We start from the raw sequence: 461,373 nt of genomic DNA, 5'->3' as shown, positions 1-461,373 counted from the left end.
GACCCACGGCACCTGCACGCTCGGCGCCTGCCGGTCCAGTACGCAGGGCCGGGCGCCGGCGGCGGCGAGCGCGGTGACCACCGCCGCCCCGAGACCGCTGGATCCGCCGGTGACCAGGACCGCCCCGCCGGGCGGCACCCCGGCGCCGGTGGCCGCTCCGGTGGCCGATCCGCCGCCGGACAGCTCGCCGCTCACCGGGCACCGCCCACCGGCCGGCCGGCCACCCGGGCCGCCGCGATCATCCGGGTCGTCGACCGCCCGTCGAGGTACGGCACCACCACGGTGTAGCCGCCCCACCGGCGCAGGATGTCCGCCTCCGGCAGGTCGGGGCCGTCGCCGCCGGTGCCGTAGTCGCCGCCCTTGACCCAGACGTCCGGACGCAACCAGGAGAGCACGGCGTGCGGAGTCGACTCGTCGAAGACCACCACCGCGTCCACGCAGCCCAGGGCGGCCAGCAGCCGGGCCCGGTCGGCGTGCCGGACCAGCGGGCGCTGCGGTCCCTTCAACCCGGCCACACTGTCGTCCGAGTTGACGCAGACCACCAGGCAGTCGCCGAGTTGGCGGGCCGCCTCCAGGGTCGCCACGTGCCCGGCGTGCAGCAGGTCGAAGCAGCCGCCGGTGGCGACCACGGTGCCGCCGGCCGCCCGGACCCGGGCGACCACGTCGCCGGCCGCCCGGGCACCGATCCGGTCACTCCAGTCCACCGCCGCGATCGGCACCGTGCCGCGACCGGCGGCGGCCCCGCCGTCCCGGACGACCCGCCCGATCGGCGGCGCCGCGGCCGGCGGAAGTCCACTGCCGGCGACCGACGGAGGCGCGGCCAGCACCGGCACCGCGGTCGCCGCCCCACCACCGGCCACGTACCCGGACGCCTCGACGACGGCCCGCTGCACCGCCTCGGAGACCAGCGCCCCCTCGGCCAGGGCCAGGGTCGCGGTGGCGGCGAACCGGTCACCGGCCCCGCAGGTGTCGCCGTCGGCGCAGGCCGGAGCCGGGACCATCAGCGGGGTCGAGCCGGCGTGCCGGAGCAGCGCACCGTCCCCGCCGAGCGTCACCGCCACCGCGGCGGCCCGCCACCGTTCCCGCAGCGCCTGCGCGCTCCGGGAGGCGACCGTCAGCCGCGAGCCACCCGGCGCCACCCCGCCGAGTTCCCGGGCCTCCCCCTCGTTCGGGGTGGCCAGCCGCACCCCGGGCACCGCCGCCGGGCCCCGCGGATGCGGATCCCAGACGATCGGTGCCGTCGTCGTGGCCAGCGCCGACCGCAGGGTCGGATGCCGGGCCACCCCCCGGCCGTAGTCGCTGACCAGGATCGCCGCCGCCCCGGCCAGCAACTCCAGTACGGCGTCCGCCGGCTCGCCGGGTGGACCCGCCGGTCCGCCCCGGTCGTGCCGCAGCAGCACCCGCCCCCGGGTCCGGAGCCGGATCTTCTCCGGCGTGGCGCCCGGCAACGGCAGCCCGTAGACCTGTACCCCGGCCGCGGTGAGCAGCTGGCTCAGCCGGGCCCCGCCCTCGTCGTCGGCGAGCCCGGTGACGAGCGCGACCTCGAACCCGCGGTTGGCGGCGAAGAGCGCGGCCAGCCCCGCCCCGCCCGGCCGGTCCACACTGGTGTTCTCGTCCAGCACCGGCACCGGCGAATCCGGACAGAGCCGGTTCACCACTCCCTCGACGTCCCGGTCGAGCAGCGTGTCGCCGACGACCACCACTGTCCCGGTCACCGCTCCTCCTCGCTCCCGCCCGGGGCGACGTCGCCCAGGTCGATTCCGCCCGGCACCCGTAACACGAGTTCGTCCTCCACTCCGGACGGTCGTACCGGCGTCGGCTCGGGGGGCGGTACGTTGCCCGCCGCCGCGTCCACGCCCGGACGTCCGGCCGGTTCGGTCGCCGCTGCGGCACCGGTGTACGCGGCGACCGGCGGGCGCTGACCGGCGGCGTACCCGCCGGTCGGGCCGAGCAGCACCGGCAGGTGCGCGTCGACGTAGCCGCAGAGCACGTGCGCCGAGACCAGGTGCAGTTCCTGCACCACCTGACTGTCCGGCGAGGGCACCGCCAGGACGTCGGTGCAGGCGTCGGCGAGCGGGTTCGGGGTCGGGCCGGTGAACGCCCAGCACCGCAGGCCGATCTCCCGGCCGGCGCGGGCGGCCCGGACCAGGTTGGCGCTGCGGCCGCTGGTGGAGAGCAGCAGCAGGATGTCGCCGGGGCGGCCGTGCGCCCGTACCTGACGGGCGAAGACCTCGTCGAAGCCGTAGTCGTTGCCGAGCGCGGTGAGCGAGGAGGTCTCCGCGCAGAGCGCGATCGCCGACAACGGGGCCCGGTCGTCGCGCAGCTTGCCGACGAGTTCGGCGGCCAGGTGCTGAGCCTCGGCCGCGCTGCCGCCGTTGCCGGCGACCAGCAGCCGGCCGCCGCCGGCCAGCAGCCGGGCCAGTTCGTCACCCCAGCGCCCCAGCCGGCCGGCCACCGAGCGGTACGGCAACAGTGCCGAGGCGAGTCCGGCGAGGTGACCGTCGAGCAGCTCGGTCGAGGTCGTCCCGGTCATCCGGCGACCACCCCACTCGGCCGCCGCACCTCGCTGACCGCCGTGTAGACGGCGCCGATCTGGTCGGCGGTACGACTCCACGAGTACTCGCGATGGGCCCGGTCCAGGGCCGCCCGGGCGTAGCCGTACCGGCGTACCCGGTCGGCGAGCAGGTCCCGGACGGCGGCGCCGAGCGCGGCCGGATCACGGGGCGGCACCAGGTCACCGGTCCGGCCGGGTACGACGGTGTCGGTGAGTCCGCCGACGGCGGTGCCGACCACCGGCACCCCGCAGGCCATCGCCTCCAGTGGGGTGAGCCCGAACGGCTCGTACCAGGGGGCGGCGACCAGTACGTCCGCCGAGCGGTACCAGTACGGCATCTCCTCGCGCGGCACCGCGCCGATCAGCCGTACCCGGTCGGCGACCCCGACCTCGTCGGCGAGCGCCCGCAGCCGCCGCACCTGCGGGTCGGTGTCGACCTCGCCCGGTGGTGGCCCGCCGACGACCACGCACTCCGCGTCCGGGATCATCGGCATCGCGCGGATCAGGTCCTGGTAGCCCTTCCGTTCCACCAGCCGGCCCACGGTGAGGATTCGGGGCCGGCCCGGGGTACGCGGCACCGCCGGCCCCTCCGGGGAGAAGGTCCGGTTGTTGACCCCGGACGGGATCACCGTCATCCGGTCCAGCGGTACCCCCATCCGGACCAGTTCCCGGACCTCGTCCTGGCTCTGTGCGATGACCCGGTCGACCGCCCGGCCGAGCGCCCGCTCGTAGCCGACCCGGCGGGCCGGGCTGGTGTCCGCGGCGCCCTGGTGCCGCCGCTTCACCGTGCCCAACGCGTGGTACGTCTGCACCACCGGCACCCCGGTCTGCCGGCCGGCCGCGATGCCGGCCAGCCCGCTCATCCAGAAGTGCGCGTGCACCACGTCGGGGGTCCAGTCGTCGGCGCGCCAGCGCTCGACGAGCCACCGGCTGAACTCCTTCATGTGTGGCAGCAGTTCGTCCTTGGCGATCGGCTCCGGCGGGCCGGCCGGTACGTGCACGACGTCGACCGCGTCCGCCATCCGGACCGTGCCCGGCAGCTCGGTACCGTCCCGGCGGGTGTAGACCCGGACGTCGTGGCCGGCGGCGGCGAGTGCCGTGGAGAGCTCGGCGACGTGGGTGTTCTGGCCGCCGGCGTCCTCCCCGCCGAGTACCGCGAGCGGGCTGGCGTGCTCGGAGATCATCGCTACGCGCATACTTCCTCCTCCAGCAACCGGTCCCAGTCCGCCAGGAACCGGTCCAGGCCGTACCGGGCCTGCGCGGCCTCGCGGGCCCCGACGCCGAGCCGGTGGGCGTCCCCCGGTTCGGCGATGAGCCGCCGGGCGGCCCCGGTGAGGGTCTCGACCCGGGTGGCCAGCACCCCGGCCTCCGGCGGTACGGCGGCGACCGCCTCGGTCGCGGCGAGCACGACCACCGGCATCCCCATCGCCATCGCCTCGATCAGGCTCAGCCCGAGCGAGGTCCACCGACACAGGTGCAGGTACGCCCGCCGCCGGGCGATCTCCGCCTGCATCCGGCTCTGCGGCAGGTCGTCGTAGACGGCCAGCCGGTCGGCCGGCAGTCCGAGCCGGTCCGGCAGCCCGGCGACGCCCATCCCGAAGACGTCGAGCGGGGCGATCTCGGCGAACAGCGGCAGCAGGTCGGTGCCGGTCACCCGCCAGCGGCGTACCGGTTCGTTGACCACCACGGCGAGCCGGGGCAGCTCACCGGTGTAGGTCGCGGTCGGCGCCACGATGCCGTGCTCGACGACGGTGGTCCGGGTGGTTCCGGTGTCCCAGAACAGCGCGTTGAAGTGGGTGACGTGGGCGATCAGCAGGTCGTCGCGGTCGGCCAGCGGGTGCCGGCTGTTCGGCACGTTCCCCTCTTTCGGGGTGTTGTGCTCGACGAAGATCGCCGGTACGTCCCGACCGATCCGCCGGCCGAGCCAGCGCTCGGCGAGGTCGATCTCCTCGGGTCGTTGCAGGATCACCAGGTCGACGTCGGTGTCGGCGAGCGCCTCCGGGCTGACCTCGTCGACGGTGTCCGGCCACTGGTAGGTCCGGGCCCGGCCCAGTCCGTACGGGCCCCGGTCGGGGGTGACCGGGACGAGGTAGCGGTGCTTGCCGTGCACGAAGGCGGTGGTCCAGGAGCCGTGCACGTGCCAGAGCAGGATGTTCACCGCCCCACCTCCTTGAGGCCGGCCGACACGTTGGCCAGCGCCGGTCCACCGGCCGCGCCGCCCGCGACCGCACCGGCCGCGCCACCGACTGCGGGGCCGGCGGCCGTACCGGTGACGGCGGCGGTGAGCGGACCGGCCGCCCCGACCGGCGTACCCGGGTCGGGTCGCCGGCTGAGGAGACCGACCGCCGCCACCACCTGACGTGGTGCGATGTCGGACAGGCACGGGTGTCCGGGCACCGGGCAGCTGGTGGCCCGGGTGTGCCGGCAGCCGGCGTCGGCGGCGCCGAGCCGTACCGTCGGTACCCGGTAGGGCCCCCACTGTCCGAACGGGACGGTGGGGGCGAAGAGGCTGACCACGGGGACCCCGACCGCCGCCGCGAGGTGCGCCGGGCCGGTGTTGCCGACCACCAGACAGTCGGCCCGGCTGATGATCGCCGCGAGGCCGGCCAGGGAGGTCTGCCCGCCGAGGTCGACGCCGCGACGGCCGGCGACCCGGGCGGTCAGGGCGTCCTCGCCGGGACCACCGGTCACCACCACCCGGTGACCGGCGTCGGCCAGCGTCTCGACGATCTCCGCACAGAGGTCGGGCGGGCAGGCCCGGGCCGGCACCGACGAGCCGGGGTGCAGCACGACGTAGCCGGGCGCGGGCAGTCGCGCGCCGTCGCCGGGTGGGCCGATCCGGTCGGTACGCAGTCGCAGCAGTGGTTCGTCGTCGACCGGCAACCGGAACCCCGCGGCCGCGGCCAGCGACAACGCCCGTTCGGCCTCGGGCACCCCCGCCGGCACCCGGTGCCGGACGTCCAGCAGCGAGCCGGGATAGTCGTCGCTGATCGCCGAGATCCGCGCCACCCCGGCCATCCGCAGCAGCAGCGCCAGGGGCAGCGCGGACTGGTGGAAGGAGGTGAACAGGACCGCCTCGTCCGCGCCGACCCGGGCCAGTCGTTCGACCAGGCGGGCCAGCTCCCCGGCGTCGACCGGGCCGGGCCGGGGATCGATCCAGGGCAGCCGCCACTCGACCAGTTCGTCCACGCCGGGCAGCAGTTCGGCCGCGGCCCGGCCACGAGGGCCGCAGAGCAGCACCACCCGGTCGGCACCGGCCGCCACCGCCCGGATCGCCGGCCCGGTGACCAGCACGTCCCCGACCGAATCGGAGCGGGCGACCAGGACACACCGGCGACGCCCGGCAGATCCGGTCGGAGCCGCTCGGTCGGCGAGACCCGCGACCGACGACTGCTCGTCGACCCCCAGCCGGTGACGGCGGAGGATCAGGTCCACCGCCGTGGTCAGGTCGCCGGTCACGGCCGGCGCCGCGGCCACCTCCTCGGCCCGGGTCACCGCGGTCGGGACCAGGACCGCGCCGGCACCGGCGGCACCCGCCGCCGTCATGTCCGCGCCGATGTCGCCGACCAGCACGCAGCGGGTGGGCCAGGTGCCCAGCGCCTCCGCCGCCGCCTCGACCAGGCCCGGCGCGGGCTTGCGGCAGCGGCAGCCGACGGCGTCGACCGCCGGGGCGTGCGGACAGATCTGCCAGGTGTCGAACTTCCCGAGGAGTTCCTCGACCCGGGCGTTCACCCGGACCAGGTCGGCGGCGGTGAACCGGCCACGGGCGATGCCGGACTGGTTGGTCACCACACCCAACCGCAGCCCGGCGGCGCGCAACCGGTCGAGCGCCTCGCGGGCGCCGGGCATCGGGCGCACCCGCGCCGGATCACCGTTGTACGGCACGTCCTCGATCAACGTGCCGTCCCGGTCGAACAGCACCGCGTCGAACAGCCCGGGTCGGACCCGCACCTCGTCAGGGCCACCGCGCGGTGCCCCTGACCTGCGCTGATGCGGGTCGACCTGGTCGTTGCGCACGGCGGCGGGTTCCCGTGGGCAGGAGGAGTAAACATCAATCCGACGGTGCGGCGGACCGGGCCCGCGCCGTACCGGGTTCCCGCGTGGTTACCCGGGACGCCCGGCGGCTACCGCCGCCGTCGCCGGCAATCCGCGTCGTCCGCGACGGGCTGCGACAGTCACCGCAACCGACGACGCATCGTCACCGCCACGGGCCACGGCTCGCCACCGCGGCGGCTGCGCATCGTCACCGCGGCCGGGAATTGTCACAGGATCCTTGCGGTGTGCGGCCGGAACGGGCTCAGACGGCGCCTTTCGCCATGATGACGACTGATTTGTTGCCGTTGGCCCGTGTTGTAGCACGCGCTCCATGTCACGTTACGCTTTGCCCCTGACCGCTGTCGGCCAACCGAGGATGCCCCGATGATCGAACCCGTGGAGCTGCCATCTCCCTGGCGGGATGCTCGCCTGACCGTCGTCGTGCCCACCTACAACGAGGCGGGGAACCTCCCTGTGCTGGTCGAGCGCCTGCTGGCCCTCCCCCTGCCGGGACTGAGCATCCTCATCGCCGACGACAACTCACCCGACGGCACCGGCGAGGTGGCGGACAAACTCGCCGTCGAACATCCCGAGCGGATCCACGTCGTGCACCGCGCCGGCAAGGAGGGACTCGGACGGGCGTACGTCGACGGCATCGGCCGGGCGCTGGAGGCCGGTGCGGACTACGTCGCGCAGATGGACGCCGACCTCTCCCACCCGCCGGAGGCGCTGCCCGGCATGCTCGGCGCGCTGCTGTCCACCCGGGCCGGTGTGGTGATCGGCTCACGTTACGTACCCGGTGGTGAACTCGACCAGGCGTGGCCGCTGTACCGGCGGGCGCTGAGCGGCTGGGCCAACTTCTACGTGCACACCCTGCTGCAGGTACGGATCCGCGACCTCACCGCCGGTTTCAAGATCTGGCGGGCGGACGCCCTGCGGGACATCGGACTGGACCGGGTCCAGTCGAACGGCTACAGCTTCCAGGTCGAGATGCACTACCTGGCCACGAAGCTCGGGCACACCATCCTCGAGGTGCCGATCCACTTCCAGGAACGCCACGACGGCGACTCGAAGATGACCACCGCAACCAAGGTCGAGAGTGCGTTGATGCCGTTCAAGCTGCGTGGACGGCACCGGCACATCACCCGGGCCGAGCCCTCGCCGGACGCCGGGACCACCGGCCGGACCGACCCGGAGCAGACCTCGGACTGACCCGTCCGGGCGGCGGGCGCGGCCCCGTCCGCCGCCGCGCTACCGGGCGTGGATCGCCCGCTGCGCCGTCGACATGACGGCGGCGTACATCCCTCCGGTCAGCGCCCGGTCCCGGGCCAGGGCGGCGCGGGCGGCGTTGGCCCCCGGCGCGCCGTGCACCCCGCCGCCCGGATGCGCGGACGCCCCAGCCAGGAACAACCGGTCGACCGGGGTGTCCGCCCGACCGAGGCCGGGCACCGGGCGCAGGAACAGTTGCTGGTACGCCGCCGAGGTGCCACCACCGACCGCGCCTCCGACAAGGTTCGGGTCCCCCGCCTCGAGGTCGGCCGGCCCGGCCACGTGCCGTCCCCGGACCAGCGCGCCGAACCCGGGCGCGGCCCGCTCCAACACCGCCTCGATCGCCGCCACCCGCTCGTCGACCTCCGCCGCCGACCAGTGCCGCCGGAACGGCAGATGGGTGTACGCCCAGAGCGACTCCGTCCCCGCCGGTGAACGGCTCGGATCCGCCACCGTCAGCTGTCCGGCCAGGACAAACGGCTCGGCCGGCAGTTCGTCGCGGTGCAGTGTCGCCGCGTACCGGCTCAGCCCGTCCAGATCGGGGCCGAGGTGGACGGTACCGGCACCGGCGACGTCCGGGTTCCGCCACGGCACCGGCCCGGACAACGCCCAGTCCACTTTGACCGTCGAACCGTCCCAGCGGAAGTGCGCCAGGTCGGCCACCAGCCGAGGCGGCAGGTGGGCGGCACCGACCAGGTCGAGCAGGAGTGCCGGCGCCGGTACGTCGGCGAGCACCGCCCGACGGGCCCGCCACAACGCACCGTCGGCCGACCGCGCACCCATGGCCCGGTTCCGGGCCACCAGGATCCGGTCGACCGGGGTGCGGTAGTGGATCCGGCCACCCCGGTCCCGCAACCGGGCGACCAGGGCATCGGTGATCCGCTGGGCGCCGCCGACCGGCACCGGCCAGCCGACCTGCTGCCCGAGCATGGCGAGCAGCCAGCCGTACACCCCGGAACCCGGCTCGTCCGGGGAGAGGTCGGTGTGCAACGCACAACCGGCCAGCAGCGCCGGGCCGCCCGTACCGGTGAAGAGTTCCGCGCCGAGTCGGCGGACCGGCAGGACAAGACGGCGGGCCAGCCGGAGCGCACCGGCGGTACGCAGCCGGCGGGCCAGCGCCACCCCGGTACGGACCGGCGGGAAGGGAGTGAAGAGCGCGTCCAGCAGCGGCTTCGAGAGGTCGCGCCATTCGGCGTACGCGGAGAGCCACCGCTGCCCGTCCCCGGCGCCGAACCGCTCCAGCGAGGCCGCCGTGACCTCGGGGTCGCGGTTGAGCCGCACCGCCCCGTCATCCGGGAAGAGATGAGCCAGCACGTCCGGGGCGTGCCGCCAGGCCAGGCCGTAGCGGTCCAGCCCCAGCCCCCGCAGGACCGGCGAGGCGAAGCCGAGCGGGTAGAACGCGCTGTAGAGGTCGCTGAGGTAACCGGGCGCGGTCACCTCCGCCGACCTGACCGCGCCACCGGCGCCGGCGGTCGCCTCCAGCACGAGGACGTCCCAGCCGGCGTCCGCCAGCAGGTTCGCCGCGACCAGGCCGTTGTGCCCCGCGCCGACGACGATGGCATCGGCACTCTCCCCCGCTGCCGTCATCCGGGCACTGTAACCCGGCCCCGGACCGGGCCGGGGCCTACCCGCCGCGCCGCCGCTACCCGCCGCCGATCGGCACAAACGACCGAGTTTGGCGGACGCGGACCCGGGCAAGCTGCGCCCCATGTACCAGGTCCAACAGCTCATCGCCGGAGTGTGGGGGGCCGGCGGCGACGCCGGCCGGTCGACCGTGCGGGACCCGGCCGACGGGACACCGGTCAGCGAGCTCCCGGTGGCCAGCGCGGCGGAGGTCGCGGCGGCGGTCAAGGCCGCCCGCTCGGTGTTTCCCGGCTGGGCCCGGACCGCGCCGGCGGAACGGTCCGCCGCACTGCGCCGCGCGGCCGACGCCCTCGAGGCGGCCGCCGACCAGCTCGCGGAGGCGCAGACCGCCGAGATGGGCCGGCCGCTGGGCGCGGCCCGGGCCGGCGTCGAGGCCGGCGTGGCCACCCTGCGGCAGTACGCCGAACTCGCCGCGGTACGCGGCGGCCGAGCCCTCGCCGGCGAGAGCGACTGCATCGACCTGATGGTGCCGCAGCCGCGGGGTGTCGTCGCCGCGATCACCCCGTGGAACGATCCGGTCGCGGTCTCCTGCGGCCTGCTCGGCGCGGCCCTGGTCACCGGCAACACGGTGGTCTACAAGCCGAGCGAGCGCAGCCCCGCCAGCGGTTGGCTGCTGGCCCGGCTGCTCGACGAGCACCTGCCGTCCGGCGTGCTGTCGCTGGTCACCGGTGACGGCTCGGTCGGCGCCGCCCTCGCCGGCCAGGAGGTCGACGTGGTCGCGCACGTCGGCTCCACCGCCACCGGCCGGTCGATCGCCGCCGCGTGCGCCCGTACCGGGGCGAAGGCGCTGCTGGAGAACGGCGGCAGCGACCCGCTGATCGTGGACGAGGACGTCGACCCGCGATGGGCCGGCCAGCAGGCCGCGCTCGGGGCCTTCGCCAACTCCGGTCAGCTCTGCGTCGCGGTGGAACGGATCTACGTTCTGCGGTCGGTGGCGGCCCGGTTCCTCGGCGCGCTGGTGCAGCAGGCCGAGGCGTTGCGGGTCGGGCCGGGCCGGGACCCGCTCACCGAACTCGGCCCGCTGGTCGACCGGCGACACCGGGAACAGGTGGACGGCCAGGTACGGGCCGCCGTCGCCGACGGGGCCCGGATCCTGGTCGGCGGTACCGTACCCGACGGCCCGGGCGCCTTCTACCCGGCGACGGTGCTCGCCGAATGCACCGACCAGATGGCGGTGATGCGGGACGAGACCTTCGGTCCGGTCGCCCCGGTGATGGTGGTCGACTCGTTCGACGAGGCGCTGTCCCGGGCGTCGTACTCGCCGTACGGGCTGGCCGCCACGGTGCTCACCGGCTCGATGAGCCACGCCCAGCGGGCCTGGCGGGAGCTGCCGGTCGGCACCGTGAAAATCAACTCCGTCTTCGGCGGCGCCCCGGGCGGCGCCGCCGAGCCGCGCGGTGGCAGCGGCCAGGGCTTCGGGTACGGGCCGGAGCTGCTCGACGAACTCACCGCGGTGAAGGCGGTGCACATCGAGGCGCCGGGCGGTGACGGCGGCGGGCGGTGGTGACCCGGAGCCGGGAGTCGACGCCCGTCCCCCGGTCCCGTCGACCCCCCGGCGGCGGGTCCGGGTCAGCGTCGGTTACCGCCCTTCTCCCGCCCCCGCGCCTCGGTGGTACGGCGGTTGTTCGCCTTCTCGATCGCGCCCACCAGTTCGTCCTTGGTCATCCGGGAGCGTCCCGGCACGTCCAGCTTCCTGGCGACCTCCAGCAGGTGCCCCTTCGGGGCGTTGGCGTCCACCCCGCCGGCGGTGGGCGCCCGTCGCGCCGGGCCACCCCCGGCCGCCTGCCGGTCACTGGGCCCCTTGCGCCCCTTCGGCTCCCAGTGGTCGCCGACCTTCTCGAACGAGTGCTTCAGCGCGGCGAACGCCGTCCGGTGCGACCGCTCGCCCTCGCCGTACGTCTCGACGGCCGAGTCGTGGGTCTTCGCCCAGGTCCGCTGCGCCTTGTCGGGTGAGCGTCGCACGGTGCTGGGCAGAACCTCGCGTCCGGGCATGATGTCCTCCTCCGGTCAGCGGTTGCCTTCCCACTCGCCTTCCCGGTCCGGCGTCGCGGTTAACCCGCCGGGGTCCTCCCGCCCCGTGCCGCCGTCGACCCGCCGGGCCCGGTGCCGCGGTCGACCCGCCGGGCCCGGTGCCGCCGTCGCCCGTGCCGCCCCGGTGCCACGGTCGTCCCGTGGCGGTGTCCCACCCGCACCCCGGTACCCGGCGTTTGTCCGGTTCCCGGCGGGGGTACCGGGCACCGCAGGAACCACCGTGCCCGGTCACGCCACCCGTCGGTCGCCCCACCCGGCCGTCGGTGGACGCCCCGTCGCCCGGTCCCCGCCGGGGGGCGACTGCGGGACCCGTACGCCCCGGTCCGGCGGGGCAGACAGGGGAACAGAGATGACCGTCAGCGCCGATCCCGGTCCCGCCACCGCCGACGGGCACGGTGTCCGCCGGCCCGGACGGCTGCGGCAACTGCACTGGTCGACCTGGCGGGGCGTGCTGGTACGCAGCGTCCGGAACTTCGTCCGGGACAACTGCGTCGACTGGGCCGCCGCCCTGACCTACTACGCGGTACTCGCACTCTTCCCGTCGGCGATCGTCATCGTCGCCCTGGTCGGCCTGGTTTCCAACGGGGAGCAGACCGTCGACACCATCGCGGGTCTCGCCGAGGACGTCGGGGCGGGGCCGGTGGTGGCGAACGAGACCTTCCTCGGCGTACTGCGGGACGTGGTGCACGACCAGGGCTCGGCGAAGGTGCTGTTGAGTTTCGGTCTGCTCGCCGCCCTCTGGTCCGCCTCCGGGTACGTGGGTGCGTTCACCCGGGCCTCCAACGCGATCTACGGTGTCGAGGAGGGACGGCCGTTCTACCTGCTCCGCCCGCTGCAACTGGGCCTGACCGCGGTCGCCCTGGTCCTGCTGGCGGTGGTGGCGGCCGGTCTGGTGGTCAGTGGTCCGGTGACCGACGCGGTCGGGGACGTGCTCGCGCTCGGCGACACCCCCCGGACCGCCTGGACGATCGCCAAGTGGCCGGTGCTGGTCGCCATCATGATGCTGCTGCTCTCGCTGTTGTTCTGGATCGCACCGAACGTACGGCAGCCGAGGTTCCGATGGCTCACTGTCGGCGGCGCGGTCGCCCTGCTCGCCTGGGCGGTGGTCTCCTTCGGCTTCGGGCTCTACGTCTCGCGCTTCGACTCGTACAACGTCACCTACGGCAGCCTCGGCGCGGTCATCGCCTTCCTGGTGTGGTTGTACCTGTCCAACTGCGCGGTGATGCTGGGGGTGGAACTGAACGCGGAGTTGCAGCGCGGCCGGGCGCTGCAGGCCGGCGCCGAGCCGCCGGTGGATCCGGCGCTGCCGCCCAGGAGACCCGCCGACCCGGAATAGCCGCCCACCGCCGAGGAGAACGGTTCGGACACCGAGTGGCCACCGAATCGGACGATTCTCCCGGAAAGGGTCGGGACCGGGACGCCCGTCGTTTAGCCCGGCGCCAGCCGGGTAGCGCATTGGACATGGAACGTGGCAGCAGCAAGCACAGCCCCCGCGTGGACGAGGAAATGGGCCGCGAGGTGAAGGGGACGGTGCAGAGCACCGCCGGCGGCCGTGCCCAGGAGTGGCGCGAGCCGGAACCGGCCGGCGAGGACCAGCCGATCATCAGCCGGGCACCGGACAGCGACACCCGGACGGGCGTGCCGCAGGGCATGACCCCGGGGGAGGTCGAGCAGCGTAGCCGGCTGGGCAGGTTCATCCCGCTCTCGGCGCTGCCCGGCGACCGGGAGAGCCTGCGCCTGCGCGCCGAGGAGAACGAGGCGCCGGACGACATCCTGGCCCAGTTGGACCGGCTGCCGGCGAACACCCAGTTCCAGACCGTTTCGGAGATCTGGGCCGCCCTCGGGCACCCGAACGAGACCCATCGCTGGTGACCGGACCCGGCGAGCAGCCGACCGATCAGACAGAACCGACCGGCCGATCGACGAGAAGGAGGATGGCAGATGAGCGGCGTGACCAAGTCAGTGGACGTTGCGGTGCCAATCCGGACCGCGTACGACCAGTGGACCCAGTTCGAGGACTTCCCCGAGTTCATGGAGGGTGTCGAGGAGGTCCGGCAGCTCTCCGACACGATGACCCATTGGAAGGTCGAGATCGGCGGGATCAGCCGGGAGTTCGACGCCAAGATCACCGAACAGCTGCCCGACGAGCGGGTGGCGTGGACGTCGACCGGCGGCACCCGGCAGGCCGGCGTGGTGACCTTCCACCGGCTCGACGAGAACCACACCCGGGTCACCGCCCAGATGGAGTTCGAGCCGCAGGGCTTGACCGAGAAGGCCGGCGACAAGCTCGGCATGGTGGACCGTCGGGTCGCCGGCGACCTGCACCGGTTCAAGGAGTTCATCGAGCGGCGTGGCGCCGAGACCGGCGCCTGGCGGGGCCAGGTGCCCCGCCCGCAGCCGTGACGGACTGACCGCCATCGTGTCCGGCGCCCCGGCGGCCACCAGGTGTTCCTGGTGGCCGCCGGGGCATCCGCCGTTCCGCCCCCGGTTCTCCCGCCGCCCCGCCCGAGCGATCCCACCCCACCGAAACGATCCCACCCCCGCGAAACGATCGTGCCCCGCCCGGCCAGAGCGGTCGCGGTTTCCCCACTGGCCGGGCGCCGTTTGTCGCCGGGGCCCGGCGGGTAGGGCGAGAACATGACCGACGACAACAGGCACGTCTGGCGGGACGAGGAACGGCTTCCGCTCTCCGAACTCACCCGGGTGGTGGCCACCTCGACCCCGGACGGCCAGGTGGACGACGTCACCGGTAACGACGCGGGTGAGGAGTCCGCGTTCGGCCACGGCGCGGAGGCGGTCGCCGCGGATCAGCCCGCCGAACCGGGGACGGCGCCGGAGCGTACCGCCGGACACGGCGACGACCAGCGCCGGCACCGCCCCTCGACCACCGGACGCAACGGGCCGCACTGACCCACCGCGCCGCGGACGGACCCGGTACGCCGGCCTTCCCGGGATCAACCGGCGGCGGCCGGCACCGCCCCGTCACCGTCGGGCGCCGCGTCGCCTGACGCACCGGGCGGGGCAGGCCGGCGCGACGCCCAGTAGAGCGCCAGCATCACGACCGAGGCCACCACCAGCGCCGGTCCGAGCACCGCCACCGACGTACGACCGATCAGCACCCCGAGGCCGGCGGGGATCAGTGCCCCACCCAGCGCGGCCGCCCCGATCTGCACCCCGATGGCCCGGTCGGCGTGCCGGCGGCCGACCCGCTCGGCGCTGGTGAGGGTGAGCAGCGGGAAGACCGGCGCCGCCCCGAAGCCGAGCACGGCCAGACCGGTGACGGCCAGCCACGCCGGGCCGGGAACCGCCAGCAGGACCGCGCCCGCCAGCATGCCGACCATGCTGCCGACCAGCATGAGCCCGGTGCCGAGCCGTTCCGCCAGCACACCCTGGACGACCCGCCCGACGAACAGGCTGCCCCAGTAGAGCGAGACGCAGAGGCCGGCCGTGGCGGCGGCCATCCCCCGCGCCTCGGTCAGCAGGAGGAAGGCCCAGAGTCCGGCGCCGACCTCGATCGCCACGTACACCGCGAAGGTCAACGCGCCGAACCACACGGCCGGCAGCGCCAGCGTCTCGCGGATCCGCACCGGCCGGTCGGCGGCCCGGTCCGACGGCTCCGCCGGCACCGGCACCACCGCGTCCGGGCCGGCCGGCGCCGGCACCACCAGGTCGTCCCGGCCGGCCGGACCCGGCGACACCCCCGCCGCCGGCCCGGGCCGCTCGTCCGCGCGCCCGCGGCTGGTCCAGGTACGGACGGTCAGGACGAAGGCCAGCGCCAGGAGCGCCTGGGCACCGGCGACGACGGCGTAGCCCCAGCGCCAGGAGTGACCGGCGCTGAGCGTCGTCGTCATCACCAGGGGGCCGATCGCCACCCCGAGGCCGAAGCAGGCGTGCATCCAGTTCATGTGGCGCGGCCCGAACGCCCCGGCGGCGTACGCGTTGAGGCCCGCGTCGATGGCGCCCGAGCCCAGGCCGAGCAGCAGGGCGCAGCCGATCATCACCGGTAGCCCGGGCGAGCTGGCGTAGCCGGTCAGCGCGAGGGAGGCCAGCGCGGTACTGCCGGCCAGCAACCAGCCGACGCCGACCCGGGCGATGCTGAAGCCGGCGACCACGCTGGAGACGAGGTATCCGACGGTGCCCGAGGTGAGAAGCAGCCCGACGGCGTCGGTCCGGACCGTGAACTCGGCGCGGATCGACGGCCATCCGACGCCGAGCAGACCGTCCGGCAGACCGAGACTGACAAAGGCCAGATAGGCCAGGAGGAGCAGGGAGGCCCGGATCTGCCGAGCCGGCGCAGCGGAGAAGGAGGACACGCCCGCCGATCATGCCCGATCCCGGGGCGATCCACCACGTCCGTTGACCTTCGCCGCCGGTCGCCACGACCTGGTGGAGAGCGGCGGAATCGGATCAAGCCGGGACGGGTCACCCGGAAATCGTCCGAACGGGGGACGGCGATCGCGATCCGTCAGGGCAGAATTTCGGGATGCATCAGGCTCCTGGTTTCCTCTCCGCGCGTCAACGTCGCCTCGCCTGGCTGGGCTTCCTGCTGGCCGCGCTGCAGGCCCCGGTCTCCGCCCGGCTGGTCGACGACGGATCGTGGCTGTTCAGCCTCTGCGTCTCCCTGATGGTCGCCACCGTGATCCTGGCCGACGACGCGCTCCGCCGCCGTCCGGTCAAGACCGGCGCGGCCGAGTAGTTCGCCCCCGGGCAGCCAGGCCTCCGAGCAGGTCCGTTATGCCGACAGCGAGCGAAGTCGGCCGTTCCGGTTAGGCTGCTGGCATGCCAGGCACGGTCGGGCGGGTTCCCGCTCCCCCCTCCACCGTCGCCGGCCCCCCGCCGGCGCCGGATTCCGGGGTCGTCCCCCCTCCGGGCGGCCACCGTTGGGCGGACACCGCGCTCGGTGCCCCGGAACGCTGGGATCCCGCCCTGCGAGCGGTCGTCGACCTGGTGCTCTCCGCCCCGGTCGCGATGGCGCTCGCGTACGGCGACGACCTCACGCTGATCTACAACACGGGGTTCGCCGAACTGCTCGAGCCGGCGCAGGCCGCGTTCGGTCGGCCGGCCGCCGAGGTGTTCCACGAGATGTGGCAGGTGCCCGGGATCGGCGACGTGATCGAGCGGGTCTACCGGACCGGTGAGTCGTTCCTGGAGCGGGAGAGCCCGCTGTCGATCGTCCGCGACGAACCCGGCGTACCGGAGCAGACGGTGCTCACCCGGGGCTACTCGGCGGTCCGGGACTCCTCCGGTCAGGTCGTCGGGGTGCTCATGGTGGCCCCGGAGACCACCCAGGTCACCCAGCGGTTGCAGAACCTCGGCGAACTCGCCTCGGCACTCTCCGGCACCCTCACCCTGGACGACGTCGCCCGGGTCACGCTCCGTAACGCCATCGCGGCGTTCGGGGCGGACCAGGCCGAGTTCGGCGTGGACGACGGCACCGGCTGGCGGGTCGTCCGGCGGATCCGGGGCGAGGTGCTGGACGAGGCCGACGAGCGGCTTCCGCCACTGTGGCGGCAACTTCCCGCCGACTCCCCCTCCCCGGTGCTGCTGACCGCCGACAGCGGTACGGCGATGTTCACCAGCGACGGCCAGCCGCTGCGGCACAGCGCGATCGACCGGCACGACGAGCGGATCCGGGCGCTGGCCGCGCTGCCGCTGCGTACCCCCTCGTTGCGGGGCGGGCTCTCGGTCGGCTACCGGCAACCGCACTTCTGGCCGCCGGCGGAGCGCGCGCTGCTCACCGCCTCGACGGAACTGGTCGCCCAGGCCGCCGAGCGGGCCCGCCGGTTCGAGACCCAGCACGGCACCGCACAACTGCTGCAGCGGAGCATGCTGCCGGAGCACCTGCCGGACCTGCCGCTGTTGCGGATCGCCGCCCGGTACGAGGCCGGGGTCGACGGCAACGCGGCCGGCGGCGACTTCTACGACGCGTTCGGATTGCCGGACGGGCGGCTCGCCGTGGTGCTCGGCGACGTGGCCGGCCACGACGTCCAGGCCGCCGCGCTGATGGGGCAGGTCCGGGCGGCGCTGCGGGCGTTGGCGCTGAGCGACCCCGACCCGACCCCGGTGCTGGCCGGACTGGACCGGCTCGTGGCGAGCCTCGGCGCGGAGGCGCGCAGCGACGAACTCTTCGTCACCGTCGTCTACGGGCTGATCGATCCGGCCGGGCACCGGTTGACCATCGCCAGCGCCGGTCATCCCCCGCCGCTGATCCGGCGGGCCGCGCCCGGGCGGCCGGTCAGCGTCCGGTACCTCGAGGTGCCGCCGGGGGTCCCGCTCGGGCTCCACGGGCGCCGGGCCACGGCGACCGTGGACTTTCCACCCGGGGACACCCTGCTGCTGTTCAGCGACGGGGTGGTGGAACGGCGGCAGCAGAGCCTCACCGAGGGCTTCGCCGCGCTCTCCGCCACGATCGCCGGCTCCGCCACCGGCGACCCGCGTACGCTCTGCGCGCTCGCCACGGCAGCGGTGCTCGGCAACACCGAGGACGACGTCGCGGTACTTGCCGTCGAACACGCCACCACACCGAGCCGGTCGGCGAGCATGGAGGTGCCGGCGGAGCCGACCGCGCCGGGCCGGGTGCGGCACTGGATGACGGGGCTGCTGACCCGGTGGGCGGTGCCCGAGCAGGTGGTCGGCGCGGCGGTCCTCTGCACCAGCGAGTTGACCACGAACGCGTTGCTGCACGCCGGCACGGCCGCCCGGGTGGAGATCGACCTGAGTCCGGAGCGGCTGCTGGTGTCCGTCGCGGACAGCGGCACCCGGGGCGAGGTGACCCGGGCGCGTACCGAGAAGCTCAGCAGCCGAGGTCGCGGACTCGGGCTGATCGAGCAGCTCAGCGACGCCTGGGGGACCGACCCGACGGTACGCGGATCGACCGTCTGGTTCGAGATGCTGATCCCCCGCCCACAGCCCGACCCACCGCACGAGGCCGGTTGACACCGGCGGCTGCGGTCGGCTGCGTCCACCTCCACTGCGGACGCGGCGGGCGGGGCCGCCGCCGGCGCTTAGCGGTCCGGCATCCGGGGAAGGATCTTCCCCGACCGGCCGCCGTGGAGCCGGCGGGAGGTGGTCGGATGGAACTCTCCGCGTTGGCGTACGCGATGCTGGGGCTGGGCGCGCTGCTCGCCGGGATCCTGCCGCGGCTGCTGGAACGTCGACCGCTCTCCATGCCGATCGCCTTCCTCGGGCTCGGCATGGTGGTGTTCCTACTGCCGCTCGGGCTGCCGGACCCGGATCCGTTGACCCACTCCGACATCACCACGCAGTTGACCGAGATCGGCGTGATCGTGGCTCTGATGGGGGCCGGTCTCAAGATCGACCGACCGTTCGGGCGACGTCGCTGGTCGTCGACGTTCCGGCTGCTGGCCGTGGCGATGCCGCTCTGCATCGGTGCGGTGGCGCTGCTCGGCTGGTGGTGGCTGGGGCTGGCGCCGGCGGCGGCGCTGCTGCTGGCCGCCGCGTTGGCCCCGACCGACCCGGTGCTCGCCTCCGACGTGCAGGTCGGTGAGCCGACCGACGTGGAGGACTCGGAGGACGAGGTGCGGTTCGCCCTGACCTCGGAAGCCGGGCTCAACGACGGTCTCGCCTTCCCGTTCGTCTACGCCGCCGTCGCGATCGCCACCGCCGGCCTGGCCCCCGGGCAGTGGCTGGGCCGGTGGTTGACCGTCGACGTGGCGTACCGGACGCTGGTCGGCCTGGCCGGCGGTCTGCTGGTGGGGTGGCTGCTCGGCCGGTTGTTCTTCCGGGTCCGCTCGGAGCGGCTGCGGCTGGCCCGGCACTCGGAGGGCTTCCTCGCGCTGGCGGCCACCTTCCTCTCGTTCGGCCTGGTCGAACTGGTCGGCGGGTACGGGTTCATCGCGGTCTTCGTCACCGCCCGGGCGATCCGGGCCGCCGAGCGGTCGCACGAGTACCACCAGGTGCTGCACCACTTCGCCGAGCAGGTGGAGCGACTGCTCACCGTCCTGTTGCTGCTGCTGTTCGGCGGGGCCGTGGTCACCGGTCTGCTGGCCCCGTTGACCTGGTCCGCGGTGGCGCTGGCGATCGTCCTGATCGTGGTCGTCCGGCCGTTGACCGGCTGGCTGTCGCTGCTCGGTACGCCCGGACGCCCGGCCGAACGCTGGGTCATCGCCACCTTCGGCATCCGGGGCGTCGGCACCCTCTACTACCTGGCGTACGCCGCCAGCCACGCGGATTTCCCCCAACTCGACCTGCTCTGGGCGACCGCCGGTCTGGTGGTGGTCATCTCCGTCGTCGTCCACGGGGTGGCCGCGACACCGGTGATGCAGCGCCTGGACCGGGGTACCTGGCGTACCCGGTCCGGGTCGGCGGCGGAACCGGACGACCGGCCCGACGGTGTGACGGAGCCGGTCTCCGGACGACCGGCTCTCCCGGCACCGCGGCGCCCGGGTGCCGACGACCGGACGGCCCGGTGAACCAGCCCCGGCGGCCCCGAGGTCACCGGTACATGTGCAGCCGGACGGTGGTCGAGGAGTCGTCGGTGTGCACCTGCACCAGATCGCAGAGATAGTTGACCAGCAGCAGGCCACGACCCCGGTCCTGCAGTGGCGACGGCGCTATCCGGCCGGCGAGCCGGTCGGTGAGCACACTCGTGCCGGTGATCTCGCAGATCAGGCCCTCCTCGTCGGTCCAGACCCGGGCCACCGCCGGTCGACCCGAGTGCGTCACGGCGTTGGTGGCGATCTCGTTGGCCGCCACCCGCAGGTCCTCGATCCGGTCGGCGGTCAGGCCCGCCTCCCGGGCCAGCGCGGCCACCATGGCGCGCATCCCGGAGAGTCCCGAGACGTCGAAGAAGAGGGTGGACGCGGACGGTGACGGCGTGGGAAAGGGCACGTTGTAGGCGTCGACAACGTCCTCCGGGCGGCCGTAGCCGGCGCTCGGCTGGCGGTCGCCGTCGCGGATCAGGAACGGGTGGGTGCTGGCCGCGTCGGCGATGACGTCCGCGTCCAGCCGCAGCGCGTCGTACGGGCAGAGGATGCTGACCGGCGCATCGGCGAGGGCGATGTTGATCAGTGCCTCGTGCTGTACGCAGCGGGGGTAGGCGAGCGCCGAACGCTCCGGCCAGACGGGTTCGCCGACGATCCGGACCCGGCGGCCGGCCTGCTCGGTGACGAAGGCGTGCAGCACTCCGGGGATGATCCACGCGGGGTTGCGACCGTCCCGGGCCATGTCCACGTAGCGCAGTTCGGTCGGGGCACCCAGGGCCGCCCGCAGCAGGTCGAGACGGGTCCCGGGGACGGCGACCAGGACCGGCTCACCGCTGGTCAGCCCGGCCTCCACGAACAGCCGGATCCCGGCGACGTAGTCGTCGTCGCCCCGGTAGAAGAGGGCATCGTGCCGGAGTGCACCGGCCTCCCGTCGGGCCTCCGACCTGAACGTCATCGCCCGCCCGCCACCCGTGACGCGTTCACCCGCACCTCCGAGCAGCAGCGTACGCGTCGACGGCAACCGGGGACGACGCCGAGCGCCCAACGGAACACCGTGGTCGACCAGAAGTCGGCACCCCCGTGACCTGCCACAACACCGGACCGTCGAAACCAGGGCTTCACATGGACGCAACATGGCCTTACCGTTGTCGATGTCTATGGGAGCGCTTCCATTGGCAGTACTCAATCTCCCACCGTCCCCGAGGGAGTACCGCATGCAGCTCAGACCCGCGCTCACCGCAGCCGGCGCGATAGCCGTCACGGCACTCGCCGTGACGGCCACCGTCGGTGTCGGCCTGTTGCGCCCCAGCCCGGCCCAGGCCGCCGACTCGGCCTTCTACGTCGACCCGGACACCAGCGCGGCCCGCTGGGTGGCCGCCAACCCGAACGACTCCCGCACCGCGATCATCCGGGACCGCATCGCCAGCGTCCCCCAGGGCCGGTGGTACACCCAGAACAACCCCGGAACCGTACGCGGACAGGTCGACTCCTTCGTCGGCGCGGCCGCCGCGGCCGGCAAGATTCCGATCCTGGTCGTCTACAACATCCCCAACCGGGACTGCAGCGGCGCCAGCAGCGGCGGCCTGCCCAGCCACACCGCCTACCGCCAGTGGGTCGACCAGGTGGCGGCCGGGCTGTCCGGACGACCCGCCACCGTCATCCTCGAACCGGACGTGCTGGCCCTGATGAGCACCTGCATGTCCGAGTCCCAGCAGGCCGAGACCCGCGCCTCGATGGCGTACGCCGGCAAGGCGTTCAAGAGGGCGTCCAGCCAGGCCAGGGTCTACTTCGACGCGGGCAACTCCGCCTGGCACGCACCCTCGGTGATGGCCTCCCGGCTCACCGGCGCCGACATCGCGAACAGCGCGGACGGCATCTCGGTCAACGTCTCCAACTACCGGAGCACGAGCGAGTCGGTCAACTACGCCAAGGCGGTCGTCGCGGCCACCGGCGCCCAGCACCTGAAGATCGTGGTGGACACCAGCCGCAACGGCAACGGCCCCGCCCCCGACTCCGAGTGGTGCGACCCGCCGGGCCGGGCGATCGGCACCGCCAGCACCAGCAACACCGGCGACTCGGCGATCGACGCCTTCCTCTGGATCAAGCTGCCGGGCGAGGCCGACGGCTGCATCGCCACCGCGGGCCAGTTCGTCCCACAGCGCGCGTACGACCTGGCGATCGCGGCTCCCAACCCGCCGACCACGCCACCGACCACGGCACCGCCGACCACCGCGCCTCCCACCACCCCACCGGCGACGACCCCGCCCGCGACGACCCCGCCGGCCACCGGCGCCTGCCGGGTCAGCTACAGCACCAACCAGTGGACCGGCGGCTTCACCGCCGAGATCCGGATCACCAACAACGGGGCGGCGCTCAACGGCTGGACCCTGACCTTCACCGTCGGCTCCGGCGTACGGCTCGCCAACGGTTGGAGCGGCGTGTGGAGCCAGTCCGGCACCCAGATCACCGTCGGTAACGCGGCGTGGAACGGGTCGCTCGCCTCGGGCGGCACCGTCAGCGTCGGATACCAGGGCAGCTACACCGGCACCCTGCCGGCGCCCAGCAACTTCACCCTGAACGGGTCCGCCTGCACCAGCTGATCCGGCGGATCCGCCGGGCCGGGTCGTCGTACTCCCTCCGGCGCGACGACCCGGCCCACCCTCCCAGCGGCGGGCCGGCCCGACCAGGCGGCGCCCGACAGACATCCGGACGATCGGAACGGTGGTGACGAGATGACGGTCGCCGAGGCCCGGCACCGACCGGTCGGCCGGCTGCTGCGTGTCTGGCGGGCGCGACGCCGGCTGAGTCAACTCGAACTCGCCATCGCGGCGGAGATCTCGACCCGGCACCTGAGTTTCGTGGAGACCGGTCGGGCGATGCCGAGCCGGGACATGGTGCTCCGGCTCGCCGACCAGCTCGACGTACCGCTGCGGGAGCGCAACCAGTTGCTGCTGGCCGCGGGGTACGCGCCGGTCTATCCCCGGACGCCGCTGGACTCCCCGACGCTGGAACCGGTCCGCGCGGCGGTCCGCCGGGTGCTGCTCACCCATGAGCCGTACCCCGCGCTGGCGGTCGACCGGAGCTGGCACCTGACCGACGCCAACCGCGGCGCCGCCCTGCTCACCACGGGTGCCGCCGACTCACTGCTCGCCCCGCCGGTCAACGTGCTCCGGTTGACCCTGCACCCGGCCGGCCTCGCCCCGCGAATCCTCAACCTGGGCCAGTGGCGGGCTCAGCTGCTCGGCCGGCTCCGTCGGCAGGTCGATCTCACCGGCGACCACGAGTTGTCCGAACTCCACGACGAGCTGCGCGGTTATCCGTGCGACCAGCCCGAGCCGGAACTGTCGATCCCGGGCCCGGCTGACGTGCTGATGCCGCTACGGATCCGCGACGGCGACCGCCGGCTCTCCTTCTTCAGCACGGTGCTCGCCTTCGAAACCCCGCTCGACGTCACCGTGGCGGAACTCTCCGTCGAGTCGTTCTTCCCGCTCGACGAGGCCACCGCGAGGGCGCTCCGCCCGCCGCACGGCCCGGCGGACGGGACGCTCCTCGCCCGCTGACCAGGGGCCGCCCGGGTTGTTTACCCCGCTGCGGGGACGGGGACTCACGGGACGACAGAGGAGGCGATGTTTCATGTCCAGGAACCCCACAATGTCCTGGCAGTCCGGAATGCCCGGCGTGCCCGGTCTGGCCGGCGGCAACAACCTCCCGGCCGGGCCGTCCGGGGACCAGTCCAGGGCCCCGGGCAGCGACGGTACCGAGCCGGGGCGGACCACCGTCACCGTCGCCTCGTTCCCCGACTACCCGTCGGCGCAGTACACCGTCGACTTTCTCTCCGACAACCAGTTCCCGGTGGAGCGCGCCGCCATCGTCGGTACCGACCTGACGCTGGTCGAGACGGTGCTGGGCCGGATGACCACCGGGCGGGCGGCGCTGGCCGGTGCGGCGACCGGGGCCTGGTTCGGCCTCTTCATCGGCCTGCTCTTCGGGATCTTCACGGTCGGGAACTGGTGGGCGGTGATCCTGGTCGGTCTGGTGATCGGCGCGATCTGGGGTGCCATCTTCGGCGCCATCGCGCACGCGATGACCGGCGGTCGACGGGACTTCACCTCGGCCAGCAGCCTGCGCGCCAACCAGTACGCGGTGACCGTGGACGCGACCCTCGCGGACCAGGCACGCCAGCTCATCAACCGGATGAACTGGCCGGGGCAGCCCGCGGACGCTACCGGTTAGCACCCGTCCACCGATCGGCGCCGTCCCGCCGGCGGCCGCTCTACGGAGCGCGGCACGGCCACCGGACCTTCCCGGGCTCGCCCGGCAGCGTCAACGATTCGTTGACGAAGCGCCGGTGGTCGGCATCCGGTCGGTCGTCAGGTGGCGCCGAGGCCGCTGAGGAAAGTGCTGGCGACCAGGTCGGCGGCTTGCGGGGGATCCATGGCGGGGAACTGGTGGGCGGCCGTGTCGACGAGTCCGTCGAGGACCGCCCGTGCCCAGGCCGCGTCGGTGCCGGCGTGCAGGTAGCCCTCGTCGATGGTGCGGCGGACGAAGGCGTCGAGTCGGGCGCTCTGCTCTTGGCGGCGGATGCCGGCCTCGGGGTCCTTCTGCATCATGCGGCGCGTGTCGACAGGCCATTGACGGCTGACGGTGATGATGCCTTCCAGGTAGCGGTGGAGGGCGACTGGAACAGGGGCCTCGGTGAGGCGTGCCTCGTCCAGGACCTGTTCGGCGGAGTCGAGTTTGGCTTGGAAGACGGCGCTGAGCAGGGCCTCGCGGCTGGCGAAGCGGCGGTGGACGGTGGTGCGGTCTACTCCTGCGGCGGCGGCGATGGCCGCCATCGAGGTGCCCGGGTCCTCGGCCAGCAACTGGGCCCCGGCCTGGAGCACGGCGGTGAGGTTGCGTGCGGCGTCAGCTCTCATGATCTGGAGATTCTACGTCCAGTGGTCACTTTCGGCGCAACATTCAACTTGTGAGTCACAACACCCGTTGAAAACGCAACTTGAGTGTGACAGTACCGGGAAATTTCTCTACTGTGGGGTGGCGATCCCGCGCTGGAGCGCTGGGGGGAACGACGAGATGACGCACGAGAAGAGGGATGTGCTATGTCACGGACTTGGCTGATCACCGGTGGCTCGCAGGGGCTGGGCAAGGCTCTGGTTCTTGCGGCGCTGGGCGCCGGTGACAGGGTCGTGGTGACTTCTCGAAGGCCGGAGACGCTGGCCTCCTTGCGGGCCGAGCATCCTGAGCGGCTGATGGCGGTGGCGCTGGACGTCACCTCGCCGTCCGACGCCCGGGACGTGGTGGCGACGGCGGTGGAGCGGTTCGGTTCGATCGATGTGCTCGTGAACAACGCCGGTTATGCCACCAGCGGCTCGATCGAGGACTTTCCAGAGGACGAGTTCCGCGCGCAGGTCGAGGCGAATCTGTTCGGTGTGGTCAACCTGACCCGGGCGGTACTGCCAGTGATGCGGGGTCGGCGGTCCGGGCACATCGTGCAGATATCCTCCATCGGCGGACGCGTGGGCGGCACGCCCGGCCTCAGTGCCTATCAGACCGCGAAATTCGCCGTCGAAGGGTTCTCCGAGGTGCTGGCGAATGAGGTGGCCCCGTTCGGGGTCAAGGTCACCATCGTCGAGCCCGGCGGCATCCGCACGGGCTGGGCCGCAGGCGCGGCGGAGCCGTCCGGTCCCGTCACCGCCGACTACGAGGAGACGGTCGGCGCGTGGCTCGCGATGTTCGCCCAGTACGCCGGCAACGAGCCGGGTGACCCCGACCGCATGGCCCGCGCGGTCGTCGGCGCGGTGGAGGCGGCGAAGCCCCCGCGCCGGCTGCTCCTCGGTAGCGATGCCCTGGAGATCGCCATCAGCGCCGAGGAGGCGCGTCTCGCCGAGGCCCGAGAATGGGCCGAGGTCAGCCGCTCCACGGACTACCCCACCGCCTGACCGCTTCGTTTCGGTGATGCGCCCGCACGCTCGGGCGTCATCGGGAGCTGCCCGCGCTCCGGTGGTCGGCACAACCACCGGGGCGCGGCTGCCCCACCGCCGAAGGCCGGCTCAGCCAGCCCGGTCGGAGCGCCCACCTGTCCTTTCGACATCACCGCGCGGAGCGGCTTCGCGCAGATCCCCGCACGCGAGGTGGCTCCGCCCGCACCTGCCGGCTTGCCGACGCGTCCCCCACTCCCTCCTTCCCACCATCCTCTCGCCCCTTTGCACAAAGGAACAGTTAAGAAATGACCGTTCGCGACAATCTGTACATCGGTGGTTCCTGGGTTGCCCCCAGCGCCCCGGAGTTGACGCTCGACATCCTTTCCCCCCACGACCAGTCGGTGATCGGCCGCGTGGCGCAGGCCGCGCCGGCGGACGTGGACAAGGCCGTCGCCGCGGCCCGCGCCGCCTTCGACCACGGTCCGTGGCCGCACACCACGCCGGCGGAACGCCAGGAGGTCGTACGCCGTTACGACGCGCTGCGTACCGCCCGCGCCGATGAGATCGCCGAGGCGATCTCCGCGGAGAACGGATCCGCCGGCTGGTTCACCAAGGTCGGCCAGCCCTTCCTGAGCCGCCAGGTCAACGCCTACCTCAAAGCGGCCGAGGAGTTCGGCTGGGAGGAGATCATCGAGCCGTCCGACCCGTCGGTGTCCTTCGACACCATCGTGCGCCGCGAGGCGATCGGCGTGGTCGCCGCCGTCATCCCGTGGAACTCGCCGTTCTCCGCAGCCACCGCCAAGCTGGTCCCGGCCCTGCTGGCCGGAAACACCGTCGTCCTGAAGGTCTCCCCGGAGAACTCGCTGAGCATGGCCCTGCTGGCCGACCTCTGGAACGAGGCAGGCCTGCCCGAGGGCGTGCTCAGCGTCCTTCCGGCCGACCGTCAGACCAGCGAGTACCTCGTCTCGCACGCCGGGGTGGACAAGATCTCCTTCACCGGTTCGACGCGGGCCGGGCGCCGTATCGCCTCCATCGCCGGCGAGCAGCTGAAGCGGGTGGGCCTGGAGCTCGGCGGCAAGTCCGCCGCGCTCATCCTGGACGACGCGGACCTTACGGTCGCGATGCAGGGTCTGCGGTTCGGCTCCCTGGGCAACAACGGCGAGGCGTGCATCCTGCAGACCCGCATCCTGGCCCCCCGCAGCCGTTACGAGGAGGTCGTGGCCGCGGTGAAGGAGATGGTCGAGTCACTGAAGGTCGGCGACCCCTCCGCCCCGGACACCTTCATCGGCCCGATGATCCGCCGCGACCAGCAGCAGCGCGTCATCGACTACATCAACATCGGTATCGAGGACGGCGCACGCCTGGTGACCGGCGGCCCGCACGTCCCCGAAGGCCTGGAGAAGGGCAACTACGTCACGCCCACCGTGTTCGCCGACGTCGACAACAGCATGCGCATCGCGCAGGAGGAGATCTTCGGCCCGGTTCTGGTCGTCATCGCCTACGACGACGATGACGACGCCGTCCGCATCGCCAACGACTCCCAGTACGGCCTGTCCGGCGGTATCTGGACCGCTGATCCCGACCGCGCCCTGGCCACCGCCCGCCGACTGCGCACCGGCACCGTGACCCTGAACGGCTCGCCGATCAGCTTCGACGGCCCCTTCGGCGGCTACAAGGCCAGCGGCCTCGGCCGTGAGTACGGCAAGGTCGGCCTGACCGGTTACGTCGAGCACAAGTCGATCACCCGCACCCGGTAGGTACACCCCAGCGGGACGGACTGCCGGAGAACGAAAGGTCCGTCCCGCACCGCTCCCGCTCGCCTGACGGGCCCGCCCGCGAAACGGCCCACTCGCGGCACCGGCCGGCCGGGGGACTGCGCAGCACACCGGCGGGACCTTCGGTCTCGCCCACGGGATGCCGCCCGCACGAATCCTGCCAGGCCCCTCGAGCCGTGGCCGTCCGAATCACGCTGTGCGACTGCTCCCGGCGCCCTTCGCCATCCTTCCGTTCCTCGGAGAGCCATTCCATGCCCAGCAAGTCGCTCCGCCTCACCTTCGCGGTCCTCGCCAGTGGTGCGGGCGTGTTCTCGATGCTGCAGTCGCTGATCGCGCCGGCGTTGCCGACGATCCAGCACGCACTGCACACCTCTCAGTCCACCACCACGTGGGTGATGACGGCCTATCTGCTGTCCGCCTCGGTGTTCACCCCGATCCTCGGCCGCGTCGGCGATCTGCTCGGCAAGAAGCGCACGCTCGTCGCCGTCCTGGTGGCAGTGCTCGTAGGGTGCCTGCTCGCGGCGCTGGCACCCACCGTCGGCGTCCTGATCGTCGCCCGTGTCGTGCAGGGCATCGGCGGGGCGGTGTTCCCGCTCTCGTTCGGCATCATCCGCGACCAGTTCGCGGCCGGCCAGGTCAGCGGCCGCATCAGCAGCCTCTCCGCAGTCATCGCCGCGGGCGGCGGCGTCGGCATCGTCGCCGCCGGGCCCATCGTCGCCGCGCTCGACTACCGCTGGCTGTTCTGGATCCCCGTCGCCATCGTCGCCGTCACCGCCTTCATAGCCGCGCGCCGCATCCCCGAATCGCCTCACCGTGCGCAGGGACACGTCAACTGGCTCAGTGCGCTGCTGCTGTCCGGCTGGCTGGTGGCACTACTCCTGCCGGTCAGCCGGGGCAGCCGGTGGGGCTGGAACTCCGCCTCCGTGATCTCGCTGTTCGCCGCGGCCGTCGTCCTCTTCGGCCTGTGGCTGCGCACCGAGTCACGCAGTCCGAGCCCGATGATCGATCTGCGCGTTCTGCGCAGGCGGCCGGTGTGGACCACGAACACGGCCGCTCTGCTGTTCGGCGCCGGCCTCTCCTCGGTCTGGGCCTTCCTGCCGGGCTTCGTACAGACGCCGAGTTCGGCCGGATACGGCTTCGGTGCGAGCGTCACCGCATCCGGGCTGCTCATGCTGCCCATGCTGATCGCCATGTTCGTCGCCGGTGTCCTCAGCGGCCGCCTGGGACCACGGCTCGGCGCCAAGCACCTGCTGATCGCCGGTTCGGGCCTCGCCGCACTCGCATGCGCCATCCTCGCCCTGTTGCATGACGAGCAGTGGCAGATCGCCGTCGCAGCGGGAGTCTTCGGCCTCGGCGTCGGCCTGGCTTTCGCGTCCATGGCCAACCTCATCGTCAGCAGCGTGCCTGCCGAGCAGGCCGGCGCCGCGACCGGCATGAACGCCAACCTCCGCTCCATCGGCGGTGCCATCGGAACCGCCATCATGAGCCTGCTCGTCACCAGCCACCTCGCGCATACCGGGCTGCCCTACGTCTCCGGCTACACCCACGGCTTCTCGGTGCTGACCCTGTTCCTCGTCGGCGCCGCACTCGCCGCGGCCCTCGCGCCCGCTCGACACGCCGCCCACCCGCCGGGCCGAGCGACCGACAGCCCTGACCCGCAGCCGGATGCGGTCACCCGGGCCTGATCAACGGAACAACCGAACAACCCACGACAGCAACGGCACACCACGATTGTTCAGCTCGAAGAACGCACCGTCTGGGCACAGCAGAGCATGGCTCTGGCGGGCTAGAGGGTGTCTGAAGCGCCGGTCAGCGGGCATGTGGGCTGGTAGCAGGGTGGTTGCGCACTGCTTACTGGCTGCGGGCCCGCTGCGCATGGAGACTGCTGCCGCACGACCTACCGCCCTGGCAGACCGTGTACCCCGTCCTGTCCCTCCCCTCGGTCCGCACCGAGGCCCAGACCTGGCTCATCTTCACCATGATGCTCGGCTACCGCGTCAGCTACGTAGTGGTCGACGCGGCCGAGGCGGCCCTGCTGCCGGCCGCCCTGGCGAAGGAGACCGCCACCTTCCTCGGCGTCCTCACCTCGGCGCAGGGCGCCAGCTCCATCCTCGGCGGCCTGGTCGTCGGCCGACTGCTGCGGGCCCGGGGCACCCTGGCCACCGGCGTGGTCGGCGCGCTGGTCTTCGCGGCCGGCACCGCCCTGCGGTGCGTACCGTGGTGGCCGGCGACCGTCGCCAGTTCCCTGGTCATCGGGATCGGACTGCCCTGGACCCTGGTCGCCGCCGTCACCGCGGTCCAGACCGGTACGCCCGAGCGGCTGCTCGGCAGGGTGGCCGCGACCGCGAACACCCTGCTGTTCGCACCCGTCGCGATCGCCAACCCGATCGGTGCGGGGCTGATCCTGCTCGACCACCGGGTGCCGCTGGCCCTGGCGGCCGGAATCTGCGTCGCGGCCGGGATGGCCGCGGTCCGGCTCGACCGCCGGCGGTACGACGACGCCGGGACGCTGCGCCCAGGCCACGCAAGCCGCGCTCGAACCGGATCGCGGGACCCCGGTCCGATCAGGCCGCGAGACCGCGGTCCGTCCGTGACCGCGAGGCCGGTGTCAGGCCGAAACCGCGAAGATGCCGGCGACGCCGAGCACGACCATCACCAGGACCGCGACCAGGGCCCCCCGTTCACTCTCCACCGCCGCCGGCTCCGGCAGGTCCCGCTCGGCCTCAGTGATCTCGCCGGACATGCTGTTCCTCCCCTTGCGCTCGTCACCGTTGCGGTATCGGAGTTACCGCTCTGGGCCGCCGGAAACCCCGGAGAGCCGCCTATCTGCCGGGTAGCATGCCCGCGCCGCCGACCGACGGGACACGCCCGCGACTCGGCCCGCGACCCGACCACCGGATCGTCGGGGTTCGACGCGTCTGCACCGTCCTGCAGTGTTCCGCGCCCTACGCGCCGATACCGGCACGTCATCCGAATCGACCTACCGAATGCGGCACCAGCCGAGCGGCCCGGTGGGTCGGCCGTCCCGAACCCCGGTCGACGGCCGTCCGAAAGCCGGGGTCACGGCCACCATGCGCCGGACGGGCGGGGCGGCGGTCCGGCCAACTGCCTGGCGTGTCCCGGCGGCAGCGACTCCGACCAGCGCCGCCGCAACCGGGTCCGCTCCTCCGGGACGAGTCGCCCCGGCAGTCGGAGCCGGGCCAGACCGCCGTCCGGGAAGATGTCCAGCCGGACGTCGGTGGCGGTCGCCGCCCCGTTGACCGGGAACCGGTGCCGGGTGTCCGGCTGCAGCCGGGTCCGGGGCAGGATCTCGAACCAGGCCGACGGGTCCGCCGGATCGGCCCGCCGGGCGTCCAGGCCACGCAGCGACGCGGCGGCCGGGGCGTTGCCCTTGAAGTGGCTGGTGTCCAGTTCGATCAGGCGGATCTGCCCGGCGGCGGCCAGCCGGAGCCGTACCCAGTCGTTGCCGTCGTCGCGGCGGCGGGCGGTCTCCCAGCCCTCACCCATGTTCTGGGCCAGGCCGGGGGCGATCAGCTGCTGCGGCGCGCCGTAGAACCGGTCGCTGCAGTCGACCACCAGTCCGCCGTGCTCCAGCGCCGCGAGGTCGAGCAGGCCGTCGGGGAACAGCGCCGGATCAGGTACGACCACGCCGTGTACCCGGAGCCGGGCCACCCCACCGTCGGGGTAGATCCGCAGCCGTACGTGGGTGCAGCGGTGCGGCACGCTCACCGGGAAGACGTTGCGGGCGTCCCCGCGCAGCGGTGACCGGGCCACCAGCGGCAGCCAATCCGCCCCGGCGAGTTCGTCCGGACTCGGATAGCCGGCCATCCCGCAACCCTCGACGGAGGCATACGGCGGAAAGTTGCCGGTGAAGAAGGAGGTGTCGACCACCACCGTCCGGACGACCCCGGGGGCGCCGAGCCGGACGATCGCGTGGTCGTGCCCGGGTTCCCGGCGGCGTCGGGTCTCCCAGCCGTCGTACACCTGTCCCTTGGCCCCGAAGGTGCCGGCGGCGAAGGTCGGCGGCTCCGGGTCGACCAGGTTGTCCCGGGCGGCGAAGAACTCGTCGTTGGCCGCCACCACCCCGCCACCGAGCAGCCGGGAGGCCAGGTCGGGCAGGTCATCGGCCTCCGTCAGCCCGCCGCCCGCCCCGGCCGACGGGCCGCCGAACCGCTCCGCGGTCACCTCGGCACCCCGGCCGCGAGCAGCCGGCCACGCGGCGGATCCGTCGGGCCGACCGGTCGTCCGCCCAGCCAGGTCGCCCGGACCACCCCGGTCAACCGGCGACCGGCGTACGGGGTGACCGGGTGCCGGTGGAACAACCGCGCCGGGTCGACGGTGAAAACGTCGTCGGGATCCAGCGCGACCAGGTCGGCGTCGGCGCCGACCTCGATGCGCCCCTTGCCGGGCAGGCCGGCGATCTCGGCCGGTCGGCGGGCCATCCAGCGCACCAGGTCAGCCAGCCCGTGCCCGCGTCGGCGGGCCTCGGTCCAGACCAGCGGCAGGCCGAGTTGCAGGGACGCGACGCCGCCCCAGGCGGCCGCGAAGTCCCCGCCGCCGAACTGTTTCAGCGCCGGCGGACACGGCGAGTGGTCGGAGACCACGCAGTCGACCGTCCCGTCCGCCAACGCCGCCCAGAGCGCGTCCCGGTTCGCCGCGTCCCGGATCGGCGGGCAGCACTTGAACTCGGTGGCGCCATCAGGTATTTCGGCGGCGTCGAGGACCAGGTAGTGCGGGCAGGTCTCGGCGGTGACCCGTACCCCGTCCCGGCGGGCGGCGCGCAGCGGGGCCAGCGCGTCCGCGGCGGACAGGTGCAGGATGTGCACCCGGCCGCCGGTACGACGGGCGACCGCCAGCACCGCCTCCACCGCCCGCCGCTCCGCCGACGGCGGCCGGGAGTCGAGGAAGTCCCGGTAGCGGGCGGACGCCGGGGCCGGCCGCAGCTCGGCCGGATCCTCGGCGTGCACCAGGAAGAGCGCGTCCACGGCGGCCAGCGCCCGGCCCAGCCCGGCCGGGTCCAGCGGCGGGAACTCCGGCACCCCCGAGTCGACCAGGAACGCCTTGAAGCCGAAGACCCCCGCGGCGGCGAGGGCCGGCAGGTCGGCGAGATGGTCGGGCACCGCCCCGCCCCAGAAGCCGACGTCGACATGGCAGCGGTCCCGGGCCGCCGCCCGCTTGTCACGCAGCGCCGGCACGGTGACCGTCGGCGGGACCGAGTTCAGCGGCATGTCGACGATGGTGGTGATGCCGCCGGCCAGCGCGGCCCGGGTCGCCGTCCGGTACCCCTCCCACTCGGTCCGGCCCGGCTCGTTCACGTGCACGTGCGTGTCGACCAGGCCGGGCAGCAGCGCCAGGGTGCCCAGGTCCGCACCGGGCAGGTCGTGGTATCCGGCGATCGCGGCGATCCGACCGTCACGGATCCGGACCGCCGCCGGGCGTTCACCGTCGGGCAGCAACACCCGGCGGGACCGCAGCACCAGTTCGTCGTCCACCCGGTCCGCTCCCCTCACGTCGTCGGCAGGGTTGGCGCCGTCCACGCGCCAGCACCCTCACAGCGCCAGCAGGTCGACACGGTCGAACCCGATCTCGGTCGGGGCCAGCGCGCCACAGTCCAGCCCTCGCAGCAGGAACGCGGCGAGCGCGCGGGCGGTCGCCGGCTCGTCCAGCACCCCGGTGGACCGCCGCCCGAGGTACGCCCGCAACCGCCGCACCGCCGCCGCCCGACCGTCCCGGAAGAACCCGTACGTGGCGGCGTACCGGGTCGGCAGTTGGGCCGGATGCAGGTCCCAGCCCTGGTAGAAGCCACTCTCCAGGGAACGGCGGACCAGGCCGGCGTGCAGTGCCCAGCCGGCGTGCACGGCGCTGCTGTCGCCGACCGGCAGCACATTTGTCGAGCCGTCGCACAGGCGTACCCCGGTCTCGGCGGCGGCGACCTGCATCACGGCCTTGGCGAAGTCGGCGACCGGGTGCGCCAGACTCTGCTGGGCGGCCGCCACCCCGCACGCGGTGCTGTAGTCGTAGGTGCCGTAGTGCAGCCCGACGCACCGACCGTCGGCGGCGTCGATCAGCCGGGCCGGGGTGGCCAGGCCGTCCGGGCCCAGCACCGCGGCCGGGACCTCGATCTGGATCTCGAACCGCAGCCACCCGGTCGGCAGGCCGTACGCGGTCTCCAGCCGGCCGCAGAGCAGCGCCATCGCCGCCGCCTGTGCCGGCACGGAGACCTTCGGCAGGGTGAGCAGGAAATTCCCGGGCGGCGAGCCGCCGGCGTCGAGCAGCGTGTCGAGCAGGAGGTCGAGGGTACGCACCGCCCGGTGCCGTCCCGCCCCGGTCAGGCTCTTGACCCGTACCCCGGCGAACGGAACCGGGGCGGTGGCGAGCAGCCGACCGGCGGCCCGGGCCGCGGCGTCCTCGGTCGGGTCGTCCCGGGTCCCGTAGCCGTCCTCGAAGTCGATCCGCAGGTCCTCGATCGGCTCCCGGCGCAACTTGTCGACGACCCGCTCGTGCAGCTCCGCCGGGTACGGCAGCGGTGGATGACGGTCCAGCGCGGTCAACGCGGCGGCGCCCCACTCGGCCACCAGGTCGGGGCCGCACCGGTCGGCGGGTACGTAGACGGTGTGCACCGGCTGGCGGTCCCGCCGCTCACCCGGATACCGGCGCCGCAGTTCGGCGTCGACCGGACCGAGCCGGTGGTCCAGTTCGGCGTAGACGTCCCTGGTGAGCCGGCCCATCAACAGGTCCCGGTGAGGTGTTCGGGACGGACCGGCACCTGGGTCAGCGGCAGTCCGGTGGCGTCCCGGATCGCCGCGACGATCGCCGGGGTGGCGGAGATGGTCGGCGGCTCGCCCACCCCACGCAGCCCGTACGGCGCGTGCGGGTCGGCGAGTTCCAGCACGTCGACCACCATCGGCGGGACGTCGAGAATGGTCGGGATCAGATAGTCGGTGAAGGATCCGTTGCGGATCACCCCGTCGACCACCCGCAGTTCCTCCATCAGCGCCAGGCCGAGGCCCTGGGTGGTACCGCCGTGGATCTGGCCGCGCACCGCCCGGGGGTTGACCGCCCGGCCGACGTCCTGCGCGGTGGCGATCTCCACCACCCGGACCAGTCCGAGTTCGAGGTCCACGTCGACGGTGGCCCGGTGCGCGGCGAAGGCGTACTGCACGTGCGCGTCGCCCTGCCCGGTCACCGGGTCGAGTGGACGGGTCGGCCGGTGCCGCCAGGTCACCGTCTCCTCGACCGGACCGGCGTCGAGCAGGTCGACCAGGCTGGCCAGCACCTGGCCGGCGTGGTCACGCAACTGCCCGCCGACCAGGTCGGTCCGCTCCGGGACCGGCCCGGGCAGCCGGGCCAGCAGCCGGGCCCGGACCGCCCGACACGCCTCCCGGACGGCGCCGCCGGTCATGTACGTCTGCCGCGACGCCGACGACGAACCCGCGCTGCCGACCGTGGTGTCCGCGGTCGCCACCACCACCCGCTCCACCCCCAGTTCGGTCCGGGCGATCTGCGCCTGCACGGTGACGAGTCCCTGCCCGACCTCGGCGGCGGCGGTGTGCACCAGCACGGTCGGCTCGCCGCCGAGCAGCTCCAGCCGGACCCGGGCGGCGGCGGAGTCGTCGAAGCCCTCGGAGAAGCAGACGTTCTTGATCCCGACCGCGTAGCCGACACCGCGCCGGACCTGGTCGACGGTGGTGGTGCCGCCGGTCCCGCCCGGCAGTTCCCGGGGGTCCGGGCCGGCCGGCGGCGGGGGTGGCCGGTCCCGGACCAGTCCCAGCAGCCGGGCCACCGGGGCCGGCCCGTCCACCCGCTGCCCGGTCGGCAGCACCGAACCCTCGGTCATCGCGTTGCGGACCCGCAGCTCGACCGGGTCCAGTCCGAGCGCCTCGGCGAGCCTGTCCAGTTGCGACTCGTAGCCGAAGCACGCCTGCACCGCGCCGAAGCCGCGCATCGCCCCGCACGGCGGATTGTTGGTGTGCACCCCGTACGCGTCCACCGTCACGTTCGGCACCTGGTACGGCCCGACGCCGAGACTGGCCGCGTTCGCCACCACCGCCGGGGTGGTCGAGGTGTACGCCCCGCCGTCGAGCAGGATCCGGGCCCGGACGTAGACGAGCCGGCCGTCCCGGGTCGCCCCGTGCTCGTACCGCAGCGTCGCCGGGTGCCGGTGCACGTGGCCGACGAACGACTCCTCCCGGCCGTAGACCATCCGCACCGGCCGGCCGGTCCGCAGCGCCAGCAGACTCGCGTGCACCTGCATCGACAGGTCCTCGCGGGCGCCGAACGCGCCGCCGACCCCGGCCAGGGTCAGCCGTACCAGGTCGACCGGCAGGCCGAGCGCGGCGGCGACCTGCCGCTGGTCGGCGTGCAGCCACTGGGTGGCGACGTACAGCTCGACCCCGCCGTCCGGGGCCGGTACGGCGAGCCCGGACTCCGGACCGAGGAACGCCTGGTCCTGCATACCGACCTGGTACTCCCCGGTGACCACCACCTCGGCGGTCGCGTCCGGGTCACCGCGCCGGATCGGCACGTGCCGGACCAGTCGGCCGGCGGCCAGTGCCGCCTCCGGGTCGGTGACCGGTGGTCGCACCGCGTAGTCGACCCGGATCAGCGTCGCGGCCCGGCGGGCGGTCTCCGGGTGGTCGGCGGCCAGCACCGCCACCGGTTCACCCTGGTAGCGGACCTCGTCGATCGCGAGCACGGGCTGGTCGGCGACCTCCAGCCCGTAGTACCGGTCGCCGGGTACGTCGGCCGCGGTCAGCACCGCGTACACCCCGGGTACGGCCAGCGCGGCCGTGCCGTCGATGCCGTCGATCCGGGCCGCCGGGTACGGGCTGCGCAGCGTGACGCCGCACAGCATGTGCTCGGCCCAGAGATCGGAGGAGAAGGCAAACTCGCCCCGGACCTTCAGCGTCCCGTCGGGGCGTACCGGACTGCTCCCGATCCCACCCCCGGTCGCCCCGACCGTGGGCACCACCACCGGCGGTCCGGTCATCGGCGCGCTCCCCGGGTCAGGGTCCGGTGTGCCCGTCGGGTACGGCGGACCAGCTCGTGTTCGTCCACTGTGCGCAGTTCACCGCCGACCACCACCGGCTCGCCGCCGACCAGCAGCAGTTCGAGCGGGGCGGGCGGACCGAGGACCAGCGCGGCGACCGGGTCGCTGATCCCGGCGTGGCCGAGCCCGTCCAGCCGCCACAGCGCCACGTCGGCCAACTTGCCGACCTCCAGCGACCCGAGCTGGTCGGCCCGGCCGAGGCACCGGGCGCCGCCGATGGTGCCCAGCGCCAGCGCCTCCCGGACGGTGAGCGCGCCCGGACCGCCACGCAGCCGGGCCGTGTAGAGCGCCTGCCGCAACTCCGGACCGAGCTGGTTCGCCTCCTGCGAGGCCGGGCCGTCGACCCCGAGCCCGACCGGTACGCCCCGGTCCAGCAGCTCCCGGACCCGGGCGGTGCCGGCACCGAGCCGGGCGTTCGAACTGGGACAGTGCGCGACGGCGGTGCCGGTGCTGGCGAGTCGGTCCAGCGCGCTGTCGTCGAGATGTACGGCGTGCGCGAGCCAGACGTCCGGGCCGAGCCAGCCGAGCTGTTCGGCGTACTCGACCGGGGTGCAGCCGTGCGTGCGCCGGCAGTACTCCTCCTCGTCCACGGTCTCGGCGAGATGGGTGTGCAGCCGTACTCCCCGACGCCGGGCCAGCGCGGCGGCCTCGACCATCAGCTTCCCGCTGACACTGAACGGGGAGCAGGGCGCCACCGCGACCCGGACCATCGCGTCGTCGGCCGGATCGTGGAACCGGTCGATCGCCTCCTCGGTGGCGACCAACGCGGCCTCGGTCTCCTCCACGATTCCGTCCGGGGGCAGCCCGCCCTGGGACGCGCCGAGGTCCATCGAGCCCCGGCAGGGATGGAACCGCAGGCCCACCTCGGCCGCCGCCGCGACCTGTGCGGCCATCAGGTCGCCGGCATTGCGGGGATGGATGTAGTGGTGGTCGGTGCTGGTGGTGCAGCCGTGCAGGGCGAGCCAGCCGAGTCCGGCGGCCGTGGTCGCCGCGACGGCGTCGGCGTCGAGTCGGGCCCAGACCGGATAGAGGGTCCGCAGCCAGTCGAACAGCCCGTCGTCCTGGGCCAGCCCCCGGGTCGCCCACTGGTAGAGGTGGTGGTGGGTGTTGACCAGGCCCGGGGTGACGAGGCAACCGGTGCCGTCGACGCGGCGTACCGCGCGGTGCCGGCGGCCGGCATGGCCGGGGCCGACCGCGACGATCCGGCCCGCGTCGACCACCAGGTGTCCGTCCGCGTATTCGGTGCCGGCCGCGTCGACCGTGGCCACCGCGCAGTTCTCGATGACGATCACGGTCCCTCCCGCCGTCCCTGGTCCGGCCGCCCGTCGTCCCCACCGTCCCGCAGCCGGCCCTCCGGACCGTCGTCCCCACCGTCCCGCAGCGCGGCGAGCCGGACCGCGGCCAGGATCGCCTCGTATCCGGTGCACCGGCAGAGGTTGCCCGCCAGCGCCTCCCGGATCTCCGGGTCGGTCGGATCCGGGTGCCGTTCCAGCAGGTCGTGCACCGCCACCACCAGGCCCGGCGTACAGAAACCGCACTGCACCGCACCGGCGGCGACAAACGCCCGCTGCACCGGGTGCAACCCGTCCGCCCCGACCGGCAGCCCTTCGACGGTCACCACCTCGCGGCCCTGCGCCTGGCCGGCCGGGACCAGGCAGGCGCAGACCGGCCGCCCGTCCAGATAGACCGTGCAGGAGCCACACTCACCCTGCTCACAGGCGTTCTTCGCGCCGGGCAGGCCGAGCCGTTCGCGGAGCACGTACAGCAGGCTCTCCCCGGCCCACACGTCGTCGGCCCGCCGCGGTTCACCGTTGACGACGCAGCTGATCCTCATTCCGCACCACCGTTGCGGTACGCCGTCCAGGCCCGGTCCACCATCCGGCGGGCCAGTACGCCGAGCGCGTGCCGGCGGTAGGCCGCGGTGCCGCGTACGTCGTCGATCGGGCTGGCCGCGGCGGCGACCAGTTCGCCGAACCGCCGGGTCAGCGACTCGGGCAGCGGTGCCCGGGTCGCCCAGGGGAGTTCGGCGGCGAGCAGTTCCTCGGCGGCCGGTGCCCGGACCGGGGTCGGGGCGGCCGAGCCGATCCCGGTGCCGACCCGCCGGGTCCCCGGGCGCAGGGCCAGGGCGAACGCGCAGACAGCGATCACCATCGCGTTCCGGGTGCCGACCTTGGCGAACCGTTCGGGTCCGGCGGCCGGCGGCACCAGCACCGCCGCGATCAGCTCGTCCGGGGCGAGCACGCTGCGTTTCGGCCCGGTGCAGAACTCGGCCACCGGCACCCGGCGGACCCCCCGGACCGAGCCGAGTTCGACCACCGCGTCGGCGGCGAGCAGCGGTGGGAACGTGTCCCCGGCCGGCGACGCCGAGCCGAGGTTGCCGCCGACCGTGCCCCGGTTGCGGATCTGCGCCGAACCGACGGTCCGGGCCGCCATCGCCAACCCGGGCGCCCGCCCGGCCAACTCGGTGACGATCCGCCGGTACGGCACGGCCGCGCCGATCCGCAGCAGGTCGCCGTCGGTGCCCCAGTCGGCCAGTCCGCCGACCCGGCCCAGGTCGAGCAGGGCGGTCGGTCGGCGGCGGGCGAGGTTCAGCTCCACCATCACGTCGGTGCCGCCGGTCACCGGCACCGCCTCCGGGCGGTCGGCCCGCACAGCGAGCGCCTCCGCCCAGTCCGTCGGTTGCAGGAAGTCCATCAGTCCGCGCTCCTCCGCGCCGGCCCGGCCACCCCCGGGCGGTCGGCCCCCGCCTCGGTGCTCCGGGTCACCGTCGCCTCGATCAGCCCGTACGGCCGGTCGGTGGCGACAAAAACCTCGCCCGGGTTGTCCAGCCCGAACGGCGTCAGGTCGACCAGCAGGTGGTGGCGGTTCGGCAGGGTCAGCCGCACCTCGGCGACCTCGGGACGGGTGTCGAGCACCCGGTGCCCCATCGCGTACAGGGTCTGCTGCAACGACCGGCTGTACGTCTCGACAAACGCTCCGACCAGTGCCGCCCGGACAGCTTCGTAGGACCCGGCCCAGTCCCGCCCCGCCCAGTCCCGCCCACCGCCCGGGTCGTCGTGCCGCCAGGTCGCCTCGACCTCGGTGGCCAGGATCCGGTCGTCGGTCTCCGGCAGGGTCGTGTACGGATCCCGGACGTAACCGGAGAACTCCGAACCGGCGCTGTTCAGCAGCACCAGCCCGGTCAGCCCCGACTCGACCACGGTCTCCTCCCCGGTCACCGTCACCGTCGCGGTACGGGTCTGGGCACCGTCCCGGGCGAAGGAGTGCGGGCCGAGGCGTCGCCAGCCGTGTTCGGCCAGGGTCACCCGGGCCCGGGTGATCGCCGGTTGGCTGTCGACGAAGTGCCGGGCGAGCCGCAGCCCGAAGTCCTCGACCTGGTCGACGCCGTGGCGGCGGGCGAAGGCGTACACGGTGTTCTTCTGCGAGTCGGTGGGCAGCAGCCGACTGTTGTCGCCGGTCAGGTGGGTGTCCGCGAGGTCGCCGGCGAGGGTCACCCCGACCGTCAGGTCCCGCAGGTCGTGCCGGGGGCCGGCCCGGTCCACCCGGACCAGCCGCACCTCGGCCTTGCCGTACTGGTTGGCGCCGAGCACGATCCGCACCGTGCCCTCCCCTCGTCGGGTCAGCTGCCGCGGTAGGTGGTGTAGCCGTACGGGCTGATCAGCAGTGGCACGTGGTGGTGCTGGTCGGGGTCGCCGACCTGGAACGCGACGACGATCTCCGGGAAGAACGCCGCCCCCGGCGCGTAGTGCGGCGCGATCTGGAACACCAGCCGGTAGCCGCCGCCCTGCCGGCCTCGCAGTGGTGCGTGGTCGAGCGCGGGGGTCCAGTCGCGTAGCCGCCCGTCGGCGTCGGTCCGGCCGTACCCGACGGTCGTCCAGCCGCCGCTGTCCCGCCGGTCCAGCCGTACCTGGAGACCGGCGGCCGGCTGCCCGCTCGTGGTGTCCAGCACGTGGGTGGAGATCCGCACCTGCCCCGGGGTCGTGGTCACCGCCGCTCACCCTCCCCGACCGGGTCGAGCAGCCTGCGCAGCCGCAGGAGCACGATCCGCCGCAGTTCCTCACGCACCACGGCCCGCTCGGTCCCCGGATCGTTACCGAGCCGCTCCCGGGCGGCGGCGAGCAGTTCGGTCTCACCACGCCCGTTCGCGAAGACCAGGAACAGATGGCCGAACCGTTCCTCGTACGCGCGGTTCACCTCGACCAGCGCGGCCCTGGTGCGGTCGTCGGCACCGTCCACTCCGGCCTGTTCCCGTCGCGACCATGCCGCCTCCCGGCCGGCGCCGGTCGGTCGCTCGCCGATCCGCGGATGCGCGGCCAGCGCCCGTAGGACGTCGTCCCAGCCGAGCCCCTGCAGCGCGTGGTCGGCGACGGTGAGCACCGCCGCCAGGTCCGGGTACGGCCGACCGGCCACCACCGTCCGCGCCCATTCCGGTACGGCGCAGCAGCCCATCAGTTCCCGCTCGACCCGCTCGGCGCGGTCGCGGTTGAAGCCGTCCACCATGCCTCCCCGGAAAGTGGAGCCGTTCCTGTCACGTCCGGGAAGGCCCCCGCCCGACACCGCTGGTGTGTGGATGCGAGAAGTACAGCAGCCGGTCCGGCGTCGGGTGAATCGGTGGGAGCACCGAAACCGGCCCGGTCGGCCGTATCGTTTTCGTAGATTCCTCCAACCGACCTCGCCCGGGGGCGGAAGGGTTCGGCGATGCGACTGCACGAGGCGCTGGACAGACCCCGGTTACGGCTGACCGTGCTCACCGGCGCGGACGACCTGGATCGCCAGGTCAGCCGGGTGTACGTCACCGACCTGCCCGATCCGCGCCGGTACCTGACCGGAGGCGAGATCGTGTTGACCGGGCTGATGTGGCGGCGGCGGGCCGCCGACTCGGAGCGGTTCGTCACCGCCTGTGCCGCCGCCGGGGTCGCCGCGATCGGCGCGGGTGACGCGGCGTACGGGTCGGTGCCGGTCGACCTGGTCGCCGCCTGCCGTCGGCACCGGGTGCCGCTGTTCGAGGTGCCGGTCGAGGTGTCCTTCCGGGACATCATCGACGAGGTCACCCCGACGCTGTGGGCTCGTCGGGCGACCGGGCTGGCGAACGTGGTCGGTCGGTACCGCGGTCTGGCGGCCGCGATGGCCGGCGGCGCCCGGCTGACCGACCTGCTCCGGCCGGTCGCCGCCGACCTCGGCGTCCGGTGCTGGGTGTTGACCCCGACCGGACGGATCGTCGCCGGCACCGGGCCGCTCGCGCCGGAGACCCGCGGGAGGCTGGCCGGTACCTTCCTCGGCACCGGGCGGCTGCCGGCCGGAATCGACCTGGACGGTCGGCGGATCTGGCTGACGGCGGTGCCCGGGCGGCCGGAACACCGGCTCGCCTCCTGGCTGCTGGCCTGTACCGCCCTGACGCCCGACAGTGTCGGGCCGCAGCGCACCGCGCCGGCGGGCGACGGCACGGCCCTGCCGGAGGCGGCGGCCGAACTTGTCAGTCTGGTCAGTCTGGAACGGGCACACGCCGACGAGACGGCCCGGGTGGAACGGCGGCTGGCCGACCAGTTCGGCCTGGCCCTGGCGTCGGCCGCGGGTCCGGCGGAGCTGCGGGCCGGTCTGTCCTCCGGTGGACTGGCTCCACAGTCGACCCTGCTGGTGGTGGCGGTCCGGCTGACCGGACTCGGTACGCCGCCCGAGCTGACGGTCGCGGTCACCGAGGAGATCGTCCGGTCGGTCGCGACCCCGGCGCTGGTCACCGGGACCGCTCTGCCCGACGTCGTCCTCGGCGTCCTCAGCGTCGCGCCGAACCGGGTGGCCGAGGTCGGTGACACGATCCGGGCGGCGGTCGGCGGCCTGGCGCCGGGGCTCGGTACGGGTCGACTCGCGGTCGGGATCAGTGGTCCGGCCGGCGACGCGGGTGCCCTGCCGGGCGCGGTCGAGCAGGCCCGGCACGCCCTGAACACCGCGCTCGCCGACCCCGGTGCCACGGTGGTCGTCTCGGCCGGTGACCTCGCCTCACACCTGTTGCTGCTTTCCGGTGTACCGCCGGAGGCCCGACGGGCGTTCCGGGACCGGGTTCTCGGTCCGGTCCTGGCGTACGACAGGGCACACGACAGTGACCTGGTCGCCACCCTCGACGAGTTCCTGGCCTGTGCCGGTTCGTGGACCCGTACCGCCGCCCGGCTGCATCTGCACGTCAACACGCTGCGGTACCGGATCGGCCGCATCGAGCAGCTCACCGGCCGGGACCTCTCCCGGTTCCCGGACCGGGTCGACCTGTACCTCGCGCTCCGCCTGCCGTACTGAGTCGGGCCCGCCCGCCGGCGCCTTCCGGGCCGCTCTGACGGCGGGCCGCGACCGTCTCAGCGTAGCGGCGGAACGTCCAGGTCGGTGTCGTCCGCGACGTCGGCACAGGGTACGACCCGCAGCTGTGCGCCCCGCTCGCGCAGGTAGAGCCGGGCGCCGACGTCTCCGACGGCGGACGAGACGACGCCGGGCCAGTGGTCGCGGCCGAGGAGCACGGGGTGGCCGCGCCGGTCGCCGTAGCCGGCGGTCGCCAGCACCGTCGGGCCGGCGAGGTCGGCCAACCGACGGACCGCCTCGGGGGTGACCCCCGGCATGTCGACCAGGAGCACGATCGCGGCGACCGCGTCCGTCCCGGACAGGGCGGTCAGGCCGACACGTAACGACGAGGCCATCCCGGTCGACCAGTCCGGGTTCTCCACCGGTACGGCGTCGCCGAGTTCGGCCTGCCGACGGACCGTCGCGGCGGCCGCGCCCAAGACCGGCACGACGGGGTCGCAGCCACCGTCCCGGGCGACCCGGAGGGCCCGCTCGATCAGGAGTCGCCCGTCGAGCCGGACCAGTGCCTTCGGTCCGCCGTACCGGCGACCGGCTCCGGCGGCCAGCACCAGTCCGGCGACCCGCACCGCTTGACGCGGCGGCGGGGTTGGCACGACGGAGTCCACGTACGGAGCCTAGTCAAGCCGGAAAATTGGGGGAATTTATTCCTTTTGGTGAAGGAGGCGAAGATTATCCATCAGCCGTTCGGCTAGATTTCGTGGAGACTAACGGTCTAGAGTGATGACCTGAACGGGCCACCAGACGCGCCCATCCACAGACGCCCACGACCCACAGACGCCCACACGCTCGGTGCAGGGAGGACCACCATGACCGCGACCAGCAACCGGCAAGTAGTCACACCCCACACCACCGCAACCCCCGACCCGGCCACCCTCACCGACAGCGCCACCAACCTCCTGCACACCCTCGCCGCGCTGCCCACCAACCACCCCGACCGGGCCACCCTGCGCGACAAGACCATCGAAGCCTGGCTCCCCCTGGCCAACCACCTCGCCCACCGCTACAGCGGACGCGGCGAACCCACCGACGACCTCACCCAGACCGCCGCCATCGGCCTCATCAAAGCCATCGACAAGTACGACCCCAGCCGCGGCGTCGACTTCGCCGGCTACGCCATCCCCACCATCATCGGCGAACTCAAACGACACTTCCGCGACCGCACCTGGGACATCCGCGTCCCCCGCCGCCTCCAGGAACTCCGCCTCGCCATCAGCGAAGCCAACAGCAACCTCCTGCAGACCCTCGGCCGCTCCCCGACCGTCACCGACATCGCCCACCACCTCAACCTCACCGAGGAAGAAGTCCTCGAAGGCCTCGAAGGCGCCCGCGCCTACAACGCCGTCTCCCTCTCCACCCCCACCGGCGACGGCGACCGCACCACCGAACTCGGCGACCTACTCGGCACCGACGACAACGAATACGAACTCGCCGAACTCCGCGTCGCCCTCGGCCCCGCCCTCGCCACCCTCGACGAACGCGAACAGAAAATCCTCACCCTCCGCTTCTACGGCAACCTCACCCAGTCCCAGATCGCCGAACAGATCGGCGTCTCCCAGATGCACATCAGCCGCCTCCTCGCCCGCGCCCTCAGCAAACTCCGCAACCAACTCGCCGACACGTACTGACCGGAACCGTTCGTTTCCCGGGGGAATAGAAGGCCCGGGTGGGGTGCCAAGGGCGTCGGCACCCCACCCGGGCCTTCACCTGTCAACCGGCCCCACCCGGGTGGGCGGGGCGAGACCGGAGGCACCGGTGCGACACTGAACCGGTGCCGCTGCCCGACCCCCTTCCCGACCTGCCGGTCCGGGGCGTCCTTCCCACCCTGACCCGCGCGGTGCACGATGTCGGCGTCGCGGTCGTCGTCGCGCCGCCCGGCACCGGCAAGACGACGCTGGTTCCGCTGGCCCTGGCCGACCAGGTCGAGGGTCGGGTGGTGATCGCCCAGCCGCGCCGGGTCGCCGCCCGGGCCGCCGCCGCCCGGATGGCCGACCTGCTCGGTGAGCGGGTCGGTGACACCGTCGGGTACGTCGTCCGGGGCGAGCGCCGGACCAGCCGGCGGACCCGGATCGAGGTGGTCACCACCGGCCTGCTCGTGCAGCGCCTCCAGCACGATCCGGAGTTGGCCGGCACCGACGCGGTGCTGCTCGACGAGTGCCACGAGCGGCAGCTCGACTCTGATCTGGCGCTGGCCTTCGCGATCGAGGCCCGGACCGCCCTCCGCCCCGAGCTGCGGCTGTTGGCGATGTCCGCGACCGCACACGACGAGCGGCTCGCCGCGCTGCTCGGCGGACCGACCGGACCGGCGCCGGTGGTACGGGCCGAGGGTCGTACCCATCCGGTGGAGGTGGTCTGGGCGCCGCCGAGCCGGCCGGTCGATCCGCCGCACGGCCTGCGGGTCGACCCCCGGCTGCTCGACCACGTGGCGGCCACCGTCCGACGGGCGTTGGCCGAGCAGGACGGCGATCTGCTGGTCTTCCTGCCCGGGGCGGGCGAGATCGGCGGCGTCGCCGCGCGGCTCGCCGACCGGCCGGACGGTGTCGACCTGGTCACCCTGCACGGCCGACAGTCCAGCGCCGATCAGGACACCGCGCTGCGCCGACCGTCGACAGCCCGGCGGCGGGTCGTGCTCGCCACCGCCGTCGCCGAAACCAGCCTGACCGTCCCCGGGGTACGGGTGGTGGTGGACGCCGGTCTGAGCCGGGTCGCCCGGACCGACCTGGCGCGGGGACTGGGCGCGCTGGTGACGGTGCCGGTGTCCCGGGCGGCGGCGACCCAGCGGGCGGGACGGGCCGGACGCCAGGGACCGGGCCGGGTCTACCGGTGCTGGTCGGAGGCGGACCACGAGCGGCTGCCAGCGTACCCGGAGCCGGAGATCGCGGTCGCCGACCTCACCGGTTTCGCCCTCCAGCTCGCCTGCTGGGGGCACCCGGACGGGGCCGGGCTGGCGCTGCCGGAGCAGCCGCCGGCCGCCGCCATGCAGGTCGCCCGGGCCACCCTCGACGCGCTCGGTGCCGTGGGTCCGGACGGTCGGGCCACCGCGCGGGGCCGGGCGATCGCCGCCGTCGGTACGCACCCACGGCTGGCGCGGGCGCTGCTGGACGGGACCCGGCCGCTGGGTACCCGCCGCGCGGCCGAGGTGGTCGCGGTGCTCTCCGAGGCCCCGACCGGTACCGACGACGTGGTGACCGCCTGGCGACGGCTGCGCACCGGCACGGACGACGCCAGCCGACGGTGGCGGGCCGAGGTGCGCCGGTTGCGGGCCGCGCTCGACGAGCCGCCGGGACCGGAACGGACGACGGATGCCGGACGGGACGACAGCCCGGGGCGGGACCTCGGCAGCGGCCCGGTCAGCGGACCGGCACTCCCCGACGACCTGGCCGCCGGGCTGCTGGTCGGGCTGGCGTACCCGGAACGGTTGGCCCGGGTCCGGCAGCCGGGCGCGACGACGTACCTGATGGCCGGTGGCACCGCCGCGGATCTGGCGCCCGGGTCGGGGCTGGCGGGTACGGAGTGGCTGGCGATCGCCGTCGCGGACCGGGCACCCGGCCGGCGGGGCGCACTGGTCCGGCAGGCCGCGGTGATCGACGAGGCGACGGCCCGGGAGGCCGGCGCCGCGCTGCTCCGGGAGGATCGGGAGATCGCCTGGTCGGACGAGGACGGCGCGGTGCTGGCCCGGGACCTGACCCGGCTCGGCGCCATCGTCCTGGTGGACCGCCCGCTGACCCGGCCCGATCCGGCCGCCGTGACGGCGGCGCTGCTCGACGGGCTGCGGCGGGTGGGACTGTCGCTGCTGACCTGGACCCCGGCGGCGCGCGGGCTGCGGGACCGGTTGGCCTTCTGCCGGTACGCCCTCGGCCCGCCCTGGCCGGAGGTGACCGACGCGGCGCTGCTGGACCGGGCCGACGAGTGGCTCGGGCCGGACCTGGTCACCGCGCGGCGCCGCGCCGACCTGGCCCGGATCGACGTCGCGACGGCACTCCGGCGCCTGGTGCCGTGGGCGCAGGCCGCCCGGCTCGACGAGGTGGCCCCGGAGCGGCTGCCGGTGCCGAGCGGTTCGCGGTACCGGGTGGACTACACGGATCCGACCTCGCCGGTGCTGGCGGTCAAGCTCCAGGAGACCTTCGGCTGGCGGGAGGCGCCGCGGATCGCCGACGGGCGGGTACCGGTCCTGCTCCACCTGCTCTCCCCGGCCGGTCGGCCGGTGGCGGTGACCGGGGATCTCGGCTCGTTCTGGCGGACCGGCTATCCGCAGGTACGGGCGGAGCTGCGGGGCCGCTATCCCCGGCATCCGTGGCCCGTCGACCCGGCCGACGCCGCGCCGACCCGGCAGCTCCGCCCCCGGCGTGGTTAGCCGGGTGACGGTGGACGGGTGATCGTCCTGTGCCGGGCCGGACGGCAGCGCCGAGCTCCGGGCTAGGAACCGACCGTCGCCTGGTAGGTCAGGATCTCGGTGCCGTTGCCCTCCTCGCCGTTGTCCGGAGCTGCCCACATCGTCAGCCGGTTGCCGTCGGCGGCGAGCTTGAGCGGGTTACGGGTCGCCACGTGCCCGGCGGTGGACCACTGTTGGAAGGGCACCTCGCGTAGCACGTCGCGGCTGCGCAGATCGATCAGCGCCATTCCGCCGAGTTCGTAGCTGGCGGTGGTGCCGCCGGCTGCGGGGTTCTGGGGCAGGTTGGTGACACCACCGCAGATCATCTTGCCGGCGGGTACGTACTGGCAGTCCTGGTAGTCGATGAAGAAACTCTGGTTGTCCCAGGTGCGCAACTGCCTACCGCGCAGGTCCCACTCGGCGAAGCGACGGGAGCCCCAGGTGTTGCCGACGAGGTGGCCGGTCGTCTTGTCGAGGACCACCCCGCCGAAGTGGTCGGTGACCTCGAACTGCTTGTGGACCTGCAGGCTGTCGGCGTCGACCCGGTAGACGATCGTGCTGCTGTTGGGACGGTACTGGGCGACCGGAACCCAGACGTTCCTTCCGTCGAAGTCGATGCCGCCCGGGTGGTACATGTCGCCCTCGCCGAGGACGATGTCCCGCTTGAGGTTGCCCTGGCGGTCCATGACGAACAGGTGGCCGATGCCCTTGCCGGGGGTGCGGTCGTAGCCGTTCTGCGGGGTCGGGTACTTGACGGTCGGCTCGAGGATCTCGACCGCGGACAGGAAGATCCGGTCGCCGGCGAAGGCGATGCCCTCGGTGTGGAAGGTCGGGAACTTCAGCTTCAGCTTGCCGGTCAGCTGCCACGAGGTGTCGCGGTTCACGGCCTGGAAGGCGGTTGCCAGCGCGCTGTCCCTGGGGTGGTCGGTCCGGTCATCGCCGGCGGGGCCGGTGGCGTGGGCGGCGGCGGCGCCACCCAGGGTCGCGGCCAAAGCTACGCCCGCCACCGTGGTCCACCTGGTGCTCTTCTTCATTGGTTCCTCTTCGGCTTGTTCCGCAAGGGCCAGGCGACCGTAGGGAACCGCGGTGAACCGCTCCTGATCCGGTGGTGACGTCCGCCCGAATGCTGGTGGATTGGGGGGCACCTCAGCCGACGTCGACGAGGTCGGCGACCACCACGGTGATGTTGTCCGGCCCGCCCGCCCCCAGGGCGAGGTCGACCAGCCGTTGCGCGCAGGCGGCCGGGTCTGGGTGGCCGAGCAGCGCCTCGGCCAGGCTGTCCGCCCGGACCACGTTGGACAGGCCGTCGCTGCAGAGCAACCAACGGTCGCCCTCCTGCGGGACCAGGGTGGTGTACGAGGGGGTGACCGGTTCCCCCTGCAACGCCCGGGTCACCACCGCCCGTCGCGGATGACTGTGCGCCTCGTCGGGGCTGATGACCCCCTCGTCGACGAGCATCTGGACGAAGGTGTCGTCCCGGGTCAGCTGGGTCATGGTGCCGCCACGCAGCAGGTACGCGCGAGAGTCTCCGACGTGGGCCAGCGCGAGACAGCTTCCGGTGCGGGCGAGCAGCAGCGCGGTCAGGGTGGTGCCCATGCCCTGCCGTTCCTGGTCCTCGGCCACCGCCGCCCGGATGCCGGCGCTGGCCGCGTCGACGGCGTCCTGGAATCCGGCGACCAGCCCCTCCTCCGGGGTCTCCACGTCGAGTGGGCGGACCGCTTCGATGGCGATGGTGCTGGCCAGGTCGCCGGCGGCCATCCCGCCCATACCGTCGGCGACGGCGAGCAGCCAGGCGCCGGCGTGCGCGGAGTCCTGGTTCGCCCCCCGGATCAAACCGCGATGGCTCAGCGCCACGGATCGCAGCTTCAGGCTCATGGCAGGCAGCCTGCCAAAAAGACGGCCGAAATGCTTGCAGTAGATCACCGACTGGCCGGGACGCCACACAATTTCACTGTCCGTCACCGGCAGCGCTACGGGTCGCCCCCGTTCGGGGCAAGGTCGTGGGTTACCCGGGTGCCGTCGGTCGGGTCCGGACCGGCCGGACCGGCACCCGTGGCCCGGCCCTCCCCGCACGGCTTTCTATCCAGCACTGTCGATTGACATGCCGGTAATGGGCTGGCAACATCGGGATCGATATTGGGAGCGCTCCCAACGGGTATCCCCCCGATACCTCCGCCGGAAGTCTCCGCACCGCGTCCGGAAGGACTCCCGTGATCCGACCCCGTCACCGCGCCCGCCGGCCGGCCATCGGCCGCCACCCCCTCACCCTGCTCGCCACCACCGCGCTGCTGCTCGGCAGCGGCGCCTCCGCCGCGTACGCCGAACCGGCCCAGCCGAGGGCGGCCACCGAGCACATCGTGAACGGCACCTTCACCGACAGCACCGCACCCTGGTGGTCCACCGCCAACCTCCCGCTCTCCGTGGTCGACGGGCAGCTCTGCGCCGAGGTGCCGGGCGGACTGGCGAACCCGTGGGACGCCAGCCTCGGGCACAACAGCATCCCCCTCGCCGACGGCGCCGCCTACACGCTGAGCTTCCGCGCCTCCGCCGACGTACCGGTCACCGTCCGGGCCAACGTCCAGCTCGACGAGGAGCCGTACACCACCGCCCTCTCCCGGGAGGTGAGCCTGACCCCCGAGGGCGGGGAGTTCGGGTACGAGTTCACCGGCGCCATCGACTCGACCAACGGCACCCTCACCTTCCAGCTCGGCGGGGCCGCCGAGGCGTACACGTTCTGCCTCGACGACGTCTCGCTGAGCAGCGACGCCCCCACCGACCCGCCGCCGGGTGGCGCCGAGCAGATCACCAACGGCGACTTCGCCGACGGCACCTCCGGCTGGTACTCCTACGGCACCACCTCCACCGGGGTCGTCGACGGTCGGCTCTGCTCCGCCGTGCCGGGCGGGCTGGCGAACCCGTGGGACGGCGGCGTCGGGCAGAACGACGTCGCGCTGATCGCCGGCGAGACGTACGTCCTCTCCTTCGACGCCACCGCCGAACCCGGCGCCACGGTACGGACGGCGGTGCAGCTCGGCGCCGACCCGTACACGTCGTACTTCGTCGAGGACGTCGCGTTGACCAGCGAGGTCCAGCATGTCGAGCGGAGCTTCACCGCCACCGAGGACACCGAACTCGGCCAGGTCGCGTTCCAGGTCGGTGGCAACGCGGAGGCGTACACGTTCTGCGTCGACAACGTCTCGCTGCGCGGCGGCGAGGAGGAACCGCCGTACACCCCGGACACCGGCCCCCGGGTCCGGGTCAACCAGGTCGGCTACCTGCCCGACGGCCCGAAGAACGCGACCGTCGTCACCGAGGCGACCGACCCGCTGGCCTGGCAGCTGAAGAACGGCGCCGGCACCGTGGTGGCCAGCGGCCAGAGCACGCCGCGTGGTGTCGACCCGGCGTCGGCGCAGCACACGCACAGCGTCGACTTCTCCGGCTACCGCACCCCGGGCAGCGGCTACACGCTGACCGCCGACGGCGAGACCAGCCACCCGTTCGACATCTCCGCCGAGGTGTGGAAGCAGCTCCGCTCCGACTCGCTGCAGTTCTTCTACATCCAGCGCAGCGGCATCGAGATCGACGGCGACCTGGTCGGCGAGGAGTACGCCCGGCCGGCCGGCCACCTGGGGGTGGCGCCGAACCGGGGTGACACCGACGTGCCGTGCCAGCCCGGGGTCTGCGACTACCGGCTGGACGTCCGCGGCGGCTGGTACGACGCCGGCGACCACGGCAAGTACGTCGTCAACGGCGGCATCGCCACCTACCAGCTGCTGAACGCCTTCGAGCGGACCAAGACCGCGCCCAGTGCCGGTGGCGGCGCCGCGCTCGGCGACAACACCCTGCGGCTGCCGGAGCGCGGCAACAACGTGCCGGACATCCTCGACGAGGCCCGGTGGGAGCTGGAGTTCCTGCTGCGGATGCAGGTGCCGGCCGGGCGACCGCTGGCCGGGATGGCCCACCACAAGATCCACGACCGGAACTGGACCGGCCTGCCACTGCAGCCGGAGGACGACCCTGAGCTGCGGGAACTGCACCCGCCGTCGACGGCCGCCACGCTGAACCTGGCCGCCACCGCCGCCCAGTGCGCCCGGCTGTACGCCCCGTACGACGCCACGTTCGCCAACCGGTGCCGGACCGCGGCGACGACCGCGTACGCGGCGGCGAAGGCGAACCCGACCCGGTACGCCGACCCGCTTGACGGCAACGGCGGCGGCTCCTACAGCGACGGCGACGTCAGCGACGAGTTCTACTGGGCCGCCGCCGAGCTGTACCTCACCACCGGCGGGGCGTCCTACCTGGCCGACCTGACCGCCTCGCCGCACCACACCGACGAGGAGATCTTCGGCCAGCACGGCTTCGGTTGGGGCAGCACGGCAGCCCTGGGCCGACTCGACCTGGCCACCGTGCCGAACGGGCTGCCGGCCGCCGAGCGGGACCGGATCCGTGCCTCGGTGACCGCCGCCGCCGACGCCTACCTGGCCACACTGCGCGCCCAGGCGTACGGGCTGCCGATGCCGGGTCACCCCGGTGCCTACTTCTGGGGCGCCAACAGCAACATCATCAACAACGCGGTGGTGCTCGCCACCGCGTACGACCTGACCGGCGACCCGAAGTACCGGGACGGGGCGATCCAGGGAATGGACTACGTCTTCGGCCGCAACGCGCTCAACCAGTCGTACGTCACCGGCTGGGGCGAGAAGTCCTCGCAGAACCAGCACAGCCGGATCTTCGGCAACCAGTACGACGAGTCGCTGCCGAACCCGCCGGCCGGTTCGATCGCCGGTGGCGCGAACGCCAGCCTCGACGACCCGTTCGCCGAGCAGTTGCTGGCGGGCTGCGCCCCGATGTTCTGCTACGTCGACGACATCGCCTCGTACGCGACGAACGAGGTGGCGATCAACTGGAACTCGGCGCTCGCCTGGATCGCCTCGTTCCTCGCCGACCAGGGCGCGGCGACGCAACCGGCCGGCAACGGTACGAGTTGCCAGGTGACGTACACCAACTACGGCACCTGGGCCGAGGGTGGCGGCTTCACCGGGCAGGCGACCATCCGGAACACCGGTACGACGCCGATCACCGGCTGGACGCTGCGGTTCGCGTTCACCGGGGACCAGAAGGTCCGGGAGGCGTGGATGGCGAAGGTGAGCCAGGCCGGCGCCACGGTCAGTGCGACGAACGAGTCGTACAACTCGCGGATCATGCCGGGTGGCAGCGTGATGTTCGGTTTCAACGCCACCACGGCCGGCGGGGCGAACCCGGACCCCGGCCTGTTCACCCTGAACGGGGCGGCCTGCCGCTGACCTGCCCACCACCACCGACCGGTGCCAGGCCCGTCGCCGGTCGGGAGGGACCCCTGCCCATCCCCCGTATGGGCCGGGGTCCCTCCCTCCCCACCCTCAGCGGAGGGTGTCGAGGAGGCGCTCCCCCTGTTGCCAGACGGTCAGCGCGGAGAAGACCCCGAACAGCAGCACCGCCCAGACGAGCGCGGCGACGCGGTAGCCGCGCGGCCGGATCGGCTCCGGCAGTACCCGGCGGTTGAGCACCAGCAGCAGGATCGAGTAGACGAACATCATCATCCCGCCGACGCAGGCGGAGATGACCAGCAGGAGCAGCGGCTGGTCGAGTCCGGCCAGCAGGATCACGCAGCCCAGCCCCACCAGCCCCCAGACCAGTACGAAGTAGATCCGGCTCTCCGAGAGCCGGGGCAGGTACGAGGTCTTGATCACGTCGGCGGCGAGTCGACTGGTGTAGTCGACGATGCCCATCGCGGCGGCGAACAGGGAGAGCGCACCGACCGCCCAGAACAGGACGCCGAACCAGGGCCCCACCAGCTCCTGTAGCCGCTCCCCCTCCACCCGGAGGAACGAGACGCTGTTGGCCAGGCCGGGTACGCCGTACACGGTGGAGTAGGCGAGCAGCGACATCAGCACGATCGTGACGAACGAGATCAGCAGGAACGTGACGAGCTGCTCCTGGTTGGCCAGCCGCCACCAGCGTCGCCAGCGGCCCAGGTTCCCGTCGGTCGGCTCGAAGACGAAGCCCGCGCCCTCCGGCGCCGCCTCCTCCCGACCGGTGACCGGGCTGACCAGGCGTGGCACGTACCGGCCCATGCCGTAGCCCTTGTCCCGGATCCAGTTGGACTGCACCAGGTTCTGTCCGCCGCCGGCTCCGGCGAAGACCAGTGCGGAGAGCATCAGCGCGAAGCCCAGCTCGGTGGGGAAGTCCGGCGCGGTCACCGCCCGGGGCAGCCCGCCCCAGGCCCGGGCGGAAATGGCGAAGCCCACCGCCACCACGACAAAGAGCAGCACCAGTCCGACCTTGACGAACTCGACCCGTTCCAGGGCGGTGTAGACCACCGGTGCCAGGGTGAGCACCGCGCCGATGGTGAGCAGCATGCCGATGGCGATCCAGGTCACGTCACCACCGAAGAGGTACGTCACCATGGTCGCCGAGCTCGACGCCCAGCCGGGCCAGAGGTTGGCGAAGTAGACCATCACCGCGAAGACCAGTCCCCAGTGCCGCCAGAATCGGGAGAACCCGGTCAGCGCGGTCTCCCCGGTGGCCAGGGTGTACCGCTCGATCTCCATGTTGAGGAACCACTGGGTGACCAGGCCCACCGCGGCGGCCCAGAGGAAAACCAAACCGACCTGCGAGGCGATGTACGGGAAGAGGATGAACTCACCGGATGCCAGCCCCACGCCGGCGGCGACCACCCCGGGTCCGATGATCCGCCACGCGGACGCGGGTGGTGGTGGCAGTTCCCGGACCGTCACCCCGGGCAGGTGTCTGGTGGGGAACCGGTCGGCGGCGGTCGGCGCCATCAAAACCTCCAGGGGACGGGACGGTGCGATGGACGGCTACGAATCATCTGTTTCCCTGCGGTGACGACGGTGAATCCGGTTCTGTCACCATGGACGGCGTGGGGAGCGACGAGCCGGAGCAGGCGACGACGGAGGAGTTGGTGGTGCGGCCGGGTGGGCCCGGGGACGTCGCCGTGGTGCTCGGCCTGCTCGACGGGGCCACCCGGTGGCTGGTCGCCCGGGGCCGGGTCGACCAGTGGGGCAGCGCACCGCATTCGGACAACCCACGGCGGATCGCCCAGGTGCGTCGCTGGGCCGCCGACGGCGAGCTGTACGTCGCCGAGTTGGCCAACACCGCGGCCAGCGGCCCGGCCGGCGTCCCGGTCGGCGCGTTGGTCGTCGGTGGGGCCGTACCGCACGTGCCGCCGGCGACCGAGCCGGAACTCTACGTCAACCTGCTGGTCACCGATCGGGCGTACGCCGGACGCCGGATCGGCGCCCGGCTGCTCGCGTACGCCGAGCGGCTCGCCCGCGAACGCGGTCTCGACCTGCTCCGGGTGGACTGCTACGCGGGTGGCGACGGCGCGCTGATCCGGTACTACGAGAGCCAGGGCTTCACCGCGACCGCACCCTTCACCGTCCAGCTCACCGACCGCCGGTGGCCGGGTCAGCTGCTGGAGCGCCGGCTCGGCTGATGGTGAGCGCGGCCACGGGCGGCCAGGTGACATGATCGACGGTATGAGCGAGGTTGCCCTGGCCGAGCTCCGGTCACTGTCCATCCCGGTCCGCGCCGACTGTCTGCGGATCCTGGAGGCGGTGGCCCCGGCCGTCACCCGACGCTGGCGGCGCCGCACCGGGGTGCCGCTGTTGTGGCTCACCCTGCCGCCCGGCGACGACCCGGAGGTGCACGTCGAGCCCACCGCCCGGTACGACCTGGCCGCCGCCAACGGATACCTCGACGAGTTCCGCGAACTGTTCGCGGCGGCCCGTGAACTCTGAGTGGTCCTACCCGCGCGATTCCGGCAGGACCTTGGCGCCGAACGTGTCGACGAAGGCGTCCTGTTCCTGGCCGACGTGGTGCAGGTAGATCCCGTCGAAGCCGAGGTCGACGTACTCCCGCAACCAGGCGGTGTGCCGGCCCAGGTCGGCGGAGATGTTCACCACCTCGGCGACCCGTTCCGCCGGCACGTCCGCGGCGACGACGTCGAAGTGTTCCGCCGTCTCCAGGTCCCAGCAGACCGGCGGGGCGAAGACGTTGCTGCGCCACTGCTCGTACGCGATCGACGCCGCCTCGGTCTCACTCGGCGCCCAGCTCAGGTGGACCTGGAGGTGGAGCGGGCCGCGACCGCCGGCTCCCCGGTACGCGTCGACCATCCGCCGCAGCCGGTCGACGGGCGCGTTGACCGTGATGAGCCCGTCGGCCCACTCGGCACACCAGCGGGCGGTCGCCTCCGACACCGCCGCCCCGACCAGCGCCGGTGGTTGCTCCGGCCGGGTCCAGAGCCGGGCCCGGTCCACGCTGACCAGTCCGTCGTGGCTGACCTCGTCACCCGCCAGCAGTGCCCGGATCACGTCGACACACTCGCGCAGCCGGGCGGTCCGGACCTCCTTGCGCGGCCAGCCGTCCCCGGTGACGTGCTCGTTGCTCGCCTCCCCGGTGCCGAGCGCCGCCCAGAACCGGCCCGGGTACATCGCGGCGAGGGTGCCGATCGCCTGGGCGACGATCGCCGGGTGGTACCGCTGCCCGGGGGCGTTCACCACCCCGAAGGGCAGCGTGGTCGCCTGCAGCGCGGCGCCGAGCCAGGACCAGGCGAAGCCGGAGTGCCCCTGCCGGGCGCTCCACGGTGAGAAGTGGTCCGAGGACATGGCGGCGTCGAAACCCGCCTCCTGGGCCCGGACCACGGTCCGGAGCAGCGCGGCAGGGTGGATCTGTTCGTGGGAGGCGTGGATACCGAAGACCGTCATGGCGGTCCTCCGTACCCAGTCCGGGCGGTGGTCTATCCCGGGCTGCCGGCGGATCGCGGGGTTGTCACTCGCTGTGCGAACCGGCGCCGGCGCCGGCCCCGGCGCTGCCCTCGCCGACCCAGACCGCCTTCAGGTCGCAGAACTCCCGGATGCCCTGCGCGGAGAGTTCCCGGCCGTAGCCGGAGTTGCGTACCCCGCCGAACGGCAGTTCCGGATAGGAGGTGGTCATGCCGTTGATGAAGACCAGTCCGGCGGCCAGGTCGGTGACGAAGCGTTCCTGCTCCGCCGGGTCCCGGGTCCAGGCGTTCGAACCGAGGCCGTAGTTGGTGCCGTTGGCGAGTGTGATCGCCTCCTCGTACGAGGAGACCCGGTAGAGGCCGGCGACCGGGCCGAAGACCTCCTCGGCGTACATCCGCATCTCCGGGGTGAGGTCGGCGACCACGGTCGGCGGATACCACCAGCCGGCCCGGTCCGGGCGTCGCCCGCCGCAGAGCACGCTGGCCCCCTTGTCCGCCGCGTCGCGTACCTGCTCCGCCACCTCGGCGCGGCCCCGTTCGGTGGCCAGCGGGCCGATGTCGGTCCCGTCCTCCATCGGGTCGCCGACGGTCAGCGCCGCCATCCGCGTGACGAAGGCGTCGGCGAACTCGTCGTAGACGTCGGTGTGCACGATGAACCGTTTGGCGGCGATGCAGGACTGGCCGTTGTTCTGGCAGCGGGCCACGGTGGCGACCTCGGCGGCCCGTTCGATGTCGGCGGACGGCATCACCACGAACGGGTCGCTGCCGCCCAGTTCGAGCACGGTCTTCTTCAGGTACCTCCCGGCGCTGGCCCCGATCGACCGGCCGGCGCCCTCGCTGCCGGTCAGCGTGGCGGCCCGGACCCGGGGATCGGCGAGCACCTGGTCGATCTTCGCCGAGCCGATCAGCAGGGTCTGGAAGGCGCCGACCGGGAAACCCGCCCGCCGGAACAGTTCGTCCAGATAGAGCGCGGTCTGCGGCACGTTGGAGGCGTGCTTGAGCAGCCCGACGTTGCCGGCCATCAACGCCGGGGCGGCGAACCGCAGCACCTGCCAGAGCGGGAAGTTCCACGGCATCACCGCGAGCACCGGCCCCATCGGCTGGTACCGGCCGTACGCCCGGGTCGCGCCGACCGCCGCCGCGTCCGCCGGCTCGTCGGCCAGGAAGCCCTCGGCGTGCGCGGCGTAGTAGCGGCAGGCGGCGGCGCACTTGCTCACCTCGGCCTTGGCTGAGGCGTACGTCTTGCCCATCTCCGTGGTCATCATCCGGGCCACGGCGTCGCGTTCGGCGTCCAGCAGGTCGGCCGCCGCCGTCATCCACCGGGCCCGCTCGGCGAAACCCGTGCTACGCAGCTGCGCGAAGCCGTCCGCCGCCCGGGCGAGCGCGGCCTCCAACTGCTGGTCGGTCATCTCGTCGAAGGTCTTCAGTACCTGCCCGTTGGTCGGGTCGATGGTGGCGATCGACATGACGTCGTACCCCCTGTGGTCGGCGGGATCGGCGACCGTGCCGGATCCCGACCCGGGGCACGGCCGCCACGTGAATCACTCGAACATCGAGTGGCGGGTCCCCGGCGGTTCCTCCCGGCGCCGCGCGACCCGACGCCGCTGCACCACCACCAGGTCGACCACGGCGACGGCGGCGAGCACGAAGAGGATCACCGCGAGCACCAGGAGATCGGCGCGCAACGCCAACACCCCCAGCACCACACAGACCACCAGGCCGAAGGAGGCCAGCAACAGACGGAGGTTGAGCGCGCTGTACGCGTGCCCGACCGTCCCTTTTCGCCCGCGGGGCTGCGATCTCGTGGCCATTTGGCCGAACTACCCGTTACCCGGCCCCGCTAACCTGCCCACGCCATCACCTGATCCGCGCGGCGACCGGGTGGGATGCCCGGAGCGTGCCGGGGTACCAAGGAAACATGACCGACGTGCCCGTACTGCCGGAGACCCACGCCGACCTGCTGACCCGTCCACTCTTCGCCCACCTGGCGACCCTGCGCCCCGACGGTGCGCCACAGAGCAACGTGATGTGGTTCGACTGGGACGGTGAGCGGATCAGGATGACCCACACCCGGACCCGGCAGAAGTTCCAGAACCTCCAGCGTGACCCCCGGGTGGCGTTGTCGATCGCCGACCCGGACGACCCGTACCGCTTCCTCGAGGTCCGGGGGGTGGTGGAGAAGGTCGAGGACGACGACGCCCAGGCGTCGTTCTACCGGTCTCTGCAGGAACGCTACGCCAACGTGTACGACATCACCGACGCCCCGGTCCGGGTCATCGTGACCATCCGCCCGGAGACCTTCGTGGCGGTCACCGGCGGCCAACCAGCGCCCCGACGCTGACCCGGGTTGTCGACAGCGGGGTTCCTGGACGACAGCGTCACCCGTAGAGTAACCATGCGAATTCTTTCCGCTCCGCTCCGTACGGGGAGAAGCATGGTCAGTCGATGGACCGCCGCGATCACCGCCGTCCTGGCGATTTTTGCCCTGGCCTGCGAGGGGGGAGCCGAGGGTGGACAACCACCACCCCCACCCGACTCGCCGCGCCCCGGACTGCCGTCGTCGATCGCCGCACTCGGGGACTCGATCACCACCGGCTTCGGCTCCTGCCTGACCCTGGCCGCCTGCCAGCGCAACTCCTGGGCGACCGGAAGCTCGAGTCGGGTGGACAGTCTCTACCGGCGCCTGTTGGAGGCCAATCCCGCGATCCGGGGCAACGTCCGCAACGAGGCGTCGAACGGCGCCCGGGTGGGCGCCCTGGCCGACCAGGCGGCCGGCGCGGTACGCCGCAAGGCGGACTACGTGACGGTGCTGGTCGGCGCGAACGACGCCTGCCGGACCCGGATCGAGGACATGACGGAGGTCAGGACCTTCCGGGAGAGTCTCGACCGGGGATTGCGGGTGCTGAAGGAGGGCCGACCCCGGGCCCAGGTCCTGGTGGTGAGCATTCCGGACCTGTACCGGCTGTGGGAGATCGGGCACGACGACGAGCGGGCGGTCCGGGCCTGGGGCAACCGGATCTGCCCGTCGCTGCTGGCGAACCCGACGTCGACGGCGGAGGTCGACAAGACCCGCCGCTCGACCTTCCGGGCCCGGATCGACGCCTACAACAAGGAGCTCTCCGCCGCCTGTCGGGCGTACGGGTCACGCTGCCGGTACGACGGCGGGGCGGTGCACCGGGTGCGGTTCAGCCTGGACATGGTCAACCGGCTGGACTACTTCCACCCCAATGTGGACGGTCAGAACAAGCTCGCCGAGGTGGCGTGGCGGGCATCCGGCCTGGCCCGGCGGGCCGACTGAACAGCGGCGGGACGCGCCCGGCCGCCGGCCGACCGGGCAGCGGCGACACCCGCCGATCTGCCGGGCCGACCCGACGGCGCACGGCGGCTCAGTCGGCCGGTGCCGACGGCGGTGGCGGCATGATGGCCCGGGGGCGGTAGAGCTCCTGGGTCCGGGCCGCCAGGTCCTTGGTGGCCGACGAGTTCGCCCAGGTGCCGAGGATGATCGCGGCACCCGGCACGGCCTTGGCGAAGAGCCGCTTCGCGGCCCGGATCCCGGCCATCTGCGCCAGCTTGAGACCCAGCCGCAGCATCGCCTGCCGCAGCGGCGTGTTCGACCTGCCCAGCAGGGCACCGGCCCGTTCGTGCCCGGCCGCCACGCCGAGCGCCAACCGTGCCGTCTGGGCGATCTTGTGGACCCGCTGCAGGACCAACAGGTCGGTGGCCCGGTCAGGGTGTGTCGGATCGTGGCCGTACGCGGCGGCGACGTGCAGCACCATCCGGGCCTGGGTCCAGGCGAGTACGCCGACGTCGGCCACCGCACCGGCCAGGCCGGCGGCCCCGGAGATGGCGCCGGAGAGTCGGGCCCGGATGACAAACTTCCGGATCGCGAGCTGCGCGATCTCGTCCGGGGAGAGCTGCGGATACCAGGCCCGGATCCGCTCGACCCACTCCCGGGCCTGCGGACCGAGCCGGCGGACCGCCTCCAGCGCGAGATGTTCCGGGGCGTACTGCGGGTCGGCCTTCATCCGGTCCCACAGGCCGGTCGGCGGCACCGCCGACGGGTCCGCGTCCTCGGGCTCGACCGGCAGACCGTCCGGCCCCAGCTCAGCGGCGGTGGCCAGCGGGCCCGGTGGGACCGACGGGGTCGCCCGGCCGGTGGCCGGCGCCACCCGGGCGGCCACGGACGCGGTGGCCGGCCCGTCGGCCTGCGGGCTCGTCACCTCCGTCGACGGGGTGACGTTGTCATCGGCGGGGAACGGTGCGGACTCCGTCAAGGGACACTCCGAGTGCGTGGGATGGGAACGAGGTCCGGCGGTGGCAGCGGGACGGCGTACGGTTCAGCGCCGGCCCCGCAGCCGGCTGACGATCCGGCGCAGCCGCTGCTGGTTGCCGGGCTTGGCCAGCTCGCGCCGGCCCCGGGCGATCAGCTGTCGCCCCTGGGGCGACCTGAGGAACATCTGGATCCGGTGCATCAACGACGCCATCTCGGTCCTCCTGTGGTGGTCCTGCACCAGGTTTACCCGATCCCCGGTTCGATCACACCGGCCAGCCCCGTACCGGCCCGGGTGGGGAGTTCCATCATGGCCCGCCGGGACAAGGAGCGACCATCCTTGGCGGCCGGGCACAGCGCACCGCCCGCCGGAACGGCTCCCTAGTGGTCCCGGGGCAGCAGCGCGTCGACCACCCGGGTCGCGTTGCCCTCGTGTTTGGCGTAGTGCTCCGGGTAGGCCGAGACCTGTACCGCCTGGGCCGCCTCGGTCAGCCGCATCCGCTGCCAGCCGGGGACCTGCCGCAGTGCCTCGAAGAACCGGGCCGTCGCGTACGCCGGGTCCATCAGCCGGCCCACCGGCCCCCAGCCGCTGCTGCTGCGCTGCTGGAACAGTCCGACGGAGTCGTGGTCCCAGCCGGTCCCCTGGTGCGGGTACCGCTTGGACTCCGGCACCACCTCGCTGGCCCGGTTGAGCAGGTTGCTCTCCTGCATCGCGGTGGCCACCCCGATGACCAGCGCACGGCGCGGCATGCCCATGTCCCGTCCGGTCCGGACGATCGCCCGCGCGTTGTCCATCTGCACCTGGGTCAGGCCGGCCACCGGTGCCGAGTCGGCCAGCGGCGGCGACTCACCGGGGCTGGTCTTCGACGTCGCCGGGCCGGAGTCGTCGGTCTTCTTCGCCGCGCCGGCGGCGGTCGACGGCTCGGCCGGGCCGCCGGCCCCCACGCCGCCGGTCGACTGGTCCGGCCGGGAGAGCGCCACCCGGTCCCCCGGACCCGCGGTGCCCGGATCGGCCGTCGGGTCCGCCGACCGGGTTCCGCCGACCACCGCGGCCACCAGGCCGAGGCAGCACAGCACGCCCGCCGCCGCGTACCAGGCCCGGTTCCCGCCACCGAGCCGGTGCCGCAGGCCGGCCAGGATGACCAGGGTCGCCGCCCACCAGGAGCGCCACCGCGGCCGGCCGGCGTCCGCCAGCCCGGAGGACGGTACGGACGAGGGGACATCATCCGATCGGACAGTGCGCCGTACGGCGGTGTGCTCCAGCTCAGAAAGGTCGTCGTCACGCATCCGACGAGGCTAGGCAGGCAAACCGTCGACTACGGGGAGTCACCGAGTGGCGCTGGCCACACCTGGTGGCTGAGTAACCGGTCAGCGACCGGCAGAGGTGAACGGGAACGGCCAACCCGGACAAGCATGGCAGATCAGGCGCCGCGCTCGATGCCGGCCTATCGCACAGGTACCACCCGACGTCCGGCACCAGGACCCGGTCGGCGGCCGCTCCGCCGATCGACCGATCCGACGCGGGCCGATCGGCCCACCGCCCGATCCCCGTCAGGGCCCAGTCGTGAGACCGTGGGGCATGACCCAGGTCACCGACGGCCGGGGCCGACCCGACCTCCGCCGCCTCCCCAAGGCCAACCTCCACCTGCACCTGACCGGTTCGATGCGCCCGAGCACCCTCGCCGAGCTGGCGGACCGCTACGGGCTGTCGGTGCCCGACCCGCTGCCGCCCGGCGCCGTGCACGGCTGGTCGGCGTTCCAGAGCCGGTACGACCTGGCCCGCGCGACACTGCGTACCGCTGACGATCTCGCCCGGGTGGTCGCCGAGGCCGCCGCGGACACCGCCGCCGACGGTGGCGGCTGGCTGGAGATCCAGGTCGATCCGACGACGTACGCGGCCCGGCTCGGCGGGCTGGAGCCGGTGGTGGAGGCGGTCCTCGCCGGGACGGCCGGCGGACGTACCGGGGTGGTGCTCGCCGCGAGCTGGGCCGGACCGCCGGACCAGGCCCTCCGGGTGGCCCGGCTCGCCGCCCGGTACGCCGACCGTGGCGTCGTCGGCTTCGGACTCTCCAACGACGAGCGGCGGGGCCGGATCGCCGACTTCGTCCCGGCGGTCCGGATCGCGACCGGAGCCGGGCTGCTCGTGGTGCCGCACGGCGGCTTCTACGAGGCCGCCTGGCACGTGCGGGACTGTGTGACGCTGCTCGGCGCGCACCGGGTCGGCCACGGGCTCACCGCCGCCGTCGACCCGGCCACCCTCGACCTGCTGGCCGCCCGCGCGGTCGCCCTGGAGGTGTGCCCCAGCTCATATCCGCCGTTCGGGGTCACCGCCGACCTGGCCGCGACACCGCTGCGTGCGCTGCTGACCGCCGGTGTGCCGGTGGCGCTGGGCACCGACGACCCGCTGCTGTTCGGCACCGGTCTGCTCGACCAGTATCTGCTGGCCCGGGACGTGCTGGGCTGCACCGACACCGAACTGGCGGCGCTCGCCACCGGCTCCGTCGACGCCTCCGCCGCTCCCCCGGCGGTCAAGGCCACGATGCGGGCGGGCGTCGCCGGGTGGCTCGGTGGAATGGACCAAGATAGCGGCAGCGTTTGCTACCTCGGGGCGCCGTTCGACACGGACGCGTCCCGGCGTACCCCGTTGAGGAGGTCCTGACCGGTGCTCGACCCGAACGAGCTCTACGAACTCACCGACGACCTGCCCGAGCTGGGGCAACCGGTGCTGATTCAGGCACTTTCCGGCTTCGTCGACGCCGGAAACGCGACCCGGCTCGCCCGGGAACACCTGATGTCGACGCTCGACTGCCGGACGATCGCGACCTTCGACGTCGACCAGCTGCTCGACTACCGCTCCCGGCGCCCCACGATGATCTTCGTGGAAGACCACTGGGAGCACTACGAGGCGCCGAAGCTGGAGCTGCACCTGCTCCGTGACGACGCCGACACGCCGTTCCTGATGCTCTCCGGCCCCGAGCCGGACTTCCAGTGGGAGCGGTTCATCGCGGCGCTGACCGGACTGATCGAGCGGCTCGGCGTCCGGCTCACCGTCGGGCTCAACGCGATCCCGATGGCCGTGCCGCACACCCGTCCGATCGGGGTGACCGCGCACGCCACCCGACCGGAGCTGATCATCGGCTACGAGTCGTGGCTGCAGCGGATCCAGGTGCCGGGCGGCGCCGGCAACCTGCTGGAGTTCCGCCTCGGACAGCAGGGACGGGACGCCATCGGGTTCGCGGTGCACGTACCGCACTACGTGGCGCAGTCCGAATACCCGGGCGCCGCCGAACTGCTGCTGACCTCCGTCTCCCGGGCCACCGGGCTGCTGCTTCCCTCGGAGCCGCTGCGCGAGGCCGCCGAGGCGGTACGCGTCGAGATCGACCAGCAGGTGGCCCAGACCGACGAGGCCGCCTCGCTGGTACGGGCTCTGGAGGAGCAGTACGACGCCTTCACCAGGGGCCGCAGCGGTCCCAACCTGCTCGCCAACCCCGCCGGGCCGCTGCCGACCGCCGACGAACTCGGCGCCGAGCTGGAGCGGTTCCTCGCCGAGCACGGCCGGCCCGGGGAGACGCCGGGCAGCTGACTGACACCACGACGGGCACGCCGCGGCCGGTCACCCCACGCCACCACCGCCCCGGCCCGGCACACCAGGACCGGCGCGGCGCACCAGGACCGGCGCGGCACGGCCAGCCCGGCGCGGCCGGGTGTCCGGCGGGCGTGACGGCGGGCCATCCGGCAGGCTGGTGGTATGCGTCTGGCTACCTGGAACGTCAACTCGGTCAAGGCCCGGCTGCCCCGGCTGCTCGGCTGGCTCGCCGACACCCGGCCCGACGTCGTCTGCCTGCAGGAGACGAAGTGCCCGGACGGGTCGTTTCCGGTCGCCGAGGTCGGTGAACTGGGCTACACGGTGGCCAGCCACAGCGACGGCCGCTGGAACGGGGTGGCGATCCTGTCCCGCGTCGGACTGACCGACGTGACCGTGGGTTTCGCCGACGAGCCCGGGTTCCCGGACCCGGAGGCGAGGGCGATCTCGGCGACCTGCGCCGGCGTACGGGTCTGGTCGGTCTACGTGCCGAACGGCCGTACCCCGGACTCGCCGCACTACGAGTACAAGCTGGCCTGGCTGTCGGTGCTGCGCGACGCGCTCGCCGCCGAGGTGCGGACCGGGCGCCCCCTGGCGGTCTGCGGCGACTACAACGTCGCACCGACCGACGCGGACGTCTGGGACGCGTCGCTGTTCGTCGGCTCGACCCACGTGACCCCGCCGGAACGACAGGCCCTGGCCGACCTGCGGGCCCTCGGCCTGGTCGACGTCGTACCGACGCCGATGAAGGGTCCACACCCGTTCACCTACTGGGACTACCGGGCCGGGATGTTCCACCAGAACAAGGGCATGCGGATCGACCTGGTGTACGCCACCGAATCGTTCGCCGGCACGGTCCGCTCGGCGTACGTCGACCGGGAGGCGCGCAAGGGCAAGGGGCCCTCGGACCACGCCCCGATCGTGGTGGACGCCGAACCTGCCGGCGCCTGACCGGCCACAACTCGCGAATAGGGTGGAGTCATGGCAGTTGTGAAGATCAACGCGATCGAGGTGCCACCGGGCGCCGGTCCCGACCTGGAACGACGGTTCGCCGCCCGGCAGGGCGCGGTCGAGAACGCCCCGGGATTCCTGGGCTTCGAGCTGCTCCGGCCGGTGGGCGGCGAGTCCCGGTACTTCGTGTACACGAAGTGGGAGAGCGAGGAGGCGTACCAGGCCTGGGCGGCCGGGCCGGCCCGGGAGGCGCACGCCCGCACCGGGACCGACGGTGCGCGACCGAAGCCCGTCGCCACCGGGGCCACGCTCCTGGAGTTCGAGGTGGTGCAGCAGGCCGGACCGACCGGGTAGGCCGGCCCACACCGGGTCCCCCGCCTCAGCGATCTCGGGAGTCGACCAGCGAGGCGAACACGACGATGTTGTCGGCGTAGCCGGTGCTGCCGCCCACCCACCGTCCACCACAGGTGATCAGGCGCAGCCAGGGACGCTGGTAGTCGCCGTAGACCCGCTCGGCCGGCAGGGCGTCCTTGTCGAAACGCTCGACCGAGTTGACCTCGAAGATCGCCACCGACCGGTCCTGCCGGACCACCTCGATCCGGGCACCCGCCCGGAGCTTGGCCAGATCGTGGAAGACCGACGGTCCGGTACGGGTGTCCGCGTGGCCGACGATGATCGCCGGGCCGAACTGCCCGGGGGTCGGCCCCCGGTCGTACCAGCCAGCCTCGTTGTGCCGGTCCAGATCCGGTACGGCGATCGTCCCGTCCTCGGCCAGCCCGACCCGGTGCACCGGCGCCTCCACCTTGATCGACGGGATCTCCAGGCGCACCGGCCGGCTCGGCTCCAACACCGGGAACTCGTACGGCGGAGCCTTACTGCCGCTGTTGAGCCACCACCACGGCCCGTCCGCCGACCGCCCGAGTCCGGCCCCGGTGGCGAAGACCCCGACCAGGACAAGAATCACCGCGAGCGGGCCGACCGTACTCCGGCGCTGCCGAGCGGCCGGGCCACCCCGGGCGGCCGGATGTCGCAGGTGCGGGGCCGGACGTCGGCCGCCGAGCCTCGGCCGGCGGGCGGTGGACATGCGGGACATCGGACGCGTACTCAGATCCGCCCGGGGGCCGCCGGCCGGCGCCGTCGGCGGAGCGCGACCATGCCGAGCAGCACACCGAGGGCGGTGGCCGCGAGCCCGCCGACGACCAGCAGTTGCCCCGGGTCATCTCCGGCGGTACCGCCGAACCCGGTCGCCGGCCCGCGGTGCGGCCACTGCCCACCATCCGGCCACTGGGCACCGCCCACCACCACGAGCCTGGTCGACGCGTTCCTGCCGTCCGGGCAGCTCAGCCGGACCCGGTAGGTGTCCGCCCGGGTGGTCTTCGGCACGGTCGCCACCGCAGTGAGGAATCCGGCCTGCGGATGCACCGTGACACTGCCGAACGCAGGCGACTCGACCGTCGCCGGCTGGGTGTTGGTCCGGCAACTGGCCTTGATCCCGACCATGTACCCAGCCTCGACCGTGCTCGGGTTCAGCTGGACGAAGACGTCGGCGGCGCGGGCCGGGGCCGCGCCGAGGAGTATCCCGGCGAGCACGACCGATACGACGGACACGACGGCCGACAGTGCGGCCCGGTGTCGACGGCTGAACACGTTCCCCCTTCCCGGCGCCTCGGGCAGGGCCGGACGCGGGGGCCACCGGGCCTGCCGTACGGAGAAATCCTCTCATCTGACGGCGTCCGGCACATCCGGTCGCGGGTTATCGGTCAAGATCGGCTGCGTCGACCGGGCATCGCGTAGGCTCAGGTACCCGTGACCGTCACCAGCCAGGACCAGACCCTCGGGACACCTGCGGAACCCGCCGCCGGGACGTCCCCGGACCGCCGTACCACCGGGACGGTGGCGGACCCCGGGGACGCGGCGACGACCGGTCACCACGCCCAGATCCGCACCTTCCACCCGCGTCGGGGGCGGCTCGGTGTCCGGCAGCACGACGCGCTCGAGCGGCTCTGGCCGACGTACGGGCTGGAGATCCCGCCCGGGCCTCCCCCCGCGCCCACCCCGGTCGACCTGGCCGCGCTCTTCGACCGGCACGCGCCGGTCGTACTGGAGATCGGGTTCGGGATGGGGGACGTCACGGCGGAGATGGCCGCCGCCGACCCGGACCGGGACTACCTCGGCGTCGAGGTACACACCCCGGGCATCGCCAACCTGCTGAGCCTGGTCGAGCGGCGCGGCCTGCGCAATGTCCGGATCGCCCGGGGCGATGCCCTCGACCTGCTCCGGCACCGGATTCCGCCGGACCGGCTCACCGCGATCCACGTCTTCTTCCCCGACCCGTGGCCGAAGGCCCGCCACCACAAGCGTCGACTGATCCAGCCCGCGCACGTCGCACTGCTCCGATCCCGGCTGGCCCCGGGCGGGGTGCTGCACTGCGCCACCGACTGGGCCGAGTACGCCGAGACCATGCTGGCCACGCTGACCGCCGACCCGGAGCTGGTCAACACGTTCCCCGGGTACGCACCACGGCCGGCCCACCGACCGGTCACGAAGTTCGAGCGGCGGGCCACCCGGGTCGACCGGCCCGCCTTCGACCTGATCTTCCGCCGCCGCTGACCGTCCGGGCCGCCACTGACCGTCCGCGCCGACGCCCCGGGAGTGGGACGATGCCAGACGGGGCGGAAGAATTCGGGACGGGGGCGGATTGGCGTTGGCAGAGTCGGCCAGGCACCATGGACCGGCCATGACGCTCACTGACCAGCTGCCGGGCAGCGCCGAACCCGACACCCTCTTCGACGCGTTCGCCGGTTGGGCACAGGAGCGCGGACTCGCCCTCTATCCCCACCAGGAAGAGGCGCTGATCGAGATCGTCTCGGGCGCCAACCTGATCCTGAGCACCCCGACCGGGTCCGGTAAGAGCCTGGTCGCCACCGGGGCCCACTTCGCCGCCCTCGCCGACGACCGGGTGAGCTTCTACACCGCGCCGATCAAGGCGCTGGTGTCGGAGAAGTTCTTCGCGCTCTGCGAGATCTTCGGCGCGAACAACGTCGGCATGCTGACCGGGGACGCCAGCGTCAACGAGGACGCCCCGATCATCTGCTGCACCGCCGAGATCCTGGCCAACATCGCGCTGCGGGACGGCGCCCGGGCCGACGTCGGCCTGGTGATCATGGATGAGTTCCACTTCTACTCCGAGCCGGACCGCGGCTGGGCCTGGCAGGTGCCGCTGATCGAGCTGCCCCAGGCGCAGTTCCTGCTGATGTCCGCCACGCTGGGCGACGTGACCCGGTTCGTCGACGACCTGACCCGACGGACCGGGCGGCCGACCGCGGTGGTGAAGAACGCGGAACGACCGGTGCCGCTGATGTTCTCGTACGCCATGACGCCGTTGCACGAGACGCTGGAGGAGCTGCTCGGCACCAAGCAGGCGCCGATCTACGTGGTGCACTTCACCCAGGCCGCCGCGCTGGAACGGGCCCAGGCGCTGATGAGCGTCAACGTCGCGACCCGGGCCGAGAAGGACATGATCGCCGAGGCGATCGGCAACTTCCGGTTCACCTCCGGGTTCGGCAAGACACTGTCCCGGCTGGTCCGGCACGGCATCGGGGTGCACCACGCCGGGATGCTGCCGAAGTACCGGCGACTCGTCGAGACCCTCGCCCAGGCCGGACTGCTCAAGGTCATCTGCGGCACCGACACCCTCGGCGTCGGGATCAACGTACCGATCCGGACCGTGCTCTTCACCGGACTGTCCAAGTACGACGGGGTGAAGACCCGGCTGCTCAAGGCACGGGAGTTCCACCAGATCGCCGGCCGGGCCGGCCGCGCCGGCTTCGACACCCTCGGCCGGGTGGTGGTGCAGGCGCCGGAGCACGTGATCGAGAACGAGAAGGCCCTGGCGAAGGCGGGCGACGACCCGAAGAAGCGCCGCAAGGTGGTCCGGAAGAAGCCGCCGGAGGGGTCGATCGGCTGGGGCCAGCCCACCTTCGACCGCCTCGTCGAGGCCGAGCCGGAGCCGCTCACCTCCAGTTTCCACGTCAGCCACGCGATGCTGCTCAACGTCATCGCCCGGCCCGGTGACGCGTTCGCCGCGATGCGGCACCTGCTCACCGACAACCACGAGGATCCGGCGGCGCAGCGCCGGCACATCCGACGGGCCATCGCGATCTACCGGGCGCTGCTGGCCGGCGGGGTGGTCGAGCAACTGCCGGAGCCGGACGAGACCGGCCGACGCGTACGCCTCACCGTCGACCTGCAGCTCGACTTCGCGCTCAACCAGCCGCTGTCGCCGTTCGCGCTGGCCGCGATCGAACTGCTGGACGTGGAGTCACCCACCTACGCCCTGGACGTCCTGTCGGTGATCGAGTCCACCCTGGACGATCCCCGGCAGATCCTGTCGGCGCAGCAGTTCAAGGCCCGGGGCGAGGCCGTCGCCGCGATGAAGGCCGAGGGGATCGAGTACGAGGCCCGACTCGAACTGCTCGACGAGGTCACCCACCCGAAGCCGCTGGCCGAGCTGCTGGACGCCGCGTACGAGATGTACCGGCGGGGCCACCCGTGGGTCGCCGACTACGAACTCCGGCCGAAGGCCGTGGTCCGGGACATGTACGAGCGGGCGATGACCTTCACCGAGTACGTCAGCTTCTACGGGCTGTCCCGCTCGGAAGGGCTGGTGCTGCGCTACCTCGCCGACGCGTACCGGACGCTGCGGCAGACCGTCCCCGAGAACGCCAAGACCGAGGAACTCGTCGACCTGATCGAGTGGCTCGGTGAACTGGTCCGCCAGGTCGACTCCAGCCTGATCGACGAGTGGGAGCGGTTGCGCAACCCCACCGAGGGGGCGGCCGAGAAGGTCCTCGACGAGCGTCCCCCGGCGGTCACCGGCAACGTGCGGGCGTTCCGGGTGCTGGTCCGCAACGCCCTGTTCCGCCGGGTCGAGCTGGCGGCGCTGCGCCGCTTCGACGAACTCGGCGAACTCGACGGTGCCGACGGGTGGGACGCCGACGCGTGGGCGGACGCGCTGGAGCCGTACTTCGAGGAGTACGACGAGATCGGCACCGGGCCGGCGGCCCGGGGACCGGCGCTGCTGATGATCGACCAGGGCCGGGAACGTTGGACGGTCCGGCAGATCTTCGACGACCCGGACGACGACCACGACTGGGGCATCAGCGCCGAGATCGACCTGGCGGCCTCCGACGCGGCCGGTGCGGCGGTCGTCCGGATCACCGACGTCGGACAGCTCTGACCTCCGGGTCCGGCCCAGGCTGCACCGGGGCGGCGTGACCCGGCGGGCAGGGAACACGGTCGGGCGGACTACGTCGTGTGCCCTCGGGCCGTCGCCTCCGCCGGGATCTACCTGATCGCGGGGCCGGGTAGGCCCGGTGGAAGTCAGTCAGCACACGACACCGGCCGCGGCACCCCCGCGGGCCACCGCGTGCGGTCATCGGTCTTGGCACACCTCAGGTTCGCGCCGCTCAGGTCGGCGCCGCTCAGGTCCGCACCGCTCAGGTTCGCGCCGCTCAGGTTCGCGCCGGTCAACGTCGCGACCGCATTCGCGACCGCATCCGCGGTTCTCGCGTCGACCCGGCCTTCCAGCTTCGTGCCGTTCAGAAATGCTTGGGTCAGGTTCGCGCCGGTCAGGTTCGCGTAAGCCAGGTTTGCGCGGACCAGATTGATGTCGGAGAGGTCGAGACGGCGGATAGGCAGTGTCTCGTTTCCGATGGTGCCGTCGCGGGTGATATCGCGGCGGCCCAGCACGGTGACGACGGCTTGGATATCGACCGGTGGGTGAGGAGCTGAAGAAGGCGGAGTTGTGCTCCGCTTGGTTGCGGGGGCGTGAACCCGGATGAACGCGGCGAGGATGTCGATGACGGCAGGCTGGTCCACGGCGGAGTCGCGCATGATGCGCTCCAGGGCGTAGATCGCGCCCAGACGCACGTCCACCTTTTCCGCGTCGGGCTGACCGAGCTGCTCCACCGCCTTGGCGAACCGATCGGTGATCTGCCCCTGAGCGGTGAGGCGATGCTGCTCGCGGTTGGCCGCGCTGGTCTCACGGTTGGCCTCATTGGTGATGTACAGGCCGATGGCCACGATCAACACCGACAGGATGCTGCCGATGGCCACCAAACGCTGCCACGGGTCAGGCTTGACGTCGATCGGCCCCACCTCCAGCCGAGCCGCCGCCGGTCGCGAGGAACGAGGCATCCGCAGCCCGTCCGGGTATTGGTCCGCAGCTCTCAAACACCGCCTCGAAGCGGACACACGTTGGCGGTTTCCAGTACCCGGCTGACCACGAAACGGCATACGTCCATTGAAACCGACCACGACCAATGAAAGAGCCCGCAGTCAGACTCAGGTCCGCCGGTCGTTGGCCCTGCCGGAAACCACGGTGAGGCCTACCCGAGGCGCAGGATGCCGGCGAGCCAGGGTAGCTCTGGCAGGGGATGTCGCGCGAAGAGGATCCCCGCCGAGCGCGCTCTCCGACGGACCGTGCCTCAGGCCAGCCCCATGCCCCGACCGGGACCCCGGCCGCCGCGCGCCGGGATCGGTCCGGGCGATTCGCGGCTACCCCGGACGGTCGCCGGGCGCGCTCGCCACGACGATCCCCCGGGCGTCCCGGGCGCGCTTCTCGTCGTACGGCCGGCCCAGCTCACCCGCCACCTCGATGACCCGGTCGAGCAGCGCCAGCGCCTCGTCGTAGCGACCCGCCAGACGGGCCGTCTCGGCGTGGGCGTGCCGACAGTCGATCTCCAGCTGCACCTCGGCCAACGGCTCCAGCAACTCCAGGGCGCGCCGATGGTGTTCGAGCGCCTCGTCGAGTGATCCGATGACCCGCAGCGCGACACCCAGATGGAGGTGGCACCACGCCTGGTTGTGCGGGAGACGGTTCTCCTCAGCCAGCCGCAACGCCTCGTGCAGCGTCCGCAACGACGTCGCCGGATCCTCCGCCGCCAGGGCGAGACCGAGGATCCCCAGTCCGGTGATCTGCCCGGGTCCGTCGGCCAGGGCGGCGGAGGCCCGGGCGAGTTCGACGGCTTCGTCGCGCCGCCCGAGGTGCAGGGTCACCCATCCGTCGAAGGCCAGCGTCTGGGCCTGTCCGGCCCGGCTCCCGATCTTCTCGAACAGCTCGCGTGCCCGCCGGAAGTGCAGCTGCGCCGCTTCGAGTTCGCCGCGGTCCCGACGTACGAAGCCGATGCGCAACGCCAGCCCGGCCGCGACGTCGTCGTCCGGGTTGGACTGCTCGGCCAGTTGGTAGGCGGCGAGCGCCTCGGTGAGGCGTCCGGCGGCGGCCCGGGCGAAGCCGAGGTCGGCGAGCAGCATGGCCCGCTGCCGGTCGCGGCCGAGACGCCCTGCGGCGGCCGCGGCGGCGTCGAGCAGCCGCGCCTGGTCGTCGGTCCCCCGGTGCCGGAAGAACCACACCCGCATGGCCTGCGGCAGTTCGGCCACCACCTCGTCCACACCGAGCCGCACCGCGGCGTCGAGACAGGCGACCAGGTTGACGTACTCGAGGTCGAACCAGGCCATGGCCTGCGCCGGATCGCCCGGTGCCGGTTCCCGGCGGTACGGCGAGGGCAGCGTCCGCTCGTGGGCGACCGCCTGCGCCAAGTAGTGGTTCAGGACCCGGCGCAGGGCGGCCTCGCCCTGCGGCTCCTCGGCGGCGGCGAGGTCCGCCGCGTACCGCCGGATCAGGTCGTGCATCCGGTACCGCCCGGGCGAGGGCTCCTGGACCAGGTGGACGTCGACAAGTTCCTCCAGCACCGCGGCGACCCGCTCGGGCGGCAGGTCGGCGACCGCGCCCGCCACCGCCGGGTCGAAATCCGCGCCCGGCAGCACGCCGAGCAGCCGGAACACCCGACGCTGACCCGGGTCCAGCTGGTGCAGCGACATGCCGAACACGGAGTCGAATCGGCTGGGGCTGGTGCGCAGCCGGTCGGCCAGCACCGCCACGGTCCAGCCTGGACGGTGGCGGAGCCGCGCCCCCGCCATCCGCAGCGCCAGCGGAAGCCCGCCACACTCGCGCAGCACCTGGTCGACCGCCTCCTCCCCACTGAGCGCGACGCCGGCCGCCTGACCGAACAGGCGGGCCGCGTCGGCTTCGGCGAGTGGCTCCAGGGACACCGGCGGCACCGTGTCCAGGTCGACCAACCGGTGGCGGCTGGTGACCAGGACCGCGGACTTCCCCGCGCCGGGAAGCAGCGGGCGCACCTGTTCCGCGTCGACGGCGTTGTCGAGCACCACAAGCACCCGTCGCCGGGACAGCTCGGACCGCCAGAGCGCACCGCGTTCGGCGGTGCCGGCCGGCGGGTGTGTGACGCCCAACGCGTCCAGCAGCCGCCCCAACCCGACATGCGGCTCCACCGGCTCGTGGCCCGGGGTGAAGCCGTGCAGATCGAGGTAGAGCCCGCCGTCCGGGTAGCTCGGGGCGAGCCGGTGCGCCACGTGCACAGCCAGGCTGGTCTTGCCGACGCCCGCCATGCCGTCGATCGCCACCGCGCCGGCGGTGCCCAGCAGTTCCTCGACCAGACCGGCTTCCGCCGCCCGGCCGGTGAAGTCGAACAGGTCGGCCGGCAGGTCGTTGCGGCGCGGCGCGGGGACCGGGCCGGCCTTGGCCGCCTCGCCCCACACCGCGCGCAGCGGTCGAGGGTCACGGCCCACGGCACGGCACAACGCCACGACCGCCTCCCACGGTGGTACGAGTTGACCGGTCAGATACCGGGAGAGCGAAGAACTGCTCAGGCCCGCCTCACGGGCAAGGGCACGCAGGCTGAGCCCGCTCAGCTCCTTCAGCCGGGCGAGCTGAGCCACCAGTTGCTCCTGGGGGCTGGACACCCGCACCACCGTACCCGTCCCGTCCCGTACCACCGAACCGGATCAGCCGCGCGTTTGCGCTGGTCAGCCCGATTCACCGTGTCCCACGGTGTCCCACGGACCGCGCGGGTGCCACCGCTTCGATGATCCGATGTTCTCCGTCAGCGACGCACACGACAGAGGAGAAACGATGCGGACCGAGCGCATGCCGAACCCGGCGATGCTGGTGCCCGAGGCGATGCCGGCCCTGATGGCACTCAACAGCGCCATCACGGCCACCGGGGTGGACGGCAGGGTGCTGGCGCTGAGCCACCTGCGCGCCAGCCAGATCAACGGCTGCGGCCCGTGCGTGGCCGGCGGCGCCCAGCAGGCGCGTCGGCACGGCTCGACCGACGACCAGGTGCACGCCGTCGCCGCGTGGCGGGACACGCCCTGGTTCAGCGACGAGGAACGCGCGGCGCTGGCCCTGACCGAGGCCGTCACCCGCCTCGCCGACCAGGCGGACCCGGTGCCGGACCAGGTGTGGGACGTGGCCGCCACGTACTTCGACCAGAAGGAGCTGGCCGCGCTGCTGCTCAACATCGCGATGACCAACGCCTTCAACCGGCTCAACGCGCCGACCCGCCAGCAGGCGGGCAACTGGTGACCTGGTTCTGACAAGCGTCGAGGAAACCGGACAACCCGCCAGCGACAAACGGGATCCGTCCAGGACGAAACAACCGGCAATCCCCACGAACAAGCCCTGACCGAGAGGAACACTGCCATGTCGACCACGACGAAGACGACCACCACCGCCAAGACCGGCAAGCACGACGGTTTCACCGACGAGGAGCGCGCCGCGATGAAGGAGCGCGCCAAGGAACTGAAGACCAGGCCCCGGCGGGGCGCCACGGCCGACACGGAGCAGGAGGTGCTCGCGAAGATCGCCGAGATGTCCGACTCCGACCGTCTGCTCGCCGAGCGGCTGCACGCCGTGATCAAGGCCAACGCGCCGGCGCTCAAGCCGAAGCTGTGGTACGGGATGCCGGCCTACGCCCGGGACGGCAAGGTGGTCTGCTTCTTCCAGGGTGCGGCGAAGTTCAAGACACGGTACGCGACGCTCGGTTTCAGCGACGTGGCACACCTCGACGAGGGTGCGATGTGGCCGGCCTCGTACGCCCTGACCGAACTGACCGCCGACGACGAGGCGAGGATCGGCGCGCTCGTCAGGCGGGCGGTGAACTGAGCCACGGGCGGTGAACTGAACCCTGGGCGGTGAACTGAGCCGCAGGCGCTGCGCCAGCGGGATGTCAGACAGGGCCACGTCGACATCCCGCTGGCGCAGCCGCGTGGTTGACGGTCCGACGGTGGGGTGACGTCGGCGGTCGGGGTCACCGGTCCAGGATGATCCAGTAGCGCCGTACCCGGCCGTGCGGGGTGTCGCGGATGCCGTCGAGAACTCCGCCGTTGCGTTCGATGGTGCGGGCGGAGGCGACGTTGTCCGCGAGGCAGGGGACGAGGACGCGGTCCAGCCCGAGGGCGGCGCGGGCCTCCTTGAGCATCTCGCCCAGCGCCCAGCTCGCCAGGCCCCGGTGGCGCGCGGACGGGCGTACGCCGTAACCGATCTGACCGATGTTGTCGTCGTACCAGTGCCGCAGGGCGATGCCCCCGAGTACCTGGCCGTCCTCGACGATCCAGCGGGGTGAGGCGTGTCTTTCGGCCGGGCAGGGGGTTCCGGCCGGATGGGTCAGTCGGAGCCGCTGCCGCACCCAGGTGGCGAAGCCTTCGGGCGAGTCCACGTCGTCGTCGGTCCCGAGGCCGAAGCCGTCCTCGTGGAGCCCGGGCCCCCAGTCGTCCCGGCACTCCAGAAAGGCGGCATGCAGGTGGGTGGTCGGCAGGATCAGTTCAGGCATGCGGCCACGGTATTGCGGGGCCGACCACCGGACGAGTCACCGCTTCCTCACGTCGACCAGGCTCAGATGCCGATCCGGCGCCACGGGGCCGCATCCGTTCAGGAGAGTACCCGGGCGGTCCGTGAGGCGCGCTCTGTCGACGTCAGCACCCCACGAGGGATGGTCCAGGGGTGGGAGAGCCGGACTGACGGCTGGCAATACCTGTGATTCGGGTCACGTACCGCCCCAAAGCCGCCGTCGGTGCGCAATGGCCGGGGTCCGGCGGCCGGGGCGGCGTAGCCGATCGACTCGTCATCGAGGCCCGGGGCCGCTTACGCGGCGCCCGGCACGGCGCGGGTTATCCGGTTGCCCGCCCCGCCGGCGCCGCATACCGTCCCGGCCATGCTCCTCCGGAACGAAGGCGTCCACGACCACCAGACGGTGCGCGCGATCCACCGACGCGCCTTCGGCGGCGAACACGGCGAGTCTGTGGCGGATCTGGTGGATGCCCTACGTCGCGACGATCCGACCGTCGCATCGTTCGTGGCGGAGGACGCCGACAGGGTCGTGGGGCACGTCATGTTCAGCCGATGCCTGCTCGACGCGCCCCGACAACTTGTCGAGGTCGCGTCTCTGAGTCCGCTCGCCGTCGCCCCGGAGTGGCAGCACCGGGGGGTCGGTTCCGCACTGGTCCGCCATGGGTTGCAGGCACTCGACGATCGCGGGGTGCCGCTGGTGTTCCTGGAGGGAGACCCGCGGTACTACTCCCGCCTTGGCTTCGCTCCCGCAGGCGAACGCGGCTTCCGTAAGCCTTCGCTGCGCGTCCCCGACGAGGCCTTCCAGGTGGTCACGCTGACCGCGTACGAGCCGTGGATGACGGGGACTTTTGTCTATTCGGACGCCTTCTGGAGGCACGACTGCGTCGGTCTCCGTGACGAGAACGCCCGCTGACCTTGACGTTGGCGCCGGGCGCCACCGGGGCCGCTTCGAGATCATCGAGGTCGCGTCGTAGGCCGGTTTCACGCGTCTGCGCGGGAAGCCCGTCGAGGGCGTTCGGGATCAGGGCGGTGCGCCGGCCGTCGGCGGACCGTGGCATGCCGGCCGCCTTGCCCAAATCATCTTAGTCATTAAGATATTCACATGGGCATATCGACTGACTTCTCCGTGGCAATCGCCGGTGCCGGCCTCTCCGGCCTCTGCCTCGCCCAGTACCTGATGCGCGCCGGCGTCGACGTGCACGTCTACGAGCGGGACCCGGGCCCCTTCGTCCGGCGGCAGGGCTACCGGATCATTCTCGACCGGTACGGGCTGAAGGCGCTGCGCGAGAGCCTGCCCCGCTCGCTGTACCACCTGGCGCTGACCACCGGCGACGAGCCCGGCGGGCGCCTGCGCTTCACCGACAGCCGGCTCCGGGACGCATTCACCATCACCTTCAAGGACGAGCCGCACGCGACCCGTCAGGTCGACCGGCTGACCCTGCGGTCGATCCTGCAGTACGGGCTGGACGGGCGCATCCACTACGGCAAGAACGCCGTCGCGGTGGACAGCGGCGGCCCGGCCGGGCTGCGGCTGCGGTTCTCCGACGGCGGGGCCGCCGCGGCAACCGTCGTCGTGGGCGCGGACGGCGTCGGCTCGGCGCTACGCGCGCAGCTCATGCCGGACGCGGAACCGGCGAACACCCCGATGGCGGGCGTCTACGGCCGGTCGCCCCTGCGGCCGGGCGGCGCGAGCGTCATCCCGGACGCGCTGCGTACCAGCGGGGTCCTGGCCATCGCCAACCAGCCGGGCCGCGCCTTCTTCTTCACCTCCATGCGGTTCGGCGAAAACCCGCGGGAGGCGTTCGCACGCCTGGCCCCGGGCAGCTATGCGCCCACCGGCGACGACTACGTCATGTGGGGACTGCTGCTCCGACAGGAGGAGGTGCCCACCGGCGTCCGCGGGGACCTGTTGGCGCTGCGGAACCTGGCCGTCCGGATGAGTGCGGACTTCCATCCGCTCATCCGGCGGCTGGTCGACACGGCCGAACTGGACGCCACGGTCCTCAACCTCTTCGCCACCGGCCGGCGCCCGCGCCGGTGGGCGGTACCCCGGGCGACGATGATGGGCGACGCCGTGCACGTCATGCCGCCGTTCGGCGCTCACGGCGGCAACACCGCGCTCCGCGACGCCGCCCTGCTCGGCAACAGGCTCGTCGAGGCCCGGGCGAACGGCACGCCGGTGGAGGAGGCGATCGCCAGCTACCAGGACGAGATGGTGCCCTACGCCTTCGGTGCCGTCGACACCGCCGCCGGACTGATGCGCCGCCTCACCGGGGGCGCGGCCGCACCACACTGGGTGCTGACCCGCGTGTTACCTCGGCTGCACCGGGTCACCGTACCGGAGGCATGATTGCGGCATGTCCCACGAGCCGGCCCGTACGTCCGCGATCGCCGACCTGATGCGCGCCGGGCGGGAGATGTCACGGCTGTCCATGGTGTTCCGGTACGCCATCGCGGAGCGGCTGGGCCTCACGGTGAGCGACCTGGAGTGCCTGGACTACCTGGCGGACGTCGAATCCGCCACCGCGGGGCAGGTCGCCGAGCGGACCAACCTCACCACCGGGGCGGTGACCAGCATGCTCCGCCGACTCCAGCAGGCCGGCTACGTGACGGCCGAGCGCGATCCGGCGGACCGGCGGCGGGTGATCGTCACCCTGCGGCCGGAGCGGGTCGCCGAGTTGGAGCGACCGTACGAGCGGTTCGCCGAGCGGACGGGACGGCTCATCGAGGGCTACAGCGTCGAGGAGATCATGCTGCTGGCCCGCCACTATGACCGCATGCAGGCGATGTACCTCGCCGAGCTGGACCGCCTCCGCAGCGGCGACACCGCGCAGCTGTCCGCCTGAGGTGCCGTCGCGCGACTGACCGCGCTCCCGGTGCCCACCGGATGCCGCCAGGTTCGCCGTCGGTGGGGGTGAATGCGGCTGCCGCGTCGCGGCACCCAGGCCAGGAATGCGGGGTCCTTCTCGGCCAACGACGAGAAGTTTCGCCGGCCAGGACGTGATCACGATTGACGGTGACGTGCCGACGTGGGCCGGGCCGGCACCCACCCTCGTCATCCCGGTCGACCTTAAGCCTGAGCGCCCGGAACAACCTTGGAAACGGCGCCGCGGCCCGGCCCACCGGTCCGCGGTGTCGCGTCCGTTCCAAGGTTGCGGATGATCAAGACGCTGACCAGCGGCTCGCAAGGTAGGTCCGGACGGTGCGAGATGCGATCGTCCGGAACTATCTTGCGGTTTCCTGGCTCAGCTGGCTCAGGGCCGATGGTCCCCACCCGGTCGGGTCGTCGCCGGGCGGCACCATCGCCAGGGCCTGCCAGAGCAGGACGATGTTCAACCAGCCCGCCTCGGCTGGGGTCAGCGGTCGCTCGGACTGGTAGCCGGTAAGGAACTCTGTGCGAACTTCGGCCGACACCGGCCCCCAGTTGTGGTAGCGGGTGCCGAGCAGGACCGCCGCGCGGGCCAGCTCGACGATTCGGTGATCATGCTGGGCCTCCTCGAAGTCGAGGATCGCGGCGACCCCGCCGCAAGCCCACAAGATGTTGGCGGACCGGATATCGAAATGGACGAGCTGGCGGGGAAGTCGGTCGGGCGGCGCGCTGGCGACCAGCCCGCGCAGCGTGTCACGAGCAGCCATCGGCAGATGGTCGGCGCGGGAGTCGAGCCAGTCGGTGACCCGGACCGTCAACGGCTTGGACGAGACGGCGGGGGCGAGAAACTGATCGGCGTCCGGGTATGCGGCCAGCGCGTCCTGCAATTGGGCGAATATGACTCCGGCCGCCCGCACCTGGTTGAGATCGGCGGTGTCGAGGAGGTCGCCCACGATCTCGCGCTGCAGACCCATCGAGACACGGTCGACCTCGACCTGAAGGCGGCCGTCTCGTGCGGGGACCGGCACTGAGACCGGCAGCCCTCGGCCGTGGAGCCAGCTCGTGAGACGCGCCGTCTCCATCAGACGCGGAAAACGGTCGAGGACTACCGACCATTTCGCGAGCAGTCGGCCGGACGGCGTGCCGACCCAAGCTAGCGCGTTGCCGCCGCTCATGACGATCCGCTCGCAGGAGTCGATGCGAACGCCCCAGTGCTTGTCCAGCATCGCGGCAACCCAGCGGCTGGCCGACTCTGAATCGCTGAAGCCGAACCGTTCGTCGAGCGCGTGGCGAGGGTCGTGCGGCTCCCACAGCATCTCCAACATCGGCGCCTGCGATTCGATCACGCGTCGTATCCCATCACAGGACCGCCGGACGCCGCTCGCCCCGGATCCGCGCCCGACGCTGCTCACCTCACCGGCAACGGGCCGCAGCGTCGACTCAGCCTTGCCCGGCCCCTGCCTCGATCGGGGACGGCCTGCCGGCCCGCAACCCCAGCAGACCCTCAAGTTCACGAGCCACCGACTGGCAGCGGCGGTAGTCGTTGCGAGGCCACACGGTCGGGCCGTCCTGACGCACCAGTGTCGCCACCAGATGAACGTGATCATCGGCGTGGTGCACCGCTACCCACCGCGCCGACGCCCGATCACCAGCCGGCGCCAGCCCGACCCCCGTCGGCGAACGCGACGGCGATCTGCGCCCACTGCTGGTCCGGCAGCAGCGGATCGTCGCGGTGATTGTGGATCGAGCAATGCCACACAGGCTTGTCCGGCGGGTTGTTGGCAGCGAGGACCGGCTGTTCCAGGAGCGTGGCAACCCGGGCGACCAAGAGACTGCCACCGGCCGTCGGCGGCTGAAGCTCGGCAACCCCGCCGATCGCTGCGGTCTCCCACGCGGCGACCAGCCGCTGGTCGTGATGCTCGCCGTTCTCACCCGGGCCAAACAAGTAGCGCAACACCTCGCGGACACTCGCGCTGCGCGGCCGCACCCGCGGAATCACGCCGAGACCCGTCTCAGCAGGCCATGCAGCCGCTCAGCGACCCCGTCAAGGCGCTCGACTACCTCCCGCAGCGACCCGTCGGAGCCGCCTGCGATCGACCGCGCCGCGCTGACCAGCGCAGCCCGAACGGCGAACACCTCCCGCTGCACCCGTGCCAGCTCGGCCCGCGTGGCTCTGGCGGCGCCGCCCTGGGCATCCGCCCGGGCCGCCGCGACCGCTACCTCTTCCGCGTACCCGGTCGGAGTCAAACCCGCCCGGCGGGCCGCCGCAGAGACTTCACGCATCTCCTCGTCCGCCAGCCGGACGTTCAGGCAGTTCAACCGCCCGGCAGGCATCCGCGCCCGGTTCCAGGTCACCGGCACCACCGCCCGGGAGCCCGTCGGAGAATCGACGCTCATACCCACGGCATCCTGCTCTCCATTGACGCCCTGTTCCGGCGACCAACTCGGCGCGTACGGGTGACTCGCAACCTGTTCCGGACGGCTCGCAAGATCACTCGCAGACTTCCCCGGACACTCGCAGGGTTCGGACGGACGCGACAGCAGCAACCTGGGATCAGGGTGGGCGCAGCGGCGAAAATCGATTAGAATGTGTGTACTAAAACGGCTTCTGAACTGGGAGGACAGCCGTGCAGACGTCCGCCTCCACCGCTCCCACCCCCACCCCCGCGCCGCTGCCGTACGCCACCCTGCTCGCCTTCACCCGCTACGTCGACCGGACCGGGCCGGCCAAGGCGACCTTCGTCGGCGGGCTGCGCAAGCAGCGGGCGAGCAGGTCCGGCTTCAACCCGCACGGCCAGCTGGTCAAGGCCCTCAAGGCGGACATCGCCTTCCGCACCGGTGGCCGGCACCTGTCGGAGATCGCCGGCACCGTCAAGCCACGCTGGCGTCCGCTCTACGAGGCACTGGTGCCCGGTGCGGTGAGCTACCTGCACTCGCTCGGCGACCTGTCGACGGTGCAGCTCGCCCAGACCCACGACGCCCTCGGCATGATCGGCGACCTGCCGGTGAAGATCAATCCACATCTCGGCCTGCGTCACGACGACGGCCGGCGGGAGGCCGTCCGACTGCACTTCGACGAGCAGCCACCGAGCCAGGAGGCGCTGCTCGCCACCCTGCACCTGATGGGTCGCCAGATGGCGCAGGTGCTGCCCGGTGCCGAGCCGGTGCTGGTCGACGTACGTCGGGGGGTGGTGCACCGGCCCGACCCGGCGGTCCGGGGCGACCAGGTCGAGCGTTGGCTGGCCGGTGAGGCCGCGGCGTTCACCGCCATCTGGTCCACCGCCGCCTGACACGATCGCGCACGACCGCATCCCGGGGACCGCGCCACGTCGGCGCGGTCCCCGTCCAGCTGAGTGGCGGGGCCCGTCCGCCTGAGCAGCGGCGTGAGCTGGTTATCCACAGGGGTCCCCCGGACGCGTCCCGCTTCCCCCACCCTGTACGGCATGCCCCGAGCAGCCCGACGTCCGCCGCGCCTACGTGGCACGGTCTTCCGTGGTTCCCAGGCCATCGCCGACGGTTTGTTGACCAGGAATGAACTCCGCAGCTCCACCTGGCGTCCGCTCTTCCGGGACATCTACGCGGACGCGGACCTGCCCGTCTCGCACCGCACCCGATGCGCCCTCGTCGCACGTTGGTTGATCCCGGAGGGCGCGGCCATCGCCGGACGCTCGGCCGCCTGCCTCTACGGTGCCACCAACCTGGACGAGCAGGCTCCGGTCGAGGTCGTCGTGCCGGCCGGAACCCGGTTCGGCCCGGTCGCCGGGCTGCGGATCCACACCACCACGCTGACCGACCAGGATGTCCGTCGTCGCGACGGCGTTCCGCTGACGACGGCACACCGCACCTGTTGGGATCTGGCCCGGTGGCTCGATCCGGTCGAAGCGGTAACCATGATCGACCAATTCCTCGCCCGCCGGATCGTCACCGCGCCAGGGCTGCGGGACTACGCGCTCGCCCGGGCCGGTGACCGAGGCTGGCGCCTTGCGCTGCGCGCCGTCGACCTCGCCGATCCGGGCGCGGAGTCACCGCAGGAGTCCCGGCTCCGGGTCCGGCTCGTGCTGGCCGGTCTCCCCCGCCCCGAGACCCAGTACGTCGTCTCCGATCGTGGCCGCTTCGTGGCCCGACTCGACCTGGCCTGGCCCGAGGTGAAGGTGGCCGTCGAGTACGACGGCCTCTGGCACAGCGATCCCCGACAGTTCCACCTCGATCGCCGCCGACTCAACCGGCTCCTCGGCAACAACTGGATCGTGCTGCACGTGACCGCCCAGCGCCTCCGGGACGACTTCGACGGATTTGTCGCGGAACTACAGGCGGCGCTCCACCGACGCGGCCAAGATCACACTACTTCCGGGAAATAGTGGTCTCGATTCGTGCCGGTAGCCACTGTTTCCCTGAAGTTGCGCGATCTCGATGAGGCTGCGCGATTTTGCTGGCGTCGGCGGCGGGCGAACGCCGGTCCGGCGAGCCGACGGCTGGCAGGCTGGGGAGATGGCGGTCGACATCGTCTACGAGACACCCGGGGCGACCACCGACGACGAGGCCGGAATCGCCGGTGGCTGGCTGCCCGGGCAGCTCTCGGAACGCGGCCGCCAGGACGCCCGCGAGCTGGGCGAACGTCGTCGGACCGACGGGCTGAACGCGATCTTCTGCTCCGACCTGCCGCAGGTGGTGGAAACCGTGGAGATCGCTTTCCCGCTGCGCGAGCTTCCGGTGCACTTCGACACCCGGCTGCGGGAGTGCGACCACGGCCGGTTCAACGGCGCCCCGGTTGCCGAGATCGCCGAACTGCGGCTCCGACACCTCGACGAGCCGTTCCCGCACGGACAGAGCTACCGGCAGGTGGTCGAACAGGTCGCCGGTTTCCTCCGGGACATCTCCGCCGCCTGGAACGGCACCCGGGTGCTGGTCGTGGCGCACGCCAGCAACCGGTGGGCGCTGGAGCACCTGCTCAACGGCCGGGACCTCGCCGAACTGCTCACCGCCCCCGACGGGTGGCGGCCGGGCTGGTCGTACCGGCTGCCGTCCGACTGGTCACGGCGGGATTTCCAACCGGCCCGGAAGCAGCCGGGGCGTCCGGCCCGGGGTGACCGGTAACTCGCGGGCGGCGGGCACCCGGGCCTGCCTATTCTTGGCGACGACATGCAGACTCCATCGCCCGCCCCAGTCGTACCCGCCCCCGCCGACCTCGCACACCTGCGGGCCCGGCTACCGGAGCTGATCTTCCGCGACCAGCGTCGGATCCAACGCCGGATCGACGGCCTGGCCAAGGTCCGCGACCCGCAGCGCCGCCAGGCCGGGCTCACCGAGATCGCCGCCGAGCTGACCCGTGCCGAGGAGCGGCTGGCCCGCCGGCTGGCGGCGGTGCCGGTGATCACGTACCCGGCCGGCCTGCCGGTGAGCGAGAAGAAGGACGACCTGCTGGCCGCGATCCGGGACCACCAGGTGGTGATCGTGGCCGGCGAGACCGGTTCCGGGAAGACCACCCAGCTGCCCAAGATCTGTCTTGAGCTGGGCCGGGGCGTCCGCGGGCTGATCGGGCACACCCAGCCCCGACGGCTGGCGGCCCGGACCGTCGCCGACCGGATCGCCGAGGAACTCGGCACCGAGCTGGGTGGCGTGGTCGGCTACAAGGTCCGCTTCACCGACCAGGTCAGCGACGACACGCTGGTCAAGCTGATGACCGACGGCATCCTGCTCGCCGAACTGCAGCACGACCGGATGCTCCGGCAGTACGACACGCTGATCATCGACGAGGCCCACGAGCGGAGCCTCAACATCGACTTCATCCTCGGATACCTGAAACAGCTCCTTCCCCGCCGCCCCGACCTGAAGGTGATCATCACCTCGGCGACCATCGACCCGGAACGCTTCGCCCGGCACTTCGCGCAGCCGGCCGACACCCCCGGTGGTGAGCCCCGGCCGGCGCCGGTGCTGGAGGTCTCCGGTCGGACGTATCCGGTGGAGGTCCGGTACCGGCCGCTGATCGAGGTGACCGAGGCCGAGGAGGACGGTGACGAGGACGGGGAGAACGTCCGGGACCAGATCCAGGCGATCGGCGACGCGGTGCAGGAACTCGCCGCCGAGGGGCCCGGCGACGTTCTCGTCTTCCTCAGCGGCGAGCGGGAGATCCGGGACACCGCCGACGCGCTCAACCGGCTGGTGCAGAACCGGCCCGCGCTGCGGGACACCGAGATCCTGCCGCTCTACGCCCGGCTCTCCACCGCCGAACAGCACCGGGTGTTCCAGCCGCACCGGGGCCGACGGGTCGTCCTGGCCACCAACGTCGCCGAAACCTCACTGACGGTCCCCGGCATCAAGTACGTCGTCGACCCCGGCACCGCCCGGATCTCCCGGTACAGCCACCGGTTGAAGGTGCAGCGGCTGCCGATCGAGGCGATCTCCCAGGCGTCGGCGAACCAGCGCAAGGGCCGGTGCGGGCGTACCTCGGCCGGTATCTGCATCCGGCTCTACGACGAGCAGGACTTCCTCGGCCGGCCCGAGTTCACCGACCCGGAGATCCTGCGTACCAACCTCGCCTCGGTCATCCTGCAGATGACCGCGATCGGGCTCGGTGACATCGCCGCCTTCCCGTTCATCGACCCGCCGGACCGGCGCAACATCGCCGACGGGGTCAACCTGCTGCAGGAGCTGGGCGCGCTGGAGGCGGCGTCGGCGGCCGACCCGGACCGTCGACTCACCCCGCTGGGGCGGCGGCTCGCCCAGCTACCGGTCGACCCACGCCTGGCCCGGATGGTGCTGGAGGGCGAACGCAACGGCTGCGCCGACGAGGTGGCGGTGATCGCGGGCGCGCTCTCCATCCAGGATCCCCGGGAGCGACCGGCCGACAAGCAGGCCCAGGCCGACCAGGCGCACGCCCGGTTCGTGGACAAGGAGTCGGACTTCGCGGCGCTACTCAACCTCTGGCGCTATCTGCAGGAGCAGCAGCGGGCCCTGTCGTCCAGCGCGTTCCGTCGGATGTGCAAGGCCGAGTACCTCAACTACCTGCGGGTCCGAGAGTGGCAGGACATCTACAGCCAGCTCCGTCAGGTGCTGCGGACAATGTCCGACGGCGCGACCGGCCGGCCCGGCAGTGGCCGACGCGGCGAGCGCGGGCCCCGGGGCGAGCAGGCGACGCAGACCGAGCCGGCGACGCAGACCGAGCGGGGCGGCCGGGCCACGCGCGTCGCGCAGACCGCGGGTACGGCGGACAGCCCGACGGACGACATCGACACCGAGCGGATCCACCAGTCCCTGCTGGCCGGGCTGCTCTCCCACGTCGGGCTCCGGGACAGCCAGAAGAACGACTACCTCGGCGCCCGGGGAGCCCGGTTCGCGCTCTTCCCGGGTTCGGCGCTGTTCCGCAAGCCGCCGCGCTGGGTGATGGCCGCCGAACTGGTCGAGACGTCCCGGCTCTGGGGCCGGGTCGCCGCCCGGGTCGAGCCGGAGTGGGTCGAGGCGCTCGCCCAGCACCTGGTGAAACGCAGCTACAGCGAGCCGCACTGGGAGAAGAAACAGGCGGCGGTGCTGGCGTACGAGAAGGTGACCCTGTACGGCATCCCGCTGGTCACCGGCCGGAAGGTCAACTTCGGTCGGATCGACCCGACGCTGAGCCGGGACCTGTTCATCCGGCACGCGCTGGTCGAGGGTGACTGGCAGACCCACCACCGGTTCTTCGCGGACAACCGGAAGCTGCTCGAGGAGATCGAGGAGCTGGAGCACCGGGCCCGGCGCCGGGACATCCTGGTCGACGACGAAACGGTGTACGCCTTCTACGACGCCCGGATCCCCGCCGAGGTGGTCTCCGGCCGGCACTTCGACGCCTGGTGGAAGCGGACCCGTCGGGACCAGCCGGACCTGCTCACCTTCGACCGGGAGATGCTGGTCAACGAGGGCCGGGGCGGGGTCGACCCGGCGGACTACCCGGACGAGTGGCACTCCGACGGGGTGACGCTGCCGTTGACGTACCGGTTCGAGCCGGGGACCAACACGGACGGGGTGACGGTCGACATCCCGCTGCCGGTGCTGAACCGGGTGGACGCGGAGAGCTTCGACTGGCAGGTGCCGGGGCTGCGTGAGGAGTTGGTGATCGCGCTGATCCGGTCGCTGCCGAAGGCCGTACGCCGGAACTTTGTCCCGGCGCCGGACTATGCGCGGGCGGTGCTGGCCGCGATCACGCCGGGGCGGGAGTCGCTGCTCGACGCGGTGACCCACCAGCTGCGCCGGCTGACCGGGGTGACCGTGCCCCGGGAGGCGTGGGACCTGGCGAAGCTGCCGGCCCACCTGCGGCCCACCTACCGGGTGATCGACGACGACGGCGAGCGGACGGTCGCCGAGGGCAAGGACCTGCCGGCGCTGCAACGCCAGCTCACCACCCAGGTACGTCGGATGGTGGCCGCCGCCGCGCCGGAGGTGGAACGGACCGGGCTGCGGGAGTGGAGCATCGGCACCCTGCCCCGCTCGATCGAACAGGTCCGGGGCGGCTACCTGGTGACGGCGTATCCGGCGCTGGCCGACGAGGGCGAGAGCGTGGCGGTCCGGGTCTTCGAGACCGAGGCCGAGCAGCAGGTGCAGATGTGGGCCGGCACCCGACGGCTGCTCCGGCTCGGCCTCGGCTCGCCGGCGAAGTTCCTGCAGGGCCGGCTGAGCAACGAGGCCAAACTGGCGCTGAGCCGCAACCCGCACCGCACCGTGCAGGACCTGCTGGAGGATGCCGCCGACGCCGCGGTCGACAAGCTGGTCGCCGACGCCGGCGGACCGGCCTGGGACGCCGAGGGCTTCACGGCCCTGCGGGACCGGGTACGGGCCGACCTGATCGACACCACCTTCGCGGTGGTCGACCGGGTACGTCGGGTGCTGGCCACCGCGTACGCGGTCGAGCAGCGGCTGGGCCGGACCAACAGCCTGGCCCTGGTGTCCGCACTCGCCGACATCCGGGCCCAGCTCTCCGCCCTGGTGCACCGGGGTTTTGTCACCCAGACCGGGTACGCCCGCCTCGCCGACCTGCCGCGTTACCTCACCGCCATCGAGCGCCGCCTCGACCGGTTGCCGCAGAACCCGGGGCGGGACCGGGAGCAGCAGGCCCGGATAGCCCAGGTCCAGAAGGAGTACCAGGAGATGCTGGCCGCCCTCCCCCCGGCCCGCCGGAACGAGGAGGCGGTCCGGGAGATCCGCTGGATGATCGAGGAACTGCGGGTCAACGTCTTCGCCCAGGCGCTCGGTACGCCGTACCCGATCTCGGAGCAGCGGATCTACCGGGCGATGGACCTGGCCGAGGGCCGCTGACCCGCACCACCCGCGCGGGTCCGGACGGGCGGCGCGACGCCGGAGATTGACGTATCGAAATTGGTTCCCTTAGGCTGGGCAGGTCGGCGGCGGTAAGCGCTTTCCATTTCCCCGTTCCTCCAGTCCGGGAGCGCCCGTATGAGACGCCACCGCACGACCGTCCTCGCCCTGCTCGCGATCGTGACCCTGTTGCTGGGCACGGCGCCCGTCCCCGCCTCGGCCGCACCCCGGTTCCGGGTCCTGGTCTTCTCCAAGACGACGAACTTCTACCACGACTCGATTCCGGCCGGCATCGCCGCGATCCAGCGGCTCGGCGCCGAGCACAACTTCGAGGTCGAGGCGACCACCGACGCGGCCGCCTTCACCGACGCCAACCTCGGCCGCTTCGACGCGCTGGTCTTCAACAACACCAACTCCACCCCGGAGTCCGGTGACCTGCTCGACGCGGCGCAGCGGGTCGCGTTGCAGAACTTCGTCCGGGCCGGTGGCGGCTGGGTCGGGCTGCACGCCGCCTCGGCCAGCGAACGCGACTGGGCCTGGTACGAGGGCCTGGTCGGCACCATCTTCGACTTCCATCCCGACTTCTCCGCCACCGGCGGCACGTACCCCGGTCGGATCAAGGTGCTGGACGACGCGCACCCGTCCACGAAGGACCTGCCGGAGCTGTGGGAGCGCGGCGAGGAGTGGTACAACTGGCGCACCAACCCGACCGGGAAGGTGCACACCCTCGCCCAGGTCAAGGTCCGGGACGGCATCCCCGGGCTGGACGAGGGGCACGACCACGCGTACTCGTGGTGCCAGAACTACGACGGCGGCCGGTCCTGGTTCACCGCCGGCGGGCACGCCGGCTCCGCCTTCGCCGAGCCGGCGTTCCTGACCCACCTGCGCGGCGGCATCGAGTGGGCGGCCGGCGCCGTGCCGGGCGACTGCGGCGCCACCCGGACCGGCGACTTCCAGCGGGTGCCGTTGGTTACCGAGGACCTGGCCGACCCGTTCGAGCTGGCGGTGGCACCGGACCGGCGGGTCTTCTACATCCAGCGGACCGGCGCGGTCAAGGTCATCGACCAGGAGACACTGGCCGTCCGTACGCTTGTCGACTTCGCCTACACCCCGACCCAGACCAGCCAGTCCGACGGGCTGCTCGGGCTGACCCTGGACAACAACTTCGCCACCAACAACTGGCTCTACCTGCTCTGGTCGGACAAGACCGCCAACCAGCTCAACCTGTCCCGGTTCACGGTCGCGGGCGACACGATCAGCATGGGCAGCGAGCGGCGACTGCTGACCATCCCCACCTACCGGGGCGAGGGCCGGGCCAACTCGCACATGGGCGGCTCGTTGGCCATGGACCGGCACGGCAACCTCTACGCCGGCATCGGGGACAACACCGATCCCTTCGAGTCCGGCGGCTTCACCCCGATCGACGAGCGGGCCGGCCGGCGGGCCTGGGACGCGCAGGCCACCTCCGGGAACACCAACGACCTGCGGGGCAAGATCCTGCGAATCACCCCCCGCGCCGACGGGACGTACGCGGTGCCGGCCGGTAACCTCTTCGCCCCCGGTACGGCCCGGACCCGGCCGGAGATCTACGCGATGGGGATGCGCAACCCGTTCCGGATCACCGTCGACCCGCTCACCGACGCGCTGCTGGTCGCCGACTACGGGCCGGACGCCCGGGCCGCCAACCCGAACCGGGGGCCGGAGGGGACGGTGGAGTTCAACCGGATCACCAGTGCCGGCAACTACGGCTGGCCGTACTGCACCGGCGACAACGTGCCGTTCAACGACTACAACTTCGCCACCTCGACGCCGGGGCCGAAGTTCGACTGCGGCGCCCTGGTCAACAACTCGCCGAACAACACCGGGCTGACCAACCTGCCGGCGGCCCGCCCGGCACTGGTCTGGTACGCCTACTCGGCCTCGGCCGCCTTCCCCGAGCTGGGCACCGGCGGCGGCGGGCCGATGAGCGGCCCGGTCTACGACTACGACCCGGCCAACCCCAGACCGACGAAGTTCCCGGAGTACTACGAGGGCAAGTGGATCGTCTACGAACTGACCCGGCAGTGGTGGAAGACGCTGTCAATCCACGACACGGCGCAGACCTTCGCCGACCCGCGCTTCGGCCCGACCCGGGTCGGCGACCTCCAGTCGATCAACGGGATCTTCGGTGACATGAGCTGGATCCAGCCCTTCGAGGCCGAGTTCGGCCAGGACGGCTCGCTCTACGTGATCGACTTCGGGGTCGGCAGCGGCAGTGGCCGGGGCGGCAGCAACGAGGGCGCCGGGATCTACCGGATCGACTACGTGGCGAACGGCCGGCCGCCGGTGGCGAAGGTGGGCGTGGACCGCGACAGCGGCCCGGGACCGCTGACGGTGCGGTTCTCCAGTACCGGCTCCGCCTCCGCCGACGGCACGCCGATCACGTACGCCTGGGACCTCGACGGGGACGGCGACACCGACTCGACGGCGACGAACCCGACGTACACGTACTCCGAGCGGGGTCAGTTCACCGCCCGGCTGACCGTGACCAGCGCCCGTGGGCTCAGCTCGGTGGCGACCGCGCAGATCACGGTCGGCAACACCCGGCCGGCGGTGGCGTTGAGCGTGCCGAACGGCGGCTTCTTCGACTTCGGCGACCAGATCCCGTACGCGGTGACGGTCACCGACCCGGAGGAGAGCGGCATCGCCTGCGACCGGGTGGTCACCCAGACCCACCTCGGCCACGACAGCCACAGCCACCCGATGGACAACTACCTCGGCTGCTCGGGCACGGTCACCACGGAGGCGAACGGTGGGGACGGACACGGGCCCGGCCAGAACCTCTACACGGTGCTGACCGCCCAGTACACCGACGGCGGCGCGGCCGGCGGGGTGCTGGCGCTGGTCGGCTCGGTCTGGCACGAGTTGCAGCCGAAGAACAGGGAGGCGGAGCACTTCGACGCCGCCCAGGGGATCCAGGTGCTGGAGCGGACGACCGCCCGGGCCGGCCGGCGGGTCGGCGACGTCGACCACGGCGAGTGGATCAGCTTCGGTCCGGTGAACCTGACCGGGATCGGCTCGGTCACCGCCGCGGTCAGCTCGGGCAGCACCGGCGGCACCGTCGAGTTCCGGGCCGACTCGCCGACCGGGCAGCTGCTCGGCACGATGCCGGTCGGCAGCACCGGCGGCTGGGACAACGTGGTCTCGCCGACGGTCAACCTGGCCAACCCGGGCGGGACGTTCACCCTCTACCTGGTCTTCGTCAACCCGGCGCAGGCCGGCGGCACACCCGACCTGCTCTCCCTGGACTGGCTGCGCTTCAACGGCGCGGGGGTGAAACGGGAGACCGGCGGGACGGTCTCGGTCACCGCGAACCCCCGGACCGGGACGGCGCCGCTGTCGGTGGCGTTCACCGGTACGGCCACCCCGGCGGCCGGGCGGACCATCACCGACCGGGCCTGGGACTTCGGTGACAACACCCCGGTCGTGCACGGCACCTCGGCCACCCACTCGTACGCCCGGCCGGGTACCTACACGGCCCGGCTGACGGTCACCGACAGCGCCGGAGCCACGATGTCGAGTCATCTGACCATCACGGTCCGCTAGGTCTGAACGGTCCGGAGGGCACCTTCCTGCCGCCCGGGCGGTAGCCGGTGGCACGGAAGGGGCCCTCCCGGCCAGGCGGCCGGGCGAAGCGTGGCAAGGATTACAGCGCCAACCGCGCTGACCAGTTGGAACGTCGGGCCACCGGCTGCGTAGACTCTGCACCGGCCATCCAGAGCGACCGAGAGACCTGGCTCGTCGACGTCGCAGCAACCCCCCACCACGGGTGCGGGTGCTACCGCCAGGACCGATGGAGGTTCGCAGTGCCTACCACCCGGGCCGAGCGGTCGAGCCGGCTCCATGTCACCTGGCACCGGTGGCGTCGACATGTCGACCTGTGCCGGATCAGCACCATGCTCTGTCGCGGTCACGCCTGACCCCGCCCGCCGGTCGGCGGATCTCCGACCATCTGATTGATCCCCTCGAGGCGGTTGACCTCGACGCTGCGGCACGCCCACGACCGGTGCACGGTCGCGGGCCGCGCGTCCGTGTCGGCGTCGCCCGCCGGATATTTCCTGGAGTTTCCACACAATGCGCCTCAACACCCTGACCACCCGCCTGCTCTCCGGGGTCGCCGCCGTCGCGTTGCTCGGTGCGGTCGCGGCCTGCGGCGGAGGTTCCGCCGACAGCGCCGACAACCCGTACGACCTGCTGCAACCGGGCACGCTGCGGGTCGGCACGCTGACCGACGCGCCGCCGAACGTCTTCCTCAAGGACGGGAAGTTCACCGGTTTCGACAACGACCTGATGACCGCCGTGGCGCAGAGGCTGGGCCTGAAGGTCGAGTTCGTCGGCACCGAGTTCTCCGCACTGCTCGCCCAGGTCAACAACCACAAGTTCGACGCCGGCTCGTCCTCGATCACCATCACCGAGGCGCGGAAGAAGACCGTCGACTTCACCAACGGCTACGACTTCGGCTACTTCGGACTCGACGTACCGGCCGGCTCGCCGATCAGGAGCTTCGCCGAACTGAAGGGCAAGCGGGTCGTGGTGGTGCAGGGCACCGTCCAGGACGACTACGCCACCGCCGAAGGGCTCGACCCGGTCCGGGTGCCGGACTACAACGGCGCGATCAACCAACTCAAGGCCAAGACCGCCGACGCCTGGATCGCCCCGGCCGAGATCGGTGAGAAGTCCGCGCAGGACAGTGGCGGGAAGATCGTACTGGCCGAGAAGCAGCTCAGCTCGGCGCCGACCGCGTTCGCGGTGGCCAAGGGGAACGACCCGCTGCGCGAGGCCCTGAACAAGGCGCTCGACGAGGTGGTCCAGGACGGCACCTGGACCCGCCTCCAGGACCAGTACTACCCGGGTCGGCCGATCCCGGAGACCTTCAAGCCGGGCAGCGGCACCGTGACCTTCCCACCGGTGCAGGCCGGCGCTGGCAGCACGCCGAGCGGCGCCCCGACCGCGCCGGCCAGCCCGACCGGTACGCCGGCGGCCTGACCCTCCACAGGAGACGAGCGAGCAGAGACAGGTGGAGCGATGGAGACGCTGAGGACGTTGTGGGAGACGTTCTTCGACCTGGAGTCGATGCGCGAGGCGCTACCCGAGATGCTCACGGTCGGGCTGCGTAACACGCTGCTGCTGGCGCTCGTCTCCGCGATCCTGGGGACCCTGCTCGGCATGCTGCTGGCCGTCGCCGGCCTGGCCCGGACCCGATGGTTGCGCTGGCCGGCACGGATCTACACGGATGTGTTCCGGGGGCTGCCGGCCGCGGTCACCATCCTGCTGATCGGGGTCGGGTTGGCCCCCCTCGGGCTCGCCTGGTGGGGACCCAACCCGTACCCGCTCGGCATCCTGGCCCTGTCGCTGATCGCGGCGGCGTACATCGGGGAGATCTTCCGGTCCGGCATCCAGAGCGTGGAGGCCAGCCAGCTGGAGGCGACCCGGGCCCTGGGGCTGTCACACGCCGCCGCGATGCGTCTGGTCATCATCCCGCAGGGCGTACGCCGGGTCCTGCCGGCCTGGGTCAACCAGCTGATCGCCCTGATCAAGGACTCCAGCCTGGTCTACTTCCTCGGCCTGGTGGCCAGCCAGCGGGAGCTGTTCCGGATCGGCCAGGACTACGCCGCGAACACCGGAAACGAGTCGGCGCTGCTGCTCGCCGGCCTGTGCTACCTGGCCATCACGGTGCCGCTGACCCACCTCGTGAACTGGGTCGACCGGCGGTTGCGCGACGGTCGGGCCGCCGGGCCGGAGCCCGAGGATCCGCTGGCGCCGGCCGGCGAGACCCCACTGCCCACGTCGACGGAGGGAGGCCCCCATGTCCGACGGTGACCGAGCCGAGCCGTCGACGGACCGGGTCGGCGACAACCGGACCGTGGCGGTGACCGACCTGACGTCGCCGGCCGTCTCGTCCGACCCGGCCGCCGGCCGGGTCTTCGAGTCGGTGAGCGTCGCCACCCGGGACGTCCACCTGGCGTTCGGACGCAATCCGGTGCTGCGCGGCGTCGACCTGGAGGTCGGCCGCGGCGAGACCGCGTGTGTGATCGGCCCGTCCGGTTCCGGGAAGTCGACCCTGCTCCGGACCATCAACCGGTTGTTGGAGCCGGACCGTGGTGACGTGCTGCTCGACGGGCAGAGCGTGCTCTCCGGCGACCCGGACGAGTTGCGCCAGCGGATCGGCATGGTGTTCCAGCAGTTCAACCTCTTCCCGCACATGACCGTACGGCGCAACGTGACCCTGGCCCTCCGACAGCTCAAGGGCCTCTCCCGGGACGAGGCCGACGAGGTGGCACTGCGCCAGCTCGACCTGGTCGGCCTACGGCACAAGGCGGACGTACGACCGGGCCGGCTCTCCGGCGGTCAGCAGCAGCGGGTGGCGATCGCCCGGGCCCTGGCGATGTCACCCCGGGTGATGCTCTTCGACGAGGCGACGTCGGCGCTCGATCCGGAACTGGTCAAGGGGGTGCTGTCGCTGATGGCCGACCTGGCCGGACAGGGCATGACCATGGTCGTGGTGACCCACGAGATGGGGTTCGCCCGGCAGGTCGCCGACCAGGTCGTCTTCATGGACCAGGGCCGGGTGGTCGAGGCCGGCCCACCGGCCGAACTCTTCGCGGCGCCACGCAGTCCCCGGCTCCGGCAGTTCCTCTCCCAGGTGCTCTGACGGTCCTCCCCCGGGTGCGCTGACGGCGGTCTCCCGCGCGGGTACGGCGACGACGAACCGTCGGCCCTCCGGGTAGGACCGCCGCCGGTGTGGATTCCGACGATCCGGTCCTCGTCTTCCTCGCCTCCGCGACCCCGCCCCACCAGGCGGTCGCGCTGCGGATCGAGGGAGCACCACCGGCCCAGTGGCAGGCGACCGTGCTCTACGACTCCGCCGAGACCGTCACCGTCTCCCTGGCCGGGCTGAACACGGTCGACCTCCTCGCCCGACTGCGCCGGCTCCGGGTGCCGGCCGAGATGGTCTACCGGGAGATCCGCGACCTCGGGATCGACTGGGATCCCGAGCAGGAGGTACGGCAGCGTTCCGAGGCGGACATGGCCGACTGGCGGAAGCGGGATCACGAGCACCGGGAACAGCTCAAACGCGAGTTCCTGCGCCGGCAGGCCGAGGACTGACCGGAAGCCGGGACGGGGTCGCCCCCGAGCACGGCGGGCGGCCGTGGGCGGTCATGGACGTGCTCCCGACGCGTGGCGCCTCGGGAGCACGTCCGCCGGTGCCGGTCGGGTCAGCCGCCGTTGATCACAAAGGTCGATCCCGGTTCGACCACGATGTTGCCGGTGGCCGAGTTGGTGATGGTCACGTTCGTCAGGGTCGCGCTGCCCCGGGCGCCGCCCATCGCGAGGATGCCCGCGCCGTTGTTGGACCGGTCGATCCGGACGTTGCTGATCACCACCCCCGGCATGTTGCCGCCACCGGTCTTGAACTGGATGCCGTCGTACGTCGAGTCGTGGATCTCGGTGTCCCTGATGGTGACCCCGACGATGTCCCGGGTCGCCGGGAAGAGTGTGATGGCGCCGAACTCCTGGTCCTCGTTCCAGAAGGCCCCGCCGGTGCGGTAGAGGGCGTTGTTCGCGATCAGTGTCTGCCCGGAGAACGGCAGCGGGCTGTGGTCGGTCGCCAACATGATGCCCGGGTAGTTCATCGTGTCGTAGATCAGGTTGTTCTCGATCGAGTTGCCGTAACCGCCGTAGATCGCGATGCCGTTCGCCCGCCACGGCAACTGGACGGTGTTGTTGACGAAGTGGTTGTCGTGGGCGATGTCGACGGACTGGTCCTTGACGTACGGGTTGGCCCAGACCGCGAGCGCGTCGTCACCGGTGGTCCGGAAGGACGAGTTGAAAACCCGCGAGTTGCGGGTGCCGTTGCTGAAGTTGATGCCGTCGGCGTACGTGTTGCGGATCCGCATGCCGGTGAACTCCAGCCCGTCACCGGGTCCCCACAGCTCGGGGATGTTGTCGAAGTCGCGACCGACCCAGGCGCCGACGTTGGCGTGCTCGATCCAGACGTTGCTGATCCTGGTGTTGCGGCCGAACCGTCCGTTGAGCCCGACGCCGCCCTCGGCACCGCCGGGTCCGCCCCGGATCCGGCCGGAGCCGAAGATCGCGATGTCCGAGATCTGGGTGTTGTCGTCGATGTCGAAGCCGAAGTTGCCCTCGTGCGGGTGGTTGATGCCACCGACCACCAGGTGCGGCTCGGTCAGCGTGTAGAGCTGGGAGTGCCACATCCCGGCGCCCCGGATGGTGACGTTGCGGATGCCGACCTGGTTGTGCTGTCCCCGGTTCAACGGGTCGTCGGTCAGGATCTTCTGTTCCTGCCGCCACTGCCCGGCCGGGATCCAGACGCAGCCGATCACCCCGTTCTGGTCGTCGGTCACCGCCCGCTGGATGGCCGCCGTGTCGTCGATGCCGTCGCCCGGCACCGCGCCGTACGCGGTGATCGAGGTGCAGCCGGCCGGTTGGTCCGTCGCCGGCGCCACCTGCTCCAGGTCGACCAGGTCGATGATGTGGAAGGCGGCCGTGTCGGACGCGTCCCGCTGCAACCGGAACCGGGTGCCGGCCGGATACGTCTGGGACAGCAGCGCCTGGGACTCGTCGAAGAGCCGTCGGGCGTCGCTCTGCGGGGTGTTGGTCAGTCCTTCCGGCTCATCGGTGTTGCCGTAGAGCCAGCTGTGCCGGGACGAGAACGTCAGCTTCCGGACGAAGGTGTCGTTGACGTAGAGGCTGATGGTGGCCTCGGTGCCGCCGCCGCCCGGCGCGTCGGGGATCGAGTTGCGGACCACGATGGCGTTCGCCGGGTTGGTCGAGGTGACCTCGACGAACTGTCCGGTGCCGGTGAGCCGTACCGACCTGCGGCCGGAGGACTCGGTGGCGAAGTTGGTGTGTCCGAAGGTCCGCAGCGGGTCGGCCTCCAGCAGGGTGCCCTGGTAACGCCCGTCCTCGGCCTCGTACGACACCCACGGGACGGCCGCGCCGCGACCGACGACGATCGACCGCGTACCGATGTTGTTGCCCTCGTTGGTCTCGGCGACGACGTTTGTCGCGTCGGCGGTGGCGGTGATGGTGGCGCCGCCGCTGGTCGCCGTCCAGCTGCCGCTGATCGGCACCTGGGCGGTGGCCCCGGCGGGGATCGACGGGGTGCTGGTGTTCAGGGTGGTGCCGCCGACCACGAGCCGGGTGACGGTGGTCGCGCCGGTCGCGGTGGTGCCCCGGTTGTGCACCGCCACCGTGAAGGTGACGGTCGCGCCGACGGCCGGGTTCGTCGGGTTGACGGTGATGCCGGAAACCTGCAGGTCGGGCCCGGGCGCCTGGGCGACGACCAGCGGCGAGGTGGTGGTGAGGCTGTTGTTGCCGTTGTCCTGCTCGATCACCGTGTCCGTCGGGTCGACCACCACCGCGACCGGGTAGCTGCCCTGCGGCCGGGTACCGACCTGGTGGGTGACGGTGGCCGAGGCGCCGGCCGCCAGCCCGGCGACCGGCGCGCTGCCGACAACCGTGCCGCCGAGACTGAAGTTGACCGTGGTCGCGGCGGCGGCCGCCGAGCCGGTGTTGCGGACCGTGGCCGCCAGCGTGATCGGGGTCGTCTCGGTCGGCGCCGTCGGCGTCCAGGTCGCCGCGGTGACCACCAGGTCCGGGTTGGCCGCCGGGGTGCCGCAGACCTCCAGCTCGGCCACCTGTCCGGACGGTGCGCCGGTGTTGCTGTTGAACCGCAACTGCACGGCGGCGGTGGTCGCGGTGACCGGGATCGACACCACGTTGCTGCCCTGGACGAACTGGTGGTTCGCCGCCGAGACCAGGTTGGTGAAGGTGCCCGAGGCCTGGTCACGGCCGAGGATCTGGAAGTTCTGGGTACGGGTGCCCCACGCCGGGTCCGGGTTCAGCTTGACGTTGACCCCGGTGACCGCGTGGTTCGCGCCGAGGGCGACGGTCAGGGACTGCGGGAAGCCGGCGGCTCCCTCCCAGTACGTGTCCAGTGCCCCGTCGTTGGCCTTTTCCGGGGTGTAGACGAAGGTGGAGCCGGTCGCCGTCATCGGCTTGCCCCGGGCGACGTTCTGACATCCCGGCTGTTGGCTGCCGGTACGGGTGACGGTGTTGCCGGGCGCGGAGAGGTTGCCCGCGACGTCGCGGGCCCGTACCTGGTAGGAGACCGTCGTCGAGAGCGGCGGGTTGTCCTCGAAGGTGGTCACCGCGCCGACCGTCTGCAGCAGCGCGCCGTTGCGGTGGATGTCGTACCCGGCGAGGCCGCTGCCGCCGGTGTTGTCGGTCGAGGCGCCCCAGCTCAGCCGGATCGTCGTACCCGACTGGGTGTAGGACAGGGTGCCGGGCACGCTGGGCGGGGTGGTGTCGGTGGGGCCGCCGCTGGGCCCGTACACCTCCAGTTCGGAGAGCTGCCCGGCCGGCCATCCGCTGTTGGCGCTGATGCTGACCCGGACGTGGCGGGTGGTGGTCGCGGTGAAGCTGACCGTCACCGAGTTTCCGTCGACCGCCGGGTCGAAGGTGTACGTCCGCGAGCCGACCAGGTCGGTGAAGGACGATCCGTTGGTGCTGCCCTGCACGCTCAGGGTCTGGGTCCGGGTGCCCCAGCCGGAGGTCGGCAGCCGCAGCACGACCCGGTCGACGGTGACCGAAGAGCCGAGGTCGACCTGTAGCCAGCCCGGGAAGGCGTGGTTGACGCTCTCCCAGTAGCTGCCCTGGTCGCCGTCGACCGCCCGGGACGGGGCGTAGACGTCGGCGTGACCACTGGCCTGGGTGGGTCGTCCCTGGGCGAGGTTGCCCTCGGCGAGGATCCGGACCGGCCGGTCGGCCGGCAGGTCCGGTCGGGCGGCGGCGGGGGTGGCTGGTGCCGACAGCCCGACGGTGGCGACCACGGTGGCCGCGACGACCGTCGCCACCCCCGGGACACGTCTGGATCGTCTCATCGCTGTTCCTTCCGGAGCGGACGGTGCCCGGGGTGGTGGTCCCACGAGCGCAGGCGGATCTACCCCGATGGGATGCCATCGGGGTAGAAGTTGCGGCTGTTAGTCGGAAAAAGAGCAGAGGTTTGTTTAGTTCTTGCGGCGGGTTGTCCAGAGGTTACCGACCTGCTACCAGAGCGTCAATACGTCCAACCTGGTCGATGACCGGAGCGGTACAGTCCAGCGGTGATCTTCCACATCGCCGAGGCGGCGGACTGGACGGCGGCCCAGGCCAGCGGGGACTACCGGGTCTCGACCCGGGGCCGCACCCTCGCCGAGGAGGGCTTCGTCCACGCCGCCCGCCGGGACCAGGTCCTCGGGGTCGCCGAGGCGTTCTACGCCGACGCCGGCCCGCTACTCCTGTTGGGCATCGACCCGACCCGGCTCTCCGCACCGGTACGCGACGACGAGGTGGCGCCGGGTGTGGTCTTTCCGCACATCTACGGACCGATCAACCTGGATGCCGTGGTGGCCGTGACGCCGCTCGTCCGTGGCGCCGACGGCACCTACACCCTGCCGTCGCCCTGACCACCACTCAGGAGCACTGACCTGCGCATTCTCACCGGCCGGACGAGAACGATCGAGACATGCAGCGACGATGATGGATGAAGACGTCACCGACTGCGTACACTGCGGCACGTGGCGGGGCAGATAACAGACGGGCCACGGCGGGGACGCCGACGGGGAGAACCGACCGTGGCGAGCATCGCCGAACTGGCCGGGGTGTCGAAGCCGACCGTGTCCAAGGTGCTCAACGGCCGGTCCGGGGTGGCGTTGGAAACCCGGCGACGGGTGGAGGCGCTGCTCCGCGAGCACGGCTACCGGCGCCCGGACAAGACACCGGCCAGCGCCACCCTGGAGGTGGTCTTCTACGGCCTGGAGAGTCACCTGGCGATCCAGATCATGCGCGGGGTGGAACAGGTCGCCCGACGGCACGAGCTGGCGGTCGGGTTCATCGAGGCGAACGGCCGCACCGCGCCGGGCCGGTCCTGGGCGGAGCAGCTGCTGGCCCGCCACCCGGTCGGGGTGATCGCCGCGTTCTCCCGGTTCACACCCGAGCAGCACGCCCAGCTCGCCGCCAGCGGGATACCGCTGGTGGCCCTCGACCCCACCGGCGAACCGATGCACACCATCCCGTCGGTCGGCGCGACGAACTGGAGCGGCGGCATCGCCGCCACCCGTCACCTGCTCGATCTCGGCCACCGCCGGATCGCGGTGATCAGCGGGCCACCCGACTACGTGGCCGCCCGGGCCCGGTTGGAGGGGTGCCGGGCGGCGATGGAGATCGCCGGGCTGCGGCTCGACGAGCGGCTGGTCCGCAGCGGCCGGTTCTTCTTCGAACGCGGCCGCGACTTCGGTCTCGAACTGCTCCACCTGGCGGACCCGCCGACCGCCGTGGTCTGCGGCAACGACCTGCAGGCCCTCGGCCTGTACGCGGCGGCCGCGCAACTCGGCCTGCGGATTCCGCAGGACCTCAGCGTGGTCGGCTTCGACGACATCGACAACACCCGCTGGTGCTCGCCGCCGCTGACCACCGTCCGGCAGCCGCTCGCCGAGATGGGCGCCACCGCCGCCGAGATGGTGCTCGCGGTGGCCGCGGGTGAGCCGCTCCTCCAGCACCGGGTCGAACTCAGCACCACCCTGGTCGTACGCGAGAGCACCGCACCGCCGGCCCGCACCTGACGTCGCCCCCGCCCCGGCTCTGGTACCACCGCCCGATCCGGTCAGGCGTATCTGATGTCCAGGTGGTCGAACCGCCCGTCCCGGAACCGCTCCCCGATCCCCTTCCGGAACGGGTTGCCGCAGTTGGTGAGGCTGAGGTGGGACAGTTTCCGGCACTCCAGCAACGCCTCGACGTGGGTGATCCGCTTGCTGTTCAGGATGGTGAGTTCCACCAACTCGGGCAGTTCCCGGAAGACCCGGCAGTCGATCTCGGCCCGGAGTCCGTTCAGTCGCAGCGCGCGCAGGGTCGGGAGGGTGGCGAGGCGGGCGACCGGGAAACGGGTCCCGGTGCCGCCGATCTCCATGGCCCGCAGCGGAGCGGTGATGTGCGCGAAGACGTCCACGTTTCCGAGGTGGGCCAGTTCCAGGTGACGTAGCGTCGTCAGGTCCCGGATCTGCCGGAGCACCTCGTCATCACCGAGGGCGGTGGACAGGAACTCGAGCGGGGGCAGCGGGTCGAGGATCTGGGCGAGGGGCGGTACGGGACTGGAGTTGACGAACATGACCGCGCGGAGTCCGGGAAGGACGGCATCGGCGGCCAGCGGCGCCTCCGGGACCGGCGAGAGGTGGTCGTGGCTGATCACGAGGGTGGGCAGGCCGGCCGGCACGCCGGTCGGGGTCAGCAGGGGCACCAGCGGCGTCGGCAGGTGCAGCGCGGCGAGGTTCCCCAGGTCGGGCAGGAACGCCGGCAGCCTCGGCCTCCGCAACTGTGCCCGGGACGGGCGCAGGTGCAGGGACCGCACCCGGGCCGCCTCCTCCGGCGTCATCGTGCCACCCCAGGGGATCCGTACCCCGCCGTCGTCCGTGTAGTCGTAGCACTCGGTGACGTTGCCGACGCAGTAGCGTCCGTCCCCGACCGGCGGACGGAGGTACCGGTACCGGCTCGCGGCGAATCCGTCGGCCGGTTCGTTCCCACTCATCGCGGGTCCCCGTCCCCCATCCCGCTCTCAGTTCCCGAACTGCCGCTCGACCAGGGCCAGCAGCGCGGCGTGGGTCTCCTGGTCCGCCGCCACCAGCAGCCCGCCGGCACCGGTGTGCACCGGCTGCCCCCGCAGGCCGGTCACCACGCAGCCGGCCGCCCGGCACAGGGCGATGCCGCTGGCGAAGTGCACGCTGTCCCGCAGGTCGCCGTCGGTCACGTACGCCGCCCGCCGCCCGGCCGCGACCCAGGCGACGGCGAGGGTGGTGGAGAGCACCCGGGGAAGGAAACGCTCGGCGAAGCCCTCGTCCGCCAGCAGTCGTACGGCCCGGAAACTCGGAAACGGCGGGTCGAGGTTGACGTCCACCAGCCGGGACCCACCGGACGGGAGCAGTTTCTCGTCCACCCCGTCCCGACGGACGTACGCCTGGTCGCCGTCGGTCCAGAACACCTCGCGGGCGAAGGGGTCGGCGCTGGCCGCGGCCGTGACGTCGGTTCCGGTGCGCAACGCGACGTTGACCGCGACCAGCGGGGTCCGGGCGGCGAAGTTCAGCGTGCCGCAGAGCGGGTCGACGAGCCAGGTCCGGTCGGCATCGCCGGCGCCGCTCCGTCCACTCTCCTCACCCAACACGGCGTCGTCCGGACGGGCGGATCGGAGCAGGTCGAGGATGGCCTGCTCCGCCTCCAGGTCGGCGGCGGTGGCGAAATCCCCCGCGGACTTCTCGACGCGCTCCAGTTCGGCGCCGTAGCGGTTCCGGACGATCTCGGCACCCGCCTCCGCCGCCGCGACGGCCAGCATGGGATCAGTGAGCGACATGACTGGACGATACCGACGGATCTCCGCCCCGCCCGATCCGGTGTCGCCCGCGCCGCTACCGCCAGGTAGCGGTGTCGGGGTCGATGCCATGGGCGCGCGCAGCGGCGTCGATACTCCGCCGGAACCACGTTGCCAGGCCGGCGCGGATGCCGTCGTAGTGGGCGGCGAATCCCGGATCGGCCTCGAACATCCGGCCCAGACAGACCTGCATCTGCCGGGTGAGGGGAAAGTACGAGGCGAAGATCTCGCGGTGCCGCTCGACGAGTTGGTTCGCCGCTGGACTGCCAGGGATGACCCCGGCGTCCATCGCGTCCCCGAGCGCACGCTCGAGGTCGGCGACCGCATCGGCGATCGCCTGCCATCCCTCCGGACCTCCGTGCCTTCTCGGGGGTGATCACCTCCACGTCGCGGGTGTTCCAGGGCGTGTCCCGTGGGCCGTCGACCGAGTCCGGGCGCACCGCACGACAGTCCTCGACAAGGGAGTCGACCTGGTTGAGCACGCAGGAGAAGCTGACGCTCATCGCCGGTGCCTGCGCCGGAACCGTCGGCGCCGAGACGAGGAGCACGTCCTGGAACGCCCACCGGCGCAGGTGCACGAGGGTGCCGGGGATGCTGAACAGCTCGAAGAATCCCAGCCCTCGAACCCAGAAGTCCACCGACGTCGCCAGATCGGTCGTGGGGATCGTCACGAAGGCGGGCATGCCGTAGATGCCCCGGAACAGCTCCGGCGCCACCGCGTCCGGACCGGGAGTGGGCACCGGGCTGAGCTCGAAAGCGTTGTAGTGGTCGCTCATGTGCCCAACCCTCCAGCCTGACGTCACGTGAGGGTCAAGTCGGATCCGCGCATCCGGTCCGTCGGCTGCGGGCGGCCGACGTCATGGCCGGGGGCCGCTGCGCTCGAGCCGCAGGACGGCGTCGTCGTCCGGGGTCCGGACCGGCTCGTGATGGTCGGTGAGGTCGCGCAACCGCCTGACCGGCGAGGCGAGCAGGACCGCCGGAATGCACACCGCTGCGGCAACGAAGATCAACAGGGTGGTCCGGGCACTGAGCAGACCGGCCAGGAGCCCGGCGAGCAGACCGCCGATCGGGATCGCCCCCCAGGAGACGAACCGCACCGTCGCCATCACCCGCGGCAGCAGTTCGGGCGGGCTGGCGATCTGCCGGTAGGTACGGGTCACCACGCTGAGCACCACCACACCGATCGAGAACACCACGTTGCCGATCGCGAACGCGGCCAGCGCCGGCCAGCCGGTGCCGAGCGGCACGACAACCGCGCCGGCGACCGCGACGAATCCCGCGACGATCAGGGCGCGGGCGGTGCCGAGCCGGTTCGTGATCCGGTTGGTCAGGGTCGCACCGAGCAGGGTGCCGACCCCGTCGGCGGCCAGCAGCACCCCGACCAGACCGGGCGTCAGGTGGAGCTCCCGGATCAGGTAGAGCGTGTAGAGGGCGTGCTGGGCGCCGCAGACGGCGTTGGCCGCGGTGGCGGCCCACATGCAGGGGCCCATCACCGGGTGCCGGACCACGAAGTGCCAGCCCTCCCGGATCATGGCCCGGACCGGCGGCCACCGGTCCGGTGCCGTCGACCGACGCTCCGGCAGGGTACGCAGCAGCAGTGCCGAGACGAGGTAACTGACGGCGTCGACGAGCAGGGTCGGCACCGCGCCGATCAACTGGACGAACAGGCCACCGATGGACGGGCCGCCGAGCTGGGTGGTGGCGTGGGTTCCGGAGGTCAGGCTGTTCCGGGCCTGCAACTGCTCCTTGCTGACGATCGAGGCCAGGAACGTCGAGTTGGCCACGTCGAAGAGGACGTCCGCGAAATTGATCACGAGTGCGGTGACCACCAGCTGGGCGATCGTCAGGTGCCCGGTCCACCAGGTCAGCGGGATCGACACGACCGCCGCCGCACGGGCCAGGTCGGCGACGATCTGCACCCGGCGCATCGGCAGCCGTTGCACGATCGCCCCGGCCGGCAGGCCGATGACGATCCAGGCCAGGTAGCTGGCCGCGACGATCAGGCCCATCTCGAACGCGGAGGCGTGCAACACCGTCACCGCAGTCAGCGGCAGCGCGACCGCGCCGACCGCCGAGCCGAGCCCGCTGGTCGTGCCGGCCGTCCACCACCGCCAGAAGACCCTCGCGCCGCCCTCACCGTCCGTCATCATTCCCCCGCCACGAGTAAGTTCCAGAATGAAACGCACTATACTTGACCTCGTGAAACGGTCTGAGCTCGCGGACGCCGACTGCGGCATCGCCCAGGCGCTGGGAGTCATCGGCGACTGGTGGACGTTCCTGGTGATCCGCGACGTGGCGGGCGGGAACACCCGGTTCGACGGCCTGCAACGGGAACTCGGGGTCAGCCGTCGGGCACTCACCGAACGCCTCGCCGGGCTCGTCGCGCACGGCGTACTGGAGAAGCGGGCGTACTCCACCCGGCCACCGCGCTACGACTACGTCCTGACAGCGAAGGGCGAGGGCCTGCTGCCGACCCTCATCGCGCTGCAGGACTGGGGCACCCGGCACGTGATGGGTGACGGCGCGCTGACCGCCACCGCCGAGGACGGCTCGGCCGAGAGCCGCCGGGTGCACGAGTTGGTCGGCCGGAAACTGCCGGACGTCGTCCTGCGCCGGCACGACGACACACCGGTCCCGGTCACCGCACCGGACGGCCGCTGGACCGTGCTCTACTTCTTTCCCGGCGCCTTCGCCCCCGGCGCCCAGAGCCTGCCGCCGGGCTGGGCGGAGATCCCGGGCGCCCGGGGCTGCACCCTGGAATCCCTCACCTACGCCTCCCGGGCCGTCGACTTCGCCGCCGCCGGCGCCGAGATCCGGGGAGTCAGCACCCAGCGCCCGGACGAACTGGCCGCCTTCGCCGAGTACGCCCGGCTGCCGTACCCGTTGTTGTCCGACCAGGACAGTCGACTCGCCGCCGGGCTGCTGCTGCCGACCTTCCGGGCGGCCGGCGTCGACCGTTTCAAGCGGCTGTCGCTGCTGGTGGACCCGGACGCGGTGATCCGGGCGACCCAGTTCCCGATCACCGATCCGGCCGGCTCGGTGGACGAGATGCTCAGGCTGCTCCCCTGTCGGTAGCCGCCAACCGGGCGTCGGGCTGGCGTCGGCGGGGACGGCCCGCCCGCTCACCCGTCGGGGGTGAACAGGCCCTGGATGCCGACCACGATCGCGATCAACCCGAGGATCGCGAGCAGCAGTCCGGGCCCGCTCGCGGTGTCCCGGCGCTCCGCCTCCGGGGCCGACCGGCCGGTGAGCCGGGACCACAGCAGGGCGAGACCGACCGCGATCCCGACCACCTCGAAGTGGAACAGTCGGGGGCCGGTGGTCAGGTGGACCAGGAGGAAGTAGCCACCCGCCACCAGCGCGACGATCCCGACCACCCAACCGAACGGTCCGACCCGGGCGGCGAACCGGCCGAGGTCGTCGCCGATCCGGGGCAGGCGACGCAGCAGGGTGATCGCGAGCAGGAAGCCGCCGAGAATGTTGGCGAGATCAAGCAGCAGAGCCATGATCGCTCAATTGCCGGCCCACACCCCCAGCAAACGTGAAATTCGAGAAGAGTCGATTAATGGGTGGAGCACCGGTCCGGTACGACCGCCCGGGACCGGGCCCTACGATCGCAACATGATCGCGGAACTGCAGTGTGTGGTCCTGGACTGCCCCGACCCGGTACGCCTCGCCGAGTTCTACCGGTCCCTGCTGGGCGGCGGCGTCAACCAGCCGGATCAACGGTGGACGCTGGACGACGACTGGGCCACCCTGCACGTGCCGTCCGGCCTGGTGCTCGCCTTCCAGCGGGCGGCCGACCACCAGCCGCCACGGTGGCCCGACCCCGACCGTCCGCAGCAGTTCCACCTGGACCTCGGGGTGCCCGACCTGGACCGCGCCGACGAACAGGTACGGGAACTGGGCGCCACCGTGCTGGAGGAGGACGTCGACGGGCGCAGCTGGGCCGTCTACGCCGATCCGGCGGGTCATCCGTTCTGCCTGGTCCGGCACTGAGGGACCCGGCGGTCAGCACGCCCGGCGCCGGTCCTGCCTCCTCGACCCCGTTCCCGCGCTCCCTACACTGTCCGCCGTGACGCTGCAGGCCTACGACCGCGGTCTGCTCGCCGTGCAGCGAGGCGAGTTCGACGAGGCACGGGAACAGCTGACGACGGCCGGCGACGACCACCGGGCACTGCTGCTGTTGGGTCTGCTGGCGAGCAACGGTCACGGCGAACCCGCCGACCCGGTGAAGGCGCACCGCCTGTACGAGCGGGCGGCCGAACTGGGCAACGCCGAGGCCGCCCACAATCTCGGGGTGCTGTACGCGACCGGTCGGGGCGTCGCACCGAACCACCTCACCGCCCTGCGGTGGTACCAACGGTCCGCCGACTCGGGCAATGCCGGCGCACGCCGGATGGTCGGCCTGATGTACGCCACCGGTCAGGGCGTACCGGTGGACGAGGAGGAGGCGGAGCGGCACTGGCGGGCGGCGGCGAAGGCCGGCGAGGCGCTGGCTCTGCTCGACCTAGGCACCCTCTTCGCGTACCACCGGGAGGACCTGCCGGAGGCGGCGTCCTGCTACCTGCTGGCCGCGAAGGCCGGCATCGCGCAGGCCGAACGGGAGCTGACGCTGCTCGCGCCGAGGTTGCGGGAACCGGCCCGGCACGACCCGAAGGCGCGGACCATGCTCGGGGTGATTCTCGCCTACCACCTGAACGACCCGGTCGGCGGCGTGGAGTTGCTGACCGCCTCGACGGAGGACGGTGATCCGGTCGCCCAGCGCAGCCTCGGTTTCCTGGTCCAACACGGCATCGGCACCCCGGCGGACGAGATCCGGGCGGCGGCGCTCTACCAGGCCGCGGCCGAGGCTGGTGATGCGTTCGCCGCGTTCAACCTCGGGGTGCTCGCCGGCCGTACCGCCGACGCGGTGCCCTGGCTGCGCCAGGCCGCCGAGGCCGGGGTGGTGGAGGCGTACCCCGTGTTGGGTGACCGGCTCAGCGAGCTGGACCTCGACGAGGAGGCGCTGCGGTGGTACCTGCGCGGCGCCGAGGCCGGTGACCGGGGCAGCATGTTCGCGGCGGCGTGCTGGTACCGCGACGGGTTCGGTGGGCCGGTCGACCTGGTGCAGGCACTCCGCTGGTACCTGGCCCTGTTGACCGTCGGCAGCGGCGACGGCATCCACGAGGCACACCTGATCGTGCCGAACATGACGAAGGACGAGATCTACCGCGCGGGCCGGCTCTCCGGCCGCCTGCTGGAGGCGGATCTCCTGGTACGACGCCGCACCACGGCGGAGCCCACGTCCGACTGACCAGGCCGGGGCGGATCCTGTTCCGAGGCGTCCGGACGTTCGACCCGGGTCGGGTTGCCCCGGACGAGTTCGTCGTGGATGCGCCAGCGGGCGGTGACGGCGGCACGTTCGGCCAGCTCGTCACCACGCTCGATGCGTTCCCGCAACAGCTTCAGGGCGATCCGACGGTTGAGGCTGAACTGCCGCTCGGTGTCGACCACCACCACGAGACCCGACGGGCGGTGGGTGGCCCGGACCGCCGTACTCGCCTTGTTCCGGTGCTGACCGCCGGGACCACCGGTCCGGCAGGCGACGATGTCGACGTCCGCCTCCACGAATCGCGTACGCGGGATGTCGAGCTGGCAGGGCCGGGCGATGACGTACCAGTTCTTCCGACCGGTGTCGGCGCGGTACGGGCTGGGCGCCTGCCAGCAGAGCGTCCCGGACCACTCGACGGCCAACGTCTCGGCGCCGACGCCGGAGATCTCGACCAGGACCGACCGGTAGGTGTCCGGCCGGTCCCCGGAGATCGTCTCGACCCGGCGGGTGGTCAACTGCCGGCGCCCGGCCTCGGCCTCCAACCGGGACAGCAGCCGGCCCAGCGCCCAGGCGCACTCCTGCGGGCCCCGCCCGGCCGAGATGAGCAGGTGGACGGTCACGACCGCCCCCGCCGGCGGCGCGGGTCCCGGCGGTCGCCGGAACCCACGGCCCCGAGGTCGGCCGTCTTGTACGTGACCACCGGCACCGTGCTGACCACCGGGGTGGCCAGTCCGTGGTCGACGAGGTCGCCGATCACCTGCTCGATGCGCTTGTACGCGGTCGGCGCCTCCTCGAAGAGCAGCTGGCGGTCGCCGCAGACCACAAGCGACCCCACCGCCGTACGGCGCAACTCCTCGACGGTGTGTTTTGCCCGCCCCCGGCGCAGGGCGTCGGCGCGGGACATCTTGCGGCCCGCGCCGTGTGCCACGGAATGGTTCGCCTCCGCACCGGCGTGCCCGGCGACCAGGTAGGAGGGGGTGCCCCGGGTGCCGGCGACCAGCACGTCCCGGCCGTCGCCCCGGGCCGCGCCCTTGCGGTGCAGGTAGGCGCCGTCCCGGATCTCGACCGAGTTGTGGCACTCGTCGACGATCGGTTCGGTCGGCTCGGCGCCGAGCGCGAGGGCGACCCGGGCCGCCATCAGCCGCCGGTTGAGCGAGCCCCACCGTACGGCGGCGTCGTGGGCGGCGAGGTAGCCGGCGGGATCCGGCGCAGGTCCGGCGCCGTGTACCTCGGTGTGCGCCCGCAGGATTCGCTCGCCGAGCCCACGGGAGCCACTGTGGACGATGAGGACGAGGTCGCCGGCGGCCAGTCCGAGCCGGTCCGCGTGGTCCGGCTCGAGGACGGTGCCGACCCGGGCGAGTTCGACGAAGTGGTTGCCCCGGCCGACGGTGCCGAGGCCCTCGACGTGACCGGCGGGGATCTCCCCGTCCAGTACGGCCCAGGCCGGGTCGTCGGCGTCGCGTTCCGGGTCGAGCGCCCGGTCGAGGTCGGGGAACCGGGCGGCGAGTTTCTCGGGTACGACCCGCTTGAGTCTGATCGGGAAGACGGCGATGCCGCAGCCGATGTCGGAGCCGACCAGGAACGGATACAGCACGGTCGACAACATGGCGGCGCCGATCGGGGCGCCCTTGCCGGGGTGCAGGTCTGGCATGCCGGCGACGTGGATCATGCCGTCGAGAGCGGCCACCTGGTGGCACTGCGCGAGCGCGTCGGATTCGATCCAGCTGGTCGGGGCGGCGAAAACGGTGACGGTGGCACCGGATTTCGGCAGGGATGCCTGCCGGGAGGGCAACGCAGACAACGACGCTCTCTTCTCGGGGGAAGGAGGAAATGGGCGGACGGCGGCGGCACGGCACAGTTCGGTGCCGTGGTGCCTGGGGATACCGGGAGCGGTCCGTCAGAACGTCATGGGCACCACTGTGGCTGAGCACCGCCCCGACGATCAACCGGATTTCGCACCTGCGGGCCGACACCGGCGATCCCACTCCGCGTCCAGGTCGCCCCGCGCCGGCCGGCTCGGTGGGGAACCCGCCACCGCGTTCGCTCGTTTGACCGGGTGGAGGGAGGCGGCCATGTCCATCCGTACGGCTGTTCTCGCCGCAGCCACAGTGCTGGCGGTGGCCGGTTGCACCGGGTCGGGTACGCCTACCGCCCCGGCGGCCGGTGTCGAGGTCTCCGGCTCCGCGACCCCGTCCGCCCAGCCTGGTCCCACTCCCCCCGCCCTCCGGATCGTCGAGAAGGAGCAGGCCGATCTGCACCTCTGGGTGAGCAACCAGTCGTTCGAGGACGACCCGGTGACCGTCACCGTGAGAATCGACGACACCGTGGTCGTCGACCAGCCCTTCGAGGTGGGCAGTCAGCACAACTGGATCCTTTTTCCGATCGAGGCGCCACCCGGGCCACACGTGTTGACCGCCGTCTCGGGCACCGGAGCCGAGACGCGACAGAGCTTCACCCTGCCCGGGGCGGAACGACGGTACGCGGTGGTCGACTACTGGGGTCCTGACGACCACGGCGACCGGCACCTCACCTGGTACATCCGGTCCACCCCGATCGCCTTCAGGTAGTGCGTGTGCCACAGCGTCGATCGCGGCTCTGACCGGGAACTCGCCATCCCAGGAGCGTGCGATCGCGTCGAGAATCGGCGAGGCTAGGCCCCGTGACCGAACCACTCGCTTCCGAGATCGCCGCGTACGTCCTGGCCCACTCCTCCCCCGCCGACGATCTGCTCCGCGAACTCGCCGCCGAGACCTCCGCCGCGTTCCCGGACGCCGCCGGCATGCAGATCTCCGCCGACGAGGGGCAGCTGCTGACCATGCTGGTCCGCCTCAGCGGCGCCCGGTACGCCGTCGAGGTCGGCGTCTTCACCGGTTACTCCGCCATCTGCATCGCCCGTGGACTGCCGTCGGACGGCCAGTTGATCGCCTGCGACGTCTCCGAGGAGTGGACCGCCGTCGCCCGGAAATACTGGCAGCGGGCCGGCGTCGATAAGCAGATCGACCTGCGGATCGCACCGGCGATCGAGACGCTCCGGACCCTGCCCAACGAGCCGGTCGTCGACTTCGCCTTCATCGACGCCGACAAGCCCGGCTACCCGGACTACTACGAGGCCCTGGTCCAACGACTGAGCCCCGGTGGCCTGTTGGTCCTCGACAACGTCCTGCAGGGCGGCCGGGTGCTCGACCCCGAACCGGGTGCCCCGGGCCCGCGCGTCCTGCGGCAGCTCAACCGGGCCATCGCCGCCGACGACCGGGTCGAGGCCGTCATGCTTCCGGTCCGGGACGGCGTCACCCTGGTCCGGAAACGCTGACCCGACCTTTCATCGGGCCGGCCCCGGGGTCGTCCCGATGGGCAGGCCCGGCCCGGACACCTCCGGCTGGGCGCAGGGGAGGTCGAAGCCGAGCCGGTAGACCGCCGGCATGGGCATCCCATCCCAGAAGGCCCGGCTCACCGGTACGTCGAAACCGCAGAGCGCCCGGGCCACGAACGTGCCGTGGCTGCCGACCAGCACCCGCTGGCCCGGATACGTCCCGACGAGGGTACGGACCGCGGCCACGGCACGTTCGGTGAGCTGGTCGAGGCTCTCGCCGTCCGGCCGGACCAACGACGGGTCCAGCCAACTCGCTGTGTAGTGCCGCTTCCAGTCCACTGTGAACGTGAGTCCGTCGTCCCACTCGCGCAACTCCCACCGGGTCTGTACCACCAGCCCCAGCGCCGACGCGGTGGGCTCGACGGTCTGGATCGCCCGCAGGTAGGGACTGCTCCACACCGCAACCGGCGCCGGTACCGCCAGATCCCTGACCAGCTCCTTCGCCTGCCGCAGACCGTCCGGCGTCAACGGCCGAGTGAACTGGTCCGGACCGTCGGCCGTCGGCGGTACGGACAACGCGTGCCGGACCAGCACCACCTCGGTCCGTCCGCCGAACTCCGCAGCATCGACCGGCTGCTCCATCGTCACCTCCTGGTCAACTGTCCCGCTGGTCAGTTAGCACGCGGCCAGAGGTCGTACGGGTTCTCGCCCGGCCGGAAACCGTGGGCCCGCGCCATGGCCGCCGCCTCGCGGAAGCCCCGGGCGACGGCCGAGGGCTCATGGGCGTCGCTGCCGAACGAGACCGCCTCACCGCCCTCCTCGTGCCACCACCGGATCAGGGCCGAGTGCAGCGACGGTATCCGGGTGCTGATCTCCAGGGCCCGACCCGACCGGGCGGTGGCCCGCAACGCGTGCCGGAACTCCGCCTCGAAAATCGACAGGTCGAACGGGCCGGCGTCCCGCTCCGGCCAGTACCGGACCGGATAGTCGATGTGGGCGAGTACGGAGAACACCTCGCTCCGGTTCACGAGCTGGACGACCTCCGCGAGGTACTGCCGGACGACGTCGGCCGCGACCCGGTGCCGGTAGTGGCCCGGCGGCTCGGCGAACCGGTCCGGGTCGGTGGGCTCCGGGAGGCAGTGCACGGAGCCGAGCACCCGGTCGTAGCGACCGGCACCGAGCACCTTGCCACACGCCGCGGCGTGCCAGTGCGGTTCACCCAGCTCCAGACCGCTGAGGATCCGCAGGTCGGGAAACCGTTCGCGACACGTCTCGATCGCCGCCAGGTATCCGGACGCGTCGAACGCCGGGGGCGTCAGCACGCCGTCCGGCGTGGCCAGGCTCGCGAGATGCTCGTCCCGGTGGACGCCGTCGAGCGCGACGGTCCAGACCGTGTGGTCGAGGTGCTCGGTGAACGCGATCGCCGGCAGCCCGAACTCCACCGCCCGCGCGCAGGAGAGCTCCATCGATGCCAGCGGCGCGTCCCAGGACCACTCGCTGTGTACGTGGCTGTCGGGCGGCACCGTCGCGAGTCCCATGCCCACACCTTCCTGCGACAGGTGTGAATGCGCAACGGTGGAGGTGTCCCCTTCCGTCGTCCGCAGGCCGTTCGATCAACGGCCCGGCCCGGGCCCGCCGCCAGAGCGGATGACGACAGGACTTAGCCGGGACCGGCGAGCTACGGACCGCTGTTGGTGGCGGGCCAGCCGGCCGCGAACCGTCGAGCGAGCGCCCTCCTGATCATCCTGTCCGTCGGCACCCATCCCATGAACCGGGCGTGCAGGACGGCCGGGTCCGGACCGGGATTCGGGTTGAGCCGGTAGAGGTCTTCGGTCGCCTCGTAGAGGCAGATCCCGAGGTACACGAACAGGGCCAGGGGATCCAGCCTGAACTGCCTCGGCAGGAGATCTCGGGCGGGCGCGCAGGGCCAGTCACCGCCGCAGGCGCGACACAACCACATGGGGCGCTGGGGCGCGTGTTCGTGGTCCGGGCCGGCGAGCGCGGCTATGCCTCGCATGACGATCGTGCCCATGTCAGGGTCTCGCGCTCGTACGAGACTCCTGGGCCGGAGTCAGTCGGCCGGGGCGGCCGGCTCGATGACCGAACCCGGTGGGACCGTTCCAGCCGGGCCCCTGGTTCACCGCTCGCGGCTGGGCCAGCGGGGGCGGGGCGTCCGGGGTGACGTGCGGCAGCACCACGGCCGGCATCGGAGCCGTGGTCGGCGACCACACGGGAACGGCCGGCCCGGGAGTGTTCGGGTCCGGGTCGAACGGCATCGGCACGGTCGGCACCGCGTCCGGGCACTTCCAGCGGAAACCGCACCAGCAGTAGAGCCAGAGCCGGCGCCAGTATCGCCGATGTCTCCTCAGCACGACGTCACCTCACATCCGTCCGAACAGAGAGGACGGGGACCGCCCAGCGCCTCGTACCGGCGCTGCCGGGTGGGCGGTCCCCGTCGCGACGGGCGCGGCCCGGGTCGCCCCTTCGGGCACCGGCTCACACGGTCACCCGATTCGCGCCAGGCCGTTTCGCTCCGTCGATATCCACCCTGGACCAAAGGCTCCCAAGGCGGAATATTGGAGGCGGTGAAACCGATGGGATGAGGTTGGACCCTTCTGTATACGGCGGTGATACGGCATGCAAGATCTGCGCAAGCTGGTGAAGCAACGGCGAGGCGAGCGATCTCTTACGCAAGGCCAACTCGCGAAACTGGTGAAGGTGAGTACGTCGCTTATCACCTCGATCGAGAATGGGCGGCTGGTGCCGCAGCCAGACACCGCCGAGCGGCTGGACCGGGTACTCGGCGGCGACGGGGAGGTGGTGAAGGCCGCCGACGCGGCACGAGAGGATGCGGCAGCGCCTTGGCTGCGTCCGTGGGCCGTCCACGAGGAGCAGGCCACGATGATCCGCACGTGGGAGCCCACGCTGGTCCCCGGCCTGCTCCAGACCGAGGCGTACGCCCGCGCAGTGCTGAGCGCCGGGCCGCACAGCCCCGCTCAGGTCGATGAGATGACCGGGACGAGAATGTCCCGCCAGGTGGCGACCCTGCACCGTGAAAGTCCGATTACCCTATCGGCCATCATGGGCGAGCCGGCACTCCGATACGGAGAACCAGCCCTCCTGCGCGAACAACTCGGCCACCTCGTCAAGATCGGCGAAACACCCGGAGTGAGCGTTAGGGTTATTCCGTTCAGCGCCGGGATTCACGCGGGCTTGACGGGCGCATTCGCTGTGGCGAACCTGGTGGGCAAGCGTCCGGTTGGCTACCTTGACGATCAACTTCGCGGCCGAGTCGTGGCAGACGGGGACGATGTCACCACCTTAGAGTGGACCTGGGAAGCCTTGTCCGCCCGCGCACTGCCCATAGGGCACACACGAGACCTGATTCTAAGGACTATCGATGAGTACACGTGAGCCGGCCTGGCGGAAGTCCAGCCGTAGCGGATCGAACGGCGGCAACTGCGTCGAGGTGGCCGACAACCTACCCGGCCAGGTGCTGGTCCGGGACAGCAAGGACCAGGCCGGCCCGGTGCTGTCCTTCGGTCCCCACGCCTGGCGCGGCTTCGTCAACCTGACCAAGGGCTATCGATGAGTACACGTGAGCCGGCCTGGCGGAAGTCCAGCCGCAGCAGCTCCAACGGCGGCAACTGCGTCGAGGTGGCCGACAACCTACCCGGCCAGGTGCTGGTCCGGGACAGCAAGGACCAGACCGGCCCGGTGCTGACCTTCGGTCCCCACGCCTGGCGCGGCTTCGTCAACCTGGCCAAGCGCATCTGATCCCCACTGGGACGAACAGAGGTCCCCGCCGCACGGCGGGGACCTCTCTGCTCACCTTGTGACGATCACGCGTACAGTGGCCGTCCGTCGAGAATGGCGTTGACCGCCGTGTCGAGTTCGGCAGGGGTCACCCGGGCGTCCAGGTGGGCGCGGATGCCAGAGAAGTTCATCCGGTACAGGCGGTCGACGTCGACCTCCCGCTTCCGCCAGATCTCCTCCACCGGCCAGTGCTTGTCAAGCCGGTGGGCAAGTTCACGTACCGCCAGGTCCATGTCGACCGGAGGCAGGGTGAGTTTTCCGGCCCGGGCAAGGTGTGGGGCTGGGTCGTCCGCCCAGAACTCGAACTCCCAGTCGGGCCAGCGCTGCGGCCACCAGTCCGCAAGTCCTCGGAGGATCTCGATGCTCCACAGACCCGCGCGGCGGGTACGCAGATCGAGGTGCAGACCGGCCTTGGGCATCGTGCGGCAGGCGGTCACCGGCTCCTCGGCCGGCAGCGCCGCGAGCAACGACTCTGGACCGAGTCGCCACGGTTGCTCGGACCACGCGTTGAGCGCGTACCGGCGGCAGCCGGTCTCGTCGACCACGCTGACGACGTACCTGACCGGGTCGTCCGGCTCGCCTCGACCGTACGGGTATAGCTCCGTACGGAAGGGGTCGGCCTCACGCACCACACTGCGGTCCTCGCCGAGGGCGGTGACCAGGTCGCCGGTGCCGTGGTAGGCCCACTCGATCGTCCAGCCCGGCCAGGTCCGCGAGTATCCGTCGAGCAACGCGGCCCGGGCCGCGTAGGCCCCGTCGCACCCGAACGGGTCCAATCCGGTGTGGAAGAGCAGACGGCGCCGGTCCGCGTCGAGCAGGACTGCGTCCCGGCACAGCCCGTCGTCGGCCCAGCCGTCGTCGCCGTCGTAGTCCTCGTCAAGCGCGCCCAGCCAGCGCAGCACGCCCGCCGGCCCGATCGCGAGGTAGTAGTCGACGCCCATGCTGGCGCCCCCACCCATCGCGTGCCGTGACACGACTCCGTCCTGGACGGTCACGTACCGCACGAGGCTGCTCACCGGGGCAGCATAGGAGCCGGGTACGACACGCGCCGCGCTCCCGGACCCGGTGGTCGCGGCCCGTACGGGTGCGGCGGAGGCGGCCGAATGGATCTCGGCCACCTCCGCCCCAGGTCAGGTGCCTGTGGATTGGATCAGTCCTCGTCGGGCGGCAGTTCGTCGGCCTTCCAGTTGCCGAGGTAGACCGCCGGGCTCCCCTCGACGGGCTCGTCGGCGAGCCCGACCGCGTCGCCGAGGATCCGTTCCATCACCGGGATCGGCAGGTGCGGGTTGGCTGAGGCGTATTCGGTGGTCAGGGGATCGTCGAACAGGTCGCACACCCGGCCAGGTGAGAGCCGTCGATCGGCCGCCACAGAACACCGGACAGCCGGGTGCGGGTCATGGCTGAGCCGCTCGATAAGCGGTGCCGGCGCCTCGGGATCGAGCACGACGAGGCAGCGTGCCCCGGGGTCGGCAGAGTCGGCGAGACGGGCCAACCCGATCCGTTCGAAGGCCGGGTGGTTCAGCAACCGGCCCCGGCTCAGCGTCCTGGCCTGCAGATAGGTGGTGAGCACGGTCTCGGCGGGGACGTTGGCATGGTTCTCGCACAGCAGCAGCCGTACCGCGAAATCGTCGTCGGTGGCGAGTACCGCGACGAGGTCCGGTAGCAGCGACGGGTTGCACGCGACGCTGCGCCGCAGGCCGATGTGCGCGGAGTGGACGCACCGCCGTTGCACCGCCGGGTCGCGGGTGACCTGCGGCCAGCGCGGCGGGTGGATGCGGTCGTCTGGACCGACGTGGTAATCGATCGCCGACCGCTCCTCCTCGCTGAGTTCGGGACGCATCGACACCGCCAGCCGGACCTGGGGCGACGGATCGGTCGTCAACCTGTGGACGAGGTCGACCGGCAACCTGGGATCGACGGCGGCACAGGTCCTGGTCCACTCGTTGTCGTTGCCCACCAGCAGTTCGGCTTCCCGGCGATCGAGCGGAGCCTCGTCCACCGGCGGGGCGGGTGCAGTGGCCGGTCTGGGCGGCGACAACCGGTCGCGTACCTCCTGCGGTATCCGCCAATTCTCCAGGATGTACACGAGCAGGCGGGGATCCCGTTCGACCAGCCGGTCGTACGCCCAGTCGGGCAGCACCGGATCACGCTTCGCGATACGCAGCTCGAAAATATCCGGCCCTTCGGCCAGCGCCCCCAACACCCGGCGGTCGGGATCCTCGACCAGCCTCGCCCGTTGCTCGGGCGTCAGGTACCGGGCCTGGGCCAGTTCGACGCGTACCTCGGGGTCGGGGTGGTCGAGCAGGGCCTCGACCTGCTCGTCGGACCATTCCCGGCGGATGGCGAGGGGGTAGCGCACCTCCTTGGGCTGTTCGGTCACGAGTCGTCGCAGCAGATTGCCAGGGATGGCCGGGTTGCGGGCCAACCCGCGCAGCCGGGCGCGAAGGGGCTTGTCGTAGTACGCGTGGTATGCCTTGTTGGCGTACAGCGAGGGCCTCCAGAACTGGGTGGCGGCGGGAAGACTGTGGCGCGCAAGCGAGCGTAGGCGGGAAAACCCCTGGTCAACACGGTCGATCGACCGAGTGGCACGCGCCGGCTCCGCCGATAGGATGGTGATGGTTGTAACCTCAGCGCGCTCGGCACCATTACGGCGCGACGACGCACCGGTACTCCGATCGCGGGTCAGTACGGGGTGACACCGGGCGGCAGCGTGGAGTTCTCGGCGGCGGTGTGGATGTAGTCGAGCAGGATCCGGCGGAAGGCCCGGGCGGCGTGGGTCGGTTCCACCTCCCGTCGCCGGGCCAGCGCGATGGTCCGCTGCACCCCGGGCGGGGCGAGTCGGGTGACCCAGAGCCGGGGGCGGCGGGCGACCACGATGCCGGGGACGAGGGCGGCGCCGAGCCCGGCCTCGACAAAGCTGAGCACGGCGTCCATCTCTCCACCGTCGACCGCCAGCGTGGGCTCGAAGCCCGCCTCCCGGCAGGCCCGTAGGGTCACGTCGCGCAGGTCGTAGCCGCGTCGGAACATCACCAGCGGCTGGTCGCGCAGGTCGGCCAGGCGCAGGGGGCCGGTCGGGTCGACGATCGGCAGCGGGTTGACCGAGGCGACCACCAGGCTGTCCCGCAGCACCGGCTCGGTACGCAGCGCCGGGTCGGGGCCCTGTCCGGGCAGGATGATCAGGGCCAGGTCGAGTTCGCCCCGGAGCAGGTCCCGGACCAGGTCCTGGGAGCCGCTCTCCTCGATGCGTACCTCGACGTTCGGGTGGGCGTCCCGGAATCGGCGCAGCACCGCCGGGGCGAGCGAGGTGACCAGGCTGGGGGTGGCGCCGAGCCGGATCCGGCCCCGACGTACCCCGACGAGTTCCTGGACCTCCCGGCGGGCGGTGTCGACGTCGGCGAGGATCCGTTCGGCGAGCGGCAGCAGCACCTCGCCGGCGGCGGTCAGCGCGATGTTGCCGCGTACCCGTTCGAAGAGCGGGGCGCCGAGTTCCGCCTCCAACGAGTGAATCTGCTTACTGAGCGACGGCTGGGTGACTCCGACATTGTCGGCGGCATGAGTGAAATGTCGGGTTTCGGCCACCGCCACGAAGTACCTCAACTGCTGCAGCTGCACCCGCATAGCCTACGGCTATCAACACTGGGCGTTCGATGCATTGGACGACTAATCCGAGGTTACCTAGCGTTTGGCTGGTGACAGCTGTATCGACGCGGGCGCCGATCCGGTCCAGCATCGGCCTGAAGGTCGTCATGGCGGTGACGGGCATCCTGCTGGTGCTCTTCCTCATCGCCCACATGCTGGGCAACCTGAAGATCTTCGTCGGGCCGACGGACTTCGACCACTACGCCCACTGGCTGCGCACGATCGGCTCGCCGGTGCTGCCGGACACCTGGTACCTCTGGGCCCAACGGGTGCTGCTCGGCGTCGCCCTGGTCGCGCACATCTGGGCCGCCACCGTCCTGGCCCGCCGGGCCCGGGCGGCCCGCCCGGTCCGGTACGCGCACCGCCCCAAGGTGCACATCAGCTACGCGGCCCGGACCATGCGCTGGGGCGGGGTGATCATCGCCGCGTTTGTGGTCTACCACCTGCTCGACCTGACCACCGGCGACCTGAACCCGGTCGGTGACCCGCGTCGGCCGTACGCGAACGTCGTCGCCGACTTCGCACCCGAGCGCTGGTACGTGACCCTGTTCTACGTCATCGCCATCGTCACCCTCGGCTTCCACCTGCGGCACGGCATGTTCAGCGCGCTGCGCAGCCTCGGCCAGCAAACCCCGCGCGGCGAGCGCCGGGCCCGGGGCGCCGCCCTCGCCTTCGCCGTGCTGCTCTGCGCCGGCTACCTGGTGGTGCCCTTCTCCGTTCTCGCCGGCCTGGTGAGGTGACCCGCGATGACCCCACGAGCTGACGAACCGACAAACCCCGTGGTCGGCGAACGGATGGACCCCCGGGCCGCCGTACCGACCAGCGCCAACGCCGACGTCCGGCCGGTGGCCGACGACGACGGGTCGACGGGCCGCCGCGGCGCCGAGCCGGCCGGACGGCTCCGCGCCGCGGTGCACAACCTGCTGGGCCGGCGCCCCCGAGTCACCGAAACAGGACAGGCATCGATGGAATACACCCGCCAGGAGAACATCGGCACCGAACTCGCGGGCGCACCGGCCAGCCCGGACGGCGACCTCTTCAGCTACGGCGAGCCGATCGCCGACCAGGCCGCGCCGGACGGGCCGATCGAGACCCGTTGGCAGCGCCGCCGGTTCGGCGCCAAACTCGTCAACCCGGCCAACCGCCGCAAGCTGACGGTGATCGTGGTCGGCACCGGGCTGGCCGGCGGTTCGGCCGCGGCCACCCTCGGCGAGCTGGGCTACCGGGTCAAGTCGTACTGCTACCAGGACAGCCCGCGCCGGGCGCACTCGATCGCCGCGCAGGGCGGGATCAACGCCGCGAAGAACTACCGCAACGACGGCGACTCGATCCAGCGGCTCTTCTACGACACCGTCAAGGGCGGCGACTTCCGGTCCCGGGAGTCGAACGTCCGCCGGCTCGCCGAGGTCTCGGTCGAGATCATCGACCAGGCGGTGGCCCAGGGTGTCCCGTTCGCCCGGGAGTACGGCGGGCTGCTCGACACCCGTTCGTTCGGCGGCGCCCAGGTGCAGCGCACCTTCTACGCCCGGGGTCAGACGGGCCAGCAACTGCTGCTCGGGGCGTACCAGGCGTTGGAGCGGCAGATCGGGCTGGGCCGGGTGGAGATGCACTCCCGGCACGAGATGCTCGAACTGATCGTGGTCGACGGCCGGGCCCGGGGCATCGTGGTCCGCGACCTGGTCACCGGCGAGATCAGCACCGAGTACGCGGACGCGGTGGTGCTGGCCAGCGGTGGTTACGGCAACGTCTTCTTCCTCTCCACGAACGCCAAGGGCTGCAACGTCACCGCCACCTGGCGGGCGCACCGCAAGGGGGCGCTGTTCGCCAACCCCTGCTACACGCAGATCCACCCGACCTGCATCCCGGTCTCCGGCGACCACCAGTCGAAGCTGACCCTGATGAGCGAGTCGCTGCGTAACGACGGCCGGGTCTGGGTGCCGAAGGCGGTCGGCGACAACCGTCCGCCCCGCCAGATCCCGGAGGACGAGCGGGACTACTACCTGGAGCGGATGTACCCGGCGTTCGGCAACCTGGTCCCCCGGGACATCGCCTCCCGGGCGGCGAAGAACGTCTGCGACTCCGGCCGGGGGGTCGGGCCGGGCGGGCTCGGCGTCTACCTCGACTTCGCGGACGCGATCGACCGGCTCGGCCGGTCCACCATCGCCGACCGGTACGGCAACCTCTTCGACATGTACCAGCGGATCACCGGCGAGGATCCGTACGAGATGCCGATGCGGATCTACCCGGCGGTGCACTACACGATGGGCGGGCTCTGGGTCGACTACGACCTCCAGTCGACGATCCCGGGGCTCTTCGTGATCGGCGAGGCGAACTTCTCCGACCACGGCGCCAACCGGCTCGGTGCCTCGGCACTGATGCAGGGCCTCGCCGACGGCTACTTCGTGCTGCCCAGCACGATCGCCGACTACCTGGCCGCCGGGCCGTTCGAGACGTTGACCGACGACCACCCGGAGGTGGTCGCCGCCCGCGACGACGTCGCCGACCGGCTGAACCGGCTGCTCGCGGTGAACGGTGACCGGACCGTCGACTCGTTCCACCGCGAGTTGGGCCAGATCATGTGGGACCACTGCGGGATGGAGCGCACCGACGCCGGGCTGCGCAAGGCGTTGGCCGAGATCCGCGCCCTGCGGGAGCAGTTCTGGCAGCGGGTGAAGGTGCCCGGTGACGGTGAGGGGCTCAACCAGGCGCTGGAGAAGGCCGGCCGGGTCGCCGACTTCTTCGAACTCGCCGAGCTGATGTGCATCGACGCGCTGCACCGTACCGAGTCGGCGGGCGGGCACTTCCGGGCCGAGAGCCAGACCCCGGACGGTGAGGCGCAGCGCGACGACGACCACTTCGCGTACGTCGCCGCCTGGGAGTTCACCGGCGCCGACCGTCCGCCGGTGCTGCACAAGGAAGACCTGAACTTCGAGTACGTCCACCCCACCCAGCGGAGCTACAAGTGAACCTGACCCTGCGGATCTGGCGCCAGAAAGGTCCGGACGATCCCGGCCGCATGGTGACCTACCCGGTCACCGACATCTCCCCCGACATGTCGTTCCTGGAGATGCTCGACGTACTCAACGAGCAGCTGACCCTGGAGGGCGGGGACCCGGTCGCGTTCGACCACGACTGCCGGGAGGGCATCTGCGGCGCCTGCGGCATGGTGGTCAACGGCATGGCGCACGGCCCGGAGAAGGCGACCACGGTCTGCCAGCTCCACATGCGACACTTCTCCGACGGCGACACCATCGACATCGAGCCGTGGCGGGCCAGGGCATTCCCGGTGGTCAAGGACCTGGTGGTGAACCGGGGCAACCTCGACAAGATCATCGCTGCGGGCGGCTACGTCACGGCGCCGACCGGCAGCGCGCCGGAGGCGCACGCCCAACTGGTCCGCAAGGCGGACGCGGACGCGGCCTTCGAGTCCGCCGCCTGCATCGGCTGCGGCGCCTGCGTCGCGGCCTGCCCGAACGGTTCGGCCACCCTGTTCCTGGCGGCGAAGGTGACCCACCTGAGCCTGCTGCCGCAGGGTCAGCCGGAGCGGTTGACCCGGGTGGTCGGCATGGTCGACGCGCACGACGAGGCGGGCTTCGGCGGCTGCACCAACATCGGCGAGTGTTCGGCGGTCTGTCCGAAGGAGATCCCGCTCTCCAGCATCGGCCGGCTGAACCGGGACTACCTGCGGGCCACCCGGGAACGTAACGGCACGCCGGGCACCTGACGCCACCCCGGATGCCGGTGTCCGCGCGGGTGGGTGCCCACACGGGAGCGCGGATTCGCCTATGGTGGCCGGACGGGACGACACGGAGATCGATCCCGTCCGGTCGTCCGCCGCCCGGCGGTGGCCGCCGGCACACCGACACACGGGAGGCCAGCACGTGGCGAGCAGGGTGAACCGTAGGACCGCGTTGGGGATCGGTACGGCGGCGACCGCCGGTACCGTACTCGGGCTGGCCGGACCGGCGACGGCCGCACCGGGCGCCGCCGGCACGGACGAGGCGGGCGGCGGCGGTTCCCCCGCCGGGCGGGTCGCCTGGGCGTACCAGGGGGCGAAGGCGCGGGCCGGCGGGAACTGGTACGCCCAGATCAGCGTCGCCGGCCCGGACGGTACGCCGCAGATCGCGGTGCAGGAGAACGCGGAGACGGTGGTCGAGGCGTACAGCGTCAACAAGATCGCGGTGGCCACCGCCGTGCTCGACAAGGTCGACCGGGGCCTGCTCACCCTCGACCAGCGGGTGGAGGTCACCGCCGCGATCGTGGTGCCCGGCGGTGACGGCATCTTCAGCCTGGACAACGCCTATCCCAGCTCGGTGACCCTGGGCCACGTGCTAGCCGCGCTGCTGACCGTCTCGGACGACACCGCCGTCCGGCTCTGCGGCCTGGTCGCCCCGGCCGCCGAGATCAACCAGATCCTGGTCGGCAAGGGGTTCCCGAACACCCAGGTCGAGCCGGTCGCCAACCCGAACCGCTTCTTCCTCGGCACCAGCACCGCCCGGGAGACCCACGACCTGCTGCAGGCGCTGGTCGGCGGCACCCTGCTCTCGCCCGCCTCGACCACCTTCCTGCTCAACCTGCTCCGCTCGCCGATCGCCTTCAACGACGGGATCCGCCGCACCATGTCCTCGGACGAACGGGCCCGGGTCGCCACCAAGGCCGGCTGGTTCGCCAACGCCCGACACGAGGCCGGGGTCATCTTCAGCCCGGCCGGTGCCCCGGTGTTGACGTACGTGCTGTTCGCGGACGGCCAGGCCGACCCGGACAACTTCGGCGCCACCCATCCCGCCGTGCAGGCCCGGGCGGTGCTGGGACCGAAGTTCCTGGCCGCCGTGGACGGGCTCAACAACCCGCACGCGCCGAGTCGGCGGGCCCGCCGCTACCAGCCGAGCAACGGCGGCTGACCTCGTCGCCCGTCCCGTGCTGACCTGGCCGGACTCCCCGGATCCGGGGCCCGGCCGGGCGTACCCTACGTCCGGGGGCGAGAGGTGACGGACGGATGCGGGCCGGATCGGCGCGGCGTGACACGGAGCTGACCGCTGCCCGGGCCCGCCGTCGGCGGTGGACCCGGGCAGCGGTCGCCCTGACCGCGTTCGCGGCCGCCGCCTGGGCGGTCCGGGACGTGCCGGTCGCGCTCGGCCGGCAGCCGCGCGGCGCCCGCGCCGACCGGGTACGCCGCTCCCCCCAGTTCCACGCGGGCGCGTTCCGGAACCCGGTCACCACCCGGACGCTGCTGCCCGGCAGTGGCCGGGACGCGCTGTGGGAACTCTTCTTCGGCCGACAGCCCCGCCGCCCCACCGGCACCATCCCGGTGCTCGCCCCGGACGCCGCGCCGCCGGTCGGGCGGGAAACCGCCCCGGCGGCCGGCCGGGCGGCCGGCGGCCCGGGCGCCGGCCCACCACCGGTCGCCCCGGCGCCCGGCCCCGCCAGCCAGCTCGACGTCATCTGGTACGGCCACGCCTCCGCGCTGCTCGAGATCGAGGGCCGGCGGATCCTCGTCGACCCGGTCTGGAGCGAACGCTGTTCACCGTCGGCCCGGATCGGTCCCCGGCGGCTGCACCCGGTCCCGGTGCCGCTCGACCGGCTCCCCCGGCTGGACGCCGTACTGATCTCGCACGACCACTACGACCACCTCGACACGGCGACCGTCCGCGCGCTGCGCCGCACCCAGTCCGCGCCGTTCGTGGTGCCGCTCGGCGTCGGCGCCCACCTCGAACGCTGGGGCGTGCCACCGGAACGGATCGTCGAACTCGACTGGGCGGAACGCGTCAGCGTCGCCGGCCTGGAGATCGTCGCCACCCCGGCCCGGCACTTCTCCGGACGCGCCTTCGCCCGGGACCGGAGCCTCTGGGGGTCCTGGGTCGTCACCGGTCGGCGCCGACGGGTCTTCTGCTCCGGCGACTCCGGCTTCTTCGACGGGTACGCCACCATCGGCGCCGAGTACGGCCCGTTCGACGTCACGCTGATCCAGATCGGGGCGTACTCCGCCGCCTGGCCGAACGTGCACATGGTGCCGGAGGAGGCGGTCGCCGCACACCTGGACCTGCGGGGCGGACTGCTCATCCCGGTGCACTGGGCGACCTTCAACCTCGCCCCGCACGGCTGGGCCGATCCGGTCGACCGGCTGTGCCGGGAGGCGGCGGTCCGCGACGTCCGGCTGGCCGTACCCCGGCCCGGCGAGCGGGTGGTGGTGGACCGCCCGCCAGCGGTCGACGGATGGTGGCGATCGCTCGGCTGACTGTGCGGCTGGCCGGGTCGGCCCGAAGGTGACCGGCTGGTGGTCGGCGTTGCGGAGGGATCAGCGGGAGAGGGACGGTTCGGCGCCCTCGCCGGGCGCCACCTGGGCCGGTCCACCACCGACCGCCGCGTACACCGCCGGGCGCAGGGCGCGGAGCACGAGCCCCCAGCCGAGCCCGAACAGGGCGGTGACCGCGACGAGGCCGGGCAGCAGCCAGGCCAGGTAGCTCGGGTCGTCCGGCGCCACCAGGCTGTCGACGTCGACCACGAGCACGACCAGGACGCCGAGGAGCAGCACCGTCGCCATCCCCGGGGCGACACGCCGCTGCCAGAGGTTCACCCCTGGCTCCGGCCGGCCCCGGAAGAAGCCGACAACCGCCGCCGAGGTGAGCAGCATCAGCAGCACCAGCCCGACCGCCGCGACGCCGCTGAGCCAGGTGAAGAGGTGGAACACGGGATCCCGGTCGGCCAGGACAAAGCCGAGCACCACGCCGAGGGCCAGCACCGACTGGGTCAGCGAGCCGGCGACCGGGGCGCCGGTGCGGATCCCGGTCCGGCGCAGGTACGCCGGCAGCAGCCGTTCCCGGCCGAGCCCGAAGAGGTGCCGGGCGACTCCGTTGTGGAAGAAGAGCAGGGCGGCGAGAGCCGAGGCGGCGAAGAGGACGTACCCGAGATCCGCGACCGTGCGGTGGGCGTACTCGGCGAGGACGTCGAAGACCGCCCTCGGGCCGGCGGTCGCCGTGGCGGCCGGGGTCTGCGCCGGGCCGGTGACCACGGTCAGCCCCCAGGCCGACAGGGCATAGCAGCCTCCGGTGAAGGCGAGTGCGAGGTAACCGGCCCAGGCCACGGTACGTCGGGGGTCGTACACCTCGTCGCTGTAGAGCGGGCCGGACTCGATCCCGGTGAACGAGACGACGGCCAGGACCAGCACCCCGCCGAACCCGGCCGCGAACAGGTTGTCCGGGTCCAGGCCGGCCTGGGTGACGCTGCCCTCCGCCGGGCTGCCGAACGCGACCAGGTCGAAGACGAGGATCACCAGGCATTCCAGGACGAGCAGGGTCGCCAGCAGCACGGCGTTGAGGTCCACCCGCCGGACGCCGAGCGTGCCGACCACCGCCAGCGCGACGAGCGACCAGACCCACCACGGCTGGTCCACCCCGAGCCGGGCCGCCGAGAAGTCGGCGACGACCGCGCCGAACAACCCGTACAGGCTGATCTGGACGGCGTTGTACGCGAGCAGCGCGACAAACGAACCGGCGACCCCACCGGCCCGGCCCAGCCCGTTGGCGACGTACGTGTGGAAGGCCCCGGGACTGCCCACGAACCGGCTCATCGCCGCGTAGCCGACCATGAAGACGCCGAGCACGACGGCGAGCAGCGGATAGGCCAGCGCGGCGCCGACGTTGCCGCTGACCGCGTACATGGTGGTGACGGCACCGCCGAGCACGGTCAGTGGTGCCGAGGCGGCCACCGTGAAGAGGGCGAGCTGCGCGGCGCCCAGGCGGCCCTGACGCAGGCCTGACCCGGAAGCGGAACTGGAGGACATATGTCGACGTCTCTCGGTGCGGGGAAGCCGGTTCCGGCGCGGAACCGGTCCCGAACGGAAAACCGGAGGGTTATGGCACAAACATCCGAGAGCGTAGGGGTGATCACGGCCTGCGACAAGGGATCGACACACCCCGGTATTGGATGACGGAGGGCTGGCACGGGTTGAACGGAAAGTGCCCATGGCGTACCGTCTCGCATCGACATTGGACGCTGACCGATCCGGCAAGCCCCGCCGGCCGGCCAAGGATGACAAATGACCAGACACTCCGGCCAACCCGGCGAACGGCTGGCCGACGAACTCTTTCTCATCGCGCACGACGACTACAGCGGGAAGGCGCTTGCCTCAGCGGTGATGGTGAATTCCGCGCTGGCCGGCGCCCTCGTCGCCGAACTCCTGTTCGACGCGCGGATCACCCTCCTCCGTTCCCAGGTGTACGTCGCCGACGACCGGGCCTGGCAGGAGCCGGTGACCGACCGGGTCCTCGGGGAGATGGTGCGCCGTGGCGACGGGCATCCGGTGCGGTCGTGGCTGGAGTTCCTCGCCTCCCGGGCCCGCGACCACGTCGGCGACCGACTCGTGAGCGCGGGCGCGGTCCGCCGTACCACCAGCCGGAGTCTCAACCTGCGGACCACGGTGCGCTGGCCCGGCCTGGACCCGAACCGGGTGGCCCGCCCCCGGGTACGGCTCGTCGCCGTGCTGGAACGTTCCGAGCAGCCGTTGGACGTACGGACCGCGACGCTGGCCGGGCTGGTCCAGGCCGCCGGGCTGATCCGGGCGCTGATCCCGACCAACCGGACCGTGGTGGCCAACCGGATCGCCGCCGCCCGTCGCCTGCTCCCGCCCGAACTCGGTGACCTGGTCGACGCGGTCGACTCCACCGTCGCGGCCGGCACCGTCTCCCTCCGTCGCTGACCACCGGTGTCCACGGTCACCGGACCCCTTTCCGCCTCCGGCCCCACCTTCCCGGGCGTACGGCGACGCGTGCGGCACAATGCACGACGGAACGACCAGTGGGGAAAAGGCGGATCAGGATCGTGACAATCTCTGTACAGCCGCGCTCGGTGGACCAGCGGATCGCCGAGGAACTCGGCGTCCAGGAGCGGCAGGTGCGGGCCGCCGTCGAGCTGCTCGACGGCGGGTCGACGGTGCCGTTCATCGCCCGGTACCGCAAGGAGGTGACCGGCTCGCTGGACGACGCCCAGCTGCGCGCGCTCGAGGAGCGGCTGCGCTACCTGCGGGAGCTGGACGAGCGGCGGGCCGCGGTGCTGGAGTCGATCCGCGGCCAGGGCAAGCTGGACGAGGCGCTCGAGGCGCAGATCATGGCGGCCGACTCGAAGGCCCGGCTGGAGGACATCTACCTGCCGTACAAGCCGAAGCGGCGGACCAAGGCCCAGATCGCCCGGGAAGCGGGGCTGGAGCCGCTGGCCGAGACGCTGCTCGCCGACCCGGACCAGGATCCGCGCACGGTGGCGGCCGGCTTCGTGAACCCGGACGCCGGGGTGGCCGACCCGACGGCGGCGCTGGACGGGGCCCGGGCCATCCTGGTCGAGCGGTTCGCCGAGGACGCCGACCTGATCGGCTCGCTGCGTGAGCAGATGTGGTCGCGGGGCCGGCTGGTCGCCAGGGTACGCGACGGGCAGCAGGAGGCGGGTGCCAAGTTCGCCGACTACTTCGACTTCGCCGAGCCGTACCCGAAGCTGCCGTCGCACCGGATCCTGGCGATGTTCCGGGGTGAGAAGGAGGGCGTGCTCGAGCTGACCCTGGACCCGGAGGAGGCGCCGGCGCCGGACGACGTACCGGTGGGGCCGAGCCGCTACGAACGAGAGATCGCCGCCCGGTTCGGGGTGGTCGACCAGGGCCGGCCGGGCGACCGGTGGTTGTCCGACACGGTGCGCTGGGCGTGGCGTACCCGGATCCTCATCCACCTCGGCGCGGACCTGCGGGTCCGGCTCTGGCAGGCGGCGGAGGACGAGGCGGTCCGGGTCTTCGCGGCGAACCTGCGGGACCTGCTGCTCGCCGCGCCGGCCGGCACCCGGCCCACCATGGGATTGGACCCTGGCCTGCGGACCGGGGTGAAGGTCGCGGTGGTCGACGACACCGGCAAGGTGCTGGCGACCGACACCATCTACCCGCACGAGCCGCGCCGGCAGTGGGACGCCTCGGTCGAGACGCTGGCCAAACTGGCCCGCGCGCACGGCGTCGAGCTGGTCGCGATCGGCAACGGCACGGCGAGCCGGGAGACCGACAAGCTCGCCGCCGACCTGATCCGCCGGCACCCGGACCTGAACCTGACGAAGGTGATGGTCTCCGAGGCCGGCGCCTCGGTCTACTCCGCCTCCGAGTACGCCTCCCAGGAGCTGCCGGGGATGGACGTCTCGCTGCGCGGCGCGGTCTCGATCGCCCGCCGGCTGCAGGACCCGCTCGCCGAACTGGTGAAGATCGACCCCCGGTCGATCGGGGTCGGGCAGTACCAGCACGACCTCTCCGAGGTGAAGCTCTCCCGCTCGCTGGACGCGGTGGTGGAGGACTGTGTGAACGGGGTCGGGGTGGACGTCAACACCGCCTCCGCGCCACTGCTGACCCGGGTCTCCGGGATCGGCGCCGGGCTGGCCGAGAACATCGTGCTGCACCGGGACGCCAACGGCCCGTTCCGCAGCCGGCAGGCGCTCAAGCAGGTCCCCCGGCTCGGTCCCAAGGCGTTCGAGCAGTGCGCCGGCTTCCTGCGGATCCCGAACGGCGACGATCCGCTGGACGCCTCGAGCGTGCACCCGGAGGCGTACCCGGTGGTCCGCCGGATCCTCGCGTCGACCGGGAGTGAGCTCGGCACGCTGATCGGGAAGACGGCGATGCTGCGCAAGCTCAAGCCCGCCGACTACGTCGACGACACGTTCGGACTGCCGACCGTCACCGACATCCTCAAGGAACTGGAAAAGCCGGGTCGGGACCCGCGTCCGGCGTTCCGGACCGCGACCTTCGCCGACGGGGTGGAGAAGATCAGCGACCTGACGCCGGGCATGCTGCTGGAGGGTGTCGTCACCAACGTGGCGGCGTTCGGCGCGTTTGTCGACGTCGGGGTGCACCAGGACGGTCTGGTGCACGTCTCGGCGATGTCCCGGACCTTCGTCAAGGACCCGCGCGACGTGGTGAAGCCCGGGGACGTGGTCCGGGTGAAGGTGCTGGACGTGGACGTACCCCGGAAGCGGATCTCGCTCACCCTGCGCCTGGAGGACGAGGCCGAGGCCGGCCAGCGTCCGTCCGGTGGCGCCGGCACCGACCGGGGCAACCAGGACCGGGGTACGCCGCGCGGCGGCGGCCAGCCCCGCCAGGGCCAGGGTCAGTCGCGTCAGGGCCAGGGCCAGTCCCGCCAGGGTCAGGGTCAGGGCCGGGGTGGTCAGCAGTCCCGGGGCGGTCGCGGCGGCCAGGGCGGCTCCGGCGGTGCGGCCAACAGCGCGATGGCCGACGCCCTGCGCCGGGCCGGCCTCGCCTGACCGAGGTTTCTTCGCACGTCGGCCGTGACACACGGCATGACGTGGACGCTCCGAGCGTTCGACACCACGTGTGACGGCCCCGCCGGACCCCGGGTCCGGCGGGGCCTCGCTGTCGCATACGTCCTTGTCCTGCGGGTCGGGCACAGGGTGTAGGCCGGACTATTCCGTTGCGTCCACAGATCACCGCCGATATCTTGCCGCCGTGGAGATCGTTACTCGCGCCGATCGGCCCGAGCTGCACGAGATGGCGGCCGTCGTGTTCCAGGAACGCTGGCCGGAGTTCGTTTTCCACAACGACGTGCCGAAGAGGTACCTGGGCCGGGCCGAGGAGTACTTCGCGCGGTACGACATCATGGTGCTCGAGGAGGGCACGGTCGTCGCCGGCGGTTGGGGAGTGCCGATGGCCTGGGACGGCAACGTCGACGACCTGCCATCCGGCTATGACGACGCGTTGATCCGTGCGGTGGACGGCCGGGAAACCGGCGTCGAGCCCACGAGCCTGAGTTTCATGGCCGTCGCCGTGAACGCCGCACACGACCGGCGGGGCTTGGCCGGGGTCGTGCTTGAGGAGTTGGCACGACGGGCGCGCCACGACGGGCTCAGGCAGCTGGTCGCACCGCTCCGACCGACGTGGAAGTACCGCTACCCGACGGTGCCGATGGCCGAGTACGCCGAATGGACCCGCCCGGACGGGCTCTCGATCGATCCGTGGATCCGCACCCACCAGCGGATGGGAGCCCGGGTCCTCGGTCCAGCTCCGAGATCGATGGCGATCGAGGGAACCGTCGCCGAATGGGAGAGCTGGACGGACATGGTCTTTCCCGTCACCCGGGAATACGTGGTCCCCGGTGCGCTCAACCTCGTGCTCATCGACCGGGAACGGGATCGCGGCGTATACGTCGAGGAGAACCTGTGGGTTCAGCACAGCCGAGTACGGCGTCGCACACCCTACGGGTCCGCCCACGCAGGCACCGTCGACGGCCGTTGAACGCGCGCTCCTTCCGCTCCACGCCGGGATCTTCTTGAATTGATGGGCGAGTATGGGCGGTGTCAGACCCGGACGAGCGGTGGAGTCGACGCTGCTGCCCCGCCCGGACGTGCGCCGGCAGTCAGCGCGAACCGGGTCGCCGGTCTCCTGCCGGGAAGCGAGAAAGGACGTCGGACCTCACATGAGACGGTTGCCCGTCCGGTCAGTGACGGTGGTCCTGGTAAGCACCGCCGCGGGCATCACCATCAATGTGGCAAGCAACAGCATGACCGGATGGTTGTCGAGCCCGTGGCTGCTCTGGCCACTGCTGGCCGCCGTCTGCGCGCTGTCCATCGGCCTTGACGTCATCCATGGCCGCCGCGCCCAGGGCGACCGGGAACCCGGCTCGCCGTACCCGACAGATCGGGTCGCGGCGCACGCCAGTCCGGCTCCGCCGCCCCGACGGTCCGACACCGTGCTGGTCGACTCGTCGGTCGACGATCACCTGCACGTTGCCGGCGTGTGGACGCACTGCGCGGCACTGGACTTCAAGTTCGTCAACCGCGGCACGGTCTCGTCCGTCCTACACCACTTCGATGTCGAGGTGATCTCGTTCGAGCCCGACTCCACACCCGTCCTGGCCTTCTCCCACGAACGCAGCGGACCTCGTGGGCTCGGGGTCACCGTCAGCAACGTCGGCTGGGGAGCGGCGCGGGACTGTGAGGTCAGGATCACCGACCCCGTCCTGGCGCGCCTCCTTCCGTCGGAAGGCCTTGCCGCCGTCGCGGACATCGACTCCGGCGAACGCCGTGAAGTCCTGACCGTTCCGCTCGACCGGATCGATCAGGAAGAGTTCGACGAACTCACCACCAGGCGTGGTTCCCTGCGCGAGCGGGTGGTGACGGCCATGGAAGCACGTCAGCCGGCGGTCACGGACCTGGACGACTTCGGGATGCTGCTCTCCCATCACGAGAAGTGGCACGTTCAGGAGTACTTTTCCGATCTTTCTCGCGGACCCGATGATGCCCGGCAGAGGTGGCACATCAGGTTCATGTCACAGATCGAAACGAGGCAACTACCGGTACGCCTCACGCTCGATGTCGCCTACCGCACCGCAACCGAGGCTCGGGTACGCCGGGAGGCGGTGGCCCTGACGCCCCTGGACCGACCCGCCGAGGGAGAACTCTGGATCGTCGTGGACCGCTTCAGGTACGACCCCCACCAGGTCATGTTTGCTCCACTGACGCCGAGCGAAGCGGTGGTCGCCGTGCTCGATCCGGAAACGGAAACCCGCCGTGGCTACCCGATCTCGCGCACCATCCCTCCCGGCGAACCAGATCGTTTCCACGTCGTCATCACGGCCAGGCGATCCGGCACCTACACGGTCCGCGTCCGTTTCCACACCGACGCCGACCCCGTCGTCTCGCCGCCGCTCTCCGTGTACCTTCGACGCGACCGTAACCAGGGGCTACCCGAAGAACGGCTCGACGGCGTGTCGTTCGCCGTCGACGACGACCGCCTCGTCCGGTCCGCAGACAGGCTCGTGTTACGGCCACCGAAACGGCATTGACGGCCGGAAGCGCCGCACGCGATGTCGGCCCTCGGCAACTCGCCTCTGTCCGCGTGACTCCGGCGCGTCCGAACGGACGCGCTACCGGGTCGAAATGCTCTGCCAGTCGAGTTGGCGACACCCGGATCTCGACCTGTGCCCGGGCCGGGTCGGCCGGACCGTCGGGGCGTCGCCGGCACAGGGACGAGTTGCCGCCGCAGAGTGCTGATCGCCGCCGCAGAACGTTGAAGGGGCCTGCCAACAAGGGCGGGGCTTGCCAACAAAGACAAAGGCAGGAAGAACACTCTCCCTGCCACTACCAACATATATCGCACCGGGGGGCTTGCGGCAAGGCCCGGGTCGTGGCGCAGAATCGTCGGCCGAGGCCGCGACCTGCGGAAACGGGAACCGCCCAGCGCGGGAGCACGGCTACCGACGGAAATGGTGTCGTTATGAGCGAGCAGTATGTGGTGGATATCCGGCAGGTCGACGAGACGCAGATCGCGCTTGTCGGCGGCAAGGGCGCACACCTGGGCGGGCTGTCAGATGTCGACGGCGTCCAGGTGCCGGCCGGCTTCTGCGTCACGACGGACGCCTTCCGGCGGATCATGGCGGAGGCACCGTCCGTCGACGCCCAGCTCGACCGGTTGTCGCGCCTGGACCCGGACGACCGGAAGGCGATCGGCACGCTCAGTGCAGAGATCCGCCGGACCATAGAGGAGATCACCCTCCCCGACGAGCTGGCTGCGGCGATCACCGGCGCGCTCACCCGGTCCGGCGAGCGGGCCGCCTACGCCGTCCGATCCAGCGCGACGGCCGAGGACCTGCCGACGGCCTCCTTCGCCGGGCAGCAGGACACGTACCTCAACGTGGTGGGGACGGCGGCGATCCTCCACCACGTCAGCCGCTGCTGGGCGTCGCTGTTCACCGAGCGGGCGGTGACCTACCGCCAGCGGAACCGCATCGACCACCGTACGGTGTGGATGGCCGTGGTCGTACAGCGGATGGTCCTCCCGCAGGTGGCCGGCGTCCTGTTCACCGCCGACCCCGTCACGGGCAACCGGAAGGTGGCCACCGTGGAGGCCAGCTTCGGCCTCGGCGAGGCCCTGGTCTCCGGCCTGGTGAGTCCGGACGTCTACACGGTGCGCCACGGCGAGATCGTCGGCAGGACGATCGCCGCCAAACAGCGTGCCGTGCAGCCCCGACCGGACGGCGGTACGCGGGAGGTGGCGATCGACCCGGGGCGGCAGGAGCAGCCGACGCTGACGGATGTCCAGGTCGTCCGGCTCGTGCGGCTCGGCCGGCGGATCGAGGCGCACTTCGGCCGGCCGCAGGACATCGAATGGTGCCTGGTCGACGACGACTTCCAGATCGTGCAGAGCCGGCCGATCACCACGCTGTTCCCCATTCCCGCAACCGGTGACCAGGAGAACCACGTGTACGTCTCGGTCGGCCACCAGCAGATGATGACCGACCCGATGAAGCCCCTGGGGATCTCCGTGTGGCAGCTGACGGCGATGGCACCGATGCACGAGGCCGGCGGGAGGCTGTTCGTCGACGCCACCCGGGCCCTGGCCTCGCCCACGAGCCGCGCCAGCCTCCTGGACCTCGCGGGAAGATCCGATCCGTTGGTCAGGGACGCGCTGGAGACCGTGCTCGACCGCGATTTCGTCCCGTCGCTTCCGAACGCAGGTCCCGGCGGCCCGCCGGCCGGCGGCCCGCCGGCGCCGATCGACACGGATCCGGCCCTCGTCACCGACCTGATCGCGCGCAGCCAGGCGTCCATCGCCGCACTGCGCCGAGACATCGCGGCGTTGACCGGACCGGCGCTGTTCGACTTCCTGCTGGAGGCATTCGCCGAGCACAAACGGATCCTCGGTGATCCGCTGAGCATGCGGGTGATCATGGCAGGGATGGAGGCCACCTGGTGGCTCAACGACAACCTGCGGGAGTGGCTCGGCGAGAAGAACGCGGCCGACACGCTCACGCTCTCCGTCCCCGACAACATCACCTCGGAGATGGGCCTGGCGCTGCTCGACGTCGCCGACGTGATCCGCCCCCACCCCGAGGTGGTGACGTTCCTGCAGGGCGTCGAGGACGAGGGCTTCCTGGACGAGCTGCCGAAACTCGCCGGTGGGACCGAGGCACGAGACGCCATCGAGGGCTACCTGGACCGGTACGGCATGCGCTGCGTCGGCGAGATAGACATCACGAGGCCACGCTGGAGCGAACGCCCCAGCACACTCGTGCCGCTGATCCTCGACAACGTCCGGAACTTCGCACCGGGTGCCGCCGCGCGGCGCTTCGCACAGGGGCGGCAGAAGGCACACGAGAAGGAACAGGAGGTGCTCGCCCGCCTACGGGTGCTGCCGGACGGCACGCGGAAGGCCGACGAGACCAAACGGATGATCGACCGGGTCCGGACCTTCGTCGGCTACCGGGAGTACCCGAAGTACGGCATCGTCAGCCGCTACCTCGTCTACAAGCAGGCCCTGCTGGCGGAGGCCGGGCGCCTCGTACGGGCCGGCGTGCTCACCGACCCGGAAGACATCTTCTATCTCACGTTCGAGGAACTGCACGCCGCAGTACGCACGCACCAGGTGGACGACCAGCTCATCCGGCGACGTGAGGAGGCGTTCCGGTCGTACCACGCGCTCACCCCACCCCGGGTGCTCACGTCGGACGGCGAGGCGTTCGTCGGGGCGTACCGGCGGGACGACGTGCCGGCCGGAGCCCTGGTCGGGCTGCCGGTCTCCGCCGGGACGGTCGAGGGCAGGGCCCGGGTCATTCTCGACCTGGCGGCGGCCGATGTCGAGGCGGGCGACATCCTGGTCACCGCGCACACCGATCCGAGCTGGTCACCCCTGTTCGTCGCGGTCACGGCCCTGGTGACGGAGGTGGGAGGCCTGATGACCCACGGCGCGGTGATCGCCCGGGAGTACGGGCTGCCGGCCGTCGTCGGCGTGGTGGATGCCACCCGGCTGATCCGGGACGGGCAGCGGATCCGGGTGCACGGAGCCGACGGGTACGTCGAGATCCTGTCCTGACCGACCACCCGGCGCAGCACCGTGCGCGACGTCCGGCCGGAGTGGCGCTTCCGATCGGGCCCACCGGCCGGAATGTCGACTTCTGATATCTCTCTGAAACAGCACCGGCAAGCTGTGGTTTTCGGTGCGGCGACTCGGATGACGGCGGAGTCGGGTGTCGGCCGCCCGGCTGACGAGCTTGGGGAGGCCTTGATGACACGCTCGCCCTTCGGCGTCGCCCGACTGGCGCTCGGGTTGATCACCGCGCTGACGCTCGTGCTGGTCGGCAGCCAGCCGGCCACGGCGGCGGGTCACCGCCCGCCGGTGCCCAGCTGGCAGCTGACAAACATTGGACAGCGGATCTGCATCCCGGCCGACCAGTCCTGGTGGACGTACTTCTGGATCACCGTCGACGGAACGTGGTCGAGGCCGCTCGAGGTCGGGGCACGGAACCTGCCGGCCGGCACCACCACGAGCCTGCCGCACGCACCGATCCCACCCGGATCGAGCGACGGTCACACCGCGATCAACCTGATCGCGATGACCCTGCCACCGCTGCCGTTCGGGGTGTACCAGCCGGTACTGACGGCATCCGACGGGGTGTCGACGCAGCGTGTGCCGGTCACGATCACGGTGCAGGAGAGCTGGGGCTGCCGCTGAGTTCCGGCGGTACACCGGCCGTGCGCCGAGAGCTGGTGCGGATGTCGTCGTGCCCGCGACGGCCTCCGCACCAGCTTTGCCGCGAACCACACCGTGTGGTCGGTGCCGACAATCCGTACCAGGGCCCCGACGGCTGAGCGTCGGCTGAGTGCGGCTCAGCACGTCCACAGCGGACTCCGCCGAGAAATAGGGTGACAGCACGGCCGCCACCACGGGGAGTCGACATGCCGGAACGCCCTGCGCGGTATCAGCCATCGGCGGGGGCCACCCGAGACCGGCGGGCCGGGTGGTGGGCGGTGGCCTGCCTGCTGTTCGTCGCCGGTGAGGCGACCCTGCGTCTGTACTGGATCGTGGGCGGTCGGTGGGGGTACACCGCGTGCGACCGGACCGACCTGGGCGATCCTGCGGGTGGTTGCGGCGCGGACCAGGTGGACGTGCTGCCGTTCTGGTCGGGTTGGGGAGCCCTGGGCGCCGCCGCGCTCCTCGCGATGGTGACCGTGTGCGCAGTGCGGTTTCCCGGTCGCTGGACGGCCGCCGGTGGCTGGGCGGCCGCGGGTCTGCTCCTGCTCGTCGCCTTCCCCGCTGCATCTGCTCTTCGAACTCCCGGCAGCACTCGCCGGACGTCCCTCGGACTGGCGTGACCTCGGCGCCCGGCTGGCGCTGGTGGCCGGCGGTGTCCTTTTCTGCGGACTCGCCAACGGGAGCGGCCCACAGCGCGGACCGCTGACTGCCGGCTACCGGCCGGTGCCGCGGTGGACCCGCCGCTGGGCGTACGTCGCCGTGTCGTTGCCGATCGCCGGCTGGGCCGTACCACACGGGCTCTGGGCGCTCGGCGTTCCGTTCGGCATCTCCGACCGCGAACTGGACGGCATCCACCGGGGCCTCTCGACGCCGACCGGCGTGGCGATCACCGTCGTTCCGCCGCTTGCCGGACTGCTCGTCCTCGGCCTGGTGCAGCAGTGGGGGCAGCAGTTCCCGCGTTGGGTGCCGGGACTACGCGGTCGCCCGGTTCCCCGGCTGCTGGCTGTGGTCCCCGACGGCCTCTCCCCCGCCGACCCACCCGACCGGACCTCATCCCGGAACGCTTCAAGTGAGGGACGACGCATCCCGCCGGGTGCGGCCCCGACCGTGCCAGCCCCACCCGGGCGGTTGCGCGCCGCCTGGTCAGCTGCCCACGCTCCGGTAGCCGGCGTCCCCCGCTGGGCGCGAATCGCCGCCTACGTCATCCCGTTCACGGTGCTGCCCTCCGCCGTCTGGCGGGTCGCGGTGATCATCTTCGACGTACCTCTCGATGGCGGTCAAGCGAACGCCGGCCAGGGCGACGTTCCGTCGTGGCTGCCCATGGAGGTGTACGTGGTCGTCCTGTCGCTCTTCTCCGAACTGCTGGCGTTCACCGCGATCGGGCTGATCGCCCGGTGGGGGGAGATGTTCCCCCGCTGGATCCCCGGTTTACGGGGACGGAGAGTGCCGGCACTGGCCGCCGTCGTCCCCGCCGCCCTCGGTGCCGCCACGCTGACGGTCCTGTGGACCGGCAGCATCCTGGCGGTGGCTGCCGGGCGTACCGTCCAGGGCGAGAAACTTCCCGCAGGACACCTTCTGACGACGTACGACTGGCACTTCGCCGCGCTCATCACCAGCTACGCCCCGCTGCTGTTGTGGGGGCCGCTACTGGGGGTGGTCACTGTCGCGTACTGGCAGCGCCGGCGCCGCGCCGTCACCACGGTCCGGTGACCGGCGCCGCCGGCGGCGCGGACGGGGTGGTCAAACCCGGATCGTCGGCGTGACGACTGTCGTCGGCGGCAAAGCGGGGCCGCGGAGCGGCGAAGGATCACGGACGGGAGGCCGCCGGGTCCGACGCCTCCGAGGCCTCCGGCCGCCGGGGGGCGATCCTCGGGGACAGCACGGCCGGCATCCGGCGGGCCGGGAGGGTGGGGCGACGTGCCGTCACCCGGTGCCACCAGAGCCGCTGGACCAGCAGGGTGAGCACCCCGGCCAGCACGATCGCGCAGACGTTGATCAGCAGTTGGACGGCCGAGCCGACCGCCTCCTCGAACACGCCGTAGGCGAGCGCCACCGCGGCGTTCGCCGCCGCCGGCACGGTGGTGACCGAGATCAGCACGCCGACCAGCGAGCCGGACTTGTTGGAGGTGACCGCGAGCATGCCGGCCACCCCGGCAAGGAACCCGACCACCCAGGAGAGGGCGTCCGGGCGCCAGATGAAGTCGGTGATCGGGCGTTCGGCGAGCAGCATCGATTCGTTGACGAGGTCGGCGGCGGTCAGCACCCAGGTGGCGAGCACGGTCACCACCACCGCGACCAGGAAACCGACCCCCAGCGCCAGCAGCGACCGGCGGATCACCGACGGCCGCCAGCGCAGCAGCGCCACACTGAGCGCGGCGAGCGGGCCGAACTCCGGGCCGACCACCATCGCCCCGATGATCAGAATCGGCTGGTCGAGCAGCACCGCGATGCCGGCGATGATGGTCGCCAGGGTGATCAGCAGCAGGTACGTCGCGGAGAGCTGCGTCTCCTCGCCGGTCTTCTGGGCGACCTCCTCCCAGACGACGGCGTCGGTGCCGAGCCCGGGTGCCGCGTCGACGGCCCGGTCGGCGGCGGCGGAGAGGGTCACGTCGACGCCGTCGCCGACGACCGCGCCGGACCGGTGCACGCCGAGCGCCTGGAGCGCGTCGAGGACCTCGTCGGCCCCTTCCCGGGCGACATCGCAGAGGACGACGTCTCCGGGCGGCGTCCGGGCGGCGTCCGGCAGCACGATGACGTGTGTCACCGCCGCTTCGCGGGAGAGCAGGTCGAGTACGTCGGCCGACCGGTCGGTCGGCACGATGATCCGCAGGTGCAGCACGCCGTCACCCTTCGCCCGGGCCGGCCCGGCTGGGCCGTCAGGCGACGACTCTAGTCAGCTCCGTCGGGGCCGTCAGGCCACGACCCTCGCCAGCTCCGTCGGGGCCGTCAGGCCACGACCCTCGCCAGCTCCGTCGGGGCCGTCAGGCCACGACCCTCGCCAGCTCCGTCGGCTCAGGGCGGAGTCAGGGCAGGCTCGGCTCCGGGGCCACCTCGGCACCCGGCTCCGTCGCCAGCTCAACCTGGGCGCTCACCTCCGCGCAGGCCCGCCGGACCGCGACGGTCTCCCGGATCCGCCGACGTACGGCCCGACGCCGACTCTCCTGGTCACCGGATCCGCCGGACATCCCGGCCATGAGCAACACTTCGAGTGCCATGGCGGCAACATTAGCCAGCGATTGTGCGGAACCGGTGAAGATTCCGTCCCCGGCCGATGTGGTCTTTGTCCGACAGCTTCTCCATGCAATTTTCATCACTTCTTCACCGCCGGACCGCTCTCATCGACACCAGCGGCAAGCAGGCAGAATGGGGAAACATGAGCGCGCGGATACTGGTCGCCGAGGACGACCCGAAACAGGCCAACCTGGTTCGGGTCTATCTCGAGCGGGAGGGCCACAGTGTGCTGGTGGTCGGCGACGGCCGGACAGCCCTGGAGCAGTGCCGGACCCGCCGGCCGGACCTCGCGATCCTCGACGTGATGATGCCGGTGATGGACGGGCTCGACGTCTGCCGGATCCTCCGGACCGAGTCCAACCTGCCGATCCTGCTGCTGACCGCGCGGACGACCGAGGACGACGTCCTCCTCGGTCTCGACATCGGCGCCGACGACTACCTCACCAAGCCGTACAGTCCGCGGGAGCTGACCGCCCGGGTACGGGCCCTGCTGCGTCGGTCGGGCGTCCTGAGCGCCGGCAACCAGGCGGTGCTGCGGGTCGGGGACCTCGAGGTCGACCCGGGCCGGTTCGAGGTACGGATCGGCGGACGCCTGATCACGCTCACCGCCAAGGAGTTCGGGATCCTGGAGGTGCTGGCCGGTGAGCCGGGCCGGGCGTTCACCCGGGCCCAGATCATCGACCGGGCCTTCGGGTTCGACCACTACGTGCTGGAGCGGACGGTCGACGCGCACGTGATGAACCTGCGCCGCAAGATCGAGGAGGATCCGGCCGAGCCCCGGTACGTCCAGACCGTCTTCGGACGCGGTTACCGGCTGGCCGAACCGCCCACCGGGCAGCAGGCCGACGGCGGTGACCCGCCCGCCGACACCGGATCGCGTCCGGCAGCCACCACGGTCACCCGGGCGGACTCCCCGGCGTGAGTTTCCGGTTCCGGGTACTCGGCCTGGTGATGCTCGTCGCGGTCAGCGCGACCGCCGTCACCGCCTGGCTGATCCTGCGCGGTGCCACCCAGCAGATCAACGAGCCGGACAGTGCCGCCTCGGCCCAGCTCGACGAGATCGCCTACCAGCTCTCCGACTACGGACTCCGCCACGGCACCTGGGAGGGTGTCAGCAACCTGGTGGTGGGGTTGGGCCGGCAGACCGGGCAGCGGATCCACCTGATCACGGAGAACGGCGAGGTGATCGTCGACACCGACCACGAGGCGAACCCGACCCGACAGGTACGCGCGATCGGTGCGGTCAACGCCCCGATCAACCCCCGACCGTCCCTGGACCTGACCGGGGTCGACCAGGGCGCGGCGGCGATCACGCTCAAGAGGATCCAGACCTACCGGGCGGACGTACGGCTCGCCGCCTGCCTGACCCGTAGAGGCGTCGACGTGGTCCTGACCCCCGCCTCGTACGGGGTCCCCGGTGTTCAGGCCGATACCGCCACCGCCGGCTCCAGTCCGATCGTCGGCTCCTGCAGCGGCTACCCCCGCGAGCCGGCAGCCGCGCTCGAGGAGGACCGGCGCCGGGTCGGCGAGTGTGTGGTCGCCGTCGACACCGAGCCGGACCACGACTGCCTGGCCCAGGTCTTCGCGGACCGGATCGACGAGGTGGCACCGAAGCGGGCCCAGGTGTACGTCGGGGTCGGCGGGCGGTCGCTGGTGATCGGTCCGCTGCTCGCCGCCGCGGCCGGGGTGGCCGCCGTGACGATCATCGTGACCGCACTGCTCAGCCACCGGGTGCTCCGGCCGATCGGTACACTGACCGCCGCCTCCCAGCGGCTCGGCCGGGGCGACCTGACGAGTCGGGTGCCGGTCGACGGCAACGACGAACTGGCCACCCTGGCCCGCTCGTTCAACCGGATGGCCGACTCGCTGCAACGCGGCGAGGAGCGGCAACGCCGGTTGGTCGCGGACGTCGCGCACGAACTGCGTACGCCACTGGCAAACCTGCGCGGTTATCTCGAGGCGCTCTCCGACGGGGTGATCGACCCGGATCCCGAGCTGTTCGCCTCGCTGCACGAGGAGGCGGTCCTGCAGCAGCGGATCGTCGACGACCTGCAGGACCTGGCCCTGGCGGAGGCCGGCAGCCTGGCGTACCACCGGACCGTCGTGGACCTGGCGGAACTGTTGGAGACCTGCCGCACCGCGCACCGGGCCGGCGCCGACGCGGCCGGGGTCACCCTGACCGTGTCAGCCGGACCGCTGCCGCCGGTGTACGTCGACCCGGACCGGATGCGGCAGGTGCTGGGCAACCTGGTCACGAACGCCCTGCGGGCCACCGGCCGGGGCGGGACCATCACCCTCGGCGCCGAACACTCCGGCGACTCGGCGGTGCTCCGGGTCGCCGACACCGGTTCGGGGATCGCGCCGGAGGCCCTTCCGCACGTCTTCGACCGGTTCTGGCGTGCGGACTCGGCCCGGGGGCGGAAGACCGGAGGCAGCGGCCTCGGTCTGGCCATCGTCCGCCAGATCGTCACCGACCACGGTGGGGTGATCCGGGTCGCCAGCGAACTGGGCGTCGGAACGACGTTCACCATCACGCTGCCGGTCGCGCCGGCCGTCCGTCGACACTGAGCCCGGGAGGCGAGCGCCGGTCGCGCCGGCGCCCGATACGTTACGTGCCGTCCGGTTGTGCGTTTAATGATCGGCGGACCCGTCCGGCACCGGCACGACCCCTTTCCGGGACGGGCCACCGCACCGGTCCGGTCTGCCGCCGCCGACCACGACGCACGACAGAGGAAGTCGCATGGTGGAGCAGTCGCCCCGGAAGTACCCGGAGCCCACGCCCGGACGACGGCGCCTGCACGAGATCGATTTGCTGCGGTTCGTCGCCGCGCTCGCCGTGGTGCTGCTGCACTACTCGTTCGCGCACGCCAGCAACGAGTCCGAGGTGGATTTCGCCCCCGAACTCGGCGCGGTGACCCGGTACGGCTACCTCGGCGTCGACCTCTTCTTCATGATCAGCGGCCTGGTCGTCTTCATGAGCCTCTGGGGACGACGTCCCAGCGCCTTCCTCATCTCGCGGATCTCCCGGCTCTATCCGGCCTACTGGGTGGCGGTCACGCTCACCGCGCTGACCGTCGTCGTACTCGGGGCCCGGGGCCGCAACGACGTCACCCTGCCGCAGTATCTGGTGAACCTGACGATGTTCCCGGCCACGATCAACGTCGAGTACGTCGAGGGCGTCTACTGGACGCTGTGGTCGGAGTGGCGGTTCTACGCCCTGCTCTTCGTCTTCGCGCTGTTCGGCCTGACGGTCCGGCGTACCCGGCTCCTCCTGTGGGGGTGGCTCACCGCCACGGTCCTGCTCGAACTGCTGCCGGTTCCGGCGGAGGCGGTCGTCGCCCTCGTCGTACAGCCGCTGTACAGCCACTACTTCATCGCCGGGATGGTGCTCCACCTCGTTCACCGGTCCGGGTGGACCCGCGAACTCGCCGTACTGTTCGGGCTCTGTCACCTGAACGCCAGCTACCAGGCCGTCCAGCTCGCACAACTGCGCAACCGGACCGAGGCGACCGGGCTCGACCCGGTGGTGGTCGTCCTGGTGGTCACGGCGATCTTCCTGGTGATGGCCCTGGTCGCGAGCGGGGCGCTGGCCCGGTGGAGCGGCCCGGCGCTGCTGCCGTTCGGTGAGATGACGTACCCGCTCTACCTCGTCCACGCCACCGTCGGCTACGCCCTGTTCAACCTCTTCACCCCCGGGGTGAACCGGTGGGTGCTGCTGGTTGGCGTCGTCGTCGGCATGTGCGCGCTCTCCTGGCTGATCAGCCGGACCGTCGAGGCCCGCCTCCAGCCGCTGCTGCGGACCGGGCTGACCCGCGCCTGGGCCGCGACACGTGGCCGTACCCGTGTCGTCCACCGCCGAACATCGACCGCCGGCCCCGCCCTGGTCCGGTCCACCCGCTCCCCGGTGGCCACGGCGACACACCCCGAACCGGGTCCCAAGCGTCACGACGATCCGCACCCGCGCCACCCGACGCGGTACTGAGCGGTCCGGAAGCCGGCCGCGAACCGTCAATCATCCCGCCCGCCGGTGCAGCCCCGACCGAGGGCCGCACCCGAAGCCGGGGCCCCAAAGTACCGGGATGCCGTCAGCGCCGGATGCCGGCCCAGTCGTGGTGCCGCCGCACGGTGGAGAGGATGAAGTCGACGACCCGACGTGAGGTGTCCGGCACCTGGTAGTCCACCGGACACGGCACCCCGGCCACCGCCACCTGCTCGACCGCGACCGCGACCGCCTCCCGTACGCCGTCGGGCTCCAACCCGGTCATGAGGATGCCGCCGGCGTCGAGCGCCTCCGGACGCTCGATCGACTCCCGCAGGGTGACCGCCGGGAAGCCGAGGATCGCGGCCTCCTCACTGATCGTCCCGCTGTCCGACAGGGTGCATCGCGCCTGCGACTGCAGACGTACGTAGTCGAAGAGGCCGAACGGCTCGTGGAAGGCGATCCCCTCCAGGGTGCCGGCGTCGACGGCGAACGCCTCCAGCCGCTTGCGGGTACGCGGATGCGTGGAGACCAGCACCGGCAGCCGCCAGACGTCCCGGACCGTACGCAGGCAGTCGAGCAGCCGACCGAGCCGGGCCGGGTCGTCGACGTTCTCCTCACGGTGCGCACTGACCACGAAGTACCCGCCCGGCTCCAGTTCGAGCTGCCGCAGGATGGTCGAGGCGTTGATGTCCGGCCGGTAGTGGTCCAGCACCTCCCGCATCGGCGAGCCGGTGTGCAGGATCCGGCGCGGGTGCAGGCCCTCGGCGAGCAGGTTGCGCCGGGCGTGTTCGGTGTAGACGAGGTTGAAGTCGGCGACGTGGTCGACCAACCGCCGGTTGGTCTCCTCCGGCACGTTCAGGTCGAAGCACCGGTTGCCCGCCTCCATGTGGTAGACCGGCACCCGCATCCGGCGGGCCATCAGCGCGGCGATGCAGCTGTTGGTGTCGCCGAGCACCAGCAGTGCGTCCGGGCGCAGCTCGGTGATCGCCTGTTCGACGCCGGTCAGGACACCGCCGAGCACCCGGCCCAGCGACGAGGTGTCGACCCGCAGGTAGCGGTCGGGTTCCCGGAGCCGTAGTTCGGTGAAGAAGACGTCGGAGAGGGCCCGGTCCCAGTTCTGTCCGGTGTGTACGAGCAGGTGTTCCACCGTACGGTCCAACCGGTCCAGCACCCGGGACAACCGGATGATCTCCGGCCGGGTGCCGACCACCGTCATCACCCGGGTCATTCCGCCTCCTCGCTCCACTCGGTGCCGTCATGACCGACCCCGCACCACCCACTGACCTCGCTCCACTCGGTCACCCCGCCTCCTCGCTCCGCTCGGTGCCGTCATGACCGACCCCGCGCCCACCACTGACCTCGCTCCACTCGGTCACCAGTTCCCTCCACTGCGCGTCGGTACGGCGGACTTGGTCAGCATGTCCTCGATCTGGTCGGCGCCGACCCGCAGCGACATCCGGTCCTGGTAGACCTCCTGGGCCCGCCGTCCGAGCTCGGCGCGGGTCGCCGGGGAGAGGACCGCCGCCTCGGCGAACCGGGCGGCGAGCGCCGCCGGGTCCTCCGGTGGGCAGGTCAGCCCGACCCGGGTCGCCTCCACCAGCCGGGCCGCGTCGCCGCCGGCCGAGACGATGACCGGTCGGCCGCAGGCGAGCGCGGCCTGGAGTTTGGAGGGCACGGTGCCGCGCAGGCCGGGCAGGTCCCGCAGGCAGACCAGCTGGTAGTCGGCGGCGGCGTAGAGTTCGGCCATCTGCTCGGGCGCCCGCCGACCGAGGAACCGGACGTTGTCGGCGCCGAGTTGGGTGGCGAGCCGGCGGGCGTGCTCCTCCTCCGTACCGGAGCCGACCAGCACCAGGTCGATCCGGTCGCCGACGGCGGCGGCAGCCCGGACGGCGGTCTCGATCCGCTGGAACGGCCCGATGTTGCCGGCGAACATCACGGTGCAGCGGCCCCGGTGTCCGAGGGCGGCCCGGGCGGTCTCCAGCACCGGCGCCGGCCGGAACAGCCGTTCGTCGGTCCAGTTGAGCACCACCCGGACCCGGTCCGGGTCGGCGCCCCGGGCCACCACCAGTTCTGCCATCGACGGGGCGATGACGGCGATCGCGGCGGCGCCCCGGTAGAGGCCGCGCATGGTGGCGGCGAGGGTACGGTCGACGACCCGACCGACCCGACCGGTCGGGCTCATGTCCGAGGCGGTCACCGACTCCGGCCACATGTCCTGGACGTGCAGCACGATCGGGGTACGCCGGAGCAGTCGGGTCAGCGCCGCGGCGGCGAACGCGGTGGCGGGCGGGTGGTAGACGTAGACCGCGTCGACGTCGGCGAGGTGGCGCACCGAGGCGAGCGAGCTGGTGGCCGCGAAGGAGAGGAAGTTGGCGACCCGGCCGACCGCCGACGAGTCGTGGCTCGGATAGACCGGCACCCGGCGTACGGTCAGTCCACCGTCGCCGCTGGTGTCGTTCCAGCGCTGCCGGTGGCCGGGATAGATCCGCCCGCCGGGATAGTTCGGGAAGGTGGTCAGCACCCGTACCTCGTGTCCCCGGGCGGCGAGTTCCCGGGCGAGTTCGCCGGAGACGAAGGCGGGCTCCGGCGGGTACCACTGGGTGACGAACCCGATCCTCATCCGCCGACCACCGCCGAGGCGGTGGGCCGCGACCCGGCCGGCGGGTTCGCCGTCTCCGGTTCCGCTGTGCTGAGGCCGCCGACCCGCTCCGGGTAGGTGTCCGGTCGGGCCGGGTCGAAGAGTTCGTTGGCCCAGAAGAGGGTGAGCAGTTCGCCGTCGCCGATGTTGGTGATCCGGTGCGCCCACATCGTCGGCATGTCGACCAGCACCGGCTCGTCGCCACTGACCGTGAACCGGACCACCTCGGCGTCGCCGACCCGCCGGAGTGCGATCTCGGCCCGACCCCGCAGCACCACGAACCGTTCGACCTTCGCCAGGTGGAAGTGTTCGCCCCGGGTGACTCCCGGCCGGCTGGTGGAGACGAAGGTCTGCCCGCCACCGCCGTACGACCGGACCGTCTCGACCAGTTCCCCCCGGTGGTCGGCGTGCCGGGTCAACGGCACCGGGTAGTGCCCGGGAAAACAGTGCGACCGGTAGGTGTTGAACAGTCGTACGTCGTGTCGGCCCAGCAGTGGCGGCAGTTCACCGGACCGGTACGCGGACGCGGCGGCGCCGAGCCGTTCGGCGAGGGCGCGTACCCCGATCCGCAGGGCGGGCATGGTCGGATCCCAGGCACCGCCCTCGGGTACGCCGAGCAGCCGGGCGGCGGCGTCGAGGGCGTGCACCAGTTCCAGGTCGCGATCCTGGTGGATCTCCGGCAGTTGGCCGTCGGCGAGCAGCCGGCAGAAGGTGGCGACCACCGAGTTGTAGAACGGCCGCCCGTGCTCGCCGTACAGGTTGGGGAGCCGGACGTCCTCGAAGCGCCCGGTGACGGCGGAGGCCAGGGTGGCGGCGGCGGCCGCCTTGGAGTCGCCGTACGGGGTGCCGTTGCCGGCCTGGACCGAGTTGGCGAAGCCGACGGTCGGCGGTGGTGCCGCGCATCGGCGCAGGCCCCGGGCGAGCGCGGCGGCGACCTCGACGTTGCCGGCCGCCACGTCGGCCGGGTCGCCCCGGTTGACGCCGGCCAGGTGCAGCAGGCGGTCGCTGCCGTGGAGCGCGGCGGCGACGGCCGCCGGGTCGGCCAGGTCGGCCCGGGTCAGCCGGATCGGCTCGGGCCAGCCGAGCGCGCGGACCAGCACCCGGACGTGCCAGCCGAGGAAACCCCCGGCCCCGGTGAGCGCGACCTTCACGGCGTCAGCGCCAGCTCTCGGGCGGCCAGCTCGGCCCGGATCTCCGGCAGCGTCCGCAGCAGCTCCATGATCTCCGGTACGTCGAGCCGGGGCGCGTTGGCGGAGTTGAAGTCCTCGCCGAGCGGGATCGTCGGGTCGCCCTCGGTGACGTAGCTGGCGTAGTTCAGGTCGCGCGCGTCGATCGGAACCCGGAAGAAGTCACCGAAGTCGTCCGCCTTGGCGAGTTCCTCCCGGCTGGCCAGGGTCTCGTCGAGCTTCTCCCCGTGCCGTATGCCGATCAGGTCGAGTTTGCCGGGCACGTCGAAGAGCTGGCAGAGGGCCAGGGCCAGGTCGCCGATGGTGCAGGCGGCAGCCTTGCGGATGAAGATGTCGCCGGGTCGGGCGTGTGCGAAGGCGTGCTCCACCAGTTCGACCGACTCGGTCAGCGACATCAGGAACCGGGTCATCCCCGGGTTGGTCACGGTCGGCGCGCGACCGGCCTTGATCTGTTCGACGAAGAGCGGGATCACCGAGCCGCGCGAGTAGAGGACGTTGCCGTAGCGGACGCCGGAGACGACGGTGCGGCCGGACCGGTTGTGTCGGGCGTGCGCCTGGGCGACCTTCTCCATCAGCGCCTTGGTCAGCCCCATCGCGTTGACCGGCTGGACCGCCTTGTCGGTGCTGAGCACCACGACCGAGGCGACCCCGTTGCGCTCGGCGGCCTCGATGACGTTGGCGCTGCCCAGCACGTTGGTCCGGACCGCCTCCAGCGGGAAGAACTCGCAGGACGGCACCTGCTTGAGCGCGGCGGCGTGGAAGACGAAGTCGACGTCCCGGGTGGCCCGCAGCACGCTGTCGTAGTCCCGGACGTCACCGACGTGGTAGCGGACCCGGTCGTCGCCGAGCTGGTGCCGCATCAGGTCCTGTTTGGCCTCGTCGCGGCTGAGTACCCGTACCTCGCCGACGTTGCGGGCGAGCAGCCGACGCACCATGGTCTGTCCGAAGGACCCGGTACCGCCGGTGATCAGCACCCGGCGTCCGGCAGGCAGGATGGGCACGGGCGCTCCTGTTCGTTGGCTGGTGGACGACAGGTTCACCGGTGGACGACGGACAGACGGCGGGAACCACCGACCGCGCCCGATCCCGGCGCGGACCGACCGTGTCTTCGCACAGGTCGGCCGCGTTCTGTCTGGTGTGACATCAGCGTCAACGACAACAGGCCCGTCAGGTCACGCCTTGACCTGCTATGTGCGGCATAACTCTCTGTTCCGCTAGAAGAGTTGAAAAATCCACCAAAGCGCGACGGGGTCTGATAGAACACTCCACGTCAGGAACCGGTCACGCCTTGGAGGCACTCACGTGGACGCTGCCCCGCGTACGGCGAGCCCGCCCGTCCGCCGCTCCCCCGGGGACGTACCCGAGGCGGAGCCCGTCCGGTGAGCCGGATCCTGCTCTCGCCCCCGGACATCGGGCCGCTCGAGGAGTCGTACCTGATCCGGGCCCTGCGTTCGGGATGGGTCGCGCCGGCCGGCCCGGAACTCGACGCTTTCGAGGCCGAGATGGCGGCCCGGGTCGGCACCGCCGAGGCGGTCGCGGTGAGTTCCGGCACCGCCGCCCTGCACCTGGCGCTGCTCGCCCTCGGTGTCGGCCCCGGCCAGACGGTCCTGGTCCCCACCCTGACCTTCGTGGCCACCGCCAACGCGGTCGTCTACACCGGCGCGGAGCCGGTCTTCGTCGACTGCGACCCGGCCACCGGCAATGTCGACGTCGACCTCGTCGAGGAACTCCTGACCGAACTGCGCCGGGAGGGGCGTGCCGTCGGGGCGGTTGTCCCGGTGGACATGTTCGGCGCCTGCGTCGACTACCAGCGGCTGCTGCCGGTCTGCGCGGCGGCCGGCGTTCCGGTCGTCGAGGACGCCGCCGAGGCGCTCGGCGCGGCCCACCGGGGCCGGGCGGCGGGCTCGTTCGGCCGGGTCGGGGTCCTCTCCTTCAACGGCAACAAGATCATGACCACCTCGGGTGGCGGCATGCTGGTCACCGACGACACCGCGTTGGCCGCCCGCTGCCGCTACCTCTCCACCCAGGCCCGGCAGCCGGTCGCACACTACGAACACACCGACGTCGGCTACAACTACCGGCTCAGCAACCTGCTCGCCGCCCTCGGCCGGGCCCAGCTGCGCCGGCTGGACGGGATGATCGACCGTCGCCGCCGGCTCCGCGAACGGTACGCGAAACTCTTCGCCGCCACCCCCGGCGTGCACCTGCTCGCCGACGGCGACCCGGGCGCGAACTGCTGGCTCACCACCATCGTCGTCGACCCCGGACAGGCCGGCTGGCAGGCCGCTGAACTGGCCCGGCACCTCGCCGAGCAGGAGATCGAGACCCGGCCGGTGTGGAAGCCGATGCACCTGCAGCCGGTCTTCGCCGACGCCCGGTCCCGGCTCACCGGCGCCGCGCAGCGACTCTTCGCGGACGGGCTCAACCTGCCCAGCGGCTCCGGGCTGACCGAGGCGCAGAACACCCGGGTGATGAGCGCGGTCGCGCAGTTCCTGGAGAGCCGACGGTGACGGTCGGCCTCGCCGTCCGGGACGGCGGCCCGGAAACCACCGCGCTCGACCTGCCGTACCCGGACGTGTACTTCACCCCCGGGTACGGCGCGGCCGCCGCGGTACCGGAGCGCGGCGAGTGGCGACTCGCGCACCGCGACGGCGATATCCTGGTCCCGTACGTCGTCCGTCGACTCGACGACGGCGCCTCGGACGCGGTCAGCCCGTACGGCTACTCCGGTCTGCACGTCCGGGCCGGCCGGCACGGCACGGACCTGGCCCGGTTCTGGGCCGACGCGGTCGACGCCTGGCGGGACCAGGGCCTGGTCACCCTCTTCCTGCGGTTCTCCCCACTCGACCTGACCTCGGTGCAACGCACCCACGAACTGCCCGGAGTCCGGCTGACCCGGCTCGCCGACACCATCACCGTGCCGGTGGACCGGGGTCCGGCGGCGGTCTGGGCGGCGATGGAGGGCCGGTCCCGGACCGCCGTGCGCAAGGCCCGCAACACCGGGCAGACCGTGACCCTGCGGCCCGCGACCGCCGCGGACGTCGCGCCCGGGTCGCCCTTCCGGCAGCGGTACGCGGAGACGATGGCCCGGGTCGGCGGCGCCCCCGGCTACCTCTTCCCCGACGAGTACTACCGGCGGCTGGTCGACGGGGTCGGCCCGGACCTGCACCTGGTGCAGGTCAACGACGCGGCCGGCACGGTGGTGGCCAGCGCCCTGCTGTTCCGGCACCGGCAACGGGTGCACTACCACCTCGCCGGGTCGGACCCGCGCGGCGCCCGGGACGGAGCCAACAACCTGCTGCTGTGGACGGTGCTGGAGTGGGCGGCGGAAACCGGCTGCCTGCTGGTGCACCTCGGGGGCGGGGTACGCCCCGACGACAACCTCTTCCAGTTCAAGCGCTCGTTCGGCGGCACCCGTACGCCCTTCTGGGTCGGTGCCGTCGTGGTGGATCCGGACCGCTACGCCGCCCTGACGGCCGAACGGGCCCGGGAACTCCACCGCGCTGTCGAGGACCTCGAGTCGTCGGGATTCTTCCCGGCGTACCGGATCGGAGGGGACCGCCCGTGACCGCCGTACGTGTCAAACGGCTGCTGGACGTGGTGCTGGCGAGCCTGCTGCTGCTGGTCCTCGGCCCACTGATGGGGGTCGTCGCACTGGCCATCCTGGTCACGTCCGGTCGGCCGGTGCTGTTCCAGCAGCTCCGTCCCGGCCGGTACGGTGTGCCGTTCGCGTTGACCAAGTTCCGCACCATGCGGGACCCACTGCCGGGTGAGGAGATCTGGACCACCGACGAGGTCCGCTCCACCCGGATCGGCCGGTTCCTCCGCCGGACCAGTCTCGACGAGCTGCCGGAGCTGGTGCACGTGCTGACCGGACGGATGAGCCTGGTCGGCCCCCGGCCGCTGCTGATGGAGTACCTGCCCCGGTACACCAGCCACCACGCCCGGCGGCACGAGGTACGTCCGGGTATCACCGGCCTCGCCCAGACCAGCGGCCGGCGCTCGCTCACCCTCGGCCAGCGCCTCGACCTCGACGTCCGGTACGTCGACAGCTGGTCGCTCTGGCTCGACGCCCGGATCCTGGTCCGTACCCTGGTCGAACCGTTCCGGCGCGGTGAGATCCGGGGCCAGAGCCTGCACGAGGTCGACGACGTCCAGCTGCTCACCCCGGTCCTGGAGCGGGTCGAGTGAGCACTGTGGACAACCTGACGGACGGGCCGGTCGGTGCTCCGGACAGCGCGGCCCGGACCGGAACGGCACGCGGTCGGCTCCGCTCCGGCTCCGGTCAGGCCGGTGGCCGCACCGGTCGGGGCGGCCTCGCTGCGGACCGCTGGGAGGTCGGGTCGGCGTTCCCGCTCGGGCTGCCGACCGGCGGCGGCTGGGCCGGGCCGGCGGAGGAGTTCCGACTCTACGGCTCGGGTCGGCAGGCGCTCGTCGCACTGCTGGAGTTCGGCCGCCGCGAGCACGGCTGGACCGCCGTCCACCTGCCGGAGTACTACTGCCCCGAGGTCGCCGACGACGTCGCGGCGGTGCTTCCGGTCCACCGCTACGACGCCGGGCCGGCCGGGGTCGGAAATCCACCCCGGGTCGGCGTCGACGAGGTGCTGGTCCTGGTCTCGTACTTCGGCACCCCGCCGGTCCGGCCGCCCACCCCGACCCCGGCAGCCGGTCCGACGGTGGTCGTCGACGCGACCCACGACCCGCTGGCACCCTGGCTGCCACACCTCGGCGCGGACTACGCCTTCGCCTCGCTGCGCAAGACCCTGCCGCTACCCGACGGTGGGATGCTCTGGTCCACCGTCGGCGCTCCGTTGCCGCCGCCTCCGGCACCGTCGGACGGGCAACGGCTGGCCGCCGGCACGATCCTGTCGGCGATGTGCCTCAAGACCGCGTACCTGGGCGGCGCCGGGCTGGCCAAGGAGCCGTACCTGGCCGGCTACGCCGACGGGGAACGACGGCTGCGGTCGGCCGGGGTGAGCGCCGTCTCGGACCTTTCCGCCCAGCTGCTCCACGCGCTGCCGGTCGACGAGCTACGGGTACGCCGGATCACCAACGCCGCGGTACTGGCCGACCGGCTGGCCACGCTGCCCGGGCTCACCGCGCGGGCGTACCCGTTCGGGGTGGTCCTGGAGTGCGACTCGCACCGGCGTCGGGAGGAGCTGCGCCGGGCGCTGATCGCCCGGGCCGTTTATCCGGCGGTGCTCTGGACGCTGCGTCCCGGCGAGTCCGGCACCCGGCACCTGGACTACTCCGCACGCATGCTCATGCTGCACACCGACGCCCGGTGGACCGAGCGGGACATGGCGCGGGTCGGCACGCTGGTACGTCAGGTCGTCCGGCAGGAAGCCCCGCCGGCCCGCACGACCACGGCCCCGCCGGCCCGCACCACGACGGCTCTGTTGGCGACGCCACCCGCGACACCAATCGGGACGGCCGCCCCGGTGGCCGGCACCGTGGCGGTGCCGCCGCTCCCCCGTCCGACCTCCGGGCGCCTCCGCCACCGGTCGGACGGCAACAACCTGCCACCGAAGGGTGCGCCATGCTGACCGGGCGACTCGTCGGCCTACGACCGATGCGGGCCGACGACCTGGATTTCCTGGCCGAGCTGGCCAACACCACAGCGGTCCGTACCCACGTGGTGGGGTGGGACTGGCCCGTCGCCCCCGACGCGCAACGGGAGTGGTTCCCACACGCGCTGCGGGACCCGCGCAACCGTCGGCTGACCGTGACCGAGGCGTCGACGGACCGGCCGGTCGGCCTGACCGGCCTCTGGGACGTCGACTGGCACAACCGGTCGGCCCTCACCGCCGTCAAGCTGATGCCCGGACTGGCGCCGAAGGGAGCGGGCAGCGACTCGATAAAGCTGGTCATGGCGTGGTCGTTCCACGAGGTGGGCCTGCGCCGGCTGCACAGCACCATCCTCGACTTCAACGCCGCCAGCCTCGGCGCGTACGTCCGCAAGTGCGGTTGGCGGGTCGAGGGCCGGGACCGGGAGGCCGTGTTCCGGCACGGCGCCTGGCACGACCTGGTCCGGGTCGCGGTCCTCGCCCCGGAGTTCGACGCGCTGCCCGACGCCGCCGAGTACGTCGAACGGGTCTGCGGCCCCCGCCCGACCGCGCAGCCGGCGGACCGTTCGGCGTCGGACCGCCCGGTGGCGGGCCTGCCCAGCCAGCCGGACACACCACGTCCACTGCGGCCCACCCGACTGTCGAGCGTGCCCACCCCGGCGTCCAACGGTCGACGGGAGGCCGGCCGATGACCGCCGCCGTGCACGTCGTCGCGGTGAACTACTTCGGTGCCACCGCGCTGGACGGCTACCTCCGCTCGCTGCTGGCCCAGGACTGCACCAACTGGCGGATGACGGTGGTGGACAACAGCGACGACACCCACGAGCTGACAAAACTCCACGAGGTGACCCGGGACCACCCGCGGGTGTCGGTCCGGGCCGCCCCCGGCAACCTCGGCTACTTCGGCGGCGCCCGCTGGCTGCTCGACCAGACTCCGGAGACCGCCATCTGGACGGTCGTTTCCAACGTGGACGTGCGACTGGCGGATCCGACGTTCCTCACCCGGCTGCTGACGCTGGACGGTCGTACCCCGGTGGTGGCACCGTCGGTGGTCGGCGTTCCCGCCGGCCGGGAGCAGAATCCCCACCTGACCACCCGGCCCACGGTCCGCCAGATGCGGCGGTTGCGCACCAAGCTGGCCCACCCGCTCACCGCGCAGGCCTCCCTGCTCGCCGACCGGGTACGGACCCGGGTCCGCCCCCGGAGGTCGCCCGGTACGTCGGACCGGGCGAGCCACGCCCGGCTCATCTACGCCCCGCACGGTTCGTTCATCGCCCTGCACCAGCGGTACTTCACGGCCGGTGGAAGCCTGCGCCACCGCCCCTTCCTCTTCGGTGAGGAGATCACGGTGGCCGAGCACTGCCACCGCCTAGGCCTGCCGGTGCTCTTCGAACCTGCCCTCCGGGTCACCCACGTCGAACACCAGGCGACCGGGCTGCTCCGCAGCTGGCGGGTGCTGCGGGCGCAGGTCGAGGCGGCCCGCTACTGCCACGACATCATCGCGGCGGCCGACCGGACCGGCGCCGCCAAGGGACCAGACATGGATTGGACCAGAGATGAAACAACTGCTCCGTGACGCCCGTACCGCCGCCCTGGTCCGCACCCACCAGGGGCGCGGGCCGGCGAGCGGGATCCCGCTGCCGCCCCGGCCGTTCCGGATGGGCGGCAAGCACTTCCAGGACGACCGCGACTTCGTCGCCGGCGCGCTCGCGGACACCGACCGGCTCGTCACCCTCGCCGGGCTGGACAACCGGTCGACGCTGCTCGACTGGGGTTGCGGCGCCGGACGGCTGGCCATCGGCATCGCCGAACGACTCGGTCGGATCGACCGGTACCACGGTGTCGACGTACAGCGCCATCTCATCGAGTGGGCCGGTCGGCACATCGGCCGCCGTCCCGGCTACGACTTCACCTTCGTCAACACCCGTAACGAGCGGTACAACGCCGCAGGGACCAGTGACACCCGGCTGCCGGCGGCCGACGACAGCTACGACGTGATCTACGCGTACTCGGTCTACTCGCACATGCGGACCGCCGACGTGCGGGCGTACCTCGGGGAGTTCCGGCGGACGCTGCGGCCGGACGGGCTCGCCTTCTTCACCGCGTTCGTGGAGAAGGACGTCGACCGGGAGGCGGTCGACCCGGCCGGGTACGGCCCGCTCTCCTGGTCGGGGCAACTGCACTGTGTCCGCTACGACCTGGAGTTCTTCGACTCCCTGCTCGACGAGGCCGGGCTCGCGGTCCGGGACTTCACGCACGGCACCGAGACCGACGGCCAGTCGATGTACCTGGTGGGACGGAGCGCTTGACACATCTCGCCCGTTCCGGACGGCGAACCGGCCGGAACCGCGAGGCACGTCGTGGGCCGGCCCGGACCCCGACCCTGGTACGTCGGGCCGTACTGTCGCTGACCCGGGAACGTTCCCTGGAACTGGCGATCCTGCTCGGCCCCGCCCTGCTGATCGTCACCAGCGTCCTCATCGCCCGCTGTGTCGGCCCGACCGGCCGGGGCCACCTCGTCATCCTGACCACCTGGGCGCAGGTGATGGGCTGGACGGGCGGGCTCTCCATCGACAAGGCGCTGCTGGCCCGCCGCGCCGGGGCCGGCCGCGCCACACTCTCCGACGGGGCCGCCGGCGGGCTGCCGTCCGACAGAGTCCCCGGCGGGCTGCCGTCCGACAGAGTCCCCGGCGAACCCACGGGCGGCGGTCGGCTCGTACTGGTCGGGCTCGGCACCATGCTCTCCGCCGGCGGGGTCGCCGCGGTGCTGTCGATCGCGGTCGCACACTCGCTGCTCGACGGCTGGTTGTTCCTGGTCGGAATGCCGGTCGCGGTACTCGGTACGGTCACCTTCGACGTCCGGGCCACTCTCCTGCTGCTCGCCGGACGCTGGCAGCGGTACGCGGTGCTCCGGCTCACCCAGCCCGTCGCCTACCTCTGCGGCGTGGCCGTGGTCGTTCTGCTCGCCACCTGGCGGCCGGCCCTCGCCGTCCCCGGTTTCATCGTGGCGTTCTGCGCGAGCCTGTGGCTGCCGACCCTCCTCGTCGGTGGACTCCTCCGGCGCGGCCGCTCCGCCGTTCCCCGTCCCCGGCGGACCGCCGCGGATCGGAGCCGACCGTGGCCACTGTTCCGCTTCGCCCTGACGTACCACGTGGGCAGTGTTCTCTACCTGCTCGGCAGCCGCGTCGACCTGCTGCTGATGCCGATCTACTTCACCGCCGGCGAGATCGGCAGCTATGCCGTGGCGGCGTCGGCCGGACAACTCGTCGGTCTGCTCGGCTCGGCAAACCTGCTGCGCGGTCTCACCGGCCGGCGCCCGGCCGCCGCCGGACCCGACCGGGCCGGGCTCGCGCTCGCCCTGACCATCACCGCCGGGGTGGCGCTCAGCGTCGGCTGGCTGCTCCCACTGGCGTACGGCGGCGCGTTCGTCGGCGCCGTGCCGTTGGCCCGGATCCTCTGTCTGCGCGGTTTCCTGGTCTACCTCACCCAGGGCCTGATCGGCCGGCTGACCGCTTCGGGGCTGGCCTGGGCCAACGCCACCGTCAACCTGACCGGGGTACTGGTCTTCCTCGCCCTGTTCCCCTTCGCCACCACGTTGACCGGTTACGTACTCGCCGCCGTCACCTCCTCGGCTGCCGCGTGGTTGTACGCATGGTGGCTCAGCCGCCGGCACCGACGGCCCACGGCTGCTCCGGCCGTACCTGACGGATCCGCCGGCACCGGCCCGTACGTGTCCGCACCGGCCCGCGACGACGCACCCGCCACAAGCCACCGAACGGACCGCCCGCCGTGGCGACCCGGACCGGCGTGATCGGTGGGCCGGGCCGCCCCGGCCGGTGCCGTGATCTCACCCGGACCGACCCGCGCAGCAGAGGTGGAGAACCGACGATGGTGGAGGCACGACACGCCCACAGCGGACCTGCCCCGTTCCCGACGCTGCCGGCGCCCCTGCCGGCCGTCGGGAGTCGGGTCGGCTCCCGACGCCGGTTCGGCGGGAACCGCCTCGCATACGGGGTGGCGGCACTGGCCACCGTGGGGGTGTTCGGGCCGTACACCTCGCAGGCCGGGATCCGTACCGAGCAGATCGTGGTCTACTCGCTGCTGCTGGCCGGTCTGCTCTCCGGCCGCCGCCTACGGGTGACCGCGGTCGGTGCCCTGCTGGTGGCGCTCCTGGTCGTCGAGTTGCTGATCGCCGTCGTCGGCGGTTCCGCCCCGACCCGGGTCCTCACCAGCGTCGAGTCGGGCAGCGTCCTGGCCGGGCTGGACAATCTCCTGTTGCCGCTCGCCGCGCTGGCCCTGGCGCTGATGTTGGCGAGTTCGGGCGCTGACCTCCGGCGCCTGCTCCGGACCGTGTGCACGGTGCTGATCGTCGCGATGTGCCTCAACACGATCCTGTGCGGCATCTCCCTGCAGTACAACATCACCCCGCTGCTCGAGGTCTTCTGGGAGAACAACACGGCCGGGGAGAGCGTCGCGGCGCGGGCGGCCCAGATGGGCCGGCTCACCGGCATCTTCAACCAACCGGCCGAGGGTGGTGCGCTGTACTCGCTCGCCCTGCTCGCGGCGATCTACCGCTACCGGGACAGCAGGTTCGCCTTCGTGGTGACCACGACGCTGCTGACGATCGGCGGTATCCTCAGCGTTTCGAAGATCTTCCTGATGATCGGACTGCCGATCGCACTCTGGCAACTGGTCCGGTCGTTCGGCATCGTCGGCGCCCGGCTGTGGGCGCTCCCGTCGGCCCTGGTGCTGGTCATGGTCGCCGGCCAGTACGGCCTGCTGCCGCCCTGGATCGGCATCGACTACCTCACCCGACTGTTGCGGCCGACCGGGGGCGGATCCGACCTGGTGGGTTTCTACACCGCGGGCCGGCTCGGGGAGGCACCGACCCTGCGCTACGTGTGGGAGATCGTGCTCGACGCGTCACCGTGGTTCGGGCTCGGCGCGGGCGGGGTCGCGGCAGCCTACGACAATGGTTGGGTGGAGGCGCTGGCGATCGCCGGCCTCGTCGGGGTGCTCATCTACACCGCGGTACTCGGTTGTCTGGTCGCCGCCTGGCTCACCCGGCGGTCGGCACTGGACCGCCCCACCTCCCGCCTCGCCAGCGGTCTGATCATCGTCCTGCTCGGCGCGTCCCTCGGGCTGCCGGTCCTGACCGCGAACCGGGTGGCCACCATCGCCTGGCTCCTGATCGGCCTGCTGCTACTCACCCCCACCACCCTGCAACCCCCGACCGGCCGGGGACGCGGCGGTTCGGGGCGCACCGGCCCGACCCGGCGGGGCGGGTGAGGGTGCGGGCGCGTGGTCAGGCACGTGCTTCAGTCACGGGCGCGGACGGACTCAGTCACGGGCGGGCTCACCCACGGGTGGTAGGCGGGTTCAGTCGCGGGTGAGCGCGGAGTCGGCCTCGGCCGGGGCGGTCGGCGCCGGGATCCCGGCCGTGGGAAGCCGTAGCAGCCACCGGAAGTAGTCGTTCCGGTCGAACGCCGCCGGGTCGGCCGTGACCGGCTGGTCCAAACCGTCGAGCGCGGCGACCAGACTGTCCGGCTCCTCCGGTCGGTACGGCAGCAGCGCACCGCCGGCCACCTCACGGCTCTGCTCGCTCGCCGGCGACAACACCGGTACGCCGTACGCCCGGGCCTCGGCGAGCGGATAACCGAACGCCTCCAGGATGGACGGGTAGAACACGCCGGTCGCCGTACGCCACAGTCGACCCAGTTCGTGGTGCGCGACGATGCCGATCGGATCGAGCATCGGATGCCCGGCCAACGGGGCGGGCAGGTCGGCCGGACGCGCGGTCACCGTCACCCGGAGCCGACGCCCCGCCCGGTCCAGCGCCGCGAGCAGCGCGGCGAGCTGCGGGGTCAGGTTCTTGTACGGCCCCGGCACGACGGGGACCAGGATGAACGGATCGGCGCCGGGGATCCGGGGGCCGACCGGGGTCACCGGATGGGGGCGGACCACGATCCGGTCCCGCACCCCCGGCACGTACCGGACCACCCGGTCCCCCATCGCGGCACACGGGACGACGACCAGATCCGCCCGGGACAGCAGCCGCCGGACGACCGGAATCTGCACCCGGAACGCCCGTGGCATCCGGGACAGCAGGTGCGCCTCGGCGGGGTACAGGAAGTGCAGCGCGTTGCGCAGCAGCACCGTCCGGCTCGCACCGGCGACCGCGAACGAGACGTTGTTCGGCGCCACGACCAGCGTCGCCCGCCCGGCCAGTCGCTCCCGGCGGACCAACCAGCCGGGGGTGAGCTGCTGTCGCTGACCGATGACGCGTACGGATGACCCGTCGGAGTACGGCGTCGACGTGGCGGAGTCGAGGAAGGTGTCCAGTTCGGCCCGCCAGCGGGCCGCCCCGCCGGTGGCACCACCGGCGGAGTCGACGACCACCGGGCCGGGTCCGGTCACGACGTTTCCGGTCAGTGTCACAGCCTGTCTCGCATCCGGTCGGGGCGCCCACTTCCGGTCAGGGCACCCGCTTCAACGAGGAGATAGCCGCAAACGTCACGGGCGCGGCTATCCCGCACCAAAAATGTGAAACCAACCCCTTACCCCTCTGGAAGCGGATAGATGTGGGTTACCCGCCGGATAGCACCCCGCCATCGCGGCCAGGACCGCAGCCCCGACACCAGAGCAGGAGCCGCCATGCCGCTCAGCGCAGCCGCACCCGTCGACAACTCCGACAGTCAGTCCGGCCCTCGGTGGAAGGAGCCCGGACTGGGCAACGTGACGCTGCTGGCGAGCGACTCGGCTGCCTGGACGATCGGATTCGGGGCGGGCGCGTGGACCAGGTACGAGTTCGACCTCACGGTCGGCCAACTGGTCCAGGTGCTCGCCGTGGCGCTGATCGCCGCCGTCCTGCACGAGTCGGTCGCCGCGATGGGTCGCCGGGTCCTGGGTCGGCACCCGGTGGGCAGCCTGTCGGAGCTACGGGCGCTCGCCGCGACGGTGGCGATCAGCGCCGTGGTCGTGTTCCTGGCCGTGCTCGCCCAGGCGGAGCGGCCGGTGCCGGCGAGCACCCCACTGGTCGGCTCGGCCGTCGCCCTGCTGCTGATGCTCGCCGCGCGGGCGGCGTACCGGAACCAGATCGACCGGGCGTTACGGCCCCGGACCGACTCCGCCACCCCGGTGCTGCTCTTCGGACTCGGCTCGGCCGGCCAGGGCCTGCTCCGCGCCATGGTCAGCGACCCGCAGAGCCGCTACCTCCCGGTCGGGCTGCTCGACGACGATCCCGACAAGCGGCAGTTGCGGATCGACGGGGTCCGGATGCTCGGCGGTCGGGACGACATCGCCGCCGCGGTGACCCGGACCGGCGCCACGACCGTCATCTTCTCCGTCGCCAACGCGGACGCGGAACTGATCCGCACCGTCCGGGACGCCAGCCTGGCCGCCGGCGCCGAGTTCAAGGTGCTGCCCCCGGTACGCGAACTCGTCGACCACCGGATCAGCGTCGCCGACGTACGGGACGCGGAGATCGACGACCTGCTCGGTCGCCGGCAGGTCGTCTCCGCCCTGGTCACCGCCGACTCCGCACTGACCGGCCGACGGGTCCTGGTCACCGGTGCCGGTGGCTCCATCGGCTCCGAACTCTGCCGGCAGATCCTGCGTGCGGACCCTGGCGAACTGATGATGCTCGACCGCGACGAGTCCGCCCTGCACAGCCTGCAACTCTCGCTGAGCGGGCGGGCGCTGCTCGACGGACCGGAACTGATCCTGGCCGATCTCCGCGACGCGGAGGGCATCGCCCGGACCATTCGCAACCGCCGACCGGACATCATTTTCCACGCCGCTGCACTGAAACACCTCACCCTTCTGCAGCGCCATCCGGGAGAGGCGATCAAGACGAACGTGTGGGGAACACTGTCGGTTCTGAACGCGGCTCGCGACGTCGCCAGGTTCGTGAACATCTCTACCGACAAGGCGGCCAACCCGATCAGCGTCCTGGGCTATTCGAAACGGATCACCGAACGACTGACCGCACACACCGCCGCCAACTCCCCCGGCACCTTCCTCAGCGTACGGTTCGGCAACGTGCTGAGCAGCCGGGGATCGGTGGTGACCGCGTTCCGCGCACAGATCGACGCCGGCCTGCCGATCACCGTCACCCACCCGGACGTCACCCGCTACCTGATGAGCGTGCAGGAGGCGGTGCACCTGGTGCTGCAGGCGGCGGCGATCGGCGGGGACGGCGAGGCGCTGGTGCTCGACATGGGCGAGCCGGTACGCATCGACGACCTGGCCCGACAACTCGCGGCCCAGGCGCCCGGACCGGCCCGGATCGTCTACACCGGGCTGCGCCCGGGCGAGAAGTTGCACGAGGATCTGCTGGGTACGGGCGAGATCGACGTACGCCCGCTGCACCCGTTGATCTCCCACGTGTCGGTGCCGGCGCTGAACCCGTCCGAGGTCACCACGCTGGACCCGTACGACGAGCCGGAGAAGGTCACAGAACGACTCGCCTGGCTCTGCGGTCAGCCCGACCAGGGACCGCTGCCCGCGCCGTTGGTGCCGAACAGCCGCAGCGCCCGCCCGTCGTCATCCCAGCCGACCTGACCCGCCGGCCGTCTCTGCTGCGGGTCGGGGAAAACGGCTGGTCCGGGCCGGAAGAACGGCTGGCGGGTCGGGAAGCGGACAGCCGGCTGGCGAGTCGCGGAATGCCGTAGCAGGATCCCGGAGGAATTGTCGTCCGGGCATTGTCCGTCAAGCATCATCTGCCATTGATGAAACCCGACGGTGGCGCTCGACCCAACCGAATCATCACCCCGGAGCCGCGCTCCACGATCACCGTACGACAGTCGGCAAAATGTGAGCGGGATCCGCGAACAAACGTCGACCGGTACGTCACGGAATCTGCGACGGCCCACAACCCGTTCCCGATCTGGATCCCTGGAGAGGACACGTGACCGAAAAGCTCGGCCTGGTCGGCTTCGGATACTGGGGCACCAACCTCGCCCGGAACCTCGACAAGCTCGCACAGTCCCGCTGGCACTACCTCGTGGACTCCAGCCCGGAGCGACGACACACGGCGGCCGAACGCTACCCGCAGGTGACCGCCACCGACGACCTGGACCTGGTGCTCGACGACCCCGAGGTCGTCGCCCTGGTGATCGCCACCCCGGCGCCCAGCCACGCACCGCTGGCCCGCCGGGCCCTGGCCGCCGGCAAGCACGTCTTCGTGGAGAAACCGTTGGCGATGTCGCTCGCCGACGCGGTCGCCCTCGCCGAAGCGGCCGAGCGGGCCAACCTGGTGCTGATGGTCGGACACACCTTCGAGTACGTACCGGCGGTCGAACGGATGCGCGAGTACATCCGGTCCGGTGAGATCGGGGACGTCCTCTACCTGCACTCGCAGCGGCTCAACCTGGGACGGATCCAGAGTGACCTGCACACGTTCTGGTCGATCGGCCCGCACGACGTGTCGATCGCCAACCACCTGCTCGGCACCGACCCCCGGTGGGTCGCCGCCCAGGGTGGCCGCTACCTGCACGACGGTGTCGAGGACGTCATGTTCGTCACCGTCGGCTACCCCGGGGACATCGTCGCACACATGCACGTCAGCTGGCTCGACCCGGCGAAGACCCGGCGGACCACGGTCGTCGGCACCCGTCGGATGCTCGTCTACGACGACCTGAACCCGACCGCCCGGCTCACGATCTTCGACAAGGGCGCCGACCCGGTCGACCCGGACGGCACCGGCGTGCGGCACTACCGGCTCCGCGACGAGGCGGTGCACGTACCGGTGCTCGCCACGGCGGAGCCGCTCGCGCTGGAACTCGCGCACTTCCTCGACTGTGTCCGTACCGGCGCCCGGCCGAGGACCGACGGCTGGAACGGGGCCCGGGTGGTCGCCGTACTGGAGGCTGCCGACGCCTCGCTGCGGGCCGGCGGGGCGACGGTGACCGTACCCCGGATCGAGGTGCCGTCGGACGCCCGGCCCCGCCCCGGCGGCCCGTACCCCGACCTGGCCCCCGCCGCGTCCTGACCCGCCCGGTGACCCGCCCGCCCGTTCCCGAACAGGAGCCTGCCATGCCCCGAATCCCCCTGGTCGACCTCGCCGCCTCGTACGCCCGGCACCGGGACGCGATCGACGCCGCCGTCCGGGCCGTCGTCGAGGACACCCGGTTCATCCTGGGCCGGGAGGTCGGTGAGTTCGAGTCGGCGTTCGCCGCGTTCTGCGGCACCCGGCACGCCGTCGGCGTCTCCTCCGGCACCGCCGCGATCCATCTGAGCCTCGCCGCGCTCGGCATCGGCCCCGGCGACGAGGTGGCGGTGCCGGCGCACACCTTCGTCGCCACCGCCGAACCGGTGACCTGGCTCGGGGCCCGGCCGCGTTTCGTCGAGGTCGACGCCGAGACCGGGGGCATGGACCCGGACGCGCTCAAGTCGGTCATCGACCGCGTCCGGGCCGTCGTACCGGTGCACCTGTACGGCCTGCCGGTCGACCTCAGCGCGATCGGGGCGCTCGCCACCGCGGCCGGGGTGCCGCTGGTCGAGGACGCCGCCCAGGCCCACGGCGCCGAGTTCGTCCACGACGACGGAACGGTGGTACGCGCCGGGGCCTACGGCCGGATCGGCTGCTTCTCCTTCTATCCGGGCAAGAACCTCGGGGCGTTCGGTGACGCCGGCGCGATCACCACCTCGGACCCGGCGCTCGCCGACAAGATCCGCCGCCTCTCCGACCACGGCCGCACCACGAAGTACGAACACCTGGTCGTCGGGTACGCGGCCCGGCTCGACACCCTGCAGGCGGCGGTCCTCGGGGTCAAACTGGCCACGCTGCGGGCGAGCAACCAACGGCGACGGGAGCTGGCGGCGGCCTACCGGTCCCGGCTGGACGGGGTCGGCGACCTCGTCCTGCCGGCCGAACCGCCGAACCGGCGCGGCGTTCACCACCTGTTCGTGGTCCGGACCGCGCACCGGGACACGCTGCTGAGCCACCTCCACGCGGCCGGCATCGGTGCCGGCGTGCACTACCCGGTCCCGCTGCACCTGCAGCCCGCGTACGCCTCGCTCGGATACCGCCCCGGTGACCTGCCGGTGACCGAGGCGTGGGCCCGGGAATGCCTCTCCCTGCCGCTCTACCCCGAACTCACCGACGAACAGCTCGACACGGTGGTCGCTGAGGTTCGCACCTACTTCGACCGGATGTGAGGAGCGCCCGGCCGGCATCTCCGTGGCGGCGGCCTGTCGACAGTGGATTATGGCCGATCGGGCCACTGTCGAGGCATCAGCGAAGTGTCGCGGCTCAGCTACAATGAGCGGCGCTGATGTTCCACAACACCTGCGGGGAGGGGTTGGGATGAGCCCGGTCGATCCAGGGGGCACGGCGGCTGCGATGGGCGCGGTTATCGGCGCCCAGATGGGCGCCGCCGCCGGTGTCGCGGCCGCGGCACTGTTCCAGCAGATCAGCGTCAACATCGACGGCCTGGCCAAGGCCGCCAAGGTGATGCGCGAGGAGCTGCAGGAGGGCTACCGCACCCAGCTACCTCCGGTCTACGAGGCGGCGTCGACCGGTTCGACGATCGGTCTCGGCATCCCCGGCCCTGACTGGGAGAGTCTCCGGCAGAACTACCACGTCTGCATCGAGAAGACCTGCCAGGCGTTGGACAATCTGGACCTCGGAACGCTCCGGCTGGCACAGGCGGCGGAGCGCATCGCCAAGAGTTACCGCGACGCGGACGAGTTGTCACAGGCGAAGGTCAGCGACGTGAACAACGTCCTCGTCTCGCCCGAGCAGCAGCAACCGACGTCGCCCCAGCCAAGCCCGTCGCCCCAACCGAGCACGGGGAGGTACGTCTGATGCCGCCCGGTCCCTTCAACGTCGTACAACTCTGGCAGATGGTCACCGGTGCTCGCCAGGAGCTCCAACCCAGTCGCACGCAGGTCGACGCGTGGCAGCGGGCGTCCAGCATGCTTGACCAGCACTCGGCGGCGCTTCTCGACTGTCGGCGCCAGCTCGCCGAGATCTGGCCGCCCGAAACCAACGCCGCCGCCGCCGCGTACATGGCCGAGCTGGACCGCCTCATCGACGCCGCACAGCAGACGTCGTCAGCATCGGCGAACAACGCGAGGCACATCAACTACGTCGCGGACGGCATCGAGCAGACCGAAACTACGCTCAAGCCGATCTACGAGGAGTACGTCAACAACCAGCAGAAGCTCGCCGACTATCAGCGCCAGGTGGAGCAGGCGGGCAACATCGGCGGAACAATCGGCCAGGCGTACGGCGGGGTCGGTGGCCGGCTGCTGGGCGACTGGGCGGGCGAGAACATCTACGGCGCGGTGACCACACCGCCGGTCGAGGACGGCCGGCAGGAAGAACTCAACCGCCAGGCCCGCGCGGTGATGGCTCGACTCGACACAACCGCGCGCGACAGCGGCAACCGCGTGCAACCACCACCGGAATATGTTCCACCAGAGATCCGCGAAGCCGGGGGTGGCGACGAGTTCGGCGAGGAGTCCGAGGAGCGGCCCGTTCGTCCGCCGGTGATCCCACCTCCTCGGCACCGCCTTGACCGGGACGTGGTGGAATCCCGGCCCGGATTCATCGACGGGCACCTTCCCGAGTCGGGGCCGGTCAGAACGCTACCGGACTCCGAGCTGCCGGGTTATGACATGGATGGTCCCGGGCTGTCGAGCGTGGTTCCTCCGACGCCCACCGTGCCACCGCCGACACCGATTCCTCCCCCGCCTCCGGGCAGCCCGTTGCCCCCACCGGTCGGACCCGGTCCCGGGCTGGGTACTCCGGGTCTCATCCCGGGCGTCTCGCCGCTCAGCGGCGGCGGCAAGATCCCTTCCGTCTCGGGGCCCGGTGCCGGGCGGGTCGGGCCGCTGGGCGCTGCCAATATCGGCGGAGGCGGAGGCGGCGTACCCCCGGGCGGCGTGATCGGTGGGCGGCCGGGCGGAGGCGTCGGCGGCGTGCCGATCGGTGGCGGCGGTATGCCGATGGGCGGCGGGGCCGCCCCCAGGGGCAATCCGGCCGGCGGTGCACCTCGGGCCAATCCGGTCGGCGGCGTGATCGGGCCCTCCGGAGGGTCGGCCGGCGGTCGCGGGGCTGGCGGCGGAGCGGCCGGGGGCCGTGGTGCCGGCATGGCCGGTGGTCCGGGTGGTCGACGGGGTCAGCAGGGCTCCGATGACCGCGACTCCCAACACTGGGACCCGGACAACCCGTGGGCCGTTGAGGAGGGTGTCGCGCCCTCGATCGAGCCGAACCGCAGCGTCAGCCGGCACGACCCTGGAACCGGGGTCCTCGGGCAGGACCGGTGACGTTGAAAGGCTCGCGCTGGTGCGCGGCAGTAGTGAGTGGGGTGCTCGCGGCGATGCTGGGGGCGCCCCTGCCGGCAATGGCGGACGAGGCACGGGATCGCCAGTGGCATCTACGTGCGTTGAAAATCAACGAGGTACACCAGATCAGTCGTGGTGCCGGGGTAACGGTGGCGGTGGTGGACACCGGTGTGAACGCCGAACACCGTGACCTGACCGGTAACGTACTGCCTGGCCTGGACCTGACCGGGGAAGATACCCAGGGTCTGCGGGACACCCAGGGTCACGGCACCGCCATGGCCGGCCTCATCGCCGCACACGGGCACGGGCCAGGCAATACGGATGGCGCCCTCGGCATCGCCCCCCAAGCCAAGATTCTGCCCATCCGAAACGCGCAGGCCAAGGTCAGCAGGGGAGGCAACCTGCATACCGCGATCAACGAGGCGGTGGCACGCGGGGCAAAAGTGGTTTCTCTCTCTGTGAGCGGCGGAACCACCACCGCCCTGAAGGAAGCGGTCGAGCGCGCACTGGCCGCCGATGTTGTCCTCGTGGCGGCGTCGGGCAACACCACAGACGCCGATCGCATCATCTACCCCGCCCGATACCCCGGAGTCCTGGCGGTCGGCGCCCTCGGTCGGGATGGCCGACTGGACCCGATCACGGTGACCGGCGCCGAGATGGGGATCACCGCGCCAGGGGCGGACATCGCCTCCACCAGCCGGTCTGGGATCTATCTGACCAGCACCGGTACGAGCAATGCCACGGCGATCGTGGCGGGGGCGGCGGCGCTGGTCCGGTCGAAGTTCCCGGACCTGTCTGCGACCGAGGTGGTGCACCGGCTCACCGCGACCGCCGACGACAAGGGCGCCCCCGGCCGTGACCCGGAGTACGGCTACGGCTCGCTCAACCTGGTCAAGGCGCTCACCGCCGACGTCCAGCCCGCCCCGGCCGAGCCCACGCCGAGCGCCGCACCGCCCACCTCCCAGGTACCCTCCGAGCCCGCCGCCGCGCCCCTGCCCGACGGCGGCACCGGCGTCACGCTCAGCCCGCTCGCGTACGTCCTCGGCGGGCTCTGTCTGCTGGTGGTCCTGGTCGGCGTCGGCCTGGTCGTCTGGCTCGTCGCCCGGTCCCGTCGGCGACGCGGCCCACCACCCGTACCGGCCGGCTATCCGCCGCCCGGTGGTGGCGGCCCGGTGGGCTATCCGGCGCCCAGCTATCCACCAACATCCGGCTATCCCCCGCCCGGGTACGGTCCACCCGGCCAGGCCGGTCCGCCCACCCACCCCGGCCCGCCCTACCAGGGCAGGTAGGAACTGGGCAGGCGTCGCCTGACCCCTTCGGTGCCGTCGGAACCGGGACGACGTACCGTCGCAGGCGTGGCGGAAGACGGAGCCGGCAGTTGGGCGGAACAGCGACGTCGCGCGGTGGCCGCCCACGCCGCCGCCGACGAACGCCGCCGGGCTGCGGAGACCGACGAGGCCCGGCAGCATGTCGCGGCGTTCGTCCGGGAGGCGCAGGAGCGTGGCCTGCGCCCGACCCGGCTGACCGCCGTCGCCTACAACGGGCAGACCCGCTACCGCACCCCGATCCTCGGCTGGTACCTCGACTCCGCTCGGGTCCACGCGATCGACGTCGCCGGAAACTTCTACCTGCTCACCGTGCCGGCCAGCCTGCGGGCGCGGCTGACCGGGGTGTCACCACCACCGCAACCGCCAAAGCTGGTCATCGGTGAGGGTGGGCCGGACGGGCATTCGATCCCGCTGACCACCCTGCTCCGGCAGCGGTTGGACGCCGGGGACAGCTGGTCCTGATCCGCCTGGCTCTGCACCCCCGGGGCCACCGGCCCGTCAGGCTCCCTTGAGCACCTCGGTGACCAGCGCCTGCGCCTCCTCCTGCAGCCTGCCCAGGTGGTCCGGTCCCCGGAACGACTCGGCGTAGATCTTGTAGACGTCCTCGGTGCCGGACGGGCGGGCGGCGAACCAGCCGGACTCGGTGCTGACCTTCAGGCCGCCGATCGACGCCCCGTTACCCGGTGCGGTGGTCAGGGTCGCGGTGATCGGCTCCCCGGCCAGTTCGGTCGCGGTGACCTGCTCCGGGGACAGCCGCCCGAGCACCGCCTTCTCCTCGCGGCTCGCCGGGGCGTCGATCCGGGCGTACGCCGGCTCGCCGAACCGGGCCACCAGGTCGGCGTAGTGCTCACTCGGCGACCGGTCGGTGACCGCGATGATCTCGGCGGCCAGCAGGCTGAGCAGTATGCCGTCCTTGTCGGTGGTCCAGGGCCGGCCGTCGCGGGCCAGGAAGGAGGCGCCGGCGCTCTCCTCGCCGCCGAAGCCGACCGAACCGTCGAGCAACCCCGGTACGAACCACTTGAAGCCGACCGGTACCTCGAGCAGGGTACGTGCCAGGTCGACCGCGACCCGGTCGATCATCGAGGACGACACCAGCGTCTTGCCGATCGCCGCCTCGGCGCCCCACTGCGGCCGGTTGCGGAACAGGTACGAGATCGCGACCGCCAGGTAGTGGTTGGGGTTCATCAGCCCGCCGTCCGGAGTCACGATGCCGTGCCGGTCGGCGTCCGCGTCGTTGCCGGTGGCGACCTGGTAGTCGGCCCGCCGCTCGATGAGCGACGCCATCGCGTGCGGGGACGAGCAGTCCATCCGGATCTTGCCGTCCCAGTCCAGGGTCATGAACCGCCAGGTCGGGTCGACCAGCGGATTCACCACGCTCAGGTTGAGCCCGTGCCGGTCCGCGATCTCGCCCCAGTAGGCCACGCTGGCCCCGCCGAGCGGGTCCGCGCCGATCCGCACCCCGGCTCCCCGGATCGCCTCGATGTCGAGTGCGGCCGGGAGGTCGTCGACGTAGCTGGCGAGGAAGTCGTACGGCCTGGTGGTCTCGGCGGCCCGGGCCCGGGCGTAGGGGATGCGGCGGACGCCACGGAGTCCGTCGGCCAACAGGGCGTTCGCCCGGTCCTGGATCCACCTGGTCACATCGGTGTCGGCCGGGCCGCCGTGCGTCGGGTTGTACTTGAAGCCGCCGTCGGTGGGCGGATTGTGCGACGGGGTGATGACAACCCCGTCGGCGAGGCCGGTGCTCCGGCCGCTGTTGTGGCTCAGGATGGCGTGTGACAGGGCAGGGGTCGGGGTGTAGCCGTCCCGGCTGTCGACCAGCACGGTCACCTCGTTGGCGGCCAGCACCTCGAGCGCGCTCACCGCGGCCGGCTCGGAGAGCGCGTGGGTGTCCCGGCCCAGGAACAGCGGGCCGTCGATCCGGTTCTCCCGCCGGTAGTCACAGGTCGCCTGGGTGATGGCGAGGATGTGGTCCTCGTTGAAGGCGCCCCGCAGGCTCGATCCCCGGTGGCCCGAGGTACCGAACGCGACCTGCTGCCCGGGATCCGCCGGGTCCGGGTGCTCGGCGTAGTAGGCGGTGACGAGCCGCGCTACGTCGACCAGGTCCTCGGGTTGGGCGGGCTGGCCGGCACGGGCGTGGACCGACATCAGAACTCTCCTCATTTCCGCTGTGGGTGGACGTGTCGCCCACCGGCCGACCGAGCCCGCGCATCGTCGCACCCGCCGGACCGGGCGGCGCGCAGGCGGTCGTACCCGCGTGTCGCCCGGAGCGCCGGTGCGGCCGGTGACGACCGGTCAGGGCTCGATGCGCTGGCCCTTGCCGATCACCACGATGCCACGGTCGGAGACCGTGAAACGCTCACGGTCCCGTTCCAGGTCCACGCCGATCTCCGCGCCCTCCGGCACCACCACGTTCTTGTCGAGGATGGCGTTACGGACCACGGCGTGCCGTCCGATCTCCACCCCCTCCATCAGTACCGAGCCTTGCACGTTGGCCCACGAGTGCACCCGGACATTCGGCGAGACGACGGAGTTCTCCACCAGGGACCCGGAGATCACCACGCCGGGGGAGATCATCGAGTCGACGGCCCGTCCGACCCGCTCCCCCAGCCCGTGTACGAACTTCGCCGGCGGCCACGGCGGATGGTCGGTGTAGATCGGCCAGTCGTAGTTGTAGAGGTTGAAGACCGGGTGGATGGCGATCAGGTCCATGTGCGCCTCGTAGAACGAGTCGAGGGTCCCGACGTCGCGCCAGTAGCCGCGGTCCCGGTCGGTGCTGCCCGGCACCTCGTTGTCGCGGAAGTCGTACACGTTGGCCTCGCCCCGCTCGACAAGCATCGGGATGATGTTGCCGCCCATGTCGTGCTTGCTCGTCTTGTCGGCCGCGTCGCGCTCGACCGCCTCGCAGAGCACCTTGGTGGTGAAGACGTAGTTGCCCATCGAGGCGTAGATCTGGTCCGGGTCGTCCGGCAGGCCCCGCGCGTCGGTGGGCTTCTCCCGGAAGGCACGGATCCGTCGGCCGTCCTCACCCACCTCGATCACGCCGAACTGGTCGGCGGTGGAGAGGGGTTGGCGGATGCCGGCGACGGTGACGCCCGCACCGGAGTTGACGTGGTCGGCCATCATCTGCCGCGGATCCATCCGGTAGATGTGGTCGGCACCGAAAACGATCACGTAGTCCGGCTGCTCGTCGTTGATCAGGTTGAAGCTCTGGTAGATGGCGTCCGCCGAGCCCGCGAACCACCACGGGCCACGTCGTTGCTGCGCCGGCACCGGCGTGACGTAGTTGCCGAGCAGGTTCGACATCCGCCAGGTCTTGGTGACGTGCCGGTCGAGCGAGTGCGACTTGTACTGCGTCAGTACGACGATCTTGAGGAAGCCACCGTTGGCCAGGTTGGACAGGACAAAGTCGATCATGCGGTACATGCCGCCGAACGGAACGGCCGGCTTGGCCCGGTCCGCGGTGAGCGGGAGGAGACGCTTGCCCTCTCCCCCGGCCAGGACAATCGCGAGGACCTTGGCTGACATGCCACGACGGTAACGGAGCCGGCAGGACTCCGCACAGGGCTCGTCCCGTTCGTCCTGCCAAGATCGGTATCGTCCTCTTCCCGCCGCGCCGGCGACGACCAGCGCGGGCCTGGGTGGCGTCGGTTCACCGGTCCAGGGAGCGGGCGGCGGCGTCCGCGACGGCGTCGGCCAGCACCGTCAACTGCCGGGACTCGAGCCGCCACTGCTGCCAGTACAGCGGCACGTCCAGCACGGCGTCCGGATCGACAGGTACGACCGTTCCGGCGGCCTCGTAGCGGGCGCTCTGCTGACGCGGCAGCATGCCCCAGCCGAGGCCCAGGCGGACCGCCTCGGCGAAGTCACCGGAGAACGGCAGGTAACTGCGGGGCGGGTCCAGACTCCGACGGGTCCGCCGACGCAGATACCGGTGCTGGAGATCATCCTTGCGGTCGAAGACGAGCACCGGCGCCCGGGACAGGTTCTCGGCCGTCGGCCCGTCCGGGAACCAGGTCCGGACGAACTCGGGGCTGGCCATCGGCCGGTACCGCATCCGCCCGAGCGGGCGTACCGCACAACCCTGGACCGGCCGGGAGTCGGAGGTGACCGCCGCCATCACCGTGCCACGGCGGAGCAGTTCCACCGAGTGGTCCTGGTCCTCCCGGTGGACGTCGACGCAGATCCGCTGCCGGGCCGCCACCGCCAGCGCCGGCAGCACCCAGGTGTTCAGCGAGTCGCCGTTGACCACCACCGGAATCCTGGTGAATCCCTCCCGATCGGCGGCGGACGGGGCACCCAACTGGTCCAGAACGTCGGTCTCCAGCAAGGCGACCTGCCGGGCCAGTCGCAGGACCAGCTCGCCGGAGGCGGTGGCACGCGCCGGCTTTCCCCGTTCGACGAGCACCCGACCGACCGTGGTCTCCAGCGCCTTCATCCGTTGGCTGACCGCCGAAGCGGTGACGTGCAACTGCCGGGCGGCAGCCTCGAACGAACCGTGGTCGACCACCGCCACGAAGGTACGGAGTTGCTCGAACTGGAGGTCCACGTTAAGCGATCCTAATGTTGGTTAAGAATCATTAGCTGGAGCCGGGACCTTCGCCTCTCTAGGGTCGGCCCGTGACCGCTACCGCCCCACTGGCGCTGCCCGCCACCGCCCTCCCCGCCGACACGCTGCCCGTCCTGCTCGCCGGCTTCGGCGTCGGGCTCTCCCTGATCGTGGCGATCGGCGCCCAGAACGCCTTCGTGCTCCGACAGGGCATCCGGGCCCGGCACGTGCTGCCGGTCGTCGCCATCTGCGCCGCCTCGGACGCGGCACTGATCCTGGCCGGGATCACCGGCGTCGGCGCGGTCGTCGACCGGGCACCGGTGGCGCTCACCGTCGTCCGGTGGGCCGGTGCCGCCTTCCTGATCGGCTACGGCCTGCTCGCGGCCCGCCGCGCGTTCGGCGCACAGACCCTGAGCGGCGGGGCCGAGGGCGGCGGCGGCTCGTTGCGTACGGCGGTGCTCACCGTACTGGCGATGACCTGGCTCAACCCCCACGTCTACCTCGACACCGTGCTCCTGCTCGGCTCGCTCGCCAACACCCACCCGGCCGGTGGCCGCTGGTGGTTCGGCGCCGGAGCGGCCCTGGCCAGCGTGCTCTGGTTCACCGCCCTCGGGTACGGCGCGCGGCTGCTCGGCCGGGTCTTCGCCCGCCCGCTGGCCTGGCGTCTGCTCGACACCCTGATCGCGATCACGATGATCACCATCGGCGTCAGCCTGATCACCGGTTAACCTCCGCCGAGCCGATCGGAATGGCCGGCCCGGTCGACAACGACAACGCCAACGGGCCGAGCCCGCCGACGTCGGCGCGCCGAGCCAAGGTGCGCGAATCTGACGATCGCCACCCGGGGGCGGGAGCGGCATTTCTGGGTCGGCGAGGCGACACCAAGGGTGCCCGTTCGGATGAAGGAGGCCGCAGAAACAACCACTATAGTCGTATCGATCAATACTGGGGCACTCCCGACCTCGGACCGGCACGGTGTTCATACCACAGGTAAAGGTCGATACTGTGAGCTTGGGCCGAACATCCCGCCAGCGGCAGTCCGACGGAGCGGTCACCGCCGATCTCCGCAGGTCGGACGATCTCGAGGCGAGACTGCGCCGTTTCCGCACTCGCGAGCTGGCTAATCGGCGCCACCCCTCGATCGCGCGGATATCCGTGGACACCGCCTCCCGCGTCGTGCCGCTGCTCGGCGGCTACGCCGGGACGATCTCGTTTGCGTTTCCCCACAATCTGCCCGCGATAATGGTCTTCGCGATAGCCACCGTCTCGCTGCTCGGTTCCTGGTTCCACGACTCGGTGCACCGGAGCGTCCGACTACCGGCCGGCGTCGACTTCCTACTAGCCCGACTCGGGGCGAGCCCGGTCGGCTTCAGCCCGAGATGGTGGGCCTACAAACATGTCCGGCTCCACCACCGGTACCCCGGAAACCCGGAGTTCGATCCGGACATCCAGTTCGGCCGCCTGGGCCGGGTCTCGTCCGCGCAGGGATGGCAACCCCTGCACCTGACCCAGCACGTGCACATGTGGTTCCTGCTCCCGTTCTCGACGCTGAACATGCTGAAGCCGGCCGAGCCCCGTCTCGTCCGCCGCTACAACCACCTTCCCGGAATCACGATCACAGTCCCCGGTTGGGTCTTCCTCCTCGACAAGTACGTCGGGGCCCTGGTCGTCTGGCTTCCGGTCTTCCTGACGCAGTCACTGCGCGGCGCCACGGCGACCTTCCTGGTCTTCCACCTGTGCGCCGGCACCCTCGTCTCCTTCGTGACCCAGGTCCAGCACAACACCGCACTGTCCGACGACAGCGACGACTACTCGGCCCGATGGCCACTGTGCGATCAGGTGCTCCGGACCACCGACGTGGGTCGGCGACAGGGCGTCTGGTGGTGGCTCTGTGGTGGCGTGAACTTCCACATCGCCCACCATCTCGCACCGAGCCTCACGTTCCTGGAACTCCCGGCGGTGACGGCACGGCTGCGGGCCGACCTCCGCGAGATCGGCCTCGACCTACCGGTGCACCGCGACATGATCACGGCTGTCCGTTCGCACGCGTCGCTGGTCCGCAGCCTCGCCCGCCGTCCCTGCGACAACTCTCCGCACTCACCCGGTCACCCGGCCAGATAGCCGAAGGATGCACGGTGCAAACCATTCCGAGACAGACGGAACGCAGCGAGCCGGCGCCCATTCCGGACCTGAAACCGTTCGTCGTCGACCCGCTGATCCTAAACAGGCTGGACGGCGCCGCGGTCGGTACCCTGACGGTCGCCGTCGTCATCGCGGCACTCACCGCGCTGGCGGCAATCTGGTCGGCGGCCGCGTCCGGCCTGTTCCTACGGTCAAAAGACGCGGACACCCTGTGGAACGATGTCTGGCTTTTCGCCCTCCGTAACGAGTCCGACAGTGCGGACCTGGCGGTTCCGTACCTGCGCGACTATCCGTCGATCATCCTGACCTTCACCATCGCCGCCTCGGTACCCCTGGTATACGCCCTGTACCGGGGCGCCGCGAGTTTGCACTCCGAGATGGAGGCGTCCGGCTGCGTCAAGTACGACGAGGCAGGTCGGCGAAAGCTCACCGAAGCGGTGGAAGCGGTGAATATCCGGTTGCGCCGGTGGGGAAAGTTCTCACCGCTCGCCTTCATGGTCGCCCTCGCCTTTACCACCCTGACGAACCTGTCACTCCAGTCCGGACTCTTCGGTTTCCTCGCGCCCGACCTGTACGACAACTGGTGGGCGAGCCTCCAACCGCTGCGTCCCGGCGGCATCGTGTGGGCGCTCTTCGGCGCGGTCGGGATCTACATGGTCTACGCGGAGGCGGTGGTCGGGCTCACCTATGTCTCGTTCTTGAAAAGACTCCAGAACGACTACCAGTTCCGGGCCAACATGCTGAACCCGGACGGCTTCTTCGGCTGGCTACGGCTCCGCCAACTGATCACGAACATGCAGGCGGGAGCGCTGTGCACCCTGTTGAGCGCCTGGGCCCTGTCGTTCTTCCTGGAACCCGCGACCGGGACCATCGCGACCGTCCTGCTCCTTTCCGTGTTCATCGGCGTCGTCGGCTATGTCTTCTTTGCCGTCAACATAAACTTCCGTCGTCAGGTTCGGCGCGACAAGGAGGCCCAGACCCGGAAGGTGGCGGAGGAGATCACCGCGAACGCCGATCGGAAGGACACCGAGGGCCTCCTGCTGCTCCTGGTTTCCTACCAGCGCCTGGAATACATTGCCAAGATCCCTTCCACACCGATCCGACAAAGATGGCTGATCGCCGGCGCCCTCTCGATTCTCGGCCCCATCTCCGCGATCTCCGTCCAGGTGGTCAAATACTTTTCACCATGACGACCACGGGTCGATCATCCGTTTAGGAGCCCAAATGATCTCCGTTGTGATCCAGGGCGGCGCGATGCGCTCGATCTACTGCCTGGGCGCGGTCCGCGCGGTCGTCGAGGGCGGCTTCGCCGCCCAGGTGCGGACCATCCACACCGCCAGCGCCGGCTGCGTGTCCGGAGCGGTACTCGCCACCCACGTGGGCGGAGCCGGCGACCGGACGGTCACCGAGGCGGTGCACCTCTTCCTCGACAGCCTCGGCGGCGACCGGTTCATCAACCTCTGGCGCCTCCGGAAGGTCGTCGATGTGGATCTCCTCGCCGAGACCATCGACACGATCACCTCGTTGTCCGCCAGGACACTCGCCGACCGGGAGCTCACCTTCGAGGTCGGCCTGACCGACGCCCATGACGGCTCGGCGCGATACGTCGACCTCGCGCAGAGCAGTTCGGACCAGGAGCTCTACCGTGCCCTGCGGGCGACGATGGCGATCCCGCTGCTCTATCCCAGGAAGGTGATGATCGACGGTAGGCGCTACATCGACGGCGGCATCAGCGATCCGCTGCCGGTACTCCGGGCGATGCGGCGGAACCCGACGGCGGTCATCGCGATCTCCAGCGTGGCCAAGCCCTACCTCGGCCGGGAGCTGGAAACCCCTCGCGAGTCGCTCGTGGTCAGGCTCCTGCCCAACCTGTCGTCATCGGTCAAACATCTCCTGCTTGCCCGGAATCCGCTCGGTGCCGCGACCGAAGAGCTGACCGAGTGGGGATCGGCCGCCGGCATCAAGGTCATCCGAATCGCACCTGCTGACCAGGCTCTGCTCGGGCACCGGCTGGAGACCGACCGGGACAGGCTGCTCAGGCTGGAAGAGATGGGTTATCAGGACGGCCAGCGCGCCCTCGCTGCATCGGCGGAAGCCGCGGAATCGCCACAGCCGTCCACCTGACCAGGCGGCGGACTGCCGGCGCCGCTAGCCGGGCGGATCGACGACGGCTGCACTAGGGTGCCGGCTGTGAGCGATTTCCTCCCCGGCGACCGACGACTCCGGGTGGACCTGTTGACCCGGGAGTACCCCCCGGACGTGTACGGCGGGGCGGGGGTACACGTCGAGTACCTGGCCCGGGAACTGCGCTCCCGGGCCGACACCCGGGTGCACTGCTTCGGCGCGCCGCGTCAGCCGCCGTACGACGAGCCGGGCGTGACCGCGTACCCGGATCCGCCGGAACTGGCCGGGGCGAACGCCGCGTTGCGGACCATGGGCGTGGACCTGGCGATGGCCGACGGCTGTGCCGGCACCGACGTGGTGCACAGCCACACCTGGTACGCGAACCTCGCCGGCCACGTGGCGAAACTGCTGCACGGCGTGCCGCACGTCGTGACGGTGCACAGCCTGGAGCCGCTGCGGCCGTGGAAGGCCGAACAGCTCGGTGGCGGCTACGCCCTCTCGTCCTGGTGCGAACGGACCGCGCTGGAGGCCGCCGACGCGGTGATCGCGGTCTCCGCCGGGATGATGCGGGACCTGCTCGCCGCCTACCCGTCGGTCTCCCCCGAGCGGGTCCGGGTAGTCCACAACGGCATCGACACCCACCAGTACGCCCCGGATCCCGGCACCGAGGTGCTGGACCGGCTCGGCATCGACCCGGACCGGCCGAGCGTGACGTACGTCGGGCGGATCACCCGGCAGAAGGGGCTGCCGTACCTGCTCCGGGCGGCGCGCCACCTGCCGGCGGAGGCCCAGCTGGTGCTGCTGGCCGGGGCGCCGGACACGGTCGAGATCGCCGCCGAGGTCGAATCGCTGGTCACCGAGCTGCGGGCCAGCCGTGAGGGAGTCGTCTGGGTCGCCGAGATGCTGCCGAAGCCCGAGGTGATCCAGATCCTCACCCACAGCACGGTCTTCGTCTGCCCGTCGATCTACGAGCCGATGGGCATCGTCAACCTGGAGGCGATGGCCTGCGAGACCGCCGTGGTGGCGACCGCGACCGGCGGCATCCCCGAGGTCGTCGCGGACGGCTCGACCGGGCTGCTGGTGCCGATCACCCAGGCCAACGACGGCACCGGCACACCGCTGGACCCGGAACGGTTCGTCGCCGACCTCGCCACGGCAATCAACGGGCTGCTCGCCGACCCGGCCCGGACAGTCGAGCTGGGCCGGGCCGGGCGGCGACGGGCGGTCGAACACTTCTCCTGGGACTCGATCGCCCAGCGGACGCTGGCGGTCTACCGCTCCGCCATCGGCGCCCGCTGACGACCTCGGTCCGGCCGCAGAACAGGCAGCCCCATTAGAGGCGTTGGCCGGGCCGGCGTTCGGAGTCGGGCCGCGCTGCGTCGTTCCACATCACCACGGTCGCGCCGACCGGCGCGAAGCCGATGGGCGTGAGGCCGTACCGTTGCCGTCTTGTGCACAGATCTCGGCGGCCCGCACTCCGTGACAACGGTGCTCGCCGCCGCTGCCGGAAGGGCTGTCCCATGAAGTATCTGATGCTGGTCTATGGCAACGAGGAAATCTGGAACACGCTCGCACCGGCCGACCTCGCCGTGCTCATCAGTGAGGTGGACGTGTTCAACGATGCGTTGGCCGAGTCCGGGGAGTTGGTCAGCGCGGAAGGCTTGGTACCGCAGGCCAGATCGGTCCGGATGGCACATGGCGGTCCGGTCGTCACGGACGGGCCGTACCTGGAGGCGAAGGAGTACGTGGGCTCCTTCTTCGTGGTGGATGTCGACGTCGACCAGCGGGCGCTGGACATCGCCCAGTCCTATCCAGGGCTGCGCTACGGTGGCAGCGTCGAGGTGTGGCCGTTCATGCCGGGCGGCTGGGTTCGGCGTTGAGGGTCGACGCGTCGGTCGAGGGACTGCTGCGGACACTCGCCGCCCCGGTGCTCGGTGCGCTCGTACGCCGCTACGGCGACTTCTACCGGTGTGAGGACGCGGTACAGGAGGCGTTGATCTCCGCCGTCGGCACGTGGCCACGCACGGGCGTCCCAGCGCAGCCGCTGGGGTGGCTGAAGACGGTCGCCGCGCGTCGCTACCTGGATCAACTGCGCACTGACACTGCCCGGGAACGTCGGGAGCGTGCCGTTCTGCACGCCACCCCGCGCGATGCGCTGGTCGCCCCGCCGCCGGACCTGGAGCCGGTGCGCGACGACCTGCTTGAGCTGTTGTTCCTGTGCTGCCATCCGGCCCTGGCCCCGTCGGCACAGGTGGCACTGACCCTACGGGCGGTCGGCGGACTGAGCACGGCCGAGATCGCCGCGGCCTTCCTCGTGCCGGAGAAGACGATGGGCCAGCGGATTTCACGGGCGAAACAGCGGCTGCGGGACGCCGATGCCCGATTCGAGCTGCCGCCGCAGCCCGAGCGGGGGCCCCGGCTCCAGGCCGTGTTGCACGTGTTGTACCTGCTGTTCAACGAGGGCTACAGCGCCAGTTCCGGGCCGGTGCTGCAGCGGACCGATCTGACCCGGCAGGCCTTGTGGCTGGCGCGTCGGCTACATGACCGGCTGCCGAATTCCGGCGAAACCGTAGGACTGCTGGCGCTGATGGTGTTGACCGAGGCGCGCAGCGCGACGCGCACCGGACCCGGCGGCAGCCTCGTGCCGCTCAGTGAGCAAGACCGGTCGCGGTGGGACCAAGCCGCGATCACGGAAGGCATCGCCCTGGTCACCCGCAGTCTCGCCATGCGGCCTCTCGGCCCGTACCAGATACAGGCGGCCATCGCGGCCGTACACACCGAGGCACCATCGACCGAGGCCACGGACTGGCCCCAGATTCTCGGGCTGTACCAGGTCCTCGATCGACTGGCGCCCAGTCCCGTCGCCACGCTCAACCGGGCGGTCGCCTTGGCGAAGGTGCGGGGCCCGGAGGCTGGGCTGGCGCTGCTCGGCGAGTTGGAGTCCGGGCCACTGGCCGGTAATCACCGACTGCTGGCGGTCCGGGCACACCTGCTTGAGCACGCCGGGGAACGGGTCGACGCGGCCGCGGCGTACCGGGAGGCCGCACGCCTGGCTGGAAGCCGGGCCGAGCAGCGGTTTCTCGTGCAGCAGGCGGTCCGCTGCACCGAGTGAGCCGGTTCGTCGCGGCACGCGTGTAGAAATCAACCTTGCCGCTCCGATCTCTAGGTGAGCAGCCCGAACCAAGGGCGCGAGAGAGCGGAGCGAGGACGATGACCAAGGTAACAGCGCAGATGTCGCTTTCACTTGACGGGTACTACGCCGGCCCTCAGGACAGCGGCGACGGCGCCTGGATGGAATCAGCAGAGGCCGCCGGGTTCTTCCGGGTCACCCGTTGGGCGACCGAGGCGATGGCCTGGCGGGAGCGGTTGGGCTTCGCCGGCGGCGAGCAGGACACGAACTCGGAGATCCTGGCCGAGACGTTCGAGGCGGCCGGCGCATACGTCATGGGCAGGCGGATGGCCGACGGCGGTGAGGCGCCGTGGGGCGAGGAACCCCCGTTCCGCGCGCCGGTCTTCGTCGTGACGCACCGTCCCCGCGAGACCCTGGTACGCAAGGGTGGAACGAGCTTCACGTACGTCACCGACGGTGTCGCCAGCGCGGTCGAGCAGGCACGTGCGGTGGCGAATGGCAAGAACGTCGCCGTCGCCGGCGGTGGCAGCCTGCTGCGACAGGTACTCGAAGCCGGCCTGCTGGACGAGCTGGAGATCCACATCGCCCCGGTGGTACTCGGCGCGGGGATGCGCCTGCTCGACGGCGGCCTCGACCTCGGCGACTTCGAGGCGATCGAGCTCGCACCCACCAGGGTCGTGCACTCGCCGCAGGTCACGCACATCCGGTACACCGTCAACGGGCGCGGCCCCCTCGTGCTCGACGACCGCGGGAGCGGCGGCGGTCCGACCGAAACCGCATCCTCTCCCGCCGCCTGAACCAGCGCCGCGATCGCACCCGGGCGCCGAACCCGGTGCCCGGGTGCCCCAAACAGCGCCCGTCGGCGCGGCGCAGTCCCAGCGTCATTCGGAACCACAGGCTGAAGCTCTCGGTCGAGCCGCGAGGCACAGCGGTCAGGCAGTCGAGGCTGGTCGCGAACGCCACGTCGCCGTCCGTGGTGATCTCCAACCGGGTGACCTCACGGCGTGGCGGCGCCTCGAAGGTGGCCATCCAGGCCTCCAGCGAGGCCGGGTTCCGACCGTCGCCGGGCTGGCGCAGCGCACTTCCACCGCGCGGCCGTCGATCTTTGCCAGTAGGTTGGGGAGGGTGACCGGACGGATTCCGATCGAGGACGTGACGCCGAGCGTGGCCTGTGGTCGCTATCCGGCGAAGGCGGTGGTTGGTGAGCTGGTCCCGGTGGGCGCCACGGCGTACCGGGAGGGGCACGCGGCGATGGGCTGCCAGGTGGCCTGGTGGGGGCCGGACGGCGAGCCGCGGCCGGTGGTGCGGATGCGGCCCGGCACGGACGACCGGTGGTACGCGACGATCAGCCCGGACGTGGTCGGTGAGTGGACGTTCCGGGTGCAGGCGTTCGAGGACCCGTACCTGACCTGGCGGGACGCGGTGGTGAAGAAGGTCGGCGCCGGGCAGGGGCCGGCCGAGCTGGCCAACGACCTGGCCGAGGGCGCCGACCTGCTGGTGGTCGCGGCGACCGCGATGCCGGCCGACGCCCAACAGCGGGTACGCACCGCCGTGACGGCGCTGCGGGACGAGGAGCTGGCGCTGGCCGACCGGGTTTCCCCCGCCCTGGAGCTGGCCGAGCTGCTCTGGGCGTACCCGGTTCGAGCCCTGCTCACCGACGGGCCGGACCGGACGATCTGGACCGACCGGCAGCGGGCCCTCTTCTCCGCCTGGTACGAGTTCTTCCCCCGCTCCGAGGGGGCGGTGCTGGCCGCCGACGGGGAGCCGGCGAAACACGGCACCTTCGCCACCGCCACCGCCCGGCTGCCCGGGGTCGCCGCGATGGGATTCGACGTGCTGTACCTGCCGCCGATCCACCCGATCGGCCGGGTCAACCGCAAGGGCCGGAACAACACCCTGACCGCCGGACCGGACGACGTCGGGTCGCCGTGGGCGATCGGCGCAGCCGAGGGCGGGCACGACGCGATCCACCCCGAGCTGGGTACGCCGGAGGACTTCCGGCGGTTTGTCGTCGCCGCCCGCGAGCACGGGCTGGAGGTGGCGATGGACCTGGCACTGCAGGCGGCGCCGGACCACCCCTGGGTCACCGAGCACCCGGAGTGGTTCACCGCCCGGGCCGACGGCTCGATCGCGTACGCGGAGAACCCGCCGAAGAAGTACCAGGACATCTACCCGCTCAACTTCGACAACGATCCGGAGGGGATCCGGGCCGAGATCCTCCGGGTGGTGCTGCACTGGGTCGACCAGGGGGTACGGATCTTCCGGGTGGACAACCCGCACACCAAGCCGTTCGACTTCTGGCACTGGCTGATCTGGCAGGTCAAGCGACAGGAGCCGGACGTGCTGTTCCTGGCCGAGGCGTTCACCCGGCCGGCGGTGATGCACGGGTTGGGAAAGATCGGCTTCACCCAGTCGTACACGTACTTCACCTGGCGGACCAGCCCGACGGAACTGCGGGAGTACTGCACCGAACTGGTTGACGCCGCCGACCACATGCGGCCGAACTTCTGGCCGAACACCCCGGACATCCTGCCCGAGCACCTGCAGCACGGCGGCCCGCCGATGTTCAAGATCCGGGCGGTGCTGGCCGCCCTGCTCTCCCCGAGCTGGGGCATGTACGCCGGCTTCGAACTCTTCGAGCACGTGGCCCGGCCCGGCGCCGAGGAGTACGTCGACAACGAGAAGTTCGAGCTGAAGCCCCGGGACTGGGCGGCCGCCGAGGCCGAGGGCCGGTCACTGGCCCCGTTCATCACCCGGCTGAACCAGATCCGGCGGGCCAACCCGGCCCTGTACTGGCTGCGTAACCTGCGGTTCCACGAGATCGACAACCCGGCACTGCTCTGCTGGTCGAAGCGGGACGAGCGGACCGGCAACACCGTCCTGGTGGTCTGCTCCGTCGACCCGGGTCAGGTGCAGTGGGGAAACACGGTGCTGGACATGCCGGCGCTCGGCTTCGACTGGCACGAGCGGTTCGCCGTGCACGACGAACTGACCGGTGCGCACTACGACTGGGGGCAGCACAACGCGGTACGACTCGACCCGTACCTGCAGCCCGCCCACGTCTTCACGGTGCACCGGTACGGCGCCCCGCTGCCGTCCCGGGCCGGGGTCTGGGATGCTGACCCGGCCGCCGGATCGGAAGGTGTGGGATGGACGAGCTGATCGCCGGTACGACGCACGACCCGCACGCCGTGCTCGGCGCACATCCGGACGGCGGCCGGACGGTGATCCGTACCCTGCGCCGGGGGGCGGGCGAGGTGCGGCTGGTCGTGGGCGCCGACGCGTACCCGATGCGTCGGGTGCACCCGGCGGGGGTCTTCGAGGCGACGGTGCCCGGGACGGTGCTCGACTACCGGCTGGTGGTGGACGGTGGTGAGCCGCGCGACGACCCGTACCGGTATCCGCCGACCCTGGGTGAACTCGACCTGCACCTGATCGCCGAGGGCCGGCACGAGCGGCTCTGGGAGGCGCTCGGCGCCCGGCCGGCGGAGACCGGCCAACCGGACGACAGTGCCGGGGTGGCGTTCGCGGTCTGGGCGCCGAACGCCCGGGGGGTGCGGCTGGTCGGCGACTTCACCGGCTGGGACGCGCACGAGGGCTGGCCGATGCGTTCGCTGGGCCGCAGCGGGGTCTGGGAGATCTTCGTGCCGGAGGCGGCACCGGGACACCGGTACAAGTACCGGATCCTCGGCGCCGACGGGGTCTGGCGGGACAAGGCGGATCCGCTGGCCCGACGTACCGAGGTGCCGCCGGCGACCGCCTCGGTGGTGCCCGGGTCGTCCCGGTACGTGTGGTCCGACGGCGACTGGCTGACCCACCGGGCCGGTCGGGCGCCACACCAGGAGCCGATGAGCGTCTACGAGGTGCACCTCGGTTCGTGGCGTCCCGGGCTGTCCTATCGGGAGCTGGCCGAGCAGCTCACCGCGTACGTCGTCGACCTGGGCTTCACCCACGTGGAGTTCCTGCCGGTGATGGAGCATCCGTTCGGCGGCTCCTGGGGCTACCAGGTGACCGGCTACTACGCGCCGACGGCCCGGTTCGGCGACCCGGACGACTTCCGCCATCTGGTGGACCGGCTGCACTCCGCCGGGATCGGGGTGCTGCTGGACTGGGTGCCGGCGCACTTCCCCCGCGACGAGTGGGCGTTGGCCCGGTTCGACGGCACGCCGCTCTACGAACATCCCGACCCGCGTCGCGGCGAGCACCCGGACTGGGGCACGTACGTCTTCGACTACGGTCGGCCCGAGGTGCGCAACTTCCTGGTGGCGAACGCGCTCTACTGGTGTGACGAGTTCCATGTGGACGGTCTGCGGGTGGACGCGGTCGCCTCGATGCTCTACCTCGACTATTCCCGCTCCGACGGGCAGTGGGCGCCGAACCAGCACGGCGGCCGGGAGAACCTGGAGGCGATCGCGCTGCTCCAGGAGGTGAACGCGACCGTCTACCGGCACCATCCGGGGGTGGTGATGGTTGCCGAGGAGTCGACCGCCTGGCCGGGGGTGACCCGGCCCACCGACTCCGGCGGGCTCGGCTTCGGCTTCAAGTGGAACATGGGCTGGATGCACGACACGCTGACCTATGTCGGCAAGGATCCGGTCTACCGCCAGCACCACCACAACGAGCTGACCTTCTCCCTGGTGTACGCCTGGAGCGAGAACTACGTGCTGCCGATCAGCCACGACGAGGTGGTGCACGGCAAGGGGTCGCTGCTCGGCAGGATGCCCGGCGACCAGTGGCGGAAACTGGCCGGGGTACGGGCGCTGCTGGCGTACATGTGGGCGCACCCGGGCAAGCAACTGCTCTTCATGGGCGCCGAACTCGGCGACGACCGGGAGTGGAGCGAGAGCCGCGGACTGGATTGGCGGCTGCTCGACGACCCGGGCCGGGCCGGGCTCCACCGTCTGCTCCGCGACCTCAACCGCGGCTACCGGGACACCCCGGCGCTCTGGTCCCAGGACACCGTCCCGGCCGGGTTCCGCTGGATCGTCTCGGACGACTCCTCGAACAACACCGTGGCCTTCGTCCGGATCGCCACCGACGGCTCGCCGTTGGTCTGCGTGGCGAACTTCGCTGCGCTGCCGCACGAGGGCTACCGGATCGGGTTGCCGCTGGCCGGCCGCTGGGCCGAGGTGCTGAACACCGACGCGGACCACTACGGCGGGTCCGGGGTCGGCAACCTGGGGGCGGTGCTCGCCGAGGACCTGCCCTGGCACGGGCTGCCCGCCTCGGTGGCGTTGCGGGTGCCGCCGCTCGGCGTACTCTGGCTGCGTCCGGACTGATCCTGGGATCGGGCCTGCTGCTCAGCCGCCCACTGCGCCGTGCCGGCGGCGGTTGCCCCAGTCGATCAGGGGCTGGAGCGCCCGCATCAACTCCAAGCCCTCCTCGGCGAGGGAGTAGTGGATCTGCACCGGCATGCTCGGCACCACGGTGCGGACGATCAGCCCGTCCGCCTCGAGTTCCTTGAGCCGCTGGGCGAGCAGGCGGTCGGAGATTCCGTCCACCATCGCCCGGTATTCGGTGAATCGTCGGGCTCCGCGCAGGCCGGCCAGCAGGATCGCTCCGGACCAGCGGCGTCCGACCAGTTCCAGCGCGTCCTGGAAGCTCTGGCAGCCGCGGTCGTCGATGTGCGGGAACCGGGCGGTCGGGCCCTTCGGGGTACGTTCTCGGGTCGTAGTCACTAATCAATAGTAAGCAGCTAATCCTGGGTTTGCCAGCCGGTCCGGCGGGAGCGACGGTTGGGCCATGACCGACTACGGACAACCACTGCGCTTCGGCCTCAGCCTCGACCCCTCGGTCGAGCAGGCCCCCCGGACCGCGAGGTTGGCCAGGGCCGCGATGGATGGCGGCCTGGAATACCTCGCGGTACAGGACCATCCCTACCAACCGGGCTACCTGGAAACCTGGACGCTGATCAGTCACCTGGCCGCCCGAACGGACCGGATCTCGTTCCTCACCGACGTCGCCGACCTGCAACTGCGTCCACCGACCATGCTGGCCAAGGCCGCCGCGTCACTGAACGCGCTCACCGGCGGCCGGATCACCCTCGGCGTCGGCGGCGGCGCGTTCGCCGACGCGATCGCCGGGATGGGCGGGGTACGCCGCTCCGGTGGCGAGATGGTGGCGTACACCGAGGAGGCGCTGCAGATCCTCCGGCGGGCCCTCGCCGGCGGCCCGGTCGTCTTCCCCGGCCGGCAGCACCAGATCGAGGGGTACACCGCCGGACCGGTACCCGCGGCACCGACCCCGATCTGGCTCGGCAGCCAACGCCGCCGGATGCTCGAGGTCACCGGACGGCACAGCGACGGCTGGATCTCCCCGCTCAACATCTACGTGCCACCGGACGAGGTACCGCAGCGACAGCGGATCATCGACGACGCGGCCCGCTCCGCCGGCCGCGATCCGGGCGAGGTACGCCGGATCTACAACGTGATCGGCGCGATCGGCGAGTACCGGGGTGGCCAGGGCCTGGTCGGCCCCACCGGACTCTGGATCGACACGCTCACCCGCTGGGCGGTCGAGCTCGGCTTCGACACCTTCGTCTTCTGGCCGATGACCGCCCACGAGCAGCAGCTCGACGTCTTCGCCGGCACGGTCGTACCGGCGGTGCGGCAGGCGGTCGACGAGATCCGGGGGCGGCGATGACGGCGCTCGACCGGCTGCCGGACGCGCTCCGGGGCAAACTCGTGGTACCCGGGGACAGTCGGTATCCGACACTCCGCTCGACGTACACCAAAACCTTCAGCCCGGCGGCGGTGCTGCTGCCGGCCAGCACCGCCGAGGTGGTCGCCGCGCTCCGGTACGCCCGCGAGCAGGCCGGCCCGATCTCGGTACGCAGCGGCGGGCACGGCCTGCACGGCCACTCCTCCAACAACGGCGGGGTGGTGATCGACCTGTCGGCGCTGAACCGGGTCGAGGTGCTCGACCGGCGGACCCGGCTGGTCCGGGTCGGGCCGGGTGCCCGCTGGGCCCGGGTAGCGCAGGCGCTCGCCCCGCACGGGCTGGCGATCAGTTCCGGCGACCACGGAAACGTCGGGGTCGGCGGTATCGCCACCGGCGGCGGCGTCGGCTGGCTCGTCCGGCAGTACGGCCTCACCATCGACCACGTCCGCGCGGTCGAGGTGGTGCTCGCCGACGGCACCGTCGTCCGGGCCGACGCCGAGCACGAACCGGACCTGTTCTGGGCCGTCCGGGGCGCCGGCGGCGGGGTCGGCATCGTCACCGCGTTCGAGATCGAGGCGATGGAACTCGATCGGATCGGCGTGGCCCAGGTTGTCGTCGAGGCCGGCCGGGACGGACTGGCGCTGCGGCAGTGGGCCGACTACCTGGCCGAGGCGCCCCGGGAACTCAGCACCGCCGTCTCGCTGCTGCCGTACGGGCGGGGGACGGCGCTGTCCATCGTGGCGGTGGTCGCCAGCGGGCATCCACGTCGGCTGCGGGAGGCGGTCCGGCCGTTGACCGAGATCGGCACCGGGCTGCTGGACCAGAGCAGCCAGGTGGTCCCGTACCCGGCCCTGGTCTCCACGGCACACCTGCACGCGAACGTCGGACAGCAGCCCGCCGAGACCACCAACGGACTACTCGCCGGGATGTCCCACGAGGACGCGGCGGCGCTGGTCGCGACCGCCTCCGGCCCGGACCGGGCGCTGGTGCAGCTCCGGTCGGTCGGCGGGGCGGTCAACGACGTACCGGCGGAGGCCACCGCGTACCCGCACCGACACCAGCGGACCCTGGTGGTCGCCTCGACGTTCCCGCCCCGGGCCGGGGCCGGACTCGACCGCGCCTGGCGCCGGCTGGCCGACCGGGTCGACGGCGCGTACGTCAACTTCGAGAGCCGGCCCAGCCGGGCGAGCTTCGACCGGAGCTATCCCGGGGCGACCGGCCGCCGGGTGACCGACCTCTGGCGGCGGTACGACCCGGACGCCGTCTTCCGCCCGCCCCACCTGCGGTGACCCGAGCGGCGACCGTCCCTGGTGGACGCCCGGGTCACCGGCGGCGGCCCGGGACGCCTCGACGGGCCAACCCCGGCACGGCCTGACCGGGCGCACCGGTGGACATCGACCGATCGCCGGGTTTCGGCGGGCGTCCGGTCCGGTACCTTGCTCGCCATGACCGTGCTGCGAGATCTTGTTGCCGCGCTCGCCACCGGCCGGGTGGAGGTTGTCGACCTCACCGCCCCGCTCTCGGCGCAGACGCCGATCCTGACCCTGCCGGAGCCGTTCGGCCAGACCGTGCCGTTCGCCCTGCACGAGATCAGCCGGTACGACGACCGCGGCCCGGCCTGGTACTGGAACAACATCTCCACCGGTGAGCACACCGGCACCCACTTCGACGCGCCGGTGCACTGGGTCTCCGGGCGGCACGGCGACGACGTGTCGCAGGTACCGGCCCGTCGACTGATCGCCCCGGCGGTGGTGCTCGACCACACCGCCGAGGCGGCCGCCGACCCCGACTTCCTGCTGGAGATCGCGCACGTGAAGGCGTGGGAGGCGGAGCACGGTCGGCTGCCGGCCGGCGGCTGGCTGCTCTACCGGACCGGCTGGGACGTGTACGGCGACGACGCCGCCCGGTACGCCAACGCCGGCCGTACCCCGGGGATCTCGGTGGAGTGTGCGAGGTGGCTGGCCGAGGAGACGTCGGTCCTCGGGGTCGGGGTGGAGACGGTCGGCACCGACGCCGGCGCCGCGCACTCGTTCGACCCGCCGTTCCCGTGCCACTCGTTCCTGCTCGGTGCCGACAAGTACGGCCTCACCCAGCTGCGTAACCTCGACACCCTGCCGCCGACCGGCGCGGTGGTGATCGCCGGCCCGCTGCCGATCGTGGGCGGCTCCGGCAGCCCGTGCCGGGTGCTCGCCCTGGTCGAGCGGTAGTGGCGGACGCCAGCCGGGCGGGCATGCCGGTCGCCGAGGTGGTCGGCCGGGTGCTGGCCGCCCTCGGGGTGCGGCACGTCTTCGGGGTGGTCGGCAGCGGCAACTTCCACGTGACGAACGCGCTGGTGGCGGCCGGTGCGCGGTTCGTCGCGGCGGCACACGAGGGCGGCGCGGCGAGCATGGCGGACGGCTACGCCCGTACCTCGGGTCAGGTCGGGGTGCTCTCGGTGCACCAGGGACCGGGGTTGACCAACGCGCTGACCGGGATCACCGAGGCGGCGAAGAGCGGTACGCCGCTGCTGGTGCTGGCCCCGGAGGCGACTTCGCCCCGGTCCAACTTCCACCTCGACCTGCCGGGGCTGGCGGCCGCGCTCGGCGCCGACGTCCACCGGGTACGCCCCGAGCACGTCGTCGTGGACGTCAGCGCGGCGTACCGGACAGCGGCCGACGGGGCGACGGTGCTGCTGCGGTTGCCGCTGGACGTCCAGGCGGTCGAGGTGCCAGCCTCGCACGGGACGGTCGAGGTGCCGGCCCGGCACAGCAGGGTCGAGGTCCAGCCGAGGCCGGTCCCCGACGTCGAGGCCCTGGTCACCGCGTTGGCGAAGGCTCGACGGCCGGTTTTCGTCGCGGGACGGGGTGCCCGGGGCGCCCGGGACCAGTTGGTCCGGCTGGCCGACGAGTGCGACGCGCTGCTGGCGGTGTCGGCGGCGGCGAAGGGACTGTTCGCCGGTGATCCGTGGTATCTGGACGTCTCCGGCGGTTTCGCCACCCCGCTGGCCGCGGAACTGATCGCCGACGCGGATCTGGTTGTCGCCTGGGGCAGCAGCCTGAACATGTGGACCACCCGGCACGGCCGGCTGATCTCCCCGTCGGCGACCGTGGTCCAGGTCGACCGGTCACCCGTCCAGCCCGACCATCCCCGGGTCGACGCGTACGTCAGCGGCGACGTCGGCCGGATCGCCCGGTACGCGCTGCGCTGGCTGGAGAAGGAGCCGGGTCTGGAGCGGCCGGCCCGTACCCAGCGGACTCCGGAGCTGCGGCGACGGATCGCCGAACAGGGCCGCTGGCGGGACGTGCCCTATCCGGACAGCGGCGTCGACGGGCGGATCGACCCGAGGACGTTGACCATCGGCCTGGACGACCTGCTGCCGGCGGAGCGGACCGTGGCGGTCGACTCCGGGAACTTCATGGGCTATCCGTCGATGTTCCTGTCGGTGCCGGACGTCACCGGGTTCTGTTTCACCCAGGCGTTCCAGTCGATCGGGTTGGGGTTGGCCAGCGGGCTCGGCGCGGCGGTGGCCCGGCCGGACCGGCTCACCGTCGCGGCACTCGGCGACGGCGGTTTCCTGATGTCGGCGGCCGAGCTGGTCACCGCCGTCCGGCTGGCCCTGCCGCTGCTGGTCGTGGTCTACGACGACGCGGCGTACGGCGCCGAGGTGCACCACTTCGGACCGGACGGGCACCCGCTGGAGCTGGTCCGCTTCCCCGACACCGACCTTGCCGCGATCGCCCGGGGCTACGGTTGCGCCGCGCTGACCGTCCGGGACGTCGACGACCTCGCCCCGGTACGGGACTGGCTCGCCGGGCCTCGGAGTCAGCCGCTGGTATTGGACGCGAAGATCACCAGCGAGCGTGGTGCGTGGTGGCTGGAGGAGGCGTTCCGGGGCCACTGACCGGGCGGATCCTCAACAGACCGCTGGCCGGGCACGCGGCCGCGCCGTGGCGCCCGGCCGAGACGCGAACCCTGCGGTCAGCCCATCGTCTTCTGGCCGTCCAGGGCCTCCCGGATGATGTCGGCGTGCCCGGCGTGCTGCGCGGTCTCGGCGATGATGTGCAGCAGCACCCGTCGGGCCGACCAGGTGGCGCCGGGCTCGAACCAGGGCGCCTCCGGCAGCGGGTGGGCGGCGTCCAGGTCGGGCAGGGTCCGGACCAGCTCGTCGGTACGGGCGGCCACCGTCTCGTACTCCGCGAGGTAACCGGCGAGGGTCTCCCCCGGCACCATCGTGAAGTCGTTCGCGTGCTGCTCGTAGGTGGCGGGGTCGTTCCAGGCCGGCATCACGGACGGTCCGTCGACGATGAAGTTCGCCCACTCGCGCTCGGTCGCGGCCACATGTTTGATCAGCCCACCGAGGCAGAGCGCGCTGACGGTGGTCCGCTGGGCCGCCTGCTCGTCGGTGATCCCCTGCACGGTGTGGCGGAGGAAGAACCGGTGCCTGGCCAGTGACTCCAGCAGGTCGGCCCGCTCGCCGGTGACGGTGCTCTGCTCGCTGACGGTGCTCTGCTCGCTTACCGTGGTCTCGGCGCTGCTCATGATGGTGTCCCTTTCGACGTACGGTCACGTCGACCGTACCGATGGCCACCGACACTTCCGCCCGTCACGCGTCGGAGCGAACCTGCGAGGCCGCTGACAGGGCTGAGGACGAGGGCCCACCCCGGCATCCGCCGGCCGGGCGCGAGGTTGCCCGTGGTCACGGGCCGAGGATCCTGCCGAGCATCTCGATGAGCTGCTCGGCCGCCGCCGCCGTGTCGTAGTCGGGGTCACGGAGTCGTTCGGCCACGATCGCGTCGACACCCCCGCCGACGATGATCGCCGTCGTGCGTACGTCGGTGTCACCACTGCCTCCGCGCGCGGGTCGGGCCGCGTCGATGAGTTCGGCCAGCGGGCGGCCGGATCGTGCTCGACGTCGTCGTGGACCATCGCCTCGATGACCATGCGGGTGTGCCGGGGGTGCTCCCGCAGATGTCCCACCATCGACCTGACGTACGCGGCGGGCCGGTCAGCAACGTCGGCGGCGTCGACCGCACGAGCGACGTCGCCCACGAGCGCGGAGAGGACGTGCTCGTGGGCAGCGCACACGACGGCGGCTTTCGCGGGGAAGTGGTACAGCACGGCCGCCTTCGTGATGCCGGCGCGTTCGGCGATGGCGGCCAGCGACGCTCCGGCGTAGCCCCGCTCAGCGACGATCGTCTCCGCCCGCCATCACGTCGGATACGGATCTCCTTGAGCGTGATCGGGCTCGTCGCCCTCGTCGTTGTCTTCGGGATGCGTAAGCCCGCTCCCATCGGACACTGGGACAACGCCGACGGACAGGACCGCTTCCTCCGGGCTCACCGGACGGCCTTCGCCGTCCTGCCCACCCCGGCGGAGACCATCGACGTACGCACCGACTTCGGCTTCGTACGTGTCTACCGCTTCGCCAGCGCCGGTGCCGGCACCACAGGCGGCGGGAACCTTCCGCTGCTGCTGCTACCGGGACGCGCCTCGGCGACGCCGGTCTGGGCCGACAACGTGCCCGAGTTACTGAGAATCGGCAACGTCTACACCGTCGGCCTGTCCATCGGCGGCTGGACCGCGGTCAACCTCGCCCTGCACCGACCGGACCACATCGCGTCGATGACCGTCGTCGACCCGGTGTACGTCTTCGCCGACATGCCGCTCGGCACCATCGTGCGCTCGATCCCGGCCGCTCTGCCGTGGCTGCCGGGCTCCTGGCGGGACAGCTTCAACTCCTACACCGCCGGCGGCGTGCCGGTCGGCGACGAGCCGGTCGCCGACATGATCGAAGCGGGCATGCAGCACTACAGGCTTCGGCTGCCGCAGCCGACCAGGATCAGCAAGAAACGACTCGGGCGGCTCGACCTGCCGGTTCTTGCGATCATCGCCGGAAAATCGGTCATGCGCGACCCGCAGGCGGCCGTCGAGACCGCGCGACGGGCCTGGACCTCGCGGTGTGTCCGACCAAAAGCCTGCTCCGTGGAACCGGCGGACTGACCGGTGCCCCGGCGGCCACTCATGAACGGTCCTCCGCCAGCAGGACGACCCCGTCGAGGTAACGGCGGTAGGCGCCGCGCAGGCGTACCCGGTCACCAACGACCTCGCAGCCGACCGTGCCGCCCCGGGCGGAGAGCTGCCGGGCGGTCAGCCGGGTACGCCCCAACCGGTCCGCCCAGTACGGCGCCAACTGGCTGTGCGCCGAACCGGTCACCGGATCCTCGAAGAGCCCGGCGGCGGCGCCGAACCAGCGGGAGACGAAGTCGACCCCGTCGGTGTCGCCGGGGGCGGTGACCACGATTCCGCGTACCGGAAGGTCCCGCAGGCCGGTGAAATCCGGGACCACCGCACGGACCTGGGCCGCGTCCGCCAGCACGTAGACCAGGTCGGTGTCCACCAGCCGTACCTCGGGCTCGACGCCGAGCGCGGCGGTGGCGGCGGCGGAGGTCGGGTCGTCCGCCGGCACCGGCCGGAGTCGGCCGGCCGGGAAGTCCAGCTCCAGCCGGCCGTCGTCGCTGCGGGTCACCGGCAGCCAGCCGCTGCGGGTCCAGAAGTGCAGCCGTTCGGCGTCGGTGTGCAGGTCGTCGAAGAGCTGGGCGGCGGCGGCCAGGGTGGCGTGGCCGCAGAGGTCGACCTCGGTCACCGGGGTGAACCAACGCAGGTGGTAGCCGGGTTCCCCGTCCGGCGGCGAGCCGGCCTCCGGCGGCAGGTCGGCGACGTGGAAGGCGGTCTCGGAGAGGTTGTTCTCGGCCGCGATCGCCTGCAGCACCGGGTCGGGCAACCACCGCGGCAGTGGCATCACCGCCGCCGGGTTGCCCTCGAACAGCCGGTCCGCGAAGGCGTCGATCTGGATCAGACGGAGGCGCACCGGACCTGTCTACCAGGGAGGTCACCGCGTCCCCCGGCCGGGATCCGGCCGAGGGGATCAGGCCAGCTCGGCCTCCCGGAGCAGCCGCCAGAGTCCCGCCCCGTCCGGGGCGCAGAACCACCGCTCGCCGAGCAGCCCGGCGGCCGGGCTGCTGCCGTCGACGCTGTCCGCCGGAGCTGGGAAACCACCGGCCAGCACCGCCTGGGTCGGGGAGAGCCGGCGGATCAGCACGCCGGCGACGCTGTCCGGGTACTTGGCCGCGAAGTCGGCGTAGATCTCCTGGTCGTGCTGGCCGTCGTCGCCGACCAGCAGCCACCGGATCGCCGGGAACTCCTCGGCCAGCCGGGCCAGGGTGGCCCGCTTGTGCTCCCGTCCGCTGCGGAACCAGCGGTCGGCGGTCGGCCCCCAGTTGGTCAACAGGATCGGTCCGGCCGGGTAGAGGTGCCGGGACAGGAACCGGGTCAGGGTCGGCGCGACGTTCCAGGCACCGGTGGAGAGGTAGAGCACCGGAGCGCCGGGGTGCGCGTTCACCAGCCGCTCGAAGAGCACCGCCATCCCGGGCACCGCCATCCGGGCGTGCTCGTCGAGCACAAACGTGTTCCAGGCGGCGAGCAACGGGCGGGGCAGGGCGGTGACCATGACCGTGTCGTCGATGTCGGAGATGATGCCAAGGCGCAGCTCCGGGTCGACGATCCGGACCGGGGCGTCGACCGGGTCGGCACCGGGACTACACAGCCGTACGCTCTGCCAGCCGGGTGCCAGGTCGGCCTCGACAACAAGGTCGATGAAGCCGCTGCGGTCCGCCCGGGCCTCGTGCCGGCGGCCACCCGCCTCGATCACCACGGGGGCGTGCTGCACCGGCAGGGTGGCGAAGCTGCGCCAGCCGCGTACCTTCTCGGGGCGGCGGCGGGGCCGGCGGCGCAGCCGGGTCAGCAGCACCCGGCCCAGGACCCGGATCCAGCCCGGGGCGCCGTACCCGGCGTACGGGACGATCGTGACGTCCCAGCCGCCCTGGCCCAGCCGGCGCTCGATGAACTGGTGCACCGCGTCCTCGATGCGGGCCGCCCGGTGCAGCCGGGGCGCGGGCGCCTGACCGGCGGGTTTGACTTCCCCCCCACGACTGAAGCCGGGGGATTCCCGTGGTTGAGGCGCGTTCACGCCGCTAACCCCTCGGGTGGTTGACGCTTCGCAGACCGCCTATCGGCGAGGTCTCCGCGTCGTGTCACCGCCAGCCCGGCGGCGAGAATGTTCCTGGCCGCGTTCACGTCGGCATGTGCCTGGTGCCCGCAGGCAACGCACCGGAAGACCGCTTGGCTCTCGCGGGACTTGGGTGCAAACTGCCGGCAGGCGTGGCAGGTCTGCGACGTGTAGGCGGGGTTGACCTTTACGACGGTCGCTCCGTGGTAACGCGCCGCGTGTTCGAGGGCGGCCAGGAAACCGCCCCAGCCTTTGCTGAGGATGGCCCGGTTCAGCCCGGCCTTGGCCCGGACGTTGTGACCCGGCTGCTCGGTGGTGCCCTTGGCGCTGGCTGTCATGTTCTTGACCCGCAGGTCCTCGACAATGACAAGGCCGTGCTCGCGGACCAGCCGCACCGCAGTCTGCGCGGCGAAATCGGCCCGGCGTGCCCGGATGCGGGCCTGCAGTCGGCCGAGCTGGGCGCGCACGGCGTCGCGGCGCTGAGACCGCCGGTTACGGCCGTGGATTCGCAACGATCGGGCCATACGCTGCTGCAACCGGCGGATTCGGCGTAGCTCGCCCGGGTTGGCGAACTCGCGTTCGTACAGGTCGCCGTCGGAGGTGGCAACCGCGACGGTGACGCCCCGGTCGACGCCGACCGGCGGATTTCCGTTCGGCTCCACCCGCGCCACGCCATCCTCGACGCAGAACGAGATGTACCAGCGCCCCCCATCGCGGCTAACAGTGGCGTTGCGGATGGTGCCGCCCAGCGGCCGGGTCCAGCGAAACCGGACGGGGCCGAACTTCGGCAAGCAAACCTGACCCCATCGGCGGTTCAGCCGGCACACGGCGATCTGGTTGGGGTCGGGAAACCGGAACGACGGTGCGGTACGCGTCTTGGATCGCCACCGTACCTTCCACGTCCCGTGCGTGCGGCACGCCCTGTCCAGATCACGCAGGGCCTGTTGGAGCGTGTGTGACGGGGCATCGGCCAGCCACGTGCAGTCCGGGTCCTTCTTCGCCTCCGCCATCTGACGGGCCTGCTCGACGTAGTTAATCCACGCCCCGCGCCGTCGGTATTCGCGGCGCTGCTCCAGTGCGGTGTTCCACACTGCCCGACAGGCCGCGCCCACCTGCTCGGCGTAGACGGCCTGCCCGGGTGTGAACGCCAGCAGGTAGCGGCGGCCGGTCAGCATTCAGCGGCCCTTCTGTTGCTCAACGTACCGCTTGACCGCCGCCAAGGGATCCCCACCCGTGGTCGCCACGAAGTACGAGTTGGTCCACAACGTCGGCAGCCGCGAGCGAAGCGACGGAAATTCCTCGCGCAGCACCCGCGACGTGCGGCCTTTGATGGCCTTGACCAACCTGTGGATGCCATACTGCGGATCGACCTCGAGCAGCAGATGGACATGGTCAGGCATGACCTCCAGCGCGACCAGCCACGCGCCCTTCTCCTCCACGACCTCATGGACGAGTTGCTTGAGCCGTTCCTCGATCCGGCCGCCAAGCACCTGCCGCCGGTACTTCGGGCACCACACCACGTGAAAGGCACACTGGAAGACAACGTTGCTGCTCGACCGCATGGTGACGGACACCCGGGCAGCATACAGCGCTGGGCTATCTATCGTTCGCACTGGTTCGATGTGCTAACCCCACGGCTGAAGCCGGGGCTCTGCGCGATCTGCATTCCGCTCAGCGACACCATGACACCCTGCCACAGACCCGCCAGCCGGGCCATGACAGATCCACTACCGGGTCCATGAAAGATCAAAAACTCTGGGCCGCACCACCACCTGCGTCGATCCGTGGCCTCGGGGCGTTGCGACTGTGGAAGACTCCGAGACGGGACGACGACGGGGGCGTTGGTCGTGTCGGTGGCGGTGCCGCGCGGAGGTCGGCTGGTCCGGTCACTCGACCGGCCGGGCGCGGTGGCGCTCGTGCTCGGCACGCTCGGGGTCGGCTACCGGCTGGCGCTGATCCTGCTCACCGTGCCGGGGTCGAACAGCGACGAGGCGACGTTCGGCCTGGTCGCGATGCACATCGCCGAGGGCCGGTCGTTTCCGGTGTACCTCTACGGCCAGCACTACATGGGGACCGTGGAGAGCTTCCTCGCCGCGCCGTTGTTTGTCCTCTTCACTCCAAGCTGGACACTGCTGCGGCTGCCGCTGATCGTGCTCTACGCGCTCTTCCTCTTTCTGATCCACCGACTCACCCGGCGACTCTACTCCCCCTGGCTGGCCACCTTCACCGTCGGACTGCTCGCACTCGGCTCGGAACGCGTGATCCGGGACCAGATCACCGCGGTCGGCGGGCGCCCCGAGATCAAACCGGCGGTCCTCGCCCTGCTGCTGATCGCCCTCGCCCTCGGTGAACGCCGTCTCCGACCCCGGTGGTGGGCGTTCGGCCTCTTCGGGCTGCTCGCCGGGCTCTGTGTCTGGGACGACTGGCTGGTGCTGCCGTACCTGATCGCCGCGTTCGGGCTGCTGGTCGTCGGCTGCTGGCGGGCCCTGCTCGGCTGGGGCGGACCGCTGCTGCTGGTCGGGTTCCTGCTCGGGGTCGCCCCGCTGATCGTGGACAACCTGACCGCGCCGGCCGGACAGGACTCGATCTCGGTACTCCGGCAGGTCAGTGAGGGCACGACGGTGGTCACCACCGCCGGCCAGCGGCTGCACGGGGCGATCCTGGTCGGTCTCCCGCTGGCCACCGGACTCTGCCCGCCGGAACGCTGCCAGCCCTGGCAGATGTGGTGGGGCGGCCTCTACCCGGCACTGCTGCTCGCCGCGCTGGTCCTCGCGGTCGTCGGGCTGGTCCGGGCCGTCAGGTCGGCCGGCGGGCCGACCGCGGAACCGTCCGCGCCGAAGGACGCCGGGCCGTCGGGCCGGACCCCCGGTCCGTCGACCGCGGCGGTCGAGCCGGGCAGCCAGGCCGGCCGGGCGGCGACCCGGATCCGGTACGTCGGCCAGCTCGCTCTCCTCGTCGGCGCCGCGCTCGCCCTGGCCGCGTACGCCCGCAGCGCGTCCGCCGCGACCGCCCCGCTGGCCAGCGCCCGGTACCTGTCGATCCTGCAGATCTCCCTTCCGGCGGTGCTCTGGCCGCTGTGGCTGGTCGCCCGCTGGGCCGGACGGGGCGCGGCGGGACCCGCCGCGCGGCTGGCCGGGATGCTCGCCGCGACCGTGCTGGCCCTGCTGACCGCGCTGGTCGCGGGTGGCACGGCGCAGCTGGTCGGTGAGATCGGCACGATCCGGGCCGAGGAACGGCAGGCCCGGATGCTCGCCGACACCCTGCGCCGGGCCGACCTCACCCGGGTGTACGGCGAGTACTGGACCTGCAACCGGCTGGTGTTCATCGCCCGGGAACAGGTGGTCTGTGCGGTGGTCGGCGACACCCTGCGGCCGGGGCAGAACCGCTACCGGCCGTACGCCGCCGAGGTGGGGGCGGCGGACCGTCCGGCGTTCGTCCTCGCCGCCGGTGGTCCGGCCGAGGCCGAACTGCACCGGCTGCTGCGGCGTACCGGGGCGACCGCGACCGTGCAGCAGGTCGGCCAGCACCGGATCTACCGGCCGGACCGCACCGTCCGACCTCCCGAATGAGCCGTCGGCCATTGCCCGGTCATCTCCCGGCCACCGGTCCGACATCATTCCGCCGCCCGCCCGTTGCTGGCCTGAGCAGCAAAAAGGCCACCCCGGCCGGCTAGACTCCCGGGCGGACCGCGAGCCCTGTCGCGGACCGGCGGGGCGCCGCCCGGTCAGCTGTTTCCCGGCCCGCGCCCTGACCGCCTCGGGCCCCTCTTCGCACCCCGGGCACCTCCTGCGAACCGGTGAATTGAGCGATGAACGAAAACTCCTCCCTGCCCGACACCGTTGTTGTGCACCCCTCGGCCGAGGTCGACGAGGGTGCCCGGATCGGTGCCGGCACCAGAATCTGGCACCTCGCCCACATCCGGTCCACGGCCCGGATCGGCGCGGACTGCGTGATCGGCCGGAACGTCTACGTGGACGCGAACGCGGTGGTCGGCGACCTGGTGAAGATCCAGAACAACGTCTCGGTCTACCAGGGGGTGACCATCGAGGACGAGGTTTTTGTCGGCCCCTGCGCGGTCTTCACCAACGACCTGCGCCCCCGGGCGCAGAACCCGGACTGGGAGATCACCCCGACCGTGGTCCGGCGCGGCGCCTCGATCGGGGCGAACGCCACCATCGTCTGCGGGGTCGAGATCGGCGCGTACGCGATGGTGGCCGCCGGCTCGGTGGTCACCCGGGACGTGGCGCCGTACCAGCTGGTCGCCGGGAACCCGGCACGACCGAAGGGCTGGGTGAACGCCCGGGGTGAGGTGGTCTCCCGGGACCCGGAGCGCCCGCCGGCGCCGGCCGCCAAGGCGGAGGCGCACTGAACGTCGCAGTGACCGTCGGGTACCAGCGGGGTCGAGCCGGGTACCGGGTGGGAAAGTCTCCGCCTCACCCGCCAGTCTGACGGCGGGTGGCGGCCCGGTCAGCCGCCGATGACCAGCCGGCGTACGTCGGACCAGCGGGCCGGGTCGGTCACCCGCCGGCCGTCGACCAGCACCCGCACCGTCGGCAGGTCGGTCGCGCCGAGGGTCCGGTACTCGGCGTGGTCGGCCTGGATCACCGCCGCCGTCACCGGCTCGCCGTCGTACGCGGGCAGTCCGAGCGCGGTCAGCTCCCCAGCGGTGTACATCGGGTCCGAGACGTACGGCTTCGCGCCCCGGCGCCGTAGTGCGTCCACCGTCGGGAAGACCCCGGAGAACGCGGTCTCCTTGACCCCGCCCCGGTACGCCGCACCGAGCACCAGCACCTCGACACCGGTCAGGTCACCGACCGCGGCGCCGAGCAGGTCGACGGCGTACTCCGGCATCGCCGCGTTCGCCTCCCGGGCGGCCCGGACGACGGTGGCCGACGGGTCGTTCCAGAGGTACATCCGGGGGTAGATCGGGATGCAGTGTCCGCCGACCGCGATACCCGGCGAGTGGATGTGGCTGTACGGCTGGGTGTTGCAGGCCTCGATGACCTTGATGACGTCCACCCCGACGGTGTCGGCGTACCGGGCGAACTGGTTCGCCAGCCCGATGTTGACGTCCCGGTACGTCGTCTCGGCGAGTTTCGCCAGCTCGGACGCCTCGGCCGAGCCGAGGTCCCAGACCCCGTTGGGCCGGGGCAGGTCGGCGCGCTCGTCGAAGTCGAGTACCGCCTCGTAGAACTCGACGCCGTGCCGGGCCGAGGCCTCGTCCACCCCGCCGACCAGCTTCGGGTAGCGGCGCAGGTCGGCGAAGACCCGGCCGGTCAGCACCCGCTCCGGACTGAAGACCAGGGAGAAGTCGCGGCCGACGGTGAGTCCGGAGCCCTCCTGGAGCATCGGTGCCCACCGGCTGCGGGTGGTGCCGACCGGCAGCGTGGTCTCGTAGCTGACCAGGGTGCCGGGCTTGAGTCCGGCGGCGATGGCCCGGGTCGCGTCGTCCATCCAGCCGAAGTCCGGCACCCCGTCGGCGTCGACGAAGAGCGGCACCACCACGACCACGGCCTCGGCCTCGGCGACCGCCGCGGTGGTGTCGGTGGTCGCGACCAGCCGGCCGGCGGTCACCGCCTCCTTGAGCTTGACGTCCAGGTCGGCTTCACCGGGGAACGGTACGGCACCGTCGTTGACCAGCTGTACCACCCGCTCGGACACGTCGGCACCCACCACGGAGTGCCCCTTGTCGGCGAACTGCACCGCGAGTGGCAGGCCGATCTTTCCAAGGGCGACGACGCAAATCTTCATGGCGCCATGCTGCTGCCTACGGTCGCCTCCGCCGTAACCGTTGGATGACGCGTCGGGGGGTAACAGGTGTAATCGCGATGACGAACTGGCCGCGGTGACTCACCGTCGGGGTGACCAGGAAGAACCGGGCCCCCTGCCGGACCACCAGCCGGGAGACCGGCGGACGGATCGGTGCCCGCAGCGGCGCCGACCCGACGGCACCGAAGGCGGTCAACTGGGACCGTACCGCGTGCAGCCGCCCGGCGGCCGGCACGCCGTCGAGCAGCAGGCCCAACCGGAACTGGGCCCGCAGGGTGGTGCCGCCCTTGTCCCGGTTCGTCTCCAGGGTGGTCCCGGTGATCTCGCCAGCGGTCAGCCCGATCGGACCGGAGGTGAGCGGGATCAGATCCCGCCGGGGGGTCCGGGCGATGATCGTCAGCGCCCGTTCACCGTCCGGGCAGGTGTCCCAGGTGGCGACGATCGCCTCCAGCCGGGCGAGCCAGTCCGGCGCCGCCTCGGAGACGTCGAACCACTCGTCCGGCATGTTCAGTCGGGGGTCGCGGAAGCCGGGGTAGCCGGCGTACCAGCGGGTGCCGTCGATGATCGTTGGCGGTACGCCCTGTTCGGCGTCCTGCCGGATGACCGCGAGCACGTCCTCGACGCTGCCGCGCTGGGCGGTGGAGATCCGCAGCCGCGCCTCGATCTCCAACTGCGCCCGGATGTGGTCGGTGAGGTAGCGCTCGGCCAGGGCGCGGACCCCGGCCACCACCTCCTCCTGCACCGGCTGGTCGAGGTCGAGGAAGTCGTCCTCCAACAGCCGGGCGATCTCCCAGCTGAAGTGCCGCAGCAGGACGGCGTCGCGTTCCTTGCCAGGCTCGATCAGCCCGGCCACGACGGCGACGATCCGCTCGATGCTGCGCAGCCGGTCCAGGTGCCCGGCCCGGTAGGTGGCGTTGCCGGCGCCCACCCGGCGTGCCGCGTAGTAGAACTCGTAGTCCGCCAGCACCGAGACCCGTGCCGCCCGCAGGCACGCCTCGAGCGTGAAGGGCTGGTCGGCGGCGACCGGCAGGTCGGGGAAACGCAGGTGGTAGCGCTCGACAAGGGTGCGCCGGAACAGTTTGGTGTTCGACAGCGACCAGGGCAGCGCCGAGTCGAACAGTCCGATCTGGACCTCGTTGCCAGCGAAGACGCTCTGGTCGATGCTCCGGCCGCCGATCCCGACCACCCGGCCCAACACCACGTCCGAGCCGTACGCGTCGGCCGCGGTGACCAGGCGTTCCAGCGCCTCCCGACCGAGGTAGTCGTCGGCGCCGACAAAAAAGACGTAACGGCCGCTGGCCCGTTCCAGGCCACGGTTGCTCGGCGCGCCCAGACCGCCGGAGTACGGCTGGTGGACGACCTTCACGGTCTCCGGGTACAGCCGGGCGAACCGGTCCAGTTCCCGACCGCTGGCATCGGTGGACCCGTCGTCCACCGCGATGATCTCCATCCGGTGCCGACCGATGCTCTGGCGCACCAGGGAGTTGAGGCACCTGGTGAGGTAGGGCATGGTGTTGTGCACCGCCACCACCACGCTGACGTCGGGAACGCTCACGCCACGATCCCCGCCACGTCACGCAGAGGTCTCATCGGTGCTACGCCCACGACAGTGGGCCGACCGGCTCAGCCTCGTACCCGTCCATGATCCGTGTCGCTGCCTCTCCCACCGGGCCACTCCAGAGAACCTCGGCGAGTGTACGGCAACCGGAAGCGGGTGTCCTGGTCGGTTCGTCGCCCTTCACGCCTGTCTGACGGTATCGGTCGGTCGGGGTCGGCGGCCCCTCGCCGGGTCGCTCGACATCGCCGGACGTTAACGGTCGCGTGCTAGGTTCCGACCCCGCCGGTCGGCGCCGCCGACGCGTCGCCACCCCTTCGTGCCCCGGCCCCGGACAGCCACCCGGATAGGACGGACGTGGAAACCACCCTCTCTGAACAGCAGCCTCATCGTGCCCCGGCCGCCGGACCGGCCGCCGGGACAGCGCCACCGCTTGTCGCCCGGTGCCGGTCGGCGCTGCTGCGGGCCTGGCCGGCGCTGGCGGCGTACCTGACGGTTCGGCTGCTCGGAGTCAGCGTGCTGGTGGCCTGGGCGCTGGCCACCGACCGCGACCCGGTGCGGGCCCTGGCGCACGCCGACTCCGACTGGTACCTCCGGCTCGCCGAGCACGGCTACACCGGGCCGTACCACCCGAAGGACCTGGCCTTCTTCCCGCTGTACCCCGGCCTGGTCGCGCTGCTCGAACCCGTCTCGCCGTTCGGCTTCCCCGGCACCGGCGTGGTGGTCGGCTGGCTCGGTGCGCTCGCGGCGGCCTGGGCGCTCTTCGCGGTCGGCGACCACCTGTACGGGCGTCGGGCCGGCATCCTGCTGGCCGTGCTCTGGGGCTGCCTGCCGCACGCCGTCATCCAGTCGATGGCGTACACCGAGGGGCTGTTCACCGCGCTCTGCGGCTGGGCGCTGTACGCGCTGCTGACCCGGCGCTGGCTCGTGGCCGGCGGACTGACCGTGCTCGCCGGGCTGACCCGGCCGACCGCGACCGCGCTGATCGGGGTGGTCGGGCTGGCGGCGCTGATCGCGCTGGTCCGCCGCCGGGACGGCTGGCGCCCCCTGGCGGCGCTCCTGGTGGCACCGCTGGGTTGGCTGGGCTACCTGCTCTGGGTCGCCACCGAGACCGGGCGCCTGGACGGCTGGTTCCACATCCAGAACACCCTCTGGACGATGTCGTACGACGGCGGCGGCTACACGTTGGAGACCGGCTACCGGTACCTGAGCCGCCCGTCGGAGCTGGAGCTGGACAACCTGGCCTTCTACGTGGTCGGCGTGGTGCTGATCGCCGCCGTCGTTCTGCTCGCGTGCAGCCTCTGGCAGCGCCAGCCCTGGCAGTTGTGGCTGTTCAGCGGCGTGCTGCTGGCCACCACGATCGGCGCGGACGGCTATTTCCACTCCAAGGCGCGGTTCCTGCTGCCCGCCTTCGCGCTCCTGCTGCCGCCGGCGGCCGCGCTCGCCCGGGCCAACCGGTTCGTGGCCTGGCTCGCGGTTGGTGTCCTGTTGGTGATGTCCGCCGGTTTCGGCGGGTATCTCATGTTGATCTGGCGTTGGTCGCCGTAGCACGGATAGCGCTGACCGGCCACAGGACGCGGTGAACTCCACCGTTGCCGGCGGTGGGGGGCTGTGGCAAACTCGACGCGCTTGACGGCACGGGGCTTCGGCGCACGGCGAGCCGAGCCAGCGACTGCAACATTACGCCAGGGTGAACATTACACCAACACCAGGGAGCCGCGCCACAATGATCCTTGCTTCTCTGCCTGCCCGCGTGCCGGCGACCGGAGCTCGGCGATGAGGCTCGCACGCGCGGCAGCCCGTTCGGTCCGGCAGCGGGCCGCCCAGTCGGCCCGAGTCGGGCTGCGACTGACCGCCTCCCCGCAGGTCGTCCGGTCCCGGGTGGGGTCCGGGCTGTGGACGGCGGTACTGGCGGCGCCGGGACTTCCCGAGCGGACCCGCAGCGAACTCGCCGGCCAGCTCCAGACCAGCCTGCTGCGCGCCGGCCGGTCGGCGCAGGCGGTTCGCGCCGCCCGGGTCGCGCTGTCCCGGGTCCACGACCGTCGGCTCCGCGCCGACCTGCTGCTGCGGCAGGCCACCGCCGAACTCGAGAACGGCACGCCCCCCAGCCTGCCGGCGGCGGTCGCCGCCGAACTGGCCGTCGCCGACGGACTACTCGCCGCGGGCGACGCCCGCCGGGCGACCGCCTCGATACTGGCCGTCCAGCGGCTGCTGTTCAACCGACGGTTGCACTTCGACCGGATGTCGTCGCCGCTGGCCGCCGACGCGGGACGCTTCCTCGCCCAGTGGCACGACAGCGCTGCGGTCCAGGCACTGTCCGCACCCCGGGGCCGCACCGGCGTACCCGGACCGGTTCCGACCGACCGGCCGCTGCGGCTACTGATCGCCACGTACGGCAACCACGGCTTCCTGAAGACCCTCCGGCGCCACTTCGACGCGCGTCCCGACGTCGAACTCCGGTTCCTGGACCCGGGCGAGGACGGCGGAGAACACGTTCCGCTGCTCAACGACACCCGCTCGATGGTCGAGCACATCCTGCGTGGCAGGTCGACGTACGGCGACCGGGTCCGGAAGTGGCTCACCCCGCACGTCGAATGGGCCGACGTCGTCTTCGTCGATTGGGTCGCCCCGCTAGCCGTCCTGTTCACCCTGGTCGATCCCGGGTCAACCCGGATCGTGACCCGGCTGCACAGCTTCGAGGCGTTCGCCCTCTGGCCCCACCTGATGGACTTCACCCGGGTGGACGACGTCGTCTTCGTCTCCGACCACCTACGCGACCTCGCACTCGCCGCCGTACCCGGATTCACCTCTGGCGGATGCCGGCTGCACGTACTGAGCAATTCGATGGACCTGCGGTCGTTCCGGCGGCCAAAACGGCCGGACGCCCGCTTCACCCTCGCGGTGGTGGGCGTCAAGGCGATCGCCAAGGACCCCGGCTGGGCGGTGCGGGTGCTCCGCCACCTGCGCGGACACGACGAGCGGTACCGGTTGCTCTTCTTCGGCACCGAGGTCCGGGCGGAGACGAACCCGGACACCCGCCGGTTCTGGGCGGATCTACGGGCCGAGATCGGCGACCTCGAGGCGACCGGCGCCGTAGTCCGGATGGGCCAGCACGACGACGTCCCGGAGGCGCTTCGCGACGTCGGGGTCATCGTCAGCAGCTCGGTCCGGGAAGGCGCCCCCTGCGCGCTGATCGAGGGCGCGGCCAGCGGCGCGGTACCAGTGGTCCGGGACTGGCCGTTCTTCGCCGGCAAGCCGGCGAGCGCCCGCACCCTCTTCCCGGAGGACTGGGTGGTCGACACCCCGGAGGAAGCGGCTGAACGGATCCGCGTGGCCACCGCCACCGAGGAGAGCTGGCGGTCGATCCGCGAGGCGGCGGCGGACCACGCCATCGCCAACTGGGACTGGGAGGTCGTGAAGCCCGGCTTCGACGAGCTGATCCTTGGCACGGCGGGCGAAAGCGGTACCGCAGTCGCGACAGCGGGCGGTAAGCCGGACGCGCGCTAGGCGCGGCCGGTACCAGCGTGGGCGTACGGGACCGGACCGGTCTGCTCGACAGCAGCGGTCCGACCCGGCGATGAGGAGGAGAGGACCAATGGTCGCGACGGGGACGGAGGCGCCGACGGCGCCGGCCCGGATCGTGATGCTCGTCGACAACGGGGTCAACGGCGACTCGCGGGTGCAGAAGACCGCGCGGTCGGCGGCCGACGCCGGCTGGGACGTCGTCCTGCTCGGCCGCTCGCAGACCGGCCAACCGGCGAGCTGGCGTCTGGGCGAGGCGCAGGTCCAGCTCCTGCGTATGCCCAGCCCGCTGCGCCAGCGCCGGCACGAGTACCGGCGGCACTGGCTCGTCGCGCCGTTCGCGTACCCGCCGACCGGGATCGCCGCGCACCGGGCCCAGGCGGTCCGAGCCTGGCAGGCGGACCTGGCGGTACGGCGGGCACTGCTGGCCGGCGGCTCCGGTGGGCCGCTGCGGCGGGCCGGGCTGCGGGTGCGGGAACTCGCTGCCAAGGTCGTCAAGAAGTGGGTCTCGTTCCGCTACTGGCAACTCACCACCTCGCAACGGCTGCGCAACTCGCTGCGCAGCCCCTGGGACCGGGCCTACACCCTGTTCTGGCGAAAGGTACTCGGGGTACGGGCGTGGCGGCGGCTCGAACCACAACTGTGGGACTTCGAGCTGGCCTACGGCGAGACCGTCGACGCCCTGGCGCCCGACATCATCTACGCCAACGACTTCCGGATGCTCGGCGTGGGCGCCCGGGCGAAGATCCGGGCCCGGGCCCGGGGCCGGGACATCAAGCTCATCTGGGACGTGCACGAGTACCTGCCCGGAGTGAAGCCCCGCGCCAACCACCACCGGTGGATGCCGGCCAACCACGCCCACGAGCGCGAGTACGCACCGCACGTCGACGCGGTGATCACCGTGTCGGAGCGGCTGGCCGAACTGCTGCGGCGGGACTACTCCCTGCCGGAGCTGCCGTCCGTCGTGCTCAACACACCGAACGCCGCCGACGTCTCGGCACCGCTCGACGAGAGCACCGCGGACATCCGCACGGTCTGCGGGCTGGGCCCGGAGACGCCGCTCGTCGTCTACAGCGGCGCGGCGGCGGCCCAGCGCGGCATGGGGGTGATGGTGGAGGCGATGCCGCAGCTGCCCGGGGTGCACGTCGCGTTCGTGGTCAACGACCCACACGGCCCGTACCTGACCGGCCTGGTCAACCGGGCGAAGGAGCTGGGCGCGGCGGACCGGCTGCACGTGCTGCCGTACGTCGCGCACAACCAGGTGGTCCGGTTCCTCTCCACGGCGACGGCCGGGGTCATCCCGATCCACCACTGGCTCAACCACGAGATCCAGCTGATTACCAAGTTCTTCGAGTACTCGCACGCGCGGCTGCCGATCGTGGTCAGTGACGTCGAGACGATGGCCGCGACGACCCGGGAGAACGGTCAGGGCGAGGTCTTCCGGGTCGACGACGTCCAGGAGTACGTCCGGGCGGTGCGAGCGATCGTCGCCGATCCGGAGCGGTACCGGGCGGCGTACCGGTCCATCGATCTCGCGGCGTGGACCTGGGAGGCGCAGGCGGTGGTCCAGGACCGGCTGTACCGCCGGTTGGCGCCGCCGCACCGGCTGCCGGCGGGCCCGGTCGGGGCCCCGGCCATCGACCAACCGGACGTCACGGTGCTGGTCGGGCAGTGACCCGCCCCTACGTCCCCCGGTACCACAGACCACAGCTCTAGGGATGGAAAATGACTGATGCGGTGATTCTCGGGCTTGGCTACGTGGGCCTCCCGCTGGCCCGGGAGGCGGTCCGGTCCGGGGCGTCCGTGCTCGGTTTCGACGTCGACAACCGGGTCGTCGACGGGCTGAACGCCGGACGTTCCCACGTCGACGACCTCTCCGACGGCGACATCGCCACGATGCTCAGCGGCGGGTTCCGGGCCACCTCGGACGAGACCGAGATCGCCTCGGCGCGGGCCGCGATCATCTGCGTGCCCACCCCGCTCGGCGACGACCACGGACCGGACCTGACCGCGGTCCGCTCCGCCGCACACACCGTGGCACGCAACCTGCGGCCCGGCATGCTGGTGGTCCTGGAGTCCACGACGTACCCCGGGACCACCGACGAGGTGGTCCGGCCGATCCTGGAGGCCGGCGGGCTCACCGCCGGCGTCGATTTCCACCTGGCCTTCTCCCCCGAGCGCATCGACCCGGGCAACCAGACGTACGGCCCGCACAACACCCCGAAGGTGGTCGGCGGACACACCCCGGCCTGCGCCGAACGGGCCGCCGAGCTCTACGGCCGGTTCGTCGATACGATCGTGCGGACCCGGGGGACCCGGGAGGCGGAGACCGCGAAGCTGCTGGAGAACACCTACCGGCACGTCAACATCGCCCTGGTCAACGAGATGGCCCGGTTCTGTCACGAGCTCGACATCGACCTGTGGGACGTGATCAGAGCGGCGAGCAGCAAGCCCTTCGGCTTCCAGGCCTTCTACCCGGGCCCGGGCGTCGGCGGGCACTGCATCCCGATCGACCCGAACTACCTGAGCCACAACGTCCGGGTGAAGCTGGGCTACCCGTTCCGGTTCGTGGAGCTGGCCCAGGAGATCAACGCCACGATGCCGAACTACGTCGCCCGGCGGGCCCAGAACATCCTCAACGACGCGGGCCTGGCCACCAACGGCGCGCGCGTCGTGCTGCTCGGCGTGACCTACAAGCCGGACATCGCCGACCAGCGCGAGTCGCCGGCCGTCCCGCTGGCCCGGCTGCTCGCCGGCCTCGGCGCCAAGCTCAGCTACCACGACCCGTACGTGCACGACTGGCGGGCGCCCGGAATCGACGTCCAGCGGGTGGACGACCCCGACGCCGCCGCCGCCGAGGCGGACCTGGCCATCCTGGTGCAGAACCACCGCGCCTACGATGCCGAGCACCTGGCGGGCGTGGCCAAGCGGTTCTTCGACACCCGTGGCGTGACGACCGGCGACAACTCGTACCGCCTCTGACCCAACGCGACGTGGCCGCTCCGCCGGTACGGCGTCGGGGCGGCCACGTCGACTTTCCCGGCAGACAAGAGATCGGCGACGAATCCCCTCATGCGAGATCGGCGACAGTGATGAACAGTGGACCTGGTTCCCCGCCGGCAACGACACCCGGGACAGCAGGGTTCGCCCGGCCCGTCGGGCGGGATCCGTCCCGCCCACACCTCGTCTACCTGGCGATCGGGTTCCCACCGGCTGCGAAGAGCTCCACCTACCGGCTGTTGGAGACCGCCAACCAGTTCTGTGCCGTCGGCTGGGACGTCACGGTGGTCACCCTCGTGGCCGCCGCCTGGGAGCGGGAGTACGGGCTGGACCACAGCCTCACCGCCCGGGTCGATCCACGGGTCCGGGTCGTCGAACTTCCGCTGGCCCGCGAGGACCTGGAGACGGACATCCGGGCCTTTCCCGAATCCCGCGCCATCGATCCCCGACGGTGGCTCAGGGAGCTGAGGGAACGCTCCACCCGGCTGTTCCCGGAGCGGATCTTCGGCGCCTGGCGCCCGGCCATCGAGGAGGCGGTGCTCCGGATCCACCGAGAGCGTCCGGTCGACCTGCTGGTCTCCACGTCCACGCCGTACGTGACCCTGACCGGGGCGTGGCGGCTGTGGGAGGAGGCCCGGGTCCCGTACGTGGTCGACTTCCGCGACGGCTGGTCCCTCGACGTGATCAACGGCGGTGAGGCGTTCCCGAAGACCTCGGTCGCCGGCCAGTGGGAGGCGAAGGTCTTCGGCCAGGCCATCTCACTCTGGTTCGTCAACGACCCCATCGCCGGGTTCTACCGGGAGCGCTATCCGGAGCTGGCCGACCGGATCCGGACCGTCCGCAACGGCTACGACCCGGAGAGCGTACCCGCCCAGGTCCGTCGGCCCGGACCGGACGATCCGCTGACCTTCGGCTACCTCGGTGCTCTCAACCTCCCGATCGCCCTGCTCGAGGCGGTGCTGGACGGTTGGCGGACCGCCCGCCGCGAGGACCCGCTCCTCGCCCGCGCCACCTTCGAGGTCCGTGGACACATCGGTGCCGGGTACGCCCGGGGCGACAACCTGCACATGGAGCTGCTGAAGAAGGCCGCCCCGGACGGGGTGGTCAGCGGCGGACCGGTGCCGAAGGCCGAGGTCGCCGAGACGTACGGGCGCTGGGACGCGCTCGTGCTGATGGTGACCGGGGGGCGGTTCATGACCTCGGGCAAGGTCTACGAGCTCGCCGCGTCCGGGCTGCCGGTGGTGTCGGCGCACGAGGCCGAGCACGACGCCTCGACGGTGCTGTCCAGCTATCCGCTCTGGACCGGAGCGGTCGGCCTGGAACCCGAACGGCTCGCCGCCGCGTTCCGGGACGCCGCCCGGATCGCGCTCACCGCGACGGACGCCGACCGGGCCAAGGCCCGGGCCAGCGCCGAGCAGTTCGCCCGCGGCGCCCAGTTGGCGCCCGCGGTCCGGCACGTGACCGGCCTGGTCCGCCCGGCACTGCTGGCGGCCAACCCCGCCCGGTCCCACACCCCGCCACACGAGGGATAACCCATGGTCAACGTGCTCATCCTGGCCGGTGCCGCGCCGCCCCGGCCGGCCGTCCTGCTCGAGGCCCTGGAAGAATTCCGGGAACGCGGTGCGATCGTGCACCTCGGCTGCTACTTTCCGCTGAACCGGCTGCCGGCGCTGGACGGGCTGGCCGAGGCGTACGCCCTGCCGACCTCGGCACCACGCGGGGGTCTGCGCCGCCCGGTGCTGCGTGCCGAACCGACCCGGCGGATGTGGCTCAACGTCCGCAGCGATCCCTGGTTGCGCCGCCGTGCACAGGAGGCGGACATCCTGGTGGCCCTCGACTGGCAGGCGGTCTACCTGGTCTGGCGGTTGGCGCAGCGCCACCCCGAACCGGACGCCGTCTACGGTCTCGCGCCGTCCCTGACCGCCGTCGAGAAGCGGCTCGGCGACAGCCGGCCGGTGTCGGCGCCCACCCGTGGACGTACCGTCTCCCCGCTCGGGCTGCTGGTGGCCGACGCCCGGCGCAACACCCAGGACCTGGCCCGGACGGTGGTGGAGGGCGCCACCGGCCGGAAGGTGATGCGGGTCCGGGCCGCCCGTCAGGTCTGGACCGCGGCCCTGGGGATGCCGGGCATACCGGACAGCCCCCGGGCCCGGCTCGCCCAACGGGTCCAGGAGAGCATGAAGAAGGCCGGACACGGGGCCAGCGCCGCCGGGGTGGCCACCGCCGCCACCCGCCACCTGCAAAACCCCGGCGTCCGGGCGAAGCTGCTCACTCCGCTGGTCGACGCCGAACTGGCCGCCGGGCGCCGGCCCGAACACCTGGAGACGGTGGTGGCCGGCGAACTGGCCACCGCCGACGCGCTCTACCGGGCCAAGGACCTCACCAACGCGATCGCGGCGACGGGTCGGGTACTGGACCGGATCTTCAACCGGGCGCTGCACATCGACACGCTCTCCTCACCCATCGCCGAGGACCCGGCGGGCTACCTCGGTCCGTACCACAACAGTGCGGTCGGACGGGCGCTCGCCGCACCCCGGGGCCGGTCCGGGACGGCCGGACCGCCGCCGACCGACCGTCCACTCCGGCTGCTCGTCGCCACCGGCCTCAACGACCACTTCGTCGACCCGATCCGCCGGCACTACGAGACCGTGCCGGAGGTGGAGGTCCGCCGCCTCGACCTGACCGAGGAGCCGCTCCGGACCTTCCTCACCAACGCCCGGGCCCGACTGGTCGCGGACGGTCTCGCCGGTGGTTCCCGGTACACCGCCCAGGCGAACGAGATCTTCGGCCCGCACCTGGCGTGGGCCGACACCATCCTGGTGGACTGGTGCGCGGCCCCCGCCGCCATGCTCACCCTCGCCGACCCCGGAAACACCCGGGTGATCGTGCGGCTGCACCGCTTCGAGGCGTTCTCCGTCTGGCCGCACCTGATCGACTTCTCCCGGGTCGACGACCTGGTCTTCGTCTCCGAGCACATGCGCGAACTGACCATGGCGGCCGTACCCCGGTTGTCCGGCCCCGACGCGCCCCGGACCCACGTCCTGGCCAACGCGATGAGCCTGCGGAACTACGTCGCCCCGAAGGACGCCGCGGCCCGGTTCACCGTCGGTGTCCTCGGCATCGGCGCGGTGGCGAAGGACCCCCGCTGGGCGATCGAGGTGCTGCGGTTGCTCCGTGCGCACGATCCGCGCTACCGGCTGCTGCTGATCGGCTCCGACATCAAACCCGAGGTCAGCCCGGCCGCCCGACGGTACCGGGAGGCGTACGAGCGGGACCTCGTCGAGCTGGAGTCCACCGGCGCGGTACGTCGGCTCGGCCAGACCCGGGACGTGGCCGGGGCGCTCACCCAGGTCGGCGTCATCCTCAGCAGTTCGGTCAGCGAGGGCGCCCCGTACGCCGTGGTGGAGGGGACCGCCAGTGCCGCCGTGCCGGTGGTGCGGAACTGGCCGTTCTACTCCGGTGGGCGGCACGGCGCGGACACCCTCTATCCGGCGGACTGGGTGGTGGACACCCCGGAGCAGGCGGCCGCGCGGATCCTGGCGGTGACCGAGACCGAACGCATCTGGCAGGACGCCGGTCGGGAGGCGGCGGCGTACGTCTTCGCGCACTGGGACTGGAGTGTGGTCCAGCGGGACTTCGACCGACTGCTGCTCGGCGGACCCTCGGGCGCACGTCCAGCAGCGGCACCCCGCTGGGGCGGGCAGTGAACTGAACGGTCGCCGTCCCGACCGGTGACGAACCGGAGGGCCGCCCGACGCGCGGTCAGTACGCGCCGGGCGGCCCCCGAAGTACCGGACAGCCGCCCGGCACCGGAATCTCAGACGGTTTCCGCCACCCGCGGCCGGCCCTCGGCACCGGCGTCGGCCCAGGTCGAATCCGTCCGGGTCGGGCGGGTACGGCCGGTCAGGGTGCGATAGACGTCGTCGAGCACCCGGGCCTGCGCCTCCCAGGTCCAGTTCACCAGCAGGTCCGGTCGGTCGTAGGCGGCACGGTACCGGTCCGGGTCGGCCAGCACGGCCCGTACCGCACGGACGTAGTCCGCCCGGTCCTGCGCCCGGAAGACCTCGCCCTGGCCGGTGGACCGGGTGGTGTCGGCCATCGTCCGGACGTCGCTGACCACGATCGGCAGCCGGGCGTGCGAGTACTCCAGGTACTTGGTGATCAGCGCCAGTTCGTGGTTGGGCTTGTGGTGGATCGGGATGACGCCCGCGTCCGCCGCCGACAGGAACGCCGGCACCTGCCAGTACCGGACGTAGGGCAACACATGTACCCGGTCGCCGACACCGAGTTCCACGGCGCGGGCCCGGAGCTGGTCGGACGCCTCGTTGGCGCTGCCCGAGGTCAGCGTCACCAGCGCGACGTGCACCCCGGGCAGGTCCGGCAGCGACTCGACCATGATGTCGACCCCACGGCTGGCGTTGACCGCCCCGCTGTAGACCAGCAGCGGGGTCTCCGGGCCGATCCCACAGAGGCCACGCAGGTCCGGAGTGGCCAGGTCCGCCTCGTCGGCCGGCGGTGGACCGACCACCGGCGCGTTCAGCACCACGTACGGCCGCGCCGGCAGCCGGTGGGTCTGCTGGAGCAGCTCGGCGAGGGTGTCGGAGACGGTCACCACCGCGTCGGCGTGCCGGATGTACTCCTCGACGTGCGCGACCTGGGCGGGCAGCCAACGTACGTTGTCCTCCCGCCCGCTGACGCCGGCGACGAACTCGTGGGCGTCCCAGACCAGGCGGGTCGGCCGCCCCTGGGCCCGGGCCCGCAGCACCGCCCGGGCCCCCACCCCGATCATCCGGAAGTCGTGGGCGTGGATCAGATCCGGCTTCAGCTCGTCGATGACGTTGCGGAACGCCAGCTCGTAGTCCCAGAGCCCACGGTCCAGCCGGCGCCAACTGCGGCTGCCGAGCAGCTTGCGCCAGAAGGCGACGGAGAGCCGGGTCAGCAGGGTGTTCGGATCCTGCTGGTTGCGTTGCAGCCGGTGCAGCTCCCCGGCCCGGAACCGCACCCAGCGGGCGAGCGCCTTGGCGGTGAGCCGGGCCGGCAGTTGGAGGGTGCCACCGAACATCGCCGGCAACCGCCCGCCGCCGGTCGCCTGGGCGACCTCCCACGCCGTCCGCCGCTCGTGCATGGCGGCCTGCCACGCCCGGACCTTCTGGATCCGGTAGGCCGCGTGAAAGCCGGGCGGATACGCCAGCGGGCGGCGCAGCGACCGCTGGAACACGGTCGGATGCCGCCCCAGGCCGCGGCCCACCGGCAGCAGTTTCACCTGTGCCTCGCCGATCTGCCACTGGTCGGTTTCGGACTGGCCGCCGAGGACTCCGAGCAGGACGACGTCCCAGCCCGCCTCGGCCGCCGACCGGGCCGTCTTCTGCACCCGCGAGTCGCCGTGCACGCCGTTGTCGACGAGCATGACGACCCGCCCACGTCCGGTGGCCCGGGCGCTGTGGTCGGAGGTCATTCTTCCCAGCCATTCCCTCGTGTCGTGGGTGTGCCGGCTACCCCGGGGCGAGGAGCACGGACGAACCGCTCCGGGCCCGTCGGACCGGACCGGTCGCCGACTCCGGGGCGGGCGCCGGTCACCCCGGCTCTCCCCGGGACGCGTGACCGGTCCGGGCGGGTCCTAGAGCGTGACGGTGCTGCCGTCGCGGGCGGACCGCAGCGTCGAGGCGGCGACCCGGACGGTACGCAGGCCCTGGCGCAGGGTCACGATGTCGCTCTCCTTGCCCTCGACCGCGTCCCGGAACCGCTCGTGCTCGACGAGCAGCGGTTCACGCTTGGGGATGGCGTACCGGACCATGTCGCCCTCGGCGACACCCCGGAACGCCCGCAGCGCCTCCCACTCGGTGTCGATCGCCCCGTTGGCGTAGAAGGTGAGGTCGGCGGTGAGCGTGTCGGCGACAAAACATCCCCGCGCGCCGGTGATCACCGTGGACCGCTCCTTCAGCGGGCTCAGCCAGTTGACCAGGTGGTTGACCATCGTGCCGTCGGCGAGCTGACCGACCGCCGCCACCATGTCCTCGTGCGCCCGTCCGCTGCGGGACACGGTCCGGGCCGAGACGGCGACGTACTCCTGTCCGGTGACCCAGGCGGTCAGGTCGATGTCGTGGGTGGCGAGGTCCATCACCACACCGACGTCGGCGATCCGGTGCGGGTACGGCCCCTGCCGCCGGGTCACCACCTGGTAGACGTCGCCGAGTTCGCCCGCCTCCAGTCGGGTCCGCAGGCTCTGCAGCGCCGGGTTGTACCGCTCGATGTGCCCGACCCCGGCAACCAGTCCGGCCGACTCGAACGCCTCCACCAGCCGGGTCGCCGCCTCGTCCGACGGGGCGAGCGGCTTCTCGATCAGCGCGCAGACCCCCGCCGCGGCCAACTCCAGACCGACCTGTTCGTGCAGCGCGGTCGGGCAGGCGACCACCGCGTAGTCGGGCTTCAGCGCGATCAGCTCCGCCACCGTACGCAGGACCGGTGCCCGCAGGGTGCCGGTCGTGTCGCCGGCCGGGTCGACCACGCCGACCAGCTCCACACCGTCCAGATTGGACAGGATTCGGGCGTGGTTGCGGCCCATCGCACCCAGGCCGATCAGCCCGGCACGCAGCCGTGGGGCCGCCGCGCTCACCGGGTCACCGCCACCGCGTTCACGGCCTCGACGATGCGCTCCAGCTCGGCCGGGGTCAGCGACGGGTGGATCGGCAGCGACAGCACCTCGCGGGCGGCCCGCTCGGTCTCCGGCAGCTCCCACGGGCCCGGCTGGCCGTCCTCGCCCAGGTACGGCTTCAGCCGGTGGATCGGGGTGGGGTAGTAGACCGCGCTGCCCACCCCCCGGGCGAGCAGTTCCTGCTGGACCGCGTCCCGGTCCCCGGGGACCCGGACGGTGTACTGGTGGTAGACGTGCCGGGCCGCGTCCGCCACCGGCGGGGTGACCACACCGGCGAGCCGGGCGTCGAGGAACTTCGCGTTCGCCCGCCGCTGCTCGGTCCACTCCGGCAACTGGCGCAGCTGTACCCGGCCGATCGCCGCCGCCACGTCGGTCATCCGCATGTTCGCCCCGACGATCTCGTTGGCGTACCGCTGTTCCATGCCCTGGTTGCGCAGCAGCCGCAGGGTACGGGCGAACGCCGGGTCGGCGGTGCTGATCATGCCGCCTTCCAGGGCGTGCATGTTCTTCGTGGGGTAGAAGCTGAAGGTGCCGGCGTTCCCGAAGGCGCCGACGGGCTGACCGCCCAGCGCGGCACCGTGTGCCTGGCAGGCGTCCTCAACGACGGCGAGGCCGTGCCGCTGCGCGATCGGCATCAGCCGGTCCATCGCTGCCGGGTGACCGTAGAGGTGCACCGGCATGATCGCCACGGTACGGGCGGTGATGGCCGCGCTGACCGCGTCCGGGTCGAGGTTGAAGCTGTGGGGTTCGATGTCGGCGAAGACCGGTTCGGCACCGACCAGCCGGACCGCGTTGGCGGTCGCCGCGAAGGTGAACGCCGGCACCACGACCTCGTCACCGGGGCCGATCCCCAACGCCATCAGGGTCAGCTGCAGAGCGGAGGTGCCCGAGTTGACCGCGACGCAGTGCCGACCGGCCACCAGCTCGGAGAACTCCTCCTCGAACGCCGCCACCTCCGGGCCCTGCACCACCCGGCCACTGCGGAGCACCCGTACGGCAGCCTCGATCTCCGCGTCTCCGATGACTGGTTTGGCAGGCGGAATCAGGTCTGCGTTCGGCCCGGCCATGGGCATTCCTCCGTTGCTGAGGGGTCGCGTTGGGGATGCGACGCTAGCCCGGGCAGGTTGACAGTGGGTGCGTCTTGGCCGAACAAGCGGTGCTGGGAAGGTGACCACCGCCGGACGTTCAGGTGACCGGGCCGGTGGCGGCGAGGACAGCGGGACGGCGCCGACCCGATGGCACGGCGGTGCCTCCGGGGCAATGCGGCGGGACGAGAGTCGGGCGGCCGGGCGGCCGGGTCAGCGCGGCAGGGCGACGTCGACGATCTCGTCGACCGGCACGGCCGGGACGGTGCCGGGTGCCGGGACGGCGAGCGCGGTCGCGATGCTGGTGGCCATCCACGGCAGGTGACCGTCCGGGAGCGGGGTGCGGGCGACCGCGAGCCGCCAGTAGAGCGGGCCGACGATCAGGTCGATCGCGGTGTCCGGGTCGATGCCGGGCGGTAGCTCGCCCCGGTCGACCGCGCGACCGATCAGCAGGGCGCCGACGTCGCGCTGGTTCACCCGCAGCGACTCCTGCAGAGTCGCCGCGATCTGCGGGTTGCGGGCCGCCTCGGCGAGCAGATCGGGAATGATCTGCGAGGCCAGCGGGTGCCTGAGGGCGCGGGCCACGATCCGCAGCAGGATTTCGAGGTCTCCGCTTAGGGTGCCGGTGTCCGGTAAGGGTAGGCTCTGCCCCGCAACGCGCGAGACGATCTCCAGCACCATCTCCAGCTTCGAGTTCCACCGTCGATAGATCGCGGTCTTGCCGACCCCGGCCCGACGCGCGACGGCCTCTATCGACAGCCTTCCGTAGCCGACCGCGGCGAGTTCCTGCATCACGGCACGGCGGATGGCGTCGGTGATCTCCCCTCGGAGCACCGCCGCTCCCGCTGGAGCACGCCGGTTGTCGGTCGTCACGTGGGCCAATATAGCGCGGCGACGGTACGGTTGCGTCCCGACGTACGATGGACTACGTTGCCACGGAGCGATGACCGACCGACGTGCCACGGCTCCCCCCGGCCACGCGGTTGTCGGGTCGCGCGCATCTTCAAGCCCGAACAGATCGGAGCGCCTTGCTATGGCCACCACGGCGGTAGCCGACCCCGATTCAGGACTGACCGGCGCCCAACTCGCCGCCCGGTACGGTCTCGCCCCGGCCGGCGCGAGACCCACCCTCGGCGTTTACATCCGGCAGCTCTGGTCCTACCGGCACTTCATCTCGGCCTACGCCAACGCCAAGCTGGCAGCCTCGTTCAGCAACGCCCGGCTCGGCCGACTGTGGCAGGTGCTGACCCCGCTGACCAATGCCGCGGTCTACTACCTGATCTTCGGTGTCATCCTCGGTACCAGCGGGGACATCGAGAACTTCATCGCCTATCTCTGCACCGGGCTCTTCGTCTTCACCTTCACCCAGTCGGTGGTCAGCGGCGGGGTCCAGGCGATCAGCGGCAACCTGGGGCTGATCCGGGCCCTGCACTTCCCCCGGGCCAGTTTGCCGATCGCGGTCACCCTGACCCAGTTCCAGCACCTGCTCGCGTCGATCGTGGTGCTGGCCGGCATTGTGCTGATCGACGGCGAGCCGCTCACCCTCGAGTGGCTGCTGATCATCCCGGCAATCCTGCTCCAGGCGATCTTCAACGCCGGGCTCGCGATGGCGCTGGCCCGGCTCGGCTCGAAGGCGACCGATCTGAAGCAGGTCGTTCCGTTCGTGATGCGAACCTGGATGTACGCCTCCGGCGTGCTCTACAGCGTGCAGAACTTCGAGGCCCACCTGCCGGGCTGGGCGGCCCAACTGGTGCACCTGAACCCCCTGCTGGTCTACATCGAGCTGATGCGGCACGCGATGATGGAGTCGTCCCCGGTGACCACCTCGGCGACCCAGTCCTGGCTGCTCGGCCTGGGCTGGGCGGTGCTGGCCGGCATCCTCGGGTTCGTCTACTTCTGGCGCGGTGAGAAGGAGTACGGACGTGGCTGAGCTGAGCACCGCCGGCACCAGTGCCTCGGCGACCACCGCCGTCGACGGGTCCCGGATCCCCACCGTGATCGTCGACGACGTGCACATCGTCTACCGGGTACACAAGGGCGCCACCGCCGGTACCAACAGCCCGGTCGCCGCACTGCGGCGGATGCTGATCGGCGCCAAGGCGCCGACGGTCCGTGAGGTGCACGCGGTCAAGGGGGTCAGCTTCACCGCGTACCGGGGTGAGGCGATCGGCCTGCTCGGCAGCAACGGCTCCGGCAAGTCGACCCTGCTGCGGGCGATCGCCGGGCTGCTGCCGACCAACCAGGGCGCAATCTACGCCCAGGGGCAGCCGTCGCTGCTCGGCGTGAACGCGGCGCTGATGAACGACCTCTCCGGGGAACGCAACGTCGCGCTCGGCTGTCTGGCGATGGGGATGTCCCCGGCGCAGGTCCGCCAGTACGCTCCCGAGATCATCAAGTTCTCCGGGATCAACGACCGGGGTGACTTCAGCTCGCTGCCGATGCGGACGTACTCCTCCGGCATGGCGGCCCGGCTGCGGTTCTCCATCGCGGCGGCGAAGAAGCACGACGTACTCCTGATCGACGAGGCGCTCGCCACCGGTGACGCCCGGTTCCGGCGTCGCAGCGAGCAGCGGGTCCGGGAGCTGCGGGCCGAGGCCGGCACGGTCTTCCTGGTGAGCCACGCCATCGCCTCGATCCGGGACACCTGCGAGCGGTCGATCTGGTTGGAGTCCGGGCTGATCCGGGCGGACGGCCCGACCGACGAGGTCGTCGCCGAGTACGAGAAGTTCATGAACCGGTCGTAGTGCCGGCGGGAAGCGGACACGGGCGTCGTCGGGGACCGGCGGCGCCCGTGCCATGATCTGGCCCGTGACGACCATCCGAGCCAGCCACGACCGGGACGAACTCGCCGCGCTGCTGGGCCGCGATCCCCACCTGCACGCGTACGAACTCGGCGACCTCGACGACTTCTACTGGCCGTACACCACCTGGTACCGGTACGGCGAGCAGGTGGCGCTGCTCTACCACGGCGGTGGCGAGCCCACCCTGCTGGCGTTGGACCACTCCCCCGAGGATCTGGCCGAACTGCTGACCGCGGTGGTCCCGCTCCTGCCCCGTACCTTCTACGCCCACCTGTCGCCGGGCGGGGAGGCGGTGCTGGCGGAGCACTTCACGACGCGGGCGTACGGGCCACACCTGAAGATGGCGCTCACCGACCCCGGCCGGCTGGACCGGGTCGCCCCGGCCGGCGAACTGCTGACCACCGCCGACCTGCCGGAGATGACGGCGCTCTACCGGGCCGCGTACCCGGGCAACTGGTTCGACGAGCGGATGGTCCAGACCGGCCAGTACGTCGGCATCCGGCGCGACGGCGAGCTGCTGGCGGTGGCCGGGGTGCACGTCTGGTCACCGGTGTACAAGGTCAGCGCGCTCGGCAACGTGACCACCCATCCGGCGGCCCGGGGACAGGGCCTGGCCACCTCGGCGGTGGCCGCGCTCTGCCGGCGGCTGCTCGACACGGTCCGCTGGGTGACCCTGAACGTCCGGGCGGACAACACCGCCGCGATCGCCCTCTACCGACGTCTCGGTTTCACCCCGGTCGCCGAGTACGGCGAGTTTCGGTTCGACCCGACGCCGGCCTGACCACCACCGGCCGGGCCGACGGGCGCCGGCTACCGACCTTGACCGCCGGGCCGACGCTGGCCCTGACCGCCGGACCGGCGGCCCCGGAAAGCCGACACCCCGCCCGGTGGATGTTCACCGGGCGGGGTGTCGCCGGCGGCGGGGAGGGATGCCACGCCGGCGGGCGGGATGTCGGCGGTCCGGGGGCTCAGGCGGAGTAACCCCGGGTGGCGATCCAGTTCGCCAGGTTGATGGTGGTCATCCAGTAGGTGCTGTCCGAGCCGGGGATCGCCGGGTCAGCGATCTTGACGGTACGACCGTTGTCGCGGTAGCCGACCACGGTCAGGTAGTGCCCGCCTGGGTAGCTGTGCCCCATGCCGGCCGTGTCGACGGCCGACCCGGCGATGTTCGCCACCACCGCGTACCCGTTGCTGACCGCGTGCACGACGTCGGCCTGCAGCTGGTCCATCTGGGCGGGCGTCGCGGACTGGCCGGAGATCGCCGTGGTCCGGTAGAAGTCGGTCCCGATGACGCTGTTCAGGACCCGGGTGGTGTCCTCGGCCGAGTTCGTGCCGCTGGTCGTGGTGCCCAGCCGGCTCGCCACGGTGTCCTGGCTCGGCGACAGGTCGCGGGCGGTCAGGGCGATCCGGGTGGCGGCCGGGCCGCAGTAGTAGTAGGTCGTCTGGGCCTGGAAGTTGTAGTCCAGCGTCTTCGCCGCCGGCGCCGCGGGTGGCTCCGCCTTGACCGCCTTCTTCGCCTCGCCGGTCGGGCTCGCACCACCGGTCGCCGACGTGCTCGGGCTCGCCGTGTCGCCGCCGGCCGGAGTCGCCTGGTCCGTGGTGGCCGGGGTGATCGGCTGGACCGCCGCGCCGGCCTGACCACCGGCCGGGACGGAGCCGAGTTCCGCGACGGCGACGGTGGCGGCTCCGGTCGGGGCCGGCGCGTCCTGTGACGCGAGGACGACACCGCTGGTCGCGGCGGCGGCGAGGACCGCCGCCGTGGCGAGCGCGAACCGGTTCCGTCGACCGGACACGGCGGTTCGGAGTCGCTGGTTTATGGCGTGCTTCACAATTATCCTCCAGGGGGAAATGCGCATCGTCACCCATTCGGAAATGAATGGCGGTACGACGTTTCCGTCCGCTGTCGAGAATGCGACGCTATGCCGCGCGGACGGCGCGGAAATCATTCATCCATTAATTCGACACGGCATGGGCCGGCGCGGACGCGGAGGAAATGGCCGACCGGCACCGGAGGGACCGGCTCGGTTCCTGTTCGGGCCGGCAGGGCCGGGCCGATGTTCCGCGCAGCCGCCCGCGTCGGGGCGCTACCGGATCAGGAACCGTCGAGGCTCGGCGCCGGAACTACCGCCCCGGCCGGCTGAAGCGGGTCGGAGGCGCGGACCCGGGGTCCGGACGCGGTGCGGTACGGAAACTGGGGGGACGGGCCACGGCCCGGGTGGTGCGGCACGAACACGTACTCCTTCCTGCGCCGCCTACCGGGTTAGCTGACGGATTCGGGCGGGAAGGCCGCCCTACCGCGGGCCATGGCTCGCGGATTCACCCCAGATAACTGTGGGTCCCCGGCTCGTTCTGAACGACTCGGCGGGTCTGCTCCGGTGTCACCCGATGGCGACTTGACGGCCGGACCAGACGGGCCGACACTACTGGCCGCTCTCCGCCATTGCCAAGCCCTCCCAGCTGGCAAAACAGTGACCAGGACCGCGATTTGGCCGGGCCGGGACCGCCTCAGCGGAGGGCCGGGCGGTCGGCGGGATAAAGCAGCATGATCATGTACGGGTACGGTATGACGGAAATAGCCCGGTTAGCGGGTGCCCAGACGCCCGCAGGTCGGTGCGCCAGGTCGGTCGGTGGCACAGGGACCCCAGGAGGCACAGGTCGATGACAACGGTGCACGAAGCGACGTACGACCTGCTCCGGTCCCTCGGCCTGACAACGGTCTTCGGCAACCCCGGATCGACGGAGGAACCGTTCCTGAAGAACTTCCCCGCCGACTTCCGCTACGTGCTGGCCCTGCAGGAGGCGTCGGCGGTGGCGATGGCGGACGGCTACGCGCAGGCGAGCGGACGGCCGGTCCACGTCAACCTGCACACCGCGCCCGGCACCGGAAACGGAATGGGGAGCCTCGTCACCGCCTGGCACAACCGGACACCGATGATCGTCACCGCCGGACAACAGACCCGTACGATGAATCTGTTCGAGCCGATGCTGACGAATGTGCGGCCGACACAATTACCGGAACCGTACGTGAAATGGAGTCACGAGCCGCTGCGCGCGCAGGACGTACCGGAGGCGTTCATGCGGGCACACGCCACCGCCGTACAACCGCCGGCCGGGCCGGTCTACCTCTCCCTGCCGCTCGACGACTGGGACGAGCCCGCCGACGGTGTCCCGGTGGCCCGCCGGGTGAGCACCCGGGTGGCACCCGATCCGGCGATGCTCGACCGGTTCGCCGAGGTGTTGGCGCAGTCCCGGAACCCGATGCTGGTGATCGGCCCCGGCATCGACCGGGCCGGCGGCTGGGCCGAGGCGGTCGCGCTCGCCGAACAGATGCGGGCGCCGGTCTGGCAGCCGCCGTTCGCCGACCGGGTCGGCTTTCCGCAGGACCACCCGCAGTTCCAGGGACTGCTGCCGCCGGCGATCGGCCCGCTCGCCGAGAAGCTGGTCGGACACGACTGTGTGCTGGTGGTCGGCGCGGCGGTCTTCCGCTACTACCCGTACGTCCCCGGCGAGTACGGCTACCTCCCGCCCGGCACCCGGCTGCTGCACGTCACCGACGATCCGGACGAGGCCGCCCGGGCGCCGGTCGGGGACAGCCTCGTCGGTGACGTGGCACTCGCCTGCGCCGGACTGATCGCCCGACTGCCGGCGACGGACCGGCCGCTACCCACCCCGAAATCCGCCCCGCCGACCGTCGAACCCGGCCGGCCGCTCGCCCCGGAGGCCCTGTTCGCCACCCTCGCCGCCGAGTGGCCGGCCGACGGCGTGCTGGTCCCGGAGACGCCGTCCAACCTCAGCGCCCTACACCGGCAGCTGCCCATCACCCGACCCGGCTCGTACTTCAAGATGGCCAGCGGTGGTCTCGGCTTCGCACTGCCGGCGGCAATCGGCATCGCGCTCGCCCAGCGGGACACCGACCGGCACCGGCCGGTGGTCGCGGTGATCGGCGACGGCTCGTTCCAGTACTCGCCGCAGGCCCTCTGGACCGCCGCCCAGCAGCGGCTGCCGGTGGTCTTCGTGGTGCCGGTCAACCAGCAGTACGGCGTGCTGAAGGCGTTCGCCCGGCTGGAGGAGACACCCGGGGTGCCCGGCCTGGACCTGCCCGGCCTGGACATCCCGAGCATCGCCCGCGGCTACGGCTGCACCGCCCACCAGGTGGAGTCCCTGGACGACTTCCGGGCGGCGTTCCGGGGCGCACTCGGCGGGGACGGTCCCACCGTGCTGACCGTCCCGATCACCGCGGACGTCGCGCCCCTGTTGTGAGCCCTGTGGTGAGGAGGAGCCCACTCAGCCCGACATCACCCGCTGGTGCAGTGCGGTCACCACGGCACGGGCCGAGACGAACGAGCCGTGCTGCCAGGCCACCTCGTGACTGAGCCAGTCGCCGGCGAAATAGCACCGACCCGCCGGCTTCAGCAGCAGTCCGTACCCGGGCGAGGAGTACCGGGGCGAGGTCCAGGCCGCCTCCAGGTAGCGGGTCCGGTCCCAGGCGTGGGAGTACGAGGTGGCCAACTCGGTCCGGTACTTCTCGCCGTGGATCTTCACGCCCTGGGCGACCGCCCGCTCCTCCCGCTGGGCCGGGGTCAGCGCGCTGTACGCCCGGGCGTTCGCGCCGGTGTTGTAGTACCCGACGATCAGGCCCCGGGGCGCGTGGAAGCCGTGCGACGGATACCAGATGTGCGCGAGGTCGAGGTCGGTCTCGGTGATCCCGCCGTAGATCCGCTGGTCCAACTCCCACCAGCGGCTCCGGTACTCCAGACCGATCTTCCCGGCGGCGGTGACCGGGAACTCGGCGAGTGCCGAGGTGACGTCGGCGCCGAGATTGTGCGGCACCCGGGCCATCAGGTGCGGCGGCAGCGTCGCGACGCAGTAGTCGGCGGTCACCCTGCGGTCCCGGCCGCCCTGCCGGTATGTCACCTCGACCGTGCCGCCCCGGTCGGTCACCCCGGTCACCTCGGCGCCGAGCTTGATCCGATGTGTGCCGACCGCCCTGGCCAGCGCCTTCGGGATCTGGTCCATGCCGCCGACCGGCTGGAACATGAGCATGGCCTGGTCGTAGCCGAACTCGAAGGAGAAGTACCGGCCGACGTTGCTGGCGAAGACGTCCGCGAGCGGCGGCGGCGCGCCGAGCGGTACGCCGGTGTCGACGCCCGCGCCGGGATAGCTGAGATAACCCCGCCGGCTACCACCGGTGTACGCGTAACCGCTGGTCCGACCGCCGATCGCGCCGTAGCTCTGCAGGAACGACAGCAGCCGCTCCTTGTCGGTGGCGGTCAGCCGGTCGTCCAACGCCCCCTGGTCGGTCGCCTTCGCCAGCAGCTCCGAGACGTAGCCGTAGACGTCGGCCTTGGCGGTACGGTAGCGGACCGGCGCGGTCATCCCGGCCGACTCGTTGTAGATCCAGGCGTCCGCGTTCGCGTTGGTGAAAACCTCGACCGGCACCCCGAGTTCCCGGCAGTAGTCCATGGTGACCATCCACTGCGCGATCCGGCCCGGTCCGGCGTTGAAGTAGACACCGTCGGAGAACCTCGCCCGCTGGCTGCGCCCGTCGAGGTCGGTCTCGACGTCGCCGCCCCGGATCGTCAGGTTCCGGCCACCGGCCCGGGCCCGCGCCTCCAGCACGGTGCAGTCGTACCCGGCCTTGCCCAGCTCGTACGCGACGGCGAGCCCGGCGACACCACCGCCGAGGATCACCACCCGGGAGCTGGAGCGGCCGGTCAGGGAGAAGTCGGCGCGACTCGGTGCCCGGAACGGCGGTGTCGCCGAGCTCGCGGTCGGAGCGAGCCCGAGGGCGCCCATCGTGGCGAGCATCGCGCCCGCGCCGCCGCTGACCCCGACCGCACGTAGGAAGCCCCGCCGGCTGACGGTGGACTGGTCGTACTGACTCATGCCGCCCCCTTCGAAGATCCGTGGGAGGCTGAGTCTGTTAGCGATCTGTTACGGCAGTCAAACAGAGAATATTGCCGATTCATTTCACGTCACCGCCGGATCCTCGGGTCCGACGTCCGGGCTGATGTCCGGGCTGATGTCCGGGCGTTCCACCGCCCACCGCCGGCCCGACGGGTGCCCGGGGTACCGTGCAGCCATGTCCGCTACCGCAGCCATCGACGCCCTGACCTCGACCGGAGTCCCGCACCGGGTGGTCCGGCACGAACCGGTACGCAGCCTCGCCGAGGCCGCCGAGGCGATCGGCGTCGCCGTGCCGGACGTGGTGAAAACCATCGTCGTACGCCGGGGCGAGGGCGACTTCGTGTTCGTCCTGGTGCCCGGGGACCGGGTGATCTCCTGGCCGAAACTGCGCGGGCTGCTCGGGGTCAACCGGCTCTCGCTACCGGACGCGGCGGAGGCGAAGGCGGTGACCGGCTACGAGCGGGGCACCATCACCCCGTTCGGCGCCACCACGAGCTGGCCGGTCGTCGCCGACGAACGGATCCTGGGCCGGAGGATCAGCCTCGGCGCGGGCGCGCACGGGGTGGCGATGGTGCTGGACGCCGACGAGGCGGTCCGGGCCCTGGCCGCCACCGTCGCCGACATCACCGACCCGGACCGTCCCCGCTGACCCCGCACAGATGTGGGGAGGGGGCCCTTCCGCACCGCCGGCTGCCGCCCGGACGACAGGAAGGGCCCTTCCTCACAGGCGGGTGAGCAGGGTGTCGGTCACCGTCCGAGTGTCGGCGGTACCACCGAGATCGCGGGTACGGGTGGCCGGGTCGAGGAGACTGGCCTCGATCGCGGTGACGATCTGGCTGGCGGCCGCCGGATGGCCCAGGTGGTCGAGCATCATCGCCGCCGACCAGACCGCGCCGAGCGGGTTCGCGACTCCCCGCCCGGCGATGTCCGGCGCCGAACCGTGCACCGGCTCGAACATGGACGGAAAGGTGCCGGTCGGGTCCAGGTTGGCCGACGGGGCGATGCCGATGCTGCCGGCCACCGCCGCCGCCAGGTCACTGAGGATGTCGCCGAACAGGTTGGAGCCGACGATCACGTCGAACCGCTCCGGCTCGAGCACCAGCTTGGCGGCGAGCGCGTCGATGTGCTCGGCGTCCCAGCGTACGTCCGGATGACCGGCCGCCCGCTCGGCGACGACCTCGTCCCAGAACGGCATGGTGTGCACGATCCCGTTGGACTTCGTCGCCGAGGTGACGTACGACCGACGGGTCCGGGCCAGGTCGAAGGCGTAGTCGACGATCCGGGTCACCCCGGAGCGGGTGAAGATCGCCTCCTGCACCGCCTGTTCCTCCGGGAAGCCCCGGCCGAACCGTCCGCCGACCTCGCTGTACTCCCCCTCGACGTTCTCCCGGACCACCACCAGGTCGACCTCGCCCGGTCGGGCGCCCCGGACCGGGCTCGGCACACCCTCGAAGACCCGGATCGGGCGCAGGTTGACGTACTGCCGGAAGGTGCGGCGGATCGGGATGAGCAGTCCCCAGAGCGAGACGTGGTCCGGCACACCGGGCCAACCGACGGCGCCGAGCAGGATCGCGTCCGCGTCCCGGAGCCGGTCGAGGCCGTCGGTCGGCATCATCGACCCCTGGCTGAGGTAGCGCCGACAGGACCAGTCGTACTCGGTGTAGTCGAGCCGGATGCCATGCCGGTTGGCGACCGCGGCCAGGACCTGGCGGGCGGCGGCGACCACCTCGACCCCGATGCCGTCGCCGGGGACGACCGCGATCCGGTGGCGGCCGCCGGGGCCCTGCGCACCGGCCCGCGACGTCGCGCCCTCCCCAGCCGTCGGGCCAGCCGTGGCCGTCGCGCCATCCATGGCCGCCATCAGCCACCCAACCCGACGACGGCGACCATCACCGGCAGGAGCAGCAGGATCAGGATGGCGCCCAGGATGTCGAAGGAGAAGCCGGAGCGGATCATCTTGGTGATCGGGACCACGCCGGAGCCGTAGACCACCGCGTTCTGCGGGGTCGAGACCGGGAGCATGAACCCGAACGAGGCCGCGAAGGTCGCCGCCAGCGCGGGAACGAACGGGTTGATCCCGGCCGCGACGGCGACCGGGATGATGATCGGTACGACCACCGCGGCGGCCGCCGTGTTGCTGGTCGTCTCCGAGATGACGATCGCCAGCAGCACGGCGAACGCGGTGATCGCGAAGACGCTGGTAAGCCCGAGCAGGTCGGCGCTGCCGTCGCCGATCGTCCTGGCCAGCCCGCTGTCCTCGAGCAGCGACCCGAAGATGATGCCGGTGCCGAAGAGCAGGATCGTGCCCCAGTCGATCCGGGCGGCGTCGCTCCAGTTCAGGGTGTACTGCCGGGCACTCCAGTCGGTGGGGAGCAGGAAGAGCAGGGAGGCGCCGAGCACCGCCACGATCCCCTCGTTGAGCCGGGCACTGATCCAGTCGTACTGGGTGGAGTCGCTGCCGAAGACCAGCGCGACCACACCCGGGGTGATCCAGAGCACCACGGTCACGGTGAACGCGACCAGGGTGTTGCGTTCGGCCCGGGACAGCGGACCGAGCTTGGCCCGCTCGCTGGCGACGTACTCGGCGACGCCCTCGATCCGCCGGATCTCCGGCTTGTTGAGCAGCAGCAGCACGGTGGCGAGCGCGACGAACATCAGCGCGCAGATCGGGAACGCCATGACCATCCACTCGGCGAACGAGATCCGGGTCCCGGTCGCCTCGGCGATCAGGTCCCGGCCGATCAGGTTCGGTGGGGTGCCGACCGGGGTCAGCAGGCCACCGACGCTGGCCCCGTACGCCAGCATCAGCATCAGCGCGATGCCGACCCGCAGCCGGGTCGGGTCGAAGTCGGCGGTGGCGATGCCCCGTTCCTGCATCAGCTTCGCGATCACGGTGAGGATGCCGAGCGCGGTCGGCAGCAGCATCGCCACGGTGGCGGTGTTGGAGACGAAGGCGGAGAGCGCGCAGGTGATCAGTCCGAAGGTGATGATGACCCGGCCGGTGGTCCGGCCGACGCCGGGCAGCGAGAGCATCCGGAACGCGAACCGGCGGGCCAGCCCGTGCTTGAGCATCGCCTGGGCGAGGATGAAGGCGCCGATGAAGGTGAAGACCGTGGACGACCCGAACGGCGCGAGCACCTCGCCGGCCGGCGCCACGGCGAGGATCACGATCGCGGCGACCCCGAGCAGGCCGCCGACCGGGATCGGCACCGGCTCGGTGACCCAGAGCACGATGACGCCGAGCAGGATCCCGGCCAGGGTCTGCTGGTTGCCGGGCAGGTCGAGCGGCAGCGCCAGGAAGACGATCGAGACCAGCGGGGCGAGCCAGAGTCCGACCGTTCGTCGCCCGCGTTCGAACCGTTCCTCGGCCGGGGAGAGCCGCTGTTCCCCGAGACTGCGGTAGGTGCTGCCGCCGAGTAGGGCCTTCTCCACATCGGTTCTGGCCGGAGTGCCGCCGGTGTCGCTGGTGTCGCTGGTGATGGCCACGACAACCTCCATCGGGTTCACTGTGCCGGGACGGGCGCCGCAGTGACGCAGCTAACAGTGACTTCACCAGCCCCGATGCTCGACGGTCCAAGACGAGATCACGACAACCCTTATAGGCGCTGCCTATCTGTGCTCGTCAGCGAGGTGTGTCTGCCGACGGTCCGCGCCGGTCCGTCGGCTACCCGCGTCGGTCGGTCGGTCCGACGCAGGCGCAGGTGAGGAAGGCGTCGGCGGCCGGGGTGAGCGGCGCCCGGCGGGTCACGAACGCGACCTCCAGGTACGCCGCCGGCTCCAGGTCCAGCACCAGGGCCCCGGACCGCCGGGCCAGCCGCGACCAGGAGTCGGCGACCACGGCCAGCCCCACCCCGCCGAGCACCAGCGGCAGAAACGCCTCCCGGTTCTCCGACTCCACCGCGACGACCACGTCGACCCCGGCGGACCGGATCTCCTCCACCAGGTCACGCATCCCGGTCCCGGACTCGCCGACGATCAACCGGCGGCCGGCGAGCTGCTCGTGGTGGACCGGCAGGTCCGGCGGGAACGGACCGTCGGCCGGGGTCAGCAGGACCAGCCGGTGCCGGCCGGCCGGATAGGTCGCCAGGTGCTCGGTGGCGAGCCGCTCCCGGCTGGCCAGCAGACCGACCTCGGCAAAACCGGTCCGGACCATCTCCAGCACGGTGTGCGCCCGGGGCGCCGACCGGATCCGCACCGAGACTCCCGGATAGCGGGCGGTGAACCGTCGTACCACGGTGGAGAGCGGCTCGACGGTGGCCGAGGGCATCGCGGCGATCTCCACCCGGCCCGACCGCAGGTCCTGCACCGACGCCACCGTCGCCCGGGCCAGTTCCAACCCGCGTACGACCTGCCGGGCCGGTTCGATCAACGCCCGACCGGCTCCGGTGAGCACCACCCGCCGGCCGATCCGGTGGAACAGTTCACTTCCCAGGTCCCGCTCCAGGGCCCGGATCGCCTGGGACAGCGACGGCTGGGCCACGAACATCGCCTTGGCCGCCCGGCTGATCCCGCCGTGATCGACGACGGCGAGAAAGTACTCCAGCTGTCGTGCGTCCACCGCGCCCACCAATTCGCACCGGCCGTCGGGTTACGCCCGAAGTGTGCCAGTGCCCCGGCCGCTCCCGTGGCCCCCACTCCGACCCGGTCGGCAGCCGGTCACTCCGGAGCGCCCGACGTCCCGCCCGCCGGGGGCCGGCCGGAAACCAACGGCTCAGGCGGGGACGGTGAGGGTGACCCGGACGATCTCTCCCGGCTCCGATCCGGCCTGCCCGAGCAGGCCACCGTCCGGTCCCCAGATCGCCGACCCGCCGGCCGCCGGGTCGAAGCCGCCACCGGTGCCGCCGGCGAAACTCGCGGTGGCGACCCACACCCGGTGGTCGCCGACCACCCGCCGGGCCCGCTCCGCCGGCACGTGGGCGTCCCGGGCGTGGTCGAGGACGGCCGCGACGTAGACATCCATGCCGAGCGCGGCGGTGGCCGCGTCGTGCCCGGCGAACCGGGTGTCGCGGCAGATCGCCAGGCCCAGCCGCCAACCGTCCACGTCGAGTACCACGGGCCCGTCGCCCGGGCTGAACCGCGCCTCGGCCTCGTGCACGTGCACCTTCCGGTACACCACCCGGGCGCCGCCGCCGTCGACGGCCAGCATCCCGATGTGCTCACGACCCGACTCACCCCGGACCGGGGCGCCGACCAGCGCGGTCGTCCCGGTCACGGCGCAGGCCCCGACCAGCGGCGCCAACCGTGGGTCGTCGGCGTCGACCGGGGCCGCGTCCAACTCGTACCCGGTCAGCGACAGTTCGGGGAATACCACCACCCGGGCGGCTGCGGCCCGGACCGCGTCGGCGTGCGCGGCCACGTTCGCGACCACGTCGTACGTCGTGGTCGGCGGTTGGGCCACGGCGATGACCAGCGGCCAGCGCGGCACGGTTCCTCCCTCGGGGTGGCGGGACGGGTCAGTCCCGTTCGATCAGGTGGCCGACCAGGTCCGGGCCGAAGACGGCGGCACCCGAACCGTCCCGGCGCTGGTCGACGTCGGGCAGCTTCACCGGCTCGCCTCGCTTCGACGAGCCGACCGGACGCGGGCCGATCCAGGCGACGACCAGCCGGGACTCCCCCTTGAGGAAGCGCTGCGCGCGGACCCCGCCAGTGGCCCGCCCCTTCGCCGGGTAGAGCGCGAACGGGGTGACCTTCACACCGCTGCCGGTGGAGGTGACCACCATCGCCTCACCGTGGTCGTCGCCGTCGGTACGGATCGCGCCGAAGAAGACCACCTGGGCGTCGGTGCCGAGGGTGATCCCGGCCATCCCGCCGCCCTTGAGCCCCTGGGGGCGGACCAGCTTGGCCGGGAACCGCAGCAGCGAGGCGTCCGAGGAGACGAAGGCGAGGGTCTCGGTGCCGTCGACCAGCCAGGTCGCCCCGACCACCTCGTCGCCGTCCCGCAGCCCGATCACCTCGAACTCGTCGGAGCGGACCGGCCACTCCGGGGCGCAGACCTTCACCACACCCTGCCGGGTGCCGAGCGCCAGGCCGGGCGAGCCGGTCCCCCGGTCGCCGAGTGGCGCCAGGCCGACCACCTGCTCCCCCGGCTCCAACGGCACCAGCTCGGCGGTGGACATGCCGCCGCTGAGCGACACCGTGCCGGACTGTTCCGGCAGCACCGGCAGCGGCAGCACGTCGGTCTTGAACGCCCGTCCCGCGCTGGTGACCAGCAGCACCTGACCCCGCGCGGTGGCCTGGACGACCGCCCGGACCGCGTCGTGCTTGGTCCGCCCGTTGCGTCGGCGTCCCTCGGCGCTCTCCTCCGACTCGGCGGCGGTCCGGGCGACCAGCCCGGTCGCGGAGAGGATCACCTGGCACGGGTCGTCGGCGACCTCCAGCGGACCGGCCGGCGCCGAGGCGGCCAGCACCTCCTTCAGGTCGCCGTCGATCAGCGTGGTGCGGCGGGACCGGCCGAACTCCTCGCCGACCACGGCGAGCTCGTCCGAGACCACCTTCCGGAGCACCCGGTCGTCCTCCAGGATCTCGGTCAGCGCGGCGATCTCCTCGCGCAGCCGCTCCCGCTCGACCTCCAGCTCGATCCGGTCGAACTTGGTGAGCCGGCGCAGCGGGGTGTCCAGGATGTAACCGGCCTGGATCTCGGAGAGCCCGAACTGGTTCATCAGGGCTTCCTTGGCGGCCTGGGCGTTCTCGCTGGCCCGGATCAGCCGGACCACCTCGTCGATGTCGAGCAGTGCCATCAGCAGGCCGTCAACCAGGTGCAGCCGGTCCTGGCGCTTGGTACGCCGGAACGTCGTCCGCCGGGTCACCACGTCGTACCGGTGGGCGAGGAAGACCTCCAGCAGCCGCTTGAGCCCGAGGGTCTGCGGCTGGCCGTCCACCAGGACCAGGTTGTTGACCCCGAACGACTGCTCCATCGGGGTGAGCCGGTAGAGGTCGGCGAGCAGCGCCTGCGGGTTGACCCCGACCTTGCACTCGATGACCAGCCGGGTGCCGTTCTCCCGGTCGGTGAGGTCCTTGACGTCGGCGATGCCCTGCAGCCGGGCCGGCTGCCGCTGGCCCTTGCGCGGCCCGGAGGTGATCAGCTTGCCGCGCACCTCGTCGGTGATCGCCTCGATGATCTTCTCGGCGCCCACCCCGTACGGCAGCTCGACGACCGTGATCGCCTGCCGGCCCCGGCTCCCCTCCAGCAGCCCGATCTCGACCCGGGCCCGCATCCGGACCACACCCCGGCCGGTCTCGTACGCCTTGCGCACCTCGTCCAGGCCGAGCAGCTGGCCACCGGTCGGCAGGTCCGGACCGGGCACGAACTCCATCAGCCGGTCGAGGTCGGCGTCCGGGTGGTCGATCAGCCACCGGGCCGCCGCCACCACCTCGGCGAGATTGTGCGGGATCATGTTGGTCGCCATCCCGACCGCGATCCCCGAGGTGCCGTTGACCAGCAGATTCGGGAAGGCGGCCGGCAGCACGGCCGGCTCGGTCAGCGAGCCGTCGTAGTTGGGCCGGAAGTCGACGGTCCCCTCGCCCAGCTCACCGACGAGCAGCATCGCCTCCCGCGACATCCGCGCCTCGGTGTTGTGGTTGATGAAGGCGCCGGCCAGGAAGGAATGGTCTTCGGACTCCACCCGGACGGAGTACACCTCGGCCGGCTCGGCCGGAACAGCCTCGGCGACCGTCTCGAAGCGGTACCCGGAATCCATGATCGGCAGAATCGTGGCGAGGACCTCCGGGTCCTTCACCCGGTCGATGATCCGCAGCCGTTCCGTCTCCCACCGCTCCATCCGGTCGAAGTTGTGGACGGTGAGCCACTTCCGCCCGCTCCCCCGGCGGTCGAACTCGAGCGCACCACGCACGTAGTCGGCGACGAAGGGGGCGTGGTCGCGCGAGAGGCGGTGCGGGCGCAGCGGTGCGTGACGCAGCAGCTTCTGCAGCACCGCCTGCTTGGTGCGGAGGAAACCGACCCGTTGCGCATACGCCTTGATGTTACGGAGGCCGGAGATCACCAGACGGTGTTCGATCGAGCCACTGGGTCGGGTGTACTGGCGCCGGCAGGCGACCACCCCGAACTCGGCCAGCAGCTCCTGGAGTTCCCGGCCCAGCCGCTCGCTGTAGGTCGTGTACTGGATGGTGAAGCTGTCGTTGGCGACCCGCACGCCGCCGTCGCCCTCGAAGATCGCCATGAGGAAGGCGCGTTTGACACCCCAGCCGCCCGACCAGACGAACTCCGGAACGAACTTCTCGCGCGCCTGGTGCCCGATCAGCTCCGCCAGCGGACTGGCCCGGAACGCGTCCATCCCCCCGGAGAACTCCTGGACGTCCAACTCCAGGATGCGCTTCCGGTCGCGCCGGGTGTGCCGGTCCGATACGTAGCGGGCGCCCCCGACGACCTCGTCGTACGCGTGCAGAACCTCAGAGAAGAAGTGTTCGTCGGTGTTGTTGAAGCCTGCCCGGTTGTCGCTCGCCCAGCCCTCGGAGACCCAGGCGCCAGCCAGTACCCCGAGGTTGTACTCCCGGGCCGTCGGCACGACCTCGGACCACGCGTTGCGGGCGATGCAGACCACCGTCCCCGGCTGGACCTCGTCAAGCCGCCGCCACTGGAACAGCGGTACGCCCATCGGGTTCTCCAGGCAGAGCACCAAATGGTTCTCGCTGCCCCGCAACGAATATCCGGAAGTCGTGGTGATCTGGATGGTCGGGTGTACGCCGGAGTTGAAGACCCGGTTGACCCGGACCGACTTGCCGTCCTTGTCCAGAACCTCAAAATCAACGTCCCGCTCCGCATCGGCGGGCAGGCCGACCAGGTCTCCGATGCGGGGACTGGAGCCGTCGGCGAGACGAATCCGGGTCTCCCCCACGACGCAGTAACGCGCGGCGGCCGGTCCGTCGTCCGGGGAGCCAAAGTTTCCATGTCCGTCGATGAGTGGGGCGTTCAGCGAGAAGTCCTGGGCGAGCCGGACCATCGCGTCGTAGATCGCGGTGTCGCCGTGCGGGTGGTAGCGACCCATCACGTCACCGACCACCCGGGCCGACTTGACGTGCGACCGGTCCGGGCGGTGGCCCTGCTCGCTCATCGAGAAGAGGATCCGCCGGTGCACCGGCTTCAGGCCGTCCCGGGCGTCCGGCAACGCACGGGAGTGGATCACCGAGAAGGCGTACTCCAGGTAGGAGTCCTCGACCTCGGTGGCCAGCGGGTTGTCGACGATCCGCGCCCCCGCCCGGTCGAAGGCGGAGAGGTCGACCTTCGACCGGTTGCCCGTACGGCGTGCCATGACTTCGTGCTCGCTTCCCTCGCCTGTCGCCGGTGACACCGGCGCCGTCACGTCCCTGTTGACCCGTCCGCCGGGATCAGGCGTCGATCGCCTCCCGGTCGACCCGGTTCGCCGACTCGATCAGCCAGTTCTTCCGGGGCTCGACCTTCTCGCCCATCAGCAGCTCGAGGACCTCCTCGGCGGCCTCCGCGTCGTCCAGCGTGATCCGCCGGACCGCTCGGGTGGCCGGGTTCATGGTGGTCTCCCAGAGCTCGTCGGCGTCCATCTCGCCGAGACCCTTGAACCGGGGCACCGGGGTGACCACCTGTTTGCCGGCCTGCTCCAGCCGGGCGATGGTGCCGAGCATCTCGGCCTGGGTGTAGGTGTAGACGGTCTCCGGGTTCTTGCCCCTGGTCACGATCTTGTGCAGTGGCGGCACCGCCGCGTACAGCCGCCCGGCCTCGATCACCGGCCGCATGTACTTGGCGAAGAGGGTGATCAGCAGGGTCCGGATGTGCGAGCCGTCGACATCGGCGTCCGCCATGATCAGGATCCGGCCGTAGCGCAGCGAGGCCAGGTCGAAGGTACGCCCCGAGCCGGCCCCGAGGACCTGGACGATCGCCGAGCACTCGGCGTTGTCCAGCACCTGCTGCAGGTTCGCCTTCTGCACGTTGAGGATCTTGCCCCGGATCGGCAGCAGCGCCTGGTACTCCGAGGTACGGGCCAGCCGCGCGGTACCGAGCGCGCTGTCCCCCTCGACGATGAAGAGTTCGCTGCGCTCGACGCCGGTGGAGCGGCAGTCGACCAGCTTCGGCGGCATCGACGCGCCCTCCAGGGCGGTCTTGCGCCGGGCGGCGTCCTTCTGCTGCTTCTGGGTCAGCCGGACCCGGGACGCGTCGACGATCTTCTGCAGTACGGTCCGCGCCTCGGACTTGGTCTTCCGGTCCTCCAGCCAGGCCTTGATGTGCTGCTCCACCAGGGTCTGCACGACCTTGGTGACCGGCGCGGTGGAGAGTTCGTCCTTGGTCTGCGAGGTGAACTGCGGTTCCGGGATCCGGACGTGCACGACGGCGGTGAGCCCCTCCAGCACGTCGTCCAGGACCGGCGGGTCCTCCTTCGGCCGGAGCAGGCCGCGGGCGTTGCGGATCGCCTCGGTCAGTGCGCGTACCGCGCCGCGCTCGAAGCCCTTGCGGTGGGTACCGCCGTGCACGTTGCGGATGGTGTTGGTGAAGCACTCCACGGTGCGGTCGTAGCCGGTGCCCCAGCGGAAGGCGATCTCGATCTCGGCCCGCCGCTCGACGTTGCTGCGCATCACGCCGTTGGAGTCGGCGGCGTTCTCCCGGTAGGTGCCCGTGCCGGTGACCAGCAGCGTGCCGGAGACCGGCTTGTCGCCGGCCGGGGCGAGGAAGTCGACCATGTCGGCCAGGCCGTTCGGGAAGTGGAACGTCTCCGCGCTTATCGACCCGCCGGTCGCGTCGCGCAGCACGTACGTCACCCCGGGCACCAGGAACGCGGTGTGCCGCAGTTTGGTCCGGACCGCCTCGACGTCCAGGGCGGCGCCGTTCTCGAAGTAGCGGGCGTCGTGCCAGTAGCGCACCGAGGTGCCGGTCGACTCGCCCCGCTTGAGTTTGCCGGCCAGCCGCAGCCCGGGGTGCGGGGTGAACGTCGCGGTTGGTCCGGCGCCGTCGAAGGTCCCCGGGGTGCCGTGCTGGAACGACATCTGGTGGGTCTTGCCGTCCCGGCGTACGGTCACGTCGAACCGCCGGGAGAGGGCGTTGACCGCCGAGGCGCCGACGCCGTGCAGGCCGCCGGAGGTCTTGTAGCCGGAGCCGCCGAACTTGCCGCCGGCGTGCAGCCGGGTCAGCACCAGCTCGACCCCGGAGAGCCCGGACTTGGCGTGCACGTCGGTCGGGATGCCCCGGCCGTCGTCGTCGACCTGCACCGAACCGTCGGCGTGCAGGGTGACCTCGACCCGGGTGGCGTGACCGGCGACACCCTCGTCGGTGGCGTTGTCCAGGATCTCGTTCAGCAGGTGACCCACGCCACGGCTGTCGGTCGACCCGATGTACATGCCGGGCCGCTTCCGGACCGCGTCCAGACCCTCCAGGTGGGTGAGGTCGTCGGCCCCGTACAGAATTTCAGGCTGTGCAGTCAACGAGCTGAACTCCCAGGATGTGCCGGTGGTGTGTCGCGGGTCGGCGCCACTGGCGGTCGGGCGCCGGGCCCCACGCCGGTAGCGAGCGTACCCACTCCGGTGATCAGCTTCCGGGAGCCTCCGGCCGGACCGGTCCGCGTGGCGAGCAACATCACCCGATTCTGCTGGCCGGGTATGACAGGAGTGCCGGCGGTGACCGGGGACGCCGGCTGTGAACCCGGGTGCGGATGGGACCAGCGGTACGGCACGATGTCCGCCATGTCGTCGCAAGGATCGTTCGGTCCGCCCCAGCTGCCGGTCGGCACCCAGGTCGTGCTGCGCGAGACCGGCGCCGACCTGACCGGCGTACGGGTGCAGCGCGGCGCCACCGGCCGGGTCGTCGGCTACGACGCGGCTGCCGACGACTACCTGGTCGACCTCACCGACGGCCGGCGGCTGCGCAGCCCGCGCGGGCGGCTGGCGCTGCGCAAGGCGTACCAGCAGCAGGTGGCGGTCGGTGCGGACCAGCCGGCGCTGGACGGGCCGGAGCTGGTGGCCCGGCACACGATCTACGCGGCGGTGGTCGGCTCCCGCGCCTTCGGGCTGGCGACCGAGGAGTCCGACACCGACCTGCGCGGTGTCTACGCCGCCCCGGCGTCGGCGTTCTGGTCGCTGGTCAAACCGCCGCCGCACGTCGACGGCCCGGAGCCGGAGCAGTTCTCCTGGGAGGTCGAACGCTTCTGCGAGCTGGCGTTGAAAGCCAACCCGAACCTGCTGGAGGTGCTGCACTCCGGCGACGTACGGGTGCTCACCCCGGTCGGTGAGGAGTTGCTGGAGCTGCGGCCGGCCTTCCTGTCCCAGCTGGTCTTCCAGACCTACTCCGGGTACGTGCTCAGCCAGTTCAGGAAGCTGGAGGCCGACCTGCGACAGCACGGCCAGCCCCGGTGGAAACACGTCATGCACCTGCTCCGGCTGTTGCTGAACGGCCGGGACCTGCTGCGGCACGGCCGGCTGGTCCTCGACGTCGGCGAGCACCGCGACCGGCTGCTGGCGGTCCGGCGGGGCGAACTGGGCTGGCCGGAGGTGGAGTCCTGGCGGCTGACCCTGCACGCCGGGCTCGACGACGCGCTGCGGGACACCGTGTTGCCGGCCGGGCCGGACACGACCCGGGTCGACGCCTGGCTCCGTTCGGTCCGGGCCCGCAGCGCCCGACAGACCCTGCTGTCCGGCGGGACCGGAGCGGACGGGGAGGCGTGGTGAACGGCGGCGCGGCCCCGGACCTGACCCGGCTCGACCCGGCGGAGCTGGGTGGTGTGGTCGCGGAGCAGCCGTACCCGCTGCTCTTCGCCACCGTCTCCGGCGCCCACCTGTACGGCTTCCCGTCCCGGGACTCCGACGTCGACCTGCGCGGCGCCCACCTGCTGCCGGCGGCCGAGGTGGTCGGGTTGCGGCAGGGCCCGGCCACCCTGGACCGCACCTGGATCCGGGACGGGGTGGAGATCGACCTGGTCACCCACGACGTGGCGAAGTTCGTCCAGCTGCTGCTGCGCCGCAACGGGTACGTCCTGGAGCAGCTGCTCTCCCCGCTGGTCGTGGTCACCGGGGTGGTGCACGCCGAACTCGTCGCGCTGGCTCCCGGCTGTCTGACCCGCCACCACGCGCACCACTACCGGGGCTTCGCCCGCACCCAGCAGCGGTTGTACGCCGGCAGCGGCGAACTGAAGCCGCTGCTGTACACGTTCCGGACCCTGCTCACCGGCATCCACCTGATGCGCACCGGTGAGCTGCTGGCCCACCTGCCGACCCTGGTCGACCGGGTGCCCGGGGCGCCGGCGTACCTCGGGGCGCTCGTCGCGGCCAAGGCGGCCGGCGAGCACCGCCGGCTGGCGGAGCTGCCGGACGCCCCGGCGGCGGAGCGGCTCGACGCCGACCTGGCGGCGCTGCACGAGACGCTGGACCGGGCGCAGCGGGACTCCCGGCTGCCCGAGCAGCCGGACGCCGCGGCCGCCCTGCACGACCTGCTGGTCCGGGTCAGGCTGGCGACGGTACCCGGTACGTCTCCACCAGCTTGTCCATGATCGCGTCGAGCCGGGCGTCGACCCGCTGCCGGGTCGGGTCGGCGTCGTACCAGGCGACGATCTCCCGGGCGCCCTGGCTGAACGGCACGGTCGCCACGAAGTCCGGGACCAGCCGGCGCAGCTTGGTGTTGTCGAAGACCATCGAGTGGGTCTTGTCGCCGAGCAGCCCGGCGCCCCAGTCGGCGTCGTGCGCCGCGATGGCGGCCGACGGCACGTGCACGATCCGGGCCGTGGTGCCGGCGGCGGCGGCCAGCGCCTCGGCGATCTGGTTCCAGGTCAGCGCCTCGTCGGAGGTGATGTGGAAGACGTCGCCGACCGCGGCCGGGTGGCCGAGCAGCGGGACCAGTCCCTTGGCGAAGTCGGTGTGGTGGGTGAGGGTCCAGAGCGAGGTGCCGTCGCCGTGCACCACGATCTCCCTGCCCCGCCGCATCCGGTCCAGCACCGTCCAGCCGCCGTCGAACGGCACCAGGGTCCGGTCGTAGGTGTGCGAGGGGCGGATGATGGTGGCCGGGAAATTCTCCTCCCGGTACGCCTCGACCAGCAGCTCCTCGCAGGCGATCTTGTCGCGGGAGTAGCGCCAGAACGGGTTGCGCAGCGGTGTCGACTCGACGATCGGCAGCCGGGACGGCGGGGTCTGGTACGCCGACGCCGAGCTGATGAAGACGTACTGTCCGGTCCGTCCCCGGAACAGGTCCATGCTGGTCCGGACGTGTTCCGGGGTGAAGGCGATCCAGTCGACCACGGCGTCGAACTCGAGGTCGCCGAGCGCGGCCCGGACCGATTCCGGGTCCCGGATGTCGGCCCGGAGCACGGTCGCGCCGGCCGGCAGCGGACGCTTGTCGGCGGTGCCGCCCCGGTTGAGGACGTACAGGTCGAAGCCACGCTCGACGGCGAGCTGGGAACAGGCGGAGCTGATGATCCCGGTGCCGCCGATGAACAGAATCTTGCGGGGGTTGATGGCACTACCTCCTGCTCATCGCGATCTTCCTCGAAGGGCTGCCAGTATGGCCCGATCCCGGACCGGTCACAACGCCACCCGGGGTTGACGTTCGCACTACCGTCGATGTTCTCCACCACGGCCGCGGTCACCGATGCGGAGGCGATGTGTACCGGGACTTCTACACCACGCTCGCCCAGGTCCTCCCCGTCCTGTTGCTGGCCCTGATCTGGGACTCCCGCTACCTGGACCAGGTACGCCGCCAGCAGCGTCCGTCGCGTCGGGTCGACCCGGCGGGCGGCTACTTCTGGACCAAGCCCCGGGTACGGGCGTACTCGCTGACCATCGCCTCGGTCATCGTGGTCGAGTTGGCGGTCGTGGTCTTCGTCCTGGCGGGGGCCCTGCCCGACTCGACGGTGCTCCGGACGGTCCTGGTCGCGGGGCTGGTGCTGTCCCTGGGCACCCTGTTGTTCCGGGTGGCGGTGGACGTGGTCGACGCCACCCGGCCCGAACCGCCGCCACCGGCGGCAGCGGCTCCGGAGCCGGCGGCACCGCCGGCCCGGACGGCCGTGGACGAGGCGGCGGGCACGTCAGCGGTCACCGACGACGCCACGGTCAACCGGCCCGGGTAACATCGCCGGACCGAACCGCCCCTTTCCGCGTCTGTCGAGGATGTCATGCAGCTCCGTCCGTTCCCGGTCGACCTCGCCGCCACCGTGGCCGCCTGGGCCACCTCGCCGAAGGAGGCCGCCATGTGGTGCGGGCACACCGACGGCCCGGTGCCCGCCGAGAAGGTCGCCGGGTGGGCGGTCGGGGACGACGTACAGACGTTCGGGCTGTACGACGGGGACGACCTCGTCGCGTACGGCGAGTTGTGGTCGGACAAGGAGGAGGCGGAGTCGGAACTCGCCCGCCTGATCGTCGACCCCCGTCGCCGGGGGCAGGGCGTCGGCCAGCGCCTGGTGGCGGAGCTGACCGCCCGGTCGACGTACCCGAGCGTCCTGCTGCGGGTCCATCCCGACAACCACGCCGCGCTGCGCTGCTACGCGGCCGCCCGGTTCACCCGGGTCAGCCCGGAGCAGGAGGCGGAGTGGAACGCCCCGCAGCCGGTGCCGTACGTCTGGCTGGTCCACACCCGCTGACCTGACCCGGCCGGGGTCGCCGGCCGGACGGCGACCGCGACGGCCCAGGCGATCCGGCGGCGCCGGCCGAACGGCGTACCGCCGCCCCGGTCGGCTCCCCGACAGCGGATCGACGTTCATTGCTCCCGGTTGCGGCCCGGTGCGACGATTCACCGCGAATGGTGGTCGGTGCGCGCCGCCGCGGCCGAAGGAGACGCCAATGGCCCTACCGCTCCGCGTGACCCTGTCGCCCGAACGGCTCGACGTGGTGCCCGGGGACGCGCCCACCGTCGCGGTCACGGTGACCAACACCAGCGACGTCGTCGAGCACTACGTGATCGACCCGCTGGGGCTGCCGGAGGGCTGGCAGGCCCGGACGGAGCCGGAGGTGACGAAACTCCGCCCCGGCGAGACCGGCACCGCCTCGATCACCTTCGGGGTACGTCGGGAGCCGCCCGCCCCGGCCGTCTCACACGTCCTCGGCGTGCTGGTGCGGTCCCGTTACCGCGAGGACGTCTCCCGCTGCGAGGAACTGCCGTTGACCGTCGCCCCGGTCGACCGGGTCGGCCTCCGGGTCGAGCCCGAGGTGGCGTCCGGTGGCCGGTCCGCCGGGTACGCGGTGGACGTCACCAACACCGGGAACACCCCGCTGCGGCTGCGGCTGACCGCCACCGACCCCGAGCGCCGGGTGCTCGCGCGGTTCGACCCGCCCACCGTGGACCTGCCGACCGGCACCAGTGCGCGGGCGCTGCTGACGGTGCGGGCCCCGGTGCCGTGGAACCGGGAGAAGCAGCGGACGCTGAACATCGAGGCCGTCGGCGTCGGGGTGGCCGGGCAGATCAGGGCGAGTTTCGTCCAGCGCCCCCGGTTCGCCTCCCGGTTGACCCGGGTCGCCGGGCTGGCCGGCGGCGTCCTGGTACTCGCCGCCGCCGTGGTGGTCGCCGCGCTGATCGCCCGCCCCGGCCCGCCGCCGACCCCGCCGGCCACCCCGGTCGCCGGGGCCGACAGCGGACCCGTCGCCGGTGGAGACCCCACCCCGGCGCCGTCGGCGACCCCACCGGCGCCCACCCCGACCGCTCCCACGGTGACTCCGACCGTCGCCGCCACGCCCGAGGTGACAAGCGTCGGCCCGGCCCGCCCGCAGGAGATCGACCTGACCCGGCCACCCGGCGTCAGCGAGGGCTTCGTGCCCAGCGACGCCTTCCGGGAACAGGGCATCCTGCTCAGCGGCAAGCCGGACCCGGACGGTCCGCCGGAGTGCGCCACCGCCACCGCCACCGCGGTACGGGTCGACGGCTCCGGCAGCCGCTTCCTCACCGCCGCCCGGCCCGACGCGGCCGGCGCCTGCGACTTCGTACCGGTCCAGATCAGGTTCGTCGACCCGGCCGCCTCGGTGGAGATCAGGCTCGGCGGCAGCGGTACCCGCCGGCTGGAGGTCGTCTACCGCGACCTGTCCCGGACCGTCGAGGACGACCTGACCGCCGAGGACGACGGCCGCCGGGGCGGCATCGACTACGTGGTGGTCCGGGGCCTGCCGGCCGACCTGACCCCGGTACCGCCTCCGGCCGCCCTCCAGCAGCTCCGGTTCACCCCGCTCCCCCGCTGACCGGTCCCGACCCGGTCCACCCCGCTCTCCCCGCTGAGCGGCTCCGGCCGGTTGCCGGTCAGGGCTGGGCGGCGAAGGTGATCTCCGTGATCGCCAGGTCCCGGAACCGGGTACCGGGATAGACCTCCTCGACGACCAGGGTCACCGTGCCGGTCGGTGCCACCGTCGGCAGGTCGATCGTCTGCGCCTCGGCGCTGTCCGGCAGCACCCACGGCACCGAGCCGCCCTCCGTGACGACCGTCAGCCGGGCCGCCCGCTCGTTGTTGCGGTAGTCGGTCGGTGTCCGGGCGTACCCGTTGACCAGGGTTATCCGGGCGAGCCGGACCGGAGCGTCGAACTCGAAGGTCAGCCGTACCCCGATGTTGTTCCTGAGCCGGTCGCCGTCACTCTGCCAGCAGGTGGCCAGATCGCCGTCGAGCAGGTTGCCGACCGCGAACCGCGCGGACTCCGGCACGATGCTGGAGGCGTCGGCGCGGACCCGGTCGGCCGGGATCGGCACCGGCGCGGCGGAGGGCGTCGCACCCGGCCGGTTCTGCAGCACACCCGAACGGGCCACCAGTAGCCCGGTCGCCGCGACGACCGCGACGACCAGGGCGGCGACCAGCGCGATCAGCGGGTACCGGGGCCTCCGGCGAATCGGTGCCGGCGCGGGCGGCATCGGTGGCGGCGGCACGCTGACCGGCACCACGCGCAGCTCCCGACCACACCGCTGGCAGCGGATCCGGGCGGCCGGATTGCCGTAGCCGCAGCTCGGACAGGCGACCTCGCCGGGTCTGACCGTCACCGGGCCGTACCCGGCCGGGACCTGCCGTGCTGCCGGTGGGGGCGGCGGCGCGAAGACCGCGGTGACATCCTCCACCTCACCCGGGGTACGCGCCACCACCCGCGCCTCCGGCTCCGACGCGTCGCGCAGGAACATCAGCGGGTAGCCGCAGCGGGGGCAGAGCCGCTCCCGGTCGGGGCGTACCGGCCCACCGCAGTCCGGGCAGGTCACCGGAACGAATCCGGTGCCTCGGTCACCGACCACCGGCACCACCCGCTTCCGTCCCGTCCCCCGGGTCAGCCGGGCGGTTCCGCCGCTGCCCCGGACCGCCCTCGCCCCGGGACGGGAAACGTACGTCGAGCCGCAGCTCGGCGCCGAGCGGCAGTTCGGCCTCCAGGATGCCGCGTACCTGCTGCTCGGTGAGATGACCGGTGTGGTCGAGGCGAACCGTGACGGTCGGATCGGGCGGCGGGATCTCGTCCCGCTGGCCGTAGACGCCACCCCCGTCGTCCACCAGCACCCGGGAGCCGGTCGCGGCGGCCAGCAACCCCTCGATGCCGTACCGGGTGCCCCGCCAACCGAGCAGCTGCCCCACCTCGCGGACCAGTTCACGCTGGTACTCCGGCGGGTCGGTCGGCTCCAGTTCGAGGCCCAACCAGGAGGCCAGGAACTGGAGCATCTCCGGACTGGCCAGCCCGACGTCGAGCTGGTGCTCGATGCTGTCGATCCGGTCCCGTACCGAGTCGGCGATCTCCTCGAAGGCGGCCACGAACCCGTGGACGACCGGATCGGCGGCGAGGGCACGGGGCAGCTGGGCGGCCAGCCAGCCGGTCGCGGCGGTGCTGCTCACTGCTGCACCACCACCCGATGCTGGTACGACATGAACAGCGCCTCCGGGATCAGCCGTACCCGCTGGTCGACCTGGTCCAGGGTCTCCCGCCGGCGCAGGTCGACCGGAAAGAAGTGGACCGCCTCCACGCCCTGCACCCCGAACGCGTCGTGCAGCACCGCGTACACGTCGCCGAGCCGCAGGTCGACGCCGAACGGCCAGCCCCCGCCGCCCGGTCCGCCGGTCAGCGGGTTCAGGAACGCGTACAGGGCCTGCTCGGCGCGTTCCCGTACGGTCTCGGTGCGGACCCCGGGCCCGGCCCGGACCTCGGCGACCACCTTCACCCCCTGGTAGCGCGGAGTCTGGATACGGATCCGCATGGTGAGCAGCCGGCGTGGTTCCAGGTACGCCTTGATCTGCTCCTCCAGCTCGGCCGGTACCGCGAGGTCATCGAGCCCGAGCGACTCCGGCGGCACGTCGACCCGCGGCACGACGAACAGCCGGGCCGGCTCACCAGGCCGCTCCGGCGGCAGGCAACGGGCCCGGGCCACCGCCGGTGCCGCGTCCAGGGTGAGTCGTTCGATGTCCTCCGCGGTGACCGCCCGCCGGCCGCCGCGCAGCAGCAACGGGCCGCGCAGCTTCGCGTTCTCCACCGTCTCGGCGTCCACGCCGCCGATGCTCGGGTCGAGGTTGGTAACCGACGCCACGAACGGGATCGAGGTGTGCGGCACGGTCAGTCGGCCGGCCGGCACGTTGCCCCGCCGGCCCCCGCCGAACCGGTATCCGGTCACCATCACCTGGGCGTCGATCGGCGGTATCGCCCCGTGTTGCCAGACCCGCCCCTCCCGGTCCAGCACGCGGGGACCGAACCGGATCTCGCCGGTCGCCCCGGACCAGGTGAAGACCCGGTCCTCCTCGGTGGCGTCGGCGAGGTCGGCGACCTCGGTCCACTCCTGCTCCTCGGGCTCGGCGGACCGGTCGTGCCGGGGCAGCACCACCCGTACCGTCTCACCGGGCCGGCGGGGCAGCACCGGGATCCGTCGTACCTGGAAGACCTGGCCCGGACGGCCGTCGCTGACGCCGAGCAGTTCGGCCGGGGCGGGCTCGGCGTGGTGCGCCGAGACGGCCCCGCCGAGCGCGGTGACGGCGACCGACTCCAGTTCGGGCGGGTTGGTGTAGGCCGGCTGGCCGGGTTCCGGTCGGAGCAGTCGGCAGCGCAGCCAGTGCGCCCGCCGGGTGCCCAGTGCGAGGCTCTCGTGCCGGGGCGGCACCAGCATGGTGACCTGCCCGGGAGTGTTGAACCCGGCGCTGGTGTCCGCCAGGATCCGCACCTGACGCCAGTCCCGGCCGTCCCACGCCTCCCAGGTCCGGGGCGGCCGGCGCGGATCGACGCCCGCGCCCTCCGGCCCGGTCGTCACCGCCAGCCGGAGCAGGTTCGCGGCCGCCGAGGCGGCGAATCCGAAGTAGACCGCCTCGTCCGGACGCAGGGTCGGGAACAGGCGTACGGCGGACGCCTCCCGCCGCAGGTCGTCCCAGCGGTCCTCGAACCGGCCCTCGGTGTGGATCAGACAGGCGACGAGTTCCGGGGGCACGATCCGGAGGTCGTCGTCGGTGAGGAAGACGACCGGTTCCTCGTCTCCGCTGCGTTCGGTGCTGACCTGGGTCCCGGCCGGCACACGGACCGGTTCGGCCCGGGGCGCGGTGAGGGTGAACAGCAGGTCCGCCCGGGCCGGCACGGCCGAGAAGAGTTCGACCCCGACCAACTCGAGAAACTTGACGTAGAGCCGGTCGGGCACCTGGTTGAGCCGGTACAGCGTCATCTCGGTCATCCAGGCGAAGAGTTCGACCAGTGCGACACCCGGGTCCGACACGTTGTGGTCCGTCCACTCCGGACAGTATCGGGGGATCCGACGTTTGGCCTCGTCGACGATGTCCTGGAACCGCCGGTCGTCGAGGTTCGGTGCGGGCAGGCTCACGAGTCGCGCTCCTCGATCGGGATCGTGTAGAAGGGGAAGACGAGGTTGCGCCGGTCGTTCGTCGCCCGCAGCCGGTAGCCGAGTTCGATGAGCACACTGCCGTTCCCCGGCTCGGCAAGCGCCTCGACCCGGTCCAGCACGATCCGCGGCTCCCACCGCTCGATCGCCTCCCGGACCGCCTGCTCGACCAGGCCGAGGGTGCCCGCGGTGAGCGGGGCGAAGACCAGATCCCACATCGCGCAGCCGAACTCCGGGCGCATCACCCGCTCCCCGGGCATGGTCGACAGGATCATCCGGATCGCCCCGTCGATCTCGTCGGCACCTCCGACCAGCCGGACCGCGCCGGCGTGGGAGACCGCGGCGGGGAAGCCCCACCCCCGGCCGATGAAGTCTCCGCTCATGTCACCTCCTCGTTCCGTCACCGCACCTCCGCACGCCGCCGACCCGCGGCACCGCGCCGGCTCATCCGACCAGTACGTCGGTCGAGCCGCCGGCGATCGTGCCGGCCGGCAGGTCGGTCGGGTCGTTGCAGGTCAGCACCGGGTCGCCGACCCGGGCCAGTGGTTTGCCGTTGACCAGCACCAGCGTCGACCCGGTGACCACCCGGCCCTGGTTGGTCGGCGGCCGGCTGAACGACGTGCCGGGTGGCGGCAGGTGCGGCGGCAGGTTCTGCGCCACACTCCCGGCCACCGCCACCGGCAGCCCGTTCACCAGCACGTCCGGAGAGAGCCCGGAGACGAGCCTGCCGGCGAACGGCAGCGGCATCGGGGTCGGCACCGGACCACCGGGCGACGGGACCAGCACGATGTGGGTGTCCGTCCCGGTCACCGGGTCGTTCTGCCGGGCGGCCGGCTGCCCCATGTCGCCACCTCCGCCTAGTTGAGCCTGATCGGCTTGCCGGACAGGGTCAGCGGACCGCTGGCGCTGATCTCCACCTGTGCCCCGGTCAGCTGCAGCTTCTGGCTGGCCCGGATCTCCACCTGGCTCGCCGACACCACCAGCTTCTGGTCGCCGGTAAGGGTGGACTCCGCCTGTTCCAGGTGCAGGGAGCAGCTCCCGCCGCCGAGCGCCAACTCCACCGACGGGGTGGGCTCGTCGGTGAACACCAGTCGCGAGTCGATCCGGCTCACCAGCATCCGCGCCTGCACCGTCTCACCACCGGCGACGTCCGGCTGCGGCGGCGGATCCTGCCGGTTCCACACCCCACCGAGGACAACCGGTCGGCCCAGGTCGCCGAACTCGAACCCGACAAGCACCTCGTCGTCCACCTCGGGCAGCCACTGCAGCCCCCGCCGGGCACCGCCACCCGGGGTGACGACCCGGGCCCAGGTGCTCTCGTCGTCGGCGGAGAGGGTGGGCAGGGTGACCTTGACCCGACCGAGCTGTTCCGGGTCGTTGTTGTTGGTCACGATGCCGGTGACCAGGCCACCCCAACCCTGGCCGGTACGCGGACCGACGCCACCGTCGGTGCCGCCGACCAGGTCGGCCAGGGTCGCCGCGTCCCTCCCGCCACAGACGAACCGGGTACGGTACGGACGGTTGGCGCCGTACGAGTGCTCGACGCTGGTGACCCGGTAGCGGCCGGAGAGCCGGGCCCCGACCTGCTCGACCCGGACCTCGGCACCGGCGCCCAGCAGCGGGTCACCGGCCGCCTCGCCGCGCAGCACCGCCTCCCCCGCCGAGGTACGGAACAGGAACGACCGGGCCAGCGCGTCCGCCTCCGCCTGGTCAACGACCGGGAACTGGCCGGCCGACCGGGTCACCCGCCCGAAGCTGCGGCGGGCCGCCGCCGCCAACTCCTCGGCGGCCGGCGCGTCCGTCCCCGGCTCGCCCTCGCTGGCCCGGCCGGTCACCGCGCGCTTGCCGAGCGAGTCCCAGCCCCGGACCTCCACCTCGTCGCACCGCTCGGCCGAGGCGAACCGTACGGTGAAGTGGTGCAGGTTGCCGCCCCAGCGCAGCACCGGCGGGGTGCCGCTGGCCCGCGGACCGCGCTTGAAGTGGAAGGTACGGTCGCTGATCCAGAAGTCGAATCCGATCCGGACGGCGCGGCGACGGAGGAACGCGTAGTCCGTCTCGCCCACCTGCAGCACGTGTTCGAGCACCTCGCCGGTGCTGTCCACGTCCGGCTGCAGGCCGTACTCGCCGGCGATCCGGGTCGCGATGTCGGCGTCGGTGACCCGCTGGAAGCTGCGCGACTTCGGCCCGCGGGCCAGTCGGTGGGTGAGGTCGAGCCCGCTGAGCACCAGTTCGTGGCGACCGGTGACGCCGGGTTGGACCGCCATCGCGGTCACCTCCCCGACGGTCACCACCACCGGGTCGTTCTCGGCCCGGAACGCGACCTCCACCCGGGTGCCGACGGTGAACGTACCCCGGTCGAAGAGTTCGAAGTGCGGGTCGTCGAAGTGCAGCGCGAACTCGTCCGGCAGGTGCACCGACTCCTCGACCCGGGCCAGGGTCAGCCGGCTGTACAGGTCGGTGTCCAGCGGCCGACCGTCGACGGTCAGCACCACCCCGTCGAGTCGCCGCCCCTGGTCAGCCACGGCGACGCACCGGCAGTTCGGGGATCACCAGCAGCGCCCCGGCGGGTACCGCGAACGGGTCGACCACGGCGTTGGCCTCGGCGATCAGCCGCCACCGGGTCGGGTCCGCGTAGTGTGACGCGGCGATCCGGTCCAGGGTCTCGCCCTGCACCACCCGGTGCACGGTGTGCAGGGTCGGGGTGTGCGAGGTGGGGTTCTGCAGCGGCCGGACCTCGTCGTCCTCGTACTGGCGGAGGAACAGCTCGACCTTGGCCCGCAGCGGCGTGCCGTCACTGGCGAAGAAGGTGAACTTGACCTGCATCCGCTCGACGATCGCCTTGAACGAGTAGATCCGTCCCCAGTGGAACTTCACCCAGGGAGGCCGGGCGCTGTTGTTCTGCCCGTCGGAGCCGGCCAGGTTCCGGTCGACCTTCATCAGGTCGAGCAGTTGACCGGTGTGCTTCCGGACGTCGGTGCCCTTGTCGGTGGTGTCCAGCACCAGGTTGAGCGTGAGGGTTGCCGGTTGACCACTCTGGAAACGCATGACCGGGGCGTTCTGGCCCTTGCTCTCCGCGGGTCGCCAGGTGTTCGCCTTCGCGACGGTCAGTTCGGCCGGGTTGAACAGACAGTCGATCACCGTACCGGTCTCGCTGCGCAGAAACGCCTTCTCCGGTCCCGCCACCTAGAACACCCCCGCCCAGCGGCCGCCCCGCCGTTCGATCTCCCGCAGCAGTCGTTCCTCGACGATCGCCACCACCCGGTCCGGGTCCAGTGGTGTCCCGGACGTCGGCACGCCACCGGTCTCACCAGCGGCCTGCGGCACCGCGCCGACCGTGGGCGGCCCCGCCGCTGGCGCCCCGTCGAGCTGCTCCCACCCGGATCCCGTCGACGCGCTGCCCGGCGCCGGCCCACCACCTGCCGCCGGGGCGCCCCACGACGCTGACGACCCGGCCGGCACGGGGCCGGCCGGACCTGGTGCGCTGTCCGGTACGGCACCGGTCGGGAACTGCGGCATCGCCTCGATCACCGCCTGGGTGGTCTGGGTGACGAGTTCCCGTACCGCGCCGAGCCCGCCGCCGACCGGCAGCCGGTCGACGATGCCGGCCGCGATGGTGTCGGCGACGCCGGCCGGCCCGGCGGCGTGCAGGTCCCGGCCGGCGGCGAGCGCCTGCCGTTCGTCGTCGTCGAGCAGGCCGCCACCACCGGCGAGGAGGAACCGCGGCCGGCGTACCGGGTGGCGGGTGTGCGCCAGTTCGTGCGCCAGCACAGTGGCGGCGGCCGGGCCGCTCGGTACGGCCGCGAGGTGGACCACCGAGCCGGTGGTGGCGCCGAGCGCGCCGGCGGCGGCCAGGGCGTGCCGGGTCGCCGGACCGGTGGTGAACCGGGGCGGACTGGTCCGGCCGGTGATCGCCCGGGCGAGTGCGTGCAGGCCGGACGGCAGCGGTCGGGGCGACTCCAGCGGGCGGGCGGCGACCGCAGCCTCCCAGCGCTGCCGGGGTGTCTCGGTCCCACCCGGGGCGGCACCCGCGAGCGGACCGGTGGCACCGGGCGGCGCGAGCGCGAAGGCGGGACGCGGCGGGGCGGTGAGCCGTACCGCGCCGGTCGGGTCGGGCACGGTGCCGGGTGCGGCGACTCCGGCTCCGAGCACCGGAAGGTCACCGGCGGAGTGTGGCGGCCGGACCTCGGGACCGGCGGGTGGTCGGGCGGCGAGGGTGGCCGGCCGCGCAGCCAGGATGCCGGCGGAGCGCCCCGGCGCCGGGGGGCGGCCCGGCCCGGCGGCGGATCCGGGGGCAGCGGGTCCGGGGGCAGCGGCACCAGGATCGGCGGTACGACCCCGCGTCGCGGGGTCAGCGGAGCCGACGAGGTGACCGGGGCCGGGCGGAGTGGCGTTGCCGCCGCCCGCCGCCTGGGGTACGGCGCCGCGACGGAGAAGCAGGATGTTGGCGCCCGGGCCGGTGGCTCGGGAGGCCGCCGTACCAGGCCCGGCGGAGCGGGTCGGAGCGGCCCCGGGAGCCGCGTCCGGGCGGTGGCCGTACGGGCCGGTGTGGCCGCCGGAGGGCGATGTCAGCGTCGGCGCGGCCGGTGACCGGTACACCGGCACCACGGGCAGGTCCAGGTCCGCCCGGATCACCGGGTCGGACACCACGGAGCCGGGTCGGGAGACCAACGGGCGTGGCCGATCGGGGTGGTACCGGCGACCGGTCCGCAGCAACTGCCCCGGCCCGGGAGCGGCACCACGGTCCGGCCCGGTCCCACCGGACAGCGGCCCGCCGACCGCCGCACCGGTCCGCCCCGTCGACCGCCGACGCCACAGCCGCAGCCGGGTCAGCAGGGCCCAGGGCGGGCGGATCGACAGCGAACCGACCAGGCCCGGGGCGATCGGGCCGGGGCTGGCGGACGACGTCTCCGGCAACCGCAGCCATCGGACGAGCCCGGCCCGCCAGCGGCCCAGACGTCGGACCGGGCGCCCGGACACGGCCGAGCCCGTACCGGTGGCCGGTCGGTCGGAACCGGGGTCAGAGCTTGGTACGGAAGCCAAGGTGACACACCTCCAGTTCCTCGACGGCGAGCTCCCGGGAGGAGGCGGCGAACCGTGGTCCCGTCCACTTGACCGGCTTCGCACCGGTGAAGTGCCAACTCCGTACCGGGCCGCCCCGGCCCTCGAGGACGCTGATCTCGCCGTCCCGGGGCACGACCTTGTTGCCCTTGAGCGTCAGCCCCTCCCCGGAGCATTCCGCGAGCCAGGCGAAGAGCGCGTCACTGTCGGTGATCCCCCGCTTGAGCACCAGGTTCGGCCACTTCATCCGGCCGAGCAGCTTGTGGGTGTACGCGTTCTGCCCACCCTCGGCGACCTCCTCGACCTCGATCTGCACCGACAGTCCGGAGACCTCGGTGAAGGCGCCGATCGTGATGCCGTCGACGGCGAACACGAACCTGCCGGTGAACGGCGGATCGGCCGTGTGTGCGCTAGCCACCCTGGACTCCTTGCCACGCGCGTTCGTTCAGACCGCCGACCTCCTGCAGCAGCCGGATCCGGTCGCCGTGCTCCAGGTCGAGCAGACGGTCCAGATCCCAGTGCAGGTGGTACGCGAGGTAGGCGATCTCCTGCCACAGCTCGTCCTGTGCGTAGTGCCCTAACCCACCTCCACCGACGCCGGGGGGAAAGGGGTGCCGGGCTCCAACGCGTCGAGGATGCTCGGATCCTGGAAGTTGATGATGCGGTAGAGGTCCTGCAGGTAGCTGAAGTCGCTGACGAACAGCGACTCGATGGTCTTCGTGGTCACCCTCGACACCTCGCCGAGTTCGGTGACCACCCTGGCCAGGACGATCACCGTCGCGTACGCGTCGTTCTCCTTGACCCTCGGGTCACGCAGCGGTTCGATCTCGTCCCGGGCGCAGGCGAGCCGCATCGTCCCGGTGCGGTGCAGCCTGCCGTGCTCGTCGAGGAAACCCTTCGGCAGCATGAACGGGTACTCGGTACGCAGACTCATGCCGGCTCCCGGTCGTACCGGTGGGGGTGCCCGGTCATGATCGGTGCAGCCCCTCGTGGGTGATGGTCACCTTCTCGGTGGCGATCTCGCTACCGCCGGCGTCGAGTTCGGCACCGGTCCACTTGGAGACCCAGCCGCGTTCGAAGTTCCAGCGCGCCACCTCGGTCTTCTTGGAGTCCTTGATGACGATGGAGCCGTCCCGCCGCGCCGCGTCGATGTCACCCTCCTCGACCTGCTTGCGCCACTCCCACAGCGCCTTCGACTCGTCGATGCGGCGCTCCAGCGTGATGTCGCTCCACTTCATCGCGCCGGGAACCTTGCGGATGATCATCCGCCCTTCCTTGGTGGCCTCCTTGTACTCGATCGTCTCGGTCTCCGCCTCGACCCCCGAACACTTGCGGAAGCTCGCCAGCTCCACCCCGTCGATCTCCAGCACGAAACTGAAGGTCGTCATGAGATCCGGCATTCTCGACTCCTTTCCCGCACACCCGTTGCCTCATCCCGGCGGACCGACCCGGCGGACCACGCCGGGCCACGGTCCACCCGGTCACTCGCTGGTCGCGCCGCCGCCCTGCCACTGGCTGACCCGGAAGATCACAAACTCGGCCGGCTTCACCGGCGCGATGCCGATCTCGACGATCAGGCGACCCTCGTCGACCGAGGACGTCGGATTGTTGCTCTCGTCGCAGAGGACAAAAAACGCCTGGTCGGCGGTGGTGCCGACCAGCGCACCCTGCATCCACAGACCGCGCAGGAACGAGGAGATGTTGCGCTTCACCCGCTCCCACAGGTCACGGTCGTTCGGCTCGAAGACCGCCCACTGGGTGCCCCGGCGGATCGACTCCTCGACGTAGTTGAACAACCGCCGGACGTTGACGTACCGCCAGCTCGGGTCGGTTTTGGCGAGGGTACGGGCACCCCAGATCCTCGTACCGAAGCTGCCGAACGACCGGATGCAGTTGACCCCCTCCGGGTTGAGCAGGTCCTGCTCACCGGTGGTCACCTCGGTCTCCAACCGGACGATGCCGCGTACCGCCTCGTTCGCCGGTGCCTTCCACACCCCGCGCGCCCCGTCGGTACGGGCCCAGACACCGGCGACGTGGCCGCTGGCCGGGACGGTGAGGAACCGCTCCCCGTTGGTCGCGCCCGGCCGGGCCAGCGGATTCGTCACCACCAGGTTCGGGTAGTAGAGCGCGGCGAAGGCCGAGTCGCGGCCCAGCCGTGACCGCCACTCCAACGCCCGGGTGGCGTTCAGCCCGGGTGGCACGTCCAGCACCGCCATCCGGGTACGGCTCGCCTCGCACCAGTCGACGAGCTGCTTCTGCGCCGCCAGGTACGTCTCCTCGTCGAGGCTGCCGTCCTCGCCCCGGGTGACGGTGACCAGATCCGGGATCGCCACGATCGTCACGTTGTCGGCGATCGCCAACCCCTGGTAACCGGTCCGCTCGGCGACCGAACCCTCCAGGTCGGCCGGAGTCACCCCGGAGGTCACCGGCGGCGGGATCTCCACCGCGTACCGGCCGGGCACCGGCGCCCGGTCGGTCAGCGGTACGCCCTGCGCCGGCCGTACCTCCACCCGGACGTACTCGGAACGGTCGTTGACGGTCCGCTCCAGGGTGCGTGGCGTCTTGCCGGTGAACTGCAGGCCACCGATCTCCTCGCGCAGCGTGCCGTCCTCGTACACCCGGAGGGTGTAGTCCTGGCCGCCGTCTCCGCCGCCGCCGTCGGCACCCGGCGCGACCACCTCCACCTCGACCCGGGCGCCGGGACGCAGCACCGAGACGTCCAGACTGCCCACCTCGGGACGGTTCGCCGAGGGCAGGGTCAGCCGGCCGTGACCGTCCACCCCGTTGCCGCCCGGAATCCGGACCACGTAACAGGTGCTGCCGCCGTTCTCGAAGAAGCCCCGGACGGCGTGCGGCAGCATCGCGCCCGCGACGAACCCGCCGTAGATCCGCTCGTACTGCGGCCAGCTCGTGACCAGTTGCGGCTTCACGCCGTCCGGGTCGGTCGGATCGCCCTGTTCGGCGTCGTACTTCTCGGTGAAGCCGACGAACGCCGCCACGGCCGTGCCGACCCCCTCGATCGGCATCGAGCCACTGGGCTGCTCCTCGATGTAGACGCCCGGTGCTCCGTAGGACGCGGCCACGGGTACCACTCCTCGCTGTCAGGCCTGGATCGCGCTGGTCAACAGCGCGGGGTCGAGATCGCTGGTGTAGGACTCGCCGTAGTGCAACGGCGGGAAGACGCGCATCATCGGCTGCTCGGACGAGCAGGCCACGACCTTGACGGTCGGAAAGTCGTGCACGATCCGCTGGACAAGCTCCGGGGTGTCGCGCTGGTCGAGGTCGAGCACGATGACGTCGGGCAGTGCCTCGACCAGGCCGCCGACCACGTCCGCAGCGCTGGCCCGAACCAACTCGATGCCGTCGACCCGGAGGATCTCCTCGAATCCGAGGCGGTGCAGGGCGCCGAAGTCACCCATCAGCACGCGGGTCATGGTCACCTCCACCGGCCCGGGGATCACACCGACGAGCGTGTGCCCCGGGCCGCCTCCGTCGGAAGGTGCAGGCGGGCAGTCGAACGTGCACCGGCCGTACGGATGCTTGCCGCCGGCTCGACCCCGGTCGATCCTGGAACGGAGCGGGACCGACCGAAACGTCGGTCGGCGTCTGTCCACCGTGGAGGTGCGTGCCGATGCGGGAGTGTGCGGCGCCGACCACGCCCGTCGTCACGACGGGCCACCCGGGGTGAAGCAGCTGACCCACGAGGACGTGACGGCCACCGCGCCGGTCTCCCGGCACGCCACGGCGACGGTGACGGTCCAGGCCAAACGCGTACCCGGCAACCGCCCGCCGGTCTCGCACGGTGGGAACGCCGCGGTGCGCCGCCTGGTCAGCGGTGGCGTCGGCGGTGACCCGGCCGGGGGTGGGATCGGCCTTCCGATGCTCTCCGCCGGCGGCGGCGCCGCGCTGGGCCGGTTCGGTGCCGGCGGCCCGCAGCGGAAACTCTCGGTCAGTCAGCCGGGTGACCCCATGGAACGGGAGGCCGACGCGATGGCCGCCCGGGTGAGCGCCGGGCCGGGTGCCTACCAACCGGCCAGGACCCTGTCGGCGGCACGGGCGCCGGTCGCCCCCGCCGCCGCGGACGGGTCGACCGGCGACGGTACGGGCGTGGACGTCTCCCCCGCCCTGGAGTCGCTGATCCGGGAGCCGGGAGCGGGCGAGCAGCTGCCGCCGGACGTCCGTGACCGGATCGAGTCGCATCTCGGTGTGCCGCTCGGTGGGGTGCAGCTGCACACCGGTCCGGCGGCGCAGGAGGCGGCCGTCCAGCTGGGCGCCCGGGCGTTCACCTTCGGCAACCACATCTTCCTCGGCCCGGGCGAGTCACCGCACGACGTCGCGCTGATGGCGCACGAGGCCACCCACGTTGTGCAGCAGCAGGCGGTCAACGTCTACCGGGACCTGGTGCACCGCTCGTCGGACAGCCTGCTGCCCGACTTCATCGTCGACGCCGTTCGGACGTACGCCCGCGACCTGCCCGGATACGACATGCTCACGGTTGTCGCCGGCTACGACCCGATCGACGACCGGAGCGTCGAACGCAGCCCGGAAAACCTGGTCCGAGGCGTGATCGGGCTGGTGCCGTTCGGCAACCACATCGCTGACAAGCTCCTCGAACTGGAGATCCTGCAGGACGCCTTCGCACTGGTGGACGGGGGCCTGGTCGCGCACAACCTGACCCTGGCCCGGATCAGCGCGGACATCGACCGGGCCTGGGACGAGCTGGACGTCCTCGAGGGTTTCGACGGCAACGCCGCGATCATCGCCCGCTACGTCGGCGCGATCTACGCCGACGCGCTCGTCTTCGCCCGGTCGCTGGTCGACACGGTGCTCCAGATGATCCGCGAGGCGGCCGTCGGGCTGGCCGAGACGTACCTGGCGGACACCCCGGTCTGGACGCTGGCCACGAAGGTCATCCACCACGACCCGCTGCGCGGTACCCCGGTCGAGGCGACCACGGTCGAGATCCTCGCCAACTTCCTCACCCTGATCGGCAAGCAGGACACCCTCGCCCAGATGCGGGAGCGCGGCACCCTGCAGCGGACCGCGGACTGGCTCGACACCCAGATCGGCCGGTTCCTGTCCCTGATCTCCGAACTCGGCGCGCTGTTCGAGGCCGGCTGGGCCGCCATCCAGCCGGAGAACATCGCGAACCTGCCGCAGAACCTCAGCCGGCTCGCCCGGGACGCGGTCGGGCTGGTGCAGCGGGTCGCCGCCTTCGCCACCGACGTCATCGCGGCGGTGCTGCGGATCATCAAGGACGCGCTGCTCGGCTGGCTCAGCGGCGAGGCACACAAACTGCCCGGGTTCCGGCTGCTCACCGTCATCCTCGGAGAGAACCCGTTCACCCACGAGGCGGTGCCGCGTACGGCCGCGAACCTGATCGGCGGTTTCATCGCCCTGCTGCCGAACGGTGAGGCGACGTACCAACAGCTCGCCGAGTCGGGAGTGATCGCCGACGCGGGGGCCCGGATCGAGGGCGCGATGTCCCGGCTCGGCATCTCGCTCGACCTGATCACCAACACCTTCCTCGGCATCTGGAACTCGCTCACGCTGGAGGACCTGCTCAACCCGGTCGCCGCGTTCGTCCGGGTGCTGGAGAGGTTCGGCGAGCCGCTGACCCGGATCGTCGAGTTTGTCGTCGAGGTCATGAAGGTCGTCATCGAGCTGATCCTCAAGCTGATGAACTTCCCGTCGGACCTGCTCGGCAGCATCGTCAGCAACGCGATGCAGGCCATCGACGACATCCAGCGGGACCCGGTCGGCTTCCTGGTGAACATGCTGGCGGCGCTGAAGGCGGGACTCGCCGGCTTCTTCGACCACGTGCTGTCGTACCTGCTCGACGGGCTCGCGTCCTGGCTGTTCCGTGGGCTCGGCCAGCTCGGCATCACCCGGCCGCCGGACTACTCGCTCAGGTCGATCCTGGAGTTGGTGCTCCAGGTGCTCGGGATCACCGGCGAGCTGCTGTGGCGGAAGCTCGGCGAGCAGATCGGCGAGGAGAACGTCGCCAAGATCCGCGGCGCGATCGACACCCTGACCGGGGTGTGGAGCTTCGTCAAGGACGTCCAGGAGGGCGGCGTCGCCGCGCTCTGGCGACACGTCGAGAACCAGCTCGGCAACCTCTGGGACACCCTGCTGAACATGGCGAAGGACTGGATCGTCACCCAGATCGTCGAGAAGGTCACCGCCAGGCTGCTGTCGATGCTGGACCCGACCGGCATCATGGCCGTGGTCAACAGCATGGTCGCGTTCTTCAACGCGATCGAGTCGGCGATCGAGTACCTGCGCGACATCCTGGAGATCGTCAACGACTACGTCACGACGATCGCGGCCGTCGCCGCCGGCAACATCGCCCCCGGCGCCGCCAAGGTCGAGCGGGGACTGGCGAACGCGATCCCGGTGGCGATCGGCTTCCTCGCCAACCAGGTCGGGCTCGGCAACGTACCGGAGAAGGTCGTCGAGATCATCCAGGGACTACGTGAACTGGTCGACCAGGCCCTCACCTGGCTTTTCGAGCAGGCCAAACGCCTCGGTCAGGCCGCCCTCGCCCCGCTCGGCATCGGCCCGCCCGGGGCGGCCGACCCGCAGCAGCCGGACGCCGGGCAGCTCCGGGAGGAGTTCACGGTCGACGGCGAGCCGCACTCGATCTACGCGGGTCCCGGCGGCGCCCTGATGCTCGCCTCCGATCCGCAGCCGGTGTCGAACGTCGACCGGCTGCGCGACCTGTACATCGAGTACCGGGGACTACCGCCGACCGGCGCCGACGCCGACCGCCGGCGGGTGGTCCACCAGATGGTCGAACTGGTGAAGTCCGACCCGTCGCTGCTCGGCGGGTTCGCCGGCGCCACCCCCGAGGAGCGGGCCGACATCCTGGTGGTGCAGGCGCTGCTGAGGACCCGCGTCATGGTCCGGGCGCGGACGAACAACATGGAATACCCGGCGACCGTCGACGGGATAGACACCCGGGAAGGCGTCACCCCCCGCTACTGGGTCAGGTGCCGGTTCGACACCGGCGTCGAAAGCCGGCACCGGAACAACCCGGGATCGGAACCGGAACGGCTGATCCCGCTCCGGGAGTTCGTGCAGAGCATGTCCGGGGCGTACACCGTCGTCAAGCCGTTCACCGGCGGGAACCACGGCTCGCGGTACGCCCAGGTGGAGGAAAACGGGTACAGCCTGCTCCCGGAGCTCTGCCGGGGCGGCAGGTGGCGGAGGGTGTTCTACCCGACGGACTACACGGCCGCGGTCGAGGCGCACCTGGCCCGGGTGGTGGCCGAGAGCACGCCGGCCGAGGACCTGACCAAGCCGCCGGAGGATCGCCGGTGGATGTGGCGGGGCAGCTCCTACGTCAACCGGCCGGACAGCCCGGGTGAGGCGACGGTCGACCACACCCCGGCCGTCGTCGTGCACTTCAAGACCGAGGGCGTCAACATGACGCAGCAGGAACGGCGCGACTGGTACCGCACCGGCGGCGACTCCGACCTGCCCGAGATCATGCCGCGCGGGCGGAACAGCAGCAAGGGCAGCGAGGACGAGCGGTTGGACGACCCCCAGATGATCGGCGACCGGTTCCGGGGCCCCGGGGAGTAGCCGGGACCCGACCACCGGCGCACGACCGAGCTGCCCGTCGGTCCGCACCTACCCCGCGGCCGCGGTCCTGGTCAACGGCGCCACCGAGGTCGTACGACTCGGCAGCCGGCGCCCAGAGATCCCCTCGCTGGTCTTCGTCCGCGACGACGGCGAGGCGCTGGTCGGCGAGCCCGCCGAGCGCCGGGGCGGTGCCGAGCCTGGCCGGCCGCCCTCCACCCAGCCTGGCACCCGAGGCCGCCCAGGGCGATTGACACCGTCCGGTCGGCGGGCATCGCCGGCACGGCCGGGCCGTCGACCGGACCGACGGCAGCGACAGCGACACCGATACCGATACCGGCAGCGGCGCCGGAGACGGCAGCGTCCCGACGCCCGCCCGCCCGCCGTCAGCCGGTGCCGCTGCTGCGGGACTCCCCCGGTCGCGGCTCGTCGACCGGCGGTGGGCGCAGATCGGGGACGGCACGGACGTCGATGCCCGCCACCTCGGGACCGACGGCGACCATCGCGGCGGCGTCGATAGTCGCCGTGACAACCAGGTCGAGCCCAGGCTTGAGCTGCCCGCCGAGCGCCGACCAGAAGTCGGAGTTCTCCGACCCGTCGCCGCCCCGCAGGCTGAGCGACGGCACCGGGCGGACGGTGGCCAGTACGCCCCGCAGGTGCTCGGCGTTGATCTCCGGATGCAGCAGCAGCGCGGCCAGCACGGAACCGAGCAGCGAGTGCTCGTCGCGTACCTCTGTCGTCCAGGCGGTCACCAGGTAGCGGCAGTCCACCCGGGGCAGTGGATCCCGGCGGTAGCGCCGGCCCTCGTCGTCCTCGACGAGTTCCTCCCCGAAGTAGCGTTCGTCGAGGTTGGGGCGTACGTCCCAGAGGTAGAGGTTCACCGTGGGTCGGGAGACCCGCGCCGCCCAGTCCCCGTCCGGGGCGTCGAACGCGACGTCCACGTCCCGCGCCGGCAGTGGCACCGCGGCCCGGAGGAACACCTCGATCGACTCATCGAGTTGGTGCAGCATCGGCGTCTCGATTCACCAGGTCGAAGTAGCGCTCGAACTCCGCCTCGGTACGCAGCCGGCCGAGCTTCTGAAACTCGCGCTTGATGGCGAGGATGACGTGCCGCATGGTGATGACGTCCCCCTCGTCGGCGGCGAGGAAGGCGGCGCCGAGCGCGGCGTTGTGGATCAGCCCTCCGGAGATCTTGAACTGTCGGGCGACGAAGTCCAGGTCGAGATCGGCGACCGGGGCGGACGGCGGGAACGACCGCGCCCAAATCGCCCGCCGCTGCGGTTCCTCCGGCAGGACGAAGTCGACGGCGACCGAGATCCGGCGCAGGAACGCCTGGTCGATGTTGCGTTGCAGGTTTGTCGCGAGCACGACCAGACCGTCGTAGCTCTCCAGCCGCTGCAACAGGTACGCCACCTCGATGTTGGCGTACCGGTCGCGGGCGTCGGAGACCTCGGAACGCTTGCCGAACAGGGCGTCCGCCTCGTCGAAGAAGAGCACCAGGTCCCCGGCGCCGGCCGCGACGAAGATCCGCTCGAGGTTCTTCTCCGTCTCGCCGATGTACTTGCTGACCACCGAGGACAGGTCCACCTTGTACAGGTCGAGCCCGAGGTCACCGGCGACCACCTCGGCGGCGAGGGTCTTGCCGGTGCCGGAGGCTCCGGAGAAGAGCGCGACGACCCCGGTCGACGGCAGTGGCGGGAACCGCCAGTCGCCGTACACCCTGCCCCGCCGGCGGTGCCGAGCGGCCAGCTCCCGCAACTGTCGCAGGTCGTCCCCGGGCAGCACCAGGTCGTCCCAGCCGCGGCGGGGCCGGATCCGGACCGCCAACCGCTCCAGGTAGCCGCCGGCGAGCCGGCGGACCGCGGGCCCGAGCGGGCCGGTGGTGTCCTGCCGGGCGGCGGCGACGAGCCGGAGCTGTCCCCGGGTGAGCCGGTAGGCGGGATCCGGTTCCGTGCCGAGCAGTTCCCGCCAGTCCTCCGGACCGGCCTCGCCGCCGGCCACCCGGATCTCCCGCCACGGGCGGACCGGCACCGACTCGAGCGGCAGTTCACCCGGGGTGGAGAGCACCCAGTTCAGGTGCATGCTCCGGACCACCACATCGGCACCGGCCGCGTCGGGGGCGGTGCCCGACTGAAGTACCACCACCAGGTTGCCGAGGGTGGCCTCGCGCACCACCGCCGCCCACTGGGCGCCGGTCTCCGGCATCGGGCAGATCAACCGGCCCTGGTCCGGCCAGTGCCGCTCGACCGCCTGCAGGCGGCTCTCCCGGTCGCCGCCGTGCACCAGCAACAACCCCGAATCCGCCAGCCCACCTGTCCGGTCGCCGACAACGGTGCCGTTCACCGCCGCCGCGCCTGCGGGCGCACCGGCCGAGGAACCGCCGTCACCCGACGAGTTGGCACCGGTGGTGGTCCGGTCGCGGGTCGCGGGGAGCCTTACCGTCCCGGGGGGCAGGTCGACGTCGGCCGACCCGTCACCCCGCAGATGCCAGACGACCCGGGCGGGCAGCCCGCAGGCCCGGGTCGCCCACGGTCCTTCGGCGGCCACCTCGACAAGTTCGGCCCGACGCAGCGGCGACCCGGATGCCACGCAGCGGTCCGCCGGGTGGTCCGGGTCGGCGAAGATCCGGGCGAGCGTGGCGACGGTCAGCAGCGGCTGCTGCACCGAGTCCTGGACGTAGGCGACCAGCCGCTGCCGGGCCGGGCTGGTCTCGACCGCGCCGAGCAGGGCCAACACCTCGGCGTCCGACGGGGCCAGCCCGGCGGTACGGGCCAGCACGGCGAGCGGAGCAGCACCATCCAGCATGGACCGGAACTCGGTTCGGGCCCGGTTCAGCTCCGGATCGGTCCGTTTCCTGACCTCCGCGGTCAGTGACGGGGCCGGACCGTCCAGCCCGGGCAGAGTGGCCAGGATCCGGTCCAGGTCCTCGGGTCCGACGTACATACCGGCGAAGTCGCGCGGCGGGCGCCCGTCGGCCAACCGGCACACCAGCGCCTCACGTTGCAGCAGGAGGTCGGCCAGCACGGTGGCGGCGTCGGGGCGGCCGGTCATCGGATCAGATCGCGCCCTCCCGCGTCGCGAGGGCGACCGCCTGCGCGCGGGTCCGGCAGTTCAGCTTGGTGAGTACGTCGTGCACAACGTTCTTGACGGTTCGTTCCGAGAACCGGAGGTCCTCGGCGATGCCCCTGGTGTCGAATCCCTCGGCGAGCAGCCGCAGCACCGACCGTTCCCGGGCGTTGAGCGCGGCCGGGCCGAGGCTGGCCGTCCGGGTCACGTGCGTCAGCAACCGGGCGAGCAGGTCGCCGGGGAGCGTCACCGCACCCGTCACCACCGCGCGGACGTTGGCGACCAGGGACTCCGGGGTGAGTCCGTCGTGCGGCAGCACGGCCGCGACACCCGCGTCGACGATTTCCCGGACCTGCTGCTCGGTGGCGATCCGGACGGTGGTGACGAGCCGGGTCGGCGAGCCCGCCACGAGTCGTACGGCACGGCGCAGCGCGGTACCTTCCGACTCGAAGAGCAGTACGTCGAGCCGGCCGACGACCGGTGTCGGGGCCAGCCCGGCGCTCTCCCCGCGGATCACGAACCCGGCCTGCTGCAGACACGCGACCATGCCCCGGCGCACGATGGCGTGATTGTTGTCGACCCAAACCGACGGTGGTTTCTGTGGCTGCATCCGATCCCACCCCCCCGGCCTGTCCGCTGCATCATGATGCGGTCCGGGTCGATCCTTCGACAGTGGCCAATCGTCTGGCCGACCTGTCGGATATCCGTCCGAAGTGGCTGATCGCATCTCGGATGGCCGCCCGTTCATCGGCTTTTCCCTCTGGTGTGCGGGTCCTACGCTCGTGCCATGCCCAGGTACTCCGCGGAGCAGATATACGGTTTCGCCCGCCGGGCCGGTTTCAACCCGGACGAATCTGCCACAATGACCGCCATCGCTCTGGCCGAATCGGGCGGCAACAGCCGGGCGCACAATCCCTATGGCGAGGATTCCCGGGGGCTGTGGCAGATCAACGCGCGGGCGCATCCGGAACTGGCCCGGCGGTACGACCTCTACGATCCGCTGCAGAACGCCCGGGCCGCGTACGAGGTGTCCCGACACGGCGGCGACGTCTCCCCGTGGACCGTCACCCACGGCGGCAGCAGCGCCCGCTACCTGCGCTACCGGGACGAGGCGGAGCGGGCCGCCGTCGCGTACGGCGACGGGACGGGCCACGGCATGTGGAGCGGCACCCGCGGCTACCGGGACCGGGTGGCCGCCGACGCGCCGACGGCGGATCCGGCCCCGGGTGCCACCGCGACGTCCCTGGCCGCCGAACGTCCCGCCGGCGGGGGCCCGGGCGACAACCCGGCCCTCGACCGGTTCCTGGAGGCGGCCCGAAACCAGATCGGTGACCAGTACGTCTTCGGTGCCGAGGCCAGGCTCAAGGACAGCGACCCGGACACCTTCGACTGTTCGGAACTGGTGCAGTGGGCGGCGCACCAGGCAGGCGTGACCATCACCGACGGTGCCACCGCGCAGTACCTGGAGCTGAAGCGACGAGGTCTGCTGATTCCGGTGGAGCAGGCCAAGAAGACGCCCGGCGCCCTGCTGTTCCACTTCGACCGCGAACCCCGCCCCGGCGACGGCCGTACCCCGGGGGCGCACGTGGCGATCAGCCTCGGCAACGGCCGTACCGTCGAGGCGCAGAACCCGGTCAACGACGTCGGCGAGTTCAAGGCCGGCAACCGGTTCACCTACGCGGCGCTGATGCCCGGCATCTCCGACGGCACCGCCACCCCGCCCACCCCGACCACCCCACCACCACCGCCACCGCCGCCGGTCGAAACGGCGCCGGTCGAAACGGCGCCGGAGCTCGGCGGCGCCGACACCGACCAGGACGCTCTCACCGACGCGCTGGAACGACGGCTCGGTCTGGACCCGTTGCGTGCCGACACCGACGGAGACAACCTCTCCGACAGCTACGAGCTGGTCACCGCCGGCACCGACCCGCGCCGGGCCGACTCCGACGGTGACCGGCTCAACGACGCGTTCGAACTCGCCCGTGGCCTCGACCCCACCTCGCCGGACAGCGACGCCGACGGACACCTGGACGGCAGCTTCACCGCCGACCAGCTCGACGCCGACCGGGACGGGCTCGACGACAACCTGGAACGGGTCATCGGCCTCGATCCCCGGCTCGCCGACAGCGACGCGGACGGCTTCGGTGACGCACTCGAGTACCAGAGCGACTCGAACCCGCTGGACGCCCGGGTCACCCCGCTGGCTCCGGCCGGCGCGGGCGGTCCGGACCCCGCGACCGCCGGACCGTTGGCCCCGGGCCCCGGTACGACCGCTCCGACCGGTCCGCTCGGCCCCACCACCCCGCTCGGCTGACCGCCGCCGGACCGTCCAGCTGGCGCGAGGAGGGACATCGTCGATGGATGTGGAGATCATCCTTCCGCAGGCGCCCGTGGCCCTGGTGCCAGGTGTGCCGGCCCAGGTACGGGTCGAGGTGCGCAACCGCTCCGCCACCCCGCTCTCGGTGCGGTTGACCGTGCAGCCGAACCGGGCCGGCTCGTGGGCCCGGATCGACGCGCCGACGCTGACCCTGGCCCCGGGTGACGGCGGCACCGTCGACGTCAGATTCCACCCGCCGGCCGACGTACCACCGGCCGCGACGGTGCTGCCGTTCACGGTGCGCGCCGACGACCCGCGCTACGGCGTACCGGTCGGCCGGGCCACCGGCCTGGTCACGGTCACCCCGGCACCGCGCCTGGCGGCCGTACTGTCCCGCGAACCGGCCCGCCGGGGCACGGTCCCGTTCTCTCTGTCCCTGGTCAACCTCGATGCCACCAGCCTGGCCCTGCGGCTCGGCACCCGGCTGGACCCGCCGGGTCAGGTCACCGTCGAGCCGACGGTGGTCGAACTGCCTCCCGGCGGGACCGGTACGGCCCGGCTGCGGGTCCGCCCACGGGGCGCGCTGATCGGTTCACAGACCCGGTACGTCCTCACCGTGACCTGCCACGACATCAAGGCGGACGAGGACGCGCCGCCGGTGGCGACGGCCGAGGAGGACGGCCTCGCGCCACCCCGGCTCGGCCGCCGGCCCGCCGCCGTGCTCGGCACGGTGCTGCTGGTGCTGCTGGCCGCGACCGCCGTGGTGTTCGGCGGACGGATCGACCTGCCCGGTCGGGGGGTCGCCGGGTCCACCGCGCCGCCCCCCGCTCCGGTCAGCCGGCCGTACGCGCTGGTCGACGTCTTCCCGCAGCAGGGCGGTACGGACGGCCGGGCCGCCGCCGACGCCACCCTGGCCCGACTCGCCGCCGCCGGGATGCCGGTACGCCTGGTCGACAGCACCACCTCCGACCAGGTCGCGGACGGGCAGGGCGGGCTCTGGGTACTGCTGCAGGACGGCCTCGGTACCGTCGAGGCGACCCGCGCCTACTGCGACCGGTACCGGGCCGTGGCACCGAAGTGCGACGTCGTGCCCTGACCGGAGGCACACCCGCCGCAACCGCATCGGCGATCGTGCACCTCTGGCCGCCCGTACGGCTATTTCCATCCCCCACCCCGGCCCCTACGGTGGGCACGATGTCCGGCCGACCGCAGGAGGGGGTCCGTGGGCTACGGGCTCGGTGTTGACCTCGGCACCACGTACACGGCGGCGGCGGTGCGGGAGAGCGACCGGGTCGAGGTGGTTCGGCTGGGTGGCCGGCGCCCGGAGATCCCCTCCCTGGTCTTCGTCCGCCCCGACGGTGCGGTCCTGGTCGGCGAGGCCGCCGAACGGCGCGGCGCCGCCGAGTCGGGACGGCTGGCCCGGGAGTTCAAGCGCCGGGTGGGTGATCCGGTGCCGATCCTGGTCGGCGGGTCGCCGTACTCGGCACACGCGCTCACCGCCCGGCTACTCAAGGAGGTGTACGCGATCGTCGGGCGGCTCCAGGACGGGCCGCCGGACGACGTGACGGTGACCCATCCGGCCAACTGGGGCCCCTACAAGCGGGAGCTTCTCGACCAGGCGATCCAGCTCGCGGACCTGGAGCGGGTGACGCTGCGGTCGGAGCCGGAGGCGGCCGCCATCCAGTACGCCGCCGGCGAGCGGGTCCAGCCGGGCGAGGTCGTCGCCGTATACGACCTCGGCGGTGGCACCTTCGACGCTGCCGTACTCCGCAAGACGACCACCGGTTTCGTCCTGCTCGGCCAGCCGGAAGGGATCGAACAGCTGGGCGGGATCGACTTCGACGAGGCGGTTTTTGGCCATGTCGTGGCAACTCTCGGCAATCATCTGGACGGGCTCGACCCGGACGACGAGGCGACAACCGCGGCACTGGCCCGGCTGCGCCGGGACTGCGTCGAGGCGAAGGAGGGGTTGACCTTCGACACCGAGGTGATGATCCCGGTCGCGCTGCCCGGTCTGCACACCCGCGTACGTCTCAACCGTTCCGAGTTCGAGGCGATGATCGCGCCGGCGCTCTCCGACACGCTGGGCGCGATGCGCCGGGCGCTACGGTCGGCCGGGGTCGGCCCCGAAGAGGTCCGGTCGATCCTGCTCGCCGGTGGCTCGTCCCGCATTCCGCTGGTCGGGCAACTACTCGGTACCGAGTTCGGCCGTCCGGTCGTACTCGACCCGCATCCGGAACACAGCATCGCCCTCGGCGCGGCCCGCGTCGCCGGGGTGGCCGCGCTGGTCGAGGGACCGGCCACCGGCAATGGCAAGACGCCACCGCGTCGGGCGGTCCCGTCGGCAGGGGCGGGTACGCCGGTGCCGCCGGCGCCGAAACCCCCGCCAGGCCCGCCGACCGAACCGAACCCGCCGAGCCCGGCAGGCCGGTCGAGCGAGGTGGGCTCGGCGAACCGGTCGGACGAACCGAGCCCGGCGGGCAAGCCGAGTGTGGTGGACCCCGCGGGCCAGCGGCAGACGCCGGGCCGACCGGCCCCGATCATCGGCGTCGCCTCGGTGCCGGCGGTGTCGCCGGCACCGCCGGTGCCGGGGACGTTCCCACCGCCACCGCCGGTGCCGAGAAGCGGCATCATTCCACCGCCACCGCCGGTACCGAGAGTGGGCGCCATTCCGCCACCGCCACCGATGCCGGGCTCGGGCGTCTTCCCACCACCACCGTCGGAGACAGTGGGCGCCGGCCCCGCCACCGTCCCACCGCCACCGGGCGGGGGCGCAGCCACCGTCCCACCGCCGGGGGCGGGAGCGGAACCCGGCATCATTCCGCCGCCGCCGGTGCCGAGGATCATCCCGCCGCCACCACCGGTGCCAAGGATCATCCCGCCGCCACCACCGGTGCCGAGGGTGGGTGCCGTCCCGCCGCCACCACCGGTACCAAACACGGGCGCCATTTCGCCACCACCACCGGTGCCGCTGGTCCTGCCGCCGTCCATGCCGCCAGCCATGCCGCCGTTGATGCCGACAGCTCCGCCGCCGGAGCCGAGCGGGACACCGGGTCCGGGTGGACCGGCCGACCGTCCGCCCGATCCCACCTCAGACCCGTCGGCCGGGTCGCCGTTGCTGCGCCGTCGGCTGCTGCTGATCGGGATTCCCGCCGTGGTCGCCCTGGCCGGTGCCGGCACCGCCGCCGCCCTGCTCGCCACCCGTGACCGCTCCGGCAAGGAGAGCGCTGCCCAGGTCACCCCGACGGGTACTGCCTCGCCCACGCCGGCACCGGCCGGCCAGGGGCCCTTCCCCGCCGACCGGCCGATCCTCTTCCGACAGGACGAGGGTGGCGAGTGGCCCGGAACAAGCCGGTCCACGATCTACCAGATGATGCCCGGTTCCGGGCAACGACTCCCGCTCGCCCAGTCCGGGTACGACATCCTGCCGCAGTGGGCACCGGACCGGACCCGGTTCGCCTTCACCCGCCGCAGCGGCAGCACCTGGCAGGTGTGGACGATGAACGGGGACGGCACCGACGCCACGATGGTGATAAACCGGATCCGGGCCGGGACCCGGGTCTCCTGGTCTCCGGACGGGCGCCGGTTGGCGTTTGTCATGGAGGTGGACCGCCGGCCACAGCTCGCGGTGCTGACGATCGGCACCTCGACACCGATCCAGCTGACCGACACCCCGGACAGCAAGGACGACCCGGCCTGGGACCCGACCGGTGACCGACTCGCCGCGTGGAGTTCCCGGGACGGCGAACCGCAGCTCTACCTCCTCTCCGCCACCGAGCCCGGCGCCGAGTGGCAGCGACTCACCTCCGGCGACGCCCGCGCCCTGGACCCGGCCTGGTCGCCGGACGGTCGACGGATCGCGTACACCCGGGCCTCGGGCGACGACCGGTTCCAGATCTGGCTGACGAACAGCGACGGCACCGACAACCGCGCGGTCACCGAGGGCCCGGACCGGGACATGGATCCGACCTGGTCGCCGGACGGGGAATGGATCGCCTTCACCCGGGGTCCGTTGAACGGCCCGACCATCTGCGCCGTCCGGCCCGACGGCCGCGATCTGCGCCTGCTCACCGCCCCCGGCCGCCGGGAAGGCCATCCCGCCTGGTGACAGCGGCCGGGGCCGGGACCCGCCGAACCGGGACAGCCGCGGCCGGGACAGCGGTCGGCCGACCGCCACGGACGGGACAGCCGTCGGCCGGGTCAGCGGGTCGCCGGGTCCGGGCCGCTGCGGGGCAGACCGGCCAGGATCCCCTCACAACTGCGGACCGTGGCCCGCGCGGCGGTCCGCAGCTCCCGGGCCGAGAGCGGATGCTCGGCGACCCGCTGCCAACGGGCCAACGCCGCCTCGGCGGCGGCGGCCAGCCGGCCGGATACCGCGTCGGCGGCCAGCCCGAGCCGGTCGGCGGCGGCGGCACCCGCACCACCGAGCAACCGGTCCATCTCGGCGAGCTGGTCCGGACGCCCCGGCAGCCGACCGGACCGCAGCAGGTGCAGGAGGCCCACCTCCACGAACTCGTGGAACCCGGCCCGGATCTCCTCCGCCTCGGCGATCAGCCCGGCGGTGCCGGCGTCGGTGCGCCGGGACCGGACCACCGTGTCGAGGGCGGCCAGTGCGGACCGTGCCTTCAGCACCCGGGCCCGACCGAGGAACTGCGCGGCGAGTACCTCCCGGAGCCGGTCCAGACCGCTGCGCGCGGAGAGTTCCCGGACCAGGTCACCGGCATCCCGTACGGTTCCCTCCCGGATCAGTTGCACGCTCAGGCGGACGCCGAACAGGCCCAACCGGGCGAGCAGCCGGCGGCGGACCGGACCGTCCACCGGCACCGCACTCGCCGGGCCGACGAACCGGTCGGCGGTGAGCAGCAGTTCCAGGACGTCGTCGAGCGGCGAGCCGGCGATCGTCGCCAGCGCCTGGAACTCGTCCTCGCGCAGCGTGGCACCGGCCGCGCCGAGCAGCCCCGCCACCGGTACGACGATCGGGCAGAGCCGGCGCAGCCGCTCGTCGGACTGGTAGCGGTCGGCGACCCGGGCCGCCACCTCCATCGCGTCCAACCGGCAGTCGCCGATCTCGTCGGCCCGGGACAGCACACCGACCGCGTTGACCGGTGACCCCCGGGCCAGTTCGTCGCCGTGGAACGACTCCAGGAACCGCAGGTCGCTGCCGTGCATGTGACGCAGCAGGTAGACCACCGCGTCGGCCTCCGCGACCCGCTCCTCGTCGGCAGCCAGGAACATCTGGGTCCGTAGCGACACCTCCGTCGACAGCGAGGCGATGCCCGGGGTGTCGATCAGGGTGTGCTCGCGCAACCGTCGACTCGGCACCTCGACGGTGAGCTGCGCGACCTCGTCGACCGGTCGGCCGAGGTCGACCCGGACCGCGCCGGACACCCGGTCGAACGGCCGCTGCTCGGGCGGGCCGTCGACCAGGTGCAGCAACACCTGGTAGGACGGACCGTCGCGGTACCAGGTGACGATCCGGGTGCACTCGCCGGCGTCGGTCGGCGCGAGTTCCTCGCCGACCATCGCGTTGAGCAGCGTGGACTTGCCCGCCTTGAGCTTGCCGGCGATCGCCACCCGCAGTGGCTCGTCCAGTCTGCGCAGCGCCGCGGCGAGCACCTGCCGGGCCGCCGGGTCCGGCAGTTCGTGGTACGCCCGGTCGAGCAGGCCGCGTACCCGGCGCAGCAGTTCGTCGGTCACACCGCCTCGATTCGCTCGGCGACCCGGCCCAGGTCCCGCCACTGCTCCTCCAACCGGTCCGCGCGCCGGGCCCGTTCGTCGTCCGGCAGGGTCGCGGTCTGTCGGACCGCGGTCAGCGCCTGGGCGGACGACCGTTCGGCGAGCGCGGCCCGGGCGGCGAACTCGTCGCGCAGGAACCGCTGGGTACGGCGGATCGCGTCCCGGCAGTCCTTGCCGAGCACGAACCCGACCTCGTCGACGTACCGCCGCAGCTCCTGCTTGGCCTGTTGCCGGCGGTACGCGAGCTGCCGCTCCCGCTCGTCCCGGACCAGTTTGCGGCCCAGCGTCATGCCGACGGCGACGCCGATCGGGGCGGCGACGGTCAGTCCCAGCAGGCTGCCGAACGCGCCGGCCATGAACATGCCGCCGTACGCCAGCCGGGCGGCGGTGAACGCACCGAGGAACTGTCGCATGGAGGAGCGTTCGAAGCGGATGTCCAGCACCCCGACCTTGGCCAGTGCGGCGGCCGGTGCGGGCAGGTCGAGGTCGAGGCCCTCGTACTCCAGGTCGAATCGGTCGGCGACGTCCCTGGCGAGCTGTTCGGTACGGGAGACGAGGGTGAACAGGTTGTCGACGGCGACCGCCGCCGCCTCCTTGCCGGCCCAGGCCTCGAAGTCCCGCCAGTTGTCCTTCGGGTCCTCCTTGTCCAGCAGTTCCTCGCCCCGACGCAGCAGACCGCGCAGCCGTTCCCGCAGGTCGTGGTCGACGTCGGAGCCGAGGTCCTGGGTGCCGTCGTTGAGCGCGGTCTGCCAGGAGGCCGCCCGCTCGGCCAGGTGCTGGCCGCGCCGGGTCTGCTCGGCCAGCCGTTCGACGAGCACCGGCTCCTGTTCCGGATGCCGGGCCACCGCGCGCTCCGCCCCGATCTGCCGGCGCAGTTCGGTGACCGCGAAGGTGATCTCCTGCCGGGTCGCCCGTACCGTGGTCGCCTCCGCGCCCGCCAGGATGTCCCGGCGGAGCAGGTCGAGCAGGCGGGGGAAACCGGACTCGGTGTTGAGCGACGCGCTCCCCCGGGCGGACGCGCGCAGCCGCAGGAAGGACGAGACCGGTACCACCGACAGCGACAGGCCGGCCCGGGCCAGGTGTCCGCGGTTGAGCTCCACGATCCGGCGCCACTCGGCGTGTAGGTCGGTCTTGGTGACCACGCAGACGACCCGGGGGCAGCGTTCGACCGTACGGGTCAGGAAGGCCAGCTCCGGCGCGGTGAGTTCGGCACCCGCGTCGGTGACGAACAGGGCGGCCCGGGCCAGCGGCAACGCGCCGAGGGTGAGGTTGCCCTGGGCGGAGTCCAGGCCGCCGACGCCGGGGGTGTCGATGAAGGAGAGTCCACGGCGCAGCAGCAGCCGGTCCAGCCGGACCTCGACCGAACGCAGCCGTACCCCCGTGTCGCCGGCCTCGGTGACGTAGTCCCGCAACCGGTCGAACGGGACCTCGATCCGGGTCGGTTCCGTGACGTCGTCGCCGGGTTCCGGATGGGCGACCACGGAGGGCGGTACGCCGTACCTGACGATCGTCGGGACCGCGGTGACGATGTCGGAGTCGACCGGACAGACGTCGGTCCGGAGCAGGGCGTTGATCAGCGTGCTCTTGCCCTGCTTGAACTCCCCCACCACGGCGACCGGTACGTCCTCGGAAAGCAGCCGGAACCGGGCCTGGACGAGCCGGGCGGCGAGGTCCGGCCGGTCGGAGGCGGCGGCCAGCACGCGTACCCGGTCAAGGTCGTCGAGCGCTCGCAGGACGGCGACGCCCCTACCCGGGCCCTGGGGGGCAGCCTCACCGGGCGGTCGGGCCACCGCCGTCACGACCGTCTCCGTACCACGCGTGCCGCCATCCTCTCCACCAGGGGCTCGGGGCCGGTCACGGCCGAGGCGTCAGCTGGGCACCAGCCTACGGCCCGACCACAAGCCGATCGATGCCCTGCGGCCGGACCGGGACCGGATCGGGCCGTACCGGGTGGGAAACGACCCGCGCCGTCGGCCTGCCCCGGGGCGGGTCGACGGCGCGGCCGTGCCGGCCGGTGCCGGGTTCGGTACCGGCGGTGGCGGATCAGTACCGGAACACCGCGAGTTGGGCGCCGGCCGGGCCGAGCGTGTAGCCGGTCCGGGCGGCCGGGTTGAGCTGGACGTACGAGCCGTTGATCGGCAGCGGGATGCCGTAGAAGTTGAACCCGCTGATCCGCTTCACCAGCTTGCCCGTCTGGTCGAGGACCACCACCGAGCAGACGCTGTTGTTGTCGATCACCTCGCCGAAGCTGCCCGGGCTGCGCACCTCCTCCATCAGGAAGTACCCGTTCGTCTCGTCGACGGCCGGGTGTTGGTAGCCGGCGCCGGTGAGGGTGACCGGAACCCCGGTCCGGGTGCCGAGGTCGTAGATCCCGATGCCGCCGTCGAAGGTCGGGGCGAGCATCCGGTGGGTACCCGAGTCGATCGCCAACCCGCTCGCCCCACCCCGGCCGAGGCCGGGGAAGGTCTGCACCGTCCCGCTGTCCAGGTCGACGCTGACGAACCGGGTCTCGCCGCCGGAGCTGAACAGGTCGGTGCCGGCGAGCACCGCCTGCCGGGTGGTGTTGTCCGCCCCGAACGCGGTCACCAGCGGATACGGGATCCCCGCCAGCGCCGGCTGCACGTCCGTCGGCGTGCCGAAGGTGTTCGCGGCGACGTCCGAGGTGAAGACCCGGTAGCCGCCGTTCGGACCGTTCTGGCCGTACAGGAAGGCGGTGGTCGAGGTGCGCTGGTTCGGCGCCGGGAGCGGGCCGCTGGTGCCGGTGGCCGGCACGTTCTCGGCCGGCGGGGTCCACGCCCCGCCGTCACCGCCGGTCGCGACCGGCTTCAGGACCTGGAAGGACTTCGTCCCGTCCGGGTCGATCCGCTGGTAGAGGCCGACACCGTTGGCCAGCACGCCGGGGCCGGCGCCGATCAGACCTGCGGTCTGGTAGCGGCTTGTCGACGACGCCACCGTACCGGTCACCGTGTTGGTCTTCTGGTCGAAGAGCTGCACCGCGCCGGTGCCCTGGTTGACGGTGAGGAAACCCTCGTCACCGGCACTGTTGATCCCGTAGCCGCCGGCCAGGCTGCCCCCGCCGATCGGGCGTACGCCGTCCCGCGACAGGCTGCTGACCCCACTGGCCTGGCCGACCACCCGACCCTTGCGGGTGGGCAGTACGCGTACCACGTGGTCCATCGCGGCGCTGAGGCCGACCGTGGCCGGATCCAGGGTCACCGAGCCGCGGGTGCCGCGGACCGGGGCGGCGTGCACCGAGCCGGTGTCGACGCCGTTGGCGTCCCGGACCGTCCCGTTCGGATTGTTGAACAGGTTCCGGTTGCCGAAGATGGTCGGTCCGGGGGCGCTGATCTCGATGATCGCCCCGTCCGCGCCGGGTACGTCCCGGACGTCCCAGCTCACCCGGAACTTCTCGCCGTACTCGGTGACCAGGTTGTGGCCGCCGGCCCCGTGGTCGGCGACCGCCGCCAGGGTCGGCTCGGCCGGCTGGGCGTCCGAGGTCGGGGCGACCCGCAGGTAGGAGAACGGGGTGTAGGTGACCGCGTTGCGTCCGGCGGACGCCGGCTGGATGCCGACGCCGTAGATGCCGCCGCCGGAAAGCGCCGAGACCGGCACCCGCACCGTGCCGGCGGGCCGGGTCAGCGGCACCGTGTACGCCGGCCGGAAGACCTGCGCGGAGACCGGGTCTACCCGGCCCGGCTCGGAGACCACCAGTACCGCGTCCGACGGCACCGTCGCCATCGACCGCAGGTCGTACGCCACGGGGATGCTGTCGCCCCGCACCACGGCCGGCACCTCGGGCGCCGGCCCGTACGTCGACCGCCCGTCGCCGGGTCCGAAGGTGAGGCTGACCCTGGCCTGGGCCAGCGTCTTCTTTCCCTTCGTCGCGGTGTACGTCAACTCCACCGTCCGGGGCGCCGGGGCGGCCAGCGGCAGTCCCGCCGCGGCGAGTACCTCGCCGGGCAGCAGTCGGGCCGCCGGGGTGTCGGCGAGCCGTCGTCCGCCGACGGTGAGCGCGTACCGGACGCCGCGTTCGGGCAGGCCCAGCCAGTCCGGGGCGATGGTCAGCCGGTCGGTGAGATGGTCGTGATCGAGCGGGATGTCGGCCGGGTCGGTGGTGGTGTCGAAGATGGTGTCGAAGGGGTCCCGGGGGTGGCGGGCGACCACGCCGACCCGGGGCACCGACGGCGACAGCGGTACGCCCGCCTCCGCCAGCAGCCGCTGCACCGCGCGACCGGCGTTCACCTGCGGGCCGACGTGCAGTTCCACGTCGGACTGGGCCGGGGTGTAGGTCGGGGTCGCGGTCGCGACCAGGAAGTCGCGTACCCGGACCGGGTCGGTCAGCCGCCCGGGGCCGGTGAGCAGCTTCTTGTTGCCGGTCAACTTCGCGACCTGGAGCACCAGCGCGGCGACCGCCGCCACCTCCGGAGTCGAGGCCGAGGTGCCGCCGTTGTAGGCGACGGTCACGTCGGTGGCGCTGCCGCCCGCCGCGTGCGCGAGGGCGAGCACGTTGTCCCCGGGCGCCGACAGGTTGACCCGGGAGCCGCGTCCGCTGGCGTACCCCCGGGAGCCGTTGTACCGGGTCTCGGCGTACGCCGGCTGGCCGCCGGCTTCGGGGCCGGACGGCGGTGCGGAGGTGGTGTCGTTGAGCGTGCTGCCGCCGACGGCGATGGACCCGGTGTCGGGAATCACCGACGGCGCGGTGGAGTGTCCGACGTCGGCGAGGTCGGTGACCGGGCCGGTCCGCCGGTCGGCGACCTCGGTGGCGGTGCTGCCGCCGGAGGCGGAGACCGCCGCGTTGGTGTAGCCCCGGGTGCCGTCGCCGGAAGAGACGCAGACGACGATCCGGTAGTCCCGGACGATCGTGGCGATCACCGAGGCCATGATCGGGTCGTCCTCCATGTACCGGCCGGAGAAGCCTGCGGTGTCGAAGCCGAACCCGATCGATGCGGTGATCACGGTCGGCCGTGGCTCCTGCCGGGCGGCGGCCAGAAACGTGGCGGCCATGTCGGCGGTGGTCGGGCCGTTGCGGGCCGGCAGCACCAGCCGGTAGTCCGCACCGGGGGCGATGCCGAGCAGGTCGGTGTAGCCGCTGCCCGGCCGCTCGGGCCGCTGCCGGTCCCGGGGCAGCGGGGCCATCATCGTGAAGTCCAGGCCGGCCTCGCTCAGCACCGGGTCGTCGGCGCCGCAGGTCTGCCCGAGCGGGTCGAGGGTGGCGTCGCTGTCCGCGGTGTAGGTCGGGATCAGCGGCATGCCGGGCCAGTCCAGGTAGCGCTGGCCGTCCTGGACGACGGTGGTCGGCCCGTACGACGCGGCCCAGCTGAAGCACGGGTGGGCCGGGTCGGCGGCGGTGGACTGGTCGGTCAGGGTGCCGAGCGAGACGTTGGTGATGATCTCGCCCTGTCCGGGGAGCTGCCCGAACCGCTGGCTGATCGCCGCGTACGCCGCCACCGCGTTGACCCCGGGCTGGTTGAGCAGGCTCTGGGCACTGGTGGTGAGCCCGAAGTTGGTCGGCAGGCCGCCGGCCGGCGTGGTGGTGCCGGCCGTCCGGGCCGTCGGGGCGGTCGCCGTCAGCAGGGCGTCCGGTACCGGGGTCGGGCCGGTGTTCAGGGTGGTCACCCGCCAGTCGGGCGCGGCGTAGCTCACTGCCGGGTCGGCGCGCAGCGCGGCCACCGCGGCCGGCACCGTCTCGGCCGGCACCCGCAGCCGGTACAGCCGGGAGACGTCGAGCAGCGGCCGGTCGGCCGTGTCGGTGCCGGCCTTCGTGGTGCCCGGCGCGGTCTTCGCGGCAGTCGGGGCGAGGTCGGGCAACACCCGCTCGGCCCGAGCCACCCCGAGGCCGGCGAGCACCTTGTTGAGTCGGCCGTCGCTGGTGTACGTCGCCGGGCGGGCGGCGTCGGCCCGGGACCGGCCGAGGTCGAGGCGGGAGGGGCCGGAGACGTCGCCGTCGTACACCACGAGGACGCTGTCCGACGCGTACGCCTCGGGCCGGCCCTGGGCCAGGGTGGCCACCAGGTCGGGTCGCGCCGGCAGCACGCCGGCCGGGTTCGCCGCGTCGCGGCGCAGCGGCACGTTCCGGACTTCGGCGGTGCCCCGGTCCGGGTCGACGACCCGGGCGAGGCCGTCGGTGTAGACGACCGCGTACCGCCCGTCCGGCAGGTGCAGCTGGGAGTACGCGACCGTGGGATGGAAGGACGGCGTTTCGGGCGGTACGGCGGCCACGACGGACCGCGGCACCGCCGCCACGCCCAGCGCGGCGACGGTGCAGCCGACCACCGCGTGCGCCAGGTACCTGCGGGTACGCAGCATGGGCACACTCCTCGACCCTGGCGAGGTGACCAGGATCCGACGTAGTTGATCAAGATTGGTCGGCGGAAGTAAAACATGATCTTGGTCAACACGTCTATGCCGGACACCTGCGGGAACGGCGAAAAGATCCCGACACCGGCAAATTTCCACAGTAGAGCTGCCAGCCGGCTGGACGCCGGACGACGTGGGGGCGCCGGACGACGTGGGGACGCCCGGCCGCTCGCCGGACGCCCCCACGGGTGGAACTCAACCGTCGCCGGTCGTCACATGGCGCCGCACTGTCCGGTGGCCGGGCCCCGGACGATGTTGGCCAGGCCGTTGCCGAACGGGGCCGGGTTGTTCGCCGCGCAGGCCAGCGGCCCGCCGATGCTGCTCGCCGCGACCAGCGGGCCGACGTTACCGGTCAGGCTCACCGGGCCACCGATCTCCGCCGACTCGATGCCGACCTCGCCGGTCGTCCCGGTCACCGAGACCGGGCCGGCGACCGTGACGTCCCGGAGCACGACTGCCGCCGCGCCGTTGGCCGCCACCGGGCCGCTGATGGTCCCGCCGTCGACGTAGAGCGCCGCACCGGCGTGCACGGTCACCGGGCCGTTGACCGTGGCCCCGTCCAGGCAGACCGCTCCGGTGGAGATCGTCAGCGGTCCGTTACGCCGGCCGGTCACCGTCGACGTGCAGGCCGGCGACGGGTTGGCCAGCAGTTCGACCTCGGCCAGCGTCGCCTCGCCGGTCGGCCCGGTGACCTCCAGGCGGTAGTGCCCGTACCGGCCGGGGCGGGCGACGGTGAAGGCCCGGGTCTGCTTGCGCCAGGTGAACTCCTGGTCGTCGCGACTGTCGACCACCGTCCACTTCTTACCGTCGTACGAGCCCCAGAGGCGCCAGTCGGTCGGGTCGGCGTCCGCGTCCGTGCCGGAGGTGAGGGTGTACCGGGTGACCCGCTCCGGCGTACCGGTGACCGTCCAGGTGACCGGGGTGTCCACCGCCGCCTGGGTGCCCGAGGTGTTGTCGGTCAGCGCCGCCGGACCGCCCTTGACCGTACTGTCGGCCAGCGGTCGGGCCGGTGCGCCGGGCGCGGTCAGCGAGACCGGCAGGCTCGCCTCGCCGCTGCCCCAGGCCGACGGGGTCGGGCCCATCCGGAAGTCCAGCACCGCGCCGTCGGCCAGGTCCGCGTGCGAGATCCAGGTCCTGTCGTACGGCACGCCGTCGACGGTCAGCGACCGGACGTAGACGTTGCCGGCGCTGTTGTCCGGGGCGTTGACCACGATGTCCCGGCCGTTCTCCAGGTGCACCGTCGCCCTGGTGAACAGCGGCGAGCCGATCACGTAGTTCTGGCTGCCGACCTGGAGCGGGTAGAGGCCGAGGGCGCTGAACAGGTACCAGGCCGAGGTCTCGCCGTTGTCCTCGTCACCGGCGTAACCCTGGCCGATCTCGCTGCCCAGGTACATCCGGGACAGCACCTCCCGGACGATCGACTGGGTCTTCGCCGGCTGGCCGGCGTAGGTGTACATCCACGGGATGTGGTGGGACACCTGGTTGCTGAAGCCCCACATGCCCATCCGGACGTCCCGGGCCTCGATCATCTCGTGGATGGTGCCGTTGTACGAGCCGGGGAACCTCGCCGTCTCCGGGGTGGCGAAGAACTCGTCGAGTTTGTCCGCCAGCGCGTCCCGCCCGCCGTACAGGTTGGCCAGGCCCTGACCGTCCTGCGGCACGTGGAAGGCGAAGTTCCAGGCGTTGGTCTCGGTGTAGTCGTGCTCGTGTCCCCAGACCCGCGGGTCGAAGGAATCCGGGTCGGACTTCCACTCCCCGTCCGCGTCCCGGCCCTGGAAGAAGTCGACGTTCGGGTCGAACATGTGCACGTAGTTCTGGGCCCGGTTGCGGAAGTACTCCGCGTCGGAACGGTAGCCGTCCCGGTCGGCCTCCGGGGTCGCCGGGTCCTCGGCCAGCGCCGCGGCCATGTTGGCGATCCCGAAGTCGTTGATGTAGCCCTCCAACGCCCAGGAGACGCCCTCGGAGACCGCCGACGCCGTGTAGCCGGCGAAGATCGAGGTCTGCAGCCCCTTGCGGCCCACGTTGGTGTTGTTCGGGTTGCTGCCCGACGGGGCCACCGTCGCGTTGCGTACCGCCGCCCGGTAGGCGGCCTCCACGTCGAAGTTGCGGACGCCCTTGACGTACGCGTCGGCGAAGGCGACGTCCGAGCTGGTGCCGGTCATCAGGTTGGCGTACCCCGGTGACGACCACCGGGAGACCCAGCCGCCGTCGCGGTACTGCTGCACGAACCCGTCGACCAGCTCACCGGCCATGGTGGGGCTGAACAGCGTGTACGCCGACCAGGTGGTGCGGTACGTGTCCCAGAAGCCGTTGTTGACGTACACCTTGCCGTCGGCCACCTCCGCGCCGGTCTCGGTCGCCGTGGTGCCGGCCGGGATCGAGGTCGAGGTGGAGGACTGCACGGCGTGCTTCCACACCGGCGCCCCGGCGGTGCCGACGTTCTCGTGCGCCGAGTTCGGGTAGAGGAAGAGCCGGTAGAGGTTGGAGTAGAGGGTGGTCAGCTGGTCGTCGGTGGCGCCCTCGACCTCGATCACCCGGAGCTTGTCGTCCCAGAGCCGCTGGGCCCGCTCCCGGACCGTCTCGAAGGTGTCGGTCCCGGCGATCTCCAGGTCGAGGTTGTGCCGGGCCTGCTCGACCGAGATCAGCGAGGTGGCCAGCCGGAGCTGGACCTGCTTTGTCGTGCTGGTGTCGAAGGCGAGGTAGCCGGTGACGTTGGCACCGCCGCCGCCGGTGAGCCGGCCGCTGCCGACCACCGGACGGTCCACCACGCCGTAGACGAACATCCGGGTGGCGCCGTTGGAGAGCCCGCTGCGGACGTCGGTGTAGCCGGTGATCCGGCCGTCCTCGCCGAGGGTCAGGCCGCCGTTGTTGTTGACGTTGTCGAAGATCAGGTTGCCCCGGTCACCGGGGAAGGTGAACCGGAACATCGCCGCGTGGTCGGTCGGCGCGATCTCGGTGGTCAGCCCGTTGTCGAAGGTCACGCCGTAGTAGTGGGCGCGGGCGGTCTCGTTGGCGTGCTGGAACGGCAACGCGCGGGCGGACCGGCTGGCGTTCGGCACCCCGGTCGCCACCGACGGCATCACCTGGAACGTCTGTCGGTCACCCATCCACGGGCTCGGCTCGTGGCCGACCGTGAAGGCCTGGATGGTCGGCCGGTTGTCGGCGTTGTTCGCCTGCTGGTAGCGGTAGAGCCAGTCGGTGGAACCGGCGTCGGTCATCGGGGTCCAGAAGTTGAACCCGTGCGGGACGGCCGTCGCCGGGATGTTGTTGCCCCGGGAGAAGCCGCTGGAGGAGTTGGTGCCCCGGGTGGTCAGCACGTGGTCGGACGGGCGGGTGTGGCTGGGGCGGGCCGGGTTCGCGGTGATCCGGATGTCGTCCAGCCAGCCGTTGAAGAGGCCCTTGCCGGTGTCGCTGTCGTACCCGACCAGGATCCGGACCGCCCGCTTGCCGGCGGCGACCGCGCCGATCCGGGACCGCTTCAGGTTCCACTGGTCGGCGTAGAGCGACCTGGACGCGCCCTGCGCCCGCGGGCTCAACCCGAAGCCGTTCTGGTCGACGACGCCCAGGTCACTGAGGTACGTGCCGTCGTCGAAGGCCAGGTCCACCGCCGCGTACGTGCTCGGGTAGTCCAGGTCCTGCGCGGTCAGCTCCGGAAAGAGCAGGTACGACAGCTCGGTCTCCGGGGTGATCGTCAGGTCGACGTCGAAGACCCGGTTGTACGCGTAGCCGCGCCCGTCGACGATCTGCCCGCCGGAGTACTGCAGGGTGTTGCGCCCGGTCCAGCCGGCGTTCGGCTTCATGGTCGGTCCGTTGACCGGACCACCGCTGACGAAGGCACGCATGTCGGTGGCGGGTGGCAGGGTGGTGCCGCCGGCGGAGAGCTGCAGCTCGGCGAGCTGGATGATGCCGCCGCTGCGCACGGCGGTAACGTCCAGCCGGTAGTACGGGTACGCGGTGCTGTTCTCGAACCGGTACTCCCGGGTCTGGAAGCGCTCGTCGAACTCCTGCCCGGTACGGCTGTCCAGGGTGGTCCAGTTCTCTCCGTCGGCCGAGCCCTGCAGGGTCCAGTCCCTCGGGTCCCGCTCCGCCGCGTCGTTGGCCGAGGTGAGCGCGTAGTGCACGATCGCGGCCGGCTCGTCGAGGCGTACCCGGATCCAGCCGGACGAGGCGAAGGCCAGCCACTTGGTGCTGATGTTCTGGTCGACGACCCGCGCGGCGGTCTCGTTCGGCGGGTTCTCGTCGCTGGCGGCCACCTCGGTCACCCGGTCGGTGAGGTTGCCGGGGATGCCGGGGCTGCCGGTCACCCCGGACATCCGCTTGGCCCCGGTGGCGTCCACCTCGGCGCTGTTGGTCCAGGTCGGCTGGGGGTCGCCCGGTTCGAACGAGGAGTGGAACTCGGTGACGCCGGTGACGCCGGCCGCGGCCGGCAGGGGGCCGGTCGGCACCACCAGTCCGATCGCGACGGTGAGCGCCACGGGTAGGGCGCGTCTGGACAGGATCATGCACTTCTCCATGGGGGGTGGTTCGGGGCGCGAGGGCACCCCGACGGTGATGATCAACCTAATCCCGGGGGTGCCGGCGGGGACGCCTGGCCCCGCGCGTACACCGTCACCCGCCGGGCCCGGCACCGACGGCATGCCCGGCCCGGCGCCTGGCCAGCCCCCGGTGGCCCCGTCCCGAACTGTTCCGTACGCGTCCGGCCCTGCCCCGGACGACCGGCGTGTTCCTACGGTGACCGCACCATCTCCCGGCCGCCGCCACCGAACGGATCAGCCCGACGATTCGCGGGGGGTGGCGGCCGGCCGCGGTTCGATCTCCAACGGACGCACTGTGAAACGGCACGCCGCCGGGGCTCCACCCTCGCCCCGCAGCGCACTCGTCCGCTCCCTGCTCGGCGCCGGCCTCGTACTGGCGCTGGCGACGTCGGCACTGGCCGCGCCCCGGCCCGCCGCCGCGGCCCCGGCGGAGCCGGCGCCGGGCACGAACATGATCATCAACGGTACGTTCAGCAACGGCAGCACGGAACCGTGGTGGACCCGACTCGCCGAGACCAGCACCTCCGTCGTCTCCGGTCAGTTGAACGCGGCCAGCAGATGGTCCGTTCCCTCGGCGCGCAACCGGTTGGTGCCGGCGAACCACCGATCCATGTGCTTCATGTCCGGCTTACCCGCGTGCCCCACGGCAATCGCGGTCATCTGATGCACGACCACCTCCGGCCGGGCCCTGGCCACCGCCTCACCGACCGACGCCGCGTCCAGCCCGTCCATGACGATGCCGTCCGCGCCCAGCTCCGCCAGCAGGGCCAGCTTGGCCGCGCTTGTCGTCGTCGCCGTCACCTGGTGCCCCCTCGCCACCAGCAGCGGCACCAGCCGCCGTCCCACAACCCCACTCCCGCCCGCCACGAACACCCGCATGACCAACCAACACCTTTCCGATCAAATCCTGTTCCTGCATCCGAGAAGAAGCAGCCCGGCCACCCGTGACATGGGCGGCAAGGTCATTCATGAGCAATCCCCCGCCGCTGGGGTTGTCGGCCCAGCACATGGGACTTGCACGGCGAGACAACCGCAGCCGGCAACCGCACCTGACCGCCAGCAGGCGGTCGCCGTCCCGCTGGGTCAGCCAGCGAACGACGCGGAACCGAAACGCCCCCGCCCGACCGGCCTGTTGCGCCTGCCGCCGGTGGTGGCAAGCATCCGCGACGAGATAACCAGCCGCTTCGCCAACCCGTAGGTCTTGATCGGGCTGCTGCTGACCGTCTCCTTGTAGAAAACGGCCGCCCGACCGGTGATGTACCAGCGCCGGGGGGTGTCGTCGCCGTAGGTGAACTGGATGACCGCGTCCTGGCGTCCAAGGCTCACCGGCTGGTGGAGGTAGCCGAAGCGGAACGGCTTGAGCTGCTTGCCCCGCAACTGGCGAGCGATGTTCTCGGCGGCGTGCGCCGCCGTAGGCATACCGCTCTGGCAGGTGCCGTGGATGACGCCGAAAGCCTGGCGGATGGCGGCCGCGTCACCGATGGCGTAGACCTCCGGGTGCGACACCGACCGCAGCGTGGCATCGGTGATGATACGCCCGTACCCGTCGGTGAGAATGTCGGCCTCCGTGGCCAGCGGGGCCACCCGCACGCCGGTGGTCCACAGGCAGCCGTCACCGGCGACGAACTCGCCGCCTTCCAGCTCGACCCCGTCTGGAAGCACCTTGGTCACGCTGGCGCCCTGCCGGACGGTCACGCCCAGCCGCCCCAAGGCCGCCTTGACGTAGGCGCGGGCCTTGGTCCCCATCATCGCAGCCACTTCGCCCCGGCTCAGCAGGGTGACCCGGACGTTCGGGTGGGACTCGGCGATCTCGGTCGCGGCTTCGATCCCGGTCAAGCCGGCTCCGCAGACAAGGAATCCGCTGTTGCCCCGGCGCGCGAGGTGCGCGGCCATGTCCTGTGCGCTCTGCGGGCTGTTGAGGCTGAAGGCGTGCTCGGCGACCCCGGAGACACGGCCGGTGTCGGTGGTGCTGCCGACCGCATAGACCAGTGTGTCGTAGCCGATGAAGACCTGACCGCCATCCACGGTCGACACCGAGATGGTATGCGCGGCGGCGTCGATCCCGGTCGCCCAACCCTGCACGAATTCGATGCCGGTGTCGGCCACCAGGTCCGGGATGCGATGTTCGGCGAGTTGCTGGCCGGTGGCGATCTGGTGCATCCGCAGCCGCTCGGTGAACCTCTCCCATGGGTTGACGAGGGTCACATGGACCCGGCCCTTGGCTCGTTTCGCCGCGCCGAGGGCTGCCAGCATGCCGGTGTAGCCGGCGCCGATAACAACTACCTGCTTGATGTCAGCCATGCCCCAAGGACGACAGAGCCGCCCGAAACCGTGAGGCGCTGTGGCCGCCGTCACAAACCGGCAACGGCGGTGAGCTTCTCCGGGTTGCTGATCAGGTGAATCTCCCGCGCACGCCCATCGACAAGGTGCAGCACGATGACCGCCACCGGGGTTTCAGCGGAGTAGATGACGACGCCGGGCCCGCCGTTGACCTCGGCCACCACCACGCGCGGCTCCTGCGGCATGCGACCGCCGAACGTGACCAGCGCCCGCGTCACCAGATCGATCCCCTCGATCGCCTTACGCGGCGCCGGCGCCATGCCGCCGCCGTCGCACACCAGCCTGACGTCCGGCGCCAGCACCTCCATCAGCGAAACGAGATCGCCACCGGTGCTCGCCGATATGAACGACTCCGTCACCTTGCGCCGGGTCGCCTGATCGGTGTCATAGCGGCGCTGCCTGCGCCTGACATGCTCCCGTGCGCGCGACGCCGTCTGACGCACCGATTCCGGGCTGCGCTCGACCATAATGGCGATCTCGCTGTGGGAGTAGCCGAACGCCTCGTTCAACACGAAGACGGCCCGCTCCAAGGCAGACAACGACTCCAGGACCAGCAGCATCGCCAACGACACCGACTCCGAGCGAGCGACGTCGTCGGCGACATCCGGCGCGGTCAGAATGGGCTCGGGCAGCCATGGGCCGACATAGGTTTCGCGCCGGGACGCGGCACTGCGCAAGCGATCGATCGCAAGGCGGGTGGTCACCCGGACCAGATAACCCTCCGCGTTCTCCACCTGCTCGACGTCGACGGCACTCCACCGCAGCCACGCGTCCTGGACCACGTCCTCAGCGTCGCTCCAGCGGCCAAGCACCCGGTAGGCGACGGCGTTGAGAAGAGAGCGATGCTCGTTGAAGATCGTGTCGTGCGGCACCAGCCGAGCCTAGCCTGCCCTCGGCCACACCCACGTGCTCACAGTAAACGCCCTTGACACGCCAGATGCCCGTCATGCGGCATCGACGGGCCCAGTGACCGGCTCGGATTCGCGCTGCCTAGTCGCGTTCGGGTACGCGTTGCCTGGCCCAGCCGATGAAGCGTGTGATGCAGCGCGCCGGCTGGCCCCCAGGGCATGTCCTCGACGGCCTGGAACGAGGCAGACGCCGAGGTAGCGAGCCATCGACACCGGCACGCCGGCATACTCCGCGCGCAGCTCACGCCTGCGCGTCGAACACGGCCACGAAAGGCCGCAGTCGCAGCGACAAACTCGCCGCCAAACCCGCCACGACCAGACCGGACGATGCCGGCGAGCAAAAGTCATCGCGGTTGCGGGAGATATTCGTCGTACGAGATGCGCCGCACGTGGCCTCCCTCGTCGATCACGAGGGCGTTCTCTTCGCCACCCTCTGATTGAGGAGGGCACGGCGACCGAGCGTTGATCGCATCGCCCGCCGCCTCCCGTCAGGAACAAGCTACGGTCGGTGGCGAGGCGGAATGGGTAAGGTTCCTACCCCTGAGTCATGCAACGAGCCCAACCCTGACCGCGAGGTCACGGGCGTCATCTCGGACGGAAAGCGGCCCGTCGAGCAGGTCCAGGGTGATCTGGTGGGCGTACCTGTTGAAGCGGATCGTTTCCGGAGCCGACTCGTACGCCTGCCGCAGCGTCGCCACGGTCGCTTCCTTGTCGACCTTGCCGTAGTGCGCCCGCGCGACCTCGATGAGATGGCGGGCCCGGCGTGGCCGTGACGGGATCGCCGCCACATCATGACGCCGGGCCTGCCGCACCGCCTCACCTGACTTCTGCGACTCCACTGCCACGGTCACCGCATGAGCACCCATGATGACCTGAGTGGAGGAACCACTTCGGTCTGCCTCGTCGACGCCTTCCGGCACCAGGCTGACGCGTCCCTGCCCCTACAACGAATCACGCCACCGACCTGTGAGGTTCAGGGCGATCTGACACCTTGCGCGGCTACGTCGTCGTAGTGATGGGAGCGCGAACCAAGGTTCCTGGACTTCTCGGATGACGACGAGAGAGAGACTCACGATGAACATCGCCCTCTGGATCACGGCCGCCCTGCTAGCCCTCGCGTTCTTGGGTTCCGGCGTGACGAAAGTCGTCAAGTCCCGAGACGACGTCGTTGCGGCCTACCCGTGGGCCGAAGACTATTCGCAGGGTCAGATCAGACTCATTGGGGCAGCGGAGGTCCTCGGTGCCGTCGGACTGATCGTTCCCCCGGCTGTCGGTGTCCTGAGCCTGCTGGGTCCCATTGCGGGGGCGGGCCTGGCCGTCTTGATGGCCGGCGCCGTCATCGTGCACCTTCGTCGCGGTGAGACCACCAACGTCGTGTTTCCGCTCGTGCTGTTGGTGCCTGCCGCAGCGCTGGCTGTCCTGCGCTTCGGACCCTTCGCCTTCTGATCGCATCCAACCCTCACACACCGAAGGAGAGGCTTCACGATGACTACCCCACAGACCAACAAGGCGGTCTACAAGCGGCTCCATGACGCGATCAGCAGCCGCAATCTGGAGCTGATCTCGCGGACCGTCGACGAGGTGTTCCACCCCGATGCCGTGTTCCATGTGCCGGGGCCGGTGGGCACCACGGCGCCCGAGGCTGTGAAGGGCGCCTGGACGATGCTGCTTCGCGGGCTCCCCGACATCCAGGTCACAGTCGAGGACATGATCACAGAAGGTGACAAGACCGTCTTCCGGACCACCGTGAGGGGAACCCATCAGGGCGAGTACCGCGGCCTGGCGGCCACTGGGAGAACCATCACCTACAACGAGATCTTCGTCTTTCGCTTCTCCGAGGGCAGGATCGCCGAAGTATGGGGGGTCATCGACATCTTCTCCCAGCGCCAGCAGCTGGGTGAGCGGATCCCGTGACCTCACAGACAGCCGGCGTGTTTCGTCGAACACGGCAGGGGCGAGACTTACGGAGGCGTGCACCCACAATGGCCACAAGTGACCGATCACGCCACAGTCCGGACGACTCGGGGCTGAACGCGGTGATGAGCGAGCGGCGCCACCTGATCAACCTCGCCTACCGGCTCTTGGGCTCTCTTGCCGAAGCGGAGGATGCCGTCCAGGAGACCTACGCCCGCTGGTACGCCATGTCTGCGGAGCAGCGAGACGCCACCCAGTCCCCGGGCGGGTGGCTGACCACGGTCGCGGGCCGCATCTGCCTGGACGTACTTGGCTCGGCGCGAGCACGTCGAGAACGGTACGTCGGAGAATGGATCCCCGAGCCGCTACCCGAGTCCGCAGCGTGGTCAAGCGCGAGCGAGGGGCGGGGCGGTGCCGGTGACCCCGCAGACCGGATCACCCTCGACGAGTCGGTCACCATGGCCTTCCTCGTCACGCTCGAAGCCATGACCCCGGCTGAGCGTGTCGCCCTGATCCTCCACGATGTCTTCGGGTACCCGTTCCCCGAGGTCGCAAAGATCGTCGGTCGAACGCCCGCGGCATGCCGCCAGCTCGCCTCGTCAGCCCGTCGCCGGGCCCGCTTGTTCGACGTGACCCAGATGTCGAGGAACCGGCAGGCCGAGGCGGTTCGGGCGTTCAAAAAGGCATGGGAGGCCCAGGACATCGAAGCTCTGATCGGCCTCCTCGATCCCGACGTAACAGCGATCGCCGACAGCAACGGACTGGCGCAGGCGGCACTCGGGCCGATCGAAGGCGCCGAGCACGTCGCCCGCCACTACCTCACCATCGCTGAACAAATGCCTGCCAGCGCGGCCCTGGTCGAGTGCGTGGTAAACGGTCAGCCTGGGCTCGCGGTGCAGCAGGACGGAGCCACGGTGACGGTCCTCGCGTTCGACATCGACGAAAACAGAATCACGCATATCTGGGCGGTCCTCAACCCCGACAAGCTCCAGCGCTGGAGCTGAGCCGCTAGCCGACGACTTCCGCGCACGAGGGATCCCGCGGGGGCGGTCAGCTGCGGTCGGATCGCGCACGACGTCCTGTAGACCGTCGTCGACTGCGGGAGAACGCGGCTTACAGCCGAGTTCCCGTTTGGCCCTGCCGCTGTCCAGGCTCAGGCCTGCGCGCACCACAAGCATTCCGAGGTAGGGCGAGACGCGCAGCAGCCCGTTCGGCAACAGCAGCGGCGGTCGCCCGCCGACCGCGGCGGAGACCGCCTGCAGGTAGGAGGTCCACGTGCACGGCTGGTCGTCGGCGACGTTGTATGCGCTCCCGGCACGCCCGTTCGCCAATGCGGCCACGGCCGCGGCAGCCACTCCTCGAGGTGAACCATCGACACGGTCGATCCCTGTCGCGGAGCCACCAGGTTCTCACGCTCCGCCTGGTCGAGCAGTCCGAGCGTGTTCGACTCGAACCCGTAGAACATCCCGTATCGCAGGGAGACCGACCCCCTCGATCGAAGCCGTTGCGAGCACGAGCTCCTCGTTCGTCCGCATCGCTGTCAGATGCCGATCGAATCCTCCGCGTCCTGGTCCGCCGAAGGGCTTGTCCCCCGTGACCGGCGTGGTTCCATGGTCGTGATACCCGTAGCCGAAGACAAAGGACTGCGTCACGAACCGCCCGACACCGACGCGATCCGCCAGCCTTACCAGGTTGGACGTGCCCTCGGTACGAAGTCTGTTCGTCGCATGCAGGTCTCGGTGAGCGACGGGCATCTTCGAGCGCACGGTCGCCTGGTGGATGATGGCCCGTAAGGAGCAGAACCAGAACGGCTCGTTACCGAAGATTCGGTAACGAGCCGCGTGAACTGGCCGCATAGGCAGTGGGCGATACTGGGATCGAACCAGTGACCTCTTCGGTGTGAACGAAGCGCTCTCCCGCTGAGCTAATCGCCCTCAGCGCCGTGAACTGTACCTGATCGGGTCCCCGGCGCGCATCTCCGGGGTCAGTGGGTGGCGATGTAGTGCATGAAGCGGGCGAGGACGTCGATCCCCAGGCTGGCCCGTAGGGAGAGCCAGAGCACCACGGCGACAAAAACGAGGCCGACCGATCCGAGGACCATCCTCACCAGAAGCGACTGTTCACGTACCCAACGTGCCCAGGACTGGACGTGCCGACGGGTGAAGTTCAGCAGCCGTTTGGCCCAGTGGAACTCCACCGCCCAGATGCCCAGTCCACCGATCACGATCAACCAGCCCGGTCCGGGCAGCGGGATCAGCGCGAGGCCGAGCAGGACGACGATCGCGCCGGCGACCGCCACCGCCACCTTCAGCGTGATCCGCCCGGTCGGGTTCGCCCGGATGATCTCCAGGGTGGTCCGGATCCGCCGCCACCGGGGCGCCGGTTCGGTGCGGACGCCGCCCGCCGCCCCAGACTCGGCGGCAACCGTTGATGGATGATCCCCCGTCGGGGATGTCGGCCGGTCCCCCCGTGGGACGCGCTGATCCTCCGGCACGTCGTACCTCCGCCCCTTTCCCACCGCCCCACCACCGGCGAGGTCGCCGGTCGCCACCCTCATCCCGGTCGGAGGCACTTTCTCCATTGAGGATGGATTGGTCGGCATTTCAACCCCCAGTGTGGCCCGGCCCGTCACCCAACAGGACGACTGGACGTTACCGGAGTAAGTCGACGGCTGAACCACCTGGCGTCGTCGGGTGGGGATCGAGTAACCGGGATGGAACTGGACATCCTACATAAAGATTCGATTTCGATCCGCAGCTCGGCAGGCCCTTACCACTACTGGGTGATATCAGCGTATGGCGGAGCGTAACCATGAGTAGCACCTGAGGATGGGAAAGGCGGGACACGTACGTCCCGCAGCGGTGCCGGGGGGAGAACGTCCATGAGTGTCATCCGACCAACCACGGTCGAGGTCGAGACGTCGTTAAGGCTCGTTGCACCTGACGCCACGGCCCTGCCCGTGCGTGCCAGCCTGCGCTACGACCCAGCCGACCCGTATGCGGTCCATGTCCTGTTCCACGCGGAATCCGCCGGAGGCGAAGCGGTGAGCTGGTCCTTCGCGCGGGAACTGCTCGTCACCGGGCTGGATGAGCCGGCCGGGATCGGCGACGTCCGGGTCTGGCCCTGGGCCACACCCCGGGGCGACTTCGTCGCGCTCGCGCTCTCATCACCCGACGGTAACGCCCTCTTCGAGGTGCCACGCAGCGTCCTGGTCAGGTTCCTACGCCGGACGTACGTGGTGGTGCCCCGGGGTCGGGAGGGCGACCACCTGGACGTCGACACCGCCGTCAACCGGCTGCTCGCCGGACGGTGACAACCGTTCAGGAAAGTCACAGTCAGTAACCTTCACCACGCCGCGCGGACCTGCCGAGTCCGCGCGGCGGTTGTTCGCCCGATTCATTCCGCCCCGGCCCGGCAATTCCGGTTTTGGCGGCGATCGCCGGCCTTTTCCGCGCCGACCCTGTTCCGAGCCGGATATCAGTATCGTTCCCGCCGCGCCACCGCTGTTCAGCCGTGCGTGGTGATGCCCCCGTCGACCGGAATGACCGCGCCGGTGAGGTACGCCCCGGCCCGCGAGGCCAGATAGATCGCCGCCCCGGCCATGTCGTCGGGGCGTCCGATCCGACCCAGCGGCACCTGGTGCTCGATCGTGGCGCGGGTCGCCGGGTCGTCGAGCGCGAACGCCATCATCTTGCTCTCGAACGGGCCCGGGGCGATCGCGTTGACGGTGATGTGCTCCGGGGCGAGCTGGTGGGCGAGGCTGCGGGTCAACATGTGCACCGCCGCCTTGGTCGCCGCGTAGGCGTACACCTCCATCCAGGGGACCCGGATGCCGTCGATCGAACCAATGTTGATCACCCGGGCCGGGTCGTCGGCGGTCGCCGAGGCACGCAACGCCGGCAGCAGGGCGGTGGTCAACTGGAAGACCGCCTTGACGTTGACCGCCCACAGCTTGTCGAACGCGCTCTCCGGATACGCCTCCAGCGGCGCTCCCCACGTCGCGCCGGCATTGTTGACCAGTACGTCCAACGCCGGGACCCGGGCGAGCACCGCCTCGGCCAGCCGGGTCGCCCCCGCCGCGGTCGAGATGTCCGCCGGGATCGCCTCGCACCGGCCGTAGCCGGAGAGTCGCTCGGCGACCGCCAGGCAGACGTCCGGCTTGCGGGAGGAGACGATGACCCGGGCGCCGGCCTCGACAAATCCCTGGGCGATCATCAGCCCGATCCCCCGGGTCCCGCCCGTGACCAGCACCGTCTTGTCATCAACCGCGAACAGTCCGGGCATCGACACCTCTTCCGGAAGCGACCGCGGTCGTCGCGACGACGGCTGCCCCGCCGCCGCGACGACCCACGATCCGAATGTCGTTCGGGTCTACCCTCTGCCACCCCGTCCGGTCAAGCCGGACGGCCGTACGGCGTCACGGTTCGACCCCGGCGATCCGTACCCCGTCCAGATGGACGGTGATCCGGTCCGTACCGGCGAAGTCGGGCCGACCCGTCCGCCAGCTGTGGTCGTCCGCCTCGACGAACCGTGACCGGTCGGTCTTCCACAGCCGCAGTTCGACCGGACCGAGCCTGGCGCCCGGCGCCAGGACCCCGGCCGCTGGGGTGAACCCGACCTCCAGATAGCCGTCCGCGCCGGGCCGGGCGGCCGGCAGCGTCACCACCCGCCGGGTGACCCGGTCACAGCCGAGCCGGCCGGCCCGGTCACAGTCGGCCCGGACCGGGGCCCGGCCCGAGTCGCGGGTGAACCAGTACCGGACGGTGATCCGGGAGAGGTCGACCGGGTCCGGGCCGGCGTTGCGCAACTGGACCGCCGGCCTGATCCACCGGTCGGTCGGCGACCGGTCCAGGTTGCGGTAGGTCAGCTCGGGCGGAGTCACCGAAACCGCCGCGTCGATCTCGAAAAGGGTCACCGAGTCCGCCGGGAAGGTGTGGGTCAGCAGACCGTTCGCCGCGCCGGCGGTCGGCGGCGGCACCAGGATCCGCTGGTCGGGTGCGCGGACGATCGAGGTGGGGTCGGCGGCGCCGTACCGGTGGACCCGGGCGTCGAGCCCGATCGGCCCGCGCAGCGTCAGAGTACTCGTCTGCTCGACCCCGGCCTTGTTGACCACCATCACGGTCAGTGCGCCGTCGTCGCCGCGCTGTGCCGCGTAGACCGAGAGCTTCTCCTGGTCCGCGCTGGTCGCCCGGACCCCGATGTCGCCGAACCGGCCGCCGGCCCCGTCGTAGTTGCGGTACATCCGGAAGGCGTACGCGCCCGGCTGGTCGGCACCGGGCGGTGCCCAGAGCGTCGCCAGGTCGAGCCCCTCCCGACCGAAGATCCCGAGTACGTCCGCCTGCGCCAACGCGCCGTTGACGTGGTCCAACGCACCCCAGTTGTACTCGGTGACGGCGGTTCTCGTACCCGGGTAGTTCGCCGCCACCAGTTCCTTCATCCGGGGCACCAGCCGGACCTGTGTGTTGATCCAGCTCTCGTCGGTGTACGTCGGGTCCCACAGTGCCCGGGTGGACCGCAGCCGCAGCGCGTTGGTCGCCGGGTCGTTGCCGTTGCCGAACGCCACCCCGGCAGCCTGCGGATAGAAGTGCATGTCGAAGTAGTCGAGGACCCGCTGCCCGTGTTCCTCCTCGTAGTCCCGCATCTGCTGCAGATACCAGGTGCTGAACGGCAGTCCGTCCCGGTTCGGCCGGTCGGGTGGGTTCGCCCAACAGCCGGTACGCCCGCAGACCTCCTGGTCGAGTCCGGAGTGGTCCCAGGAGGTCCAGCCCCAGCCGACCGGGCCGAGGGTGGCCGCCGTCGGGTCGACCTCCTTGATCGCCGCCCCGATCGCGTACGCCTGGTCGCGCAGCTCCGCCGAGCTCGCCCCGGTCGGGTGCACGTCCCGGTGGGTGTGGTGCCAGATGTCCGGCTCGTTGTCCAGGTTGTAGAACCGGACCCCGCCCTCGGCTGCCGTTCCGTACTTGCCGGTCAGATGGCGCAGCCACTCCCGGACGTACTCCGGTCCGACCTCGACGCTGGTGTCGTGCGGGTCGTTGCCGGTCACCGGGGTGCCGTCCGGACGGATGCCGTCGCCGCAGTCCGGGCGCCACTCGTCGGTACGCTGCTGCGGGCCGTACTTCGTCACGGAGAAGCCGCAGGAGCCGTCACGAGCCTTCGGCGCCCAGCCGATCAGCGGCACGGTGAGCACCGTGTCCGTCCCGGTACGCCGGTCCTGTTCGACAAAACGGTCGGTGGAGGACCCGTCCGGCAGCGCCTCGGGATTGTCGTTGGCCTCCGCGATGTTCTCGAAGAACCAGTCCGAGGCGCGGTTGGTGGTGTCGTACCGGTAGTGGTAGCGGGTGGTGGCGTTGCCGCCCCAGCGCCGTACCGGCAGGGACAGTTCGGCGGCCAGGGCCTCGTCGACGAAGTTCATGCCGTAGATGTGCGGGCTGATCGGATGGCGGTCCAACCGGAGGTCGACCTCGAGGGCCGGCCCCGGCTCGGCGTACGCCGGACCGCCGGTGACGACGAGCCCGCCACCCGTGGCGACGAGTACGACGCTGACGGAGGCCAGCAGGGTGAAGCTGCGACGCATGGAATCTCCCGGGCTCCTTGCCGCCCACCCGGGGTCGGGGTGGGCGCGGTGGGATGACGGTCGGGCGTGGCTCGCTGTCGCCCCGCGCGTCGTTCGTCGGCCCGGACGGCGCTCAGGTTATCCACCGGCCACCCCCGCGGTCAACGTCGAACGTCGATGGATGCCGGAGGTTCGACGGCCGGTCACGGCGCGGGGTGCTGCGCCGCCGCCCGTTCCGGGCTACCGTCGAGGCGATGCTCCGATTCGGTCATGGCTCCGACGAGTCGAACGGTTCGCCGCCCGGGCCGCGACACGCCGGCATCCACACTTTCACCCTGCGTGACTTCTCGTCGGATCCGGTCCACCGCCGTCCCCGGCTGCTCGACCGCCACCTGCTCCTGCTGGTCACGGTCGGACACGGCACCCAGGAGGTCGACTTCCGCGGCTATCCCTGTCGCCCCGGCTCGCTGATCTGGGCACAGCCTGGTCAGGTCGTCCACCACGGCGAACCGGGCGGACTCGACGCCATCCTGGTCAGCTGGGCTCCGGAGGCTACCCGCGAACTGGGACTGGCACCCGTCGCCGCCCCGCCGGGCGGGACCGGCTACTGGCAGCTGGCCGGCGAGGACGAGGACGCGGTGATCAACGAGGTCAGTCAACTCGTCGTCGACTGCCAGCGGCACCCTATCGGGGACGTCGCGGTCGACCTGCTCCGTCACCAGCTCGCCGTCCTGCTGCTGCGGCTGGCGCTGCTGCCGGGCGGTCCGGAGCGGGACGACCGGCGGGACGGGGCGACGGACGAGAGCGGGGGCACCTACCGGCGACTGCGGTACGAGATCGAGCGGTCGTACGGGCAGACCCGGCGGGTCGAGGACTACGCCGGTCGGCTCGGCTGTTCGGTGCGTACCCTCACCCGGGCCTGCCTGGCGGCCACCGGGCGCAGCGCGAAGCAGATCGTCGACGACCGGGTCGCGTTGGAGGCCAGGCGGCTGCTCGCGGCGACCGACCTGCCGGTGGCCGGGGTCGGTCGTCGGCTCGGTTTCGCCGAGCCGACGAACTTCGGCCGGTTCTTCCAGCGGGAGGTGGGCCAGAGCCCGGGTGCCTTCCGGCTCCGTCACCGGGGCCCGGCCCGGCCCGAGACCGTCCTCATCGGAGGGTCAGCGGTTTGACGAACAAACGTACGGGGAACTGTGTGGTCACCGCCGGTTGACACACATTCTCGAAGGGGGCACGGCCGTGGGTCTGATGTTCCGTAAGCGCAAGAAGATCGGTCCGCTGATCCTCAACTTCACCGAGAACGGCTTCTCCTCGTGGAGCATCAAGATCGGTCGCTGGTCCTGGAACTCCCGAGCCCGGGCGCACCGGGTGGATCTGCCCGGACCGCTCTCCTGGAAGCAGGACAAGTCCCGGCGGTGACCCGTCACCGCCGGAAGCCGGGGCGCCGACTCGTCGGCGCCCCGCGGCGTGTCCGGGCCCGGACCCGGTCATCCGGCCGGTGCGCCGACAGTGATCATCGTGTCCCCGGAGAGCCGCCCGGCCAGGGGTTCCCGGTTGACCTCGCCGCTGGCCACCAGGTGCTCCAGCACCTGGTTGGCGTCTCCGGCGCGGTAGACGGTCCGCTCGGCGGTGAACTGCCGCAACTGCGTCACCGACGCCGGGCCGGTGGAGGTCAGCCGGTCGAGGAGTTCGTGACGTAGCGGCTCCGGAGCCGGAACCGGCGTGGGATCCACCAGGCGCCCCTCGGGGTCGTGCGGGTCGCGGAACCGGACGCCGCTTTCCCGGTCCACCGTCCAGAGCGCATCCTTGAACGCCTCCAGCCGCTTGCCGTAGGCGGTGGCGAAGACGAGCAGGCGCCCGCCACGGCCGGGCGGCCCGGGCGCCGGGTCGACGACCAGCTCCACCTCGGACACCAGCGGGAACCCGGCGTCGTTCAGCCGTTGCCGGAGCTCGCCCCCGGCCCGGGCGGCCGGGTCGAGTACCAGCAGCAGCTCCGCCGGCCGACCGGCGACGACCGCGGCGAGGACGTCGCCGTCGACCGGCGGTCCGCCGACCGCGTCCAGGTAGCCGAAGAGCGGGGCGGCGGCCGCGGCGGCCGCCTTCAGCACCACCGGCAGCCGGGTGAGGTCACCGGCCACCGGGTGCGCGGTCACCTCCGCCGGCAGTTCGGCCGCGAGCGCGGCGTGCCGGGCGAGCAGGTCGTCGGTCGGCCCGACGACGGTCAGTACGGTCAGCTGCCGTCCCCGCGACCCACCGGCGGCCCGGCCGAGGGCCCGGAGGGCGGCCCCGGCCGTGTCGCCGTCGGGACCGGCGTACGCCTGGACGAAGGTCGCCCGCCGGGATCGGCGCAGCGCGTCCGGCACCCAGGAGGCGAGGTGACGGACCAGCAGGTGGCGGGTGACGGGGCCGATCGGGTCAGCGGACATGCTGCGGTTGTACCGTGCCCGTCCCGCACCGGGCACACCGCCCCCGCCTCAGACCGGGACGGAGATGCCCACCCCGCCACGGGTCTGTCCCCCGTACCGCTGCTTCTCCCGGGCCAGGTCGAGGCGGGAGATCCGCTTGCGGGCCGCCAGGGCGGCCTCGTCCAGCCGGTCGGCCGGTACCAGCCAGACCACCTCGAACTCGAGTCCGTCCGGGTCCCGGGCGTAGAGGCTCTTGGTGCTGCCGTGGTCGGACGTGCCGGTGAGCGCGCCGGCCTCGGCGAGCCGGGCGGCGGTCGCCTCCAGTTCGTCGAGGGTGTCCACCTCCCAGGCCAGGTGGTAGAGGCCGACGGTGGTGCGGCCGGCGCCGGACGGGCCGGCGTCCGCGCCGACCTCGAACAGGCCGAGGTCGTGGTCGTTGGTGGAGCCGGGTGCCTGCAGGAACGCGGCGCCGGTGAATCCGTCGGGGGTCATCGCGACCTGGCGGAAGCCCAGCACGTCGCGGTAGAAGGCGGCGCTGCGGGCGAGCTCACGGACGAAGAGTACGGCGTGGTTGAGTCGATGGATGCCCATGTCCCCACGGTAGCCCAATTTGGTTGAGCGTTCAACTACTTGCCTATGATGGTGGTCATGACCCGCTGGCTCGATCCCGACGAGAACCGCGCCTGGCGCGCCTTCCTGAGCGCCTCCCGGGCCCTGATGGCCACCCTGGACCGCGAACTGCAGCACGACGCCGGCATGCCGCACGCCTACTACGAGATCCTGGTCCGACTCTCCGAGGCGCCCGACCGCCAACTGCGGATGTCCGAACTGGCCGAGGCGACCGGGGGCTCCCGCAGCCGGCTCTCCCACGCGGTGGCCCGCCTCGAGGAGTCCGGCTGGGTACGCCGCCAGGACTGCCCCACCGACCGACGCGGCCAGGTCGCCGTACTGACCGACCCGGGCTTCGAGGCCCTCGCCGCCGCCGCACCCGGGCACGTCGAGGGCGTACGCCGGCACCTGTTCGACCAACTCAGCCGGGAGCAGGTCGACCAGTTGCGGCGGATCAGTGAGGCGTTGGTCGCCCATCTCGACCCGGACGGCCGCGCGTCATGACCGAACTGCCCCCACCCGCCCCCTTGTACTGAACGTCGCCGGCCAAGCACGATGAGGCGTGACTTCCGGCTTCGCTGAACTCACCCAGCAGGCCCACGCGCTCGTCGCGGCGGGCGACCTGACCGGCGCCCGGGATCTGCTCGGCACGGCACTGCGCGACGTCGATCCGGGTGCCGACGACGCACCGCCGGAGGTGGCGGACGCGGCCGGACTCCAGGCCCGGGTACTGGTCACCCTCGGCGACGCGGCCGCCGCCCGGACCTGGGCCACGTTCGCGTACTCCGCCGCCGCCCGACGGTACGGACCGACCGACCAGCGGACCGTCGCCACGGCGGCGACGCTGGCCGCCGTCCTGCACCGGGTCGGCAGCCACGCCCCCGCCGCCGACCTGTACCGCGACGTCATCATCGAACTGACCGCCACCGACGGGCCCGAGTCGCTGCGGGTGCTCGCCGCGCACGCCGACCTGGCCACCGTCGAGTACGCCCAGGGCGAGTGCGCCGTCGCCCGCAGCCGCCTGCAGGACGCCTGGGAACTGCACCGCGAGGTGTACGGCGACGGCCATCCGGCCGGCATCCGGATGCTCGCCCGGCTCGGCACGATGGAACGGGACTGTGGACTCCACACCTCGGCGCACGAACGGCTGGCGCTCGCCCGGGAACTGTGCCGGCAGCACCTGCCCGCCGACCATCCACTGGCCGCGCAGATCGGGGCGCTCGCCGCCGCCGGCGCCGACCCGGGGCACGCCTGCACCGACCCGGCGACCGCGGCGGCGACGGGCTCCCCGATCCCCCAGGCCCGCACCGGCACCCCGCCCGCCGACCCCGCCCGGGCCAGACCCGCGTACGCCGAGCCGCACCGGGTCGAGCCCTCCACTGACCGGCGCCCCGGCGAGTGGGGCGATCCCGCGCCGAGGTACCCGGAACCGGGGTACCCGCCGACGGTGCCGCCGCCCCGACTCCCACCCGCGCCGCCGGTCGACCCGCCACCCCGCTGGTCGGCACCGGCCGCGCCCGACGCCGACCGGGAACCCCGGCCCGGGGTGCCGCCACCCCGCAGCGCCCCCGACTGGCGGCCGACGGAGTTCGGCACCGTCCCCGCCGGTCGGTACGGCGACGACCCGGACCTCGACCCGGAGCCGGACCGGTGGCCGCCGGAGCAGGTCACGCCGGTCACGCCGGATCCGGCGGACAACGTCATCGGCCCCGTCCCGCGCCCCCGACCGGTGCCGCCGCTGCCGCCGGCGGTACCGGAGTTCGCCGGAGACGAATACCCGGAGCAGCGCTGGCACGACGGCGGCCCGCCCCGGCTGCCTGCCGGCGATCCCGACGAGGCGGACGGCGTACGCCGGGTCCGGCACCTGCCCGAGCGGCGGTCCGCCCGGCTCCCGGCCCGGATTCCCCGGCCGGCCCGCCCGGTCTGGCGACGGCCGCCGGTCATCGTCGGCGGCCTCGTCCTGCTGGTCCTGGCCGGCACCACGGCGGTGGCGATCGGTTTCGGGTCGACCGACGGCGGGAGCGACCCGCCGCCCGACACACCATCCACCGGGACCGGCGCCGCCATCTCCACCCCGGCGTCGGCACCGCCCGCCTCCCCCGGCAGCCCACCGGGTGACCTGACCCTGGTGGACGATCGCACCAGTGTGACGCTGACCTGGACCTACCCGGCCGGCGCCGAGGGATCGGTGGTACTCGCCGGCGGGCGCGCCGGACAGGAACCCAGAGCCTTCCAGGAGTTGCCGGCCGGCTCCACCGGTTACGTCGTCTACAGCCTGGACGTCCGGACCAACTACTGCTTCACGGTCGCGGTGGTCTACTCGGCCGACGTGGTGGGGCGCGCCGACCCGGTCTGCACCGACCGTCCCGGGGCCGCACCGGCCCGCTGACCGGGCGCCGCGTCGGCCGACCCGCCCGGCGTCCTGTCCGGCCGGTGGGCGGGCCCGTCGTCCGGCCGGTGGGCGGGAATCCTGTCGGTTTCGCCGGGGTCCGACGCCGGACCGACCTCGCGCGCCGCACGGTCCGCGGCGGGCAGCCGTACCTCGACCCGTAGGCCGGGCTCCGCGTCTCCGAGGGTCACCGTGCCACCCTGCCGGCGGACCAGTTCCCGGACGATGGCCAGGCCCAGACCGGCACCACCGGCGTCCCGGGCCCGGGCGTCGTCGAGTCGGGTGAACCGGTCGAAGACCCGGTCCCGGTCCTCGGCCGGGATGCCCGGCCCGTCGTCGGTCACCGCGACCAGGTGGTACGCCGGCCCGTCCCAGCCGCCGGCCGCCGCCTCCAGCACCACCTCGCTGCCGGTGTGCCGTACCGCGTTGTCGAGCAGGTTGGCCAGGACCCGGGTCAGGGCGTCCGGCTCCCCCAGCACCCACAGTGGCGACCTTGGTGGTCGGACCCGCACCGGCGGCGACGGGTACCGGTCGGCGACGTCGGCCAGCAGCTCGCCGAGTTCGACCGGGGTGGCCGACCGGCGGCGGCCGCCGCCCGGGTCGTCGAACCGGGCGAGCAGCAGCAAATCGTCGACCAGCCGGCTCAGCCGCTGGGTGTCGGCGAGCAGGTCCTCGGCGACGGCCGGCCAGTCGGTGGTGGCACCGAGCCGCTGCGCCACCTCCAACTGGGTCCGCAGGTTGGCCAACGGGCTGCGCAGCTCGTGCGCCGCGTCGGCGACGAAGGCCCGCTGGCGGGCCCGGGCCGACTCCAGCCGGCCCAGCATCCCGTTCAGGGTCACCGCCAACCGGTGGATCTCGTCCCGGGACGCGGGCACCGGCAGCCGACCCGGCCGGGCCCCACCGGTGATCTCCTCGGCGCCCGCCCGCAGCGCCTCCACCGGCCGCAGGGTCGCCCCGATCACCCGCCAGGCCACGGCGGCGAGTCCGAGCAGCAGCAGCGGAAAACTGATCAGCAGGATGGTCCGTACCATGGTCACGCTGTGCCGGACGTCCGCGGTCGACTTGGCCACCAGCACCGTCTGCGGGTCGGCGGCCGGTCCGGCGGGTACCGCCACGACCCGGATCGGGCCGTCCCACCCGAGCCGTTGTCCCCGCAGGTAGAACCGGTCCCGTTCGCCGGCGTGGAAGCTGCGCAGCTCGTCCGGGTAGAGCATCGGCACCAGCCGGTCGGCGTCGATCGACGCGGCCCGGATCCGGCCCTGCCCGTCGACCACCTGCACCCGGACCTGGTTGCCGGCCACCGGCAACGGGTCGGGCAGGGCGTTCTCACCGGCCAGCCGGGCCACCGCTTCCGCAGTCTTGAGCGCCTCGGTGTCCACCGTGCGCTGCAGCGCGTAGCCGAGGGCGCCGAGCAGCACCAGACCACCGACCGCGAGCCCGGCGGCGAGCCCGGCCACCCCGATGATCATCAGTCGGGCACGCAGGCTCAGCCGCAGCCAGAGCCGCCACCCCCGACGCCGTGCGGCGTCCGCCCGACTCACGTGACCAGCCGGTAGCCGGCGCCCCGGACCGTCTCCAGCCGGTCCCGGCCGAGCTTGCGGCGCAGGTAGCCGACGTACACCTCGACGGCGTTCGGCGCGGTACGCAGACTCGCGTCCCAGACGTGGTCCAGCAGTTCGGTCTTGGACACCACCTCGCCGGCCCGCCGCAGCAGGTACTCCAGCAGGGCGTACTCGCGGGCGGTGAGCTCCACCTCCACGCCGGCCCGGGTCACCCGACGGCGGGCCGGGTCCAGGGTCAGGTCGCCGGCCACCAGCACCACCGGGCGACGCGGAGCCCCCCGGCGTAGTAGCGCGCGGAGCCGGGCGAGCAGGACCACGTACGAGAAGGGTTTGGTCAGGTAGTCGTCGGCGCCGCAGTCGAGCCCGTCGGCCTGGTCGTACTCGCCGTCCTTGGCGGAGAGCATCAGGACGGGCAGCCAGTGCCGCTCCGCCCGCAGTTGCCGGACGACCCGATAGCCGGAGAGCCCGGGCAGCATCACGTCCAGGATCATCGCGTCGTAGCCGCCGTGTCGGGCGAGGTCGAGCCCCTCCGGCCCGGTGGTGGCCACGTCGACGACAAACCCCTCGGCCTGCAGCCCACGCTGCAGCGCCGTGGCCAGCCGGGCCTCATCCTCCACCACCAGCAGTCGCACCGCCCAAGCGTGCCATCCCCGGGCGGGCCGGGACCAGCGGCGGTTCTCAGCGGTTTCACAGTGCCCGGGGCGCAGGATGGGAGCAGGAGGTACGCCCATGTCCGTCTTCAACACCCGGCCCGCGCTGCGCTGGCTGGTGCCGACCGGAACCGCCGTGGCGATCGTCGCCGGCGGTGCGGCGATCGGCACGTTCGCCTCGGCGGCCGAACCGAGCCTGCCCGAACGCAGCGCCGCCCAACTTCTCGTCGACCTGCAGACCGCCCGCCTGGACGGGCTCTCCGGCACCGTGATCAAACGCGCCGACCTGGGCCTGCCCAGCCTGCCCGGAATCGGCGGACGGGGCAACGCCGACCTGGCCTCGCTGGTCTCCGGCACGCACACGCTGCGGGTCTGGTACGCCGGTCCGGACCAGACCCGGGTCGCCCTGCTCGGCACGCTCGGCGAGACCGACGTGATCCGCAACGGCCAGGACGTCTGGGTCTGGGACAGTCAGCAGAACCAGGCGACCCACAGCACCCTGTCGGACCCGGGGGACCGCCACCGGCCCGACGTCGCCCACCTGCCGGCCACCCCGCAGGAGGCGGCCGAGCAGGCGCTCGCCGCGATCGACCCGAGCACCCGGGTCAGTGTCGGACGGTCGACCTCGGTCGCCGGGCGGGACGCCTACGAACTGGTGCTCACTCCCCGGGACGCGACCTCGCTGGTCGGTCAGGTCAAGATCGCGATCGACGCCGCGGAACACGTACCGCTGCGCTTCCAGGTGGTGCCACAGGGCACCCGCCAGCCGGCGTTCGAGGTCGCCTTCACCCACGTCGACTTCGACCGTCCCGATCCGGCCCAGTTCACCTTCAACCCGCCGCCCGGCACCACGGTGACCGAGGAGCAGGTCGACCCGTCGCGGAAGCCGGACGTACCGGAGCACGCCGAGCGGCCGAAGGCCGTCGGTACGGGGTGGACCACGGTCCTCGTCGGCCGGCTGCCCGACGCCGCCGACCTCACCCGGTCCGCTCCCGGCGGTGCCGAGGGTGCCGGGTTGACCGGCCTCCTCGAGGCGTTCCCGAAGGTGAGCGGCGCCTGGGGCAGCGGTCGGGTGCTGACGAGCAAGCTCTTCACCGTCCTGCTCACCGACGACGGGCGGGTATTGGCCGGCGCGGTGACCCCGGAACGGCTCTACGACGTCGCCCAGAACGGCCGATGAGTTCCGCCGGGTTGGCGGTGCAGAGCGAGGGGCTGGGCAAGCGGTTCGGCCGCCAGGTCGCGGTGGACGCCGTCGACCTGGCGGTCCCGCGCGGCTCGGTGTACGGCTTCCTCGGGCCGAACGGTTCCGGCAAGACCACCACGATCCGGATGCTGCTCGGTCTGGTCCGGCCGACCACGGGCGGGCACCGCCTGCTCGGCGAGCCGATGCCGGACGGGGCGGCCCGGGTGCTGCCCCGGATCGGCGCGCTGGTCGAGGGTCCGGCGTTCCATCCGTACCTGTCCGGGCTGGAGAACCTTGGCCGGTTCGACGCGGCGGACCGTACCGCCGACCCCCGGACGGCGTCGGCGCGGATCGGCGCGGCGCTGGACCGGGTCGGGTTGGGTGCGGCGGCGGGCAAGCGGTACCGGGCGTACTCGCTGGGCATGCGGCAGCGGCTGGCCCTGGCCGCGACGATCCTGCGGCCCCGGGATCTGTTGATCCTCGACGAGCCGACCAACGGGCTCGACCCGCAGGGCACCCGGGAGGTACGCGCCCTGCTCACCGAGATCGCCGCCGAGGGCGCCACCGTGCTGCTCTCCACCCACCTGCTCTCCGAGGTGGAGCAGGTCTGCACCGACGTGGGGGTGATGCACCGGGGCCGGCTGGTCGCCCAGGCACCGTTGGCCGACCTGCGCGCGTCGGCGGCGCCCCGGGCCCGGGTGGAGACCGACCGGCCCGCCGAGGCGGCCCTGGTGCTGCGGGAACTCGGTCTGGTCGAGGTCGGCACGTCCGCCCGGGAGGCGACCGGGGTGCTCGGCGCGGTGCCACCGGAGAAGGTCGTCGCCGCACTGGTGCACGCCGCCATCCCGGTACGCGGATTCGCGGTCACCGCGCCGGACCTGGAGGAACTCTTCGTATCCCTCACCGGGGAGGGTTTTCATGTCAGCGGTTGACACGACGCCGGCTGCCGGCGACGGTCCCCGGGGTGGGGTTCCCGGGTCCGGCGAGACGCCCCGGAACGGGTTTTCCGGGTCCGGGGACGCGCCGGACGCGGCCTCCGGGACGGCGTCGGTCGGCCGACCTCGGTCCCACACCGCCCGGTTCCTCCATTCCGAACTTCGCCTGATCTTCGGGCGGCGCCGCAACCAGGCCGGGATGGCGGCACTCGCCGCGATCCCGGTGATCATCGCCATCGCGATGCGCGTCACCGGTCCGCCGACGGCCGGTGCCCACGACCCCGGTTTCTTCTCCGCGATCACCGGCAACGGCTTTTTTGTCGCGTTGGCCGCGCTCGGCGTACAGATCGGGTTGTTCCTGCCGGTCGCGGTGGCGGCGATCGCCGGGGACAGCGTGGCCGGCGAGGCCAACCTCGGCACCCTGCGCTACCTGCTGACCGTCCCGGTCGGCCGCAACCGGCTGCTGGCCGTCAAGTACACCGGCATCGTGGTGTTCGCGGTTGTCGTCACGCTGCTGGTCGCGGTCGTCGGTCTGCTGGCCGGGCTGGCGCTCTTCGGTGGCGGGCCGGTCACCCTGCTCTCCGGCACCCAGGTCGGCTTCGGCGAGGGGTTGCTGAGGCTGCTCGGCGTCTGTGGTTATCTCGCGGTCGGGCTGTGCGCGCTCGGCGCGCTCGGGCTCTTCGTCTCGACCCTGACCGAGCAGCCGATGGGTGCCACCATCGCGATCACCATGCTGGCGGTGGCCAGCCAGGTCCTCGACGCGATCCCGCAGCTCGACTGGCTGCACCCGTACCTGTTGACGCACCACTGGCAGGACTTCGCCGAACTGCTCCGCGATCCGGTGTCGTTCGACGCGCTCCGACCAGGGCTGCTCTCGGCGGCGGGGTACATCGCGGTCTTCCTCTCCGCGGCCTGGGCCCGGTTCGGCGGACGCGACGTCACCAGCTGACGTCGGTGCCGTCCCGGGCCGGCCGGTGACAGGTCCGGGACGGTCGCGTCCCCGCCAAGCTCAAGATTCGCTCATGATCGATGTCTGGACGTTGATCCGGCTGACGACTGTAGGCAGTATTCAGCCGGCGATCAGAGAGATCCGCCGATCCCCCGCTCACCCCCGAGGAGTCCCCATGCCCGCCCTCAGTCGTAAGGCACTGGCATTTGCCCTGAGTACGGCCGCGATCGCGGCGACCCTGTCGGTGCCGACCCCGGCCGTCGCCGGCCCCGACCCGTGCGGTGTCACCGTCGATTACGACGGCTGGCAGCGGGTCGACAGCGTGACCCGGCAGCGCAAGTGGTACTGGACCTTCTACAACTGCGGCAGCGCGTCCGCCAAGCGCAAGATCATCATTGGTGGCGGTCCGGACGTGTGCAAGACCGCCCCCGCGCGCGGGTACGCGACGTACATCCGCTGGGAGTCCGAGTCCTGGGGCATCAACCTCGGCTCGTACGACGGCACCGGCTCCTGCTGAGCCACGCCCCACGGTTCACCCGGGCACGGCCTCCGTCCGCACCGCCGAGCAGATCCGGCGGGGGCGACGGCGGGCCGTGCCCGGTCGGCTTTCCCCGACCGCAGCGGCGCCCGCACGGGACGTGGCACCCGCCCCGGAGAGCCGAACGATTTCGCCGGAGTGACAGACCCGCGGCAATCTGGCCGCGGCAATCCGGACGCGCTATCTTTTATCAGTTCGGCACAAAAAAAGAACGGCAACAAATGCCGTTCGGGAACAGCTTAAACGATGGAGCGACAGTTTGTCAAAGCACTCCGGCGTTTCGCACGACGAACGACGCCACGACAAAACCGTCCGACGTACCACGACGGAGGCGGTCGGTGACCCGACCGGTGCCGACACCGGGCCCGGACCGGGCCCGACGACCGCCGCCGGGACCGGCACCTCCCCGGACGACACCTCCGGTGCCGAGATCGCCGGCGAGCAGCAGTACGTCTCCATGCTCTACCAGCGACTCGACGGGCTGCGGGCCCAGGCCGCCCAGCGACTCGCCACCACGCTGCGCAACTCCGGCGGCACCCAGCAGGAGCGCTCGCAGCGCGACGGCACGGTACGGATGTACACCGACCACGTCGACCGTCTCGGCGCGGTCGAGCACGGCCTCTGCTTCGGCCGTCTCGACCTCGACGACGGCACCCGCCGCTACGTCGGTCGAATCGGGATCTTCGACAGCAGTGGCGAGCGCGAGGCCCTGCTGCTGGACTGGCGCGCCCCGGCGGCCCGGCCGTTCTATCTCGCCACCGCCGCCGCCCCGGACGGGGTACGTCGACGCCGGCACATCCGGACCCGGTTCCGCGAGGTGGTCGGGCTGGACGACGAGGTGCTCGACCTGGCCGACGCGACCCTGGTCGGCAGCCGGAACACCGGTGGCCTGACCGGCGAGGCCGCCCTGCTGGCGGCGGTGAACGCGAGCCGTACCGGGCGGATGACCGACATCGTCCGGACCATCCAGGCCGAACAGGACCAGGTGATCCGGGCGGACCTGGACGGGGTGCTGGTGGTCCAGGGCGGGCCGGGTACCGGCAAGACCGCGGTCGCGTTGCACCGGGCCGCGTACCTGCTCTACACCCACCGGCAGATCCTCTCCACCCGGGGCGTGCTGCTGGTCGGCCCGAACGCCACGTTCCTGCGGTACATCTCCCAGGTGCTGCCGACGCTCGCCGAGACCGGGGTGCTGCTCCGCACGGTCGGCGAGCTCTTCCCCGGGATCACCGCCACCCGGCCGGAGCCGGCCGAGGTCGCCGAACTCAAGGGCCGGCTCGACATGGTGGAGGTGCTGACCGCCGCGATCCGGGACCGGGAACGGGTGCCGGACGAGCCCGTGGAGATCAACATCGAGCGGGACACCCTGCTGCTGGAACCGGCCACCATCGCCGCCGCCCGGGACCGGGTACGCCGGATGGACCGCCCGCACAACCTGGCCCGGCCGCTCTTCGAAATCGAGATCATCCACGCCCTCGCCGACCAGCTCGCCCAGCGGATCGGCGCCGACCCGCTGGGTGGGGAAAACCTGCTCGACGAGGCGGATCTCGCCGAGTTCCGCCGCGAGCTGCGGACCGAGCCCGAGGTGCAGGCGGTGCTCGACTGGCTCTGGCCGGTGCTCACCCCGCAACAGGTGGTCGCCGGCCTCTTCGCCTCCGACGCGCGGCTCGCGGCGGCTACCCCGCACCTCACCGACGCCGAACGGGCACTCCTGCACCGCGAGCCCCGGGGAGGCTGGAGCCCGGCCGACGTACCGCTGCTCGACGAGGCGGCCGAACTGCTCGGCGAGGACGACCGCGCCGCCCGGGAACGGGCCGAACGCCAGCGCCAGGCCGAGATCGAGTACGCCGAGGGCGTCCTCGAGATCGCCGCCGGATCCAAGTCGTTCGAGTTCGAGGACGCCGCCGAGGACGAGGTGCTGGAGGTCACCGACCTACTCGTCGCCGACCGGCTCGCCGAGCGACAGGTCGACGGTGAGCAGCTGACCACCGCCGAACGGGCGGCGGCCGATCGGGGTTGGACATTCGGCCACGTCATCGTCGACGAGGCGCAGGAGCTCTCCCCGATGGCCTGGCGGGTGCTGATGCGCCGCTGCCCGAGCCGGTCGATGACCCTGGTCGGCGACGTGGCCCAGACCGGGGCGCTGGCCGGCGCCTCGTCCTGGGACCGGGTGCTGGAGCCGTACGTCGGGGACCGGTGGCGCCTGGAGGAGCTCACCGTGAGCTACCGCACCCCGGCCGAGATCATGGCGGTCGCGGCCACGGTGCTGGCCGAGATCGATCCCACCCTGACCCCGCCCCGCGCCGTACGCGGCACCGGTGAACGGCCGTGGGACGACCGGGTGTCCCGGGCCACACTGGCGGACCGGCTCGACGCGGCGGTCCGGGCCGAGGTCGCGCAGGTCGGCGACGGACGGCTCGGGGTGATCGTGCCGGCCGGCCTGGTCGACGAACTGACCCCGGTGGTCCGGGCGGCCGAGCCGGAGGTCGCCCTCGGCGACGACCCGGAACTGCGCAGCCGGGTGGTGATGCTGACCGTCGCCCAGGCCAAGGGACTGGAGTTCGACTCGGTCCTGGTCGTCGACCCCGACCTGATCGTGGCGGAGTCGTCCCGGGGTCGCAACGACCTGTACGTGGCGCTGACCCGCGCCACCCAGCGGCTGGGCATCCTGCGCACTGCGGCGTGAGGAAGGGCCCTTGTCAGCCGTTCTCCGCGGTTGAGGGCCCTTCCCACACCTGTCGGTCACTTGTCGGTGAAGTTGCCGATCTGCGTCGCCTGACCGGATCCGTCGCTGGTCGTACCGCTCGCCGGGGTGTTGGTGCCGCCGGTCGTGGCGTCCCCGGTGGTGGTCGGGGCCACCTTCCCACCCGGTCGCCGGGGGCGCCGACCGGCGCTCGCCGGTCCGGCCCTGCCGCCGGTGGTGGTGACGACACCCCGGTTACGGGTCGGTCCGCCGTCGCGCAGCACGTCCGGGTCGGGCGGCCGGTCCGCGGGGTCCTCGATGTCGAGTTCGTGGGCCGCCCGGCCCTCGTCGACCGGGAGCGTGACCTCGTCCACCGCGCCCGGGCCGTACGCGTCGTGCCCGATCCGCTGCTCGGCGCGGCTGACCGACCGTTGCCGCTTCTCCTCGTCGCGCACGTCCACCACCTCACCGCCGTTGTGTGTTGCGTGCCGTGTCCCCGGTGCCCGGGTCGACAAACGCGGGACCGGCCCGGGCCGACCGGAGGTGGCGCCGCGGCCGGGATCGCGGCCGGCGACCACAGTTTGTGGTCAACCCGGTCGGGTAGCCAACCGGTGGCCCCGCAGTGGGCGGTGCGTGACCGCTCCGACGAGGGCAATTGCCAGAGATCTCATCGAATCCGAGGAGGAAAAGATGAGTACGCAGACCCCGTCCAGGCAGTCGATGGACCAGCAGCAGATGTCGAACATCCAGTCGGCGCCGACCCGGGAGATGTCGAGTCAGGCTATCTCCAACCGGCAGATACAGGACACTCTGTCGGAGATGCAGCGGCGGATGGCGGACGACGACCGTGGTGGACGCCGCGGCAACGAGACGAAACCGGCTTTCCTGAGCACCGAACTGTACGTCTACCTGCTGGCGGTCGGTGGTGTGCTGGGCGTGTCGGCCTGGACCGGCGTGAACGCCGCCGGGGTCGACCCGTTCCCGGTGAACCAGGCCTGGTTCTTCATCACCCTGCTGACCATCGCCTACCTCGGTAGCCGTGGTCTGTCGAAGCTGGGTAACGCCTGGCGACGTTCCGGCAAGTAACCGCTCCCCGAAGCACACCCGGTGCGAGGCATCGGGCCGCCGGAGAGTGACCGACGGTAGCGAAAGCTGACGGTAGCGGCCCCCGCCGACCATGGCGGGGGCCGCTACCGTACGCGTTCCGATCGCGGGTGTCGGCTACTCGCCGAAGTCGCCGAAGTCGCCCTCGAAGGCGTCCTCCAGCAGTTCCCCGGCGATCATGCCGCCTGCCACACCGAGCGCGGCGCCGGCGACCACCCCGCCGACACCGCCGTGGTGGCCGTGGTGTCCCTGCTTGCCCGGCAGTCCTCCGTGGCCGAAACCGGGGTGGCTGGTGTAGCTGGAGACGGTCTGCCCGAGCCACGCCTCCACCTGCTGCCGCCAGTCGACCTGGTCGACGCCGGCGTGCGAGACGCTGTACCGGCCGACGGTGTCGTGGCCGGAGGTGAACAGCCCGCCCCGCTTGTCGCACTCGATGATGACGTCCACGCCCTGCTGGCTGGTCACGAAGGTCAGTTCGACCTCCCGGACGGCGTGCGCGTACTGGGGTGCGGCGTAGAACTCGATCTCCTGGTAGAACGGCAGCGTCTGCTGCACGCCGTAGATGTGGCCCCGCTCCAGGTCGGCGCTCTTGAACTGGAAGCCGAGCTGGGCGAACGCCTCGAGGATCTTCTCGTGCACCGGCAGCGGATGTACGGCCACCGGGTCGAGGTCGCCCTTGTCGACCGCCCGGGCGATCGCCAGCTCGGTACGCAGCCCCATCGTCATGCCCCGCAGCCGCTGGCCGTAGACGTCGGTGATCGGGGTCTCCCACGGCATCGGGAGCTGGAACGGGATGGACAGTTCCTGCTTGGCGTCCAGCCGCATCGCTCCGCTCACCGGGAGCCGGTAGAACTCCATGGTGCCGGCGTACTCGTTGTCGCCGGCCTCCATCTCGACCCGGGTGACCAGGGCGAGAGTGATCTGCTCGATGTCGGCCGCGGTCTCACCGCCGCGCAGGTTCACCTGCCCGTCGAGCACCAGGCCAGGCCGGGTGTTCGGGTTGGTCAGCACGGTGTCCACACTCGGGCCACCGACGCCGAGCGCGCTCAACATCTTCTTGAAGACCATAGGGTTGCTCCTGTAAACGGAGGGTTACTCCTCGTGACGGCGGATGGCCGCGGATCTCGGGCACGGTCCTCCACGGTGGATCATCACACCATGGGGTGACCCTATTCACCGTAGCTGTGAGGTTGCTGGAAGCGCTCGTACGGTCACTCGTTAGAGTGACCGCGCCGTCGATCCCGGTTCCGGGGCCGTGACGGGCCTGGCGGGCGGGCTGGTGGGACCCGGTCGGCACCCGTGGCCCGGGGCGGCCACCGACCCGGCCGTAGACTCCGGCCATGCGTGTCGGCATCGTGATCCTTCCCGATCAGCGCTGGTCGGTGGCGGCGGACCGGTGGCGTCGAGCCGAGCAGTGGGGCTTCGACCATGCCTGGACCTACGACCACCTGGGCTGGCGAGACCTGGTCGACGGGCCGTGGTTCGACGCGGTCAGCACGCTGACCGCAGCGGCCTCCGTGACCGAGCGGATCCGGCTCGGCACGCTGGTCGCCTCCCCCAACTTCCGGCATCCGGTGCACTTCGCCCGGGAGGTCACCGCGTTGGACGACATCTCCGGTGGCCGGACCCTGCTCGGGCTGGGCGCGGGCGGGATCGGCTTCGACGCCGCGGTACTCGGCGGTGACACGCTGCCACCACGACAACGGGTCGACCGGTTCGGGGAGTTCGCCGAACTGCTCGACCTCCTCCTGCGTACCGACCGGGTCAGCTGGCGGGGCGACTACTACGCGGCGGTGGACGCGCGCAGCAACCCCGGCTGTGTGCAGTCGCCCCGGGTGCCGTTCGTGGTGGCCGCGAACGGGCCGCGCTCGATGCGGCTGGCCGCCCGGTACGGTCAGGGCTGGGTGACGACCGGGGCACAGGGTTCCGACGACATCGATGCCTGGTGGCGGTCCGTCGCCGAACTCTCCGCCCGGCTCGACGGCATCCTGGCCACGGTCGGCCGGGATCCGGCCAACCTGGACCGGTATCTGTCGCTCGACTCGGCACCGGTCTTCTCCCTCTCCAGCGCCGACTACTTCGCCGAGGCCGTCGGTCGGGCCGCCGAACTGGGCTTCACCGACGTGGTGACCCACTGGCCGCGGTCGTCGAGTTGGTACGCCGGGGACGAGGCGGTGCTCGAAGAGGTGGCCACCGAGGTCCTACCGCGCCTGCGTCACGCCGGCTGAGGGGCGGCGACGGCGCGAACCGGCCGGGCCCGGAGGTCGGGACCGGCCGGGGTGTCCGCGCGGTCGGATCTGCCGCCGACCGGGGTACGTGGCTCAGCTGGCCGTACAGCTCACCGTCGGTGCGCTGTTGCTACCGGTCCAGGAGCCGATGAAGCCGAAGGCGGTGCTCGCCCCGGCGCCGAGACTGCCGTTGTACGAGACGTTGCGGGCGCTGACGCTCGAACCGCTGCTGGTGACGGTCGCGTTCCACGACTGGTTGACCCGCTGTCCGTTGGCGAACGTCCAGCTGACGGTCCAGCCGCTGATCGCGGCGCTGCCGGCGGTCACCCGGACGTCGGCCTGGAAACCGCCCTGCCACTGACCTGTGACCGCGTACGTGGCCGAGCAGCCACGGGTGCCGCCCGGGGCGGTGGTCGGCGGGGTGGTCGGAGGGTTGGTCGGCGGTCGGGTGGTGGGCGGCGTGGTCGGGGGCCGGGTGGTGGGCGGAACGCTGCCGTACACCGTCGCCTCCCGGGCGGTCTGCCGGATCCCGTTCGCCCCGTTGAAGATCCGCTGACCCCAGGAGGTCAGCTGACTCGGGTTGAAGTTCGTCACCATGTCGAGGTACTCGACCCCGCCCCCGTTGCCACTCCACGACCAGCCGATGTAGCCGATCCCGTTCTGCTGGGCGTACGACATGATCGTGTCCTCGTCCGGGTTGCCGTCCGAGTGGTCGTGCCCGAACTCCCCCACCACGATCGGCAGGTTGGCACTGCGGAACCTGCCGAGGTAGTCGGTGATCTCGGCGGCGGTATCGAAGACGCCGTACATGTGGATCGAGAAGATGGTGTTGCGGTCCGGGTCGCTGGTGAACACCGACTGGGCGTTGTCCCGCATGATGAAGCGCCAGTCCTGGCCCCACATCGGCGCGTCGACCATGATGGTGTGGTCGAAGCCGGCGTTGCGCAGCCGGGTGATGGCGCTGCGGGTGTGGGTCGCCCAGTTCGCGCTGACGCTCTCGTTGTTGCCGAACGGCTCGTTGCCGATGTTGAGGATGACGTAGTTCTCCTGACCGGCCAGGGCGCTCTGGATGCTGATCCAGTAGCTCACCGCCTGGTCCAGGGTGATCGCCGCGCCCTCCTCGCCGTACCCGGTGGTGTCGTGCACCTCGAGGACACAGATCAGCCGGTTCTGCTTGCAGAGGCTGATCACGTTGGCGACGTCGCTGGCGCTGTTCTGGGTCCAGCGGTGGCCGCTGCTGAGCACCACCCGTACGGTGTTCGCACCCAGCGACTTGATACTGGCGAATGAACCGGTTTGGCTGGTGTACCAGGTATGCGCGTGACTCACCCCGCGCATGATGAACTCGTTGCCGTTGGCGTCCAGGAGTCGACTGCCGCCGATGGTGAAACCGGCCGCCGCGCGAGCCGGTCCGGAGACCACGGCGACGGTGCCGACCACGGCGACGACGAGTGCGAACAGGCCCGCGGCAAGGGCAGAGATCCTTGTTTTCATGGCCTACCTCAGAGAGATCCCCGGAAACGGGGCGGGACGTACGGGGACAGGTAACCGTTGCCCGACAGTTACCGGCCGACTCCCTGTGGCGGCACGGATCAGGGTAGGCCGATCGGTCAATTGACGCAACCGGTTAAGTAATGCCGGAGGGTGTTGTCCACGAAAGCCCGGGGCGAGGCCCGACGGAGGCCCGGGCCGGGCCGGACGGCGGTGGTCAGCGCGGGACGACGCCGGGCGGCGGTGGTCAGCGCGGGACGACGCCGGGCGGCGTGGGCCGGCGGCGCCGACGAAATCCACTCTGGATCCGCCCGGCGCCGCCGTTCCCCGTCACCAGGAGATCGGCTTGCCCGGGGTGTAGAGCCAGACCTGGAAGAAGTCGTCCAGCTGCCGCCGGGACGTCCTCTCGGCGAGCCGGACGAAGTCGGCGGTGCTCGCCGTGCTGTCGCGGTTGGCGGAGTACCAGGTCCGGAGCAGGTTGAAGAAGGCGCGGTCGCCGATCTTCGTCCGCAGCGCGTGCAGCGTCATCGCACCCCTGGTGTAGACCGAGCCGGCGAAGAGGTTGCTCGCGCCCGGGTCACCCGGCGGCGGGTTCCAGATGCCGGCCGTCGCCGGTCGGGCATAGGTGGTGTCGAACCTCGCCTGCGCGGTACGTCCCCCGGCGTGCTCCTCCCAGAGCCACTCCGCGTAGCTGGCGAACCCCTCGTTGAGCCAGATCTCCCGCCAGCTGGCCGGGCTGACGCTGTTGCCGTACCACTGGTGGGCCAGCTCGTGCGCGACCGTCGACTCGGACGGCGGCCCGGAGTAGATGGGCCGGGTCTGGGTCTCCAGGGCGTACCCGGCGTCGGAGTCGTCGTCGACGATCGCGCCGTACGAGCTGAACGGGTAACGCCCGAACAGCCCGCTGAAGTACGCGATCATCTCCTTCGTCCGGGCCAGTCCGGCGGCGGCCTCCGGCCCCAGGTCCCGGTCGACGGCGTCGATGATCGGCAGTCCCCCGGGCCCCCGGGAGTAGCGCAGGTCGTAGTCGCCGACCGAGGCGGTGCTCAGGTAGCTGGCCATCGGGTCGCGGGCCCGCCAGACGTACGTCGTCCAGCCCTCGCGGGTCCGCCGGTCGACGAGTTCGCCGTTGGCGACCGCCGTCCTGCCGGCCGGCACCGTGATCCGGAAGTCGTAGCTGGCCTTGTCGGTCGGGTGGTCGTTGACCGGGTACCAGGTCGAGGCCCCGTCGGGCTCGTTGGCCACGAACGCACCGTCGGGGGTGGAGACCCAGCCGTAGAGGGCTCCCTCGATGTCGGTCGGGCGGCCGGTGGTGCCGTCGTAGCGGACCACGACGGTGAACCGCTCGCCCCGGGCGAGGCCGCGCTTCGGTGAGATCCGCAGCTCCTGGCCGTCCCGGTCGAAGCGGGCCGGCCGCCCGTCGACGGTCACCGACCGGACCTCGAAGCCGCGCAGGTCGAGGTTGAACCGGGAGAGTCGGTCGGTGGCCCGGACGTCGAGCGTCGCCACCCCGGCGAAGGCCCGGCTGGCCGGGTCGTACCGGATGTCGAGTCCGTAGTGGAGCACGTCGTACCCGCCGTTGCCGGCGACCGGGAAGTAGTCGTCACCGACGCCCGGCGCGCCGGGGCCGCCACTCCCGCCGGGCCCGTGCCCGTGGCCGGACCCCGAGCCGTGGCCGCTGGTGTTACCGGGCTCGTGGCCGGCACCGGACCCGTGCCCGCGTCCGGTGCCCGCCGCCGGGGCGGCACCGAACGAGACCGCCACCGTCGCCGCCGTCAGGACGGCACCCAACCGTCGAAAGATCACCATGGCTCGACACGGTAGTACCGCCGGTGAGCACAGGGAAGGCAGCGCGACCGGGGGGCGCCCGGGCGGCCGGAGGGACCGACCGCCACGGGTGTCGTCATCCCCACCACAAGGATGATGCACCGGCAACCTTAACCGGTTAAGAGGACGCTACCCGAACGGCCATAGACAGTCAAGCCCGTCACTGTCCGCTGCCCGCTCCCCGACCGCCGGGCCGGACGGGACCCCGACACGTCCGACAAGCCCGACGTTCGTTGGACAGGCGACCGACCGACAGCCCCGGTTCCGTACGACCATCCGGATTCAGCCCGGACATCCGGGGTAGTCATCGGGGATCGGGACGGCAGAGGAGGCGGGCATGGTCTCGGTGGGCTACACCCTGATGTGTGAACAGACCGGACCCAAGGAACTCGTCCAGCAGGCGATCCGGGCCGAGGAAGCCGGCTTCGACCATCTGGTGATCTCGGACCACTACTACCCCTGGCTGGCGTCACAGGGCCACTCGCCGTACGCCTGGTCGGTGCTCGGCGCGGTCGCCCACGCCACCTCCCGGATCAGGCTGATGAGCTTCGTGACCTGTCCGATCCGGCGGTACCACCCGGCCGTCGTCGCCCAGAAGGCCGCGACGATCGGCGTCATGTCGGACGGCAGGTTCACCCTCTCCCTCGGCGCCGGGGAGAACCTGAACGAACACGTCGTCGGCGCCTGGCCGCACGTACACCAGCGGCACGAGATGTTCGAGGAGGCGTTGCAGATCATCCGACCGCTGCTCGACGGGGACAACCTCTCCTACTCCGGCAACCACTTCGAGGTGCCGGAGGCGTACCTCTGGGACCGGCCGGAGACGCCGGTGCCGATCGCCGTCGCGGCCTCCGGGCCGCACTCCGTCCAGCTCGCCGCCGAGTACGCCGACGCGGTGGTCTGCGACAACCCCGACGCCGGGGTGATCCAGCTGTACGACGAGGCCGGCGGCACCGGCAGGCCCCGGTACGGCCAGGTCGCGGTCTGCTACGGCCCGGACGCCGACGACTGCCGCGAGACCGTGCACGAGCAGTGGCGCTGGGCCGCGCTGAACTGGACGGTCAAGGCCGAGCTGCCCGGTCCGGAGTCGTTCGTCGGCGCCAGCGAGACGATCCGTCCCGAGGACATCGCCCGGACCGTGCCCTGCGGGCCGGACCTGGACGCCCACGTCGCGGCCTTCCAGAAGTACGTCGACGCGGGATTCACCGACGTGGCCCTGGTCCAGGTGGGTGTGGAGAGCCAGCCGATGTTCCTGGACTGGGCCCGGGACGAGTTGCTGCCCCGGCTACGGGAGCTCTGAGCGGGGTGCGGATCGGCAACGTCGAGGTTCGTCCGCTCGGCGGCGGGCCGGGTTGCCTGCTCATGATCCTGATCTCGGTGGTCGGTTCGATCGTGCTCACCGTGCTGGTCAACCTGCTTTTCTGAAGCAACTGCCCCCCGACGGCTCCGGCGGTCGGGCGATCCTCCCCACCGGCCGGGTCGGCTGTCCCTGGCCCTCCCCCGCCGGTTGCCGCAGGCTCAGCGACGGGCAGTCGTACGGCTGTCGCGGGCACGACGGCGGAGACGCGTATGCGGTTCAGAATCCTGGGTCCCCTCGCGGTCGAGGTCGCCGGCGTCCCGGTACGGATCCGCAGCGCCCGGGTGGCGACCGTGCTCGCCACCCTCCTGCTCGAGGCGAACCGGACGGTGCCGACGGAACGGCTGGTCGAGGCGGTGTGGGACTGGCATCCGCCAGCGACCGCCCGCAGCCAGCTGACCATCGTGGTGTCCCAGTTGCGTCGGCTGCTCGGTCAGGCCGGCATACCGCCGGCGGTGGTCCGCACCGAGCCGACCGGTTACCGGATCTGCGTACCGGCGGCGGACGTCGACGTACTGCTGTTCCGGCACCTGGTCACGGAGGCCGACCGGGCGGCCGACGCCGGACGGCCCACGTCGGCCGTCCCGCTGCTCCGGACCGCACTCGACCTCTGGCGTGGTCCGGCCCTGCACGGCCTGCCCAGCCGGCTGGTCCGGACCGCGACGGCACTGCTCGCGGAGGCACGGGCCGGGGCGCGGGCCCGGTGTGTGGAACTGGAACTGGCCCTCGGACGGCATCACCGGCTGGTCGCCGAACTGCTCGACATGGTCGACGTGGACCCGTTCAACGAGCGGCTCCGGCAGTACCTGATCATCGCGCTCTACCGCTCCGGCCGGGTCACCGAGGCGCTCCGCGCCTACCAGGAGTTCCGGCACCGGCTCAGCGAGGAGATCGGCATCGAGCCGGGTGCCGAACTGAGCGTGTTGCACCGCCGGATCCTCAACCGGGATCCGACGCTCGATCCACCGGACCGGACCCACCCGTCGCCCTACCCCGCGACCCCGGCCGCCCTGAGATCCGACCCCGCGACCCCGGCCGCCGTGAGATCCGACCCCGCGACCCCGGCCGCCGTGAGGTCCGGTCGCCGGAGCCCGGCCGGGTTGACGTCCGACCGCGGGGAGGACAACCGGGCCGCCACTCCCCCGGACGCCGCTGACCGGGTGCCGGTGCCCCCGGCCGCGCCGGGGCGGGCCCGGATGGTCCCGGAGCCGCCGGCGGCCGTCGCGGTGCGCGTGGCCGGGGAAACGGTCGGCGCGGCCGAGGAACAGGATGGTCCACCGGGGTCTCCGGCGGTGGATTCCCGTACGGTGGAGTGCCCGGCCCGACCGGTCCCCGTCCTGGGCCCGCCGAACCCACGGACCGCCGGGGTGGACGGATCCGGGTCGGTGGCCGGTGCCGGGCCGACCCGCGGCCGGGCCGGTGCGCGGCGCTCACCTGAGCTCGGCGTTCGGCATCGTCAACACCGGCAGGCCCGTCCACCGGCGCACAACGCCCGGTCCGCACCGACCGGCGTGCCCGCCAGCCGGGCACCGGTGACGTCCCCGAGCCCGGCCGACCCGACCGGGTCGGGATCGGGCTGGAACAACCGTGGGCCGCCGTACCGCAGCCGGAGCAGGAACGCCAGCTGTCCACTCAGCCCGGTGCCGAAACCCGGGCTGACGCCCTGGTCCGACCCGTCCGGCAGGACCGCCCGACCGTCCCGGTAGAACCGCATCGCCCACAGGCGCCGGCCGAGCGCCGCCGCCCGTCGGGCGTACCGGTCGTCGGCGGTGACCTGGGCGAGGTCGAGCAGGAAGTCGGCATCCCCGGCCAGCCCGTGGCAGTAGCCGGTGCTCGACCACCAACGGTCCCGGAACACCGTCCGGGCCGCGGCCACCGCCCCGTCGAGGTGTCGACGCTCCCCCGTCCGGAGATACAGGCGGCAGAGGAAACCGCCGATCCCGGCCGGCCCGGCACACCGGTGCGGGCCGGTGACGGGGTCGGCGCCGCCGTCGTGGGTCAGGGCGGGCTCGGCCGGCCAGCGGGCAGCCCCGGTGCCGTCGTACGCGGCACTGTCGAGAAGGGTGTCGGCGCAGCGTACGGCGGCGGCGATGAGGTCCCGCCGGCCCAGCCGGTGACCCGCGGCGAGCAGGAACGCACCGATGCCCGCCGTACCGTGCGGTGCACCGTAGGAGTGCTGCCCGGCGAACACGGAACCGCAGGACGGGTCGACGGTCCAGAGCATCGCCGGCCCGGCGTCCACGGTGTCGAGCAGTCGGGCGGCGGCAGTGGTGATCCGCTCCCGCAGCGCCGGCAGATAGGTGTGCCCCCACACCTGCAACAGTCCGGCGCCGAGCCCGGCCACCCCGTGTGCGAGTCCCGGATCGGGCCAGTCCACCGGCAGTCGCAGCGCCAACTCCACGGCCCGGTCGACCAGCTCCGGCCGGCCGAGCAGCCGACCGGCGTCGCAGAGCGCCCAGGCTGTCCCGGCGGAACCGGCGTACAGCCCGGGCAGGGTGTGCGGCTCCTGCTCCAGGTGCCGGAGTATCCGGTCCAACAGGTCGTCGAGCAGCCGGCCGGCCCGTCGTAACGTGTCCGGCCCGAGCGGCCCGGGGTCGGCGGAGCCGGTGTGCGGCGGACGTTCGGCGACCAGCCGGGCCAGTACGGCGACCGGCCCGGCGAGGCCGTCCTGCACCGTGCACGGCTCGGCACGCCCACCGACGTACGGTGCGGCGTCGGTGCCCGCCCTCCACCGGCCACGGTGGAAATCGTGCGCCAACTGGCCGACGATGCCGTCGACGAGTTCCGTCCAGTCCTCGTCCGGCAGGTCGTCGGCGGCCCCGGCACCGGTGGACGCGGCGGTCGGGGCCGGCGGGTCGGGTGCCGGGGCACAGAGGGAGATCACCTCGTCCAGCCCGATCCGCTCGGCCGGTTCGGTCCGCAGCAGGCCGGTGATGATCCGGCGCACCGGGTCGGGCAGCGGCCGTCCACCGACTGACGGGTCCAGCAGGGCCACGACCCGTTCCTCCACCGACCGACGGGGCGGCAGGTCGGCGGCGTGCTGCGCCGGTGCCGCCCGGCCGACCAGCCGCAACGCGGTCATCCCCAGGCTGAACAGGTCCGCCGAGGGGTCCGGCGGGCCGCCGCGCACCTGTTCCGGCGCGTGGTACGTCGGATCGGCGCTCTCGCCGTCGAACCATGCCCAGCCGGCCGGGCCGGTACGCAGGGCCGCCAACTCCAGGTCGACCAGTCGGAGCGTCCCGTCGGGCAGCACCATGACGTTGTCCGGGTTCAGGTCCCGGACCACCACGCCCGCGTCGTGCACGGTGCGGAGTAGGTGCGCCAGCCGGCCCAGCGTCTCGAGCACCGCCGGCGTGTCGAGCGGTTGACCCGAGACGAGCGGCTGCGCCAGGGAACGCCCCGGTAGCAGCTCCTCGACCAGGAAACGATGGTCCCCCTGGACGAACTCGCGCAGCGGGCGGGGCGTCACACCGAGCGGTGCCAGGTGCCGGAGCACCCGCGCCTCGTGGGCCCGCAGATCACGGACGTCCCGACCGAGCAGGTCCGTGGCGACGTACGGGCGTGCCTCCTTGATCAGCACGTCCGCACCGGTACGCAGGTCACGCGCCTGGTAGACCCCGCCCTGGTTGGCCTGTCGCAGAGCCCGCGTGACGCCGTACCGGCCGCCGACCAGTACCCCGGTCGACTCGGCCGGACCGGTGGGCAGGAAACCCACCGGCCCGGCCGCCCCCGTTGGCCCCATCAACCGCATCGCGGTGACCGACCACATCGATCCGGCCGACGTGGTCGCCGCCGTGGCGGGGGACGTCGTGGCCGCCGCCGGCACCAGGTGCTCCGGCGGCGGATCAAACGGTGAACCGGCCCAGGCCGGCGGGCGGAAATCCACCTCGAGCGTGTCCTCGACGAGGTGACCGTCCGGCGCGACGAGACACCACCGACGCACCCCGTCCAGGTCGCGCACCGCCACGCCGGCACGGAACAGGCCGTACCGGTAGTGCACCGGACCGCCGGCCCGGAGCGGCCGCGCGGACAGGATGGTCGGACCTGGCAATCCGACCGTCGCCTCGTCGAGCCGCCGGGCCAGATCCCGGAAGATGTCGTCGGTGGCGGGATATCCGATGAGGAACCGGCCGGCGGAGGCCCTGGGCGCCCGGGCGGCGTTGCGCTCGGCGACTCCCGCCACGGTGCTGACGAACGTGAACGGCGTACCGGTCTCGATCAGCACCGGCACGCAGGCGGCCAGCACCCGCGGGGCGGAGAGCACGGTCGCCGACACCTGCAGGTGCCAGCCCTGCAGCCGGGACGCCGGCCGCGCCGGGGTCACCACCGTACGGCCGGATTCCTCGTACACCGTCCAGCCGGTCAGCCGGATCCGGGCCAGCAGGCCGGCGACGGCCTCGGCCGGATCGGTGGCTGTCTCCGGGCGATCGGGCCGTACGGTGGCGGCGCCGAAGTGGACGACCGGGTCGACCTCGCCGGAAGCGGTTCCGACCAGGTCGGGCACAGCCGGTCGGCGGCCGGGCGGGTACGCCGCCGTTCCGGCGCCGCGTTCGTCGGCCCGGGCCGGCGGAACCTCGCCGGAACCCCGGTGCAGGATGCTTCGGGACAGCCTGGCCGTCATCGGTCTCCCCGCCTGCCGGTGGACAACACACCGGTCGTGGTGAGTGGCGACCGGTGGCACCGTCGAGACTGCCGACGACCGGCATCACACCGCCATCGACCTGGTATCAACGTCGAGCCGCCCGGTCCGGCGCCGTTCGGCGCCGCACGGGCGCGGTGGGGTCGCCAGTTTCTCCCGACCGTGCCGGGACGGTGGTCCCGGGTCACCGGGACGTCGGGACAGACATGATTCCTAGCCGACGGCTGGTTCCGCGTCACCTTGAAATCCGGGCCTAGGCTGCGGTTGGACAGCCCGTCGCCGACCAGCGCCGATCACTGTCGCAGATGGATCCCGAGAGGAGTGTCATGACCAGACTGCCGAGCGGCCCGGCCTCGCCCGCGGACGTCCAGCCGATCGTCATCGCCAGCGACAACAGCTTCGCGCACGCCTACGACAGCGTGGCGGACCTGCTGGGCGAAAAGGATCTCGGCGGAAAGGGCGGACTGGAGTTCTTCGACCGGGCAGGGCACCGGCTCACGCCGGTGTTCAACGACGCCTGGGAGCTGGAGAGTCTGGTCCCGACCCTGGACGACGCCGAACCCGATCTGGTCCAGGCCCGGCTGCAGGCCGTGGTCCAGCACGTCCGGGACTACCTCCGCCGGCACCCGGAGCTGGTGAACGGCTCGGGGCTCTCCCTGGAGGCGGCGATCGCGGCACTGCCGAAGATCGGCGAAGGGACGCTGCGTGATGACGCGGCGCAGTTCCCCGGACCCACGGCGCCGGCATCGGACGGGGCCATCAGGTTGATGCACTCGGACGGTTGGTTCCACAACGCGATGCACGCCGCCGGCTGGGCACACTGAGATTCGGAGCGGTCAGGGGTCGCTGGGGTGAGGTCCACGGAGAATGCCAGCCGTTGGTCGGCACGTCGAATCAGCCTGCTGGCGGGGGCGTCGGCGGTCATCACGCTGGTGATCATCGGGCAACTGTTCAACGCTGACAAGACGACGGGGGTACTGACCAGCCAGAGCAGCGTGGTGGCCGTCGCCTTCACCACGATGGGCGCGATGGTGCTGGTCAGCATGCCTGGTCACCTTGTGGGTCGGCTCATGCTCGCCGCCGGGGGGGCGGCGAGCATGGGCGTGCTCTCGGCGAGCTGGACCAACCTGTTGTTCCTCGACTGGCTGAGTCAGTGGTCCTGGTGGCCGGCGTACGGGCTCATCGTCCTCGCCCTCCTGGTGTTTCCGGACGGGCGGCTACCGTCGCCGTGGTGGCGTCCGGTCGCCTGGCTCGTGATCGCCGGTACCGTGGTCGCGTCGGTGGCCTTCGCGGTCGCCGCACTGGACGATCCGCGAAACCTGATGAACACCGACGACGCGGGTGTCGCCGCGACCGGTCGGGCTCAGCTGCTGGTCCAGATCGGGCTGCTCACCATCGCGGCGGTCATGGGCGCGCTGGTCGCGGTCCTGGTCTCGCTGCTGCTGCGCTGGCGGCGGGCCGGCGGCGAGACGAGAGCGCAACTCGCATGTCTGGTCGCCGCCGGTATCCTGCTGGTCATCGGCCTGGTGCTGCACGTGCTGGGTCTGACCGGCGCCTGGGCCATCATGGTGGTGGCGCTGCCGGCCGGGATGGCCATCGCGATCCTCCGCTACCGGTTGTACGGGCTGGACCAGGTCATCAACCGGACCATCGTCTGGCTGGTGATGAGCCTGCTGGTGATCGCCGGGTTCGTCGGACTGGTCGCCCTGCTCCGTGACCTGCTCATGTCGGGCAACACCTCGAACGCCTCACTGGTCGCGACCGGCCTGGTCGCGGTCGCCTTCGAGCCGGTACGCGGGCGGGTTCAGCGCGGAGTCAACCGGCTGCTCTACGGCGACCGGGATGACCCGTACCAGGTGATCACCCGACTGGGAGACCTGCTCGGTCGTACCGTGGAGCCGAACGCGGTACTTCCGCTGCTGACCGGGACCATCGCCGGCTCACTGCGGGTACCGCACGTCGCCGTCGAGGTGGAGGGGCGGGAGGGGCCCCGGATCATCGCCGCGCACGGGACGTCGAACACCCCGGTCGAATCGTTCGACATGGTCACCCGAGGGGAACGGGTGGGCCGGCTGCTGGTCGCGAACCGGAGTGCCACCAGCCGGTTCACGGCGGTCGAGCGCCGACTCCTGAACGATCTGGCACTGCACGCCGCGGTGGCGGCCGACGCCGTCCGGCTCGTGCACGACCTACAGGACTCCCGGGAACGGCTGATCACCGCCCGTGAGGAGGAACGACGTCGGCTGCGCCGCGACCTGCACGACGGACTGGGGCCGACACTGGCGGGGATGGCGATGCAGGTACGCGCCGCGCAGAAGCTCGTCGCCGACCAGCCCCGGACGGCCAGGATCCTCGACGCGCTCGCGGCGGACCTGCAGACCTGCACCGGTGAGGTGCGGCAGTTGGTCAACCAGCTACGACCACCGGCGTTGGACCGTGGTCTCGCGGCGGCGCTGCGCAACGAGTGCGCCCGGTTCGACAGCGGCACGTTGTCGGTGCGGTTGCAGGTCGACGACGACCTCCAGGGGCTACCGGCGGCGATCGAGGTGGCGGCGTACCGGATCGTGGCGGAGGCGCTCACCAACGTCACCCGCCACTCCCAGGCCAGCACCTGTCGGGTCACCGTACGTCTGGACCGGGGGCTCGGCCTGGAAATCGTGGACGACGGGGTCGGGCTGGGACCGCGCCGGCCCGGCGGGGTGGGTCTGGACTCGATGCGGGAACGGGCGACCGAACTCGGTGGCGAATTCGAGATCACTGACGCCGCGCCGCACGGCACCTCGATCCGGGTACGGCTGCCGTTCCAGCCGGCGGAGAACAGCCTGGCATCGGAAACCAGGCCGGCAACCCGCCACGGCCCGGCGACCGGACCGAGCCGGGCCGCGGAAAGCAGCCGATCAAAAGACGAATCCTGGCCCGGCGGGCACGTCGAGGGACGGCGTCCGGAGGAGCACCCGACGGCCGAGTGGCCCCCCGGGACGGATCCGACGACCGTCCGCCCACCCGGCGAACGTCGCGTCGGGTCTGACCCGGTGGACGCTGGTCAGCCGTCCGTTGCGGACGGTCACCAGGCCGGCGCGGTACACCGGAGTGGGCAGTCGTCGCCGCCTACCGACCCGGAGTCCGGCCTGCCCAGCCCCCGGACGGGGGAGGTGGACACCGGGCCCGGGGGACGGTTGGACGGCGCCGGCATCCCGACACCGGATGGTGGGGGTGACCGCATCCGGTAGACCGCTACGCTGAACCCGCGATGGCCGAGGCCGGCGTCGCGGGCTCGGCATGCCGGTCGGCGACATCGCCCCACGACACTGCGGTGTGCGGAGGCGGGCGACAGGCATGGTGCACGGTGGACGGATCCTCATCGTCGACGACCACCCGGTGGTACGTCGCGGCCTGCGAACCATGCTCGAGGGCGAGTCGTGGGTGGGCGAGGTCTTCGAGGCGGCGACCGTCGCCGAGGCTGTCGCTCTCGCGGTCAGCGAGCGGGTCGAGGTGATCGCGATGGACGTCACGTTGCCGGACGGGGACGGGGTGGACGCGACCGGCCGGATCCTGCTCTCCTGTCCGGAGGCCAAGGTGCTGATGCTGACCATGGCCAACGACGAGGAGATCGTGGTCCGGGCGCTGCGCGCGGGTGCGCGCGGATATCTGCTCAAGGACACCGACCCGGACGCGGTCATCGACGCGCTCCGCACGGTGGCGCAGGGTGGCGTCGTACTGGGACCGGGGATCGGGCCATCGGTGCTCGCCTCGCTCAATCGCGCCCCGGCCGAGCTGCCGGCCCCGTTCAACCAGCTCACCGCCCGGGAACGGGACATCCTCGGGCGTCTCGCACTCGGTGACACCAACGCCCGGATCGCCCGGCACTTCGGCCTGAGCGAGAAGACAATCCGTAACCAGCTCTCCGGCATCTTCGCGAAGCTCGGGGTCGCGGACCGCGTGCAGGCCGCGCTGCTGGCCCGGGACATCGGCCTGGGGGGTTGAGCGGTACGGACCGACCGGTCGCGTTCGTTCAGCACAGTCGCAGGTCCAGGTCGGCGACCAGCGGATAATGGTCCGAGGCGGACTCCGCCGCGCCGCCGGTAACCACCCGGACCGGGCCGGCCAGCCGGGCGAGTGCCGGCGTCGCCAGCAGGTAGTCCAGCCGCATGCCGGAGAACTCGGCGCCGCCGCACCCACTGGTCGGCACGGTCTCCCCCGGCGCCTGGCCGGACCGCCGGGCCAGGTCGACAAAACCGGCCCGGTCCAGGGCAGCCACGGCCCGGGTGTCCACGGTCGCGCCGTCCGGCATGAGGTGCCGGGCCCGGTATCGGGGCGCCAGGCGGGCCAGCCGCTCGGTGTGCCCGGTCCACGGGTCGAGTGAGTTGAGGTCGCCCATCAGCAGGATCATCCGGTCCGGCCCACCCCGGCGGGTCGCCCCGATCAGCCAGCCCGCCTCGCGCAGCCGGCGCCGCCCGGTGTACGGCTGCAGGTGCGCACTGACCACGGTGAGCGGGCCACGGTCGGTCCGGAGCACCACCCGCTGGACCGCGTGGTGGAAGGGCCGACGGACCGGTGCCACCGAGACGGCCTCCCCCGGCGGCCGGACCAGTACCGCGACCGGTTGCCCGAACCACGCCCGAGCGAGGTAGGGCCGCATTGCCAGCCGGTCCGCGACAGCGGCGAACCGGCGGCGGCCGCCCCGCCGCTCGCCGAGTTCCTGCAGGGCGAGTACGTCCGGCCGCTGCTCCCCGATCACCTGGAGCACCCGGTCGAGCCGGCCCGGTTCGGCGCCGTCCCGGCCGCCGTTCCTGATGTTGTACGTCATGACCCGCATCCCGGCCGCCCTCCGTCCCCTGCCTGCGCATCCGGCGCGGCGCACCGTGTCTCAGCCGCCGTTGCCGCGCCCCGGCCGGGGCGGGGCGGGGCGCCCTCAGCCGGGGCGCGACGCCTTGGCCAGTTCGTCGTCGAACTTGTCCGGCCCGGCCGGGCTGGACCCGGACGGCACCGACACCGGACCCGTCGGTGCCGTCGACCCCGGCCCGGACGCCGCCCGCTCCGCCTCGGGCGTCACCGCTTCCGCTCGGTCGTCGGCCGTCCCGGCACCGTCGGGTGCCCCGGTGCGAAGTTCCTCGTTCGGCCGGAGCACAAACCAGAGCACGCCGATCCAGAGCGCGGTGAGCAGCAGTGCACCGGCGAAGTCACTCGGATGGTGCATGCCCCGGTACATCCGGGAGGTGGCCACGCCGAGCGGCATGACCACGGCGGCGAGCACGGTCAGCCACCGCCACCACCGGTCGGTACGCGGCATGACCAGTACCGCGATCGCCACCCAGAGGCACATGGTGGCCGCGATGTGCCCCGACGGGAAGGCAGCGGTCGGCAGCGGACCGTCCAGGTGCGGCACCTCGGGACGGGGCCGGTCGACCGCCCGGGCGGTGGCGAGGAACAGGCCCAGTTCACCGAACATGGTGAGCGCGAGGAACAGCACCGGTCGCCACCGCCGCCAGAAGGCCAGGGCGAGCGGGCAGAAGACCAGTGAGACGAGCAGGATCGCGTGGGTGTCGCCGGCCTTGCTCCACCAGTGGCTGACGTCGTCGAGTCGCTCGGTGCGGTGTGCGGCGAACCACTCCGGCACTGCCCGGTCCAGGGTGTCGACGAAGGTGCCGTCGAGGTGGTAGCTGACCAGGACGCCGAAGGCGTACAGGGCGCCGAAGACCAGCACCCAGCCGGTGATCAACTCGGCGACGGCGGCCCGCGGATGCGGCAGTACCCGCTCCTCCGCCGGTGGCGCGACCTCGCGGCCGGCCTCCGGCTCCAACCCCTCCTCCAGCGGCCGTACCGGACGACCCCGCTCGCGGCGCCACAGTCGGAAGGCGTACGCGGTGACGCCGAGCCAGGCCAGACCGAGTAGCCAACCGGCCAGGACGTCGGAGACGTAGTGCACCCCGAGCGCGACCCGGGTCACCCCGACCAGCACCACCACGGCGGCGACCAGGCCGGTCGCCGCCCGACGCCAGCGCGGCGCCATCGCCGGCAGGAAAACCAGCAACAGCGCCCCGTAGGCGACCATCGAACCGAGTGCGTGACCGCTCGGGAAACTGTTACCCGGCGCCGAGGCGACCGGTACGTCCACCACCGGTCGTAGCCGGCCGACGAGCTCCTTGACCGACGGGTCGAGCAGCAGTGCCCCGACCCCGGTCACGATCAGGTAGCAGGCGAGCCGTCCCTGCCGGCGGATGAGCAGGCCGACCACGGCGATGGTGACCAGCCAGAGCATGATCGGCCGGCCGCCGAGCGCGCTGACCGCGCTGATCACGGTGACCAGTCCGTCGTGCCGGGAGACCAGTTGGTTGAACCAGTCCGCGCTCTGGTGGTCGGCCTGCTGCAGTGGATCCCAGTGGAATCGGACCAGCAGCAGAAGAATGCCGAAGCCCGTACCGGCGCCGACCACCAACGCGAAGCCGGCCAGGCTCCGCTCCGCGAAATGTCCGAACGGACGTCGTAGCACCTCGCCGACCGTGGCCACACCCGCTCCCTTCCCGCGCCTGGCCTGCCCGGTACCCGCGCGGCTGCCCGGGTACACCCCCGTGGTCCGGCCGGCCGGACCACGGCCGGGGACGGCGGGTCGGGGACGGCCAACCGGGAACGGCCGACCGGAAGGGACGCGGGCCGGGGAGCTACGCGGCGTCGGCCGTGCCGCGTCGCGGCGTCGGTACGCTGGCGCCGGCCCCGCCCACCACGTCCGGATCGGAATCCGGGTGTGGCGGCGGCTTCCAGCGGTCCGGCTCGGCCGGCTCGTGGTCGCCGAGCCGCAACGCCTCCAACTGGGCGGCGAAGGCGAGACCACCGAAGAGCGCGATGCCGGTCAGGTTCGCCCAGAGCAGCAGCGCCATCATGCCAGCCAACGCGCCGTAGGTGGCGCCGAACGCGTCGCTGTAGCTGACGTACCCGGCCAACAGCAGACTGGCCAGCCACCACAGTGCCGTACTGAGGCCGGCGCCGAAGAGCAGCCACGACAGCCCCGGTTGACGACGCCGAGGAGCGTGGCGGAACAGGACGGCGACCGCGATCACGGTCAGTCCGAGGCTCAACGGCCAACGTACGATGTCCCAGGCCAGGTCGAAGCCCGACCCCCACCAGCCGTAGTGCCGGCGGACGGAGTCGGCGAGTGCGCCCCCGGCGACCAGGATGAAAAAGCCGAGCAGCGCCGGCGCCCCGGCACAGATCGCCAGGATCGCGGCTCGGACGTACTTCCACAGCGCCGGCCGGTCCCGCTCCACCCCGTAGATCCGGTTGGCGCCCCGCTCCACCTGCGCCATCGTGGTGGTCAACGCGACCATGCCGGTGAGCAGACCCAGGACCAGCGCCAGTTCGCCCGCGTCCTCGGTCCGGTCCGAGTCGACGAGAAGCTCCTTGACCACCTCGTCACTCGCCCCCGGGGTCAGCGCGACGACCGTGTCGGCGACCACCAGACCACCCTCCTGTACGCCGAGGTCGCTGATCAGACCGGCCATCGCGATCAGGAACGGCACCACCGCCAGGCAGAGCTGGAGCGCGAGGGCCCGGGAGTGGCTGAACGCGTCGCCGTACCGGAACCGGATGAACGCGTCCCGCAGCAGGTGCCAGCCGCCGTACCGGCGCAGGGTGTGCCAGGCGTCGTCGGCGGAGAGTTCGTCGTCCGCCATGACCCGGGTCTCCGGAACCATCCTGGTGCTGCTCACGACCTCACCTTCACCCTGCCGACCGTCCGTACGGGCTGCGGGGCTCGCACAACCCGCTCACTCCTCGCCCCTCACCCTGCCCACCGTCCGTGCGGGCTGCGGGGCTCGCACAACCCGCTCACTCCTCGCCCCTCACCCTGCCGACCGTTCGACGCGGCGCTCGCCGCGTTCCGCCGCCGCGTCGGCGTCCTCGGACAGGTCCGGCGCCGTCGCCGGCTGCGGCACACAGAGCCAGAGCGCGCCCGGGCGGACGACGGCGCTCAACGACCGCCCCGGGGAGATGAGGTCACCGTCCAACTCGCGGGGCTGGGCACGGTTGCTGGTGATGGTGACCCGCCGACCGCGCAGCACCTCCATCCGGGGTACCCGGTCGCGGCGGCGCAGCACGGCCCAGCCGAGCGACAACCAGTGCTGGACCGTCCGAGGAGTGAGCACCGCGATGTCGAGATGACCGTCGTCCGGTTCGGCGTCGGCGAAGAGTCGTACGCCACCCTGCAGTCGCCCGACGTTGGCCACCAGGACGGTACGGGCCCGGCGCCGCAGCGGCGGCCCGTCGTCGATCCGGATCGAGACCCGCATCGGCCGGTCCCGCAGGTGGCGGAGGCCGCCGACAACGTACGCGGGCCAACCGACCCGCGCCTTTGTCGTCTCGGAGGTGGCCGCGAGCATCTGCGCGTCGAATCCCATTCCGGCCATCACCGTGAAGAAGCCGTCCTCGCACTCGCCGACGTCGATCCGGCGGCGCCCCTGTTCGATCGCCACCTCGAGGCCGGCCGCGAGGTCGTTGGAGAGCCCGAGGTTGGCGGCGAGCAGGTTGCCGGTCCCGGACGGCAGGATGGCCAGCGTCACGTCGGTGTCGACCAGGGCACCGACGCAGGACATGACGGTGCCGTCACCGCCGCAGACGAACACCACCTCGGCGCCGTCCTCGATGGCCTGTCGGGTCTGTCCCCGGCCGGGGTCCTCGACGGTGGTGGTGAACCAGGCCGGCTCCGGCCAGCCGGCCGCGGTCAACGTCTCGGTGACGGTCCGGCGCAGCCCGTCGAGGTCGGCCTGTTTCACCGGGTTCACCACCACGGCCGACCTCGGCCCGGTCGTACCACGTGCGCGTGTGCCTCGTCCCTTCACGGCCGCCAGTGTGCAGCAGCCGGCCATCCGGAGCGACCCGGGCGGACGTGACGTGTTTCGCTCCCCGCCCTCGGTGTGGCGCCCGGCGTGTCGCAGCGCTGGCGGGGTGGCCGGGACGCCGCTGCGGTCCGGGGCACCGCCACGCGCCCCGGACCCGGCGGTACGCCTCAGGCCGCCTGACTGAGGCTGTTGAGGGTACGTCGGCGCAGCTCATCGAGGTCGAGGCCGGCCTCGGTGAGGATGAGCGCTCCGAGGCCGTTGCCCTCCCGCAGCACTCCGAGCAGGACGTGTTCGGCACCGATCCACCGGTGCCGCAGGTGGATCGCCTCCCGGAGGGCCAGTTCGAGGGTCTTCTTCGCCCGGGCGGAGAAGGGGCTGGAAAGCTCGACGCCGCCGAACGGCCAACGTCGTCGCTTCGACGGGGGCGGTTCGAGCGCCCCCAGGCCGAACGACTCCTCGATCTTGGATCGGACCGCGTCCAGGTCGATCCCGATCGCCCGCAGCGCCTCGGCGTCCCGCTCGTCGAGGTCGGCCATCCCGTAGGCCCGCCGCTCGAGATCGGCGCGGACCCGGTCCGCGTCGAGGCCGGCCTGCCGCAGCACCGGAGCCACCGAACTGATCTCCTCGTCAAGGAGGGCGAGCAGCAGGTGCTCGGTGCCGACGAGTCGGTGCCCCAGCCGGTCACGCTCGGTCACGGCACTCCGGACCACCTCGCGGGCCGACGTCGTGAACCGCTCGAACATCATGATCCTCCCAGGCTGCGCGTCGCCGATCGACCGGCGTGCTTCTTGTGGACTCCCTGCCTGCTGACTTCCAGCGCGTCGGCGATCTCCTGCCAGGACCAGCCCTGCCGCCGGGCGTTGTCGACCTGGATGACCTCCAGTCGTTCCAACAGCCGGCGCAGGGCCACCACGGCTCGCAGCCCGACCCGAGGGTCGGTGCTGCCGGCCGCCGCCGCCAGATCCGTTGCCTGACTCATGCTGTCAACTATGGTTGACAGCATGGGCGTTGTCAACCCCGGTTGACACCGGCCACGGCTCCGGACTTTCGGCCGCTGTGGGTTCTCAGGGAAGCTGATCGCTTCTCAAGGAAGTTGATCCGTACCTGATCGGTTCTCACGGAACTTGATCTGCCGGTCGCGGGCCGCCGGAAGGATTGGGCACCGAAAGCTTCTGCGATACGGCGTTTTGGACCATCACCGGGCTCAGTCGACCGGCAGGCGGCTGACGATGCTGTCGGTACGCCCGCTCAGTTCCAGGTCCAGGGTCTCCTGGGCGTCGCGCATCGCTTCGGCGTACTGCGGTTCGGCGAGCCGTCGCATTCCTTCCTCGGGTGCGACGTCCTCGACCATCGCGCTGATCCACCAGATGTTGCCGAACGGGTCACGTACCCGACCGCCCCGCTGCCCGAAGGCCTGGGTGGCCGGTTTGGTGACCACTCGGGCTCCGGCGGCGGCCGCGCGTTCGATCGTTTTGTCGGCATCGGCGACGAAGACCCGCAGTAGCGACGGCATGGCCGGCCAGTCCGCTAGCCGGTCGAAAGCGAGCAGTACGGTGTCGCCGACGCGGATCTCGGCGTGGCCGATCGTCCCGTCCTCCAGCGGTACGCGCCCCATCTCGACCCCGTCGAACACGGCGGTGATGAAGTCCAGTAACTGCCCGGTGTCCGGCGTGACGATCCACGGCGCGACGGTCGTGTACCCGGCGGGTGGGGTGCTGCTCATGAGATCTCCCTCGTGTCGTAGCGGACTTGCGCCCCTCACGGTAGGTCTCATATAGGTCAGTTCCGGTCCTAGTTGCGCGGCACAATGGCAGCATGCCCGACGCGCGCGCCCGATTGCTGTCCCTGCTGTCGCTGTTGCAGACCCCTCGGCTGTGGCCGGGAAGCGAGCTGGCGCAGCGGCTCGGGGTCTCCGGCCGGACCGTGCGGCGCGACATCGACCGGCTGCGTGAGCTGGGCTACCCGGTGCACGCCGAGCAGGGCGGGCTGGGCGGGTACCGGCTGACAGCCGGCGCGGCGATGCCGCCGCTGCTACTGGAAGACGACGAGGCGGTCGCCGTGGCCATCGGGCTGCGCACGGCGGCGACGCAGGCGGTGGCCGGGGCAGACGAAGCGGCGGTACGGGCGCTGGGCAAGCTGCTCCAGGTTCTGCCGGCCCGGCTGCGCCACCGAGTCGACACACTGACCTCCTCCACCGTGACCCACCCGTTCTCCCTGGCCACGGATCCGGTGAACCCCGACGCGCTGATCGTCACCGCCGCGGCGATCGCCAACCACGAGAGGCTGCGGTTCCGTTACCGCGACGAGGGCCGGCACGTCGAGCCGCGCGCCCTGGTGGCGGCCGGGAGACGCTGGTACCTGCTCGCTTTTGACCTCGATCGCGCCGATTGGCGGACCTTTCGGCTGGACCGGGTTACGCAGGTCGCCGCGACCGGTGCTCGGGCGGTTTCGAGGGAGGTACCCGGCGGGGACGTCGCCGCCTTCGTCGCCAGCCGGGCAATGCAGATGGCCCCGACCTACCCGGCCGACGTGGTGATCCACGCACCCGCTGCCCACGTGGTGGACCGCCTCGGCGGGCCGCCACCCGGTACCCTGACCGACCAGCCGGACGGTACCTGCCGGTGGCTCGCGCCGCCGGACACCGGCGAATGGCATGCGCTCCGGCTGGCATCGATCGGGCTGCCGTTCGAGGTCAACGGCCCGGCGGAGCTGGCTGCCCACCTCAGGTCGACAGTTGCACTGTTCCAGACCGCCACAGCGTGACCCGGCCGGTCCGGGACGCGGTCGCCACAAGTTGGGTGCGGCCACGTCCGCCGAGCGTCACCGCCGCCGCCCAGTTGATGTGCTCCTGAAACGAGCGCTCTCCGAACCCTCGCTCGCCACGGCGGACTGAGGACCGATCCGGGCTGATGCTGCGTGCCCGGTCGGGCGCGTCGCGGCGTCCTGGTGGGCCGGCTTGGTCTCCTCCGGCAACAAGAGTTCAGGTTCGGTGAGAAGAAGACACTCTGGTGCTTCTCACCGAAGTTGATCCGCTGCTGGTCGGCTGGCCACCCCGGATCACCCTCGGTGAGAACCCACAGCCGCTGTGGGTTCTCACCGAGGGTGATCCATTCTCACTGGATCTGATCCCTACCTGATCCGTTCTCACGGAACTTGATCCGAACCCGGCTGCGTGCCGCCGTCCGGGTCGTCGCTTGTCGGGGTACAGGCTGAAGTCCCGAGATCGGTACGCCATCTCCAGAACTGATGGGTAGGTCAGGCCCGGGTTGAGCCACCACGGACGTAACACTGAGTAATGAAGGCCACGCAGGCTGGGTGCGCGCTCACCGCGGCAGATCAGGGCGTCGTGATTCTCTCGGCCTATCAAGCATCTGGATCCGTTTGCGGACGCCGTCGCGACGGGTCAGGCCATCGCCTGGGCGGTGGCCTGACTGTCATCGCGAGCGGTCTGAGTGTGGTCAGGGTCGGCGCAGTGGTGCGAGCGCCTCGGCCCAGGCGGTCACCTCGGCGAAGAGTTGGCGGAGCATGGTGTTGTGGCGGTCGCCGGGGGTGAACGTGGTGAACGCCGCGAAGTCGGTGGCGAGTGACAGGCTGACCTGAGTGCGTACGCCGGCTAGCTGGAGACCTGCCGTGATGAGGCGCAGGTGTTCCACCGCGCGGGCGCCGCCGACGTTGCTGCCGTAGGAGACGAAGGCCGCCGCCTTGTTGTTCCACTCGCCGTAGAGGTAGTCGATGGCGTTCTTCAACGCCGCAGGGATCGATCGGTTGTACTCCGGGGTGACGAAGACGTATCCGTCGAACTCGGCGATCTTGTTGCTCCACTTCCTTGTGTGGGCGTGGGCGTAGGAGCCGAGTAGCGGTGACTGTGGTTCGTCGAAGACCGGCAGACCGTAGTCCTCGATGTCCACCACCTCGACGTCGATGCCGTCGTGCTGGCCGCCCTGCTCGGCTACCCACTCGGCCACCTGGTGACCGACCCGGCCGGGGCGGGTACTGCCGAGGATGATCCCGATGTTCGTCATGCCTGGTCCGTTCCTGCTGATCCGATGGTTACTGATGGTCGGAAACGTCCTGCTGCGCAAATTAATCGGCTCCATCCGACACGACTTTCACTGCCGTTGCAGACGCCGACGTCCGGATTGCAGCGCCGCGTCGAGGCCGTTCAGCCGCAGCACGCTTGCGCCGCGCAGGTGCGCCAGGTCCACACTGCCGTCGCCCTCGTACCGGAGAAACGTCACCTGTTCGGTCCATTCCAGGCGGGTTCCGTCCGTTTCGGCGTCGAGCCGAACGGTGACCAGCGAGGTCCATCGCAGTTCGCCGTCGACGACGGCCTCGTAGCCGTAGACGATCCGGCGGGTGCCCGTGATGTCGATGTACCGCGACCGGTACTCCAGCCGTTCGGGCGCGGTGTCCAGCCCGGTGTAGGTGCTGCGCGCCGTCTCGCCTCCGCTCACCCGGAAGTCGTGCGCGTAGGAAGCTTCGCTGCCGGGAAGCCGGAACCACCGCCGCCTGATCGCGGTGTCGGCGAACGCGGTGAAGACCTCGCCGGGCGGCACGTCGAGGTGCCGCGAGATCGTGAAGGTGTCGTGCCGGACCATGCCATCCTCCCGCTGTCACGGCCACGAAGGGGTGGCCGCACGTCAGTTACGATCAGTAAGAAACGTGCGCCCGCCGGTTTTAGTCCGGCTCTCCCATACGCACTTTGAAGTCAGCTACTGACGCATGAGGAACAGAGAGCCGTGACAAGCTTCCGTGGCACCGAACTCGCGCAGCGCGGGGTCGCGCCGGACTGCGTCCAGACGATCGAGCTCGTCCGCGACGTGCTGGCGCGGGTGGGCGACAAGTGGACGCTGCTGACCATCACGGTCCTGGCGTCCGGCCCGCTGCGCTTTACCGCGCTGCACGAGCAGGTCGCCGGCATCTCCCAGCGGATGCTCAGCCAGACGTTGCGCGCCCTCACCCGGGACGGGCTGGTAACCAGGACCGCATACCCGGAAGTACCCCCGAGGGTTGAATATGCCCTGACGCCGCTCGGCCGCTCACTGAGCGATGCCGTGGACGGACTCGTGTACTGGGTCCGTAGCCACCAGAGCGACATCCTCCGCAACCGCGACGAGTTCGACCAGGCACCCGCCGAGAACACAGCCACCCCGCCCCACACATAGCCGCGCCCTATCACCCGCAACTGCCGGAGCCGCAGGGGTAAGTTCACGAGAAGCAATCCGCGGCCGAAGGGTCAGAACGACCTCATAGGTGGGAAGACGACGGCCTGGGGCTTCTCACCGGATCTGATCCGCTGCCGGTCGGTTGGCCGCCCCGGATCACCTTTGCCGAGAACCCACAGCCGCACCGCTTTCGCCCTATCCGGTACGGTGGCAACAACCCCTTGCAGCTCATGGCAACGACGAAGATCTTGCCTCTATGATCGGCCGATGGCATCGGTCAGGCAGGTCCAGGTCACCTTCGACTGCGCGGAACCCGAGCGCGTCGCGCGCTTCTGGTGCGAGGTGTTGGGGTACGTCGTACCGTCACCACCGGAGGGGTTCGCCGCCTGGGACGATTACGAGCGCACGCTGCCGCCCGAGCGGCGGGGTGCCGGGTTCGCCTGCATGGATCCCACGGGTGCCGGCCCGCGGCTGTACTTCCAGCGCGTACCCGAAGGCAAGGTCGCCAAGAACCGGGTGCACCTCGACGTGCGGGTCGGCACCGGGCTCGTGGGTGAGGAGCGCGTCGCCGCGCTCGAGGCCGAATGCGCCCGACTGGTCGCGCTCGGCGCGACACGCCTGTACCTGCTGCGCGCCGACGAGTACAACGAGTCGTGCCTGGTGATGCAGGACGTCGAGGGCAACGAGTTCTGCGTCGACTGAGCGGCCGCGACCGGGGCACCGTCGCGAGGCGGCGTTTTGGCCGAGGGATACCACCCGCCGAGTCACGGAGCACGACGAACTGCTGGAGCGGATGCGCGTCGACGCGGAGCGGGCCGGCTTCGACTCCCTCGCGGTCGCCGCGTACTTCCAGGGCCGGGCCCGGCTTCGGGTACGCCAGGGCGAGCTGGACGCCGCGATCGCCGAGTTGGAGGAGGGGCGGGCCCTCGACCGGGGATACCTGTGCCGAGGCCAACCCGTCGACTTCCACGCGGTCTTTCTCGCCGGTCTCTACCCGAAGGCGGGGACGCGTACCTGCACGTGGCGTGCTCACCCGTGACACCGCCGTCGGTCCGGGGCACCGCCGAGGTGGGCGCGGCCCCGGATCACCTTCGCGGAGCACCCACAGCGCTCAAGCCCGTGCGGCCCGTTGACCGCCGTCACGTCCTCGGCCGCGGGTTGGACCGCGCGGATCGATACAGGCCGGCGCCGTTCGCGGCGGGCAGGTAGGGGTGCCGCCGAGGCCACGGCAACAGTCGCTCACCGCCCGGCGGTGACCGTTACCGTGCGTCGCGTAGCTGGAGAATGTACGTCGCGGTGAGCGCGACGCCGCGGTCCCGGTCCAGCGACAGCGCCACGAGGGCACGGGCGGCCATGTCTCCCGGGATCTCCGCGAGCGCCTGGGTGAGCCGCCGTCGGCGTGCGGACGCCTGACCGGCGCCGTCGTCGGCGAGGCACTCGACGATCCTCGCCGCGATCTGCTCCGCCAACTCCGGATCACTCGCCAACGCGCCCAGCGTGTCGGCCGCGTCGACGTCGTTCACCTCCTCGACGATCATGTCGACGAGCGTCGGAACCGCGTCGGCTCCGCCTCGTGCCCCGAGCGCCAGCGCCGCGTGCCGGCGGACCACGGTGTCGGAGTTCGCGAGGGCGTCCTGCAGCAGTGCGGTCGCGGCCGCACCCGGCATCTCGGCGATCGCCTGGACGGCCCGTTGCCGCACCTCGGGCACCGACGAGCCGAGGCCCTCCGCCAGCGGCGCCAGTCCGGCGTCGCCCGAGCGCGTCAACGCCCACCGAAGGGCTCCGGCGACGTTCGGATCCGTCTCGCTCAGCACCGCCTCGACCAGTGCCTCCACCGGCACCGGCACCTCTTCGGTCGAGGACAGGGCCGCACGCTGGCGTTTCCCGGCGCTCTCCGACCCCAGTGCCTGGAGGAGGGCGACGACGTGGAGGACGTCCTCCCAGTCGGCGGGTTCCGCGGCGCCGATCCGGCGGAGTCGGGTGAGCAACTCCGTCTCCTTCGCGATGCGTTCCCGGGTCCGCCGGATGAGGTCGTCGACGAGTCCGGCGGGGGTGAAGCCGGGATCGTCGAGCGCGCGTCCGACGTCACGCAGCGAGAGCCCCAACGACCGGAGGCTCTCGATATGGAAGATCCGCCGGACGTCCTCGCTGGAGTACTCCCGATAGCCGGTGCCGGTACGGCCCGTCGGCCGCAGCAGGCCGAGCGACTCGTAGTGCCTGAGCATGCGGGCGCTGACTCCGGACCGCCGGGCCACGTCACCGATCAACACCGCTCATCCCACCTCCCGGTTGGCCGGGCCGAGGGCCACGACGCGTTTCGCCTCCTCGACCGCGAACTCGAATCCGGCCTCCGGGTCGTGCCACAGCCGGTCCGTGACGATCGCATGCTCCCGGACCCGAGGGTCGGGGTCTGTCGTCGCGGTGGTCAGGGCCGGCATGATCACTTCACCGAGCGCGATCAGCGCCCGGCTGAGGCTCAACCGCGTCTCACGCTCGCCGCGCCCGAGCTGTGTCACCAACACCCCGACCAGGTCGGGTTTCTCCGCTTCGGGCACGAGTACCACCGCGGCGCGCCAGGCGCTGCGCGCCACCTCGTCGTCGGGATCGGTCAGCAACTCCCGGGTGATCGCCGGCCAGGCCTGCCGATCTCCGATCTTGGACAGTGTGTGCAACGCCTGGCTCCGTGCCAGCGCACTCCCGGAGCGGAGCTCCCCGACGAGCTTCGGGACCGTCAGTGCGGCCGGGTGGCGGGTGAGCGCCCAGGTGAGGATTTCGCGTACGTGGAACTCGGGTTCGACCGCGCATCGTTCGACGAGCGTGTCGACGAACTCCGGGGCGGGGGTCGTGCCGAGCGCCAGTGCGGCTCGCAGCCGTACCGACGGGTTGCCCGCCTCCAGGCCCTGGAGAGCCCGCCTCGCGTCCACCTGGTCTTTCGACATGATCATCGGGATCACCTCCTTGATGCAGTGAAAACCTTGCCACCGTGTCAAGGTCAAGCGGAGTCACACCGCGAGATGAGTTCCCTCGGCCCACCGGGGCCACCTGGGGATCGGCATCCGCCACCGACGAGGAGCCGACCGGCGGGAAGCCGACCGGACGCGTCCGTCGACCGCCCACGGTCGTCCTCGGCGCGCACAGGGTGCCCGGTGCCCGCTCACCGCGCCGTCTGTCGGTCGGCCGCCCTGGGCCCGGGATGGCGTGCGGCCGGGGTGGTGCGGGTCGGCGGGCGCATGGCCAGGATCAGGACGGCCGCCCCGGCGAAGACGACCGCGACGACAACGCCGGTGACGTGCAGGCTGGTGGTGAACGCCTCCCGCGCGCCGTGCAGCAGCGCCGCGCCCTGGCCGGCGGGAAGCTGCCGACCCACCTCGACCGCGTCGGCGAGTGACCCGGACGCGCCACCCATCCGGCTCCGGTAGACGGCCGCGGCCAGCACACCGATCAACGCGAAGCCGAGCGAGCCACCGAGGTAGTTGCCGGTCTCCGACATCGAGGCCGCCGAGCCGGCCCGCTCCGGCGGTACGGATCCGACGACCAGTCCGGTGCCGAGCGCGAACAGCGGGCCGGTGCCCAGCGCCAGGACTGTGATGCCGATCATCACCATCGGCAGAGCTCCCGCACCGTCGACCCCGACCAGCAGCAGACCGCCCAAGGCCGATCCGGTCAGGCCACCGGCGATCGCGGCCGGCTGACTCGTCCACCTGGTCAGCACCGGCGCGGCCAGGGTACCGGCCGCCGATGCCAGGCCCATCGGCGCGAACAGCACCGCGGCCGCGAACGGCGAGAAGCCGAGTACGCCCTGCAGATACTGGGTCACGATCAGACCGGTGCCCGCCATCGCGATGCCGGCGAGGAGCAACGCGACGAGGACCGCGGCGAACGGGCGGTTGCGGAGCAGCCGCAGGTCCAGCAGCGGTGTCGTCAGCCGCAACTGCCGACGTACGAACAGCAGCCCGACGACCGCGCCGACGACCAGGGCCACGGCCGGGCCGGTCGACGCCTTCTCGACCACCAGCTGCTTGATGCCGTAGACGATCAGAAGCACCGCCACGAGGGACAGCCCGACGCTGGCCAGGTCCAGTCGACCGGCCCGGTCGCTGCGGAATTCGGGTAGCAGGACCGGTCCGGCGAGTAGCAGCAGCGCCATCGCCGGTACGGCCACCAGGAACACCGACCCCCACCAGAAGTGCGCGAGCAGCAGCCCGGAGAAAACGGGTCCGAGCGCACCGCCGGTGAACTGGCAGGTCGCCCAGATCGCGACAGCCCGCCCGCGCTGCCGTCCGTCCGGAAACATGTTGGTGATCAGGGCGAGCGTGGACGGCGCCAGGGTGGCACCGGCGACCCCCAACAGCAACCGCGTGATGATCAGCATCAGCGGGCTGACCGCGAAGGCGGCGGCGACCGACAGGACGAGGAACGCCGCTCCGCCGATCATCAGTAGCCGTCGGCGACCGATCCGGTCACCGAGCGTACCCATGGTGATGACCAGCCCGGCCACCATGAATCCGTAACCGTCACTGATCCACAGCTGCTGGACGCTGCTGGCACCGAGGTCGGCGCTCAGCTGTGGGAGCGCGAGGAGCAGCGCTGTCATGTCCATCGCGACGAGCAGTGTCGGCATCAGGAGGACGACCAGTCCCAGCCATGCCCGGTTGACCCGCATATCCCAAATTCCTGTTCTCTCGAGGTTCCGTTGCTGGTCGGAGCGGTCGAGAGCTTCTTGACACCGGTACGGAGAAAAGCAGCCGGAACCTGTGCCAGAGTTCGGACGGAAGATGTCGAGGACGGGATGTCAAGACTGCGGCGGCGGCTCCGACCAACGGGTGGAACGGCCCGGTGGGGCCGCTGACGACGAGGAGCCCAGGATGCAGTTCCTGATCAGCATGTACATCAACCCGGCGGTGCTGGACGCGCTGACCGAAGAGGAGAAGGCGGCGATCGGCGCCGGCCACGGCAGGTTCCTCGAGGCACTGAAGGCGTCCGGCGAGTTGATCACCACCCAGGCACTGGTCGACCCGTCGCAGGCCGCCGTGGTGTCGGTCCGCAACGGCCAGCCGGTGGTGACCGACGGACCGTTCCTGGAGTTCAAGGAGTTCCTGGGCGGTTTCTACCTGGTCGACTGCGAGAGCCGGGAGCGGGCGATCGAGCTGGCGGCGCAGATTCCGGACACCACGATCGAGGGTCTGGGGGTCGAGGTGCGGCAGGTGATGTTCGCCGACGGACAGTTGGAGGCATGACGGCACCAGGGGTCGAGGACCTGTTACGCGAGCTCACGCCGCAGGTCCTCGGCGTACTGGTCCGGCGGTACGGTCAGTTCGAGGGGTGTGAGGACGCCGTGCAGGAGGCTGTCCTCGCCGCCACGGTGGGGTGGCCGGCCGAGGGCGTGCCGGACAACCCGCGCGGCTGGCTGGTGACCGTGGCGTCCCGGCGGCTCATCGACGAGATGCGCAGTGACCACGCACGCCGGGAACGGGAGGCGGCAACGGCCCACGAGGTGACGCCCGAGGACGTACCGGATACCGACGACTCGCTTGTCCTGCTCTTCCTCTGTTGTCATCCGACGCTGACCGCCGCCTCCCAGACCGCGCTGACGCTGCGCGCGGTCGGCGGTCTGACCACCGCCGAGATCGCCCGCGCGTTCCTGGTGCCGGAGGCGACCATGGCGGCCCGGATCAGCCGGGCCAAACAGCGGATCAGGTCCGCCGGCAGTTCCTTCCGCCTGCCGGAGGGCGCCGAACGCGAGGAGCGGCTACGGGTAGTCCTGCAGGTGCTCTACCTGATCTTCAACGAGGGCTACACCGCGTCCTCGGGCGGCCGGTTGCACCGTCCCGACCTGGCCCGGGAGGCCATCCGGTTGACCAGGATGGTGCACTCACAGCTGCCCGAGGACGGCGAGGTGACCGGGCTGCTCGCGCTGATGCTGCTCACCCACGCCCGCCGGAGGGCACGGACGACGTTGGCCGGCGACCTGGTGCCGCTGGACGAGCAGGACCGCACGACCTGGGACCGGGAGATGATCGACGAGGGCACCGAGCTGGTCAAGGCGTCGCTGGCCGGCCCGGCGCTGGGGCCGTACCAGTTGCAGGCCGCCATCGCCGCCACGCACGCCGACGCGGCAACGGCCGAGCAGACCAACTGGCCGCAGATACACGCCCTCTACCTGATCCTGGAACGGATCGCGCCCAACCCGGTGGTCACCCTGAACCGGGCGATCGCCCTCGCCGAGACCGAGGGTCCGACGGCCGGGCTGGCCCTGCTCTCCACGCTGGACGCCGACGAGCGGATGGCCGGGTTCCACCGGCTGCTCTCCGTGCGGGCGCATCTGCGGGAGAAGGTCGGCGACACGGCCGGGGCCCACCGGGACTACCGGCGCGCCGCGAAGGCCACCGCCAGCCTCGCCGAGCAGCGCTACCTGGAGTCGCGGGCCAGACGGCTCAGGTGACGACCGGCGCTCAGCCGGCGTCCTGGTACGGGCTGCGCTGTCGCGCCTCGGCCAGTACGCCGCCCCACCAGGCGAGCTGGTCGAGCATCGCCTTGACCGCCGGACCCGAGCCGTCGGCGTCCACAGGTCGGCCGCGCGCCGAACCGTTCCCAGTACCGGTCGAAACTGACGGTGTCCCGGATCGTGACGGGGGCGCTGCGGATGGTGGGCGGTCCGCCCCGGGGCGTCCGCGCCGCCCCGGGCCGTACCGCGACCGGCTGAGCCCTCGGCCGGAGCCGGTCGCGCGCCCGGCCCGGGGTCGGCAGGGGCAGACCGGGAGGTCAGGCGACCGCGGCCAGGAAGGCGGTCGCGCGCAGCCGCAGGCCGGCCAGGTCACCGCCGCGCGGCGCGTCGCCGAGCAGCGGGGTGCCGACCCCCACGGCGAGCGCGCCGGCGGCCAGGTAGCCGGGTGCGGAGCCGGTGTCGACCCCGCCGAATGGTACGAACGGCACCTCCGGGAAGGGCTCCCGCAGCGCCGACAGGTACGCCGGACCGCCCAGCGAGGCCGGGAAGAGTTTCACCGCGGTCGCCCCGGCCAGGCTGGCCGCGACCACCTCGGTCGGGGTCAGCGCGCCGACCAGGGCGGGAAGCCCGAGCCGGACACACTCGGCGACCGCCGGCACGACCCCCGGGGTGACCACGAACGACGCGCCGGCCTGCTCCGCCTGCACCACGTCGGCCTCGGTGAGCACCGTGCCGGCACCGAGCGGGGCGTCCGGACCGAGCGCCGCCCGGGCTCTGACCAGTACTCCGGCGGCGTCCTTCGAGGTCATCGAGACCTCGACCAGGCGGATTCCGGCCTCGGCGAGGACCAAGACGCACTCCAGCGCCGCGTCCGGGTCGTCGGCCCGGACGACCGCCAACAGACGGTGCTGTCGCAGCGCCTCGGGCAGGTTCACCGCCCCATCCTCGCAGCCCGGTCCCCCGTGCTGGGCCACGTTGGGCTAACGGACATTTCGGCCATACCACTCAGGCCGTCGACGAACTTTGCTAACCTCCCGGCCATGCACCGAAGCCCTGTCCCGGGTCCGGATCGGATGCCCGTCGAGGGCGACGTCACCCGCGTCTTCCCGCACGCCGGACACCGACTCGAGGTCGCCGCCGGCACCCGGGTCGGTCACCGCTACCGGGCGAACTTCGACGTCCTGCACGTCGACCCGAAACTGCCGTTCGTGGCGGTGGCCGACGGGATGGGCGACGGCCGGGGCAGCACCGTCGCCGGCGACACCACGATGGAGACGATCGTGGCGGCGGTACGGGCGGCAGGCCCCGACGTCGGCCCCGCCGAACTGCGCGCCGCGGTCGCCGAAGCACAGACCCGGGTCCGGGCCGCCGGCCGCGAACTGGGCGAGTTGACCGGGTGCACCTTCACCGGGTTGATCGCGGCGCCGGAGACGTACGGCGAGTGGGGCGGGCCGGTCGAGGCGTACGCCTGGATCGTGCAGCTCGGCGACTCGCGCGCCTACCGACTCCGGGACGGGCTGCTCGAACTGCTCACCGTCGACCACACCGCGGCCTGGCTCGGCGCCGTCTACGGCTGGTACCCGGCCGACTCGGCGGAGGCCGCCGCGGCCCGCTACCAGCTCACCCGGTACGTCGGCCATCCGAGCGCCCCGGAACCGGACCTGCTGCACGTCTCGCTGCGCCCCGGCGACATCTACTGCGTCTGCACGGACGGGGTCGCCGAACAGCTCGACTACCAGCGGCTGGCCAACCGGCTCGGCACCGCGGGCAGCCCGGGCGAGTCGGTCCGGGGCATCCTCGCCGACACCCTCGCCGCCGGTGGTCGGGACAACGCCACCGTCGCGGTGCTGCGGGTCCGGTCCGGCTGAGCACACCACCGGGCCCGGCAGCCTACCCACCAAAACCGGGCACATCCGGCAAGCCGCCTCGATATCCTCGGCCTGTGACTGGTTACCCCGCCCCGGCACGACACCGCTGACCGGCGGGCTGATCCGGTGGACGCCGTGCAGGATCCGACCGAGACGCCCTTCGTCGTGGTCGGGGTCGACGGCTCGCCGCTGAGCCTGTCCGCGGTCCGGCTCGCCACCCAGGAGGCCGCCCGGCACTCCCGGCCGCTGCGGATCGTGCACGCGTTCAACTGGGTCGCCGACCCCGCCGAGCCGATGCCGGCCGAACCCCGACGCCCGGCCGAGGAGCTGCTCGACCACGCGATCGACGTCGCCACCCGGACCCGGCCGGAGGTACCGGTCAGCACGGCGCTGATCGAGGGGCCCGTGCTCACCACCCTGCTCCGCGAGTCCGGTTCGGCCGCGCTGCTGGTCATCGGCGACGGCGGGCTGACCCTGAACCCGGACGTACCGGCCGACTCCGACGCGACCGCCGTGCAGCTCGCCGCCCGGGCCGGATGCAGTGTGCTGGTCGTCCGGGAGGAACTGCCGGCCCCCGGCCCGGTGATGGTCGGCGTCGACGGCTCCGCCAGCTCACTGTGTGCCCTGGACTTCGCCTTCGACACGGCGACCCGCCGGTCCACCGAACTGGTGGTGGTGCAGGTCTGGGATCCGGACGTCCGGACCGGTGCGGTGCCACCGGAGGCGGCCGAGCAGTTGGCCGAGTCGGTGGCGCCGTGGCAGCGCAAGTACCCGTCGGTCGCGGTCCGGCAGGAGGTACGGACCGGTGCTCCGGAGTCGGCTCTGCTGGAGGAGGCACGCCGGGCCGAGATCGTGGTGGTCAGCGCCCGGGGCGACGAGCCGTGGCGGGGCATGCTCGGCGCGGTCAGTCAGGCGATGCTCTACCACTCCCCGGCACCGGTGATCGTCGTACGCAGCTCGCACGGCCTGTACATCCAGGAGTGAACCGGGCGTGGACGGGGCACGTTCCGCGGTGGGCGGACACATCCAGGCAACGAGGCGGCCCCGCAGGGTCAGGAGGCGCAGATGGTGAAGACGTCGACGGACCCACGGGTCCGGCTCAGCGACGGGGAGCTGGACCGGATCGACGCGTACTGGCGGGCGGCCAACTATCTCAGCGTCGGGCAGATCTACCTGCTGGCGAACCCGCTGCTGCGCGAGCCGCTGGCGCCGGAACACGTCAAGCCCCGGCTGCTCGGCCACTGGGGCACCGACCCGGGGTTGAACCTGGTGTACGTACACCTGAACCGGGCCATCGTGGCACGCGACCTGGACATGATGCTGGTGACCGGGCCGGGCCACGGCGCTCCGGCGATCATCGCGAACACCTGGCTGGAGGGGACGTTCACCGAGCGGTACCCGTCGGTGGGCCGGGACGAGCCCGGGATGGCCGAGCTGTTCCGGCAGTTCTCCTTCCCGGGTGGAGTGCCGAGCCACGTGGCGGCGGACGTACCGGGTTCGATCCACGAGGGCGGCGAGCTCGGCTACGCGCTGATGCACGCGTACGGCGCCGCGTACGACAACCCCGACCTGGTGGTCGCCTGTGTGGTCGGGGACGGGGAGGCGGAGACCGGGCCGCTGGCCGGCAGCTGGCTCTCCAACGTCTTCCTCAACCCCGCCCGCGACGGCGCGGTGCTGCCGATCCTGCACCTCAACGGCTTCAAGATCGCAAACCCGACGGTGTACGCCCGGATCCCCGAGACCGACCTGCTGTCGATCCTGCACGGCTACGGCTACCAGCCGTACGTCGTCGCCGGTGACCAGCCGAGGGAGGTGCACCAGGCCCTCGCCGGCACCCTCGACCGCGCACTCGACGAGATCGCCGAGATCCAACGTCAGGCCCGCCGGGGTGGCCGGGTGGAACGCCCCCGCTGGCCGATGATCGTGCTCCGTACGCCGAAGGGCTGGACCGGCCCGGCCGAGGTCGACGGCGTACCGGTCGAGGGGACCTTCCGCTCCCACCAGGTGCCGCTGCCCGAGGTGCGGGAGAATCCGCAGCACCGGGCCGAGCTGGAACGCTGGCTGCGGTCGTACCGGCCGGAGGAACTCTTCGACCCGACCGGCGCCCCGGTGCCGGCGCTCGCCGACCTGGTCCCCCGCGGCCACCGGCGGATGGGCGCCAACCCGCACACCAACGGTGGTGAACTCCTCCGCGACCTGGTACTCCCCGACTACCGGACGTACGGCGTACCGGTCGGCGAGCGCGGTGAACCGGTGATCGGCGCGACCGGGGTGCTCGGCCCCTGGGTGCGGGACGTGATCCGGGCGAACCCGGACCGGTTCCGGCTGCTCGGCCCGGACGAGGTCGAGTCGAACGGGCTGTCCGCCGCGTTCGAGGTGACCGACCGGGTCTTTCTCGGGGCCATCGAGCCCGGTGACGAACACCTGGCGCCGCAGGGCCGGGTCATGGAGGTGCTCTCCGAGCACCTGTGCCAGGGCTGGCTGGAGGGTTACCTGCTGACCGGCCGGCACGGCATCTTCACCAGCTACGAGGCCTTCATCCACATCGTCGACTCGATGCTGAACCAGCACGCGAAGTGGCTGAAGGTGACCCGGGACATCCCCTGGCGCCGCCCGATCGCCTCGCTGAACTACCTGCTCTCCAGCCACGTCTGGCGGCAGGACCACAACGGCTTCTCGCACCAGGACCCCGGTTTCATCGACCACGTCGTCAACAAGAAGGCCGAGGTCGTCCGGGTCTATCTGCCGCCGGACGCCAACACGCTGCTCTGCACGATGGACCACTGCCTGCGCAGCCGGCACTACATCAACGTGGTCATCGCCGGCAAACAGGGCGCGCCGACCTGGCTGAGCATGGCGGACGCGGTCATGCACTGCCGCCGGGGACTGGGCATCTGGGACTGGGCCAGCACCGACACCGGCAGCGAACCGGACGTTGTCCTCGCCTGCGCGGGTGACGTACCCACCCTGGAGACGCTCGCCGCCGCCGAACTGCTCCGTCACCACCTGCCCGAGCTCCGGGTCCGGGTGGTCAACGTGGTCGACCTGATGCGCCTGCAACCGGAGGCCGAGCATCCGCACGGGCTGCCCGACTCCGAGTTCAACACGATCTTCACCACCGACAAGCCGATCATCTTCGCGTACCACGGCTACCCGTGGCTCATCCACCGGCTCACCTACCGTCGCACCAACCACCCCAACCTGCACGTCCGGGGCTACAAGGAGGAGGGCACCACCACCACGCCCTTCGACATGGTCATGCTCAACGACCTCGACCGTTTCCACCTCGTCATCGACGTCATCGACCGGGTCCCGCAGCTCGGTGCCACCGCCGCGCACCTTCGGCAGGCGATGGTCGACGCCCGGCAGGAATGCCGCGACCACACCCGCACGTACGGCGAGGACCACCCGATGGTCGCCGACTGGCGCCAGCGGTGAAGACCGGCGCGACGGTTGCCGCCGTTCCGCACGTAGTAGAAGATGAACGCTCAACTATCGAAAGGTGGAAATATGTTGAGGCGTCATCGACTGCTCGCCACCGCCGGCGTCGCCGTACTGGCCGCCGGTCTGACGTCCGTCGGGTCACCGGCCGCCGCAGCCACGCCCGGCTGCGCAGGCTACGAGCTCACCCACACCGGGCACCTGTTCGAAGGCCACCCCGCCATCCCGTGGTCGTACTTCTTCGCCTTCGGGCCCGGCCCGGTGGAGGTGTGTCTGGACGGCCCGGACGGCGCCGAGGTCGACCTGATCCTGTGGCGGTTCATCGAGAACGGCCCGGAGGTCGTCACCAGCCCGACGCCGGGGGCCGACAAGACCCTCACGTACGCCGGACCGGGCCTCAGCGCCTACCGGGTCACGGCCGTGGCCAACCGGGGCAGCGGCACCTACACCATCGGCGTCAACACCCCCTGATCCCGACGGTGTGAGCAACCCGCCCCCCGGGGCGGCGTACGCGACCTGCTTCCGAAGCGGTGTGCGCGACCCGCTTCCGAGGCGGTGTGCGCGACTTCCGGCGGTCACCGAAGCCGAGCGGTGACCGCCGGAGTTTCGGCAGCGGCGCCGGCGGGTCAGCGCGCGCCACGACCAGACCTTGACAATCCCGGCCACCCACAGACATCTTTGACTGAGTCAATGATTCAGTTGAGGTGGTCACATGAACACGTCCACTCCCGTCGGTGCCGTCCGAGACTTCAACCGCTTCTACACCCGGGTCGTCGGGCTCCTCGACGAGGGACTACTGCGCACGTCGTACTCGCTGACCGAAGCCAGGGTGATCGTCGAACTGGCCGGCCGGGGTCCGACCGAGGTGCCGGACCTCCGCCGTGACCTCGCCCTCGACCCCGGCTACCTCAGCCGCATCCTCGCCCGGTTCACCGCCGACGGCCTGGTCACCCGGACTCCGTCGGTGACCGACGGCCGGCGTCAGGTGGTCGAACTGACCGAGGCCGGCCGCGCGGTGTACACGATGCTCAACGAGCGGTCCGACGAGCAGGTCGGCTCGCTGCTCTCCGGGCTGTCCGACGAGGACGTCCGGCGACTGGTCGAGGCGATGCGGACCATCCGGACGGTACTCGGCCCGCCGCCACCGCCGCGCGGCTACCTGCTCCGCGAGCTCCGACCGGGTGACGCCGGCTGGGTCGTCCACCGGCACGGCGTACGGTACGCCGCGGAGTACGGCTACGACCTGCGGTTCGAGGCGTTCGTGGCCCGGATCGTCGCCGACTACCTCGACGGACCCGACAGCCGCCGGGAGAACGCCTGGATCGCCGAGGTCGACGGCCAGCCGGTGGGCAGCATCTTCTGCGTACGCCGGGACGAGGAGGTGGCGCAGCTCCGGCTGCTGCTGGTGGAGCCGGGCGCCCGCGGCCTGGGCATCGGCGGCCGACTGGTCGACGAGTGCCTGCGGTTCGCCCGGCGGGCCGGCTACCGCGAGATCATGCTCTGGACCAACGACGTGCTGACCGACGCCCGACGGATCTACGAGAAGGCCGGCTTCGAACTGCGTGAGCAGAACCGGCACGACAGCTTCGGCTTCGAGGTGGTCGAACAGGTCTGGTCACGGCCGCTGTGAACCGGCCACCGCACGGGCCGTGGTCCGGCCGGCGGGTCAGCGCGCCGGGAACCCGGGAACGGCGGACCTGGGCCGCACCGTCCGGCCGTCCTACGGCGTCGCCGTGGCCGACGCACGGAGCGCCGCCGCGAGCCAGCCGCCCAGTTCGCCGAGGTCGACGTCGAAACAGACCCGGGACTCCGGCGGCGACCCGTTGATCACCGCGACCAGAGACAGGTACCGGCCGTGCGTCGCCTCGTATCGCGGATCGGCCCCCACCTCCTCGTACCCCTCGCCGATGACGAGGTAACCGGCGGCCAGCCGGTCCCGGAGTGCCGCGCTGGCCGGTACGCCGGCGGCCTCGGCGGCTCCGGCCGCGAGGCGGGCGGCGAGTTGTTGGGCATGTGGCGTCTCCGGCGGCAGCCCGCACCGGTGCGCCGCGACGATCTCCTCCATGATCCGCGACCCGGTCCCGTGAATGAAGTCCTGCACCGGCGCGACGGTCAGCCGCTGCCCCGGGTCACCGGCGTACGTGTCGCGGAGGTACGAGCGGACGGCGTCGCGGAACTCCGGGTCCCGCAGCAGGTCGGCCAACTCGATCCACGCCTCCAACTGGGCGGTGGTGGGATCGTCCGGCAGCCGCGGCCGCATGGTCCGGAGCCGCTCGACGAAGTCGTCGGGCAGGTCGGCACCGACGTCGGTCCAGAACTCGTCGACGAGCCGCTCCCGCTCGCCGTCGGCCATCGCGACGAGTCGGTGCATCAGGGCGGCCCGGGCGGCGGGACCGTCCTGCCGGTTCAGGGCTCTGAGCACGGCCCGCCGGGCCCGCAGTTCGCGCTCCTGACGCTCGACGGCCGCCAGGTGCTCGGCGAGGAGATCCGGCAGGGTCATCTCACCCTCGAGCAGCCGACGGATGTCGTCCAACCCGGTGCCGAGGTCCCGGAGCGTACGGATGAGTTCCAACCGGGCGATGCCCCGCAGGTCGTACAGTCGGTGGCCGGCGTCGGTCGCACCCGCCGGTCGCACGATGCCCTCGTCGGAATAGAAGCGGATGGCGCTGACCGTCAACCCGGTCCGGCGCGCCACGTCCCCGATGGGGTAGAGCCCGTCTCGACGCATGTCGACACTCTGCATCCTCAAGCTACCTGAGCCGCAAGGGCCGATCCTGCCGCGACTGTGCGCCGGTGGCGAGCGTCCGCCGGGCCGGCCACGACCGGGCCGGTCCGTCGCTCTGCTTTGATGAGCTGGTGACCGAGCAGACCCCGCGTTCCGCGGACGAGATCCTGGACATCGTCGACGAGCAGGACCGGGTGGTCGGGCAGGCGCGGCGCGCCGACGTGTACGCCCGCCGGCTGCGGCACCGGGCCGCGTTTGTCCTGGTCCGGGACGCACAGGACCGGATCCTGGTGCACCGGCGCACCGCACAGAAACTGGTCTTCCCCTCGGCGTACGACATGTTCGTCGGCGGGGTGCTCGGCGCCGGCGAGACGTACGACGACGCGGCGCTGCGCGAGGCCGAGGAGGAACTGGGTGTCTCCGGACTGCCCGCCCCGACGCCGCTGTTCCGGTTCCTCTACGAGACACCGGAACACACCTGGTGGTCGGCGGTCTACGAGGTGCGCTGGGACGGGCCGGTGAATCCGCAGCCGGAGGAGGTCGCCTGGCACGCCTTCCTCACCGAGGCGGAGTTGACACAACGGCTGTCCGAGTGGACGTGGGTGCCGGACGGGCTGGAGGCGTACCACCGGATGCGCGCGCGGCGCACCGAGGAGTCGGAAACACGCCCCTGACCCTGTTATCCGCGCTGCTGGCCGGAGGTCATCCGGCAACGGCGGGCATCCGGACCGCGATGGCGAGGAAGCGGTGCGGCGCGTCGTCGTACCGGTCGAGCCGCCAGCCGGTCCGGGCGGTCGCCTCGCGCAGCGGTGTCTCGGCGAGCGGTTCGTCGGGGCGCAGCCGGCGGCCGTGCCGGGCGGCGAGCGCGGCCCGTCCGGAGGGGTGGAACAGCACCAGCCGGCCGCCGGGACGGGTGATCCGGGCGAGTTCCCGGAGGCCGACGTCGCTGTCCGGGAGGTGGGTGAGCAGGCCGGCGGCGAGGACGGCGTCGACCCGGGCGTCGGGGAACGGCAGGTGCCGGGCGTCGGCCAGCAGCAGGGTGGCGTTCGCCCGTGCGGCGGGCGCCCGGGCGACCGCGAGCATCTCCGGGGTGACGTCGAGGCCGACGACCGTGCCGTCCGGCCCGACCGCGTCCCGCAGGGCGGGCAGTGCCCGGCCGGTGCCGCAGCCGACGTCGACCACCGTGCCGCCGGTCGGCAGGTCCGTGTCCGCGACCGCCTGGGCGTAGACCGGTAGGTCGCCGCCGAACCTGCTGTCCCAGCGTGGCGCCCGGACGGCGAAGAACGCCTGCGACTCGCGCAGGTGCCAGGATTCGCCGGGAGCGAGCCGGTCGGCGATGTGCCGGATCACCGGCCAGTTCGCCTCGTGCAGGTCGACGACGATGTCGCCGTCCCGGCTACGGTCCCCGGCGCTGGCAGGCGGGACGGCGCCGCGCCCGTCGCGGCCCCGGTCACCGCCGCCCCGGTCGGCCGGAATACGCAGCCGGACGACCACGTCCCAGTGCCGGCCGGGTGGGTGCCGGCGCCACCGCGGCCCGTCGGCGAGCGCCACCGTATGCGCGGTCCGCTCCGCCCGCCACCGGTCCTCGTCGGCCAGCGGCGCCCCGTCGGTGAGCCGGACACACGGCCGGCCGACGGCCCGCAGTACCTCGGCCAGCCGGTCGGCGACGAGGCTCGCCGGAGACGGGCCGTTGGCGGCGGCCGGGGCCGGACCGTCGTCGGCCACCGGCGACGCACCGCTGTCGACCACGACCGCGACCGCGCCCGCCGGCAACACCTCGACGATCCGGTCGAGGACCTGCGTCCAACGCCGGCGCTGCGCGTCGGTCAGGTCCGGCCGGTCGGGAAACGAGGTGGCGTCGACAGTCATCAGCTCATCATGCAGATGCGGCACCAGTATGGGAACCCGGGTCGAACCTTCGGCCCGAAGTAGCCATTAGCGCTTGCAGTTGCGGCGGACTATGGTGCCCTCGTGACGATGTTTCGGATGGGTGAGGCGGCGGAACTGCTCGGGGTCAGCGTCGACACCGTGCGGCGCTGGGTCGACGCCGGGCGTCTGACGGCAGTCCGGGACGGGCAGGGCCACCGGGTCGTCGAGGGCGTCGCGCTGGCCGCGTTCGCCCGGGCCCAGGCCGCCGACCCGGAGAATCGCGCCGACGAGTCGTCGGCACGCAACCGACTGCGCGGCATCGTCACCGCCGTGGTCAAGGACGCGGTGATGGCACAGGTGGACATCCAGGCCGGGCCGTTCCGACTGGTGTCGCTGATGAGTCGAGAAGCCGTCGACGACCTCGGTCTGGAGGTCGGTTCGGTGGCGGTCGCGGTGATCAAGTCGACCACGGTTGTCGTGGAGAAACCCCCGGCACCGGTGGCTGTCCGAGGGAGGACCAGCTCGTGAGGGTACGACGGGTACGCACCACCCTGACCGTGTTCACCGCGCTGGCCGTCTTCGCCGGCCTCGTCGGCTGCGGTACCGGGGACAGCACCGGCGGTCCCGCACCGGGTGGCGGTGGCGCGACGGTCACCGGCCCGCTGACCGTCTTCGCCGCCGCCTCGCTGACCGAGACGTTCACCCAGCTCGGCAAGGACTTCGAGGCGGCCAATCCCGGGGTCGAGGTGACGTTCAGCTTCGCCGGCAGTTCCGCGTTGGCCACCCAGATCAACCAGGGCGCACCCGCCGACGTCTTCGCCTCCGCCGCCCCCGCCACCATGCAGACGGTCACCGACGCCGGCCACGGCGACGGGACGCCGACCACCTTCGTCCGCAACCAGCTGGTCATCGCCGTACCGAAGGGGAACCCCGCCGGGGTGACCGGGCTTGCCGACCTGACGAAGCCGGAGACGAAGGTCGCGCTCTGCGCCACGCAGGTGCCGTGCGGGGCGGCCGCGGAAAAGGCCCTCGACAGCGCCGGGGTGAAGCTGACCCCGGTGACCCTGGAGCAGGACGTCAGGGCGGCCCTGTCGAAGGTGCGACTCGGGGAGGTCGACGCCGCGCTGGTCTACCGCACCGACGCGCGGGCGGCCACCACCGACGTGGACGGCGTCGAGTTTCCCGAGTCGGCCGGCGCGGTCAACGACTATCCGATCGTCGTACTGAGGGACGCCCCCAACAGGGCGGCCGCCCGGGCGTTTGTCGACCACGTGCTCTCCGACTCCGGTCGTGGCGTGCTCACCGCCGCCGGGTTCCAGGTGCCGTAGCCGGTGGCCGTACCCGATGTCGAGGTGACCCGGCCGGCGCCGGCCGGGTCACGGCGACCCCGCCGCCGTACCGGCCGGATCCCGGTCGCGCTGCTCGTCCCGGCCGTACTCGGGCTGGTCCTCCTCGTCCTGCCGGTCGCCGGGCTGCTGCTCCGGACCCCCTGGACCACGCTGCCGCAGCGGCTCGCCGAACCGGCCGTGCTCACCGCGCTGCGACTGTCGGTGCAGAGCGCGACCCTGGCCACGCTGCTCTGCCTCGTCCTCGGGGTACCGCTGTCCTGGCTGCTGGCCCGGGTCGAGTTTCCCGGCCGCCGGATCGTCCGCGCGCTGGTCACCGTGCCGCTGGTGCTGCCGCCGGTGGTCGGTGGTGTGGCGCTGCTGCTGGTCTTCGGCCGTCGGGGGCTGGTCGGCTCGTGGCTCGACTCGACGTTCGGGGTGACCCTGCCGTTCACCACCGCCGGGGTGGTGCTCGCCGAGGCGTTCGTGGCGATGCCGTTCCTGGTCATCGCGGTGGAGGGGGCGCTACGCGGCGCCGACGTCCGGTACGAGGAGGCGGCGGCGACGCTGGGCGCGAGCCGGTGGACCACCTTCACCCACGTCACACTGCCGCTGGTCGCCCCGGGCATCGCCGCCGGTACGGTGCTCTGCTGGGCCCGGGCGCTCGGCGAGTTCGGCGCCACCATCACCTTCGCCGGCAATTTCCCGGGGCGCACCCAGACCATGCCGCTCGCCGTCTACCTGGCCCTGGAGACCGACCTGGAGGCGGCGATCGTGCTCAGTCTGGTGCTGCTCACCGTCTCGGTGGTGATCCTGGCGAGCCTGCGTGACCGATGGGTCAGCGGCCCGTGACCACCGAGCTGACGGTACGCCGCGCCGAGGCCGAGGCGGATACGCCGCTGCTCGACGCCCACCTGGTGGTGGACCGGGGAACGTTCCGGCTCGACCTGCGGTTGACCATCAACCCGGGTGAGGTGGTGGCGCTGCTCGGGCCGAACGGGGCGGGCAAGAGCACCGCGCTGCGGACCCTCGCCGGCCTCACCCCGTTGCACGCCGGGCACGTCACCCTCGCCGGCCAGGATCTCGACCGGCCGGACGCCCGACACTGGACGCCGACCGAACGTCGCCCGATCGGCGTGGTGTTCCAGGACTACCTGCTCTTTCCACACCTCACCGCACTCGACAACGTGGGGTTCGGGCCCCGGCGGCACGGCGTCGACCGGCGGCGGGCCCGTGAACTCGCCGCCGGCTGGCTGGACCGGATGGGGCTGGCCGACCAGGCCCGGCGCAAGCCCCGGCAGCTCTCCGGTGGGCAGGCGCAGCGGGTGGCGCTGGCCCGGGCGCTGGCGGTCGAGCCAGCGCTGCTGCTGCTCGACGAACCGCTCGCCGCGCTCGACGCCCGGACCCGGCTGGAGACCCGGGCCGAGCTCCAGCGGCACCTGACCGCCCACCCGGGGGCGACGCTGCTGGTCACCCACGATCCGTTGGACGCGCTGGTGCTGGCCGACCGGCTGGTCATCGTCGAGGACGGTCGACTGGTGCAGGAGGGTGACGCGGCGAGCATCACCGCCCAGCCGCGTACCGACTACGTGGCCCGGCTGGTCGGGCTCAACCTCTATCGGGGCCGGGCCGACGGCTCCCTGGTCCGGATCACCGACGACTTCGCGCTCACCGTCGCCGAGGCACCGCAGGGTGCGGTTTTTGTGGCGTTCCCGCCGTCGGCGGTCGCGCTGCACCCGGACCGCCCGGACGGCAGCCCGCGCAACACCTGGCCGGCGACGATCTCCGGCATCCAACGGCACGGCGACAACCTGCGGGTCCAGCTCACCGGTCCGGTCGAGGTGGCCGCGGACATCACCCCGGCCGCCGCCGCCCAGCTCCGGATCGGTCCCGGGCAGCCGGTCTGGGCCGCCGTCAAGGCCACCGAGACCCGCGCCTACCCGGCGGGACGTAACTGAGTCAGCCGGGCAGGTCGAGCTGCGGCGGGGCGTGTGGTGGGCCCTTCAGCTCGTGAAAGCCGGGCACCCCGGCCACCAGCAGCGTGCCGTCCCAGAGTCGGCCGGCCTCCTCCCCCACCGGGATCCGGGAGATCACCGGGCCAAAGAACGCCACCCGCCGCCCGTCCGGCCCGGTCGCGGCGACGATCGGGGTGCCGACGTGCTCGCCGACCAGGGCGATCGCCTCGGCGTGCGAGGCGCGGACGGCGTCGTCGTACTCGGTGGTCTGGCCGAGGTCGGCGAGGTCGGTCGGCAGGCCGGCGGAAGCCAGCGCGGCGTGCAGGTCGCCAAGCCAGTCCTGTCCGGCGTCCCGACCCACGGTCCAGAGTGCGGTGTAGAACCGGGCGAGCGCCTCCTGGCCGTACCGGTCGGCGACCGCCGCGCAGATCCGTACCGGCACCCAGAGGTAACCCTCGGGGTCACCCTCCGGGTCGTCGTCGCGGCCCTCGTTGAGCACGGAGAGGCTCATCAGGTGCCACCGCAGTTCGACCGGTCGGACCTTCGCCACCTCCAGCAGCCAGCGTGAGGTGGTCCAGGTGTACGGGCAGGACGGGTCGAACCAGAGATCCACTGTGCTGCGTTCCACCGGTCTCCTCTCTCCGGCCGCCCAGCCTAGGCCACGTCGATGCTGGGCGATGCGCGGTCGGGGCCGGACCCAGCCGAGGAAGCGGGCGTGCAGCACGGCCGGGTCCGGTCCGGGGTCCGGGTTGAGTCCGCGCAGGTCGGCCATCGCCTCCTGGAGCATGGTGGCGAGCAGTACCGACAGCCCGACCGGATCGGCGACGTAGTCGAGCGGCAGCAGGGTCCGCGCGGTCAGGCACGGCCAGTCGGTGCCGCAGACCCGGCACAACCAGGTCGGCCTGCGCGGCTGGTGGCGGGCTCCGCCCGACTCGACCACCTCCGGGGTACGTCGACCGGCCCGCCCCACCTGGTCCGCCCACCGGCCCTGGTTTCGGCTCCGGTCCCGGGCCGGGTCGACGCGGTGCCGCTCCTCCGGTCCACTGTCCGGCATGGCCGACCTCCTGACTGTTCGACTGGTGGGTTGGGGCGGGGGCCGCCTCGGGTGTGGGGAAGGGTCTCCGACGGCCCCCGCGCGGTCCCGCCCGTCCTCGTGCCGGTACTGGATCCGAACGGTCCCGCTTGGTGACACTCTGCTGTCCGGTGCCCTACGGTCGGAAGGCATCGACCGTGCTCACGGCGTACCGGTGTGAGCGGCGTGATCACGGCGTGTTCCTGGTGGTGACCATCGGAAGACTGTGGAGGAACTGTGGCGACCGACCCGAAACCCACGTCAGACCTGATCCGGGAGCAGCTCCGCCGGATGCGTACCGCCGCCGGGCTGACCCAGGAGGAGTACGGCCGGCGGGCCAACTACGCACCCTCGACGGTGTCGGCGGTCGAGTTGGGCACCCGGCCACTGGAGGAGCTCTATCTGACCCGGGCCGACATGGTGCTCGGCACCGGAGACCTCTTCGTCTCGCTGCTGCGGCTGGCCGCCCGGGACGGCGAACCGATCTGGTTCCGGCCCTGGTTGGACGCGGAACGCGCCGCGACCCAACTCCGCTCGTTCCAGCCGAACCTGATCCCCGGGCTGTTGCAGACCGAGGCGTACGCCCGTGCGGTGATCCGGGGCGACGTCACGCTCACCGACGAGCAGGTGGAGACCCTGGTCGCCGCCCGGCTGGCCCGGCAGGCGATCCTGGACCGGGAGCAGCCGCCGCAGTTCACCGCCGTGATCGACGAGGCGGCGCTGCACCGGTTCACCGAGGAACACGCCGCGATGATGGTCGAGCAGCTCACCCATCTGATCGACCGGGCCCGGCAGCCGAACGTGAACGTGCACGTGATCCCGCGCCAGGTCGGCCTGCACGTCGGCCTGGAGGGCCCGTTCGTGCTCGCCTGGTCGGAGGAGGGCGGCTGGGTCGGCTTCCAGGACAACCAGCTCGGCGGCACGGTGGCGGAGCGGACCGTGGAGGTGGAGACCCTGCTGGTTAGATGGGAGAGTGTCCGGAGCGTCGCCCTGCCCACCTGGCAGTCGATCCAACTCATCAAGGATGTGATGAAACCGTGGACACCCTGACCGGAGCCCGGTGGCGCACGTCGAGCCGCAGCGGATCCAGCGGCAATGACTGCGTCGAGGTCGCCGACAACCTGCCCGGGGTGGTGCTGGTCCGGGACAGCAAGGACCGGACCGGTGGCCTGCTGCGCTTCACGCCGTACGCCTGGCGGGTCTTCGTCCGCGACCTCGCCGACCACTGAGCCTGACCGGATCGTCACCGCCCGCCGGTCCGGTCAGTCGGACGGCAGGGCGCTGTCCACCTGCGCGGCACCGGCGACCTGGTGGACGCTGACCACCGCGCGCAGCGGCAGTGACGCGTAGACGTGTGGGAACGGGCCGCCGTTGGGTGCGGGCTCCCACCGCAGCGTCTCCCCGAACAGCCCGGCGGACTGGAACTCGTCCCACTCGGCGGGCAGCAGGATCTTGTAGAGCAGCATCCGGTCACGATGACAGGAAGGTTTCCTCGCCACCATTCGCCGGTGTCAGTGTCGCGATCCGGTCGGCCTGGCCGCTGTATTCGGCCCACCACCAGCGCAGATAGTGCCGCAACTGCTCGGGCGTGGCCAGCCAGCCCTTGCCGGCATAGGTGAGGATGCGCTCGATTTCGCCGGGCAGCAGGGCGTAGCCGGTCGCCCCGGTCTCCGGTGCGGCCGCGTCGGCTGGGACCGGCACCGGGTCCGGGATCAGGCGTACGCGCAGGTCACGCCGCTCGAGTGCGCTGAGGACGGTCAGGTAGACCCGGGGCAGGTGGTACGCCGACACCGAGATCGCGAGGCTGGTGATGCCCAGGGCCCTGGCCCGGTCGGCGATCCACTCGGCCTGCAGGCCGGTGTTCGGTGCCGGTTCGGCCTGGACGTGCACCCCGTCGAGCCGACGCAGCCCGAGACCGCCCAGGTAGGACATGGTGATTTCCTGATAGGTCCGCTCCGCCGGGTTCCCGTTCGCCACCAGCAGGCAGCGGAGGTCAGGGTCGGTCTCCCAGCGGTCGATGGCATGGGTCAACCGCCACTGTTCGCCCTGCCCGGTCGGCACCACCACCGCGTCGAGTTTGTTGACCGAGCGCGGCAGCGCCAGGATCGCCATGATCGCTGACGTCACGTCCAGCAACTGGGCGGCGGTGAAAACGGTCAGCTCCGCCGTTCCCACCACCCGGGGAAGCGCCCCGTCCACGCGTTGTCTCCCGTCCCGGCTCAGGTCAGCAGTGCCGGTCGCAGCTCACCGCCCAGGTTGATCGCACCGACCACCCGGTCGGCCTGCGGGTCGAAGACGTGCACGCTGTTGTTGCGGCGCATCATCTCCCGGGCCGAGGGCGGGATCGGCGGCGGGTCGTCCATCGCCGCCCGGATGTCCCGGGCGGCCGCGATCAGCCGGTGCGCCAGGCCGGCGGCGTCGGTGTCCACCCGTACCCGGCCGTGTTCCCAGCCGTTCGTGTTCAGGTCGAGCACCTCGAAGACCTGGGCCAGCGGCGGGAACGGGTCGGTCACCTTGACCAGCCGCTCCGCCCGTTGGCCGAGCACCGTGACCGCCGCCGCGACCTGCGCGTACGGGTGGAGACCGCAGCGCAGCCCGAACAGCGGCCAGCGCAGGTGCGCTCCCGCCTCCCGTCCCAGCGGCCGGTAGTTCCGCCGGTCGACCACCAACCGGTAACCGGTACGCCGGTACAGTTCGGCGGCCTGGCCGAGCAGGTCCGTGTGCGCCTCGTCGGCGAACTCGCGGACGACCCTGGCCGCCACGAGCAGGCCGTCGTCGCCGTCGTCGCCGAGCAACCGGGTGACCGTGTCGACCTGGTCGGGAAACCGCACCTGGGCCCGCGCGCCGAACCGCTGCCGGACGTCCTGGAGCAGCGCCTCCTGCCGGGCCGGGTCAAACTCGACCTGCTTCTTACCACCCAGCAGACGCTGGAGCCACCGCATGTCGCCTCGTTTCCGCAGCCGCCTCGGGACCCGGCAATGCTAACGGGAGCCGGGCCGGGTCTCGTGGAGGCGGTCGTGCACCCGGATGATCACGTGGCTCGTCCCGCCGTCCGGTCCCGCCACGGTACGCATCGATCACGCGTACGGCGGCTGGCCCGCGCCCGAGGTGGGATGCGCCGGGGGCGGATAGCCCGGTGCGTACCCGCCGGGCCCGGCCGGCGGAATCTGCGCGGGCGCACCATGTCCGGGTGCACCATGTCCGGGTGCACCATGTCCGGGTGCAGCGTGCCCCGGCACACCCGCGCCCGGCACACCGGCTCCCGGCACGGCTGGCGACATCGGCGCGGTGCCGTCGAACCGTACCCCGGCCCGGGTCACCTGGAAACCGACCGCCGCGACCATCGTGGTCAGCCCGCCGAGCGCCAGCACCAGCGCCCCGGTCTCCAACGCCTGCCCCTCGCGCTCGCAGGCGACCCCGGCGAACGGGTGGGACTGCGGTCCGAAGTTGTCACAGCTGTCGGCCGCGGCAACCGTCATGGCGAATCCGATCGGTGGGCCGAGGAACGCCAGCAGCATCAGCACGATGAAGACCGGATGGACTTTCGCGGGTCGCATGGGGGCGGAGTCTAATCCGATCATGCCGGCGTGTGGGGTCAGCCTCCTCCTCCGCCACCACCACAGCCACCGCCGCCACCGCCGCTGCTGCCACCGCCGCAGCCGCCACCGAGGCTCCCGTGGTCCGCGCCGCCGCTGCCGGCGTCACCGCCACCCCAGACCCCGGAACTGCCGGTCGACGTGGCAGCGGCGGCCTGCTGGCTGGCGTACACCTCGGCCGCCAACTCCGGGTCGAGGTGCTGGAGCAGACCGGCGCCGAAGAGCGCCACTCCCATCGCTGCCGCCGCCGGACCGTAGGTCCCCAACGCCGGGCGCTGGTCGGGCCGCAGATGCCGGTGACGCTCGCGCAACTGGTCCACCAGTGCCCCGACCGCGCCGTTCTTCGCGGGCATCCGGGCGACGAGTACGCAGTACCCGGCCGCGACCAGCAGCAACGCGAGGAAGAGGTAGCCGACCGGCTGGCCGTTGCCGATGCCGATCGCGAGCCGGCCGATGCCGACCGCCAGCACGGCCAGCATCACCCAGGCGCCCCGACCGGCGGAGCGTCGCGTCTTCGGGTCCAACAGCAGGCCGGCCGCCTCGAGCTCGTCGTGGATCTCGCGGGCCGCCGTCCGCGCCTTGAGGTGCGTCGCCAGCGACCGCGACGCCGTGGCGGTCTCCGCCGCCTCGTATACCGCCGCGTCGAGTCGGGTCGCGTCGTACGGCAGTGGCCGGGCCGTCACCAACGTACGCCGGTCGTCGCCGAGCCGGACCACCCCGGCTGCCCGCAACCCGGCGAGCGAGGTGTAGATGGCGAGCTGCTCACCGGCGTTGAGATAGCCGACCTGCTCGGGCCGTAGCTGGTCGACATCCAGCCGGACCGGCCGGCTGACCGTTCGCCGGCGGTGGGCCAGCCCGGCGGCGAAGACCGCACCGGCGACCCCGAGGTACGCCCAGACGAACATCGGAATCGAGAGGTGCCACATCGGGGACTCCCTCCAGTCGGAAAGGGATGTGTGGTCAGTGTGGGGCGGCGTGGCCGGACGCCGGCCCGGCGTGATGTCTCGGAACGGTGATGTCGGCGGTCGAACCGGTCGCCATCCGCCGGTCCGACCGCCGGGCCGTGACGTCCCGGACAACCGCCGGCACGCCACGCGGACAGGCTCAACTCACCGCGGGCGATCCGGTCAGGGCCCGGGACTTGTCACCCTTGCCGTCCAGGTTGAAGTTGAAGATGACCACCGCGTCGCTGGTCCAGCCCCCGGTCGAGGACGACGTCACCGTCGCGGTGGTGCAGGTGACCCGGGGGTTCTGGTAGCGGTTCATGGTGTCCGTGAAGTCGCACCACCTGGTGGCCTTGTTGGCGTCGTTCTTTTCCAGTCGGGCGTGCACCTTGAACAGGTCCCAGGTGGATCCCTTGTACGCACTGGCCTGCTCGATGAGCACGTACGCGTAACGCGAGTTGCCGTTCTTCACCACACACGTCTTCATCGCGACGTTGGTGACCACCGGCGCTGTCTGGTACTGGTACGCGGAACACCGTGTCGTCGGTGCGGCGGCGGCCGGAGTGGCGGTGGCGGCGACCGCCGACAGGGCCAGCAGCGGGGTGGTGAGCAGGGCGGCGGTTCTGGGACTCGGGCGCAGAAACTTCCAGGTGGCAGGCACGATAGGACTCCGATGTAGAGTGTCGCAGCCACGGGCTGGACCACGTCGCCGACGCGGCCGCGTCGGCGTGGAACACACTGAACCATCTGCCCGAGCGAATGTCTCCGGCCCGACGGCAACCTTGAGTGAATCTTGTGCCTCAGTGGCGCGAGTCGATGGACGGTCCTTCGTATCCTGATTCCGGAACGGTTCGAGCTCGCGCCCCGGACGGCGGCGTATCGGTTACCGACGACCACAACAGACCCGGGGGGGGACCATGTCCGAGCAGGCGACCGGTCCGCTGCCGCCGAGCCCCGTCCGGACCTCCCGCCGGTGGCGGTTGTCCGCACCGTGGCTGGTGGTGCTCGGCGCGGTCATCCTGGTCGCGGTCGTCGCGGCGACCCTGGCGTCACCGAACGCCAACTTCTATCCGCTCATGTCCTACAGCGACCTGCAGACCGACGAGGAAAGGTACAAGGACCTGAAGATGGGTCTGTTCATGGCCCACACGTCCGGCTTCTTCTGGGGTCAGTTCGTCGCACTGTTCCTCGGTGTGTTCCTCGCGGCACGCCTGCCCGGCACGTCCCGGGCGTTGGCGGCGGCTGTGCCGGCCGGTGTACTGCTCGCCGCGGCGAACCTCGTGGTCGCTTGGTGGACCGCCTCCGACACCCGGGACTCACTCGCCTGGTACGCGGAGAACGTCCCGGCCTGGGGACTCTCCGCGGATCCGCTCGCCGACAACGGCTTTCCGCACATGTTGACCGCCACGCTGGCCGGCTACCCGCTCGCGGCGGTCGCCGGCGTGGGCCTCGGCACACTGGCCGCCCCACTGCTCCGCGGGCCGGCAGTCGCCACGACCCTGCTCGCCATCGTCACCGTGACGCCGTACAGCGTGCTCACCCTGATCTTCGGTATCGTCGCCGCGACCGAGGACGACGAGCCCGTCGCGCTGTTCGGCGCGCTCGCGCTCCTGCCGCCGGCGCCGGTCATCCCCGCGGTGATCCGCTCCTCCCTCGGCGATCACGGCGGGGCGTTCGTCATCACGATGCTGGTCAGCGGCGCGGCCTGGGCGGCGCTCCTGCTCACCGCCGGCCGCCTGGCCGAGTCCCGCCGGGCACGGGCGTAGGGATCGGCTCCCTCCCCAGGTCGGTGGTCGGTCAGAACCACTGCCGGACCTGGACCGTCGCCCCGCCACCGTTGTCGCCGAGACTCCCGTCGTTGCACGAGAAGACCAGGTCGGCGTCGAGGTCGGCCGAGCCGAGGAAGAGCATGCACCCGCTCTCGGCGCCGATCGGGAACCAGCGGCCGGGGCCGTACGTCGCCCCGGTCCGCTGCAGCCACATCGCGCCCTGAATGACCTTCGCGACCAGCGCGTAGCGGGGCGCGCCCGGCACGGCCGGAGGCAAGGACCGACGTCCGTCCGGGATTGATGAATGCAGGTGTCTCCACTGTTGACTCATCGATAGCATGTCTGCAACATTTGAACGAGCCCACGCAAGTTCCAGACACAGGGCTGCTCCATAACGCTTCAACCTCCGTAATTCTCGTACAGTCGCTCCGTACCCCTTCCCTGGCCGCGCGGGAGGACCTGGCCTCGCGGGGCCGCGGCGGCGGTGGACAGGCGGACGGGCGGCGCCCTCGCCGGCCCCCCGGGCGGCGAGCGGCGACCGGACCAGACACCGACCAGGTCCGGTCCCCGCGCACCACCCCGCGTCGGTTCCGACCAGCGCCGAAGGAAGGCCATGAGCCACCAACCACCACCGCAGCCCCGTCCGCCCCACCGAACGAGCCGGCCACGGATCCGGCCACGCCTGCTCGCCGCCCCCCTCGCGGCAGTGACGATGCTGGCCGGGGTCCTCACCGCCAGCCCGGCCTCCGCCCGCCCCGACCCCGGCAACGGCTCACCGCAGCGGGCCCAGATCGCGGTCGCCGCCACCCTCACCGCCAGCAGCTCGCACCCCGAATACCCGGTGAGCAACGCGGCTGACGGCAACCAGGCCAGCTACTGGGAGAGCGGCGGCGGCAACTTCCCGCACTGGATCCAGGCCGACCTCGGTGCGCCGAGCACCGTGAACCGCATCGTGCTCAAGCTGCCGGCCGCCAACTGGGGCACCCGGACCCAGACCCTCTCCGTCCAGTCCGGCGACAACCCCAACAACCTCGCCACCCTGGTCGCCGCCGCCGGCTACACCTTCAACCCGGACAGCGGCAACACGGTCAGCATCACGCTGCCCACGACCACCACCCGCTACCTGCGGCTGCAGATCACCGCCAACACCGGCTGGCCGGCCGCGCAGCTCGCCGAGTTCGAGGTGCACGGCCCGACCGGCGGCACCGACACCCAGCCGCCCAGTCAGCCGACGAACCTCGCCTACACCCAGCCGGCCAGCGGGCAGATCCGGCTCAGCTGGAACGCGTCAAGCGACAACGTCGGCGTCGTCGGTTACGACGTCTACGCCAACGGGGCGCTGCGCGGCAACGTCGGCGGCAGCGTGCTGACGTACACCGACAGCCAGCCGGCGAGCGCCACGGTCTCGTACCACGTCCGGGCCCGGGACGCGGCCGGCAACCTCTCGCCGCCGAGCAACACCGTCACCCGGACCGGCAGCGGTGACGGCGGCACGAACCTGGCGCTCGGCAAGCCGATCACCGCGTCGTCGACCGTGCACACCTTCGTCGCGGCGAACGCCAACGACAACAGCGTCTCGACGTACTGGGAGGGGGCCGGCGGGGCATACCCGAGCCAGCTCACCGTGCAACTCGGCGCGAACGCCTCGATCACCTCGGTCCAGGTCCGGCTGAACCCCGACGCGTCCTGGGGCCCACGGAGCCAGACCATCCAGGTGCTCGGCCGGGAGCAGAACGCCAGCGGCCTCACCAGCCTCTCCCCCGCCACCCTCTACAACTTCGACCCGGCCAGCGGCAACAGCGTGACCATCCCGGTCAGCGCCACCGCCGCCGACGTCCGGCTCTCGATCACCTCGAACTCGGGCGCGCCGGCCGGACAGGTCGCCGAGTTCGTCGTCCTCGGCACCCCGGCACCGAACCCGGACCTGACCGTCACCGCCGCCACCTGGAGCCCGGCGACCCCGGTCGAGACCGACAACATCACCGTGTCGGCGACGGTCCGCAACGCCGGCAGCGCCGCGTCCGCCGCCAGCAACGTCAACTTCTACCTGGGTACGACCCGGGTCGGCACCGCCACCGTCGGCGGCCTGGCGGCCGGGGCGACCAGCACCGTCACCGCGAACATCGGCCCCCGCACCGCCGGCGCCCACCAGCTCACCGCCCGGGTCGACGAGGACAACACCGTCGTCGAACTGAACGACAGCAACAACGGCTACACCAACCCGTCGAGCCTGACGGTGAACCCGGTCGCCAGCTCCGACCTGGTCGGCACGGTCAGCTGGACGCCGAGCAATCCGTCACCCGGCGCCACGGTGACCTTCTCGGTGACCATCCGCAACCAGGGCACCGTCGCCTCGGCCGGCGGGGCGCACGGCATCACCGTCACCCTGCTCAACGCCACCGGCGGCACGGTACGCACCCTGACCGGGTCGTACACCGGGGCGATCGCGGCCGGGGGCGGCAGCACCCCGGTCAACCTCGGCACCTGGACCGCCGCGAACGGCCGGTACACCGTCCGGACCGTACTCGCCGCCGACGGCAACGAACTGCCGGTCAAGCAGGGCAACAACACAAGCGAGAGCCCGTTCTTCGTCGGCCGGGGCGCCAACCTGCCGTACGAGATGTACGAGGCCGAGGACGGCGTACTCGGCGGCGGGGCGGCGGTCGTCGGACCGAACCGGACCATCGGCGACCTCGCCGGTGAGGCGTCCGGCCGGCGGGCGGTAACCCTCAACACCACCGGCGCGTACGTCGAGTGGACCACCCGGGCGGCGACGAACACCCTGGTCACCCGCTTCTCCATCCCGGACGCCCCGGGTGGCGGCGGGCAGAACTCGACGATCAACATCTACGTCGACGGCGCCTTCCACAAGGCCCTGCCGCTGACCTCCCGGTACGCCTGGCTCTACGGCAACGAGGCGAGCCCGAACAACTCGCCCGGTTCCGGCGGGCCCCGGCACATCTACGACGAGGCGAACATCATGCTCGACTCGTCGGTCCCGGCCGGCAGTCGGATCCGACTGCAGAAGGACCCGGCGAACACCACCACGTACGCGATCGACTTCATCAACACCGAGCAGGTCTCGCCGCGCGCCAACCCGGACCCGGCCCGCTACGTCACGCCGACCGGTTTCGGCCACCAGGACGTGCAGAACGCCCTGGACCGGGTGCGGATGGACACCACTGGCAACCTGGTCGGCGTCTACCTGCCGGCGGGCACCTACAGCACCGCCCAGAAGTTCCAGGTGTACGGCAAGGCGGTCAAGGTGGTCGGCGCGGGCATCTGGTACACCCGCTTCACCACCCCGTCCGGGCAGGAGAACACCGACGCCGGCTTCCGGGTGGAGGGCTCGGCGAACGGCTCCTCCTTCGAACACCTCGCCTTCTTCGGCAACTACGTGAGCCGGATCGACGGCCCCGGCAAGGTCTGGGGCGAGCTGACCAACGTCTCGGACCTGACCTTCGACAACGTCTGGGTCGAGCACACCGTCTGCATGTTCTGGGGTGTGCACGTCAGCAACATCACGATCACCAACTCGCGGATCCGCAACACCTTCGCCGACGCGATCAACATGACCAACGGCAGCACGAACAACCTGGTCAGCAACGTCGAGGGGCGGGGCAACGGCGACGACGCCTTCGCGCTGTTCTCGGCCACCGACTCCGGCGGCGGGGCCAACACCGGCAACGTCTTCGAGAACCTGACCGCGACGCTGACCTGGCGGGCGGCCGGAGTGGCGGTGTACGGCGGCCAGAACAACATCTTCCGCAACATGTACATCGCCGACCAGCTCACCTACTCCGGCATCACCATCAGCTCGCTGGACTTCGGATATCCGTTCATCGGGTTCGGGCCGGGGCTGACCCGGGTCGAGAACGCCTCGATCGTCCGGGCCGGCGGTCACTTCTGGGGAGCGCAGACCTTCCCGGCGATCTGGGTCTTCGCCGCCTCGAAGGAGATGCGCGGCATCCGGGTCAGTGACGTGGACATCGTCGACCCGACGTACCACGGCATCATGTTCCAGACCAAATACAACGGCAGCCAGCCGGAGAACGCGGTCACCGACACCATCTTCACCAACATCTCGATCAGCGGGGCGCAACGCAGCGGGGACGCGTACGACGCCAAGTCCGGCTTCGGGATCTGGGCCAACGAGATGCCCGAGCCGGGCCAGGGCCCGGCGGTCGGCACCGCGGTCTTCAACAACCTGCGGATGAGCAACAACCACCAGAACATCCGCAACACCACGTCCACCTTCACCATCACCGTCAACTGACCGGTGGGGGCCCTTCCCGTCGTTTCCGGGAAGGGCCCCACCGCACACTTCCGTCCTCCACCCCAGGGGCACGACGACGGCCGGGCATCCGTCGAAAGCGGTACGTCGGATTCGGTGCTCCGGACGACGTACCGGACCGATCGGCAGGCGACGCTGGGCGGACGTAACCAACGGGGAGTGTGACGATGGAAGCCACCCTGCCGACCACCCGCCACGAGCGGTCAGGCACCAGCCGGCTGGTGCTGTTGGACGTCCTGCGCGGGGTGGCCATCCTCGGCACGCTCGGCACGAACGTCTGGATCTTCACGCATCCGGCCGGCGAGTACGGCGTACTCGTCGACACCGGCAGCGTGGCGACGCTGGCCGACAATCCGGTCGAGACGGCGTTCCGGTTCCTCGCCAACGGCAAGTTCCTGGCGATGCTGACGATCCTGTTCGGGGTCGGGCTGGCAATCCAGTACGACTCGGCGGCACGCCGCGGCGACCGCTGGCCCGGCCGCTATCCGCTCCGGGCCGGGCTGCTCTTTCTCGAGGGGACCCTGCACTTCCTGCTGGTCTTCGCCTTCGACGTGCTGATGGGGTACGCCGTCGCCGCGCTCGTGGTGGCCCGGTTGCTGGCCCGCTCCGCACGGATCCAGGCGGCGGCGATGTGGGTCGCCGGCGGACTGCACCTGGCGCTGATGCTGCTCGGCACCGTCGCACTGATCACCGCCCCGACCTCGACACCGACGACGGACGGCAGGCTGGCCACGTTGTTCAGCTCCGGAAGCTACCCCGACCAGGTCAGATTCCGACTGGACAACATGCTCGCGCTGCGGATCGAGCCGATCATCACCTTCGGTCTGCTGCTCTTCCTCTTCCTGCTCGGCGTACGCCTGTTCCGGGCCGGCGCGTTCGGCACCGACGAGGCCGGGCGCCGGATCCGCCGCCGGCTGGCCTGGTACGGGCTCGGTCTCGGCCTGCCGCTGAACCTCGCGACCACCCTCGCCGGACCGGACCTGTTCCTGATCGACCGGTACGTCCTGCCACCCCTGGTCACCCTCGGCTACCTGGGGCTGGTGGGCACCCTGCTGGACCGGGCGACCCGCCCCGGGCCGGTTGCCACCGGACTCACCGCGGTCGGGCGTACCGCCCTCTCCTGCTACGTCCTGCAGAACCTGGTCTGCGCGGTCCTCTGCTACGGCTGGGGTCTCGGGCTCGCCGCGACCTTCTCCGACGCCGGCCCGTGGTGGGTCCTGGGACTGTGGGCGGCGGTCTGCGCCGGGCTCGTCGGCACCGCCCGGCTATGGCTGCGCCGCTTCGCCCAGGGACCACTCGAGGCCGCCCAGAAGGCGCTGCTCGCCCGGGGATAGCCGCGCGGCCAGGAACCCCGGTCAGGACTCGGTGTACGCGGCCAGGCCGAGCGCGGAGCGGACCGCGCCGGCCTGCTTCGCTCCGCTGTGCCGGATCGCGGCGTTGACCGCGTCGAGCAACTCGGCCGCGGTTTCCGCCCGGGCCGCTCGTTCCCACTCACGTTGGGCCGCGTCGGTTTCCCGCAGCAGCGCCGTCACCGGTTCCCGGACCCGGGCCGGCCAGGTGGTGTCCCGCAGCGCCCGGCCGTGCGTCCTGTTCGCCGCCGCCACCTTCGCCGCCAACGGGCGCAACGCCGTCCAGGCCCGACCGGCCTGGGCCGCCGACTCGAACGCCTCCAACGCGGTGTTGTACGGCCGCACGATCTCGAGGTAACGGGCCCTGGCCCGGCCCAGGCTGAGCGCGACCGGAGCGCTGGTAGGACCCGACTCCGGGGTGGCCGACGGCGCGGCAGCCACCCAGGACGGCCCGGCCGGGGTGCCGTCGCCGCCGCAGCCGGCGACGAGCAGCGCCACCGCCAGACCGCCGGTCAATCCGCCCAGGACGACTGACCGGTGGCCCGCCCGAGTCGGTGTCACCCCGCGGCCGGGCCCAGGCACAGGATGAAGCCCTTGCTGAACCGCCGGCCGTCCTGGAAGAAGGACATCTCGGCGGTGGGGTGGTCGGCGCAGGAGTCCTCGGTGTAGTCGGCCTCGGTCTTGTCCCCCAGCCGGGCCAGCACCTTCCACTGCGCGGCGGCGTCGGTGCACTCGACGGTGTGCAGGGTCTCGGCCGTCTCGCCCGCCATGCAGTCACCGACCTTGGCCTGGTTGGGCTCGTCCAGTCCGAAGTAGATGGCGAACGGTGCCACCAGGATGGCGACCCCGAAGAGGATCACCCGGAACTTGCTGACCGGCCGAAGGTTACGGAACCAGGTGCCGAACGACTTCTTCTGTTGCTGGGGCGGCCCGGAGAACTCGGACATCTGTGTGTGACTCCGTCAGGATCGATCGGGCCGGCCGGGCGGCGGCCGGACCGGTACGGGTTGAAAGAGGGGTTACTGTGGTTCTTCGTGTCGGTTCGCGATCGCGATGTCCCGCCAGGTAGCGAACCGCCCGGCCGGGTCGCGGCCGCTGGAGTAGTACCAGGGCCAGTCCGTCACCCTGTCCCCGATGACGTCGAAGACGGCAGCCGCCGCCGGGTAGTCCTCAGCGAAGGAGAACGCGAGCGCGAACGAGTTGAACGGGCTGGGCCAGCCCGGGCGGCGCCGGTAGTCGGGGTGCCAGATCGACTTTCCGGCCGCCGCCCGCAGCTCGGCCCGCACCTGCGGGCTCATGATGTACGGGTCCTTCTCCTCGCTGGGTAGGTCCAGCCAGTGTTCGATGTGCGCCACCACGACGAGTTCGGGCAGTAGGCTCCCGACCGGCGCCTTCTCGGCCGCCGTACGGGCGAAGTCGAACATCTCCTCGGTGCTGCCGGACCACTTCCGGCAGAGGAACTGCAACATCTGCTGGTGGGCTACCTGGTGCGTCGGGTGTCGGCGCACCACCTGGTCGAACCGGTGCATTGCCTCGTCCCGGCCGACCTGCCGGCCTCGGGCCGAGGTCACCAGGAATGTCCACGCCGTCGTGTCGTCCGGATCCCGCTCCACCACCTCGTCGAGACAGTTCTCCGCCAACCGCAGCCGATCGAAGAAGCCCTCGAACTGGCGCTGGCTGGTGTTGCTCGCCGTGGCACCACCCCGGGCCTCCCAGGCCCAGTAGACGGCGTGGCAACCCCGGACCAGCAGCGGCAACGTGGAGTGCGGCTCGGCCTTGATCCACTCCTCGATCCAGTCCTGTACGTCATCGACGCCGGCGCAGATGCCCAGGTAGAACGCCCGGTCGTCCGGATGTGTGACGGTGTTCAGGAAATCACGGGCAGTCACCCAGTCCCGCCGCTCCAGCGCCGTACGCAGGTGCCGAGCGGCCGGATCCCCCCGGTCCTTGTCGATCGGCGGCGCGGGCGGCGTGGCGGCGGCGCCGGTGGCGGCGCTGGTGGCGCCCGCCTCCGCCCGCCTCCTGCGGAACGGCCACATCAGCATCTCCTCCCCGTTGATGACGGGTGCCGAGGCTAGCGGGTGATCGACTCTGCCGCGACCCCGGGTTTCCGCTGGCCAGCGGGGGAGCGGCAGCGGGCTGGATCGTGTTACACGAACCCGCCGATTTGACGTGTGGAGATTTGTCACTGAACGGCTGGAGGGCCGGCGACTTGCCTGGATGAGCGGTCGGCACCTAGCGTAGGATCGCCATCACCATAGACAAGGAAGCAACCGGTGCCGATCGTCCCGAACGACCTGGCCGAGACGGTCCGGTCGGCGCAGGACGGCGACGAGGATGCCTTCCGCCTGCTCTACCGCACTCTCCAGCCGGGATTACTACGGTATCTGACCGTGCTGGTCGGCGCCGACGCCGAGGACGTGGCCTCCGAGACCTGGCTACAGATCGCCCGAGACCTCGGCACCTTTGTCGGCGGCCCGGGCTTCCGGGCCTGGGCGACCCGGATCGCCCGTAACCGGGCGCTGGACCACCTACGGCACCAGCGACGTCGTCCGACCCTGTCGGTGCCGGTCGAGGCGCTCGCCGACCTGCCCTCCGTCGAGGACACCGCCGAACGGGCCAGTGAGGGGCTGGGCACCGACGCCGCCATCGCGCTGATCGCCACCCTCCCCCAGACCGAGGCTGAGGCAGTCCTGTTACGCGCCGTCATCGGCCTAGACGCCGAGAGTACGGCCCGTGTGCTGGGCAAGCGCCCCGGAGCCGTCCGTACGGCCGCCCACCGTGGCCTGCGCCGACTGGCCCGCCTGCTGGAACAGGACGCTCAGGCCGGCGTCCCCGTCGGCGGCGCCCCGCCGGCCGAGCCGGTCGACGGGATGGCCGGCACGCCCACTGACGTACGCTCGCGCGAGGATGTCGAGGCCGGACCGGCATGGCGCTGAGAGGGATGGGAATGGGGTTCCGCCGACGCGGTCGGCTCGGGGAAGAGACGGCGGAACGCCTGTTGGACGCCGCTGCCGGCGCCTCGCGGACCGTCCGCCCGTCTGCCGGCGACGCCCCGGACCGCCGGCCGGGCGACGAGCCGGCGAGCCCGCTGACCGCTCTGCTCTCGGCCGCGGCGGCGCCGGCCCGGCCTGGTGAACTCGGCGGCGAGGACGCGGCGCTCGCCGCCTTCCGGGCCGCACGACCGGACCGCCGCGCGACGGGGGCGCCAACCGTGTCGCCGGTCCCCGACCGCCTGACGGCCGACGGCGGCGCCGCCTGGCGAGGGTGGTGGAGCGGTCCCCGGCCACGCCGCCGACCGACCCTCGGCGCGACGGCCTGGGCCGCCGCCGCCGTCGTCACGGTGACGATGGGAGTGGCGCTCGCGGCCGACCTCGGGATACCTGCCAGTACTCCGCCTGCCGGTCCGGCGCCGGTCACCGCCTCGGCGGACACCTCGGCTCCGGTCCCGACAACGCCCGCCAGCACCCCGTCCACCGCGGCCCGGACCGGGCCGACCGGAACGCCCGGGACCGCCCCGAACCCCGCCGGCCAGCCGCCGCCCTCGATCCGGGGAAAGTGCCGCAGTTACCTCGCCCGGGATGGCGCGGCAAGCGGCAAGCCGCCGGTAACCGAACTGGTCGCCGCCGCCGGCGGACCCGAGCGGGTCGGCGCGTACTGCCGCGCGCTCCTCGACAGCGACACGGGCAACGGCAACGGCAACGGCAACGGCAAACCGAAGGACAAGGACAAGGACAAGGACAAGGACAAAAAGTAGCGCCATCCGCCGCTTGGTCGGGGTCACCTCGATCGCCGCCGGCCCGTCCATCCTCCGCCGGATCCGACCCGGCGGTTGACCGTCAACAGCCAGCCCCCGAGCGAGGTCGACAACAGCCGGCCGGGATCATCCCCGGAACAGTTCCACCGGTACCGCTTCGGCGAGCAGCCGGTAACCGGTGGGATTGAGGTGCAGGTGGTCACCGGTGTCGACGGCGGCGCGCAGTCGACCGGGGTGGCCGGGATCCCGGACGGCCACGTCGAAGTCGAGCACCTCGTCGAACCGGCCGCTGGTCCGGATCCAGCCGTTGACCGCCTGTCGGGATGCCTCCCGGAGGCCGGTCGGGTCGTCGTAGTCACCGTGGCCGCCGAACGGGGCCAGGGTGCCGCCGTAGACCCGGATCCCCTGCGCGTGAGCCCGGGTGACGATCTGGTCGTACGCGCAGATCAGGTCGTCGGTGACCGCCTTCTGCGCGGCCTCGGTGGCGGCGGCGGTGCCGATGTCGTTGATCCCCTCGAAGACGACCAGCCACCGCACCCCGGTCTGCGCCAGCACGTCCCGGTCGAGCCGGGCCAGGGCGTTCGGGCCCAGGCCGTCGTTGAGGATCCGGTTGCCGCCGGCGCCCTGGTTGACCACCGCGACGTCGGCGGTGCCGTGGTACGCCTGCAGCCGGTCGAGCAGCTGGTCCGGCCAGCGGTCGTTGCCGTTGGTCGTGGATCCCCGGCCGTCGGTCAGCGAGTCACCGAGCATCACGACGGCGGTGGCTGGCGACCCGGACACCTCCAGGCCGCCGAGGAAGTACCAGTGTTCGACCGGAGTGGCCCCGGGCAGGTCGGTCTCCTCGACGTGGTGGCCGCCGAGCAGATGCGAGGTGGTCCGGGAGCCCGGGTGTGAGGTCACCTCGGTCGCCGGGTGCCCCTGCGCCAGGTGGAGGGTGACGGTCAGGTTCGACCGGGCGGGGATCGGCAGGTCGACCGGATCCGAGACCAGCTGCGCGCCGGCCGGGACGGTGGCGCAGCGCCGGCCGCCGAACGTGACCGGTCGGGTGGTGCCGGGTTCGGTGCCGCTGGCTCCGGCCCGGCCGCCGGCGGGCAACGCCACCGCGGTCGCCGCGATCACCAGCGGCGCCCGGCCGAAGGTGTTGGACAGTCGGAGCCGCAGGCGCTCGCCGCCGACCGAGACCCGTACCGTCTGACGCAGCGTGCTGTCCACCATCACCAGGTTTTCGCCGGCAAACGGCGGCGGTGGCAGGTTGGCCGGCTCGGTCAGCTGCGGCATCGCCGCCCAACTGGTCACCCACCGCCCGGCCGGCCGCCGCGCCGCCGCCGCCGCCGCCGATCCCGGTCCGGTCCAGGTCGGATCGTCCATCACGTGCACTCCTTTCGGCAGCGCACCCTGAACCGTCGCTCCGACCGGCCCGGGCGTCGACGGTGTCGGCGCCCGGCGCACCCGGAGCGGTATCCGGAACGAGCCGCCCGCCGCGGGTACCCTACCGAGTCCGGTGGACCGTCGGTGCTCAGCGCCGACAGGGCAGGAGCGTGCTGGTGGTACGGGCGGTGCGCTCGGAGCCGTCCCGGAAGCCGACCTCGGCGGTGACGACGATCTGACCGCCGGCCGCGTTGCGCGGTTCGGCGCGGAACGGTCCGAGGCTGCCGAGCCAGGATCCGCCGTCTCCGCCGAGGCTGCGGGCCGATCGGGTACCGCTCAACGGCACCGGGGTACGTACCTCGTAGTGGAACTCCACCGTCCGGACGTCACCGGAGCCGCCCACCCGGATGGTGACCAGCGCCCAGCTCGGTTCTCCGCAGCCGTCCTGTTGCAGGCCGGCCGAGTCCTGGGACTGTCCCAACCCGCCGGTCAGGCTGACCGTCACCGTCGACCGCTGGGCCATGGTGCGAGGTCGGTTGGCCGGGGCGGAGGTGGTGGCCGGCGGCCGGGTGCTCCGGGTCGGGCCGGCAGAGCTCACGGTCGGGGTCGGTTCCGGCCCGGTCTGCGTCGCGGACGGGATGGGGGCGGCCGAGGCCGTCAGCCCGTCCTCCCAGCGTGGTGCCCCGGTACCGGTACCACCGTCACCGCCGCAGCCGGCCAGGGACGGCAGGACAACCACGCCCGCCAGGGCCAGCGCGCCAACAGTTCGGGTACGCCATTGGTCGAGAAGGTTCACCATCATCCCGTCCGTCGTCTTCGTCCAGTTCGCCACAAGCCGGGTCGACCGTAGTCCGGTTGGTCGATGCGATGCAATACGACGCAGAAAGTGGGACAAGTCCGCCTTCGTCCACAGCGGATGCGTACCGGATGACGTGGTCTGGCTGCGCCGTCCTCTTCGCGAGGGGCGGCCGGACGTTCTGTTGGGTACGTCATCCTGTTCGGGTACGGCACCGTCGTCCACGTCGTCCAGTTGGCGTCGGCATCCGGGGACCCGTACCCGAGGGCGCCGACCTGGCTCGCGCTCTACTTCGCCTCGCTGACCCTGTGGGATCCGCTCGCCGCTACCCTGCTCGCGTTCCGGCGCCGGTCCGGCCTCTACCTCGGCTGCCTGGTCCTGGTCACCGACGCCATCGCGAACGGGTACGCGAACTACCTGCTGCCCGCCGGTTCGGCGCTGTCCCGGGTGGGGCACGCGGTCATCACGCTGGCCGCGGTCGGCGCCGTCCTCACCGCACCGCGGCTGGGTCCCTGGTTGTGTCCGGCCGCCGTCGCCCCGGCCGGGCGCCCCGGCGGGATGGCCTGACCGGGACCGTCACCGTCCCGGATCGACCTGACCGGACCCGTCGTCGTTCCAGCCTGCGGGCGGTACCAGCGCTGCCGGGAGTGGACGGTGGTGCAGGACGTCGAGGCGGGAGACCGCCCGGGTCAGCACGACGTAGAGGCGATGGAGGCCGCGCGGTTCCGCCTCGACGATCTCAGCCGGCTCCACGACGACCACGTGGTCGTACTCCAGGCCCTTGGCCAGGGTGGTCGGCAGCAGCGTCACCCGGACGCCGTCGACCTCCTCGGCTACTTCGGTCGCGGTGATTCCGGCGTCGGCCAGGGCCGCCGCCAGCGAGGCGAGCCGCCGGTCGGTGGCGATGACCGCGACGGAGCCGTCCCGGACGAGCGCGGTCCGGACCGCCGTGGCGGTCGCCGCGACCAGGTCGGTCGCCGCCCGGATCCGCAGTTCTCCGTCGGTACGGACCGAGCGGGTGACCGGAACCTCGGCCCCCAGTTCGGGCAGGAGCCGGTTGGCCAGGTCGAGGATGGCCGCCGGTACCCGGAAACCGGCGGTCAGTGGCATCACCGTCGCGTCCGGCCGGCCGAGGTACGCCAACTGCTGCCGCCAGTCGGAGGCGGCCCAACCGGTGGTGCCCTGGGCGAGGTCGCCGAGCACCGTCAGGGAGCCGTGCCGGCAGCGGCGGGCGATGGCCCGACACTGCATCGGGGAGAGATCCTGGGCCTCGTCGACGACGATGTGCCCGTATCCGGACGGGTGGTCGAGCAGTCCGGCGATCTCGTCGAGAAGCACCAGGTCCGCTTCGGACCAGTGCGCACCCCGGGTCGTCCGGCCGCTGGTACTCCGGGATGACCGGCCGCCACCGCCCGGCGCGGTCGGGGACCGGATGATCGCCGTCTGCTCGGTGGGGTCGAGAATGCCGTCCGCGGCCCGGGCCAGGGTGGCGGGACCGTCGAGGAGTTGGGTCAGTAACTCCTCGGGGCGGATGACCGGCCAGACGGTGTCGACGAACGTGGCGACGGGTCGACAGCGGGCCGTCCGCCGTAGCCAGGCGGCGGACGGGGTTTCCGCCCGACTCTCGGCCTGACGTTGCAACCGGTCGACGACGCGGGCCCGGAGCCGCTCCCGTGCGATGCCGTACGGCAGGTCCTCCCGGCGTACGGCGTCGACCAGCCGGCGCAGCGACTCGACCGGCAGCCGCCAACGGTACGAACCATCCGGCACGACAAGCGGTTCGGTCGGTTCGCGGACCCGGTCCCACACGGCCCGGCGCAGCACGGTGGCCATCCGTGGATCATGCTTGACCAGGGCGGCGGCCTCGCTGTCCACGGAGGTGACCGGGTGTGCGCCGAGCAACTCCGCCAGGGTGCGCTGCTCCACCTCGACCTCGCCGAGCGCGGGCAGCACCGCCGCGATGTACCGCAGGAAGGCCGGGTTCGGTCCGACCACCAGGACGCCGTCACGCCGTAGCCGGCGCCGGTGGGCGTAGAGGAGGTAGGCGGCCCGGTGCAGGCCGACGGCGGTCTTGCCGCTGCCCGGCCCGCCCTGTACGCAGACCGTCCGGTCGAGGTCGAGGCGGACGAGTTCGTCCTGCTCCGGCTGGATGGTCGCGACGATGTCCCGCATCGGTCCGACCCGGGGCCGTTCGATCTCGGCGGCGACGAGCAGGCTCGGGTTCTGCGCCGTCGCACCGGCCTCGAACCGCTCGTCCTCGAAGCCGCTCAGTTCGGCGGGCTGGCTGCCGGTCCAGCCGTACCGCCGGCGCTCCCGTACGCCGAGTGGCTCCCGCACGCTGGCCCGGTAGAAGGTTCGGGAGAGGGGGGCCCGCCAGTCGATCACCAACGGATGTCCGGACTCGTCGGTGACCTGCCGACGGCCGAGGTAGTAACACTGACCCTGGTGCTCTCCGGCGGCCGGGGCGGTACCGAACCAGAGCCGCCCGAAGTACAGCGGCCCGTCGGGATCCTCGGCAAGTTCCTTGGCGTGGGTCTTGAGTGTCCGACCGAGGGTCTCGGCGGTGTACCGGTCCCCGGCGACGTCCTCTCCGGTGGCCACCCGCATCCGGGCGGTGGCCAGCATGCCGGCGAGCGCGGCGCGGACGACAGCCAACCGGGCCCGCTCCTCGGCGAGTTCGGGCGGAACCATGGTGCCCCTCTCTGACAGTTGACTTAACTTGGTAAAGATTACAACCGAGGAAAAGAATTGACCAAGTCAGGGAAATGCTAGGATCGACCACATGACCGAACGGCCCGGGCTGCGGGAGCGCAAGCGGCAGCGCACCCACGACGCACTCTCCGCCGCCGCCGTCGCGCTCTTCCTGGAGCGTGGTTACGACCGCGTCTCCGTCGCCGACGTGGCCGCCGCCGCCGAGGTCTCCAAGCCCACGCTCTTCAAGTACTTCGCGAGCAAGGAGGACCTGGTTCTGCACCGGATCCTCGACCACCGGGGCGAGGCCGCCCGGGTGGTCCGGGAGCGGGCGCCGGACGAGGCTCCGCTCACCGCGTTGTGCCGACACTTCGTGGCCGGCCTCGACCGTCGGGACCCGGTGACCGGGCTCAACGACGACCGGGAGGTCCTCGCCTACCACGGCATGGTCTTCGGGACGCCCAGCCTGGCGGCCCGCCTCGCCCAGTACGCCGCGCACGACGAGACCGCTCTCGCCGAGGCTCTCGCCGAGGCGTCGCCGACCCGGCCGTCGCCGGACGACACCTCGCCGGCGCCCGGCGGCTCACCGGCACCCACGGACCTCACCGCCCGGCTCGCCGCGAGCCAGATCATCGCGGTACACCGTGTCCTGGCCAGGGAGAACTGGCGCCAGTTAACCGGCGGACGGAAGGCCGACGACCTGCACCCAGCGGCGGTCGCCGCCGCCCGGCACGCGTTCGACCTGCTCGCCGGCGGGCTCGTGCGGTACGCCGGAACGGGCGGTTTCTAGGGCCGAGGCCGGTCCGGCGGCGCTGCCGTTCGGCGCCGCCAGCGACGGCAACCGTCAGGTCAGGGAGTGGCCGGAGTCCGCCGAGCGAAGGGTGGGGCGTGCTCGGGGCGTACGCCGACGCCGATGACGCGGGCCGGGACCACGGCGAGCAACGGCAGGCGGCGCAGCACGGCGAGCACCGGCCCGGGTGGTCCGGCCCGGCGACCCCGCAGGATCGGCTCGACCAGGTTGCGGTGCAGCAGCCGCTGCAGCAGCTGGGTCAGCACCGTCGGCAACAGGCGGCGGGCCCGGACCGCAGCCAGTTCGGCCGGGGTGACTCCGCCGCGCCGCAACGGCCCGGCGAGCAGGGTCGCGGCGGCCACCGCGTCCTGCACCGCGAGGTTGATGCCGACCCCGCCGACCGGGGACATCGCGTGTGCGGCGTCGCCGAGGCAGAGCAGGCCGTCGACGTGCCAGCGGTCGAGCCGGTTCAGGCGTACGTCGAGGTGCTTGACGTCGTCCATCGAGGCGATGGTGTCGACCCGGTCGGCGAACCCGGGCCCCAGCTCCGCGATGTCCCGGCGGAAGGCCTCCACCCCCCGGGCCCGCAGCCGGGCGTCGCCGCCCTTGGCCGCGATGTAGGCGACCTGCAGGTAGCCCTCTCGGGGGATGACCACCGCGAACCGGCCCTTGCCGACCCGGGGGGTCAGCCCGGCCGGGTCGTCCGACGGGTCGCGGGGCAGCCGGAACCACCAGGCGTCGATCGGCACCGGATACTCCCGGGGCACCAGGTCGGCCTGCTGGCGGGCGATCGACCAGCGCCCGTCGCAGGCAACGGTCAGGTCGGCGCGGATCTCGCCGGTCCCGCCCTCCGGCTCCCGGTAGCGGACGCCCCGGACGCGTCCGTCCTCGCGGATCAGCCCGGTCACCTCGGTGCGCATCCGCAGGGTGAACGTGGGCTCCTCGGCGCCGGCCCGGGCGAGCAGGTCGAGCAGGTCCCACTGCGGCACCATCGCGATGTACGGGTACGCGGTGCGCAGCCGGCGGAAGTCCGCGACGACGATCCGTCGACCGCCGTCGAGCGGGAAGGCAACCTCGTCCACCCGGCTCTGCGGCAGTTGGGCGAACTGCTCCCCCAGACCGAGTTCGTCGAGCAGCCGCAGGGTCGACGGGTGCACCGTGTCACCCCGGAAGTCACGCAGGAAGTCACCGTGTTTCTCCAGCACGGTGACCGCGACACCGGCCCGGGCCAGCAGCAGCCCCAGCACCAGACCGGCCGGGCCACCGCCGATGACGACGCAGGTCGTACGCTCGGCCATCACGCCTCCTTATTCAACAGGCGATGAAATTCCTCCTTCACGGTAACCCCGGCGACCCGGGTCGACAACGGCCCTCGATGTGCCGTTCCCCCACCGACCCGGCCCCGACCTGATGGGGGGCGCCAGCAGCGTTGTGCGGAGCGACCTCCACCACCGCCGCGACACCCGCACCTGGTACAAACAACGGATGAGCCGCACCATCGCGACCAACACCCGTGTCGACCGGTCGGAGCTACTGGAGTTCCTGCGCCCCCGACACCGCGCCGTCCTGCTGACCACCCGGGCGGACGGCCGACCGCAGTCCTCCCCGGTGGCCTGCGGGATCGACACCGGCGGCCGACTTGTCGTCTCGACCTACCCGGAGCGGGCCAAGGTGGTCAACATCCGGCGCGATCCGCGGCTGTCGGCGTGCGTGCTCTCCGACGACTGGAACGGTCCCTGGGTGCAGATCGACGGCACCGCCGAGGTGCTCGACCTGCCCGAGGCACTGGAGCCGCTGGTGGAGTACTTCCGCTGCATCTCCGGCGAGCACCCGAACTGGGACGAGTACCGGGAGGCGATGGTCCGGCAGGGCAAGTCCCTGATCCGGGTCACCATCGACAGCTGGGGCCCGATCGCCACCGGCGGTTTTCCGGCCCGACTCGCGCAATAAGACCACCCGCCAGGTCCGGCGAGCCGAGCCGGAGGGTACCCGGGAACTGGTCCACCCCCTTTCCGCATCGGACCGAATTCTCCCGTCAGGTCATCTCAGCTTCGCAATCCTCGATCGGACGCCGTGGCCGGTCCAGTCGCACCGAGTGCCGAAAGCAGCGCGCGGCGTAGTAGAGCCGGGACTTGGCCGTGCCAACCGGGATGCGGAGCGACCGGGCGGCCTCGTTGACCGAGTGTCCGCGCAGGTAGACCTCGATCAGGATGAGCCGGTGCGACGGCGTCAGCAGTTCCAGCGCACGGTTCACCTCGACCGCGGTGAGCACGTCGTCGGCGTGGTCGTCCACGGCCGGCACCTGGCAGGCGCCGGCGCTGACTTCCTGCGGCCGCGCCCGCCGGGCCCGCGCATGGTCGACGACCAGGTTGCGGGCCACCCGGAACAACCACGCCCGCAGCGCCGGTGGTTGCCGTCGGAGCTGGTCCGCGTTGCGCCAGGCGCGCAGCAGCGTTTCCTGGACGATGTCCTCGGCCCGGAACCAGTCGCCGGTCAGCCCGGTGACGTACCCGAGCAGCGCCTGGCCGTACTCGGCGAAGAGCGTGCGCAGCAGGTCGTCCGCGGTCTGCGTGCCGGCGGCATCGGCACCGGCGTCCGCGTCGGTACCGGTGTTCCCGGTGCCGGCACCGGGCCGGACCCGGGTCGCCGTCGTCATTTCACCGACCCCGCCAGCACGCCCTGCACGAAGTAGCGTTGGAAGGCGAAGAAGACGATCAACGGAACCGCCATGGAGACGAACGCGCCGGGGCCGATCACATCCACGTTGGACGAGAAGGCCCGCATCTGCTCGCGCAGGGCGTACGTGATCGGCGCGTTGTCGGAGGTCGCGAAGACCAGCGCGACGAGCAGGTCGTTCCAGACCCAGAGGAACTGGAAGATGCCCAGCGACGCCACGGCCGGCCAGCCGATCGGCAGCACCACCTTCCGGAAGATGGTGAATTCGCTGCCGCCGTCCATCCGGGCAGCCTCCAGCAGGTCACGCGGGATGGCGGCGAAGAAGTTGCGGAGCAGGAAGATCGCGAACGGCAGCCCGAAGGCGACGTGGAAGGCAACCACGGCGGGGATCGTGCCGTACATGCCGAGAGCGCCGAAAAGCCTGGCGTCCGGGATGATCGCCACCTGCACCGGCACCACGATCAGCGCGACGACGATGACGAACACCCAGTCCCGGCCAGGGAATTCCAGCCAGGCCAGGGCGTACGCGCCGAACGCCCCGATGATCACCACGAGCAGGGTGGACGGAACCGTGATCAGTACGGTGTTCCACAACGACCGCAGGATCGTCTCGTTCTGCAGGAGGCTGGCGTAGTTGTCGAGGGTGAGCTGGGAGGGGGCGGTGAAGACGGTCCACCACCCGCTCGCGCTGTTGTCGGCGGTGTCTCGGAGGCTGGCCACCGCCAGGCCGACCGTCGGAAAGAGCCAGAACAGTGCGATCGCCACCACCGCGACCTGCACCAGCACACCGCCGGTCCGACCGACCACCCGGGAGAGCAGGCTGCGTCTGGGCGGTCCGACGACGACCGTGCCCGCCGGTTCGAGTTCCGGCACCCGCATCGGGACACTGATGCTCACGAGACTCCCTTTCGCATCGACCTGATCCGCAGCAGCATCGCCGGCAGCACCAGCAGGAACAGCAGCACGCCGAGGGCGCTGCCGAGCCCGAAGTCGAGCCCTCCGCCGAAGGAGACCCGGTACATCTCCAGCGCGACCACGTTCGCGTCGTCCTGAGACGACTCTGGGGCGATGACCAGGATCAGGTCGAAGATCTTCAGTACGTTGATGACCAGTGTGACGAACACGACGGTCAGAACCGGCCGGACCAGCGGCGCGGTGACCAGCCGGAAGACCTGCCACTCGGTCGCGCCGTCCATCCTGGCCGCCTCCAGTGCGTCCCGTGGGATCGCGGCCAGCCCGGCCGAGATGAGCACCATGGCGAAACCCGCCCAGATCCAGATGTACGCCCCGATGATCGCCGGCGTGACCAGCGACGGACCGAGCCAGGTAACCCCGGCGAACGGTTCGGTGAAGTTCGACCCGGCGAGCCGGATCTGGTAGCCGTCGCCGGTGAGGTCCGGGAAGCTGAACCGACCGTCGGCAGCGGTTGTCGTACGTCCGACCACCGCGCCGTCGCGCAGCGCCTCCACCGCCATCGCCGGCAGTCCCCGTTCGGTGGGGTCGACGACTCCGGCGGTGCCGCCGCCGCCCCGGGTGAAGTCGAGCCACACCACCCCGCGCAGCCCCTGGCCGGCGTCGGTCGCCGCGGCGGGGGCGGCAGCGGAGGGGATCCGGTCCTCCGGCAGACCGACCAGCGGGAGCAGCACGGGCTGGTTGGCGTCGACGTTGCCGGCGGTACGCAGCGCGCCGTCCGCGTCGGCGACCAGGAGCGAGCCCTCCCGGACCGACGTCCCGTGGTACGGCGACGGCGACCGGAACATGTCGTGCACCGCGACCGCGAAGGCGTTGGCCGCACCCCGGTCCGGGCTCTCGTCGTACACCATCCGGAAGGTCACCCCGGCCGCGAGGAACGAGATCGCCATCGGCATGAAGAGGATGGTCTTGAACGCGGTGGCCATCCGGACCCGTTCGGTCAGCACGGCCAGGATGAGCCCGATGATGGTGACCAGACTCGGCGCCACCACCACCCAGATCACGTTGTTCGTGATCGCCTTGCGGACGTCGGCGGCGGTGAACATCGTGACGTAGTTGTCGAGCCCGACAAACCGCGATCCGTCCGCATTGTGCAGGCTCAACCAGATCGTGTAGAGGATCGGGTAGACCACCAGGGCGGCGAGGGTGAGCAGCGCCGGGGCGAGGAAGAGGACGGCGATGGTCCGCCCCTCCCACCGGGGCCGGCCGCCGCGGGCCGCGCCGGGCACGCCCGACCGGTCGGCGGCAGCCGTCTCCGACCGCGCGGCCGGCGCTTCCGCCGGCTGAGGGTCGGCGGTCGTGGTGGCGGCGGTACGCTCGCCGTCGACCGGTTCGGACGTGCGCGTCATCACTTGCTCCCGAAGTCCCGCTTGGCGGCGTCTTCCAGCTTCTGCGCGATACCGGCCGCGTCCGTCGGCGCGGCGAGGAAGTCCTGCAGCAGCTTCCACATACTGGCGCTGGTTCCTCCGCCGAACGCCTGCGGGGTCAGGTCGGAGAGGTCGAACTGGAGCAGGTCGGCCTTGACCACCGAGGTGGCGAGCGCCCGGATGGTGTCGTCCGGGTACTGCGCCAGGTCCAGGTTCTTGTTGGCGGAGAGGAAGCCACCCTTGGCGGCCATCTGCGCGGCTGCTTCGGGCGACGCGAGGAACTCCATCAGTGCGACGGCGCCGGGGGTGTCCTTGAACGCGACAGCCTGGTCCCCGGCGGTCACCACGGCCGGTCCGGAGCCCTTGATCGACGGCCAGTCGAAGAACTTCGCGGTCTCGCCCACCTTCACCTTGCCGAGTTTGGTGATCTCGGCGCCGACGAAGTCGCCCTCGAAGAGCATGGCCGACTTCGGCTTCTCTCCGAAGACGTCCGCGACCGACTGGGTGAAGCCGAGCTGCAACGCGCCGCTGCTGCCGCCCTGCACGGTCCGTGGCATGGCCCAGTACTCACCGAGGATCTTCAGCGCCTCGACCACCGTCGGGTCGGTCCACGGCAGTTTGTGCGCGGCCAGTTGGGCGTACTTCTCCGGGCCGGCGACCCGCAGGTAGACGTTCTCGAACCAGTCGGTCAGCGTCCAGCCGTCGCCCCCCGGGACCGCCATCGGGTTGATGCCCGCGTCAGCGAGCGTCCTCGTCACCGTGACGAACTCCTCCCAGGTTGTCGGCGGCTGCACTCCGGCCTGTGCGAACTGCTCCGTGCGGTACCAGACCACCGACTTGTTCGCGACCTTGAACGGGATGCCGTAGAGCTGGCCGTCCACCATGCCCAGCTGCTTCCACGCGGGCGAGTAGTTGGCGTCCATGGCGGTGGCCGCCGCGCCGGTCACCGGCTTGATCGCACCCTTGCGGGCGAACTCGGCGATCACGCCCGGCTGGGCGATCAGGGCGACGTCCGGCGGTGCGCCACCGGCCAGTCGGCTGTTGATCAGCGCGGCCATGTCGTCACCGCCGGAGGTGTACTTCACCGTGGCGCCGGTCTTCTTGGCGAAGGCGTCCAGCACCGCCTGGAAGTTCGCCTGCTCGGTGCCGGACCAGGTCGCGGCGACCTCGACGGTCTGCCCGGAGAGGCTCGTTGACGAGCCGGCGGCAGACCCCGACCCCGGAACCTCGGTGCCGCCGCCGCAGCCGGCCGCACCGAGCGCGACGGCGGTGGCCAGCGCGGCCGCACCGGATCTCAATACACGTGACATGTCACTCCTTCGTACGGTGGGACGGGTGGGGTTACTGGGTGTGAATACCGGGCGGTCCGGGAGAAGGTTGTCGTCGCCGGCCCGCCGGTGACGGTCACCGGTCACCAGATCGATTGGCCGGTCTCGAGGTCGAAGACGTGTAGTCGGCGGGTGTCCACCGCGATGACCACCCCCTCGCCGGCGCTGATCCGGCTCCGCGAGCCGCACCGGGCCACCATCAGGCAGGACCGGGTCGTCGGCGTCTCGGGGGCCGGCCCGCCCGCGTCCTCGGCGAGTTCGCGGGTGTCGTCCGTGATCACCGGGTCCGCCTGGATCGTGAAGTGCACCAGTACGTCGGAACCGAGCGACTCGACGAGGTCGGCGACGGCGTGCAGTTCCGCCCGGTCCTCGTCGGACAGCAGCTGCCGGTCCTCCATGTCCTCGGGACGGATTCCCACCGCCACCGGGCGGCCGAGGTACCCGCGAAGCCCGGGTCGGGCCGCCAGCACCTCCCGGGAGACCGGCAGCCGCTGGTCGCCGAGCTGGAGTACGAGGTCGTCGCCCTCGAGGTGGAAGGTTCCCTCGACCAGATTCATCGCCGGTGAGCCGATGAAGCCGGCGACGAAGAGGTTGGCCGGCCGGTCGTAGAGCTCCTGGGGTGGCGCGACCTGGTTGAGGATGCCCTTGCGCATCACGGCGACCCGGTTGCCGAGGGTCATCGCCTCGGTCTGGTCGTGCGTCACGTAGACCGTCGTGACTCCCATCTGCCGGGTGGTCCGGGCGATCTCGGTCCGCATCTGCACCCGAAGCTTGGCGTCGAGGTTGGACAGCGGCTCGTCCATCAGGAAGGCGGAGGGGTTGCGGACGATGGCCCGGCCCATCGCCACTCGCTGCCGCTGGCCACCGGACAGCGCTCCCGGCCTGCGCCGCAGGTGCTCCCGCAACCCGAGCGAGGCGGCGGCGCTGGTGACCCGCTCCTCGACCCGGGTTCGGTCGACCTTGCGCAACCGCAGTCCGAACGCGATGTTGTCGTACACGTCGAGGTGCGGGTAGAGGGCGTAGCTCTGGAACACCATCGCCAGGTCCCGGTCCCGGGCCGGTACGTTGTTCACCACCCGGTTGCCGATCCTGACCGTGCCCTCGCTGATCTCCTCGAGGCCGGCGATCATGCGGAGCGCGGTCGTCTTGCCACAGCCGGACGGCCCGACGAGCACGAGGAACTCCCCCTCGGCGATGTTGAGGCTCAGGCTGTCGACCGCCCTCGTGCCATCTGCGTAGAGCTTTCCCACCTTGTCGAGCACGACCTCGGCCACGACGCATCTCCCGGATCTGTCGGCAGGCCCCGCATTGACGAACCGACCGTGCCGGTCGGCTTGGCGGGCCCGTTCTCCACCGCTGGTCCCTGAGATGTTTGTCGATTGAGGGACGCGATTTCCATGGCCGCCGCGGTTACGAAACGAAGCCGAAACCTCGCTCACAAAAAGCGCGCGTACGTAAGCTGCGACACGCGGAGGAATGCCCGTTTGCGGATGGTCTGCCCGGCCAATTCTGCCCACACGAGGATGCAGAACACCGACTGCCAATCCGCAGCAGACTCATTGTGCCCATCCACCTGACCGGGCGGGCAAAGTGGTGAGCGGAACTTTATTCAATCGTGACAACCGTCGACGGATTCCACGCGTCAGGCGACCGGAATCGGAGAGCCGGCATCGGAGAGCCGGTCGCGGACTCGACGGCGACGTCACCCACCCGAGCCGGACGCCCGACCCCGGTTGTCGGCACCCTGGACGCCGGGACGTACGCCCCGGGCCGGCCGACCGGCAGGGTTCAGCGGTTGTCGGCGGCGAGCCGGTAGCCGCGCCTGGTGATGGTCTGGACCACGTCCATGTCGTCGAGGTGCCGGCGGAGCCGGAACACCGCCATCTCGAGCGCGTGGTTGTCTACCTCGGACCATCCGGGTGAGGCACGGCGGATCTCGTCGTACGAGACCACCTGCCCGGGGCGGGCGGCGAGCACGCGCAGCACGGCGATCGGCCCCGGCGGGACCGGGCGAAACCGCCCGTCGATCACGACACCGTGTCCCCGCACCTCCACCGAGCGGGCCGCCCTGGTGAACCGGAGAGCCCGGGCCCGCACCTGGCTGTGCACGCCGGCGGCGAGCTCCTCGACGAAGCCGTTGGCCCCGGCCAGGGCCGGAACTCCGAGCGCCCGCAGCGGTTCGGCGGTCCGCCTGCCCAGACAGACCGCCGCGACGTCGTCACACAACGCATTGAGCAGGTCGTCCAGTCTGCCGTCCCGGGTCGCCGCGGCCGTCAACTGCCCGGTGGCCACCGGGTTGGTCAGCACCAACGCGTCGACCAGCCGGCGGATGACCTGGTCGACCAACCTGCGTAGCGGCTCGGGATGCGCGGGAAAGGTGCGGTACGTCCGCAGCTCCACCGCCTCGACGCCGTGCTCGGTCAACGCGTCGCACAGCTCCGACAGGGCCGGAGTACCGATCTCCACCGCTACCCGGCCCCCGGGTGTCGGATGGGCCAGCAGGTAGCGGAACAGTTCCTCGGTGGACGCTGCCGCGGTGGACCAGATCTCGGTGAGACCGAATTCCCGCATCGCGTCCGCAGCCGCGGCGTCCCGCGCGAGCAGGCGCCCCTCGGACAGTGCCGAGATGAGCCGTTTGCCGAGGCCGGCGGCCTGGGCCGCGGCCATCCAGGCACGGAACCCGAAGGCCGAGGAGACCACGACCTCGTCAAGCGGGGCCGACAGACAGCGGACCGTCGCCTCGGTCAGCACGTCCCGGTCGGGCTGGGGGGCGACCCGGAGCGCCTGCGCCTGGACGATCCGGGCACCGGCCTCCTCGAGCACGGGCAGCAACGGGTGCTGACGCCGTTCGGTCGCCACCGCCACCGAGAAGCCGGCGAGCGGAGATACGATCCCATCCGTCCCGACCACGGCCCTACGTCGAGCGGCGCGGGGGGCCATCGGCGTCTCCTCCAGGCAACGAACCTGCACCGGTCGATGCCGGTGCACGACAGACGTGGTTTACCTAATACGTCTGCGGCTGCCCGTTCGGCTCAAGCCCTGCGGAAGAGGCTGCCGGTCACGTCGGCCGCACCCGACGTACCGTGTGGAGCGACCATACGCGAGTACGATCGCGGATCATTGCCGATCCCAACCAGAGGGAGATCGCGTGACGGTGACCTGCCGGTCGTGCGGTACCGAGGACGACAGCGACAGCCCGTACTGCCTCAATCCCGGCTGCGGCGCCCGGTTGGCCACGGTTGCCGAGGAGGAGGCGACCGGGACGCCCGACTCCGATACCGACGTCGCGGCCACTGCCGCCGGCGCGGCAGCGGCAGCGACCGCCGAGACCCTTACACCGAACGACGGCACGGCCGAACCGACGGCCACACCGGCAGCCGGCCAGACCGCAACCAGCGCGCCCCGGGCCGGAGAGTCGGCCGCGGTGAAGGCCGGGGAGTCGGCCGGCACACCCGCGGACACGGCGCCGGACCCCGGGGAGTCGGCCGGCACACCCGCGGACACGGCGCCGGACCCCGGGGAGTCGGCCGGCACACCCGCGGACACGGCGCCGGACCCCGGGGAGTCGGCCGGGGCGACCGGCACGCCGGCAGAACCCCGGAAGCCCGCCGGGACGACCGGCACAACGCCGCGAGCCGGTAAAGCCGACAAGGCGACCGGCACGACACCGCGCACCGGGGAGGCCGACGAGGGATCGGCCGGGTCGGTGACAGCGCGCGGTGCAGAGGCGCCCGCGGTGGACGGCGCAGCGGCCGGTTCCGGCATCGCCGCCGCGGCACCGGGCGGTATCGCGTCACCGGGCGGTACCGCGGCGCCTGCCGCGCCACCTGCGGCATCCGGTACGGGAACGACGGTCGCCGGCGGCGCGGCGCCGACGACGGTCCTCGGCGCGGTGGCCGGCGGTTTCGCCGCGGTCCGCTCTCTGCCGTCCCGGCTCCGGTCCGTCCGGGCGACGCCTGCCCGCGAGTCCCGCTCCGGCGACCGGCGGCCGGAACAGCCCGCCACCGACGCCGCGGACGGGTCCGCGGCGCCGGCTCCCGGCAATGGCGCCCGCTGGTTGCCGGCCGCGGCGGCGCTGGCCCTGGTGGCCGGCCTCGGCGTGGCCGTGCCCTGGATCATCGGCGACGACGAGCCACCGGCGCAGCCGCCCACCCAGGCGATGGTTCCGGCGCCGGTTGTACCGCTGCTACCGGGCACGCCGTCGGCCACTCCGAGGGTGGCACCCACCACGACGACCCCGAAACGTACCGCGCCGACGACTCGGGGCGGCGCCGGCCAGCCCGGCCAGCCGAGGCAGCCGGCGCCCCGCGACACGAAGCCCGCACCACCGCCACCGCCACCGCGTACGACCACGGCACCGAAGCCCTCGATCACCGTCTCCACCAGCCGGAGCCACTGCACGGGCTGGGACGCCGGCAACGGCTGGACCATCGTGGTGGACGTGACCGTCCGCAACGGACGGGGCAGGTCCGCGTCCGGCACCCACGGCTACGACCGGAACGTCGGCGGATCCGGGACGTACCAGCTCTCCGGCGGAGGTACGTCGTACTCCGGTGAGCTGCCGCCGAACCTCGGCGACAACCCGGAGCTGACCCAGCCGTCGGTGAGCTGGAGCGTGACGGTACGACTCGAGGACGGAGGGACGCTGACCAAGTCCGGCACCGCGTCCCGGCCGTCCTCCTGTTGAACCGGAGCCCGCGGTGCCGTCCCGCCGGAACGGGTGTACCGCCCGGCCGGCGGCACTCAGCCCGGAAAGCGCTCGGCCAGCTCGCGATACGTCCGCGCGACCACCTGCAACCGGGCCGTCCGGAACCGTCCCGGCTCGGCCTGGTAGACCTCCCGTCCCCGGTCGGTGCGGAACGCCTCCGGTGGTACGGCCTCCGCACCAGGCGGGACGAACTTCAGCACCTCGCCGACCGCGGCGGCGGCGCCGCGCAAGTCGACCCGCGCGTCCCGGCGCTGCTGAACGCTGAGCCCGGCCGGGTCCGCCGGGACACTCCGGGCGATCAGGTCGGCCACCCAGAGCCACTCCCCCGGATCGAGCAGTTCTGACGGGCGGTCGGCGCCGAACTGGGGTTCCTCCGGATCGGGCAGGCTCGGCTGCTGCGGAATCCGGAACATGAACTCCCGCTCGGTGCCGCAGCTCGGGCAGGCACCGGTGTACCGGCTGGCCAGGTCCTCCTCGGCCGAGACCACCGCGTTGTCGGGCTCGAAATCGGCCTCGCCGCACACGTCGCAGGGGTGCAACTCCATGTAGAGGTAGGCCTCGGCGCTGGTCCGGGCCAGCCGCAGTGTCATGGCTCGACCCTACTGCCCGGCCGGACGTGTCCGGCAACACCGGTCGGCACTAGCATGTGCCGGTGGCAACTGGCCCAGACGAACCGGTGACCGTGCTGCCGATCGGCCTCTTCGTCGGCAGCTTTCCCGGTGACGTCGACGACGACGCGGAGCTGCGGCACGAGGTCCGGCGCGGCGCCGACATCCACGCGCTCTCGGACGAGGAGTTCGTCAGCTGGGTCGCGGCGCACGGTACGGACGGGACCGCCGACGGCGGGCCGCCGGGCCGGGACCTGCTGGAGCGGGAACTGCGCGACCGGGACGTCGCCGACCCGGAGCGGATCCTCGACGGGCTGTTCGACCGGGGCCTGCTCGTGACGGTTCCCGCGGACGAGGCTGCGGCGGTGGAGTTCGCCCGCACGCACCGGGTCGTCCCGACGATGTACGGTCTCGGCAACTCGCCGGAGGAGCCGGACCTGTACTCGATCGGTCTGTTCGGCTCCGAACAGCTCCGGGTGACCCGACCGGTGTTCGAGTTGTGGGCCTGGTCCGAGGTGGACGACAACCTCTGGTCTGCCTGCGAGTCGTTCGCCGAACAGGAACGCGACGCCGGCGGCGACGACCCCGAGTTGGGTGATCCCCGCCGGGTGCTGACCGGCTTCCTCGGGGCGCTGACCGGGCTGCTCGCCACCGAGGCCGCCCACCTCGACGTGGTACGCGGCAACAGCGTCCTGGAGGGGTTGCGATGAATACGGGTGACGTGGCGACCGCCGGTAGGGGCGCACCGGGCGGGCTGCTGTTGCCGGTCGGGCACTACCTCGGCGCCGTGTACCCCGGCCCGGGCGAACCGCTCGCCCACCATCGCCTGCGCATCGGGGACAGTGTGGTCCGGCTCTTCTCCGAGGAGGAGTTCGGGTTGTGGGTGCTGGCCCACGGCCTGCCCGGCCGTCCGGTCGACCAGCCGTGGACGCCTTCCGCCCTCGCCGAGTCGGTACGCCGGCGCGACAGGCGCGACGTGACGCCGCTCCTGCACGAGTTGCTGGCCGAGGGGGCGCTGGCCGTGGTGACGCCCGGCACCGAGGAGGCGGTCGCCTTCGCCCGCGCCCACCGCTTCCGGTCGCTGCTGACCGGGCTGGGGATCAGCCCGGACGACCCGGGCCGGTTCCTCCTCGGTCTGATCGGGCAGCCGCTGGCGGTGGTCGACGAGCCGACCTACGAACTCTGGCAGTGGGCACCGCTGCACGGCAACATCTGGGACGTCTGCCGGGCGCTCGTCGAGATCGACGCGGAGCCGGGCGGGCGGCCGGGCGATCCGCATCTGGTGCTGGGTGACGTACTCGGCGGGCTCCAGGCACTGCTCGCCAACAGCGCCGGTTATCTCGACGAGGCGCGCTCGTAGCCGGCCGGTCTCATGGTCCGCTCGGCCCTTCCGGGGGATCTGCGGACCACTACCTCTTGGAGATCATCGAAATCCCGCCCGCCGCGAGGGAGAACATCCGGGCGAACGCCCTGCGAACATCCGGGTCCCGATCCAGTCGCTCCAGCGACTCGAACCTGGCCGGATCAAGATCGATCGTGGCGAGTCCACCAGCATCCACGTCGTCCACCGTCGAGAACAGCAGGAGGCATCGGTAGGCCCGCACAGCCCCTCCCCGCTCCTCACGCATCAGCGACTGAAGGAGGACGGTTTCCTCCTTGACCTGACTACGAAGGACATCCACGGAGGTCCACCTGGTGGCCCAGCCTCGTTCCTCCGCTTCCAACTGGATCTGGAGCAGCGTGTCAAAACTGATCTGACACACCCGGAAGTCGGGGTCGGTCGAACGGATCACAGGCACGAGAGCCTCACCCCCCGCCGTAGACGTCGATCCGGATCAGCTCGTCCGGCGAAACGCGACCGTCGCTGACCCTCCTCAGGAGTTCGTCCCAGCGGTGATGACCTCCAAGGATCTTTCCGCGGAGTGAAACGACGATGCCGTCTCCCTCTGCGGCCTTGTTGATCCCGTCCAGAAGTTCCCTCTCACTCAGTTCCTCGTGGTACCACTGCGACGCCGGATCCCGGGTCGCCTGTCCAGGGAGGTATTTCCCGGCGAGATCACCAGCCCTCTCCATACGCGTCGACCAACCATGGCTGGCATACGGGGCGAGGCCGAGTGGATCGATCGCATGGGTGGGGTTCGGGACGTAGCTGTGCGGATTCGGCCCGGGGGCCAGGCCGAGTGGGTCGATCGACTGGTATCTACCGATGTCCGGGTCGTAGTAACGTTGGAAATTGTACGACATACCGGTTTCCGGATCGTGGATCTGACCCGGAAAACGCAGCGGGCAGTCGGCTCCGGTGGTGCTGACGTACGTCGGGACGCCCCAGATGGTGGTCCGCCGCTGCCAGGCCACGTCACCGCCGGGCGTGACCAGCTCGGTCGGCGTGCCGGTCAGGTCGGCGACGATCGCGTAGAAACGCCGGTCCACATCGACCGGATCCGCCAGCGCGTCGGTCTGGCTCACCGGGGTGAACGAGCCTGGGACGTACTCCCAGGTGCTGGTCCGTGATCCGGTCGGCCCGTTCTGGTTCTGCTCGACCAGCAGCAGGCCGTCCCAGTGGTAGTCGATCCGCTCGACCACCCCGCCGGCGGCGTTCAACCGCTGCTTGCCCACCCGGCGGCCGAGCGCGTCGTACCGGTAACGCCACTGGGCGCCGTCCGGGGTGGTGACCGCCACCAGCCGGTCCTCGCTGTCCCAGGTGTACCGCCAGGTCAGCGGCCTGGTCGAGTTCTGTTTACGTTGCCGCAGCGTGACCCGGCCCGCGCCGTCGTACTCGTAGCGGACGTCGCCGGCCCGCCGTAGCAGGGTGCCGGTGTACCGCCGCTCCCCCTGCGCATCGCCGCTCGCCTCGACGCCGGACCAGCTCGCCCGGGCGAGGTTGCCGGCCTCGTCGTACGCGTACCGCTCGGTCCAGCTGGCGGCCCGGACGGCGGTGATCCGTCCGGCGAGGTCCAGTTCCAGCCGGCGCTCGCCGGTGAGCTGGTCAGCGACGCCGACGAGGTGCCCGTCGGTCCGGTACTGGTAGGTCCGCTGGGCGACCAGCCACGGCGAGCCGGTCGACTGGTCCGACATCCCCGTCGGATCCGCGGAGGGAACCGCCGGGTTCGCGGTGAGGATCTGCGACAACAGCCGGTGGTTCGCGTCCCATGCCTGGGCCAGCACCAGATCCCCGACGGTACGCCGGACCTCCCGCCCATTCGCGTCGTGACCGAACCGGACCGTTTCGCCACCGGTGTGCAGCGCCATCGGCCGGTGACCGGCGTCGTACTCCCAGACGCTTTCCACCCCCGACGGGGTACGCCGCCTGATCCGCCGTCCCAGCTGGTCGTACGTCGAGGCGACCACCTGTCCGTCACGGATCTCGGCGAGCACCCGGCCCAGCGGATCCCGCTCCAGCCGCAGCTCGACCTCGCCGGTGACGGCGTGCACCAGCCGCCCCACCGGGTCGTACCCGAAGCTGGTGACCCCCTCGGCGGTCACCTTCTCCACCACCCGGCCGAGGATGTCCCGCACCAGCCCGACCCGCTGCCCGGCACCGTTGTCCCGGGCCACCAGTTGCCCGGCGGCGTCCAGGGTGTACGTCTGAATCCGGCCGTTGAAGTCCGTCTCGGCGACCAGCCGCCCGGCCGGGTCGTAGTCGTAGCGCCAGCACAGCCCCTGCGGGTTGGTGACCGTGACCAGCCGCAACTCGGTGTCGTAACCGAAGGTCAGCCGGCCGCCGTCCGGACCGGTGCGCGCCACCGGCAGGTCGAAGGGGCCGATCTCGAACTCGGTGGTCGCCCCGGTCGGATCGGTGTAACCGACCAGGTTCCCCTCCGGGTCGTAGCTCCACTCCTCGCCGGTGCCGTCCGGTGCCCGCCGCCACGCCAGGCGCCCCTCCGCCGTCCACCCCAGGTGGGTGCTACCGCCGAGCGGATCGGTCACCTCGACAATCCGACCAGCCGAATCCCGCCGGTAGCCGGTCACCGCACCGGTCGGATCCACCACCTCGCTGACCAGACCGGTCGCATCGGTACGCACCCGCAGCGAGGCGCCGAGCGGGTCGACGACCCCGGCCAGGTGCCCGGACCCGTCGTACCGGTACCGGGTGGTCGCCCCGGTGGGGTCGGTGACCTCGGTCAGGTTGCCCCGGGCGTCGTACCCTCGCCGCCAGACCGCGCCGTCGAAGTCGGTCACGACGACCGGCCGGTGCGACTCGTTGTAGCCGACGGTCGCCCGGGACCCGTCCGGACGGACGACCTCGACCAGGTTGCCGGCCTCGTCGTACCCGTACCGGGTGGTCCGGCCCGACGAGTCCGTCTCGGCGAGTTTGCGGTCGTAGCGGTCCCATACGAAGCGCCTCTCGTTGCCCAACGGGTCGATGACCGACTCGACCTGCACCAGCTCGTTGAACCGGTAACAGGTGCGGTGGCCGAGCGAGTCGACCACGGTGGTGGTCCGGGCCTCGGGGTCGTAGTCGAGTCGGCCGGCCAGGAAGTCGCCGGTGCCGCCGGTCGCCACGCACCGGCCGTCGGGCGCGTACGTGTAGCGGTACTCGGTCCGGTTCCGGTCGGTCCAGCGGACGATCCGCCCGTCCGCGTCGTAGTCGAAGCGCAGCGGCAGCCCGGAGGAGTTGACCACCTCGGTCAGGTCCCCACCGTCGTCGTACCGGAACCGGACCAACGTGGTCCCGGCCGGGTTGTCGTCGGCCGGCAACCCCAGCCCGACGATCCGGTCCCGCTCGACATCCACCCGGATCCGGTAGCCGCCGGAGTGGGTGACCCCGGTCAGCGTGCCAGCTTCGTCGTACTCCAGGTCGATCCGGTGGCCGTTCCGGTCGGTGATCGCCACCAGTGGCAGCGGGGCCACCGGGTCGTCGTCGGTGACCGGGGCGAAGTGCCAGCTCCAGCCCCGGACCCGGTCGGTGACCGCGTACGTCCCGTCCGGCTCCCGCCTCAGTGGCCAACGCGGACCCTCGACCGGCAACGGCGCCGGGTGCCCGTTCTCGGCCGGGTAGATGAGGATCATGCCGTCCGCGGTGGCGAAGTACGCCCCGGTCTCGTCGACCTCCAGCCGCTGGTCCAGCGTGGATGCCCAGGAGCGCCCGAACCAACCTCCCACCCGGTACGACGACAGGTGGGTGCGGCTCAGCAGCAGCGGCAGTACGCCGGGCAGCTCCACGTCGGTCTGGGTCAACACCATGTCGCCAGAGGCGACGTCGATCGGGTCGAACCGGACGAGTCGCTTGATCGCCTCGATCCCGTTGGCCCGGGGGTCGGCCAGCCCCCACCGGGCCACCGAGGCCATCTTGCGGGCCCGGGTGGCCACCGCGGAGGCAGCGTCCTTTCCGTGCTGCGCCACCGCGGAGGCAGCGTCCTTCCCGTGCTGCGCCACCGACGACGCCAGGTCCGCCCCGCGCCGCGCCGCCGAGGACCCCACGGCGGTGCCGCGCCGGGCCGCCGAGGACGCTGCCCCGGCCGCCCTGACCGCTCCCGAGGAGACCGCACCGGCTGCCCGCCGGGCCAGCGACGGCCCCGCCACGCGGGGCGGAAGCTTCGCCTGTGCCGCCAGGTCGGCACCCTCGCCCGCGAGCTTCCGGGCGTGTTCGGCCAGCTCCGCCCGCGTGTACGGCAGAAGCCGGGCCCTGTCCTGTCCGGTGACCGCCTTGCCCTCCACGCCCCGCCGCGCGGCCCACCTGCGGTACAGCGCCTCACCGACTCCGTAGACCGCCTCCTTGCCCGCCTCGAGCGCGGCGGTGACCGCGATCAGCACGTCGCTGTCCAGGCCGTTTGTCATGGTCTCGGGAAGCAGGAGGTTACCGGCGCCGACGATCGCCGCGACCCGCAACACCGCCGCCGGCCCATGCTTCATCAGCGACACGGACAGGAAGTGGCTGTCGTGCGGATCGGTGGAGGTCCGGCCCACGGCCGCCCCGGCCGACCTGCGCCGCCAACTCGACCGCAGGCTCCGACCACCGGCCGGTGCCGGCGGCCCGCTCGGCCGGGCCTGCGGGTCACCGAGCAGTGCGAGGACCTGCTCCACCTCGGTGAGCCCGTCCTCAACGTGCCGGAGCGTGCGCAACGCCGCGAGGGACGCCTCGTCCTCGATCTCATCCTGGCGGTGGTACACCCAGCCCTGGCCGAGACCGAGCCCGGCCAGCGCCGACGCGACCCCGGTGGTGATGACGAAGAGGAAGCTGGACGGGTCCGTGGTGAGCAGCCAGTTCATCCCGACGGTGGCCGCCGCGCTGATCGTGGTGGGTGCCACCGACCGCCACCGGTAGTGGCTGGCCGGGGCCATCCCGGGTGGGAGCGGCGTGCCGGCGGTCGAGGACGACACCGCAGCCTGTCGGCGGGTAACCCGCCGGGCCAGCGAACCCGCCGCGCGGCCGGCGGCCCGGACCGGTCGCCCGACCACCTCGCTCGCCAGCGTGCCCTTCCACAGCATCCGACGCAGCCGGCGCCGCTTCCGCAGCGCCTCCCGGTGGCCCTCGGCGTCCGCCCGCAGCTCCTGCCGGGCCCGTTCGAGATCCGCCTTGACCTGCCGCCAGCCGTCGATTTCGGTCTGCCCACCGGTCGGGGTCAGCGTGCCGGCCCCGACCTGTCGGGCGAGCCGCTCCCGCGCCTCGGCGGCCACGTGGTGCAACTCCGCCAGTTTCGCGTCACGTTTGCCCTCGGGCCGCTGACCCACCTCGTGCTTGCGGTCCTCCCGCGCCTGTTTCTCCGAGCGCTCGGGGAGATGGTCGCTCGCCCCGGACGCGGCTCCCGCGAGCAACGGCGGGGCCACACCGGCCGCCGCCCGACCGCCGTACTCGCCGAGCATCATGACGGCCTGGACGAAGGCCCCGATCACCGCGGGCAGCGTCCGCTTGCGGTAGAAGGGCCACCAGTGCGGCCAAGGCACCCGGTCCGGGCCAGACGGCTGCGCCGGGTTCGCGTTCGTCGGCCCGGCGGAACGGACCCGGCTCGCCAACCGGTCCCGGTGCGCCTTCGCCGCCTTCGCCCGCTCCTCGACGCCGCGCAGCGCGTGGTCCTGCTGCGGCTGCACGAGGGCACCCCCCACCGTGCTGGAAACCACCTGGGCGGTCATCAGGGTTGCCGACCGCCCGCCCATGGTGCCCGAGGTGAGGGTGGCGGCGATCGACGCCATGGCACCGAAGACCCGGCCAGGGAAGTAGTTCCGCAACGGCGGCGCACCGGTGTCTGGCACGTGCGGTGCAACGGCCTCGTCGAGGGCACGGCGGGCCTCGGGCTGCCCCATCATCAGGCCCAACAGGTGCTCCCGGGCCCGGTCGACCCGCCGGTCCGCCATCCGCCCGGCCAGTCGCTCGCCGGCCGAGACGACAAGATTCCGCCGGTCGGACCAGGTCTCCGGGTCACCGACCCGCAGGGTGTCGACCAGCGCGACGACCTTCGCCCGGATCGCCTGCCGGACAAGCTGGTCGGAGACCCGGTGCCGGTCCGCCAGATAGCGCAACTGGGCCGCGACCGCCTCGACAGTCCGGTTGCCGGAATCCAACTCGCCGAGTCCCTGCCGCACCAGGTCGGCCAACGCGGCCGTCCCGTCCGACCCGACCGCGTCCATGCCGGCGTCCGGACGCAGCCGCAGTGACCAACCCTGCTGCGAATCGCCGGCCAGCTCGACGAACCGGGAACTGTCGACCGGCAGGTCCGTCCGAACCGGAAGATCGTGGCTGGTGAAGTGGTCGTCGTCGAGCATCACCCGCAGCGTGCGCCCGCCGTCGCGCAACTCGGCACCACGGGCGCCGGCATAGCGGGCCATGTCGGAGGCGACGTCCGACAACGCGTTCAGCACCATCTCCGGGTCGGGTTCCGGTCGCTCCCAGCGGTGCAGCAGAGCGGCGACCCCCGGATCGCGCGGCACCGCCTGCTTCGAGTCGCTGATCACGCGCCACCGTTCGGCGAACTCCTGCTGCCCCTCCAGCACGGCCATCGACCGCAGCGTCTCGACCAACCGGGCGTGTTCGGCCTGCCGGGCCCGGCGCAGTCGGGCGGCGGTCTCGGGGTCGGGTGCCTGCCGACGCGACAACGCCTGGTAGGCCCGGGCCTGCGCGGTGACCCCCGTCCACTGCGCCGACGCCGACCGACCCAGCCGCCGGACCCGCTCCGGCACTGTGACGCCCTCGGCCAGGCTGTCGAGCCGCCGCCCCGTCCGGCGGCCCCATCGCACGTCGCGGCTGGTCGCCTCGGCCACGGCCATCGCCACCCGTGGCCCGACGGCCCGGACGTCGTCACCCAGCGCGCGCGGCACCCGGACCAGGAAGGAACCGTCGCGCTGCCGACGGGTTTCCACGAGTGTCCCCGGCGGCAGGAACCCGAACACGAGCCGCAGCCGTACCGGCTCCCGACCCAGCCCTCGGGGCACCTCGAACACTCCGTCATCGGTCACCCGTACCCGCTGCCCGGCGTACTCGTCCAGGTACGCCGCGATGCCGTGCCGCAGCACAAGGTTCCGCCATCCCGGCCGGTGGAGCGCGTCCCAGTAGCGGCGGGCGGCCGGGTCGAAGTCCCTCGTCCGGACCAGCCGGTCGACGATCTTCCACCGTCGCCGGGCCGACCGGCCGTTCCGGACCGGGTCCAACCCGAGGGCACGGCGGATCGCCTCGATGTCCCTGGCGCGCCGGGCCCGCTTCTCCGGGTCGATCTCGATGGCGAGCTGTCGGACCTTCGTCTCCAGGTCGGCGATACCGCCGACGTCGTGCGGGCTCAGCCGGACCCGCCGCAGCCAGCGCACCGGCAGGTCGTCCGGGGTGAGCCGGTTCTCCTGGTCCTGCTCCGGGGTCAGCTTCCGGTTCGGCCGGCCGGCCGCGGTGACGAGTTCCGCGACCTCGTGGGCGAGCGTGACCACCAGGTCGGCGTTGTCCGGATGATCCGCCGGGATGCGCACCTCGAATTCGGTCTCGCCCGACCTGCGGTTGGTGACGATCCAGCTGTACGCCCGCAGCCGGTTCCCCGCCCGGTCCTTCGCACCCGGAGCTGCGACCCGGATCTGCGCGTGGTACGACCCTCCCTCGCGGGTGTCGATCCGAACCCGCAGGCTCTCGCCGGTCAGGGTGAGCGGTTCGATGCCCCGGACGAAGGAGTCGCCCCGAGGCAGCTGCCCGTCGGATCCGCCCGACTCCCAGCGGGCCCGCAGCTGCTGCTCCAGCGCCTCCAGCTTCACCTGCCGAGGGGCCACCGACGGCTGACGCTGCGCCAGGTCGGTGCCGTCGATCACGGTGGCGGTGTAGCGGTGGTGCTCGGAGACGGTGGAGCGCACGAACTCCACCAGTTCCGCGTACCGGGACCGATCGTGCTCGTCCTCCTCCGGCGAGCGGGACGTCCCCTGCCATACCCGGTCGTGGATCGCCGCCAGCTCCTCGACCGCCTCGCGGAGAGCGGCATGCCGGAGAGCCAACATGTGCAGCTGCTCCGGGTTCCGCGCTTTCCGTAGCCGTTTCGCCAGCTCCGACCCGCCGTCGCGATAGTGCGCGAGCAGCACGTCCACCGCCGCCCGGTACCGGTCTCCGGGCTCGTGCGCCTGGCCTGGCTCCGGGTCCTCGGCGGCCAGGTCCGGCGGTACGTGGCCGCGGTGATGCCCGGCCCCGTGACGGAACCGGGAGCCTTCGTGCAGGAGTTCCAGGGCCTCCTGGATGTTCGCGGGCTCGTCCGGGGCGTCGCCCTCCTCGAGCCACCACAGGGGGGTCGGGCCGTTGACCGGATCCGGCAGCTGGGCCGGCAGTTCCGCACGCGCGCGTGCCACGGCCGTCCAGAGTTTGACCGAAGCATCGGTCGCGAGCAGGTGATCCAGCGCCTCGTTCGCGTCGCGTAGCGCATCCGGGCCGGCGGGTTCGGGCCTCGCGAACGGATCCGACGCCAGGCCCGGCTCCGGAGCCATCCGGTCGGCGCCGAGTCGGGCGACGACCATCACCCGCACGGTCTCGAGCTCCACGCCGACGAGCACGAGTTCATGAGCCGCACGGACCAACGTGGACGGGCGTCCGACTTCCGTTGCCGAGCGGGTGGCGGCAAGCCAGTGGTCAAAGCGCTCGCTGGGCACGGCAGGCGTCGGGTGGACGACGTCGAGGCCGTCTCGCATCACGGCCAGGGCAATGTGCTGCCGGAGGATCTGCCGCCGCACCGGGGCAACTTCCCCACGCAGCGATTCGTACGCCTGGCGTGCGGTCAGTCCGGTGATGGGCTCCTGGAGCACGCTGATCTGCTCCTGGTCGGGCCCTGCCAGTGATTCGAGCCTGAGCACGGCCGAGCGAGCCGCGCCGTCGTACAGTTCTGGCCGCTTCCGCGCCGGGGCGTCGGTCCCGGGCCGAGCCGACCCGAGGTCCGGATACCGCTCGTCGATGAACTCCTTGATGGCCCAGGCCAGGGCGTTCGCGTTCGACCGCAGCGCTGGCCGGGCCCAGACCGTGAACTTCCGGTCACCCGTGCGCAGGAACTCCGACCACGTGTCCGGCGGCAGCACGCCCGACTCGGCGGCGACGGGGACGAACCCCACCGCCTCGGCACGGTGGCCGACGACGATGCCGCCGTCCTGGATCCGCACCTCCTGCCCGGTGATGTCGGCCAGACGGGCCGCGATCTGATCGTCGATGGTGAGTGGACGCCGGGGCAGCGTCGCCAGGTAGTAGCGGACCGCCGGAGACGCCTCATCGGTCCGGATTGTGTTGCTGACCTGCCGCCATCGTCGGTCGTATCCACGGTATTCCGGCCGGGGCGAACGACTCTTCGTCTCCGGATCGAGGTGCACCTGCCGAAGGAGCTCGGGCACCGTCCGCATGAGGCGGTCACGGGTGTCCTGATCGGGCTCTGTGGTCAGCCGCAGCACCAGCGTTTCCAGGCGCGCGATCGTACGCAGTTCCTCGTCGTCGAGCCTGGTCAGCGGCGACCGGTTCGAAGCCGAACCGTCGTCCGTCCACGCAACGGTTCCGACGTCCTCGGCGAGCCGCCTGCCAAGCCGTACCAGTTCGGCGCGGAGCAGGTCGTGCAGCTCGTCGACGGTGCCGTGCCGGGAGATGGTGAGCTGGAACTCCTCTGGCGCTCGTGGCGGATATGTCAGATGGACCTGCGGGGGTTTGTCTGAATCGTCGCCGTCCTGCTCGATCACCCTGATGGTGCCGGCGACTCGTGACCACTGCCTCGGGATCCCCCGGAGGTAGACGATGACGGACAGCTCGTCGCCGCTGACCGGATCCGGCGCCTGGATCCCGTCCACAAAAGAGTCACCTCGAGGAAGCACGCCCGGTCCGTCCGGAGAAACCCACCGCTGCACGATCAGGTTCCGCAGCGCGGTGAGTCTGGCCCGGTTCCCCTCGAACCTGAGCGGACGAACCTCGCGCCCATCGGGGCGATCCGGCTCTCGCGAACCGTCGCGGACGACACCGGTCGTCACGCCGACCGGGACGGTGGCGTACGCGAAACGAAGACGTCCGAGCAGGTCGCTCCAGTGCCTGTCGGCGCTTTCCTGCGCGGTTCTCCCCGCATCCGCCAGCTGCTGGAGCCGTACCTGGAACTCGGCGCCCGCCTGTCGCGCCCGCTTTCCCCGCCCCGGCGGCACGCGCGCCCACAGTTCGTCCGCCTCGCGGTACGCGTCCAGCCTCTCCTGGCGCAACCGCGTCGCGAACTCGTGGTGCACCTGGGCCGCCGTCAGAGCTTCCCGAACCTGGGCGTGCCGGGTGGCGAGGTCGTACATCCGCAGCGGGTCGGCGGTGTTCCGCGATGCCGCGGCGAGCCACGTCGCCCCGGTCTGGACGATCCCGACAAGCTCGTCGAGTCGTCGCCCGAACTCGGCCTGCTCGACCGGATCGGTGATACCGCCGCCGCGATGCCGCGCCGCCCACCAGACCGCCTCCAGCAGGTCCGGACCGCGCCGGCCGGCGGTACGGTCGTGCTGCGGGTCGGATGCGGTCGGGGTCGCGGTGGTCGGGTCCGTCGCCAGGTCGGAGGACCGCCGCGCCTCCGCGACCGGGCCGGTGGCTCCGTCCGGCCGGGCCGCGGTGGCCCGGCGGTAGAGGTGCCGTACGGCCGGGGGCAGGGTCGCCGGATCCACGGCCACGTCGGCAATTCGCGCCGTTCTCCCGAGCAGTCCGGCAAAGGTACGCTCGATGGCCCGTCTGGTCTCCGTCGACACCTCCGGGTGGTGGTACACCCGGGTCAGTCCCGCCATCGCGAGGAGAACCCCGTCCGCCCTCGGCGAAAGAGGGCGATCGCCCGGCAGCGACGACCGGCCGGCCCGCGCAGCGGCGATCCGAACGCCGAGCAGGACCACCATCGTGGCCCGGATCGTGGGCAGGTCGGCGTTGCCCGGGTTCGCGAGTTCCCCGGCGGCCATGACCAGGTCCCACGCCGCGATTTCCGCCCCTCCGGCCTCCGATGACAGCCAGATCCCCTGCTCCTCGTGCTCCGGGGACAGGGTGGAGCCGCGCACCGTGAACGGTGCGAAGCCGTCGTCCGCCGTTGCCCCGTACCCGATCCTGGTGGCCTCCGTCAGGATCGCCTCGCCGATCGCCCACCGTAGGTACCGCGTCAGCACCGAACCCGACGGGATCTCGCCCAACAACTCCGACGACTCGTCCGGGGTCAGCTCGGTGAGGTGCTCCCGGAACCGGTTCAGGACGTCGGGGTTCCCGGTCTCGGCGTACCGGTCGGCCCACGCCCGGGCCACGACCATCGGCGCCACGCCCGCCGGTGCCGTGGCAGGAGCGGCTGACTCGTCGGAGCGGTCGGCGTCGACATCCGGCTGGTCGGGCCCCCTGGACAGTCGGGCGCTCAGCAGGTCGCGGGCCCGCGCCCGCAGCCGCTCGCCCGAGAGTCCGGTGTCCGCGAGGGACAGCAGCTCCGGGAAGACGTCCGTCGGCCAGGTCCGGTCGCCGACCGCGATGTCGAGGCGGTACCTGTCGTTCGCGCTCCAGGTGAGCCGGGCCGGCAGGTCCGGCACGCCAACCCCGTCGCGCCATCGGATCCGGGTCTCCAGGTACGGAAGGACGGCGTCGACCGCCTGCCGGACCATGCGGTACTCGTCGGACGGCAGGTGGGTACGCCATCCGGCCCCGGGGTCCAACACCCGTGTCACGATCTCCAGCTGCTCGGGCGGCAACAGGGACGTGAGCTGCGCCCGCCTGCTCACCTGCATGGCCGCGAGCAGCTTGCCGAGTTCCCGCTCGATGTCGAGCAGCTCTTCCCCGGCGTCGTCCGACGACCGGGGGGTCCGCGTTCTGGTACGCGACCATTCCGTGGCCAGTAGTCGCACCTCGCCGAGGTGTCCGACCGGGTGCGGAGCCAGGTCGTCGAGCCGGGCGCCATCGGCGATGGTCTCGGACCGCTGCTCCGGGTTCCGCAGCCGCGCCCGCATCCGCTGCCTGATCCCGGCTGGATGGAGCGCCGCCGCCTCGTCCGACTCGTGCACGATGATCCGGCGCATCTGTCGCACGCTGCGGACCGCATCCGAGACGGTCACCCGGATCACGCCGTTCTCCGGCTCGTGCCGGTAGGCCCGGATCCCCGGCGCGGTCTCCCCGATCTCGAAGACGAGCGTCAGCCCGCCCGGGATCGGAACCGAGAGATCATCGGGACGCGACCCGGCCGCGTTGTCCGCGTCCGAGCCGTGGACCTCGCGGAACGCCATGGCCAGGGCGTCGGCGGCGGCGCCAGGGTCGCGGTGCTCGGGATGCGACGGCGCGCCGGGCATCTCCCGCGCGGTGTGCGAGGTGTCACCCTGTTCCAGCCCAGGCGGCCCGGCCGACCCCGGTGGAAGCGGCCGGGCGGCCAGCCGGGCGACGGCACCCGGATCCAGCGGGCGGGGGTCTGGCCGGACGGTGTGCACCGGCAGGTGCCGACGCCCGACCGGGACGTCCCGCCAGCGGGCCAGCCACCCCCGCATCCGTCGCTCGCGCCACTGGGACTCCAGGTCGGACGGTGCCTCGTCGAACCGCCAGACCCGGCCCGCCCAACCGTCCACTCCCAGGTCCCGGCGCCGCTGCGACTCGGCGAGATCGGAGGCGAAGGCGTAGAGCGAGGCCCGGCCGTCGGTCACCGCCTGTGGCAGCCGTACCTGGCGCAGCACGGTGGTTCCCTCGGGCCGCCGCTGTTCCAGGGTGAAGGTCAGGTCGTAGGCGAGGGCGACCCCGACCCGCCGCACCTGGCCCCGCACGAAGTCACTGAGCTCGTTGCGGTCACCGGTGGTGCGGGACATCCCCGCCGAGGCCTGCGCCCCACCACCGATCCGGGCACCGAGTTCGAGCCCGTCGAGGAACGGGGCGGGCCATGACCCGGGGCTCACGCCCCGGCTCGGCGGCAGGGGCCAGCTGAAGTCGTCCTGCTGGCCGGTCGTCCGCTGGACCCGGTTGACGTCGCCCAGCTCGGCCTCTCCCCGCTCGACGGTCCGGACGTCGTACGGCCGTGCCTTGACGGTCACGGAGACGAACCGGTCCGGATGACCTCCGACGCGCAGGTCGACCGCGGGAAAACCGCCGGGTCCGAGGAACTTTGCCAGGGCTGCCAGGTCGAAGGCCGCGTTGAGCTGGGTCCGGACCGCCGCGGCCTGGCCGGCCGCGTTCCTGCCGAGCAGGTCCTCGCCGGCCAGCCGGGCGAGGATCCGGTCCGTCAGCGAGCCGTGCTCGACATACTCGGGCACGAACCGCCACGGCAGCCCGACGAACCGGTCGTCCCGGACCCGGAACGGGTCGAGGACGTCGGGTCGACCCGGCTCGACCATGATGGCGGAGGGCACCAGTTGGACGAAGGAGACATTCAGCTGCCGGGTCCAGCTGACCGGTCGGGGCGAGACCAGCAGCTCGTCGACGTGCGCGACGGCCCGCCCCACCGGCCGCGGCTGGGACCGGGTCACCTCGACGACCAGCCGCCCGGTCCGGCGGACCCGCGTCGCCCCGCCGAAGTCGGCGACCCGCTGGAGCATCGTGTGCTGCTCCCCCACCGAGCCACGGCCGCTTCGGCCGATGCCGGTGCCGGCGTCGACGCCCAGGCTCAGCGAACCGTTGAGTCCGGCGGACCAGCCGGCCGACTCGCTCTGCCCGCGCTGCCCGTAACCGTAGATCTGGGTGATGTTCCCGGTGGTCGGGCTGGTACCGATCACCTCACCCGCGTCCAGGTCGACGACCCGTACCCGGATCGTGAGTTCTTCACTCGTCATCACCCCGGTGCCGAGCAGCGGTACGGCGACCGGCGCACCGAACTCCCACCCGTTGGGCTTGAGCATGTCGTCGAGGTGGCCGCGCCAGCGCTTCTCTCCGGACAACTGGCCGGCGAGGCGCTGGTCCAGCCCCGGCGTACGGTCCAGCGCGCCGGGCGCCACCGCCTCGACCCCCTGGCGCACCGCCTCGATCAGCTCGACCCGGGCCCCGGCCAACCGCTCCGGGTCGAGCCGATCAAGGCGGTGCGCCAGACCGATCCGGGCCGGTCGGGTCAGCACCAGCTCCTCCACGTCGGTGGCGCCGATCGCGTGCCGCTGGCTCTCCGGGAGGACCTTCGCGGCCTGGGCGGGCGGGACCGGCGGCAGCTCGCGGCCGTGCGCGATCACGTGGTCGATGATCGCCGCCGGATCGGTGAGACCGGCCAGCGCCGGGTCGTCGGGGAACTGCTTGACGAGTCGGGTGGCGAGCCGGTCCGCCAGGTCGGCCCCGGTCGGGCCGACGCCGGTCCGGAACCGTCCGTCCGGCAGGCCCGGATGCCTCGTCCGTCCGGGCTCGGCACGTTCGAGCTCGGTGACGTCGGCCCGGAACCGCTCCAGCAGCGCCACCGCGACGTGCCGGTCGAGGTGGCGGATCCCGTCCGGCCCCCCTCCGCCGACCGGATCGCTGGCGTACCGCTCGATGGCGTCGGCCACGTCGTACAGCGACAGCGGAAGCTCGCCGTCCGCGTACAGCGCCAACGCCGTCCGCTCCGGCCAGGTCAGGACCGCCGTCAGCCCGCCGACCTCGGTCTGTTTCCGTTTCGGCCCCAGGGCGTGGTGTTCCACACCGGTGAGTCGGGCGGTCAGCGGAACCCGGGCGATGTAGTGCGTGTCGACGTCGATGGTCAGCCGCTCCACGCCGGAGATCCGGTCGGTGCTGCTGGACACGCCCAGGCTCGTCGTGCCGGAGGTGCCGAGCGTGGCGCTGTCGGACCCTTCCTCGCCGGTCGTCGAGGTTCCCGTGGTGCCGAACCCCGCGCCCACCGCGACCTGCCGGCTCACCCCCACGCCGGACTGGTGCAGGGTCAGGTTGATGTCTCCGACGACCGCTCCCGGCCAGGTCCCCTCCGGCACCACGGCGCCCGGCTCGAACTCGATCGACAGGGACGCCCGCACCGCCGTCGGCAGCCTGGTCGGATCCACCACCGTGTTGGTGCGGTACGGCAGGTACAGCGCGTCGGGATTGGCGGTCAGGCTGGTGACGTTCACGAACGAGCGCAGGTGGTGGTAGGAGCCGTCGCCCGGTTTCGACGTCTCCGGAAGCACCCGCCGTACCCCGTCCCACAGGCCCCGGGCGTCCATCTGCAGGACCCGGGCGGTGCTGAGTACGCGCGGCGAGGGCACCTTCACCGGCTTCGGAGGGAGCGTCTCCACCGTCCCGGCCGGAGGTGTCTCCCGCACCGTCGGCGAAATGGGCTCCTCCGCCGCGGGAGTCCTGCGCAACATGTCCGCCGGGAGCAGGATCCGCGCCGTCCCGTTCCGGTAGGTCGCGATCGGGTCCTGCTCGAGGTTCCCGTCGTCGTCGACAACGTGGACGTTGAGGTCGTAGCCGACGGTGGTGACGGCGGTCCGGCCGGTGTTCTCGAACAGGGTCACCGAGTTGTTGGTGTCCCCCTCGGACAGACTGGCACCGCGGGTCAGGCTGCCCCGGCCGGACAGCGTCGCCGACTGCGGGAACTCGAGGCCCGGATCCGGCTCGGATTCGAGTCCGCCGACGCTCTCGTGCCGCCACGTCCGGTCGGTGGACCTGCCCCGGCCCGTCGTGGCGGAGCCGATGTTGAGGTTGACCACCTTCTCCGCGTCGGTGAAGCCGTCCAGCGTCCACGTCCGCTGCTCCAGCCTGATCAGCAGCGTGACCTTCTTCGGCGGCAGCCCGCCCCGGCGCAGCGCGACCTCGACGGTGATGCCGTCCTGGACCAGCTGGTCGTAGTTCGACTCCAGGCTGAAGGTGGAGATCTCGCCCACCGCACGCAGGTTCGCCAGGTCGTCGGCGAGCTTCTGGGGTGATCCGGAACGGACCGGGAAGCCGTCGCCGTCCACCTCGGGCAACCAGCCCCGCCGACGCAACTCGGCCGCCACCCGAGCCCTGATCCCGTCAACTCCGTCGATCCCGGTCATCCCCTGTACCAGGCCGTGCGCGGCGCCCGGCACCTGGTTCCCGCCGGTGCCCTGCCATCCGGGCAGGAGCGTCGGATCGTCGGGGCCGGGTGGCACCACCTCGTCGACGTGCCGCAGCGTGCCGTCGCCCTGCCGGACGAAGGCATCCCTGTCCACCGGAAGGCCGTACCTCCAGGCGTGCCGTTCCGGGAACTGGAACAGGCCCCGGCCCCCCGCGTTGACCCGGGCCGGTGCCGAGCCGTCCAGCCGGTGCACGACGGCCTCGTGGGTCACCTTCATCGTGTAGGCCTGGACCCGACCGTCGTACCGCTGGACGCTGGGATGGATCCCCACGTTCGCCGTCGAGATCGAGTCGGACCAGCCCCGGCCCCGGGTCGCCGCGTAGCTGGCCGAGAACCGGTTCCACTTCTCCGAGGTCCAGTCGCCCAGGCCGACGAGGTTCAGCAGGTCGACGAGGCGGGCCGAGAGCCCCACCTCGCCGCCCAGGGACCGACCACGACCGAAGGTGACCCCACCGACCACGCTGACGAACAGCACCCGCAGCCGCTCCAGGTGCGTCTTCCGGCTCGGCCGGCCCACCATCTCCGCCTGCTCCCAGTGGATCCGGGTGCGGTACTCCACCCGGGCCACCGGGCGGCCGTCGTCGGTGAGCTCGTAGGACAGCGGCGGACCGTCCGGGTCGGCGGTGGAGACGATGCGGGCGGGGTTCTCCTCGAACAGGTGCACGGCGAGCTGCCGGGCCAGGCTGTCGCCCACCACGGTGTGCTCCGGTCCCAACTCGGCCAGCACACTGTCGTACAGCTCCGGCAGCCCGGTCAGCCCGGTCACGACGTGCTCGGGCAGTCGTGGGTCACGCTCCGCCGGGTCGATCCGGACCGCCCGCTCGGGCGCCGGTTCGGTGAACGGGTGCGCCATCCACACCTCGGCCGTCGGTACGTCGCCCGGGGCGCCCTCCCGCACCGTGTGCCACCCGCTCCAGGCCCGGTCGCCGTCACTCCCGGTCCGGATGAGGCTCGCGGCGGTGCGGACTCGGACCTCGACGTCGAAGGCCCAGTCGAACAGCGTCGCCTCGCCACGGTTGTCCCAGACGGCGCCGGGCAGGGCGTCCAGACCGCCCTTGCTCACCATCGAGGTACGCCGGGACACGTCGCCGCTGACCCGCACGGCAAGGAACCTCAACAGCGCCTTCGCCTGGTCCAGCCACCCGGACACCCCGTCGGGGAGCCGGTCGCCGGCCAGTCGTACCGCACCGCTCAGCCCGATGCTCCGGTTCAGCGCCGAACTGAATCCACGGCTGCCCGGGGTGTACTGCGGTATCTGCCCGTACATCCCCTCGGATGCCTGGTCCGGCACGTCGGTCCGGGCGATCGGCCGGCCCCGCGGGACGAACCTGATCTCGTATTCGGCGTCCCGGCCGACCTGCACGATCGTGCCACCCGGCCGGTTTTGGCCGACCATGCCGATCAGATCGGCCCACAGCGGCTTCAGCTCCCGCTCGAGGCGGTCCGGCACGATGTTCGCCTCGGCACCACCCTCCTGGGCCAGCAGCGTGTTGAGGGTGCCGGCCACCGCCCCCATGTGCGGCAACCGCACCGGGATCGCGATGCTCAGTGCCTCGTCGCGCGGCGTCACCTGGTCGAGCGTCCGTTCGAGGAGCTGGTAGCGGGCGAGCGCGGGAGCGGCGGCGGCGACCATGTTCCGGACGGCGTCCAGACGGCGACTCTCCGGCACCTGGGCCAGCCCGGCCCGGATATCCGCGACCTTGCCGTACGCGAGGCGCGCGGTGCCGGCGGCGGCAGCGGCCCGTTCGTACCGGGTGACCAACCGGGCGTGCCGGGCGGCCGCGTCCTGTTCGTTCCGCTGGTCCGTCTCGGCCTGCCGCGCCCGGCGCAGCGCCTCACGGTCGCTCTTCTCCCGCTCCCGCCGGGCGGCCCGCCGCTTCTCGTCGGCCCGGCTCCGTGCCGCGTCCCGGGCCCGCCGGGCAGCCTCGGCCCGCGCGGTCATCGCCTCCTCGTATTCCGCGAGGCCACGGGTCATCGACCGTAGCGGCTCGGCGAGAGCCGCCTCGATGTCGGCGAGGGCCGGCGACTCGTTCCGGTACGTCTGCTCCCGGATCCGGTCGACGCCCTCCCGCACTGCCGCGGCACCCCCGGGCAGCCCCCGCAGCACCGCGAAGCGGTCCGCCGCCGGGACGAGGCCCGCCCGGGCGAGCAGCGCGTGGGTCTCCTCGGGCAACCCGGCGGGGTCGTCGGCCTGCGGGACGCCGAACGCGGCCCGCTGGTCCGGATCCAGCCGGTCGAGCACCCCACCCAGTTCGCGCCAGTACTCGGGTCGCTCGTCCCCGGGCACGGTGGCAATCCGGCGGGCCAGGACCCGGGCGGTGGTCAGGTCGACATCGGGACTCCACCGCGGACCGAGGTCGTTCGGCCGGGTGGCCACGATCCGCCGCACGAGTTCGACCGTGGCGGCCGTCCGCAGCCGGTCGCCGACCACGCCGGAGTCGGCCAGCCGGTCGACCAGCTCGTCCCGGATCGGCAGGTCGACCAGTGTCCCGCCCGGCATCCGGAAGGCACCGCCGTCATTGGTGAGCAGCCCGACCGCCGGGTCGGCCAGATCGGCCAGGGCGTTGTCGAGCGTCGACCGCACCTCGCCGCGCCGGCGCCGCGCCGCCGCCACCCGCCAGGCCGCGTCCGGCCCGGCCAGCGCCCGGATCAGGTCCCTGGTCTCCGCCGGGTCGAGGGCCGCCCCGGCGTCGGGCCCGGTCACCAGCCCGGCGATCACGTCGGCGGGATCGGTGGGCCCGACGACGGGCGCCGTCGCGGCTCCCCGGTCCCCCGGTGACAACGGAACCGCCTCCGGCGCCGTCAGGCTCTCCGGCGTGACGCCGAGCCGCTCCAGCAGGCGGCCGACCCGTTCGTCGTACGTCGTCCGCCGGTCGGGATCGGCGGAGGCCCGGTCGGCCAACTCCACCCGTAGCTCGGCCAGGGCGATCCGGGTATCGAGTGCGCCGGCGGGGCCGGTCCCGCCGCCGTCGGACGTCCAGGCCCGCCAGGCCCGCCGGATCCGGTCGACGAGCCCGCGGGCCGGCGAGGTCCCGTCCAGGGTCTCGGCGACCACCCGGACCAGCGCCTGCCGGATCGCCGCCGGGCGGGCGGTCGCCGGCAGCGCCGACGAGATCCGGACCTCGACGATCGGATCCCCGGCCCTGGTCTGCTCGCCGCTCGGCTCGGTCGCCGCCACGGCGCCGTCGAGCGGGCCGACGGTCAGCCGGAACACGATCGTCGGCAGTGGCCGGTCGGGGCCCGGCTCGGCGAGCAGGAACCGCCCGTCCGACGAGGTCCGCAGGGTGTACCCGACGCCGGCCGGCGTCGGGTGGCGCTCCACCAGCGACCGGATTGCGGTACGCAGGTCGGCCTCGGTGCCCGCGTGGTCGGTCCGCGCACCCTGGTCGGCCGGCGCAGCGCTCGTCGCCGACGGAAGCCGGACGGAGACCCGACGCGTCCGCCGTCGGCGGCTCGGTTGGCTGCCTGCGGCACGCGAGCTTGCTGCCGGCCGACGGCTGCCGTCGACGGCCTCCCTGACGACTCCGGTGAGCCAGTCGGTGACGACGGCGTCGAGCGCGACCGGGTCGTCGGGCAGGCCGGCAGGATCGGGGAACGTCCCGGCAGCCAGCAGGGGGATGGGCGGTGGGGCCGGCCGCCACGGCCGGCGGCGAGGCTCGACCCGCAGTGTCGCGTCGGCATCGAGGACGAGCCGGTGACCCGCACCGTCGAGCCGGGGCAGCACCCGGACCACCGCCGCCAGGACCCGCCGTTCCACCGGACCGAGTCCGCCCAGCCGCTGGACCAGGTCGGACAGGGTCGGAAGACCGGCGGCGGACCACGTACCGGCCGGGGCGGTCCGGGTGTCGGCCTCGAGCCGCTCGACCAGCGCGCGCACCGCGGGTGGCAGCAGGGCCCGGCCCACCGGGTCCGCGGGCCTACCTCCGCCGGGGGCGAGCAGGCCGAACCGCTCGGCCCGCTCGGCGACGACGGTGTCCAGTTCGGCGACCGCCCGGTCGAAGGCGCCGCGCACCTCCGCCGGCTCACCCCGGTCGGCCGCGTCGCGCCGCCGTCGCACGATCCGGTCGCGCAACACCGTCAGTCCGTGCAGTTCGCCGACGTGGGGCAGGGCCACCCGCTCGGCCTCGCTCAGTTCGCCCCGCCGCGCCTCGGCCGCCGCCGTCGCGAGCCGCCGGCCGAGCGTCGGCAACGCCCGGTCGGTGCTCAGTTCCGTCGGCGTGATCGGCTGCCGGGCGAGTTCCGGCAGGTCGCGTTCTGGCGAAACGCCGGGATCGGGCGGCGGCAGGGTCAGGACGTCGCGCCAGCCGTCGGGCAGGGCGACCTCGACCCGGCCATCGGTTCGGAGGCCGGCGGCCAGAACCGGGCCGAGCGGAGCGCGGGGACCGGTGAGCGCGGCCAGCGCGGACTCCGTGGCCGCCATCTCGTGCAGCCGATCCGGGTCCGGCGGGCGCGGCGTCCGCCCGGCGGTTCCGGTCGCGAAGTGCTCGCGCAGGTGCTCCTCGTACGCCGAGAGCCGCAGCCCCTCCGGATCGGTCCACGGCCCGGGCCGGCTCGCCACCAGCTCCCGCATCCGTCGTTCCAGTGCCGAGCGCATCGGCGTGTCGAGCCGGCTGTCCAGGGTCGTCCGGTGCATCCGCGCCAGCGCCCTGAACAGCGGCACGATCCGGGCCGGGGCCGTCCCCCGGGCCCCGGCCGGCGGAAAGACCTGTTCCACGATCGCCTCGATGAGCACGCCGGGCAGCTCGGCGGCCCGGGCACCGACGTGGTCTCCGTGGACCGTCGGAATCCGGACGTCGACCTGCCGACCGTGCCGGTCCACCACCGCGAGCGTGTGGTCGTCGACCCACCACGAGGCGCGGACCAGGTCGGCGTCACGCAGGGCCGGCAGCACCCGCGTGGTCACGAAGGCCCGGGGCCGTCGGCGCGGCACCGCCGCCTGCGGCGCCAGGGGCAGGGAGAGGGCCCCCGGGGCGGCGGGACCGGCGACCGGGGTTTCCCGCGTCCGGTTCGACTCCAGGGCCGGCCCGACCGGGCCCGGGCCGTACGGTCGCGACAGCTCCCGTCGGCGGATGCGCAGTCCGGCGGACCGGGCGGACCGGATCACCTGCGGCAGGTCCGTCCGGCCGGGTGCGGCGAGCTGGATCGCCTGCTCGAGTGCCCGGTACCGGTCCGGCGAATCGAGCCCGCCGGATCGTTCGAGGATGCGGATGACCCGCTGCTCACTGGGGTTCCGGGCCGCGACCAGCCGCCGCAACCGCGCCTGGTGGTCCACTGTCGGCCCGCCGGGTCCACCCCACGGTTGCCGTCGGATCGGTGCGTCGCCCCGGGCCGCCCGCTCGGCCGCGGTACGGATACCCCGCAGCAGTGCCACATGGCGCTGCGCCTCCCAGCGCAGCTCGGCGAGGACGGCCGCGCGGTTCTCCCCGGCCCGTGACCCGTGCCGTCCGCGGCCGCGCCCGCTGGCCCGCTGCTCGCGGTAGGCCGCCCGGGCGAGGGTGGCGGCGATCAGCGCTCCCGTGGCCCGGTCCAGGTCGGGCTCGTCGGTGAGGCCGACCCGGTCGACGGCGATGTCCACCTCGGTGACGGGTGGCGAGCCGGGACGGCCGTCCGCCACCCGGATGCTGATTCCGTCGGGTGAGCGGCTCGACTGCGACGGCGGACGCAGGGTCAGCCGCATCCGGGTCTGCGCCTGCCCCGGCGCGGTGACCAGCAGGGTGTCTCCGTCGAGACGCAACCAGTCCATCGCCTCGACCGCGCGCCGCGCCGCCCGGCTGACCGCCGCCACGCTGTCGCTGTCCGGCGCGGCGGGGCGCTGCTCGGGCCCGAGCGGTCCGCCGCCGGTTCCGGCTTCGCCGAGCGGGACGTGCAGCTCCTCCGCGATACGCAGCTCGTCGACGAGCAGGTCGCGCTGCCGCTCGGCGACGGCCCGGCCTCGGACGGCGGACGCCTCGAGCGCCCGGGCCCGGCCGGTGAGCTGGTCGGCCCGGGTTCGCAGCCGGTCACCGGCCGGACCCGGATGCCGGCCGGCCCGGTCGCGCAGCCGTCGGGCATACCGGCGCAGCCGCTGCGCCTCGGCACGCTGACCGGCCGCCGACCGCTCCAGCTCGACCACGGCGGCGTGGCCGCGCCGGACTCCGGTCACACCGCGGATGGCGTCGGTGTGCCGCTCGATCAACCGCGCGGTCCGGTCCGGGTCGGCACCGAGTCGGCGCTCAGCCCACAACCGCTGCTCAACCTGCCGGTGTGCGTCGACGAGCGCGTCGAGCCGCCGGACGAACTCCTCCTCGGCCACGATTGCCGCCCGCCGCGCCGCGGGCAGCAGCTCCCGGTCCAGCGCGCGGAGCCGGACGGCGGGTGTGGCGAGGGGCTGCGCCGGGTCCGGCCGGCCACCGGCGTCACCCTGGGCGATCGGTCCGGCGTGGCGTCCACCGGTCCCGCGCAGCAGCCGGACAATCCGGTCCCGCTCGGACCCGTACTCCGCCAGTCGCCGCGTGCTGTCGAGATAGGACTGGTACGCCCCGCGTACGGCACGTGCCGCAGACACTCCGGTGGCGTCGTCGTCGCCGGTCGAATCGAGCCGGGTCGCCCCGGCCGGCGTCAACGGTCGGTAGCTGCGGGCGGGATCGGGTCCGGCGACCCGCTGCCAGAGAGCGCCTACCTGCGGCGCCAGCCCGGTGAGCACCCGTTCGGTACCGGACTCCCGCCAGTACGGCGTACCGGTCATCACGGCGTAGAACTGCCGCTCGGCCGCCGCGCGGGTCTCGGCGGTCGTGGCCGGATCGAGATGCAGCCGGGTCAGCGCGGTCAACGCCCCCCGGGTGGCCGCGTCGCCGCCGACGGTCGGTCGCCACGCCCCCGGTCCGTCGACCGGGCCGGCAAGCCGGGCACCGAGATACCCGGCCAGCTCGGCCCGGACCGCGGGCAGGTCCGGACCGTCGGCGCCGGCCAGCTCGGCGACGGACTGCGGCAGCGCCAGCTCGACGGGACGTCGGCCCGGTGGGGTGATCCGCACCCGGGGTCCGGACAGCACCTCCACCTGGCCGGTGACGCCACCGTCGCCGTACACGAGCGTGACGGTCTCCCGCACCAGGGCGGTCACGGTCCGCTGCCGAACGGGCGACACCAGGCTGGGGTCCTGGATCTCGCCGGCCAGCTCGAACGCCTGCGCGGCGGTCAGCCTGGCCACCCGGACCCGGAAGCGTCGCAGCGTCTCCTCGAGCGTCCCCGGCCGCTGCGGCCGGCCGGCGAGGCGGTCGTAACGGTGCGCGAGCGCGCGGGCGACAAGCAGGTCGGCGTCGGCCAACCGGGAATCGGAACTCAGGCGCGGGTCGTCCACGGTCGCGAGCACGGCGGACAACGCCATGCCCAGCTCGTCGAGGGCCAGCGCGGAGAGCGCCGGCCCGTGCAGACCGCTGTGCGCGAGTCGGCGCATCAGTGGCCGGGTGTCGATCATGACCGGCGGCCGATCGCCGATTCGGACCTCGATGCCCCGGTTGCCGAGCCAGGCGAGCCTCATGTCCGCCAGTTCCCGGCCCGTCGCGCCCCGGCCCACCGAGAGCAGGTCGTCGGAGACGGCCCCCAGCGCCCGGCGGACCCGACGACGCTCGCCGGGGAGCAGGTCGGAGCGCCATGGCGCGTCCGCTGCCAGCATCGGCGTGACGACCGCGAGCTCGGCCGGTGACAGGGCGAGGCGGTGCAGCCGCCCACCGGCGCGCGCGGCCGGGTCCGGGAGTTCGACGCCCATGTGGTCGAGGAGCAGCCCGAGCTGGCGACGTGCCTCACGGACGGCGAGTCGCCGACCCGCCTGCTCCAGTTCGACCACCTGGCCGGTCAGGTACCGGACCTCGGCCCGGTGTCCCTCGTCGTGCGGTGTCCAGGTCCCGCCGTCAGGGTTGCGGACCAGTCGACGGAGCCGGGAGACGAATCCGGTCCTCCGCAGTGCCTCGGCCTCGGTGGGTTCGTGGACCAGGATCCGCGCGATCCACAGGTCCCGCTGGAGGAGCCCGCCGCCGAGGTCCGCGCCCCGGGGCAGCCGGTCCGAGATCACGACACGGATCACGGGTGTGCCGTCGACGTCGCGTTCGACCACCCGGCTCCGCATCGCCCGGGTGCCCGGCGGGGTCGTTCCCACCGTGTAGAGCAGCTCCGGGCCGCCCGCCGGGGCGGGCACCCGGACCATCCGCGCGGCCCGATCGATCCGGGTCGGCCGGGGAACGCCGACGATCCCACGATCGAGCGCCGACAACACGCCCGCGTACACCACATCGGCTTGGCGCCGGCCCACCCCGGACGGGGCGCCGGGAATCTCGAGGGCGGTCCAGGACGTGTCGACGGGCGGTCCCGCACCGACCAGGACCGGGTCTCCGACCGGCTCTGCCCCGGGGTCGTCCTCCGGGTCGGACCGACCGGGTGCGGCGTACGCCGGCTCGTGCGGACCCGCCGTCACCCAGGCTTCGGGGTCCGCCGGCACCAGCAGTGGCTCGTCGTCCCGTGGGGGAACCGTCGGGTCCGCGGCGTGCTGTCGCGGACGTTCCGGGTCACCGGTCCGCGACCTGTCGACACGGCCGACCCCGGTCGGTGGCCGGTCCCGCCCGGAGACCGACGGCTGGCCGACCGTCGGCGAGGAGGTGGGCGCCCCGGACGGCGTTCCGGGGGCCTGGCCCGGTACGACGGCGGGTGGCTGACCAACCGGGGGGCCCGCCGGTCCGAAAGGTTGCCCCACATTGGTGACCAGAGGAGCGGACCCGACGGAGTCGGTACGGGACTGCGCCGGTGCGGCGTTGGCCGGACCAGCCGACGGGGTGGTCTCGTCGACGCCGTGACCGACGGGGTCGGGCTGCCCCGGTCCGGTGCCGAACGACGGTGGATTCCCGACAGGTCCGGTCCCTGCGGCGCCCGCGGAGGAATCGGAACCACCCGTCTGGACGACGGCGGCCCCGAGGTCGGCTTCTGGGCGGGGGGCCGGCGGATCGACCGCCGCCGGCTCACCACCGGGCAGCCCGATGTCCGGACGCGGACTGTCGGCGCCGGTGGGCGGAGCCTGGGTATCGGTGCCGGCCTGGGGGGCCTGGATATCGGTTCCGGCCTGCGGGGCCTGGCTATCGGCTCCCGACAGTGGAGCCGACGGGCCTGCTCCGACCGGGCTGTCCCCGGAGCTGGGCAGGACGGTACCCGACGGCGGCACGCTCGTACCCGAAGGCGGAGCAGCAGTCGCCGGCGGGCTCGTCGCCGAAGGCGGAGCAGCCGTCGTACCCGAAGGCGGAGCAGCCGTCGTACCCGAAGGCGGAGCAGCCGTCGTACCCGAAGGCGGAGCAGCCGTCGCAGGCGGGCTTGTCGCCGAGGGTGGAGCGGCCGTCGTACCCGAAGGCGGAGCGGTCGTCGTACCCGAAGGCGGAGCGGATGTCGCCGGCGGGCTCGTCGCCGAAGGTGGAGCGGTCGTCGTCGGCGGGCTCGCGGTGCCGGGCGGCGGCACCGCGATCGGCGACCCCGACAGGTCCGACCATCCGGCCGCGTCACCGATCTGCTCGTACGCCTGGTGGGCCCGGTCACCGATCTTTTCCCGGATGCCACCGGCGACGATCTGGTCCGGCCCGGGAACGAAGTCCTCGAGCGTCGGTGCCTGTTGGTAGACGACGGCATTGACCGTCGCATTGCCAACGCTGTTCGCGAACGTGTCGTGGGTCCCCTGGACCACGATGTCGCCGGCGTTGCTCACCACCGGGTTACCGACCTTGTCCAACGCCGCCTTGCCACCCCGCGCCGCCGGCTCGGTCAGCTTGCCCGCCACCCCGCCGGCGCCACCGCCCAGTCCGCTGTCCCGGATCAGGGCGCCGTCCAATCCGTCCCGTGTTCCCTCGAGGATCTGCGCCAACTGCGCCAGGACGGAGGTGAAGATCTCCTGGATCGCCTCCTGGAACCCCTCCACCGTCAACCGGCCGAGGAACTTTCCCGACAACCGCTGCATCGTCTGCAGGAAGACCCGCTCCACGATTCCGCGCGCCACCAGGATCGGCCCGGCGCCGAACAACGCCGACAGACCGCCGGTGAAGAACATCGACGCGAGAATCGCCGCCAACTCGAAACAACAGGCGATCACCGACAGGACGATGGTGTTCTTCTCGTACTCGATCGCCAGGGCGGCGTCGTCCGCCTGGTCCGCGATGTCGCCGGCGCCGTCGACGAGTTGTTGCACCGCACCCAGCACCCGGTACGCCCGCTGCCGGTACGCCTCGGCCGACGGCCCGTCCCACAACATCGCCATGTCCGTCAACGAAACAGACGTGTTCTGACCCACCCTCAGCAACAGCGTCTGGAGGTCACGCCATGCCTGGGCCCTGAGCCGGACCTGGTCCTCGTCGGTCAGCGGCCAGGTGGAACCACCGGCGATCGGCGAGACCACGTACGTCCACACCCACTGCCACCAGCCGAGCTCCGGGACAGGGACGCCCATCTGGGTATCGGTGGGCTGATCAGGAGGAGATGTTGACCCGGGTGATCGCCCGGTCGGCCTCGGCGAAGGGCTTGACCGACAGCGCGTCGGCGTCGAGCACCTCGCGGACCGCGCCGACGGCCTCGTCGCTGCTGCGCCTCAACTCGTCGAAGAACCCGCCCGTCACCTTGATGAAAGTCTCGGTCGACCGCTCGTAGTTCCGCGCCGCGTCGGCGCACACCGGTTCGTCCACGAACGGACTGGCCTTCAACGCCGCGAGTGCGCCCTGGATCTCCTGGTACGCCGCCGCGGTCTGCATCGCCAACGCCTCGGCGGCCGCCTCGGCGCCGGGGTGAACGCTGATCCTGGTCATCCGTCCGCCTCCCCCAACCACGGCATCTGCCGCCGGAACCGTTCCATCGCACCGTTGAGGTCGCCCTCGGCGTACTGCTGGATGGCCTCCTCGGAGGCGAACGGGCGGCAGAGCTCCATCACCTGCCGGCGTGCCTCCTCCCCGGCCACCTCCATGGTGTCGAGGATCGTCGCGGCCAGCCGCGCCGAGTCGGGGTTCCGGTAGATGGCGGCGTCCAGCACCAGGTCGCGCGGCTTGCCGTCGCTGCCGACGGTGACCCGGACCAGACCGTCCCGGGAGACCGCCGTCACCGAGACCTGACGGACCTGCTCCTGCAGCTCGGTCAGCTGCCCGGTCATCTTCTCCAGCCGACTGGCGAGTTCCTCTGCCTGGACCCGCATCGCAGCCACCATCTCGCCGTCGACATGCACGATCCGAAGGTACGCTGCCGACCGTGAAAGGAAAAGTCGTGTGTGGATCTCGCCACCACGGTCGTTGGCTGACGCGCTCACTGGTGCTGCTTCTGGTGGGGATGGCGATGCCGCTGGTGACAGCCGACCCGGCCGCTGCCGCCGCGTGTTACAGCCGACCGGTGCCCGCAGGCCGCGCCACGGGTGCCCACTGGGCGCTGCGCTGGCTCGACTCCGACCGGCTGCGACAGGTGAGCACCGGCAGCGGCGTACGGGTGGCGGTGCTCGACTCCGGCGTCGACGCCTCGCATCCGCAGCTGGCCCGGGCGGTGGACCGGGGCTGGGACGTGGTCGCCGACGAGGCCGACGGCCGGACCGACTGCGTCGGACACGGCACGGCCGTGGCCAGTCTGGTCGCCGCCCGGCCGGACGGGGATGCCGCGCTGGTCGGGGTCGCGCCCGCCGCGCGCATCGTGCCGATCCGGGTCAGCGAGGACGGGTCCGGGGCCACCGCGTACCGGGACGTGACCCCGGCGCGGCTCGCGGCCGGGATCCGCCGGGCCATCGCCCTGGACGCCGACGTCATCCAGGTGTCCTTCGCCGTGAACAGCAACAACGCCGCCCTGCGGAAAGCGGTCGCGGACGCGGCCAAGCGCCAGATCGTGGTGGTGGCCGCGGTCGGCGACCGGACGGCGGGACCCACCTACCCGGCCGCCTATCCAGGGGTCGTCGGCGTCGGCGCCGCGGAGTCGTCCGGACACCGGTGGACGGACTCCGGCTCCGGCCCGCACGTGGATCTGGTCGCCCCGGGCGTCGAGCTGGTCGGTGCGGCCCGGATCCGCGGGCACGTCCCCGTCGGCGGTACGGCCGCCGCGGCGGCCATGGTCAGCGGCGCGGCCGCACTCCTGAAGGCCCGCCATCCGAAGTGGACGGCGGCACAGATCGCCGACCGGCTGCTCGCGACCGCCGACGGTACCCCGGGCGGGGCGCGTAACGACGGTTACGGGTACGGCGGGGTGAACCCTTACCGGGCGCTGACCGAGTCCGCCGAGGCTCCCGGGCGCTCCCCCGCACCGCACCCGGTGCCGGCGGCCGCGTTGAATCCCACACAGCGACCGGGTCTGTCCGCCGCCACCCGGAAGGCGCTGCTCTGGGCGGGCGCCATCGGCGCCGGGACGCTGGTCCTGGTTGTCGGGTACGCGGCGGCGACGGCCTTCGCCCGCCGCCGCCGCGCTCGGGCCTGAATCCTCAGGCGAAGTTGCTCTGGACCCGGCTGAGGGCGGTGACGTTGTCCGCCTCGGCCTGGGCCATTCGGCTGCGCGTGGCAGCCAGCGCCATCTGGACGCCAAGGTGCCCGTCGTTGTTCAGGATGCTCTGCGCCTGGTCCACCATCTGGCCGAGACTCTGGAACTTGCTCGACGACTCACCCACGTAGGCGCTGGACGTGAGCTGCTCGATCTCCCCACGCAGCTTGTTCATCAGCCGGTTGAGCTCGTCCACCACGTTCTGGTAAACCCGCTCCGCAGCCTGGACCTCGCCGAACTCGACCACGAGCCTCATGCGCTCAACCCCGCCCTCATGTACGCCAGACCGGCGTCGCTGACCACGCCGCCGGCCTGCTGGTCGTTGACCTGCAGGTTCTGGTTGCTGTTACTGGTCTCGGTGCCCAGCTGCTGGAGGATCTGGGCCATCTTCTGCTGGATCTGCTGACCCTTGCTCGCGGTGTTCTGATACTCGGTGCCCGCCTGACCGACGAGCGCCCCCTCCAGCCGCTGCTGTTGGCGGGCCAGTTCGCCGGCCAACTCGATGATCTGGTTGCCGGTGCTCTTGATCGTCTCGACCATCGCATCGATGGCCCCGTGATCGGCCTGGAGCAGACCGTACTGCTGCATGCCGCCTCCCTCTCTCTCCTCCGACACGTGGCCTGGCACGCGTCACACTGCGGCGCGACGGATCGCCCTACGCCGCTCGTCGACATGGTCACTCGGGTTCGCCGCCTCGCCCGTCCTCGCCGGCACCGGCCGCCGTGCCGGCTCGGCCTGTTCCGGCCGACCGGTCCGGCGATCGCCGATGATGCCGTTGCGCTCCGGTGCCGCCTGCCCGTTTCCGCCCACCACCGACGGGGGAATCGCGGCACGCGCGCTGAGCACCTGTGACCAGCCGCTGGCGGCCATGGCCGGCGAGGCCATCGGGCCGTCGGCGGTCAACGCGCCGGTCGGCACCATCGGGTTCGCGAGCGCCGGCTGCGTCCCGCGGGCGGAGAGCGCGGACGGCGCCGCCTCCCCTGCCGAGGGGGGTACCGCCACCGGGTCGCCGAACCGGCCGGCGAGGGCCGGGCCAGGTTGCCCGGTGGACGGGCCGGCGGGCGGGACCGTCCAGCCAGCATCCGCAGGTCTGCCCGGCGACACGGTGGGTGGCGGTAACGCCCCGATCGGACCGATTCCCCGCCCGAACGAACCGGGTACGCCCACGGGTGCGGCGGGCGCGGTCGGGTCCGTGCCGACCGGCTGTTGCTGGCCCGTTGTCGGGCCGAAGCCGCGTTGCTCGGCCGACCGGTCCCCCGGTACCGGCGCTTCTGTCCCGTACTCACCGAACCGGTTCGGTGGCCCGGCCGGGGTGTCGAACGTGACCATCGAGGCCGTATCGATCGGCTGCTCGACGGACAGTGTCATGGCGTACCGGTCGGACGGTTGGTCCGGCATCGTGGACCAGCTCACCGGTTGACCGCTGCGGCTCAACGGCGCGGTGGTCGGCGGTTCGGACGACGAGGAGCCCTGCCACGGCTTCGCCCTGTCGGGTCCCTGGAACTTGACCGGCACCTTTCCCGCCGAGTTCTCCCTCCAGTTCGCCGCCCGGACGAAGTTCTGGGCGAGCTGCTTCCCCACCGCGATGATGAGCTTCAGGAACGTGTCGTGCACGTCCTGGTAGATTTCCTCGATCTTCGCCTTCAGCTCCTCCTCCGCCGCGTTGTCGAGGGCGGGATTGTCCAGCGAGGTGTCCGGCGGGAAGCCGTAGAAGCCGGCACCAGCGGGTGCCCTGCGCTGGTATGCGGCCTGGAACTGCTCCTCGAGGTCCTGCGCCTGGCTGTGTGCGGCGGAGATGTCGCGAGTCAACTGTTCCAACCGGTCGATCTTGTCCTTGAGGTTCTCGGTCCAGTGGTCCAGGCTGTAGAGCGTCGCACCGGTCAGCCGGAAGAAGTTCTCCGACGCCGGACCTTCGGACCAGGCCGTGTTGAATCCGTGGGCCCGGTCGTCCAACTGGTCCGCGGCCTTTTGGAGCTTCACCTTGACCTGGCCGTACGCCCTGGCGAGCGCAGCGGGTCCCTCCGGCTTCTCCGCGAGGATGACCCCTTTGACGTGGAAGAACGTCGGAAACTTGTCCCACTGCGTGGACTGTGGCGACCCCACGCTGATGGACTGCCCTTTAGGCTTGTCGGTATAGGTGAAGTAGTCGCGGGTCGGCACCGACGCGCCCTAGCGGGGAAGGCCGGTCAGGTCGCCGGCCACCGCGTCGAACAGCTGCTGCGACTCCCGGTCCGCCGCCTGGTAGGTGTCGCCGGTCGCACCGGCCGCGTTGCCCAGTGCGGACAGCCCCAGCCGGGCCTCGGTGACGAACACCGCCATGGCCTGGGTCTGCGCGACGGAGACGCCCCGGAACCAGTTCGCCTCCCGAAGCTCGGTGTCGATTCCGCGCGCGAGCTCCTGGAGGCCCTCGACGTACGCGACGACGTCCTGTTCGAACGCCTCGGACTCGCCGCCCACGCCGCCCAGCGGCCCGGGACCACCGACCAACCAGGTGGCGAACTCGTCGTGGGCGGCGGTGTCGGTCCTGACGGTGTCCTCGGCGGAACCTGCCGCCGAGGGCGAGCCGGGGTCGTTACCGGAGATCATCGCCACCTCCAGGGTGGATGGTCGGCGCCACGGAAATATCGATGCGGACCCGATGCTAACGGTCAGGGTCCGTCCGTCGCCAGAGCCAATACCCCGAGAGCCGGCCCCTGGCTCAGCCGTTCGACGACCGTGCTCGGCTGCGGCACCGCGGGCACGCCCTGATAACCGAGCCGGTTGAGCGCATCCGAGGAGGCGACCGGGTACCGCCACCCCGTTTCGGTCACCAGGTAGACCGTGCCGTCGGCCGCCGTCGGCGTCGCCATCGCCCGTACCAGTACGCCTCGGCCCGGTGCGACCACGACCTCGTCGGCGAGCGGGGTACCGGCCGCGGAGGCGCGGGCGGTCGGAGCGGTTCCGGCGGACGGGTCCCGGGTCGGCACCAGCCCGCCGACGGTGATCTGTCGCCGATCCGTACCGTCCGCGCTCACCGTGCAGGCCACGCCACGGCTGCGGTCGGCCGGCACCATGAAGGGCAGCGAATCGTCCCCGCCCAGCGGCGACGGTGTCGGTTCCAGTTGGGTGACCCCGGCGAGTTGTACCGGGTTGAGCGTCACCGGGGGCGAGGTGTCGTCGGCGGTGGCGCGAATCAGCGCCTCCTGGAGCTTGGAGATCGGCTGGACGCCGGTCGGTCGGGCGACGAAGGTCCGGATCCGGTCCCCGTCCGCGACGGTGAGGATCTGGCCCACCTTCAGCTGGCCGAGACCGGCGACCTTGCCTCCCCGCCCGGTGATCTCCAGCTTGCCGAGGGCAGGCCCGGTCGGGACCGTGGCCAGCCACGCCGGGCTGACCGGCAGTGTGTCGACCTGGTTGATCCGCAGTGCCTGGCTCACCGTCGGAGGGTCCTGTACCTCGTGTCGGCGTCCGGCGTGGATGACGCTGAGCTGACCGGTCGAGGTGTCGCTGACCGCGAGTGCCTCGTCGACCCTCAGCTGTGCCGGTGGGCCGCTGGGACCGGCCGAGGGCGTGACACCCACCAGGACCACCGCCTGCGGCCGGGCGCCCGGGCGCCCGTCGGGCCGGACGCAGACCGCCCACGGGGTGGTCAGCAGGTCCCGGGCGGACGGTAACGCGGACGGGGCACCGGGTATCCCGACGGTCATGCCCCGCGGCCAGGTCAGCGAGGCCCGGGCGACGCGGATCGGCTTCTCCGACACGCCACGCAGCAGCGCGGCGGACGCGAAGTTCTCGACGGGGTACAGCACCCCGTCGCCACAGACGTAGGGGGCACCGCTCTCGGCCTCGATGATGATGCGTTCACAGGTCCGCCACTGCTTGTTGCCGGCGGGTCGGATGAAGCCGTAGATGCCGACCACGGCGACGGCGATCACCAGCATCATCACCGAGACCAGGGTGGCGCCGGCCAACCGCCGGCCGGACCACTCCAGCGGATCCGGCTGATGGGTCACGAACGACGTGACCAGCCGCCGGTGCAGGAACTGCCGGGAGTGGATGAGGTCCCGCCGCGTCAGCATCGCACCGCTCCCCCCGCACCACGCCGCCGGCCTCGGTCGACCGACGGCTCAGCCACTGAGACCCCGCACGTAGCCGAAGAGCCCGGTCACCGCCGCGGCCAGCACGGCGCTGATCGAGATCAGAACGAACTCGGTGATGTCACCGACCCGGCCGAGCTGCGGTGAGGCCTGCCGCACGGCGTAGGTCCGACCGGCCACGAACGCTCCCGCGCCGGCGAACAGTGCCGTCGCCAGCGTGACCGGCACCAGCCGGGCCCGGTCCCCCGTCGAGACGTCCAACCAGGTCAGGATCGCCAGCGCCACGACGCCGAGTCCGGCGGTGGACAGCAGCGGGAGCCGGTGCCGGACCGCGACGAACGCGCGTGTCCGCAGGGCACACACCAGCACCACCGTGGCGGCGAGGAACCAGGCGACGAGGTCGGCCGTACCTGCCAGCACGGCGACGCTACCCAGCAACGTCGCGCAGACCCCCCAGAGCAGGCCGGTCAGCACGCTGTCGCCGCGTCCTACCAGGACGGCGATCTGAACTGGTGCCGGAAACGGCTCGTCGGGGCCCACCTCGGCGGCCGGCCTCGGTACGTTCGGCACCGGCATGCCCGCCTGGTACAGGGCGATCCGGGGTAGCCACGGGGAGGCGAGCAGCAGCACGAGGGCGGTGCCGGCGGCGACGGCCGGGACCGTGGTGACCGTACTCAACATCGTGCCCAGGCCACCGAACAGGCCACACACGGCGGTCGCCAGATGCAGCTCCGAATACGCCCGGAGCGCGATCAGGTTCAGTACCCCGACCAGCAGCAGCGTGGCGCAGCCGACCACCAGCGCGTCCCGACCCACCCGCGGCGCACCGGTCACCAGCAGTACGGACCCGAGTACGGCGTAGCCGTATCCCGCGATCGACATCACCAGCGGAACGTTCTCGTGCTGCGGCATCCGCGCCACGACCACGGCGCCGACCAGGGTGAGGAGTGCGGCACACACCGACGCGACGCCCGCAGCCGTCCACGGTGGACCCGCCGTACCGGCGACCAGGAGCCCCAGTGCCAGCAGCAGGGCGGTCGCGGCGCCTCCAGCGAGCCGGGTGTGTCGGTCGTTCCAGGTCGCACCGGCACGTTTGGCCTCCTGGCCGACCGCCTCGGCCAGGTCGTCGAAGGCGGGCTCGGGCCAGTGCTGGTCCTGCGGCGAGAGCAGCAGGGTCTCGCCGTCGACCACGCCGGACGCCTGCAGCGAGCGCGTCGAGTCGAGCAACCGCCCGTCGACCCTGCGCAACACCCAGCCGTGGTGTGCAATTCCCTCGTCCGCGAGGCCGTTGCCGCCATGCCGCAGGAGCGTCGGTAGCAGGGTCACCAGGGGAAGGTGCCGGGGCACTGAGAGGTCGGCACGTCGCTGCGGACTCAACAGTACGATGCGGGTCAGCCCCAGCCTTGCCGTCTGCGCCATGACGCTCCACAACGATCGGTTTTCCTACGGAGGTTTCGGCCGTGAGCATGGTAGTCCGCAAGCGTCCGGCGCGACGGCCAGCGCCGCCGTATCCCACCGGTGAGATCGTGCTCGAGCCGGCCCCGGAGATTCCGGCGCCGAGTGGACGCGGCTGGGCGCACCTGATGATGCTGCTGCCGATGCTCGCGGGCTCGCTGGCCCTCGCGCTGATGTTCGCCGGTCAGCGCGGCGGTCCGCTGGCCTATGTGACGGGTGCTCTCTTCGGGGTGTCCGCGCTCGGCATGCTGCTGGTCCAACTCTCGATGTACGGCGGCGGCGCGAGCAAGCAGGAGATGCACAACCAGCGCCGGGAGTTCCTGTGGGACCTGGACGCGTGCCGGCGGGCCGTCCGGCGGACGATACGGGACCAGCGCGGCGCCGAGTACTACCGTCATCCCGACCCGGGCGGGCTGTGGGCGCTGACCGACAGTGCCCGGCTCTGGGAGCGTCGCCGTGGTGACCTGGACTACTGCCTGGTCCGGCTGGGGCTGGGCCCGCGCGAGCTGGCGACTCGGCTGGTGGCCGGCCCGGACACGCCCCCCGAGCGGGCCGAGCCGGTCGCCGCGGCGGCCCTGCGACGGTTCCTCGGGACCTACCGCGAGGTCTCCGACCTGCCGGTGGTCCTCGCGCTCAACGGGTTCGGCCGGATCTACGTACGGGGCGACCTTTCCCGGGCCCGCGCGATGGTACGGGCGTTGCTGGCCCAGGCGGCCACCTTCCACGCGCCCGAGGACCTGCTTGTGGCGGTCTGCGTCGGCGGCGGTGCCCGGGCCCGGTGGGAGTGGACGAAGTGGCTCCCGCACACCCAGCACCCGGAGGCGGTCGACGCGCTGGGACCGCTGCGCCTCATCGCGCCCGGGATCGTCGGGCTGGAGGCGATGATGGAACAGCTCCTGGCGCCGCGTCCGCGCTTCGATCCGAGCGCGCCCGACTCGCAGCACGGCGGGCCGCACATCGTCGTCGTGGTCGACGAGGGCGACATCGGTGGCGCCGACTACCTCACCGCGGAGAGCGGCGTGGAAGGGGTCACCGTGGTCGACCTGTCGACCGAGCCACCCCGCAACCTCGACCGGGCGAACCTCGTGTTGGAGATCGGGGACGACGGGCAGCTGACCGCCCGGACCTTCGACGGCACCCGCGACCTGGGAAACGCCGACCAACTCGGCCTGGTCGCGGTGGAGGCGCTGGCGCACCAACTGGCGCCGCTGCGGCTCGCCGCCGCAGGCGGGTCGGAGCGGACGATGAACGCGGAGCACGGCCTGACCGACCTGCTCGACATCGCCGACCCGCGGACCGTCGACGTGGAGGAGCACTGGGCTCCCCGGCCGACCCGCAAGCGGCTGCGGGTGCCGATCGGCGTCGGTCCGGGCGGGGAGCAGATCGAGCTGGACCTGAAGGAGTCCGCGCAGGACGGCATGGGCCCGCACGGCCTGCTCATCGGGGCGACCGGCTCCGGGAAGTCGGAACTGCTCCGTACCCTCGTGCTCGCGCTGGCCGTGACCCACCCGCCGGAGACGCTGAACTTCGTACTCGTCGACTTCAAGGGGGGCGCGACCTTCACCAAGTTGGACCTGCTCCCCCACACCAGCGCGGTCATCACCAACCTGGCCGACGAACTGCCCCTGGTCGACCGGATGACCGACGCGGTCAACGGCGAGCTGGTTCGGCGGCAGGAACTGCTCCGCAAGGCGGGCAACTACCTGTCGCAGCGGGACTACGAGCGGGCCCGGGCGGCCGGTGCGCCGCTGGCACCGCTGCCCAGTCTCTTCGTCGTCTGTGACGAGTTCAGTGAGCTGCTCTCCGCCAAGCCGGACTTCATCGACATGTTCGTGCAGATCGGCCGGCTCGGACGGTCGCTCGGCATTCACCTGCTCTTGGCCAGCCAGCGGCTGGAGGAGGGCCGACTGCGCGGTCTCGACACGCACCTGTCGTACCGGATCGGGCTGCGGACGTTCTCCCCCGGGGAGAGCCGGGCCGTGCTCGGGGTGTCGGACGCCTACGAACTCCCCCGGGCTCCGGGACACGGCTACCTGAAGTTCGGCACCGAGCCCATGATCCGCTTCCGTGCCGCGTACGTCTCGGGGCCCTGGCGCGGCCACGAAGAGATCGGGACCGCCGGACCGGAGCCTGAGGTCTTCGAGTTCCACTCCGGCTACGTGGTGCAGGCCGACCCCCGGGAGACCAGCGTGTCGGCGGGCGAGGAGGACCTCGACGAGGACGTGGAGACGCCGGGGGCACAGTCCCTGCTGGACATCCTGACCGCGCGGCTCGCCGGCAAGGGCGGTCCGGCACACCAGGTCTGGCTCCCCCCGCTGGCCGAGCCGCCGTCGTTGGACGAGCTGACCGGTGCGGCGCAGACGCATCCGCAGCGCGGCCTCGGGGTGGCGGACGAACAACTCGCCGGACAGTTGCTGGTGCCGGTGGCGGTCGTCGACAAACCCTTCGAGCAGCGCCGGGACACTCTGACGCTGGACCTGTCCGGCGCCAGCGGGCACGTGGCGATCGTCGGGGCGCCGCAGTCCGGCAAGAGCACCCTGCTGCGTACGCTCATCTGTTCCCTGGCCCTCACCCACACGCCACGCGAGGTGCAGCTGTACTGCCTGGACTTCAGTGGCGGCAGCCTGGCCTCGCTCCAGGGGCTGCCGCACCTCGGCGGGGTCGCGCCGCGACGCGACGTCAACCGGGTACGCCGTACCGTCGCCGAGGTGGTCGAGGTGCTCAACCACCGCGAACAGCTCTTCGTCGAGCGCGGCATCGACTCGATGGCGACGTTCCGCCGCCTGCGCCGGGCGGGCGAGCTGGCCGAGGAGCGCCACGGCGACGTGTTCCTGGTCGTCGACAACTGGCAGACCCTGCGCACCGAGTTCGAGGATCTCGAGGAACGGGTCGGCGACCTCGCCAACCGCGGCCTGTCGTACGGGATCCACATCGTTGCGAGCAGCTCCCGGTGGTTCGACCTGCGTGGCTCGATCCGGGAGCTGTTCGGCACCAAGCTGGAGCTGCGGCTCGGTGACCCCTCGGACTCGTACATCGACCGGCGGTCGGCGGCGAACGTACCGGAGCAGAGCCCGGGTCGGGGCATCACCCCGGACGGCCACCAGAGCCTGGCAGCGTTGCCCCGGATCGACGGCCGACACGACGCCGCCGACCTCGCCGACGGCACCCGGGCGCTGGTCCAGGCCGTACGGGAGGCGTGGCGGGGGCCGACGGCACCGCCGGTCCGGCTGCTTCCGCAACGGGTGGAATACCAGGAGCTGCTCGTGGGCAGCCCGGACCAGCCCGGAATCCCGATCGGGATCGCCGAGCACGACCTGCAGCCGGTGCGGCTCGATCTCACCGCCGGCGACCCGCACCTGATCCTGCTCGGGGACAACGAGTGCGGCAAGTCCACCTTCCTGCGCGTTCTCGCCCGCGGCATCGTCGACCGGTACGGCTCGAAGGACGCGAAGATCATCGCCATCGACTACCGGCGCGCGCTGCTCGGCGCGGTCCCGGACACCCACCTGCTCGGCTACGGCACCTCGGGCGAGGTCAGCGCCCGCATGATCCAGGACGCCGCGACGGTGATGCAGGAGCGGTTGCCCGGGCCGGACGTCACCGCCGAGCAGTTGCGGGAGCGCAGTTGGTGGAAGGGGCCGGAACTGTTCGTGCTCGTCGACGACTACGACCTCGTCGCCACGGACCGCAATCCGCTGGCCCCGCTCCACGACCTGCTCGCACAGTCCCGGGAGATCGGCCTCCACCTCGTCGTCGCCCGCCGGGCCGGCGGCGCCAGCCGGGCCTTCTATGACCCGATCCTCAAGCGCCTCCGTGAGCTGGCCAGTCCGGGGATCATGATGTCGGGCGACCGCGAGGAGGGTGTCCTGATCGGCAGCGTACGTCCCGGGCCGCTGCCGGCCGGTCGGGGTTGGCTGGTGACCCGGAAGGAGGGCACCCGGCTCATCCAGTGTGGCTGGCTGGAGCCCGTCGCCTGAACCGGGGTCGTCTGATCGCGACGAAAGCCTGTCTCCAATGGCCGTCCGGCGCTAGTCTCAGCATCGATCTGGGGGCGAGGGGGTTTCGCATGCCGTACCGAATCACGGTCGAGGACACCAACGCGCTGAGTGAGTTCAGCCGACGGGTCAGGTCCGGCGACGTGACGGGACTGGACACCGATGCCGGTCCGAACAGGCTGCTCGAACCGGCCCAGATCCTGCAGAACGTGCCGGTGCCGGACGGCGGCGTCAAGTTCCTGGAGGCACGCTACTTCGCCGCCAACGCGGTCGCGCAGAGCACGGCGCTGGGCTCCTACGCCCGGGATGTCGTCACCGGCGTCAACGACATGGCACTGTTCACGCTCGGGGCGCACTACCGGTACACCACGGCCGACCTGGAGAGCGCCGACGAGCTCCGCAAGGTCGAGGAGCGGCTCCGAAAGGTGGAACTGGCGGGCCCGAAGGACCTGCACCAGCCCCGCGCGCCGTACGCCGACCGGGGCTGGGACGAGGTGGAGAAGCTCCGCGAAGCGCACCGCGCGGGTATGGCCGCCGCCATTACCCAGGCGAACGACTACTACGCCGGCTCGGAGACAGCGACCGGGGACCGCGGCACGACGGACTGGTGGGCGGGCCTGAATTCAGACGATCCACTCACCTCTGGGGAGGTCTACAAGCGGGTCTTCAGGACGGTCATCAACGAACCGGGCGGCGTGATCACCAGCCTGGCCAACGGGTGGGGGAACGTGGCCACCCGGCTCGGCAAAGTCGCGTCCCAGGTCCGCAAGGAGGCCGACGACCTCAAGGGCGGCTGGGACGGCCCTTCCGCCGGAATGTTCATCCAGCGGACGAACGAGTCGGTCTCCTCGATGACCGAGTGGGCTCGGGTCACCGAGTGGCGCGCCGACTGGATGCGCTACATCCAGGCCGAGCTCGCCGAGGTGCAGGACGAACTGGAGAGCAGAGTTCTGGACTACCAGCGGTACAAGGCGCAACAGGTGGAGGCGCAGCACGGCTTGACCGTTGAATACGGGGTGTGGATGCCCGTCCTCCTCGAGGCCCTCAACCTCCTGCGGGGACTCGACATCTGGGCGGCCGTGCGGGCCAGTGGGCTGGGTCAGGCCTTTCTCAGTGGTGGCGCCTGGGTGTCGTTGCCGAGGTATCCGGCGCTGCCGGAGCAGCAGGGGCCGCCGCCGGGTTACCAGGCGGACGGCCGGCGGGGGACCCCGGGCGGACCGGGTGGACCGGGAGTGCCCGGCGGCGGTGCCCCGAAAGTGCCCGGTGGTGGCGCGCCGGCGGTACCCACCGGCCACCAGGCCGCGCTGCGGAAACAACAGGAGGATCTGCGGAAGCAGGCCCAGCGACTGCGCGACGAGCAGGAGCGTCGACAGAAGGAGTACAACGACGCCGTACGCAAGCTCAACGAGGACGCGAAGAAGCAGCAGGATGCGCTGAACCAGCAGCAACAGGACCTCCAACAGCAGCAGAAGCAGCAGCAGGAGCAGTTGGGAGGGCAGCCGCCGGTGGGTCAGCAGCCGGAGATGCCCGGACAGCAGGACCTGGCGGACATGCGCCGGCAGCTCGACGACCTTCTCGGACAGCAGCCGCAGCCCGGCGACGTCGGCGCACCCCCGGCCTTCGTCCCCCCTCCGCTGCCCGACGGGATCGGGGACGGTCTGGGCAGCGTCGGAGCCGGCGTCCCGGGCCTCGGGTCCATCGGTGCCGGCCTCGCCGGGTCGGGGATCGGTGGCGCTCGGTCAGTCAACCCGACCGGCATCCCCACCTCCGGTGCGGTGGACCTGATGGGTCGGACCGGCGGGACGGCCGCGACGACCGGCGTCGGCGGCACAGCTCTCAGCGGTCGGGCCACCCCCGGTCCAGCCGGCGCCCCTTTCCTGCCGCCCATGCACCCGCCGATGGCCGGCGCTGGTGGCGGGTCACCGGCGCTGGGTGGCCGACGCAACCGGCCCGTCCTGCCGGGCGAGGCGCCGCACCAGCCGGCGGCGAAGCCACGCGTCGTCGATCCCGAGGGCGACGGTACGACCGCGGCCCGGCGATACCGCGACGGTGACCGTCGGGCGGTGGTGACCGATCCGGTCCGGACTCCGGAGGTGGACGCCGGGCAGGCACTGGGCCGACTGGCCTGACGCCGCGTCCGGTCTCGACCGGTTTCCGTCCTGCTAGAGTCCCTTCAGGAACTTCGTCGCTTTCCCAATCCCCCCTGCGGAGCCATGACACACAACGTTCAGGTCTCGGCTGCCTTGCCCGGGGCGTACCCCACCATCAACGACGCGGTCCAGCAGGCCCCCGACGGATCCGCGATCACGGTTGCGCCCGGCGAGTATCACGAGAACCTGACCCTCAGCGGTCGTCGGCTGAGCATCGTCGCGAGCGGCGGGGCGGGCACGGTGACGGTGGTGGCCCGGAATCCGGCAGCGCCGGTGTTCGACTGCCGGCAGTCCACTGTCGAGTTAGCTGATTTGGTTCTACAGGGGGCGGACGCACCGACCGTGAGTGCCGCTGGCGGCTCCACCACGATGCGCGACTGTGTCGTCGTCGCCGGCCCAGCCGCAGCCGTACGGGTGAGCTCCCGCGGCCGGTTCGAACTGACCCGGTGCAAGGTGTCACAGGCCCACGTCGGTCTCTACCTCGACAACTGCGAAGGCACCGTCACCGACTGCCAGATCACCAACGTGGTGGAGGACGGGGTCATCATCCGCTCCGCCGACCCGGTGTTGCGTAATTGCACCATCACCGACTGCGGCTACCGGGGCATCTACGTATACGAGTATTCGCGCCCCACGGTGGAGAACTGCGAGGTGGCCCGGGTCGGTGAGGTAGGCATCGCGGTTGCCCAGCAGAGTGCGCCGGTCCTGCGCGGTTGCTGGGTGCACGACGCCGGCGGGGTCGGCATCAGCCTGGGCGTCGACTGCGGCGGTGAGCTGGTCGACTGCCGGACCGAGTCGACCGCCGCCCCCGGTGTCCTGGTACCGCCCGGTTCCCGTGCCGAGGTCACCACCAGCGACCGCCGCCGCCGGGCCCAGATCGGGGCCAGCGAGCGCGCCGGGGCGGCCGACGACGGCAAGGTGGACCGGCTGCTCACCGAACTCGACGGACTGATCGGGCTGCCCGGGGTGAAACGCGAGGTCCGGGCGATCGTCGACGAGATCCAGGTGAACGAGTGGCGTCGCAGCGGCGGCCTCACCGTCGCCCCCACCACCAACCACTTGATCTTCGCTGGTGCCCCGGGCACCGGCAAGACCACCGTGGCCAGGCTGTTCGGCCAACTCCTCTCCGCGCTGGGCGTGCTGCCACAGGGTGCGGTCAAGGAGGTGGCCCGCCGGGACCTGGTCGGGCAGTACCTCGGCCACACCGCCGAGAAGACCACCGCCGCGTTCGAGTCGGCGCTCGGCGGGGTGTTCTTCATCGACGAGGCGTACACGCTGTCCCGGTCCTTCGGCTCCTCCGCCGACTTCGGGCAGGAGGCCATCGACACCCTGGTGAAGCTAATGGAGGACCACCGGCACGAGGTGGCGGTCATCGTCGCCGGGTACACCGACGAGATGCGCCAGTTCCTCGACGCCAACCCAGGGCTCGCGTCCCGGTTCAACAAGACAATCGAGTTCGAGAACTACACCAGCGAGGAGCTCGCCCAGATCTTCACCTCGATGGCCGAGTCCAACGAGTACGCGATCACCGAGCCGGTCCGGGACGGCCTGGTTCGGTACTTCGGCGAACGCATGGGCGACCGCAACTTCGGCAACGGCCGCGAGGCGCGCAAGCTCTTCGAGGGCATGCGCAAGACACAGGCGCAGCGCCTGCGCCAACTCCGTCGGATGCCCACCGCCGAGGAGCTCCAGCTGTTGTTGCCGGAGGATCTCGACGAGGCGACGAGCGTCTAGGCCGTGTACCAAAGTCGGTCGGTGACTATTTGGGGAAGTTCGGCGTGTAACAGCCGGTAGATAGTGAGGCCTCCGGTAGATGAGTTTTCGACTAAGAAGACCATCTACACGGAGACCTCGTGACCACTGTAGCGGTGACGAGGCGGCACGACCTGACCGACGCACAGTGGGCGGTACTGGAACCGCTGCTGCCCGCGCCGAAGAAGGCAGGACGGCCGCCGACCTGGACGAAACGGCAGCTCATCGACGGGATCCGGTGGCGGACCCGAGCCGGCGCACCCTGGCGAGACGTACCGCAGTGCTACGGATCGTGGATGGCCGCGTACAACCTGTTCCGCCGCTGGCAGCGCAACGGAACCTGGTCGCGGATCCTGACCGCACTGCAAGCCCTGGCCGACGCCGCCGGCCGGATCGTCTGGGACGTGTCGGTGGACTCGACGATCGCCCGTGCCCATCAGCACGCCGCCGGGGCGCGCAGGAACCCGGACGCCCAGACCGAACCGCCCGGCGGGGTACACACCGAGCCGGCCGATCACGCGTTGGGCCGCTCCCGCGGCGGGCTGACCACGAAGGTGCACCTGGCCTGCGAGCAGGGGCAGAAGCCGCTGTCGATCGTGCTGACCGCCGGGCAGCGCGGGGACAACCCGCAGTTCATCGCGGTGATCGAGGGGATACGGGTGCCCCGGCCCGGTGGTGGCCGGCCCCGTAGCCGCCCGGACCGGGTCCTGGCCGACAAGGCGTACACCAGCAAGGACACCCGCCGCTACCTGCGCCGACGCGGGATCAAGGCGACCATCCCGTCCAAGGCCGACCAGGACGCCAACCGGCGCAAGCTCGGGTCCAAGGGCGGGCGCCCACCAGCATTCGACCCGGAGATCTACAAGCAGCGCCACGCCGTGGAGTGCGGCATCAACCGGCTCAAACGCAACCGATCGGTCGCGACACGGTTCGACAAGCTCGCCGTCCGCTACGAAGCCACCGTGCACATCGCCGCGATCAACGAATGGCTATGAACCCGACTTTGGTACACGGCCTAGGGCACGCCCGGGCCAGACCGGCCGGCCGGACGAGGTCCGGCTCGGCATCCGCTCCGCCACCGGCTACCCGCCCTGGAGTTCGGAACCGTAGGTGGCGATCGGCCGGCCGTCGACACCGTACGCGGTCAACTGCCCGTGTGCCAGGCTCGCCGACCGGAATGAGAAGAGCCACTGCCCCGGATAGACCGGCAGCAGGGGGATGTCCCGGGCGGCGCCGCCCGGCGCGGACCGGTACTCCAGCCGGTGGATGGTCGCGTCGACGACACCGCTGATCCGTACCTTGGTCGGTTCGGTCGCGCGTCCGAACCGGATCGGCGCGCCGGCACCGAACTCGGCGCACTGCGCACGGCTCCGGCAGACGAAGAAGTATCGCGGGTTCGGCACGTCGGTCAAGGCGTACGCCTTGAAGGTCGGGTCGGCGCCGGCCGGCAGCGGCTGTACGGCGAAGAAGGCGACCGCGACGGTCGCGGCGGTGCCGGCCCGGAGCCAGCCCCGGGCGGCGGAGGTACGTCTGCCGGCGACCACCGCAGCGACGGTGAGCCCGCCGAAGCCGGTCACACAGACGGTGATGACCGCGAACGAGCGGGAGTTCTCGAAGAGGAACTGCATGCCCGGGGTCAACGCCACGTCGCCGAGCAGCACGCCGAGGGAGAACACCAGCACGGTCAGCAGCATCATCCCGGCCACCCGGCGCGCGATGCCGTACGCGCCGATCAGGAGCATCGCGGCCAGCACCGGCCAGATCTGGTGGTGGGTCCAGGAGACCGGTGAGGCCGCGACGGTCGCGCAGCCGACGAGTACGGCGGCGTGGGTACCGTGCCCGGCGAACTGCAGTTGTCGGGCCCGTAGCAGCGCCAGTCCGCAGATCACCAGCACCAGGGCGGCCCAGAGCAGGGGGAGGGTCCCGCCGTCGACACCGGCCCGGAGCAGCATGCCGTGCACGGACTGGTTGCCGAGCGAGGCGAGGTTGCCGACCCGGTCGGTGTTCAGCACGGTGCCGGCCCAGAAGGTCCAACTGTCGGCGGGCAGGACAACCGCGCCGAGCGCGGCACAGGCCAGAAAGGTCACACCGGCGCGTACGGCGTCCCGGTACCGACGGGAGAACAGGAAGAAGACCAGGAACAGCAGTGGGGTGAGTTTGATCGCGGCGGCGAGCCCGACCAGGACACCCCGGTACCGGGCCGGGGTGAGTCCCACCCCGTCGACCAGGGCCAGCAGCACGACGAAGACGCTCACCTGCCCGAACCGCAGGTTGCTCTGCGCCGGCGCGGAGACCATCAGCGCGCAGGCGATGGCGGGGACGATCACGGCACGCCGGTCCGGTCGGCCGAGGGCACGACCGGTCACCATCGCGATGGCGGCGACCGCCGCGCAGGTCAGGGCCAGCCAGACCAGCTGTACGACACGCTCGGGCACCGGTCCGATGGGACCGAGGAGCAGCGCGGCGAACGGCGGATAGGTGAACGGGCCGCCGTTCGGGGCGGCGTAGTCGTACAGCGGATGTCCGGCCTGGAGGTGTCGTACGGCCCCTCGGTAGATGTGCAGATCTGACAGCCGCTCCCAGCCCGGTCGGCGCAGCACGAGCACCGACGAGACGACCGCCGTCCCGGCGAAGAGTGCCCAGAGCCCCGGACCGGGCCAGGACCGGGCCGTTCCCCGGTCTGACGGCGGCCTCGACGGTGGCCGCGCCGTCCGGTGTGTCATGGCGCGAGTCTAGAGTCCCGGCGCCCCTCCGGTTCGCCTCGCACTCTTGCGGATCCTTCGGAGGATGTGGCAGTTTCTTTCTCACTCAGTTCGGTAAATGCAAGTAATTGACTATCGGAGGCGACCGATGGCAGCGGCGATGTCGCGACGGAACCTGTTGGCCACCGGTGGCGGAGTGACGCTCGGCGCCGTTGTCAGCGCTGCCGCCCCGGCCGCCGCCGCCCCCGGATCGTCGGCGCCGCGGGCAGTCTCGGCCGAGCGGGGAATATCCGCGGCACGGGAAGGCTACGCGGCGGCGGCGCTGCCGGACTCACCAAGGTTCGACCTCACCGACGGCTCGGATCCGCTCTTCCGGGAGAAGCCGCTGCGCAACGGGACGGTGCTGCAGTCGTTCGGGTTCGACAACATCAACCGGCGAATCTACGTCGCGCAGGTGCTCCAGGGCGGCCTGCAGCTCGCCGAGCCGGCGCCGGTCAGCGGCGCGGCCCGCAACGCGGCCGGCGACCTCTGCGTGACCCAGCTCGACTTCGCCGGTAACCAACTCGGTCAGATGTACCTGCTCGGCTTCGGACACGGCGTGTCGATCGGTGCCGAGCCGGTCGGCTCGGGCACGTACCTCTGGACCGAGGTGGACGCCGCACCGGCCGGCGAGAGCGCCCGGGGCACCCGGCTGGCCCGGTTCCCGTTTGTCAACCGTGCCGTGCTGACGAACTCCTCACCGATGGAGAAGCACAGTCCGATCGCCGGGGCCACCAACACCACCGCCTCGGTCGACGCCGTGCACAACCGACTGATCATGCGTTACTCGCTCGGTGGACGGATGCGGATCTCCGCCTTCGACCTGACCGCGGTCAAGGCCGGTACGTACACCCCGTTGGCGACCGTCGACGAGCCGGCCGTGGTCGCCGCCGAACGACCGTTCCAGGGCTACACCAGCTTCGGCCGCTACCTCTATCTGCTGGAGGGCAGCGCGTACGGCACGTACGACTCGGTCGAGGCAGAGCATGGCAACATGCACATCACCACCGTCGACCTGAACACCGGCGCGGTGGTACAGCGGGCGTGGTCGCAGGCGGGCTACTCACTGTCGTTCCGGGAGCCGGAGGGGATGGCGGTGCAGCTCACCAACGCCGCCGACCCGGCCACCGCACGGCTCTGTTTCGGCTTCGCCTCCCGGGACGCGCCGAACCGACTGGCCAGCATCTACTACAAGGACCTGCTGGTCTGACGACGATCGGGAAGGAGACCCGGTGCGAAGCTGGCGGAACAGTACGGCGGTGATGCTGGTCGGTTGCCTGGTGGTCGGCATGGCGGTGGCGGGCGGCCCCGCCGTCGCGGCGCCGGCCAGCCACAGCGAGCGGCTGCTCTTCGACGGCGGCGGCGGCGAATCGCTCAACGGCATCACGTACCACTCGTTCCGGATTCCGTCCCTGGTGCGGACCAGGTCCGACACCCTGCTCGCGTTCGCCGAGGGCCGGGCCGCGGACAACCGGGACTGGGGCAACATCAACCTGGTCTACAAGCGTTCGACGGACAACGGCGCCACCTGGTCCGCCCTGCGTGAGGTGGTCGGCGCCGGGCAGGGGACCTGGGGAAACCCGACCGCGGTCGTCGACCGGGACACCGGCACCGTCTGGATGTTCATGTCCTGGAACCCGGCCGGTTACAGCCAGAACGGCGACGCCGGCACCACCCGGATCACCGCCTGGGAGCACCGCAAGGTGTACGTCTCCCGCAGCACCGACGACGGACTGAGCTGGACCGACCCGGTGGACATGAGCGCGTCGCTCAAGCCGAGAACGTTCGGCAACGGCACGACCTGGGCCTGGGACGCGATGGGTCCCGGAGTCGGCGTCCAGACCTCGACCGGCCGGCTGGTGATCCCGGCGCTGCACCGCAACATCTACAGCGACGACCACGGCACGACCTGGAAGGTGCAGCGACTGACCAGCGCCGGCGGCGGCTACCAGGAGGGTACGAGCGAGGGCACCGTACTGGAACTCCGGGACGGACGACTCATGCGCAACGACCGGGCCGTGGGCTCGGTCTGGGAGGCCGCGAAGCGCCGATGGGTGGCCCGTGGGACCGTCGAGGGCGGCTTCGACACCTTCGCCCCCGATCCGACCCTGCTGGACCCCCGCGCCCAGGGTTCCATCCTGCGGTACAACACCGACTCGCCGACCCGGATCGTCTTCCTGAACTCGGCCAGTACCGAGACCCGGACGAAGATGACCGTACGGATCAGTTACGACGAGGGGCGGAGCTGGCCGGTGTACCGCCGGTTGAGCGACGCGCCGCTGCCCGCCTGGTCCGGACTGGGCGGCGGCAACGTGGCCGAGGGAGGTTACTCGAGCCTGGCCAAGACGGCGGACTACCACGTCGGGGCGTTGGTCGAGGTCAACGAGAACACCAGTGCCAGCGACACCTCACGCCGTTCGATCGTGTTCCGCAAGTTCAACCTGCCGTGGATGCTCAACGGCACACCGGAGTGACCCCGGCCCCGGATGGCCGGTGACAGTCGAACCGCGCCCCCGACCCGCCGGGCTCCGGGCTCGGCGGGTCATTTCTGTCGGTGACGGTCGCCATACTGGCCGGCGACCACCTTCCGTGACGGAAAGGAAACCGATCATGACAGTCCTGCTCGCGATCGGCACCGGCAAGGGTCTCTTCCTCGCCACCAGCGAGGACGGCCGGGCCAGTTGGCAGGTGAGTGGCCCACACTTCCCGATGACCGGGGTCTACTCGGTCGCCATCGACACCCGCCGGTCCACTCCCCGGCTGCTCGCCGGAGTCACCAGTTCCCACTTCGGCCCGAGCGTCGCCACCAGTGACGACCTCGGCGCGACCTGGCAGGAGCCCGCCGAGGCACCGCTGGCGTTTCCCGCCGACGCCGGGGTCAGCCTGGAACGGGTGTGGCAGCTCGCCCCCGGCCCGGCCGACGAGCCGGACGTGGTCTACGCGGGCACCCAGCCGTCCGCGCTCTTCCGGTCGGTCGACCGCGGCGTCCACTACGAGCTGGTCCGCCCGCTGTGGGACCACCCGCACCGCAAACAGTGGGAGGCGGGCTTCGGCGGCCAGGCGATCCACACCGTGCTGCCGCATCCGACCGACCCGGCCCGGATCCTCGTCGCCATGTCGACGGGCGGGGTCTACGCGACGGACGACGCCGGTGCGACCTGGCACCCCCAGAACACCGGCATCCGGGCGTACTTCCTGCCCGACGAGTGGCCGGAGTTCGGCCAGTGCGTGCACAAGGTGGCCCGGGACGCCGCGAATCCCGAACAGCTGTACGCGCAGAACCACCACGGCGTCTACCGCTCCGGGGACGGGGGCGTCACCTGGGAGTCGATCGCCGACGGGCTGCCGAGCGACTTCGGCTTCCCGATGGTGGCCCATCCGCGCCGGGGCGGCACGATCTTCACCTTTCCCCTGACGGCGGACGGTGAGCGCTTCCCGGTCGGCCGGCGGTGCCGGGTCTTCCGCTCCACCGACGCCGGCCAGACCTGGGAGTCGGCCTCGCGGGGGCTGCCGACCGGGCCCTTCCACCCCGCCGTGCTCCGGGACGCGATGTGCGTGGACGACGGCACCCCGGCCGGGGTCTATTTCGGCACCCGCTCCGGAGAGGTCTACGCCAGCCCGGACGAGGGGGACTCCTGGTCGTTGGTCGCCGCCCACCTGCCCGACGTGCTCTGCGTCCGGGCCGCGCAGGTGTAGCGATGGTGACCGTACTCGTGCCGGCCGCGCTGCGTGGTGAGGTCGCCGGCGAGAGCCAGTTGACGATCACCGCCGCCGGCACGCTCCGCGCCGTCCTCGACGAGATGGCGGAGCACTGGCCGCGTCTGACCCGACGGCTCCGCGACGAGCAGGGCGCGCTGCGCCGGTACGTCAACGTGTACGTCGACGGTGAGGACTGCCGACACGTCGGTGGCCTCGACGCGCCGGTCGGCGAGAACGCCGAGGTCCAGGTGATCCCCTCGGTGGCCGGCGGCTGACCGGCCCCGGCGTTGTCCGTGACTCGGGGTGCGAACGGTCGTTGACCGGCCTAACGTGAAGGAGGTGGTCACCTACCCGGTGCCGGCCGGCCGGATTCCGTTTCCGTGCTCGGCACCGGGTGGCGGTGAGGTGGGCTGGCGGCCCGGTACGGCCGTCGGCCGACCGTGTTGGACCAGCCCTTCCAGGGATCGCCGCACACGTCGACCGGCGTCTCGTTGTGGAGGCTTTGCATGTCCGACTGGCGTTCGCGGGCCCTCCGTCCGGCGAAGCGCGCCCTGCGCCGCTCCCAGGACCGGTACCCGCAGTCGCCACCGGAACTCTCCATGGACCCCCGGGGAGCCGAGCAGGCCCCGCCGGCCGAGGAGAGCGTCGTCACCTCGGCGCTCTACCGGGACGGGCAGCGGATCGACGGGCCGGCCAGTCTGTCGGAGACCTGCCGCCGGCTGCGGGAACAGCCGGGCACGATGGCCTGGATCGGGCTGTACCGGCCGACCGAGCGCCAACTGCTCGCCGTCGCGGAGGAGTTCGGCCTGCACGAGCTCGCGGTCGAGGACGCCATCGTCGCGCACCAGCGCCCGAAGCTGGAGCGGTACGGCGACACCCTCTTCGTGGTGCTCCGGGCCGCCCGGTACCTCGACGAGGCCGAGGAGGTCGACTTCGGCGAGGTGCACGTCTTCGTCGGCGCCAACTTCGTGCTGACCGTGCGGCACGGGCAGGCTCCCGACCTGACCGCGGTCCGTCGCCGGATGGAGAACGACCCCGACCTGCTCCGACGTGGCCCGGAGGCGGTGCTGTACGCGATCCTGGACAGCGTCGTCGACGGCTACGCCCCGGTGGTCGGCGGGCTGCAGAACGACATCGACGAGATCGAGACGGAGGTGTTCGGCGGCGACCCCCGGGTGACCCGGCGGATCTACGAGCTGTCCCGGGAGGTCATCGAGTTCCAGCGGGCGACCCGTCCGCTGCTCGACATCCTGCGCGGGCTGGAGGCGGGGTTCGAGAAGTACGCGACCGACGAGGAGCTGCGTCGTTATCTCGCCGACGTGGCCGACCACGCCACCACCGCCTCGGAGCGGGTGTACGAGTTCCGGCAGATCCTGGCCGACATCCTGACCCTCAACGCCACGCTGGTGTCGCAGGCGCAGAACGAGGAGGTCAAGAACCTCACCCAGGCGAGCTACGCGCAGAACGAGGAGATCAAGCGGATCTCCTCGTGGGCGGCGATCCTGTTCGCCCCGACCCTGATCGGCACCGTGTACGGGATGAACTTCGACCACATCCCCGAACTGCACTGGGTCTTCGGCTACCCGTACGCGCTGTTCCTGATGCTGGTGGTCTGCACCACGCTCTATCTGATCTTCAAACGCCGCAACTGGCTCTGACCGTCAACCAAACCGCCGCCGCCCGGACCGCCGCCGCCCGTGCCGGCCTCACAGCCAGTTGTTCCGGCGGAAACCGCGGTACATCAGCACCGTGCCGACCGCCATCACCAGCAGCACCGCGAAGAAGCCGTACGGCAGCTCCGAGCCGGGGATGACCTCGAAGTTCATCCCGTAGAGGCCGGCGATGAAGGTCTGCACCGCGAAGATCGCCGCCCACGCCGCGATCTTGCGCATGTCGTTGTTCTGCTCCACGCTGACCTGGGCGAGCCGGGCCTGCAGGATCGAGTTGAGCAGGTCGTCGTAGGCGGCCACCCGTTCCACCGTACGCAGCAGCGCGCCGTTGACGTCCCGGAAGTACCGGATCACCGGTCGGGGCAGCACCCGGTCGTCGAGCAGCGCGGCGAGCGGGCGCTGCAACGGGGCGACGGCCCGCTTGAACTCCATCAGCTCCCGCTTGAGCTGGTAGATGTGCGCACTCTGGTCCTGGCGCCGCCCGGCGAAGACCTGCTCCTCGACCGCGTCGATGTCGGCCTCCACGGCGGCGGCGACCTCGACGTACGAGCTGGTGAGCCGGTCGCAGACCGCGTAGCCGACGGCCCACGGGCCGAGCGCGAGCAGCGCCGGTCGGGACTCCAGGTCGGCCCGGACCGGCCGCAACGCGCCCGGTGCGCCGTGCCGGACGGTGATCACGAACGCCGGCCCGACAAAAACGGTGACCACCCCGGTCTCCACCACCTCGGAGGTCTCGGTCAGCTCCGAGTGCTCCACGTACCGGGTGGTCCGCAGCACCAGCACGGTCACCTGGTCGTACCGTTCCACCGCCGGCCGGTGGTCGCGGTTGACCGCGTGCCGGGCGACCAGGTCGTCCAGGCCGAAGGCGCGGGCGATCGGGGCGAAGTCCGCCTCGGTGGGCTCGTGCAGCCCGAGCCAGACGAAGCCCCGGCCGCGCCGGGCCGCAGCCAGCGCCGCCCGGTAGTCGGGTCGTCCCGGCAGCCGACGACCCTCCAGGTACGTCGCGCAGTCGACGATCCGGTCGGCCTCCGGCCCACCCGCCGCGGACGGGTCCGCCGGGGTGTCGTCGACCTGGAACATCCGGGTGAGCACCCGGCGTACCGGCTCGGACCAGCGGATCCGTCCACCGCCCGCACGTCCGTTCCGTTCGTAGCCGGCCATCCCCGCCCGTCCCTTCCTCGCCCGGTTCCGGCCTGCATCGAACCACCCGTCGGCCAGCCGGCGCCGGTCCGGGTCCGCCGACCCGCAACCACCCCTCGGTGAACCCGGCCGGTGGCCCGGACGGGTCCACCGAGGTAGTCTCGATCACCAGGCGGTACCGGAACGTGTCCGCCCCGGACGAGCGCGCAGCCGTACCCGGCCCAGCAAAGACGGCGCGCAGAAACCCATGACTGCTGTCGATCTGATCGAGATCATCGGTTCCCTGCTGATCCTGTCGGCCTTCGCCGCCGCCCAGACCTCCCGGCTCTCCCCGGATTCCCTCGGCTATCTGACGCTCAACCTCGTCGGCTCGGCGGTGCTCGCCGTGATCGCGCTGGCGGACCGGTCGTGGGGCTTCCTCCTCCTGGAGGGGAGTTGGGCCCTCATCTCCGCCGCCGGCCTGGTCCGGGTGCTGTACCGCAGAGCCCGGTCCGTCCGTTCGGACTCCACCCCGCCGGGTACGCCACAGGCACGGTGACCCGACCGGGACCGGTGTTGGTCCGCCGGCGCCCACCGGGGTCGTCCCGGTGGGCGCCGACCCCGTGGCACCGGGATCAGCGGAGACCGGGGTCGGCGGGGATTGGCGCCGCACCGGTACGCGCCCAGAGGGTGCTCATCTCCGTCATCGCCTGTTCCATGATCTGGACCATCGCGGTCCTGGCACGTTCGCCGTCCCGCCGCTGGACCGCCTGGGCCACCTCGGCGTGCAGCTGCAGCGCCTCCTCGTGGGGGAAGTGCGGCATCAGGTCGTAGTGGTAGCGGCCGGCGAGAACCTCGGCGACCAGTTCGTGCAGCTTGACGAACATCTCGTTGTCCGAGCCGACCAGGACCAGGCGATGGAACTCGATGTCGAGGCGGAGGAACTCGGCCTCGTTGCCGGCGGTGCCCGCCGCCCACAACTTCGCGGCGAGTCCGACCAGGTCACTGGCCTGGTCCGGGGTGGCCCGAGCGGCGGCCAGCGAGGCGGCCTGGGGCTCGACGGCGGCCCGGAGCTCGGTGATGGAGCGCAGTTGGGCGAGCCGCCCGGCGGAGGCGAGCCGCCAACGGATCACCTGCGGGTCGAAGACGTTCCAGTCGCTGGCGGCGCGGATCAGGGTGCCGACCCGGCGGCGGGACTCGACGAGGCCCATCGAGGCGAGCACCCGCAGAACCTCCCGGACGACCGAGCGGGAGACCGCGTACTGCTCGACGAGGTCGTCGATGTAGAGCACGGACCCCGGCGCGAGCCGACCACCGCAGACAGCCGTACCGAGCTGGTCGAGCAGGCGGGCGTGCAGCCCTGACTCGACGAGTCCGGCGAGCCGGGGAGGTGCGGCGTCCAGACGGACGGAGGTGTCCTCAGAAGACGGCGGGACCATCAACAAAGCTTATCAGTGCTGGCTCTGCTATTGCATACGTATGGTTTATGGACTTAGCATCCGGCACTAAGCGGATGTAGGGCATCCGCGGCGGCGGCCCAACGGCGGGTCGTTCGCGAGTGAAGGGAAGATGGACGTGTTGCGTCGATCGATATTCGGAACCTCACTGGCCGTGGTGGCTGCCCTCGGCCTGTCCGCCTGCGGCGGCGGAGACGACGGCGGAGACTCGAACACCCTGCGGGTCACCCTCGTCAACCACGTCTGGACCGAGAACATCAAGCAGGCGCTGCCGGAGTTCGAGCAGCGGACCGGACTCAAGGTCGAGGTCACCCAACTGGGCGAGGACCAGCTCTCCGACCAGTACAACGTCAAGCTCAACGCCGGCTCGAGCGACATCGACGTGATGATGTACCGCCCGCTGCAGGAGGGGAAGCTCTTCGCCAAGAACCGCTACCTGGCCGACCTGACCGACAAGGCCAAAGGCAGCGCGGACTTCGCCCTCGACGACTTCCAGAGCGGCCCGCTGCAGGCCACCACCTACGAGAACAAGGTGGTCGGTATCCCGATCATCACCGAGCAGGAGGTCCTCTACTACCGCAAGGACCTGCTGCAGAAGGCCGGCTACAGCGCACCGCCGAAGACCCTCGACGAGCTGAAGGCGGCGGCGGCCAAGATCGAGGCGGAGAACCCGGGCACCGCCGGCTTCGTGGCCCGGACCGGCAAGGCCGCCGCCGTCACCCAGTTCTCCAGCTTCCTGTTCAGCTTCGGCGGCGACTTCGTCGACGCCAGCGGCAAGGCCTCGGTCAACACCGAGCAGGCCAAGCAGGCGTACGCCTTCTACGGCGGGCTGCTGCGCGAGCACGGCCCGGCGAACATCAGCACCGACATGAGCTGGTCCGAGGCGATGGCCATCTTCACCCAGGGCAAGGCAGCCTTCTACACCGAGGCGAACTCGCTCTACAAGAACGCCACCGACCCGGCCAAGTCGAAGGTCTCCGACACCGTCGGTTTCGCCCCCTTCCCGGCCGGACCGGCCGGCTCGAAGCCGTACAACATCCCGTCCTGGGCGCTCGGCGTGAACGACGCGTCGGAGAACCAGGCGAACTCCTGGAAGTTCATCGAGTGGGCGGCCGGCAAGGAGCAGGCACTGGCCCAGCAGAAGGCGGGCGTGCCGGGGGCGCGTGGCTCGGTCTGGGCGAACCCGGAGGGCATCGCGACGTACCCGAAGGACCTGGCGGACGCGATCGCGGTCAGCACCGCCAACGGCGTCGGGCACGACCGCCCGCTGGTGGTCAAGGTGGCCGAGTCCCGCGAGCTGGTCGGCCAGCCGATCGTGGACGCCATCACCGGCAAGGACGTCGCCGCCTCGGCGGAGGCCGCCAACCAGGCGTTCCAGAAGCTGCTGGACGACGAGAAGTAGGCCGCCGGCCGGGGTGACGCGGTGTGCGCGGCACCCCCGCGCCGCCAAACCGGTGCCCCCACGCGCCCACCGTCCCGCACGCCGCACGCGGCCCACCGCCCCCACTCCTGGCCCCGAATCCGGAGTTCCCATGGCAGTCAACCCCTCCGCCCCGACCCTCGACGACACGCCCGGCTGGGCCCGCTGGGCGAACAACCACCGCAAGTGGCTCTTCGCCGCGCCGGCCATGGCGTTCGTCGGGGCGCTGATCATCTTTCCGCTGGCCTGGACCCTCTATCTCAGCCTGACCGACGCCGAGGGCTCGGTCCGGGCCGAGTCCGAGTTTGTCGGCTTCCAGAACTACCTGGAGGTGCTGACCGACACCGACCGGTTCTGGCCGGCGGTCGCCCGGACCATCGGCTTCACCGGCGTCGCACTGTTCTTCGAGGTGGTCATCGGCATGGCCGTCGCCCTGCTGCTGTGGCGCCCGTTCAGGGGCGAGCGGTGGGTACGGGTGGCGATCCTGATGCCGCTGGTCGCCACCCCGGTCGCGGTCGGCATGATGTGGCGGCTCATCTTCGACCCGAACATCGGGATGGCCAACCAGCTGCTCGGCTGGATCGGCATCGGCCCGCAGCCCTGGCTGGCCGGCCAGCACAGCGCGCTGCCGACGACCATCTTCATCGACGTCTGGCAGTGGACCCCGATGGTGGTCCTGATCCTGCTCGCCGGGCTCACCTCGCTGTCGAACGAGCCGGACGAGGCGGCCCGGGTCGACGGCGCCAACGCCTGGCAGCGGTTCCGGCACGTCACCCTGCCACTGCTGATGCCGACCGTGGTGGTGGCGATCCTGCTGCGCGGCATCGACGCGCTGAAGACCTTCGACATCCTCTACGCCACCAAGGGTCGTGGCGGTGGGTCGTTCCACGAGGTCGAGACCCTGAACGTGTACGCCTACGGGCTGAGCTTCGACTACAACGAGTACGGCATCTCCTCCACCGTTCTGATCATCTTCTTCCTGATCATCATCGGCTCGATGTGGCTGCTGACCTCCCGTACCAAGAAGAAGGGTGAGCGGTGATGGGTCGCGCGTACAAGATCTTCCGGGCGGTCGCGCTCGCGGTCGTGGTGGTCGCGTTGCTGGCCCCGCTGCTCTGGATGGTCGGCGCCTCGTTCAAGACCAACGTCGACATCTACGACTCCGGCAAGGCCCTGGTCTTCTCCCCCACCTTCGACAACTACACGAAGGTGCTGCAGCAGGCGAACTACCTCCAGTTCATCGGCAACAGCCTCTGGGTGGCGTTCGCCGCCACCGCGCTGTCGCTGCTGCTCGGCGTGCCGGCGGCGTACTCGATGAGCCGGTTCACCATGCGCCGGTCGGCGCTGGTGGTGCTGATGGCCCGGGTCATCCCCGGCGTCAGCCTGCTGGTGCCCTGGTACTACGTCTTCAGCAACCTGCGGCTGGTCGGCGGCTTCACCGTCCTGATCCTCAGCCACATGTTCGTGTCGCTGCCCTTGATCGTCTACATCATGATGGGCTTCTTCGACGGCCTGCCGACGGAACTTGAGGAGTCGGCACAGGTCGACGGCCTGACCCCGATCGGGGCGTTCCGCCGGATCACCCTGCCGCTCTCCGCGCCCGGCATCGCCACCGCCGGCATCCTCTCCTTCATCTTCTCCTGGAACAACTTCATGTTCGCCCTGGTGCTCTCCGGCGCCGACACCAAGACCCTGCCGGTGGCGATCTTCGACTTCGTCGGTTACGCCAGCATCGACTGGGGCGGCCTGATGGCCGCGTCCACCGTGGTCACCCTGCCGATCATGCTGATCGCGCTGTTCGTGCAGAAGTACGTCGTCTCCGGCCTGACCGCCGGTGCTACCAAGGGCTGAGGTCGAAACAGAGCATGACAAAGATCGTCCGGGTCGAGACCTTCCTCGTCCCACCACGGTGGCTGTTCGTCCGGGTCGAGACCGACAGCGGGCTCGTCGGCTGGGGCGAGGCGACCTGCGAGGGCCGCTCCGAAACCGTCCGCACCGCCGTCGAACAGCTCAGCGAACTGCTGGTCGGCCGGGACGCGCTGCGCATCGAGGACCACTGGCAGGTGCTCACCAAGGGGTCGTTCTACCGGGGTGGGCCGATCCTGGCCAGCGCCGTCTCCGGGCTCGACCAGGCACTCTGGGACATCGCCGGCCGGCACCTCGGCGCCCCGGTGCACCAACTGCTCGGCGGCCCGGTCCGGGACCGGATCCGGATCTACGGCTGGGTCGGCGGCGACGAACCGGCCGAGGTCGCCGACCACGTCGCCGAACAGGTCGCGGCCGGACTCACCGCGGTCAAGATGAACGCCTCCGGCCGGATGAACCCGATCGCCTCGGTCGCCGAACTCGACGGTGTCGTGCGGCGGGTCGCCGCCGCCCGTGAGGTGCTCGGCGAACACCGCGACGTCGCGGTCGACTTCCACGGCCGGTTCACCCTGGCCAACGCGCGCCGGGTCGCACCGCTGCTGGAGCCGTACCGGCCGCTCTTCCTGGAGGAGCCGGTGGTGCCGGAGAACTCGCACCTGATCGGCGAGTTCGTCCGAAGCACCAGCACCCCGGTGGCCACCGGGGAACGGCTCTACAGCCGGCAGGAGTTCCTACCGGTGCTGCAGGCCGGGATCGCGGTCGCCCAGCCCGACCTGTCGCACGCCGGCGGGATCACCGAGGTCCGCAAGATCGCCGCGCTGGCCGAGACGTACGACGTACAGCTGGCACCGCACTGTCCGTTGGGGCCGATCGCGCTCGCCGCCTGCCTGCAGGTCGCGTTCGCCACCCCCAACCACCTGATCCAGGAGCAGAGCATCGGCATCCACTACAACCGGGGTGCCGAGGTGCTCGACTACGTGCTGGACACCACCCCGCTGGCCTTCGTCGACGGGCACATCCTGCGACTCACCGGCCCCGGCCTCGGCATCGAGGTCGACGAGAACGCCGTACGGCTGGCGGACAAGCGCGGACACAGCTGGCGGGGCCCGGTCTGGCGACACCCCGACGGCTCGTTCGCGGAGTGGTGAACCGCACCCCGCACCGAGCGGCCAACCCACCGACCGGCCACCCGGTGCCGGCGCGGACCGGCCGACCTCCGACAATTCTCTGACCGACCCACCGAGAAAGGCACGCCGTGAAGATCGTCGCCGCGGACGTCATCGTGACCAGTCCGGACCGCAACTTCGTCACCCTCAAGATCACCACCGACGAGGGGATCACCGGCCTGGGCGACGGCACCCTGAACGGGCGCGAACTCTCCGTCGCCTCGTACCTCACCGACCATGTCGTACCGCTGCTGATCGGCCGGGACCCGCACCGGATCGAGGACACCTGGCAGTTCCTCTACCGGTCCGCGTACTGGCGGCGCGGCCCGGTCACCATGGCGGCGATCGCGGCGGTGGACGTCGCGCTCTGGGACATCCTGGCGAAGGCCGCCGGCATGCCGCTGTACCAACTGCTCGGCGGGGCATCCCGGACCGGCATCATGGCGTACGGCCACGCCTCCGGCCGGGACCTGCCGGAACTGTTCGACTCGATCCGGCACCACCTGGAACTCGGCTTCCGGTCGATCCGGGTGCAGACCTCGGTGCCCGGGATCAACGCCGTCTACGGGGTCGCCACCCAGCCCAGCATCGACGGCAAGCGGTACGACTACGAGCCGGCGCAACGCATCCCGCTGCCCGCCGAGGAGGACTGGGACAGCCGCGCCTACCTGCGGCACCTGCCCGGGGTCTTCGAGGCGGTCCGCAACGAGTTCGGTCCCGAACTGCCGCTGCTGCACGACGCGCACCACCGGCTGACCCCGATCCAGGCCGCCAAGCTCGGCAAGGCGCTGGAGCCGTACGACCTGTTCTGGCTCGAGGACTGCACCCCGGCGGAGAACCAGGAGGCGCTGCGGCTGGTCCGGCAGCACACCACCACCCCGCTGGCCATCGGCGAGGTCTTCAACACGGTCTGGGACTACCAGACGCTGATCCGGGACCAGTTGATCGACTACGTCCGTTCGGCGGTCACCCACACCGGCGGCATCACCGCCATGCGCAAGCTCCTCGACTACGCCGCGCAGTACCAGATCAAGTCCGGCATCCACGGCCCGACCGACATCTCCCCGGTCGGGATGGCCGCCGCACTCCACCTCGACCTGGCGATCCACAACTTCGGGATCCAGGAGTACATGCAGCACGGGCCGCTGACCGACGAGGTGTTCCGGCAGTCGTTCACCTTCACCGACGGCTACCTGCACCCGGGCGAACAGCCCGGACTCGGCGTCGAACTCGACGAGGAGGCCGCCGCCCGGTTCCCGTACGTGCCGGCGTACCTGCCGTTCAACCGCCTCAAGGACGGGACCGTCCATGACTGGTGACGGCCGGTCCGTCCCAGGTCTGGTCCGCCCGACCCGGCACATCGTCGTGATGGGGGTGTCCGGGTCGGGCAAGACCACCGTGGCCAGGGGAATCGCCGCCGCCACCGGACTCGCCTTCGTCGAGGCCGACGACTTCCACCCACCGGCGAACGTGGCGCTGATGCGGGCCGGCGTACCGCTCGGCGACGAACACCGCTGGCCCTGGCTGCGCCAACTGGCCACCTGGATGGCGGCCCGGGCCGCCGAGGGAACCTCGACGGTGCTCGCCTGCTCCGCGCTGCGACGCTCCTACCGGGACGTGCTCCGCCAGGGCCCGCCGAGCCTCGACTTCGTCCTGCTCGACGGATCCGCCGAGGTGATCCGGGCCCGGATGGCCCGACGCACCGGCCACTACATGCCGGCGAGCCTGCTCGACTCCCAGCTCGCCACCCTGGAGCGACCCGAGCCCGACGAACGGATCGTCACCCTCGACGTCTCGCTGACGCCCGAGGAACTGGTCACGGCCGCGATCGACAGCCTCCGGCTGTGAGCAGGGACCCCTTCCTGTCGCCGGGCGGCAGCCGCTGCTCAGCAAGGGGTCCTTCCTGACACCACGGGGGTCAGCTGAACCGGGAACTCGGCACCGGTCCGGAGGACCGGACCCGGTCACGGGGGCCGGTCAGCCACCCGTCGACGACGGTCGCCCCGAAGCGGGCAAGTGTCTCGTCCGGGTCCGGCGGCGTCTCACCGTCACCAGCGTCCGGCTCGCCCTGGGCGCGGACAACCTCGCTGGCGAGTTCCTCGACCGACCGGTCGTCGGCCGGTTCCTGGCCCACCGAGCCGTCCGGTCGCTGCCGCAGCCGCTCGCCCCACGGCGCCACGAGAAACTGTGCCAGCAGAGTGCTGACGTCGGCGGAGACCGGTGGCGGGCTGGTCCAGCAGGTGCCGTGTTCGAACAGGATCTCCCCCGCAGCGCGCTCCCGGAGTGCGCCCAGCACGTCGCGGTCCTCGACCTCGGTGAGGTCGTACGCCACCACCAGGGTGTTCCGGCGCTCGGCGCCGAACGGAACGGCCGGCAGTCCGAGCAGTTCCGCCGCGGCCAGCCCCAGGATCCGGCTGGACCGGTCCGGCAGCAGTGCCAACGACTCCGGCCGCCGGCCCGTCGCCGTCAGGACCAGCCGCAGCCGGTCCAGGCCGAGCCGGCAGAGGTCGAAACTGTCCTGCTGGTACGCGTACCGCCCGGTCATTCCCGCGTCGAAGCCGTACGGCGACAGGGTGCCCAGCACACCGCCGGTGAGGACGAAGTGCCAGCCCCGCAGGTCCCGCCGGTCGAGGGCGCCTTCCCCGACGAGCAGGGCGGCCCGGGCCACCATCCGGGTCACCCGTTCGTGGGCCGGCCGCCAGTCTCCGTCCTCCGGGGCGGGCAGCCGGTCGAGATGCCGTCCCGCCCGCTCCAGGTCGCCGGCCATCAGCGCGTTGTAGACCAGCAGGTAACGGTGCGGCCAGGCGGGCAGGCTGTCCCCGCGTCGTTCGAGCGCGGCCACCGCCTCGGCGTGCCGCTGCTCCTCCTCCAACGCCACGGCCAGTTCGGCGAGTACGCCGTCGGCGTCGGGTGCCCGGCGTAGCGCCTCGGTCAGCGCCGGTACCGCCAGGAACGCCAGGTCGTGTTCGACGCAGGCGTACCCGAAGTCGTACAGCGTCCGGGTCCGGTCCGGGTCGGCGGCCAGCCGGGCCGAGGCCCCGGCCAGGTCGTCCAGGCCGACCAGCCGGGCGAGCCGTTCGACCACCGGAGCCAGATCGCCGAGGGGCACCGGGTCCGCCATCGCGCGCAGCCGCCGTGCCGCCGCCGCCGGATCACCGGCCTCGATCAGCTCACGGGCCTCGGCCAGGGCATCGTTCATCGGGTTACCTCCAGGCTGCGGGTGGTGGGGCGCGCGACAGGGACGGAGTCGGGACCGCTGGCGGCCATGCGACGGTTGCCGCACTGCGGTCGTCGGGCGACGGACCGCCGGCCGGGCCGGGCCGGCCGGTTCACGCCCGACAACCGGCGCGCAGCAGGCGACCGGACCGGTCGGTCGTCGCCACCGGAGGGCCTGGCCAGGATGGTCGAACCTTCGGAACCCGACCGGCGAACCGGCGGGCTGCGCCGACGAGGTCGGTGAGCGGTGGGTTGGACCGGCGGCGGTGGGCGGCGGGCACAGGAACGCCGACGCGGACGTCAGGCCGGGCAAGGAGCCGAGGTCGGCCGACCGGTCGGTCGGCGGCACGGCCCTCACCGTTGCGGGCGGAAGTCGCCCTTCCTCGTGAACATGGCGAAGATCATGGCGCGGGCACGACAGGCCGCGCAAGCCGATAAACGGTGGGCGACAGACGCCGTTCGCCGTCGGCGGGACAAGACGCCCGGGTCAGGAACGGAGCTGGTTGATCTTGTCGCGGGCGACGGTGGCCAGGGTGGCCACCTTGTGCGGCTGCCCACGCAGGAACGACTCGGTGAACGCCTTGGCCTGCTCGTAGCGGATCTTGCCGGGCATCGGCGGCTCGTTCGGGTTGACCACGCAGTCGACCAGCGCCGGACCCGGATGGGCCAACGCCGCCCGGATCGCCTCCGACACCTGTCCCGGGTCGGTGACCCGGACGCCGTACCCACCGCAGCCGGTCGCCCAGCTGGCGAAGTCCGCCTCCGGCTGCCGATGCCGGACGGCGTACTCGGGGTAGCCGAGGATGATCTGCTCCCAGAGGATCTGCCCGTACGCGTTGTTGTTGTTCACCACCACCTTGACCGGCAACTCGTGCCGGACGGCGGTGAGGAACTCGGCCATCAGCATCGCGAAGCCGCCGTCACCGACGTAGGCGATCACCTGCCGGCCCGGGAAGGCGTGCTGCAGCGCGATCGCGTACGGCAGTCCGCACGCCATCGAGGCCAGGTTGCCGGAGAGGTAGTACTCACGCCGGCCCCGGATCGTCCAGTACCGCGCCGACCAGGTGGTGACGGTGCCCGAGTCGCAGGTGAGGATGGCGTCGTCGGCGGCGAGTTCGTCGAGGCAGCCGATCAGGTACTGCGGCGCGATCGGGCTCCGGCCGGCGTCCCGCAGCGCCCGTAGGTCGGCCCGCCACTCGTCGCGGCCCTGCTGGTGTCGGATCAGGAAGGAGCGGTCCGCCTGCCGGGTCAGCAGCGGCCGTAGCTCCCGCAGCGCCAGCCGGGCGTCCGCGGCGAGCGCGACCTCCACCGGCAGCCGCAGCCCGATCCGGCTGGGATCGTGGTCGACCTGCACCACCCGGGCCTGGTCCGGCGCGGGCAGGTACTTCCCGTACGGAAAGGCGGTGCCGACCATCAGCAGGGTGTCGCACTCCTCCATCACCTGCTCGCTCGGCTTCGTGCCGAGCAGCCCGAGGCCGCCGGTGGTGAGCGGGTGGTCGTCGGGGACGACCTGTTTGCCGGGCAGGGTCTTGACGATCGGCGCGCCGAGCGTGTCGGCGACCGCCAGCACCTCGTCGCGGGCGTCCCGCGCCCCGATCCCGACCAGCATGGCGACCCGGTGCCCGGCGTTGAGCACCTCGGCGGCCCGGGCCAGTTCCTCCTCCGTCGCCGGCAGCACCGGCGCGGAGACACTCGGGCTGCTCGCCGACGGTGTTCCGGGGCTGACGTGCCGGTACGGGTCGGCGGAGGCGGCGGCGACCTGGATGTCGGCGGGGAGACTCAGGTGTGCCACGGTCCGGTTGGCCAGCGCGTTCCGGATCGCGATGTCGACCACCCCGGGCAGCTGCTGCGGATTCGTCACCGTCAGGTGGTACGCGGCGACCTCCCGGTAGAGCGGTCCGGTCGGTACCTCCTGCTGGTAGTACGAGCCGAGTACGGAGGTCTCCGGTTCTCCGGTGATCGCCAGCACCGGGGCATGGTCGAGTTTGGCGTCGTACAGGCCGTTGAGCAGGTGGATCGCGCCGGGACCGGAGGTGGCGACACAGACGCCGAGCCGGCCGGTGCCCTTGGCGTACCCGGCGGCCATGAAGGCCGCCGCCTCCTCGTGTTGCACCAGGACGAACCGCAGCCGCTCGCGCTGCCGCCGGAAGCCTTCCATCAACCCGTTGATGCCGTCGCCCGGCAGGCCGAAGACGGTGTCGACACCCCAGTCGACCAGACGCCGGGCCAGCGTCTCTCCGACGATCTCCCGCATGAGCGGCCCTCCCCCGGTCCGTCAACGGTCGGAGTGCGCGGCAACCGGCCCGCCGACGACAACAGCACCGACGATAACCGGTTTCAGCACCATAACCGGCGATAAACGGCCATATCAGATCGCGGGCGGGACCGGAGGTGCGGCCGGGTCCTGACCCCTCGGCGTCGCGGGGCGGTGGCCGGCAACGAAAGGCGCTACGCTCCGCCCGTGAGCAGCTAATGATCTTGGGAGGAACCGTGTTCGGCATCGTCCGGCCCTGTAAGCACCGGATGTGCGGCAAGCTGCACGCCGCCTGGCTCGGTCACCTGTGTGGGCTCTGTCTGACCCTGCGCGACGAGCACGGACACCGGGCCCGGCTCACCACGAACTACGACGGACTGCTGGTCAGCGTACTCCTGGAGGCCCAGCACACGACGCCGGTCGGCTACCGGCGGGCGGCGCCGTGCGCGCTGCGTGGCTTCCGGTCCGCCGACGTGCTTCCGTCGACCGATCCCGGCGCCCGGCTGGCCGCCGCGGTCTCCCTGGTGCTCGCCGCCGGCAAGACCCGTGACCACGTCGGTGACCGGGACGGCGCGCTCCGGGTCCCCGCGTTCGCGGCGGTGGCCGACCGGCTCGCCGACGGCTGGGCGGGAGCCGGCGCGCGGACCGCCGGGAAGGTCGGCTTCGACACCGGCGTCCTCGTCGAGGCGGTGGCCCGACAGGCGACCCTGGAGCGCGAACTGCGACCCGGCGTACCGGTGCTGACCGCCACCGAGCCGGCCGAGACCGCTGTCGCCGCCGCCTTCGCGCACACCGCGGTGCTGGCCGGCCTGCCCGGCAACGCCGACCCGCTGGCCGAGGCCGGACGTTACTTCGGCCGGATCGCGCACCTGCTGGACGCGGTCGAGGACCACGCCGACGACGTGGCCAGGGACGCCTTCAACCCGCTCCGGGCGACCGGGACCGACCTGGCGGAGGCCCGCCGGCTCTGCGAGGACGCGCACCATGGTCTGCGACTCGCCCTGGCCGACGCAGTGCTGCCGAACCGGACGCTGGTCCAGGCCCTGCTGGTCCGGGAGGTGGGACATGCCATCGAGCGGACCTTCGCCCTCGCGGCCGACCCTCGTCCGACGGCGCCCACCGCCGGCCCGGACGCGCCGGTGGTCCGTCCCGCCGGGCCGGACCAGCCCAGCCACCACCCGGCCGACCATCCGACCGGTCATCCGGCCGACCATCCGACCGGTCATCCGGCCGAGCCGGCGCCGGGTCGGCGTCCGGAGGGCTGCTCGGCACCGCTGGTCACCGGTGGTGCCTGCGCCCTGGTGACCTGCACCTGTGGACTGTGGCAGCCCTCCTGGAGCAAGCACCACAACAGCGGCTGCAGTGACCGGTGCTGGTGCGGGCGGTGCGACGGCTGCAACTGTAACTGCGACTGTGACTGCTGCGGTTGTGACTGCTGAGCAGCCGACCGGGCAGCGTCGTGTCCGGCAAAGGTGTGTCGGGCAGCGCCTGGCCGGGCAACGCCGTGCCGGGGACCCGGACCACGGCGGGTGACGGAGACGGAGGCCGATTCAGGCCCCCGGGCCTGACTGTTTCCGACCATCCTGATCTTTGTTCACCCGGTATTCAGCCGGCGCCTCGAGACTCCCCGCTGGTCACAGCCACGGCTGTCTCGAGGAGAGGCTCCACATGCGAGAAGATTCCGAGCGTTCGCAGGTTTCGCGGCGCCAGCTCGTCAAGTACGCGGGAGTGGGCGCGACGCTCGCCGCCGCCAGCCCGCTCGTCGGTGGCGGTGCGGCCCGGGCACACGGCAAGGACGAGCACCCCGAAGCGTCCCACGCCACCCCGCGCAACCGTGCCTGGCGGGCCGGCGACCACCACATCCACTCCGAGTACAGCGGCGACTACGACACGTCGACCAACCCGCCGAAATTCGTCAAGGGCGCCGACGCGGTCTACCCGATCGTGACAAACGCGATCATGGCCAAGAACTTCGGCCTGACCTGGGCCATGTGCACCGACCACGGCGGCCCGAACCACTCGAAGGTCAACCTGGAGCAGGCGTACCCGGACCTGCTGCTCTCCCGCCGCCTCGTCCCCGAGGTGCTGCAGTTCTGGGGCATGGAGTTCGACGCGCCCGCGATGGACCACCACACGCTGATGATCCCGCGGCACGACGACGAGGCGAAGATGCTCTACGACCTGGAGAGCAAGTTCGCCAAGAACGAGCCGTACCCCGCCGACAAGGGCCGCGACACCGAGGCCAAGATGGTCGAGTTCCTGTCGTACGCCAAGCACATGCCGCACAAGCCGCTGGTGATCGCCCACCACGCGGCGCGGTCCGCCCCGGGCTGGGGCGTCTGGGGGCAGGACACCCCACACGAGTTCCGTAACAACCAGGACACCGCCCCGGACATCTACGTCGGTTTCGAGGGTGCGCCCGGCCACCAGGCGGGCCCGCTCAACGGCGGCGCGCGGGGCGGCTACGGCAACTACCCGACGCACGGCGGCTTCGACCAGATGACCGCCCGGGTCGGCGGGCTCTGGGACTCGCTGCTGGGTGAGGGCCGGCGCTGGTGGATCACCGCGACGTCCGACTCGCACGTGCACTGGACCCGGGGCGGCTCCGACTTCTGGCCGGGTGAGTACAGCAAGACCTACGTCCACGCGCGCCAGGACTATGGCGACATCATGGACGCGCTGCGTACCGGCCGGATCTTCGTCACCACCGGTGACCTGATCACCGGTCTCGACGTCACCGCCCGGGGTCAGGGCCGGGAGGCGTCGGTGGGCGAGAGCATCACCCTGAGCCGGCGCAACCGGACCGACGTCGAGATCGAGATCCGGTTCCGGCCGCTGCAGGGCACCAACCACAACGGCGACCGGCCGCAGGTCCGGCGGGTCGACCTGATCGTCGGGCAGGTCACCGGGCCGGTCACCAACCGCGACGCCGACACCAACCCGACCACCAAGGTCGTCGGCCGGTTCGGCCCGCGCGACTGGCGCCGGCAGGGCGACGAGTACGTCATCCGGCACACCCTGCGCAACGTCGAGACCGACCTCTACGCCCGGGTACGGGGCACCAGCACCGACGAGGCCGAGCCGCTCGCCGACGGGCTGGAGAGCCCGTGGAGTGACCTCTGGTTCTACTCCAACCCGGTCTTCGTGACCGTCCGCTAGGCAGGGACGGGCCCCTTCCTGTCCAGGAAGGGGCCCGTCCGAACGCCCGGAGGCGGGGCGGGGTCAGCTGACGGTGATCGTGCCGTTGCCGGCGCGTACGCAGGCGACCGTACGGTTCGGAGTGGCCGCCGCCCCGGTCAGGCACTGCCCGAGCACCGCGTGCCCGGCCGCGTTCGGGTGCCACGACTCCTGGCAGGTCTGGAAGTACGTGACACAGGCGTTGGCGATCCGCTGGATGGCGATCTTGTCGTAGCCGGAGAGACTGGTGACCGGCACGCCCGTGGGCCCGTCCTGCAACCGGATCGGGGTGGCGAGGGCACCGGTCGGGCTGCTCGACGTCTCGCAGAGCCGGGCACCGTCGAAGGCCCGCTGCACGTTCAGGTAGACCAGGTCGGCGGCGGGAAACTCGGCACGCATGGTGGCGTGCGTCGACTGTACGAGGGTGCCGAGGCCGGTGGAGAAGAGGTGGCCGGCGGCGAGACTGGCCCGGTGCACCGGACAGCCGGCCGCGTAGCGCTCGGCGCCGAGGGCCCGGAACTTGTCCCGGCTGTCGTCCCGGTTGTCCTCCTCGTGGTAACGCGACTCGAGGTCGAGCGGCAGCGGGTTGGTGTAGTCCTGGAAGACGATCCGGTGCTGGCCGTCGGTGTCGACCTGGGCGAGTGTGTCGAGCAGTTGCCGGACCGCCGAGGCCGTCTCGGCGGTGGCCGCCGAGAACTCCGCCGGGGTGGCCAGGTCGCCGGCCGCGCAGGGTGCCTGCTCGACCGGTCCACCGAGGTAGGCCCAGAACTCCCACCATCCGGTCCAGGCGTCGGCGATGAACCGGTTCGCACAGTCGGAGGCGACGTCGCCGAAGGTGAACGAGCTGTTGTTGGAACCGAGACCGAGCAGCACCAGGTCGATGTCGTGGGTCTGCGCCACCGCCCGGAGCTGGTCGAGTTGCGCGGCGACCGTACGCCCCTTGGCCCGGGTCGCCGAGGCGTTGCTGACGTCGTACGGCTGCCCGCCCGAGCAGGCGAGGTTGAACCGGGCCTGGATGCCGGGCAGGTTCGCCTGGTGCAGCGAGGCGTTCGCCGACCGGTGACAGAAGAAGGCGTTGCTGTTCGGCGCGGACCAGCCCGGGAAGCCCTGGGCGGTGCCGTTGACGTCAGTCACCGGCTGGTACGCCCCGGCGCCCTCGCCGCTGACAAAGCTGTCCCCGAGCGCGACCGCCGCGGTCGGCAGGTTCGCCGCCGCCGGACCTGGTGTCGCGACGACCGCGACGGTGCCGGCGGAGACGAGACTGAGCAGCAGCGCCGCGACGAAGGTGGGACGGCGGATTCCGACCACGATCGACCCCCAGAGGTTTGATCGAAATATCGAAGATTTTTCGCGTTGGGGGATCACATCATGCTCCGGTCACCGGGTCAATGCCGGGGATTGTGGGCACGAACTGCGAAGCATCGCTGCAGAGGCGGGTTCCGGAAGTCGCACCGGAGTCCCGCGGCCGGCCCGGTGACAATGCCGTCGCCGCCCGGCGCCGGGCCATCCGATTGCCGGCCGCCCGGCGCCCGCTGCGATACGACCCCCGAGGGCCGTGGTGCCGGCACCCGCCGTAGAGCCGGCAGGCGCCGTGGAACCTGGCCGCCGTAGAGCCGGCCGGCCCGGGCCGCGCCGGCCGGGGATCGGCGACCGCTCCGAGCTGGCCAGTTTCCCGCCCGTCGTCCGGGGAATGCGACCGACGACGCCACCGTTACACGGCCGGAGGCAGCCGGACGCACGGGTACGACCGGCGCATCGAGGCCAGGAGGAAGAACATGGCGACCGAGGTGGAATTCGGTCTGGACACGTTCGGCGACGTCACCGTCGACGCGGCGGGCAAGCGGCTCCCGTACGCGCAGGTGATCCGGAACGTGGTCGAGCAGGCGGTCCTCGCGGACCGGCTCGGCGTCGACGCCTTCGGGCTGGGTGAGCACCACCGCGACGACTACGCGGTCTCGGCGCCGGAGATCGTGCTCGCCACCATCGCCGGTCGCACCGAACGGATCCGACTCGGTACCGCGGTCACCGTGCTGAGCTCCGACGATCCGGTACGCGTCTACGAGCGCTTCGCCACCCTCGACGCGGTCTCCCGGGGACGAGCCGAGATCATCCTGGGCCGGGGCTCGTTCGTCGAGTCCTTCCCGCTCTTCGGCTACGAGCTCACCGACTACGACCGGCTCTTCTCGGAGAAGGCGGAGCTGATGGCGCAACTGCTCACCGAGGAGCCGGTGACCTGGCAGGGCACCGTACGGAGTCCGCTGGAGAAGCAGCACGTGTATCCGAAGACGGAGTCCGGACGGATCCGTACCTCGATCGGCGTCGGCGGCAGTCCGGAGTCGGTGGTCCGGGCCGCCCGGCTCGGCTTCCCACTGGTGCTGGCGATCATCGGCGGCAGTCCGGCCCGCTTCGCGCCGTATGTCGACCTCTACCACCGGGCGCTCACCGAGTTGGGCCGGGAACCTCTCCCGGTGGCGGTGCACGCGCCCGGCTTCGTCGCCGGTACCGACCAGGAGGCGGCCGACCTGCTCTGGCCGCACGCCCGGACACTGTTCAACCGGCTCGGCCGGGAACGTGGCTGGCCTCCGATGACCCGGGACCGGTTCGACGCCGACGTCGCCGAGGGCGCCTGGCACGTCGGTTCGCCGGAGACCGTGGCCCGCAAGATCGCGAACACCGTGCAGACCCTCGGCCTCCAGCGCTTCGACCTCAAGTACTCGCACGGCACGCTGTCGCACGACCAGCTGCTGAACACCATCGAGCTGTACGCCACGAAGGTGATCCCCCGGGTCCGGGAGCTGCTCGCCGGGTAGGACGACCGCGGTGCACCCCGGTGCCGGGCGACCCGTCCCGGCACCGGAGCTCACGAACCTGGCGGACCAGGTCGGAGGTCCGGACGGATCTTCCCGCTTGACGGGGCCGGCGAACATCATGGGGGCGATCGCCGGGTGGCTGCCCGGCGGAGCCGGCCACCCGCAGGAGCCCCACCATGCGCACCATCGACTGGGCTGTCGAAGTCGGCCTGCCGGTGATCGGCCTGGCCGGCTGGACGGTCGCCTACTGGATCGCCCGGCTGGTGACCCGTCCCCGGTACGACGCGCCGGGAGCGCCGGCGTCGGCACCACCCGGCCCGGAGTCGCCGGCGGTGGTCAACCTGCTGGTCAGCAGATGGCAAGGCACTTCCGACGCAGCCCGGGCGACCCTGCTCGACCTCGCCGCCCGCGGCCACCTCGTGCTCCGTCAGCCGGGACCGGACCCCCGGGCCACCACCGTCCAACCGACCGGTCAGCCATCCGACGGGCTCAGCCGGCCCGAACGGCTGGTGCTGAGCCGGGTCGCGGAACGGGCGGCGGGTGGCCAGGTGCCGCTGGCCGCCCTGGGCTTCCACGACGTCAACCGTTCGGCGGCGTGGTCGAAGGCGTTCCGCCGGGCGGTGGTGGCCGAGGCCCGGCAGCTCGGGTTGTCCCGTCGCCGGTTCCCGAAGCGTCTGGTCACCGCGCTCGGCGTACTGGGCGGGGTGGCGGCGCTGGCGGTCACCGTCGGCTTCGTACACCATCTTGTCGGCACCGGCGACCTGGCCGACCGCAACGGCGACCACATCGTCGGCGGGATCGCCGCCTTCCTGGTCACCACCACCGTGCTCGTCAGCGTCACCGGTCGTGACCTGGGCGAACGGGACACCCCCGCCGGCCGGGCCGCGGCCGCCCGTTGGCGGGGTTTCGGTTCGTGGCTGGCCGGGCAGGGAGCGCTGGCCGAGGTGCCGCCGGTCGCGGTAGGCCAGTGGCACCGGCACCTGTCGTACGGCGCCGCGTTCGGCCTGGCCCGGCTGGCCTCCCGACTGATCGAGCTGGGCATGGCGGACCGGGAACGGCTGTGGTCGTCGTACGGCGGCGCCTGGCGACAGGTCTGGGTCAGCTATCCGGGCCGGACCCTGCTGCACGGCCAGTCACTGGGTTGGCTGGGGTTCCGTGCGGTCTGCGCGGGTGTACTCGGCGGCTCGCTCGTCGGGGTACCGGGCCGGCTGTGGTTCGGCGACGCGCTGGCCTCCGGCGGGTACGCCACGCTGTGGGAGGCGGCCGATCCGATCCTGCTCGGGTTTGTCCTGTTCGGCCTCGCCGCGCTCGGCTACGCGGCGTACGTCGCGGTACGGGTGGTGATCGCCCTGGTCGCGCCCGTGGACGTCTCCGGAGAGGTGATCTGGCACCAGGTGTGGCAGTACGCGGTGCGGGACGACGGTCCGAACCGGCCGGTGAACCACCACCTGGTCGTCGACGACGGCCACAGTGCCCGGCTCCGGGCCTGGGTACTGCCGCAGGAGCTGGCGGACCGGTGTCGGCTGGGCGACGTGGTCACCGTGCGGGTCCGGCCGTGGACCCGCCGGGTCCGTGACGTCACCGTGCTCCGGGCGGCCCGATCCGGGCCGACCAGCCCGTCCGCCGGGCCGGAGTGGGCCGCCTGGATCTAGACCGTGGGCAGGTCCGCCAGCAGGGTGGGCAGGCGCGAGGCGAAGTCGGCGGGAAAGTCGTGACCGAGTTCCGGGATCTCGTCGAGCCGGCAGTCGACGCCGGCGTGGCGGAGCGTGTCGAGGGCGGCCAGCGCGTTGTCGCGTACGTCGTCGTCCCCGGCGCCGAGCAGCACCGTGCCGCGCAGGCCGCGCCCGACGGCCCCGGGCAGCCAACCCGGGTCGAGATCGTCCGGGCCGATCGCCGGGGCCATCGCGAGGAAGCCGACCGGCGTGCCGGGTCGGGCGGCGAGCGCCCACCGGACCGCCTGCCGACCGCCGGCGGAGAAACCGGCGGTGACCAGCGGAAGTTCCCGGTCGGCCGGCAGCAGCCGGTCGAGGGCCTCGCCGATGTCCCGGTCCGCCACCTCCGGATCCGGCCAGGACCGGTACGTCGGGGTGTTGCGTTGCGAGGAGTCCAGCGCCAACAGCAGGTAGCCCGCGTCGACCGCGGCCCGCCACTGGGTCACCGCGTCGTGGGCGTCCTGGCCGGCGCCGTGCAGGGCGACCAGCAGTCCCCGGGCCGGCCCGGCAGGCCGATGCAGCAGCGGAGGTCGGGCTGCCGGCCCGGCGGCGGTCGCCCGGGCGTGCGAGCGCTCGACGAGTTCGGCGAAACCGTCCAGCTCGTGCAGTGGGGCGAGGTCGTCGTCGTCGACCAGGATCCGCCGGTGCCACCAGCCGCCCGCCTCGTACGCCGCACGCAGTTCGGCGAGCGCCTCCGCCGGTCGACCGGCCCGACTGAGCAGGCAGGCGGCCAGGTGGGCGAGGTCGGAACGGTATCCGGGCAGGCGTGACCGGGCGGCCCGGACCAGGTCGGCGCCCTCGGCGTAACGCTGGTCGAGATAGCGGGCGATCGCCTCGTCACTGACCGCCTGGTAGGCGGCACGTTCGTCGGTCATCGGCGGATCCCAGCACATCCGGCGCCGCATGCGCAGCCGCTTTTCCCGGCGCCGGCCGGCGGCCCGGGCCGCCGGTCCTGACCACCGGCTCTGTTCACCGGCGGCGCGGTCAGTTCCGGGGTGGCGCGACCGTCGGCTCGAGTCGGTGCGCGCAGGGCAGCAGGACCTGCCGCTCGTGGTCGCCCTCGGGATCGCTGAGCAGCGCGATCAGCATCTGCACCGCACGCCGCCCCATCGCGTTGCGCGGGATGTGCAGGGACGCCCACCGGTCCGGGCCGAACTCACCGTCCGGGTCGTCGACCAGTAGCACGACCGAGAGATCGTCGGGGATGGTCAGCCCACGCAGACTGACCATCGCGGCCAGGACCCGGAGCAGGCTGACCGACTCGACCAGGATCGCGGTGGCTCCGGCGGCGAGGGTGCTGTCCAGCCAGTTCGCGGTCAACTGCTCAGGCCGGGCGAAGGCGGGCGTCGGCACGGTCAGCCCGAACCGGTCCAGCCCCGAGGCGAAACCCTCCCAGCGGTCGGCCTGGGTCTCGTACCGGATCACCTCGCCCAGGTAGCCGAAGCTCCGGTGCCCCAGGGCGACGAGGTCGTCGACGATCCGGCCGGTGGCGGAGCGGTAGTCGCCGCCGACGTAGCAGATCTCCACTCCGGGCACCTCACGATGTCCGATGTAGACGTACGGGTGCCCGTCCCGGGCGAGTTGCGCGAGGTCGTCACGGTTGGCGTGGTGGCCCAGCAGCACGCTTCCGGCGGCCTGACGCAGCCCGTTGACCCCGTCACGGTAGATCCGCCGCACCCCACCCTCGTCGCGCGCGGCGGTGAACAGCACCAGGTTGCACCCCTCGACGCCGGCCTGTTCCTCGATGCCCTGCAGGAACTCGAAGTAGTAGTCCCGGGCGCTGGTCGGGAAGATCGGTTCGAAGGTGTGCACCCCGAGCAGGTGCGGTGCCGCCCGCCGGTCCGTCGGCGTACGCGGAACCGACGTGCCGGGATAGCGCAGCCGGCGGGCGGCACTGAGCACCCGGCGCTGGGTCTCGGCCGAGATCCGGCTGAGGTCACCCGCCCCCCTCAGCACCAACGACACCGTCGACTGCGACACCCCCGCCTCCCGGGCGATGTCCGCCTGTCGCGAACCCCGGGTCGGTTGCCTGCCCACGCCTCCACCCCCCTCGTTCACCGCGTCGGCGGCCAGGCCAGGACCGCGCCACCGCGCAGCAACGCCTTGCGCAGCGTCTCATAGTCGATGTCCTGAACCGTCGTTCCGGCGGTCACCGTCTGTGCGGCGGCGCAGCCGGCGGCCTCACCGACCATCATGAACACCGGCTCCATCCGGACCGAGGCGAACGCGACGTGCGAGGCCGAGATCGCCGAGACGACCAGGAGGTTGTCGCACTCTCCCCGGCGGGGCACGATCGACCGGTACGGCACCCCGAACGGCACCGTCACCGGCACCTGCACGTTCCCCTCGTTACGCGGCTGACCGTCGACCAGCACCCGCTTGGCGTTGTGCGAGTCCATCACGTACGACGCCAGCGCCAGCGGGTCGGCGGAACGGGACCGGCCGGCCGCGTCGTGCTGGGTGATCACGTAGTCGGAGACCATCCGGCGGGCCTCCCGGACGTAGAGCTGGTGCGGCCAGTGCGAGGTGTGGACGAACTCTCCCGGCGCGAGCCCGTACTCCCGGGTCGCCTCCCGGACCGCGGCCGGCAGCCCGGGGTCGTTGGCCAGGAAGTACAGCAGACCCGCCTGGTACCTGACGTGGTCCTGGAAGATCTCCTCACGGCGGGCGTGGTCCGCCTCGGGCCAGTCGTAGTTCGCCCCGATGTGGTCGGAGGAGAACGCGCCGTGGTTGTTCATGTCGAAGATCCCGGGACGTACCTCGGTGGTCCGGCCGTACAACTCGTAGCCGCCGGCCTCGACGTAGCGGCGCAGCAGTTCGTAGCGACCGGGGTCGTAGCCCTCGGGTTCCGGGAACGGCAGGCGGTTCGGGGAGTTGGTCACGTGCAGTCGGAAGTTGTACGCCTGCACCCGCCGGTCGCCGTCGCCGACCTCTCCGTACGGATCGGGACTGATCCCGGGCAGCAGACCGCTCTCCGGCCGACCGGGTACGACGTACGGGTCGACGGCCCGGGTGAACTGGTGGTTGACGCTGTGCTGCACCCCGGCGATCGACTCGCCGTAGGTGGCCGACGATTCCCGTCCGACGGTGTACGACACCCCGGCGGCGGCCATCAGGTCACCCTCGTAGGACGCGTCGACGTAGACCGGGGCCCGGTACCGGCATCCGTCGTCGGTGCGCAGTTCGACGATCCGGCCGGCGAGTCTGGTGACGTCGGTCAGGTGCTGTCGGTGCCGTACCTCGACCCCGGCCTCGGCCAGCCAGCGCCGGAAGATCTCCTCGGCGACGTGCGCCTCGACGCCCCAGTGCGGGTCCGGGGCACGGTACTCGTCGGCGACGTGCGCGTAGAAGCTCCGGGCCAGGCCCGCCACGGTCTCCGGTCGGCCGACGTCGGTGGTGCCCAGGCCGGCGGCGCTCATGCCGCCGACGTGGTCGTCGAAGGCGAGCAGCAGCACCGACATGCCCTCCTGGGCGGCACGTACCGCGGCGACGACCCCGCCCGAGGTCGCGCCGTAGACGACCACGTCGGCGTGGACCGTCTCGGCGACCGTGTCCGGTGGTGGCGGCAGGTAGTGGTGCAGTCCGGGCAGCGCTGGGGTTGGGCTCATGGCTCTGCTTTGTAACACCCCGGCGACGAGCCTGGAATAGCTAATAATTGCTAATCTGTCGATGCAAATTTGTCACCGAAGTTACTGCATCTCAACGTATTGACACCGGAGCGACGTCGGTGTGTAACGTGTCCGCAACCGAAACCCGGCGAAGATCGCCAATATATTAGCAGTCTGTCCCGGGGTCGGGGCGGGTGCCGAAACCGTCGTGATCGGACAGCGCCCCCGACGTCCGCACGAGATCCACCCGACACGAAATCCACCCGACACGAGGTCCACCCGAGGCGACGGGCGGGCGGGCAGCGGACTGGCCAGCGAGCCGAGGAGCATGAGCATGAGCGGGACAACCGAACTGCAGACCGACCTCCTGGTGGTGGGTGGTGGACTGGGCGGGGTCGCGGCAGCCCTGACCGCGGCCCGGCTGGGCCACCGGGTCGTCCTCACCGAGGAGACGGACTGGCTCGGCGGCCAGCTCACCGCTCAGGCCGTCCCCTCCGACGAACACCCCTGGATCGAGACCGGGCACACCTCCCCCGGCTACCGGGAGCTGCGCGACCGGATCCGCGACTACTACCGGCGCAACTATCCGCTGCTGCCGTCGGCCGCCGCCGACCCCACCCTCAACCCGGGACTCGGCAACGTCAGTCGGCTCTGCCACGAACCGCAGGTCGGGGCCGCGGTCATCAGCGAACTGCTGATGCGGTACGTCTCCGCGGGGCGGATCACCGTACTGCACCACCACGTACCGGTCGCCGCCCACACCG

365 protein-coding genes, 1 tRNA gene, 9 pseudogenes and 3 riboswitches (2 of these 378 running past the window's edge) are annotated in these 461,373 nt (G+C 71.9%); of the genes and pseudogenes, 194 read left to right on the top strand and 181 right to left on the bottom strand.

Translation table 11 applies throughout. From position 1 onward, the window contains the following. From ABGB21_RS06125 to ABGB21_RS06100, 6 genes and pseudogenes are all read right to left on the bottom strand, one after another. Nucleotides 1-138, bottom strand: the 5' portion of a protein-coding gene (locus tag ABGB21_RS06125) for an SDR family oxidoreductase (RefSeq protein ID WP_347657438.1). Its footprint begins 549 nt before the window's first position; only the first 138 of its 687 coding nucleotides appear in the window; it begins with the start codon at nucleotides 136-138; its stop codon lies beyond the left edge, outside the window. A 53-nt stretch (nucleotides 139-191) separates the two neighbouring features. Continuing rightward, entirely contained in the window at nucleotides 192-1,715 is a 1,524-nt protein-coding gene (locus tag ABGB21_RS06120; protein ID WP_347676699.1) for a PfkB family carbohydrate kinase, read from the bottom strand. Further along, nucleotides 1,712-2,533, bottom strand: a complete 822-nt coding sequence (locus ABGB21_RS06115) for an SIS domain-containing protein (protein ID WP_347676697.1) — start codon at nucleotides 2,531-2,533, stop codon at nucleotides 1,712-1,714. The genes ABGB21_RS06120 and ABGB21_RS06115 overlap by 4 nt, the downstream gene beginning before the upstream one ends. Further along, nucleotides 2,530-3,750: a glycosyltransferase gene (locus tag ABGB21_RS06110; RefSeq protein ID WP_347657419.1), complete on the bottom strand. Its 1,221-nt coding sequence runs from the start codon at nucleotides 3,748-3,750 to the stop codon at nucleotides 2,530-2,532. The genes ABGB21_RS06115 and ABGB21_RS06110 overlap by 4 nt, the downstream gene beginning before the upstream one ends. Next, entirely contained in the window at nucleotides 3,741-4,712 is a 972-nt protein-coding gene (locus tag ABGB21_RS06105; protein WP_347676695.1) for a glycosyltransferase, read from the bottom strand. The genes ABGB21_RS06110 and ABGB21_RS06105 overlap by 10 nt, the downstream gene beginning before the upstream one ends. Before the next feature lie 173 nt (nucleotides 4,713-4,885). Beyond that, a pseudogene (locus ABGB21_RS06100) lies at nucleotides 4,886-6,505 on the bottom strand (HAD-IIIA family hydrolase); the annotation flags it as partial. 468 nt (nucleotides 6,506-6,973) lie between these two features. Between ABGB21_RS06100 and ABGB21_RS06095 the strand changes: the two are divergent. After that, nucleotides 6,974-7,738: pseudogene (locus tag ABGB21_RS06095) on the top strand (polyprenol monophosphomannose synthase); the annotation flags it as partial. 102 nt (nucleotides 7,739-7,840) lie between these two features. On the opposite strand, the gene ABGB21_RS06090 reads toward ABGB21_RS06095, so the two are convergent. Further along, complete coding sequence (locus tag ABGB21_RS06090) at nucleotides 7,841-9,445, bottom strand: NAD(P)/FAD-dependent oxidoreductase (protein WP_347657417.1); 1,605 nt, start codon at nucleotides 9,443-9,445, stop codon at nucleotides 7,841-7,843. Between the two features lie 121 nt (nucleotides 9,446-9,566). On the opposite strand from ABGB21_RS06090, the gene ABGB21_RS06085 reads away from it, so the two are divergent. Next, on the top strand, nucleotides 9,567-11,009 hold the full coding sequence (locus ABGB21_RS06085; RefSeq protein ID WP_347676693.1) for an aldehyde dehydrogenase family protein: 1,443 nt from the start codon (nucleotides 9,567-9,569) through the stop codon (nucleotides 11,007-11,009). Nucleotides 11,010-11,071: 62 nt separating this feature from the next. Here the strand turns inward: ABGB21_RS06085 and ABGB21_RS06080 are convergent, their stop codons facing one another. Continuing rightward, complete coding sequence (locus ABGB21_RS06080; RefSeq protein ID WP_347657416.1) at nucleotides 11,072-11,494, bottom strand: ChaB family protein; 423 nt, start codon at nucleotides 11,492-11,494, stop codon at nucleotides 11,072-11,074. Between the two features lie 388 nt (nucleotides 11,495-11,882). Between ABGB21_RS06080 and ABGB21_RS06075 the strand changes: the two genes are divergently transcribed. The 4 genes from ABGB21_RS06075 (at nucleotide 11,883) to ABGB21_RS06060 (ending at nucleotide 14,443) form a co-directional block, all read left to right on the top strand. Next, a complete protein-coding gene (locus ABGB21_RS06075) occupies nucleotides 11,883-12,869 on the top strand; it encodes a YihY/virulence factor BrkB family protein (RefSeq protein ID WP_347657415.1) in 987 nt (328 codons plus the stop codon). A 125-nt stretch (nucleotides 12,870-12,994) separates the two neighbouring features. Next, on the top strand, nucleotides 12,995-13,405 hold the full coding sequence (locus ABGB21_RS06070; RefSeq protein WP_347657414.1) for a DUF2795 domain-containing protein: 411 nt from the start codon (nucleotides 12,995-12,997) through the stop codon (nucleotides 13,403-13,405). A gap of 69 nt (nucleotides 13,406-13,474) precedes the next feature. Beyond that, on the top strand, nucleotides 13,475-13,936 hold the full coding sequence (locus ABGB21_RS06065; RefSeq protein WP_347657413.1) for an SRPBCC family protein: 462 nt from the start codon (nucleotides 13,475-13,477) through the stop codon (nucleotides 13,934-13,936). A gap of 234 nt (nucleotides 13,937-14,170) precedes the next feature. Continuing rightward, entirely contained in the window at nucleotides 14,171-14,443 is a 273-nt protein-coding gene (locus ABGB21_RS06060; RefSeq protein ID WP_347657412.1) for a hypothetical protein, read from the top strand. Between the two features lie 44 nt (nucleotides 14,444-14,487). On the opposite strand, the gene ABGB21_RS06055 is transcribed toward ABGB21_RS06060, so the two are convergent. Beyond that, a complete protein-coding gene (locus ABGB21_RS06055; RefSeq protein ID WP_347657411.1) occupies nucleotides 14,488-15,846 on the bottom strand; it encodes an MFS transporter in 1,359 nt (452 codons plus the stop codon). Nucleotides 15,847-16,016: 170 nt separating this feature from the next. Here ABGB21_RS06055 and ABGB21_RS06050 point away from each other — a divergent pair, with 170 nt between their 5' ends. The 3 genes from ABGB21_RS06050 (at nucleotide 16,017) to ABGB21_RS06040 (ending at nucleotide 19,965) form a co-directional block, all read left to right on the top strand. Beyond that, nucleotides 16,017-16,229, top strand: coding sequence for a hypothetical protein (locus ABGB21_RS06050; protein ID WP_347657410.1), 213 nt, complete (start codon nucleotides 16,017-16,019; stop codon nucleotides 16,227-16,229). A gap of 83 nt (nucleotides 16,230-16,312) precedes the next feature. Beyond that, nucleotides 16,313-18,469 (top strand): SpoIIE family protein phosphatase, encoded by a 2,157-nt coding sequence (locus ABGB21_RS06045; RefSeq protein WP_347657409.1) that lies wholly within the window; start codon nucleotides 16,313-16,315, stop codon nucleotides 18,467-18,469. A 137-nt stretch (nucleotides 18,470-18,606) separates the two neighbouring features. After that, on the top strand, nucleotides 18,607-19,965 hold the full coding sequence (locus ABGB21_RS06040) for a cation:proton antiporter (RefSeq protein ID WP_347657408.1): 1,359 nt from the start codon (nucleotides 18,607-18,609) through the stop codon (nucleotides 19,963-19,965). A gap of 22 nt (nucleotides 19,966-19,987) precedes the next feature. Here the strand turns inward: ABGB21_RS06040 and ABGB21_RS06035 are convergent, their stop codons facing one another. Then, nucleotides 19,988-20,932 (bottom strand): sensor histidine kinase, encoded by a 945-nt coding sequence (locus tag ABGB21_RS06035; protein ID WP_347676691.1) that lies wholly within the window; start codon nucleotides 20,930-20,932, stop codon nucleotides 19,988-19,990. A gap of 259 nt (nucleotides 20,933-21,191) precedes the next feature. Here ABGB21_RS06035 and ABGB21_RS06030 point away from each other — a divergent pair, with 259 nt between their 5' ends. From ABGB21_RS06030 to ABGB21_RS06020, 3 genes are all read left to right on the top strand, one after another. Then, a complete protein-coding gene (locus tag ABGB21_RS06030) occupies nucleotides 21,192-22,577 on the top strand; it encodes a glycoside hydrolase family 6 protein (protein ID WP_347676689.1) in 1,386 nt (461 codons plus the stop codon). 132 nt (nucleotides 22,578-22,709) lie between these two features. Next, on the top strand, nucleotides 22,710-23,537 hold the full coding sequence (locus tag ABGB21_RS06025) for a helix-turn-helix transcriptional regulator (RefSeq protein ID WP_347676687.1): 828 nt from the start codon (nucleotides 22,710-22,712) through the stop codon (nucleotides 23,535-23,537). A gap of 73 nt (nucleotides 23,538-23,610) precedes the next feature. Beyond that, nucleotides 23,611-24,210 carry a general stress protein gene (locus tag ABGB21_RS06020; protein WP_347676685.1) on the top strand — a complete coding sequence of 200 codons (600 nt, stop codon included), beginning with the start codon at nucleotides 23,611-23,613 and terminating at the stop codon, nucleotides 24,208-24,210. Nucleotides 24,211-24,347: 137 nt separating this feature from the next. On the opposite strand, the gene ABGB21_RS06015 is transcribed toward ABGB21_RS06020, so the two are convergent. Further along, the gene (locus ABGB21_RS06015; RefSeq protein ID WP_347657404.1) at nucleotides 24,348-24,893 is read right to left on the bottom strand and encodes a TetR family transcriptional regulator; all 546 of its coding nucleotides are present in this window, start codon (nucleotides 24,891-24,893) and stop codon (nucleotides 24,348-24,350) included. Between the two features lie 183 nt (nucleotides 24,894-25,076). Between ABGB21_RS06015 and ABGB21_RS06010 the strand changes: the two genes are divergently transcribed. From ABGB21_RS06010 to ABGB21_RS05995, 4 genes and pseudogenes are all read left to right on the top strand, one after another. Continuing rightward, on the top strand, nucleotides 25,077-25,916 hold the full coding sequence (locus ABGB21_RS06010; RefSeq protein ID WP_347657403.1) for an oxidoreductase: 840 nt from the start codon (nucleotides 25,077-25,079) through the stop codon (nucleotides 25,914-25,916). 287 nt (nucleotides 25,917-26,203) lie between these two features. Further along, nucleotides 26,204-27,655, top strand: coding sequence for an aldehyde dehydrogenase (locus ABGB21_RS06005; protein WP_347676683.1), 1,452 nt, complete (start codon nucleotides 26,204-26,206; stop codon nucleotides 27,653-27,655). 269 nt (nucleotides 27,656-27,924) lie between these two features. Beyond that, a complete protein-coding gene (locus tag ABGB21_RS06000) occupies nucleotides 27,925-29,358 on the top strand; it encodes an MFS transporter (protein ID WP_347657401.1) in 1,434 nt (477 codons plus the stop codon). 293 nt (nucleotides 29,359-29,651) lie between these two features. Continuing rightward, a pseudogene (locus tag ABGB21_RS05995) lies at nucleotides 29,652-30,140 on the top strand (MFS transporter); the annotation flags it as partial. A gap of 141 nt (nucleotides 30,141-30,281) precedes the next feature. On the opposite strand, the gene ABGB21_RS05990 reads toward ABGB21_RS05995, so the two are convergent. From ABGB21_RS05990 to uraD, 11 genes are all read right to left on the bottom strand, one after another. After that, nucleotides 30,282-30,416: a hypothetical protein gene (locus ABGB21_RS05990; protein ID WP_347676681.1), complete on the bottom strand. Its 135-nt coding sequence runs from the start codon at nucleotides 30,414-30,416 to the stop codon at nucleotides 30,282-30,284. Nucleotides 30,417-30,733: 317 nt separating this feature from the next. Continuing rightward, nucleotides 30,734-31,858, bottom strand: coding sequence for an allantoicase (gene alc / locus ABGB21_RS05985; RefSeq protein ID WP_347676679.1), 1,125 nt, complete (start codon nucleotides 31,856-31,858; stop codon nucleotides 30,734-30,736). Further along, nucleotides 31,855-33,165, bottom strand: coding sequence for an allantoinase AllB (gene allB / locus ABGB21_RS05980; protein WP_347676677.1), 1,311 nt, complete (start codon nucleotides 33,163-33,165; stop codon nucleotides 31,855-31,857). The genes alc and allB overlap by 4 nt, the downstream gene beginning before the upstream one ends. A 57-nt stretch (nucleotides 33,166-33,222) precedes the next feature. Continuing rightward, nucleotides 33,223-34,401, bottom strand: a complete 1,179-nt coding sequence (locus tag ABGB21_RS05975; RefSeq protein WP_347657396.1) for a hypothetical protein — start codon at nucleotides 34,399-34,401, stop codon at nucleotides 33,223-33,225. Then, nucleotides 34,401-36,662 (bottom strand): xanthine dehydrogenase subunit D, encoded by a 2,262-nt coding sequence (gene pucD / locus ABGB21_RS05970; RefSeq protein WP_347676675.1) that lies wholly within the window; start codon nucleotides 36,660-36,662, stop codon nucleotides 34,401-34,403. Before pucD ends, ABGB21_RS05975 begins: the two co-directional genes overlap by 1 nt. Beyond that, nucleotides 36,659-38,014 carry an 8-oxoguanine deaminase gene (locus tag ABGB21_RS05965; protein WP_347676673.1) on the bottom strand — a complete coding sequence of 452 codons (1,356 nt, stop codon included), beginning with the start codon at nucleotides 38,012-38,014 and terminating at the stop codon, nucleotides 36,659-36,661. Before ABGB21_RS05965 ends, pucD begins: the two co-directional genes overlap by 4 nt. Next, complete coding sequence (locus tag ABGB21_RS05960) at nucleotides 38,011-38,556, bottom strand: (2Fe-2S)-binding protein (protein WP_347657393.1); 546 nt, start codon at nucleotides 38,554-38,556, stop codon at nucleotides 38,011-38,013. The genes ABGB21_RS05965 and ABGB21_RS05960 overlap by 4 nt, the downstream gene beginning before the upstream one ends. Beyond that, nucleotides 38,553-39,416 carry an FAD binding domain-containing protein gene (locus tag ABGB21_RS05955; RefSeq protein WP_347676671.1) on the bottom strand — a complete coding sequence of 288 codons (864 nt, stop codon included), beginning with the start codon at nucleotides 39,414-39,416 and terminating at the stop codon, nucleotides 38,553-38,555. Before ABGB21_RS05955 ends, ABGB21_RS05960 begins: the two co-directional genes overlap by 4 nt. After that, nucleotides 39,416-40,321, bottom strand: a complete 906-nt coding sequence (gene pucL, locus ABGB21_RS05950; protein WP_347657391.1) for a factor-independent urate hydroxylase — start codon at nucleotides 40,319-40,321, stop codon at nucleotides 39,416-39,418. Before pucL ends, ABGB21_RS05955 begins: the two co-directional genes overlap by 1 nt. Before the next feature lie 20 nt (nucleotides 40,322-40,341). Further along, nucleotides 40,342-40,710, bottom strand: a complete 369-nt coding sequence (gene uraH / locus ABGB21_RS05945) for a hydroxyisourate hydrolase (RefSeq protein ID WP_347657390.1) — start codon at nucleotides 40,708-40,710, stop codon at nucleotides 40,342-40,344. Next, the gene (gene uraD / locus ABGB21_RS05940) at nucleotides 40,707-41,222 is read right to left on the bottom strand and encodes a 2-oxo-4-hydroxy-4-carboxy-5-ureidoimidazoline decarboxylase (RefSeq protein WP_347657389.1); all 516 of its coding nucleotides are present in this window, start codon (nucleotides 41,220-41,222) and stop codon (nucleotides 40,707-40,709) included. Before uraD ends, uraH begins: the two co-directional genes overlap by 4 nt. A gap of 198 nt (nucleotides 41,223-41,420) precedes the next feature. On the opposite strand from uraD, the gene ABGB21_RS05935 reads away from it, so the two are divergent. Then, nucleotides 41,421-43,007, top strand: a complete 1,587-nt coding sequence (locus ABGB21_RS05935; RefSeq protein ID WP_347657388.1) for a PucR family transcriptional regulator ligand-binding domain-containing protein — start codon at nucleotides 41,421-41,423, stop codon at nucleotides 43,005-43,007. A gap of 56 nt (nucleotides 43,008-43,063) precedes the next feature. On the opposite strand, the gene ABGB21_RS05930 is transcribed toward ABGB21_RS05935, so the two are convergent. Beyond that, nucleotides 43,064-43,669 (bottom strand): nucleotidyltransferase family protein, encoded by a 606-nt coding sequence (locus ABGB21_RS05930; protein WP_347657387.1) that lies wholly within the window; start codon nucleotides 43,667-43,669, stop codon nucleotides 43,064-43,066. 201 nt (nucleotides 43,670-43,870) lie between these two features. On the opposite strand from ABGB21_RS05930, the gene ABGB21_RS05925 reads away from it, so the two are divergent. Both ABGB21_RS05925 and hrpB read left to right on the top strand, forming a co-directional pair. Beyond that, complete coding sequence (locus tag ABGB21_RS05925; protein ID WP_347676669.1) at nucleotides 43,871-44,689, top strand: SigB/SigF/SigG family RNA polymerase sigma factor; 819 nt, start codon at nucleotides 43,871-43,873, stop codon at nucleotides 44,687-44,689. 149 nt (nucleotides 44,690-44,838) lie between these two features. Beyond that, nucleotides 44,839-47,415, top strand: coding sequence for an ATP-dependent helicase HrpB (gene hrpB, locus ABGB21_RS05920; RefSeq protein ID WP_347657434.1), 2,577 nt, complete (start codon nucleotides 44,839-44,841; stop codon nucleotides 47,413-47,415). Nucleotides 47,416-47,477: 62 nt separating this feature from the next. Here the strand turns inward: hrpB and ABGB21_RS05915 are convergent, their stop codons facing one another. Together ABGB21_RS05915 and ABGB21_RS05910 are read right to left on the bottom strand one after the other, a co-directional pair. Continuing rightward, entirely contained in the window at nucleotides 47,478-48,467 is a 990-nt protein-coding gene (locus tag ABGB21_RS05915) for a DUF6454 family protein (protein WP_347653743.1), read from the bottom strand. Between the two features lie 112 nt (nucleotides 48,468-48,579). Further along, nucleotides 48,580-49,308 carry a protein phosphatase 2C domain-containing protein gene (locus tag ABGB21_RS05910; protein ID WP_347653742.1) on the bottom strand — a complete coding sequence of 243 codons (729 nt, stop codon included), beginning with the start codon at nucleotides 49,306-49,308 and terminating at the stop codon, nucleotides 48,580-48,582. A 335-nt stretch (nucleotides 49,309-49,643) separates the two neighbouring features. Here ABGB21_RS05910 and ABGB21_RS05905 point away from each other — a divergent pair, with 335 nt between their 5' ends. Next, nucleotides 49,644-52,736 (top strand): glycoside hydrolase family 9 protein, encoded by a 3,093-nt coding sequence (locus ABGB21_RS05905; protein ID WP_347653741.1) that lies wholly within the window; start codon nucleotides 49,644-49,646, stop codon nucleotides 52,734-52,736. Between the two features lie 96 nt (nucleotides 52,737-52,832). Here the strand turns inward: ABGB21_RS05905 and ABGB21_RS05900 are convergent, their stop codons facing one another. Next, on the bottom strand, nucleotides 52,833-54,257 hold the full coding sequence (locus tag ABGB21_RS05900; RefSeq protein WP_347676667.1) for an Nramp family divalent metal transporter: 1,425 nt from the start codon (nucleotides 54,255-54,257) through the stop codon (nucleotides 52,833-52,835). A gap of 98 nt (nucleotides 54,258-54,355) precedes the next feature. Between ABGB21_RS05900 and ABGB21_RS05895 the strand changes: the two genes are divergently transcribed. Next, complete coding sequence (locus ABGB21_RS05895) at nucleotides 54,356-54,931, top strand: GNAT family N-acetyltransferase (RefSeq protein WP_347676665.1); 576 nt, start codon at nucleotides 54,356-54,358, stop codon at nucleotides 54,929-54,931. Nucleotides 54,932-54,974: 43 nt separating this feature from the next. Further along, on the top strand, nucleotides 54,975-55,235 hold the full coding sequence (locus ABGB21_RS05890) for a hypothetical protein (RefSeq protein ID WP_347676663.1): 261 nt from the start codon (nucleotides 54,975-54,977) through the stop codon (nucleotides 55,233-55,235). A gap of 6 nt (nucleotides 55,236-55,241) precedes the next feature. Here the strand turns inward: ABGB21_RS05890 and ABGB21_RS05885 are convergent, their stop codons facing one another. The 3 genes from ABGB21_RS05885 to ABGB21_RS05875 form a co-directional block, all read right to left on the bottom strand. Continuing rightward, on the bottom strand, nucleotides 55,242-56,201 hold the full coding sequence (locus ABGB21_RS05885; RefSeq protein ID WP_347653737.1) for a TIGR03885 family FMN-dependent LLM class oxidoreductase: 960 nt from the start codon (nucleotides 56,199-56,201) through the stop codon (nucleotides 55,242-55,244). 64 nt (nucleotides 56,202-56,265) lie between these two features. Then, on the bottom strand, nucleotides 56,266-57,684 hold the full coding sequence (locus tag ABGB21_RS05880) for an NADP-dependent succinic semialdehyde dehydrogenase (RefSeq protein ID WP_347676661.1): 1,419 nt from the start codon (nucleotides 57,682-57,684) through the stop codon (nucleotides 56,266-56,268). Between the two features lie 75 nt (nucleotides 57,685-57,759). Further along, nucleotides 57,760-58,029 carry a hypothetical protein gene (locus ABGB21_RS05875; RefSeq protein ID WP_347653735.1) on the bottom strand — a complete coding sequence of 90 codons (270 nt, stop codon included), beginning with the start codon at nucleotides 58,027-58,029 and terminating at the stop codon, nucleotides 57,760-57,762. Nucleotides 58,030-58,136: 107 nt separating this feature from the next. Between ABGB21_RS05875 and ABGB21_RS05870 the strand changes: the two genes are divergently transcribed. Both ABGB21_RS05870 and ABGB21_RS05865 read left to right on the top strand, forming a co-directional pair. Next, nucleotides 58,137-58,559, top strand: coding sequence for a PPOX class F420-dependent oxidoreductase (locus ABGB21_RS05870; protein ID WP_347653734.1), 423 nt, complete (start codon nucleotides 58,137-58,139; stop codon nucleotides 58,557-58,559). Nucleotides 58,560-58,652: 93 nt separating this feature from the next. Then, nucleotides 58,653-59,516, top strand: coding sequence for a GDSL-type esterase/lipase family protein (locus tag ABGB21_RS05865; RefSeq protein WP_347676659.1), 864 nt, complete (start codon nucleotides 58,653-58,655; stop codon nucleotides 59,514-59,516). An 88-nt stretch (nucleotides 59,517-59,604) separates the two neighbouring features. Here the strand turns inward: ABGB21_RS05865 and ABGB21_RS05860 are convergent, their stop codons facing one another. The 3 genes from ABGB21_RS05860 to ABGB21_RS05850 all read right to left on the bottom strand — a co-directional run bounded on the left by ABGB21_RS05860 (nucleotide 59,605) and on the right by ABGB21_RS05850 (nucleotide 61,775). Next, a complete protein-coding gene (locus ABGB21_RS05860; RefSeq protein ID WP_347653755.1) occupies nucleotides 59,605-60,321 on the bottom strand; it encodes an EcsC family protein in 717 nt (238 codons plus the stop codon). 234 nt (nucleotides 60,322-60,555) lie between these two features. Next, nucleotides 60,556-60,702 (bottom strand): hypothetical protein, encoded by a 147-nt coding sequence (locus ABGB21_RS05855; protein WP_347653732.1) that lies wholly within the window; start codon nucleotides 60,700-60,702, stop codon nucleotides 60,556-60,558. 167 nt (nucleotides 60,703-60,869) lie between these two features. Beyond that, on the bottom strand, nucleotides 60,870-61,775 hold the full coding sequence (locus tag ABGB21_RS05850; protein WP_347676657.1) for a peptidase M23: 906 nt from the start codon (nucleotides 61,773-61,775) through the stop codon (nucleotides 60,870-60,872). A gap of 292 nt (nucleotides 61,776-62,067) precedes the next feature. Here ABGB21_RS05850 and add point away from each other — a divergent pair, with 292 nt between their 5' ends. The 4 genes from add (at nucleotide 62,068) to ABGB21_RS05830 (ending at nucleotide 65,376) form a co-directional block, all read left to right on the top strand. Next, a complete protein-coding gene (add, locus tag ABGB21_RS05845) occupies nucleotides 62,068-63,147 on the top strand; it encodes an adenosine deaminase (protein ID WP_347653730.1) in 1,080 nt (359 codons plus the stop codon). Nucleotides 63,148-63,150: 3 nt separating this feature from the next. Next, nucleotides 63,151-64,071, top strand: a complete 921-nt coding sequence (locus ABGB21_RS05840) for a PAC2 family protein (RefSeq protein WP_347653729.1) — start codon at nucleotides 63,151-63,153, stop codon at nucleotides 64,069-64,071. A gap of 165 nt (nucleotides 64,072-64,236) precedes the next feature. After that, nucleotides 64,237-65,022 (top strand): exodeoxyribonuclease III, encoded by a 786-nt coding sequence (locus ABGB21_RS05835; protein ID WP_347653728.1) that lies wholly within the window; start codon nucleotides 64,237-64,239, stop codon nucleotides 65,020-65,022. Nucleotides 65,023-65,052: 30 nt separating this feature from the next. After that, the gene (locus ABGB21_RS05830; protein WP_347653727.1) at nucleotides 65,053-65,376 is read left to right on the top strand and encodes an antibiotic biosynthesis monooxygenase; all 324 of its coding nucleotides are present in this window, start codon (nucleotides 65,053-65,055) and stop codon (nucleotides 65,374-65,376) included. 25 nt (nucleotides 65,377-65,401) lie between these two features. Here the strand turns inward: ABGB21_RS05830 and ABGB21_RS05825 are convergent, their stop codons facing one another. Both ABGB21_RS05825 and ABGB21_RS05820 read right to left on the bottom strand, forming a co-directional pair. Then, nucleotides 65,402-66,106 (bottom strand): class F sortase, encoded by a 705-nt coding sequence (locus tag ABGB21_RS05825; RefSeq protein ID WP_347653726.1) that lies wholly within the window; start codon nucleotides 66,104-66,106, stop codon nucleotides 65,402-65,404. 20 nt (nucleotides 66,107-66,126) lie between these two features. Further along, nucleotides 66,127-66,630 carry a hypothetical protein gene (locus tag ABGB21_RS05820; RefSeq protein WP_347653725.1) on the bottom strand — a complete coding sequence of 168 codons (504 nt, stop codon included), beginning with the start codon at nucleotides 66,628-66,630 and terminating at the stop codon, nucleotides 66,127-66,129. A gap of 285 nt (nucleotides 66,631-66,915) precedes the next feature. Between ABGB21_RS05820 and trmB the strand changes: the two genes are divergently transcribed. Beyond that, on the top strand, nucleotides 66,916-67,632 hold the full coding sequence (gene trmB / locus ABGB21_RS05815; protein ID WP_347653754.1) for a tRNA (guanosine(46)-N7)-methyltransferase TrmB: 717 nt from the start codon (nucleotides 66,916-66,918) through the stop codon (nucleotides 67,630-67,632). A 127-nt stretch (nucleotides 67,633-67,759) separates the two neighbouring features. After that, nucleotides 67,760-70,261: a DUF3516 domain-containing protein gene (locus ABGB21_RS05810; protein WP_347676655.1), complete on the top strand. Its 2,502-nt coding sequence runs from the start codon at nucleotides 67,760-67,762 to the stop codon at nucleotides 70,259-70,261. 143 nt (nucleotides 70,262-70,404) lie between these two features. On the opposite strand, the gene ABGB21_RS05805 is transcribed toward ABGB21_RS05810, so the two are convergent. Beyond that, on the bottom strand, nucleotides 70,405-71,181 hold the full coding sequence (locus ABGB21_RS05805) for a pentapeptide repeat-containing protein (protein WP_347676653.1): 777 nt from the start codon (nucleotides 71,179-71,181) through the stop codon (nucleotides 70,405-70,407). A 399-nt stretch (nucleotides 71,182-71,580) separates the two neighbouring features. Beyond that, complete coding sequence (locus tag ABGB21_RS05800; RefSeq protein WP_347676651.1) at nucleotides 71,581-73,845, bottom strand: helix-turn-helix domain-containing protein; 2,265 nt, start codon at nucleotides 73,843-73,845, stop codon at nucleotides 71,581-71,583. 169 nt (nucleotides 73,846-74,014) lie between these two features. Between ABGB21_RS05800 and ABGB21_RS05795 the strand changes: the two genes are divergently transcribed. Both ABGB21_RS05795 and ABGB21_RS05790 read left to right on the top strand, forming a co-directional pair. Continuing rightward, nucleotides 74,015-74,470: a carboxymuconolactone decarboxylase family protein gene (locus tag ABGB21_RS05795; protein ID WP_347676649.1), complete on the top strand. Its 456-nt coding sequence runs from the start codon at nucleotides 74,015-74,017 to the stop codon at nucleotides 74,468-74,470. Nucleotides 74,471-74,587: 117 nt separating this feature from the next. Next, nucleotides 74,588-75,049, top strand: coding sequence for a DUF1801 domain-containing protein (locus ABGB21_RS05790; RefSeq protein WP_347653720.1), 462 nt, complete (start codon nucleotides 74,588-74,590; stop codon nucleotides 75,047-75,049). 145 nt (nucleotides 75,050-75,194) lie between these two features. On the opposite strand, the gene ABGB21_RS05785 is transcribed toward ABGB21_RS05790, so the two are convergent. Beyond that, complete coding sequence (locus ABGB21_RS05785) at nucleotides 75,195-75,716, bottom strand: GNAT family N-acetyltransferase (protein ID WP_347676647.1); 522 nt, start codon at nucleotides 75,714-75,716, stop codon at nucleotides 75,195-75,197. Nucleotides 75,717-76,097: 381 nt separating this feature from the next. Here ABGB21_RS05785 and ABGB21_RS05780 point away from each other — a divergent pair, with 381 nt between their 5' ends. From ABGB21_RS05780 to ABGB21_RS05770, 3 genes are all read left to right on the top strand, one after another. Then, nucleotides 76,098-76,646 (top strand): N-acetyltransferase, encoded by a 549-nt coding sequence (locus tag ABGB21_RS05780; protein WP_347653718.1) that lies wholly within the window; start codon nucleotides 76,098-76,100, stop codon nucleotides 76,644-76,646. A gap of 189 nt (nucleotides 76,647-76,835) precedes the next feature. Continuing rightward, nucleotides 76,836-78,083 carry an FAD-dependent monooxygenase gene (locus ABGB21_RS05775; RefSeq protein WP_347676645.1) on the top strand — a complete coding sequence of 416 codons (1,248 nt, stop codon included), beginning with the start codon at nucleotides 76,836-76,838 and terminating at the stop codon, nucleotides 78,081-78,083. 7 nt (nucleotides 78,084-78,090) lie between these two features. After that, nucleotides 78,091-78,579: a MarR family transcriptional regulator gene (locus tag ABGB21_RS05770; protein WP_347653716.1), complete on the top strand. Its 489-nt coding sequence runs from the start codon at nucleotides 78,091-78,093 to the stop codon at nucleotides 78,577-78,579. A 379-nt stretch (nucleotides 78,580-78,958) separates the two neighbouring features. Here the strand turns inward: ABGB21_RS05770 and ABGB21_RS05765 are convergent, their stop codons facing one another. The 3 genes from ABGB21_RS05765 to ABGB21_RS05755 form a co-directional block, all read right to left on the bottom strand. Beyond that, nucleotides 78,959-79,948 carry a phosphotransferase gene (locus ABGB21_RS05765; protein WP_347653715.1) on the bottom strand — a complete coding sequence of 330 codons (990 nt, stop codon included), beginning with the start codon at nucleotides 79,946-79,948 and terminating at the stop codon, nucleotides 78,959-78,961. A gap of 299 nt (nucleotides 79,949-80,247) precedes the next feature. Continuing rightward, a complete protein-coding gene (locus ABGB21_RS05760) occupies nucleotides 80,248-80,559 on the bottom strand; it encodes a hypothetical protein (protein ID WP_347653714.1) in 312 nt (103 codons plus the stop codon). Nucleotides 80,560-80,597: 38 nt separating this feature from the next. Beyond that, nucleotides 80,598-80,999: a hypothetical protein gene (locus tag ABGB21_RS05755; RefSeq protein WP_347653753.1), complete on the bottom strand. Its 402-nt coding sequence runs from the start codon at nucleotides 80,997-80,999 to the stop codon at nucleotides 80,598-80,600. A 230-nt stretch (nucleotides 81,000-81,229) separates the two neighbouring features. Between ABGB21_RS05755 and ABGB21_RS05750 the strand changes: the two genes are divergently transcribed. The 9 genes from ABGB21_RS05750 (at nucleotide 81,230) to ABGB21_RS05710 (ending at nucleotide 95,030) form a co-directional block, all read left to right on the top strand. Next, on the top strand, nucleotides 81,230-81,892 hold the full coding sequence (locus tag ABGB21_RS05750; protein ID WP_347653713.1) for a hypothetical protein: 663 nt from the start codon (nucleotides 81,230-81,232) through the stop codon (nucleotides 81,890-81,892). Nucleotides 81,893-82,045: 153 nt separating this feature from the next. Next, on the top strand, nucleotides 82,046-82,960 hold the full coding sequence (locus ABGB21_RS05745; protein WP_347676643.1) for a hypothetical protein: 915 nt from the start codon (nucleotides 82,046-82,048) through the stop codon (nucleotides 82,958-82,960). 130 nt (nucleotides 82,961-83,090) lie between these two features. Further along, nucleotides 83,091-83,696, top strand: coding sequence for a histidine phosphatase family protein (locus ABGB21_RS05740; RefSeq protein ID WP_347676641.1), 606 nt, complete (start codon nucleotides 83,091-83,093; stop codon nucleotides 83,694-83,696). 45 nt (nucleotides 83,697-83,741) lie between these two features. Next, nucleotides 83,742-87,884 carry an ATP-dependent RNA helicase HrpA gene (gene hrpA / locus ABGB21_RS05735; protein ID WP_347676639.1) on the top strand — a complete coding sequence of 1,381 codons (4,143 nt, stop codon included), beginning with the start codon at nucleotides 83,742-83,744 and terminating at the stop codon, nucleotides 87,882-87,884. A gap of 138 nt (nucleotides 87,885-88,022) precedes the next feature. Beyond that, on the top strand, nucleotides 88,023-91,469 hold the full coding sequence (locus ABGB21_RS05730) for a ThuA domain-containing protein (protein WP_347653709.1): 3,447 nt from the start codon (nucleotides 88,023-88,025) through the stop codon (nucleotides 91,467-91,469). A gap of 162 nt (nucleotides 91,470-91,631) precedes the next feature. Then, nucleotides 91,632-91,723, top strand: a riboswitch (SAM riboswitch). A gap of 274 nt (nucleotides 91,724-91,997) precedes the next feature. After that, complete coding sequence (locus ABGB21_RS05725) at nucleotides 91,998-92,909, top strand: ABC transporter substrate-binding protein (RefSeq protein WP_347653708.1); 912 nt, start codon at nucleotides 91,998-92,000, stop codon at nucleotides 92,907-92,909. A 39-nt stretch (nucleotides 92,910-92,948) separates the two neighbouring features. Beyond that, nucleotides 92,949-93,743, top strand: a complete 795-nt coding sequence (locus ABGB21_RS05720) for an amino acid ABC transporter permease (protein ID WP_347653707.1) — start codon at nucleotides 92,949-92,951, stop codon at nucleotides 93,741-93,743. Then, nucleotides 93,730-94,575, top strand: coding sequence for an amino acid ABC transporter ATP-binding protein (locus ABGB21_RS05715; protein WP_347653706.1), 846 nt, complete (start codon nucleotides 93,730-93,732; stop codon nucleotides 94,573-94,575). The genes ABGB21_RS05720 and ABGB21_RS05715 overlap by 14 nt, the downstream gene beginning before the upstream one ends. Before the next feature lie 89 nt (nucleotides 94,576-94,664). Then, the gene (locus tag ABGB21_RS05710; protein WP_347653705.1) at nucleotides 94,665-95,030 is read left to right on the top strand and encodes a hypothetical protein; all 366 of its coding nucleotides are present in this window, start codon (nucleotides 94,665-94,667) and stop codon (nucleotides 95,028-95,030) included. Nucleotides 95,031-95,140: 110 nt separating this feature from the next. Here ABGB21_RS05710 and ABGB21_RS05705 read toward each other — a convergent pair whose 3' ends face one another. Beyond that, a complete protein-coding gene (locus ABGB21_RS05705; protein WP_347676637.1) occupies nucleotides 95,141-98,830 on the bottom strand; it encodes a CARDB domain-containing protein in 3,690 nt (1,229 codons plus the stop codon). Between the two features lie 222 nt (nucleotides 98,831-99,052). Between ABGB21_RS05705 and ABGB21_RS05700 the strand changes: the two genes are divergently transcribed. Both ABGB21_RS05700 and ABGB21_RS05695 read left to right on the top strand, forming a co-directional pair. Next, complete coding sequence (locus ABGB21_RS05700; protein ID WP_347653703.1) at nucleotides 99,053-99,394, top strand: DUF952 domain-containing protein; 342 nt, start codon at nucleotides 99,053-99,055, stop codon at nucleotides 99,392-99,394. A 168-nt stretch (nucleotides 99,395-99,562) separates the two neighbouring features. Then, the gene (locus ABGB21_RS05695) at nucleotides 99,563-100,549 is read left to right on the top strand and encodes a LacI family DNA-binding transcriptional regulator (RefSeq protein WP_347653702.1); all 987 of its coding nucleotides are present in this window, start codon (nucleotides 99,563-99,565) and stop codon (nucleotides 100,547-100,549) included. A 41-nt stretch (nucleotides 100,550-100,590) separates the two neighbouring features. Here the strand turns inward: ABGB21_RS05695 and ABGB21_RS05690 are convergent, their stop codons facing one another. The 3 genes and pseudogenes from ABGB21_RS05690 to ABGB21_RS05680 all read right to left on the bottom strand — a co-directional run. After that, nucleotides 100,591-101,508 (bottom strand): hypothetical protein, encoded by a 918-nt coding sequence (locus ABGB21_RS05690; RefSeq protein WP_347676635.1) that lies wholly within the window; start codon nucleotides 101,506-101,508, stop codon nucleotides 100,591-100,593. A gap of 27 nt (nucleotides 101,509-101,535) precedes the next feature. Beyond that, the gene (locus tag ABGB21_RS05685; protein ID WP_347676633.1) at nucleotides 101,536-102,324 is read right to left on the bottom strand and encodes an inositol monophosphatase family protein; all 789 of its coding nucleotides are present in this window, start codon (nucleotides 102,322-102,324) and stop codon (nucleotides 101,536-101,538) included. Nucleotides 102,325-102,379: 55 nt separating this feature from the next. After that, a pseudogene (locus tag ABGB21_RS05680) lies at nucleotides 102,380-102,685 on the bottom strand (TipAS antibiotic-recognition domain-containing protein); the annotation flags it as partial. Between the two features lie 131 nt (nucleotides 102,686-102,816). Between ABGB21_RS05680 and ABGB21_RS05675 the strand changes: the two are divergent. Next, entirely contained in the window at nucleotides 102,817-103,032 is a 216-nt protein-coding gene (locus tag ABGB21_RS05675; RefSeq protein WP_347676631.1) for a hypothetical protein, read from the top strand. A gap of 167 nt (nucleotides 103,033-103,199) precedes the next feature. Here ABGB21_RS05675 and ABGB21_RS05670 read toward each other — a convergent pair whose 3' ends face one another. Then, entirely contained in the window at nucleotides 103,200-104,489 is a 1,290-nt protein-coding gene (locus ABGB21_RS05670) for an MFS transporter (protein ID WP_347653697.1), read from the bottom strand. Nucleotides 104,490-104,541: 52 nt separating this feature from the next. Here ABGB21_RS05670 and ABGB21_RS05665 point away from each other — a divergent pair, with 52 nt between their 5' ends. Beyond that, nucleotides 104,542-105,417: a winged helix-turn-helix transcriptional regulator gene (locus ABGB21_RS05665; protein WP_347676629.1), complete on the top strand. Its 876-nt coding sequence runs from the start codon at nucleotides 104,542-104,544 to the stop codon at nucleotides 105,415-105,417. A 47-nt stretch (nucleotides 105,418-105,464) separates the two neighbouring features. Here ABGB21_RS05665 and ABGB21_RS05660 read toward each other — a convergent pair whose 3' ends face one another. Beyond that, entirely contained in the window at nucleotides 105,465-105,848 is a 384-nt protein-coding gene (locus ABGB21_RS05660; RefSeq protein WP_347653695.1) for a hypothetical protein, read from the bottom strand. A gap of 115 nt (nucleotides 105,849-105,963) precedes the next feature. Between ABGB21_RS05660 and ABGB21_RS05655 the strand changes: the two genes are divergently transcribed. Further along, entirely contained in the window at nucleotides 105,964-106,341 is a 378-nt protein-coding gene (locus ABGB21_RS05655) for a VOC family protein (RefSeq protein WP_347653694.1), read from the top strand. A gap of 76 nt (nucleotides 106,342-106,417) precedes the next feature. Beyond that, the gene (locus ABGB21_RS05650) at nucleotides 106,418-107,638 is read left to right on the top strand and encodes a hypothetical protein (protein WP_347676627.1); all 1,221 of its coding nucleotides are present in this window, start codon (nucleotides 106,418-106,420) and stop codon (nucleotides 107,636-107,638) included. Here the strand turns inward: ABGB21_RS05650 and prfH are convergent. Both prfH and ABGB21_RS05640 read right to left on the bottom strand, forming a co-directional pair. Then, the gene (gene prfH, locus ABGB21_RS05645) at nucleotides 107,551-108,276 is read right to left on the bottom strand and encodes a peptide chain release factor H (protein WP_347676625.1); all 726 of its coding nucleotides are present in this window, start codon (nucleotides 108,274-108,276) and stop codon (nucleotides 107,551-107,553) included. The genes ABGB21_RS05650 and prfH overlap by 88 nt on opposite strands. Then, nucleotides 108,273-109,457 (bottom strand): RNA ligase RtcB family protein, encoded by a 1,185-nt coding sequence (locus tag ABGB21_RS05640; protein ID WP_347676623.1) that lies wholly within the window; start codon nucleotides 109,455-109,457, stop codon nucleotides 108,273-108,275. The genes prfH and ABGB21_RS05640 overlap by 4 nt, the downstream gene beginning before the upstream one ends. 271 nt (nucleotides 109,458-109,728) lie before the next feature. Between ABGB21_RS05640 and ABGB21_RS05635 the strand changes: the two genes are divergently transcribed. Then, a complete protein-coding gene (locus tag ABGB21_RS05635; protein ID WP_347653690.1) occupies nucleotides 109,729-110,223 on the top strand; it encodes a hypothetical protein in 495 nt (164 codons plus the stop codon). Nucleotides 110,224-110,315: 92 nt separating this feature from the next. Then, nucleotides 110,316-110,966: a class I SAM-dependent methyltransferase gene (locus tag ABGB21_RS05630; protein ID WP_347653689.1), complete on the top strand. Its 651-nt coding sequence runs from the start codon at nucleotides 110,316-110,318 to the stop codon at nucleotides 110,964-110,966. Nucleotides 110,967-110,975: 9 nt separating this feature from the next. On the opposite strand, the gene ABGB21_RS05625 is transcribed toward ABGB21_RS05630, so the two are convergent. The 4 genes from ABGB21_RS05625 to ABGB21_RS05610 form a co-directional block, all read right to left on the bottom strand. Next, complete coding sequence (locus ABGB21_RS05625; protein ID WP_347653688.1) at nucleotides 110,976-111,608, bottom strand: histidine phosphatase family protein; 633 nt, start codon at nucleotides 111,606-111,608, stop codon at nucleotides 110,976-110,978. A gap of 29 nt (nucleotides 111,609-111,637) precedes the next feature. Next, nucleotides 111,638-112,504, bottom strand: a complete 867-nt coding sequence (locus ABGB21_RS05620; RefSeq protein WP_347676621.1) for a PHP domain-containing protein — start codon at nucleotides 112,502-112,504, stop codon at nucleotides 111,638-111,640. 140 nt (nucleotides 112,505-112,644) lie between these two features. Then, nucleotides 112,645-112,998 carry a hypothetical protein gene (locus ABGB21_RS05615; RefSeq protein WP_347676619.1) on the bottom strand — a complete coding sequence of 118 codons (354 nt, stop codon included), beginning with the start codon at nucleotides 112,996-112,998 and terminating at the stop codon, nucleotides 112,645-112,647. 1 nt (nucleotide 112,999) lies between these two features. Next, complete coding sequence (locus ABGB21_RS05610; RefSeq protein ID WP_347676617.1) at nucleotides 113,000-113,338, bottom strand: hypothetical protein; 339 nt, start codon at nucleotides 113,336-113,338, stop codon at nucleotides 113,000-113,002. Between the two features lie 265 nt (nucleotides 113,339-113,603). Between ABGB21_RS05610 and ABGB21_RS05605 the strand changes: the two genes are divergently transcribed. The 3 genes from ABGB21_RS05605 to ABGB21_RS05595 are packed head-to-tail and all read left to right on the top strand — an operon-like array spanning nucleotide 113,604 to nucleotide 114,743. After that, nucleotides 113,604-114,380, top strand: coding sequence for a helix-turn-helix transcriptional regulator (locus ABGB21_RS05605; RefSeq protein WP_347653685.1), 777 nt, complete (start codon nucleotides 113,604-113,606; stop codon nucleotides 114,378-114,380). Continuing rightward, the gene (locus tag ABGB21_RS05600; protein WP_347653684.1) at nucleotides 114,367-114,558 is read left to right on the top strand and encodes a DUF397 domain-containing protein; all 192 of its coding nucleotides are present in this window, start codon (nucleotides 114,367-114,369) and stop codon (nucleotides 114,556-114,558) included. The genes ABGB21_RS05605 and ABGB21_RS05600 overlap by 14 nt, the downstream gene beginning before the upstream one ends. Further along, entirely contained in the window at nucleotides 114,555-114,743 is a 189-nt protein-coding gene (locus ABGB21_RS05595) for a DUF397 domain-containing protein (RefSeq protein ID WP_347653683.1), read from the top strand. Before ABGB21_RS05600 ends, ABGB21_RS05595 begins: the two co-directional genes overlap by 4 nt. A 65-nt stretch (nucleotides 114,744-114,808) precedes the next feature. Here the strand turns inward: ABGB21_RS05595 and ABGB21_RS05590 are convergent, their stop codons facing one another. The 3 genes from ABGB21_RS05590 to ABGB21_RS05580 all read right to left on the bottom strand — a co-directional run bounded on the left by ABGB21_RS05590 (nucleotide 114,809) and on the right by ABGB21_RS05580 (nucleotide 118,400). Then, the gene (locus ABGB21_RS05590) at nucleotides 114,809-115,798 is read right to left on the bottom strand and encodes a hypothetical protein (RefSeq protein WP_347653682.1); all 990 of its coding nucleotides are present in this window, start codon (nucleotides 115,796-115,798) and stop codon (nucleotides 114,809-114,811) included. Between the two features lie 134 nt (nucleotides 115,799-115,932). Further along, entirely contained in the window at nucleotides 115,933-117,162 is a 1,230-nt protein-coding gene (locus ABGB21_RS05585; protein WP_347653681.1) for a hypothetical protein, read from the bottom strand. A 302-nt stretch (nucleotides 117,163-117,464) separates the two neighbouring features. Further along, on the bottom strand, nucleotides 117,465-118,400 hold the full coding sequence (locus tag ABGB21_RS05580; protein ID WP_347676615.1) for a LysR substrate-binding domain-containing protein: 936 nt from the start codon (nucleotides 118,398-118,400) through the stop codon (nucleotides 117,465-117,467). A 68-nt stretch (nucleotides 118,401-118,468) separates the two neighbouring features. Between ABGB21_RS05580 and ABGB21_RS05575 the strand changes: the two genes are divergently transcribed. The 5 genes from ABGB21_RS05575 (at nucleotide 118,469) to ABGB21_RS05555 (ending at nucleotide 124,656) form a co-directional block, all read left to right on the top strand. Continuing rightward, on the top strand, nucleotides 118,469-119,161 hold the full coding sequence (locus ABGB21_RS05575) for a succinate dehydrogenase cytochrome b subunit (protein ID WP_347676721.1): 693 nt from the start codon (nucleotides 118,469-118,471) through the stop codon (nucleotides 119,159-119,161). A 6-nt stretch (nucleotides 119,162-119,167) separates the two neighbouring features. Beyond that, nucleotides 119,168-121,387, top strand: coding sequence for a fumarate reductase/succinate dehydrogenase flavoprotein subunit (locus ABGB21_RS05570; protein WP_347676613.1), 2,220 nt, complete (start codon nucleotides 119,168-119,170; stop codon nucleotides 121,385-121,387). Continuing rightward, nucleotides 121,384-122,145, top strand: a complete 762-nt coding sequence (locus ABGB21_RS05565; protein WP_347676611.1) for a succinate dehydrogenase/fumarate reductase iron-sulfur subunit — start codon at nucleotides 121,384-121,386, stop codon at nucleotides 122,143-122,145. The genes ABGB21_RS05570 and ABGB21_RS05565 overlap by 4 nt, the downstream gene beginning before the upstream one ends. A 169-nt stretch (nucleotides 122,146-122,314) precedes the next feature. Then, nucleotides 122,315-123,322, top strand: coding sequence for a serine hydrolase (locus ABGB21_RS05560; RefSeq protein WP_347676609.1), 1,008 nt, complete (start codon nucleotides 122,315-122,317; stop codon nucleotides 123,320-123,322). A gap of 95 nt (nucleotides 123,323-123,417) precedes the next feature. After that, nucleotides 123,418-124,656, top strand: coding sequence for an MBL fold metallo-hydrolase (locus ABGB21_RS05555; protein ID WP_347676607.1), 1,239 nt, complete (start codon nucleotides 123,418-123,420; stop codon nucleotides 124,654-124,656). A 60-nt stretch (nucleotides 124,657-124,716) separates the two neighbouring features. On the opposite strand, the gene ABGB21_RS05550 is transcribed toward ABGB21_RS05555, so the two are convergent. Next, on the bottom strand, nucleotides 124,717-126,201 hold the full coding sequence (locus ABGB21_RS05550) for an APC family permease (RefSeq protein WP_347676605.1): 1,485 nt from the start codon (nucleotides 126,199-126,201) through the stop codon (nucleotides 124,717-124,719). Nucleotides 126,202-126,456: 255 nt separating this feature from the next. Between ABGB21_RS05550 and ABGB21_RS05545 the strand changes: the two genes are divergently transcribed. From ABGB21_RS05545 to ABGB21_RS05515, 7 genes are all read left to right on the top strand, one after another. Then, nucleotides 126,457-127,116 carry a GPP34 family phosphoprotein gene (locus ABGB21_RS05545; protein ID WP_347676603.1) on the top strand — a complete coding sequence of 220 codons (660 nt, stop codon included), beginning with the start codon at nucleotides 126,457-126,459 and terminating at the stop codon, nucleotides 127,114-127,116. A gap of 98 nt (nucleotides 127,117-127,214) precedes the next feature. Then, on the top strand, nucleotides 127,215-129,692 hold the full coding sequence (locus ABGB21_RS05540) for a Tex family protein (protein WP_347653673.1): 2,478 nt from the start codon (nucleotides 127,215-127,217) through the stop codon (nucleotides 129,690-129,692). Between the two features lie 202 nt (nucleotides 129,693-129,894). After that, nucleotides 129,895-130,680: a hypothetical protein gene (locus ABGB21_RS05535; protein WP_347676601.1), complete on the top strand. Its 786-nt coding sequence runs from the start codon at nucleotides 129,895-129,897 to the stop codon at nucleotides 130,678-130,680. Nucleotides 130,681-130,885: 205 nt separating this feature from the next. Further along, nucleotides 130,886-132,229 carry a hypothetical protein gene (locus tag ABGB21_RS05530; protein WP_347676599.1) on the top strand — a complete coding sequence of 448 codons (1,344 nt, stop codon included), beginning with the start codon at nucleotides 130,886-130,888 and terminating at the stop codon, nucleotides 132,227-132,229. 431 nt (nucleotides 132,230-132,660) lie between these two features. Then, complete coding sequence (gene rph, locus ABGB21_RS05525; RefSeq protein ID WP_347653670.1) at nucleotides 132,661-135,255, top strand: rifamycin-inactivating phosphotransferase; 2,595 nt, start codon at nucleotides 132,661-132,663, stop codon at nucleotides 135,253-135,255. 192 nt (nucleotides 135,256-135,447) lie between these two features. Then, nucleotides 135,448-135,894: a DUF5980 family protein gene (locus tag ABGB21_RS05520; protein ID WP_347653669.1), complete on the top strand. Its 447-nt coding sequence runs from the start codon at nucleotides 135,448-135,450 to the stop codon at nucleotides 135,892-135,894. Nucleotides 135,895-136,431: 537 nt separating this feature from the next. Beyond that, on the top strand, nucleotides 136,432-137,625 hold the full coding sequence (locus tag ABGB21_RS05515; RefSeq protein WP_347676597.1) for a hypothetical protein: 1,194 nt from the start codon (nucleotides 136,432-136,434) through the stop codon (nucleotides 137,623-137,625). A gap of 97 nt (nucleotides 137,626-137,722) precedes the next feature. Here ABGB21_RS05515 and ABGB21_RS05510 read toward each other — a convergent pair whose 3' ends face one another. Together ABGB21_RS05510 and ABGB21_RS05505 are read right to left on the bottom strand one after the other, a co-directional pair. After that, complete coding sequence (locus ABGB21_RS05510; protein WP_347676595.1) at nucleotides 137,723-138,754, bottom strand: DUF389 domain-containing protein; 1,032 nt, start codon at nucleotides 138,752-138,754, stop codon at nucleotides 137,723-137,725. Nucleotides 138,755-138,938: 184 nt separating this feature from the next. Next, nucleotides 138,939-139,130, bottom strand: coding sequence for a hypothetical protein (locus tag ABGB21_RS05505; RefSeq protein ID WP_347653666.1), 192 nt, complete (start codon nucleotides 139,128-139,130; stop codon nucleotides 138,939-138,941). A gap of 158 nt (nucleotides 139,131-139,288) precedes the next feature. Here ABGB21_RS05505 and ABGB21_RS05500 point away from each other — a divergent pair, with 158 nt between their 5' ends. The 3 genes from ABGB21_RS05500 (at nucleotide 139,289) to ABGB21_RS05490 (ending at nucleotide 143,128) form a co-directional block, all read left to right on the top strand. Next, complete coding sequence (locus ABGB21_RS05500; RefSeq protein ID WP_347653665.1) at nucleotides 139,289-140,068, top strand: response regulator transcription factor; 780 nt, start codon at nucleotides 139,289-139,291, stop codon at nucleotides 140,066-140,068. Then, the gene (locus ABGB21_RS05495) at nucleotides 140,065-141,714 is read left to right on the top strand and encodes an ATP-binding protein (protein WP_347676593.1); all 1,650 of its coding nucleotides are present in this window, start codon (nucleotides 140,065-140,067) and stop codon (nucleotides 141,712-141,714) included. The genes ABGB21_RS05500 and ABGB21_RS05495 overlap by 4 nt, the downstream gene beginning before the upstream one ends. A 172-nt stretch (nucleotides 141,715-141,886) precedes the next feature. Further along, on the top strand, nucleotides 141,887-143,128 hold the full coding sequence (locus tag ABGB21_RS05490; protein ID WP_347653663.1) for an acyltransferase: 1,242 nt from the start codon (nucleotides 141,887-141,889) through the stop codon (nucleotides 143,126-143,128). A gap of 103 nt (nucleotides 143,129-143,231) precedes the next feature. Here the strand turns inward: ABGB21_RS05490 and wecB are convergent, their stop codons facing one another. From wecB to ABGB21_RS05470, 4 genes are all read right to left on the bottom strand, one after another. Continuing rightward, a complete protein-coding gene (wecB, locus tag ABGB21_RS05485) occupies nucleotides 143,232-144,356 on the bottom strand; it encodes a UDP-N-acetylglucosamine 2-epimerase (non-hydrolyzing) (protein WP_347653662.1) in 1,125 nt (374 codons plus the stop codon). 144 nt (nucleotides 144,357-144,500) lie between these two features. Continuing rightward, complete coding sequence (locus tag ABGB21_RS05480) at nucleotides 144,501-145,748, bottom strand: glycosyltransferase family 4 protein (RefSeq protein WP_347676591.1); 1,248 nt, start codon at nucleotides 145,746-145,748, stop codon at nucleotides 144,501-144,503. Beyond that, nucleotides 145,745-146,917: an NAD-dependent epimerase/dehydratase family protein gene (locus ABGB21_RS05475; RefSeq protein ID WP_347676589.1), complete on the bottom strand. Its 1,173-nt coding sequence runs from the start codon at nucleotides 146,915-146,917 to the stop codon at nucleotides 145,745-145,747. The genes ABGB21_RS05480 and ABGB21_RS05475 overlap by 4 nt, the downstream gene beginning before the upstream one ends. After that, nucleotides 146,914-147,954 carry a polysaccharide biosynthesis protein gene (locus ABGB21_RS05470; protein WP_347653659.1) on the bottom strand — a complete coding sequence of 347 codons (1,041 nt, stop codon included), beginning with the start codon at nucleotides 147,952-147,954 and terminating at the stop codon, nucleotides 146,914-146,916. The genes ABGB21_RS05475 and ABGB21_RS05470 overlap by 4 nt, the downstream gene beginning before the upstream one ends. Before the next feature lie 387 nt (nucleotides 147,955-148,341). On the opposite strand from ABGB21_RS05470, the gene ABGB21_RS05465 reads away from it, so the two are divergent. From ABGB21_RS05465 to ABGB21_RS05425, 9 genes are all read left to right on the top strand, one after another. After that, nucleotides 148,342-149,463 (top strand): aminotransferase class I/II-fold pyridoxal phosphate-dependent enzyme, encoded by a 1,122-nt coding sequence (locus ABGB21_RS05465; RefSeq protein WP_347676719.1) that lies wholly within the window; start codon nucleotides 148,342-148,344, stop codon nucleotides 149,461-149,463. Further along, nucleotides 149,460-150,521 carry a GNAT family N-acetyltransferase gene (locus tag ABGB21_RS05460; RefSeq protein WP_347676587.1) on the top strand — a complete coding sequence of 354 codons (1,062 nt, stop codon included), beginning with the start codon at nucleotides 149,460-149,462 and terminating at the stop codon, nucleotides 150,519-150,521. The genes ABGB21_RS05465 and ABGB21_RS05460 overlap by 4 nt, the downstream gene beginning before the upstream one ends. Then, nucleotides 150,518-151,144: a sugar transferase gene (locus ABGB21_RS05455; protein WP_347653657.1), complete on the top strand. Its 627-nt coding sequence runs from the start codon at nucleotides 150,518-150,520 to the stop codon at nucleotides 151,142-151,144. The genes ABGB21_RS05460 and ABGB21_RS05455 overlap by 4 nt, the downstream gene beginning before the upstream one ends. After that, nucleotides 151,141-152,499 carry a hypothetical protein gene (locus ABGB21_RS05450; protein ID WP_347676585.1) on the top strand — a complete coding sequence of 453 codons (1,359 nt, stop codon included), beginning with the start codon at nucleotides 151,141-151,143 and terminating at the stop codon, nucleotides 152,497-152,499. The genes ABGB21_RS05455 and ABGB21_RS05450 overlap by 4 nt, the downstream gene beginning before the upstream one ends. Next, complete coding sequence (locus ABGB21_RS05445; RefSeq protein ID WP_347653655.1) at nucleotides 152,493-153,212, top strand: GNAT family protein; 720 nt, start codon at nucleotides 152,493-152,495, stop codon at nucleotides 153,210-153,212. The genes ABGB21_RS05450 and ABGB21_RS05445 overlap by 7 nt, the downstream gene beginning before the upstream one ends. Next, nucleotides 153,209-154,096 carry a glycosyltransferase gene (locus tag ABGB21_RS05440; RefSeq protein WP_347676583.1) on the top strand — a complete coding sequence of 296 codons (888 nt, stop codon included), beginning with the start codon at nucleotides 153,209-153,211 and terminating at the stop codon, nucleotides 154,094-154,096. Before ABGB21_RS05445 ends, ABGB21_RS05440 begins: the two co-directional genes overlap by 4 nt. Beyond that, entirely contained in the window at nucleotides 154,077-154,829 is a 753-nt protein-coding gene (locus tag ABGB21_RS05435) for a class I SAM-dependent methyltransferase (RefSeq protein WP_347653653.1), read from the top strand. Before ABGB21_RS05440 ends, ABGB21_RS05435 begins: the two co-directional genes overlap by 20 nt. Continuing rightward, a complete protein-coding gene (locus ABGB21_RS05430; RefSeq protein WP_347676581.1) occupies nucleotides 154,826-156,331 on the top strand; it encodes a hypothetical protein in 1,506 nt (501 codons plus the stop codon). Before ABGB21_RS05435 ends, ABGB21_RS05430 begins: the two co-directional genes overlap by 4 nt. A gap of 77 nt (nucleotides 156,332-156,408) precedes the next feature. Next, nucleotides 156,409-157,809, top strand: a complete 1,401-nt coding sequence (locus tag ABGB21_RS05425; RefSeq protein ID WP_347653651.1) for a hypothetical protein — start codon at nucleotides 156,409-156,411, stop codon at nucleotides 157,807-157,809. A 90-nt stretch (nucleotides 157,810-157,899) separates the two neighbouring features. On the opposite strand, the gene ABGB21_RS05420 is transcribed toward ABGB21_RS05425, so the two are convergent. Continuing rightward, on the bottom strand, nucleotides 157,900-158,937 hold the full coding sequence (locus tag ABGB21_RS05420) for a hypothetical protein (protein WP_347676579.1): 1,038 nt from the start codon (nucleotides 158,935-158,937) through the stop codon (nucleotides 157,900-157,902). 237 nt (nucleotides 158,938-159,174) lie between these two features. On the opposite strand from ABGB21_RS05420, the gene ABGB21_RS05415 reads away from it, so the two are divergent. The 7 genes from ABGB21_RS05415 to ABGB21_RS05385 all read left to right on the top strand — a co-directional run bounded on the left by ABGB21_RS05415 (nucleotide 159,175) and on the right by ABGB21_RS05385 (nucleotide 167,603). After that, on the top strand, nucleotides 159,175-161,082 hold the full coding sequence (locus ABGB21_RS05415) for a polysaccharide biosynthesis protein (RefSeq protein WP_347653649.1): 1,908 nt from the start codon (nucleotides 159,175-159,177) through the stop codon (nucleotides 161,080-161,082). A 346-nt stretch (nucleotides 161,083-161,428) separates the two neighbouring features. Continuing rightward, a complete protein-coding gene (locus tag ABGB21_RS05410; protein WP_347653648.1) occupies nucleotides 161,429-162,511 on the top strand; it encodes a Gfo/Idh/MocA family oxidoreductase in 1,083 nt (360 codons plus the stop codon). A gap of 44 nt (nucleotides 162,512-162,555) precedes the next feature. Further along, entirely contained in the window at nucleotides 162,556-163,680 is a 1,125-nt protein-coding gene (locus tag ABGB21_RS05405) for a DegT/DnrJ/EryC1/StrS family aminotransferase (protein ID WP_347676577.1), read from the top strand. Nucleotides 163,681-163,828: 148 nt separating this feature from the next. After that, nucleotides 163,829-164,329, top strand: coding sequence for a hypothetical protein (locus ABGB21_RS05400; RefSeq protein WP_347653646.1), 501 nt, complete (start codon nucleotides 163,829-163,831; stop codon nucleotides 164,327-164,329). Further along, entirely contained in the window at nucleotides 164,329-165,795 is a 1,467-nt protein-coding gene (locus ABGB21_RS05395; RefSeq protein WP_347653645.1) for a hypothetical protein, read from the top strand. The genes ABGB21_RS05400 and ABGB21_RS05395 overlap by 1 nt, the downstream gene beginning before the upstream one ends. A gap of 53 nt (nucleotides 165,796-165,848) precedes the next feature. Continuing rightward, nucleotides 165,849-167,102, top strand: coding sequence for a type VII secretion-associated serine protease mycosin (gene mycP, locus ABGB21_RS05390; protein WP_347653750.1), 1,254 nt, complete (start codon nucleotides 165,849-165,851; stop codon nucleotides 167,100-167,102). Between the two features lie 66 nt (nucleotides 167,103-167,168). Continuing rightward, complete coding sequence (locus ABGB21_RS05385; RefSeq protein ID WP_347653644.1) at nucleotides 167,169-167,603, top strand: hypothetical protein; 435 nt, start codon at nucleotides 167,169-167,171, stop codon at nucleotides 167,601-167,603. Between the two features lie 36 nt (nucleotides 167,604-167,639). Here ABGB21_RS05385 and pgm read toward each other — a convergent pair whose 3' ends face one another. From pgm to ABGB21_RS05370, 3 genes and pseudogenes are all read right to left on the bottom strand, one after another. Beyond that, on the bottom strand, nucleotides 167,640-169,286 hold the full coding sequence (gene pgm / locus ABGB21_RS05380) for a phosphoglucomutase (alpha-D-glucose-1,6-bisphosphate-dependent) (RefSeq protein WP_347653643.1): 1,647 nt from the start codon (nucleotides 169,284-169,286) through the stop codon (nucleotides 167,640-167,642). Nucleotides 169,287-169,433: 147 nt separating this feature from the next. Then, nucleotides 169,434-170,669 (bottom strand): annotated as a pseudogene (glgC, locus tag ABGB21_RS05375) (glucose-1-phosphate adenylyltransferase); the annotation flags it as partial. 121 nt (nucleotides 170,670-170,790) lie between these two features. Beyond that, a complete protein-coding gene (locus tag ABGB21_RS05370; protein WP_347653642.1) occupies nucleotides 170,791-171,687 on the bottom strand; it encodes a LysR family transcriptional regulator ArgP in 897 nt (298 codons plus the stop codon). Between the two features lie 125 nt (nucleotides 171,688-171,812). On the opposite strand from ABGB21_RS05370, the gene ABGB21_RS05365 reads away from it, so the two are divergent. The 10 genes from ABGB21_RS05365 to glgB all read left to right on the top strand — a co-directional run bounded on the left by ABGB21_RS05365 (nucleotide 171,813) and on the right by glgB (nucleotide 184,362). Next, nucleotides 171,813-172,415 carry a LysE/ArgO family amino acid transporter gene (locus ABGB21_RS05365; protein WP_347676717.1) on the top strand — a complete coding sequence of 201 codons (603 nt, stop codon included), beginning with the start codon at nucleotides 171,813-171,815 and terminating at the stop codon, nucleotides 172,413-172,415. 427 nt (nucleotides 172,416-172,842) lie between these two features. Then, a complete protein-coding gene (locus ABGB21_RS05360) occupies nucleotides 172,843-173,808 on the top strand; it encodes a fatty acid desaturase (protein ID WP_347676574.1) in 966 nt (321 codons plus the stop codon). Between the two features lie 14 nt (nucleotides 173,809-173,822). Beyond that, a complete protein-coding gene (locus ABGB21_RS05355) occupies nucleotides 173,823-175,019 on the top strand; it encodes a hypothetical protein (protein WP_347653640.1) in 1,197 nt (398 codons plus the stop codon). Between the two features lie 34 nt (nucleotides 175,020-175,053). Further along, complete coding sequence (locus ABGB21_RS05350) at nucleotides 175,054-175,953, top strand: patatin-like phospholipase family protein (protein ID WP_347653639.1); 900 nt, start codon at nucleotides 175,054-175,056, stop codon at nucleotides 175,951-175,953. Nucleotides 175,954-176,019: 66 nt separating this feature from the next. Further along, the gene (gene glgA, locus ABGB21_RS05345) at nucleotides 176,020-177,252 is read left to right on the top strand and encodes a glycogen synthase (protein ID WP_347653638.1); all 1,233 of its coding nucleotides are present in this window, start codon (nucleotides 176,020-176,022) and stop codon (nucleotides 177,250-177,252) included. A 221-nt stretch (nucleotides 177,253-177,473) separates the two neighbouring features. After that, nucleotides 177,474-177,833: a YciI family protein gene (locus ABGB21_RS05340; protein WP_347653637.1), complete on the top strand. Its 360-nt coding sequence runs from the start codon at nucleotides 177,474-177,476 to the stop codon at nucleotides 177,831-177,833. Beyond that, complete coding sequence (locus tag ABGB21_RS05335) at nucleotides 177,797-179,065, top strand: DUF6596 domain-containing protein (RefSeq protein ID WP_347653636.1); 1,269 nt, start codon at nucleotides 177,797-177,799, stop codon at nucleotides 179,063-179,065. Before ABGB21_RS05340 ends, ABGB21_RS05335 begins: the two co-directional genes overlap by 37 nt. Nucleotides 179,066-179,163: 98 nt before the next feature. Next, the gene (locus ABGB21_RS05330) at nucleotides 179,164-179,880 is read left to right on the top strand and encodes a dihydrofolate reductase family protein (RefSeq protein ID WP_347653635.1); all 717 of its coding nucleotides are present in this window, start codon (nucleotides 179,164-179,166) and stop codon (nucleotides 179,878-179,880) included. A 328-nt stretch (nucleotides 179,881-180,208) separates the two neighbouring features. Beyond that, complete coding sequence (locus tag ABGB21_RS05325) at nucleotides 180,209-182,245, top strand: alpha-1,4-glucan--maltose-1-phosphate maltosyltransferase (RefSeq protein WP_347676572.1); 2,037 nt, start codon at nucleotides 180,209-180,211, stop codon at nucleotides 182,243-182,245. Continuing rightward, entirely contained in the window at nucleotides 182,233-184,362 is a 2,130-nt protein-coding gene (gene glgB / locus ABGB21_RS05320; RefSeq protein ID WP_347653633.1) for a 1,4-alpha-glucan branching protein GlgB, read from the top strand. Before ABGB21_RS05325 ends, glgB begins: the two co-directional genes overlap by 13 nt. A gap of 21 nt (nucleotides 184,363-184,383) precedes the next feature. Here the strand turns inward: glgB and ABGB21_RS05315 are convergent, their stop codons facing one another. Next, nucleotides 184,384-184,761 carry a helix-turn-helix domain-containing protein gene (locus ABGB21_RS05315; protein ID WP_347653632.1) on the bottom strand — a complete coding sequence of 126 codons (378 nt, stop codon included), beginning with the start codon at nucleotides 184,759-184,761 and terminating at the stop codon, nucleotides 184,384-184,386. Nucleotides 184,762-184,825: 64 nt separating this feature from the next. Here ABGB21_RS05315 and ABGB21_RS05310 point away from each other — a divergent pair, with 64 nt between their 5' ends. From ABGB21_RS05310 to ABGB21_RS05295, 4 genes are all read left to right on the top strand, one after another. Next, nucleotides 184,826-185,725 carry an LLM class flavin-dependent oxidoreductase gene (locus ABGB21_RS05310; RefSeq protein ID WP_347676570.1) on the top strand — a complete coding sequence of 300 codons (900 nt, stop codon included), beginning with the start codon at nucleotides 184,826-184,828 and terminating at the stop codon, nucleotides 185,723-185,725. Continuing rightward, entirely contained in the window at nucleotides 185,722-187,032 is a 1,311-nt protein-coding gene (locus ABGB21_RS05305) for an FAD-dependent oxidoreductase (protein WP_347676568.1), read from the top strand. The genes ABGB21_RS05310 and ABGB21_RS05305 overlap by 4 nt, the downstream gene beginning before the upstream one ends. Before the next feature lie 156 nt (nucleotides 187,033-187,188). Further along, a complete protein-coding gene (locus ABGB21_RS05300; RefSeq protein WP_347676566.1) occupies nucleotides 187,189-187,950 on the top strand; it encodes a cyclase family protein in 762 nt (253 codons plus the stop codon). Next, nucleotides 187,950-189,623, top strand: coding sequence for a thiamine pyrophosphate-binding protein (locus ABGB21_RS05295; protein WP_347653628.1), 1,674 nt, complete (start codon nucleotides 187,950-187,952; stop codon nucleotides 189,621-189,623). Before ABGB21_RS05300 ends, ABGB21_RS05295 begins: the two co-directional genes overlap by 1 nt. Nucleotides 189,624-189,700: 77 nt before the next feature. Here the strand turns inward: ABGB21_RS05295 and ABGB21_RS05290 are convergent, their stop codons facing one another. Further along, a complete protein-coding gene (locus tag ABGB21_RS05290) occupies nucleotides 189,701-190,261 on the bottom strand; it encodes a DinB family protein (protein WP_347653627.1) in 561 nt (186 codons plus the stop codon). Between the two features lie 363 nt (nucleotides 190,262-190,624). Between ABGB21_RS05290 and ABGB21_RS05285 the strand changes: the two genes are divergently transcribed. Further along, nucleotides 190,625-191,722: a hypothetical protein gene (locus ABGB21_RS05285; protein ID WP_347653626.1), complete on the top strand. Its 1,098-nt coding sequence runs from the start codon at nucleotides 190,625-190,627 to the stop codon at nucleotides 191,720-191,722. Between the two features lie 19 nt (nucleotides 191,723-191,741). Here the strand turns inward: ABGB21_RS05285 and ABGB21_RS05280 are convergent, their stop codons facing one another. From ABGB21_RS05280 to tnpA, 4 genes are read right to left on the bottom strand one after another with little or no spacing between them, the layout of a single operon-like run. Further along, nucleotides 191,742-192,590, bottom strand: coding sequence for a PhzF family phenazine biosynthesis protein (locus ABGB21_RS05280; protein WP_347676564.1), 849 nt, complete (start codon nucleotides 192,588-192,590; stop codon nucleotides 191,742-191,744). A gap of 57 nt (nucleotides 192,591-192,647) precedes the next feature. Continuing rightward, entirely contained in the window at nucleotides 192,648-193,748 is a 1,101-nt protein-coding gene (locus ABGB21_RS05275; protein ID WP_347653624.1) for a phosphatase domain-containing protein, read from the bottom strand. Next, nucleotides 193,745-194,962 (bottom strand): transposase, encoded by a 1,218-nt coding sequence (locus tag ABGB21_RS05270; protein ID WP_347653623.1) that lies wholly within the window; start codon nucleotides 194,960-194,962, stop codon nucleotides 193,745-193,747. Before ABGB21_RS05270 ends, ABGB21_RS05275 begins: the two co-directional genes overlap by 4 nt. Then, nucleotides 194,963-195,361 (bottom strand): IS200/IS605 family transposase, encoded by a 399-nt coding sequence (tnpA, locus tag ABGB21_RS05265; RefSeq protein WP_347653622.1) that lies wholly within the window; start codon nucleotides 195,359-195,361, stop codon nucleotides 194,963-194,965. It lies immediately after the preceding gene. A gap of 273 nt (nucleotides 195,362-195,634) precedes the next feature. Between tnpA and ABGB21_RS05260 the strand changes: the two genes are divergently transcribed. Both ABGB21_RS05260 and ABGB21_RS05255 read left to right on the top strand, forming a co-directional pair. Then, nucleotides 195,635-197,356, top strand: coding sequence for a hypothetical protein (locus ABGB21_RS05260; RefSeq protein ID WP_347676562.1), 1,722 nt, complete (start codon nucleotides 195,635-195,637; stop codon nucleotides 197,354-197,356). Nucleotides 197,357-197,595: 239 nt separating this feature from the next. Next, entirely contained in the window at nucleotides 197,596-198,156 is a 561-nt protein-coding gene (locus ABGB21_RS05255; RefSeq protein WP_347653621.1) for an acyltransferase, read from the top strand. A gap of 98 nt (nucleotides 198,157-198,254) precedes the next feature. Here ABGB21_RS05255 and ABGB21_RS05250 read toward each other — a convergent pair whose 3' ends face one another. Together ABGB21_RS05250 and ABGB21_RS05245 are read right to left on the bottom strand one after the other, a co-directional pair. After that, nucleotides 198,255-199,538 carry a nucleotide sugar dehydrogenase gene (locus ABGB21_RS05250; RefSeq protein WP_347676560.1) on the bottom strand — a complete coding sequence of 428 codons (1,284 nt, stop codon included), beginning with the start codon at nucleotides 199,536-199,538 and terminating at the stop codon, nucleotides 198,255-198,257. Nucleotides 199,539-199,554: 16 nt separating this feature from the next. Then, on the bottom strand, nucleotides 199,555-201,111 hold the full coding sequence (locus tag ABGB21_RS05245) for a glycosyltransferase family 2 protein (RefSeq protein ID WP_347653619.1): 1,557 nt from the start codon (nucleotides 201,109-201,111) through the stop codon (nucleotides 199,555-199,557). A gap of 357 nt (nucleotides 201,112-201,468) precedes the next feature. On the opposite strand from ABGB21_RS05245, the gene ABGB21_RS05240 reads away from it, so the two are divergent. The 6 genes from ABGB21_RS05240 to ABGB21_RS05215 all read left to right on the top strand — a co-directional run bounded on the left by ABGB21_RS05240 (nucleotide 201,469) and on the right by ABGB21_RS05215 (nucleotide 211,340). After that, entirely contained in the window at nucleotides 201,469-202,659 is a 1,191-nt protein-coding gene (locus ABGB21_RS05240) for a hypothetical protein (protein WP_347653618.1), read from the top strand. Between the two features lie 228 nt (nucleotides 202,660-202,887). Beyond that, entirely contained in the window at nucleotides 202,888-204,618 is a 1,731-nt protein-coding gene (locus ABGB21_RS05235) for a glycosyltransferase (RefSeq protein WP_347653617.1), read from the top strand. A gap of 136 nt (nucleotides 204,619-204,754) precedes the next feature. Then, complete coding sequence (locus ABGB21_RS05230; protein ID WP_347676715.1) at nucleotides 204,755-206,308, top strand: glycosyltransferase; 1,554 nt, start codon at nucleotides 204,755-204,757, stop codon at nucleotides 206,306-206,308. A gap of 50 nt (nucleotides 206,309-206,358) precedes the next feature. After that, the gene (locus ABGB21_RS05225; RefSeq protein ID WP_347653616.1) at nucleotides 206,359-207,615 is read left to right on the top strand and encodes a nucleotide sugar dehydrogenase; all 1,257 of its coding nucleotides are present in this window, start codon (nucleotides 206,359-206,361) and stop codon (nucleotides 207,613-207,615) included. Between the two features lie 110 nt (nucleotides 207,616-207,725). Then, the gene (locus ABGB21_RS05220) at nucleotides 207,726-209,165 is read left to right on the top strand and encodes a glycosyl transferase (protein WP_347653615.1); all 1,440 of its coding nucleotides are present in this window, start codon (nucleotides 207,726-207,728) and stop codon (nucleotides 209,163-209,165) included. Nucleotides 209,166-209,168: 3 nt separating this feature from the next. Next, nucleotides 209,169-211,340 carry a glycosyltransferase family 1 protein gene (locus tag ABGB21_RS05215; protein WP_347676557.1) on the top strand — a complete coding sequence of 724 codons (2,172 nt, stop codon included), beginning with the start codon at nucleotides 209,169-209,171 and terminating at the stop codon, nucleotides 211,338-211,340. Between the two features lie 110 nt (nucleotides 211,341-211,450). Here ABGB21_RS05215 and ABGB21_RS05210 read toward each other — a convergent pair whose 3' ends face one another. The 4 genes from ABGB21_RS05210 to ABGB21_RS05195 all read right to left on the bottom strand — a co-directional run bounded on the left by ABGB21_RS05210 (nucleotide 211,451) and on the right by ABGB21_RS05195 (nucleotide 216,243). Further along, nucleotides 211,451-213,088, bottom strand: a complete 1,638-nt coding sequence (locus ABGB21_RS05210; RefSeq protein ID WP_347676555.1) for a glycosyltransferase family 4 protein — start codon at nucleotides 213,086-213,088, stop codon at nucleotides 211,451-211,453. A 162-nt stretch (nucleotides 213,089-213,250) separates the two neighbouring features. Continuing rightward, nucleotides 213,251-214,246, bottom strand: a complete 996-nt coding sequence (locus ABGB21_RS05205) for a Gfo/Idh/MocA family oxidoreductase (RefSeq protein ID WP_347653612.1) — start codon at nucleotides 214,244-214,246, stop codon at nucleotides 213,251-213,253. Continuing rightward, the gene (locus ABGB21_RS05200; RefSeq protein ID WP_347653611.1) at nucleotides 214,243-215,352 is read right to left on the bottom strand and encodes a DegT/DnrJ/EryC1/StrS family aminotransferase; all 1,110 of its coding nucleotides are present in this window, start codon (nucleotides 215,350-215,352) and stop codon (nucleotides 214,243-214,245) included. Before ABGB21_RS05200 ends, ABGB21_RS05205 begins: the two co-directional genes overlap by 4 nt. Nucleotides 215,353-215,583: 231 nt before the next feature. Then, a complete protein-coding gene (locus ABGB21_RS05195) occupies nucleotides 215,584-216,243 on the bottom strand; it encodes a TetR/AcrR family transcriptional regulator (protein ID WP_347653610.1) in 660 nt (219 codons plus the stop codon). Between the two features lie 160 nt (nucleotides 216,244-216,403). Between ABGB21_RS05195 and ABGB21_RS05190 the strand changes: the two genes are divergently transcribed. From ABGB21_RS05190 to ABGB21_RS05180, 3 genes are all read left to right on the top strand, one after another. Beyond that, nucleotides 216,404-217,300 carry an ABC transporter permease gene (locus ABGB21_RS05190; protein WP_347653609.1) on the top strand — a complete coding sequence of 299 codons (897 nt, stop codon included), beginning with the start codon at nucleotides 216,404-216,406 and terminating at the stop codon, nucleotides 217,298-217,300. Between the two features lies 1 nt (nucleotide 217,301). Further along, nucleotides 217,302-218,114, top strand: a complete 813-nt coding sequence (locus tag ABGB21_RS05185; RefSeq protein WP_347653746.1) for an ABC transporter ATP-binding protein — start codon at nucleotides 217,302-217,304, stop codon at nucleotides 218,112-218,114. A 64-nt stretch (nucleotides 218,115-218,178) separates the two neighbouring features. Then, nucleotides 218,179-218,952, top strand: a complete 774-nt coding sequence (locus ABGB21_RS05180; RefSeq protein WP_347676553.1) for a GNAT family N-acetyltransferase — start codon at nucleotides 218,179-218,181, stop codon at nucleotides 218,950-218,952. A 187-nt stretch (nucleotides 218,953-219,139) separates the two neighbouring features. Here the strand turns inward: ABGB21_RS05180 and ABGB21_RS05175 are convergent, their stop codons facing one another. Next, nucleotides 219,140-220,000 (bottom strand): C39 family peptidase, encoded by an 861-nt coding sequence (locus tag ABGB21_RS05175; RefSeq protein WP_347653607.1) that lies wholly within the window; start codon nucleotides 219,998-220,000, stop codon nucleotides 219,140-219,142. A gap of 405 nt (nucleotides 220,001-220,405) precedes the next feature. Continuing rightward, a riboswitch (cyclic di-AMP (ydaO/yuaA leader) is annotated at nucleotides 220,406-220,545 on the bottom strand. Between the two features lie 284 nt (nucleotides 220,546-220,829). Here ABGB21_RS05175 and mdlC point away from each other — a divergent pair. Next, on the top strand, nucleotides 220,830-222,431 hold the full coding sequence (gene mdlC / locus ABGB21_RS05170; protein ID WP_347676551.1) for a benzoylformate decarboxylase: 1,602 nt from the start codon (nucleotides 220,830-220,832) through the stop codon (nucleotides 222,429-222,431). Between the two features lie 24 nt (nucleotides 222,432-222,455). On the opposite strand, the gene ABGB21_RS05165 is transcribed toward mdlC, so the two are convergent. Next, nucleotides 222,456-224,057 (bottom strand): FAD-dependent oxidoreductase, encoded by a 1,602-nt coding sequence (locus ABGB21_RS05165; protein ID WP_347676549.1) that lies wholly within the window; start codon nucleotides 224,055-224,057, stop codon nucleotides 222,456-222,458. 196 nt (nucleotides 224,058-224,253) lie between these two features. Here ABGB21_RS05165 and ABGB21_RS05160 point away from each other — a divergent pair, with 196 nt between their 5' ends. After that, a complete protein-coding gene (locus tag ABGB21_RS05160; RefSeq protein ID WP_347676547.1) occupies nucleotides 224,254-224,727 on the top strand; it encodes a YbaK/EbsC family protein in 474 nt (157 codons plus the stop codon). A 72-nt stretch (nucleotides 224,728-224,799) separates the two neighbouring features. On the opposite strand, the gene ABGB21_RS05155 is transcribed toward ABGB21_RS05160, so the two are convergent. From ABGB21_RS05155 to ABGB21_RS05130, 6 genes and pseudogenes are all read right to left on the bottom strand, one after another. After that, the gene (locus tag ABGB21_RS05155; protein ID WP_347653603.1) at nucleotides 224,800-225,939 is read right to left on the bottom strand and encodes a tartrate dehydrogenase; all 1,140 of its coding nucleotides are present in this window, start codon (nucleotides 225,937-225,939) and stop codon (nucleotides 224,800-224,802) included. Beyond that, on the bottom strand, nucleotides 225,939-227,576 hold the full coding sequence (locus ABGB21_RS05150) for a DASS family sodium-coupled anion symporter (protein ID WP_347676545.1): 1,638 nt from the start codon (nucleotides 227,574-227,576) through the stop codon (nucleotides 225,939-225,941). The genes ABGB21_RS05155 and ABGB21_RS05150 overlap by 1 nt, the downstream gene beginning before the upstream one ends. Nucleotides 227,577-227,742: 166 nt before the next feature. After that, on the bottom strand, nucleotides 227,743-228,636 hold the full coding sequence (locus ABGB21_RS05145) for a LysR family transcriptional regulator (RefSeq protein ID WP_347653601.1): 894 nt from the start codon (nucleotides 228,634-228,636) through the stop codon (nucleotides 227,743-227,745). Nucleotides 228,637-228,789: 153 nt separating this feature from the next. After that, nucleotides 228,790-229,503: a carbon-nitrogen hydrolase family protein gene (locus tag ABGB21_RS05140; protein ID WP_347676543.1), complete on the bottom strand. Its 714-nt coding sequence runs from the start codon at nucleotides 229,501-229,503 to the stop codon at nucleotides 228,790-228,792. Between the two features lie 28 nt (nucleotides 229,504-229,531). Then, a pseudogene (locus ABGB21_RS05135) lies at nucleotides 229,532-233,254 on the bottom strand (DNA gyrase subunit A); the annotation flags it as partial. A 166-nt stretch (nucleotides 233,255-233,420) separates the two neighbouring features. Then, nucleotides 233,421-235,478: a DNA topoisomerase IV subunit B gene (locus ABGB21_RS05130; RefSeq protein WP_347653599.1), complete on the bottom strand. Its 2,058-nt coding sequence runs from the start codon at nucleotides 235,476-235,478 to the stop codon at nucleotides 233,421-233,423. Between the two features lie 258 nt (nucleotides 235,479-235,736). Between ABGB21_RS05130 and ABGB21_RS05125 the strand changes: the two genes are divergently transcribed. Beyond that, nucleotides 235,737-236,717, top strand: coding sequence for a nucleotidyltransferase domain-containing protein (locus tag ABGB21_RS05125; protein ID WP_347653598.1), 981 nt, complete (start codon nucleotides 235,737-235,739; stop codon nucleotides 236,715-236,717). 20 nt (nucleotides 236,718-236,737) lie between these two features. Next, nucleotides 236,738-237,535: a nucleotidyltransferase domain-containing protein gene (locus ABGB21_RS05120; protein WP_347676713.1), complete on the top strand. Its 798-nt coding sequence runs from the start codon at nucleotides 236,738-236,740 to the stop codon at nucleotides 237,533-237,535. Here the strand turns inward: ABGB21_RS05120 and ABGB21_RS05115 are convergent. Next, nucleotides 237,489-238,469 carry an NAD-dependent epimerase/dehydratase family protein gene (locus tag ABGB21_RS05115; RefSeq protein ID WP_347653744.1) on the bottom strand — a complete coding sequence of 327 codons (981 nt, stop codon included), beginning with the start codon at nucleotides 238,467-238,469 and terminating at the stop codon, nucleotides 237,489-237,491. The two genes, ABGB21_RS05120 and ABGB21_RS05115, sit on opposite strands and share 47 nt — an antisense overlap. A 170-nt stretch (nucleotides 238,470-238,639) precedes the next feature. Between ABGB21_RS05115 and ABGB21_RS05110 the strand changes: the two genes are divergently transcribed. The 3 genes from ABGB21_RS05110 to ABGB21_RS05100 all read left to right on the top strand — a co-directional run bounded on the left by ABGB21_RS05110 (nucleotide 238,640) and on the right by ABGB21_RS05100 (nucleotide 241,199). Beyond that, complete coding sequence (locus ABGB21_RS05110; RefSeq protein ID WP_347653597.1) at nucleotides 238,640-239,104, top strand: hypothetical protein; 465 nt, start codon at nucleotides 238,640-238,642, stop codon at nucleotides 239,102-239,104. Nucleotides 239,105-239,149: 45 nt separating this feature from the next. Next, nucleotides 239,150-239,614 (top strand): GNAT family N-acetyltransferase, encoded by a 465-nt coding sequence (locus ABGB21_RS05105; protein ID WP_347676541.1) that lies wholly within the window; start codon nucleotides 239,150-239,152, stop codon nucleotides 239,612-239,614. Nucleotides 239,615-239,813: 199 nt separating this feature from the next. Next, nucleotides 239,814-241,199 carry a hypothetical protein gene (locus ABGB21_RS05100; protein WP_347676539.1) on the top strand — a complete coding sequence of 462 codons (1,386 nt, stop codon included), beginning with the start codon at nucleotides 239,814-239,816 and terminating at the stop codon, nucleotides 241,197-241,199. A gap of 58 nt (nucleotides 241,200-241,257) precedes the next feature. Here the strand turns inward: ABGB21_RS05100 and ABGB21_RS05095 are convergent, their stop codons facing one another. The 13 genes from ABGB21_RS05095 to ABGB21_RS05035 all read right to left on the bottom strand — a co-directional run bounded on the left by ABGB21_RS05095 (nucleotide 241,258) and on the right by ABGB21_RS05035 (nucleotide 253,277). Further along, nucleotides 241,258-242,226, bottom strand: a complete 969-nt coding sequence (locus tag ABGB21_RS05095; RefSeq protein WP_347676537.1) for a hypothetical protein — start codon at nucleotides 242,224-242,226, stop codon at nucleotides 241,258-241,260. Continuing rightward, nucleotides 242,216-242,812 (bottom strand): phage tail protein, encoded by a 597-nt coding sequence (locus ABGB21_RS05090; RefSeq protein ID WP_347676535.1) that lies wholly within the window; start codon nucleotides 242,810-242,812, stop codon nucleotides 242,216-242,218. The genes ABGB21_RS05095 and ABGB21_RS05090 overlap by 11 nt, the downstream gene beginning before the upstream one ends. Then, on the bottom strand, nucleotides 242,809-244,767 hold the full coding sequence (locus ABGB21_RS05085; protein WP_347676533.1) for a putative baseplate assembly protein: 1,959 nt from the start codon (nucleotides 244,765-244,767) through the stop codon (nucleotides 242,809-242,811). Before ABGB21_RS05085 ends, ABGB21_RS05090 begins: the two co-directional genes overlap by 4 nt. Then, nucleotides 244,764-245,168, bottom strand: a complete 405-nt coding sequence (locus tag ABGB21_RS05080; RefSeq protein ID WP_347676531.1) for a GPW/gp25 family protein — start codon at nucleotides 245,166-245,168, stop codon at nucleotides 244,764-244,766. The genes ABGB21_RS05085 and ABGB21_RS05080 overlap by 4 nt, the downstream gene beginning before the upstream one ends. A 61-nt stretch (nucleotides 245,169-245,229) precedes the next feature. Further along, nucleotides 245,230-245,628 carry a PAAR domain-containing protein gene (locus ABGB21_RS05075; RefSeq protein ID WP_347676529.1) on the bottom strand — a complete coding sequence of 133 codons (399 nt, stop codon included), beginning with the start codon at nucleotides 245,626-245,628 and terminating at the stop codon, nucleotides 245,230-245,232. Nucleotides 245,629-245,642: 14 nt separating this feature from the next. Beyond that, nucleotides 245,643-247,307, bottom strand: a complete 1,665-nt coding sequence (locus tag ABGB21_RS05070) for a VgrG-related protein (protein WP_347676527.1) — start codon at nucleotides 247,305-247,307, stop codon at nucleotides 245,643-245,645. Continuing rightward, nucleotides 247,300-247,968: a LysM peptidoglycan-binding domain-containing protein gene (locus ABGB21_RS05065; protein ID WP_347676525.1), complete on the bottom strand. Its 669-nt coding sequence runs from the start codon at nucleotides 247,966-247,968 to the stop codon at nucleotides 247,300-247,302. Before ABGB21_RS05065 ends, ABGB21_RS05070 begins: the two co-directional genes overlap by 8 nt. Continuing rightward, complete coding sequence (locus ABGB21_RS05060) at nucleotides 247,969-249,762, bottom strand: DUF4157 domain-containing protein (RefSeq protein ID WP_347676523.1); 1,794 nt, start codon at nucleotides 249,760-249,762, stop codon at nucleotides 247,969-247,971. 40 nt (nucleotides 249,763-249,802) lie between these two features. Further along, the gene (locus ABGB21_RS05055; RefSeq protein ID WP_347676521.1) at nucleotides 249,803-250,261 is read right to left on the bottom strand and encodes a phage tail protein; all 459 of its coding nucleotides are present in this window, start codon (nucleotides 250,259-250,261) and stop codon (nucleotides 249,803-249,805) included. Nucleotides 250,262-250,420: 159 nt separating this feature from the next. After that, the gene (locus ABGB21_RS05050; protein ID WP_331214090.1) at nucleotides 250,421-250,777 is read right to left on the bottom strand and encodes a hypothetical protein; all 357 of its coding nucleotides are present in this window, start codon (nucleotides 250,775-250,777) and stop codon (nucleotides 250,421-250,423) included. Between the two features lie 34 nt (nucleotides 250,778-250,811). After that, on the bottom strand, nucleotides 250,812-251,243 hold the full coding sequence (locus ABGB21_RS05045; RefSeq protein WP_331214089.1) for a phage tail protein: 432 nt from the start codon (nucleotides 251,241-251,243) through the stop codon (nucleotides 250,812-250,814). An 81-nt stretch (nucleotides 251,244-251,324) separates the two neighbouring features. Next, complete coding sequence (locus ABGB21_RS05040) at nucleotides 251,325-252,926, bottom strand: phage tail sheath C-terminal domain-containing protein (protein ID WP_347676518.1); 1,602 nt, start codon at nucleotides 252,924-252,926, stop codon at nucleotides 251,325-251,327. A gap of 18 nt (nucleotides 252,927-252,944) precedes the next feature. Beyond that, the gene (locus ABGB21_RS05035) at nucleotides 252,945-253,277 is read right to left on the bottom strand and encodes a hypothetical protein (protein ID WP_347676516.1); all 333 of its coding nucleotides are present in this window, start codon (nucleotides 253,275-253,277) and stop codon (nucleotides 252,945-252,947) included. Between the two features lie 187 nt (nucleotides 253,278-253,464). Here ABGB21_RS05035 and ABGB21_RS05030 point away from each other — a divergent pair, with 187 nt between their 5' ends. Then, nucleotides 253,465-257,430: a DUF4157 domain-containing protein gene (locus tag ABGB21_RS05030; RefSeq protein WP_347676514.1), complete on the top strand. Its 3,966-nt coding sequence runs from the start codon at nucleotides 253,465-253,467 to the stop codon at nucleotides 257,428-257,430. A gap of 383 nt (nucleotides 257,431-257,813) precedes the next feature. Here the strand turns inward: ABGB21_RS05030 and ABGB21_RS05025 are convergent, their stop codons facing one another. Genes ABGB21_RS05025 through ABGB21_RS05015 form a run of 3 tightly spaced genes read right to left on the bottom strand, consistent with a single transcriptional unit; the run spans nucleotide 257,814 to nucleotide 261,103 of the window. After that, nucleotides 257,814-258,437 carry a DUF4255 domain-containing protein gene (locus ABGB21_RS05025; RefSeq protein ID WP_347676512.1) on the bottom strand — a complete coding sequence of 208 codons (624 nt, stop codon included), beginning with the start codon at nucleotides 258,435-258,437 and terminating at the stop codon, nucleotides 257,814-257,816. Then, nucleotides 258,418-260,478, bottom strand: a complete 2,061-nt coding sequence (locus ABGB21_RS05020; protein WP_347676510.1) for an ATP-binding protein — start codon at nucleotides 260,476-260,478, stop codon at nucleotides 258,418-258,420. Before ABGB21_RS05020 ends, ABGB21_RS05025 begins: the two co-directional genes overlap by 20 nt. A 4-nt stretch (nucleotides 260,479-260,482) precedes the next feature. Further along, complete coding sequence (locus ABGB21_RS05015; protein WP_347676508.1) at nucleotides 260,483-261,103, bottom strand: response regulator transcription factor; 621 nt, start codon at nucleotides 261,101-261,103, stop codon at nucleotides 260,483-260,485. Nucleotides 261,104-261,280: 177 nt separating this feature from the next. Between ABGB21_RS05015 and ABGB21_RS05010 the strand changes: the two genes are divergently transcribed. From ABGB21_RS05010 to ABGB21_RS05000, 3 genes are all read left to right on the top strand, one after another. Further along, a complete protein-coding gene (locus ABGB21_RS05010; RefSeq protein WP_347676506.1) occupies nucleotides 261,281-262,807 on the top strand; it encodes a transglycosylase SLT domain-containing protein in 1,527 nt (508 codons plus the stop codon). A 43-nt stretch (nucleotides 262,808-262,850) separates the two neighbouring features. Further along, nucleotides 262,851-263,906 (top strand): hypothetical protein, encoded by a 1,056-nt coding sequence (locus tag ABGB21_RS05005; RefSeq protein ID WP_347676504.1) that lies wholly within the window; start codon nucleotides 262,851-262,853, stop codon nucleotides 263,904-263,906. 126 nt (nucleotides 263,907-264,032) lie between these two features. Continuing rightward, a complete protein-coding gene (locus ABGB21_RS05000) occupies nucleotides 264,033-266,918 on the top strand; it encodes an Hsp70 family protein (protein ID WP_347676502.1) in 2,886 nt (961 codons plus the stop codon). Nucleotides 266,919-267,010: 92 nt separating this feature from the next. Here ABGB21_RS05000 and ABGB21_RS04995 read toward each other — a convergent pair whose 3' ends face one another. The 9 genes and pseudogenes from ABGB21_RS04995 to ABGB21_RS04955 all read right to left on the bottom strand — a co-directional run. Continuing rightward, the gene (locus tag ABGB21_RS04995; protein WP_347676500.1) at nucleotides 267,011-268,507 is read right to left on the bottom strand and encodes a dynamin family protein; all 1,497 of its coding nucleotides are present in this window, start codon (nucleotides 268,505-268,507) and stop codon (nucleotides 267,011-267,013) included. Beyond that, a complete protein-coding gene (locus ABGB21_RS04990) occupies nucleotides 268,504-270,345 on the bottom strand; it encodes a dynamin family protein (RefSeq protein WP_347676498.1) in 1,842 nt (613 codons plus the stop codon). Before ABGB21_RS04990 ends, ABGB21_RS04995 begins: the two co-directional genes overlap by 4 nt. 244 nt (nucleotides 270,346-270,589) lie before the next feature. Next, complete coding sequence (locus ABGB21_RS04985) at nucleotides 270,590-274,852, bottom strand: S8 family serine peptidase (protein ID WP_347676496.1); 4,263 nt, start codon at nucleotides 274,850-274,852, stop codon at nucleotides 270,590-270,592. A gap of 263 nt (nucleotides 274,853-275,115) precedes the next feature. Further along, nucleotides 275,116-279,405, bottom strand: coding sequence for a GH92 family glycosyl hydrolase (locus ABGB21_RS04980; RefSeq protein ID WP_347676494.1), 4,290 nt, complete (start codon nucleotides 279,403-279,405; stop codon nucleotides 275,116-275,118). Between the two features lie 570 nt (nucleotides 279,406-279,975). Next, complete coding sequence (locus ABGB21_RS04975) at nucleotides 279,976-280,317, bottom strand: NAD-dependent epimerase/dehydratase family protein (RefSeq protein WP_347658594.1); 342 nt, start codon at nucleotides 280,315-280,317, stop codon at nucleotides 279,976-279,978. A 204-nt stretch (nucleotides 280,318-280,521) separates the two neighbouring features. After that, the gene (locus ABGB21_RS04970) at nucleotides 280,522-281,739 is read right to left on the bottom strand and encodes an FAD-dependent oxidoreductase (RefSeq protein ID WP_347658593.1); all 1,218 of its coding nucleotides are present in this window, start codon (nucleotides 281,737-281,739) and stop codon (nucleotides 280,522-280,524) included. Between the two features lie 50 nt (nucleotides 281,740-281,789). Further along, entirely contained in the window at nucleotides 281,790-282,650 is an 861-nt protein-coding gene (sigJ, locus tag ABGB21_RS04965; protein WP_347658592.1) for an RNA polymerase sigma factor SigJ, read from the bottom strand. Nucleotides 282,651-282,768: 118 nt separating this feature from the next. Further along, nucleotides 282,769-282,965 (bottom strand): annotated as a pseudogene (locus ABGB21_RS04960) (hypothetical protein); the annotation flags it as partial. Between the two features lie 266 nt (nucleotides 282,966-283,231). After that, nucleotides 283,232-283,555: pseudogene (locus tag ABGB21_RS04955) on the bottom strand (XRE family transcriptional regulator); the annotation flags it as partial. A gap of 205 nt (nucleotides 283,556-283,760) precedes the next feature. On the opposite strand from ABGB21_RS04955, the gene ABGB21_RS04950 reads away from it, so the two are divergent. The 3 genes from ABGB21_RS04950 (at nucleotide 283,761) to sigJ (ABGB21_RS04940) (ending at nucleotide 285,604) form a co-directional block, all read left to right on the top strand. Next, a complete protein-coding gene (locus tag ABGB21_RS04950; RefSeq protein ID WP_347653078.1) occupies nucleotides 283,761-284,132 on the top strand; it encodes a DoxX family protein in 372 nt (123 codons plus the stop codon). Between the two features lie 39 nt (nucleotides 284,133-284,171). Continuing rightward, nucleotides 284,172-284,600 (top strand): ester cyclase, encoded by a 429-nt coding sequence (locus ABGB21_RS04945; RefSeq protein ID WP_347653079.1) that lies wholly within the window; start codon nucleotides 284,172-284,174, stop codon nucleotides 284,598-284,600. Between the two features lie 125 nt (nucleotides 284,601-284,725). Beyond that, nucleotides 284,726-285,604, top strand: a complete 879-nt coding sequence (sigJ, locus tag ABGB21_RS04940) for an RNA polymerase sigma factor SigJ (protein ID WP_347653240.1) — start codon at nucleotides 284,726-284,728, stop codon at nucleotides 285,602-285,604. 858 nt (nucleotides 285,605-286,462) lie between these two features. Here sigJ (ABGB21_RS04940) and ABGB21_RS04935 read toward each other — a convergent pair. Beyond that, nucleotides 286,463-286,534, bottom strand: a tRNA-Val gene (locus ABGB21_RS04935). 50 nt (nucleotides 286,535-286,584) lie between these two features. Next, the gene (locus tag ABGB21_RS04930; protein ID WP_347676492.1) at nucleotides 286,585-287,181 is read right to left on the bottom strand and encodes a TIGR02611 family protein; all 597 of its coding nucleotides are present in this window, start codon (nucleotides 287,179-287,181) and stop codon (nucleotides 286,585-286,587) included. A gap of 300 nt (nucleotides 287,182-287,481) precedes the next feature. On the opposite strand from ABGB21_RS04930, the gene ABGB21_RS04925 reads away from it, so the two are divergent. Next, nucleotides 287,482-287,913 (top strand): SsgA family sporulation/cell division regulator, encoded by a 432-nt coding sequence (locus ABGB21_RS04925; RefSeq protein WP_101365276.1) that lies wholly within the window; start codon nucleotides 287,482-287,484, stop codon nucleotides 287,911-287,913. A gap of 194 nt (nucleotides 287,914-288,107) precedes the next feature. Here ABGB21_RS04925 and ABGB21_RS04920 read toward each other — a convergent pair whose 3' ends face one another. Next, entirely contained in the window at nucleotides 288,108-288,884 is a 777-nt protein-coding gene (locus ABGB21_RS04920) for an SDR family oxidoreductase (protein ID WP_347653081.1), read from the bottom strand. 133 nt (nucleotides 288,885-289,017) lie between these two features. Further along, complete coding sequence (locus ABGB21_RS04915; RefSeq protein ID WP_347653082.1) at nucleotides 289,018-291,174, bottom strand: glycoside hydrolase family 44 protein; 2,157 nt, start codon at nucleotides 291,172-291,174, stop codon at nucleotides 289,018-289,020. A gap of 233 nt (nucleotides 291,175-291,407) precedes the next feature. Here ABGB21_RS04915 and ABGB21_RS04910 point away from each other — a divergent pair, with 233 nt between their 5' ends. Further along, entirely contained in the window at nucleotides 291,408-292,322 is a 915-nt protein-coding gene (locus ABGB21_RS04910) for an AraC family transcriptional regulator (protein WP_347676490.1), read from the top strand. Nucleotides 292,323-292,389: 67 nt separating this feature from the next. After that, entirely contained in the window at nucleotides 292,390-292,569 is a 180-nt protein-coding gene (locus tag ABGB21_RS04905; protein ID WP_347653084.1) for a DUF4236 domain-containing protein, read from the top strand. Between the two features lie 68 nt (nucleotides 292,570-292,637). Here the strand turns inward: ABGB21_RS04905 and ABGB21_RS04900 are convergent, their stop codons facing one another. Together ABGB21_RS04900 and ABGB21_RS04895 are read right to left on the bottom strand one after the other, a co-directional pair. Then, nucleotides 292,638-293,576 carry a hypothetical protein gene (locus ABGB21_RS04900; protein ID WP_347653086.1) on the bottom strand — a complete coding sequence of 313 codons (939 nt, stop codon included), beginning with the start codon at nucleotides 293,574-293,576 and terminating at the stop codon, nucleotides 292,638-292,640. A gap of 48 nt (nucleotides 293,577-293,624) precedes the next feature. Beyond that, nucleotides 293,625-294,146, bottom strand: coding sequence for a VOC family protein (locus ABGB21_RS04895; RefSeq protein WP_347653087.1), 522 nt, complete (start codon nucleotides 294,144-294,146; stop codon nucleotides 293,625-293,627). Between the two features lie 48 nt (nucleotides 294,147-294,194). On the opposite strand from ABGB21_RS04895, the gene ABGB21_RS04890 reads away from it, so the two are divergent. Beyond that, nucleotides 294,195-294,668 carry a MarR family transcriptional regulator gene (locus ABGB21_RS04890; RefSeq protein ID WP_347653241.1) on the top strand — a complete coding sequence of 158 codons (474 nt, stop codon included), beginning with the start codon at nucleotides 294,195-294,197 and terminating at the stop codon, nucleotides 294,666-294,668. 58 nt (nucleotides 294,669-294,726) lie between these two features. Further along, nucleotides 294,727-296,553 (top strand): tetratricopeptide repeat protein, encoded by a 1,827-nt coding sequence (locus tag ABGB21_RS04885; RefSeq protein ID WP_347676488.1) that lies wholly within the window; start codon nucleotides 294,727-294,729, stop codon nucleotides 296,551-296,553. Here the strand turns inward: ABGB21_RS04885 and ABGB21_RS04880 are convergent. Next, nucleotides 296,481-298,022, bottom strand: a complete 1,542-nt coding sequence (locus ABGB21_RS04880; RefSeq protein ID WP_347653242.1) for a HAMP domain-containing sensor histidine kinase — start codon at nucleotides 298,020-298,022, stop codon at nucleotides 296,481-296,483. The two genes, ABGB21_RS04885 and ABGB21_RS04880, sit on opposite strands and share 73 nt — an antisense overlap. 68 nt (nucleotides 298,023-298,090) lie before the next feature. After that, complete coding sequence (locus ABGB21_RS04875) at nucleotides 298,091-298,747, bottom strand: response regulator transcription factor (protein ID WP_347653090.1); 657 nt, start codon at nucleotides 298,745-298,747, stop codon at nucleotides 298,091-298,093. 97 nt (nucleotides 298,748-298,844) lie between these two features. Here ABGB21_RS04875 and ABGB21_RS04870 point away from each other — a divergent pair, with 97 nt between their 5' ends. From ABGB21_RS04870 to ABGB21_RS04850, 5 genes are all read left to right on the top strand, one after another. Beyond that, the gene (locus tag ABGB21_RS04870; protein ID WP_347653091.1) at nucleotides 298,845-299,945 is read left to right on the top strand and encodes a sigma-E factor regulatory protein RseB domain-containing protein; all 1,101 of its coding nucleotides are present in this window, start codon (nucleotides 298,845-298,847) and stop codon (nucleotides 299,943-299,945) included. Then, the gene (locus tag ABGB21_RS04865; protein WP_347653092.1) at nucleotides 299,942-300,880 is read left to right on the top strand and encodes an ABC transporter ATP-binding protein; all 939 of its coding nucleotides are present in this window, start codon (nucleotides 299,942-299,944) and stop codon (nucleotides 300,878-300,880) included. Before ABGB21_RS04870 ends, ABGB21_RS04865 begins: the two co-directional genes overlap by 4 nt. Next, nucleotides 300,867-301,832, top strand: coding sequence for an ABC transporter permease (locus tag ABGB21_RS04860; RefSeq protein ID WP_347653093.1), 966 nt, complete (start codon nucleotides 300,867-300,869; stop codon nucleotides 301,830-301,832). The genes ABGB21_RS04865 and ABGB21_RS04860 overlap by 14 nt, the downstream gene beginning before the upstream one ends. Nucleotides 301,833-302,007: 175 nt before the next feature. Next, on the top strand, nucleotides 302,008-302,349 hold the full coding sequence (locus ABGB21_RS04855) for a hypothetical protein (protein ID WP_347676486.1): 342 nt from the start codon (nucleotides 302,008-302,010) through the stop codon (nucleotides 302,347-302,349). A gap of 478 nt (nucleotides 302,350-302,827) precedes the next feature. After that, nucleotides 302,828-305,056, top strand: a complete 2,229-nt coding sequence (locus ABGB21_RS04850) for an ATP-binding domain-containing protein (protein ID WP_347676711.1) — start codon at nucleotides 302,828-302,830, stop codon at nucleotides 305,054-305,056. 56 nt (nucleotides 305,057-305,112) lie between these two features. Here the strand turns inward: ABGB21_RS04850 and ABGB21_RS04845 are convergent, their stop codons facing one another. Further along, complete coding sequence (locus tag ABGB21_RS04845; protein ID WP_347653094.1) at nucleotides 305,113-305,508, bottom strand: hypothetical protein; 396 nt, start codon at nucleotides 305,506-305,508, stop codon at nucleotides 305,113-305,115. A gap of 235 nt (nucleotides 305,509-305,743) precedes the next feature. Here ABGB21_RS04845 and ABGB21_RS04840 point away from each other — a divergent pair, with 235 nt between their 5' ends. Next, nucleotides 305,744-306,139, top strand: coding sequence for a hypothetical protein (locus tag ABGB21_RS04840; protein ID WP_347653095.1), 396 nt, complete (start codon nucleotides 305,744-305,746; stop codon nucleotides 306,137-306,139). A gap of 135 nt (nucleotides 306,140-306,274) precedes the next feature. Here the strand turns inward: ABGB21_RS04840 and ABGB21_RS04835 are convergent, their stop codons facing one another. Then, entirely contained in the window at nucleotides 306,275-307,225 is a 951-nt protein-coding gene (locus ABGB21_RS04835) for a sporulation protein (protein ID WP_347653096.1), read from the bottom strand. A gap of 272 nt (nucleotides 307,226-307,497) precedes the next feature. On the opposite strand from ABGB21_RS04835, the gene ABGB21_RS04830 reads away from it, so the two are divergent. Beyond that, the gene (locus ABGB21_RS04830) at nucleotides 307,498-308,385 is read left to right on the top strand and encodes an LLM class flavin-dependent oxidoreductase (protein WP_347653097.1); all 888 of its coding nucleotides are present in this window, start codon (nucleotides 307,498-307,500) and stop codon (nucleotides 308,383-308,385) included. 93 nt (nucleotides 308,386-308,478) lie between these two features. Here the strand turns inward: ABGB21_RS04830 and ABGB21_RS04825 are convergent, their stop codons facing one another. After that, the gene (locus ABGB21_RS04825) at nucleotides 308,479-309,879 is read right to left on the bottom strand and encodes a cellulase family glycosylhydrolase (protein WP_347653098.1); all 1,401 of its coding nucleotides are present in this window, start codon (nucleotides 309,877-309,879) and stop codon (nucleotides 308,479-308,481) included. A gap of 327 nt (nucleotides 309,880-310,206) precedes the next feature. Then, nucleotides 310,207-311,685, bottom strand: a complete 1,479-nt coding sequence (locus ABGB21_RS04820; RefSeq protein ID WP_347676484.1) for a M1 family metallopeptidase — start codon at nucleotides 311,683-311,685, stop codon at nucleotides 310,207-310,209. 355 nt (nucleotides 311,686-312,040) lie between these two features. Here ABGB21_RS04820 and ABGB21_RS04815 point away from each other — a divergent pair, with 355 nt between their 5' ends. Together ABGB21_RS04815 and ABGB21_RS04810 are read left to right on the top strand one after the other, a co-directional pair. Continuing rightward, nucleotides 312,041-313,003 (top strand): TIGR03557 family F420-dependent LLM class oxidoreductase, encoded by a 963-nt coding sequence (locus ABGB21_RS04815; RefSeq protein ID WP_347676482.1) that lies wholly within the window; start codon nucleotides 312,041-312,043, stop codon nucleotides 313,001-313,003. Between the two features lie 269 nt (nucleotides 313,004-313,272). Continuing rightward, nucleotides 313,273-313,989: pseudogene (locus ABGB21_RS04810) on the top strand (AfsR/SARP family transcriptional regulator); the annotation flags it as partial. Between the two features lie 527 nt (nucleotides 313,990-314,516). On the opposite strand, the gene lanL reads toward ABGB21_RS04810, so the two are convergent. Continuing rightward, nucleotides 314,517-317,681, bottom strand: coding sequence for a class IV lanthionine synthetase LanL (lanL, locus tag ABGB21_RS04805; protein ID WP_347676479.1), 3,165 nt, complete (start codon nucleotides 317,679-317,681; stop codon nucleotides 314,517-314,519). A gap of 344 nt (nucleotides 317,682-318,025) precedes the next feature. On the opposite strand from lanL, the gene ABGB21_RS04800 reads away from it, so the two are divergent. The 3 genes from ABGB21_RS04800 to ABGB21_RS04790 all read left to right on the top strand — a co-directional run bounded on the left by ABGB21_RS04800 (nucleotide 318,026) and on the right by ABGB21_RS04790 (nucleotide 321,683). Further along, nucleotides 318,026-318,523: a hypothetical protein gene (locus ABGB21_RS04800; protein WP_347653102.1), complete on the top strand. Its 498-nt coding sequence runs from the start codon at nucleotides 318,026-318,028 to the stop codon at nucleotides 318,521-318,523. A 27-nt stretch (nucleotides 318,524-318,550) separates the two neighbouring features. Further along, on the top strand, nucleotides 318,551-320,929 hold the full coding sequence (locus ABGB21_RS04795; RefSeq protein WP_347676477.1) for a histidine kinase: 2,379 nt from the start codon (nucleotides 318,551-318,553) through the stop codon (nucleotides 320,927-320,929). A 106-nt stretch (nucleotides 320,930-321,035) separates the two neighbouring features. Then, the gene (locus ABGB21_RS04790; protein WP_347653105.1) at nucleotides 321,036-321,683 is read left to right on the top strand and encodes a response regulator transcription factor; all 648 of its coding nucleotides are present in this window, start codon (nucleotides 321,036-321,038) and stop codon (nucleotides 321,681-321,683) included. 28 nt (nucleotides 321,684-321,711) lie between these two features. Here ABGB21_RS04790 and ABGB21_RS04785 read toward each other — a convergent pair whose 3' ends face one another. The 7 genes from ABGB21_RS04785 to ABGB21_RS04755 form a co-directional block, all read right to left on the bottom strand. After that, entirely contained in the window at nucleotides 321,712-322,506 is a 795-nt protein-coding gene (locus ABGB21_RS04785) for an endonuclease/exonuclease/phosphatase family protein (RefSeq protein ID WP_347653106.1), read from the bottom strand. Between the two features lie 105 nt (nucleotides 322,507-322,611). Continuing rightward, entirely contained in the window at nucleotides 322,612-324,207 is a 1,596-nt protein-coding gene (locus ABGB21_RS04780) for a phosphatase PAP2 family protein (RefSeq protein ID WP_347653108.1), read from the bottom strand. 151 nt (nucleotides 324,208-324,358) lie between these two features. Then, nucleotides 324,359-325,402, bottom strand: coding sequence for a YihY/virulence factor BrkB family protein (locus ABGB21_RS04775; RefSeq protein ID WP_347653110.1), 1,044 nt, complete (start codon nucleotides 325,400-325,402; stop codon nucleotides 324,359-324,361). Nucleotides 325,403-325,534: 132 nt separating this feature from the next. Next, a complete protein-coding gene (locus ABGB21_RS04770; protein WP_347653111.1) occupies nucleotides 325,535-326,557 on the bottom strand; it encodes a diacylglycerol kinase family protein in 1,023 nt (340 codons plus the stop codon). 140 nt (nucleotides 326,558-326,697) lie between these two features. Further along, nucleotides 326,698-327,276 carry a Clp protease N-terminal domain-containing protein gene (locus ABGB21_RS04765; protein WP_347653112.1) on the bottom strand — a complete coding sequence of 193 codons (579 nt, stop codon included), beginning with the start codon at nucleotides 327,274-327,276 and terminating at the stop codon, nucleotides 326,698-326,700. Beyond that, nucleotides 327,273-327,509, bottom strand: coding sequence for a helix-turn-helix domain-containing protein (locus ABGB21_RS04760; RefSeq protein WP_347653113.1), 237 nt, complete (start codon nucleotides 327,507-327,509; stop codon nucleotides 327,273-327,275). The genes ABGB21_RS04765 and ABGB21_RS04760 overlap by 4 nt, the downstream gene beginning before the upstream one ends. A 225-nt stretch (nucleotides 327,510-327,734) precedes the next feature. After that, on the bottom strand, nucleotides 327,735-328,253 hold the full coding sequence (locus ABGB21_RS04755) for a VOC family protein (RefSeq protein WP_347653114.1): 519 nt from the start codon (nucleotides 328,251-328,253) through the stop codon (nucleotides 327,735-327,737). Between the two features lie 92 nt (nucleotides 328,254-328,345). Here ABGB21_RS04755 and ABGB21_RS04750 point away from each other — a divergent pair, with 92 nt between their 5' ends. Continuing rightward, nucleotides 328,346-329,293, top strand: a complete 948-nt coding sequence (locus ABGB21_RS04750; RefSeq protein ID WP_347653115.1) for a YafY family protein — start codon at nucleotides 328,346-328,348, stop codon at nucleotides 329,291-329,293. A 695-nt stretch (nucleotides 329,294-329,988) separates the two neighbouring features. On the opposite strand, the gene ABGB21_RS04745 is transcribed toward ABGB21_RS04750, so the two are convergent. Both ABGB21_RS04745 and ABGB21_RS04740 read right to left on the bottom strand, forming a co-directional pair. Next, nucleotides 329,989-330,552: an NAD(P)H-dependent oxidoreductase gene (locus tag ABGB21_RS04745; protein ID WP_347653116.1), complete on the bottom strand. Its 564-nt coding sequence runs from the start codon at nucleotides 330,550-330,552 to the stop codon at nucleotides 329,989-329,991. A gap of 87 nt (nucleotides 330,553-330,639) precedes the next feature. Beyond that, complete coding sequence (locus tag ABGB21_RS04740; protein ID WP_347653117.1) at nucleotides 330,640-331,128, bottom strand: SRPBCC domain-containing protein; 489 nt, start codon at nucleotides 331,126-331,128, stop codon at nucleotides 330,640-330,642. A gap of 141 nt (nucleotides 331,129-331,269) precedes the next feature. Here ABGB21_RS04740 and ABGB21_RS04735 point away from each other — a divergent pair, with 141 nt between their 5' ends. The 3 genes from ABGB21_RS04735 to ABGB21_RS04725 all read left to right on the top strand — a co-directional run bounded on the left by ABGB21_RS04735 (nucleotide 331,270) and on the right by ABGB21_RS04725 (nucleotide 332,734). After that, the gene (locus tag ABGB21_RS04735) at nucleotides 331,270-331,695 is read left to right on the top strand and encodes a helix-turn-helix domain-containing protein (RefSeq protein WP_347653118.1); all 426 of its coding nucleotides are present in this window, start codon (nucleotides 331,270-331,272) and stop codon (nucleotides 331,693-331,695) included. A gap of 267 nt (nucleotides 331,696-331,962) precedes the next feature. After that, the gene (locus ABGB21_RS04730; RefSeq protein ID WP_347676475.1) at nucleotides 331,963-332,397 is read left to right on the top strand and encodes a VOC family protein; all 435 of its coding nucleotides are present in this window, start codon (nucleotides 331,963-331,965) and stop codon (nucleotides 332,395-332,397) included. 91 nt (nucleotides 332,398-332,488) lie between these two features. After that, nucleotides 332,489-332,734, top strand: coding sequence for a hypothetical protein (locus ABGB21_RS04725; protein ID WP_347653120.1), 246 nt, complete (start codon nucleotides 332,489-332,491; stop codon nucleotides 332,732-332,734). A 220-nt stretch (nucleotides 332,735-332,954) separates the two neighbouring features. Here ABGB21_RS04725 and ABGB21_RS04720 read toward each other — a convergent pair whose 3' ends face one another. The 3 genes from ABGB21_RS04720 to ABGB21_RS04710 form a co-directional block, all read right to left on the bottom strand. Further along, nucleotides 332,955-333,965 carry a MerR family transcriptional regulator gene (locus tag ABGB21_RS04720; RefSeq protein WP_347653121.1) on the bottom strand — a complete coding sequence of 337 codons (1,011 nt, stop codon included), beginning with the start codon at nucleotides 333,963-333,965 and terminating at the stop codon, nucleotides 332,955-332,957. A gap of 3 nt (nucleotides 333,966-333,968) precedes the next feature. Next, the gene (locus ABGB21_RS04715) at nucleotides 333,969-334,640 is read right to left on the bottom strand and encodes a HEAT repeat domain-containing protein (RefSeq protein ID WP_347653122.1); all 672 of its coding nucleotides are present in this window, start codon (nucleotides 334,638-334,640) and stop codon (nucleotides 333,969-333,971) included. A gap of 209 nt (nucleotides 334,641-334,849) precedes the next feature. Next, complete coding sequence (locus ABGB21_RS04710) at nucleotides 334,850-336,358, bottom strand: MFS transporter (protein ID WP_347653123.1); 1,509 nt, start codon at nucleotides 336,356-336,358, stop codon at nucleotides 334,850-334,852. 202 nt (nucleotides 336,359-336,560) lie between these two features. Between ABGB21_RS04710 and ABGB21_RS04705 the strand changes: the two genes are divergently transcribed. Beyond that, on the top strand, nucleotides 336,561-336,932 hold the full coding sequence (locus ABGB21_RS04705) for a YciI family protein (protein ID WP_347653124.1): 372 nt from the start codon (nucleotides 336,561-336,563) through the stop codon (nucleotides 336,930-336,932). Then, complete coding sequence (locus ABGB21_RS04700; RefSeq protein ID WP_347676473.1) at nucleotides 336,929-338,137, top strand: DUF6596 domain-containing protein; 1,209 nt, start codon at nucleotides 336,929-336,931, stop codon at nucleotides 338,135-338,137. The genes ABGB21_RS04705 and ABGB21_RS04700 overlap by 4 nt, the downstream gene beginning before the upstream one ends. Nucleotides 338,138-338,457: 320 nt before the next feature. Here the strand turns inward: ABGB21_RS04700 and ABGB21_RS04695 are convergent, their stop codons facing one another. Beyond that, the gene (locus ABGB21_RS04695; protein WP_347653126.1) at nucleotides 338,458-339,075 is read right to left on the bottom strand and encodes a bifunctional 4-hydroxy-2-oxoglutarate aldolase/2-dehydro-3-deoxy-phosphogluconate aldolase; all 618 of its coding nucleotides are present in this window, start codon (nucleotides 339,073-339,075) and stop codon (nucleotides 338,458-338,460) included. A 105-nt stretch (nucleotides 339,076-339,180) separates the two neighbouring features. On the opposite strand from ABGB21_RS04695, the gene ABGB21_RS04690 reads away from it, so the two are divergent. The 5 genes from ABGB21_RS04690 to ABGB21_RS04670 all read left to right on the top strand — a co-directional run bounded on the left by ABGB21_RS04690 (nucleotide 339,181) and on the right by ABGB21_RS04670 (nucleotide 345,079). Beyond that, a complete protein-coding gene (locus ABGB21_RS04690; RefSeq protein ID WP_347653127.1) occupies nucleotides 339,181-340,008 on the top strand; it encodes a protein phosphatase 2C domain-containing protein in 828 nt (275 codons plus the stop codon). Nucleotides 340,009-340,143: 135 nt separating this feature from the next. After that, nucleotides 340,144-340,992 (top strand): universal stress protein, encoded by an 849-nt coding sequence (locus tag ABGB21_RS04685; RefSeq protein WP_347676471.1) that lies wholly within the window; start codon nucleotides 340,144-340,146, stop codon nucleotides 340,990-340,992. 81 nt (nucleotides 340,993-341,073) lie between these two features. Further along, nucleotides 341,074-343,446: a phosphoketolase family protein gene (locus ABGB21_RS04680; protein WP_347653129.1), complete on the top strand. Its 2,373-nt coding sequence runs from the start codon at nucleotides 341,074-341,076 to the stop codon at nucleotides 343,444-343,446. Between the two features lie 72 nt (nucleotides 343,447-343,518). Continuing rightward, nucleotides 343,519-343,920, top strand: coding sequence for a hypothetical protein (locus ABGB21_RS04675; protein ID WP_347653130.1), 402 nt, complete (start codon nucleotides 343,519-343,521; stop codon nucleotides 343,918-343,920). Nucleotides 343,921-344,161: 241 nt separating this feature from the next. After that, the gene (locus ABGB21_RS04670; RefSeq protein ID WP_347653131.1) at nucleotides 344,162-345,079 is read left to right on the top strand and encodes a helix-turn-helix domain-containing GNAT family N-acetyltransferase; all 918 of its coding nucleotides are present in this window, start codon (nucleotides 344,162-344,164) and stop codon (nucleotides 345,077-345,079) included. A gap of 90 nt (nucleotides 345,080-345,169) precedes the next feature. Here ABGB21_RS04670 and ABGB21_RS04665 read toward each other — a convergent pair whose 3' ends face one another. Then, the gene (locus ABGB21_RS04665) at nucleotides 345,170-346,177 is read right to left on the bottom strand and encodes a MerR family transcriptional regulator (RefSeq protein ID WP_347653132.1); all 1,008 of its coding nucleotides are present in this window, start codon (nucleotides 346,175-346,177) and stop codon (nucleotides 345,170-345,172) included. Nucleotides 346,178-346,242: 65 nt separating this feature from the next. Here ABGB21_RS04665 and ABGB21_RS04660 point away from each other — a divergent pair, with 65 nt between their 5' ends. Continuing rightward, nucleotides 346,243-346,848 carry an NUDIX domain-containing protein gene (locus ABGB21_RS04660; protein WP_347653133.1) on the top strand — a complete coding sequence of 202 codons (606 nt, stop codon included), beginning with the start codon at nucleotides 346,243-346,245 and terminating at the stop codon, nucleotides 346,846-346,848. A 28-nt stretch (nucleotides 346,849-346,876) separates the two neighbouring features. On the opposite strand, the gene ABGB21_RS04655 is transcribed toward ABGB21_RS04660, so the two are convergent. Further along, nucleotides 346,877-348,043 carry a methyltransferase domain-containing protein gene (locus tag ABGB21_RS04655; RefSeq protein WP_347653134.1) on the bottom strand — a complete coding sequence of 389 codons (1,167 nt, stop codon included), beginning with the start codon at nucleotides 348,041-348,043 and terminating at the stop codon, nucleotides 346,877-346,879. A gap of 102 nt (nucleotides 348,044-348,145) precedes the next feature. Here ABGB21_RS04655 and ABGB21_RS04650 point away from each other — a divergent pair, with 102 nt between their 5' ends. Genes ABGB21_RS04650 through ABGB21_RS04635 form a run of 4 tightly spaced genes read left to right on the top strand, consistent with a single transcriptional unit; the run spans nucleotide 348,146 to nucleotide 351,326 of the window. Beyond that, nucleotides 348,146-348,571 carry a TOBE domain-containing protein gene (locus tag ABGB21_RS04650; RefSeq protein WP_347653135.1) on the top strand — a complete coding sequence of 142 codons (426 nt, stop codon included), beginning with the start codon at nucleotides 348,146-348,148 and terminating at the stop codon, nucleotides 348,569-348,571. A 23-nt stretch (nucleotides 348,572-348,594) separates the two neighbouring features. After that, nucleotides 348,595-349,371, top strand: a complete 777-nt coding sequence (modA, locus tag ABGB21_RS04645; RefSeq protein WP_347653244.1) for a molybdate ABC transporter substrate-binding protein — start codon at nucleotides 348,595-348,597, stop codon at nucleotides 349,369-349,371. 3 nt (nucleotides 349,372-349,374) lie between these two features. Then, nucleotides 349,375-350,220, top strand: a complete 846-nt coding sequence (gene modB, locus ABGB21_RS04640; protein ID WP_347653136.1) for a molybdate ABC transporter permease subunit — start codon at nucleotides 349,375-349,377, stop codon at nucleotides 350,218-350,220. Next, nucleotides 350,217-351,326, top strand: coding sequence for an ABC transporter ATP-binding protein (locus tag ABGB21_RS04635; protein ID WP_347676469.1), 1,110 nt, complete (start codon nucleotides 350,217-350,219; stop codon nucleotides 351,324-351,326). The genes modB and ABGB21_RS04635 overlap by 4 nt, the downstream gene beginning before the upstream one ends. 1 nt (nucleotide 351,327) lies before the next feature. Here ABGB21_RS04635 and ABGB21_RS04630 read toward each other — a convergent pair whose 3' ends face one another. After that, nucleotides 351,328-351,951, bottom strand: a complete 624-nt coding sequence (locus tag ABGB21_RS04630; RefSeq protein ID WP_347653245.1) for a disulfide bond formation protein DsbA — start codon at nucleotides 351,949-351,951, stop codon at nucleotides 351,328-351,330. A 681-nt stretch (nucleotides 351,952-352,632) separates the two neighbouring features. Here ABGB21_RS04630 and ABGB21_RS04625 point away from each other — a divergent pair. After that, nucleotides 352,633-353,445 carry a helix-turn-helix transcriptional regulator gene (locus ABGB21_RS04625; protein ID WP_347653138.1) on the top strand — a complete coding sequence of 271 codons (813 nt, stop codon included), beginning with the start codon at nucleotides 352,633-352,635 and terminating at the stop codon, nucleotides 353,443-353,445. Next, nucleotides 353,442-353,624, top strand: coding sequence for a DUF397 domain-containing protein (locus ABGB21_RS04620; protein WP_347676709.1), 183 nt, complete (start codon nucleotides 353,442-353,444; stop codon nucleotides 353,622-353,624). The genes ABGB21_RS04625 and ABGB21_RS04620 overlap by 4 nt, the downstream gene beginning before the upstream one ends. Before the next feature lie 33 nt (nucleotides 353,625-353,657). Here the strand turns inward: ABGB21_RS04620 and ABGB21_RS04615 are convergent, their stop codons facing one another. The 6 genes from ABGB21_RS04615 to ABGB21_RS04590 form a co-directional block, all read right to left on the bottom strand. Continuing rightward, nucleotides 353,658-353,861 (bottom strand): DUF952 domain-containing protein, encoded by a 204-nt coding sequence (locus tag ABGB21_RS04615; protein ID WP_347653139.1) that lies wholly within the window; start codon nucleotides 353,859-353,861, stop codon nucleotides 353,658-353,660. 4 nt (nucleotides 353,862-353,865) lie between these two features. Next, the gene (locus tag ABGB21_RS04610) at nucleotides 353,866-354,594 is read right to left on the bottom strand and encodes a hypothetical protein (RefSeq protein ID WP_347653140.1); all 729 of its coding nucleotides are present in this window, start codon (nucleotides 354,592-354,594) and stop codon (nucleotides 353,866-353,868) included. 20 nt (nucleotides 354,595-354,614) lie between these two features. Continuing rightward, a complete protein-coding gene (locus ABGB21_RS04605) occupies nucleotides 354,615-355,337 on the bottom strand; it encodes a hypothetical protein (protein ID WP_347653141.1) in 723 nt (240 codons plus the stop codon). 135 nt (nucleotides 355,338-355,472) lie between these two features. Further along, nucleotides 355,473-355,952: a hypothetical protein gene (locus ABGB21_RS04600; protein ID WP_347676467.1), complete on the bottom strand. Its 480-nt coding sequence runs from the start codon at nucleotides 355,950-355,952 to the stop codon at nucleotides 355,473-355,475. Between the two features lie 38 nt (nucleotides 355,953-355,990). Then, entirely contained in the window at nucleotides 355,991-356,917 is a 927-nt protein-coding gene (locus tag ABGB21_RS04595) for a TIGR04222 domain-containing membrane protein (RefSeq protein ID WP_347676465.1), read from the bottom strand. 178 nt (nucleotides 356,918-357,095) lie between these two features. Next, a complete protein-coding gene (locus ABGB21_RS04590) occupies nucleotides 357,096-357,596 on the bottom strand; it encodes a hypothetical protein (protein ID WP_347653144.1) in 501 nt (166 codons plus the stop codon). A 256-nt stretch (nucleotides 357,597-357,852) separates the two neighbouring features. On the opposite strand from ABGB21_RS04590, the gene ABGB21_RS04585 reads away from it, so the two are divergent. After that, on the top strand, nucleotides 357,853-358,701 hold the full coding sequence (locus tag ABGB21_RS04585; protein ID WP_347653145.1) for a hypothetical protein: 849 nt from the start codon (nucleotides 357,853-357,855) through the stop codon (nucleotides 358,699-358,701). Nucleotides 358,702-358,732: 31 nt separating this feature from the next. Here the strand turns inward: ABGB21_RS04585 and ABGB21_RS04580 are convergent, their stop codons facing one another. After that, nucleotides 358,733-358,969, bottom strand: coding sequence for a hypothetical protein (locus ABGB21_RS04580; RefSeq protein ID WP_347676463.1), 237 nt, complete (start codon nucleotides 358,967-358,969; stop codon nucleotides 358,733-358,735). Nucleotides 358,970-359,416: 447 nt separating this feature from the next. Between ABGB21_RS04580 and ABGB21_RS04575 the strand changes: the two genes are divergently transcribed. Continuing rightward, nucleotides 359,417-362,980: a discoidin domain-containing protein gene (locus ABGB21_RS04575; RefSeq protein WP_347676707.1), complete on the top strand. Its 3,564-nt coding sequence runs from the start codon at nucleotides 359,417-359,419 to the stop codon at nucleotides 362,978-362,980. Nucleotides 362,981-363,165: 185 nt separating this feature from the next. Next, nucleotides 363,166-364,332 (top strand): DUF418 domain-containing protein, encoded by a 1,167-nt coding sequence (locus tag ABGB21_RS04570; RefSeq protein ID WP_347653148.1) that lies wholly within the window; start codon nucleotides 363,166-363,168, stop codon nucleotides 364,330-364,332. 21 nt (nucleotides 364,333-364,353) lie between these two features. On the opposite strand, the gene ABGB21_RS04565 is transcribed toward ABGB21_RS04570, so the two are convergent. The 3 genes from ABGB21_RS04565 to ABGB21_RS04555 form a co-directional block, all read right to left on the bottom strand. Beyond that, nucleotides 364,354-364,863 carry a hypothetical protein gene (locus ABGB21_RS04565; RefSeq protein WP_347653149.1) on the bottom strand — a complete coding sequence of 170 codons (510 nt, stop codon included), beginning with the start codon at nucleotides 364,861-364,863 and terminating at the stop codon, nucleotides 364,354-364,356. Between the two features lie 41 nt (nucleotides 364,864-364,904). After that, complete coding sequence (locus ABGB21_RS04560) at nucleotides 364,905-365,294, bottom strand: hypothetical protein (RefSeq protein ID WP_347676461.1); 390 nt, start codon at nucleotides 365,292-365,294, stop codon at nucleotides 364,905-364,907. A 72-nt stretch (nucleotides 365,295-365,366) separates the two neighbouring features. Continuing rightward, on the bottom strand, nucleotides 365,367-366,386 hold the full coding sequence (locus tag ABGB21_RS04555; protein ID WP_347653151.1) for a DUF4034 domain-containing protein: 1,020 nt from the start codon (nucleotides 366,384-366,386) through the stop codon (nucleotides 365,367-365,369). Nucleotides 366,387-366,623: 237 nt separating this feature from the next. Between ABGB21_RS04555 and ABGB21_RS04550 the strand changes: the two genes are divergently transcribed. Beyond that, a complete protein-coding gene (locus tag ABGB21_RS04550) occupies nucleotides 366,624-367,286 on the top strand; it encodes an RNA polymerase sigma factor (RefSeq protein ID WP_347653152.1) in 663 nt (220 codons plus the stop codon). Next, a complete protein-coding gene (locus ABGB21_RS04545) occupies nucleotides 367,277-368,104 on the top strand; it encodes a hypothetical protein (protein WP_347676459.1) in 828 nt (275 codons plus the stop codon). The genes ABGB21_RS04550 and ABGB21_RS04545 overlap by 10 nt, the downstream gene beginning before the upstream one ends. A 126-nt stretch (nucleotides 368,105-368,230) precedes the next feature. Here ABGB21_RS04545 and ABGB21_RS04540 read toward each other — a convergent pair whose 3' ends face one another. Together ABGB21_RS04540 and ABGB21_RS04535 are read right to left on the bottom strand one after the other, a co-directional pair. Further along, complete coding sequence (locus ABGB21_RS04540) at nucleotides 368,231-369,472, bottom strand: SGNH/GDSL hydrolase family protein (RefSeq protein WP_347676457.1); 1,242 nt, start codon at nucleotides 369,470-369,472, stop codon at nucleotides 368,231-368,233. A 148-nt stretch (nucleotides 369,473-369,620) separates the two neighbouring features. Next, nucleotides 369,621-370,304 carry a hypothetical protein gene (locus ABGB21_RS04535; protein ID WP_347676455.1) on the bottom strand — a complete coding sequence of 228 codons (684 nt, stop codon included), beginning with the start codon at nucleotides 370,302-370,304 and terminating at the stop codon, nucleotides 369,621-369,623. A 198-nt stretch (nucleotides 370,305-370,502) separates the two neighbouring features. Here ABGB21_RS04535 and ABGB21_RS04530 point away from each other — a divergent pair, with 198 nt between their 5' ends. Continuing rightward, nucleotides 370,503-370,835 carry a hypothetical protein gene (locus ABGB21_RS04530; protein ID WP_347676453.1) on the top strand — a complete coding sequence of 111 codons (333 nt, stop codon included), beginning with the start codon at nucleotides 370,503-370,505 and terminating at the stop codon, nucleotides 370,833-370,835. A 9-nt stretch (nucleotides 370,836-370,844) separates the two neighbouring features. Here ABGB21_RS04530 and ABGB21_RS04525 read toward each other — a convergent pair whose 3' ends face one another. Next, the gene (locus tag ABGB21_RS04525) at nucleotides 370,845-372,959 is read right to left on the bottom strand and encodes an AAA family ATPase (RefSeq protein WP_347676451.1); all 2,115 of its coding nucleotides are present in this window, start codon (nucleotides 372,957-372,959) and stop codon (nucleotides 370,845-370,847) included. Between the two features lie 91 nt (nucleotides 372,960-373,050). On the opposite strand from ABGB21_RS04525, the gene ABGB21_RS04520 reads away from it, so the two are divergent. After that, a complete protein-coding gene (locus tag ABGB21_RS04520) occupies nucleotides 373,051-373,749 on the top strand; it encodes a TetR/AcrR family transcriptional regulator (protein ID WP_347676449.1) in 699 nt (232 codons plus the stop codon). A 59-nt stretch (nucleotides 373,750-373,808) separates the two neighbouring features. Here ABGB21_RS04520 and ABGB21_RS04515 read toward each other — a convergent pair whose 3' ends face one another. Continuing rightward, nucleotides 373,809-375,047 carry an FAD-dependent oxidoreductase gene (locus tag ABGB21_RS04515; RefSeq protein ID WP_347676447.1) on the bottom strand — a complete coding sequence of 413 codons (1,239 nt, stop codon included), beginning with the start codon at nucleotides 375,045-375,047 and terminating at the stop codon, nucleotides 373,809-373,811. A 187-nt stretch (nucleotides 375,048-375,234) separates the two neighbouring features. Between ABGB21_RS04515 and ABGB21_RS04510 the strand changes: the two genes are divergently transcribed. Continuing rightward, on the top strand, nucleotides 375,235-375,699 hold the full coding sequence (locus ABGB21_RS04510) for a PPOX class F420-dependent oxidoreductase (RefSeq protein ID WP_347653160.1): 465 nt from the start codon (nucleotides 375,235-375,237) through the stop codon (nucleotides 375,697-375,699). Between the two features lie 85 nt (nucleotides 375,700-375,784). On the opposite strand, the gene ABGB21_RS04505 is transcribed toward ABGB21_RS04510, so the two are convergent. From ABGB21_RS04505 to ABGB21_RS04480, 6 genes are all read right to left on the bottom strand, one after another. Further along, nucleotides 375,785-376,405 (bottom strand): sigma-70 family RNA polymerase sigma factor, encoded by a 621-nt coding sequence (locus tag ABGB21_RS04505; protein ID WP_347653161.1) that lies wholly within the window; start codon nucleotides 376,403-376,405, stop codon nucleotides 375,785-375,787. Next, nucleotides 376,402-377,322, bottom strand: coding sequence for a carbohydrate ABC transporter permease (locus tag ABGB21_RS04500; protein WP_347676445.1), 921 nt, complete (start codon nucleotides 377,320-377,322; stop codon nucleotides 376,402-376,404). Before ABGB21_RS04500 ends, ABGB21_RS04505 begins: the two co-directional genes overlap by 4 nt. Continuing rightward, nucleotides 377,319-378,746, bottom strand: coding sequence for an ABC transporter permease subunit (locus ABGB21_RS04495; protein WP_347653163.1), 1,428 nt, complete (start codon nucleotides 378,744-378,746; stop codon nucleotides 377,319-377,321). Before ABGB21_RS04495 ends, ABGB21_RS04500 begins: the two co-directional genes overlap by 4 nt. Continuing rightward, nucleotides 378,746-380,074, bottom strand: coding sequence for an extracellular solute-binding protein (locus ABGB21_RS04490; RefSeq protein ID WP_347653164.1), 1,329 nt, complete (start codon nucleotides 380,072-380,074; stop codon nucleotides 378,746-378,748). Before ABGB21_RS04490 ends, ABGB21_RS04495 begins: the two co-directional genes overlap by 1 nt. 101 nt (nucleotides 380,075-380,175) lie before the next feature. Continuing rightward, nucleotides 380,176-381,366 (bottom strand): sn-glycerol-3-phosphate ABC transporter ATP-binding protein UgpC, encoded by a 1,191-nt coding sequence (gene ugpC / locus ABGB21_RS04485; protein WP_347653165.1) that lies wholly within the window; start codon nucleotides 381,364-381,366, stop codon nucleotides 380,176-380,178. A 514-nt stretch (nucleotides 381,367-381,880) separates the two neighbouring features. After that, entirely contained in the window at nucleotides 381,881-383,002 is a 1,122-nt protein-coding gene (locus ABGB21_RS04480; RefSeq protein WP_347653166.1) for a uroporphyrinogen-III synthase, read from the bottom strand. Between the two features lie 826 nt (nucleotides 383,003-383,828). On the opposite strand from ABGB21_RS04480, the gene ABGB21_RS04475 reads away from it, so the two are divergent. Next, complete coding sequence (locus tag ABGB21_RS04475) at nucleotides 383,829-384,779, top strand: hypothetical protein (protein ID WP_347653167.1); 951 nt, start codon at nucleotides 383,829-383,831, stop codon at nucleotides 384,777-384,779. 56 nt (nucleotides 384,780-384,835) lie between these two features. Here ABGB21_RS04475 and ABGB21_RS04470 read toward each other — a convergent pair whose 3' ends face one another. Then, the gene (locus ABGB21_RS04470; protein WP_347653168.1) at nucleotides 384,836-385,390 is read right to left on the bottom strand and encodes a hypothetical protein; all 555 of its coding nucleotides are present in this window, start codon (nucleotides 385,388-385,390) and stop codon (nucleotides 384,836-384,838) included. A 62-nt stretch (nucleotides 385,391-385,452) separates the two neighbouring features. Between ABGB21_RS04470 and ABGB21_RS04465 the strand changes: the two genes are divergently transcribed. Together ABGB21_RS04465 and ABGB21_RS04460 are read left to right on the top strand one after the other, a co-directional pair. Further along, nucleotides 385,453-386,118 (top strand): hypothetical protein, encoded by a 666-nt coding sequence (locus tag ABGB21_RS04465; RefSeq protein WP_347653169.1) that lies wholly within the window; start codon nucleotides 385,453-385,455, stop codon nucleotides 386,116-386,118. After that, the gene (locus ABGB21_RS04460; protein ID WP_347676443.1) at nucleotides 386,115-386,768 is read left to right on the top strand and encodes a hypothetical protein; all 654 of its coding nucleotides are present in this window, start codon (nucleotides 386,115-386,117) and stop codon (nucleotides 386,766-386,768) included. The genes ABGB21_RS04465 and ABGB21_RS04460 overlap by 4 nt, the downstream gene beginning before the upstream one ends. Before the next feature lie 49 nt (nucleotides 386,769-386,817). Here ABGB21_RS04460 and ABGB21_RS04455 read toward each other — a convergent pair whose 3' ends face one another. From ABGB21_RS04455 to ABGB21_RS04440, 4 genes are read right to left on the bottom strand one after another with little or no spacing between them, the layout of a single operon-like run. Further along, complete coding sequence (locus tag ABGB21_RS04455; RefSeq protein WP_347653171.1) at nucleotides 386,818-387,207, bottom strand: hypothetical protein; 390 nt, start codon at nucleotides 387,205-387,207, stop codon at nucleotides 386,818-386,820. Nucleotides 387,208-387,214: 7 nt separating this feature from the next. Further along, nucleotides 387,215-413,221 (bottom strand): DUF6531 domain-containing protein, encoded by a 26,007-nt coding sequence (locus ABGB21_RS04450; protein WP_347676441.1) that lies wholly within the window; start codon nucleotides 413,219-413,221, stop codon nucleotides 387,215-387,217. Nucleotides 413,222-413,240: 19 nt separating this feature from the next. Beyond that, complete coding sequence (locus ABGB21_RS04445) at nucleotides 413,241-413,573, bottom strand: hypothetical protein (RefSeq protein ID WP_347653173.1); 333 nt, start codon at nucleotides 413,571-413,573, stop codon at nucleotides 413,241-413,243. After that, nucleotides 413,570-413,953 (bottom strand): YbaB/EbfC family nucleoid-associated protein, encoded by a 384-nt coding sequence (locus ABGB21_RS04440; protein ID WP_347653174.1) that lies wholly within the window; start codon nucleotides 413,951-413,953, stop codon nucleotides 413,570-413,572. The genes ABGB21_RS04445 and ABGB21_RS04440 overlap by 4 nt, the downstream gene beginning before the upstream one ends. Nucleotides 413,954-414,066: 113 nt before the next feature. On the opposite strand from ABGB21_RS04440, the gene ABGB21_RS04435 reads away from it, so the two are divergent. Further along, entirely contained in the window at nucleotides 414,067-415,206 is a 1,140-nt protein-coding gene (locus tag ABGB21_RS04435; RefSeq protein ID WP_347676439.1) for a S8 family serine peptidase, read from the top strand. A 4-nt stretch (nucleotides 415,207-415,210) separates the two neighbouring features. On the opposite strand, the gene ABGB21_RS04430 is transcribed toward ABGB21_RS04435, so the two are convergent. The 6 genes from ABGB21_RS04430 to eccD all read right to left on the bottom strand — a co-directional run bounded on the left by ABGB21_RS04430 (nucleotide 415,211) and on the right by eccD (nucleotide 420,761). After that, complete coding sequence (locus ABGB21_RS04430) at nucleotides 415,211-415,522, bottom strand: hypothetical protein (RefSeq protein WP_347653176.1); 312 nt, start codon at nucleotides 415,520-415,522, stop codon at nucleotides 415,211-415,213. Further along, on the bottom strand, nucleotides 415,519-415,854 hold the full coding sequence (locus tag ABGB21_RS04425; protein ID WP_347653177.1) for a WXG100 family type VII secretion target: 336 nt from the start codon (nucleotides 415,852-415,854) through the stop codon (nucleotides 415,519-415,521). The genes ABGB21_RS04430 and ABGB21_RS04425 overlap by 4 nt, the downstream gene beginning before the upstream one ends. A 42-nt stretch (nucleotides 415,855-415,896) precedes the next feature. Continuing rightward, on the bottom strand, nucleotides 415,897-417,426 hold the full coding sequence (locus ABGB21_RS04420) for a hypothetical protein (RefSeq protein WP_347653178.1): 1,530 nt from the start codon (nucleotides 417,424-417,426) through the stop codon (nucleotides 415,897-415,899). Nucleotides 417,427-417,435: 9 nt separating this feature from the next. After that, nucleotides 417,436-417,852: a hypothetical protein gene (locus ABGB21_RS04415; protein WP_347653179.1), complete on the bottom strand. Its 417-nt coding sequence runs from the start codon at nucleotides 417,850-417,852 to the stop codon at nucleotides 417,436-417,438. 62 nt (nucleotides 417,853-417,914) lie between these two features. Continuing rightward, the gene (gene eccB, locus ABGB21_RS04410; protein ID WP_347676437.1) at nucleotides 417,915-419,324 is read right to left on the bottom strand and encodes a type VII secretion protein EccB; all 1,410 of its coding nucleotides are present in this window, start codon (nucleotides 419,322-419,324) and stop codon (nucleotides 417,915-417,917) included. A gap of 48 nt (nucleotides 419,325-419,372) precedes the next feature. Continuing rightward, entirely contained in the window at nucleotides 419,373-420,761 is a 1,389-nt protein-coding gene (eccD, locus tag ABGB21_RS04405; RefSeq protein ID WP_347653181.1) for a type VII secretion integral membrane protein EccD, read from the bottom strand. A 41-nt stretch (nucleotides 420,762-420,802) separates the two neighbouring features. On the opposite strand from eccD, the gene eccCa reads away from it, so the two are divergent. The 4 genes from eccCa (at nucleotide 420,803) to ABGB21_RS04385 (ending at nucleotide 429,689) form a co-directional block, all read left to right on the top strand. Continuing rightward, nucleotides 420,803-424,774: a type VII secretion protein EccCa gene (eccCa, locus tag ABGB21_RS04400; RefSeq protein WP_347676435.1), complete on the top strand. Its 3,972-nt coding sequence runs from the start codon at nucleotides 420,803-420,805 to the stop codon at nucleotides 424,772-424,774. An 89-nt stretch (nucleotides 424,775-424,863) separates the two neighbouring features. Beyond that, nucleotides 424,864-426,921: a hypothetical protein gene (locus tag ABGB21_RS04395; RefSeq protein ID WP_347653183.1), complete on the top strand. Its 2,058-nt coding sequence runs from the start codon at nucleotides 424,864-424,866 to the stop codon at nucleotides 426,919-426,921. A gap of 84 nt (nucleotides 426,922-427,005) precedes the next feature. Continuing rightward, on the top strand, nucleotides 427,006-428,676 hold the full coding sequence (locus ABGB21_RS04390) for a right-handed parallel beta-helix repeat-containing protein (RefSeq protein WP_347653184.1): 1,671 nt from the start codon (nucleotides 427,006-427,008) through the stop codon (nucleotides 428,674-428,676). Nucleotides 428,677-428,795: 119 nt separating this feature from the next. Beyond that, nucleotides 428,796-429,689: an IS5 family transposase gene (locus ABGB21_RS04385; RefSeq protein ID WP_347676433.1), complete on the top strand. Its 894-nt coding sequence runs from the start codon at nucleotides 428,796-428,798 to the stop codon at nucleotides 429,687-429,689. A gap of 87 nt (nucleotides 429,690-429,776) precedes the next feature. Here ABGB21_RS04385 and ABGB21_RS04380 read toward each other — a convergent pair whose 3' ends face one another. Next, nucleotides 429,777-431,417 (bottom strand): glycosyltransferase 87 family protein, encoded by a 1,641-nt coding sequence (locus ABGB21_RS04380; RefSeq protein WP_347676431.1) that lies wholly within the window; start codon nucleotides 431,415-431,417, stop codon nucleotides 429,777-429,779. A gap of 139 nt (nucleotides 431,418-431,556) precedes the next feature. Here ABGB21_RS04380 and ABGB21_RS04375 point away from each other — a divergent pair, with 139 nt between their 5' ends. From ABGB21_RS04375 to ABGB21_RS04355, 5 genes are all read left to right on the top strand, one after another. Beyond that, a complete protein-coding gene (locus tag ABGB21_RS04375; RefSeq protein WP_347653186.1) occupies nucleotides 431,557-432,645 on the top strand; it encodes a hypothetical protein in 1,089 nt (362 codons plus the stop codon). A gap of 22 nt (nucleotides 432,646-432,667) precedes the next feature. Next, a complete protein-coding gene (locus ABGB21_RS04370; protein ID WP_347676429.1) occupies nucleotides 432,668-433,909 on the top strand; it encodes a sialidase family protein in 1,242 nt (413 codons plus the stop codon). A gap of 136 nt (nucleotides 433,910-434,045) precedes the next feature. Beyond that, nucleotides 434,046-435,131: an exo-alpha-sialidase gene (locus ABGB21_RS04365; RefSeq protein ID WP_347676427.1), complete on the top strand. Its 1,086-nt coding sequence runs from the start codon at nucleotides 434,046-434,048 to the stop codon at nucleotides 435,129-435,131. A gap of 2 nt (nucleotides 435,132-435,133) precedes the next feature. Beyond that, on the top strand, nucleotides 435,134-435,409 hold the full coding sequence (locus ABGB21_RS04360; RefSeq protein WP_347653189.1) for a ubiquitin-like small modifier protein 1: 276 nt from the start codon (nucleotides 435,134-435,136) through the stop codon (nucleotides 435,407-435,409). Nucleotides 435,410-435,640: 231 nt separating this feature from the next. Then, the gene (locus ABGB21_RS04355; protein WP_347653190.1) at nucleotides 435,641-436,792 is read left to right on the top strand and encodes a magnesium and cobalt transport protein CorA; all 1,152 of its coding nucleotides are present in this window, start codon (nucleotides 435,641-435,643) and stop codon (nucleotides 436,790-436,792) included. A 48-nt stretch (nucleotides 436,793-436,840) separates the two neighbouring features. Here ABGB21_RS04355 and ABGB21_RS04350 read toward each other — a convergent pair whose 3' ends face one another. Further along, the gene (locus ABGB21_RS04350; RefSeq protein WP_347653191.1) at nucleotides 436,841-437,965 is read right to left on the bottom strand and encodes a magnesium and cobalt transport protein CorA; all 1,125 of its coding nucleotides are present in this window, start codon (nucleotides 437,963-437,965) and stop codon (nucleotides 436,841-436,843) included. 153 nt (nucleotides 437,966-438,118) lie between these two features. Further along, nucleotides 438,119-438,184, top strand: a riboswitch (guanidine-III (ykkC-III) riboswitch). A gap of 7 nt (nucleotides 438,185-438,191) precedes the next feature. Between ABGB21_RS04350 and ABGB21_RS04345 the strand changes: the two genes are divergently transcribed. Further along, on the top strand, nucleotides 438,192-438,482 hold the full coding sequence (locus ABGB21_RS04345; RefSeq protein WP_347653192.1) for a hypothetical protein: 291 nt from the start codon (nucleotides 438,192-438,194) through the stop codon (nucleotides 438,480-438,482). A 76-nt stretch (nucleotides 438,483-438,558) separates the two neighbouring features. On the opposite strand, the gene ABGB21_RS04340 is transcribed toward ABGB21_RS04345, so the two are convergent. Next, entirely contained in the window at nucleotides 438,559-439,362 is an 804-nt protein-coding gene (locus ABGB21_RS04340; protein ID WP_347653193.1) for an FCD domain-containing protein, read from the bottom strand. A gap of 175 nt (nucleotides 439,363-439,537) precedes the next feature. Here ABGB21_RS04340 and ABGB21_RS04335 point away from each other — a divergent pair, with 175 nt between their 5' ends. From ABGB21_RS04335 to ABGB21_RS04310, 6 genes are all read left to right on the top strand, one after another. Then, nucleotides 439,538-440,782 (top strand): sugar ABC transporter substrate-binding protein, encoded by a 1,245-nt coding sequence (locus ABGB21_RS04335; protein ID WP_347676425.1) that lies wholly within the window; start codon nucleotides 439,538-439,540, stop codon nucleotides 440,780-440,782. Between the two features lie 130 nt (nucleotides 440,783-440,912). Continuing rightward, nucleotides 440,913-441,842, top strand: a complete 930-nt coding sequence (locus ABGB21_RS04330; RefSeq protein ID WP_347653195.1) for a sugar ABC transporter permease — start codon at nucleotides 440,913-440,915, stop codon at nucleotides 441,840-441,842. Next, complete coding sequence (locus tag ABGB21_RS04325) at nucleotides 441,842-442,651, top strand: carbohydrate ABC transporter permease (RefSeq protein ID WP_347653196.1); 810 nt, start codon at nucleotides 441,842-441,844, stop codon at nucleotides 442,649-442,651. Before ABGB21_RS04330 ends, ABGB21_RS04325 begins: the two co-directional genes overlap by 1 nt. Nucleotides 442,652-442,665: 14 nt before the next feature. Beyond that, nucleotides 442,666-443,814, top strand: coding sequence for a galactonate dehydratase (dgoD, locus tag ABGB21_RS04320; RefSeq protein WP_347653197.1), 1,149 nt, complete (start codon nucleotides 442,666-442,668; stop codon nucleotides 443,812-443,814). A 107-nt stretch (nucleotides 443,815-443,921) separates the two neighbouring features. After that, entirely contained in the window at nucleotides 443,922-445,151 is a 1,230-nt protein-coding gene (gene manD, locus ABGB21_RS04315; protein WP_347653198.1) for a D-mannonate dehydratase ManD, read from the top strand. Beyond that, nucleotides 445,141-445,680, top strand: coding sequence for a gluconokinase (locus tag ABGB21_RS04310; RefSeq protein ID WP_347653199.1), 540 nt, complete (start codon nucleotides 445,141-445,143; stop codon nucleotides 445,678-445,680). Before manD ends, ABGB21_RS04310 begins: the two co-directional genes overlap by 11 nt. A 70-nt stretch (nucleotides 445,681-445,750) precedes the next feature. Here ABGB21_RS04310 and ABGB21_RS04305 read toward each other — a convergent pair whose 3' ends face one another. Both ABGB21_RS04305 and ABGB21_RS04300 read right to left on the bottom strand, forming a co-directional pair. Next, on the bottom strand, nucleotides 445,751-447,031 hold the full coding sequence (locus tag ABGB21_RS04305) for a hypothetical protein (RefSeq protein ID WP_347653200.1): 1,281 nt from the start codon (nucleotides 447,029-447,031) through the stop codon (nucleotides 445,751-445,753). A gap of 504 nt (nucleotides 447,032-447,535) precedes the next feature. After that, nucleotides 447,536-449,302: a thiamine pyrophosphate-dependent enzyme gene (locus ABGB21_RS04300; RefSeq protein ID WP_347653201.1), complete on the bottom strand. Its 1,767-nt coding sequence runs from the start codon at nucleotides 449,300-449,302 to the stop codon at nucleotides 447,536-447,538. 236 nt (nucleotides 449,303-449,538) lie between these two features. Between ABGB21_RS04300 and ABGB21_RS04295 the strand changes: the two genes are divergently transcribed. Next, nucleotides 449,539-450,741: a DUF5685 family protein gene (locus ABGB21_RS04295; RefSeq protein ID WP_347676423.1), complete on the top strand. Its 1,203-nt coding sequence runs from the start codon at nucleotides 449,539-449,541 to the stop codon at nucleotides 450,739-450,741. Between the two features lie 229 nt (nucleotides 450,742-450,970). After that, complete coding sequence (locus tag ABGB21_RS04290; protein WP_347653203.1) at nucleotides 450,971-452,461, top strand: phosphoesterase; 1,491 nt, start codon at nucleotides 450,971-450,973, stop codon at nucleotides 452,459-452,461. 63 nt (nucleotides 452,462-452,524) lie between these two features. Here ABGB21_RS04290 and ABGB21_RS04285 read toward each other — a convergent pair whose 3' ends face one another. After that, nucleotides 452,525-453,751 (bottom strand): hypothetical protein, encoded by a 1,227-nt coding sequence (locus tag ABGB21_RS04285; protein WP_347653247.1) that lies wholly within the window; start codon nucleotides 453,749-453,751, stop codon nucleotides 452,525-452,527. Nucleotides 453,752-454,254: 503 nt separating this feature from the next. Between ABGB21_RS04285 and ABGB21_RS04280 the strand changes: the two genes are divergently transcribed. After that, nucleotides 454,255-455,289: an LLM class flavin-dependent oxidoreductase gene (locus ABGB21_RS04280; RefSeq protein ID WP_347653204.1), complete on the top strand. Its 1,035-nt coding sequence runs from the start codon at nucleotides 454,255-454,257 to the stop codon at nucleotides 455,287-455,289. Nucleotides 455,290-455,465: 176 nt separating this feature from the next. Beyond that, on the top strand, nucleotides 455,466-456,941 hold the full coding sequence (locus ABGB21_RS04275) for a hypothetical protein (RefSeq protein ID WP_347676421.1): 1,476 nt from the start codon (nucleotides 455,466-455,468) through the stop codon (nucleotides 456,939-456,941). On the opposite strand, the gene ABGB21_RS04270 is transcribed toward ABGB21_RS04275, so the two are convergent. The 3 genes from ABGB21_RS04270 to ABGB21_RS04260 form a co-directional block, all read right to left on the bottom strand. Beyond that, the gene (locus ABGB21_RS04270) at nucleotides 456,938-457,876 is read right to left on the bottom strand and encodes a hypothetical protein (RefSeq protein WP_347653206.1); all 939 of its coding nucleotides are present in this window, start codon (nucleotides 457,874-457,876) and stop codon (nucleotides 456,938-456,940) included. The two genes, ABGB21_RS04275 and ABGB21_RS04270, sit on opposite strands and share 4 nt — an antisense overlap. 109 nt (nucleotides 457,877-457,985) lie before the next feature. Then, nucleotides 457,986-459,038, bottom strand: a complete 1,053-nt coding sequence (locus ABGB21_RS04265; protein ID WP_347676419.1) for a LacI family DNA-binding transcriptional regulator — start codon at nucleotides 459,036-459,038, stop codon at nucleotides 457,986-457,988. Between the two features lie 17 nt (nucleotides 459,039-459,055). Further along, entirely contained in the window at nucleotides 459,056-460,609 is a 1,554-nt protein-coding gene (locus ABGB21_RS04260) for an FAD-dependent oxidoreductase (protein WP_347653208.1), read from the bottom strand. Between the two features lie 334 nt (nucleotides 460,610-460,943). Here ABGB21_RS04260 and ABGB21_RS04255 point away from each other — a divergent pair, with 334 nt between their 5' ends. Then, nucleotides 460,944-461,373, top strand: partial view of an FAD-dependent oxidoreductase gene (locus ABGB21_RS04255; RefSeq protein WP_347653209.1) — the start only. The gene runs 1,259 nt beyond the window's last position; the window shows 430 of its 1,689 coding nt (coding positions 1-430); its start codon is at nucleotides 460,944-460,946; the stop codon falls past the right edge of the window.

The sequence above is a fragment of the Plantactinospora sp. B24E8 genome (assembly GCF_039871735.1).
In the GTDB taxonomy this organism is placed as follows: domain Bacteria; phylum Actinomycetota; class Actinomycetes; order Mycobacteriales; family Micromonosporaceae; genus Plantactinospora.
Note: the sequence above shows the minus strand (reverse complement) of the source record. Positions and strands in the feature narration are given on the sequence as shown.

Excerpts from the sequence above, each read along its gene's own strand:
- ABGB21_RS05790 (WP_347653720.1), top strand. The coding sequence starts at position 74,588 with ATGTCGACCACGACGAAGACGACCACCACCGCCAAGACCGGCAAGCAC.
- ABGB21_RS04690 (WP_347653127.1), top strand. The coding sequence starts at position 339,181 with ATGCACCGAAGCCCTGTCCCGGGTCCGGATCGGATGCCCGTCGAGGGC.
- ABGB21_RS05150 (WP_347676545.1), bottom strand. The coding sequence starts at position 227,576 with ATGGAGGTTGTCGTGGCCATCACCAGCGACACCAGCGACACCGGCGGC.
- ABGB21_RS04430 (WP_347653176.1), bottom strand. The coding sequence starts at position 415,522 with ATGAGGCTCGTGGTCGAGTTCGGCGAGGTCCAGGCTGCGGAGCGGGTT.
- ABGB21_RS05890 (WP_347676663.1), top strand. The coding sequence starts at position 54,975 with ATGAGCGAGGTTGCCCTGGCCGAGCTCCGGTCACTGTCCATCCCGGTC.
- ABGB21_RS05655 (WP_347653694.1), top strand. The coding sequence starts at position 105,964 with ATGATCGCGGAACTGCAGTGTGTGGTCCTGGACTGCCCCGACCCGGTA.
- ABGB21_RS04585 (WP_347653145.1), top strand. The coding sequence starts at position 357,853 with ATGTCCGAGCAGGCGACCGGTCCGCTGCCGCCGAGCCCCGTCCGGACC.
- ABGB21_RS06025 (WP_347676687.1), top strand. The coding sequence starts at position 22,710 with ATGACGGTCGCCGAGGCCCGGCACCGACCGGTCGGCCGGCTGCTGCGT.
- ABGB21_RS05075 (WP_347676529.1), bottom strand. The coding sequence starts at position 245,628 with ATGGGGCAGCCGGCCGCCCGGCAGAACGACCCGGTGACCGGGACGGAC.
- ABGB21_RS06000 (WP_347657401.1), top strand. The coding sequence starts at position 27,925 with ATGCCCAGCAAGTCGCTCCGCCTCACCTTCGCGGTCCTCGCCAGTGGT.
- ABGB21_RS05035 (WP_347676516.1), bottom strand. The coding sequence starts at position 253,277 with ATGACCCGCGTGCTGATGGGTGACTTCGGCGCCCTGCACCGCCTCGGA.
- ABGB21_RS05230 (WP_347676715.1), top strand. The coding sequence starts at position 204,755 with ATGCTCGTCGACAACGGGGTCAACGGCGACTCGCGGGTGCAGAAGACC.
- ABGB21_RS04495 (WP_347653163.1), bottom strand. The coding sequence starts at position 378,746 with ATGACGCGCACGTCCGAACCGGTCGACGGCGAGCGTACCGCCGCCACC.
- ABGB21_RS05715 (WP_347653706.1), top strand. The coding sequence starts at position 93,730 with ATGTCCGACGGTGACCGAGCCGAGCCGTCGACGGACCGGGTCGGCGAC.
- ABGB21_RS06090 (WP_347657417.1), bottom strand. The coding sequence starts at position 9,445 with ATGACGGCAGCGGGGGAGAGTGCCGATGCCATCGTCGTCGGCGCGGGG.
- ABGB21_RS05020 (WP_347676510.1), bottom strand. The coding sequence starts at position 260,478 with ATGACCGGCCGCCCCGACGCCGCCACCGTGCTGGCCGACCTCCTGCTG.
- ABGB21_RS04310 (WP_347653199.1), top strand. The coding sequence starts at position 445,141 with ATGACTGGTGACGGCCGGTCCGTCCCAGGTCTGGTCCGCCCGACCCGG.
- ABGB21_RS04920 (WP_347653081.1), bottom strand. The coding sequence starts at position 288,884 with ATGCCCGGACTGTTCGCGGTTGATGACAAGACGGTGCTGGTCACGGGC.
- ABGB21_RS06115 (WP_347676697.1), bottom strand. The coding sequence starts at position 2,533 with ATGACCGGGACGACCTCGACCGAGCTGCTCGACGGTCACCTCGCCGGA.
- ABGB21_RS04440 (WP_347653174.1), bottom strand. The coding sequence starts at position 413,953 with ATGCGGGTCCAGGCAGAGGAACTCGCCAGTCGGCTGGAGAAGATGACC.
- ABGB21_RS04680 (WP_347653129.1), top strand. The coding sequence starts at position 341,074 with ATGGTGAAGACGTCGACGGACCCACGGGTCCGGCTCAGCGACGGGGAG.
- ABGB21_RS04520 (WP_347676449.1), top strand. The coding sequence starts at position 373,051 with ATGACCGAACGGCCCGGGCTGCGGGAGCGCAAGCGGCAGCGCACCCAC.
- ABGB21_RS04730 (WP_347676475.1), top strand. The coding sequence starts at position 331,963 with ATGGCATCGGTCAGGCAGGTCCAGGTCACCTTCGACTGCGCGGAACCC.
- ABGB21_RS04300 (WP_347653201.1), bottom strand. The coding sequence starts at position 449,302 with ATGCGGGAGATCGTCGGAGAGACGCTGGCCCGGCGTCTGGTCGACTGG.
- ABGB21_RS04615 (WP_347653139.1), bottom strand. The coding sequence starts at position 353,861 with ATGCTGCTCTACAAGATCCTGCTGCCCGCCGAGTGGGACGAGTTCCAG.
- ABGB21_RS04415 (WP_347653179.1), bottom strand. The coding sequence starts at position 417,852 with ATGATCTCCGGTAACGACCCCGGCTCGCCCTCGGCGGCAGGTTCCGCC.
- ABGB21_RS04835 (WP_347653096.1), bottom strand. The coding sequence starts at position 307,225 with ATGGTCTTCAAGAAGATGTTGAGCGCGCTCGGCGTCGGTGGCCCGAGT.
- ABGB21_RS05490 (WP_347653663.1), top strand. The coding sequence starts at position 141,887 with ATGGTGGAGCAGTCGCCCCGGAAGTACCCGGAGCCCACGCCCGGACGA.
- ABGB21_RS05705 (WP_347676637.1), bottom strand. The coding sequence starts at position 98,830 with ATGAGACGATCCAGACGTGTCCCGGGGGTGGCGACGGTCGTCGCGGCC.
- ABGB21_RS04570 (WP_347653148.1), top strand. The coding sequence starts at position 363,166 with ATGGAAGCCACCCTGCCGACCACCCGCCACGAGCGGTCAGGCACCAGC.
- glgB (WP_347653633.1), top strand. The coding sequence starts at position 182,233 with ATGGACGAGCTGATCGCCGGTACGACGCACGACCCGCACGCCGTGCTC.
- ABGB21_RS05720 (WP_347653707.1), top strand. The coding sequence starts at position 92,949 with ATGGAGACGCTGAGGACGTTGTGGGAGACGTTCTTCGACCTGGAGTCG.
- ABGB21_RS04450 (WP_347676441.1), bottom strand. The coding sequence starts at position 413,221 with ATGGGCGTCCCTGTCCCGGAGCTCGGCTGGTGGCAGTGGGTGTGGACG.
- ABGB21_RS05795 (WP_347676649.1), top strand. The coding sequence starts at position 74,015 with ATGCGGACCGAGCGCATGCCGAACCCGGCGATGCTGGTGCCCGAGGCG.
- ABGB21_RS05685 (WP_347676633.1), bottom strand. The coding sequence starts at position 102,324 with ATGTCGCTCACTGATCCCATGCTGGCCGTCGCGGCGGCGGAGGCGGGT.
- lanL (WP_347676479.1), bottom strand. The coding sequence starts at position 317,681 with ATGACGGCCAGGCTGTCCCGAAGCATCCTGCACCGGGGTTCCGGCGAG.
- ABGB21_RS04765 (WP_347653112.1), bottom strand. The coding sequence starts at position 327,276 with ATGATGTTCGAGCGGTTCACGACGTCGGCCCGCGAGGTGGTCCGGAGT.
- add (WP_347653730.1), top strand. The coding sequence starts at position 62,068 with ATGACCCAGGTCACCGACGGCCGGGGCCGACCCGACCTCCGCCGCCTC.
- ABGB21_RS05625 (WP_347653688.1), bottom strand. The coding sequence starts at position 111,608 with ATGGAGCAGCCGGTCGATGCTGCGGAGTTCGGCGGACGGACCGAGGTG.
- ABGB21_RS04800 (WP_347653102.1), top strand. The coding sequence starts at position 318,026 with ATGACCAGACTGCCGAGCGGCCCGGCCTCGCCCGCGGACGTCCAGCCG.
- ABGB21_RS06050 (WP_347657410.1), top strand. The coding sequence starts at position 16,017 with ATGCATCAGGCTCCTGGTTTCCTCTCCGCGCGTCAACGTCGCCTCGCC.
- ABGB21_RS04470 (WP_347653168.1), bottom strand. The coding sequence starts at position 385,390 with ATGACACTGCGGCTGGCCCGGACCAGCGCCGAGGCCTACCTCTACATG.
- ABGB21_RS05330 (WP_347653635.1), top strand. The coding sequence starts at position 179,164 with ATGACCAAGGTAACAGCGCAGATGTCGCTTTCACTTGACGGGTACTAC.
- ABGB21_RS04855 (WP_347676486.1), top strand. The coding sequence starts at position 302,008 with ATGCCCGCCCTCAGTCGTAAGGCACTGGCATTTGCCCTGAGTACGGCC.
- ABGB21_RS05300 (WP_347676566.1), top strand. The coding sequence starts at position 187,189 with ATGACCGTGCTGCGAGATCTTGTTGCCGCGCTCGCCACCGGCCGGGTG.
- ABGB21_RS05005 (WP_347676504.1), top strand. The coding sequence starts at position 262,851 with ATGGATGTGGAGATCATCCTTCCGCAGGCGCCCGTGGCCCTGGTGCCA.
- ABGB21_RS05100 (WP_347676539.1), top strand. The coding sequence starts at position 239,814 with ATGGCCCTACCGCTCCGCGTGACCCTGTCGCCCGAACGGCTCGACGTG.
- ABGB21_RS05105 (WP_347676541.1), top strand. The coding sequence starts at position 239,150 with ATGCAGCTCCGTCCGTTCCCGGTCGACCTCGCCGCCACCGTGGCCGCC.
- ABGB21_RS05990 (WP_347676681.1), bottom strand. The coding sequence starts at position 30,416 with ATGTCCGGCGAGATCACTGAGGCCGAGCGGGACCTGCCGGAGCCGGCG.
- ABGB21_RS05395 (WP_347653645.1), top strand. The coding sequence starts at position 164,329 with ATGCCGCCCGGTCCCTTCAACGTCGTACAACTCTGGCAGATGGTCACC.
- eccB (WP_347676437.1), bottom strand. The coding sequence starts at position 419,324 with ATGCTGACGCGGCGGGACCTCATCCACTCCCGGCAGTTCCTGCACCGG.
- ABGB21_RS06010 (WP_347657403.1), top strand. The coding sequence starts at position 25,077 with ATGTCACGGACTTGGCTGATCACCGGTGGCTCGCAGGGGCTGGGCAAG.
- ABGB21_RS05900 (WP_347676667.1), bottom strand. The coding sequence starts at position 54,257 with ATGGCGCCGACCGCCGCCGACCGGTTCCCCACCAGACACCTGCCCGGG.
- ABGB21_RS04745 (WP_347653116.1), bottom strand. The coding sequence starts at position 330,552 with ATGACGAACATCGGGATCATCCTCGGCAGTACCCGCCCCGGCCGGGTC.
- ABGB21_RS05915 (WP_347653743.1), bottom strand. The coding sequence starts at position 48,467 with ATGAAGAAGAGCACCAGGTGGACCACGGTGGCGGGCGTAGCTTTGGCC.
- ABGB21_RS04900 (WP_347653086.1), bottom strand. The coding sequence starts at position 293,576 with ATGTCCGCTGACCCGATCGGCCCCGTCACCCGCCACCTGCTGGTCCGT.
- ABGB21_RS04545 (WP_347676459.1), top strand. The coding sequence starts at position 367,277 with ATGGCGCTGAGAGGGATGGGAATGGGGTTCCGCCGACGCGGTCGGCTC.
- ABGB21_RS05305 (WP_347676568.1), top strand. The coding sequence starts at position 185,722 with ATGACGGCGCTCGACCGGCTGCCGGACGCGCTCCGGGGCAAACTCGTG.
- ABGB21_RS05975 (WP_347657396.1), bottom strand. The coding sequence starts at position 34,401 with ATGGGCCGGCTCACCAGGGACGTCTACGCCGAACTGGACCACCGGCTC.
- ABGB21_RS05865 (WP_347676659.1), top strand. The coding sequence starts at position 58,653 with ATGGTCAGTCGATGGACCGCCGCGATCACCGCCGTCCTGGCGATTTTT.
- ABGB21_RS05015 (WP_347676508.1), bottom strand. The coding sequence starts at position 261,103 with ATGCAGCCACAGAAACCACCGTCGGTTTGGGTCGACAACAATCACGCC.
- ABGB21_RS05850 (WP_347676657.1), bottom strand. The coding sequence starts at position 61,775 with ATGCGTGACGACGACCTTTCTGAGCTGGAGCACACCGCCGTACGGCGC.
- ABGB21_RS04425 (WP_347653177.1), bottom strand. The coding sequence starts at position 415,854 with ATGCAGCAGTACGGTCTGCTCCAGGCCGATCACGGGGCCATCGATGCG.
- ABGB21_RS04365 (WP_347676427.1), top strand. The coding sequence starts at position 434,046 with ATGACAGTCCTGCTCGCGATCGGCACCGGCAAGGGTCTCTTCCTCGCC.
- ABGB21_RS06035 (WP_347676691.1), bottom strand. The coding sequence starts at position 20,932 with ATGACGTTCAGGTCGGAGGCCCGACGGGAGGCCGGTGCACTCCGGCAC.
- ABGB21_RS04280 (WP_347653204.1), top strand. The coding sequence starts at position 454,255 with ATGGCGACCGAGGTGGAATTCGGTCTGGACACGTTCGGCGACGTCACC.
- ABGB21_RS04710 (WP_347653123.1), bottom strand. The coding sequence starts at position 336,358 with ATGCGGGTCAACCGGGCATGGCTGGGACTGGTCGTCCTCCTGATGCCG.
- ABGB21_RS05405 (WP_347676577.1), top strand. The coding sequence starts at position 162,556 with ATGCCCCGAATCCCCCTGGTCGACCTCGCCGCCTCGTACGCCCGGCAC.
- ABGB21_RS05010 (WP_347676506.1), top strand. The coding sequence starts at position 261,281 with ATGCCCAGGTACTCCGCGGAGCAGATATACGGTTTCGCCCGCCGGGCC.
- ABGB21_RS06060 (WP_347657412.1), top strand. The coding sequence starts at position 14,171 with ATGACCGACGACAACAGGCACGTCTGGCGGGACGAGGAACGGCTTCCG.
- ABGB21_RS05830 (WP_347653727.1), top strand. The coding sequence starts at position 65,053 with ATGGCAGTTGTGAAGATCAACGCGATCGAGGTGCCACCGGGCGCCGGT.
- ABGB21_RS04850 (WP_347676711.1), top strand. The coding sequence starts at position 302,828 with ATGCTCTACCAGCGACTCGACGGGCTGCGGGCCCAGGCCGCCCAGCGA.
- ABGB21_RS04270 (WP_347653206.1), bottom strand. The coding sequence starts at position 457,876 with ATGACCGACGAACGTGCCGCCTACCAGGCGGTCAGTGACGAGGCGATC.
- mycP (WP_347653750.1), top strand. The coding sequence starts at position 165,849 with ATGCTGGGGGCGCCCCTGCCGGCAATGGCGGACGAGGCACGGGATCGC.
- ABGB21_RS05725 (WP_347653708.1), top strand. The coding sequence starts at position 91,998 with ATGCGCCTCAACACCCTGACCACCCGCCTGCTCTCCGGGGTCGCCGCC.
- ABGB21_RS06040 (WP_347657408.1), top strand. The coding sequence starts at position 18,607 with ATGGAACTCTCCGCGTTGGCGTACGCGATGCTGGGGCTGGGCGCGCTG.
- ABGB21_RS05435 (WP_347653653.1), top strand. The coding sequence starts at position 154,077 with ATGAAACAACTGCTCCGTGACGCCCGTACCGCCGCCCTGGTCCGCACC.
- ABGB21_RS04770 (WP_347653111.1), bottom strand. The coding sequence starts at position 326,557 with ATGGCCGGCTGCTGCACACTGGCGGCCGTGAAGGGACGAGGCACACGC.
- ABGB21_RS04340 (WP_347653193.1), bottom strand. The coding sequence starts at position 439,362 with ATGGTCCCGCCGTCTTCTGAGGACACCTCCGTCCGTCTGGACGCCGCA.
- ABGB21_RS05210 (WP_347676555.1), bottom strand. The coding sequence starts at position 213,088 with ATGACCTCCGACCACAGCGCCCGGGCCACCGGACGTGGGCGGGTCGTC.
- ABGB21_RS05250 (WP_347676560.1), bottom strand. The coding sequence starts at position 199,538 with ATGAAGATTTGCGTCGTCGCCCTTGGAAAGATCGGCCTGCCACTCGCG.
- ABGB21_RS05255 (WP_347653621.1), top strand. The coding sequence starts at position 197,596 with ATGAACGAAAACTCCTCCCTGCCCGACACCGTTGTTGTGCACCCCTCG.
- ABGB21_RS05155 (WP_347653603.1), bottom strand. The coding sequence starts at position 225,939 with ATGGCGGCCATGGATGGCGCGACGGCCACGGCTGGCCCGACGGCTGGG.
- uraD (WP_347657389.1), bottom strand. The coding sequence starts at position 41,222 with ATGGTGGACGGCTTCAACCGCGACCGCGCCGAGCGGGTCGAGCGGGAA.
- ABGB21_RS04975 (WP_347658594.1), bottom strand. The coding sequence starts at position 280,317 with ATGCGGGTGTTCGTGGCGGGCGGGAGTGGGGTTGTGGGACGGCGGCTG.
- ABGB21_RS04750 (WP_347653115.1), top strand. The coding sequence starts at position 328,346 with ATGCCCGACGCGCGCGCCCGATTGCTGTCCCTGCTGTCGCTGTTGCAG.
- ABGB21_RS04540 (WP_347676457.1), bottom strand. The coding sequence starts at position 369,472 with ATGGACGATCCGACCTGGACCGGACCGGGATCGGCGGCGGCGGCGGCG.
- ABGB21_RS04755 (WP_347653114.1), bottom strand. The coding sequence starts at position 328,253 with ATGAGCAGCACCCCACCCGCCGGGTACACGACCGTCGCGCCGTGGATC.
- ABGB21_RS04375 (WP_347653186.1), top strand. The coding sequence starts at position 431,557 with ATGTCGCGACGGAACCTGTTGGCCACCGGTGGCGGAGTGACGCTCGGC.
- ABGB21_RS05925 (WP_347676669.1), top strand. The coding sequence starts at position 43,871 with ATGACCGCGACCAGCAACCGGCAAGTAGTCACACCCCACACCACCGCA.
- ABGB21_RS04360 (WP_347653189.1), top strand. The coding sequence starts at position 435,134 with ATGGTGACCGTACTCGTGCCGGCCGCGCTGCGTGGTGAGGTCGCCGGC.
- ABGB21_RS05960 (WP_347657393.1), bottom strand. The coding sequence starts at position 38,556 with ATGAGGATCAGCTGCGTCGTCAACGGTGAACCGCGGCGGGCCGACGAC.
- ABGB21_RS04825 (WP_347653098.1), bottom strand. The coding sequence starts at position 309,879 with ATGAAAACAAGGATCTCTGCCCTTGCCGCGGGCCTGTTCGCACTCGTC.
- ABGB21_RS04950 (WP_347653078.1), top strand. The coding sequence starts at position 283,761 with ATGAACATCGCCCTCTGGATCACGGCCGCCCTGCTAGCCCTCGCGTTC.
- ABGB21_RS04815 (WP_347676482.1), top strand. The coding sequence starts at position 312,041 with ATGGTCTCGGTGGGCTACACCCTGATGTGTGAACAGACCGGACCCAAG.
- ABGB21_RS05165 (WP_347676549.1), bottom strand. The coding sequence starts at position 224,057 with ATGAGTCAGTACGACCAGTCCACCGTCAGCCGGCGGGGCTTCCTACGT.
- ABGB21_RS04560 (WP_347676461.1), bottom strand. The coding sequence starts at position 365,294 with ATGTCCGAGTTCTCCGGGCCGCCCCAGCAACAGAAGAAGTCGTTCGGC.
- ABGB21_RS04715 (WP_347653122.1), bottom strand. The coding sequence starts at position 334,640 with ATGATCATGTCGAAAGACCAGGTGGACGCGAGGCGGGCTCTCCAGGGC.
- ABGB21_RS04490 (WP_347653164.1), bottom strand. The coding sequence starts at position 380,074 with ATGTCACGTGTATTGAGATCCGGTGCGGCCGCGCTGGCCACCGCCGTC.
- ABGB21_RS04705 (WP_347653124.1), top strand. The coding sequence starts at position 336,561 with ATGCAGTTCCTGATCAGCATGTACATCAACCCGGCGGTGCTGGACGCG.
- ABGB21_RS04325 (WP_347653196.1), top strand. The coding sequence starts at position 441,842 with ATGGGTCGCGCGTACAAGATCTTCCGGGCGGTCGCGCTCGCGGTCGTG.
- ABGB21_RS04460 (WP_347676443.1), top strand. The coding sequence starts at position 386,115 with ATGAATACGGGTGACGTGGCGACCGCCGGTAGGGGCGCACCGGGCGGG.
- ABGB21_RS04760 (WP_347653113.1), bottom strand. The coding sequence starts at position 327,509 with ATGAGTCAGGCAACGGATCTGGCGGCGGCGGCCGGCAGCACCGACCCT.
- ABGB21_RS05670 (WP_347653697.1), bottom strand. The coding sequence starts at position 104,489 with ATGACGGACGGTGAGGGCGGCGCGAGGGTCTTCTGGCGGTGGTGGACG.
- rph (WP_347653670.1), top strand. The coding sequence starts at position 132,661 with ATGAGCGAGCAGTATGTGGTGGATATCCGGCAGGTCGACGAGACGCAG.
- ABGB21_RS05125 (WP_347653598.1), top strand. The coding sequence starts at position 235,737 with ATGTCGTCGCAAGGATCGTTCGGTCCGCCCCAGCTGCCGGTCGGCACC.
- ABGB21_RS04595 (WP_347676465.1), bottom strand. The coding sequence starts at position 356,917 with ATGTGGCACCTCTCGATTCCGATGTTCGTCTGGGCGTACCTCGGGGTC.
- ABGB21_RS04970 (WP_347658593.1), bottom strand. The coding sequence starts at position 281,739 with ATGGCTGACATCAAGCAGGTAGTTGTTATCGGCGCCGGCTACACCGGC.
- ABGB21_RS05740 (WP_347676641.1), top strand. The coding sequence starts at position 83,091 with ATGGCGGTCGACATCGTCTACGAGACACCCGGGGCGACCACCGACGAC.
- ABGB21_RS04555 (WP_347653151.1), bottom strand. The coding sequence starts at position 366,386 with ATGTGGCCGTTCCGCAGGAGGCGGGCGGAGGCGGGCGCCACCAGCGCC.
- ABGB21_RS05935 (WP_347657388.1), top strand. The coding sequence starts at position 41,421 with ATGCGACTGCACGAGGCGCTGGACAGACCCCGGTTACGGCTGACCGTG.
- ABGB21_RS06085 (WP_347676693.1), top strand. The coding sequence starts at position 9,567 with ATGTACCAGGTCCAACAGCTCATCGCCGGAGTGTGGGGGGCCGGCGGC.
- ABGB21_RS04790 (WP_347653105.1), top strand. The coding sequence starts at position 321,036 with ATGGTGCACGGTGGACGGATCCTCATCGTCGACGACCACCCGGTGGTA.
- ABGB21_RS04275 (WP_347676421.1), top strand. The coding sequence starts at position 455,466 with ATGCGCACCATCGACTGGGCTGTCGAAGTCGGCCTGCCGGTGATCGGC.
- ABGB21_RS06080 (WP_347657416.1), bottom strand. The coding sequence starts at position 11,494 with ATGCCCGGACGCGAGGTTCTGCCCAGCACCGTGCGACGCTCACCCGAC.
- ABGB21_RS05615 (WP_347676619.1), bottom strand. The coding sequence starts at position 112,998 with ATGGGCACGATCGTCATGCGAGGCATAGCCGCGCTCGCCGGCCCGGAC.
- ABGB21_RS04880 (WP_347653242.1), bottom strand. The coding sequence starts at position 298,022 with ATGATCATCGGGGTGGCCGGGCTCGCCGCCGGGCTCGCGGTCGGTGGT.
- pgm (WP_347653643.1), bottom strand. The coding sequence starts at position 169,286 with ATGTCGGTCCACGCCCGTGCCGGCCAGCCCGCCCAACCCGAGGACCTG.
- wecB (WP_347653662.1), bottom strand. The coding sequence starts at position 144,356 with ATGACCCGGGTGATGACGGTGGTCGGCACCCGGCCGGAGATCATCCGG.
- ABGB21_RS04740 (WP_347653117.1), bottom strand. The coding sequence starts at position 331,128 with ATGGTCCGGCACGACACCTTCACGATCTCGCGGCACCTCGACGTGCCG.
- ABGB21_RS04330 (WP_347653195.1), top strand. The coding sequence starts at position 440,913 with ATGGCAGTCAACCCCTCCGCCCCGACCCTCGACGACACGCCCGGCTGG.
- ABGB21_RS05870 (WP_347653734.1), top strand. The coding sequence starts at position 58,137 with ATGACCGACGTGCCCGTACTGCCGGAGACCCACGCCGACCTGCTGACC.
- ABGB21_RS05350 (WP_347653639.1), top strand. The coding sequence starts at position 175,054 with ATGATCTCCGTTGTGATCCAGGGCGGCGCGATGCGCTCGATCTACTGC.
- ABGB21_RS06075 (WP_347657415.1), top strand. The coding sequence starts at position 11,883 with ATGACCGTCAGCGCCGATCCCGGTCCCGCCACCGCCGACGGGCACGGT.
- ABGB21_RS04785 (WP_347653106.1), bottom strand. The coding sequence starts at position 322,506 with ATGACGTACAACATCAGGAACGGCGGCCGGGACGGCGCCGAACCGGGC.
- ABGB21_RS05550 (WP_347676605.1), bottom strand. The coding sequence starts at position 126,201 with ATGTCCTCCAGTTCCGCTTCCGGGTCAGGCCTGCGTCAGGGCCGCCTG.
- ABGB21_RS05440 (WP_347676583.1), top strand. The coding sequence starts at position 153,209 with ATGACCGCCGCCGTGCACGTCGTCGCGGTGAACTACTTCGGTGCCACC.
- ABGB21_RS05340 (WP_347653637.1), top strand. The coding sequence starts at position 177,474 with ATGAAGTATCTGATGCTGGTCTATGGCAACGAGGAAATCTGGAACACG.
- ABGB21_RS04445 (WP_347653173.1), bottom strand. The coding sequence starts at position 413,573 with ATGACCAGGATCAGCGTTCACCCCGGCGCCGAGGCGGCCGCCGAGGCG.
- ABGB21_RS05785 (WP_347676647.1), bottom strand. The coding sequence starts at position 75,716 with ATGCCTGAACTGATCCTGCCGACCACCCACCTGCATGCCGCCTTTCTG.
- ABGB21_RS04380 (WP_347676431.1), bottom strand. The coding sequence starts at position 431,417 with ATGACACACCGGACGGCGCGGCCACCGTCGAGGCCGCCGTCAGACCGG.
- ABGB21_RS04670 (WP_347653131.1), top strand. The coding sequence starts at position 344,162 with ATGAACACGTCCACTCCCGTCGGTGCCGTCCGAGACTTCAACCGCTTC.
- ABGB21_RS04895 (WP_347653087.1), bottom strand. The coding sequence starts at position 294,146 with ATGGGCATCCATCGACTCAACCACGCCGTACTCTTCGTCCGTGAGCTC.
- ABGB21_RS06045 (WP_347657409.1), top strand. The coding sequence starts at position 16,313 with ATGCCAGGCACGGTCGGGCGGGTTCCCGCTCCCCCCTCCACCGTCGCC.
- ABGB21_RS05775 (WP_347676645.1), top strand. The coding sequence starts at position 76,836 with ATGGGCATATCGACTGACTTCTCCGTGGCAATCGCCGGTGCCGGCCTC.
- ABGB21_RS04860 (WP_347653093.1), top strand. The coding sequence starts at position 300,867 with ATGTCAGCGGTTGACACGACGCCGGCTGCCGGCGACGGTCCCCGGGGT.
- ABGB21_RS05955 (WP_347676671.1), bottom strand. The coding sequence starts at position 39,416 with ATGGACTTCCTGCAACCGACGGACTGGGCGGAGGCGCTCGCTGTGCGG.
- ABGB21_RS04700 (WP_347676473.1), top strand. The coding sequence starts at position 336,929 with ATGACGGCACCAGGGGTCGAGGACCTGTTACGCGAGCTCACGCCGCAG.
- ABGB21_RS04930 (WP_347676492.1), bottom strand. The coding sequence starts at position 287,181 with ATGGAGAAAGTGCCTCCGACCGGGATGAGGGTGGCGACCGGCGACCTC.
- ABGB21_RS05780 (WP_347653718.1), top strand. The coding sequence starts at position 76,098 with ATGCTCCTCCGGAACGAAGGCGTCCACGACCACCAGACGGTGCGCGCG.
- ABGB21_RS05045 (WP_331214089.1), bottom strand. The coding sequence starts at position 251,243 with ATGCCGGATCTCATGACGACCTTCAGTTTCGTGCTGGAGATCGACGGG.
- ABGB21_RS05500 (WP_347653665.1), top strand. The coding sequence starts at position 139,289 with ATGAGCGCGCGGATACTGGTCGCCGAGGACGACCCGAAACAGGCCAAC.
- ABGB21_RS05445 (WP_347653655.1), top strand. The coding sequence starts at position 152,493 with ATGCTGACCGGGCGACTCGTCGGCCTACGACCGATGCGGGCCGACGAC.
- ABGB21_RS05730 (WP_347653709.1), top strand. The coding sequence starts at position 88,023 with ATGAGACGCCACCGCACGACCGTCCTCGCCCTGCTCGCGATCGTGACC.
- ABGB21_RS04355 (WP_347653190.1), top strand. The coding sequence starts at position 435,641 with ATGTCCGACTGGCGTTCGCGGGCCCTCCGTCCGGCGAAGCGCGCCCTG.
- ABGB21_RS05270 (WP_347653623.1), bottom strand. The coding sequence starts at position 194,962 with ATGCTGACCGGCCGCCGCTACCTGCTGGCGTTCACACCCGGGCAGGCC.
- ABGB21_RS05755 (WP_347653753.1), bottom strand. The coding sequence starts at position 80,999 with ATGAGCGTCGATTCTCCGACGGGCTCCCGGGCGGTGGTGCCGGTGACC.
- ABGB21_RS05635 (WP_347653690.1), top strand. The coding sequence starts at position 109,729 with ATGTCCATCCGTACGGCTGTTCTCGCCGCAGCCACAGTGCTGGCGGTG.
- ABGB21_RS05620 (WP_347676621.1), bottom strand. The coding sequence starts at position 112,504 with ATGGGACTCGCGACGGTGCCGCCCGACAGCCACGTACACAGCGAGTGG.
- ABGB21_RS04605 (WP_347653141.1), bottom strand. The coding sequence starts at position 355,337 with ATGCGGTGGCTCCAGCGTCTGCTGGGTGGTAAGAAGCAGGTCGAGTTT.
- hrpA (WP_347676639.1), top strand. The coding sequence starts at position 83,742 with ATGCAGACTCCATCGCCCGCCCCAGTCGTACCCGCCCCCGCCGACCTC.
- ABGB21_RS05855 (WP_347653732.1), bottom strand. The coding sequence starts at position 60,702 with ATGGCGTCGTTGATGCACCGGATCCAGATGTTCCTCAGGTCGCCCCAG.
- ABGB21_RS04840 (WP_347653095.1), top strand. The coding sequence starts at position 305,744 with ATGAGTACGCAGACCCCGTCCAGGCAGTCGATGGACCAGCAGCAGATG.
- ABGB21_RS04515 (WP_347676447.1), bottom strand. The coding sequence starts at position 375,047 with ATGGCCGAGCGTACGACCTGCGTCGTCATCGGCGGTGGCCCGGCCGGT.
- ABGB21_RS04910 (WP_347676490.1), top strand. The coding sequence starts at position 291,408 with ATGCTCCGATTCGGTCATGGCTCCGACGAGTCGAACGGTTCGCCGCCC.
- ABGB21_RS04345 (WP_347653192.1), top strand. The coding sequence starts at position 438,192 with ATGACTGCTGTCGATCTGATCGAGATCATCGGTTCCCTGCTGATCCTG.
- mdlC (WP_347676551.1), top strand. The coding sequence starts at position 220,830 with ATGACAACGGTGCACGAAGCGACGTACGACCTGCTCCGGTCCCTCGGC.
- ABGB21_RS04575 (WP_347676707.1), top strand. The coding sequence starts at position 359,417 with ATGCTGGCCGGGGTCCTCACCGCCAGCCCGGCCTCCGCCCGCCCCGAC.
- ABGB21_RS04925 (WP_101365276.1), top strand. The coding sequence starts at position 287,482 with ATGAGTGTCATCCGACCAACCACGGTCGAGGTCGAGACGTCGTTAAGG.
- ABGB21_RS06070 (WP_347657414.1), top strand. The coding sequence starts at position 12,995 with ATGGAACGTGGCAGCAGCAAGCACAGCCCCCGCGTGGACGAGGAAATG.
- ABGB21_RS05415 (WP_347653649.1), top strand. The coding sequence starts at position 159,175 with ATGCCGCTCAGCGCAGCCGCACCCGTCGACAACTCCGACAGTCAGTCC.
- ABGB21_RS04290 (WP_347653203.1), top strand. The coding sequence starts at position 450,971 with ATGCGAGAAGATTCCGAGCGTTCGCAGGTTTCGCGGCGCCAGCTCGTC.
- ABGB21_RS04395 (WP_347653183.1), top strand. The coding sequence starts at position 424,864 with ATGCCGTACCGAATCACGGTCGAGGACACCAACGCGCTGAGTGAGTTC.
- ABGB21_RS05190 (WP_347653609.1), top strand. The coding sequence starts at position 216,404 with ATGGCCACCACGGCGGTAGCCGACCCCGATTCAGGACTGACCGGCGCC.
- ABGB21_RS06110 (WP_347657419.1), bottom strand. The coding sequence starts at position 3,750 with ATGCGCGTAGCGATGATCTCCGAGCACGCCAGCCCGCTCGCGGTACTC.
- ABGB21_RS05745 (WP_347676643.1), top strand. The coding sequence starts at position 82,046 with ATGCCCCGAGCAGCCCGACGTCCGCCGCGCCTACGTGGCACGGTCTTC.
- ABGB21_RS05310 (WP_347676570.1), top strand. The coding sequence starts at position 184,826 with ATGACCGACTACGGACAACCACTGCGCTTCGGCCTCAGCCTCGACCCC.
- ABGB21_RS04915 (WP_347653082.1), bottom strand. The coding sequence starts at position 291,174 with ATGCGTCGCAGCTTCACCCTGCTGGCCTCCGTCAGCGTCGTACTCGTC.
- ABGB21_RS04260 (WP_347653208.1), bottom strand. The coding sequence starts at position 460,609 with ATGAGCCCAACCCCAGCGCTGCCCGGACTGCACCACTACCTGCCGCCA.
- ABGB21_RS04985 (WP_347676496.1), bottom strand. The coding sequence starts at position 274,852 with ATGCTGCGTACCCGCAGGTACCTGGCGCACGCGGTGGTCGGCTGCACC.
- ABGB21_RS04305 (WP_347653200.1), bottom strand. The coding sequence starts at position 447,031 with ATGAACGATGCCCTGGCCGAGGCCCGTGAGCTGATCGAGGCCGGTGAT.
- ABGB21_RS04725 (WP_347653120.1), top strand. The coding sequence starts at position 332,489 with ATGCGCGTCGACGCGGAGCGGGCCGGCTTCGACTCCCTCGCGGTCGCC.
- ABGB21_RS04890 (WP_347653241.1), top strand. The coding sequence starts at position 294,195 with ATGGTGGTCATGACCCGCTGGCTCGATCCCGACGAGAACCGCGCCTGG.
- ABGB21_RS06020 (WP_347676685.1), top strand. The coding sequence starts at position 23,611 with ATGTCCAGGAACCCCACAATGTCCTGGCAGTCCGGAATGCCCGGCGTG.
- ABGB21_RS04655 (WP_347653134.1), bottom strand. The coding sequence starts at position 348,043 with ATGACTGTCGACGCCACCTCGTTTCCCGACCGGCCGGACCTGACCGAC.
- ABGB21_RS05220 (WP_347653615.1), top strand. The coding sequence starts at position 207,726 with ATGAACAGTGGACCTGGTTCCCCGCCGGCAACGACACCCGGGACAGCA.
- ABGB21_RS05605 (WP_347653685.1), top strand. The coding sequence starts at position 113,604 with ATGCAAGATCTGCGCAAGCTGGTGAAGCAACGGCGAGGCGAGCGATCT.
- sigJ (WP_347653240.1), top strand. The coding sequence starts at position 284,726 with ATGAGCGAGCGGCGCCACCTGATCAACCTCGCCTACCGGCTCTTGGGC.
- ABGB21_RS04675 (WP_347653130.1), top strand. The coding sequence starts at position 343,519 with ATGTTGAGGCGTCATCGACTGCTCGCCACCGCCGGCGTCGCCGTACTG.
- ABGB21_RS05910 (WP_347653742.1), bottom strand. The coding sequence starts at position 49,308 with ATGAGCCTGAAGCTGCGATCCGTGGCGCTGAGCCATCGCGGTTTGATC.
- pucD (WP_347676675.1), bottom strand. The coding sequence starts at position 36,662 with ATGACCGGACCGCCGGTGGTGGTGCCCACGGTCGGGGCGACCGGGGGT.
- ABGB21_RS05425 (WP_347653651.1), top strand. The coding sequence starts at position 156,409 with ATGGTGGAGGCACGACACGCCCACAGCGGACCTGCCCCGTTCCCGACG.
- ABGB21_RS05690 (WP_347676635.1), bottom strand. The coding sequence starts at position 101,508 with ATGAGTGGGAACGAACCGGCCGACGGATTCGCCGCGAGCCGGTACCGG.
- ABGB21_RS05505 (WP_347653666.1), bottom strand. The coding sequence starts at position 139,130 with ATGGCACTCGAAGTGTTGCTCATGGCCGGGATGTCCGGCGGATCCGGT.
- ABGB21_RS04820 (WP_347676484.1), bottom strand. The coding sequence starts at position 311,685 with ATGGTGATCTTTCGACGGTTGGGTGCCGTCCTGACGGCGGCGACGGTG.
- ABGB21_RS04830 (WP_347653097.1), top strand. The coding sequence starts at position 307,498 with ATGCGTGTCGGCATCGTGATCCTTCCCGATCAGCGCTGGTCGGTGGCG.
- ABGB21_RS04865 (WP_347653092.1), top strand. The coding sequence starts at position 299,942 with ATGAGTTCCGCCGGGTTGGCGGTGCAGAGCGAGGGGCTGGGCAAGCGG.
- ABGB21_RS06030 (WP_347676689.1), top strand. The coding sequence starts at position 21,192 with ATGCAGCTCAGACCCGCGCTCACCGCAGCCGGCGCGATAGCCGTCACG.
- ABGB21_RS05235 (WP_347653617.1), top strand. The coding sequence starts at position 202,888 with ATGAGGCTCGCACGCGCGGCAGCCCGTTCGGTCCGGCAGCGGGCCGCC.
- ABGB21_RS05875 (WP_347653735.1), bottom strand. The coding sequence starts at position 58,029 with ATGGCCACGAGATCGCAGCCCCGCGGGCGAAAAGGGACGGTCGGGCAC.
- ABGB21_RS05215 (WP_347676557.1), top strand. The coding sequence starts at position 209,169 with ATGGTCAACGTGCTCATCCTGGCCGGTGCCGCGCCGCCCCGGCCGGCC.
- ABGB21_RS05520 (WP_347653669.1), top strand. The coding sequence starts at position 135,448 with ATGACACGCTCGCCCTTCGGCGTCGCCCGACTGGCGCTCGGGTTGATC.
- ABGB21_RS04600 (WP_347676467.1), bottom strand. The coding sequence starts at position 355,952 with ATGCGACCCGCGAAAGTCCATCCGGTCTTCATCGTGCTGATGCTGCTG.
- ABGB21_RS05810 (WP_347676655.1), top strand. The coding sequence starts at position 67,760 with ATGACGCTCACTGACCAGCTGCCGGGCAGCGCCGAACCCGACACCCTC.
- ABGB21_RS05660 (WP_347653695.1), bottom strand. The coding sequence starts at position 105,848 with ATGGCTCTGCTGCTTGATCTCGCCAACATTCTCGGCGGCTTCCTGCTC.
- ABGB21_RS04350 (WP_347653191.1), bottom strand. The coding sequence starts at position 437,965 with ATGGCCGGCTACGAACGGAACGGACGTGCGGGCGGTGGACGGATCCGC.
- ABGB21_RS04525 (WP_347676451.1), bottom strand. The coding sequence starts at position 372,959 with ATGGTTCCGCCCGAACTCGCCGAGGAGCGGGCCCGGTTGGCTGTCGTC.
- dgoD (WP_347653197.1), top strand. The coding sequence starts at position 442,666 with ATGACAAAGATCGTCCGGGTCGAGACCTTCCTCGTCCCACCACGGTGG.
- ABGB21_RS05225 (WP_347653616.1), top strand. The coding sequence starts at position 206,359 with ATGACTGATGCGGTGATTCTCGGGCTTGGCTACGTGGGCCTCCCGCTG.
- ABGB21_RS05080 (WP_347676531.1), bottom strand. The coding sequence starts at position 245,168 with ATGAGCGGAGACTTCATCGGCCGGGGGTGGGGCTTCCCCGCCGCGGTC.
- ABGB21_RS06005 (WP_347676683.1), top strand. The coding sequence starts at position 26,204 with ATGACCGTTCGCGACAATCTGTACATCGGTGGTTCCTGGGTTGCCCCC.
- ABGB21_RS04980 (WP_347676494.1), bottom strand. The coding sequence starts at position 279,405 with ATGATCCTGTCCAGACGCGCCCTACCCGTGGCGCTCACCGTCGCGATC.
- ABGB21_RS05825 (WP_347653726.1), bottom strand. The coding sequence starts at position 66,106 with ATGTCCACCGCCCGCCGGCCGAGGCTCGGCGGCCGACGTCCGGCCCCG.
- ABGB21_RS04510 (WP_347653160.1), top strand. The coding sequence starts at position 375,235 with ATGAGCCGCACCATCGCGACCAACACCCGTGTCGACCGGTCGGAGCTA.
- ABGB21_RS05050 (WP_331214090.1), bottom strand. The coding sequence starts at position 250,777 with ATGAGTCTGCGTACCGAGTACCCGTTCATGCTGCCGAAGGGTTTCCTC.
- ABGB21_RS05580 (WP_347676615.1), bottom strand. The coding sequence starts at position 118,400 with ATGCGGGTGCAGCTGCAGCAGTTGAGGTACTTCGTGGCGGTGGCCGAA.
- ABGB21_RS05555 (WP_347676607.1), top strand. The coding sequence starts at position 123,418 with ATGCGGGCCGGATCGGCGCGGCGTGACACGGAGCTGACCGCTGCCCGG.
- ABGB21_RS05480 (WP_347676591.1), bottom strand. The coding sequence starts at position 145,748 with ATGAGGATCGGGTTCGTCACCCAGTGGTACCCGCCGGAGCCCGCCTTC.
- ABGB21_RS05200 (WP_347653611.1), bottom strand. The coding sequence starts at position 215,352 with ATGGCCGGGCCGAACGCAGACCTGATTCCGCCTGCCAAACCAGTCATC.
- ABGB21_RS04390 (WP_347653184.1), top strand. The coding sequence starts at position 427,006 with ATGACACACAACGTTCAGGTCTCGGCTGCCTTGCCCGGGGCGTACCCC.
- ABGB21_RS05570 (WP_347676613.1), top strand. The coding sequence starts at position 119,168 with ATGACCCCACGAGCTGACGAACCGACAAACCCCGTGGTCGGCGAACGG.
- ABGB21_RS05595 (WP_347653683.1), top strand. The coding sequence starts at position 114,555 with ATGAGTACACGTGAGCCGGCCTGGCGGAAGTCCAGCCGCAGCAGCTCC.
- ABGB21_RS05545 (WP_347676603.1), top strand. The coding sequence starts at position 126,457 with ATGACCAGACACTCCGGCCAACCCGGCGAACGGCTGGCCGACGAACTC.
- ABGB21_RS05160 (WP_347676547.1), top strand. The coding sequence starts at position 224,254 with ATGTCCGCTACCGCAGCCATCGACGCCCTGACCTCGACCGGAGTCCCG.
- ABGB21_RS05600 (WP_347653684.1), top strand. The coding sequence starts at position 114,367 with ATGAGTACACGTGAGCCGGCCTGGCGGAAGTCCAGCCGTAGCGGATCG.
- ABGB21_RS04945 (WP_347653079.1), top strand. The coding sequence starts at position 284,172 with ATGACTACCCCACAGACCAACAAGGCGGTCTACAAGCGGCTCCATGAC.
- ABGB21_RS04870 (WP_347653091.1), top strand. The coding sequence starts at position 298,845 with ATGTCCGTCTTCAACACCCGGCCCGCGCTGCGCTGGCTGGTGCCGACC.
- ABGB21_RS04665 (WP_347653132.1), bottom strand. The coding sequence starts at position 346,177 with ATGCGTCGAGACGGGCTCTACCCCATCGGGGACGTGGCGCGCCGGACC.
- ABGB21_RS05835 (WP_347653728.1), top strand. The coding sequence starts at position 64,237 with ATGCGTCTGGCTACCTGGAACGTCAACTCGGTCAAGGCCCGGCTGCCC.
- ABGB21_RS05400 (WP_347653646.1), top strand. The coding sequence starts at position 163,829 with ATGAGCCCGGTCGATCCAGGGGGCACGGCGGCTGCGATGGGCGCGGTT.
- ABGB21_RS05770 (WP_347653716.1), top strand. The coding sequence starts at position 78,091 with ATGTCCCACGAGCCGGCCCGTACGTCCGCGATCGCCGACCTGATGCGC.
- eccD (WP_347653181.1), bottom strand. The coding sequence starts at position 420,761 with ATGGCGCAGACGGCAAGGCTGGGGCTGACCCGCATCGTACTGTTGAGT.
- ABGB21_RS05880 (WP_347676661.1), bottom strand. The coding sequence starts at position 57,684 with ATGTCGATCGCCACCATCGACCCGACCAACGGGCAGGTACTGAAGACC.
- ABGB21_RS06065 (WP_347657413.1), top strand. The coding sequence starts at position 13,475 with ATGAGCGGCGTGACCAAGTCAGTGGACGTTGCGGTGCCAATCCGGACC.
- ABGB21_RS04505 (WP_347653161.1), bottom strand. The coding sequence starts at position 376,405 with ATGACGACGGCGACCCGGGTCCGGCCCGGTGCCGGCACCGGGAACACC.
- ABGB21_RS06015 (WP_347657404.1), bottom strand. The coding sequence starts at position 24,893 with ATGAGAGCTGACGCCGCACGCAACCTCACCGCCGTGCTCCAGGCCGGG.
- ABGB21_RS05025 (WP_347676512.1), bottom strand. The coding sequence starts at position 258,437 with ATGCTGCACCAACTCGATGAGTCGATCGAGGTGTTCCTCCGGGCCGCG.
- ABGB21_RS05290 (WP_347653627.1), bottom strand. The coding sequence starts at position 190,261 with ATGAGCAGCGCCGAGACCACGGTAAGCGAGCAGAGCACCGTCAGCGAG.
- ABGB21_RS05885 (WP_347653737.1), bottom strand. The coding sequence starts at position 56,201 with ATGACGGTCTTCGGTATCCACGCCTCCCACGAACAGATCCACCCTGCC.